388 protein-coding genes, 2 tRNA genes, 1 other RNA gene, 36 pseudogenes and 1 riboswitch (2 of these 428 cut by a window edge) are annotated in these 457,118 nt (G+C 65.4%); of the genes and pseudogenes, 247 read left to right on the forward strand and 180 right to left on the reverse strand.

The annotated features are described in order from the left end of the window. The 6 genes from CBP34_RS02170 to mgtA all read left to right on the forward strand — a co-directional run. Positions 1-635, forward strand: partial view of an MgtC/SapB family protein gene (locus CBP34_RS02170; RefSeq protein WP_335622263.1) — the 3' portion only. Its footprint begins 370 nt before the window's first position; 635 of the gene's 1,005 nt are visible here — the last part of the coding sequence; its start codon lies beyond the left edge, outside the window; its stop codon occupies positions 633-635. Next, the gene (locus CBP34_RS20315; RefSeq protein WP_335622264.1) at positions 563-910 is read left to right on the forward strand and encodes a DUF4010 domain-containing protein; all 348 of its coding nucleotides are present in this window, start codon (positions 563-565) and stop codon (positions 908-910) included. The genes CBP34_RS02170 and CBP34_RS20315 overlap by 73 nt, the downstream gene beginning before the upstream one ends. 101 nt (positions 911-1,011) lie before the next feature. After that, positions 1,012-2,421: an ATP-dependent RNA helicase DbpA gene (gene dbpA / locus CBP34_RS02175; protein WP_094099022.1), complete on the forward strand. Its 1,410-nt coding sequence runs from the start codon at positions 1,012-1,014 to the stop codon at positions 2,419-2,421. Next, a complete protein-coding gene (dtd, locus tag CBP34_RS02180) occupies positions 2,418-2,885 on the forward strand; it encodes a D-aminoacyl-tRNA deacylase (RefSeq protein ID WP_094097159.1) in 468 nt (155 codons plus the stop codon). Before dbpA ends, dtd begins: the two co-directional genes overlap by 4 nt. A gap of 97 nt (positions 2,886-2,982) precedes the next feature. Next, entirely contained in the window at positions 2,983-3,429 is a 447-nt protein-coding gene (locus CBP34_RS02185) for a universal stress protein (protein WP_094097160.1), read from the forward strand. 69 nt (positions 3,430-3,498) lie between these two features. Next, a complete protein-coding gene (gene mgtA, locus CBP34_RS02190) occupies positions 3,499-6,057 on the forward strand; it encodes a magnesium-translocating P-type ATPase (RefSeq protein WP_094097161.1) in 2,559 nt (852 codons plus the stop codon). A gap of 18 nt (positions 6,058-6,075) precedes the next feature. On the opposite strand, the gene CBP34_RS02195 is transcribed toward mgtA, so the two are convergent. From CBP34_RS02195 to cyoA, 8 genes are all read right to left on the reverse strand, one after another. Beyond that, positions 6,076-6,816 carry a sulfite exporter TauE/SafE family protein gene (locus tag CBP34_RS02195; protein ID WP_094097162.1) on the reverse strand — a complete coding sequence of 247 codons (741 nt, stop codon included), beginning with the start codon at positions 6,814-6,816 and terminating at the stop codon, positions 6,076-6,078. A 151-nt stretch (positions 6,817-6,967) separates the two neighbouring features. Next, positions 6,968-7,501, reverse strand: a complete 534-nt coding sequence (locus CBP34_RS02200) for a response regulator transcription factor (protein ID WP_094097163.1) — start codon at positions 7,499-7,501, stop codon at positions 6,968-6,970. Then, a complete protein-coding gene (locus tag CBP34_RS02205) occupies positions 7,491-8,828 on the reverse strand; it encodes an ATP-binding protein (protein ID WP_094097164.1) in 1,338 nt (445 codons plus the stop codon). The genes CBP34_RS02200 and CBP34_RS02205 overlap by 11 nt, the downstream gene beginning before the upstream one ends. Next, positions 8,818-9,636, reverse strand: coding sequence for an SURF1 family protein (locus tag CBP34_RS02210; protein WP_472231557.1), 819 nt, complete (start codon positions 9,634-9,636; stop codon positions 8,818-8,820). Before CBP34_RS02210 ends, CBP34_RS02205 begins: the two co-directional genes overlap by 11 nt. Before the next feature lie 16 nt (positions 9,637-9,652). After that, positions 9,653-10,081 carry a cytochrome o ubiquinol oxidase subunit IV gene (gene cyoD / locus CBP34_RS02215; RefSeq protein WP_094097166.1) on the reverse strand — a complete coding sequence of 143 codons (429 nt, stop codon included), beginning with the start codon at positions 10,079-10,081 and terminating at the stop codon, positions 9,653-9,655. Continuing rightward, positions 10,082-10,717, reverse strand: a complete 636-nt coding sequence (gene cyoC, locus CBP34_RS02220; protein WP_094097167.1) for a cytochrome o ubiquinol oxidase subunit III — start codon at positions 10,715-10,717, stop codon at positions 10,082-10,084. Continuing rightward, on the reverse strand, positions 10,710-12,713 hold the full coding sequence (cyoB, locus tag CBP34_RS02225) for a cytochrome o ubiquinol oxidase subunit I (protein ID WP_094097168.1): 2,004 nt from the start codon (positions 12,711-12,713) through the stop codon (positions 10,710-10,712). Before cyoB ends, cyoC begins: the two co-directional genes overlap by 8 nt. Positions 12,714-12,721: 8 nt before the next feature. After that, positions 12,722-13,774: a ubiquinol oxidase subunit II gene (cyoA, locus tag CBP34_RS02230; protein ID WP_094097169.1), complete on the reverse strand. Its 1,053-nt coding sequence runs from the start codon at positions 13,772-13,774 to the stop codon at positions 12,722-12,724. Between the two features lie 297 nt (positions 13,775-14,071). Between cyoA and CBP34_RS02235 the strand changes: the two genes are divergently transcribed. Next, a complete protein-coding gene (locus tag CBP34_RS02235; RefSeq protein WP_094097170.1) occupies positions 14,072-15,406 on the forward strand; it encodes an MFS transporter in 1,335 nt (444 codons plus the stop codon). A 49-nt stretch (positions 15,407-15,455) separates the two neighbouring features. Here CBP34_RS02235 and ybeY read toward each other — a convergent pair. Together ybeY and CBP34_RS02245 are read right to left on the reverse strand one after the other, a co-directional pair. Beyond that, a pseudogene (ybeY, locus tag CBP34_RS02240) lies at positions 15,456-15,913 on the reverse strand (rRNA maturation RNase YbeY). Between the two features lie 54 nt (positions 15,914-15,967). Further along, positions 15,968-16,927, reverse strand: coding sequence for a PhoH family protein (locus CBP34_RS02245; protein ID WP_094099023.1), 960 nt, complete (start codon positions 16,925-16,927; stop codon positions 15,968-15,970). 47 nt (positions 16,928-16,974) lie between these two features. On the opposite strand from CBP34_RS02245, the gene ruvA reads away from it, so the two are divergent. The 10 genes from ruvA (at position 16,975) to CBP34_RS02290 (ending at position 29,242) form a co-directional block, all read left to right on the forward strand. Then, positions 16,975-17,547 carry a Holliday junction branch migration protein RuvA gene (gene ruvA, locus CBP34_RS02250; RefSeq protein WP_094097171.1) on the forward strand — a complete coding sequence of 191 codons (573 nt, stop codon included), beginning with the start codon at positions 16,975-16,977 and terminating at the stop codon, positions 17,545-17,547. A 43-nt stretch (positions 17,548-17,590) separates the two neighbouring features. Next, positions 17,591-19,060: a trypsin-like serine peptidase gene (locus CBP34_RS02255; protein WP_094097172.1), complete on the forward strand. Its 1,470-nt coding sequence runs from the start codon at positions 17,591-17,593 to the stop codon at positions 19,058-19,060. A 704-nt stretch (positions 19,061-19,764) separates the two neighbouring features. Beyond that, entirely contained in the window at positions 19,765-21,243 is a 1,479-nt protein-coding gene (locus tag CBP34_RS02260; protein WP_236748489.1) for a ShlB/FhaC/HecB family hemolysin secretion/activation protein, read from the forward strand. A 74-nt stretch (positions 21,244-21,317) separates the two neighbouring features. After that, positions 21,318-23,654, forward strand: coding sequence for a two-partner secretion domain-containing protein (locus CBP34_RS02265; RefSeq protein ID WP_094097174.1), 2,337 nt, complete (start codon positions 21,318-21,320; stop codon positions 23,652-23,654). Between the two features lie 192 nt (positions 23,655-23,846). Beyond that, entirely contained in the window at positions 23,847-24,506 is a 660-nt protein-coding gene (locus CBP34_RS02270) for a hypothetical protein (RefSeq protein WP_208616364.1), read from the forward strand. Positions 24,507-24,660: 154 nt separating this feature from the next. After that, positions 24,661-25,719 carry a Holliday junction branch migration DNA helicase RuvB gene (ruvB, locus tag CBP34_RS02275; RefSeq protein WP_094097175.1) on the forward strand — a complete coding sequence of 353 codons (1,059 nt, stop codon included), beginning with the start codon at positions 24,661-24,663 and terminating at the stop codon, positions 25,717-25,719. Between the two features lie 32 nt (positions 25,720-25,751). After that, positions 25,752-27,050, forward strand: coding sequence for an efflux RND transporter periplasmic adaptor subunit (locus CBP34_RS02280; protein ID WP_094097176.1), 1,299 nt, complete (start codon positions 25,752-25,754; stop codon positions 27,048-27,050). Positions 27,051-27,056: 6 nt separating this feature from the next. Then, positions 27,057-27,212, forward strand: a complete 156-nt coding sequence (locus tag CBP34_RS19310; RefSeq protein WP_157896413.1) for a hypothetical protein — start codon at positions 27,057-27,059, stop codon at positions 27,210-27,212. A gap of 10 nt (positions 27,213-27,222) precedes the next feature. After that, complete coding sequence (locus CBP34_RS02285; RefSeq protein ID WP_094097177.1) at positions 27,223-28,461, forward strand: ABC transporter permease; 1,239 nt, start codon at positions 27,223-27,225, stop codon at positions 28,459-28,461. A gap of 7 nt (positions 28,462-28,468) precedes the next feature. Continuing rightward, positions 28,469-29,242 (forward strand): ABC transporter ATP-binding protein, encoded by a 774-nt coding sequence (locus CBP34_RS02290; protein ID WP_094099024.1) that lies wholly within the window; start codon positions 28,469-28,471, stop codon positions 29,240-29,242. Positions 29,243-29,356: 114 nt separating this feature from the next. Here CBP34_RS02290 and CBP34_RS02295 read toward each other — a convergent pair whose 3' ends face one another. From CBP34_RS02295 to CBP34_RS02325, 8 genes are read right to left on the reverse strand one after another with little or no spacing between them, the layout of a single operon-like run. Continuing rightward, on the reverse strand, positions 29,357-31,024 hold the full coding sequence (locus tag CBP34_RS02295) for a nitrite reductase (RefSeq protein ID WP_157896414.1): 1,668 nt from the start codon (positions 31,022-31,024) through the stop codon (positions 29,357-29,359). Continuing rightward, positions 31,017-32,288 (reverse strand): heme d1 biosynthesis radical SAM protein NirJ, encoded by a 1,272-nt coding sequence (gene nirJ, locus CBP34_RS02300; protein WP_094097178.1) that lies wholly within the window; start codon positions 32,286-32,288, stop codon positions 31,017-31,019. Before nirJ ends, CBP34_RS02295 begins: the two co-directional genes overlap by 8 nt. A gap of 2 nt (positions 32,289-32,290) precedes the next feature. Next, the gene (locus tag CBP34_RS02305) at positions 32,291-32,863 is read right to left on the reverse strand and encodes an AsnC family transcriptional regulator (RefSeq protein WP_094097179.1); all 573 of its coding nucleotides are present in this window, start codon (positions 32,861-32,863) and stop codon (positions 32,291-32,293) included. Continuing rightward, the gene (locus CBP34_RS02310) at positions 32,853-33,323 is read right to left on the reverse strand and encodes an Lrp/AsnC family transcriptional regulator (protein ID WP_094097180.1); all 471 of its coding nucleotides are present in this window, start codon (positions 33,321-33,323) and stop codon (positions 32,853-32,855) included. Before CBP34_RS02310 ends, CBP34_RS02305 begins: the two co-directional genes overlap by 11 nt. Next, entirely contained in the window at positions 33,307-33,840 is a 534-nt protein-coding gene (gene ahbB, locus CBP34_RS19895) for a siroheme decarboxylase subunit beta (protein WP_236748490.1), read from the reverse strand. Before ahbB ends, CBP34_RS02310 begins: the two co-directional genes overlap by 17 nt. Beyond that, complete coding sequence (locus CBP34_RS19900) at positions 33,786-34,337, reverse strand: Lrp/AsnC family transcriptional regulator (protein WP_236748491.1); 552 nt, start codon at positions 34,335-34,337, stop codon at positions 33,786-33,788. The genes ahbB and CBP34_RS19900 overlap by 55 nt, the downstream gene beginning before the upstream one ends. Continuing rightward, the gene (locus tag CBP34_RS02320) at positions 34,338-35,489 is read right to left on the reverse strand and encodes a cytochrome D1 domain-containing protein (RefSeq protein WP_167372742.1); all 1,152 of its coding nucleotides are present in this window, start codon (positions 35,487-35,489) and stop codon (positions 34,338-34,340) included. A 52-nt stretch (positions 35,490-35,541) separates the two neighbouring features. Continuing rightward, the gene (locus CBP34_RS02325; RefSeq protein ID WP_094097181.1) at positions 35,542-35,934 is read right to left on the reverse strand and encodes a c-type cytochrome; all 393 of its coding nucleotides are present in this window, start codon (positions 35,932-35,934) and stop codon (positions 35,542-35,544) included. 120 nt (positions 35,935-36,054) lie between these two features. On the opposite strand from CBP34_RS02325, the gene cobA reads away from it, so the two are divergent. Further along, positions 36,055-36,960, forward strand: a complete 906-nt coding sequence (cobA, locus tag CBP34_RS02330; protein WP_094097182.1) for a uroporphyrinogen-III C-methyltransferase — start codon at positions 36,055-36,057, stop codon at positions 36,958-36,960. A gap of 11 nt (positions 36,961-36,971) precedes the next feature. Here cobA and CBP34_RS02335 read toward each other — a convergent pair whose 3' ends face one another. The 7 genes and pseudogenes from CBP34_RS02335 to CBP34_RS02365 form a co-directional block, all read right to left on the reverse strand. Further along, entirely contained in the window at positions 36,972-38,804 is a 1,833-nt protein-coding gene (locus tag CBP34_RS02335) for a lysoplasmalogenase family protein (RefSeq protein ID WP_094097183.1), read from the reverse strand. Between the two features lie 37 nt (positions 38,805-38,841). Continuing rightward, positions 38,842-40,029 (reverse strand): DSD1 family PLP-dependent enzyme, encoded by a 1,188-nt coding sequence (locus tag CBP34_RS02340; RefSeq protein WP_094097184.1) that lies wholly within the window; start codon positions 40,027-40,029, stop codon positions 38,842-38,844. Next, on the reverse strand, positions 40,013-40,651 hold the full coding sequence (locus CBP34_RS02345) for a histidine phosphatase family protein (RefSeq protein ID WP_094097185.1): 639 nt from the start codon (positions 40,649-40,651) through the stop codon (positions 40,013-40,015). Before CBP34_RS02345 ends, CBP34_RS02340 begins: the two co-directional genes overlap by 17 nt. 19 nt (positions 40,652-40,670) lie before the next feature. Beyond that, a complete protein-coding gene (locus CBP34_RS02350; RefSeq protein ID WP_094097186.1) occupies positions 40,671-41,258 on the reverse strand; it encodes a DUF4136 domain-containing protein in 588 nt (195 codons plus the stop codon). Positions 41,259-41,301: 43 nt separating this feature from the next. Next, positions 41,302-42,245: pseudogene (gene ttcA / locus CBP34_RS02355) on the reverse strand (tRNA 2-thiocytidine(32) synthetase TtcA). Positions 42,246-42,259: 14 nt separating this feature from the next. Beyond that, positions 42,260-42,631: a dihydroneopterin aldolase gene (locus CBP34_RS02360; protein WP_024813076.1), complete on the reverse strand. Its 372-nt coding sequence runs from the start codon at positions 42,629-42,631 to the stop codon at positions 42,260-42,262. A gap of 22 nt (positions 42,632-42,653) precedes the next feature. Next, entirely contained in the window at positions 42,654-43,439 is a 786-nt protein-coding gene (locus CBP34_RS02365; RefSeq protein ID WP_094097187.1) for an SDR family oxidoreductase, read from the reverse strand. Positions 43,440-43,448: 9 nt separating this feature from the next. On the opposite strand from CBP34_RS02365, the gene CBP34_RS02370 reads away from it, so the two are divergent. The 3 genes from CBP34_RS02370 (at position 43,449) to trxC (ending at position 45,289) form a co-directional block, all read left to right on the forward strand. After that, positions 43,449-44,564, forward strand: a complete 1,116-nt coding sequence (locus tag CBP34_RS02370) for a class I SAM-dependent methyltransferase (RefSeq protein WP_094097188.1) — start codon at positions 43,449-43,451, stop codon at positions 44,562-44,564. A gap of 13 nt (positions 44,565-44,577) precedes the next feature. Further along, positions 44,578-44,772, forward strand: a complete 195-nt coding sequence (locus CBP34_RS02375) for a DUF2905 domain-containing protein (RefSeq protein ID WP_086911220.1) — start codon at positions 44,578-44,580, stop codon at positions 44,770-44,772. Between the two features lie 76 nt (positions 44,773-44,848). Further along, positions 44,849-45,289, forward strand: a complete 441-nt coding sequence (gene trxC / locus CBP34_RS02380; protein WP_094097189.1) for a thioredoxin TrxC — start codon at positions 44,849-44,851, stop codon at positions 45,287-45,289. Here the strand turns inward: trxC and CBP34_RS02385 are convergent, their stop codons facing one another. Further along, complete coding sequence (locus CBP34_RS02385) at positions 45,290-46,546, reverse strand: multifunctional CCA addition/repair protein (RefSeq protein WP_094097190.1); 1,257 nt, start codon at positions 46,544-46,546, stop codon at positions 45,290-45,292. A 45-nt stretch (positions 46,547-46,591) separates the two neighbouring features. Between CBP34_RS02385 and CBP34_RS02390 the strand changes: the two genes are divergently transcribed. Continuing rightward, the gene (locus CBP34_RS02390) at positions 46,592-47,047 is read left to right on the forward strand and encodes a hypothetical protein (RefSeq protein ID WP_094097191.1); all 456 of its coding nucleotides are present in this window, start codon (positions 46,592-46,594) and stop codon (positions 47,045-47,047) included. An 8-nt stretch (positions 47,048-47,055) separates the two neighbouring features. Here the strand turns inward: CBP34_RS02390 and CBP34_RS02395 are convergent, their stop codons facing one another. Both CBP34_RS02395 and CBP34_RS02400 read right to left on the reverse strand, forming a co-directional pair. Then, positions 47,056-47,739 carry a glutathione S-transferase family protein gene (locus tag CBP34_RS02395; protein ID WP_094097192.1) on the reverse strand — a complete coding sequence of 228 codons (684 nt, stop codon included), beginning with the start codon at positions 47,737-47,739 and terminating at the stop codon, positions 47,056-47,058. A 129-nt stretch (positions 47,740-47,868) separates the two neighbouring features. Continuing rightward, positions 47,869-48,441, reverse strand: coding sequence for a 5-formyltetrahydrofolate cyclo-ligase (locus CBP34_RS02400; protein WP_086911225.1), 573 nt, complete (start codon positions 48,439-48,441; stop codon positions 47,869-47,871). A 14-nt stretch (positions 48,442-48,455) separates the two neighbouring features. On the opposite strand from CBP34_RS02400, the gene CBP34_RS02405 reads away from it, so the two are divergent. Then, entirely contained in the window at positions 48,456-50,441 is a 1,986-nt protein-coding gene (locus CBP34_RS02405; protein ID WP_094097193.1) for a lytic transglycosylase domain-containing protein, read from the forward strand. A 127-nt stretch (positions 50,442-50,568) separates the two neighbouring features. On the opposite strand, the gene CBP34_RS02410 is transcribed toward CBP34_RS02405, so the two are convergent. Both CBP34_RS02410 and CBP34_RS02415 read right to left on the reverse strand, forming a co-directional pair. Next, the gene (locus CBP34_RS02410; protein ID WP_094097194.1) at positions 50,569-51,498 is read right to left on the reverse strand and encodes an MBL fold metallo-hydrolase; all 930 of its coding nucleotides are present in this window, start codon (positions 51,496-51,498) and stop codon (positions 50,569-50,571) included. A gap of 146 nt (positions 51,499-51,644) precedes the next feature. Then, entirely contained in the window at positions 51,645-53,330 is a 1,686-nt protein-coding gene (locus tag CBP34_RS02415) for an AMP-binding protein (protein ID WP_094097195.1), read from the reverse strand. Positions 53,331-53,680: 350 nt separating this feature from the next. Here CBP34_RS02415 and CBP34_RS02420 point away from each other — a divergent pair, with 350 nt between their 5' ends. Next, positions 53,681-54,598: an esterase/lipase family protein gene (locus CBP34_RS02420; RefSeq protein ID WP_094097196.1), complete on the forward strand. Its 918-nt coding sequence runs from the start codon at positions 53,681-53,683 to the stop codon at positions 54,596-54,598. An 891-nt stretch (positions 54,599-55,489) separates the two neighbouring features. Here the strand turns inward: CBP34_RS02420 and phhA are convergent. From phhA to CBP34_RS02440, 4 genes are all read right to left on the reverse strand, one after another. Continuing rightward, entirely contained in the window at positions 55,490-56,329 is an 840-nt protein-coding gene (gene phhA / locus CBP34_RS02425; RefSeq protein WP_094097197.1) for a phenylalanine 4-monooxygenase, read from the reverse strand. Between the two features lie 15 nt (positions 56,330-56,344). Beyond that, entirely contained in the window at positions 56,345-57,466 is a 1,122-nt protein-coding gene (gene hppD / locus CBP34_RS02430) for a 4-hydroxyphenylpyruvate dioxygenase (RefSeq protein ID WP_094097198.1), read from the reverse strand. Positions 57,467-57,648: 182 nt separating this feature from the next. After that, positions 57,649-58,641: a lipase secretion chaperone gene (locus CBP34_RS02435; protein WP_094097199.1), complete on the reverse strand. Its 993-nt coding sequence runs from the start codon at positions 58,639-58,641 to the stop codon at positions 57,649-57,651. 3 nt (positions 58,642-58,644) lie between these two features. Further along, a complete protein-coding gene (locus tag CBP34_RS02440) occupies positions 58,645-59,583 on the reverse strand; it encodes an esterase/lipase family protein (protein WP_157896415.1) in 939 nt (312 codons plus the stop codon). Positions 59,584-59,749: 166 nt separating this feature from the next. Between CBP34_RS02440 and CBP34_RS02445 the strand changes: the two genes are divergently transcribed. The 6 genes and pseudogenes from CBP34_RS02445 (at position 59,750) to fabB (ending at position 65,675) form a co-directional block, all read left to right on the forward strand. Continuing rightward, positions 59,750-60,232 (forward strand): Lrp/AsnC family transcriptional regulator, encoded by a 483-nt coding sequence (locus CBP34_RS02445; protein WP_087747695.1) that lies wholly within the window; start codon positions 59,750-59,752, stop codon positions 60,230-60,232. A 178-nt stretch (positions 60,233-60,410) separates the two neighbouring features. After that, complete coding sequence (locus CBP34_RS02450) at positions 60,411-61,139, forward strand: GNAT family N-acetyltransferase (protein ID WP_086926504.1); 729 nt, start codon at positions 60,411-60,413, stop codon at positions 61,137-61,139. 100 nt (positions 61,140-61,239) lie between these two features. After that, positions 61,240-62,115: an HlyC/CorC family transporter gene (locus CBP34_RS02455; protein WP_086926505.1), complete on the forward strand. Its 876-nt coding sequence runs from the start codon at positions 61,240-61,242 to the stop codon at positions 62,113-62,115. Beyond that, a pseudogene (gene lnt, locus CBP34_RS02460) lies at positions 62,115-63,706 on the forward strand (apolipoprotein N-acyltransferase). Before CBP34_RS02455 ends, lnt begins: the two are co-directional and overlap by 1 nt. Positions 63,707-63,921: 215 nt before the next feature. Then, positions 63,922-64,461, forward strand: a complete 540-nt coding sequence (gene fabA, locus CBP34_RS02465; protein ID WP_086926507.1) for a 3-hydroxyacyl-[acyl-carrier-protein] dehydratase FabA — start codon at positions 63,922-63,924, stop codon at positions 64,459-64,461. Further along, positions 64,458-65,675: a beta-ketoacyl-ACP synthase I gene (gene fabB, locus CBP34_RS02470; RefSeq protein ID WP_094097200.1), complete on the forward strand. Its 1,218-nt coding sequence runs from the start codon at positions 64,458-64,460 to the stop codon at positions 65,673-65,675. The genes fabA and fabB overlap by 4 nt, the downstream gene beginning before the upstream one ends. Positions 65,676-65,796: 121 nt before the next feature. Here the strand turns inward: fabB and CBP34_RS20400 are convergent, their stop codons facing one another. Then, the gene (locus CBP34_RS20400; RefSeq protein ID WP_418134703.1) at positions 65,797-66,066 is read right to left on the reverse strand and encodes a choice-of-anchor I domain-containing protein; all 270 of its coding nucleotides are present in this window, start codon (positions 66,064-66,066) and stop codon (positions 65,797-65,799) included. 101 nt (positions 66,067-66,167) lie between these two features. Next, positions 66,168-67,790 (reverse strand): annotated as a pseudogene (locus CBP34_RS02475) (choice-of-anchor I family protein); the annotation flags it as partial. A gap of 216 nt (positions 67,791-68,006) precedes the next feature. Here CBP34_RS02475 and glyQ point away from each other — a divergent pair. From glyQ to CBP34_RS19910, 7 genes and pseudogenes are all read left to right on the forward strand, one after another. Then, positions 68,007-68,927 (forward strand): glycine--tRNA ligase subunit alpha, encoded by a 921-nt coding sequence (glyQ, locus tag CBP34_RS02480; protein ID WP_086911239.1) that lies wholly within the window; start codon positions 68,007-68,009, stop codon positions 68,925-68,927. 24 nt (positions 68,928-68,951) lie between these two features. Then, complete coding sequence (gene glyS / locus CBP34_RS02485; protein WP_094097201.1) at positions 68,952-71,084, forward strand: glycine--tRNA ligase subunit beta; 2,133 nt, start codon at positions 68,952-68,954, stop codon at positions 71,082-71,084. A 255-nt stretch (positions 71,085-71,339) separates the two neighbouring features. Then, the gene (gene gmhB, locus CBP34_RS02490) at positions 71,340-71,957 is read left to right on the forward strand and encodes a D-glycero-beta-D-manno-heptose 1,7-bisphosphate 7-phosphatase (protein ID WP_094097202.1); all 618 of its coding nucleotides are present in this window, start codon (positions 71,340-71,342) and stop codon (positions 71,955-71,957) included. 68 nt (positions 71,958-72,025) lie between these two features. Next, the gene (locus CBP34_RS02495) at positions 72,026-72,772 is read left to right on the forward strand and encodes a lysophospholipid acyltransferase family protein (RefSeq protein ID WP_086911242.1); all 747 of its coding nucleotides are present in this window, start codon (positions 72,026-72,028) and stop codon (positions 72,770-72,772) included. A 10-nt stretch (positions 72,773-72,782) separates the two neighbouring features. Further along, complete coding sequence (locus CBP34_RS02500) at positions 72,783-73,766, forward strand: M48 family metallopeptidase (protein ID WP_094099027.1); 984 nt, start codon at positions 72,783-72,785, stop codon at positions 73,764-73,766. Positions 73,767-73,881: 115 nt separating this feature from the next. Then, positions 73,882-74,334: pseudogene (locus CBP34_RS19905) on the forward strand (MBL fold metallo-hydrolase); the annotation flags it as partial. 249 nt (positions 74,335-74,583) lie between these two features. Continuing rightward, the gene (locus CBP34_RS19910) at positions 74,584-74,994 is read left to right on the forward strand and encodes a rhodanese-like domain-containing protein (RefSeq protein ID WP_236748553.1); all 411 of its coding nucleotides are present in this window, start codon (positions 74,584-74,586) and stop codon (positions 74,992-74,994) included. An 85-nt stretch (positions 74,995-75,079) separates the two neighbouring features. Here the strand turns inward: CBP34_RS19910 and lysM are convergent, their stop codons facing one another. Next, on the reverse strand, positions 75,080-75,562 hold the full coding sequence (lysM, locus tag CBP34_RS02510) for a peptidoglycan-binding protein LysM (RefSeq protein WP_094097203.1): 483 nt from the start codon (positions 75,560-75,562) through the stop codon (positions 75,080-75,082). A gap of 191 nt (positions 75,563-75,753) precedes the next feature. On the opposite strand from lysM, the gene CBP34_RS02515 reads away from it, so the two are divergent. Then, positions 75,754-76,518, forward strand: coding sequence for a type III pantothenate kinase (locus tag CBP34_RS02515; protein WP_086926514.1), 765 nt, complete (start codon positions 75,754-75,756; stop codon positions 76,516-76,518). A 27-nt stretch (positions 76,519-76,545) separates the two neighbouring features. On the opposite strand, the gene CBP34_RS02520 is transcribed toward CBP34_RS02515, so the two are convergent. From CBP34_RS02520 to CBP34_RS02530, 3 genes are all read right to left on the reverse strand, one after another. Next, positions 76,546-77,322 (reverse strand): tetratricopeptide repeat protein, encoded by a 777-nt coding sequence (locus CBP34_RS02520; protein WP_094097204.1) that lies wholly within the window; start codon positions 77,320-77,322, stop codon positions 76,546-76,548. A gap of 38 nt (positions 77,323-77,360) precedes the next feature. Next, positions 77,361-78,023, reverse strand: coding sequence for a TetR/AcrR family transcriptional regulator (locus CBP34_RS02525; RefSeq protein WP_094097205.1), 663 nt, complete (start codon positions 78,021-78,023; stop codon positions 77,361-77,363). Between the two features lie 240 nt (positions 78,024-78,263). After that, positions 78,264-78,848, reverse strand: coding sequence for a phasin family protein (locus CBP34_RS02530; protein WP_094097206.1), 585 nt, complete (start codon positions 78,846-78,848; stop codon positions 78,264-78,266). Positions 78,849-79,086: 238 nt separating this feature from the next. Between CBP34_RS02530 and rfbB the strand changes: the two genes are divergently transcribed. From rfbB to CBP34_RS02565, 7 genes are all read left to right on the forward strand, one after another. Then, on the forward strand, positions 79,087-80,172 hold the full coding sequence (gene rfbB / locus CBP34_RS02535) for a dTDP-glucose 4,6-dehydratase (protein WP_094097207.1): 1,086 nt from the start codon (positions 79,087-79,089) through the stop codon (positions 80,170-80,172). Beyond that, the gene (gene rfbD, locus CBP34_RS02540; RefSeq protein ID WP_094097208.1) at positions 80,169-81,059 is read left to right on the forward strand and encodes a dTDP-4-dehydrorhamnose reductase; all 891 of its coding nucleotides are present in this window, start codon (positions 80,169-80,171) and stop codon (positions 81,057-81,059) included. Before rfbB ends, rfbD begins: the two co-directional genes overlap by 4 nt. Before the next feature lie 9 nt (positions 81,060-81,068). Then, positions 81,069-81,953, forward strand: a complete 885-nt coding sequence (gene rfbA / locus CBP34_RS02545) for a glucose-1-phosphate thymidylyltransferase RfbA (RefSeq protein WP_094097209.1) — start codon at positions 81,069-81,071, stop codon at positions 81,951-81,953. 7 nt (positions 81,954-81,960) lie between these two features. After that, positions 81,961-82,509: a dTDP-4-dehydrorhamnose 3,5-epimerase gene (gene rfbC / locus CBP34_RS02550; protein ID WP_094097210.1), complete on the forward strand. Its 549-nt coding sequence runs from the start codon at positions 81,961-81,963 to the stop codon at positions 82,507-82,509. Beyond that, positions 82,509-83,336: an ABC transporter permease gene (locus CBP34_RS02555; protein WP_094097211.1), complete on the forward strand. Its 828-nt coding sequence runs from the start codon at positions 82,509-82,511 to the stop codon at positions 83,334-83,336. Before rfbC ends, CBP34_RS02555 begins: the two co-directional genes overlap by 1 nt. Next, positions 83,326-84,738, forward strand: coding sequence for an ABC transporter ATP-binding protein (locus CBP34_RS02560; protein ID WP_094097212.1), 1,413 nt, complete (start codon positions 83,326-83,328; stop codon positions 84,736-84,738). Before CBP34_RS02555 ends, CBP34_RS02560 begins: the two co-directional genes overlap by 11 nt. A 135-nt stretch (positions 84,739-84,873) precedes the next feature. After that, entirely contained in the window at positions 84,874-87,480 is a 2,607-nt protein-coding gene (locus CBP34_RS02565) for a class I SAM-dependent methyltransferase (protein ID WP_157896416.1), read from the forward strand. 173 nt (positions 87,481-87,653) lie between these two features. Here CBP34_RS02565 and CBP34_RS02570 read toward each other — a convergent pair whose 3' ends face one another. Together CBP34_RS02570 and CBP34_RS20225 are read right to left on the reverse strand one after the other, a co-directional pair. Then, entirely contained in the window at positions 87,654-88,334 is a 681-nt protein-coding gene (locus tag CBP34_RS02570) for an acyltransferase family protein (protein ID WP_094097214.1), read from the reverse strand. Next, complete coding sequence (locus CBP34_RS20225; RefSeq protein ID WP_094097215.1) at positions 88,310-88,759, reverse strand: acyltransferase family protein; 450 nt, start codon at positions 88,757-88,759, stop codon at positions 88,310-88,312. The genes CBP34_RS02570 and CBP34_RS20225 overlap by 25 nt, the downstream gene beginning before the upstream one ends. A 369-nt stretch (positions 88,760-89,128) precedes the next feature. Between CBP34_RS20225 and CBP34_RS02580 the strand changes: the two genes are divergently transcribed. Next, positions 89,129-91,006 (forward strand): hypothetical protein, encoded by a 1,878-nt coding sequence (locus tag CBP34_RS02580; protein WP_094097216.1) that lies wholly within the window; start codon positions 89,129-89,131, stop codon positions 91,004-91,006. Positions 91,007-91,673: 667 nt separating this feature from the next. Here the strand turns inward: CBP34_RS02580 and CBP34_RS02585 are convergent. The 12 genes from CBP34_RS02585 to CBP34_RS02640 all read right to left on the reverse strand — a co-directional run bounded on the left by CBP34_RS02585 (position 91,674) and on the right by CBP34_RS02640 (position 105,174). Then, the gene (locus tag CBP34_RS02585; protein WP_157896417.1) at positions 91,674-92,963 is read right to left on the reverse strand and encodes a YbhB/YbcL family Raf kinase inhibitor-like protein; all 1,290 of its coding nucleotides are present in this window, start codon (positions 92,961-92,963) and stop codon (positions 91,674-91,676) included. 244 nt (positions 92,964-93,207) lie between these two features. Further along, positions 93,208-94,323 carry an acyltransferase family protein gene (locus CBP34_RS02590; protein ID WP_094097218.1) on the reverse strand — a complete coding sequence of 372 codons (1,116 nt, stop codon included), beginning with the start codon at positions 94,321-94,323 and terminating at the stop codon, positions 93,208-93,210. 6 nt (positions 94,324-94,329) lie between these two features. Then, complete coding sequence (locus CBP34_RS02595; protein ID WP_094097219.1) at positions 94,330-96,834, reverse strand: secretin N-terminal domain-containing protein; 2,505 nt, start codon at positions 96,832-96,834, stop codon at positions 94,330-94,332. A 660-nt stretch (positions 96,835-97,494) separates the two neighbouring features. Continuing rightward, positions 97,495-98,151, reverse strand: coding sequence for a hypothetical protein (locus tag CBP34_RS19315; RefSeq protein WP_157896418.1), 657 nt, complete (start codon positions 98,149-98,151; stop codon positions 97,495-97,497). After that, the gene (locus CBP34_RS02605) at positions 98,148-99,182 is read right to left on the reverse strand and encodes a hypothetical protein (RefSeq protein ID WP_157896419.1); all 1,035 of its coding nucleotides are present in this window, start codon (positions 99,180-99,182) and stop codon (positions 98,148-98,150) included. Before CBP34_RS02605 ends, CBP34_RS19315 begins: the two co-directional genes overlap by 4 nt. Before the next feature lie 73 nt (positions 99,183-99,255). Further along, positions 99,256-100,245 carry a type II secretion system minor pseudopilin gene (locus CBP34_RS02610; RefSeq protein ID WP_157896420.1) on the reverse strand — a complete coding sequence of 330 codons (990 nt, stop codon included), beginning with the start codon at positions 100,243-100,245 and terminating at the stop codon, positions 99,256-99,258. A gap of 44 nt (positions 100,246-100,289) precedes the next feature. After that, a complete protein-coding gene (locus tag CBP34_RS02615) occupies positions 100,290-100,913 on the reverse strand; it encodes a type II secretion system protein (protein WP_094097223.1) in 624 nt (207 codons plus the stop codon). Then, complete coding sequence (locus CBP34_RS02620; RefSeq protein WP_094097224.1) at positions 100,910-101,389, reverse strand: type IV pilus modification PilV family protein; 480 nt, start codon at positions 101,387-101,389, stop codon at positions 100,910-100,912. The genes CBP34_RS02615 and CBP34_RS02620 overlap by 4 nt, the downstream gene beginning before the upstream one ends. After that, the gene (locus tag CBP34_RS02625; protein ID WP_157896421.1) at positions 101,386-101,847 is read right to left on the reverse strand and encodes a pilus assembly FimT family protein; all 462 of its coding nucleotides are present in this window, start codon (positions 101,845-101,847) and stop codon (positions 101,386-101,388) included. The genes CBP34_RS02620 and CBP34_RS02625 overlap by 4 nt, the downstream gene beginning before the upstream one ends. Beyond that, positions 101,844-102,305 (reverse strand): type II secretion system major pseudopilin GspG, encoded by a 462-nt coding sequence (gspG, locus tag CBP34_RS02630; protein ID WP_236748493.1) that lies wholly within the window; start codon positions 102,303-102,305, stop codon positions 101,844-101,846. Before gspG (CBP34_RS02630) ends, CBP34_RS02625 begins: the two co-directional genes overlap by 4 nt. A gap of 43 nt (positions 102,306-102,348) precedes the next feature. Continuing rightward, positions 102,349-103,590 (reverse strand): type II secretion system F family protein, encoded by a 1,242-nt coding sequence (locus tag CBP34_RS02635; protein ID WP_094097226.1) that lies wholly within the window; start codon positions 103,588-103,590, stop codon positions 102,349-102,351. Between the two features lie 12 nt (positions 103,591-103,602). Further along, complete coding sequence (locus CBP34_RS02640; RefSeq protein WP_157896422.1) at positions 103,603-105,174, reverse strand: GspE/PulE family protein; 1,572 nt, start codon at positions 105,172-105,174, stop codon at positions 103,603-103,605. Between the two features lie 812 nt (positions 105,175-105,986). Here CBP34_RS02640 and CBP34_RS02650 point away from each other — a divergent pair. From CBP34_RS02650 to CBP34_RS02725, 16 genes and pseudogenes are all read left to right on the forward strand, one after another. Beyond that, the gene (locus CBP34_RS02650; RefSeq protein ID WP_208616365.1) at positions 105,987-106,802 is read left to right on the forward strand and encodes a glycosyltransferase; all 816 of its coding nucleotides are present in this window, start codon (positions 105,987-105,989) and stop codon (positions 106,800-106,802) included. Next, a pseudogene (locus CBP34_RS02655) lies at positions 106,799-107,901 on the forward strand (MraY family glycosyltransferase). Before CBP34_RS02650 ends, CBP34_RS02655 begins: the two are co-directional and overlap by 4 nt. An 84-nt stretch (positions 107,902-107,985) precedes the next feature. After that, on the forward strand, positions 107,986-108,876 hold the full coding sequence (argB, locus tag CBP34_RS02660; RefSeq protein ID WP_086911266.1) for an acetylglutamate kinase: 891 nt from the start codon (positions 107,986-107,988) through the stop codon (positions 108,874-108,876). A gap of 182 nt (positions 108,877-109,058) precedes the next feature. Then, the gene (locus CBP34_RS02665) at positions 109,059-109,751 is read left to right on the forward strand and encodes a response regulator transcription factor (RefSeq protein WP_086911267.1); all 693 of its coding nucleotides are present in this window, start codon (positions 109,059-109,061) and stop codon (positions 109,749-109,751) included. Positions 109,752-109,789: 38 nt separating this feature from the next. Next, positions 109,790-111,262, forward strand: a complete 1,473-nt coding sequence (locus CBP34_RS02670) for a sensor histidine kinase (RefSeq protein WP_094097229.1) — start codon at positions 109,790-109,792, stop codon at positions 111,260-111,262. A 169-nt stretch (positions 111,263-111,431) separates the two neighbouring features. Continuing rightward, positions 111,432-112,099, forward strand: a pseudogene (gene slmA, locus CBP34_RS02675) (nucleoid occlusion factor SlmA). A 175-nt stretch (positions 112,100-112,274) separates the two neighbouring features. Further along, the gene (locus tag CBP34_RS02680; RefSeq protein WP_094099031.1) at positions 112,275-112,979 is read left to right on the forward strand and encodes a TetR/AcrR family transcriptional regulator; all 705 of its coding nucleotides are present in this window, start codon (positions 112,275-112,277) and stop codon (positions 112,977-112,979) included. 4 nt (positions 112,980-112,983) lie between these two features. Then, complete coding sequence (locus tag CBP34_RS02685; RefSeq protein ID WP_094097230.1) at positions 112,984-114,780, forward strand: acyl-CoA dehydrogenase C-terminal domain-containing protein; 1,797 nt, start codon at positions 112,984-112,986, stop codon at positions 114,778-114,780. A gap of 44 nt (positions 114,781-114,824) precedes the next feature. After that, positions 114,825-115,259: a DUF2147 domain-containing protein gene (locus CBP34_RS02690; protein WP_086911272.1), complete on the forward strand. Its 435-nt coding sequence runs from the start codon at positions 114,825-114,827 to the stop codon at positions 115,257-115,259. A gap of 93 nt (positions 115,260-115,352) precedes the next feature. Then, positions 115,353-117,782, forward strand: coding sequence for a 3-hydroxyacyl-CoA dehydrogenase/enoyl-CoA hydratase family protein (locus CBP34_RS02695; RefSeq protein WP_094097231.1), 2,430 nt, complete (start codon positions 115,353-115,355; stop codon positions 117,780-117,782). 154 nt (positions 117,783-117,936) lie between these two features. Beyond that, the gene (locus CBP34_RS02700; RefSeq protein ID WP_094097232.1) at positions 117,937-118,449 is read left to right on the forward strand and encodes a DUF4442 domain-containing protein; all 513 of its coding nucleotides are present in this window, start codon (positions 117,937-117,939) and stop codon (positions 118,447-118,449) included. An 11-nt stretch (positions 118,450-118,460) separates the two neighbouring features. Beyond that, positions 118,461-119,660 carry an acetyl-CoA C-acyltransferase gene (locus CBP34_RS02705; RefSeq protein WP_094099032.1) on the forward strand — a complete coding sequence of 400 codons (1,200 nt, stop codon included), beginning with the start codon at positions 118,461-118,463 and terminating at the stop codon, positions 119,658-119,660. A gap of 779 nt (positions 119,661-120,439) precedes the next feature. Beyond that, positions 120,440-121,264, forward strand: a complete 825-nt coding sequence (locus tag CBP34_RS02710; RefSeq protein ID WP_094097233.1) for an acyl-CoA thioesterase — start codon at positions 120,440-120,442, stop codon at positions 121,262-121,264. Positions 121,265-121,320: 56 nt separating this feature from the next. Beyond that, complete coding sequence (locus CBP34_RS02715; protein ID WP_094097234.1) at positions 121,321-122,097, forward strand: enoyl-CoA hydratase; 777 nt, start codon at positions 121,321-121,323, stop codon at positions 122,095-122,097. A gap of 121 nt (positions 122,098-122,218) precedes the next feature. Beyond that, entirely contained in the window at positions 122,219-122,701 is a 483-nt protein-coding gene (locus CBP34_RS02720) for a thioesterase family protein (RefSeq protein WP_094097235.1), read from the forward strand. 137 nt (positions 122,702-122,838) lie between these two features. Then, positions 122,839-123,393, forward strand: coding sequence for a bactofilin family protein (locus tag CBP34_RS02725; protein WP_086926550.1), 555 nt, complete (start codon positions 122,839-122,841; stop codon positions 123,391-123,393). A gap of 80 nt (positions 123,394-123,473) precedes the next feature. On the opposite strand, the gene CBP34_RS02730 is transcribed toward CBP34_RS02725, so the two are convergent. Then, on the reverse strand, positions 123,474-123,887 hold the full coding sequence (locus tag CBP34_RS02730) for an acyl-CoA thioesterase (protein WP_094097236.1): 414 nt from the start codon (positions 123,885-123,887) through the stop codon (positions 123,474-123,476). 40 nt (positions 123,888-123,927) lie between these two features. Between CBP34_RS02730 and CBP34_RS02735 the strand changes: the two are divergent. The 4 genes and pseudogenes from CBP34_RS02735 to CBP34_RS02750 all read left to right on the forward strand — a co-directional run bounded on the left by CBP34_RS02735 (position 123,928) and on the right by CBP34_RS02750 (position 128,770). Then, positions 123,928-125,744 (forward strand): annotated as a pseudogene (locus CBP34_RS02735) (ABCB family ABC transporter ATP-binding protein/permease). 260 nt (positions 125,745-126,004) lie between these two features. Continuing rightward, positions 126,005-126,937, forward strand: a complete 933-nt coding sequence (locus CBP34_RS02740) for a 2-hydroxyacid dehydrogenase (protein ID WP_094097237.1) — start codon at positions 126,005-126,007, stop codon at positions 126,935-126,937. A gap of 73 nt (positions 126,938-127,010) precedes the next feature. Then, on the forward strand, positions 127,011-127,331 hold the full coding sequence (locus CBP34_RS02745; protein WP_094097238.1) for a nucleotide pyrophosphohydrolase: 321 nt from the start codon (positions 127,011-127,013) through the stop codon (positions 127,329-127,331). 122 nt (positions 127,332-127,453) lie between these two features. Next, on the forward strand, positions 127,454-128,770 hold the full coding sequence (locus CBP34_RS02750) for a sensor domain-containing diguanylate cyclase (RefSeq protein ID WP_094097239.1): 1,317 nt from the start codon (positions 127,454-127,456) through the stop codon (positions 128,768-128,770). A gap of 34 nt (positions 128,771-128,804) precedes the next feature. Here CBP34_RS02750 and CBP34_RS02755 read toward each other — a convergent pair whose 3' ends face one another. From CBP34_RS02755 to CBP34_RS02765, 3 genes are read right to left on the reverse strand one after another with little or no spacing between them, the layout of a single operon-like run. Then, complete coding sequence (locus CBP34_RS02755) at positions 128,805-129,797, reverse strand: DctP family TRAP transporter solute-binding subunit (RefSeq protein ID WP_094097240.1); 993 nt, start codon at positions 129,795-129,797, stop codon at positions 128,805-128,807. Between the two features lie 47 nt (positions 129,798-129,844). Further along, positions 129,845-131,143 (reverse strand): TRAP transporter large permease, encoded by a 1,299-nt coding sequence (locus CBP34_RS02760; protein WP_094097241.1) that lies wholly within the window; start codon positions 131,141-131,143, stop codon positions 129,845-129,847. Continuing rightward, complete coding sequence (locus CBP34_RS02765) at positions 131,140-131,697, reverse strand: TRAP transporter small permease (protein ID WP_086911290.1); 558 nt, start codon at positions 131,695-131,697, stop codon at positions 131,140-131,142. The genes CBP34_RS02760 and CBP34_RS02765 overlap by 4 nt, the downstream gene beginning before the upstream one ends. 183 nt (positions 131,698-131,880) lie before the next feature. Between CBP34_RS02765 and CBP34_RS02770 the strand changes: the two genes are divergently transcribed. The 10 genes from CBP34_RS02770 to htpX all read left to right on the forward strand — a co-directional run bounded on the left by CBP34_RS02770 (position 131,881) and on the right by htpX (position 140,478). After that, positions 131,881-132,828, forward strand: a complete 948-nt coding sequence (locus tag CBP34_RS02770; protein ID WP_086911291.1) for a LysR family transcriptional regulator — start codon at positions 131,881-131,883, stop codon at positions 132,826-132,828. 167 nt (positions 132,829-132,995) lie between these two features. Further along, positions 132,996-133,889: an amino acid ABC transporter substrate-binding protein gene (locus tag CBP34_RS02775; RefSeq protein ID WP_086911292.1), complete on the forward strand. Its 894-nt coding sequence runs from the start codon at positions 132,996-132,998 to the stop codon at positions 133,887-133,889. 106 nt (positions 133,890-133,995) lie between these two features. Next, positions 133,996-134,895, forward strand: a complete 900-nt coding sequence (locus CBP34_RS02780; RefSeq protein WP_086911293.1) for an amino acid ABC transporter substrate-binding protein — start codon at positions 133,996-133,998, stop codon at positions 134,893-134,895. 102 nt (positions 134,896-134,997) lie between these two features. Beyond that, complete coding sequence (locus CBP34_RS02785) at positions 134,998-135,753, forward strand: amino acid ABC transporter permease (RefSeq protein WP_094097242.1); 756 nt, start codon at positions 134,998-135,000, stop codon at positions 135,751-135,753. A gap of 1 nt (position 135,754) precedes the next feature. Further along, on the forward strand, positions 135,755-136,426 hold the full coding sequence (locus CBP34_RS02790; protein ID WP_094097243.1) for an amino acid ABC transporter permease: 672 nt from the start codon (positions 135,755-135,757) through the stop codon (positions 136,424-136,426). Positions 136,427-136,579: 153 nt separating this feature from the next. Continuing rightward, positions 136,580-137,317, forward strand: a complete 738-nt coding sequence (locus tag CBP34_RS02795) for an amino acid ABC transporter ATP-binding protein (RefSeq protein ID WP_086926561.1) — start codon at positions 136,580-136,582, stop codon at positions 137,315-137,317. A 129-nt stretch (positions 137,318-137,446) separates the two neighbouring features. Beyond that, complete coding sequence (locus CBP34_RS02800) at positions 137,447-137,638, forward strand: DUF7706 family protein (protein ID WP_086911297.1); 192 nt, start codon at positions 137,447-137,449, stop codon at positions 137,636-137,638. A gap of 73 nt (positions 137,639-137,711) precedes the next feature. Further along, positions 137,712-138,752: a dihydroorotase gene (gene pyrC / locus CBP34_RS02805; protein ID WP_094097244.1), complete on the forward strand. Its 1,041-nt coding sequence runs from the start codon at positions 137,712-137,714 to the stop codon at positions 138,750-138,752. Positions 138,753-138,778: 26 nt separating this feature from the next. Then, positions 138,779-139,519: a DUF3025 domain-containing protein gene (locus tag CBP34_RS02810; protein ID WP_236748494.1), complete on the forward strand. Its 741-nt coding sequence runs from the start codon at positions 138,779-138,781 to the stop codon at positions 139,517-139,519. Between the two features lie 77 nt (positions 139,520-139,596). Next, a complete protein-coding gene (gene htpX, locus CBP34_RS02815; RefSeq protein ID WP_086911301.1) occupies positions 139,597-140,478 on the forward strand; it encodes a protease HtpX in 882 nt (293 codons plus the stop codon). A gap of 187 nt (positions 140,479-140,665) precedes the next feature. Here the strand turns inward: htpX and CBP34_RS02820 are convergent, their stop codons facing one another. The 6 genes from CBP34_RS02820 to CBP34_RS02845 all read right to left on the reverse strand — a co-directional run bounded on the left by CBP34_RS02820 (position 140,666) and on the right by CBP34_RS02845 (position 148,948). Further along, on the reverse strand, positions 140,666-142,150 hold the full coding sequence (locus CBP34_RS02820) for a DASS family sodium-coupled anion symporter (protein WP_094099033.1): 1,485 nt from the start codon (positions 142,148-142,150) through the stop codon (positions 140,666-140,668). Between the two features lie 233 nt (positions 142,151-142,383). Then, entirely contained in the window at positions 142,384-144,120 is a 1,737-nt protein-coding gene (locus CBP34_RS02825) for an NAD(P)/FAD-dependent oxidoreductase (RefSeq protein WP_086911303.1), read from the reverse strand. A gap of 84 nt (positions 144,121-144,204) precedes the next feature. After that, complete coding sequence (locus CBP34_RS02830) at positions 144,205-144,648, reverse strand: universal stress protein (protein ID WP_094097246.1); 444 nt, start codon at positions 144,646-144,648, stop codon at positions 144,205-144,207. Between the two features lie 21 nt (positions 144,649-144,669). After that, a complete protein-coding gene (locus CBP34_RS02835) occupies positions 144,670-146,238 on the reverse strand; it encodes a DHA2 family efflux MFS transporter permease subunit (protein ID WP_418134704.1) in 1,569 nt (522 codons plus the stop codon). Between the two features lie 14 nt (positions 146,239-146,252). After that, positions 146,253-147,443: an HlyD family secretion protein gene (locus CBP34_RS02840; RefSeq protein ID WP_086911306.1), complete on the reverse strand. Its 1,191-nt coding sequence runs from the start codon at positions 147,441-147,443 to the stop codon at positions 146,253-146,255. 35 nt (positions 147,444-147,478) lie between these two features. Beyond that, positions 147,479-148,948 carry an efflux transporter outer membrane subunit gene (locus CBP34_RS02845; protein WP_204246691.1) on the reverse strand — a complete coding sequence of 490 codons (1,470 nt, stop codon included), beginning with the start codon at positions 148,946-148,948 and terminating at the stop codon, positions 147,479-147,481. Between the two features lie 99 nt (positions 148,949-149,047). On the opposite strand from CBP34_RS02845, the gene CBP34_RS02850 reads away from it, so the two are divergent. Then, a complete protein-coding gene (locus CBP34_RS02850; protein ID WP_086911307.1) occupies positions 149,048-149,659 on the forward strand; it encodes a TetR/AcrR family transcriptional regulator in 612 nt (203 codons plus the stop codon). 103 nt (positions 149,660-149,762) lie between these two features. Here the strand turns inward: CBP34_RS02850 and cysK are convergent, their stop codons facing one another. Next, entirely contained in the window at positions 149,763-150,680 is a 918-nt protein-coding gene (cysK, locus tag CBP34_RS02855; protein WP_094097247.1) for a cysteine synthase A, read from the reverse strand. 101 nt (positions 150,681-150,781) lie between these two features. On the opposite strand from cysK, the gene rnpB reads away from it, so the two are divergent. Then, an RNA gene (rnpB, locus tag CBP34_RS02860) (RNase P RNA component class A) lies at positions 150,782-151,229 on the forward strand. A gap of 73 nt (positions 151,230-151,302) precedes the next feature. Here the strand turns inward: rnpB and CBP34_RS02865 are convergent. Then, the gene (locus CBP34_RS02865; RefSeq protein ID WP_094097248.1) at positions 151,303-152,088 is read right to left on the reverse strand and encodes an rRNA pseudouridine synthase; all 786 of its coding nucleotides are present in this window, start codon (positions 152,086-152,088) and stop codon (positions 151,303-151,305) included. Positions 152,089-152,121: 33 nt separating this feature from the next. After that, positions 152,122-153,813, reverse strand: coding sequence for an MBL fold metallo-hydrolase (locus CBP34_RS02870; protein WP_094097249.1), 1,692 nt, complete (start codon positions 153,811-153,813; stop codon positions 152,122-152,124). A gap of 82 nt (positions 153,814-153,895) precedes the next feature. On the opposite strand from CBP34_RS02870, the gene CBP34_RS02875 reads away from it, so the two are divergent. Further along, positions 153,896-154,945, forward strand: coding sequence for a metallophosphoesterase (locus tag CBP34_RS02875; RefSeq protein WP_157896423.1), 1,050 nt, complete (start codon positions 153,896-153,898; stop codon positions 154,943-154,945). A gap of 6 nt (positions 154,946-154,951) precedes the next feature. On the opposite strand, the gene CBP34_RS02880 is transcribed toward CBP34_RS02875, so the two are convergent. Next, on the reverse strand, positions 154,952-155,656 hold the full coding sequence (locus tag CBP34_RS02880) for a glutathione S-transferase N-terminal domain-containing protein (protein WP_094099034.1): 705 nt from the start codon (positions 155,654-155,656) through the stop codon (positions 154,952-154,954). A gap of 115 nt (positions 155,657-155,771) precedes the next feature. Between CBP34_RS02880 and dapF the strand changes: the two genes are divergently transcribed. The 3 genes from dapF to CBP34_RS02895 are packed head-to-tail and all read left to right on the forward strand — an operon-like array spanning position 155,772 to position 158,349. Beyond that, positions 155,772-156,650 carry a diaminopimelate epimerase gene (dapF, locus tag CBP34_RS02885; RefSeq protein WP_094097251.1) on the forward strand — a complete coding sequence of 293 codons (879 nt, stop codon included), beginning with the start codon at positions 155,772-155,774 and terminating at the stop codon, positions 156,648-156,650. Beyond that, complete coding sequence (locus tag CBP34_RS02890) at positions 156,647-157,339, forward strand: DUF484 family protein (RefSeq protein WP_086911312.1); 693 nt, start codon at positions 156,647-156,649, stop codon at positions 157,337-157,339. The genes dapF and CBP34_RS02890 overlap by 4 nt, the downstream gene beginning before the upstream one ends. A 35-nt stretch (positions 157,340-157,374) precedes the next feature. Further along, entirely contained in the window at positions 157,375-158,349 is a 975-nt protein-coding gene (locus CBP34_RS02895) for a tyrosine recombinase XerC (protein WP_094097252.1), read from the forward strand. A 304-nt stretch (positions 158,350-158,653) separates the two neighbouring features. Here the strand turns inward: CBP34_RS02895 and cadR are convergent, their stop codons facing one another. Then, positions 158,654-159,145: a Cd(II)/Pb(II)-responsive transcriptional regulator gene (gene cadR / locus CBP34_RS02900; protein ID WP_094097253.1), complete on the reverse strand. Its 492-nt coding sequence runs from the start codon at positions 159,143-159,145 to the stop codon at positions 158,654-158,656. A gap of 104 nt (positions 159,146-159,249) precedes the next feature. Between cadR and CBP34_RS02905 the strand changes: the two genes are divergently transcribed. From CBP34_RS02905 to thiC, 24 genes and pseudogenes are all read left to right on the forward strand, one after another. After that, positions 159,250-161,523 (forward strand): heavy metal translocating P-type ATPase, encoded by a 2,274-nt coding sequence (locus CBP34_RS02905; RefSeq protein WP_094097254.1) that lies wholly within the window; start codon positions 159,250-159,252, stop codon positions 161,521-161,523. 159 nt (positions 161,524-161,682) lie between these two features. Further along, the gene (locus CBP34_RS02910) at positions 161,683-162,741 is read left to right on the forward strand and encodes a CobW family GTP-binding protein (RefSeq protein WP_094097255.1); all 1,059 of its coding nucleotides are present in this window, start codon (positions 161,683-161,685) and stop codon (positions 162,739-162,741) included. 180 nt (positions 162,742-162,921) lie between these two features. Further along, positions 162,922-163,706, forward strand: a pseudogene (gene dksA / locus CBP34_RS02915) (RNA polymerase-binding protein DksA). Positions 163,707-163,752: 46 nt separating this feature from the next. Further along, entirely contained in the window at positions 163,753-165,471 is a 1,719-nt protein-coding gene (locus tag CBP34_RS02920; RefSeq protein WP_094097256.1) for an STAS domain-containing protein, read from the forward strand. 66 nt (positions 165,472-165,537) lie between these two features. Further along, positions 165,538-166,101, forward strand: a complete 564-nt coding sequence (gene hslV, locus CBP34_RS02925; protein ID WP_086911320.1) for an ATP-dependent protease subunit HslV — start codon at positions 165,538-165,540, stop codon at positions 166,099-166,101. 86 nt (positions 166,102-166,187) lie between these two features. Beyond that, on the forward strand, positions 166,188-167,513 hold the full coding sequence (gene hslU, locus CBP34_RS02930; protein ID WP_094097257.1) for an ATP-dependent protease ATPase subunit HslU: 1,326 nt from the start codon (positions 166,188-166,190) through the stop codon (positions 167,511-167,513). A gap of 304 nt (positions 167,514-167,817) precedes the next feature. Then, positions 167,818-168,246 carry a division/cell wall cluster transcriptional repressor MraZ gene (mraZ, locus tag CBP34_RS02935; protein ID WP_086926582.1) on the forward strand — a complete coding sequence of 143 codons (429 nt, stop codon included), beginning with the start codon at positions 167,818-167,820 and terminating at the stop codon, positions 168,244-168,246. A gap of 8 nt (positions 168,247-168,254) precedes the next feature. Further along, entirely contained in the window at positions 168,255-169,184 is a 930-nt protein-coding gene (gene rsmH / locus CBP34_RS02940) for a 16S rRNA (cytosine(1402)-N(4))-methyltransferase RsmH (RefSeq protein WP_094099036.1), read from the forward strand. Continuing rightward, entirely contained in the window at positions 169,181-169,486 is a 306-nt protein-coding gene (gene ftsL / locus CBP34_RS02945) for a cell division protein FtsL (RefSeq protein ID WP_086911322.1), read from the forward strand. The genes rsmH and ftsL overlap by 4 nt, the downstream gene beginning before the upstream one ends. After that, positions 169,483-171,227 (forward strand): annotated as a pseudogene (locus tag CBP34_RS02950) (peptidoglycan D,D-transpeptidase FtsI family protein). Before ftsL ends, CBP34_RS02950 begins: the two are co-directional and overlap by 4 nt. Continuing rightward, positions 171,227-172,792: a UDP-N-acetylmuramoyl-L-alanyl-D-glutamate--2,6-diaminopimelate ligase gene (locus tag CBP34_RS02955; protein ID WP_094097258.1), complete on the forward strand. Its 1,566-nt coding sequence runs from the start codon at positions 171,227-171,229 to the stop codon at positions 172,790-172,792. The pseudogene CBP34_RS02950 and the gene CBP34_RS02955 overlap by 1 nt, the downstream one beginning before the upstream one ends. Then, positions 172,719-174,140 (forward strand): UDP-N-acetylmuramoyl-tripeptide--D-alanyl-D-alanine ligase, encoded by a 1,422-nt coding sequence (locus CBP34_RS02960; protein ID WP_094097259.1) that lies wholly within the window; start codon positions 172,719-172,721, stop codon positions 174,138-174,140. Before CBP34_RS02955 ends, CBP34_RS02960 begins: the two co-directional genes overlap by 74 nt. A gap of 30 nt (positions 174,141-174,170) precedes the next feature. After that, positions 174,171-175,349, forward strand: coding sequence for a phospho-N-acetylmuramoyl-pentapeptide-transferase (gene mraY / locus CBP34_RS02965; protein ID WP_086913916.1), 1,179 nt, complete (start codon positions 174,171-174,173; stop codon positions 175,347-175,349). Further along, the gene (gene murD, locus CBP34_RS02970) at positions 175,346-177,094 is read left to right on the forward strand and encodes a UDP-N-acetylmuramoyl-L-alanine--D-glutamate ligase (RefSeq protein WP_094097260.1); all 1,749 of its coding nucleotides are present in this window, start codon (positions 175,346-175,348) and stop codon (positions 177,092-177,094) included. The genes mraY and murD overlap by 4 nt, the downstream gene beginning before the upstream one ends. Continuing rightward, positions 177,091-178,356 (forward strand): putative lipid II flippase FtsW, encoded by a 1,266-nt coding sequence (gene ftsW / locus CBP34_RS02975; RefSeq protein WP_094097261.1) that lies wholly within the window; start codon positions 177,091-177,093, stop codon positions 178,354-178,356. The genes murD and ftsW overlap by 4 nt, the downstream gene beginning before the upstream one ends. Then, entirely contained in the window at positions 178,353-179,417 is a 1,065-nt protein-coding gene (gene murG, locus CBP34_RS02980) for an undecaprenyldiphospho-muramoylpentapeptide beta-N-acetylglucosaminyltransferase (protein ID WP_094097262.1), read from the forward strand. Before ftsW ends, murG begins: the two co-directional genes overlap by 4 nt. Further along, on the forward strand, positions 179,414-180,847 hold the full coding sequence (murC, locus tag CBP34_RS02985; protein ID WP_094097263.1) for a UDP-N-acetylmuramate--L-alanine ligase: 1,434 nt from the start codon (positions 179,414-179,416) through the stop codon (positions 180,845-180,847). The genes murG and murC overlap by 4 nt, the downstream gene beginning before the upstream one ends. Next, positions 180,844-181,857: a D-alanine--D-alanine ligase gene (locus CBP34_RS02990; RefSeq protein ID WP_094097264.1), complete on the forward strand. Its 1,014-nt coding sequence runs from the start codon at positions 180,844-180,846 to the stop codon at positions 181,855-181,857. Before murC ends, CBP34_RS02990 begins: the two co-directional genes overlap by 4 nt. After that, positions 181,854-182,642 carry a cell division protein FtsQ/DivIB gene (locus tag CBP34_RS02995; RefSeq protein WP_094097265.1) on the forward strand — a complete coding sequence of 263 codons (789 nt, stop codon included), beginning with the start codon at positions 181,854-181,856 and terminating at the stop codon, positions 182,640-182,642. The genes CBP34_RS02990 and CBP34_RS02995 overlap by 4 nt, the downstream gene beginning before the upstream one ends. 50 nt (positions 182,643-182,692) lie before the next feature. Further along, complete coding sequence (gene ftsA, locus CBP34_RS03000; RefSeq protein ID WP_086911332.1) at positions 182,693-183,922, forward strand: cell division protein FtsA; 1,230 nt, start codon at positions 182,693-182,695, stop codon at positions 183,920-183,922. Positions 183,923-184,073: 151 nt separating this feature from the next. Continuing rightward, positions 184,074-185,314: pseudogene (gene ftsZ / locus CBP34_RS03005) on the forward strand (cell division protein FtsZ). Between the two features lie 209 nt (positions 185,315-185,523). Next, the gene (gene lpxC, locus CBP34_RS03010; RefSeq protein WP_086911334.1) at positions 185,524-186,447 is read left to right on the forward strand and encodes a UDP-3-O-acyl-N-acetylglucosamine deacetylase; all 924 of its coding nucleotides are present in this window, start codon (positions 185,524-185,526) and stop codon (positions 186,445-186,447) included. 12 nt (positions 186,448-186,459) lie between these two features. After that, positions 186,460-186,636, forward strand: coding sequence for a hypothetical protein (locus CBP34_RS19605; protein WP_167372720.1), 177 nt, complete (start codon positions 186,460-186,462; stop codon positions 186,634-186,636). Positions 186,637-186,837: 201 nt separating this feature from the next. Further along, a riboswitch (TPP riboswitch) is annotated at positions 186,838-186,961 on the forward strand. A gap of 122 nt (positions 186,962-187,083) precedes the next feature. Next, a complete protein-coding gene (gene thiC, locus CBP34_RS03015; protein WP_094097266.1) occupies positions 187,084-189,000 on the forward strand; it encodes a phosphomethylpyrimidine synthase ThiC in 1,917 nt (638 codons plus the stop codon). A 93-nt stretch (positions 189,001-189,093) separates the two neighbouring features. Here thiC and CBP34_RS03020 read toward each other — a convergent pair whose 3' ends face one another. Further along, positions 189,094-190,731, reverse strand: a complete 1,638-nt coding sequence (locus CBP34_RS03020; protein WP_094097267.1) for a methyl-accepting chemotaxis protein — start codon at positions 190,729-190,731, stop codon at positions 189,094-189,096. Positions 190,732-191,084: 353 nt separating this feature from the next. Between CBP34_RS03020 and CBP34_RS03025 the strand changes: the two genes are divergently transcribed. Next, positions 191,085-192,752: a methyl-accepting chemotaxis protein gene (locus CBP34_RS03025; RefSeq protein ID WP_094097268.1), complete on the forward strand. Its 1,668-nt coding sequence runs from the start codon at positions 191,085-191,087 to the stop codon at positions 192,750-192,752. 212 nt (positions 192,753-192,964) lie between these two features. Here CBP34_RS03025 and CBP34_RS03030 read toward each other — a convergent pair whose 3' ends face one another. The 10 genes and pseudogenes from CBP34_RS03030 to gspG (CBP34_RS03075) all read right to left on the reverse strand — a co-directional run bounded on the left by CBP34_RS03030 (position 192,965) and on the right by gspG (CBP34_RS03075) (position 202,660). Further along, positions 192,965-194,353: a GspE/PulE family protein gene (locus tag CBP34_RS03030; protein ID WP_094097269.1), complete on the reverse strand. Its 1,389-nt coding sequence runs from the start codon at positions 194,351-194,353 to the stop codon at positions 192,965-192,967. Positions 194,354-194,364: 11 nt separating this feature from the next. Next, positions 194,365-196,616, reverse strand: a pseudogene (gene gspD, locus CBP34_RS03035) (type II secretion system secretin GspD). A gap of 4 nt (positions 196,617-196,620) precedes the next feature. Continuing rightward, on the reverse strand, positions 196,621-197,436 hold the full coding sequence (gspN, locus tag CBP34_RS03040) for a type II secretion system protein N (protein ID WP_094099037.1): 816 nt from the start codon (positions 197,434-197,436) through the stop codon (positions 196,621-196,623). Positions 197,437-197,463: 27 nt separating this feature from the next. Continuing rightward, positions 197,464-198,009 carry a type II secretion system protein GspM gene (gene gspM / locus CBP34_RS03045; protein WP_094097270.1) on the reverse strand — a complete coding sequence of 182 codons (546 nt, stop codon included), beginning with the start codon at positions 198,007-198,009 and terminating at the stop codon, positions 197,464-197,466. Continuing rightward, positions 198,006-199,267 (reverse strand): annotated as a pseudogene (gene gspL, locus CBP34_RS03050) (type II secretion system protein GspL). The gene gspM and the pseudogene gspL overlap by 4 nt, the downstream one beginning before the upstream one ends. A gap of 59 nt (positions 199,268-199,326) precedes the next feature. Next, the gene (gspK, locus tag CBP34_RS03055) at positions 199,327-200,334 is read right to left on the reverse strand and encodes a type II secretion system minor pseudopilin GspK (RefSeq protein WP_157896424.1); all 1,008 of its coding nucleotides are present in this window, start codon (positions 200,332-200,334) and stop codon (positions 199,327-199,329) included. Next, positions 200,331-200,959 (reverse strand): annotated as a pseudogene (locus CBP34_RS03060) (PulJ/GspJ family protein). The gene gspK and the pseudogene CBP34_RS03060 overlap by 4 nt, the downstream one beginning before the upstream one ends. A 143-nt stretch (positions 200,960-201,102) precedes the next feature. Continuing rightward, complete coding sequence (gene gspI, locus CBP34_RS03065; protein WP_094097271.1) at positions 201,103-201,465, reverse strand: type II secretion system minor pseudopilin GspI; 363 nt, start codon at positions 201,463-201,465, stop codon at positions 201,103-201,105. Continuing rightward, positions 201,462-201,884, reverse strand: coding sequence for a prepilin-type N-terminal cleavage/methylation domain-containing protein (locus tag CBP34_RS03070; RefSeq protein WP_086911343.1), 423 nt, complete (start codon positions 201,882-201,884; stop codon positions 201,462-201,464). The genes gspI and CBP34_RS03070 overlap by 4 nt, the downstream gene beginning before the upstream one ends. Positions 201,885-202,282: 398 nt before the next feature. Next, on the reverse strand, positions 202,283-202,660 hold the full coding sequence (gene gspG / locus CBP34_RS03075) for a type II secretion system major pseudopilin GspG (protein WP_236748556.1): 378 nt from the start codon (positions 202,658-202,660) through the stop codon (positions 202,283-202,285). 134 nt (positions 202,661-202,794) lie between these two features. Between gspG (CBP34_RS03075) and CBP34_RS03080 the strand changes: the two are divergent. Then, positions 202,795-203,246 (forward strand): annotated as a pseudogene (locus tag CBP34_RS03080) (type II secretion system protein N). A 35-nt stretch (positions 203,247-203,281) separates the two neighbouring features. Here CBP34_RS03080 and CBP34_RS03085 read toward each other — a convergent pair. From CBP34_RS03085 to ilvA, 3 genes are all read right to left on the reverse strand, one after another. Beyond that, a complete protein-coding gene (locus tag CBP34_RS03085) occupies positions 203,282-203,860 on the reverse strand; it encodes a histidine phosphatase family protein (RefSeq protein WP_094097272.1) in 579 nt (192 codons plus the stop codon). Beyond that, positions 203,857-204,663: an adenosylcobinamide-GDP ribazoletransferase gene (locus CBP34_RS03090; protein ID WP_094097273.1), complete on the reverse strand. Its 807-nt coding sequence runs from the start codon at positions 204,661-204,663 to the stop codon at positions 203,857-203,859. Before CBP34_RS03090 ends, CBP34_RS03085 begins: the two co-directional genes overlap by 4 nt. Before the next feature lie 226 nt (positions 204,664-204,889). Further along, on the reverse strand, positions 204,890-206,449 hold the full coding sequence (ilvA, locus tag CBP34_RS03095) for a threonine ammonia-lyase, biosynthetic (RefSeq protein ID WP_094097274.1): 1,560 nt from the start codon (positions 206,447-206,449) through the stop codon (positions 204,890-204,892). A gap of 369 nt (positions 206,450-206,818) precedes the next feature. Between ilvA and CBP34_RS03100 the strand changes: the two genes are divergently transcribed. Beyond that, on the forward strand, positions 206,819-207,268 hold the full coding sequence (locus CBP34_RS03100) for an OsmC family protein (protein WP_086926604.1): 450 nt from the start codon (positions 206,819-206,821) through the stop codon (positions 207,266-207,268). A 147-nt stretch (positions 207,269-207,415) separates the two neighbouring features. Here CBP34_RS03100 and coq7 read toward each other — a convergent pair whose 3' ends face one another. Continuing rightward, complete coding sequence (coq7, locus tag CBP34_RS03105; RefSeq protein WP_094097275.1) at positions 207,416-208,033, reverse strand: 2-polyprenyl-3-methyl-6-methoxy-1,4-benzoquinone monooxygenase; 618 nt, start codon at positions 208,031-208,033, stop codon at positions 207,416-207,418. 483 nt (positions 208,034-208,516) lie between these two features. On the opposite strand from coq7, the gene CBP34_RS03110 reads away from it, so the two are divergent. From CBP34_RS03110 to CBP34_RS03145, 8 genes are all read left to right on the forward strand, one after another. After that, entirely contained in the window at positions 208,517-209,614 is a 1,098-nt protein-coding gene (locus tag CBP34_RS03110) for a porin (RefSeq protein ID WP_094097276.1), read from the forward strand. Between the two features lie 347 nt (positions 209,615-209,961). Next, a complete protein-coding gene (locus tag CBP34_RS03115) occupies positions 209,962-211,176 on the forward strand; it encodes a porin (protein ID WP_157896425.1) in 1,215 nt (404 codons plus the stop codon). 284 nt (positions 211,177-211,460) lie between these two features. After that, on the forward strand, positions 211,461-212,441 hold the full coding sequence (locus CBP34_RS03120; protein WP_086926608.1) for an ABC transporter permease: 981 nt from the start codon (positions 211,461-211,463) through the stop codon (positions 212,439-212,441). Then, a complete protein-coding gene (locus tag CBP34_RS03125; protein WP_094097277.1) occupies positions 212,441-213,658 on the forward strand; it encodes a M20 aminoacylase family protein in 1,218 nt (405 codons plus the stop codon). The genes CBP34_RS03120 and CBP34_RS03125 overlap by 1 nt, the downstream gene beginning before the upstream one ends. 61 nt (positions 213,659-213,719) lie before the next feature. Continuing rightward, positions 213,720-215,297 carry an ABC transporter substrate-binding protein gene (locus CBP34_RS03130; RefSeq protein ID WP_157896426.1) on the forward strand — a complete coding sequence of 526 codons (1,578 nt, stop codon included), beginning with the start codon at positions 213,720-213,722 and terminating at the stop codon, positions 215,295-215,297. Positions 215,298-215,391: 94 nt separating this feature from the next. Further along, complete coding sequence (locus CBP34_RS03135) at positions 215,392-216,303, forward strand: ABC transporter permease (RefSeq protein ID WP_094099042.1); 912 nt, start codon at positions 215,392-215,394, stop codon at positions 216,301-216,303. Between the two features lie 112 nt (positions 216,304-216,415). Then, positions 216,416-217,387 carry an ABC transporter ATP-binding protein gene (locus tag CBP34_RS03140; RefSeq protein ID WP_094097278.1) on the forward strand — a complete coding sequence of 324 codons (972 nt, stop codon included), beginning with the start codon at positions 216,416-216,418 and terminating at the stop codon, positions 217,385-217,387. After that, the gene (locus CBP34_RS03145) at positions 217,384-218,397 is read left to right on the forward strand and encodes an ABC transporter ATP-binding protein (protein WP_094097279.1); all 1,014 of its coding nucleotides are present in this window, start codon (positions 217,384-217,386) and stop codon (positions 218,395-218,397) included. The genes CBP34_RS03140 and CBP34_RS03145 overlap by 4 nt, the downstream gene beginning before the upstream one ends. A gap of 133 nt (positions 218,398-218,530) precedes the next feature. Here the strand turns inward: CBP34_RS03145 and CBP34_RS03150 are convergent, their stop codons facing one another. Continuing rightward, on the reverse strand, positions 218,531-219,454 hold the full coding sequence (locus tag CBP34_RS03150) for a LysR family transcriptional regulator (RefSeq protein WP_094097280.1): 924 nt from the start codon (positions 219,452-219,454) through the stop codon (positions 218,531-218,533). Positions 219,455-219,577: 123 nt separating this feature from the next. Here CBP34_RS03150 and CBP34_RS03155 point away from each other — a divergent pair. From CBP34_RS03155 to CBP34_RS03200, 10 genes and pseudogenes are all read left to right on the forward strand, one after another. Next, a pseudogene (locus CBP34_RS03155) lies at positions 219,578-221,703 on the forward strand (3-hydroxyacyl-CoA dehydrogenase NAD-binding domain-containing protein). 46 nt (positions 221,704-221,749) lie between these two features. Continuing rightward, positions 221,750-222,958 carry an acyl-CoA dehydrogenase family protein gene (locus tag CBP34_RS03160; protein ID WP_094097281.1) on the forward strand — a complete coding sequence of 403 codons (1,209 nt, stop codon included), beginning with the start codon at positions 221,750-221,752 and terminating at the stop codon, positions 222,956-222,958. Positions 222,959-222,968: 10 nt separating this feature from the next. Next, positions 222,969-224,096 carry an acyl-CoA dehydrogenase family protein gene (locus CBP34_RS03165; RefSeq protein WP_094097282.1) on the forward strand — a complete coding sequence of 376 codons (1,128 nt, stop codon included), beginning with the start codon at positions 222,969-222,971 and terminating at the stop codon, positions 224,094-224,096. A gap of 142 nt (positions 224,097-224,238) precedes the next feature. Continuing rightward, the gene (locus CBP34_RS03170) at positions 224,239-225,039 is read left to right on the forward strand and encodes an oxepin-CoA hydrolase, alternative type (RefSeq protein ID WP_094097283.1); all 801 of its coding nucleotides are present in this window, start codon (positions 224,239-224,241) and stop codon (positions 225,037-225,039) included. Positions 225,040-225,061: 22 nt separating this feature from the next. Then, positions 225,062-226,324: a CaiB/BaiF CoA transferase family protein gene (locus CBP34_RS03175; protein ID WP_236748496.1), complete on the forward strand. Its 1,263-nt coding sequence runs from the start codon at positions 225,062-225,064 to the stop codon at positions 226,322-226,324. 82 nt (positions 226,325-226,406) lie between these two features. Beyond that, on the forward strand, positions 226,407-227,396 hold the full coding sequence (locus tag CBP34_RS03180) for a Bug family tripartite tricarboxylate transporter substrate binding protein (RefSeq protein ID WP_094097284.1): 990 nt from the start codon (positions 226,407-226,409) through the stop codon (positions 227,394-227,396). Positions 227,397-227,403: 7 nt separating this feature from the next. Next, positions 227,404-228,378 (forward strand): NAD(P)H-dependent flavin oxidoreductase, encoded by a 975-nt coding sequence (locus tag CBP34_RS03185; protein WP_094097285.1) that lies wholly within the window; start codon positions 227,404-227,406, stop codon positions 228,376-228,378. A 23-nt stretch (positions 228,379-228,401) separates the two neighbouring features. Next, on the forward strand, positions 228,402-229,157 hold the full coding sequence (locus CBP34_RS03190) for an electron transfer flavoprotein subunit beta/FixA family protein (protein ID WP_094097286.1): 756 nt from the start codon (positions 228,402-228,404) through the stop codon (positions 229,155-229,157). A gap of 12 nt (positions 229,158-229,169) precedes the next feature. Then, positions 229,170-230,101, forward strand: a pseudogene (locus tag CBP34_RS03195) (electron transfer flavoprotein subunit alpha/FixB family protein). A gap of 96 nt (positions 230,102-230,197) precedes the next feature. Continuing rightward, positions 230,198-231,181, forward strand: a complete 984-nt coding sequence (locus CBP34_RS03200) for a tripartite tricarboxylate transporter substrate binding protein (protein WP_094097287.1) — start codon at positions 230,198-230,200, stop codon at positions 231,179-231,181. A gap of 212 nt (positions 231,182-231,393) precedes the next feature. Here CBP34_RS03200 and CBP34_RS03205 read toward each other — a convergent pair whose 3' ends face one another. Then, complete coding sequence (locus CBP34_RS03205) at positions 231,394-232,239, reverse strand: MurR/RpiR family transcriptional regulator (RefSeq protein ID WP_094097288.1); 846 nt, start codon at positions 232,237-232,239, stop codon at positions 231,394-231,396. Positions 232,240-232,402: 163 nt separating this feature from the next. Between CBP34_RS03205 and tal the strand changes: the two genes are divergently transcribed. Together tal and CBP34_RS03215 are read left to right on the forward strand one after the other, a co-directional pair. Then, entirely contained in the window at positions 232,403-233,350 is a 948-nt protein-coding gene (tal, locus tag CBP34_RS03210) for a transaldolase (protein WP_094097289.1), read from the forward strand. A 124-nt stretch (positions 233,351-233,474) separates the two neighbouring features. Continuing rightward, positions 233,475-234,596, forward strand: coding sequence for a beta-ketoacyl-ACP synthase III (locus CBP34_RS03215; protein WP_094097290.1), 1,122 nt, complete (start codon positions 233,475-233,477; stop codon positions 234,594-234,596). A gap of 7 nt (positions 234,597-234,603) precedes the next feature. Here CBP34_RS03215 and zwf read toward each other — a convergent pair whose 3' ends face one another. Then, a complete protein-coding gene (zwf, locus tag CBP34_RS03220) occupies positions 234,604-236,058 on the reverse strand; it encodes a glucose-6-phosphate dehydrogenase (protein WP_094097291.1) in 1,455 nt (484 codons plus the stop codon). Positions 236,059-236,228: 170 nt separating this feature from the next. On the opposite strand from zwf, the gene pgi reads away from it, so the two are divergent. Then, on the forward strand, positions 236,229-237,791 hold the full coding sequence (gene pgi / locus CBP34_RS03225) for a glucose-6-phosphate isomerase (RefSeq protein WP_236748497.1): 1,563 nt from the start codon (positions 236,229-236,231) through the stop codon (positions 237,789-237,791). A 13-nt stretch (positions 237,792-237,804) separates the two neighbouring features. On the opposite strand, the gene CBP34_RS03230 is transcribed toward pgi, so the two are convergent. Beyond that, positions 237,805-238,713, reverse strand: coding sequence for an SMP-30/gluconolactonase/LRE family protein (locus tag CBP34_RS03230; protein WP_094097292.1), 909 nt, complete (start codon positions 238,711-238,713; stop codon positions 237,805-237,807). A 60-nt stretch (positions 238,714-238,773) separates the two neighbouring features. On the opposite strand from CBP34_RS03230, the gene edd reads away from it, so the two are divergent. Continuing rightward, positions 238,774-240,543: a phosphogluconate dehydratase gene (gene edd / locus CBP34_RS03235; protein ID WP_094099045.1), complete on the forward strand. Its 1,770-nt coding sequence runs from the start codon at positions 238,774-238,776 to the stop codon at positions 240,541-240,543. A gap of 148 nt (positions 240,544-240,691) precedes the next feature. Then, complete coding sequence (eda, locus tag CBP34_RS03240) at positions 240,692-241,321, forward strand: bifunctional 4-hydroxy-2-oxoglutarate aldolase/2-dehydro-3-deoxy-phosphogluconate aldolase (protein WP_094097293.1); 630 nt, start codon at positions 240,692-240,694, stop codon at positions 241,319-241,321. 44 nt (positions 241,322-241,365) lie between these two features. Here eda and CBP34_RS03245 read toward each other — a convergent pair whose 3' ends face one another. The 6 genes and pseudogenes from CBP34_RS03245 to CBP34_RS03265 form a co-directional block, all read right to left on the reverse strand. Next, positions 241,366-242,349 (reverse strand): ATP-binding protein, encoded by a 984-nt coding sequence (locus CBP34_RS03245; protein WP_236748498.1) that lies wholly within the window; start codon positions 242,347-242,349, stop codon positions 241,366-241,368. Continuing rightward, positions 242,253-242,720 (reverse strand): sensor histidine kinase N-terminal domain-containing protein, encoded by a 468-nt coding sequence (locus tag CBP34_RS19915; RefSeq protein ID WP_236748499.1) that lies wholly within the window; start codon positions 242,718-242,720, stop codon positions 242,253-242,255. Before CBP34_RS19915 ends, CBP34_RS03245 begins: the two co-directional genes overlap by 97 nt. Then, positions 242,717-243,381 (reverse strand): annotated as a pseudogene (locus CBP34_RS03250) (response regulator). Before CBP34_RS03250 ends, CBP34_RS19915 begins: the two are co-directional and overlap by 4 nt. Positions 243,382-243,397: 16 nt before the next feature. Beyond that, complete coding sequence (locus CBP34_RS03255) at positions 243,398-244,183, reverse strand: cytochrome b/b6 domain-containing protein (RefSeq protein WP_094097294.1); 786 nt, start codon at positions 244,181-244,183, stop codon at positions 243,398-243,400. 8 nt (positions 244,184-244,191) lie between these two features. Continuing rightward, positions 244,192-244,698, reverse strand: coding sequence for a diheme cytochrome c (locus CBP34_RS03260; protein WP_208616366.1), 507 nt, complete (start codon positions 244,696-244,698; stop codon positions 244,192-244,194). Further along, positions 244,695-245,168 carry a DUF1924 domain-containing protein gene (locus CBP34_RS03265; RefSeq protein ID WP_208616367.1) on the reverse strand — a complete coding sequence of 158 codons (474 nt, stop codon included), beginning with the start codon at positions 245,166-245,168 and terminating at the stop codon, positions 244,695-244,697. Before CBP34_RS03265 ends, CBP34_RS03260 begins: the two co-directional genes overlap by 4 nt. 256 nt (positions 245,169-245,424) lie before the next feature. On the opposite strand from CBP34_RS03265, the gene CBP34_RS03270 reads away from it, so the two are divergent. Then, a complete protein-coding gene (locus CBP34_RS03270) occupies positions 245,425-245,757 on the forward strand; it encodes a DUF805 domain-containing protein (protein ID WP_094097295.1) in 333 nt (110 codons plus the stop codon). Positions 245,758-245,841: 84 nt separating this feature from the next. On the opposite strand, the gene groL is transcribed toward CBP34_RS03270, so the two are convergent. The 4 genes from groL to CBP34_RS03290 all read right to left on the reverse strand — a co-directional run bounded on the left by groL (position 245,842) and on the right by CBP34_RS03290 (position 250,730). Beyond that, positions 245,842-247,494 (reverse strand): chaperonin GroEL, encoded by a 1,653-nt coding sequence (gene groL / locus CBP34_RS03275; protein ID WP_086911376.1) that lies wholly within the window; start codon positions 247,492-247,494, stop codon positions 245,842-245,844. Between the two features lie 174 nt (positions 247,495-247,668). After that, positions 247,669-247,959, reverse strand: a complete 291-nt coding sequence (locus tag CBP34_RS03280; RefSeq protein ID WP_005799501.1) for a co-chaperone GroES — start codon at positions 247,957-247,959, stop codon at positions 247,669-247,671. Positions 247,960-248,316: 357 nt separating this feature from the next. Further along, positions 248,317-249,528 carry an SPOR domain-containing protein gene (locus CBP34_RS03285; protein WP_094099048.1) on the reverse strand — a complete coding sequence of 404 codons (1,212 nt, stop codon included), beginning with the start codon at positions 249,526-249,528 and terminating at the stop codon, positions 248,317-248,319. Between the two features lie 218 nt (positions 249,529-249,746). Continuing rightward, entirely contained in the window at positions 249,747-250,730 is a 984-nt protein-coding gene (locus tag CBP34_RS03290; protein ID WP_094097296.1) for a YcjF family protein, read from the reverse strand. Between the two features lie 291 nt (positions 250,731-251,021). Here CBP34_RS03290 and CBP34_RS20235 point away from each other — a divergent pair. Next, positions 251,022-252,534: pseudogene (locus tag CBP34_RS20235) on the forward strand (class I adenylate-forming enzyme family protein). Between the two features lie 69 nt (positions 252,535-252,603). Next, positions 252,604-253,257 (forward strand): DsbA family oxidoreductase, encoded by a 654-nt coding sequence (locus CBP34_RS03300; protein WP_094097297.1) that lies wholly within the window; start codon positions 252,604-252,606, stop codon positions 253,255-253,257. A gap of 97 nt (positions 253,258-253,354) precedes the next feature. On the opposite strand, the gene CBP34_RS03305 is transcribed toward CBP34_RS03300, so the two are convergent. From CBP34_RS03305 to CBP34_RS03315, 3 genes and pseudogenes are all read right to left on the reverse strand, one after another. Next, a complete protein-coding gene (locus tag CBP34_RS03305; protein WP_086913930.1) occupies positions 253,355-253,816 on the reverse strand; it encodes a CreA family protein in 462 nt (153 codons plus the stop codon). A gap of 34 nt (positions 253,817-253,850) precedes the next feature. After that, a pseudogene (cphA, locus tag CBP34_RS03310) lies at positions 253,851-256,429 on the reverse strand (cyanophycin synthetase). A gap of 79 nt (positions 256,430-256,508) precedes the next feature. Next, a complete protein-coding gene (locus tag CBP34_RS03315; protein ID WP_094097298.1) occupies positions 256,509-258,719 on the reverse strand; it encodes a cyanophycin synthetase in 2,211 nt (736 codons plus the stop codon). Between the two features lie 192 nt (positions 258,720-258,911). On the opposite strand from CBP34_RS03315, the pseudogene CBP34_RS03320 reads away from it, so the two are divergent. The 3 genes and pseudogenes from CBP34_RS03320 to CBP34_RS03330 all read left to right on the forward strand — a co-directional run bounded on the left by CBP34_RS03320 (position 258,912) and on the right by CBP34_RS03330 (position 262,450). Then, positions 258,912-261,223 (forward strand): annotated as a pseudogene (locus tag CBP34_RS03320) (cyanophycin metabolism-associated ABC transporter). Between the two features lie 20 nt (positions 261,224-261,243). Next, positions 261,244-261,741, forward strand: coding sequence for a cyanophycin metabolism-associated DUF1854 family protein (locus CBP34_RS03325; RefSeq protein WP_094097299.1), 498 nt, complete (start codon positions 261,244-261,246; stop codon positions 261,739-261,741). Positions 261,742-262,019: 278 nt separating this feature from the next. Next, positions 262,020-262,450 (forward strand): annotated as a pseudogene (locus CBP34_RS03330) (hypothetical protein). Between the two features lie 114 nt (positions 262,451-262,564). Here CBP34_RS03330 and CBP34_RS03335 read toward each other — a convergent pair. The 4 genes and pseudogenes from CBP34_RS03335 to CBP34_RS03350 form a co-directional block, all read right to left on the reverse strand. Beyond that, a complete protein-coding gene (locus tag CBP34_RS03335; RefSeq protein ID WP_418134715.1) occupies positions 262,565-262,942 on the reverse strand; it encodes an EF-hand domain-containing protein in 378 nt (125 codons plus the stop codon). Between the two features lie 167 nt (positions 262,943-263,109). Then, positions 263,110-264,027 carry a 5'-nucleotidase gene (locus tag CBP34_RS03340; RefSeq protein ID WP_086911387.1) on the reverse strand — a complete coding sequence of 306 codons (918 nt, stop codon included), beginning with the start codon at positions 264,025-264,027 and terminating at the stop codon, positions 263,110-263,112. Between the two features lie 150 nt (positions 264,028-264,177). Further along, entirely contained in the window at positions 264,178-265,410 is a 1,233-nt protein-coding gene (gene gspF / locus CBP34_RS03345) for a type II secretion system inner membrane protein GspF (protein WP_094097301.1), read from the reverse strand. An 85-nt stretch (positions 265,411-265,495) separates the two neighbouring features. Next, positions 265,496-266,502, reverse strand: a pseudogene (locus CBP34_RS03350) (LLM class flavin-dependent oxidoreductase). A 200-nt stretch (positions 266,503-266,702) separates the two neighbouring features. Here CBP34_RS03350 and CBP34_RS03355 point away from each other — a divergent pair. Further along, entirely contained in the window at positions 266,703-267,188 is a 486-nt protein-coding gene (locus CBP34_RS03355) for a CZB domain-containing protein (protein ID WP_094097302.1), read from the forward strand. Positions 267,189-267,237: 49 nt separating this feature from the next. Here CBP34_RS03355 and CBP34_RS03360 read toward each other — a convergent pair whose 3' ends face one another. Both CBP34_RS03360 and ruvC read right to left on the reverse strand, forming a co-directional pair. Continuing rightward, positions 267,238-267,690, reverse strand: a complete 453-nt coding sequence (locus CBP34_RS03360) for a hypothetical protein (protein WP_094097303.1) — start codon at positions 267,688-267,690, stop codon at positions 267,238-267,240. 65 nt (positions 267,691-267,755) lie between these two features. Then, positions 267,756-268,304 (reverse strand): crossover junction endodeoxyribonuclease RuvC, encoded by a 549-nt coding sequence (gene ruvC / locus CBP34_RS03365; RefSeq protein ID WP_094097304.1) that lies wholly within the window; start codon positions 268,302-268,304, stop codon positions 267,756-267,758. Positions 268,305-268,584: 280 nt separating this feature from the next. Here ruvC and CBP34_RS03370 point away from each other — a divergent pair, with 280 nt between their 5' ends. Next, entirely contained in the window at positions 268,585-268,833 is a 249-nt protein-coding gene (locus tag CBP34_RS03370; protein WP_094097305.1) for a DUF3297 family protein, read from the forward strand. Positions 268,834-268,886: 53 nt separating this feature from the next. After that, positions 268,887-269,357, forward strand: a complete 471-nt coding sequence (locus CBP34_RS03375; RefSeq protein ID WP_094099049.1) for a reverse transcriptase-like protein — start codon at positions 268,887-268,889, stop codon at positions 269,355-269,357. A gap of 71 nt (positions 269,358-269,428) precedes the next feature. Here the strand turns inward: CBP34_RS03375 and mtgA are convergent, their stop codons facing one another. From mtgA to CBP34_RS03395, 4 genes are all read right to left on the reverse strand, one after another. After that, on the reverse strand, positions 269,429-270,163 hold the full coding sequence (gene mtgA / locus CBP34_RS03380; protein WP_094097306.1) for a monofunctional biosynthetic peptidoglycan transglycosylase: 735 nt from the start codon (positions 270,161-270,163) through the stop codon (positions 269,429-269,431). 13 nt (positions 270,164-270,176) lie between these two features. Continuing rightward, a complete protein-coding gene (gene aroE / locus CBP34_RS03385) occupies positions 270,177-271,013 on the reverse strand; it encodes a shikimate dehydrogenase (RefSeq protein ID WP_094097307.1) in 837 nt (278 codons plus the stop codon). An 85-nt stretch (positions 271,014-271,098) separates the two neighbouring features. Continuing rightward, positions 271,099-271,983 (reverse strand): energy transducer TonB, encoded by an 885-nt coding sequence (locus tag CBP34_RS03390; protein WP_094097308.1) that lies wholly within the window; start codon positions 271,981-271,983, stop codon positions 271,099-271,101. Continuing rightward, on the reverse strand, positions 271,980-274,052 hold the full coding sequence (locus tag CBP34_RS03395) for a ribonuclease catalytic domain-containing protein (protein ID WP_094099050.1): 2,073 nt from the start codon (positions 274,050-274,052) through the stop codon (positions 271,980-271,982). The genes CBP34_RS03390 and CBP34_RS03395 overlap by 4 nt, the downstream gene beginning before the upstream one ends. A gap of 176 nt (positions 274,053-274,228) precedes the next feature. Between CBP34_RS03395 and CBP34_RS03400 the strand changes: the two genes are divergently transcribed. The 5 genes from CBP34_RS03400 (at position 274,229) to CBP34_RS20325 (ending at position 277,711) form a co-directional block, all read left to right on the forward strand. Beyond that, positions 274,229-274,954 (forward strand): RNA polymerase sigma factor, encoded by a 726-nt coding sequence (locus tag CBP34_RS03400; RefSeq protein WP_094097309.1) that lies wholly within the window; start codon positions 274,229-274,231, stop codon positions 274,952-274,954. A gap of 41 nt (positions 274,955-274,995) precedes the next feature. Next, the gene (locus CBP34_RS03405) at positions 274,996-275,589 is read left to right on the forward strand and encodes a ferritin-like domain-containing protein (RefSeq protein ID WP_094097310.1); all 594 of its coding nucleotides are present in this window, start codon (positions 274,996-274,998) and stop codon (positions 275,587-275,589) included. Continuing rightward, positions 275,586-275,996, forward strand: a complete 411-nt coding sequence (locus CBP34_RS03410; RefSeq protein WP_094097311.1) for a c-type cytochrome — start codon at positions 275,586-275,588, stop codon at positions 275,994-275,996. Before CBP34_RS03405 ends, CBP34_RS03410 begins: the two co-directional genes overlap by 4 nt. Positions 275,997-276,095: 99 nt before the next feature. Further along, positions 276,096-276,764, forward strand: a complete 669-nt coding sequence (locus tag CBP34_RS20320; protein ID WP_335622281.1) for a pilin glycosylation ligase domain-containing protein — start codon at positions 276,096-276,098, stop codon at positions 276,762-276,764. Further along, positions 276,692-277,711, forward strand: coding sequence for a PglL family O-oligosaccharyltransferase (locus tag CBP34_RS20325; RefSeq protein ID WP_335622265.1), 1,020 nt, complete (start codon positions 276,692-276,694; stop codon positions 277,709-277,711). The genes CBP34_RS20320 and CBP34_RS20325 overlap by 73 nt, the downstream gene beginning before the upstream one ends. A gap of 21 nt (positions 277,712-277,732) precedes the next feature. On the opposite strand, the gene CBP34_RS03420 is transcribed toward CBP34_RS20325, so the two are convergent. Next, entirely contained in the window at positions 277,733-278,317 is a 585-nt protein-coding gene (locus CBP34_RS03420; RefSeq protein WP_094097312.1) for a YqiA/YcfP family alpha/beta fold hydrolase, read from the reverse strand. Between the two features lie 117 nt (positions 278,318-278,434). Between CBP34_RS03420 and CBP34_RS03425 the strand changes: the two genes are divergently transcribed. The 7 genes and pseudogenes from CBP34_RS03425 (at position 278,435) to CBP34_RS03455 (ending at position 286,555) form a co-directional block, all read left to right on the forward strand. Further along, the gene (locus CBP34_RS03425) at positions 278,435-280,873 is read left to right on the forward strand and encodes a serine/threonine protein kinase (RefSeq protein WP_094099051.1); all 2,439 of its coding nucleotides are present in this window, start codon (positions 278,435-278,437) and stop codon (positions 280,871-280,873) included. Positions 280,874-280,921: 48 nt separating this feature from the next. Then, positions 280,922-282,094, forward strand: coding sequence for a rod shape-determining protein RodA (rodA, locus tag CBP34_RS03430; protein WP_086911401.1), 1,173 nt, complete (start codon positions 280,922-280,924; stop codon positions 282,092-282,094). Between the two features lie 88 nt (positions 282,095-282,182). Then, positions 282,183-282,518, forward strand: coding sequence for a YegP family protein (locus tag CBP34_RS03435; protein ID WP_086911402.1), 336 nt, complete (start codon positions 282,183-282,185; stop codon positions 282,516-282,518). A gap of 99 nt (positions 282,519-282,617) precedes the next feature. Continuing rightward, entirely contained in the window at positions 282,618-284,102 is a 1,485-nt protein-coding gene (tldD, locus tag CBP34_RS03440; RefSeq protein WP_094097313.1) for a metalloprotease TldD, read from the forward strand. A gap of 102 nt (positions 284,103-284,204) precedes the next feature. Continuing rightward, entirely contained in the window at positions 284,205-284,741 is a 537-nt protein-coding gene (locus tag CBP34_RS03445; protein ID WP_094097314.1) for a hypothetical protein, read from the forward strand. A 280-nt stretch (positions 284,742-285,021) separates the two neighbouring features. Beyond that, positions 285,022-286,142 (forward strand): annotated as a pseudogene (locus CBP34_RS03450) (3-deoxy-7-phosphoheptulonate synthase). Positions 286,143-286,243: 101 nt separating this feature from the next. Next, the gene (locus tag CBP34_RS03455) at positions 286,244-286,555 is read left to right on the forward strand and encodes a hypothetical protein (RefSeq protein WP_086926640.1); all 312 of its coding nucleotides are present in this window, start codon (positions 286,244-286,246) and stop codon (positions 286,553-286,555) included. Positions 286,556-286,606: 51 nt separating this feature from the next. Here the strand turns inward: CBP34_RS03455 and mpl are convergent, their stop codons facing one another. After that, the gene (gene mpl / locus CBP34_RS03460; protein ID WP_094097315.1) at positions 286,607-288,034 is read right to left on the reverse strand and encodes a UDP-N-acetylmuramate:L-alanyl-gamma-D-glutamyl-meso-diaminopimelate ligase; all 1,428 of its coding nucleotides are present in this window, start codon (positions 288,032-288,034) and stop codon (positions 286,607-286,609) included. Between the two features lie 197 nt (positions 288,035-288,231). Here mpl and CBP34_RS03465 point away from each other — a divergent pair. The 7 genes and pseudogenes from CBP34_RS03465 to CBP34_RS03495 all read left to right on the forward strand — a co-directional run bounded on the left by CBP34_RS03465 (position 288,232) and on the right by CBP34_RS03495 (position 294,939). Then, positions 288,232-288,827, forward strand: a pseudogene (locus CBP34_RS03465) (hypothetical protein). Then, positions 288,824-289,405: a TlpA family protein disulfide reductase gene (locus CBP34_RS03470; protein WP_094097316.1), complete on the forward strand. Its 582-nt coding sequence runs from the start codon at positions 288,824-288,826 to the stop codon at positions 289,403-289,405. The pseudogene CBP34_RS03465 and the gene CBP34_RS03470 overlap by 4 nt, the downstream one beginning before the upstream one ends. A gap of 149 nt (positions 289,406-289,554) precedes the next feature. Further along, complete coding sequence (gene accB, locus CBP34_RS03475) at positions 289,555-290,004, forward strand: acetyl-CoA carboxylase biotin carboxyl carrier protein (RefSeq protein WP_086926643.1); 450 nt, start codon at positions 289,555-289,557, stop codon at positions 290,002-290,004. Between the two features lie 118 nt (positions 290,005-290,122). Then, positions 290,123-291,471, forward strand: a pseudogene (gene accC / locus CBP34_RS03480) (acetyl-CoA carboxylase biotin carboxylase subunit). A 77-nt stretch (positions 291,472-291,548) separates the two neighbouring features. Then, positions 291,549-292,451, forward strand: coding sequence for a 50S ribosomal protein L11 methyltransferase (gene prmA, locus CBP34_RS03485; protein WP_086911412.1), 903 nt, complete (start codon positions 291,549-291,551; stop codon positions 292,449-292,451). Positions 292,452-293,046: 595 nt separating this feature from the next. Beyond that, positions 293,047-294,021, forward strand: coding sequence for a DUF3426 domain-containing protein (locus tag CBP34_RS19325; protein ID WP_236748558.1), 975 nt, complete (start codon positions 293,047-293,049; stop codon positions 294,019-294,021). Between the two features lie 21 nt (positions 294,022-294,042). Continuing rightward, positions 294,043-294,939 (forward strand): carbohydrate kinase family protein, encoded by an 897-nt coding sequence (locus CBP34_RS03495; protein WP_094097318.1) that lies wholly within the window; start codon positions 294,043-294,045, stop codon positions 294,937-294,939. A 126-nt stretch (positions 294,940-295,065) separates the two neighbouring features. Here CBP34_RS03495 and CBP34_RS03500 read toward each other — a convergent pair whose 3' ends face one another. The 8 genes from CBP34_RS03500 to CBP34_RS03535 form a co-directional block, all read right to left on the reverse strand. Beyond that, complete coding sequence (locus tag CBP34_RS03500) at positions 295,066-295,659, reverse strand: histone (protein WP_086928611.1); 594 nt, start codon at positions 295,657-295,659, stop codon at positions 295,066-295,068. Between the two features lie 191 nt (positions 295,660-295,850). After that, positions 295,851-297,038, reverse strand: a complete 1,188-nt coding sequence (locus tag CBP34_RS03505; RefSeq protein ID WP_086911414.1) for a ribonucleotide-diphosphate reductase subunit beta — start codon at positions 297,036-297,038, stop codon at positions 295,851-295,853. 135 nt (positions 297,039-297,173) lie between these two features. Further along, a complete protein-coding gene (locus CBP34_RS03510; RefSeq protein WP_094097319.1) occupies positions 297,174-300,104 on the reverse strand; it encodes a ribonucleoside-diphosphate reductase subunit alpha in 2,931 nt (976 codons plus the stop codon). Between the two features lie 366 nt (positions 300,105-300,470). Then, positions 300,471-301,091, reverse strand: coding sequence for a 1,6-anhydro-N-acetylmuramyl-L-alanine amidase AmpD (ampD, locus tag CBP34_RS03515; RefSeq protein WP_094097320.1), 621 nt, complete (start codon positions 301,089-301,091; stop codon positions 300,471-300,473). Then, positions 301,075-302,574, reverse strand: a complete 1,500-nt coding sequence (locus tag CBP34_RS03520) for a sigma-54-dependent transcriptional regulator (RefSeq protein ID WP_094097321.1) — start codon at positions 302,572-302,574, stop codon at positions 301,075-301,077. The genes ampD and CBP34_RS03520 overlap by 17 nt, the downstream gene beginning before the upstream one ends. A gap of 16 nt (positions 302,575-302,590) precedes the next feature. After that, a complete protein-coding gene (locus tag CBP34_RS03525; protein ID WP_094097322.1) occupies positions 302,591-304,294 on the reverse strand; it encodes an ATP-binding protein in 1,704 nt (567 codons plus the stop codon). Between the two features lie 4 nt (positions 304,295-304,298). Beyond that, the gene (locus tag CBP34_RS03530; protein ID WP_094097323.1) at positions 304,299-304,526 is read right to left on the reverse strand and encodes a PP0621 family protein; all 228 of its coding nucleotides are present in this window, start codon (positions 304,524-304,526) and stop codon (positions 304,299-304,301) included. Continuing rightward, positions 304,523-305,320 (reverse strand): cytochrome C assembly family protein, encoded by a 798-nt coding sequence (locus CBP34_RS03535; protein WP_094097324.1) that lies wholly within the window; start codon positions 305,318-305,320, stop codon positions 304,523-304,525. Before CBP34_RS03535 ends, CBP34_RS03530 begins: the two co-directional genes overlap by 4 nt. Before the next feature lie 86 nt (positions 305,321-305,406). On the opposite strand from CBP34_RS03535, the gene ffh reads away from it, so the two are divergent. Further along, the gene (gene ffh, locus CBP34_RS03540; RefSeq protein ID WP_086926652.1) at positions 305,407-306,783 is read left to right on the forward strand and encodes a signal recognition particle protein; all 1,377 of its coding nucleotides are present in this window, start codon (positions 305,407-305,409) and stop codon (positions 306,781-306,783) included. Between the two features lie 115 nt (positions 306,784-306,898). Here the strand turns inward: ffh and miaB are convergent, their stop codons facing one another. From miaB to CBP34_RS03575, 7 genes and pseudogenes are all read right to left on the reverse strand, one after another. Next, complete coding sequence (miaB, locus tag CBP34_RS03545; RefSeq protein WP_086926653.1) at positions 306,899-308,251, reverse strand: tRNA (N6-isopentenyl adenosine(37)-C2)-methylthiotransferase MiaB; 1,353 nt, start codon at positions 308,249-308,251, stop codon at positions 306,899-306,901. A 91-nt stretch (positions 308,252-308,342) separates the two neighbouring features. After that, entirely contained in the window at positions 308,343-308,795 is a 453-nt protein-coding gene (locus CBP34_RS03550; protein WP_167372721.1) for a hypothetical protein, read from the reverse strand. 160 nt (positions 308,796-308,955) lie between these two features. After that, positions 308,956-309,032, reverse strand: a tRNA-Met gene (locus tag CBP34_RS03555). Positions 309,033-309,056: 24 nt separating this feature from the next. Continuing rightward, positions 309,057-309,836 (reverse strand): enoyl-CoA hydratase, encoded by a 780-nt coding sequence (locus CBP34_RS03560; protein ID WP_094097325.1) that lies wholly within the window; start codon positions 309,834-309,836, stop codon positions 309,057-309,059. Positions 309,837-309,929: 93 nt separating this feature from the next. Continuing rightward, the gene (locus tag CBP34_RS03565) at positions 309,930-311,744 is read right to left on the reverse strand and encodes a M61 family metallopeptidase (RefSeq protein WP_094099052.1); all 1,815 of its coding nucleotides are present in this window, start codon (positions 311,742-311,744) and stop codon (positions 309,930-309,932) included. Between the two features lie 111 nt (positions 311,745-311,855). Next, positions 311,856-312,581, reverse strand: coding sequence for a DsbC family protein (locus CBP34_RS03570; RefSeq protein WP_086911426.1), 726 nt, complete (start codon positions 312,579-312,581; stop codon positions 311,856-311,858). 52 nt (positions 312,582-312,633) lie between these two features. After that, positions 312,634-313,766: pseudogene (locus CBP34_RS03575) on the reverse strand (FAD-dependent monooxygenase). Between the two features lie 72 nt (positions 313,767-313,838). Between CBP34_RS03575 and CBP34_RS03580 the strand changes: the two are divergent. The 7 genes from CBP34_RS03580 (at position 313,839) to CBP34_RS03610 (ending at position 322,934) form a co-directional block, all read left to right on the forward strand. Next, positions 313,839-314,723 (forward strand): MOSC domain-containing protein, encoded by an 885-nt coding sequence (locus CBP34_RS03580; protein ID WP_094097326.1) that lies wholly within the window; start codon positions 313,839-313,841, stop codon positions 314,721-314,723. Positions 314,724-314,828: 105 nt separating this feature from the next. After that, positions 314,829-315,923 carry a redox-regulated ATPase YchF gene (gene ychF, locus CBP34_RS03585; RefSeq protein WP_094097327.1) on the forward strand — a complete coding sequence of 365 codons (1,095 nt, stop codon included), beginning with the start codon at positions 314,829-314,831 and terminating at the stop codon, positions 315,921-315,923. Between the two features lie 8 nt (positions 315,924-315,931). After that, positions 315,932-316,486 carry an antibiotic biosynthesis monooxygenase gene (locus CBP34_RS03590; RefSeq protein WP_094097328.1) on the forward strand — a complete coding sequence of 185 codons (555 nt, stop codon included), beginning with the start codon at positions 315,932-315,934 and terminating at the stop codon, positions 316,484-316,486. Between the two features lie 286 nt (positions 316,487-316,772). Next, complete coding sequence (locus CBP34_RS03595; RefSeq protein WP_094097329.1) at positions 316,773-317,528, forward strand: ABC transporter ATP-binding protein; 756 nt, start codon at positions 316,773-316,775, stop codon at positions 317,526-317,528. A 94-nt stretch (positions 317,529-317,622) separates the two neighbouring features. Then, positions 317,623-320,001: an ABC transporter permease gene (locus CBP34_RS03600; protein WP_094097330.1), complete on the forward strand. Its 2,379-nt coding sequence runs from the start codon at positions 317,623-317,625 to the stop codon at positions 319,999-320,001. 45 nt (positions 320,002-320,046) lie between these two features. Further along, complete coding sequence (locus CBP34_RS03605) at positions 320,047-321,291, forward strand: efflux RND transporter periplasmic adaptor subunit (protein WP_335622267.1); 1,245 nt, start codon at positions 320,047-320,049, stop codon at positions 321,289-321,291. A gap of 14 nt (positions 321,292-321,305) precedes the next feature. After that, positions 321,306-322,934, forward strand: coding sequence for a bifunctional aminoglycoside phosphotransferase/ATP-binding protein (locus tag CBP34_RS03610; protein ID WP_094097332.1), 1,629 nt, complete (start codon positions 321,306-321,308; stop codon positions 322,932-322,934). Here CBP34_RS03610 and CBP34_RS03615 read toward each other — a convergent pair. Further along, complete coding sequence (locus CBP34_RS03615) at positions 322,909-323,433, reverse strand: YqaA family protein (RefSeq protein ID WP_086928615.1); 525 nt, start codon at positions 323,431-323,433, stop codon at positions 322,909-322,911. The two genes, CBP34_RS03610 and CBP34_RS03615, sit on opposite strands and share 26 nt — an antisense overlap. Before the next feature lie 162 nt (positions 323,434-323,595). On the opposite strand from CBP34_RS03615, the gene CBP34_RS03620 reads away from it, so the two are divergent. The 4 genes from CBP34_RS03620 to purH all read left to right on the forward strand — a co-directional run bounded on the left by CBP34_RS03620 (position 323,596) and on the right by purH (position 327,291). Next, positions 323,596-324,150 carry a M15 family metallopeptidase gene (locus CBP34_RS03620; protein WP_094097333.1) on the forward strand — a complete coding sequence of 185 codons (555 nt, stop codon included), beginning with the start codon at positions 323,596-323,598 and terminating at the stop codon, positions 324,148-324,150. A 156-nt stretch (positions 324,151-324,306) separates the two neighbouring features. Continuing rightward, positions 324,307-325,353: a tRNA dihydrouridine synthase DusB gene (gene dusB, locus CBP34_RS03625; RefSeq protein ID WP_094097334.1), complete on the forward strand. Its 1,047-nt coding sequence runs from the start codon at positions 324,307-324,309 to the stop codon at positions 325,351-325,353. Continuing rightward, positions 325,350-325,583, forward strand: coding sequence for a Fis family transcriptional regulator (locus CBP34_RS03630; RefSeq protein WP_086911435.1), 234 nt, complete (start codon positions 325,350-325,352; stop codon positions 325,581-325,583). The genes dusB and CBP34_RS03630 overlap by 4 nt, the downstream gene beginning before the upstream one ends. 94 nt (positions 325,584-325,677) lie before the next feature. Beyond that, positions 325,678-327,291 carry a bifunctional phosphoribosylaminoimidazolecarboxamide formyltransferase/IMP cyclohydrolase gene (purH, locus tag CBP34_RS03635; protein WP_094097335.1) on the forward strand — a complete coding sequence of 538 codons (1,614 nt, stop codon included), beginning with the start codon at positions 325,678-325,680 and terminating at the stop codon, positions 327,289-327,291. Positions 327,292-327,470: 179 nt separating this feature from the next. Here purH and CBP34_RS03640 read toward each other — a convergent pair whose 3' ends face one another. Continuing rightward, a complete protein-coding gene (locus CBP34_RS03640) occupies positions 327,471-329,216 on the reverse strand; it encodes an alkaline phosphatase D family protein (RefSeq protein WP_236748501.1) in 1,746 nt (581 codons plus the stop codon). A gap of 196 nt (positions 329,217-329,412) precedes the next feature. Here CBP34_RS03640 and CBP34_RS03645 point away from each other — a divergent pair, with 196 nt between their 5' ends. Continuing rightward, complete coding sequence (locus tag CBP34_RS03645) at positions 329,413-330,441, forward strand: IS30 family transposase (RefSeq protein WP_094097336.1); 1,029 nt, start codon at positions 329,413-329,415, stop codon at positions 330,439-330,441. Positions 330,442-330,499: 58 nt separating this feature from the next. On the opposite strand, the gene hemL is transcribed toward CBP34_RS03645, so the two are convergent. Next, complete coding sequence (gene hemL, locus CBP34_RS03650; protein WP_094097337.1) at positions 330,500-331,810, reverse strand: glutamate-1-semialdehyde 2,1-aminomutase; 1,311 nt, start codon at positions 331,808-331,810, stop codon at positions 330,500-330,502. Beyond that, a complete protein-coding gene (gene thiD, locus CBP34_RS03655) occupies positions 331,794-332,744 on the reverse strand; it encodes a bifunctional hydroxymethylpyrimidine kinase/phosphomethylpyrimidine kinase (protein WP_086926666.1) in 951 nt (316 codons plus the stop codon). The genes hemL and thiD overlap by 17 nt, the downstream gene beginning before the upstream one ends. Before the next feature lie 94 nt (positions 332,745-332,838). Between thiD and CBP34_RS03660 the strand changes: the two genes are divergently transcribed. From CBP34_RS03660 to CBP34_RS03690, 7 genes are all read left to right on the forward strand, one after another. Then, positions 332,839-333,012, forward strand: a complete 174-nt coding sequence (locus CBP34_RS03660) for a rubredoxin (protein WP_086911439.1) — start codon at positions 332,839-332,841, stop codon at positions 333,010-333,012. A gap of 59 nt (positions 333,013-333,071) precedes the next feature. Next, complete coding sequence (locus tag CBP34_RS03665) at positions 333,072-333,470, forward strand: response regulator (protein ID WP_086911440.1); 399 nt, start codon at positions 333,072-333,074, stop codon at positions 333,468-333,470. Beyond that, positions 333,470-333,835 carry a response regulator gene (locus CBP34_RS03670; RefSeq protein WP_086911441.1) on the forward strand — a complete coding sequence of 122 codons (366 nt, stop codon included), beginning with the start codon at positions 333,470-333,472 and terminating at the stop codon, positions 333,833-333,835. Before CBP34_RS03665 ends, CBP34_RS03670 begins: the two co-directional genes overlap by 1 nt. A gap of 15 nt (positions 333,836-333,850) precedes the next feature. After that, positions 333,851-334,378, forward strand: coding sequence for a chemotaxis protein CheW (locus CBP34_RS03675; RefSeq protein WP_086911442.1), 528 nt, complete (start codon positions 333,851-333,853; stop codon positions 334,376-334,378). 21 nt (positions 334,379-334,399) lie between these two features. Next, positions 334,400-336,688 (forward strand): methyl-accepting chemotaxis protein, encoded by a 2,289-nt coding sequence (locus CBP34_RS03680; protein ID WP_086911443.1) that lies wholly within the window; start codon positions 334,400-334,402, stop codon positions 336,686-336,688. Positions 336,689-336,742: 54 nt separating this feature from the next. Beyond that, the gene (locus CBP34_RS03685; RefSeq protein ID WP_094097338.1) at positions 336,743-342,826 is read left to right on the forward strand and encodes a hybrid sensor histidine kinase/response regulator; all 6,084 of its coding nucleotides are present in this window, start codon (positions 336,743-336,745) and stop codon (positions 342,824-342,826) included. Positions 342,827-342,916: 90 nt separating this feature from the next. Further along, a complete protein-coding gene (locus CBP34_RS03690) occupies positions 342,917-344,071 on the forward strand; it encodes a PilT/PilU family type 4a pilus ATPase (RefSeq protein WP_094097339.1) in 1,155 nt (384 codons plus the stop codon). A 39-nt stretch (positions 344,072-344,110) separates the two neighbouring features. Here the strand turns inward: CBP34_RS03690 and CBP34_RS03695 are convergent. After that, positions 344,111-345,588, reverse strand: a pseudogene (locus CBP34_RS03695) (cryptochrome/photolyase family protein). Positions 345,589-345,609: 21 nt separating this feature from the next. Here CBP34_RS03695 and CBP34_RS03700 point away from each other — a divergent pair. The 6 genes from CBP34_RS03700 to CBP34_RS03725 all read left to right on the forward strand — a co-directional run bounded on the left by CBP34_RS03700 (position 345,610) and on the right by CBP34_RS03725 (position 350,277). Beyond that, positions 345,610-346,209 carry a YqgE/AlgH family protein gene (locus CBP34_RS03700; RefSeq protein WP_086926672.1) on the forward strand — a complete coding sequence of 200 codons (600 nt, stop codon included), beginning with the start codon at positions 345,610-345,612 and terminating at the stop codon, positions 346,207-346,209. Then, on the forward strand, positions 346,206-346,625 hold the full coding sequence (gene ruvX, locus CBP34_RS03705) for a Holliday junction resolvase RuvX (protein WP_094097340.1): 420 nt from the start codon (positions 346,206-346,208) through the stop codon (positions 346,623-346,625). The genes CBP34_RS03700 and ruvX overlap by 4 nt, the downstream gene beginning before the upstream one ends. Continuing rightward, the gene (pyrR, locus tag CBP34_RS03710) at positions 346,622-347,143 is read left to right on the forward strand and encodes a bifunctional pyr operon transcriptional regulator/uracil phosphoribosyltransferase PyrR (RefSeq protein ID WP_086911449.1); all 522 of its coding nucleotides are present in this window, start codon (positions 346,622-346,624) and stop codon (positions 347,141-347,143) included. The genes ruvX and pyrR overlap by 4 nt, the downstream gene beginning before the upstream one ends. 2 nt (positions 347,144-347,145) lie before the next feature. Beyond that, positions 347,146-348,108 carry an aspartate carbamoyltransferase catalytic subunit gene (locus CBP34_RS03715; RefSeq protein WP_086913941.1) on the forward strand — a complete coding sequence of 321 codons (963 nt, stop codon included), beginning with the start codon at positions 347,146-347,148 and terminating at the stop codon, positions 348,106-348,108. A 79-nt stretch (positions 348,109-348,187) separates the two neighbouring features. After that, complete coding sequence (locus CBP34_RS03720) at positions 348,188-349,483, forward strand: dihydroorotase (RefSeq protein ID WP_094097341.1); 1,296 nt, start codon at positions 348,188-348,190, stop codon at positions 349,481-349,483. A 56-nt stretch (positions 349,484-349,539) separates the two neighbouring features. Next, the gene (locus CBP34_RS03725; RefSeq protein WP_094097342.1) at positions 349,540-350,277 is read left to right on the forward strand and encodes a lysophospholipid acyltransferase family protein; all 738 of its coding nucleotides are present in this window, start codon (positions 349,540-349,542) and stop codon (positions 350,275-350,277) included. Between the two features lie 121 nt (positions 350,278-350,398). On the opposite strand, the pseudogene CBP34_RS03730 reads toward CBP34_RS03725, so the two are convergent. Then, a pseudogene (locus CBP34_RS03730) lies at positions 350,399-351,462 on the reverse strand (ABC transporter ATP-binding protein). Between the two features lie 105 nt (positions 351,463-351,567). On the opposite strand from CBP34_RS03730, the gene CBP34_RS03735 reads away from it, so the two are divergent. Both CBP34_RS03735 and CBP34_RS03740 read left to right on the forward strand, forming a co-directional pair. Further along, positions 351,568-353,196, forward strand: coding sequence for an ABC transporter permease (locus CBP34_RS03735; RefSeq protein ID WP_094097343.1), 1,629 nt, complete (start codon positions 351,568-351,570; stop codon positions 353,194-353,196). 199 nt (positions 353,197-353,395) lie between these two features. After that, complete coding sequence (locus CBP34_RS03740) at positions 353,396-354,808, forward strand: phospholipase D-like domain-containing protein (protein ID WP_094097344.1); 1,413 nt, start codon at positions 353,396-353,398, stop codon at positions 354,806-354,808. A gap of 78 nt (positions 354,809-354,886) precedes the next feature. Here CBP34_RS03740 and CBP34_RS03745 read toward each other — a convergent pair whose 3' ends face one another. Beyond that, positions 354,887-355,747 carry a patatin-like phospholipase family protein gene (locus CBP34_RS03745; RefSeq protein ID WP_094097345.1) on the reverse strand — a complete coding sequence of 287 codons (861 nt, stop codon included), beginning with the start codon at positions 355,745-355,747 and terminating at the stop codon, positions 354,887-354,889. A gap of 133 nt (positions 355,748-355,880) precedes the next feature. Here CBP34_RS03745 and CBP34_RS03750 point away from each other — a divergent pair, with 133 nt between their 5' ends. Further along, positions 355,881-356,579 carry a CDGSH iron-sulfur domain-containing protein gene (locus CBP34_RS03750; protein WP_094097346.1) on the forward strand — a complete coding sequence of 233 codons (699 nt, stop codon included), beginning with the start codon at positions 355,881-355,883 and terminating at the stop codon, positions 356,577-356,579. Between the two features lie 118 nt (positions 356,580-356,697). On the opposite strand, the gene CBP34_RS03755 is transcribed toward CBP34_RS03750, so the two are convergent. The 7 genes and pseudogenes from CBP34_RS03755 to CBP34_RS03785 all read right to left on the reverse strand — a co-directional run bounded on the left by CBP34_RS03755 (position 356,698) and on the right by CBP34_RS03785 (position 366,074). Then, positions 356,698-356,772 (reverse strand) — tRNA-Arg (locus CBP34_RS03755). Between the two features lie 106 nt (positions 356,773-356,878). Then, positions 356,879-361,191 (reverse strand): annotated as a pseudogene (locus tag CBP34_RS03760) (translocation/assembly module TamB domain-containing protein). Then, entirely contained in the window at positions 361,191-363,071 is a 1,881-nt protein-coding gene (locus CBP34_RS03765) for an autotransporter assembly complex protein TamA (RefSeq protein WP_094097347.1), read from the reverse strand. Before CBP34_RS03765 ends, CBP34_RS03760 begins: the two are co-directional and overlap by 1 nt. 4 nt (positions 363,072-363,075) lie before the next feature. Beyond that, on the reverse strand, positions 363,076-364,263 hold the full coding sequence (locus CBP34_RS03770; protein ID WP_086926683.1) for a vWA domain-containing protein: 1,188 nt from the start codon (positions 364,261-364,263) through the stop codon (positions 363,076-363,078). Positions 364,264-364,281: 18 nt separating this feature from the next. Continuing rightward, a complete protein-coding gene (locus CBP34_RS03775; RefSeq protein WP_094097348.1) occupies positions 364,282-364,884 on the reverse strand; it encodes a GNAT family N-acetyltransferase in 603 nt (200 codons plus the stop codon). Positions 364,885-364,886: 2 nt separating this feature from the next. Continuing rightward, complete coding sequence (locus CBP34_RS03780) at positions 364,887-365,117, reverse strand: hypothetical protein (RefSeq protein WP_094097349.1); 231 nt, start codon at positions 365,115-365,117, stop codon at positions 364,887-364,889. A 102-nt stretch (positions 365,118-365,219) separates the two neighbouring features. Next, complete coding sequence (locus tag CBP34_RS03785) at positions 365,220-366,074, reverse strand: AAA family ATPase (protein ID WP_086911461.1); 855 nt, start codon at positions 366,072-366,074, stop codon at positions 365,220-365,222. Positions 366,075-366,180: 106 nt separating this feature from the next. Between CBP34_RS03785 and CBP34_RS03790 the strand changes: the two genes are divergently transcribed. Both CBP34_RS03790 and CBP34_RS03795 read left to right on the forward strand, forming a co-directional pair. After that, on the forward strand, positions 366,181-366,843 hold the full coding sequence (locus CBP34_RS03790) for a c-type cytochrome (protein WP_086926686.1): 663 nt from the start codon (positions 366,181-366,183) through the stop codon (positions 366,841-366,843). A 528-nt stretch (positions 366,844-367,371) separates the two neighbouring features. Beyond that, complete coding sequence (locus CBP34_RS03795) at positions 367,372-368,265, forward strand: universal stress protein (protein ID WP_094097350.1); 894 nt, start codon at positions 367,372-367,374, stop codon at positions 368,263-368,265. A 106-nt stretch (positions 368,266-368,371) separates the two neighbouring features. Here the strand turns inward: CBP34_RS03795 and CBP34_RS03800 are convergent, their stop codons facing one another. Beyond that, positions 368,372-368,806 carry a DUF1841 family protein gene (locus CBP34_RS03800; RefSeq protein WP_086926688.1) on the reverse strand — a complete coding sequence of 145 codons (435 nt, stop codon included), beginning with the start codon at positions 368,804-368,806 and terminating at the stop codon, positions 368,372-368,374. Positions 368,807-368,975: 169 nt separating this feature from the next. On the opposite strand from CBP34_RS03800, the gene CBP34_RS03805 reads away from it, so the two are divergent. Next, positions 368,976-369,197 carry a hypothetical protein gene (locus CBP34_RS03805; RefSeq protein ID WP_204247606.1) on the forward strand — a complete coding sequence of 74 codons (222 nt, stop codon included), beginning with the start codon at positions 368,976-368,978 and terminating at the stop codon, positions 369,195-369,197. Positions 369,198-369,257: 60 nt separating this feature from the next. Here the strand turns inward: CBP34_RS03805 and CBP34_RS03810 are convergent, their stop codons facing one another. After that, on the reverse strand, positions 369,258-370,055 hold the full coding sequence (locus tag CBP34_RS03810; protein WP_086911465.1) for an IclR family transcriptional regulator: 798 nt from the start codon (positions 370,053-370,055) through the stop codon (positions 369,258-369,260). A 92-nt stretch (positions 370,056-370,147) separates the two neighbouring features. Between CBP34_RS03810 and CBP34_RS03815 the strand changes: the two genes are divergently transcribed. The 6 genes from CBP34_RS03815 (at position 370,148) to CBP34_RS03840 (ending at position 375,509) form a co-directional block, all read left to right on the forward strand. Continuing rightward, positions 370,148-370,849 carry a 3-oxoacid CoA-transferase subunit A gene (locus CBP34_RS03815; protein WP_086911466.1) on the forward strand — a complete coding sequence of 234 codons (702 nt, stop codon included), beginning with the start codon at positions 370,148-370,150 and terminating at the stop codon, positions 370,847-370,849. A gap of 29 nt (positions 370,850-370,878) precedes the next feature. Then, positions 370,879-371,523, forward strand: a complete 645-nt coding sequence (locus CBP34_RS03820) for a 3-oxoacid CoA-transferase subunit B (RefSeq protein ID WP_094099054.1) — start codon at positions 370,879-370,881, stop codon at positions 371,521-371,523. Between the two features lie 34 nt (positions 371,524-371,557). Beyond that, the gene (pcaF, locus tag CBP34_RS03825; protein WP_094097351.1) at positions 371,558-372,760 is read left to right on the forward strand and encodes a 3-oxoadipyl-CoA thiolase; all 1,203 of its coding nucleotides are present in this window, start codon (positions 371,558-371,560) and stop codon (positions 372,758-372,760) included. Between the two features lie 17 nt (positions 372,761-372,777). Then, positions 372,778-373,578, forward strand: a complete 801-nt coding sequence (pcaD, locus tag CBP34_RS03830) for a 3-oxoadipate enol-lactonase (RefSeq protein ID WP_094099055.1) — start codon at positions 372,778-372,780, stop codon at positions 373,576-373,578. A 45-nt stretch (positions 373,579-373,623) separates the two neighbouring features. Continuing rightward, entirely contained in the window at positions 373,624-374,352 is a 729-nt protein-coding gene (locus tag CBP34_RS03835; RefSeq protein WP_094097352.1) for an SDR family NAD(P)-dependent oxidoreductase, read from the forward strand. Positions 374,353-374,495: 143 nt separating this feature from the next. Next, on the forward strand, positions 374,496-375,509 hold the full coding sequence (locus CBP34_RS03840; protein ID WP_094097353.1) for a Bug family tripartite tricarboxylate transporter substrate binding protein: 1,014 nt from the start codon (positions 374,496-374,498) through the stop codon (positions 375,507-375,509). A gap of 101 nt (positions 375,510-375,610) precedes the next feature. Here CBP34_RS03840 and CBP34_RS03845 read toward each other — a convergent pair whose 3' ends face one another. After that, on the reverse strand, positions 375,611-376,252 hold the full coding sequence (locus CBP34_RS03845) for a trimeric intracellular cation channel family protein (protein WP_086911470.1): 642 nt from the start codon (positions 376,250-376,252) through the stop codon (positions 375,611-375,613). An 84-nt stretch (positions 376,253-376,336) separates the two neighbouring features. Further along, the gene (kefC, locus tag CBP34_RS03850; RefSeq protein ID WP_094097354.1) at positions 376,337-378,208 is read right to left on the reverse strand and encodes a glutathione-regulated potassium-efflux system protein KefC; all 1,872 of its coding nucleotides are present in this window, start codon (positions 378,206-378,208) and stop codon (positions 376,337-376,339) included. A gap of 199 nt (positions 378,209-378,407) precedes the next feature. Here kefC and CBP34_RS03855 point away from each other — a divergent pair, with 199 nt between their 5' ends. The 3 genes from CBP34_RS03855 (at position 378,408) to CBP34_RS03865 (ending at position 380,330) form a co-directional block, all read left to right on the forward strand. Beyond that, positions 378,408-379,046 carry a LysE family transporter gene (locus CBP34_RS03855; protein WP_086928620.1) on the forward strand — a complete coding sequence of 213 codons (639 nt, stop codon included), beginning with the start codon at positions 378,408-378,410 and terminating at the stop codon, positions 379,044-379,046. Between the two features lie 106 nt (positions 379,047-379,152). After that, positions 379,153-379,770, forward strand: a complete 618-nt coding sequence (locus CBP34_RS03860) for a ParA family protein (protein ID WP_094097355.1) — start codon at positions 379,153-379,155, stop codon at positions 379,768-379,770. A gap of 95 nt (positions 379,771-379,865) precedes the next feature. After that, complete coding sequence (locus tag CBP34_RS03865) at positions 379,866-380,330, forward strand: MaoC family dehydratase (RefSeq protein WP_086911474.1); 465 nt, start codon at positions 379,866-379,868, stop codon at positions 380,328-380,330. Positions 380,331-380,361: 31 nt separating this feature from the next. On the opposite strand, the gene CBP34_RS03870 is transcribed toward CBP34_RS03865, so the two are convergent. Next, positions 380,362-380,703, reverse strand: coding sequence for a DUF4148 domain-containing protein (locus CBP34_RS03870; protein WP_236748503.1), 342 nt, complete (start codon positions 380,701-380,703; stop codon positions 380,362-380,364). A 187-nt stretch (positions 380,704-380,890) separates the two neighbouring features. Between CBP34_RS03870 and CBP34_RS03875 the strand changes: the two genes are divergently transcribed. After that, positions 380,891-381,826 carry a LysR family transcriptional regulator gene (locus CBP34_RS03875; RefSeq protein ID WP_086911475.1) on the forward strand — a complete coding sequence of 312 codons (936 nt, stop codon included), beginning with the start codon at positions 380,891-380,893 and terminating at the stop codon, positions 381,824-381,826. A gap of 13 nt (positions 381,827-381,839) precedes the next feature. Here CBP34_RS03875 and CBP34_RS03880 read toward each other — a convergent pair whose 3' ends face one another. Continuing rightward, a complete protein-coding gene (locus CBP34_RS03880) occupies positions 381,840-382,343 on the reverse strand; it encodes a tRNA (cytidine(34)-2'-O)-methyltransferase (protein ID WP_094097356.1) in 504 nt (167 codons plus the stop codon). A 60-nt stretch (positions 382,344-382,403) separates the two neighbouring features. Further along, positions 382,404-383,126, reverse strand: coding sequence for a ComF family protein (locus tag CBP34_RS03885; RefSeq protein ID WP_094097357.1), 723 nt, complete (start codon positions 383,124-383,126; stop codon positions 382,404-382,406). Between the two features lie 35 nt (positions 383,127-383,161). On the opposite strand from CBP34_RS03885, the gene CBP34_RS03890 reads away from it, so the two are divergent. The 8 genes from CBP34_RS03890 (at position 383,162) to CBP34_RS03920 (ending at position 389,417) form a co-directional block, all read left to right on the forward strand. Next, entirely contained in the window at positions 383,162-384,064 is a 903-nt protein-coding gene (locus CBP34_RS03890) for a class I SAM-dependent methyltransferase (RefSeq protein ID WP_094097358.1), read from the forward strand. Positions 384,065-384,176: 112 nt separating this feature from the next. Continuing rightward, positions 384,177-384,638 (forward strand): DUF2244 domain-containing protein, encoded by a 462-nt coding sequence (locus CBP34_RS03895; RefSeq protein WP_086926699.1) that lies wholly within the window; start codon positions 384,177-384,179, stop codon positions 384,636-384,638. A 58-nt stretch (positions 384,639-384,696) separates the two neighbouring features. Next, the gene (gene coxB, locus CBP34_RS03900) at positions 384,697-385,866 is read left to right on the forward strand and encodes a cytochrome c oxidase subunit II (protein WP_086911480.1); all 1,170 of its coding nucleotides are present in this window, start codon (positions 384,697-384,699) and stop codon (positions 385,864-385,866) included. Between the two features lie 30 nt (positions 385,867-385,896). Next, the gene (gene ctaD / locus CBP34_RS03905; RefSeq protein ID WP_086911481.1) at positions 385,897-387,516 is read left to right on the forward strand and encodes a cytochrome c oxidase subunit I; all 1,620 of its coding nucleotides are present in this window, start codon (positions 385,897-385,899) and stop codon (positions 387,514-387,516) included. 11 nt (positions 387,517-387,527) lie between these two features. After that, complete coding sequence (locus tag CBP34_RS19930; RefSeq protein WP_210568180.1) at positions 387,528-387,638, forward strand: cytochrome oxidase small assembly protein; 111 nt, start codon at positions 387,528-387,530, stop codon at positions 387,636-387,638. Between the two features lie 10 nt (positions 387,639-387,648). Continuing rightward, positions 387,649-388,266, forward strand: a complete 618-nt coding sequence (locus CBP34_RS03910; protein ID WP_086911482.1) for a cytochrome c oxidase assembly protein — start codon at positions 387,649-387,651, stop codon at positions 388,264-388,266. Next, positions 388,263-388,481 (forward strand): DUF2970 domain-containing protein, encoded by a 219-nt coding sequence (locus CBP34_RS03915; RefSeq protein WP_086911483.1) that lies wholly within the window; start codon positions 388,263-388,265, stop codon positions 388,479-388,481. The genes CBP34_RS03910 and CBP34_RS03915 overlap by 4 nt, the downstream gene beginning before the upstream one ends. Positions 388,482-388,535: 54 nt before the next feature. Continuing rightward, on the forward strand, positions 388,536-389,417 hold the full coding sequence (locus CBP34_RS03920) for a cytochrome c oxidase subunit 3 (RefSeq protein ID WP_086911484.1): 882 nt from the start codon (positions 388,536-388,538) through the stop codon (positions 389,415-389,417). Positions 389,418-389,480: 63 nt separating this feature from the next. Here the strand turns inward: CBP34_RS03920 and CBP34_RS03925 are convergent, their stop codons facing one another. Then, the gene (locus CBP34_RS03925; protein WP_086926701.1) at positions 389,481-389,702 is read right to left on the reverse strand and encodes a twin transmembrane helix small protein; all 222 of its coding nucleotides are present in this window, start codon (positions 389,700-389,702) and stop codon (positions 389,481-389,483) included. 15 nt (positions 389,703-389,717) lie between these two features. Here CBP34_RS03925 and CBP34_RS03930 point away from each other — a divergent pair, with 15 nt between their 5' ends. The 5 genes and pseudogenes from CBP34_RS03930 (at position 389,718) to CBP34_RS03950 (ending at position 393,869) form a co-directional block, all read left to right on the forward strand. Beyond that, entirely contained in the window at positions 389,718-390,494 is a 777-nt protein-coding gene (locus CBP34_RS03930; protein ID WP_094097359.1) for an SURF1 family protein, read from the forward strand. Continuing rightward, entirely contained in the window at positions 390,436-391,182 is a 747-nt protein-coding gene (locus CBP34_RS03935) for a hypothetical protein (protein ID WP_094097360.1), read from the forward strand. The genes CBP34_RS03930 and CBP34_RS03935 overlap by 59 nt, the downstream gene beginning before the upstream one ends. After that, positions 391,179-392,359, forward strand: a pseudogene (locus CBP34_RS03940) (COX15/CtaA family protein). Before CBP34_RS03935 ends, CBP34_RS03940 begins: the two are co-directional and overlap by 4 nt. Further along, complete coding sequence (cyoE, locus tag CBP34_RS03945) at positions 392,356-393,252, forward strand: heme o synthase (protein WP_086911489.1); 897 nt, start codon at positions 392,356-392,358, stop codon at positions 393,250-393,252. Before CBP34_RS03940 ends, cyoE begins: the two are co-directional and overlap by 4 nt. Positions 393,253-393,257: 5 nt before the next feature. Further along, positions 393,258-393,869, forward strand: a complete 612-nt coding sequence (locus CBP34_RS03950) for an SCO family protein (RefSeq protein WP_167372722.1) — start codon at positions 393,258-393,260, stop codon at positions 393,867-393,869. A gap of 46 nt (positions 393,870-393,915) precedes the next feature. Here CBP34_RS03950 and CBP34_RS03955 read toward each other — a convergent pair whose 3' ends face one another. Next, entirely contained in the window at positions 393,916-394,920 is a 1,005-nt protein-coding gene (locus tag CBP34_RS03955) for a Bug family tripartite tricarboxylate transporter substrate binding protein (protein ID WP_094097361.1), read from the reverse strand. 131 nt (positions 394,921-395,051) lie between these two features. Beyond that, on the reverse strand, positions 395,052-395,993 hold the full coding sequence (rpoH, locus tag CBP34_RS03960; RefSeq protein ID WP_086911491.1) for an RNA polymerase sigma factor RpoH: 942 nt from the start codon (positions 395,991-395,993) through the stop codon (positions 395,052-395,054). Positions 395,994-396,222: 229 nt separating this feature from the next. Between rpoH and cutA the strand changes: the two genes are divergently transcribed. Beyond that, on the forward strand, positions 396,223-396,588 hold the full coding sequence (gene cutA, locus CBP34_RS03965) for a divalent-cation tolerance protein CutA (protein WP_094097362.1): 366 nt from the start codon (positions 396,223-396,225) through the stop codon (positions 396,586-396,588). 80 nt (positions 396,589-396,668) lie between these two features. On the opposite strand, the gene ftsY is transcribed toward cutA, so the two are convergent. After that, positions 396,669-398,012, reverse strand: a complete 1,344-nt coding sequence (ftsY, locus tag CBP34_RS03970; RefSeq protein ID WP_094097363.1) for a signal recognition particle-docking protein FtsY — start codon at positions 398,010-398,012, stop codon at positions 396,669-396,671. Positions 398,013-398,040: 28 nt separating this feature from the next. On the opposite strand from ftsY, the pseudogene CBP34_RS03975 reads away from it, so the two are divergent. The 4 genes and pseudogenes from CBP34_RS03975 to coaD all read left to right on the forward strand — a co-directional run bounded on the left by CBP34_RS03975 (position 398,041) and on the right by coaD (position 402,294). After that, positions 398,041-399,497: pseudogene (locus CBP34_RS03975) on the forward strand (M16 family metallopeptidase). 21 nt (positions 399,498-399,518) lie between these two features. After that, positions 399,519-400,880, forward strand: a complete 1,362-nt coding sequence (locus tag CBP34_RS03980; RefSeq protein WP_086926710.1) for a M16 family metallopeptidase — start codon at positions 399,519-399,521, stop codon at positions 400,878-400,880. Further along, positions 400,877-401,569, forward strand: a complete 693-nt coding sequence (rsmD, locus tag CBP34_RS03985) for a 16S rRNA (guanine(966)-N(2))-methyltransferase RsmD (RefSeq protein ID WP_086926711.1) — start codon at positions 400,877-400,879, stop codon at positions 401,567-401,569. The genes CBP34_RS03980 and rsmD overlap by 4 nt, the downstream gene beginning before the upstream one ends. 224 nt (positions 401,570-401,793) lie before the next feature. Then, positions 401,794-402,294, forward strand: coding sequence for a pantetheine-phosphate adenylyltransferase (gene coaD, locus CBP34_RS03990; protein ID WP_094097364.1), 501 nt, complete (start codon positions 401,794-401,796; stop codon positions 402,292-402,294). A gap of 107 nt (positions 402,295-402,401) precedes the next feature. On the opposite strand, the gene CBP34_RS03995 is transcribed toward coaD, so the two are convergent. The 6 genes from CBP34_RS03995 to CBP34_RS04020 all read right to left on the reverse strand — a co-directional run bounded on the left by CBP34_RS03995 (position 402,402) and on the right by CBP34_RS04020 (position 406,906). Further along, complete coding sequence (locus CBP34_RS03995) at positions 402,402-403,481, reverse strand: zinc-binding metallopeptidase family protein (RefSeq protein WP_094097365.1); 1,080 nt, start codon at positions 403,479-403,481, stop codon at positions 402,402-402,404. 175 nt (positions 403,482-403,656) lie between these two features. Then, positions 403,657-403,974 (reverse strand): BON domain-containing protein, encoded by a 318-nt coding sequence (locus tag CBP34_RS04000; RefSeq protein WP_086913949.1) that lies wholly within the window; start codon positions 403,972-403,974, stop codon positions 403,657-403,659. Between the two features lie 110 nt (positions 403,975-404,084). Then, the gene (locus CBP34_RS04005) at positions 404,085-404,639 is read right to left on the reverse strand and encodes a ferritin-like domain-containing protein (protein ID WP_094097366.1); all 555 of its coding nucleotides are present in this window, start codon (positions 404,637-404,639) and stop codon (positions 404,085-404,087) included. A gap of 37 nt (positions 404,640-404,676) precedes the next feature. After that, entirely contained in the window at positions 404,677-405,066 is a 390-nt protein-coding gene (locus tag CBP34_RS04010) for a hypothetical protein (protein ID WP_086911499.1), read from the reverse strand. 63 nt (positions 405,067-405,129) lie between these two features. Next, positions 405,130-405,294, reverse strand: coding sequence for a DUF1328 domain-containing protein (locus tag CBP34_RS04015; RefSeq protein ID WP_086913950.1), 165 nt, complete (start codon positions 405,292-405,294; stop codon positions 405,130-405,132). Between the two features lie 247 nt (positions 405,295-405,541). Continuing rightward, positions 405,542-406,906 carry a sensor histidine kinase gene (locus CBP34_RS04020; RefSeq protein ID WP_086911500.1) on the reverse strand — a complete coding sequence of 455 codons (1,365 nt, stop codon included), beginning with the start codon at positions 406,904-406,906 and terminating at the stop codon, positions 405,542-405,544. A gap of 119 nt (positions 406,907-407,025) precedes the next feature. Here CBP34_RS04020 and CBP34_RS04025 point away from each other — a divergent pair, with 119 nt between their 5' ends. Next, complete coding sequence (locus CBP34_RS04025; RefSeq protein ID WP_086911501.1) at positions 407,026-407,658, forward strand: response regulator; 633 nt, start codon at positions 407,026-407,028, stop codon at positions 407,656-407,658. A gap of 85 nt (positions 407,659-407,743) precedes the next feature. On the opposite strand, the gene CBP34_RS04030 is transcribed toward CBP34_RS04025, so the two are convergent. The 4 genes and pseudogenes from CBP34_RS04030 to gpmA form a co-directional block, all read right to left on the reverse strand. Further along, positions 407,744-408,160 (reverse strand): response regulator, encoded by a 417-nt coding sequence (locus CBP34_RS04030; RefSeq protein ID WP_094099058.1) that lies wholly within the window; start codon positions 408,158-408,160, stop codon positions 407,744-407,746. A 114-nt stretch (positions 408,161-408,274) separates the two neighbouring features. Beyond that, positions 408,275-409,026, reverse strand: a pseudogene (locus CBP34_RS04035) (HesA/MoeB/ThiF family protein). An 82-nt stretch (positions 409,027-409,108) separates the two neighbouring features. Next, positions 409,109-410,545 carry a S41 family peptidase gene (locus CBP34_RS04040; protein ID WP_094097367.1) on the reverse strand — a complete coding sequence of 479 codons (1,437 nt, stop codon included), beginning with the start codon at positions 410,543-410,545 and terminating at the stop codon, positions 409,109-409,111. Between the two features lie 119 nt (positions 410,546-410,664). Further along, on the reverse strand, positions 410,665-411,408 hold the full coding sequence (gpmA, locus tag CBP34_RS04045) for a 2,3-diphosphoglycerate-dependent phosphoglycerate mutase (protein WP_086911504.1): 744 nt from the start codon (positions 411,406-411,408) through the stop codon (positions 410,665-410,667). A gap of 72 nt (positions 411,409-411,480) precedes the next feature. On the opposite strand from gpmA, the gene CBP34_RS04050 reads away from it, so the two are divergent. The 4 genes from CBP34_RS04050 (at position 411,481) to CBP34_RS04065 (ending at position 414,271) form a co-directional block, all read left to right on the forward strand. Continuing rightward, positions 411,481-411,888 (forward strand): rhodanese-like domain-containing protein, encoded by a 408-nt coding sequence (locus tag CBP34_RS04050; RefSeq protein WP_086911505.1) that lies wholly within the window; start codon positions 411,481-411,483, stop codon positions 411,886-411,888. Between the two features lie 215 nt (positions 411,889-412,103). Further along, the gene (gene grxC, locus CBP34_RS04055; protein ID WP_086913952.1) at positions 412,104-412,364 is read left to right on the forward strand and encodes a glutaredoxin 3; all 261 of its coding nucleotides are present in this window, start codon (positions 412,104-412,106) and stop codon (positions 412,362-412,364) included. A gap of 109 nt (positions 412,365-412,473) precedes the next feature. Continuing rightward, the gene (gene secB, locus CBP34_RS04060) at positions 412,474-412,932 is read left to right on the forward strand and encodes a protein-export chaperone SecB (RefSeq protein WP_005798899.1); all 459 of its coding nucleotides are present in this window, start codon (positions 412,474-412,476) and stop codon (positions 412,930-412,932) included. A 325-nt stretch (positions 412,933-413,257) separates the two neighbouring features. Then, a complete protein-coding gene (locus CBP34_RS04065) occupies positions 413,258-414,271 on the forward strand; it encodes an NAD(P)H-dependent glycerol-3-phosphate dehydrogenase (protein ID WP_094097368.1) in 1,014 nt (337 codons plus the stop codon). Between the two features lie 40 nt (positions 414,272-414,311). Here CBP34_RS04065 and lysA read toward each other — a convergent pair whose 3' ends face one another. After that, entirely contained in the window at positions 414,312-415,565 is a 1,254-nt protein-coding gene (lysA, locus tag CBP34_RS04070; RefSeq protein WP_094097369.1) for a diaminopimelate decarboxylase, read from the reverse strand. 102 nt (positions 415,566-415,667) lie between these two features. Between lysA and CBP34_RS04075 the strand changes: the two genes are divergently transcribed. Next, positions 415,668-416,621 (forward strand): LysR family transcriptional regulator, encoded by a 954-nt coding sequence (locus CBP34_RS04075; protein WP_094097370.1) that lies wholly within the window; start codon positions 415,668-415,670, stop codon positions 416,619-416,621. A gap of 129 nt (positions 416,622-416,750) precedes the next feature. Here CBP34_RS04075 and panC read toward each other — a convergent pair whose 3' ends face one another. Continuing rightward, complete coding sequence (gene panC, locus CBP34_RS04080; RefSeq protein ID WP_094097371.1) at positions 416,751-417,605, reverse strand: pantoate--beta-alanine ligase; 855 nt, start codon at positions 417,603-417,605, stop codon at positions 416,751-416,753. Between the two features lie 26 nt (positions 417,606-417,631). Further along, complete coding sequence (panB, locus tag CBP34_RS04085; protein ID WP_086911509.1) at positions 417,632-418,534, reverse strand: 3-methyl-2-oxobutanoate hydroxymethyltransferase; 903 nt, start codon at positions 418,532-418,534, stop codon at positions 417,632-417,634. A gap of 277 nt (positions 418,535-418,811) precedes the next feature. Here panB and CBP34_RS04090 point away from each other — a divergent pair, with 277 nt between their 5' ends. From CBP34_RS04090 to nadA, 8 genes and pseudogenes are all read left to right on the forward strand, one after another. After that, a complete protein-coding gene (locus CBP34_RS04090) occupies positions 418,812-419,786 on the forward strand; it encodes a Bug family tripartite tricarboxylate transporter substrate binding protein (RefSeq protein ID WP_094099059.1) in 975 nt (324 codons plus the stop codon). Between the two features lie 4 nt (positions 419,787-419,790). Then, the gene (locus CBP34_RS04095; protein WP_094097372.1) at positions 419,791-420,294 is read left to right on the forward strand and encodes a MarR family winged helix-turn-helix transcriptional regulator; all 504 of its coding nucleotides are present in this window, start codon (positions 419,791-419,793) and stop codon (positions 420,292-420,294) included. Positions 420,295-420,338: 44 nt separating this feature from the next. Beyond that, a pseudogene (locus tag CBP34_RS04100) lies at positions 420,339-422,029 on the forward strand (FAD-dependent monooxygenase). A 12-nt stretch (positions 422,030-422,041) separates the two neighbouring features. Then, positions 422,042-422,260: a DUF2783 domain-containing protein gene (locus CBP34_RS04105; RefSeq protein ID WP_204247609.1), complete on the forward strand. Its 219-nt coding sequence runs from the start codon at positions 422,042-422,044 to the stop codon at positions 422,258-422,260. A gap of 43 nt (positions 422,261-422,303) precedes the next feature. Further along, a complete protein-coding gene (locus CBP34_RS04110) occupies positions 422,304-422,840 on the forward strand; it encodes a VOC family protein (protein ID WP_086911513.1) in 537 nt (178 codons plus the stop codon). A 16-nt stretch (positions 422,841-422,856) separates the two neighbouring features. Further along, the gene (gene fahA, locus CBP34_RS04115; RefSeq protein WP_094097374.1) at positions 422,857-424,170 is read left to right on the forward strand and encodes a fumarylacetoacetase; all 1,314 of its coding nucleotides are present in this window, start codon (positions 422,857-422,859) and stop codon (positions 424,168-424,170) included. A gap of 108 nt (positions 424,171-424,278) precedes the next feature. Next, on the forward strand, positions 424,279-425,160 hold the full coding sequence (nadC, locus tag CBP34_RS04120) for a carboxylating nicotinate-nucleotide diphosphorylase (RefSeq protein ID WP_094097375.1): 882 nt from the start codon (positions 424,279-424,281) through the stop codon (positions 425,158-425,160). Then, on the forward strand, positions 425,157-426,275 hold the full coding sequence (gene nadA, locus CBP34_RS04125) for a quinolinate synthase NadA (RefSeq protein WP_086926728.1): 1,119 nt from the start codon (positions 425,157-425,159) through the stop codon (positions 426,273-426,275). The genes nadC and nadA overlap by 4 nt, the downstream gene beginning before the upstream one ends. A gap of 19 nt (positions 426,276-426,294) precedes the next feature. Here the strand turns inward: nadA and CBP34_RS04130 are convergent, their stop codons facing one another. Together CBP34_RS04130 and queE are read right to left on the reverse strand one after the other, a co-directional pair. Then, entirely contained in the window at positions 426,295-426,672 is a 378-nt protein-coding gene (locus CBP34_RS04130) for a 6-pyruvoyl trahydropterin synthase family protein (protein ID WP_086926729.1), read from the reverse strand. Positions 426,673-426,691: 19 nt separating this feature from the next. Further along, a complete protein-coding gene (gene queE, locus CBP34_RS04135; RefSeq protein ID WP_094097376.1) occupies positions 426,692-427,330 on the reverse strand; it encodes a 7-carboxy-7-deazaguanine synthase in 639 nt (212 codons plus the stop codon). Positions 427,331-427,516: 186 nt separating this feature from the next. Between queE and CBP34_RS04140 the strand changes: the two genes are divergently transcribed. After that, positions 427,517-429,304, forward strand: coding sequence for a chorismate-binding protein (locus CBP34_RS04140; protein ID WP_236748505.1), 1,788 nt, complete (start codon positions 427,517-427,519; stop codon positions 429,302-429,304). Between the two features lie 119 nt (positions 429,305-429,423). Here CBP34_RS04140 and CBP34_RS04145 read toward each other — a convergent pair whose 3' ends face one another. From CBP34_RS04145 to CBP34_RS04170, 6 genes and pseudogenes are all read right to left on the reverse strand, one after another. Beyond that, entirely contained in the window at positions 429,424-430,074 is a 651-nt protein-coding gene (locus tag CBP34_RS04145) for a tRNA-uridine aminocarboxypropyltransferase (RefSeq protein WP_418134716.1), read from the reverse strand. Between the two features lie 77 nt (positions 430,075-430,151). Next, positions 430,152-430,511: a 5-carboxymethyl-2-hydroxymuconate Delta-isomerase gene (locus CBP34_RS04150; protein WP_087747266.1), complete on the reverse strand. Its 360-nt coding sequence runs from the start codon at positions 430,509-430,511 to the stop codon at positions 430,152-430,154. 42 nt (positions 430,512-430,553) lie between these two features. Next, entirely contained in the window at positions 430,554-430,934 is a 381-nt protein-coding gene (gene panD / locus CBP34_RS19935; protein WP_086926734.1) for an aspartate 1-decarboxylase, read from the reverse strand. Positions 430,935-430,974: 40 nt separating this feature from the next. Continuing rightward, a pseudogene (nadB, locus tag CBP34_RS04160) lies at positions 430,975-432,569 on the reverse strand (L-aspartate oxidase). A 120-nt stretch (positions 432,570-432,689) separates the two neighbouring features. Further along, entirely contained in the window at positions 432,690-433,535 is an 846-nt protein-coding gene (locus tag CBP34_RS04165) for a segregation and condensation protein A (RefSeq protein ID WP_094097379.1), read from the reverse strand. Positions 433,536-433,599: 64 nt separating this feature from the next. After that, complete coding sequence (locus CBP34_RS04170) at positions 433,600-433,806, reverse strand: DUF3460 family protein (RefSeq protein WP_086926736.1); 207 nt, start codon at positions 433,804-433,806, stop codon at positions 433,600-433,602. A gap of 42 nt (positions 433,807-433,848) precedes the next feature. Here CBP34_RS04170 and CBP34_RS04175 point away from each other — a divergent pair, with 42 nt between their 5' ends. Next, positions 433,849-434,361 carry an outer membrane protein assembly factor BamE gene (locus CBP34_RS04175; RefSeq protein ID WP_094097380.1) on the forward strand — a complete coding sequence of 171 codons (513 nt, stop codon included), beginning with the start codon at positions 433,849-433,851 and terminating at the stop codon, positions 434,359-434,361. 33 nt (positions 434,362-434,394) lie between these two features. Here CBP34_RS04175 and CBP34_RS04180 read toward each other — a convergent pair whose 3' ends face one another. Genes CBP34_RS04180 through CBP34_RS04190 form a run of 3 tightly spaced genes read right to left on the reverse strand, consistent with a single transcriptional unit; the run spans position 434,395 to position 439,416 of the window. Beyond that, positions 434,395-436,053 carry an acetolactate synthase large subunit gene (locus CBP34_RS04180; protein WP_094097381.1) on the reverse strand — a complete coding sequence of 553 codons (1,659 nt, stop codon included), beginning with the start codon at positions 436,051-436,053 and terminating at the stop codon, positions 434,395-434,397. 26 nt (positions 436,054-436,079) lie between these two features. Continuing rightward, the gene (locus tag CBP34_RS04185) at positions 436,080-437,687 is read right to left on the reverse strand and encodes an FAD-binding protein (protein ID WP_094097382.1); all 1,608 of its coding nucleotides are present in this window, start codon (positions 437,685-437,687) and stop codon (positions 436,080-436,082) included. Then, positions 437,668-439,416, reverse strand: coding sequence for a SulP family inorganic anion transporter (locus tag CBP34_RS04190; RefSeq protein ID WP_094097383.1), 1,749 nt, complete (start codon positions 439,414-439,416; stop codon positions 437,668-437,670). The genes CBP34_RS04185 and CBP34_RS04190 overlap by 20 nt, the downstream gene beginning before the upstream one ends. A 273-nt stretch (positions 439,417-439,689) precedes the next feature. Here CBP34_RS04190 and CBP34_RS04195 point away from each other — a divergent pair, with 273 nt between their 5' ends. Further along, positions 439,690-440,310, forward strand: a complete 621-nt coding sequence (locus CBP34_RS04195) for a YitT family protein (protein ID WP_236748506.1) — start codon at positions 439,690-439,692, stop codon at positions 440,308-440,310. An 85-nt stretch (positions 440,311-440,395) separates the two neighbouring features. On the opposite strand, the gene metG is transcribed toward CBP34_RS04195, so the two are convergent. The 3 genes and pseudogenes from metG to CBP34_RS04210 form a co-directional block, all read right to left on the reverse strand. After that, the gene (gene metG / locus CBP34_RS04200; RefSeq protein ID WP_094097384.1) at positions 440,396-442,480 is read right to left on the reverse strand and encodes a methionine--tRNA ligase; all 2,085 of its coding nucleotides are present in this window, start codon (positions 442,478-442,480) and stop codon (positions 440,396-440,398) included. Positions 442,481-442,546: 66 nt separating this feature from the next. Then, positions 442,547-443,796 (reverse strand): annotated as a pseudogene (locus tag CBP34_RS04205) (patatin-like phospholipase family protein). Between the two features lie 41 nt (positions 443,797-443,837). Beyond that, positions 443,838-444,416 carry a restriction endonuclease gene (locus CBP34_RS04210; RefSeq protein ID WP_236748507.1) on the reverse strand — a complete coding sequence of 193 codons (579 nt, stop codon included), beginning with the start codon at positions 444,414-444,416 and terminating at the stop codon, positions 443,838-443,840. 121 nt (positions 444,417-444,537) lie between these two features. Here CBP34_RS04210 and apbC point away from each other — a divergent pair, with 121 nt between their 5' ends. From apbC to CBP34_RS04260, 10 genes are all read left to right on the forward strand, one after another. Further along, positions 444,538-445,629 carry an iron-sulfur cluster carrier protein ApbC gene (apbC, locus tag CBP34_RS04215; RefSeq protein WP_094097385.1) on the forward strand — a complete coding sequence of 364 codons (1,092 nt, stop codon included), beginning with the start codon at positions 444,538-444,540 and terminating at the stop codon, positions 445,627-445,629. Between the two features lie 25 nt (positions 445,630-445,654). Further along, the gene (locus tag CBP34_RS04220) at positions 445,655-446,611 is read left to right on the forward strand and encodes a LysR substrate-binding domain-containing protein (protein WP_094097386.1); all 957 of its coding nucleotides are present in this window, start codon (positions 445,655-445,657) and stop codon (positions 446,609-446,611) included. A gap of 174 nt (positions 446,612-446,785) precedes the next feature. Then, positions 446,786-448,690: an NAD(P)H-dependent oxidoreductase subunit E gene (locus tag CBP34_RS04225; RefSeq protein ID WP_418134705.1), complete on the forward strand. Its 1,905-nt coding sequence runs from the start codon at positions 446,786-446,788 to the stop codon at positions 448,688-448,690. Then, complete coding sequence (gene fdhF / locus CBP34_RS04230; RefSeq protein WP_094097387.1) at positions 448,687-451,584, forward strand: formate dehydrogenase subunit alpha; 2,898 nt, start codon at positions 448,687-448,689, stop codon at positions 451,582-451,584. Before CBP34_RS04225 ends, fdhF begins: the two co-directional genes overlap by 4 nt. 37 nt (positions 451,585-451,621) lie before the next feature. Next, a complete protein-coding gene (locus CBP34_RS04235) occupies positions 451,622-452,176 on the forward strand; it encodes a DUF3305 domain-containing protein (RefSeq protein WP_094097388.1) in 555 nt (184 codons plus the stop codon). Beyond that, the gene (locus CBP34_RS04240) at positions 452,169-452,891 is read left to right on the forward strand and encodes a DUF3306 domain-containing protein (protein WP_094097389.1); all 723 of its coding nucleotides are present in this window, start codon (positions 452,169-452,171) and stop codon (positions 452,889-452,891) included. The genes CBP34_RS04235 and CBP34_RS04240 overlap by 8 nt, the downstream gene beginning before the upstream one ends. Further along, positions 452,851-454,920 carry a 4Fe-4S binding protein gene (locus CBP34_RS04245; protein ID WP_094099062.1) on the forward strand — a complete coding sequence of 690 codons (2,070 nt, stop codon included), beginning with the start codon at positions 452,851-452,853 and terminating at the stop codon, positions 454,918-454,920. Before CBP34_RS04240 ends, CBP34_RS04245 begins: the two co-directional genes overlap by 41 nt. Next, positions 454,917-455,546 carry a TorD/DmsD family molecular chaperone gene (locus CBP34_RS04250; RefSeq protein WP_086911536.1) on the forward strand — a complete coding sequence of 210 codons (630 nt, stop codon included), beginning with the start codon at positions 454,917-454,919 and terminating at the stop codon, positions 455,544-455,546. The genes CBP34_RS04245 and CBP34_RS04250 overlap by 4 nt, the downstream gene beginning before the upstream one ends. 136 nt (positions 455,547-455,682) lie before the next feature. Next, on the forward strand, positions 455,683-455,892 hold the full coding sequence (locus tag CBP34_RS04255) for a formate dehydrogenase (RefSeq protein ID WP_086911537.1): 210 nt from the start codon (positions 455,683-455,685) through the stop codon (positions 455,890-455,892). 14 nt (positions 455,893-455,906) lie between these two features. Next, on the forward strand, positions 455,907-457,118 hold the 5' end (the start) of the coding sequence (locus CBP34_RS04260; RefSeq protein WP_094097390.1) for a formate dehydrogenase subunit alpha. 1,758 nt of this gene lie beyond the right edge of the window; 1,212 of the gene's 2,970 nt are visible here — the first part of the coding sequence; its start codon is at positions 455,907-455,909; its stop codon lies off the right edge, out of view.

Raw genomic sequence — 457,118 nt, forward strand, 5'->3', positions numbered from 1 at the left:
CCGGGCTGCTGGCGCTGCGGGACACGCTGCACCAGTTTGCCAACCAGTGGCTGCAGCCCGGCGAGGTGCGCAGCGGGCTCATCTTGGCCGCGCTGGCCTTGCTGGTGTATCCATTGGCGCCGGACACACCCCTGTGGCAGGGGGTGCTGAACCCCCAGGTGATGGTGCGTCTGGTGATTGTGCTGCTGGTGATCCAGTCGCTGGCGCATGTGGCCAAGCGCCTGATGCAGGCACGCCATGCGCTGGCGCTGTCGGCGCTGGCGTCTGGGTTTGTGTCGAGCACGGCCACCATTGCCAGTCTGGGCATGGAGGTGCGCGCCGGGCGGGGCGCGCCGCGTGCCCATGCGGGGGCTGCCGTGCTTTCGTGCGTGGCCACCATGGTCCAGATCGCCGTGGTGGCCACCACCGTACAGCCGCAGTGGCTGGCGCGGCTGTGGTTGCCCGCACTGGCGGGGGGTGTGTGGCGGCCGCTTTGGGATGGTGGAGCGGGCGGGGCACGGCGCACCGGCTGGCGTCTGCACCTGATGCCGAGGCGGTGCCCGGCGTGTTGCCCGATGCCCCCATGTTCAAGTTGCGCGATGCCTTGCTCATTGCGGCCTTGCTCACGGGTATTCAGGTGGGGGTGCATCTGTTGACGGCGTGGCAAGGCGACGCGGGCATGCTCGCAGGCGCCCTGCTGGCGGCGCTGGCGGATGTGCACGCAGCCACCGCAGCGGTGCTGGTGCGGGGCGGCCCGGACAGCGCGGCGGGGCCCGCCATTGCTTCGGCCCTGATGGCTGCGCTGCTGGTGCACGCCTGCAGCAAATGTGCCGTGGCACTGGCCAGCGGGGGCTGGCGCTATGCGCTGGCCGTGGCGCCAGGTATCGTGGCGCACACGCTGGCATTTGTGGGCGTGTTTGCCCTGCAATAGCCCCCAGGGTGAGGTTGGAGCGGCACACCTTGCGGCGCTTTATGGCCCCCTCTGCGTGCGCTGGCGTGCCCGCGCACAAGGGCGCACCGGATAATCGCCCCATGACCTCCAAAGAAAACGCCGCCAGCACTGATTTCAGCGCGCTGGCCCTGAGCCCCGCCACGCTGGCCAATTTGCAGCAGCTGGGCTATACGCAGATGACGCCCATCCAGGCGGCCAGCCTGCCGCCCGCCTTGCTCGGCAAAGACCTGATCGCCCAGGCCAGCACGGGCAGCGGCAAGACCGCCGCATTTGCCCTGGCGCTGCTGGCCAACCTCAACCCGCGCCGCTTTGCCGTGCAGGCGCTGGTGCTGTGCCCCACACGCGAGCTGGCCGACCAGGTCACCTCCGAAATCCGCCGCCTGGCGCGGGCCGAAGAAAACATCAAGGTCGTGACCTTGTGCGGCGGTGTGCCGCTGCGCGCGCAAACGCTGAGCCTGGAGCATGGCGCGCACATCGTGGTCGGCACGCCTGGCCGCGTGATGGACCACCTCACGCGCCAGCATCTGAGTCTGGAAGCCCTGAACACCCTGGTGCTCGACGAAGCCGATCGCATGCTCGACATGGGCTTCTTCGATGACATCGTTGTGGTTGCCAAGCAGTGTCCCAAAGAGCGCCAGACCCTGCTGTTCTCGGCCACCTACCCCGAAGGTATCGCCAAGCTCAGCGCCCAGTTCATGAAGACGCCGGTGCAGATCACGGTGCAGGCCCAGCATGCCGAGGGCAAGATCGAACAGCGCTGGTACGAGGTGAAGAACAGCGAGCGCCTGCACGCGGTGTCGCAGCTGCTCAACCACTTCCGTCCAGAGTCGTCGATTGCGTTTTGCAACACCAAGCAGCAGTGCCGCGACCTGGTGGGCGTGCTGCAGGCCCAGGGCTTCAGCGCACTGGCGCTGTATGGCGAGCTGGAGCAGCGCGAGCGCGACCAGGTGCTGGTGCAGTTTGCCAACCGCAGTTGCTCGGTGCTCGTGGCCACCGACGTGGCGGCGCGCGGGCTGGACATTGCCAACCTGGCCGCCGTCATCAATGTGGACGTGACGCCCGACCCCGAGGTGCACATCCACCGCATCGGCCGCACGGGCCGGGGCGACGCCGAAGGCCTGGCACTCAACCTGGTCAGCATGGACGAGATGGGCTCAGTGGGCAAGATCGAAGTGCTGCAGGGCCGCGAATCGCGCTGGTTCCCCGTGGCCGAACTCACGCCCACGGGCAGCGGCCCCCTGGTGCCGCCCATGGTCACCATCCAGATCATCGGCGGCCGCAAAGAGAAGATCCGTGCGGGTGACGTGCTGGGAGCACTCACCGGGGAGATGGGCTTCACCCGCGAACAGATCGGCAAGATCAACGTGAACGATTTCTCAACCTATGTGGCGGTGGACCGCGCCATTGGCGCGCAGGCTGCACAACGTCTGAACCAGGGCCGCGTCAAGGGCAAGGCCGTCAAGGCGCGGCTGGTGACTGGCGAAGAATGATCAGCCTGTTGCAGCGCGTGCGGCAGGCGCGCGTGGAGGTGGACGGGCAGGTCGTAGGCGCTATTGGCGCGGGCCTGCTGGTACTGGTGTGCGCCGAGCGGGGCGACACCGAGGCCGAGGCCGACAAGTTGCTGGCCAAGATGCTCAAGCTGCGCATCTTCAGCGACGACGCGGGCAAGATGAACAAGAGCGTGCAGGACCTGGACGGCCAGGGCGGGGCCGGCGGCCTGCTGCTGGTCAGCCAGTTCACGTTGGCGGCCGACACCACGGGCGGCAACCGCCCCAGTTTCACGCAGTCGGCGGCCCCCGATGAGGGACGCAGGCTTTATGACTACTTGGTGGCACAGGCCCGCGCTGCCCATCCCGAGGTGGCCACGGGCCGGTTTGCGGCCGACATGCAGGTGCACCTGGTGAACGACGGACCGGTGACGATTCCACTGCGCGTGGCGCCTGCTGCCGGGTAGCCGCTCTTCCCACTCGTGCTCGCCTTCGGCGATTTCATTTCAGTCACGGTGATGGTGGTGTGCGGGGCTACGATGTGTTTTTTCGGAGGATTTGTCCATGTACGAAAAGATTCTGGTTCCTGTGGATGGCAGCGCCACCTCGCTCACAGGGTTGCAAGAAGCCATTGCGCTGGCGCGGGTGATGGGCTCGACGATCCGGTTGCTGCATGTGGTGGATGAAATCTCGTTCATGACGAGCTTCGAGTCCAGCATGGCACTGACCGCGGAAGTGTTTGACACGCTCAAGAAGACGGGCCAGGACGTGCTGCAGGACGCCCAGAACCGGGTGCGTGCGGCCGGCGTTCCGGTGGAGGCCGAGCTGTACGAAAGCTACGCCGGGCGTGTGAGCGATCTGGTCATCGCGAAAGCCAAGGAATGGGGCGCGCAGCTCATCGTGCTGGGCACCCATGGCCGGCGCGGCGTGGGCCGGATGCTGCTGGGCAGCGATGCCGAGCAGGTGCTGCGCCAGTCGCCGGTGCCGGTGCTGCTGGTGCGCGGCGCCTGATCAGCGTGTGTGTTGGCCACTGGGCGAGCACTTTCCGGTTCGCTCCCGGGCCATCAAAACCATTCCATCATGACGCCTTCTTCTGGCGCATCTGCGCAGAGTTTCTGGACCCTGTCTGCGCAGGCCCTGTGCGCCCAGTTGCAGTGCACGGCGGAGGGTCTGACCGACCTTGATGCGCAGGCCCGGCTGGCGCAATACGGGCCCAACGCCGATGCCCCGCCGCAGGCCAAAGGGCTGCTGGCGGCGGTCGGCCGGCGGCTGCGCGAGCCGTTGTCGCTGATCCTGCTGGGCGCTGGCGCGGTCTCGGTGGTTACGGGCGATGGCGTGGGCGGCGGCATCATCGTGACCATTCTGGGCCTGTCGATCGGGCTCGACACCGTGCAGGAAGGGCGGGCCAATCGTGCGGCCGAGATGCTGCGCCGGTCTGTGGCGCTGCGTGCCGAGGTGCTGCGGGGCGGCGTGTTTCGCCAGGTGCCGGTGGAAGAGGTGGTGCCTGGCGACGTGATGCGCGTGCGCGCGGGCGACATCATCGCCGCCGATGCCCTGGTGATGGATAGCGAGGCCTTCACGGCCGGTGAAGCCGCCCTGACCGGCGAGCCCTATCCCGTGGAAAAGCGCCCCGGCGTGGTAACCGCCACCTCGCCGGGCGAGGCCAGCAATGCCCTGTTTCGCGGCGCGGTGGCGCAGACGGGCGAGGCGCAGGCGCTGGTGGTGGGCACCGGCCGCAACACGCTGTTTGGCGCCGCCGCCGCCGTGCTGGGCGAGGGGCAGGAGGTGTCGGCCTTCCAGCGCGACATGCATGCCTTTGGCCTGATCACCGCCCGCCTCACGCTGGCGCTGGTGGTGGTGGTGCTGGCCACGCACATGCTGTTTGGCCGCCCGGTGCTCGAATCGTTGATGTTTGCGGTGGCACTGGCGGTGGGGCTTACGCCCGAGCTGCTGCCCATGATCACCACCGTGACGTTGTCGCGCGGCGCCTTGCGCATGGCGGGGCGCAAGGTCATCGTCAAGCGGCTGGCGGCCATTCATGACCTGGGCGCCATGACGGTGCTGTGCACCGACAAGACCGGCACGCTGACCAGTGCCGAGATTGCCCTGTCGCGCAGCCTGGATGCCGCCGGACAGGACGATCCGCAGGCGGCCCGGCTGGGCGCCATTGCGGCCAGCCTGGGCGGCGACCGGGGCGCGCTGGATGCGGCGCTGCTGGCCAGCCACCCCGAGGCGGCGCAGGGCTGGAGGATGCTGCAGCGCCATGCGTTCGATTTCACCCGCCGCGTCGGCAGCGTCTGGGCCGAGGGGGCGGACGGGCGCCTGCTGATCGTCAAGGGCGCGCCCGAGGCGGTGCTGGCCCTGTGCATGCGCCACCGCGTGGGCGGCGCGGAGCAACCCCTGGGCGACGCCGGGCGGGCGCAGGGGCTGGCGCGGGTGCATGCGCTGGCCCAGGACGGGCTGCGCGTGGTGGCCGTGGCCTCGCGCAAAAGGCCCGACAGCGCCAGCGCTGCGCGAGCGCTGACCGTGGCCGACGAGACCGACCTCGTCTGGGAGGGCCTGTGCGCCTTTGCCGACCCGGCCAAGCCCACGGCGGCGGCGGCCATTGCCCGGCTGTCGGCGGCCGGCGTGCGCCTGAAGATCCTGTCGGGCGACGACCCCATCGTGGTGCAGCGGCTGGCGCGGCAGGTGGGCTTGCGCGCCGACCAGGTGCTGACCGGCGCTGATTTGGCCGCCCTCACCGACGATGCCCTGGCCGTGCAGGTGCAGTCGGTGGACATCTATGGCCGCCTCGCACCCGACCAGAAGGCGCGCATTGTGCGGGCGCTGCGGTCGCGTGGGGCAGTGGTGGGCTTCCTGGGCGACGGCATCAACGACGCCCCCGCGCTCAAGGTGGCCGACGTCGGGCTGTCGGTGGAAGGCGCCAGTGGCGTGGCCCAGGCAGCGGCCGACATGATTTTGATGGCATCCGACCTGGAGGTGGTGGCCGATGGCGTGGAGGAGGGCCGGCGCACTTTCGTCAACATCCTCAAATATGTGCGCATGGGTGCCAGCTCCAACTTCGGCAACATGCTGTCGATGGCGGTGGCCTCGCTGTTCCTTCCGTTCTTGCCCATGCTGCCCACGCAGATCCTGCTGAACAACCTGCTGTACGACTTTTCGGAAATCGGCATACCGCTGGACACGGTGCGTCCCGAGGCCATTGCGCAACCCCAGGTGTGGGACATGCAGGGCTTGCTGCGTTTTGCCGGCACCATGGGGCCGCTGTCGTCGCTGTTCGATCTGGCCACGTTCGGTGGGCTGCTGTGGCTGTTTCAGGCCACGCCCGAGGAATTTCGCACGCTGTGGTTCATGGAGTCGATGGCCACGCAGATTCTGGTGATCTTCATCATCCGCACCCGCGCCCGGCCATGGCGCGATCTTGCGCACCCGGCCCTGGTGGCGTCGTCACTCATCGCCTTGCTGGTGGCCATGGCGCTGCCGTTCACGCCGGTGGGCGCCTGGTTCGGTTTTGTGGCGCCCCCCGCCGATATGCTGGCGGGCATGGGCGCGCTGGTGCTGGGCTATCTGGTCTGTGCGCAGTGGCTCAAGGCCTACGCGCTGGCGGATCGCTCCCGCCCGCTGGCGCCGCGGCGTTAGCCCGGCAATTGCCCGGGCCTACTGCCGCCAGAAAAACAGTCCCGCCATCACCAGCCCTGTGGCCACGATGCCCCAGCGCAGCCAGGGCGCCGGAATGCGCCGCGCCACGCGCGCGCCGCCGTAGCCGCCCAGCGTGGCGGCCACCATCATCAGCAATGCCTCGCGCCACAGCACCAGGCCGCCAGCGGCATAGATGGCCACGGCAATCGCGGTGAGCAGGGCTGACACCCAGTTTTTCAGGCCATTCATGGCGTTCAGGTTCGTCTGGCCCAAAAGGCCGAACAGGGCCAACAGCAAAATGCCCAGCCCGCCGTTGAAGTAGCCGCCATATGCCGCCACGGCCAGCACGCCCGCGGTGGCCTTGGCGGTCGACGGCTTGCCACCGGCCAGCAGCCGGCGCAGTTGCGGCCCGAACGCAAACAGCGCCGTGGCCGCCAGCAGCAGCCAGGGCACCACGCGGCGGAAGGTGGCGTCGGGCGTGACCAGCAGCAGCGCCGCACCCGCCGCACCGCCGATGAGCGACAGCACCACCAAGAGGCGCATCGACAGCCCGGGCGGCGGGGCGGTGTCTTCGCGAAAGCCCCAGGCGCCCGCCATGTAGCCGGGCAGCAGTGCCACGGTGCCGGTGGCATTGGCCACCACGGGCGGCACGCCGGTGAAGACGAGGGCGGGCAGTGTCAGAAAGCTGCCGCCACCGGCGACGGCATTGAGGGCGCCGGCAACGAAGGCGGCGGTGAGCAGCAGGGCAATTTCGAACATGTCTCTCCTGATGGCTTGGGGCGTTTTGCGGCTTGCACCGAAGGGAGGATGGTAGGGGCTGGCGCCGTTCCCGCCCTTCGCGGTTTTGTGAATCTGCTGTGCGCAAAAGTGGCGCAATCGCGGCGCGGCCCCGCAGGGGCAAGAGTCAGAGTCAGACGCGTTGCTTGCCCAGTTTGCGGCTGAGTGTGCGGCGGTGCATGCCCAGTCGGCGCGCGGCTTCGGAGATGTTGAAGTCGGTTTCTGCCAGCACCTGGTGAATGCGCTCCCATTCCAGGGTCTTGATGGAACTGGAGCGGTTGCTCAGTTCGACATCGGCATTGCCTTCCTGCAGGCCGAAGGCGGCTTCGATGTCATCGGTGTTGGACGGCTTGGCCAGGTAATGCGCCGCGCCCAGCTTGATGGCCTCCACCGCGGTGGCAATACTGGCGAAGCCGGTCAGCACCACGATGTGCATGGGAGCGTGGTGCACATGGAGCTTGCGCACGCAGGCCAGGCCCGATGCCTCGCCCTTGAGCTTGAGGTCCACCACCGCATAGTCGGGGGTGTGTTCGGTCAGCAGATCATCCATGCGCGCCACGCTGTCGGCGTGCAGCACCCGGTAGCCACGCCGCTCGAACGAGCGTGCCAGGGTGCGGGCAAAGGCTTCGTCATCCTCCACGATGAGCAGCAAGCGTTCAGTGTCCATGGGTGCCTTGTGTGCTGTCCTGCAGTGCGATGTTGGCCAGTGCCATCGTGATGGTGACTTCTGCGCCACCCTCGGGGCGGTTGCGCGCCACCAGGCTGCCGCCCAGGGTGCGTGCCACGTTCATCGACAGGAACAGGCCCAGCCCGCCGCCAGGGCGCCCCTTGGTGGACTGGTAGGGTGTGCCGATTTGCGCCAGCACCTCTGGCGAAAACCCCGGCCCCCGGTCCGTTACCACGATGCGCAACGCATCGTCATCGCGCTGCGAGAGCAGGGCCACCCAGTCGGGTGACGCGTCCCGGGCATTGTCCAGCACATTGAAAACCATTTGCTGGAGCGTGGTATCGGCGACCATGGGGCTGTCGTTCTGGATGCGGTTGTCATAGACAAACGTGTCGATCGAGCGCGTGGCGCGCCAGTCACTGACCAGGGTGTCCAGAAACTGGCAGACCGTGGTCTGGCTGGAGTCTTCGCCGCGCGTTTCGCCCGCAGTCAGCAGGATGCCGCTCACGATGGCCTTGCAGCGCTGCACCTGGGTTTGCATTTCGGCGATTTCTTCCTGCAGCACCGGGTCTGTTGCCAGGGCCGGGATGCGCCGCCAGTCGCCCAGGATGACGGCCATGGTGGCCAGCGGGGTGCCCAGCTCGTGCGCGGCCCCCGAGGCCAGCAGGCCCATGCGGACGATGTGTTCTTCCTCGGCTGCCCTCTGGCGCGCCGCAGCCAGCCGTGCATCGCGCCGGCGCAGATCGTGGCTGATGCGCGTGATGAAGATGACCACCAAAATGGCGTTGATCATGAAGCACACCAGCAGACCCAGCACATAGGGACTGGCCCAACCCTCGTGCAGGTTGGTGGCCAGGGGCAGCGGCTGGCTGTGCTGTGCCAGCAGTACCACGCACGACGATGCGACCAGCACGATGAACCACATGTAGCCTGCCCGCAACAGCATGGCGCTCACGGCAATCTGCAGCAGGTACAAAAACACGAAGGGGTTGCTGATGCCCCCGCTCAGGTACAGCTGCGCAGTCAGTGCGGCCACATCCACCAGCAGGGCGAGAAATATCTCGACATCGTGAACGCTGCGTCCGCTGCGCCAGCGCACCAGGCTGGCCAGGTTGAAGAGCGCCATGCAGCCCACGATGGTGAGCATCTCCTGCAGCGGCAGGGGCATGCCCAGGCTGTAGTGGGTGGCTTCGATGGTGAGCAGTTGGCCCACTACGGCGATCCAGCGCAGCTGGATTAGCTGGTGCAGGTTCTTGAGGCCGGCGGATGCATTCGCAAAGCGGGCCTTGCTCGAGGGCGGGATGGAAGGGCTTGCGCTACTGTTCATGGGCGGGGTCTTTGCTGCGGGACGTACGCAGCCGGACCTCGTAGCGTGCCATAACCCCCGCCGCCACCACAACCAGGAGTGCCATTCCAAACCATGTGAGCGCATAGACCAGGTGGGTGTTGGCAAAGCGCACCACCGTCATGCCCTGGCGCGGCCACGGACCCTGCGGTGACGAGGAAAGTTCTGTCGTGCTGGCGCCTTGCAGCGCAGGTATGCCTGCATCCACAAAGAATGGTGCAGCCTGCGTGAGTTGGCGGCTCCGGGCAATGGCTGCTACGTCGCGCGAATGCCAGCGTTGCGCCGCCGGGTCATTGCGGCGCAAGAATCCACCGCCAGGCTCGCTCATGCGCAGCAAGCCTTCGACCGTGACGGGTTCCGCCGCTGCAATGGCCTGGCGTCCCTGCCACTGTGCGCGCTGCTCCGGTGGAATGAATCCCCGGTTGACCAGCACCTGCGTGCCATCGGTCAGTTGCAAAGGGGTGAGCACCCAATAGCCCGACCCGAGTGCGGTGGTGGCCTGTGTCAGCACGGTTTTTTCTGCCAACCATTGCCCCTGCAGGCGCACGGCTTGGTATCCATGCGTGGCAGCATCCACCTGGGGCCACTGTGCCTGAGGAGGCAATGCGCCGGGCGCTGCCTGGATGCGCTGCGTGACGCGCTCGATGAGGTCGAGTTTCCAGGCGCGGCGCTGCACCTGCCACACACCCAGTGCGATGAATCCCATGAAAAGCGCGATGCCCACCAAAGTGAGCATCGCCAGGGTTGCGTTGGAATGCGGGCCCTTGCGGCCCGCCTGCGGTGTGGACACAGTGGGGAGGTGCCGGTCAGGGGGCGGTGTTGTGCGCAGCACCCGGCCCGTGCTGCGCCGCGGCGGTCGCCTGCGGGTGCTCGGGCATCATGTTGGTGTTCATGTGAAACATGACCCACAGCGTGCCGGCGATGGCAATGGCCACAAACACCACGGTGAAGATGGTGGACAGCAGGGTCCAGCCGCCTTCGACCTTGCCGTTCATGTGCAGGAAAAACACCATGTGCACCAGGATCTGGATCACCGCAAAGCCACCGAGTACCAGCACGGCGGTGTTGCGGTCGGCAATCACCTTGGCCATGACCAGCCAGAACGGAATGGCGGTGAGGATGATGGACAGCACAAAACCGGCCATATAGCCCGAGAAGGTGCTGTGCGGGCCATCATCATGGTGACCGTGATGGTCGTCATGCCCATGGGCATTGTGTGTGTGTTGTGCGCTCATTTACAGCACCCCCATCAGGTACACAAAAGTGAAGACACCGATCCAGACCACGTCCAGAAAGTGCCAGAACATCGACAGGCACATCAGGCGGCGAGTATTCGCAGGGATCAGGCCATGCTTGCCAATCTGGACCATCAGCACCACCAGCCAGATCAGGCCAAAGGTGACGTGCAGACCGTGGGTGCCCACCAGCGTGAAGAACGCCGACAGGAAGGCGCTGCGCTGCGGGCCTGCGCCCTGGTGGATGAGGTGCGAGAACTCATACAGCTCCAGACCCAGGAAGCAAAGGCCAAGCACCCCGGTGACTGCCAGCCAGGCGAGTGTGGTCTTGACGTTTTGCTTCTGCTTTTCCAGCATGGCAAAGCCGAAAGTGATGGATGACAGCAGCAGGAAGGCCGTGTTGAGTGCCACCAGCGGCAGGTCAAACAGCTGCGCGCCCGTGGGACCGGCCGCATAGCTGCGGCCCAGCACTCCGTAGGTGGCAAACAGGGCGGCAAAGATGAGGCAGTCGCTCATCAGGTACAGCCAGAAACCCAGGGCCGTGCCGTTTTCGGGATGGGGCTCATGTGCGAGGTGGTACTCGCGCTGGGCCAGGGCGCCTGCGGCGGCGCCAGCGGGGAGGCGGATATCAGACATGGCGGGCCAGTTGGAGTGTGCGGGCTTCTTCGGTGGAGATCACTTCGGATGCCGGGATGTAGAAGTCACGCTGGTAGTTGAACGTGTGGACGATGGCGGCCAGCAGCAGCGCGGCAAACGACACGCCTGCCAGCAGCCACATGTGCCAGATCAGTGCAAAGCCGAAGACCAGCGACAGGGCCGATATCACTGCTCCCGAGCCCGTGTTGGCAGGCATGTGGATGGGGGCAAAACCAGTGTGCGGCCGCTGGTAGCCGTGCTTCTTCATGTCCCACCATGCGTCAATTTCATGCACCACGGGAGTGAAGGCAAAGTTGTAGTCGGGCGGGGGCGAGGAGGTGGCCCATTCCAGCGTGCGCGCATCCCAGGGGTCGCCGGTCCAGTCGCGCAGCTGCTCGCGCTTGAGGTAGCTCACCACGATCTGGATCAGGAAGCAGGCGATGCCCAGAGCAATCAGGAAGGCGCCGAACGCCGCGATCTGGAACCAGATTTGCAGCGACTGGTCTTCAAAGTGGTTGGCGCGGCGTGTCACTCCCATCAGGCCCAGCACATACAGCGGGCCAAACGCCACCCAGAAGCCCACCACCCACAGCCAGAACGAGCGCAGGCCCCAGGTGCGGTCAAGCTTGTAGCCAAAAGCCTTGGGGTACCAGTAGTTGATGCCGGCAAACAGGCCAAACAGCACGCCGCCAATGATCACGTTGTGGAAGTGGGCGATCAGGAACAGGCTGTTGTGCAGCACGAAGTCGGCCGGAGGCACGGCCAGCAGCACGCCGGTCATCCCGCCGATGGCAAAGGTGATCATGAAGGCCACCGTCCACATCATGGGCAGCTCGAAGCGGATGCGGCCCTTGTACATGGTGAACAGCCAGTTGAAGATCTTCGCGCCCGTCGGGATCGAGATGATCATCGTCGTGATGCCAAAGAAGGTGTTCACGCTCGCGCCCGAGCCCATGGTGAAGAAGTGGTGCAGCCACACCAGATACGACAGGATGGTGATCACCACCGTGGCATACACCATCGAGGTGTAGCCAAACAGGCGCTTTTTGCAGAACGTGGCCACCACCTCGGAGAAGATGCCAAAGCAGGGCAAGATCAGGATATAGACCTCGGGGTGGCCCCAGATCCAGATCAGGTTCACGTAGAGCATGGGGTTGCCGCCCAGTTCGTTGGTGAAGAAGTTCGTGCCCACGTAGCGGTCCAGCGACATCAGCACCAGCGCGGCCGTCAGCACGGGGAAGGACGCAACGATCAGCGCGTTGGTGCACAGGGCCGTCCAGGTGAAGACGGGCATCTTCATCAGGCTCATGCCGGGCGCGCGCATCTTGATGATGGTCACGATCAGGTTGATGCCCGACAGCGTGGTGCCCACCCCGGCAATCTGCAGCGCCCAGATGTAGTAATCCAGCCCGGTGCTCGGGCTCTGCGCGCCCAGGTTCGAGAGCGCCAGCCAGCCCGAGGTGGAAAACTCGCCCAGGAACAGCGACACCATCACCAGCACGGCGCCGGCAGTGGTCATCCAGAAACTGAAGTTGTTCAGGAACGGGAAGGACACGTCGCGCGCGCCAATCTGCAGCGGCACCAGGTAGTTCATCAGCCCCGTGACCAGCGGCATGGCTACGAAGAAGATCATGATCACGCCGTGCGCGGTGAAGATCTGGTCGTAATGGTGCGGCGGCAGGTAGCCGAGGTTGTCGTCAAAAGCCATGGCCTGTTGCAGGCGCATCATCACGGCATCGGCAAAGCCGCGCAGCAGCATCACCAGGCCCAGGATCATGTACATGATCCCGATCTTTTTATGGTCGATGCTGCAGATCCAGTCGCGCCACAGCGGGCCCCACAGGCGGAACTTGGTGATGCCCGCCATGACGGCGATACCGCCCAGTACGACGGCGATGAAGGTCCACAGCACGATGGGCTCATGCGCCATCGGTACGGCGTCCCAGCTCAGTCGGCCCAGAGCCCAGTGGGAGGGAGAAACGGTTTCGGAGAACATAGGGAGACTCATTGGCGGAGGCTGGCACCGGATGTCGGTGCGTTGCGGTTGTCGATGGCGGCCACCACCTGGGCGGCGTTCTGCGCGGTGCACCAGTCCTGCGGCAGGTTCAGGCCTGCGGCGCGCACATAGGCATCACCGCCATGGGCGTCGATGGCCATCATGTGGTGCATGCACATCTTTCCGTCTTCCACGCAGCGGTTGAGCACCTTGTCGTACAGGCCTTCTTCCACGCTGGCAAAGCGCTGGACGGGATCGCGCTCGCTGGGCTTGGCCAGGTTCAGGTAGGCGCCCTTGTCCAGGGGCTTGCCTTCCGTCTTTGCTTTTTGCACCCACTGTGCAAAGTCATCGTTGCTCAGACCGTGGAACTTGAAGGTCATGCCCGAGAAGCCCGCGCCGCTGTAGTGCGACGACATGCCCTTGAATACGCCGGGCTTGTTGATCACCGCGTTCAGCTCTGTCTGCATGCCCGGCATGGCGTAAATCATTCCGGCGAGGTCCGGCACGTAAAACGCGTTCATGGTGGACGTGGCTGTCAGCTTGAACAGGATGGGGCGGTCCACCGGGGCAGCCAGCTCGTTCACCATGGCAATGCCTTGCTCGGGATAGAAGAAAAGCCACTTCCAGTCCATCGCCACCACCTGCACCTCCAGCGGCGTCACGTTGGCGGCCAGAGGACGCTGGGCGTCGATGCGGTCCAGCGGACGATAGGGGTCGAGCTTGTGGGTGCCGATCCAGGTCAGCGCCCCCAGGGCGATGATGATGAGCAGCGGCACGGTCCAGATCACCAGCTCCAGTGTGGTGGAGTGGTGCCACTCGGGGTCGTATTCGGCCTCGGTGTTGCCCTGGCGGTACTTCCAGGCAAAAAAGAGGGTGAGCGCGATCACCGGCACGATGATGACGAGCATCAGCAGCGTGGCGGTGATGACCATCTGACCTTGTTGGGCTGCGATATCGCCGGCCGGGTTCAGAACGACCGCCTTGCTGCAGCCGGCGAGTAAGGTCGTCATGGCGACGGCTGCAAGCCAGGCGGGCCTGCGAAGTTTCTTGTTTTTGAGCATGCTGGGGGTGGCGCGACCACGAAGTGCTTAGGGGTAAACGCGAGTGACTGAGGATTCGCAATGTAGTACTGCCAGCGAAATTGTCCATTGGACATTTTGTCCAAGATCAATGATGCCCCGCCGGTTTTGTGCTTGTCTCGGTGGTTTTCCTGCGTCTTCTGCGCACGGCAATTTGCCCATTTTGGGGTGCTGGTCATCAGGGTTTTCCTATGGGCCAAGTCCGCAAAAGCGCTGCGACAAGGGGGCTTTCCGGTGTAGAACAGAGCTGTTCGCATCCGTTGCTTGAGGAGTGTCAATATGGTCAGCCAAATTTCTGCCGCACTGCCTGTGCCCAATTTTGAGAGTTCGGTGTCGCTGGCGCGGGCCCATACCGATGAGGATGTGACGCCCGGCGAGATCGCGGTGGGGGTGATCATTGGGCGGTCGTCCGAATACTTTGATTTCTTTGTGTTCGGCATTGCGAGCGTGCTGGTTTTTCCCTCGCTGCTTTTCCCGTATCTGTCGCGGCTGGACGGCACCTTGATGGCCTTTGCCATCTTTTCACTGGCGTTTGTGGCGCGGCCGGTGGGCACGGCGATTTCCATGGCGGTGCAGCGGCGCTGGGGGCGGGGCACCAAGCTGACGCTGGCGCTGTTCCTGCTGGGGGCGTGCACTGCGGGCATGGCGTTCTTGCCCGGCTACGCGTCGGCGGGAGGCAAGGCCATTGCTGCGCTCGTCATCCTGCGCATCGGGCAGGGGCTGGCGTTGGGGGGCACCTGGGATGGTTTGCCCTCGCTGCTGGCCATGAGCGCTCCCCAGGAGCGGCGCGGCTGGTTTGCCATGATCGGGCAGCTGGGCGCCCCAGTGGGTTTCATTCTGGCGGCCAGCCTGTTTGCCTACCTGTACAGCAGCCTCAGTGTGGCTGAATTCCTCGACTGGGGATGGCGCTATCCCTTCTTTGTCGCCTTTGCCATCAATGTGGTGGCCCTGTTTGCCCGTTTGCGCCTGGTGGTGGGCCAGTCGTATGCCGAGCGGTTGCAGCAGCTTGAGCTGCAGCCGGTGAGCGCAACCCAGGTGATGCGCCATGAAGGCGGCAATGTGCTGCTGGGCGCCTTTGCCGCGCTGGCCAGCTTTGCGTTGTTCCATCTGGCCACGGTGTTTCCGTTGTCGTGGATTGCCATGTATTCGGAACAATCCATCACCGAAGTGCTCAGTGTTCAGATTGTGGGTGCTTTGCTGGCAGCTGCCGCCATGGTGCTGTCCGGGTGGCTGGCCGACCGGGTGGGGCGACGCAATCTGCTCGGTGCCATGGCGGTCTTGATCGGGCTGTTCAGCTTCACCGCGCCCTGGCTGCTGGGCGCCGGCCAGGTGGGCAACAACGTGTTCCTGCTCGTCGGGTTTGTGCTGCTGGGGCTGTCGTATGGTCAGGCATCGGGTACGGTCACGGCCAATTTCTCGGCCCGATACCGTTACACCGGGGCTGCGTTGTCGGCCGACCTGGCGTGGCTGCTCGGGGCTGGCTTTGCCCCTTTGGTGGCTTTGGGGCTTTCGGCCCGGTTTGGCGTGGGGGCCGTATCGCTGTATTTGCTGTCGGGGGTGGTGTGCACCCTGGCGGCCCTGCGTATCAACCGGCTGATCGAGCGCAAGGAGTGACTGTGCCGATGGGGATGCGCCCCAGCGGCGCGCCCCGCCTTGGTTGCGCTTATCTGGCGTAGGGGTCGGCAAACCCCAGCTCCTGCAGGATGGCGGTTTCGTAGGCCTCCATCTCGTCGGCATCGGCGGTGCTGGTTTCGTGGTCCCAGCCCTGGGCGTGCAGCGTGCCGTGCACCAGCAGGTGGGCGTAGTGTTCTTCCAGGCTCTTGTTCTGCTCGTGCGCCTCGCGCTCGACCACGGGGCGCAGAGCACCAGGTCGGCGGTCACCACGGGCTCCTGCGTGTAATCGAAGGTGAGCACGTTGGTGGCGTAGTCTTTCTTGCGGTAGTCGCGGTTCAGTTGCTGGCCTTCTTCGGCATCGACGATGCGCACGGTGATCTCTGCATCGGTGGCCAGCGCGTGGCGAATCCAGCGCGTGACCTTGTGGCGCGGCAGCACGGCGCGGTGGGCGGCGGCGCCGTCAAAACGGCCGAACTGCAGCGACAGGGAGAGTTGATTCAAGGTCATTTATGCCTTTGGCGCTTATGTATCAAGCGCTAATAGCTATTAAATAAGGAGCATTCATGCGGCCCGACCACGCAGGGCCGGCGCGCGGCGTGGCGCGTCATAGGCGTCCACAATGCGCGCCACCAGCGGATGGCGCACCACGTCGGCGCTGGTGAAGCGCGTCACGGCGATGCCCTTCACGCGCTTCAAGACGCGCTCGGCGTCGATCAGGCCGCTCATGGCGCCCTTGGGCAGATCAATCTGGCTCACGTCGCCCGTCACCACCGCCTTGGCGCCAAAGCCGATGCGGGTGAGGAACATCTTCATCTGCTCGGGCGTGGTGTTCTGCGCTTCGTCGAGGATCACAAAGGCGTTATTCAGCGTGCGCCCGCGCATGAAGGCCAGCGGGGCGATTTCGATGGCGTTGCGCTCGAACGCCTTTTGCACCTTGTCGTAGCCCATCAGCTCATAGAGGGCGTCGTACAGCGGCCGCAAATACGGGTCCACCTTCTGCGCCAGGTCGCCCGGCAGAAAGCCCAGACGCTCACCCGCCTCGACGGCGGGGCGCGTCAGCACGATGCGCTGCACGGCGCTGCGCTCGAGCGCATCCACGGCGCAGGCCACGGCCAGATAGGTCTTGCCCGTGCCGGCAGGGCCGATGCCGAAGGTGATGTCGTGCGTGGCAATGTTTTCGAGGTACAGGTTTTGCGTGGGCGTGCGCCCGCGCAGGTCGGCCCGGCGGGTGTTGAGCACGATGGCGCCCTCGGGCGCCTCCACCAGCGAGCTGTCGCCCGCCAGCATGAGCTGCAGGTAGTCCTCGGTGATGGGGCGTTCGGCCATTTCGTACAGGGCCTGCAGCAACTCCATGGCCTGCGTGGCCTTGGCCTTGGGGCCGTCCACCTTGAACTGCTCATGCCGGTGCGCAATGCTTACCTGCAGGGCCACCTCGATGGTGCGCAGGTGCACGTCGGCCGGGCCGCACAGGTGCGTGAGGCGGGTATTGTTGTGGGGAGTGAAGGTGTGGCGCAGGATCACGCGGATAATTCCCGTTGGATCGCCGCAGGGCGCGGCAAAGGACATCAATGATAGGCAAATTGACCGGCACCCTGCTGGAGAAGAACCCGCCCGAGGTGCTGCTGGACTGCCACGGCGTGGGTTACGACGTGAATGTGCCCATGAGCACCTTCTACAACCTGCCCGCCGTGGGCGAGCGCGTGAGCCTGCTCACGCAGTTCATCGTGCGCGAGGATGCGCAGTTGCTGTATGGCTTTGGCACAGCGCCCGAGCGCCAGGCGTTTCGCGAACTCATCAAAATTTCGGGCGTGGGGCCGCGCACGGCGCTGTCCATTCTCTCGGGCATGGGCGTAGGCGATCTGGCGCAGGCCATCACGCTGCAAGAGGCGGGCCGACTGGTCAAGGTGCCGGGCATCGGCAAGAAGACTGCCGAGCGCCTGCTGCTTGAGCTCAAGGGCAAGCTGGGCGCCGACATGGGCGCGCACGCGCAGGTAACCAGTGATGCCCAGGTGGATATTCTGCAGGCGCTGCTGGCACTGGGTTACAACGACAAGGAAGCGGCAGCGGCGCTCAAGGCCCTGCCGCCGGATGTGGGCGTGAGTGACGGCATCAAGCTGGCGCTCAAGGCGCTGGCGAAATAGCCTCCCCCCCAATCTAACCAAACGAATCCAGGACGAGGTTGCCATGAAGTTTCGACAATCCAAGCAGTGGGTGTGCGTCGCCGGTGCGGCGCTGTTCGTGGTCGCCTGCGGCGGTGGTGGCGGTGGCGGATCGCCCGCGCCCGACACATCGGCCGCCGACCGGATCGAGCCGTTTGACCCGAGCATGCGCAGCGCGCCAAAGGCAGCGGCATCCCCGTTGCCTACCGCAGGGCGTGCACCGCAGGCCAAACCCGTTCGGCTGGGGCCGCTGGCGGCCACAGCGCTGCAACCACTGCAGAAAAAGGCAGCGTCTAACCAGAGCAACGGTGTGCGCCAGCAAATTGGCCTGGCCCGCGCCGTGGCCGCCACGGCCACTTCGTCGGGACTGCGTAGCCAGTTGCAGTGGTCCGCCACGGAGCGCGGCACGCAGCGTGCCGCCATCAGCTTTGAGGCGCAAGGTGCCCTGGGTGTGCGCCTGGGGCTGCGGGTGCGGTCGCTGCCGGCGGGCAGCACGCTGCGCTTTTATGCGCAGGCCGGTGAGGCGGTGTTCGAGGTGTCGGGCGAAGAGGTGCTCGGCACCATTGCGCGCAATCTGCAGGCGGGCGACACCGGCGACGCGGCAATCACCTACTGGAGCCCCGATTTCGGCGGCGCCGAGACCACGCTGGAGCTGGAGTTGCCGGCCAATGCCGACCTGGCCCAGCTCGACATCGGCGTGCCCACGCTGTCGCACTTTTATGTGGAGCCAGACCGCGCGGCGCAGTCCAGTCTGACCAAGGTGGGCGAGGCTGCCACTTGCAATATCGACGTGTCGTGTCGGCCTGAGTACAGCAGTGAAAGCCGCTCTGTGGCTCGCATGATTTTTGTGGAAAACGGCAGCACCTTTGTTTGCACGGGGACGCTGCTCAACGATGCGCAATCGAGCACCACTCCGTATTTTCTGACCGCCAACCACTGCGTCTCCACGCAGACGGCGGCGTCTTCTGTGACGACCGACTGGTTCTACCGCTCTGCCGCTTGCGACACCAGCGAGGTCAACGCGGGCGCGCGGCGCCTTCATGGTGGTGCGACCTTGCTGTACGCGCAGGCTGCTACCGACACGTCCTTCATGCGCCTGAACGCCGCGCCGCCAGCTGGTATTGTGTTTGCCGGCTCGTATTTTGGCGCCGTGGCCGAGGGGGCCGGAGCACTCAGCATCCACCACCCCCAGGGCGACTTGCAGAAGCTCAGTGAGGGTGCGGTGAAACAGTTCAACAACTGCACTTTTGAAACCTGCCAGGTCAGCACCTCGCAGGACGGGCGCTTTCTGGCCGTGGGCTGGAGTGCAGGTACCACCGAGGGCGGCAGCAGCGGCACGAGTCTGTTCCTGCCAATCGGCAGCAAACGCTATGTGGCAGGGCAACTGCTGGGTGGTGGCGCCACTTGCCAGAACCCCACCGGCTACGACTACTACGGCCGTTATGACCTGGCATTCCAGGCGGCCCTCAAAAACTGGCTGAAACCGGCGCCATGAGCCAGAGCGCACCACTTCCTCAGTGGTGCTCCATGGCATAAATCTTCAGTCTGACGACTTCGCTTCCGCGCCCACTAAGCGCGTGGTCCCGGCTGTCGCGGCATCGCCCGCAGAGGCCGGTCCCACATTGGCGGCCAGCGCCACTTTCTGGTTAACAGCGTTCTGCACCCCTGACCACGCGCCCGGACAGTCTGTAGACAAACCTCGGCAAGAGGGCTGCCGCCTCGCACCTGCGGTCAGCAAACCACTGCCGTTCCGTCAAAACACCTGCAAGAAAACCCAATTCGGGCCCGGCCGCGATCACCGTGCGGGGCTTGCTGCTTTTTGCGCGCTGCAGTATTCAGGTGTTTGGACTACATCTAGTTATTAAAGTTACTGATTAAATTGAAATAACGGTAGAGAGATTAAATAAATCAAGGACGGCACCAGATTTGTTTGGCACTTGCACCCCATCACCTTGCCCTGCACAGGGCTCGGTCCGAATTCGAAATTAATCATGCCAAGGGCTGCCAGTGTTCAAAAATAAAATCCTCCCGTTTGCCCTTCTGGCACTCGGTCAAACCGTGTTTGCCCAGCAGCTTCCCAGCGCCGGCAGCCAGATTCAGCAGATTCCACCGACCCCCATTCCGCAAAAAACGGCACCCGCAGTTCGCATCGAGCCCAGCAGTGCGCCAGCGACTGAGGCCTCCGATGCCGCAAAAATCATGGTCAATCACCTTCAGGTGACTGGGGCGCGCGTTTATCCCGAAGCAGAGTTGCTGGCGCTGACCGGCTTCCAGCCCGGCAGCGAGCTGTCACTGGGCGAACTGCGCGCCATGGCACTGAAAATCACCGAGCGGTATCGCAATGCAGGCTATTTTGTGGCGCAGGCTTACCTGCCTGCCCAGGAAATCAAGGACGGCACGGTCACGATTGCCGTGATTGAGGGCCAGTACGGCAAGGTGGCCGTGCGTAACCAGAGCGGTCTGTCTGATGGGTTCATTCAAAGCCAGCTGGAGGGGATCAACAGCGGCGACACCGTCGCCATCGCGCCGCTGGAAAGCCGCCTGTTGCTGCTGTCGGACATTCCTGGCGTGAAAGTCAGCTCCACCCTGGCGCCGGGCGCATCCGTCGGTGCGTCCGATCTGATCGTTGATGTGGTTCCAGGTCAGCGCGTCACGGGCAGCATGGATGCAGACAATGCCGGTAGCCGCTATACCGGCGAGTACCGACTTGGCGCCACGGTGAACCTGAACAATTCGGCCGGTCATGGCGACGTTGCGTCGCTGCGCTTGCTGACCTCGGGCTCGGGCCTGAACTATGCCCGGGCCTCGTACCAGATGCAGTTTGGCAAGGCTACGGCCGGCGTGGCTTACAGCTGGCTGGACTACGAGCTGGGACGGGAATTCAAATATGCGCAGGCCACCGGGACGGCCAGGATCGCGAGCGTGTACGGCAGCTACCCATTGATCCGTTCGCGCAATAGCAATCTGTACGCCGGTCTTGCGTTTGACGCCAAGACGTTTGAGGACAAGAGGCCGCTGAACACCGATGCGACCGTGGAAGACAAAAAAGCCCAGGTGCTGATGGCGAGCCTGCGCGGTGACCACCGCGACGACCTGGGCGGCGGCGGTGTGATGGCCTATTCGCTCACCTGGTCCACTGGCAACATCGACATCGAGACCCCGGTCATCAGGGCGCTGGACGCGGCGAGCGCGCAGAGCAACGGCCACTTCAACAAACTGGCCTTCAGCGCCATGCGCCTGCAAAACGTGACCGACACGGTCTCGCTGTACGCCGGCATCAATGGCCAGCTGGCTTCGAAGAACCTCGATGCTTCGGAGAAGATGGAACTCGGCGGCATGTACGGCGTGCGTGCTTATCCCACCGGCGAGGCCTATGCGGATGAGGGGGTTCTACTGACGCTGGAAGCCCGTATGCGGCTTCCCACGCCTTACCAGTTTCCCGGACAGTTACAGCTGATCGGCTTTGTCGATGCCGGCAGCGTGACCATCAACAAGAACCCGTGGAGCACCGGCGACAACCGCAGAACCCTGAGCGGCGCGGGTGTCGGCCTGAACTGGTCGGAAACCAACAATTTTCTGGTGAGGGCGTTTTACGCGCGCAAGCTGGGCAACGACGCGGCCACCTCCGCGCCCGATAAGTCGGGCCGGTTCTGGATTCAGGCCGTCAAGTATTTCTGAGCCCGTCCAGCGCAGGCTTTGCCTGCACTGACGCCGGCCTGTCCCCGCATTTTGAAGAACACGCGAAAGATTCCATGAACCTCATTCACCGCTCCATCTGGAACGACCAGACCGGCACCTTTGTGGCCGTTTCTGAAACCACCCGCAGCGCCGGCAAGAAAATCTCGTCCTGCACGGCAGCGGCGGGCGCTGGAGAACGCTTTAGCCTGAAGCTACTGGCCATTTCCCTGATGATGGCCTGCGGTGCAAGTGGTGCCTATGCCCAGCCCACTGGCGGTGTGGTCTCGGCCGGCAGCGCCACCATTGGCGGCACAGCGGGCGCCATGACGATTACCCAGACCACGCCCAACGTGGCAATCAACTGGCAAAGCTTTGGCATCAGGGCCGGCGAGTCGGTTCAGTTCCTGCAGCCGGGCAGCAGCTCGGTGGCTCTGAATCGGGTGGTTGGCGCTGATCCATCGACCATTCTGGGCAGCCTGTCATCCAACGGCAAGGTGTTCCTCGTCAACCCCAACGGCATCCTGTTTGGGGCGGGTGCATCGGTCAACGTAGGCGGGCTGGTGGCATCCACCCTGGCCATCTCGGATGCCAATTTCATGGCGGCCAAATACAGGTTCTCGGGCGCCGGCACTGGCGCGGTGGTGAACCAGGGCGCTATCAGCGCCGCCGACGGTGGCTATGTTGCCCTGCTGGGCGCCAACGTCAGCAACCAGGGCGTCATTGCTGCCCGTCTGGGCATGGTCGCGCTCGCGGCCGGCAATGCCGTCACGCTGGACATGGCGGGCGACAAGTTGCTCAACATCACGGTGGATCAGGGCGTAGTCAATGCGCTGGTGGACAACGGCGGCATGATCCAGGCCGACGGTGGCCAGGTGCTGATGACCACGCAAGCGGCGGGAAGCCTGCTGGCCAATGCAGTCAACAACACCGGCGTGGTCCAGGCGCAGACGCTGGTCACGGGCGAAAACGGCACGATCAAGCTGCTCGGCGGCATGCAAAGTGGCGCGCTGAACGTGGCGGGCACTTTGGACGCTTCTGCGCCAGCAGGCGGCAACGGCGGGTTTGTCGAAACGTCTGCAGCCCGCGTGAACATAGCGAACGGGGTGAGTCTCACTACAGCTGCTCCGATGGGGACTACTGGCACCTGGCTGATCAGTCCCCAGGACTTCACTGTTGGAAGCTTGTCCACGGACAATATTTCTGGCACAACCCTTTCAGCCCAGCTGGTAACCAACAGCGTCACCATCAGCACGGCAACTTCAGGCGGCGGAGACATTCACATCAATGATGCCATCGCATGGACAGCGAGTTCTACCCCGACGACGCTGTCGTTGTTGGCTGATGGAAACGTCAACATCAACAAGCCAATCACTGCCACCAATGGAAACCTGGCGGTGTGCTGTGGGCGCGATGTGAATGTGAAATTGGGCGCCGATATCACCACGACCAACGGAAGTGTTTTGCTCGCTGCCGGGAATGACATCAACCTGGACGGCGCTTTGACGACGACCAACGGCAACGTCACCATGTGCGCCGCAAACGATATCAATATTCTGGGCAAGATCACACTGACCCACACCACCACCATCGTTCCCGCTCAAAGTCTGGGCCTGCCGTTGGGCCTGGTGCTGAGTGCAGGGTATGGTGCTGGCGCGCCGGGCGTTGGGGGCGGCACGGTGGTTTTTGAGCCGCTGGCGCCAGCAGCCACTGTGACGAACGCGCCCACGACTATCGAATACAACCCGGTCGCGTACACCACGCCGACGGATTATTCGGTCAACATCATCGGCGCAGCGCCTACCCAGCACATGCTGGTGTTTGCGCAGGGCGAAGACAAAGTGGTCGACGGAACCACCACGGCAACGGTTTCTTCACTGCAAGGAGGTCCTGTCGGTGTGACACTGGTTGCAGGCCCGGGCAGCACGGCTAACTTTGATAACGCCAGCGTGGGAACGGACAAGACCGTCACCTTGACAGGCTACAGTCTCGGCGGTGCAAGCGCCAGTGGATACGCATTGGCAGTTCCTTGTTGCGGCCCTGCTGTTTCCAAGACAACCGCTGATATCACTGCGGTGGTGGTGAGCCCGCCCGTCGTGGTGCCACCGGCGGTTGTGCCTCCGGTGATTCCGCCCGTCGTGGTGCCACCGGCGGTTGTGCCTCCGGTTATCCCGCCGGTGGAAAACTCGCCACTGCCTCCTGTTTGGGCGCCGCCCACACCGCCCGCCGCCACACCCGCTGGATACGTTTTGACGGTGGTCCCGCCAGCGCCTTTGCCGGCGTCCGTTCTGGTCGCGGAAGCGCCACCGGCACCTCCCGTTGTGGTACCTGTGGTGCCCGTGGCGGCACCCGTCGAAAACGCGCCCGAGAAATACGTGGCCCCCGTACGCAAACCCAAGCCGGAGCGCAATTAAAAGGCTGTGATGAGAAGCCCTGAGCAAACATTGGCACTCGCGATCCGAACGCTTCTTTTCAAGGGTTTTATGGCCATGGGGCTGATCTGCACCCAGGCGCATGCATCGCATGATGCTGCGCACGCTCCAGGCCCAGGGCTGGCAGAGGACGCATTGGCCGTTGGCGGTGCAGCCCTCCCAACGGCTGCGTCAGTGCAACCTGCCGTGGCGGGACAAGGCACAAGGCGGGCCAACTTCGAACAGGCCAACGCCTCTCCAGATGCCCGGCATGTGGCCCATTGGGTGGTTGATTCAGGCGACAACGGGGGCAAACCCTTCGTCATCATCGACAAGCGGGACGCCAAGGTCTTCGTGTTCGATGCCGCGGGCCAGCTGCGCGGGGATTCTCCCGCGTTGCTCGGACTGGCCATAGGCGATCACTCCGTGCCTGGCATCGGCACCAAGAAGCTGTCAGCCATTCGCCCCGAGGAACGCACCACCCCGGCAGGCCGTTTTGTAGCCAACCTGGACAAGAACCTGAAGGGCGATGAAATTCTCTGGGTGGACTACGAAACCGCCATCTCCCTGCACCGTGTCGTCACTGGCAGTGCCAAGGAGCGCCGCGCTCAGAGGCTGGCCAGCTCGTCGCCCTCAGAGCGCCGGATTTCCTATGGCTGCATCAATATTCCCGTCCCGTTTTATGTCAACGTGGTGAGTCCCGTCTTTACCGGTACTGACGGCATTGTTTATGTGCTGCCCGAAACCCGCTCGGCCCGAGAAGTCTTTGGGTCATACGATCTTGAAGAAGCGGCCGGTCAGCCGGTCGTGCGCCAGGCCCCGCCGCTGCTTGAGGGCACCCAGACCGCCAAGTGAGGATGCGCTTGACGGCATGCCCGCACGGCCGTCCTGTACAACGTAGTTCAGCGGGCGTTACGGCGCCCACAACGTTCAGCGGGCGCCATGGATGGCACCATCTTGGGGTTCCCGGAGTGGCCTATAGTGGAACGTTAGCCAGAAAACTGCCAAAGTGACCATTCAGACCGACGACTTCGCCCCCGCGCCTGCCAAGCGCGTCATCTCGGCCGCGCCTGCATCGCCGCAGGAAGAAGCCATCGAGCGCGCCCTGCGTCCCAAGCTGCTGCAGGAATACGTGGGCCAGGCCAAGGCGCGCGAGCAGCTCGAAATTTTCATCGGCGCCGCCAAGAAGCGTGGCGAGGCGCTGGACCATGTGCTGCTGTTTGGCCCGCCTGGCCTGGGCAAGACTACCTTGTCACATATCATCGCGGCCGAACTGGGCGTGAACCTGCGCCAGACCAGCGGCCCGGTGCTCGAAAAACCCAAGGACCTGGCCGCCCTGCTGACCAACCTGGAAAAGAACGACGTTCTCTTCATCGACGAGATCCACCGCCTGAGCCCGGTCGTCGAAGAAATTCTCTACCCCGCGCTGGAGGACTACCAGATCGACATCATGATCGGCGAGGGGCCGGCGGCGCGCTCCATCAAGCTGGATCTGCAGCCCTTCACCCTGGTAGGGGCCACCACGCGCGCGGGCATGCTGACCAACCCGCTGCGCGACCGCTTTGGCATCGTGGCGCGGCTGGAGTTCTATACGCCCGAAGAGCTGGCGCGGATCGTCACGCGCAGCGCCGGCCTGCTGGGCACGCCCATGGACGAGGCGGGCGGCTTCGAGCTGGCGCGGCGCTCGCGCGGCACGCCGCGCATTGCCAACCGGCTGCTGCGCCGCGTGCGCGACTATGCCGAGGTCAAGGGCGATGGCCGTATCACCAAGGCAATCGCCGACAAGGCGCTGGCCATGCTCGACGTGGACCCGCAGGGCTTTGACGTGATGGACCGCAAGCTGCTGGAGGCCCTGATCCATCGCTTCGACGGCGGGCCCGTGGGCCTCGATAACATCGCCGCCAGCATTGGCGAAGAGTCCGGCACCATCGAGGACGTGATCGAGCCCTACCTGATCCAGCAGGGCTATCTGCAGCGCACGCCGCGCGGGCGCATTGCCACGCTGGCCGCCTATCGCCACCTGGGGGTCACGCCCCCGCAAGCGGCCGGTGGACTGTTTTCTGAATGATGGAGTGGCACCCATGGCACTGAGAGTTTGCAGTGAATAAACGCTGGCTCGCGCTGGCGTTGGGCGCTACCGTGCTGGTGGTGGCCGCCGCCGTCGGGGTAATGGCGCTGCGCGGCCCGCAAGTCGATGCGCTGGTGGTGCAGTCGGCGCCGCTGGTGCGCACCCTGCAGTTTTCGGCGCGCGTGGCTACGCTGTCGCGTGTGGACGTGGGCAGCACCATCACCGGGCGGGTGGCTCAGGTGCGCGTGCGGGAGGGTGCGCAGGTGCGCCAGGGCGATGTGCTGGTTCAGCTCGAATCGGAGGAGTTGCGCGCTACCTTGGCGCAGGCCGTTGCCTCCGAGCGCCAGGCGCAGGCGCGCCTGACCGGCCTGCGCAGCAGCGGCCGCACAGCCGCGCAGGCTGCGCGCGCCCAGGCCGACGCCACGTTGCAGGCTGCCAGCGCCAGCCTGACGCGGGTGCAGCAACTGGTGGCCGAAGGTTTTTACAGCCCCGCGCAGCTCGACGAGGCCCGCCGGGTGGTGGATGTGGCGCGGGCGCAGCAGCTCAGCGCGCAAGCCCAAATGCAGGCCAATGCCGATGCCGGCACCGACGTAGTTCAGGCGCAAGCGCAGCTGGCGCTGTCCCAGGCGGCCACCGTGGCGGCCCAGGCCCGCCTGGCGCAGACCGATCTGCTCGCGCCGGCCGATGCCCGCGTGCTGGTGCGCGCGGTCGAGCCGGGGCAGATCGTGCAGCCCGGCAAGGCCCTGCTCAGCCTGGCGCTGGCCGGGCCCACCCAGCTGGTGGCCCAGGTGGACGAACGCTTTCTGGACCAGCTGCAGCCGGGCCAGATGGCATCGGTGGTGGCCGATGCTTTTGCCGGCCAGCGCTTTGCGGCGCGCGTGCTCTCCATCGCGCCCTCGGTGGATGCCCAGCGCGGCGCCATCGAGGTGAAATTTGCACTGGAACAGCAGGCGCCGGCCTATCTGCGCGAGGACATGACCCTGTCGGTCGAGGTGGAGACCGCCCGGCGCGAGCGCGCCCTGGTGCTGCCCCAGGCCGCCCTGCGCGGCACCGTGGTCGGTGATACGGGCACCGTGCTGGTGCTGCAAGACGGTCGCGCCCAGGCGCGCAGTGTGCGACTGGGCCTGCGCACGCTCGATGCGGTCGAGGTGCTGGATGGCCTGAAAGAAGGCGACACCGTGCTGCGCGGCGGCGTAGTTCAGGCCGGCGACCGCGTGCGGACCCGCACCGTGGCGTGGACTGCCGGCGCGGTGGCCCCCGGTGCTGCCACCCCGGGCAAAGGGCCGGGTGGCGACGCCGGCTCTGCGCTGACCAACGCCATGGGCCGTTGAGAAGGTGTGAACGAACCCACCATGCCCGCTCATCCCGCCAAAACACACCCGCTCGTCGTTGCAAATGCGCGCCATAGCCCGAGCTATGGCTGTGCTTTGCGCCTCGATCGGCCGCGTTTTCCCGGCCTGCTCGAGCACGCCGGATTCATCCACACCTTCTGAGCGTGCTGCCATGCTGATCTGGCCCGGTTTCGAGTTGCGTGTGGCGCTGCGCTTTCTGCGCGAGGGGCGCATGCAGACCCTGCTCATCATCGTGGGCGTGGCGGCGGGCGTGGCGGTCATTGCCTACATCTCGGCGCTGATCAGCGGCCTGCAATCGAACACGCTGGCTAAGACACTGGGCGCCCAGGCGCACATCACCCTGCGGGCGCCCGACGATCTCGTCACACCGGCGGCATTGCCTGTGCCCGGTGCTGCCGCGCTCACCGAAACCCAGCCGCGCGCGCAGCGGCTGCGCTCGGTGGCCAACTGGCAGGCGCTGGTGCCGCTGCTGGAGGGCTTGCCTGCCGTGGCCGGGGTCTCGCCCATGGTGTCGGGCAGCGGCCTGGCGCTGCGCGGCGAGGCATCGCAGGCCATTGCCCTGATGGGTGTCGATCTGGACCGCTATGACCGCGTGGTGGGGCTGCGCTCCAAGGTGGTCAGCGGCAGCGCGCGGCTGGCGCCGGGCGAGGCGATAGTGGGGCGCGAACTGGCGCAGGACCTGGGCGTGCGCGTGGGCGACCGCCTCACGGTGCAGACGGGCAGCGTGAGTGGCACGGTGAGTGATTCGGTGCGCGTCACCGCGCTGGTGGACCTGGGCGTGAAAGACCTGAACCGGCGCACCGTGATCGTGCCGCTGCGCGCCGCGCAAAGCCTGCTGGCGCTGCCGGGTGGTGCCAGCCAGCTCGACCTGACTTTGAAGGACGTGTGGGTGGCGCAGACGCTGGCGCGTGCGTTGCAAACGCAGTTTCCCTACAAGATCGAGAGCTGGCAGGAAAGCAATGCCCAGCTGGTGTCGGCGCTCAATGCGCAGTCCATCAGCACGGCCATCATCCGCGGCGTGGTGCTGGCCGTGGTGGTGCTAGGCATCGCCAGCGTGCTGGTGGTGTCGGTCGTGCAAAAGGGCCGCGAGATCGGCATCCTGCGTGCCATGGGTGCCACGCGGGGGCAGGTGCTGCGGGTGTTTCTGGTGCAGGGCGCCGTGGTGGGGGCGCTGGGCTCGGTGCTGGGCCTGCTGCTGGCGGTGGCGCTGATCTGGGTGTTCACCCACTTCGTGCGCGGCTCCGACGGTCTGCCGCTGTTTGCGATCGCCCTGCCGCCTGCCACCGCGCTGCAGGTGGCGCTGATTGCCTCGGTCTGCGGCGTGCTGGCCGCGGTGGCACCGGCGCGGCGTGCAGCGGCGCTCGATCCGGCGCAAGCCATCCGCATGTGAGGTGGTTTTGAACGCCACTGCTGCCAGCACCTCCGAACCGGCTCGCGAGCTGATCGCGCTCGATGCCGTGCGCAAAAGCTACAACCTGGGCCGCCCGAGCGAGGCCGAGGTGCTGCATGGCATCAGCCTGCAGGTGCGCCGAGGCGAGTTCATTGCGCTGATGGGCCCCTCGGGCTCCGGCAAGAGCACGCTGCTCAACATCCTGGGCCTGCTGGAGCGCATGACGTCGGGCAGCTACCGGCTCGACGGCGAAGCGGTGCAGGGCCTCGATGATGCCGCGCTGACCCTGCGCCGGCGCCGCACGCTGGGGTTCGTCTTCCAGTTCCACCACCTCCTGCCGGCGTTCTCGGCATTGGAGAACGTGACGCTGCCCGCCCTTATGGCCGAAGGCCGCGTCAGTGCCGTGCAGCGCGAGCGGGCGCGCAGCCTGCTGGACGCCGTGGGCCTTGCCGCCGCCATCGACAAGCGGCCGGGCGAGCTGTCGGGCGGCATGCAGCAGCGCGTGGCCATTGCTCGCGCGCTGGTCATGGACCCGCCGCTGGTGCTGGCCGACGAACCCACGGGCAACCTCGATACCGCTTCGTCGGCCGACGTGTTTGCGCTGCTGCGTCGCATCCATGCCGAGCGCGGCACGAGTTTTGTGGTGGTTACCCACGATCCGCGGCTGGCCGCACGCTGCGACCGGCTGGTGGAGCTGATTGACGGGCGCATTGCGCGCGACGAGCCGATCACCGCGGGCGTGGAGCCGGCGCCCGGCGCATTGCCCGCGCTGACGGCGTAAGCACCGCGGCACAGTGGTGTGCCATGCAATGCGATAATGCTATTTATTTGATAGCTATTGGCGCTTGTTGCATAAGCGCTAGAGGCCTTTTTGGCCAAAATATCGCTGACGTCCTCAGTGCGAGGTGCCTTCCGAGCGCGTGATCTTGTTCCACACGTTGTATTTGCCCACGGGCTTGCTCATGGGCAGGCGCTTGACCTCCTTGAGCGTTTGCGCGTCAAACACGATGATGGCGCCGTCCATCTCCCACAGGCTGACCAGGGCGTAGCGGCCGTCCTTGGTGAACTCGGTGTGTGCCAGCGTGCGGCCGGGTTCGCGCAGTGTGGCCACCGGTTCCAGCGTGGCTTTGTCGATGAGGGTGAGCGTGTCCTTGGCCGTGGGGCTCATCATGGAGTCGGCCCAGGCATAGCGGGTGGCTTCGTGGCTGCGCAGGAAAAAACCAGGGCCGGGCGTGGGAATGGTCTTCACGGTGCGCCAGGTGCGCATGTCGATCACGTCGATGGCGCCGCCTTTCAGGTTGGGGCTGGCCAGCACCGTGGTGCCGTTCCACGCGAAGGTGATGCCCGAGCCCAGGTGCGGCATGCCGGCAATCGGCAGCTCGGCAATCTTGCGCCGCACATCGAGGTTGACCACCTGGGCTGTCGGGGCGCCGTCGGCCGCACCGGTCTTGGGCCGGGTCGAGCCCAGCACATGGCGGTAGCTCTGGTCGAAAAAGAAGTCGTCCAGCGGCTCATCGAGCGGCGTGCGGCGCACACCCTGGTAGCCCGGCTTGGCAATCGCTTCGCCCATCTTGTAGTCGTGCACCAGGCCGTCATAAATCGGCGCTGCCTTGGGGTCGTAGGAAATCTCCCAGACCTCGGGAATGTCCTTGAGCGCCACCACAAAGCTCTTGCGTGGGGCCGCGTCGTACACCGCCGACACGCGCGAGGCTTCCTTGCCGTCGAGCGTGGTGGCGTCGTAGCGCTTGACGAGCTGAAGGTCGGCGTCGAACAGCACCACGGTGCGTGGCAGGTAGTTGGCGGCCATGACCCAGCGACCGTCGCCGCTCACGGCCACGTTGCGCATGTTCAGGCCGGCGCGCACCTCGGCCACCACCGTGAGGTTCCACAGGTCGTATTTCGTGATCCAGCCATCGCGCGAGCCAAAGAACACATAGCGCCCATCGGGCGTGAACTTGGGGCCGCCGTGCAGCGCATAGCGACTGGCAAAGCGGTGAATGACCTCGAAGCGGTCGCCATCGACCAGCGAGACATGGTGGTCGCCGCCCTCCACCACCACGAACAGGTTCATGGGGTCGGCCTGCCAGGCGGGGCGGGCCGGCAGGTCTTTGGCGCCCGCGGTTTCGACGCGCGATGCGCGCACATCGGCGTCGCTCCAGGCCGGCGCGGGGCTGACGGGCTGGTAGATCCACTCGGCCAGCGCCGCGATATCGGCGGGGGGCAGGGTGCCGGCAAACCCGGCCATCTGCGTGGCCGTGCGGCCTTGCTGGATCACGCGCAGTGCCTCGGGGCGGCGCAGGCGTTCCAGGCTCTCGGGCAGCAGCGCCGGGCCCATGCCGCCAGTGCGCTGCGCGCCGTGGCAGCTGGCGCAGTGCTCGCGGTAAAGCCCGGCGGCATCGCTGGTGCTTTTGGCTGCAGCGGGCGCGGCGATCACGGTGGCTGATGCTGGCGCCGCAGCGCTGTTCGACTGCGCCTGGGCCAGGCCGTGGCCCATCCAGAGCAGGCCTGCGCCCAAGGCCAGGTGTGCGGCGCCTGTTGCAAAGCGGCGCAGGGTGTCATGCATGTTCGCTCTCCGCATGGATGTCGATGACGCGACGTCCTTTGCCGAAAGGGGTCCGCGCCACGCGCTGCGCATCGCTGCCTGCATCCAGACCGATCTCGTCGTCGCGCAGATAGCAGCCGGGGTCTTCGGCCCAGGCGTCGCCCGTGAGCTGCTGGGCGCGTACGCGCGTGTTGCCGCCGCAGATGCTGAAGTAATGGCATTGAGCGCAGCGCCCGCCCACCGGGCGCGGCTTGGCTTTCAGGCCGGCCATCAGCGGCTCGGAAGTGTCGGACCAGATAGCCGAGAACGGGCGCTGGCGCACGTTGCCCAGGTCGTGGTGCCACCACATGGTGTCGGGGTGCACGGTGCCCAGGTTGTCGATGTTGGCCACGTTCACGCCGCTGGAGTTGCCGCCCCAGGCGATGAGCCGCTCGCGCAGCGCTGCCTCCCACTGCGGCATGCGCGCGCGCACCCATTGAAGCAGGTAGGGGCCGTCGGTGTCGTTGTTGCCGGTCACGTAGTCTTCTTCGCGGCCCTCCAGTGCCGACTGCCAGGCGCGCTCGAACAGCAGGTCGAGCGCATCGCGCGTGGCCTGGAACTGGGCGTCCTTGCCGCGGTGGATGTTGCCGCGCCCGGCGTAGTTCAGGTGCGAAAAATAGAACTTGTCCACGGCCTCCTGGCGCATCAGGTCGAGCAGCGCCGGAAAGTCGTGCGCGTTCATCGCCGTCATGGTGAAGCGCAGGCCCACCTTCACGCCGCGCTGGTGCAGGTAGCGCACGGCGGCCAGGCTCCGGTCGAACGCACCGTCGAGGCGGCGGAAATGGTCGTGTGTTTCGCGCAGACCGTCGAGGCTGATGCCCACGTAGTCAAAGCCCATGGCTTCGATGCGGTCGGCCATGGCCTCGTCGATCAGCGTGCCGTTGGTGGATAGGCCGGTATAGAACTTCATCGCCTTGGCGCGCTCGGCGATCTCGAAGATGTCGGGCCGCATCAGCGGCTCGCCGCCCGAGAGGATCAGCACCGGAACCTTGTAGGCCTTGAGGTCGTCCATCACGCCAAACACTTCCTGCGTGGACAGCTCGCCCTCGTAGTCGTGGTCGGCCGACAGCGCGTAGCAGTGCTTGCAGGTGAGGTTGCAGCGGCGGATCAGGTTCCAGATCACCACCGGGCCCGGCGCGCCTGCGCTGCCCTGGGCGGCGGGTCTGCGGGTATGCACCCCCGCGGGGTACTGGCCGGTCTTCTCGGCGTGCGCGAGCTCGCGCATGTATTGGCTGATGCGGAACATGGTTAGCTTTCTTGGCTTTGCCGAAGACGCAGGCCGGTCTTCTTCAAGATGGCGGTGGAATAAAGAATGTCGTGGCCCCGGCAGGCGCTGCCCAGCAGTTCGTGCAACTGCACGGCCTGCTGCTCCACCTCGGCGCGTGAACGGCCGTGCAGCATGGCGAACAGGTTGTAGGGCCAGTAGATGCCCCCTGTCGGTGTGCATTGCACACCGTCTCCCCCCGAGGGGGACTCGGCATCTTGGGAGCGGCCCGGCGATGCCTTCGGCAGGTGGCGCGGGCGGCGGTAGCAGTGGCTCACGCCGGGCAGCTGGCCGATGCGCTCGCCCAGCAGATCCACCAGCGCGTCGTCCACGTCCCACACGCTCATGCCGTTGGCGGTAAAGCCCAGGCGGTAATGGTTGGGCACGGCGCCGATGCGGCGGATCAGGCCGCTTTCGAGCATCTGCGCCAGCCGCTCGCGCACCTGCTGGCCGCTCACGCCCAGGCGTTCGCCCACGGCGTCGTAGGGGCGCGGCACCAGCGGCAGGCCGCCCTGGGTGGCGGTCATGAGGGCGCGGTCGAAATCGTCAAGCGCCATGGGCTTCTCCGATCGTCAGGGGGAGCTTGAGCTCGACGAAGAACTCGCGCTCCTTCGGGAAGGCCAGCACGCTCAAGCCGGTCTCGTCCTCGATGCGCGCAATGGCGGCCGCGCACTGCGCCGGCGTCTCGGTGCCGAGCACGAACCACATGTTCAGCGCATGATCGCGCCGGTAGTTGTGCGCCACCTCGGGCAGTGCGTTGACCTGGGCCGTGACCGCCGCGTAGCGCGCCTCAGGCACGGCCATGGCGGCGAGCACGAACAGCCCGCCCGCCCGCTCGATCTGGAACAGCGGGCCGAAGCGCGTGAGCATGCCGCTCTCCAGCAGGGCCGAGAGCCGCCCGATCACGTAGTCCTCGGTCCAGCCGAATTCAAAGGCTACGTCGGCAAACGGCCGCTCGGTCAGCGGCAGATCGCCGTGCAGGCGCTCCAGCAGGCGGGCGTCATCCGGCGACAGCATCGAACACCTCCGGTGCCGCGGCGCTGGCGGCAGCGGCTTCAGGCAGGGCGCGAAAGCGCCGGGGGCCGGTCTGCTTGAAGCGCCGGCATGAGAACAGCACTTCGTGCGGGTATTGCGCCATGCCTACGTCGGCGATGGCACGCGCGATCACGTCCAGCACGGCGGCGCGGTCGCGGCCATGCACCATGCAGTACAGGTTGTAGGGCCAGCCCTCGGCGCGCTCGCGCCGGTAGGCCAGCGTCACGCCGGCCACGCGCGCCAGTGCTTCGCCACAGGCATCGACCTGCGCGTCGGGAATGTTGAAAACGGTCATGGCGTTGGCGTCAAAGCCCAGCTCATGGTGGCGCACGATGGCGCCGATGCGCCGCAGCGTGCCCTGGTCCAGCCACTGCTGCAGCGTGTGCAGCACCGATTCGGGCGTGCGGCCCAACGCGTGCGCCCAGTCGTCGAACGGGCGCGGGGTCAGTGGCAGGCCGTCTTCGAGCAGGGCTGCCAGCGGCCGGTCGGACTCGGCCACGGGGCCGCGTCGGGGGTGGCGGTCATTGGCCTCTGGGCAGTGCTGCTGCGCAGGTCAAAGCCCAGGTCGATGCGGTAGGCGCGCTGCATGCGCAGCTGCAGTGCGCGCAATCCGGTGGCCTCCTGCAGCGACTGCATGGCGCTGTGCACAGCGTCATCGTTGTGCCCCGTCATCACGAACCAGAGGTTATTGGTGTGCTCGCGCTGGTAGTTGTGGTTCACGCCGGGGTGGCTGGAGATGACGGCGGCCACGCCGTCCAGCCGCTCGGGCGGCACGGCCATGGCGGCCAGCAGGGCGGCGCCGCCGGCATTGCCTGCGAACACGCCGCCGATGCGACTCAGCGCGCCTTCGCTCTGCAGCCGGGCGTAGCCTGCCAGCACCTCGTCGGCCGACAGGCCCAGCGTGTTCGCGATGTGTGCAAACGGCTCGCGCACCAGCGGAAAGCCGCGCTGCCAGGGGTTGAGCAGCGCCAGGCGCAAGTCGGCGTCGGGGGCCATCTAGAACCCCAGCCGCGCGGCGCGGGCGGTGAAGAAGATGCCGCTGGGCGAGTCGATGGCCAGCGTGGCCTGGGTGGCGAAAGTCTGGGTGTCGATCACGCTGACGCGGTGGTCGTCGCGCGCGCTGATCCAGACCGACTCGCCGCGCGGCGTGAATTCCATGTGCAGCACGGCCTTGCCAGGCTCCAGCGTGCGCACGATCTGCTGTGTGGTGGTGTCGATGACCTGCACGCGGTGGTAGTCGGGCACGGCAAAGTTCACCCACACCTGGCGGCCGTCGGGGCGGGCCATCACGAACACGGGTTGGCCGGCCACCGGGATGCGGCCCACTTCCTGCCAGGTGTCGGTGTCCACCACCAGCACCTCGTGGCGGCCGATGGCGGGCAGGTAGGCGCGGCGCCCGGCCACGGCCCAGCCGCGCAGGTGCGGCATCTTGTAGACCGGCAGCGGCTCCTGGCCCCGGCCGTAGCCGCCGAGGATGCGGCGCACGCGGGGCGGCTCTTCCCACAGGTCCACCATGGCCAGGCCGTCTTCGCCAAACAGGCCGGCGATGTAGTGGCGGCCGTTGGGCGTGACCAGCGCGTCGTAGGGCTGTTTGCCGATGTGGGGCAGCTTGGTGGTGACGGGGCGCGTCGGGTTGGACAGGTCGGTGATCCAGATGGCGTTGGCGTCAAACAGGCTGTAGGCGAAGCGCCGGCCCGGCAGATCGACCAGGCCGACCACGCGCGAGCGCTTGCCGCTCTCGTATTCGGCCGGTATGTCGGCCAGCAACGCCAGCGTGGCGGCGTCAAACACCTTGATGCCACCGGGCGTGTAGTTTTGCGCCACCACCATCGTGCCGTCGGCGCTAATGGCGCCGCCAATCGAATTGCCGGCCTGCATCACGCGGGCGTCGATGCGCTGGGTCAGCAGATCCACCTTGGTGATCGCGCCGTCGCGGCCGAAAACATAGGCGTAGCGGCCGTCACGCGAAAAAACCACCGAGGCGTGCGACAGGTCGCCCAGGCCGGTAACTTGCGCCAGCACGGCGCGTTCGCTGGTGTTGACGATGGCCAGCGTGCCGGTGGCGCGCGCCACCACCACGCCCAGGTCGCCGGTGCCGCGCAGCGGCCAGGCTGCGGGGCGCCGGGTGACCCCGCGAGGCTGGTGCAGCCGCCCAGCAGCAGCGAGGTGGCGCCCAGAAGGGTCAGGCAGTGGCGGCGTTTCATGGACGTTCTTTCACGGATTCAGGGAACCCGGCAAACAGTTGCTGGGCAATCCACAGGGCATCGGCTTCGCTGAGCATGGCCTTCCAGGGCGCCATGGGCGTGCCCGGGCGGCCGCCGTAGATGGTAGCGACCATGGACTCAAGCGGCTTGTCGGCCAGCGCTTCGCGTGTAAGGGCCGGGCCCAGGCCGCCGGTCAGGTGCAGGCCGTGGCACGAGCCGCAGTCCTGGCGCACCATGCGCACCAACTCCTGCTGGCGTTGTGCTGTGGGAGGGGCCGTTTGGGCATGGAGCCCGGCGGCGCCGACCAGCAGCGCCAGCCACATGCCGAGACGGGGCAGAACGCCCACCGGCGAAAGGCTGGGCAACGGGGGCGCGTGCGTGGCGTGCATGGCCCAATGTCGCTGGATTTGACACCACCGTCATTGATGTGCGTCAAGGACGGTGGGCGCCAGCGTTTTGACAATGGGCGCTTGTCTGCCAACCGTACCCCGTTTCCGATGGGAGCCCCGATGGATACCGCTTGCCCCTCTTCGCTGCCCCAAGGCAGCAATGCTGCCGCCCCTTCCGACAGTGCACTCCACCGGCGGGCGCCTTCTTCCGGCTGGGGTCGCGTGACCCTGGTGGGCGCCGGGCCCGGCGATGCCGAGTTGCTCACGCTCAAGGCGGCCCGTGTGCTGGCCAGCGCCGAACTGGTGCTGTATGACCACCTCGTGTCCGACGACGTGCTGCGGCATGTGGCCCCCGGCGCCGAACGGATTTACGTGGGCAAGCAAAGCCGCAACCACACGCTGCCGCAGGAAGGCATCATTGAACTCATGGTGCGGCTGGCCCAGAGCGGCCGGTCGCTGGTGCGCTTGAAGGGCGGCGACCCCTACATCTTCGGGCGCGGCGGCGAAGAGGCCGAGGCCCTGGCCGCCGCGGGCATTGCCTGCGACACCGTGCCCGGCATCAGCGCGGCCCAGGGCGCCGCAGCGGCTGCGGGCATCCCCCTCACGCACCGCGACCACGCCGCCATGCTGGTGTTTGCCACTGGTCACCTGCAGGGCGAGGAAGGCGAGCGCACCGTGGCACTCGACTGGGCGGCGCTGGCGCGGCCCCACCAGACGGTGGTGATCTACATGGGCGTAGGCACCTTGCCCACCATCTGCGCCCAGCTCATTGCGCATGGCCTGCCGGCCAGCACGCCGGCTGCCATGATCGAGCGCGCCACCCTGCCCGGGCAGCGCAGCATCGTGGGCACGCTGCAAACCCTGCCGGAGCTGAGCGTGGCCCACGGCGTGCATCCGCCCGCACTGATCATGATTGGCGACACCGTGTCGCTGCAGGCGCGCATCGGGTCGCCCGCCGGGGTGTTCACCGCGCTCCCCGCAGCCTCCGACGCGGCGCCCACCCAGGCACTGGCCTGCGCCGCCTGACACGCCGGGGCTCAGCCCGGGTGGGGTTGCGCGGTTCGGTGATTTTCGGCAGGCACGGGGGGTGCCGGTGCGGACTGCGGTGCGGCCACCCGTGAGCTTGCAGCGGCCGGTTCCTGTGATTGCCCACGCAGCCAGCCCCAGACGATCAGCACCTGCGCGGCGTAGTAGGTCGATAGCACCCAGAACGTCGCCATGGGGAGGGCCTGCACAAAGCGGTTGGTGGCCAGCAGTGAATCGCTCAGCATGAAAAAGCACGCACCCGCTGCCACCATGCGCGCCGCGCTGTTGCCCTGCACCCGCGCACGCCCCAGGGCCTGGGCCACCATGAGGGCGATCACCAGCACATAGGCCGCCACCGGGCCGCGCAGTGCCGCGGGCAGGCCGCCGGCCCACAAAAAGGCGTACATCGCGGCGCCCACGGCCAGCGTGGCCAACAGTGCGCCGCGGTGCGCAAACCACGGCATGCCCCGGCGGAACGCGGCGATGTAGGCCAGGTGCGCGCCCAGAAAGCTCACCAGGCCGGGAATGAAGAGGCCGTTCAGCATCAGAAACACATCACCGGCCAACGACAGCACCAGCGCCAGCAGCATCGCGGCCCACGATTTTGCATCAAATCGGCCTCCGGTGCTTATGGAGAAAGCGCTGATAGCTACTATTACAATAGCAATCACGAGGGCCAGTGGTTTGAAGAGCCCATGCCACTGCAGCAGCCCCACGGCGCTGGTGGCGGTGGCCAGGGCGCCCGCCTCGATCATCAGGGCCAGCAGCATGCCGATGCGCCCCTGCACCACCGCGCCCAGGGCCCATTGCACGGCCAGCAGCATCGCGAACCAGGCCACGTTGTGGGCCAGCGGGGCGCTGTCGGCGTGCCACAGAAACACCGACACGCCTGCCAGCAGCAGCGCAAACTGCACGCAGGCGAACCAGCGCGTGGCAGGCGCCATGGCGGGGTTGTAGCGCGGCATCTGAGCGATGTCGAAGGCAGGCTTGGGAAAGCGCGCGGCCACATCGGCCGGCCGCCAGCCCGGAGGCTTGAGCCACACGCGCAGCTTGTCGCCCCAGCGCCGGGTGTGCCAGCTGTCGTGCGCCAGCCCGGCATACACCTGGGCATTGGCCCACAGCGGGTCCCAGCTGTTGAGCAGGCCGCGTGTGCCATACACGCACTTCTCCTTGTCATCCTCGTCCTTGAAGCTGCCGAAGATCCGGTCCCACACGATGAGGATGCCGCCATAGTTCTTGTCCAGGTAGGCGTCGTTCACGGCATGGTGCACGCGGTGGTTGCTGGGGCTGCAGAACCAGCGGTCGAACCAGCCAAGGCGCCCCACCTGCTCGGTATGCACCCAGAACTGGTAGAGCAGGTCGATGAGGGCCACCACGCCAAAAACCAGCGGCGGCACACCCGCCAGCGCCATGGGCACATAAAAAATCCAGCCCAGCAGCGCGCCCGAACTGGTCTGGCGCAGCGCGGTGCTGAGGTTGTAGTCCTGGCTCTGGTGGTGCACCGCGTGCGCGGCCCACAGCACGGCCGACTCGTGCCCCATGCGGTGCAGCCAGTAGTAGCAAAAGTCGTAGAACACCAGCGCCAGCAGCCAGCCGGGCAGGCTGGTCCAGAACGCATCGTTGCGCCACACAGCCACCTGCTCGAAAAGCGCGGTGTAGATGCCGATGCGCAGCAGCCGCGTGAACACGGCGCTGGTCTGGCTCAGCATCCCCAGGCTGATGCTGCTGACCGCATCGGTCAGCCGGTAGGTGTTGCGCTGGCGCCGGATGCCGACGGCCAGCTCGATGGCGATCAGTACGAGAAAGACCGGGGTGGCAAGAACAATGATCTGGCTGGGGCTCATGGGAGGACACCAAAATGTCCACCGATTCTTGCCCCAATCAGGTCAGCGCGCCTCTGGCATCAACCCTGATGATGCGTTCCACCACGCCCATGGCCAGCCCGCCGCGCACGCCGATCAGGAAATCGTGCAGGTTCACCGTGGGGTCGCAGTGCCCCGGCACCAGCCACAGCATGCGGCCCAGCGCGGGCAGGCGGGCCTTGGGGCCGTCGGCATAAAGCACGCCATGCTCGTCGCCGCCGTTGGCATAGCGCAGCGCGCGCTCGGGCGGCAGCAGGGCCACGGTGGGCAGGCCCGAGTCGATGGCGTGGCTTTTGTGGCCCGCGTCACACACGGCATGGCTGTCGCTCACCGAGATGACTTGGGTCTTGACGAACAGCGCCTGCTCGAACGCGGGCTGGGCGGGCTCGCGCTCGTTGCGGGCGTAGTCGGCATCCATGAACAGGAACGAGCCCGCCTGCAGCTCGCCATACACGCCGCTGGCCGCTTCGTGCACCAGCGTGCCGGTGCCCGATCCGGTGACCAGCGGCACGGGCAGGCCCGCTTGCGCGATCAGCGCGCGGGTGTGTTCTGCCGCGCGCACTGCGGCGGCGATGGCTTCGCGTCGCTCGGCCGCGCCGGTCAGATGCTGGGCGCGGCCGTGGTAGGCCTGCAGGCCGGCAAAGCGCAGCCGCGCATGGCGGGCCACGGCCAGCGCCAGCGCCACCGCCGGCGCGCCGGGCGGCACGCCGCAACGGCCCTGGCCCACGTCGATTTCCACGAATACGTCGATGCCGTGCGTGCTGCCGGCCAAAGCCATGGCCTCTGCAAGGCGCTCGATGCCTTCCGCGCTGTCCACCGCGATGGCCAGGCGCCCGCCGCGTGCTGCCAGCTGCGCCGCCAGGCGCGCTACCCGCATCAGTTTGGTGGCGGCCACCACCTCGTTGCTGATGTAAATGTCGCTCACCCCGCCAGTGGCGAGCGCTTCGGCCTCGGCCACCTTTTGCACGCAGGCGCCGGTGGCTCCGGCGCGCTGCAGCAGCAGCGCGATTTCGGCGCTCTTGTGCATCTTGGCGTGGGGGCGCCAGCGCACCCCGTGCTTGCGGGCAAAGTCGGCCATGCGCTGGATGTTGCGCTCCATGGCGTCCAGGTCCACCACCAGCGAAGGCGTGTCGATCCGGTCCACACGCTGGCCAATGCTGGCCTGCAGCGCACCAAGGAGATCAGGCAGATCAGGCAGTGGTTTCATCGCGGGCGGCGTTGTCCAGGTGCTGGGTGTCGGCCCAGCCCACTAGGCTCAGGCCCTGCGGCGTCCACAGCAGGCGGTTGATGGCCGCGTTGGCCAGCAGCCAGGTGCGTGGCGCCTGGATCTCCTGGCCGGTGGCCAGGCGGTACAGCACATCAAGCACGCCGCCGTGCGCCACCAGCACCACCAGCTCGCCGGGGTGGCGCGCAGCCAGTCGGTGCACGGTGGCGGCGATGCGCTCGCGCAGCAAGGTCAGCGATTCGCCGCCCTCGGGCGCGTAGTGCGGGTCGCGCTTGCGCCAGCGCAGGGCGTCTTCGGGCAGCTCGGCCTCGATCTGTGCAAAGGTGCGGCCCTGAAAGTGGCCAAAGCTGCGTTCGCGCAGAGCGGGCTCGGGGGTGAGCGGCGCGCCCGTGGCGTCTGCCACGGCCTGGGCCGTGGCCCGGGCGCGCTGCAGATCGCTGGTGTAGATGGCGGCAACAGGCTCGTCGGCCAGCGCGCGCGCCAGCTGCCGGGCCTGCCACAGACCGGTGTCGTTGAGCGGAATGTCGAGATGCCCCTGGATGCGGGTGTCCACGTTCCAGGCGGTTTCGCCGTGGCGTACGGCAATGATGCGGGTGGCATTCATGGGGGAAGGGCAGAGCGCCTCAGCGCGGTATTTCCAGGACGATGCGGCGCGGCCCGGTGGGCGGGGCGGGAAAGCCGTTCAGCGCCGCGTCGAACATGGCGGCAAACACGGCCGGATTGTCGGACCACACGCCCTCGTGCACGGCGCGGGTTTCGTACACCACGGTGCCGCTGGCCGCCTCGCGCAGGATCAGGCCGACTTCACGCCGGTACAGCGTGGGGGGCGGAAAACGCATCGACAGGCCGCCATAAAAGCCGCGGCCACCGCCCCAGCCACCCCAGCCCCATCCGGGGCCATCCCAATAGTCCGGATAAGCCTGCAGGTCAATCCGGGCATGGGCCTGCACGCGGTAGAACGGCGCCGCGCTGTCCTGGCGCAGGCCCACCTTGGCCAGCGCCTGCCGGGCTTGTGCTTCCACGGCAGACTGCTGGGCGCCCAGGGCTTGCTGCGACGGCAGGCGCTCGAAATCGTAAGTGGGCCGCGCGGGCGCTCCGGCGAGCTGGGAGAACGATTGCACATCGCTGTCCACCAGGCGGGTGCTGGCGCAGCCGGTCAGCCACAGTGCCGCGCACAGCAGGGGCAAAGTGATCCATCGCATGGCAGTCATGGCAGCTCCTTCAAAAAAAGCGCCGGCAGCGGTGCCCCGGCCCTTACTGGATGCGCACTACCTGAACGCCGGGCAGCGCAGAGGGCGCAGGGAACTCCTCGGTGTCAAAGGCCTTGTCGCCGTTGTCATCGGCCACGCCGGTCGCCCGTGCACCCTTGAAATCGTACAGCGCGCCGTCGAGCAGGTGGCTGGGCACCACGTTTTGCAGCGCGTTGAACATGTTTTCCACGCGGCCGGGGTATTTTTTCTCCCACTCGCGCAGCATCTCGCCCACCTGCTTGCGCTGCAGGTTCTCCTGGCTGCCGCACAGGTTGCACGGAATGATGGGAAAGTTGCGGTGCTGCGCCCAGCGGGCCGTGTCCTTCTCGGCCACAAAGGCCAGCGGTCGGATCACCACATGGCGGCCGTCGTCGCTCACCAGCTTCGGGGGCATGCTCTTGAGCTTGCCGCCAAAGAACATGTTGAGCAGCAGTGTCTGGAGGATGTCGTCGCGGTGGTGGCCGAGCGCAATTTTTGTCGCACCCAACTCGTCGGCCACGCGGTACAAAATGCCCCGGCGCAGGCGGCTGCACAGGCTGCAGGTGGTCTTGCCCTCGGGGATCAGGCGCTTGACGATGCTGTAGGTGTCCTCGTTCTCGATGTGGAACGGCAAGCCCGTGGTTTTCAGGTAATCGGGCAGCACATGCTCGGGAAACCCGGCTGCTTCTGGTCGAGGTTGACCGCGATCAGATCGAAATGAATGGGTGCGCGGGCCTTGAGCTTGAGCAGGATGTCCAGCAGCGCATAGCTGTCCTTGCCGCCCGACATGCAGACCATGACCTTGTCGCCCTCTTCGATCATGTTGTACTGCACGATGGCCTTGCCCACTTCGCGGCACAGGCGCTTTTCGAGCTTGTGGGTCTCGCGCTCGATCTTGAAGTCGGCAGGTGCGCGCGGCGGCGCCTCCACGGCCACTGCTTCTTCGCCCGTCCAGGCGCTGCTGTCCATTGCATTCATCGCGTTCACCACTGTCCTGTTTCCATGCGAATGGCCACTTCGCAGTCGTCAAAAATTTCGAGCTTGGCAATTTTCACGCGCACACCGCGCACACCGGGCAGCTGCATGAGCCGCTGCGCCAGCTTGCCGATCAGGCTCTCCAAAAGGTTCACATGCTCGGCCGTGCACTCGTCGATGATGATCTGGCGCACCTTGCGGTAGTCGAGCACATGCTCGATGTCGTCGTCGTGCGGCGCCAGCGGCTGCGCGCCCAGGCTCAGCTCGGCATCGACCTGGATGGGCTGGGGCGCGTTTTTTTCGTGCGCAAGGATGCCCAGGTTGGCATCAAAGCGCAGCCCGGTGAGGGTCAGGGTCTGGAGACCGGAGGCTTGGTTCATGGTGTTGGGCGTGAGCATGGGCTCACATCAGGGAAAAGTCACGCTCGAACTTCATCAGGTGCTGGCCGCCATCGACGAGCAGCGTGGTGCCGGTGATGGACCGGTTCTCCAGCGCAAACCGCACCGTGGCCGCCACGTCGTCGGCGGTGGACGAGCGTCCCAGCGGGCTCAGGGCGTGCAGCTGCTGAAACTTTTCGTCGCTCAGCAAATGGCTGGTGAGCGTGAGGCCTGGCGCCACGCCCACCACCCGCACGCGCGGGGCCAGCGCCAGCGCCAGCATGGTGCCTGCGGCTTCCAGCGCGGCCTTGGAGAGCGTGTAGCTCAGAAAATCGGGGTTCTGGTTCCAGAGCTTCTGGTCCAGCAGGTTGACCACGGCGCCGTGCGCGTCGGCTTCTCCGGCAGCGGCGCGGTCCTGCAGATGCTGGTGCAGGGCCTGGGCCAGCACGATGGGGGCGCCGGTGTTGCTGCGCAGGTGCTTTTCGAGCGCGGCAAAGCCGAAGGTGGCCGCGTTGTCGTGCTCGAACAGCGAGGCGCTGTTGACCACCGCATCCACGCTGCCAAAGTGGTCGATCACCCGGGGCAGCAGGGTGCGCACCGACGCCTCGTCGTCAAAGTCCGCATCAAAATGGGCGCTAGCGCTTGTCAGTCGTGCGCAAGCAGCTACTGTATCAATAGCATCTTGCCGCGATGAGCGGTAATGCACGGCCACCTGCCAGCCGCCTGCCGCCAGCGCCAGCGCGATGCTGCGGCCCAGGCGCCGGGCGGCGCCGGTGACCAGGACGGTACGCGGGCGGGGGGTGGTGGACATTCGGGGACAATGCAGGCCGTGACGACAGAACCCACAAGTTTAACGACCGCCCTCCAAACCCACATCGCCCAGGCCATTGTTGCCGCTGGCGGCTGGATCGGGTTTGACCGCTTCATGGCGTTGGCCCTGTACACCCCCGGCCTGGGTTACTACGCCAACGATTCCACCAAATTCGGCGCCATGCCCCAGTCGGGCAGCGACTTTGTCACTGCGCCCGAGCTGACGCCGCTGTTCGGCCAGACCCTGGCCCTGCAGGTGGACGAGGCGCTGGCGCAGACCGGCACGCACGCGGTCTGGGAGTTTGGCGCCGGTTCGGGCGCCCTGGCTTTGCAACTGCTCGATGCGCTGGGCGACCGCGTGCAGCGCTACACCATCGTCGATCTCTCGGGCAGCCTGCGCGCGCGCCAGCAGACCCTGCTGGCGCGGCATGCGCACAAGCTGCAGTGGGTGGACGCGCTGCCCGCGCAGTTCGAGGGCGTGGTGGTGGGCAACGAGGTGCTCGATGCCATGCCCGTGCAACTGCTGGCGCGCCACGGCGGGCACGAGGGCGGCGTGTGGCATGAGCGCGGCGTGGTCGTGCACGAAGGCGCCTTCGCCTGGGCCGACCGGCCGACCGACCTGCGCCCGCCGGTCGAGATCGAAGGCCCGCACGACTACCTGACCGAAATCCACGCCCAGGGTCAAGGCTTCATCCGCACCCTGGCCGACCGGCTGGTGCGCGGCGCCATTTTCTTGCTGGACTACGGTTTTGGCGAGAGTGAGTACTACCACCCTCAGCGCCACATGGGCACGGTGATGTGCCACCAGGGCCACCTGGCCGACAGCGACCCGCTGGTGGCGGTGGGCCTGAAAGACATCACCGCCCACGTCAACTTCACCGCCATGGCGCTGGCTGCGCAGGAGGCCGGGCTGGAGGTGCTGGGCTACACCACGCAGGCGCACTTCTTGATTAACTGCGGTTTGCTATCAAAAATGGAGCAGCTACCGCAGGTGCAGCGTGCAACAGCGGCTAAATTGATCATGGAACACGAGATGGGCGAGCTGTTCAAGGTGCTCGCGCTGTCCAAGGGCACCGCGTGGAATGCGCTGGGCTTTGTGCGCGGCGACCGCTCGCACCGGTTGTGAGAGTGGTTTTGCCATGATCCGCTGGCTCATCGTTGTCTTCCTGGCGCTGGTGCTCATCAACGGCCTGTCGCCCTGGCTGCAGCGCATGGGGCTGGGGCGGCTGCCGGGGGATTTCCGCTTTCGGCTGTTCGGGCGCGAGTGGTTCATTCCGCTGGCCAGTACGGTGCTGCTGAGTTTTTTGCTGAGCCTGGCGGTGAAGTGGCTTTGACGCGCATCTTCGCTGCGCCTTGAATTTCGCGGCCCACGGCCCGATGTCCGAAAGAAGTCGCCCTGAAAGCCCCGCCATGACCGAAGCCCTGCACATCGTCTGCCCCCACTGCCACACCACCAACCGCGTCCAGCAGGCCCAGCTGGGCAGCGCGCCCGATTGCGGCAGTTGCCACCAGCCCCTGTTCACGGGCGCGCCGCTGGCGCTCGACGCCATCAGCTTTGGCAAGCATGTGCAGCGCAGCCATATCCCGGTGCTGGTGGATTTCTGGGCGCCGTGGTGCGGCCCCTGCCGCCAGATGGCCCCGGCGTTTGCGCAGGCCGCACGCGAGCTGGAGCCAGGTGTGCGCCTGGCCAAGCTCGATACCGAGGCCCACCCGCAGGTGGCCGCGCCCTACGGCATTCGCAGCATTCCGACCATGGTGCTGTTCCAGGGTGGGCGCGAGCTGTCGCGCATTTCGGGCGCCATGGGCGCGGCCGACATCGTGCGCTGGGTGCGTTCGGTGCAGTCTTCCTGATCAGGCACCGGGCAGCGGCGCCAGCCCCGGCCAGGCGGCCACGGCCTGCACCCGTGCGGCGTGGATCATTTCACCCACTTTTTGGCCTGTAACGCCCGCTTGCGCTGCGCGAGCAGCTATCACACTGGTAGCAACCGACTGCACAGCGGCCAGCGCCTCGCGCAGGCGCAGGCGTTGCGGGTAAGGCGCTTCGTCAAAGCCCAGGCGCCCGCGCGCGTCGCACTCGCAGGCCAGCAAAATTTCGTCAAAGCGCGCTGGCTTGCGGATGCCGTCGCAGCGCTCGATCAGGCGCACCAGGGCCGCCGCGCCCAGTTCACCGCTGCGGTGGATGTTGCCGTGCTCGCGCGCCACCACGTCGGCGGTTTCGCGGCATTCGGTGGGTACGCGCAGGCGCTCGCACAGGCCCTTGAGCAGTTTGGCGCTGCGCTGCTCGTGGCCGATGTGGCGCGGCAGCATGTTGGCGGGCGTGGTGCCCTTGCCCAGGTCGTGCGTGAGACAGGCAAAGCGCACGGCCAGCGACGCCTGCAGGCGCGCGGCCATGTCCAGCACCATCATCAGGTGCACGCCGGTGTCCACCTCGGGGTGGTATTGGGCGCGCTGGGGCACGCCCCACAGGCGGTCCACCTCGGGCAGCACCACCGCGAGGGCGCCGCACTCGCGCAGCACGTCGAACATGCGCGAGGGCTTCTCTTCCATCAGCCCGCGCGCCAGCTCCTGCCACACCCGCTCGGCCACCAGGTGGTCGGCCTCGCCATGCGCCACCATCTCGCGCATGAGCTGCATCGTCTCGGGCGCCACCGTGAAGTCGGTGAAGCGCGCGGCAAAGCGCGCCACGCGCAGGATGCGCACCGGGTCTTCGCGAAACGAGTCGGTGACATGGCGCAGCACGCGGTCGCGCAGGTCGCTTTCGCCATCATAAGGATCAAAATGGCCTGTAGCGCTTGATGGTTCTGCGCTAACAGCTATCGCATTGATAGTAAGGTCGCGCCGGGCCAGGTCTTCCTCCAGCGTCACGTCGGGCGAGCTTTCCACCACAAAGCCGCGGTAGCCGCGCCCGCTCTTGCGCTCGGTGCGCGCCAGCGCATATTCCTCGCGCGTGTCGGGGTGCAGAAAAACCGGAAAGTCGCGGCCCACCGGCAGATAGCCCAGCGCCAGCATCTGCTCGGGCGTAGCGCCCACCACCACCCAGTCGTGGTCATTCACGGGCCGCCCCAGCAGCTTGTCGCGGACCGCGCCGCCCACCATGTAGATTTGCATCGGCGTAGTTTAGGCCGGGCTCCCGGCCGTATATTCCATCCCACCATGTCCCTATCGTCCGACCTCACCATCGCCCAGCTCAACCCCGACGGCAGCGTGCCCGTGCCCACCGCACCCGACGCAGCGGCCAATGCAGCCGCCGAAGCCCTGCAGCGCGAGGCGCAGTTCGAAGCCCTCAAGGCCAAGGTGGATGATCTGCAGGAGATCCTGGCCAAGCCGCTCAGCGAAATCCTGGCCGACCGTGAAAAATTCAAGGACGCCGCTGCGGCCTGGGATGCCTTTGGCGCCATGTGGATGCTGTCGCAGCGCGCCATGAAGCGCGTGGCGCTGGACCTGGCCGCGCAGCAGGGCGTGAGCGAAGAAGATGTGGTGGCGCGCGCGTTGGCCTATGCCAACCAGGTGCTCAATGCGGAAGAGGAAGACCTGGGGGGCACCATCGCCCCGGCCCAGCTGGCGCATATCGCGCGGCACAAGCCGTTTTTGCGCAAGCAGTTCCGGTAACGGGCGGGTCAGCGCCGCAGCCTGTACGGCTCTTCAAAGTCCAGAAAGTCCTTTTCGACCAGGGCCTCGTCGATCCAGGCCTTGACGCCGGGCAGGGCGCGCACGCGGTCTACATAGGCCGAGATGTGGGCGGGCACGGGCAGGGCGTAGGTGTGCAGGCGCATGCACACGGGGGCAAAGTAGGCGTCGGCCACAGTGAATTCGCCGAACAGCAGGGGGCCGCCGTCTTCTTCGAGCAGGGCGCTCCACATGTCCACCAGGCGTTGCACGTCGGCGCGCACGCCGGCCTGGTCGCGCCAGATCAGGGCGCCGGTGTCGGGCAGGTGGGCCTCGATGTTCATGGGGCAGTGGCTGCGCAGGGCGGTAAAGCCGCTGTGCATTTCGGCGCAGATGCTGCGGGCGCGTGCGCGGGCCTTGGCGTCCGTGGGCCAGAGCTTTTTGTCGGGGTGGGACTCGGCCACATATTCGGCAATGGCCAGGGTGTCCCACACCACCAGGTCGGCATCGACCAGCACGGGCACCTTGCCCGTGGGGCTCACGGCCCCGATGGTGCGCTTGAACTCCGACTGGGCGTCAAAGCTGTCAAAGCGCACGCGCACTTCTTCAAACACGATGCCCGCCTGCTTGAGCAGCACCCAGGGGCGCATGGACCAGGACGAGTAGTTCTTGTTGCCGATGTAGAGCTTGAGCATGGTGGGCACCTGAAATGAAGAGGTCAGCCCGCCATGCTAGCGGCTGACGGGCGCGCGAGCGATGCCAAAAACCGGCCTGAATGATGCGCTGCAGGCATCACAGGCCGCCGTGCAGACCTGGCGGGGTAGTCAGACCGGCCAGACCACCCCGTTGTCGTTCAGGATGGCATCGAGCGGCAGGTCGAACTCCTCGGGCTCGAAGTCGTCCAGGTAGCCGTGGGTGAAGCCCAGGCCCACGGTGAACGGCTTGGGCTGCAGCGTGGCCAGGGTTCGGTCGTAAAAGCCGCCGCCATAGCCCAGCCGGTAGCCGCCCGCCGCATAGCCCACGCAGGGCACAAACAGCAGCGTCGGCACGATGACCTCGGTGTCCTTGGGCTTGGGGATGCCGTAGGCGTCCTCTTCCATGGGGCAGCCGGGGTGCCAGGCATGAAAGGTCAGTGTTTTATGCTGCTTGTTGACCACCGGCAGGCCGATGCGCCGGCGCAGGGGTTCGTCCAGCAGCTCACCGTCTTCCTTCCAGCGGTGCAGGGCGGGCAGGGGGTCGAACTCGCCCTTGATGGGCCAGTAGGCGCCGATCACGGTGTCGGGCCGGTTCACCAGCCAGATGCGCATGACTTGTTGTAACAGGTCGGCGCGCTGTAGGCGGTCGGGCAAGTTGAGGCGTTCTTCTATCAATGCGCGCCGCAGGGCTGCTTTGTCCATCAGATAATTCCCCCATGCAATTACTCAGAGCCATTCTGACACCCCTTGTGGCCGCCACCCTGCTGGCCGCCACCGCGCCCCTTGTCCAGGCGCAAAACCGGGGCGACGACACCCTGCTGGAAATGCAGCAGGCGTTTCGCAAGGGCGACCGCAAAAAGCTCGAGCAGTTGCTGCCCGCCGCGCGCGGCCATGCGCTGGAGCCTTGGGCGGCCTATTGGGAGCTGAAAGTGCGTCTCGCCGAGGCCATGCCGCAAGAGGTGCAGGCCTTCCTGCAGCGCTATGCCGGCAGCTACCAGGAAGACCGGCTGCGCAACGACTGGCTGCTGCTGCTGGGCCAGCGGCGCGACTGGGCGCAGTTTGTCGAGCAGCATCCCAGCTACCGCATGTCGGACGACCGCGAGGTGCGCTGCTACGCCCTGCTGATCGACCAGATCAAGGGCAAGGCGCCTGCCAGCGCCGCCGACGATGTGCGCCGCAATTGGTACGCGCTGCGCGATGCGGACGATGGCTGCACCCACGCGGCCAGCGAGTTCTTCAGCTACAAGAAGCTCTCGGCCCTGGACGTCTGGCGCAAGGCCCGACTGGGCGCCGAGGCCAACCGCCCGCGCGCGGTGCGGGCCGCGGTGGAGATCGTTGCGCCCGAGGCGCTGGGGCAGCTCAAGGAGGCGCTGGACGCGCCCACCAAATACCTGTTGGCGCGCAACACGGCCGGCAGCAGGGTGCGCCAGGAACTGGTGCTGCTCGCGTTGATCAAGCTGGCCGCCGGCGACCCTGACAACGCTGCGCACCAGCTCGACAGCAAATGGAGCGAGTACCTCTCGGCCGAGGAGCGCAACTGGGCCTGGGGTGTCATTGGCAAGTCCGCTGCGCAGAAGCTCTTGGGCAGCGCACACGGCTATTTCTCCAACGTGACGCGCAACAGCCACCTGAACGACGACCTGCTGGGCTGGAAGGTGCGCGCCGCCTTGCGCGCCGGCCAGTGGAAGACCGTGGGCAATACCGTGGACGCCATGAGCGACGAGGCCCGCCAGGAAAGCACCTGGGTGTACTGGAAAGCCCGCGCCCTGCTGGCCGCCAAGCCCAGCGAGGCCGAGCGCGCCGAAGCGCGGCAGTTGCTGGAGGGCATTGCCGGAACGCGCGGTTTCTATGAACAGCTGGCGCTGGAAGAGCTGGGCCAGCGCATCACCACGCCGCCCGCGCCCGCGCCGCTAACCGCCGAAGAAAAGGCCGCTGCCCGCGCCAACCCGGGCCTCAACCGCGGCCTTTACGCCATTTTGCTGGGCCTGCGCAGCGAAGGCGTGCGCGAGTGGAACTACACCACCAACCTGCACACTCCCGGCGGCATGGCCGACCGCGAGCTGCTGGCCGCGGCCGACTTTGCCTGCCAGCGCGAGGTGTGGGACCGCTGCATCAACACCAGCGAACGCACCAAGACCGTCACCGACACCACGCAGCGCTTTCCCACGCCGTTTCGCAACGCCGTGGTGGAGCGCGCCCAGGGCATCGGCCTGGACCCGGCCTATGTGTATGGCCTGATCCGCCAGGAAAGCCGTTTTGTGATGGATGCGCGCTCGCATGTGGGTGCCTCGGGCCTCATGCAGGTGATGCCGGCCACGGCCCGCTGGACGGCCCGAAAGATCGGGTTGACGAACTTCACGGCCGACCAGATCAACGACCACGAAACCAACATCACCATCGGCACGGCCTACCTCAAGCTGGCGCTCGACGATTTCGCCGGTTCCATGCCCATGGCCGCCGCGGCCTACAACGCCGGCCCCGGCCGTCCGCGCAGCTGGCGCAACGGCCCGGTGCTCGACGCCGCCATCTGGGCCGAAAACGTGCCCTTTGCCGAAACGCGCGACTACGTGAAAAAGGTGCTGGCCAACACCACCAACTACGCCGCCATGCTGACGGGCCAGCCACAGTCACTCAAAAGCCGCCTGGGCACGGTGGGGCCGCGCGACGCCACTGCGCCCGAGGTGAACCAGGACCTGCCCTGAAGCCCCGCACGCGGGGTGTGAACGTTTGCTATTGATTGAATAGCTGCTGGCGCTTTCTGCATAAGCGCTAGCGCCTGTTTTGGTGCCGGGGTTTTGCTGCTGCTGCGCTGCCCCGCGCCCTGCGGCGTCAGGCGTTGTGCAGCCACTCGCCCTGGCGCAGGGCGGCGCCGGACCGCACCAGGTCGGCGGCCAGGCTTTGCAGCCAATCGGCCTCGGCCTGGTCGGCAAAGTGGCGGGTGTGCAGCATGCCGAAATAGGGCGTGGCCCGTGCCCAGGCGAGCAGGTCGGCCAGCGCAATCTGCTGCCATTCGAGCAGCTTGTACTTGAGCAACACCTTGGCGGCGTAGAGCGCATGTTTGGCCGGGTTGCGGGCGAAGCCGTCCAGGCGGCGGCGGGCGCCGTCCAGGGCGCGGGCCGCGTCGGTAAACACCGGCCCGTGGCCCGGGATCACCACCTGCGGCGCGAGCTTTTCGATCACATCGAGCGTGGCGGCCACATCGGCAAAGGCGCTTTCGCCCTCCAGCTCGGGGAAGACCACGCCAAAGCCGTTTTCCCACAGCGCATCGGCCGAGATCAGGATGCCGTTGTGCGGCTCGAACAGCACCACCGAGTGCGGGTCATGCCCCGGCGCGGCGTGCACCTGCCAGGGCCTGTCGCCCAGCAGCGTGGTGGTGCCGGGCTGCAGCAAGGTGTCATGGCGAAAGGGCGGGCATTCCTGGCCGGTGGGGATGTAGCTCAGCGCATAGGCGTCCCATTGGCGCACATGCGCGGCCTGCCCCGGCGGGATGGCGGTTTCAGCGCCCGGCCAGGCCTGCTGCAGCGCGGCGTTGCCGCCGCAGTGGTCGCTGTGCAGGTGGGTGTTGAGGATGCGCTCGAGCGGCCGCCCCTCCAGCGACGACTGCACCAGCGCCAGCGTTTGCGCACTGTGCGTGCAGTAACCGGTGTCCACCAGCGCCGACCCCGAACGCTGCCCGGCAAACAGGACATTGTTCGACGACAGCCAGCCGCGTTCAAAAACGGTGATTTCGGGCGGCAGGGCTGATGAATGTTGCGTCATAAGCTATCAAAGTAGTCGTTGTTGCCCACGGTGGATGCTACCGGCGCGGCCCAGCCAGCGACCGCCGCGCAAGGGCAGCCCCGCCGCGCTGGCGGTGTCCCCCTTCCCGGCGCAGCCGAGAGAAGGGGGAAGGCGCCGCAGGCGACTCAGGGGGTTGACCTCAATTCGCGCCGCAGGATCTTGCCGACATTGCTTTTGGGCAGCTCGTCGCGGAACTCGATGTACTTGGGGCGCTTGTACCCGGTGAGGTTGGCGTGGCAGTAGTTGGCCACCTCGTCCTCGGTCAGCGCAGGGTCGTTCTTGATCACGAAGACCTTGATGGACTCGCCCTGCATGGCATCGGGAATGCCGATGGCCGCGCATTCCACCACGCCGGGGCACAGCGAAATGACCTGCTCCAGTTCGTTGGGGAACACGTTGAAGCCGCTCACCAGGATCATGTCCTTCTTGCGGTCGATGATGCGCGTGTAGCCCTGTGCGTCCATGATGCCGATGTCGCCCGTGCGCATGAAACCGTCGGCCGTGAAGGCCAGGGCGTTTTCGGCGGGCTGGTTGTAGTAGCCCGTCATCACGTTGGGGCCGCGGATGCAGATCTCGCCCGATTCACCGAGCGGCAGGTTGTTGCCCGCGTCGTCCTTAATGGCGATGTCGATGCCCGGCAGCGGCAGGCCGATGGTGCCGCTGAACGCGCTGTTGGTCACGGGGTTGTTGGTGCCGATGGCGCAGGTCTCGCTCATGCCCCAGCCTTCGATCATGGTGCTGCCCGTGACCTTTTGCCATTGCTTGGCCGTGCCTTCGCTGGCGGCCATGCCCCCGGCCTGCGATACGCACAGGTGCGAAAAATCGATCGACTTGAACTGCGGGTTTTGCAGCAGCGCGTTGAACAGCGTGTTCACGGCGGGCAGCATGTGAAAGGGGCGCTTTTTGAGCACCTCGACGAATTTCGGAATGTCGCGCGGGTTGGGAATCAGCGTGAGGCTGGAGCCCTGGCGGATGGCCAGCAGGCACAGCGTGAGCGCGAAGATGTGGTACAGCGGCAGCGCGGCAATGCTGTTGGCGCGGCTGAGGTCGCCCACCTTTGACAAGGCGGGTGTGAACCAGGCCTCGGCCTGCAGTGTGGCGGCCACGATATTGCGGTGGGTCAGCACCGCCCCTTTCGACAGGCCGGTGGTGCCGCCCGTGTATTGCAAGAAGGCGGTGGAGTCGAGCGTGGCCTGGCTGGGGGCCAGCGTGCGGCGCTCGCCCTGCGCCAGCGCCTTCTTGAACGTGACGACCTTGCGCCCGTTGGACAGGGGCAGCTCGTAGGCCGGCACCATCTTGGCGAGATGCCGCACGGCAAAGGTGATCCACGGGCCATACACATGGCCCAGCAGGTCGCCCATGGATGCCATCACCACATGCTGCACGGCGGTGTGCTCGACGATTTCGCTCAGGGTGTGGGCGAAATTCTCAAGGATCACGATGGCTGTGGCGCCCGAGTCCTTGAGCTGGTGCTCCAGCTCGCGGGCGGTGTAGAGCGGGTTCACGTTCACGCAGGTGTAGCCGGCGCGCAGCACGGCCGCCATGGTCACGCCAAACTGCGGCACGTTGGGCAGCATGATGGCCACCCGCGCACCGGATTCGAGTCCCAGGCCCTGCAGGTAGGCGCCCAGCGCCGCCGACAGGCGATCGAGTTCACCGTAGGACATCCACTGGTCCATGCAGACTGAAAACGGGCTCGAGGCATGCTTGCGAAAGGATTCTTCCAGCAGGTGCGCCACCGAGCGGTACTGCTCGGGCTGCACATCGTGGGGAACCCCCGGGGGGTAGCTTTTGAGCCAGATTTTTTCCATGCGGTGTCCTCGGGTGCTCCGGTGGGCAGGTTCTAAGAACGTGTTCACGATCTAGGAAGTGTGGGCCCAGATTGTCGGAGCGGGGGCGCGGGTTCGGCTATCGGGCTTGTCCTAGGGTGCGTGCCAGTTCCGTCTCGCAGGCGACAGGGTTGGCGTGCAGCAGTCAGCGCATCTGCAGGGTCTCTCGGTCGTTGCAGAGACCGTGAAAAAACGCCGCAAACCGCGGCGTGGGGGATGCGCAACTCAATGACATCGGCCACGCATTGGCGGACGGGGTGGGCCGTATCCATGCAGTGCTGAAGGTGCCAGGCCGCACAATGCGGGCTGCTTCATTACAACACCCCGAATCCATGAACGCACGCTGGCAGCAAGCCGTGGTGATCTTCAACCTGTTGGCCACGATCGCCTGGCTGGCATGGCAGTGGCCCCGCTCGCCGCTGATGGCGCTGGCGGGCGTGGCCGCCGCGTTGGCATTGTTCGGGCTGGTGCTGGGGCTGCAGTTCGTGACCATGCTGCGTGTGAACCGTTCTGACCCCGCGCCACGGCCGTCATGGCGGCAACTGGCATCGGCCTGGTTGGCCGAGGCACGGCTGGCGCTGGTGGTTTTCGGCTGGCGCCAACCCTTTCGCCACAGCGCCGTGCCCGATTGGCTGCCGCCCCTGGCGCCCGGCCAGCGGGCCACGCGACGGGGTGTGGTGCTGGTGCACGGCTTTCTGTGCAACCGGGGTTTCTGGTTGCCGTGGATGGCCGCGCTGCGCGAGCGCGGCCATGCGTACGTGGCGGTCACGCTGGAGCCCGCCTTTGGCTCGATGGACGACTACGCCGCCACCGTTGACGGCGCAGTGCAGCGTGTGACCGAGGCCACGGGCATGGCGCCGGTGGTGGTGGGCCACAGCATGGGCGGTCTGGTGGCCCGCGCCTGGCTGCGCTCGCTGGCGCCGGACACCGCCGCTGCGCGCATGCACCGGGTCATCACGCTGGGCACACCGCATGGCGGCACCTGGGCGGGGCGCTTCAGCCGCTCGGTCAATGGCCAGCAGATGGCGCTGGGTGGGGATTGGGTGCAGCAGTTGCAGCAGGACGAGCCTGCAGCCCGCGCGGCCCGGTTTATCTGCTGGTATTCGAATTGCGACAACATCGTTTTTCCTGCGGGGACGGCGATGTTGCTGGGCGCGGATAACCGGTTGGTGGAGGGGGTGGCGCATATGCAGATGGCGTTTGACCCTGCGGTGATGGGGGCGTGTCTGGAGGAAATTGCGCGGGGATGAGGTTTTTTTTTGGCGATTTTTGGCTTTAGCGCTTATTTATCAAGCGCTGGTAGCTATTGTTTTGATAGTTAATTCGGAACTTTTTGCTGAGCGCGGAGGCCGGGTCTCGGCCCGGCGGCCGACTCACTTTTCTTTGCTTTCGCCAAAGAAAAGTAAGCCAAAGAAAGGCAGACCCTCAGTCTGCGACGGGTTTTTGGGGTCAGAGCCCCAATTCACCGAGCCTTTGGCTCGCCCGGAGGGTGCGGTGCTGTGCACCGCAGTGAAATGGGTGTCTGGCCCCAAAAAACCCCAAACCTGCGGCGGTGCGCTTGCGGGGTGCGCCGTGGAACTCGCTTTGCGCTGCGCGCGCCGCTCGGACAACCACGGCGAGTCAGATAACGCAAGCATGCGCGCTCCGACGCGCATGCTCACCCCGCAACCGCCCCGCCGCAGGCGCAGCCAGAAAGGGTGAGCCATCAAACAGCCATACGGGCCATCGCTGCGCTCGGCCCCACTACGCGGGCGCTAGCGCCGCGTGCTGCGCAGATTGGACCGAGCGAAGCAATGGCCCGAAGGGATGTCCGGTTGCGGGTTCCCTTCAGGATGCGCCGAGGAGCACAGGTTTTTTGCGGATCAGGGCTCGCGTCTGTTTGAGTGACGCGAAGCGGCGCGAGTTGAGCGAGACCCCGCCAAAACCGAGCACCGCAGGTTGCCCGCAGCGAAGCGAAGGGACGCAGCGTGCAAGGTCGCCTTTCTTTTGCTTACTTTTCTTTGGCGAAGCAAAGAAAAGTACCTCGCCCGCCGGGGCGAGACCCGGCCTCCGCCCTCAACAAAAGCACAGCGCAAGCTACTAAAAAAATAGCTACTAGCGATTGATGAATAAGCGCTACAGGCCGATGCGGATCAAAAAACTCAAGCCGCAACCACCCCCCGCTCATCCGCCGCAAACTCCGGCAACCCCCTCAGCCGCGCATACATCGGCGCAAAGTCCGCCGCCGTCATGTCAAACAGCTGCTCAAAACTGTCAATCACAAAATACGTCTGCTGGTAGGTGTCGATCTTGTAGCGCGTGCGCATGGTGCGCTCCAGTTGCAAGGGCAGGCGCTGCGGCTGCGGGCTTTGCACGGCATAGGGCAACTCGCCCGACGAGCTCAAAATGCCCGCGCCATACGCCCGCAAGCCGCCCGCCTCGCGGATCAGACCGAACTCGATGGTGTACCAATAGAGGCGGCTGAGCATTTCGCACGCGCCCAGGCCCTGCGCCTTCAGGCCGCCCTGGCCATAGCGCTGCACATAGTCCGCAAACACCGGGTTGAACAGCAGCGGCACATGGCCGAACAGGTCGTGAAAGATGTCGGGCTCGACGATGTAGTCAAACTCGGCGGGTGTGCGGATCCAGTCCGTTACCGGAAACTTGCGATTCGCCAGCAGCGTGAAAAACGGCACCTCGGGGATCAGGCCCGGCACGGCCACGATCTCCCAGCCGGTGGTTTTGTAGAGGCGCTCATTGATCTCTTCAAAACGCGGGATGTGGTCCTTGATGCCCAGTGAGGGCAGGGCTGCGATGAACGCCTCGCTCGCCAGTCCCGGCAGCAGGGCCGACTGGCGCTCGTACAGGCGCCGATAAGTGTCATGGTCGGCGGCGGTGTAGGCCGCAAAGTTCTGCGGGCAGGTGTAGTCGGCGCCCGCGCGGGAATAGTCGCCGCGCGGCGGGCGGGTGCTGGCGCCGTAGACAACGGGTTCGATGGCCATGGTCGGCTCCTGTGCTCAGGGCTTCCTGGCTTCGAGCACGCCACGTTCGATCTGGTCACGCTCCAGCGACTCGAACAGCGCCTTGAAGTTGCCTTCGCCGAAGCCGTCGCGGTAGTCCCCCTTGCGCTGGATGAACTCGAAGAACACCGGGCCCAGCATGGGCGTGGAGAAAATCTGCAGCAGCAGGCGCGGCGTGCCGTCGGCGGTGGTGCCGTCCAGCAGGATGCCGCGGGCCTGCAGTTCACCGACCGGCTGGCCATGGCCGGGCAGGCGGGTGTCGAGCATCTGGTAGTAAATGTCGTTGGGGGCGGGTGCCATGGGCACGCCGGCCAGCCCGAGCTTGTCCACCGTGGCCAGGATGTCGTCGCAGATCAGGGCGATGTGCTGGATGCCTTCGCCGTTGAACTGCATCAAGAACTCTTCGATCTGGCCACCGCCCTGTTTCGATTCTTCATTCAGCGGGATGCGGATCTTGCCGTCGGGCGCGGTCATGGCCTTGGAGGTCAGGCCGGTGTATTCGCCCTGGATGTCGAAGTAGCGAATCTCGCGGAAGCCAAACAGCTTTTCGTAGAAGTTGGCCCAAAAACCCATGCGGCCGCGGTACACGTTGTGCGTGAGGTGGTCGATTTCGTTCAGCCCATGGCCCACGGGGCGGCGGTCCACGCCGTCGATGAACTCAAAGTCGATGTCGTAGATCGACTTGCCGTCTTCAAACCGGTCGATCAGGTACAGCGGCGCACCGCCGATGCCCTTGATGGCGGGCAGGCGCAGCTCCATCGGGCCGGTGGGAATTTCGATGGGCTGGGCGCCCAGCGCCAGCGCGCGGTGGTAGGCCTTGTGCGCATCCTTCACGCGAAACGCCAGGCCGCAGGCCGACGGGCCGTGCTCGGCGCCGAAGTAGGCCGCCTGGCTGTGGGGCTCGCGATTGATGATGAAGTTGATGCCGTTCTGGCGGTACAGCACCACGTCCTTGGAGCGGTGCTTGGCCACCAGCGTGAAGCCTAGTTTTTCAAACACCGCCTCCAGCACGCCGGGGGTGGGTGAGGTGAACTCGACGAACTCGAACCCCATCAGGCCCATGGGGTTGTCCCAGTCTTCGATTTGGGCGGCGGTTTGTTGCGGCAGGGCGGCGTTCATGGGGTGTCTCCGGCATTCGTTGTTGATGAATGTCATGGACTGTAGGCGCGCACTGCCTCATGTTTCTGGCGAAATCAAGAGGCTTTCGACTCTAATTTGCAGAAATCTTGCGAATGATCAAATTACGGTGCAGGTTGTCGGCGTTGGTCGGTCTGGCTGTCCGGCATTTCTGGCGGTGTATATCAGGAGCCCGGGGTGGTCGCGGGGGTTTGGAGCTTGCGCAACGCCAGTGCCGCTTCGACGCGTTGCTGCTCTTCGGCCGAGAAAAGCTGTTTGCGCAGTTGCTGCAGCGCGGCGCTGTCGTCGCCTTGTTGGGCATGCTGGCTGTACTGGTCGAGCCGCTGCTGCCAGTGCTGCTCATCCCGGTCGAGTTGGGCCATGGCATGGGCTGCAGCCTCGCCATATTGCGCACTGCGCGCTGCGTGGCGTGTGTAGGGGTCGGTGTTCTGGGTGTTGAAGGCGGCGGTCTGCGCCGCGGCCGCCATGTGTTCGGTGGCCGCGCTGCGCTCGGCGCGGCGCTCCTTGGATAGCTCGTTGTCGGTGGCCTGCAGGGCCTGGGCCCGTTGTTCGGGGGTGAGCTGGGTGTTGCGGGCGATCTCCAGGCGCGCCAGGGTGTAGCGGTCGAGTTCTGCCTCGCGGGCGAAGAGGGCGTCGTATTCGGCACCCTCAAAGTACTGCAGGCGCACCTTGTGGCGTGCTTCCAGGGCATCGCGCACGGCGCGGGGATCGGTGAGGTCCTGCGGCGCGCGCAACTGGCCCAGGGCCACGCGGTAGTCCACGTAGCGCTCGGCCAGTGCCAGCGCGCGCGTGGCCAGGGCTTTGGGGAAATGACTGCCAATCAGCGCGGCGAGGCGCTGTTTGAGCGCGGCCGGGTCGTTGGCGTCGCCTGCTTCCAGCAGCAGGGCTTCCAGCGTGTTGCGCAGGCCATCCACCAGCAGCGGATCCGTGTTGTCGGACCCGCTGGCGCGTCGATGGGCGAAGTCACTGGTGTCCAGGCGCCAGGCGGTGGCGTGAGCGCCCCGGGTGCCGGTGGGTGCGCCGGCCGCCCCGCCCGGCGCCTGCCGCTTGTCTCCCGCACCGGGCAATCCCTGGACGCCCAGCCACCAGACCACTGAGGCCGTGGCTACGGCCAGTAGCACGGCGACTGCGGCCCAGGCGCGGGAGCGCATCACCATGGTTTACAAGCCCTGCAGCTTGAGGCGGTTGGCATGCTGGCGGTAGAGCGTCACCGGATCGGTGGAGAACCAGTCGCGCAGCCCAACGAACTGGTTGACCTCGTCCAGGTGGTTCTGCCGGTAGTCCCCCAGGTGCTTGCCCAGGCGCGACGAGCAGGCCGACACCAGTCCGTCATTGGCTTCACCAAAGACCAGACCCAGCACGGCGAGGGGGCCGTCGGTCACGTCGAGCACGTTGGTGAGGGGCTGGGTGCCGGTCCACGAGTAATAGCGCACGCCGTTCACCAGCTCGGCACCGCTGCCGCACCCGGTGGGCAGGGCCTGTGGAAACCGACGGTTGAAGTCGGCAAGGCCGGCGGTGGTGAGCGAATCCAGCGCTGCCGTGGGTGTCTGCGGCAGGCCGGTGCCGCCTGACACCAGGTTGATCAGGCTCACCAGGGCCGTGGCAGCGCTGTTGGCCAGCGTTTCGGAAACCGACCCGGCAGGCGCCACGCCGCGCAGGATGTCGGCCACACGCGAACCCTTGTTGACTCCACCGACCGAGGTGACAGATGCCACCAGGCTCGGCGCCACGCCGGCCGTGTAGCGCGCGGTGGGCCCGCCATGCGAATGGCCCACCAGATTGACCTTGGACGCCCCGGTGATGGCCAGGATGGTCTTGACCTGCGCCAGCAATTGCTCGCCGCGCACCTCGGTGCTGTTGGCGGCGGACACCTGCGCCACAAACACCCGCGCCCCGCCTTGCTGCAGGGCGTCCGGAATGCCATAGAAATAATCGACGCCCAGCGCCGAATCAAAGCCAAACAGCCCGTGCACGAGCACGATGGGATAGCGTGTCTGGGTGTAGCCACTTTGCGCATGGGCGCTGGCCCCGAGCATGAGTGCGCAGGCCGTGGTGGCGAACGCAAGACGGCGCAGCAGGCGCCCTAGGAATCCGGTCATGTGCTTGTCTCCTGGTGTTTGAATTGTGGTTTCACGAAAAAGAACGACCGTACTTTTTCGTGAAGTTCATTGTTCTGCTGCTGCTGTGTCGTCACTATCGGGACATACCCGGTGCCACCGGGCGCAGGGGCGCTTGGCGCCGGCCTTGTTCGTAGAATCCTGCGCAATGAACGATGCCAATGCCCTCGACAAGCTGGACAAGGCCATCCTGCGCCGCCTGCAGGACAACGGGCGCGAAACCTACGACGTGATTGGCGAGCAGGTTGGTTTGTCCCCCAGCGCGGTGCTGCGGCGGGTGAAACGCCTGGAAGACAGCGGAGTGATCGCGCGCTACGTGGCCCTGGTGAAGCCCGAGGCCGTGGGGCTGGGGCTGACGGCCTACCTCAATGTGCGGCTCGAAAAACACACCGAGAGCCACAAGCGCAACCCCATGGACCTGTTCCGGGCCAGCGTGCAGACCTGGCCCGAAGTGGTGGAGTGCGCCGCGCTCACCGGCGAGATGGACTATCTGCTGCGGGTGGTGGTGGCCGACATGGCGCACTACAGCCGTTTCATCATGGACACGCTGCTGAAACACCCCAGCGTGCAGGACTGCAAGACGAGTTTTGTGCTGGACCGGGTGAAAGCCACCACCGCCGTGCCGGTGTGAGGCCTGCGAACGACTGGCAAGACACAATTTTGTAACAAATGCTATTGAAATGGTAGCTGTTGGCGCTTTGTATCAGGGGGGGCATTGTTTTTGTTGCCTTTTGGTGCGCGCATCCAATTTTGTTGCGGCGCAACAAAGTCGCTGGAAAAGATGAGGGAAAACCCTTAAAGTTGGCTTCATGATCGCAACCAAAGACTGGCTCAAAGCTTCGTGGGACGCAGGCAAGGACATGCTGACGCCCTTCGCCGGTCATTCGGCGGGCGATGCCCCCGCACCCACGCCACTGATGGTGCCCATCCGTGCATTGGGCCCCTCTTACCGTGAGCGCATCACGCAGCACCTGCTGCAGCTGGAGCCGGCTGACCGGTATCTGCGTTTTGGCTATGCCGCCACGGATGAGCAAATCCGGCGCTACACCGAGCAGCTCGACTTTGATCGCGACGAGATCTTCGGCATCTACAACCGCCGCCTGGAGCTGATTGCCATGGCCCACCTGGCGTTTGCCGAACATCCCGAACACCAGCAATGTGCCGAGTTTGGCGTGTCGGTGCTCAAAAAGGCGCGGGGACGTGGCTTCGGTGCGCGCCTGTTTGACCGGGCCATCATGCATGCCCGCAACGAGGGGGTGAACATGGTGTTCATCCATGCGCTGACGGAAAACACGGCCATGCTCAAGATCGCGCGCAAGGCTGGGGCCACGGTGCAGCGCGACGGCTCGGAATCTGAAGCCTATCTGCAGATTCCGCCGGCCAGCTTCGATACCCGCATGGCCGAGATCGTCGAGCAGCAATTTGCCGAAATGGACTACCGGCTCAAGCGCCAGGCCAAGCAGTTCTGGGACTTTCTGGCCGGCGTGCAGGAAGTGCGCCAGGGCGTGCGGCACGCCCGCCACCAGTCGGCCGAATAGCGCCAGCATTGCAGTCACGGGCCTGCGGCGCAGGCGGTGTCACGACAATCCGCTATCCTAGGGGGCTGTTTCACTACCGCACGTCCTGCACTCCAAGACAGTGTCTGACCCGCACCCCCAGCGCTTGCCCGAAAAGGAAGACAAGCGCACCTTCCTGCAAAAAGTGGCCGAGTTCATCCACCCTGGACCGGACTCCACTGAAGAGCTCATCGAGACCCTGGCCGAGGCCGAAGACAACGAGGTCATTGGCGCCGACTCCCGCGTGATGCTCGAACGCGTCATCCGCATGGCCGACATGACCGCCGGCGATGTGATGGTGGCCGCCCCGCGCATGGACCTCGTCAACATCGAAGCGCCCTTTGACGAGTTGCTGCGCCTGGTGATCAACACCGCGCACTCGCGCTTTCCGGTGTACCAGGGCGAGCGCGAGAACATCATCGGCATCCTCATGGCCAAGGACCTGCTCAAGCTGCAGCGGGCCCCCGAGCTGAACATCCGCGCTTTGCTGCGCCCGGCCGCCTTCGTGCCGGAAACCAAGGGCCTGAACGATCTGCTGCGCGAGTTTCGTGGCAATCGCAACCACCTGGCCATCGTGATCGACGAGTTTGGCCGCGTGGCCGGGCTGGTCACCATTGAGGATGTGCTCGAGCAGATCGTGGGCGAGATCGAAGACGAGTTTGACATCCCCGAAGACGAAGGCGACATCTTCGGCCTGGCGGACCACACCTACCGCGTAAGTGGCGACACCCCCATTGAGCGTGTGGCCGAGGCCTTTGGCGTGGCCGTGCAGGGCAGCGATCCCGACGAAACCTTCGACACCATCGGGGGCCTGATCGCCCACGAAATGGGCCATGTGCCCAAGCGCGGCGAGCATCTGCAACTGTGCGGGCTGCACTTTGTGGTGCTGCACACCAAGGGCGGCGCCGTGCGCTGGTTCAAGGTGTCGCGCGTCGACGAAAACAGCGCCGCCGTCTGATGGCCCGGCTGCAACGCCTGCCCGGGGCGGCATTGGCCATGCAGGCATGCCTTGCTGCCCTGGCGGGTGGGGCGCAAGCGCTGTCGCTGGCCTGGCCCGGGAATGGCGCGCCGCAATGGTGGCTCCAAATCCTGTCGCTGGCGGTGCTGGCCGGGCTGGTGCGCAGCCCGACGTCCTGGCGCCGCGCAGCCGGCTTGGGCTGGGTGTTCGCTACCGCCTGGCTGGCGGCCACCTTCTGGTGGCTTTTCATCTCCATGCACACCTATGGCGGCTTGGCGGCGCCCCTGGCGGTGGTTGCCGTGCTGGGGCTGGCGGCGTTTCTGGGAAGCTACTACGCTGCCGGTTTGGCGATTTTTTCGCGTCTTGCGCCCACCCACCGTGCGCTGACAGCTATGCTTTTCGGAGCGGTCTGGCTGCTGGCCGAGTTGGCCCGCGGCACGCTGTGGACGGGATTTCCGTGGGGTGCTGGCGGCTATGCGCATGTGCAGGGCCCCTTGAGCGTGCTGGCGCGCACCGTGGGGGTGTATGGCGTCGGGTTCGTGGCAGCGGTGCTGGCCATGCTGCTGGCGCAGGCGCGCACCAGCGATCTACTCCGCCTGCGCGCCTGGGCGCTTGTGGCGGGGGCGCGCTGGTGCTGGTGGGCGCGGGGCTGCAGCGCCAATGCGCCGTCGAGTTGTGCCACACACCGGCGGCGGCGCAGCCCGCCCCGATCAGCCTGGCACTGTTGCAGGGCAATATCCCGCAGGACGAAAAATTCCAGCCCGGCAGCGGCGTGCCGCTGGCCCTGCAGTGGTATGCCGATGCACTGCTCGCGGCCAAGGCGACGCTCGTCGTGGCGCCTGAAACGGCCATCCCGCTGCTGCCGCAGCAACTCATGCCGGGGTATCTGGAGGGGCTGGCGGCGCATTTCGGGCAAGGCACACAGGCGGCGCTGCTGGGCATTCCGCTGGGCGACCCGGAGCGCGGCTACACCAATTCGGTGCTGGGCATCCAGCCCGCCCAACCGTCGCCCTACCAGTACGACAAGCACCACCTGGTGCCGTTCGGCGAGTTCATCCCGCCGTTTTTCCGGTGGTTCACCGCCATGATGAACATTCCCTTGGGCGACTTCAACCGGGGCGCCGTTGGCCAGCCCTCCTTTTCCTGGGCGGGGCAGCGCATTGCCCCCAATATCTGCTACGAGGACTTGTTTGGCGAAGAGCTGGGCGCGCGTTTTGCCGATCCGGCCAGTGCGCCCACGGTGTTTGTCAATTTCAGCAATATTGGCTGGTTTGGCAACACCGTCGCCATCGACCAGCATTTGCAGATCAGCCGCATGCGTGCGCTGGAGTTCGAGCGCCCCATGGTGCGCGCCACCAACACCGGGGCCACCGCCATCATCGACCACCGGGGCGTGGTCACCCACGCGCTGGCGCGCCACACCCGTGGCGTGCTGACGGGCGAGGTGCACGGGCGCGGGCTCAGCGCACAACAGGGCTGGGGCATCACGCCGTATGCCTGGTGGGTGGCGCGCTGGGGTCTGGCGCCCTTGTGGCTGGTGGGTGTCTGCATGGTTGTCGGGGCGGCGTTCGCGCTGCGCCGGCAGCGCTGAACAAAACGCCACGGCATGCGGCCGCACGGCATGGCCGGCATTGATCCAGGTCATGCCGGGTGGGGCTGGCGTGGTCGGCGGGCAGGTCAATCGGCGGGGCTGCGGGTGTTCGGCCTGGATGTGCCTTGATAATGGAGCCCTGCAACCGGTAGCAGGGGGTTGCAAATAGTGAATTTTTGAAGCGGCACGGCCGCTGTTCTGGAGCACGACTGAAAATGGCAGATTCCTTTTCCTACGAACAACTGATTGCCTCGGGCGAGGGCCGGCTGTTCGGCGCTGACAGCGGGCGTCTGCCGCTGCCGCCCATGCTGATGTTTGACCGCATCACGCATATCGACAGCGATGGCGGCGCCCATGGGCTGGGGAAAATCCGGGCCGAGCTCGATGTGCGTCCTGACCTGTGGTTTTTTGCCTGCCACTTCCAGGGCGACCCGGTCATGCCTGGCTGCCTGGGGCTCGATGCGATGTGGCAGCTCATCGGTTTTTACCTGACCTGGCTGCAACTGCCCGGTCGTGGTCGCGCCCTGGGTGCGGGCGAGGTCAAGTTCACCGGCGAAGTGGGGCCTGACGTCAAGCTGGTGACCTACGAAATCGACATCAAGCGCGTCATCAAGCGCAAGCTCGTCATGGCCATTGGCGATGCCCGTCTGCTGGCCGACGGCAAGGAAATCTACGTGGCCAACGACCTGCGCGTGGGCCTGTTCAAGAGGGAAGAAGCGGCAAAAGACGGAGCGCCGCAAGGAGAGGCAGCATGAAACGCGTGGTGATCACGGGCATGGGTATCGTCTCGTGCATTGGCAACGACATGGCCACGGTAGAGGCCTCGCTGCGCGAAAGCCGCTCGGGCATCCGCGCCATGCCGCAGTTTGCCGAGCTGGGCATGCGCAGCCGCGTGGCCGGCGTTCCCCAGATCGATCTGGAAGCGCTGATCGACCGCAAGCAGTTGCGCTTCATGGGCGACGCAGCGGCCTATGCGCACATCTCGCTGGCCAACGCCATTGCCGAATCGGGCCTCACGCCCGCGCAGGTGTCGCACCCGCGCACCGGCCTCATCATGGGCTCGGGCGGCGGCTCGCCCGCCAACCAGATCGAAGCGGCCGATATTTTGCGCAGCAAGGGCATCCGTCGCGTGGGGCCTTACCAGGTCACGCGCTGCATGAGCTCCACCGTGTCGGCATGTCTTTCGACCAACTTCGGTATCAAGGGAATCAATTACTCCATCACCTCGGCCTGCAGCACCTCGGCGCACTGCATCGGCGCGGCCGCGCAGCAGATCGCGTGGGGCATGCAAGACGTGATGTTTGCCGGCGGCGGCGAAGAAGTCACCTGGGGCATGGGTCTGCTGTTCGACGCCATGGGCGCCATGTCCAGCGCCTATAACGACACGCCCGAGAAAGCCTCGCGCGCCTACGACGCGAATCGCGACGGCTTTGTGCTGTCGGGCGGTGGCGGTGCCGTGGTGCTGGAAAGCCTCGACCACGCCCTGGCACGCGGCGCCACCATCCTGGGCGAAGTCGTCGGCTTTGGCGCCACGTCCGATGGTGCCGACATGGTGGCCCCTTCGGGCGACGGCGCCATTGCCTGCATGCGCCAGGCCATCTCCACCGTGAGCGAACCCATCGACTACATCAACACCCACGGCACCTCGACGCCCGTGGGCGATGTGCCCGAACTGCGGGCCATTCGCGAGGTGTTTGGCGACGCCATTCCGCCGTTCTCGTCCACCAAGTCGCTCACCGGTCACTCGCTGGGCGCCACGGGCGTGCAAGAGGCCATCTACTGCCTGCTCATGCTGCGCCAGGGCTTCATAGCCGCTTCGGCCAACATCGAAACGCTGGAACCCGCCGCAGAAGGCATGCCCCTGGTGCGCAAGACGGTGGACGCGCCCATCCGCACCGCGCTGTCCAACAGCTTCGGCTTTGGCGGCACCAACGCCAGCCTGGTGCTGCGCCGCTGGGACGGCGCGTAAGCCTCCATCTGCACTTGCATTGTCGCCAGGCGCGGGCACCTGGCTTTCGACACATCCAACCCATCACCCCACCCTGAGACTGCACGCAGTCTTCGGGTGGGGTTGTTGTTGGGCAGATCGGTCAATACCCCAGGTTGAGCTGGAAGACCGCGGTGCTGCCGCTCACCTCATTGCCCACCACCAGCAAGGGCTTGCCGTTGGGTGACTGCTTGGCGGGGATGAAGGTCAGACCTTCAGGTCCCAGGTCCCCCACCTTGTCGAGCGCCGGGGGCGCTTTGTCATTGAAAACGGTGCTCCAGTTCTCGCGCGTGTTGATGTAGTCCACGCGCTTGGGGGTCTTGGGGTCGGTGATGTCGAACACCAGCACGCCGCCCATGCGCTCCAGGCCCACAAAGGCAAAGCTCTTGCTGCCGATCGTGCCGACGGCCAGGCCCTCGGGCTCGGGCCCTTGCCGGAGCTGCGGGCGTCCAGCGCGGCGGTGGCGTCGTGGCCGGTGTTGAAGTAGGTCTTGCAGTCGATGTCGCGCTTGGCGCCGAGCTTACAGGCGTCGCTGGCGATGAATTGCTCGATCGCTGCAGCGGAATCCCAGACCTGCACGCCCTGCGCGTTCCAGATGGAAATGGAGCGGCCGCCATAGGCGTAGAGCTTGTCGTACATCAGGCGGTTGCCGCTGGCGTCGGCCTCGCCCTTGGCGTTGTACCACTTGGGGCTGCCGTCGGGGTTGGTCTGGTAGCCCTGGGTCCAGGTGACTTTCAGGCGACCGAGCTTGTCGTCATCGCGGCAGGTCTTGGGATCGCCCGCGACGGCGCCGCACCAGGCAAAGTTGGCGGGGTTGAGCAGCGCGCCGCCGTTACCCTTGGCCAGTTGCGCTAGGTGTGCCGGCAGATCGTCCCCGGCGCGGCGCAGGAAGCCGTCCTTGTGCACCAGGTGCTTGACGCGCCATTCCTCGACGAAACCCTTGGTCACGTCGCCTGCCTGCGCCGGCACGGCCGGGCTGGTGCCGGTAGCCGCGATGGCCGCAGTGCCGAAGTAGGCCTTGGTGTTCTCGCCCCAGGCGCGCGCGTCGCCCTCGTTGGCGCTCACCAGGTAGGTCTGGCCGTCACCCGCCCTGTAGGCTGCGATGGCGTCGGGCTGGTACATGCCCAGCACGTTGGGTGCGGTGGTGATGTTGATCACCGGGCTCTTGCCATCGCTGTCAGCAAAGTCGAGCGCGTTGGCCGCCAGGCCGTGGTCCTTGTAGCCCAGCGCCACGATGTCGGTCACAGTGGCCTTGGCGATGTCCACGACTGCCAGGGCATTGTTTTCTTGCAGCGTGACCCAGGCGGTCTTGCCGTCGGGCGACACGGCGATGTATTCGGGCTCCAGGTCCTGGGCCACGGTGGCCTTGCCCTTGCCATCGGCTGTGGGGCCAAACAGGCGCACGCCCTTGGCCAGCAGTTCTGCCGCGCGGGTGTTGAACGCCTTGAAGTCGGCGGTGCGCACGGTGGGGCTGGCGGGTGTGCTCACATCCACGATGCTGATCGAGCCTTCGGGGTCGCTCTGGTAGTCGTCGCTGGGCTCGGCTTCGTTGGCTACCAGCACGGTCTTGCCATCGGGCGTGAAGATCAGCATGTCGGGCAGGGCGCCGACCGGTACCGAGCCCAGCAGCTTCAGATCGGCCGCCTGGTAGATCGCCACGCGGCCCGCATCGGTCTTGGGTTTGGCCTGGATGGCGATCGCCACCAGCCCCCCCTGCGAGGCGACGCTGTTCACCTCGCCATTGGCGAGCACACTGGTGCCGTTGATTTCGCCCACTTTCTTGGGGTTCTTGGGGTCGCTCAGGTCCAGCACGTCGAGCTTGCCAGACTGGGCGTTGACCACAAAGGCGCGCTTGGAGGCCGCGTCAAACGCCGGGATCTCCGCCGCGCTTTGCAGGAAGATGCCCGAGGAATATCCACCGATCTTCTCCAGCTGGAGCGAGATGGGCGAGAGCTCGACGTCGTCATCGCCGCCGCCGCAGGCGGCAACGGCTGCAGCAGCCACCAGGGAGAGGCAGAAAAGATGCCGACGGGATGAAGTAAAGAAAGAGGTCATGCTCGGAATTTGTGGGAGATACGCAAAAGCGCGAGCCTGCATTGAATGTCACGACTGTGACGAATTGGTGAAAGTGCGCGGCGTGAACGGGGCCGCGCGCCCATCGCATGGGTCTCTTTGCGCAGCCGCACGCGGCCGGCCGGGCGTTTCTTGACCGCATCGGCATGGTCGGCACCGTAAAATCGCTGTTTGCGCAGCGCGGACTGCTACTCTTTTTCATTGGCGCAGGTCCGGCCTGCGGAAAGCCAGAATCGATTCATGCTGACCTTCCAACAAATCATCTTGAAGCTGCAGTCCTACTGGGATGCCCAGGGCTGCGCGCTTTTGCAACCCTATGACATGGAAGTGGGCGCCGGCACATCGCACACCGCTACGTTTTTGAGAGCTATTGGCCCTGAGCCCTGGAAGGCCGCCTACGTGCAGCCCAGCCGTCGCCCCAAGGACGGCCGCTATGGCGAGAACCCCAACCGCCTGCAGCACTACTACCAGTTCCAGGTGGTGCTCAAGCCCGCGCCGGCCAACATCCTGGAGCTGTACCTCGGCTCGCTTGAAGCACTGGGGTTTGACCTCAAGAAAAACGACATCCGCTTTGTCGAAGACGACTGGGAAAACCCCACGCTCGGCGCCTGGGGCCTGGGCTGGGAAGTCTGGCTCAATGGCATGGAAGTCACGCAGTTCACCTACTTCCAGCAGGTCGGTGGCATCGACTGCAAGCCCGCCACGGGCGAAATCACCTACGGCCTGGAGCGCCTGGCCATGTACCTGCAGGGCGTGGACAACGTCTACAACCTGACCTGGACCGAAGGCGCAGATGGCTCGAAGCTGACCTACGGCGATGTGTACAAGCAAAACGAGGTGGAGCAGTCCACCTACAACTTCGAGCACAGCGACGCCGACTTTCTGTTCACCGCCTTCAATGCGCACGAAAAGCAGGCCAGGCACCTCATGGAGCAGCAGCTCGCCCTGCCGGCCTACGAGCAGGTGCTCAAGGCTGCGCACAGTTTCAACCTGCTCGATGCGCGCGGCGCGATCAGCGTGACCGAGCGCGCCGCCTACATCGGCCGCATCCGCAACCTGGCCCGCGCCGTGGCGCAAAGCTACTACGAAAGCCGCGAGCGCCTGGGCTTCCCCATGGCGCCGCGCGAATGGGTGGCACAAATGGCCAAGAAGACCGCCTGAGCGAAGACCCGGAGCCCCTGAAAAATGACAACGCAAAATCTTCTGGTCGAACTGTTTGTGGAAGAGCTGCCCCCCAAGGCGCTCCAAAAGCTGGGCGATGCCTTTGCCACGGTGCTGGCTGACCAGCTCAGGGCGCAAGGCCTGACCTCTGCCGACACTGCTGTCACCGCCTACGCCTCGCCGCGCCGGCTGGCGGCCCATGTGAGCCATGTGGCGCTCAAGGCCGAGGACAAGGCGGTGCAGCAAAAGCTCATGCCTGTGAGCGTGGGCTTGAATGCCGAGGGCCAGGCCACACCCGCCTTGCTGAAAAAACTGCAGGCGCTGGGCGCCGACCTGTCTGACCCCGTCGCCGCCGTGGCCGCACTCCAACGCGCGCCCGATGGCAAAGCCGAGGCGCTGTTCTACGACAGCCTGGTCACCGGCGCCACGCTGGACACCGGCCTGCAAAAAGCCCTGGACGAGGCCATTGCCAAGCTGCCCATCCCCAAGGTGATGAGCTACCAGCTCGAAACCGATTGCGAGCTGCCCGGCTGGAGCAGCGTTCACTTTGTGCGCCCCGCGCACGGCCTGGTCGCGCTGCACGGCACGACCGTGGTGCCCGTCAAGGCGCTGGGCTTGAGCGCCGGTTGCACCACGCAAGGCCACCGTTTTGAGGCCCTGGTGAGCCCGGTGGTGGTGCCGCACGCTGACCAGTACGCCGAAGTGCTGCAAAGTGACGGCGCCGTGATTGCCAGCTTTGCCGCGCGCCGCGCCGAAATCGCCCGCCAGCTGGCCGCCGCAGCCGCCAAGGTTGGCAACGGCGCGCGCCCGATCGACGACGACGCGCTGCTCGACGAAGTGACCGCGCTGGTCGAGCGGCCCAACGTGCTCATCTGCGAGTTTGAGTCGCAATTTCTCGACGTGCCGCAGGAATGCCTCATCCTCACGATGAAGGCCAACCAGAAATACTTCCCGCTGCTCGACGCGGCCGGCAAGCTGACCAACAAGTTCCTGGTGGTGAGCAACATTAGCCCCGAGGACACGAGCTTTGTGACCGGCGGCAACGAGCGCGTGGTGCGCCCGCGCCTGGCCGATGCCAAGTTCTTCTTCGACCAGGACCGCAAGAAAACGCTGGCTTCGCGCGTGGAAGGCCTCTCCAAGGTGGTCTACCACAACAAGCTGGGCACGCAGGGCGAGCGCGTGGAGCGCGTGCGCGCGATTGCCAAGGCCATCGCAACGCAGCTGGGCGATGCCGCCCTGGTGGCCGACGCTGACCAGGCCGCGCTGCTGGCCAAGACCGACCTCGTGACCGACATGGTCGGCGAGTTCCCCGAGCTGCAGGGCACCATGGGCCGCTACTACGCGCTCAACGACGGCCTGGGCGAAGTGATTGCCGACGCCATTGAAGACCACTACAAGCCCCGCTTTGCCGGCGACACGCTGCCCCGCAACACCGCCGGCGTGGTGGTGGCACTGGCCGACAAACTGGAAACCCTCGTGGGGATGTTTGGTATTGGCAACCTGCCCACGGGCGACCGCGATCCGTTTGCGCTGCGCCGCCATGCGCTGGGTGTGATCCGGATGCTGGTCGAAAAAGACCTGCCGCTGGATCTGCACGCGCTGCTGACCGGTGCCGTGCCCGCGTTTGGCGACAAGATCACCGACGCCTCGGCTGCGCTGGCCGACTTCATCTACGACCGCCTGGCTGGCGGCCTGCGCGAGCAGGGCTACAGCGCGCAAGAGGTCGATGCCGTGCTGGCCCTGCGCCCGCAGCGGCTGGCGCAGGTGCCCCAGTTCCTCGCGGCGGTGCGCGCCTTTGCAGCGCTGCCCGAAAGCGCGGCCCTGGCCGCCGCCAACAAGCGCGTGAGCAACATCCTCAAGAAGGCGGGCGAGGTGGATGCCCACGTCAACCCCAACCTGCTGCCCGAGCAGGCCGAGCAAGACCTGTACGCCGCCCTGCAGCGCTTTGTGCCCGAGGCCAATGCGCAGTTCGACGCGGGCGACTACACCGCATCGCTGCAAACCCTGGCCGTGCTGCGCGCGCCGGTGGATGCGTTCTTTGACGACGTGATGGTCAACGCCGAGCAACTGGACCTGCGCCTGAACCGCCAGGGCCTGCTCAAAAGCCTGCACGATGCGATGAACCGCGTGGCCGATCTCTCGCGCCTGGCGGCCTGAGATGGTGCAACCCCCTGAGCGGCTGCGCCGCTCCGTGCTGCCACCAGAGGCGGCGGCTCTTCGGGGGCGTCCAAGCCTGCGCAGGCAGGCTTGGAGCCGCGCCCCTCAGCCCCTTCTCTCAGCTAGCGCTGGGAAGGGGGACGACGCCAGCGCGGCGGGGCGGCCCTTGTGCGGCGTCCGCTGGCTTGGGTCGCGCCAGTATCATGTGCCGGCCCCCTGGCGAGCGCCGGGCGTGGCACAAAGGGGCAATCATCCATGAAACTCGTCATTCTTGACCGTGACGGCACCCTCAACCTGCTGGGAGATGACTTCATCACCTCCCCCGAGGAGTGGAGCGCCCAGCCGGGCGCGCTGGAGGCCGTGGCCCGGCTCAACCATGGGGGCTGGCGTGTGGTGGTAGCCACCAACCAGCCGGGGCTGGGGCGGGGGTTGTTTGATGTGGTTTCGCTCAACGCCATCCACGCCAAGATGCTGCGGCAGGCCGCGGCGGCTGGGGGGCGCATCGACGCCGTGTTCTATTGCCCGCACGCGCCCGATGAGGCCTGCCATTGCCGCGAGCCCGCGCCTGGCCTGCTCGAACAGATCTGCGACCGCTATGGCGTGGAGCCCTTCGATGTGCAGGTGGTTGGCAGTAGCGCCGAGCATCTGCAGGCGGGGGCGGCGCTGGGTGCGCAGGTGCATCTGGTGTGCTCGGGCCGGTCGGCCCATCTGCAGCCCGGGCAGATTCTGCCCATCGACTTTCCCGCCACCACGCGGGTGCATGCGAGCCTGGCGGCGTTTGTCGAGCAACTGCTGCCCCCGACGCCTGCACCGCTGCCTGCGCCCGCGCCGGAGGCGGCCACCCAGTCGGGCACGCCACCCCTGGCGTACTGATGCTACTTATTAAATAGCAGGTTGCGCCTGATTGATAAGCGCTAGAGCCCCAAAAACATCCAAAAGATATGGCCTTGATCCGTTCCATCCTCCACATGCTCTGGATGGGCATCACCGTGGTGCCCTACACGCTGCTGATCCTGCTGGTGCGGCTTTTTGGCGCCAGCAGCCGCACGCGCTACCGCATTGCGCGGGCCTGGCTCAAGCTCAGTGTGGATGCGGCCGGCGTCATCATGGGCATCCGCCCCCGCGTCACCGGCATGGAGCATTTGCCCACGCAGGAAAACCAGGGCGTGGTGCTGCTGGTCAAGCACCAGTCCACCTACGAGACCTTCCTCATGCCGGCGATCATGCCGCGCCCGCTGGCCTATGTGTTCAAGAAGGAACTGCTGCGCGTGCCCTTTTTTGGCTGGTCGATTGGCAGCCTGGACATGATCCACATCGACCGCAGCCAGGGCGTGCGGGCCTTCGCCAAGGTGGTGCAGCAGGGCCGGGCGCTGCTGGCGCGCGGCACCTGGGTCATCATGTTTCCCGAGGGCACGCGCATAGAGCGCGGCCAGGTGGGCCAGTACAAAAGCGGCGGCACGCGGCTGGCCATTGATTCCGGGGTGCCCGTGGTGCCGGTGGCCGTCACATCGGCCCGGGTTTGGCCGCGCAAGGCCTTTATCAAGCGCCCCGGTGTGGTGGATGTGTCGATCGGCCAGCCCATCCCCAGCGTGGGCCGCAAGCCCGACGAGCTGATGCAGGAGGTCGAGGCCTGGATCGAAGCCGAAATGCGCCGCCTGGACCCCGAGGCGTATTCCTCTAACCCGTGAGCGCGCCATGATGCAGCGGCTGGTGCAACTGGCCCTCGACCTGTTCGACCCGCCCGGGCCGGAGCGCGCCGCCGGTGCCTCGCCCACGGTGGCAGGATCGCCGGCGGAGAAAATTAAGCCAAAACTGCCTGAAGCCCTTGTTGATAAAGCGCAGGAAGCTCCTGAAACAGGAGCGAACGTGGCGCTTCCCGCAGCTCCACCGGTGCCTGCCTTGGCGTCGCTGCTGTCCCCCGCCGAATTCCGCCATCCCCGGGCCAACCGCGAGGTGCTGCTGGGCGATGCCGTGGTGGCCTATGCGCTGCACCGCGTGCGCCGGCGCAGCATCGGCTTCACGGTGGGCGCCGATGGCCTGGCCGTGCGGGCCCCCACCTGGGTCACGCTTGCGGCCGTGGATGCGGCGCTGCGCGAAAAATCGGGCTGGATCCTGCGCAAACTCGATGAAGCACGCGCGCGCCAGCAGCGCAGCGAGGGCGGCCGCATCGCCTGGGCCCATGGTGCGCAGCTGCCCTATCTGGGCGAGCCACTCACCGTGGTGCTGGACCCCACCCACGGTTTCACCGGCAAGGGCGGCGCCCTGCACCCCGCCAGTGACGGGGCCGCGGATATGAACCTGCGCATCGGCCTGCCCCACAGCGCCAACCCGGCGCAAATCCGCGATGCCGTGCAGGCCTGGCTGATGCGCGATGCGCGCCGCCACTTCACCGCCCGGCTCGACCATTTCGCGCCACTGCTCAATGTGCGCTGGACCAGCCTGCGCCTGTCCAGCGCCCAGACCCGCTGGGGCAGCGCCAAGGCCGATGGCTCCATCCGCCTGAACTGGCGCCTGCTGCACTACCGCCCGGCCATCATTGACTATGTGGTGGCGCACGAGCTGGCGCACCTGCGCGTGATGGACCACAGCCCGCGTTTCTGGGGCACGGTGGCCACCGTGGTGCCCGACTACCCGGTGCTGCGCAACGCCCTGCGCGAACAACCGGCACCCCTTTGGGAATAAGAACGTGAACGCGTTCTAAGTGCGCAGCTACGCACCGCTAGGGTTTGAAAGCCATGCCGGTGCGCGGCAAAATGGCAGCCCGTTCCGCCTGGATCTCACCGCCTGGATGCCCACCATGATTCCCCTGCAGCTGTTCGACCCTGCTTCCAGCACCTACACCTACATCCTGCACGACCCCGCCACGCGCGATTCGCTCATCATCGACCCGGTGGACGAGCAACTCGACCGCGATCTGGCGGTGCTGCGGTCGCACCAGCTCACGCTGCGCTGGGCGGTGGAGACGCACGCCCACGCCGACCACATCACCAGCGCGGGCCGCCTGGCCGAACACACGGGGGCGCGCACGGCCGTGCCCGCCGGCTGCGGTATTGGCACGGCGGCCGTGCAGTTGCAAGACGGTGAGACGCTGGCCTTTGGCGGCGAAACCCTGCGCGCCCTGCACACGCCCGGCCATACGGCGGGCAGCATGTCGTTCCTGTGGCGCGACCATGTCTTTACCGGCGACACCTTGCTCATCAACGGCTGCGGCCGCACGGATTTCCAGTCAGGCAGTGCGGCCGACCTGTACCGCAGCATCACCGGCGTGCTGTTTGCCTTGCCCGAGGGCACCACCGTCTGGCCCGGCCACGATTACCACGGGCGCAGCCACTCCACCATCGGTGCCGAAAAGGCCGGCAATGCCCGCGTGGCTGGCCGCAGCCAGGAAGAGTTTGTGGCGCTGATGGAGTCGCTGCACCTGCCGCGCCCGCGCCGCATCGAGGAGGCGGTGCCGGCCAACCTGCACTCGGGCCTGCGGCACGACGCCGATGGCGCCACCCTGCAGGCGCCGCGCGCGGCCGAGGGTTATGCGGGCGATGTGTCGGCGCAGCAGGCCTGGCAGTGGGTGCAGGACGGCCAGGCTGTGCTGATCGACGTGCGCAGCGATGCCGAGCGCGAATGGGTGGGGCAGGTTCCCGGCGCGATTGCCGTCGCCTGGAAGCAGTGGCCCGGCATGGTGATGAATGCCGACTTCGATGCCCAGTTGCGTGCCGCCGTGCCCGAAGGCGGCCGCGCCGTGCTGCTGTGTCGCAGCGGCGTGCGCTCTGTCGCCGCCGCGCGCCGCGCCACCGAGCTGGGCATCACCGCCTACAACATCCTCGAAGGCTTCGAGGGCGACCCCGACAGCCATGCCCAGCGCGGCAAGAAGGGCGGCTGGCGCCGGCAGGGGTTGCCCTGGCGGCAAGGGTGAATAGGGCGGCATGAAAAAACGGGCCCCTCCAACCGGAAGGGCCCGCTTTGTTTTTGGCGGGGCGCAAGCGCCCCAGCGCTTTTATTTACAGCGCCGGAATGCGCAGCTTTTGCCCCGGGTAGATCTTGTCGGGGTGGGTCAGCATGGGCTTGTTGGCCTCGAAGATCTGGGGGTACTTGTTGGCATCGCCGTAGTACTTCTTGGCGATGGCCGAGAGTGTATCGCCGCGCACCACGTCGTGGTACTGCGCTTCGGGCTCGGGGTTGGTCACATCCATCTGGTTGTCCACACTGGTCACGTTGGCCACGTTGCCGCAGCACAGGGTGATCTTTTCCTTGGCGGACTGCGTGGGTGCCGTGCCTTTCACGGTGACCTTGCCCTGCGCGCCGTCAAACGCCACCTGCACGTTGCTGGCGCCCAGGTTCTGCGATGCGATGTAGGTCTCGATGGCCTTGGCGGCCTTGGCGTTGAGTTCGTCCATGGCGGCAGGGCTGTTCTGCGCCGCCTCCGCGTCCTTGCCGCCAAAAAGTTTCTCGCCGGCTTCCTTGATGAAACTGAATAAACCCATGTCGATTCTCCTGTGGTTGCAGAGGGGGAAGACGCCACTGTAGTGCACCGGTGGTAGCGCCGGATGTCAGACAAATGCCTGACCTTGCGCGCAGCCCGTGGTGCCGCAGATTGCCGCGGCGCGGTGCTTCGCCGAATACGCGGGTTTTTTTCGTGAGCCGGGCGGATGGAAAACTCTGGATAATCCGCCGCATGACATTCTTGGCCATTGACGTCGGCAACACGCGTCTCAAATGGGCGTTGTACGACGCTCACCGCCCGGGCGCAGCCTTGCTGGCGCATGGCGCCGAGTTCCTGGACCATATTGACCGGCTGGCCGAAGGTTCGTGGGCGCAGCTGCCGGTTCCGACCAAGATGCTGGGCTGCGTGGTGGCGGGCGATGCCGTCAAGCGCCGCGTGCAAGACCAGATGGAGCTGTGGGATGTGCCGGCGCAATGGGTGGTTTCGTCGGCGCAGGAGGCCGGCGTGGTCAATGGCTACGACTACCCCTCGCGCCTGGGCTCGGACCGCTGGGTGGCCATGATCGGCGCCCGTCACCATGTGCTGGCAAAGGGCCCCGCGCGCCCCATTGTGGTGGTGATGGTGGGCACGGCGGTCACCGTGGAATGCATCGATACCGACGGGCGGTTTCTGGGCGGGCTGATCCTGCCGGGCCACGGCATCATGCTGCGCGCCCTGGAAGCCGGCACGGCCGGCCTGCATGTGCCCACGGGCGAAGTGCGCCTTTTCCCCACCAACACCAGCGATGCACTGACCAGCGGCGGCACCTATGCGATTGCCGGTGCAGTCGAGCGCATGGTGCAGCATGTCATTGCCCACTGCGGCGCCGAGCCTGCCTGCGTAATGACCGGCGGCGCCGGCTGGAAGATGGCGCCCAGCATGACGCGCCCGTTCGAGCTGGTGGACAACCTCATTTTTGATGGCCTGCTGGAGATTGCCGCGCGGCGTTTCGGCTGAACCGGGGCGCCCGTGCAGTGGGGAGGCTCAGTCTTCCTGCAGTTCAAGCCGCGCCATCTCCACGTCAAGGCGCTCTCGCGCATCCACCGGCTCGATGGCTGCGGCCTTTTCGTAAAGCTGCGTGGCTTCCTGCATCTTCGTGTCGCCTTCCAGCATCACCAGTGCATTGGCGTATTCGATCATGCCGATGGCCGAGCCGGGGTTGATCCGCAAGGCTTCCTGAAACAGCAGCAGGCCCTGTTCTTTCTTGGCGCCATAGGTCATCCCGCCAATCAGCGCGCCCACCTTGTCAATCACCTCGGCGTGGAACGTGCCCAGCGCAATGCGAGCATCGGCATGCCGGGGTGACAGGGCCATTGTTTTTTCCAGTGCATTCCTGACCTTGCCGCCCAGCCCCTGGGCCAGCGCCTTGGCCACGCTGATGCCCTGGCTGTATCGGCCCAGCGCATAGGCATGCCAGTACCAGGCGTTGGCGTTCTCGGGCTCGTGCTCCGCCTGGGCCTGGGCGCGCTCGGCCACCTGCATGAACAGATCCAGGCGTTTTTTTTCCTTCGGCTCCAGGTAGTTGGCATAAATCGCGGTGGCCTTGTTGGCCGCCGTGATGCCGGCGCCGCCTGCACTGAGCCCTGTCGCAGCGGCCTGCTCGAACTCACCGCTGTGAAACAGTGCCCAGGCCTGCAGCACGGCGGCATCCTGGGGGCAGGGCTCGGCATCGCCGCTGTGCAGCCGGCTCCATTGCTGCTTGACGCTGGCCGCATCAAACCGGTAGTCACCAGCATGGGGGAAAGGGGTCCATGGGGCCATGGTGCGTCTCCTGGGTTGTGGTTATGGTGCCGTGCTGGTCAAGCGATGGCCGGTGCGTAGGCGCCCACGATGTGCTGGAGATGCGCGCGCTGGCTGCCCTCCAGGTAGGGCATCAGCAGGTTCAGCACATGGTGCGCGCCCCGCTGCAGCGCTGCCTGGGCGCTCTCGGGCTCCAGCGCATGGCGCGGGTCCTGCACGTATTCGAAGCTGAGCCAGTAGGTCAGCACCACCACCATGCTGGTGGCGGTGGCCTCCTGGTCGTGGGCGTCGATGCGCAAGGCATCTGCGCGGCCCATGCCATCGAGCATGGCCCGCACCGCGCGGGTCTTGCTTTTCAGAATGGTCTGGAAATGCGTCTCCAGGCGACGGTTCTTGGACAGCAAGTCATTGAGGTCCCGGTACAGGAAGCGGTATTGCCAGATGATTTCAAACAGCGTGTGCATGAAGAACCAGGCGTCTTCCACGTTGCGCACGTTGTCGCTGGCACCCAGCAACTCGTTCAGCGCATGTTCATACCGGTCAAACAGCGCATTGATGAGCTCGTCCTTGGCCGGGTAGTGGTAGTACAGGTTGCCGGGGCTGATGCGCAACTCGGCCGAGATGAGCGTGGTGGAAACATTGGGCTCGCCAAACCGGTTGAACAGGTCCAGGGAGATTTCCAGGATGCGTTCGGCAGTGCGGCGTGGCGCTTTCTTCACCATGGATGCTTGCCCCCTTTATGTCATTGTTTTTTGCGCTCTCCTGGTTACTCTAACCCAGCTGCTTTTGTTGCAATGCAGCATCAGGGCGCAGCGCCGGTGCGGCCTGCGGGGGCATTCGTTCTTTCGAGGTGTGATGTGGCGCTATGTGGGGGCGGGAAAAATGCGACTGCACGCAGGGGCGTGTCAGTCGCTGCAATCCCGATACCGGGCGCCGCTGCGCGCGCGGGTCGCCTGGAAGGCTCAGGTGGCAGACGATGTGTCCGGCGCAGCGCTTGCCTTGGCGGTGGCGGCAGTGCGGGGCTTTGCCACGGCCTTCTTGGCGGGGGCGGCTTTTCCAGCGGACTTGGCTGCAGGTTTCGCGGCGGTCTTGCGCGGGGCGGCCTTGGTCGCCGGCTTCGCAGTGGTTTTCGTCGGGGCAGATTTGCCGACGCCCTGCGTCAGCGCATCAATGCGTGCGTGAAGGGCCTGGATATCATGGTTCGAAGGCACGCCCAGCTTGCCCAGGGCCTTGGCCACACGCTCTTCAAAGATGTTTTCGAGCTTGTCCCACTGGCCCACGGCGCGCGAGCCGAGGTCGTTGGCCATGCTCGTCACGCGGCTGGTGGCTTCGGTAATCTTCTCTTCGGCCACGGCCTGCGTCTTGCGCTGGATGGTCAGCCCTTCCTTGACCAGCGCTTCAAACACCTTGCCGCCTTCTTCCTGCGCCTTCGAGAAAGCGCCCAGCCCGGCCAGCCAGATCTGCTGCGCCGAATCCTTGACGGTGCTGGACAGCTGGGCGTCGCTTTTTTTCTTGTCGTTGCCGATTTTTTGCACTTTCTTGACCATGGAACCTCCAGTAAGGGTGAGGGGGGTGATGCCAAGGCCGCTTGCCGCTGGCATACGAAGGCACTTTACGTTGCCCGGGGCTGCAGGTGTAGGCGTTTGCTCCTAAAAGTGTAGAAGATGGTGCCCGGTGACTGGACGCGGTAAGCAGCATCCTGTGCAGCGCCTGGTTACGTGCTGTTCCGAACTGGGTGGGATAATGGTTCGCTTTGCCAGCAGGCAGTAATCTTCGGGTCACATCATGATTCTTGTCACCGGCGGTGCCGGCTTCATCGGCGCCAACTTTGTTTTGGACTGGCTCACCACCTGCGACGAGCCGGTGCTCAACCTCGACAAACTCACCTACGCCGGCAACCTGCACAATCTGGACAGCCTGCAAGGCGATGCGCGCCATGTGTTCGTGCAGGGTGACATTGGCGACGCCGCGCTGGTGTCCCGCCTGCTGGCGCAATACCAGCCGCGCGCCGTGGTCAATTTCGCCGCCGAATCGCATGTAGACCGCTCCATCCACGGCCCCGAAGACTTCATCCAGACCAACGTGCTGGGTACTTTCAGGCTGTTGGAGGCTGCAAGGCATTACTGGCAAGCGCTGCCAGCTGTCAATAAAGAAGCATTCAGGTTCCTGCATGTGAGCACCGACGAGGTCTATGGCACCCTGTCGGCCACTGACCCCGCCTTTACCGAAGACAACACTTACGCGCCCAACAGCCCGTACTCGGCCAGCAAGGCCGCCAGCGACCACCTCGTGCGCGCCTGGCACCACACCTACGGCTTGCCGGTGCTCACCACCAACTGCAGCAATAACTACGGGCCGCTGCACTTCCCGGAAAAACTCATCCCCCTCATGATCGTCAACGCCTTGGCAGGCAAAAATCTGCCCGTATATGGCGACGGCATGCAGGTGCGCGACTGGCTGTACGTGCGCGACCACTGCAGCGCCATCCGCCGCGTGCTCGAAGCCGGCCACCTGGGTGAAACCTACAACGTCGGCGGCTGGAATGAAAAGCCCAACATCGACATCGTGAACACGGTCTGCGCCCTCCTCGACGAACTGCGCCCGCGCGCTGACGGGCAAAGCTACCGCAGCCAGATCACCTACGTCAAAGACCGCCCCGGCCACGACCGCCGCTATGCCATCGACGCCCGCAAGATCGAACGCGAACTGGGCTGGAAGCCGGCAGAAACCTTTGACACCGGCATCCGCAAAACCGTGCAGTGGTACCTGGACAACGCCGACTGGGTGGCCAACGTGCAGACCGGCGCCTACCGCGAATGGGTGCAGACCCAGTACCAGGAAGCCCCTGTTTCTGCTGCCACCTGCGCATGAAAATCCTCCTTTTTGGCAAAGGTGGCCAGGTCGGCTGGGAGTTGCAGCGCAGCCTCTCGGTGCTGGGTCAGGTCACCGCACTCGACTTTGACAGCACCGAGCACTGCGGCGACTTTGCCAATCCGGCTGGCCTTGCCGACACCGTGCGCGCGCTGCGCCCCGACGCCATCGTCAATGCCGCGGCCCACACCGCCGTGGACAAGGCCGAGAGCGAACCCGACCTGGCCCGCACCCTCAACGCCACCGCGCCGGGCGTGCTGGCCGAAGAGGCCGCCCGCCTGGGCGCCTGGCTGGTGCACTACAGCACCGACTACGTGTTCGACGGCAGCGGCAGCCGAGCCTGGGTCGAAAGCGATGCGCCCGCGCCGCTCAGCGTCTACGGCGCTACCAAGCTGGAAGGCGAGCAACTCATCCAGCAAGCGGGATGTAAACACCTCATCCTGCGCACCAGCTGGGTCTATGCCGCACGCGGCGGCAACTTCGCCAAGACCATGCTGCGCCTGGCACAAGAGCGCGAGCGCCTCACCGTCATCGATGACCAGTGGGGCGCACCTACCGGTGCGGATCTGCTGGCCGATGTCACCGCGCACGCCATCCGCCACCTGCAGCAGTGCCCGCAGGACGCCGGCCTGTACCACTGCGTGGCCAGTGGCGAGACCAACTGGCATTTGTATGTAAAAGAGGTCCTGAGCCTTGCTGCTAAAGCGCAGTCAGCTATCAAAATAAAAGCTGCCGAGGTGGCGCCTGTGCCCACCAGCGCTTTCCCCACGCCGGCCATGCGCCCGCACAACTCGCGCCTGAACACCCAAAAACTGCAAGCCACCTTCGGCCTCACGCTGCCCCACTGGCAGCAGGGCGTGGCGCGCATGCTCACCGAAATTCTGTAAGGCTTCCTCATGACCGCACGCAAAGGCATCATCCTCGCCGGAGGCTCCGGCACCCGCCTGCACCCGGCCACGCTGGCCATCAGCAAGCAACTGCTGCCGGTGTACGACAAGCCCATGATCTATTACCCGCTGAGCACCCTCATGCTGGCCGGCATCCGCGACATCCTCATCATCAGCACGCCGCAAGACACACCGCGCTTCCAGCAACTGCTGGGCGATGGCAGCCAGTGGGGTCTCCACCTGGAATACGCCGTGCAGCCCAGCCCCGACGGCCTGGCGCAGGCGTTCATCATTGGCGAAGACTTCATTGGCAATCACCCCAGCGCGCTGGTGCTGGGCGACAACCTGTTCTACGGTCACGACATGCACCTGCTGCTGGCCAATGCTATGCAACGCCAGCAAGGCGCCAGCGTGTTTGCCTACCATGTGCAAGACCCAGAGCGCTATGGCGTGGCCGAGTTCGACGCCAGCGGCAAAGTGCTGAGCTTGGAAGAAAAACCCCAGGCGCCCAAGTCCAGCTACGCCGTCACGGGCCTGTATTTTTATGACAACCAGGTGGTAGAGCTTGCCAAGGCCCTGGCGCCCTCGCCAAGGGGTGAGCTGGAAATCACCGACCTCAACCGCTTATACCTCGAGCAAGGCAACCTGAGCGTCGAAATCATGGGCCGGGGCTACGCCTGGCTGGACACCGGCACCCACGACAGCTTGCTTGAAGCCGGCCAGTTCATCGCCACACTCGAGCGCCGCCAGGGCCTGAAGATTGCCTGCCCTGAAGAGATTGCCTGGCGCCAGCGCTGGATTGACTCCGTGCAACTGGAGCGATTGGCCAAGCCACTGAGCAAAAACGGCTACGGGCAATACCTGCTGCGCGTTGCCCAAGAAACAATTTACTAAGACCTGCATGCAAGCCACTCGCCTCGCCATTCCCGACGTTGTCCTGATTGAACCCAAGGTGTTTGGCGACGCCCGCGGGTTCTTTTACGAAAGCTTCAACCAGCGCGCCTTCAACCAGGCCACTGGCACCGACTACCAGTTTGTGCAGGACAACCACAGCCGCAGCAGCAAAGGTGTGCTGCGCGGCCTGCACTACCAGATCCAGCAGCCCCAGGGCAAGTTGGTGCGCGTGGCGCAGGGCGCCGTGTTCGATGTGGCAGTGGACATCCGCAAAAGCTCGCCCACCTTCGGCCAATGGGTAGGGGCGGAGTTGAGCGCCGACAACCACCGCCAGTTGTGGGTGCCGCCGGGCTTTGCGCATGGTTTCGTGGTGCTTAGCGACACGGCCGAATTTTTGTACAAAACCACTGATTACTACGCGCCGGCTCATGAGCGCTGCATCGCTTGGAATGACCCCGATCTCTCTATTGACTGGCCGGATCTTTGCATGGCCCCGGTGTTGTCCGCCAAAGACAGTGCAGGATGCCCGTTGGTCAGTGCTGACTTTTTTAATTAATGAATCCCCATGCTGAGCCACCTGCCTCGCTGCAGGGTATGTTTCGCACCTTGTGGGTGCATCGTCAATTGATTGCCCGTATGAGCCAGCGCGAGGTGATTGGCCGATACCGAGGCTCTGCCCTGGGATTGGTGTGGTCATTTTTGACCCCCTTGTTCATGCTGACCATTTACACCTTTGTTTTTTCAGTGGTGTTTAAAGCCCGCTGGGGTACTGGTGAGGAATCACGCACGCAATTCGCGGTGATTCTCTTTGCGGGCCTCATTGTTCATTCTCTTTTTGCGGAGGTGATCAATCGTGCTCCCCAGCTGGTACTTGGGAATGTCAATTATGTAAAAAAAGTGGTATTCCCACTGGAGATATTGCCGGTAATCCAGCTGGCTGCCGCGTCTTTCCACGGGCTGGTCAGCGTTGTGGTGTTGTTGGTGGCAAAGCTGCTGTTTACGGGTTCAGTGCCTGCTACTGTATTCTTTTTTCCGGTGGTTATCCTGCCCTTGTTGGTATTGATTTTGGGGCTATCTTGGGGGCTGGCATCCTTGGGTGTTTTTGCTCGCGATGTGGGTCAAACGATTGGTCTGATCACGTCCGTCATGCTTTTTATGTCTCCGGTGTTTTTCCCGATCCAGTCCTTGCCCGAGTCATTGCAGCCTTGGATGCGATTGAATCCACTTACCTTCATTATCGAACAGGTGCGTGAGGTTCTGGTGTGGGGGCATCAGCCGCAATGGTTTGGCTTGTTGCTGTATTGGCTGATTGCTCTGGTTGTGGCGTGGCTGGGTTTTGCCTGGTTTCAGAAAACACGCAAGGGATTTGCCGATGTCCTCTGATACCCAGAGCGCCGCGTCTGTAGCCATTCGGGTCAATGGGCTGCACAAATGCTTCCAGATCTATGCCACCCCTGGCCAGCGGCTGCGGCAGTTTGTCTTGCCACGCTTGCGGCGCTGGCTAGGCTTGAACGTGGTCAACTATTACCGTGAGTTCTGGGCGCTCCGCGATGTTTCTTTTGAGATTAAAAAAGGCCAAACCGTCGGTGTCATTGGGCGCAATGGATCGGGCAAATCCACCTTGTTGCAAATGATTTGTGGCACCTTGCATCCCACGCAAGGAAGCATTGAAGTGCAAGGCCGGGTTGCTGCGCTGCTGGAACTGGGCTCAGGGTTCAATCCTGAATTCACGGGCCGTGAAAATGTGTTCTTCAACGCAGGCGTGCTCGGCCAAAGTGAAGAGCGGACTCTCGAAAAATTCGCCGATATCGAAGCCTTTGCCGATATTGGCGATTTCATGGATCAGCCCGTCAAGACCTACTCCAGCGGCATGCTTGTGCGCTTGGCGTTCGCCGTGATTGCCCATGTGGATGCCGACATTCTGGTCATCGATGAAGCCTTGGCGGTGGGGGATGCTTTTTTTACCCAGAAGTGCATGAGATTTTTGCGTGCCTTCATGCAGCATGGCACCGTGCTTTTTGTCAGTCACGACACCGCTGCTGTCAAAGGTCTGTGCAATCACGCCATTTGGCTCGACAAAGGCCAGGTGCGCGAACAGGGCGATCCTAAAAGTGTTTGCGAGCATTATTTGCAGGCCTATTACGAAGCCCAGCAGGCTGACCAGGCGGCAGACGATACTCTGTTACCTGTCACTGCCTCGCAAGACGAAACCGTTGATGTCCCGAACAGCCAGGGTTTGAAAGGGGCGGAGGTACGTTTCGACCAACGCCTGCCTTACCTGAATGCCAGCAATCTTCGGAACGATCTGCGTCTTTTTGAATTCGACCCCGATGCACCGTCGTTTGGAATGGGCGGAAGTCGCGTGGTGCGTGTGGACTTGCGTAACGACCACGGACAGGCTTTGGCATGGGCCGTGGGTGGAGAGAATGTGGAGCTTACAGTGGAGGCCGTGGCCCTGCAACATCTTCGCAGCCCCATTGTTGGCTTTGTCGTCAAAGATCGACTGGGTCAAACCTTGTTTGGTGATAACACTTTTGTCGCATACGAGCACCAGCCTTGCGAATGCAAAGCCGGGCAAACCTTGCGTGCCAGATTCCAGTTTCAGATGCCCCGCATGCCTGTGGGCGATTACAGCATCACCATTGCCATAGCCGACGGCACCCAGCAAGAGCATGTGCAGCACCAGTGGATTTTTGATGCGATCACTTTCCGCTCCGAATCCACCAGCACCGCCGCAGGACTAGTGGGTATTCCCATGGCCCACATTTCCATGGATGCACGATAGCAAAATCTTTTTGCGCCGAGCCTTTTCGTCTTTTTCATGAACTTCATCACATCTGCCGCTCTGCTAGAGCCCCAGCATTTCTCTGTGCCAGCGCCTTGGGCGGGGCATATTCCTTTTGGCTCCTGGCTTGTGGCGGTGCAAAAGCCCGAAACGCTGGTGGAACTCGGGGCGTATTCGGGCATTTCTTACATGGCATTTTGCCAAGCCATTCAAGAGCAGGGACTGCACACCAAGGCTTATGCCGTGGACACCTGGCAGGGCGACGCGCATGCCGGCGCCTATGGCGAAACTATCTACCAAACGCTCCAGCGGGTACACGACCCGCGCTATGCGGCGTTTTCAACCCTGCTTCGCATGACCTTTGACGAGGCCCTGCCGCAGTTTGCCAATGGCAGCGTGGATCTGCTGCACATCGACGGCTTGCACACCTATGAAGCGGTGCGCCATGATTTTGAAACCTGGCTCCCCAAGCTGTCGCAGCGAGGTGTTGTCCTCTTTCACGACACCAATGTCTTTCGCGATGACTTCGGCGTTCACCGCTTGTGGGCAGAGTTGTCGGCGCAATACCCCTCGATTGAATTCAAGCATAGCAACGGTTTGGGTGTTTTGCTGGTGGGGCGTCGCCAGCCGGTTGAACTGCTGCAGTTATGCAGTCAGGTCGCCAACCCGGATATTTCCTTGACGCAAGGCGACGCGCGCAGGTTTTTTTCCATACTGGGAGCTCGCCTGGAGCAGCGGGCCGAAGTGCTCATGCTGCAAAACCAGTTGCGCGACGCCGGTGAGCGTGAAACCATGCTGGAGCAGTCGGGCCAGCAGCGGCACCTGTGGATAGAAAACCTGGACCAACAGATACTGGCGCTGCAACGACGCAATGCGCAAGTTGAGCAAACCATTGGCCAAGTGAATCAGCAGTTGTCTGATGTCAATCGGCAGCTTGCTGCAGAAAAGGCATTGGTCCAGGAAATTTATGCTTCCCGCAGCTGGCGCATCACCGCCGGACTGCGTACCGCCGGGCAACTGGCCCGCCGTTGGGGTGTGGGCACTCTGCTGCGCCGTGCACGCAAAGCGGCAGGCTATGCTGTGCGGGGCGAGTGGCGGGCATTGGCAGGTCGCGTGACTGCTTTGCGACGTGAAGCCGCCATGGCCCAGCAGTTGAACATCGCTCCCGGCAGCATTCGGCACGTGGGTGTCATGGCCACACACCACACCCTGTTTGTGGCGCATTTGGTGGCCCATGCCTTGCACAAGGCGGGCTTTGCGGCAGACGTGATGACCGAGCCCCCCAAGGAAGGCTTTGTTCTTGACGCTTACTTCGTCGTCTGCCCGCAAATGTTCAAGCGCCTGCCACCCGGCGAAAAGCGCATTGCGTTCCAGATGGAGCAATCGGTCAGCTCACGCTGGTTTACGCCCGGGTACCTCAACACACTCGAGAATTCACTCGCCGTACTCGACTACGCGCAAACCAATCTGCAGTTCCTGGAGGAGCGTGGCATTGCCTATCCCCACACCTTCCTGGTGCCGGTGGGGGGGGTCGCGGGTTATGGCGAATACCTGCGGCACAACAACTTGCATCCCCAAGGGTTGGATGCACCATGCGATGTGCTCTTTTACGGCGACGTCAACGCCCCGCGCCGCCAGCAGCTGCTTGCTGCCATTGGCGAGCGTTACCAGCTGCGCATTGTGGGCAACCTGTTTGGCCCCGAACTGCACCGCGCCATGGCCAGCGCACGCGTAGTTGTCAATCTGCATTACTACGAAGGTGCGCTGCTCGAAACCACACGCATCCATGAATGCCTGTCGCTGGGCGTGCCAGTGGTCTCCGAAACCAGCGCCGACCAGTCAGAGCACGTCGCGCTGGAGGATGCCGTGCGCTTTGTTCCGGTAGGCAATGTGTCCGCATTGTTGCAGGCCATTGGTGACGTGCTTGGCGCCAGCCCACAACAAAGTGCCGCCGCTCAGGCTGCCCGTGAGGCGGCCGTGGCGGCCTCACAGGCACGCTTCGAATTCATGCTCTACCGCATGCTGCTGGCGCGGCGCTGGCTTGATTACCCGCAGTTTCAGGCACTCACGAGCACGACTCCCCTGCCTGGCCCGCACCTGGCACTGAGCCTGCCCGAGACCACCACACGCCGCGCCATGTTCGTTAGCCACCGTGCGCCCGGTGTGCAGGTGTTTGACGGCCTGCGCTACAGCCCCGGCTGGACAGGTTGCGCCCTCAGCTACAAATATCTGGCCCAGCAAGCCCTGGCCGCCCAGTGGCCGCAGCTGGAAGTCATGGAAGACGATGTGCTCTTTCTGCCCGACTATGCCGAGCACAAGGCGGTGGTGGATGCTTACCTGGCCCAGCACAGCGGGCAGTGGGACGTGTTTGTGGGCTTGGTGGCCATCATGCACCCCGACACCCGCGTGCTGGGCGTGGAGCGGCAGGGCGGCCTGGTGTTTGTCACCATCGACCGCATGATGAGCATGGTGCACAACACCTACGCCCCCACAGCATTGCGCCTGCTCGCCCAGTGGGATGAAACCCACGCCGACCCCGAAACCAACACCATTGACCGCTACCTGCAGACACAGCAGCAACTGCGAGTCGTCACCACCTTGCCGTTTTTGGTGGGCCACCACGAAGAGCTGCATTCTTCGCTGTGGGGCATAGAAAACAGCCACTACGCTGAAATCATTGCCGCCGCCCAGGCTACGCTGGAGGCCAAGGTGCAGGCGTTTGAGCAAGGCGTGCAGGCCTGACAAACCATTGAAATATCGCTGCTGGGTCCATCAAGGCGACCCTGTTGGGTGGATTGGTACGCCCGGCGCAGGTGGCACAGCATCATCAGGCAGTTTGCGTTTGCCAAGGAAATGAGATTACGTACCTGCCCGCGGCTGGCCACCATATCCGCCGCTTGACAGGCCCCTACAGATCAGGCCAATGGAGCAGCGCCGTGGCGTGCACCCTCATGGGCTGCGTTCTCGTGCCTTGTCTGGCGTGCGAGCAGTCGCCCGATGACGGATTGCCCCAGTGCAATGCCCCGTTTCTCGACCAGATGCCATGAAGCAAAGCCCAGCACCAGCGTCACGCCCAGCGACACCACCTGGTTGAAGTGCGTTCCCTGCTGCGGCAACATCCATTGCAGCGTTTGCTGCACCGGAAAGCCCCACAGGTACACCCCGTAAGACAGGTCGGAGCGCGGCTTGATTTTGCGCAGAGCCGCAAGTCCTGACAGGTAAAGGATGGCTGCGAACAGCGCAGCGTAGAAAAAATAGAACGAATACGCAGAAGACCTGAAAAGCAGGTACAGCAACACCAGCCCGCTCACCGTGGCGAGCCCCACCTCAATGCGCTCCTTGTAAAGCGCCAGAAGCGCGCCAAAGGCAAAACAAGGTGCCAGCAAGTCCACCTCGGACAAGGGCGTGCGCCATGTGAACAGCAGCCGGTTGCCTGTCAGCGGGTCGACCAGCAGCAGCACAAAAATGGCCAATGCCAGCACCGGTAAGCGAAACACTCCCACCATGAATAACGCCAGCAGGGCGACATAGGCGCCCACCTCATGGGGAAGAGTCCATAGCGAGCCATTGACTACCGCCTTGTCCGGGCTTGCCACAAAAACCCCGGCAGGCTGTAGTTCGTCTTCAGCAGCAGGTTGTCAAAAACATAGCGGTAAGTTGCCCATTGCGAGAAATAGTCACCCAGCGACAGCGCCGACACCAGGGGCCCCAGCAGCAGCGCCGAGGCAACCGTCACCAAGACCAGCGCGGGCCAGATGCGAAAGAAACGGGCAATGGCGAAGTGCAGCACATTGCGTTTGTGCAGCAGACTGTTGGTGACCACCAGGCCGCTCAAAAAGAAAAAAATCTTGACAGCCAGCGAGCCCGAGTAATCGTGCCCCAGCAGGCGCGCCACCACATCAACGCGCCCCGCCTGCGGCACCACCGCATAGGCATGTCCATAGATCACCATGCACGCGGCCAGCAGCCGGAAAACATCGAGATTGTTGTTCTCCTTTTTCAGGAGTTCAGATAGCTTCATCGCACATCGATTTTTGTTGGAGGTAGCACCCAACGTTAACTGATCCGGTGTTGCCGGTGCCACGCGGGCTGCAAAACGGTTGCGCTGTGCTGCGGTGCGCGGGTGTGAGGGAGCGCTGCCGCGCCAGATCGCACCATGTTTCAGGCCGAGTTCCCCAAAAAACAGTTGCAAAAATGAAACAGCCAAGTGGGCTTTTTGTCTCTTTTCTAGGGGCAAAGGGGGGCGGCGCGCAGTAAACCATACCTATAATGATTTCACCGATTGGGGGTGGTTGCGTGCTATGCTCCCTCCGGATTTCAGGCAAGCTGGGGTGTACTCTGGCGAGGACCCGAAAGCTGAACTAGTTCTTACTTTTTAACGAGGTTTTTCATGAAACTTACCAAAGTCGCTTTTGCAATCGCCAGCGTTCTGGCTGTTGTTGCCGGCTCTGCCAACGCAGGTCAAATCAACTCTTCTTCCGCTACGCTGGCGATCGAAGTGATCAAGACCAATGCTCAGAATGTTCGCGCTCCTTCTAATACCTACGGTTTTGCTGGTGATGTCGATGCACGTACCAACGAACAGCGTCTGCAACTGCAATACACGCTGAGCAAGGGCACTTGGACTGTCGGCGCTGGCCAGCGTTTCGCCGCTGTGGATACGTTGACGGACGTTTCCGGTACCGGCTTGTTGAATGTTGCATACAACGACGCACTCGATGCACCGTTGGCAGCGTTCCCAGCGGGAACCGCTGTCAATGCGTTCGTTACTGCAGACCGCAAGACCTTGGTGTTCAACGTCACGGTGCCAGTCGCCGCTACCAACCTGCTGAAGAAGCCACTGTTCACCGTGAATGCTAACGGTAACGTTGGTGTTGACAACGTTGGTATCAATGGTCTGTTGGACGTGGCCGGTGCAGCTGCTTGCGTGGCACCCGATTCCGCACTGGACATCAATTTCAAGCACTTCACCAACCACACGGGCAACACGACTGTGCAAACGGTGGCTTCGCCTGACTCCGAACACCTGCGTTCGGGTTCAACCAACGACGCTCGTCTGCTGAATTTCACGCAAAACCTGGACTTCCAGTTTGTGGCAGCTCCTAGCACTTCGCGCACCGATGCCGCAACTCTGAACAAGGCGCTGACTGTTGGTTCGGCAAACTGGACGGGTGCAACACTGATTGGCACCGCTACCGCAATCGTGCCACCAGCCGCAGCTCTCGCCGGCGGCCGCCATTACCTTGGTGCAGTCAAGCTGCGTCAACGCGGTAACGGTCTGGATCTGGATTACACGCACACCTATGGCGACTCCGTTGCTCCATTCGTTGCAGCCAGCCCCTTCATCGCAGCTGACTTCGATGCTGCAGTTGGAGACGACACCGGCACCTTGGACGACGGCAAGATCGAATTGAAGGACGCAACCTTCAAGCTGACGCTGCCTGCCGCATGGCCTGCTGGTACCACGGTTACTGCTACTGACGGTGCAGGTGCTGCGCTGGCAGGTGTTAATGCCATTACGATTCCCGCCGGCGGCGCAACCGAGTTGGTATTTACTGCTACCACCGATGCTGGGGCTGCTGCATTGGCCAATGGTGCATATATCTTCGCCGAATTCACTGGCACTGCATTCATTCCGCAAACCGGTGGTGTGGTGACGGTGGCTACGCTGACCAAGGATACCGTTGCCGGTACTCCTGATCTGCGCGAGCAAGACAACAGCTGCTCGGGCACGCTGACCGGCATCGGTGGCGGCATCAAGATCGACGTGCGCAACTACGCTGCGTACGCTACCTTCGGTGACACCGGTCCCGCCACCACGGTGCGCATCATCAACAACAGCGAAGCCCAAGCTGCTGATGTGTATGGCCAGATCATCTATGCTGACGGCACCTACGGTGCCTGGGGCAAGCTGGCTGACCTGAAGCCACGTGAAGTGCTGAACATGTCCAACAAGGACGTCGAAGCCAAGCTGACCAACGCCGCTGCAGCTACGAACCCCTTCGGCACTGCTACTGTGGGCTATGAAGCCAAGGGTGGTACGGCTGTTGTGGGCGGCTCCAAGGCCGGCATCAGCGACCGTCTGCGCATTGTGTCTAATACCGGAACCACGCTGCGCGTGCAAAGCTACATGGTGGTAGGTAGCTCGGTGATCGACACGTCCAACGCCCAAGGCGTGGACTTCGAGAACAGTGGCGATCGCGTGCCAGTCAATGCTCTGGACGCACAGCCTGTGTCGCAAGACGCCATCAACGGCCTGGGCAAGTAATCGGTTTTCCGCTTACGTTGATCAAAAAGGGAGCTTCGGCTCCCTTTTTTTATGCCTGCAGGGCGATGGAACTGACGGCAGCGGATGGGCAGGTTATGCAAAAATTCAATGCCAAAAGGGCGTGAGACGACCTGCGCTTTCGGCAGTTTCCAGCAGGTTGCTACCCTGCCGTTGGTGCAAGCCTTGCGAGAGAGTTGCTATAAAAAATGGAGCTTGTAGCGCATGTCTCTATTGCATTTGGGATGCAATGAGTATTGAAATGCGGCAACAGCAAGCGCAAAGCGCTCACATTATTGAATGTCCAGAAGGCATATGTTTTCTATTTTGTGTGTCCCCAGGCGCGCGTGGCTTGGCGGGGTGGCACTTTGCGAGTGGTCGCCAGCGCCGACTGAACAACTGTTGCGCAAGCCAGTGGATGATTTACCGGTGCATTTGGATACGGTTCCCCATGTGCTGGCGCGCAAGAAGCTGCGCGCGCAGCATTCAACCCGCTCGGCAACTACGCACGGTTTACTAATTCCGGGTCTCCGTCATGGCACAAACGCCAAGCGGAGAGATGGAGCCCCCGCCTGAACGGGTGAGTGTGTTCGACGTCGCCTCATCATGGGGGCACTGCGAAAGCAGTGGCGGCTGCCGGGCCCCCTCCACCGCGTGGGGGGCGGGCAGGTTAAAACCTGAACCGCTGCATGGCCACAGCACGCCCGTTGGGCAGGGTCATCGTGCCCTGTGTGGCCGTTGAAAAGCTGAATGCCAATGCGCCGGGTGTGGCGGGTTGCAGTTGCGCCTCGCGATAGCCACCGTAGAGTGTCTGGCCCTGCGTGTACACCAGCAGGCTGCTGCTGAAGCTGTTGGGCTGCGCCAAGGGTGCGGCGCTGGCATACCACACAGGCTGGCCCGCTTCGTTGTACATGAAGCTGGCCGTAAATGCCTGCTGACCCTGTATTTCCACGAAGAATCCACGCCCGCCTTCAGCCGGGTTCCACCACCAGCCGTTTTCACCCTGGGCCATGGAAGGCGTGAACGTGGTGGGGGTAGAAATGGGAAAGCGTTCCAGCAGTACCGTGCGTTGCATCAGGCCCCCGGCCTGTTTGATTAACAGGCGTCCAGATGTGGCTGTGTCGAAGAACAGATCTGCAGTGCCTTCGGTGGCAGGTGCGAAGGGGGCCTGGTAATTTCCTGCCAGGGTTTGCCCGCCGGCGTATTTCAGCAGGTCTGCCGTGTAGTGGGCGTTGGGCTGCTTTTCCAGGGTGCTGGCGTACCAGGTAGAGCGGCCATTGTTCTCGTAGCTGAAGCTGGCCAGAAAGATGCGGTTGCCCTGGCGTTCAATGGCAAAGCCCGTGCCGGGCTGGCTACGGTTCCACCACCAGCCAGTCTGCGGCGATACGGCAGGGGTGGTCCAGGCCAGACGATCCGAGGGTGAGCGCCTGCCGGTTAGCGTGGTCGTGGCCAGCGCACTGGCGGCTAGCTCATTCAGCGAGGGCTCGCCGCTAAAGGTTTTGGATAGTGCATACAGGGTGAAAACATAGCGGTGGGACGGTGTAGGCGGGCAGGGCCCCCCGTAGCCTGGCGCACCAAAGTCGTTAATGGCTTGCGAAAACAGGGCCGAACGCGCGGCATCAACAGCCAATGAGCGCGTACCGGCGGGTATGTTCCAGGCTTTCCAGTGCATCCAGTTGCCGCCATCGGGGTCTTGCACCACCAGCGCAAACGATTGGGTGTCACTGGGCACACCGCCAAACTCAAGAGGCGGAGACCAGTTGCTGCCGCTGCACTGGCCGCCATAACTGAAAGTGAAGCCATCTGGAATGGTGCCTTGCTCTGCAAAAGCGGGCGATGACAAGGTGAGTGGTGCCAGTGCTGCCGCAGCGGTACGGATGGAGGTTGGCGCCTGGAGGTTGGCGCTGGCCACAGGGGCGTTACTGTCGCCAGTGCCGCCACCGCAGGCAGCGAGCGCCATGGCTGCGGCGGTGCAGATTGCAGTACAAACGCCTGGCATGGGGAATGGTGCCGTGATGGGGGGCGGCGCAAGGCGCATGGAACTCTCCTACAAATTTTGGTTACATATTATTGAATCGTAAACATGTTTTTACAAGCCGCTGGTGCGTGCTTGCCTGCACCGAGGTCGGCGCCCCTGGTCGTGTCACCGTGCACGCCTTGTGTCAGGTGGCGCCTTGCTGTCACGCGCATGGGCGCCGTGTGTACTAGGCCGAGAGAGTCGCCGTATGGCGCTGGGGGTTTGCATGGCGCGATGTCAACCAGACACGCAGTGGGCGTTCAACCCACACAAAGCTGGCCCAGGCGGCAAGTAGCGCCAGGCAGGCGGCCAGCGCCATGCCATAGGCCAGCGGCAAACCGGTTTTCAGGGCCTGTGCCTCTGCCACGCGAAACAGGGGGTAGTGCCAAAGGTAGAGCCCATACGATATCTTGCCCACGGCCACCAACGGCGGCCAGGCCAGCAGGGCGGAACACAGGCTGGTCGGTGCCGCCACCAAAGACCAGACCAACAAGGCCGCAGTGACGGCTATCGCCATGTAGCCCCACGCAAACATGAGTGGATGGCGCCAGTCAAGGCTACCCATGCAGAGCAGCAGCAGGCTCAATGAGGCAAAACCCATGCCCGCCGTGGCGGGCGATTGTGGGCGCGCTTGGGCCTGGGAAAGTGCCACGTCGAGCGACTGGGGCAGGCGCGCGTGCAGCCAGCTACCCAGTGCACAGCCGCACAGCAGGGCCATGGCCCGGGTGTCCAGCCCGTTGTATAGACGGGTGGGGCCGGCGCCCGATTGGTGCAGCCACAGCATCCAGCACATGCTGGCCAGTGCGCCGGCCAGGGCCAGCAGAAAGACATGCCAGCGGCGGGCGGCATATCCGCCCATGGTGGCCAGCAACAAGGCCCAGAGCAGGTAGAACTGCTCTTCGATACCCAGCGACCACGCGTGCCCCAGGTAGTCTGGCGGATGCCAGTCGAACGCACGGGCCCAGTGGGTCATGGCGAGGAGCACGGTGCCCACATCGCGGGCCATTGTGCTGCCGGAGCCAGGTACCCAACCACCAGCCCAGCCTATGGTGTAAAACAATAGCAACAGCAGCAATGCGGGCTGTAGCCGCACAAGCCGCCGCATGAAAAAGCGGCCCCAGCGTATGCGACTTGCAGTATGCACTTCGCGCAGGAGCTGGCTGGTGATCAAAAAGCCACTCAGCACAAAGAAGATGTCCACCCCCAAGAAGCCGCCTCGAGCCTGGGGAACCTGGGCGTGAAAGAGCATCACGGCCAGCACGGCCACGCCCCTCAACCCATCGAGCGCGGGCCAGTAACGCATGCGGTGTTAGCGCTTTCTGGTGGCGTCAAGAATCTGGCGGATCAGCTCGGGGTCTTCCACAAGGGTTCCGCCCGCCGGCACGTTGACGCCATTGATGGTGGCGGGTGCGGGCTTGCCGGTGGGCGCCGCTGGGGCTGCGGAGTCGGGGGCGCCGCTGTCGGTTGCGCCCATGTTTTGTTGCCCTGGCGTCGTGCCCGCAGGGGTTGCCTCTTGCGAACTGGCGGCACGGTCGGTCAGGTTGATCATGCGTTCTTTTGGTGCGTCCTGCTGTAGCGGTTTGGGCGCCACGGCCGCTGGTGCCGCTGTCGGCGGCTTGCCGTTGCTTGCGGGCGGCGTCGTGGGCTGGGAGGGTTGGGGTGTGACGGTGTCGGGGGACTGCAGCACGTCAGGCGATGCGGCGCGCCGTGCATCACGGCTGGCTTTGACCCGGTCACGCACGCTTTGGGCCCACGTGCCCAGCGTGGCCTGATAGGCGTCTGTGGCGGCCTCGGCTTCGCCGCTGTCGTTGATGATGTAGGGGGTGATGAGAATCACCAGTTCAGTGCGGGCGCGTGTTTGTCCCGATTTTTTGAAGAGATGGCCCAGGCCGGGGATGTCTTTCAGGCCGGGCACGCCGCTGTCGCTGTCGGTGGCGGTTTCCGAAATCAGACCACCGAGCATGACGGTGGCGCCATCGCGCATGCTGAGCTTGGTTTCAATCGAGCGTTTGCGAATGGTGGGTGAGGTGGTGACGCCAGTGGTGGTGGGTTCGGCGCTGCTGACCTCCTGGCTCACTTCCAGGTCGATGCGGTCACCCGCATGAATGACGGGCCGCACGCGCAGCAGTACGCCAGTGTTACGGTACTGGATGGTTTGCGGCACTACGTTGTTGGTGGTGCCGCCAAACACGCCACCGTTGGTGGTAACGCCCTGGCTGGTGACGGTGGGCACTTCCTGGCCCACGTTGATGCTGGCGGACTCGCCGTTGCGGGTCATGATCTTGGGGTTGGAGATGACGCGTGAGTCGCTGTTGCTGGCCAGCGCTGAAATGGCCAGCTGGCGCAGGGGGTTGCCGCCCAGCAGGGCGTTGACGGAAAGCCCGCTGCCGCTGGCCTGTGCGTTGTAGGTGGTGCCACTGAGCCGAAGGGCTTGTGCACCCGAGCCCATCTGGTCGAGCTGCCAGCTGAAGCCCAGGCTGTTGTCGTCGGCCAGTGCGACTTCAGCCACGAGCACGTCAATCAGCGCTGACTTGACCGGGCGATCCAGTTCGGACAATAGCGAAAGCCATTGGCGGTAGTCTTCCTGGCTGCCGCCCTGGAAGATGAGGGAGTTGGTCGCGTTGTTGACCACCACGCGACGCTGGCGGCTGCCCGCCGCAGCGGCTGGCGCTGGTGTGCCTCCGGTGCTCGTTGTGCCTGCACTGGAGGCGGAGCTGGTGCTGGCGCCGCCGATGAGCTCGTTCAATGCCTTGGCCAGTTCTTGTGCATCGGCGTTGCGCACCGGATAGGTGAAATAAGCGCTGCCGGCCTGAACGGCATTGAACTGGTCGAGTTCCTTGACCCAGTCAAGCACATGCGCCATCACTTCTTTGGACGTGGAAAAAATGAGCACGCTGTTGATGGGCGGCAGGGGGATGAGGGTGATGGGGTCGCCCGCGCCCGACTGGCTGGACACGTTGTAGCCCTCGGCCTTGAGCACTTCGCCCAGGCGGCGCACAAACTCATCGGCACCCCAGAAGCGTGGCACGACGCGTGTGCTGTTTTGCCCGCGCAGGCTGGGTTGGTCAAAGACCTGGATCAGTTCCAACGCGACCTGCACGTCGTCTGGCTGGCCGCTGACGAGCAGGCCGCCCGAGTTGTCAGCCTCGAGCTTGACCTTGTCGCCGAGGATATTCTTGAGGGTGGGCACAAAAACCTGCGGGCGAACAGCTTCGGTTTCGATGTAGTGAAACACGGGCCGCAGTGGCAGCGGAACCGTGGGCTGGGCGCGGCCACGCCGCACCAGCGGCAGGGTGCTGGCGACGGAGGTAGAGGGAACAATGCGCAGCACGCCGCCGAAGTCTTGCACCGCCACGCCATAGCTCTTGAGCAGTTGGCCTGCAATTTCGGTCAGCCGGGCCGCCGTCATGGGCTTGGGGGTGCGAAAGGTGATGAGGTCGGTGCGGGCACTGACTGCGGAGTCCATCGAGTAGTTGAGCTGCAAGATGCCGCCATACACCGCCTGGATAAAGGCTGGCAGCGCCATTTGTTCAATAGAAACCGTGAGGTCTCCGCCAGTCTCGCTGGCCTGGGTTTTGGGTGGAACGGGCCGCAGATTGCCGGCAATGAGCGCCGGTGGCTTGGGGCCGGTGCTGATTTGGGTTTCCCGGGGAACTGATGGCGCCTGGGCGCCGACGGTGCCGGCGGCCCGGTTCTCTGCGTGGCGGTCAAACAGGATGGGGGCCGGTGCCGAGGGCGTGCGGTTGGCGCAGCCCGTGAGTACCAGGCAGGCAACTCCTAGGGTGTACAGAGATGGGCGTGAAAAAGACTTCATGAACAGTGGTGCTCGCGTGTGGGGGCAGGTGGGCCAGTCACCGGGCCGGTGGGGAGGCAGTTTTGCCTGTGCCGGAGCTAGGGATGGAGGCCGGGGGAGGGTTGTCAGACAAGACGGGGACGCCAATGCGCTTGCGGTTAGGCGTGACGACGCCAATGGTGCCAGGGCGTACCCAGGCGAGCTTGCCTCCGCCGGGCAGTACGTCGCCAATTTTCAGGAATCGGGGGGCGGGCTCACCGTCGAATTGCACAATGATCTGGGTTCTTTCACCCCGTTGGACCACTCCGGTGATGTACCAGTTGGGTGGCGTGATGGGCGCTGCACGAACTTGCCACGCTTGGTTGGCTGTGGTTTCCCACATTCTGTCCACAGCGTGGCCAGCCACTGCTCCGCCTGGAACAATGTCAGGCGCTTTGGTTGAGGGTGAGGATGCGGGATTGGCGGGCGACAGTATCTCTTCTAGCGGCAGTTCTGCCGCTAACGGACGGGGAAACGCGATGTGGGGGCCAGCAGCTTTGGCGCTGGGTACGGAAGCTTTGGAAGCGTTGCTGTGGGAGGTTGTCACGCTGTGTGCGCTGTGCTGGCCCCACCAGGCGCCCAGCATGGTCGCGCCGACCATCAGTGTTGCGGCCAAGGCAATGTTTGCGGTGGGTTTCATGCTCACGGATTCACCTTGCTTGCACTATTCAACGCTGCAGGGGTGGTTTTTCTTTCAGTGGACTGGCGTTCTGCAGAGCTTCTGGTGGCTGTAGCACTCTGCTGGTCCAATCCAAAGGTTTTAACGACAAAGTCGGCCCGACCGCTACGGACCGTGAATTTCTCAACTTTGCGCAAAACGGGGCCGTTTTCAATTTCTTGCAGTAGGGGCATGAGTTTGTCACCAAGGCCCGTGGTGACGCGCACGCTGGTACTCACCAGACCCTGCGGTTCTGTGGCAATGGCCGGACTGCCTGGGCGCGTTGCCGTGCCAGGGGGTGGAACGCGGCTGGACGATGTTTCGCCCAGTGCAGCCACTTGGCAGGGGGCTTCCAGCCGTTTGCACAGGTCTGCCATGGTTTCCATGGCTTCGGCGCGGAAAACGCCCATTTGGGAAACTTCGGGGAGCCGGTTCAGCCACGCAAGCTGGGCTTTTCCTGCTTCGTGTGAAAGTTGCTCCCAGTCGATCGCAGAAATGGCGTTTTCTTCGCGCTGACGCAAACGCTCAAGCCGCTCGCGCTCCGGGCGAATTTTCTCCAGTTCGTCTTGCCAGTCGAGCGTGATGGACCACCCCCCGATTAACAGTGCCAGCCAGATGAGCCAACGCAGGGATGAATTCATGGCCGGTTCTTGCTGTTTGAGTTCGAAGTTGCGGTTGCCGCATCGGCACGCAGGCGCCACGCAAACTTGAAGCCGGTGCCGCCAGACACGTCAACAAACCGCGCGTCGTAAAACCAGGGATGGCTTTCCAGAACACCTAAAACAGCAGTGAGGCGTGGCGAACCACCGCTAGTGGCGACCAGGGTGGCTTGCACAGTGGGGGCGTTGATTTCAAGCTCGCGCACGACCAAGCCTTGGCGTGTGAAGATGTCGGCCAGTTCGGCAATTATGTCGTGGGTGGTAGGTGCAGAGGGCAGCGCCTGCACCGCGTTGATCCAGGTCAGTGTGCTGGTGGTGCGTTGACGGGCCTGTTGCATGGGCTCCAGCTTCGCCAGCATGCGCTCTTGCGACTGCAAGCCTAGATCGATGGCTTGTTGGTGGGCTTGCTTCTGGCTGTAGATCCAGCTGCCCCATCCAGTCAACGTTGCAGTGGCGAACACCAGCGCAGCCGGAGCCAGGCTGGACCATTGAATGCGAGTGCGGCTTTGAAGGCGCGGTGTCAGATTGCGCCCCCATGGGCGCGGTGGGGCGACTGGGAGTAGCACGCCAGCGGGTGGCAGTGCAAGCGGCCAGCCCAGAGCGTGGAAGCCAGGGGTTTGTGCGTGCAGTGCGGCCCAGTCGCCAGCCCCAGGAGGTTCATCGAACCACATGCTGTCTACCAACTGGCGGTCTTTCCACAGCTGGCCTTCAAGACCGGGGCTGCCGGGGGCGGCAAGCCACACGATGCCGTTGCTCACTGGTGTGCTGTAGAGGCTGTAGGGCAGTGTGCTGAAGTGCTGTTTGCCGCCGTGCTTTTGGGAAAAGGCGGTTTCGATGGCCGCATCCCAAACCCACATATGCAGCCAGTTGCCTTGGCGCACCACGCACGACCCATACTTCGAAAATGGGGCCAGGGCCTGAACCTGCAGTTTGGCAAAGCTGGCCAGTTTCAACCGTGGAACGCCCGTGCACTCCACGCGCTGATAGGCGCAAAGATGCCGGGGCACCACCATGCGCAGAGCCTTTAGAGAGCTTGGCAGGCGTGCGAGCAGTGAGCGCGCGAGCGGTAAGTCTGGGCCGTGGGGGTTAAAAAGACAGGAATCGTGAAACATCGCTTGGCGTGGAGGCCGGTGGCTGGTTTGGCCAGGGCAAGGGTGGGAGTTTACCAACGGATGCCGGCTCGGCACCGATCGAGGGCTGGCTGATGCTCCAAGGGCGATCGTCGTTTTCAGGGTCGAGCGTTAATGTATATGTGATGCGCCAGGGGCCGGTTGGGTGGCGGTGGGTGACGCGCAACACTTTTTGCACTTGCTTGCCCCCGGCGCCGCCGAACATGCCGCCCGCGCCAAGGAGGGCGTTGTTCTGCGCAAGGCGTTCTGCGACCTTGACCGGGTCCTCGCGCGCAGTCACTATATCCTGTATGAGTTCGTCGTTGAGTCCAGCAGCTTTCAGCACCGGAGCGGGTGCGGTGGCCAGGTTCAGGCTGCTACCCAGCATGGTGGTTTCGCCATGAATGGTGAAGCTATTTTCGCAGCCATTGTGTTCAAACGTGGTGCGGTATTGGCCCCAGCCATACACGTCCCATACCTCTGATTCAGACAGCAACGGACTGTTGCGAGGCGGTGGCTTGCCTTCGGCTGTGTAGGTGTCGCGTTCTGCTCCGTTGAGGCGTTGCAGGTTGTCGCTGTCCGTGTAGTCTGCCAGTGCATCAATCAGGTAGGCGGTCTTCTCCACGGAGACCCCACAGCCTAAAAGAAAATTGGTGAGGAGTTCGCTATTTACATTGTTGAGATCGATGAGGCCTCCATGATCTTGAATGGAGATGGTGCTGTTGGCGTCAATCCGGTAGGGCGTGTTGTCGGCCATGACAACGGCCGCGCCGTCAAAAAAGTCAGCGGTGCGTGGGCGTGCTCCTGAGAGCCAGTATTCGGCCTGGGCCCGCCCTGAAAGCGCGCTTTGTATGAACTCAGTGCGCTCGCGCAGCAGCGCAACGCGCTCGGCTGAAGTTTTTGCCGCATCGGCTACAAGGACAACGACGATGGACAATCCTGCCATGAGCCAGAGAACGGCGGCCAAGGCGAAGCCTTGGGAGCGAGAAGGGCGAGGGAAAGCAGCCATTGCTACCTGCCCACGCCAAATGCCTGGGCTATGTCATTGTTCTTGGGCGTCAGGTTGCCCTCGTAGGCCGCAGCACGGACGATGGTTCGCTGGCTGTTGGTGTCTATGAGCAAAACGGCAGATGGCATGGGGCGGAATTCTGATACGCCACTGGGAGGCCACTGTGCATGTTCTTGCCCTCGGTGATCGATGAATCGAAATTCCAGACGCCCCGGTAGGCGAGCAAGTCTCATGACGGGCTGGCTGCTTGGATCTGACGGGCCTTCCAATTGCAAGTCGGTGCTGTTGTCAGTGTTGTTGGTCGGCTTGAGTAGCACCCGCGCAGGGCGCGCCGCACCGGGTGAGCCATCCGGGAATGCGAGTGTGACCATGTCCAACTGAAGGTGTTGACCAGTGAAGGGCTTATCCAGGGTGGGGTCTATGACCATGTTTGCCACCATGTCGTAGAGTGCTCGCGACTGGTTCCAGCGGCCCAGGAAACCATTACTGTGCTCGGTGCTGACGCGCAGCATTTGCGCTATCTGGCCAAAGGCTCCGGACATGAGTGCCACGGTAAAGCTCAGGATGACCACGGTGACCAGCAGTTCAATCAGCGTGAGCCCATGCTGTTGATTACCCTGCTTCATGGGGAGGTCCCTGCACCAGGTGTTCCAAATATGCTGCTGGCGCTGCTGGGTGCGACGAGGCGGTAGCCGGCGAGCTGCAACTGGAAATGGGTCCACGGTGTGTTGTCTGTGGAGTGGATCAGCTGGACATCCAGTTCGTGCAAAGAAACTTCATAGCGTGAAGGTGTGCCCAGCGTGGTAAGGGTACGCACAACGTCTCGAATAGGGCGGCTGGTCCAGCTCAGGCGATAGCCGGGCATCTCTATTTCCCCTGCGGGTTGTTCCACGGGGTTAATGGCGCGCAGGTACTCCAAGACTTCGTTGCGCGCCAGCAGGCTGGCCTCTTCATCCTTGAGCCGTCCCATGGCTGTGATGCTTTGCCCAAACCACGTGAAGGCCACGGAAGCTCCGATACTGAGAATTACGAGCGCAGCCAATACTTCCAGCAGGCTGATGCCCGCTTGCTTCGTTTTGTAGGGGGCTGCCGCGCGGTTCATTGCGAGGAGGCGGTGTTGGAGCGAATCGCAATCTCGCAATTGTCGGTTTTTACGTCCAGTACCAAGGTTTGCACAGCCGATGCAAACTGTATGGAAGCCGCTTGGCAGAGTCCGGAAGCGCGGATGCTCAGGCTTTGTCCTTCAGCAAATGACCAGCCTGCGGGAAGGTCAAGGGCTGGCTGACCGTCGGCCAGTTTTTCGCTGGCTGTTGCTGCATTGAGTTCGACGTTTTGCCCTAGTAGCGCCGCCCTTGCATAGAGCTTTTGTAGTCTCACCGCGAGTTCGCTGGCACTCACCCGTCGTTCGGTGTTGCTGAACCAGCGCTCGAAGTTGGGCAGCACTACGGCGGTGAGCAATCCAAACAGCACCAGTACGGCCATCATCTCGATGAGGGTGAATCCTTTCGGGGCTTTTGAGCGTTTCTGCACACCATGAACCATGGGGCCGAGAGAGATCACTTGCCCAGGACGTCGGCGTTGAGGCCTTCACCACCCGGCTTGCCATCTGCACCGTAGGAGGTCACGGCGAAAGGCTTTCCTTCCGGGCCTGGGGTGATGATTCTGTAGGGGTTGTTCCAAGGGTCCACGGGGATTTGTCCATCCATATAGGGTCCTTTCCAGACGGCGCGCACGCTGGGATCTTCGGGCTCGCGTACCAGCCAATGCAGTGCGATTTCGCCATCGGGCAGGGTGCCCACGTCAAGGCGCATGATCTGAAGCGCACTTTCGATCATTTTTATTTGGATTTGTGCCGTCTGTACTTTGCTGGAGTCGACCTTGCCAAAGATCCGCGGCCCCACCAAGCCCGCGAGGAGGCCAATGATGACCATCACGACCAGCATCTCAAGCAGCGTAAAACCGCGATGGCGGTCGATTGGACTAGTTTGCTGGGATATGAGGCGATGCATTTGAATCATGGGTATTGCGAGGTCTTTCAGGGCACAAGGCTGCCACCTTCGGTTATATGACGTTGGTAAGGCTTGTAATTGCGAGCATGACGCTGATCATGATGCCACCCAGCAGCACTGAGACCAGCAAGATCGTGACTGGTTCCAGCAAAATTAGGAATTGCTTCATACTTTGTTGTGCATGAGTGCGGTGCATTTGCGCCAAGGATGCAGTGGTATGGGCGAGTTTGCCTGATTGCTCTCCTACGCGTACGAGATTGAGGCCCACAGCGTCCAGGAAATGATGGGTTTGCATGGCTACTGCCAGTGCTTGCCCGGCTTTTACGTCGCGGGCAATCAACTCTGCCTTGTTCCGCCAAGCCTGGCCCGCTAGCGAGTTCTGTGAGTGCCGCAGGGCATCCAGCAGTGGTACGTGATGTTGGAGCAATACAGAAAACATGCTGGCCCAGCGCGCTAATTCTACGTGGTCGATCCAGCTTCCTATCACCGGCAGTGTGGTCGCAGTCTCCCAAATCTGTTCGCGGACGGCTTGTTTGGACAGGGTGATCCAGATCCCCGCAATGCCTGCCGCCGCGCAAATGCCCGCCATCACTTTATTGTTAACCAGCCAGAGTCCTGCCTGCAGTACCCAGCGAGAGAAGGTTGGGATGTCGGCTTTGGGGTTGGTAAGGATGTTGGCAAATTTCGGTACCACGAATACGAAAACCACCAATGTGGCCAATAAGCCGCTGGCGATGAGCACCATGGGGTAGGTGAGGGCGTTGCGGGTCTCCCGTCGGAAACTGGCGTCTGCTTCCATTTGCTGGGAAGCAGACTGAAGGGAGGCTCCCAATTTGCCGGTTTCTTCCCCGGCCTTGACCAGCTCGTGCACATATTCAGGCAAGTTCAGTCCGCTGGTCTTGAGTGCCACGGCCAGGCTGGTGCCTGATCGCAGGCTGGTGTAGGACGTGTTGAGCGCTGCGCCAAGAGGCCGGTCCTCGTGACCGCGGGCAATATTAAGCAATGCATCGGCCAGAGGAATCCCTGCGTTCAAAAGCGTGGACAACTCCTGGATGCACAGCAGTACCTCTTCCTGGGGAATGCGGCGTGTCGCGTTGGCTGCTGGCTTCCCGGATTGCCGTGTACGGATCTGTGCATTTGTTTGGTCTCGGCCAGAGCTTGCTTCATCCAGGGCAAAGACTTTGAGTCCCTGCGATGACAGAGTGGCAAGCGCGGTGTGGGCATCAGAGGACTCAAGTGTTCCTTTGCTGCGTCGACCGTCGCTTGTGGTGGCCTGGTAGTTGAACAATGGCATGACGATGCCTGCTTACTGGCCGACGGTCATTACTTCAGAAACGGTGGTGATGCCGGTGCAGACTTTGAGAAGGCCGTCTTGAGTCATGGAGCGGACATGTCTTTTGCGCAGATCTTGAATCATTTGTGTTTCGCTGATTTGATCAAGAATCTGCTGGCGTATGGTTTCATCAACGTCAAACATCTCATACACGGCAATGCGCCCCAAGTAGCCAGTGTGCAGACAAACGTCGCACCCGACAGGCTCGCGCAGTTGCATCTCATTCAGGTCTTTTGGTGTTTGGGGGTTGCTTGCGTTCCAGTGTGCAAGCGCCTCGGCGAGCAAGGCGTGTTGAGCGGAGTCCACCTGCGCAACTGGACGGCTACAGTGGGGACAAAGTCGTCTAACAAGCCGCTGAGCCATGATTCCGCGGAGACTGGAGGCCAGCAAAAATCGTTCAACCCCCATGTCGCCCAACCGGGTCACGGCGCCCGCAGCACTGTTGGTGTGCAACGTGGAGAAAACGAGATGTCCGGTCAGGGCAGACTGCACGGCAATGGCGGCGGTTTCCTGGTCACGGATTTCACCAATCAAAATCACATCAGGGTCATGCCGCAAAATGGAGCGTAGCGCCGATGCAAAGGTGTAACCAATATCTGCATTGACTTGAAGCTGGGTGATCCCATGGAGCTTGTATTCAACGGGATCTTCCACTGTGATAATTTTCTTCAATCCATCATTTCCGAGATCCAGTGCGGTATATAGCGTGGTGGTTTTGCCGGAACCGGTTGGGCCTGTCACCAAGACAATGCCATTGGGTGCGTCAATCCAGCGACGAAATTGGGCGGAGTGATCGTCAAGCATGCCCAAGTCCCCCAGGTTGTAATTGGGGCGGTCTTGCCTAAGTAGGCGCATGACGACCGATTCTCCGTTGCTTCCGGGCAGAATCGAAACCCGGACATCGAATACTTCTCCATGAATTCGGGCTGTCATTCTGCCATCTTGGGGCAGTCTCCGTTCGGCGATATCGAGTTGAGAGAGAATCTTGATGCGACAAACGGTAGCGTCAAAACGGTCTGCGCTGAATTTTTGCAGGTCACGCATAACGCCGTCAACACGGACTCGTGCCACAAACCCGTATTCGCCAGGCTCGATATGGATGTCGGATGCCCGCCGGGTGACTGCCTGACTGAGCAGACCGTTAACTAGTTCAACGATGGGGCCTTCTTCCGCGAGTTCCCGCAGGTGCGCGAGATCGCCCAAGCTGGTAGTGATTTTTGCTTTTTGGGATGTAATGGAGGCATACAGATTGTAGATATCCATCGCACGGGCAATTCTCCAACTAAGGGGTTTGCCGGTCTGATTGGATTTGATTCTCAAGACCTCTTGAGCGGAGCGAGACAAGAGATCGCAGGTGCAGCATACAAGCTGGTCCTGCGCTGTCCACAGGGCCAATCCTTCATGCTGACACCAGGCACTCTGCAGTTGCAGTGTTTCCAAAGCCTCAATAACTTGCGGCTCCATGGAGGACAGCTCGGAAAAATTGACGACGGGCCATCCTGTGTAATCGGCCAAGGCATCGACAAGCGCTTGTTCAGGGACCATGCCGGTTCTGCTTGCGACGGCTAGCGCTGAATCTGACTTTTCTTGCGTCAGGCTTCGAAGCTGTTGGGCTCCTTTTTCGTCAAGAAGCTCACAGTGTTGTAGATGCTCGATGAAGGAGACTGTTGGTACCCTGGACATGACTACTTTGCAATGGGGGACGACATAGGAACCCCTATCTTGATTTCCCGTTGCAACCCATAGTATTTTCCGCCAGCGCGGACAACTAACAAAATGGGCTGGGTTTTTGCCAGGTCCAATAGCAATGTGGCTTCGGGCAGAGCGGATGGTTCCAGCATGACAGTTGCGAAAAGTGCGCTACCACTCTCCGGCTGAGGACTGAGGCTCAAAAGCCACATGCCGTCTGTCCGGGGCATGGCACTGACGGCTTTGAAGCGGATGGGGCCTGCGGTAGCAATGGCAGGAAAATCTAGGAGCAAGTCGTTACCACTTTCCAGTGCCTGGATGGACGTTGGGGGGCGAAGCGTTGCGAGGAATTCATTTGCTTTTTTCGCCGACGCGCTCGCAGGCAAGGCGAAGCCTGTCTTGGAAGGGGGAGGGGGAGGGGGAGGGGCAGTTTGCGCCGTCAAAAGACCTGTGCAACTTAAGGCTGCCACGAAAACTGCAGTTTGAGCGATCAGCCCAACGTGTCGGCGTACAAAAAACATACTCCCATTATCGCTTCCGATTGCGAAGCGGCTGAGTTCACAAGGCCGTGATGTCGCGCATGGTGGGCCGAGGTCAATGCTTGCCATGTGGAAGGACCAAGCTATCAATGCTTGATGGGCGAGTGGGCGGAGGAGAATGCGGGTCTGATGAAATCTTCTTTTTCGCCCCCTAACTTTGCTGGTTCTCATCCATGCCGCGTAGACGGTTTGGTGGTTTCTATTGTGAGTCATGGACACGGGGCTTCCGTGCAGGAGTTGATTTGGACTTTGGCACGGCTGAATGCGGGAGTGATTGTGCGTGTGGTGCTGACGCTGAATTTGCCCGAAGCCGAGCCGGTGCCACCCGCTGAAGGGTGGCCGTTTGTCTTCCAAATAATCCACAATGCCCATCCTGCGGGTTTTGGCGCCAACCACAACCGTGCGCTCGCGGGTGCGACAGAACCATTTGTGTGTGTGCTTAACCCAGACGTGGAACTGGCTGGGCACGATCCTTTCGTCGCATTGGTACGTTCAGCGAACTTGCCGGGAACGGGATGTGCTTACCCCGTACAGATTGATAGGCAGGGTCGTCTGCAGGATAGCGAGCGTGAGTTGCCAACGCCTTGGGTGCTATGGCGCCGCCGGGCTTTGGGGCTGCGCGAAACGAAAGTGGATTGGGTCAACGCCGCCTGCCTGGTGCTTCCACAGCCCGTATGGCAGGAGTTGGGTGGTTTTGACGAGGCCTACTTCATGTACTGTGAAGACGTAGACTTGTGCCTGCGTCTGCGTCTTTCAGGCTGGGACATAGTGCGTGTGCCGGTGCAGTTGGTGCACACTGGACAACGCGCCAGCCACCGGCGCTGGGCGCATCTCCGTTGGCATGTGCAAAGTCTTATCCGTCTGTGGCGTTCGCCGGTGTACAGGCAGGCGTGCCAATTGTTACGTGGGGAGGCGGCGGGCAAAGGTACCATCGGCCGCTCATGATCTGGTTGTCTTTGGTGGCTTTTATGGTGGCGGCGCTGGCGGCGGGACTTATCGTCCGCTGGATGAGTGGACGCGCTTGTGTGTATGGCGCCAACATGCCACAGCGCTTTCATTTCGGCGATGTTCCCCGTGTGGGAGGCGCTGCCGTGCTGCTGGGAATGTGTTGCAGCTGGGTGCTGGGGGTGGCGCAATCGCAGTGGTGGGGGACACCGGTTCCCTGAGTCTGAGGGGCTGGGTGGGGTTGTGGCTGTTGGTGCTGTTGCCTGCGGCCGTGAGTGGCATTGCCGAAGACTTGACCCAGCGTTTGACGGTGCGCTATCGACTTGCCTTCACCGGGGTCTCGGGCTTGCTGGCCGTCATCTTGCTGGACATGTCTGTGCCGCGCCTGGGCATGCCGTGGTTGGATTCCTTGTTAGCGGCAGCGCCCTGGCTGGGCCTGGGCATTGCGCTGTTGGCGGTGACGGGACTGCCCCACGCCTTCAACATCATTGACGGATACAACGGGCTGGCCGGCATGGTGGCCATCATCGTGTGCCTGGCCCTGGCCCATGTGGCGCTGCAGGTGGGCGATCGGGGGCTGGCGGCGTTGCTGGTATGCACTGCGGCCGCAACGGGCGGCTTCCTGGTGTGGAATTACCCCCGTGGCATGTTGTTCGCGGGAGATGGTGGCGCCTACATCTGGGGTGTGGTGATTGCCCTGGCCAGCATTTCTCTGGTGCAGCGCAATGTGAATGTTTCGCCCTGGTTTCCTCTGCTGCTGCTGATCTACCCGGTGTGGGAGACCTTGTTTTCCATCTACCGCAAGTCGGTTCGCGGGGTGTCGCCCGGTGTGGCCGATGCGTTGCATTTCCACCAGCTGATCTATCGGCGCATTGTGCGCAGTGTGTTTCACGACGATGAGTCGCGCCGCGTGCTGATGCGCAACAACCGCACGTCGCCCTACCTGTGGGGGTTTACGCTGCTGACGGTGGTTCCTGCCCTGCTTTTCTGGGGCAATACGCCAGTTCTGATGGCGTTTTGCGGGCTGTTTGTGGTGAGTTATGTGGCGGCATACCTGGCCATCGTGCGCTTCAAGGTGCCAGGCTGGCTGCGGCACTGAAACAGGGCCTGGGCGGGTTATTCGCACATCACGCGAATGGGGCACAATTTGCGCCTCATTGTTTTCTCCGGATGGCCTGCCCCCATGACCGACCTTCTTTCGATAGCACCCCGCGACAAGGCTGAAATCCTGGCCCAGGCGCTGCCCTATATCCGCAAGTTCCATGGCAAGACCATGGTCATCAAATATGGCGGCAACGCCATGACCGACCCCGACCTGCAGGCCGATTTTGCCGAGGACGTGGTGCTGCTCAAGCTGGTGGGCATGAACCCGGTGGTGGTGCACGGGGGCGGTCCGCAGATCGAAACGGCGCTCAATCGCCTGGGCAAGAAGGGCCATTTCATCCAGGGCATGCGCGTGACCGACGCCGAGACCATGGAAGTGGTCGAATGGGTGCTGGCCGGCGAGGTGCAGCAGGACATCGTGGGCCTGATCAACCAGGCTGGCGGCAAGGCCGTGGGCCTGACGGGGCGTGACGGCGGCATGATCCGCGCGCAAAAGCTCAAGATGGTGGACAACAAGGACCCGAGCATCGAGCACGACGTGGGCCAGGTGGGCGATATCGTCGCCATCGACCCCAGCGTGGTCAAGGCGCTGCAGGACGATGCCTTCATTCCGGTCATCAGCCCCATCGGCTTTGGCGAAAACAATGAAAGCTACAACATCAACGCCGACGTGGTGGCCAGCAAGCTGGCCACGGTGCTGCGGGCAGAAAAGCTCATGCTGCTGACCAACACCCCCGGCGTGCTGGACAAGGCGGGCAAGTTGCTCACCGACCTCACTGCGCGCGAGATTGACGCGCTGTTTGCGGATGGCACCATTTCGGGCGGCATGCTGCCCAAGATTGCCGGTGCGCTGGACGCGGCCCGCGCTGGCGTGAACGCCGTGCACATCATCGACGGCCGGGTGCCACACGCCATGCTGCTGGAAATCCTGACCGATCAGGCCTACGGCACCATGATCCGAAGCCACTGAGATGCCCCTTCTGAGTCGCTTCGCGCCATCCCCCCCAAGGGGGACGCCGCCAGCGTGGCGGGGCGGCCCTTGCGCGGCGGCCGCTGGCCTCGGCCGCGCCAGTGATACGGGCTGCGGTCAGCTGGGCAGCGCTCGTTCATCTCAGCAGCTGCGAGCCACCCCTGGCGCAGAGGGGCACTGATATGCGCTTGTTGCTGGTCGAAGACGATGTCATGGTGGCCAGCGGCATCAAGCTGGGGCTCACCGACGCCGGCTATGCGGTCGATTGGGTGGGCAGTGGTGAGCGTGCGGAAGAGGTGCTGCGCACCGAGTCGTTCGACGCGGCCATCATTGACATCGGCCTGCCCGCCATGGACGGGCTGGAGCTGACACGCCGCCTGCGCCGCCCCGGCATGGCCAACCCCGCCTTGCCGGTGCTGATCCTCACGGCCCGCGATGCACTGCACGACCGGGTGCAGGGGCTGGACCTGGGGGCCGACGATTACATGGTCAAGCCCTTCGAGTTGCCTGAGCTGCTGGCGCGCCTGCGCGCCCTGTTGCGCCGCTCGCAGGCCGCCACCTCAGCGGTGCTGAGCTTTGGCCCGCTGGAGCTGGACACGGCGGGGCGCCGCGCCAGCATCCGCGCGGATGACGCCGAGCAGGTGATCGATCTTGGCCCGCGTGAATGGACGGTGCTGGAATACCTGCTGATCCACGCCCCCAAGCCGGCCAGCAAAGACAAGCTGCTGCAGGCGCTGACCGGTTGGGACAAGGAGATCACGCCCAACGCCGTCGAGGTCTATGTGTCGCGGCTGCGCGGCAAGCTGGAGCCGCATGGCGTGGCCCTGCGCTCCATTCGCGGCTTTGGCTACCGGCTGGAATTGCAACCGCAGTAAATCTGCGCGCCACCATGCAGCGGCCCCGACTTCGCGCGATGACGTCCGATCTGCGCAATCGGCTGCTGCTGTTGCTGGTGCTGCCGCTGATGGCGCTGGCCCTGGTGGGCATCTGGCTGGATTACCGCTCGGCGGACGAGGCCGCAGAGCGGCACGACCTGCGCCTGCTGCGCCTGCTGCCGGCCCTGGCCGATTCGGTGCTGGCCCCGCCGATCCACGACCGCGAACCACCCTTGCTGCTGCTGGCACCGCCGGTGGAAGACTTTCTGCGCCAGAACGCGGGCTATGCGGCGTACAGCGTGCGCGACACATCGGGCCGCCTGTTGCTCGGCGAAGCCTGGGTGCATGCTGGCGTGCCCACCACGCAGGCGCCCGAATTCCACAGCATGGAATATGGCGGCGTCACCTACCGCGTGGCGGTGCAGCGCGGGCGCACCGGTGCGGGTGAGCTGGTGGTGGCTCTGGCCGACGGGTCGGACCCGCGCCAGCAATGGGCGCAGCAATTGTTGCTACGGGTGCTGCTGCCCAACCTGGTGCTGGTGGCGGCGGCCGGGCTGGCCATTCACTGGGCGGTGCGGCGGGCTTTCAAGCCGCTGGTGGAACTGGCCGACGCGGTGGAGCGCCGTTCGCCGCGCGACCTGAGCCCGATCGACGAAGCCGCATCGCCTGCGGAAGTGCGTCCCCTGGTGCACTCGCTCAATCGCCTGTTCGCCCTGGTGAACGCGCAGGCAGAAGGGCAGCGCCGCTTCGTGGCAGACGCGGCCCACCAGTTGCGCACGCCGCTGGCCGGTCTGCAGGCGCAGGTGGAGGCCTGGGCCATGATGGCGCGGGCCTCCGTGCCGGCCCCGCTGTCACTGAATTTGGATAAAAAACAGCCTCTAGCGCAGGAGGGGCGTGCACCAGGTGCTATTGTTTTGGGGGTTGATCAGATCGAGAAGCTGCGCAACGCCACGCGCCGCACCTCGCAGCTGGCGCACCAGTTGTTGGCCCTGTCGCGGGCCGACGCGCGCAGCGTCGATGCCCAGCCCTCGCAGCGCGTGGACCTGAAAGATCTGTGCGAAACCCTGCTCGAAACCTTTCTGGACGTGGCCACGGGCAAGGGGCTCGATCTGGGGCTTGATGTGCAGCCGGTGCATGTGAGCGGCCATGGCTGGTTGCTGCGCGAGCTGCTGTCCAATCTGGTGGACAACGCCATCAAGTACACGCCGGCTGGCGGCGTGGTCACCATTCGCTGTGGTGTACGGCGCAATGCCGTGGGTCCAACGCGGGTGTTTTTGCAGGTGGAAGACGACGGCCCCGGTGTCCCGGAGGACGAGCGCGGGCGCGTGATGCAGCGCTTTTACCGGGTTCCCGGCACGGTGGGGGAGGGCACCGGCCTGGGGCTGGCCATAGCCGACGAAATAGCCCGTGTGCACCACGCATTGCTGATCCTGGGGTCTGGCGCGCAAGGGCGCGGGCTGGTGGTGACGGTGGTGTTTGCGCCCGAGCCGCCGGCGGTGGTTGGCGCCTGAACTGCCGGGCGCGCACGCAGCCGGTGGCGCCAAAGGGCTGTGCGAGAATCATTTCCACACATGATTTACGCCCTGCCAACGAACGTCCACAGCGTCTGCTGCCCGCCAAGCGCGCTTGGGTGCCTTGGCTGTTTGCACGGGGCCGGTGCTTCCCCTTCTCCATTCCTGCATGTCTGAACTTTTGCCTACCCCCGAGCCAGTTGCCACTGCCGATGCGGTCGACAGCGCTGCTGCGCGCAAGCGGCCCAAGCCGGGCGAGCGCCGGGCGCAGATCCTGCAGGCGCTGGCACAGATGCTGGAGCAGCCGGGGCAGAGCGCATCACCACGGCGGCGCTGGCTGCGCGCCTGTCGGTGAGCGAGGCGGCCCTGTACCGCCACTTCGCCAGCAAGGCCCAGATGTTCGAGGGCCTGATTGATTTCATCGAAGAGGCTGTGTTCACGCGGGTGACGCACATCGTGGGGCGAGATCTGGCCGATGGTGATCAACCCGTGGAAGGCGGCGCCCACCAGGCGGCGCGCGTGGTGGCGCTGTTGCTGCAGTTTGGTGAGCGCAACCCGGGCCTGGTGCGCGTGATGGTGGGTGATGCGCTGGTGCTGGAGCATGAACGCCTGCAGCAGCGCATGAACCAGTTCTTTGAGCGCATTGAGTCCGCACTGCGCCAGTGCCTGCGCGCCGCAGCGGGCGCGGCGGGCTCTTCCACGCCCACGGTGGATGCCCAGGTGGCGGCCAGTGTGCTGACCTCCTTCATGCTGGGCCGGTTGCAGCGCTACGCACGTTCGGGTTTTCGTCGATTGCCAACAGAGCATCTTGACGCTAGCCTCGCGTTGATGCTTTGACAGCTCCATAACGCCTGCGGCCGCAATGCAGGTGAGCCATTCGCCTGTTTCGCCGCGCTGGTCGGTGGCGCGCGAACAACGCCCGGTGGGAGAAGCCCCCAAATTAATTTCAGGGGCATTGGGCACGCGATAAAAAATGCTGCAAAATAGCACGAACGTTCGTTTTATTTTGTACATGTCCTCACCTAGCCAATCCCGTCCCGTCACCCGTATTCCACGCCCTGGCAACGGAACGGGTCGCGCACTGCAAAAGGGCCAGCAAACCAAGGCCGTCATCGTGGAGGCTGCGCTGGGCCTGGCCACCCATATAGGCCTGGAAGGGCTGTCGATTGGCGCGCTGGCCGATGTCACGGGCATGAGCAAGTCGGGCGTGTTCGCCCACTTCGGCTCGCGCGAAGAGCTGCAGATCTCGGTCATCCGCGAATACCACACCCGTTTCGAGCAGGAAGTGTTCTACCCGGCCATGAACGCACCGCGCGGCGTTCCGCGCCTGCGGGCCCTGTTTGACAACTGGATGAAGCGCACCTCCATCGAAATCGATTCGGGCTGCATTTACATCAGCGGTGCCATCGAGTTTGGCGACCGCACGGGCCTGGTGCGCGATGCGCTGGTCAGCTCGGTCATGACCTGGCACGCCGCCATGAAGCGCGCCATCGAGCATTGCAAGGAGCTGGGCCAGCTGCGCGACGAGGTGAGCCCGGAGCAGATGCTGTTTGAAATCCACGGTCTCATTCTTGCGCTGCACTACGAAGCACGTTTTCTGCAAACCCCCGGGTCCATCAATCGGGCCATCACGGGGTTCAACAACATTCTGGCCCGCTGCAGCCAACCGGCGGCGGTCAAGGGTCGCCCCGTTTCCATTCAAACCACCAAGGAGTAACCCCATGCCTACCTACACGCCGCCCCTGCGCGACATGCAATTCGTCATGCACGAAGTCTTCAAGGTCACCGACGAATTCAAGGCCATGCCCCAGCATGCCGAGGTGGATGTGGACACGATCAACGCCGTGATTGAAGAGGCCGGCAAGTTCGCCTCTGAAGTGATTTTTCCGCTGAACATCAGCGGCGACACCGAAGGCTGCACGCTGGACAAAGCCACCCACGAGGTCAAGACCCCCACGGGCTTCAAGGACGCCTACGACAAATTCGTCGAAGGTGGCTGGGCGGCGCTCTCCTGCGACGCCGCCTACGGTGGCCAGGGCCTGCCATTTGTGCTGAACCAGTGCCTGTACGAAATGATGAACTCGGCCAACCAGGCCTGGACCATGTACCCCGGCCTGAGCCACGGTGCCTACGAAGCCCTGCACGCGCACGGCACTGACGAGCAAAAGGCCCTGTACCTGCCCAAGCTGACCAGCGGCGAGTGGACCGGCACCATGTGCCTGACCGAACCCCATTGCGGCACCGATCTGGGCATGCTGCGCACCAAGGCCGAACCCCTGGCTGATGGCACCTACAAGATCACCGGCAACAAGATCTTCATCTCTGCGGGCGAGCACGCCATGGCCGCCAACATCGTGCACCTGGTGCTGGCCCGCCTGCCCGATGCGCCCAAGGGCAGCAAGGGCATCAGCCTGTTCGTCGTGCCCAAGTTCAACGTCAAGGCCGACGGCTCTTTGGGTGGCCGCAACCCCATCTACTGCACGGGCCTGGAGCACAAGATGGGCATCCACGGCAACGCCACGGCACAGATCGCCATCGACGGCGCCATCGGCACCCTGGTGGGCCAGCCGCACAAGGGCCTGGCGGCCATGTTCGTGATGATGAACGCCGCCCGCCTGGGCGTGGGCAACCAGTCGCTGGGCCTGACCGAAGTGGCTTACCAGAACGCGCTGGCCTACGCCAAGGACCGCATCCAGATGCGTTCGCTCAGCGGCACCAAGGCCAAGGACAAGGACGCCGACCCGATCATCGTGCACCCCGATGTGCGCAAGATGCTGCTCACCGCCAAGGCCTACGCCGAAGGCGCGCGCGCCCTGCAGATCTACTGCACGCTGCTGCTGGACAAGGTGCACAGCCACCCCGATGAAAAGGTGCGCGCCGAATCCGAAGAGCTCGTGGCGCTGCTCACGCCCATCGTCAAGGCCTTCATCACCGACAACGGCCACACCGCCACCAACGCCTGCATGCAGGTCTTTGGCGGCCATGGCTTCATCAAGGAATGGGGCATGGAGCAGTATGTGCGCGACAACCGCATCAACATGATCTATGAAGGCACCAACACCGTGCAGTCGCTGGATCTGCTGGGCCGCAAGATCCTGGGCAACAACGGCGCCACGCTCAAGAAACTGGGCAAGCTGATTGGCAAGCTGGTGGAAGAAGAGGGCGTGAACGAGAAGATGGCCGAGTTCATCAACCCCGTGGCCTACCTGGGCGACCAGATGACCAAGTTCACCACAGAGATCGGTTTCAAGGGCCTGCAAAACCCCGACGAAGTGGGGGCTGCCGCCGTGGACTACCTGCGCGTGGCCGGCCACCTGGTGTTCGGCTACCTGTTTGCCCGCATGGCCCAGGTGGCGCTGCGCGAAATCGCCGCTGGCAACACGGACCCGTTCTATGGCGCCAAGCTGCAGACCGCGCGCTTTTACTTCGCCAAGCTGTTCCCCGAGACCGCCACGCTGATGCGCACGGCCCGTGCTGGCAGCAAGGTGCTGATGGACACGGACCTGGCGCTGGCCTGATCGGCAGGTCGGCGGATTTCATGCCTTTTAGTAACGGAGCCCTTATGTATAAAGCGGTGACAGCTATTTTTTTGGTAGCGTCTGCGGCGCCTGTCTGGGCGCAGATGACGCCCGAGGGACTGTGGCGCAACATCGACGACAAGACCGGCGAGGCCAAGGCAGAAATCCGCATCCGTGACAACGGCGGCGCATTGCATGGCGTGCTCGAAAAGCGCCTGGCCAAGGACGCCAAACCCGATGACCTGTGCAAGGAGTGCAGCGACGACCGCAAGGACAAGCCGCTGCTGGGCCTGGAAATCATCCGTGGCGCCAAAAAAGCCGAGGGCAAGGACGTGTGGGAGGGCGGCAAGATTCTCGACCCCGAGAACGGCCGCAACTACACGCTGCGCATGACGCCCGTTGAGGGTGGCAAAAAGCTGGAAGTGCGCGGCTCCATCGGCCCCTTCGGCCGCACCCAGACCTGGATCCGGGTGCAGTAAAGACGACAACACCGTGTGCGCCGCGCTCGGGCACGGCACGCACAACAACGAGGGCAGGGCGCCAGCCGCTGTCGCCCTTTTGGAGAAATACCGATGTCAAGATTCCAAGTGAAGAAAGTCGCCGTGCTCGGCGCGGGCGTGATGGGTGCGCAGATCGCTGCGCACCTGGTCAACGTCAAGGTGCCCGTGGTGCTGTTTGACCTGCCGGACAACGGGAAGGGCGGGGCCCCTTCCCCCTCCCCATCAGGCCCCAAGAACGGCATCGTCACGCGCGCCATCGACAACCTCAAGAAGCTCAAGCCCGCGCCACTGGGTGTGGCCGACGACGCCGCGCTGATCCAGCAGGCCAACTACGAAGAGCATCTGGAGCAATTGCGCGACTGCGATCTCATCATCGAGGCCATCGCCGAGCGCATGGACTGGAAGCTCGACCTTTACAAGAAGATCGCGCCCTTCGTTGCACCGCATGCCATCGTGGCATCCAACACCTCGGGCCTGTCGATCACGAAGCTGAGCGAGGCGCTGCCCGAAGCCATCAAGCCGCGCTTTTGCGGTATCCACTTCTTCAACCCACCGCGCTACATGACGCTGGTGGAGCTGATCAACACCCCCACCACCGCCCCCGAAGTGCTCGACCAGCTCGAAGCCTTCGTCACCAGCGGCCTGGGCAAGGGTGTGGTGCGTGCGCACGACACGCCCAACTTCATTGCCAACCGCGTCGGCATCGCCGGCATGCTGGCCACGATGAAGGAGGTCGAGAACTTCGGTCTGACCTATGACGTGGTGGATGACCTCACGGGCAAGAAGCTCGGCCGCGCTTCCAGCGGCACCTTCCGCACTGCCGACGTGGTGGGCCTCGACACCATGGCCCACGTCATCAAGACGCTGCAGGACAACCTCGACGAACAAAGCGACCCGTTCTACGGCAGCTTTGAAACGCCCGCCGTGCTCAAGAAGCTGCTGGAGCTGGGCAACCTGGGCCAGAAGGCCAAGGCTGGTTTCTACAAGAAGGTCGGCCGCGATGTGCTGCGCTTTGACCTGGAGGCCGAAGAGTACGTGCCCGGCGGCCAGAAGGCCGACGAGGTGTACGGCCGCATGCTCAAGAAGCCTGCCGCCGAGCGCCTGCGCCTGCTGCGCAATGCCGAGGGCGCGCAGGGCCAGTTTTTGTGGGCCATCCTGCGCAACAGCTTCCATTACGCCGCCGTGCACCTGGGCACCATCGCCGACAACGCCCGCGATGTGGACCAGGCCATGCGCTGGGGCTTTGGCGTGCAGCAGGGCCCGTTCGAGCTGTGGCAAGAGGCCGGCTGGCTTGACGTGGCGAAGATGATCCAGGAAGACATCGACGCCGGCAAGGCATTGAGCCGCGCGCCGCTGCCCGAGTGGGTGTTCAAGGGCCCCGTGGCCGAAGCCGGTGGCGTGCACACCGCGCAGGGTTCGTGGAGCGCCTCTGCTAACAAATTCGTAGCGCGTCGCGCTTTGCCCGTCTACGCAAAGCAGCATTTTCCTGAAAAACTGCTGGGCGAATCGTTGCCCGACTTCAAGACCGCAGGCAAGACGTTGCACGAAGACGACGCCATCCGCCTGTGGACACTCGATGACCAGGTGCTGATCGCCAGCATCAAGACCAAGATGCACGCCATCAGCCCCGACGTGTGCGAGGGCCTGAACCTGGCTGTGGAGCTGGCCGAGAAGGACTATCAGGGCGTGGTGATCTGGTCGGGCGACGAGCCTTTCAGCGTGGGCGCTGACCTGCAGGCCATGCTGCCTGCCTTCATGGTCGCCGGTGTCAGCGCCGTCGAGGGCGCGGAGCACGAGATGCAGCAGACCATGCTGCGCCTGCGCTACGCCAATGTGCCCGTGGTCTCCGCCATCCGTGGCATGGCGCTGGGCGGTGGCTGCGAGCTGGCCGTGCACTCGGCCCGCCGCGTGGTGCATATGGAAAGCTACATCGGTCTCGTGGAAGTGGGCGTGGGCCTGGTGCCCGGCGCCGGCGGCCTGACCTACATCGCGCGCCGTGCGGCCGAGAATGCCGAGACGTCCACAGGCAAAGACCTGATGCCCTTCCTGACCGAAGGCTTCACCGCCGCCGCCATGGCCAAGGTGGGCACCAGCGCGCTGGAATCGCGCAAGCTGGGCTACGTGCTGGAGTCTGACGTCATCGTGCCGCACAAGGACGAGCTGCTGTTCGTGGCCATCAACGAAGCCAAGGCCATGGCCAATGGTGGCTGGCGCGCGCCGCACAAGCGCCTGTTCCCGGTGGCCGGCCGCAGCGGCATTGCCACCATCAAGGGCTCGCTGGTCAACATGAAAGACGGCGGCTTCATCAGCCCGCACGACTTCCACATCGCCAGCCTGATCGCGGAAGTGGTGTGTGGCGGCGACGTGGACGCAGGCACGCTGGTGAGCGAGGAGTACCTGATGGCGCTGGAGCGCAAGGCGTTCTGCGCGCTCATCGAGCATCCCAAGACGCAAGAACGCATCCTGGGCATGCTGAATACCGGCAAGCCCGTGAGGAACTGATGAAGCACCCCCTGAGTCGCTTCGGGCCTTCCCCCTCTCCTTCGGGAAGGGGACGCACCCGGTGGCCTGGCAAAGCCAGTTCCTCGGGTGCACTGGTGTGGGCTGTGCCAGTTACTTACGATGCTGGCGGTACGCAGCACAGCGAGCAACAGACATGAGCAACGCACAGCTCCCCAACAAACTGCAGCGCTCGCTGATGCGCCTGGACGAGGCCCCCGCCTTCATGCGGGGCTTTGTGCAGAACATCATCCTGCGCCGCGCCGTGCCCTTCACGGGCACGGCCGGGGTGCGGTTTGTGTCGCTGACGCCCGAGCGGGTGGAAGTGCGCCTGGCCAACGAGCATCGCGTGCGCAACCACATCGGTGGCGTGCACGCCTCGGCCATGAACCTGCTGGCCGAAACGGCCACCGGCATGGTCGTGGGCATGAACGTGCGCGACGACTGCATCCCGTTGGCTAAGGAGCTCAGCATGGCGTTCAGGAAGCGCGCCACCGGTGCGCTCAAGGCCGTGGCCACGCTCACGGCAGAGCAGCGTGCGGCCATGCAGTCCAGCGACAAGGGCGAGGTTCAAGTCAAGGTCACCGTGACCGACGAAGCCGGCGTGGAGCCGGTCGAATGTGCATTTACGTGGGCCTGGGTTCCATCCAGCCGCCCCGCCAAGAATTGAAGGAGTTACCCATGGCCAAACAAGTCCAGGAAGCCTACATCGTCGCGGCCACGCGCACGCCCATCGGGCGCTCGCACCGCGGCTTCTTTCGCAACATGCGCCCCGATGATCTGCTGGCGACCACGCTCAAGGCCGCGTTGGCTGCAGCGCCCGGGCTCGATCCCGCCGCCATCGAAGACATCATCTGCGGCTGCGCGATTCCCGAAGCCCAGCAGGGCCTGAACGTGGCGCGCATTGGCGCCGTGCTGGCGGGGTTGCCCACCAGCGTGGGCGGTATCACCGTCAACCGCTTTTGCGCATCGGGCCTGTCGGCCGTGCAGATGGCGGCCGACCGCATCCGCGTGGGCGAGGCCGAGGTGATGATCGCTGCCGGTGTGGAAAGCATGAGCATGGTGCCCATGATGGGCAACTCGCCCAGCCTGTCGCCCACCATTTTTGAGCGCGAAGGCGACGTGGGCATTGCCTACGGCATGGGCCTCACGGCCGAAAAGGTTGCCCAGCAGTGGAAGGTGAGCCGCGAAGCGCAGGACGAGTTTGCGCTGCAGTCGCACCTCAAAGCCCTGGCCGCACAAAAGGCCGGCTACTTTGCCGACGAAATCACACCCATCGAAGTGACCGACCGCACGGCCAACCTCGAAACCGGCGAGTCCATCGCCACCACCCGCACCGTGAGCCTGGATGAAGGTGCACGCGCCGACACGTCGCTGGAAGGTTTGGCCAAGCTGCGCACGGTGTTTGCGGCACGCGGCTCCGTCACGGCGGGCAATAGCTCGCAGACCAGCGATGGCGCAGGGGCCCTGATCCTGGCCAGCGAATCGGCCGTGAAGCGCTTTGGCCTCACGCCGCTGGCGCGGTTCGTAAGCTACGCCGCTAAGGGCGTGCCACCGCACATCATGGGCATTGGCCCCATCGAGGCAATTCCTGCGGCGCTGCGCTATGCCGGCCTCAAGCACCAGGACATCGACTGGTTCGAGCTGAACGAAGCGTTTGCCGCGCAGTCGCTGGCGGTGATGAACACGCTGGGGCTGGACCCTGCCAAGGTGAACCCGATGGGCGGCGCGATTGCACTGGGGCATCCGCTGGGGGCTACCGGTGCCATCCGCTCGGCGACGGTGGTACATGCGCTCAAGCGGAACAAGCTGAAGTACGGGATGGTGACGATGTGTGTGGGGATGGGGCAGGGGGCTGCGGGGATTTTCGAGGCGGTTTGATTTTTTGGGTTTTGGTTTTTTGGGTTTTTGGAGGGCGGAGGCCGGGTCTCGGCCCGGCGGCCGACTCACTTTTCTTTGCTTCGCCAAAGAAAAGTAAGCAAAAGAAAGGCGACCCACAGTCTGCGGCCCCTGCGGGGCAACCTGCGGCGGTGCGCTTGCGGGGTACCGTGGAACTCGCTACGCGCTAGCGCGCTGCGCTCGGACAACCACGGCGAGTCAGATGACGAAGCGGGTGTGTCCTGCGGCACACCCGCTCACCCTGCAACCGCCCCGCCGCAGGCGCAGTCAGATGGGGTTGAACAGCCCAACAGCCCAACAGCCCAACAGCCCACGGGCCTTCGCTGCGCTCGGCCCAAGTTGCGCAGCGCGAGGCGCTTGCGCCCGCGCTTTGGGGGCCGAGCGCAGCGAAGGTCCGTGAGGATGTCCGGTTTCGGGTTCCCTTCAGGATGCGCCGAGGAGCGCAGCGGCCAGCGGATCAGGGCTCGCGATTGTCTGAGCGAAGCGAGTTCGAGCGAGACCCCGCTGGGCGCGAGCACCGCAGGTTGCCCGCAGCGAAGCGAAGGGACGCAGCGTGTAGGGTCGCTTTTTCTTTGGTGACTTTCTTTTGTCGAAGCAAAAGAACGTTACTGTGCCGCCGGGCGCACACCCCGGCCTCCGCCCTCAACCAAGGCAAGTCGCCCCTTGCAGAAGATCACACCCCACTCCCACTATCAAATCAACCACCAAACCAGTCCCCCGCACGACGCTTCCCTCGCCCATTTCACGGCACACTTCTCCCCATGACCGCCTCACACCCCTTCGACCAAGCCACACAGCTACACGCCGAAACCCCCGGCCAGTACCAGGGCCACACCCACCCTGGTTACTGGAACATGGTCGGCCCCTTTGGCGGTATCACGGCGGCCACTCTGCTGCAGGCCATCTTGCAGCACCCCGACCGGCTTGGCGATCCGCTATCGCTCACCGTCAATTACGCAGGGGCACTGGTGGCCGGTCCGTTCACGGTGCAGGCCACACCGGTGCGCACCAATCGGTCTACCCAACACTGGACACTGTCGATCATGCAGGCCGACGCCGAGGGCGCCCAGGTGGTCACCACCACCGCCACCGCAGTGACGGCAGTGCGCCGCGAGACCTGGAGCGCGGGCGATGTGCCCATGCCCGGCGTGCCACAGCCGGCGGATCTGCCCGCCATTCCCCCGGGCTTTGGTTCGGAGTGGCTTAGCCGCTATGAGATGCGGCCCGTGACCGGCACACTGCCGCGCGCCTGGGACGGCAGCGGCGACCACAGTCTGACTCAGCTGTGGATGCGCGATGCACCCCCGCGCCCGCTCGATTTTTGTGCGCTGGCGGCGCTGGCCGATGTCTTCTTTCCCCGCGTCTGGTTGCGCCGCGCGCACCGCGTGCCGGCGGGCACCGTGTCCATCACGGTGTACTTTCATGCCAGCGCCGCCCAGTTGCAGGAAACGGGCATGGGCTACCTGCTGGGCCAGGCGCGCGGGCAGGAATTTCGCAACGGCTTTTTTGACCAGACCGTGCAGCTGTGGAACGAGGCGGGCACCATGCTCGCCACCAGCCACCAGATCGTTTACTACAAAGAATAAGGAACGCGGCCCCGTGCCGCCCCCATCTCCCCATTCAGAACCTCCAAAAGACCACCATGACCGAAGCCACCCAAGACATCCTCGTGCACACCGAAGCGGGCGTGACCACCATCACCTTCAACCGCGTGGACAAGAAGAACTCCATCACCACCACCATGTACGCTGCCATGGCCGATGCGCTGGTCGCTGCGCAAGCCGACGCCAGCGTGCGCGTGGTGGTGTTCCAGGGCGACGTGGCCGTTTTCAGCGCGGGCAATGACATTGGCGACTTCCTGCAGCAGCCACCTGCCACGCAGGATTCACCCGTGTTCCGCTTCCTGCGCGCCATCGCCGCCTTCCCCAAGCCGGTGATTGCAGCGGTGTGCGGCCCGGCGGTGGGCATTGGCACCACCATGCTGTTTCACTGCGATCTGGTCTACGCGGGGGACAACGCGGCGTTTTCCATGCCGTTTGTCAACCTGGGCCTGTGCCCCGAGGCCGCATCGAGCCTGCTGGTGCCGCAGATGATGGGTTACCACCGCGCTGCCGAAGCCCTGCTGCTGGGCGAGCCCTTCATGGCCGAGGCGGCGCTCGAAGTGGGCCTGGTCAACCGTGTGGTGCCGCCCACCGAATGCAATGGCGTGGCGCAGGCACAGGCCCGCAAGCTGGCCGCCAAGCCGCTGTCTGCGCTGATCGAAACCAAGCGCCTGATGAAACAGGGCCAGACCCCGCAGGTCCTGGCCGTGATGGCCGAAGAGGGCGCCAGCTTTGGCCGCATGCTGCGCGAGCCCGCCGCCCGCGAAGCCTTTGGCGCGTTCATGGAAAAACGCAAGCCAGACTTCAGCAAGTGCTGAAGTCTGGTATCGCCGCCGCCGACCGGGATGCGAAGCGGACCGGATGTTTTCGCTAAATGCGCAGACCCGACTTCAGCAACTGTTGAAACCCGCGCTGCGTTTGCCACCACCCAGGCCCCCGATGACAAAGACCATAGCAACACCCCTCGAGTTCGAGCCCGAGTTCATTGCCGGCGTGAAAACCATCTTCGAGGAGAAAATAGTCTTCAACCATGTGCTGGGCCTCAAGGTGGTGAGTCTGGCCCCCGAGCGCGTGGTGGCCCGCATCGACATGAAGCCCGAACTGGTCGGCCACTATGCCTACAACCGCATCCACGGCGGCGTGATCAGTGCGGGGCTGGACGCCATGGGCGGCCTGGCCGTGATGGCCGCCATTGGCGCGCGCCATATGGACGAGACGCCCGAGCAGCGCCTGCACCGCTTCGCCCGACTCGGCACCATCGACCTGCGCGTGGACTATCTGCGGCCCGGCATTGGCAGCCATTTCGAGCTGCGTGCCGAGGTGCTGCGCCTGGGCTCGCGTGTGGCCACCACGCGCATGGAGTTTTTCGGGCCTGATGGCGTGCTCATGTCCGCGGCCGCTGCGGCCTACATCGTGTCCTGAACGCGCTGCAACCGGTGTGACCATGCAAGTGGTGCAAGTGCATGCAACCAGAGAACGATTTCGTTACCGATCTTGCGCAAGACGTTAAGGTGCAATGACCTGGCGCTTCTACGATCCCTTCTTTTCAAGGAGATCCGATGGCCGTGCAGAACCCCTTTTTTGGCAAGCGTGAAACCGAAACCTTCCAGCCCCGCCACAACCCGGTCACTCCCAGCAGCAGCGTGAACAGCGTGGCACCCAGCAGCGCCAGCACGAGTGCCGCGACCGTGACCGCCGCAGCCGCCGCCAAGGCGCCGGCCGAGAGCACCGGCAGCAAGCTCACCGTGGGCCCCAACATCAAGCTCAAGGGGGTGGAGATCACCGATTGCGACACCCTGGTGGTGGAAGGCACGGTGGAAGCCACGATGGATTCGCGGGTCATCCAGATTGCCGAGCAGGGCGCGTTCCGCGGTTCGGCCGACATCGATATCGCTGAAATCCGCGGCGAATTCAACGGCACGCTCACGGTGCGCGACAAGCTCGTCGTCTTTGGCACCGGCAAGGTCAGCGGCAAGATCCGCTACGGCAAGCTGGTGGTGGAAGAGGGCGGCCAGCTGTCGGGTGAAATCGAGGTGGGCGTGGGCTCCAGCGCCCGTGCTGCGGTCGCTGCGCGGCCTGTGGATACGCCGGCACCAGCCGTGGCTTTGGCCTGACCGGGGCGTCTTGGCCTGGGGGCATCATGCCCCGCAGGCAGCGGCGTGCCTGCTGCGCGGCGGGCCAGGTCGCCGCACGCTCAGGACTGCACGGGAACCGGGCGCGGCCGGCCTTCGGCATCAATGGCCACATAGGTCAATTGCGCCTCGGTCACCTTCAGGTATTGGCCCTGCTGGGACATGCGCTCGGCATACACCTCCACATCCACCGTGATGGAGGTGCGGCCGATGCGCGTGACATGCGAGAAGAACGACAGGATGTCACCCACGCGCACCGGCTGCTTGAACACGAACTCTTTCACCGCCACCGTCGCCATGCGGCCCCGCACATAGCGCGCCGGCAGCACCGCGCCGGCCAGGTCCACCTGCGCCATCACCCAGCCGCCGAAGATGTCGCCGTTGGCATTGCTGTCGGCAGGCATGGGGATGACCTTCAGTACCAGTTCGTGGCTGCAGGGCAACGCTGGCGGGGCAAGGGTGGGCAGGTCAGTCATAGGCACAATCTCGGTAAAACAACCATCGGAATTGTCCTCCATGCGCCACCACGGCGAGCCTTCTCCCCCCCCTCCTGCTGAAAACCCTGCGCAAAAGCGCTCCGACTGGGCAACGCTCTCACGCTTGCTGCCATACCTGTGGCAGTACAAGTGGCGCGTTGTCCTGGCCATCGTGTTCATGGTGGGCGCCAAAGTCGCCAACGTGGGCGTGCCGGTGCTGCTCAAGAACCTGGTCGATGCCATGGCGTTCAAGCCCGGCGACCCGGCCGCCGTGCTGGTGGTGCCGGCCGGTCTGCTGCTGGCCTACGGGCTGTTGCGCCTGTCCACCTCGCTGTTCACCGAGCTGCGCGAACTGGTGTTTGCCAAAGCCACGCAGGGCGCCGCGCGCTCGATTGCCTTGCAGACCTTCGAGCACCTGCATGCCCTCTCCCTGCGCTTTCATCTGGAGCGCCAGACCGGCGGCATGACGCGCGATATCGAGCGTGGCGTGCGTGGCATCGAATCGCTGATCTCGTTCACGCTGTTCAACATCGGCGCCACGCTGATCGAAGTGTTCATGGTGCTGACCATTCTGGCGCTGCGCTTTGATGCCTGGTTTGCCTGGATAACGCTGGCCGCGCTGGCCTGCTACATCACCTTCACGGTGCTGCTGACCGAGTGGCGCACGCAGTTTCGCCGCCAGGCCAACGAGTTCGACTCGGCCGCGCACAGCAAGGCCGTCGACTCGCTGCTCAACTACGAAACCGTCAAATACTTTAACAACGAAAGCTTCGAGGCCCGGCGCTACGACGAAAGCCTGCAGCGCCTGCGTGCCGCCCGCCTGAAGGCGCAAAGCTCGCTCTCGCTGCTCAACACCGGCCAGCAGCTCATCATCGCCACGGGCCTGGTCGCCATGCTCTGGCGCGCCACGCAGGGCGTAGTTGATGGCCGCATGACGCTGGGTGACCTGGTCATGGTCAACGCCTTCATGATCCAGCTTTATATTCCGCTGAACTTTCTCGGCGTGATCTACCGCGAGATCAAGCAGAGCCTGACCGACCTGGACAAGATGTTCACGCTGATGGACAAGGAGCGCGAGGTGGCCGACGCCCCGGTGCGCAGCCGCTGGTGGGGCTGGCGCAGCCCACGGTGCGGTTCGAGAATGTGCAATTTGCCTACGACCCGGCGCGGCCCATCCTCAAGGGCATCAGCTTCGAGATTCCGGCGGGCAAAACGGTGGCGGTGGTCGGCCCCTCGGGGTCGGGCAAGTCCACGCTGGCGCGACTGCTGTTTCGCTTTTATGACATCCAGCAAGGCCGCATCACCATGGCCGGGCAGGAAATCCGCGACGTGACGCAGGCCAGCCTGCGCCAGGCGATCGGCATCGTGCCGCAAGACACCGTGCTGTTCAACGACACGGTGGCCTACAACATCGCCTACGGTCGCCCCGGCGCCAGCCAGGCCGAAATCGAGGAAGCCGCCCGCGCCGCGCGCATCCATGATTTCATCGCCTCCACGCCCAAGGGCTACGCCACCATGGTGGGCGAGCGGGGCCTCAAGCTGTCGGGGGGCGAGAAGCAGCGCGTGGCCATTGCGCGCACGCTGCTGAAGAACCCGCCAGTGCTGATTTTTGACGAGGCCACCTCGGCGCTGGATTCGGCCAACGAGCGTGCCATCCAGGCCGAACTGCAAAGTGCCGCCCGCAACCGCACCACGCTGCTCATCGCCCACCGCCTGTCCACCGTGGTCGATGCACACCAGATCCTGGTGATGGATGCCGGCGAGATCGTCGAGCGCGGCACGCACAGCGAGCTGCTGGCCCTGGGCGGACGCTATGCCAGCATGTGGGCGCTGCAACAGAATGAGAGCCCCCTTTGATTCCACTTCGGGGCCTCGGTGCGGCCGCCAGAGGCGGCGGCTCTTCGGTACCGTCCAGGCCTGCGCAGGCAGGCCTGGAGCTGCGGCCCTCAGCCCCTGAGGGGGACGACGACGCCTTCGCTGCGGGACGGCACTTGCTGGGCGTCTCTCGCCTGGGCCGCACCGGTTTCATGCGCTGCGCGCGGGCGGATCGGTGGAAGTCAAATGGCTTCCTCGTTCCACAGTTCGGTGTTTTCCATGATCCTTCATTTGCTTGACCCATGAAACCTGTCCTGCTTGCCATCACCTTTCTGTCGGAAGAGCACCGTGCCCAGCTCGCGGGGTCTTGTGAGCTGATTTACGCGCCCGATGCGGCGCAATGCACAGCGGCCATTGCCGCGCACGGTGCCACGGTGCAGGCCGTGCTCACGATTGGCTCCATCGGATTGCGCGCCGATCAGATGCAGGCGCTGCCCCGGCTGTCGCTGGTGAGCGCGCTGGGCGCGGGGTTTGAGAACATCGACGTAGCCTACGCCAAGGCCCATGGCATTGCCGTGGCCAACGGCGCGGGCACCAATGACGACTGCGTGGCCGACCATGCCTGGGGCCTGCTGCTCGCCGTGGTGCGCGGCATTCCGCAGCTGGATGCCAAGACCCGCCAGGGCATGTGGCGCACCGCGTTGCCGCTGCCGCCGGGCGTGTCGCACAAGCGCATGGGCATCGTCGGCCTGGGCACCATTGGCAGCAAGATCGCGCAGCGCGCGCTGGGGTTTGATGTCGAGGTGGGCTACCACAATCGCAGCGCCCGCCCTGATGTGCCACACCGCTACTTTGCCGATGTGCAGGCGCTGGCCGCATGGGCCGACTTTCTGGTGGTGGCCACGCCCGGCGGGCCACAAACACGCCGCCTGGTGGATGCCCCCGTGCTCGAAGCACTGGGCCCGAACGGCTATCTGGTGAACATCGCGCGCGGTAGCGTGGTCGATACCGCTGCCCTTGCGCAGGCGCTGCGCGCACGCCGCATTGCAGGCGCGGGGCTGGATGTGTACGAGAGCGAGCCGGTGCCGCCGGCCGGGCTGATCGACCTGGACAATGTGGTGCTCACGCCCCATGTGGCGGGCTGGTCACCCGAGGCGGTGCAGGCGTCGGTGAACCGGTTTGTGGAAAACGCCCGGCGCCACTTTGCGGGCGAGCCCATGGTGTCGCCGATATAAGCTAAATTAGCCGTTGACGCTTTCTGGTAAAGCGCAAGCAGCTATGAAAAGAAGAGTAATGGGAGGAGGGTGCATGGACGTCAAGGCATTGCAGGCCCGCCTGCGCAACTTCGCTGCCGCGCGCGACTGGCAGCCCTACCATTCGCCCAAGAACCTGGCGATGGCGCTGATGGTGGAGGCGGCCGAGCTGCAGGAGCTGTTCCAGTGGCTTACGCCCGAGCAGTCGCACGCCCTCACGCAGAACGCGGCAGACAAAGAGCGCGTAGCCGACGAGATCGCCGATGTGCTGCTGTATCTGCTGCAGCTGGCCGACCACACTGGCGTGGACGTGGAGGCCGCCGTGGAGCACAAGCTGCGCAAGAACGCGCACAAGCACCCGGCCAGGCCAGCCTGACGGCCCGGGCACCTTTGCGGCACAGCAGCCGCGGGTCAAAATACACTGGTTACCATTGGTGAACCTATCGGTCACCGCCGCGTCCCCTTCGCCCCCCGTCGAAGCAACAGGAAGCCATTCTCATGCCCATGCCCACGCCCGACGAATCGCCTCAATTGTCGGCAATTGATTACCGCCAGTTGCTCGACGAGGTGGGGGCCTTTGTCTACACCACCGATGCGCATGGGCAATACACCTATGCCAACCAGCTGGTGCTGGAGCTGCTGGGCAATCCGCCGCTGCAGGCCATCCTCGGCAAGTCGTTCACCGATTTTGTAGACATCGGCGAAGCCGGCGCCACGCTGCGCGAGACCGACCTGCGTGTGCTGCGCGATGGCGAAACCATTGCCCGCGAAGAAACCAACTACATCCACGCCACCGGCGAATCGCTCACCTACTGGTCCATCAAGAAACCGCTGCGCGGCGCCGATGGCGCCATCGTCGGCATGCTGGGCATCTCCCACGACATCACCGCCAAAAAACGCCTGGAAGACAAGGTGCGCCAGCAAAAAGAGCTGCTGGACGCCGTGCTCGACAACATCCCGGGACTGGTCTACATGAAGGGCGCGAACCGCCGCTTTCTGTATGCCAACCAGCACCTGGCAAAAATGTTCGGGCGGCCGGTTGACCAGATCGTCGGCCGCCTCGATAGCGAGCTGATGCCGCCCGATGTGGCCGATGCCTTCTGGCAAAAAGACCTGCACATGCTGGCCACCGGCGAGCATTACGCAGGCCGCGAGTCGATGTTTGATGCCACCGGCCAGTTGCGCCAGTTCTGGAGCGTGGTGGTGCCCTGGTCGGGCTTTGACGGCATGCCGGCCCTGATTGGCCTGATTACCGATATCACCGAGCTGCAGAGGCTCAAGGACGAACTGCAGCGCCAGGCCCACACCGACAGCCTGACCGGCGTGGCCAACCGGCGCAGTTTTTTTGAGCGCGCCGAGCACGAATTTGCGCACAGCCGCCGCCACGGCGCGCCGCTGAGCCTGATTGCTGTGGACGTCGACCACTTCAAGCAGATCAACGACGAACACGGCCATCCGGTGGGCGACCTGGTGCTGCAGGGGTTTGTGCAGTGTTGCCTGGACCAGTTGCGCGCGCAGGCGCTGTGCGCCCGTACCGGCGGCGAGGAGTTCTGCATCCTGCTGCCCGGCGTGCCTGCCGATGCCGCCCAGGCCATCGCCGAACGCATCCGCACGGCAGTTGCCGCCGCCTGCCTCAGCCCGGAGCACCCGGCGCTGCGGGTCACCGCCAGCTTTGGCGTGACCGGCCTGGGTCCGGCCGATCCGCACTTTGGCGCCGTTTACTCGCGCGCCGACCGCGCGCTCTACACCGCGAAGCAGCAGGGGCGCAACTGCAGTTGCCTGCACCATGCAAGCGAAATAGCTACCAGCCCTTGATATTCAAGCGCTTGCAGCTCTTGTTTTTATAGCGTTACCTCTTGCGCGCCGCGATCGACTTTTCTGCCAGGTTCACCAGATCGGCGCCAATCTGGCCTTTCCATTTCTCCACCACGGGGCGCGTGGCCTTCACGAAGGCTTCGCGCTCGGCTGCGGTCAGCTGGGTCACGGTCACGCCGTGGCTGGCGATTTCTTTGAGCAGCGGTTTGTCGGCCTCGATGGCGGCCTGCTTGACGATCTCGCGGTCGGCGGGGGTCCAGCTGTTCCAGATGTCCTTGTTGACCACAAAGATCAGCGGATCATTCATGTAGCCCCAGAGCGTCAGGTGTTTTTGCGCCACGGTGTACAGCTTGGCGGCCATATAGACCGACAGCGGGTTCTCTTGCCCATCGACGGCACTGCTGGCCATGGCGGGCTGGGCGTCGGCCCAGCTCATCTGCGTGGGGTTGGCGCCCAGGGCGGTGAAGGTGTCCAGGAACAGGGGCGAGCCCACCACGCGGATCTTCATGCCCTTGAGGTCTTCGGGCGTCCTGATGGCCTTCTTGGAGTTGGAGATTTCGCGGTAGCCGTTTTCGCCCCAGGCTAGCGGCACCACGCCGGCCTTGTCCAGCGTCTGGAACAGGCTCTTGCCCACTTCGCCCTGCGTGAGCGCGTCGGCGGCGGCGTAGTCGGGCATCAAAAAGGGCAGCGAAAACAGATTGAGCTGCTTGACCTGGGGCGACCAGTTGATGGTCGAGCCCACGGCCATGTCGATCACGCCCTGGCGCAGCGCGGAGAACTCGCGCGTCTGGTCGCCCTGGATCAGCGAGACGCCGGGGTAGAGCTTGATGTTGATGCGGCCCTGGGTGCGCTCGCGCACCTTGTTGGCCCACAGCTCGCCGCCCTTGCCCCAGGGGAAGGCCGTGCCCAGCACCAGCGACATGCGGTATTCGCTTTTGTATGCGGTTTGTGCGATGGCAGTGGGGGCGGTGAATGCCAGGGCGGCGGCAGCGGCCACGGCCGATGTGAGGAACGTACGCAGTTTCATTTTTCAGTCTCCTTCAGGTCAGTATGGAAAACGGTTGCACAGCGAAATCAGTAGCCCAGGCGGGCGGGCAGCCACAGGGCCAGTGGCGGGAATGCAATCACCAGCACCATGACGAGGAACATGGCGAACAGCATCCAGCCGACCCAGCGCACGGTGGATTCCATGCGCACACCGGCGATGCGGCACGACACCATCAGGTTCACGGCCAGCGGCGGGGTGAACTGGCCCAGCGCCACCTTGAGCGTGAGGATGACGCCGAACCACACCGGGTCCCATTGGTAATGGTTCATGATGGGCAGCAGCAGGGGCACGAAGATCAAGAAGATCGAGATGCCGTCCAGGAACATGCCCACGGTAATGAGCAGCACGATGAGCAGCGCCAGCACGCCGTATTCGCCCAGGCCCGAGTTCACGATGGCGTTGGCCACGGGGTCGATCACACCGAGGGTTGAGAGTGAGTAGGCAAAGATGCCCGCCAGCGACACCACGATGAGGATCACCGCCGACAGCTCGCCCGATTCGCGCAGGATGGGGAACAGGTCGCGCACCGAGATGGTGCGGTGGATGACCATGCCCACAAACAGGCCGTAGAACACCGCCACCACGGCGGCTTCGGTGGGCGTGAACCAGCCGGCGCGCATGCCCCCCAGGATCAGCACCGGCGCGGCCAAACCCCACAGGGCTTCGCGCAGGCTCTTCCAGAACGGCGGGCGGGGCATCGTGGCTTCGAGGGCGCCCATCTTGTGCCTGCGCGCCATCCACACGGCGGGCACGATCAGCGCGATGCCGGCCAGGATGCCGGGGATCATGCCTGCGGCAAACAGCGCGGGCACCGAGGCGCCGGGCACCAGCACCGAGTAGATGATGAATGCGACCGAGGGCGGAATCAGGATGTCGGTGGCGGCCGCTGCCCCCACCACGCTGGCCGAGAACGAGGGTGGATAACCCGCGCGCGACATGGCCGCAATCATCACGCCGCCCACGGCGGCCGCATTGGCCGGGCCCGAGCCCGAGATGCCGCCCAGGAACATGGCCACGGCGATGGCCACCAGCGGCAGCATGCCGGGGCCGCGCCCCACGATGGCCACGGCGAAGTTGACGAGGCGCAGCGCCACGCCCGAGCGGTCAAAGATGGAGCCCACCAGCACGAACATCGGAATCGCCAGCAGCGGGTATTTGCCCAGCCCTGCGTAAAAGTTCTGCGGCACGGCCAGCAGGCCAAACCACTGGCTGTCGGCATTGGCCAACGCGATGGCGGCGGCGCCGGCCAGTCCCAGGGCGGCGCCAATCGGCACGCCGACGAACATCATGGCCAGGAAGGCCACGAACAATAGCGTGGCGATCATGCCTGGAAGTCTCCATGGTGGTCTGCGGGCGGCGCCTGGCGGCCGCGGCGGATGAACAGGCCGATGGCGCGCGCGGCGATCAGCGCCGAGATCACGGGCAGCCAGATCGAATACCACCACTGGGGCACGCCGATGCCCGGCGAGGTTTCGCCAAAGCGGTAGTCGTCCCACACCACGCGCACGCTGAGCACGGCGATCAGGCCAAACAGCAGGGCCACCATGAGCGCGCCAAATCGCGCCAGCAGCTTGCGGCGGGCCATGGAGCCGCCTTCGGCAAAGTATTCAATGCGAATGTGCTGGTCGCGCGCCACGGCGGCCGAACCGGCCACCAGCGCCAGCACGATCATCAGGAAGACCGAGATCTCTTCGGTCCAGGCAAAGGACGAATTGGTGAAGTAGCGCACCAGCACATTGGCGAAGGTGATGAGGGCCAGCGCCGCCATCACGATCACCGTGAGCCAGTCTTCAATGCGCAGCGAGCGGGGGGAGTTGTCTTCAGGCGCCAGGGGCACGGACGCAGAAGCCGTCGGCCCGGGAGGGGAGGAAGGTGGCATGGGGGCAGGGTCTCAGGGAAACAAACATGGCGAATGCTGTCACTCTGCCCGGCAGTGTTGTGCACCAGGGGCCTGGACGGGGACGGCGCTGTGGGCGCAGCTGCATATTATGGAGCGTGTTGCTGCGTGCACCGGTCTTCGCGCAGCCCGGCGGCGACGCCGGCACGCGCGGATAATGCGGCGATGGAAACCAAGTGGCTTGAGGATTTTGTCAGCCTGGCAGAGACGCGCAGCTTCAGCCGCTCCGCCCAGCTGCGGCACGTGACGCAACCGGCCTTTTCGCGCCGCATTCAGGCGCTGGAGGCGTGGGCCGGAGCCGATCTGGTTGATCGCAGTTCCTACCCCACGCGCCTGACACCGGCGGGCAAGACGCTGTATGACCAGGCGCTGGAGATGCTGCAGGCCATGCAGAACACGCGCGCCATGCTGCGCGCGCACACCAGCGCCAGCCGCGACATGATCGAGTTTGCGGTGCCGCACACACTGGCGTTCACGTTTTTCCCGGCATGGGTGTCGAGCCTGCACGAGAAATTCGGTCCCTTCAAAAGCCGCCTCATTGCACTCAACGTGCACGATGCGGTGATGCGTCTGGTGGAGGGGGGCTGCGACCTGATGATCGCCTACCACCACGCGTCGCAGCCCTTTCAGCTGGACACCGACCGCTACGAGATGGTCAACCTGGGGCAGGAGGTTTTGTCGCCCTACAGCAAGCCCGATGCCGACGGGCAACCGCTGTTTCGCCTGCCCGGCCGCGCGGGCCAGCCGTTGCCCTATCTGGGTTACGCGCCCGGGGCCTATCTGGGACGCATGACCGAACTGATTCTCAAAGAGTCGGGCGCCGCGATTCACCTGGAGCGGGTGTATGAAACCGACATGGCCGAAGGCCTCAAGGCCATGGCATTGGAGGGCCATGGTGTGGCGTTCCTCCCGCACAGTGCCGTCAAGAAGGATGTGCGCGCGCGCAAGCTCGTGAGCGCGGAACCAGCAGACCAGTCAGGCATGCAGATCGTGATGGATGTGCGCGCCTACCGCGAAAAGCCCAGCGCAAAAGAAACCCCAAAAGGCACGGCCCAAGCGTTGTGGACATATTTGCAGGGATTGGGGTCGAACCAAGGGTTGATGCGGATATAGACTATTCGCATAGTTTTTCGCGCATTCGGCATTGGAAATTCACCGTGCTGAAACCTACAGTTGGCGCCCAGGCTGGGTCGGAGCAGGCTGAAGATGCGGCAGCATGTTTCCGCGGTGGCACAAAGATTGCATATGCGTTTGGCAAGTATTCACAAGGGCATTACGACATGAAGGTTCGGCATTGGGGTTGGGCGTGGGGCTTGGCGGCGTTGTGCGGTGCGTCGCTCGCGTCGGCGCAAACCGTGCTGGAGAAGGTTGCTGCGGGGGGCTCCCTGGTGATCGCCCACCGCGAATCCTCGGTGCCGTTCTCCTATATGGACAGCAAGTCGGGAAAACCGGTGGGCTACGCCATCGATCTGTGCCTGCGCCTGGCGGACGTGGTGCGCAAGAAGACCGGCATGAAAGACATGGCGGTCGAGATGGTGCAGGTGACGGCGGCCAACCGCCTGGCGGTGGTCGAGCAGCGCCAGGCTGACCTGGAGTGCGGCTCCACCACCAACAACGCCGAGCGGCGGCAGAAGGTGGCGTTCACTGTTCCCCACTTCATCACGGGAGCGCGCCTGCTGGTCAAGGCCTCCAGCAGCATTGACCGTCTGGAAGACCTTGCAGGCAAGAAACTGGTTTCCACCAAGGGCACCACGCCATTGAAGGCCGCTGAACAGGCCAACCGATCGCATCTGATGGGCATCACCATCGTGGAGGCGGCCGACCATGCGCGGGGTGTAGAAATGGTGGAGAAAGGGGAGGCCGATGCCTTCCTGATGGACGACGTGCTGCTGTATGGCCTGGCCGCCGGCCGCCCCAATCCGGCGGCGCTCAAGGTCGTGGGCCGCTTTGTCACCACCGAGCCACTTGCCATCGTGCTGCCCAAAAATGACACCGAATTCAAAAAGCTGGTCGATGACGAGATGCGCCGCCTGGTCACCAGCCGCGAGATTTACCCGATCTATGACAAGTGGTTCAACAAGCCCATACCCCCCAACAACACCGTGCTGAACCTGCCGGTCAGCTACCTGTTGCGCGACTTCTGGAAATACCCGTCCGATCAGGTGCCGTTCTGACCGGGACGGCAGGTAAACCCCCTGTTCTGGACGTTGCCGCCCGCTCACAATGCGGGCTGGCGCAAGTCTCTAGAATCCTTTTTTTGCATGACATCAGGAGATTGATATGAAGAAGCACATTTTCGCGATGGCCGTGGTCGCACTGGCTGCCGGTAGCGCTTTCGCGCAGGCGAACGACACCCTGGCCAAGATCAAGTCGTCGGGCAGCATCACGCTGGGTGTGCGCGAATCGTCGGGCCTGTCATACACACTGGGCAACGGCAAATATGTGGGCTTTCATACCGAGATGGCCGAGCGCATCATCTCCGACCTGCGCAAGCAGCTGGGTCTGACCGCGCTGGAAACCAAGTACCAGCCAGTTACCTCGCAAAACCGCATTCCGCTGGTGACCAATGGCACGGTGGACTTGGAGTGCGGCTCCACCACCAACAACGCCACGCGCCAGAAGGATGTGGCCTTTGCGGTAACCACCTACGTGGAAGAAGTGCGCATCGCCGTCAAGGCCAATTCGGGCATCCAGGCGATCAAGGACCTGAACGGCAAGAGCGTAGCCACCACCACTGGAACCACATCCGTGCAGACCCTGCGCAAGAATGAGCGCGCCGGTGGCATTGACTTCAAGGAGGTCTATGGCAAGGACCACGCCGACAGTTTTCTGCTGCTGGAAACCGGCCGTGCCGATGCCTTTGTGATGGACGGCTCCATCCTGGCCGCCAACATCTCCAAGTCCAAGAACCCGGCCGATTTCAAGATCGTGGGTGAAGTGCTGTCGGTCGAGCCGATTGCCTGCATGCTGCGCAAGGACGACCCGGCCTTCAAGAAGGCCGTGGACGACAGCATCAAGCGCCAGATCGCCGACGGTTCGCTGGCCAAGCTGTACGACAAGTGGTTCCTGCAGCCCGTGCCGCCGACCAACACCAAGATCGGCCTACCCCTGTCCGACGCCACCAAGGCGGCCTGGGCCAACCCCAACGACAAGCCCATGGAAGACTACGCCAAGAAGTAAACGGCGCTGGACAATGCCCCTTCGAGCCAGGCGTTCGGGGGGGCTTTTTTGTTGGACGCGCCGTGCGCTGTCCGGCTTCCCATAGAAAACGGAGGTACTCCTATGAGTTGGGATTGGCAGGTGTTCTGCCAGGACACCATGGACAAAGAGGTGGTGCAGGGCTGCTTTGGCAAGGGTGGCGACATCACCTATCTGGACTGGATGCTCTCGGCCTGGGGCTGGACCGTGTCGGTTTCGCTGTCGGCGCTGGTGCTGGCGCTGGTGCTGGGCTCGGTCATTGGCACGCTGCGCACGCTGCAGGGCCGCCCCATGGTGGTGCGGCTGGGCAATGCCTGGGTGGAGCTGTTTCGCAACATTCCGCTGCTGGTGCAGATTTTCCTGTGGTACCACGTCGTGCCCACCATGTTCCCGGCCATGCAGGCCGTGCCGGGCTTTGTGCTGGTGGTGCTGGCGCTGGGTTTCTTTACGTCGGCGCGGATCGCCGAACAGGTGCGCTCGGGGATCCAGGCACTGCCGCGCGGTCAGCGCTACGCAGGCCTGGCCATGGGCTTCACCACGTTTCAGACCTACCGCTATGTGCTGCTGCCCATGGCATTTCGCATCATCATTCCGCCGCTGACCAGCGAGACGATGAACATCTTCAAGAATTCGTCCGTGGCGTTTGCCGTGTCGGTGGCCGAGCTGACCATGTTTGCCATGCAGGCGCAGGAAGAAACCTCCCGCGGCATCGAGGTCTACCTCGCCGTCACGGCGTGCTACATCGTCTCGGCATTTGCCATCAACCGCATCATGGCCTTCATCGAGAAGCGCGCGCGCGTTCCGGGCCTGATCGTGGCCGGCGGATCGGGAGGGCACTGACATGAACCTCAGTCTTGATTTTTCCTTCTACAACTGGGACCTGATCTCCAACTTCGTGCTCAAGGGGCTGTACTTCAGCCTCATGCTCACGGTGGTGGCCACCATTGGCGGCGTGATATTCGGCACGGTATTGGCGCTCATGCGCCTGTCGGGCAAGAAGTGGCTGGTTGTGCCCGCCACCATCTACGTCAACGGCATGCGCAGCATTCCGCTGGTCATGGTGATTCTGTGGTTCTTCCTGTTGGTGCCCGCCATCATCGGCCGGCCCATCGGTGCCGAGGTGTCCGCGGTGATCACCTTCATTGCCTTTGAAGCCGCCTATTTCAGTGAAATCATGCGTGCCGGCATCCAGTCGGTGCCGCGGGGGCAGGTGTATGCCGGCCAGGCGCTGGGCATGACCTACGGCCAGAACATGAAACTGGTGGTGCTGCCGCAGGCGTTTCGCAACATGCTGCCGGTGCTGCTGACGCAGACCATCATCCTGTTCCAGGACACCTCGCTGGTCTATGCCATTGGCGCCTACGACATGCTCAAGGGCTTTGAAGTGGCCGGCAAGAACTTTGGCCGGCCCATCGAGGCCTATCTGGCGGCAGCCGTGCTGTATTTCGTGATGTGCTACGCCTTGTCCTGGATGGTCAAGCGCCTGCACCAGAAGATCGCAATTATTCGATGACACCCCCTGAGTCGCTTCGCGCCTTCCCCCTCAAGGGGGACGACGCCGGTGGCCTGGCAAAGCCAGTTCCACGGCGTCCGCTGGCTTCGGCCGTGCCGATTTGACGGCCAGGGCCGTGAACAAGTGACACAAGAGCAGAGATTGGAGAAAGAAATGATCGAACTCAAAAACGTATCCAAATGGTATGGCCCCGTGCAGGTGCTGACCGATTGCTCCACCACCATCCAGAAAGGCGAGGTGGTGGTGGTGTGCGGTCCCTCGGGATCCGGCAAGTCCACGCTCATCAAGACCATCAATGCGCTGGAGCCCTTCCAGAAGGGCGAGATCTATGTGGATGGCGTTGCCGTGCACGACCCCAAGACCGATCTGCCCAAACTGCGCAGCCGCGTGGGCATGGTGTTCCAGCACTTCGAACTGTTCCCCCATCTGTCGGTGACGGACAACCTCACCATCGCGCAGATCAAGGTGCTGGGCCGCAGCGCGGACGACGCCAAGAAGCGCGGTCTCAAGATGCTGGAGCGCGTGGGCCTGATGGCGCACAAGGACAAGTTCCCGGGCCAGCTCTCGGGCGGCCAGCAGCAGCGCGTGGCCATTGCGCGCGCGTTGTCGATGGACCCCATCGTGATGCTGTTCGACGAGCCCACTTCGGCGCTCGACCCTGAAATGGTCGGCGAAGTGCTGGATGTGATGGTGGGCCTGGCCAACGAAGGCATGACCATGATGTGCGTGACCCACGAGATGGGTTTTGCCCGCAAGGTCAGCAACCGCGTGATCTTCATGGACGTGGGCGGCAAGATCCTGGAAGACTGTTCCAAGGACTCCTTCTTCGGTAACCCCGAGGCCCGCCAGCCACGCACCAAGGACTTCCTCAACAAGATCCTGCAGCACTGAGCGCATTACGCGGCCACTCAGCGGCAACAGAGCGGCACCTTTGGGTGCCGTCGGTGTTTTCAGCCAGTAAGATGCGCAGGGCCGGACTTCCCCGGCGCGGCCTGAATGCCCTGAACGAGATACTGAAAAATGAAACAACCCGTGGTCATCACCGCCGAGCTGACGCCCGAAAATGCCCAGGCCCTGGCCCGCTTCGTCAAAAACATCAGCCACGAGGCCATCCGGGCATGTTCCCGCGACGATGCGGAAACCTTCCTCGTGCGCGACGCCCTCGATTCGCTGCGCGAAGCACTGGATCTGGCCGGCTTCGACCCCGTGTAAATCCGCTTTTTCCGCCACCCGGGCAGGGCTGGCGGACACCCCCTGGCCGTGGAGTGATGGGACAATGGCGTCCATGACTGCCGCCCCAGACACCCTCACCATCACCCGCCCCGACGACTGGCACCTGCACGTTCGCGACGGCGAGCCCTTGCACACCGTCGTGCCGCACACCGCCGCCCAGTTCGGCCGCGCGATCATCATGCCCAACCTGCGCCCGCCTGTGACCACGGCCGAGCAGGCGCTGGCGTACAAGCAGCGCATCCTGGCCGCCGTGCCCGCCGGTGTGCAGTTCGAGCCGTTGATGACGCTGTACCTTACCGACAACCTGCCGCCCGAAGAAATCGCCGCTGCCCGGGCGGCCGGCGTGGTCGCCGCCAAGCTTTACCCGGCTGGTGCCACCACCAACAGCGATGCGGGCGTGACCGATCTGCGCAAGACCTACCCCACGCTGGAAGCCATGCAGAAGGCCGGCATGCTGCTGCTGGTGCATGGCGAGGTCACCAGCAGCGACATCGACCTGTTCGACCGCGAGGCTGTGTTCATTGAGCAGCAGCTCATGCCGTTGCGCCGCGACTTCCCCGAGCTCAAAATCGTCTTTGAGCACATCACCACCCAGGACGCGGCCGACTATGTGCGCGAGGCAGACCGGTTCACCGCCGCCACCATCACGGCGCACCACCTGCTGTACAACCGCAACGCCATCTTTACCGGTGGCATTCGCCCGCACTACTACTGCCTGCCCGTGCTCAAGCGCGAAACGCATCGCGTGGCCCTGGTGCAGGCCGCCACCAGCGGCAACGCCAAGTTCTTCCTGGGCACCGACAGCGCACCCCACCCCGCGCACCTCAAGGAGCATGCCACCGGCTGCGCAGGCTGCTACACGGCCCACGCCGCCATAGAGATGTATGCCGAGGCGTTTGACAACGCAGGTGCGCTCGACAAGCTTGAAGGCTTTGCCAGCTTTCACGGCCCCGACTTCTACAACCTGTCGCGCAACACCGGCACCATCACCCTGCGCCGCGAAAGCTGGACGCCACCGGACAGCTTTGCCTTCGGCGAGGCCGAGCTCAAGCCCTTGCGCGCGGGTGAAGCGCTGCCGTGGCGGCTGGTTTAGCAGCCGTTGATTGGGGAGCCGTCTGGTTGGCACCCTGGCGCGCCAATGGTGAACCAGTAGTGCAGCAGATTCTGGATGGCGAAGCGGTGCACAGCGCGCTCCAGGCAGCGCCGAGTGCGGTTGGAGCGCGCATTCGTTTTGTCCCCCAAACCGACCTGCCCGATGGCACCGCCTACGAACAGTTCATCTTCGACACCGGCCGCGTCCCCACGCGCGACAACCTGCACGACTTTTTCAATGGCCTCGTCTGGCTTCAGTTTCCGCTGACCAAGCGGCGGCTGAACCAGTTGCAGGCGCAGGCCATCGCGGCCGATGGCGTGCGGGCCGTGCGCGGGCCCTTGCGCGATGCGCTCACGGTGCTGGACGAAAACGGCGCCGTGCTCGACGCGCCAGCGCCGCTGTGGCAGGCGCTGGCGGCGCGGGACTGGCGGCGGCTGTTCGTGGATCTGCGGCCGCTGTGGCGTGAGGCCCGGCTGGTGCTGTTCGGCCATGCGCTGCTGGAAAAGCTGGTATTTCCGCGAAAACCCATTACAGCGCATGTGTATCAAGCGCAGGCAGCTATTGATTTGGTAGCATCGCTCGATGCCTGGCTGGCGCAGGAGCTGCAACCCGAGCGCCTGGTGGCCAAGCCGTTTGTGCCATTGCCGGTGCTGGGGATACCCGGCTGGTGGCCCGGAAACGAGAACTTTTCCTTCTATGATGACTCCCTCGTCTTTCGCAGCGCGCCCCGCAAAAGCAATCACACCATGGGTTCTGCAGCGCTGTGACGCCGGCTTGAAGGAGCGCGCAGCCACCCCCATGTGAGCCGCTCCATGACAATCCCCCGCATCCTTGTGGAGAACCCATGAAACGTATTTTTCTGTTCCTTTTGACCAACGTGGCCGTGGTGGCTGTGCTGGGCATTGTTGCCAGTCTGCTGGGCGTCAACCGCTATCTCACGGCCAATGGCCTGAACCTGGGCGCATTGCTGGGTTTTGCCTTTGTCATGGGGTTTGGCGGCGCCATCATCTCACTGCTGATCAGCAAGCCCATGGCCAAGTGGAGCGCGGGCGTGCAGATCATCGAGCAGCCGCGCAGCGCCGATGAGGCCTGGATTGTCGAGACCGTGCGCAAGTTTGCCGACAAGGCCGGCATCGGCATGCCCGAGGTCGGCATCTTCGAGGGCGATCCCAACGCCTTTGCCACGGGTGCGTTCAAGAATTCGGCGCTCGTGGCGGTGTCCACGGGCCTGCTGCAAGGCATGACGCGCGAGGAAGTGGAGGCCGTGATCGGCCACGAGGTGGCCCACATTGCCAACGGCGACATGGTCACCATGACGCTGATCCAGGGCGTGATGAACACCTTTGTGGTGTTCCTGTCGCGCGTGATCGGCTACGCGGTGGACAGTTTCCTGAACAAGAACAACGAAAACCGCTCGGGCCCCGGCATCGGCTACATGGTCACCACCGTGGTGCTCGACATCGTGCTGGGCTTTGTGGCGGCCATCATCGTGGCCTGGTTTTCGCGCCAGCGCGAATTCCGTGCCGACGCTGGCGCCACCCAGCTCATGGGCCGTCGCCAGCCCATGATCAACGCCCTGGCCCGCCTGGGGGGCATGCACCCCGCAGAGCTGCCAAAAAGCATGGCGGCCATGGGCATTGCCGGTGGCATTGGCAAGCTGTTCAGCACCCACCCGCCCATTGAAGAGCGCATTGCCGCTTTGCAGAACGCACAGCAGCAGGGCTGAATGCCGGGCCTTGCAGGCCCCCCAACAAAAACAAACCGCCGCAGGCTGCAAATCCTGCGGCGGTTTCTTTTTGGCTGGGCGTTCGAGGCCTGCAAGGCTGTCACATGCAGCCTGTAGGCCATTGACGGGGGCACACACTCCCCCCTTTTGCCAATGCCCCCGCAGCACTTGCGCCGCAGGGCATTGCTTACTTCACCATGAGTCCCATCCAGGGCCAGTAGGTCAGCGCAAATATCACCAGCAGCAACGTGCCCACCACCGTGATCATGAAACCGGTGCGCACAAAATCGTGCGCCTCGAAGGTGTCGGTGCCGTAGGCAATCATGTTCTGCGGCGCGTTCACCGGCAGGATGAAGCCGAAGCTGACCACGAACTGCAGGATCATCGTCATGCCCACCACGTTGATGCCCGGCGTCTCTACGGTGGTCAGCACGCTGATGATGATCGGAATCATGGTGGACGCCAGCGCCGTGGCACTGGCAAAGCCCAGGTGGATGACGATCAGAAAGCCCGACAGCAGCATCAGGATGACGAATGCGGAGGCCATCTGCAGGCCGAGGTTGGTGACGATGAGCTGTGCCAGCCAGCCGGCGGCCTTGGTCTGCAGCAACGCCGAGCCCACGCTGATGCCAACGGCAAACAGCACCACCGTGCCCCACGGAAAGCCCTTTTGCGATTGCTTCCAGTCCATCACGCCGAGGCGGGGAAACAGCATCAGCGCCACGGCCGCGATGGTGGTGGAGGTGGTGTCAAAGTTGTGCAGTACTTTTTCGGTGGACCAGAAACCCAGCAGCACCAGCACGATGGCCAGCAATTTCCACTGGTTCAAAGTCATGGGGCCCAGCTCCTGCAGCTGCTTGCGGATGGTTTCCTGACCCCCGGCAATCTCTTTCATTTCGGGCTTCATCATGCGGGTCATGATGAAGAACAGCGCCACCGTCATCAGCGCGGCAAAAGGCGCCGCGGCCACGAACCATTCACCCCAGGTGATCTGCGCGCCCAGCTGCTTTTCAATGAAGCCGACCGCCACCATGTTCTGCGCGGCGGCGGTCTTGATGCCCACGTTCCAGATGCTGGCCGTCTGCGCCGTGGTGATCACCAGCAGCGCTGCGAAGCGGCTTTTGCGGTCCACATTGAAGGCCAGCACAAAGCCCATCATGATGGGCATCAGGCAGGCCACGCGGGCGGTGGTGCTGGGCACGATGAACGACAGCAAGAAGCCCACGATCATGGCGCCAATCACGATGTGGTGCGTCTTGGCCCCCACCTTGGAGAGCACCGTGAGCGCGATGCGCCGGTCCAGCCCGGTGGCCGTCATGGCCGAGGCAATGAAGCACGCCGCCGCCACCAGGGCCACGGCACTGTTGGCGAAACCGGAGAGCGCCAGGCTGAGCGACGCCCCGGTGCCCATGGCCGTTGTGATGCCCGGCTTGGCGGCGCTGGGGGCGTAGGCCAGCAAAAAAACCATCAGCGCGGCAATGACCACGGCACTGACCGAATAGTCGAGTGCCTCGGTCATCCAGATGATCACGGCAAAGGCCAGAATGGCCAGCATGTAATGCCCGGCCAGCGGCAGGTCGGCGGGCGTGGGCAGCAGCAGTACCGCCACCATGGCCGCCAGCGCCGCCCACAGTCCAAAGCGTTTGATCAGCCCCGCAGGCGCGGGGGCGATGCGGGAAGTGGTGCAGCGAGCGGTGCGGTCATGGGAGTTTTCCTGTTGCAATGTCTAGGCAGCCTTGCCAACTACAGTGTGCCGCCCCGGTGCGATTGCGGGTTGACGGATGTCAAGAACATGCGGTGGCCCTGACTGCCTCGGCCTGGAGTTTCCTGTCTCTTCGTGACACTTTCGCTGTCACTGCGCCGTGCGACCCGGCGTTGGCCGTACCCCTTGCCAATCTGCCGTCGTCAGGCCGCAGCGCCCAGCAGGCTGCGTGCCACCGCTTCGCCCACCTTGATACCGTCCACGCCCGCCGAAAGAATGCCCCCGGCAAAGCCCGCCCCTTCGCCGGCCGGATACAGGCCGGGGGTGTTGGGGCTTTGCAGGTTGTCGCCGCGGTCGATACGCAGCGGTGCGGACGTGCGCGTCTCCACGCCAGTGAGCACGGCGTCGGGCATGTCGTAGCCCTTGATCTTGCGGCCGAACACCGGCAGGGCCTCGCGCATGGCTGCGATGGCATAGCCAGGCAATGCACCATGCAGATCACCCAGCGTCACGCCGGGTTGGTAGGAGGGCTGCACGCTGCCCAGTTCCTTGGAGGGCCGGCCTGCGATGAAATCGCCCACCAGCTGGCCGGGCGCGCTGTAATTGCTGCCGCCAAGCACATAGGCGCCCGATTCCAGCTGGCGTTGCAGCACGATGCCCGCCAGCGGGTGGTGCTGGCCGGCAGCCAGCGCCTCGACGCCGTGCGTGGCGCCCAGCGCGGCTTCGTAGGCCGCAGGGTCCCGCGGATAGTCGCGCGGATCGATGCCCACCACCATGCCGGCATTGGCATTGCGCTCGTTGCGCGAGTACTGGCTCATGCCGTTGGTGACCACGCGGCCCGGCTCGCTGGTGGCGGCCACCACGGTGCCGCCGGGGCACATGCAAAAGCTGTAAACAGCGCGGCCATTGGCGGCGTGGTGCACTAGCTTGTAGTCGGCGGCGCCCAGCAGCGGATGGCCCGCGTGGCGGCCCCAGCGTGCGCGATCGATCACGCCCTGCGGGTGCTCGATGCGAAAGCCGACCGAAAACGGCTTGGCCTCCATCTGCACGCCACGCTCGTACAGCATGGCAAAGGTGTCGCGCGAGCTGTGGCCCAGGGCCATCACCACATGGTCGGCACGCAGCTCGGTGGTGGCGCCCGTGGCCTGGTTCTGCACCTTCACGCCACGCACATGGCGGCCTTGCGGGCCGCTTTCCACGATCAGGTCGGTAACCCGCTGCCCAAAGCGGATCTCCCCACCCAGCGCAATGATCTGCTCGCGCAGGCTTTCCACCACCTTCACCAGCTTGAACGTGCCGATGTGCGGATGCGCCACGTACAAAATTTCTTCGGGCGCACCGGCCTTGACGAACTCGGCCATCACCTTGCGGCCCAGGTGGCGCGGGTCCTTGATCTGGCTGTAGAGCTTGCCGTCGCTGAACGTGCCGGCGCCGCCTTCGCCAAACTGCACATTGCTTTCGGGGTTGAGCTCGCGCTTGCGCCACAGGCCCCAGGTGTCCTGGGTGCGTTCGCGCACGTTCTTGCCGCGCTCCAGCACGATGGGCTTGAAACCCATCTGTGCCAGCACCAGCGCCGCGAAGATGCCGCAGGGGCCAAAGCCCACCACCACCGGACGCAGGGACAGTCCGGCCGGTGCCTGGCCCACGGGGTGCCAGGCCATGTCGGGGGTGGGCTGGATATGTGGATTGCCGGCGAATCTGTCGAGCAGGGCGGCTTCCTGCGTGGGATCGACGAGCGCGATGTCCACGATGTAAACCGCCAGCAGATCGGCCTTGCGTGCGTCAAAGCTGCGCTTGAAGACCTGCAGCGTGGCAATGCTGGCTGCATCGGCCAGGCCCAGCGCCTGCGCGGCGAGTGCGCGCAGGGCGGCTTCGGGCTGGGTGTCGGGGTCGGACGGCAGCGCGGACAGCGGCAGCCGGATTTCAGAAAGGCGGATCATGGTCTTGCGGCCCGTGGTTATCGGGCGAAATGCAAAGCAGGGATGCGGATTTTACCGGCCGCACCCTGCCCATCGCGTGCCGCCTTACCGGTACACCAGTACCGGAATCGTCGAATGCGCCAGCACCTTCTGCGTCTCGCTGCCCAGCAGTAGCGCGCTGACGCCCGACCGGCCGTGCGACGCCATGAAAATCAGGTCGCAGCCGTTGGCGTCTGCCGCTGCAATGATCAGCTCATAGGGCTTGCCGCCCACCCGCACCACGCGCTGGCAGCTGGCGCCGGCTTCCTGCACCACTTTTTCAGCCGCATCCAGGATTTCCGTGGCGGCTTCATCCAGGCGGGTCTGGAGGTCCTGGCTGAGGTGTGTGTTGCTCACGGCGCCCAGCCCGGCATAGACGGACGGCGCCTCGGGCTGGGCGTAGAACAGCGTAATGCGGGCACCAGTTTCCTGGGCATAGGCTGCGGCCCGCGCAACGCTGTTCATGGACAGCGCGGAGCCATCGGTGGGAACCAGAATGTGTTTGAACATGAATGTGCCTTTCCGGGGGATTCAGTGCCCACCGGCGCCGGGCTCGATGGTGCGCGTGGGTTTGGGGGCGATCCAGATGATGGCGGCGGCGATGAAGAACATCACGGCAATGCCGGTCATGACCTGGTTGGTCGACAGCATGCCGCTTTGCGACACGATCAGGTAGTCCACCACCTGCGTGGCCACCTCGGGTGGCGCACCTGATTGCGTGAGCATCTGCGTGACGCTGCCGTCGCGGTCGGCCAGGCCCACCAGCTCGGCGTGGTTGCGCGTGGTCTGGTTGGCCCACACGGTGGTCACCACCGAGGTGGCAAAGGCACCGGACAACGTGCGCAAGAAGTTCATCAGGCCGGCGGCCGAGTCCATCTCACGCTCTTCCACGCTGCCCAGGGCGATGCCCGAGGTGGGGATGAAGAAGAACGGCAGCGCAAAGCCCATCACCGCCAGCGGAATGGCAATATCCCAGAACGCCATGTCGCTGTTGGCCACCGTGCGCCACAGCGTCACCAGCGCCATCCAGAGCACGCCAAAGAACACCAGCGCACGCGGGTCGCGCTTGCTGTTGGCCACGATGGGTGCGACGAACAGCGCGGTGACGCCCGTCCAGGCGGTGGCGAGGCCCGCGTCGGTGGCGGTGTAGCCCATGAAGCTTTGCAGCCACAGCGGCGTGAGCACACTGACGCCAAAGAAGGCGGCATAGGCCACGCTCACGGTGATCACCGAGGCATTGAAGCCCCGGTGGCGAAACACGCGCAAATCGACCACCGGGTGCTTTTCGTGCAGCTCCCAGATCAGGAAGGCGGCAAAACCGACCACGGCGATGATGGTCAGGGCCACGATCTGGCTGGAGGCAAACCAGTCGAGGTTCTTGCCCTCGTCCAGCACCAGTTGCAGCGCCACCACCCACACCAGCAGCAGCACCAGGCCGACCTTGTCGAACGGGTTGCGCACGGGCGCATCCTGGTAATGCTTGAGCATCTTCCAGGCGCCCAGGCCAAAGCCGATGGCGATCGGGGCGTTGATGAGGAACACCCAGTTCCAGGTGAAATCGTCCACCAGCCAGCCCCCCAGGATGGGGCCGACCACGGGTGCAATCAGCGTCGTCATCGACCAGATGCCGATGGCCGTGCCCGCCTTGTCCTTCGGGAAGATGCGCAGCATCAGCGTTTGCGACAGCGGCATCAGCGGGCCACCGCTCAGGCCCTGGAACACGCGCATCACCACCAGCATGCCAATCGAGGTGGACAGGCCGCACAGGATGGAAAAGATGCCGAACAGCACCATCGACACCACGAAAACGCGCACTGCACCAAAGCGCGCGGCAAACCAGCCGGTCAGCGGCACCGTGATGGCCTCGCCCACGGCAAACGAGGTGATGACCCAGGTGCCCTGGCTGGCGGCGGCACCCAGGGCGCCGGCAATGTTGGGCACCGCCACGTTGGCGATGGTCATGTTCAGCACGGCAATGAAGTTGGCCGCGGCCAACATCAAGGCCGCCACAAAAAGCATGGGGCCGCTCAGCGGCGCCGGTGCAGCAGCAGGGGCCTGGTGTGCGGCGGGCGCGCCGGGCGCCGTGGTCGCTTGACTCATGGTGGCGGTCCTGCTCAGCGGGTTGCCGTGCCGGGGCCTTCAGCGGCGGCTGCTGCGGCTGCGGTGGCCTGCTTGTCGCCGGTGCGGGTGTCGATTTCGGCGCTCATCGACAGGCCTACCTTGAGCGGGTTGGCCTGCAGCTCGGCCGCATCGAGTTTCACGCGCACGGGCAGGCGCTGCACCACCTTGATCCAGTTGCCGGTGGCGTTTTGTGCCGGAATGGCCGCAAACGCCGAACCCGAACCGCCCGAGAAGCCTTCCACCACGCCCTGGTAGGTGACGTTCTTGCCATAGATGTCGGCGTGCAGTTTCACGCTCTGGCCGACGCGCACTTTTTCGAGCTGCACTTCCTTGAAGTTGGCATCGACATAAATCTCATGGACGGGCACCACGGCCATCAACGGCATGCCGGGCTGCACGCGCTGGCCGAGTTGCACCCTGCGCTGGGCCACCACGCCGTCGAGCGGCGCGCGGATCACGGTGCGCGCCAGGTCCACCTTGGCCTGGTCGAGGCGGGCGCGGGCGGCGGCCACTTCAGGGTTGGTGTCCACAGTGCTGTGGCTGATCAGGGCCGCATTGGCCTCCTTGGCCGCGACGGCCGAGCGCTGGTTGGCGGTGACCTGCGCGGCGGCGGCCTTGGCGGCGGCCAGCTGGGCGGTGGCAGCGTCAAAGCCATTCTTGGCGCGCGTGAGTTCGTCGCCCGACACCGAGCCCGAGGCCACCAGTGCCTGGCGGCGTTGCAGGTCGACCTTGGCGCGCTCGAAGTCGGCCTGCGCGGCGGCCAGCTGGGCGCTGGCGCGCTGGGCGTCGGCCTCGCGGGCGCTGATCTGGGCGCTCAGGTTGTTGTCGTTGGCCATGTAGCTCTTCACGCGGCGGGTGGCGCGGTCAAGTTCTGCCGTGGCCTGCGCGACGGCCAGCTGGGCGTCAGTGGGGTCGATGACCAGCAGCACGTCGCCCTGCTTCACCGCGTCGGTGTCGCTCACGTTCACCTCCAGCACGGTGCCGCCGACGGACGGTGTGATTTGCGCCACTTCAGCGGCGGCATAGGCGTTGTCAGTGGAGACGAAATGCGAGGCGTGCAGTTTCCAGTAGGCGGTGGAGCCCGCGGCGGCCAGCACCACCACGCCGCCCAGCAGGGCCAGGCGGGCGTTGCGGCGCTTTTTCATGAGGGCATCGGCGGCAGAGCTTGTGTTGTTTTCAGACATGGGAATTCCTTGATCGATATGTATGGGGGCGTGGATTACTGCTGGGCGACGGCGTGGGCAACCTGGTACCCGCCGCCCAGGGCGCGTTGCAGGCCGATGTCGAGCGTGAACGATGCCGAGCGCAGGTTGGTCTGGGCGCTCAGGGCGCCCAGCAGGCTGTCTTCGGCCGTCAGCACTTCGAGGTACGTCGCCAGGCCACCCTCATAGCGGTTGCTGGCCACGCGGTGCGCCTCGGTGGCGGCATCCACGGCTTCCTGCGCCTTGCCCAGGCGCTGGCCCAGGGCTTTCTGGCTGATGGCGTTGTCGGCCACGTCTTGCAGCGCGCGCGCCACGGTGGCGTTGTACTGGGCCACGGCCTCGGCATAGCTGGCGTGCGCGCCGCGCAACTCGCCCTGCAGGCGGCCGCCGCTGAAGATCGGAAGCGAGATCGCCGGGCCAAAGCTGGCGATGCCCGAGCCGCCCTTGGTTAGCATGTCCAGCCCCAGCGACTGCACGCCAATCAGCGCCGACAGGTTCACGTTGGGGTAGAACTCGGCCTTCTTTTGCTCGATGCGGCTGCCCAAGGCTTGTGCACGCAGGCGCGCGGCCACCACATCCGGGCGGCGGCCGAGCAGGTCGGCCGAGATTTCGGCGGGCAGGCCAAAGGCGCGGTCCAGCTTCAGGGTGGGTGCCGCGATCGACAGGCCGCGGTCCGGGCCCGCGCCCAGCAGCGCGGCCAGGCGGTTGCGTTGCAGCGCGATCTGCTCGTCCAGCGCCAGCAACTCGCCCTCGGCCACGGTGCGGCGGGCGTCGGCGTTGCGCAGGCCGCCGCGCGTTTCCAGGCCGTTGTCAAAACGCTGGGTGAACAGGCTGGCGGTTTTCTGGCGAATCTCCAGCGCGCGGGCGGCGGTGTCGCGGTTGGCGTGCAGGCGGCTCAGTTCGGCATAGTTCGCCGCCACACCCGCGGCGAGCCACAACCGTGCTTGCGCCAGCTCGGCGCGGCTGGCTTCAACCTCGGACGTGGCAGCGGCCAGCGCGGCGCGGTTTTTGCCCCAGAAATCCAGTTCCCAGCGTACATCCAGCGTGGCGCGGCCGTAGTCGTTCAGGCCCTCGGTGGCAGGCGAGCGCGGGATCAGGTGGTTGTAGCTGAGCTTGTCGCCGGTGATGGACGCATTGGCGCTGACCTGCGGCTTTGTGGCCGAGCCCGTGATCTGCATGACGGCATCGGCCCGTTGCAGGCGCGCGGCGGCGGCGGCCAGGTCGGGCGCATCAGCCAGCGCTTCGGCAATCAGGGCGTTGAGCTGGGCGTCGCCATAGGCCGTCCACCACTGTTCGGCGGGCCAATGGGCGCTGGGCGCGGTCAAAGAGGCTGTGGACTGGAAAGCCTCGGCCGACTTGGGTTGGGGCGTTGCGCCCAGGTCCGGAAACTGGGCACAACCCGCCAGAAACAGGGCGGCGCCCAAGCCCGTCAGGGGCATGCGCAGCCGGTGCAAGGCTGTCGAGGGCGGCGTGCTGCTATGGTGCATGGAGACTCCATTAAATGAACTGATCGGTTTAGTTTAGCTTTGTTTTTCGGCGGATTCAAGCTAAACTGAGCTTGTTGGTTCAAAAATAAAGAGGTTGACATGCGGGCAAAAACCGAGACAAGGCGCCAGGCCATCCTGGACGCCGCCGCCGTCGTTTTCCAGGAAACGGGGTTCGAGCGCACCACCATGGCCGCCATCTGCGAGCGGCTGGGTTACTCCAAGGCCACGCTGTACAACTACTTCGCGTCGAAAGAAGAACTGTTCTCGGCCGTCGTGTTCGAGGCCACCGAGGCCGAGTTCCAGGCCACGCTGGAAGCGCTGGACGCGACCGTGGAGGACATGACCGAGGCGCTGCAAAAGTTTGGCCGGGGGCTGCTGACGCTGCAGTATTCGCCCCAGGTGCAGGCGGTGCGCCGCCTCATCGTTGCAGAGGCCGGGCGCTCGGAGTTGGGGAAAAAATGCTACGAACTGGGCCCCGTGCGCAACGAGGCCGCTGCTGCCGCCTTCTTGCAGCACGCCATGGATACCGGCCAGTTGCGCCAGGCCGATGCCCGCATCGCCGCCCTGCACCTGCGCGGCCTGCTGGAGGCCGAATGGCTGGACCGCTTTTTGTTCCAGACCCTGGAGCCGATCTCTGCCGAAGAAATCAATGCCACGGTGGCGCGCGCGGTGGCCGCATTCATGGCGGCGTATGGGCCGGTGCAGGCGTGATGCCTAGCATGGGATGAAAAAAAGGAGCTGAAAAGCTCCTTTTTTAATAGCTGTTAGCGCTTACTCGATAAGCGCTAGAGGCTTATATGGCTTGAATTCCACATCACGCGGGCAAAAAGCCTTCCACCGACAGGTAGCGCTCGCCCGTGTCGTAGTTGAAGCCGAGCACCTTGGCCCCGGCAGGCAGCTCGGGCAGTTTTTGCGCGATGGCGGCCAGCGTGGCACCGCTGGAGATGCCCACCAGCATGCCTTCTTCGCGGGCGCTGCGGCGGGCGTATTCGCGCGCCGGCTCAGCTTCGACCTGGATCACGCCGTCGAGCAGGCTGGTGTCCAGGTTCTTCGGTATGAAGCCCGCGCCAATGCCCTGGATGGGGTGGGGCGAGGGCTGGCCGCCGCTGATGACGGGCGACTGCGTGGGCTCCACGGCAAATACCTTGAGGTTGGGAAACTTTGCTTTCAGTACCCGTGCCACGCCCGTGAGGTGCCCGCCGGTGCCCACACCGGTGATCAGCGCATCGAGCCCGCCTTCGAAGTCGGCCAGGATTTCCTGCGCCGTGGTGCGCACGTGCACGTCGATGTTGGCCGGGTTCTCGAACTGCTGCGGAATCCAGGCGCCGGGCGTCTGGGCCTTGAGCTCTTCGGCGCGGGCGATGGCACCCTTCATGCCCTTCTCGCGCGGCGTCAGGTCGAAGCTGGCGCCGTAGGCCAGCATCAGGCGGCGGCGCTCGATGCTCATGCTGTCGGGCATCACCAGAACCAGCTTGTAGCCCTTGACGGCCGCCACCATCGCCAGGCCCACGCCGGTGTTGCCGCTTGTGGGCTCGATGATGGTGCCGCCGGGCTGGAGCGCACCCGACTTTTCGGCGTCTTCCACCATCGCCAGCGCGATGCGGTCCTTGATCGAGCCGCCGGGGTTGCTGCGCTCGGACTTGATCCACACGTTGGCGCCCGGGCCAAACAGGCGGTTGATGCGCACATGCGGTGTGTTGCCGATGGTTTGCAGGACGTTGTCGGTTTTCATGGTGAGTCTCCTGGGAAAAGAGGGGTTGCCCGCGCATTCTGGACCAGTTGATCGCTCATTTCGGCCATATGGATATGCCGATCGGGGGATAATCGCCCCGTGAAGCGCGCCAGACCGCCGCTGGTGCAATCTGGGAAACCAGGCACTGGAGGAACGTCCGGACTGCACAGGACAGCGTAGCAGCTAACGGCTGCCCACCGTGAGGTGAGGATCAGAGCAACAGAGACGAGTCAGGTCGTTTTCAGCCACCAAGGGTGTTCTATGGGGTGCCAGCGCAAGCTGGCATCGGCTGGCGCAAGCCAGACGCTCAGGCGCAAGCCTGAAGCCCCATAGCCGCCCAAGGCGCGGAACGCGACTTGGGTGAAACGGGCAATCTCTACGCGCAGCAATACCAAGTAGGCCAGCGTTGATGTGGTTCCGCAGAGCTGGCGGGTAGGTAGCATCGAGCCGTGGTGGCGACACCCGGCCCAGAGTAATGGCGGTCACGCCGCGGGCCTTCGCAAGAGGGTCAGCGGTGCACAGAATCCGGCTTATCGGCGCGCTTCACACTTTTCATGAAAACAGGCGCTAGCGCTTATCTATCCAGCGCTGAAAGCTATCGTATAGATAGCGAAATGCCCTGCTAAAACCGCTCCCACGGCTGCAGATAGCGCCACTGCCCTTCGGGCACCTTGGCCAGCGGCACGCGGCCGATGCGGATGCGCTTGAGGGCCACCACCGTCAGGCCCACGGCATCGCACATGGCCGGAATCTGCCCGGGGCGGATGCCCTTCAGGGCAAAGCGCAGTTTGGTTTCGCTCTGCCAGCTCACCTTGATGGGGGGCAGCGGGCGGCCGTTGAAGCTGAGGCCATTGCACAGGCGTTGCAGGCCGTGGGGCGCGATGTCGCCCTTGACCTCGACGATGCACTCCTGCTCCAGCGATTCGATGTCTTCGGCCAGCTTGCGCGCGATGCGTTTGTCCTGCGTGTAGACCACCAGGCCACTGGCCTCGGTGGGCAGCGGGGTGAAGCATTCGAGCTGCTTGAAATGGCGCTGCAGCACGCGGATGCCCGAGGCGTCTTCGGCCAGGTGCGACGCCGCATTGAGCAGCGTGGTGGCCGGGGTTGCGCCCTGTCTGCGGCTGGCGTGGGCCGCTTGCCCGGCTGGTACGCCCAGGCCGGCTTCAAACCCCACCGGCTTGTGCAGCAGCAGCGTGACCGGTGTCAGCGCGAGCAGGCTGGCGTCTTGCGCCACCGCCACGGCCTGGTCGGGGCGCACGCGGGCGCCGGGGGCTTCCACCACCTGGCCGTCCACGCTCACAAAGCCGCCTTCGATGAATTGCTCGGCCGTGCTGCGCGAGCAGTTCAGTTGCTCGGCCACGCGCTTGGCCAGGCGGATGTGGCTGGGGTCAGGGTTCTTGTCGGTCATGGAATGAATGCGGTTTGGTGCTGTTCTTGTGGTTCAGTTGTTGCCGGGTTGTTGTGCCCGGATGCGTTCGACATGCGCCAGCAGCGAGCGCTGGGCCACGGGCCACATGCGCGGCGGCACGTCGTCATACGCGTGCTGCACCCAGTCGTCCATGTTGCCATCGGGCAGCGCCTGCATGGCGGCCAGCACCTTGGCTTCGCGTGCCAGGCGGTGGGCCTTGAGCTTGGCGATGGCGCTGCGCGCCCCATTCACCGGGCCTCCCAGCACATAGCCGTGGGCGGGCAGGATGAACTCCACGCCGTGTTCGGCGCACGCTGCGTCGAGCCGGTCCAGCGAATCGAGGTAGTCGGCCATGTTGCCGTCGGGCGGGTCGATCACGGTGGTGCTGCCGTTGAGGATGTGATCGCCGCTGAACAGCAGGCCGTCTTCCTGCAGCAGCAGGCACAGGTGGTTGGCCGCGTGGCCGGGGGTGTGGATCACCTGCAGGGTATGGGTGATTTTGCCCTCTGGCGCTTGTCCTGAAAGCGTCAGCAGCTCATTATCTTGTAGCGCCCGGTCGGGCGTGAACGCGCTGGCCACGCGCGCGGTGGGGGCCGATGGCAGTCCCAGGATGGGCGGCTGGGCCTTGCCCGCCTGCACGCACAGCGCCTGCAGCGGCTTGCTGCCTGGCGAGTGGTCGGGGTGCGAGTGGGTGCACACGATCATGCGGATGTCGCCCCCGGCGGCGCGCCAGAGCTTGTCGAGGTGCTCGGCATCGGCCGGGCCGGGGTCGATGGCGATGAAGCCGGTGGCCGGGTCGCCCACCAGGTAGCTGTTGGTGCCGGGGCCTGTCATCACGCCAGGGTTGGGCGCGGTGAGGCGCTGGACATTGCGCAGCAGCGGCACGGGACGCTCGGCCTGCCAGTCGAGCGGGTGCACGATCTGACCGTCGGGGCAGACCAGGGCCAGCTCGCCAAACGGCGATTCGTCTTCCATGTAGCGCGCTTCTTTGCCGCCCAGCAGGCCGGCGCGCGGGCAGCTCACCCACAGCGGCTGTTCGTGCGCCACGGCGTCCAGCACGGCCTGGGTGCTCACAAACTTTGCCAGCCGCTGCAGCGTGCGGATGGTCGGATAGATCATGAAGAACTGGCCCGCCTCATGCCGCGCCAGCGCATCCGCCGGGCGCACCCACACGGGCTCGAACTGCTCGGCCTCGTCGGCAACGGGCGTCTGCCCCTCGGGCATGCGGGCCACGAGAAACGGCACCTCAAAGCGCCGGGGCAGGTCGCGGTCGCCCGTCCAGTGGGCCAGCAAGTACACGCTGTCGGCCGCCAGGCGCAGGCCACGGGCCTGGCACTGCGCGGCAAAGGGCTGGTGGCGGTCGATGGCGGCGATGTCGTGCGCATCGGCCATCCCACCTTTGCGGGGGCCATCGGCATGGCGCGCCAGCAGAATGCCCAGCTCTTCAAAGCTCTCGCGGATGGCGGCAATGGCCTGCGTGAGGTGCAGGTCGTCTTGCGCCGGGCGGCGGTCGGCGGCGGCGTGCGTCTCGGGCGACGCATCGAGCGCGTCGATGCCGCCGCCGGGGAAGACATAGGCGCCCGGTGCGAAGCTGGCCCGCGGCGAGCGGCGCGTCATCAGCACCTCCACCCCTTGTGCGCCGTCGCGCAGCAGCAGCACGGTGGCGGCGGGCAGGGTGGGAACGGGAGGGTGCGGTGGGTGCAGAAGCTGGCTGGGGCGTGTCATGGGCTGCATTATGGGCAGGACGGCTTGCGCGGTGGGGCGCGGGCACAATGCGTGGCCCTCCGTTATGACTGCACCACCCACGATGCATCGCCCCTCCTTTTCCGCCCATTCCTGCGCCCGCATCGCCCGGGTGCGGAACGCGTTGCTGGGCCTGGGCTGGGTCTGGCTGGCGCTGGCGGCGGTGCTGGCCTGGCTCGACCGGGAAGGGCGCTGGATTGAATCGGGGCGCGAGGCGGTCGTGCTGTTCAAGCTGTGGATCTTCTGGGCCGTGTGGGCCGTGTTGCCCTGGTGCGGCGCAGCGCTGCTGGGTCTGCGCGAGGGGGCAGGGCGCAGCGTGCTGCGGCTGGCATGGCTGGGGGCGCTGGTCTTGGTGGCCTACAGCGGCCTGGTGGAGCCGCGCCTGCTGACGGTGCACGAGCACCGGCTGCGGCTGCAGACGCCGCTGCAGCTGCCGCCGCTGCGGCTGGCGCTGGTGGCCGATGTGCATGCCGGCCTGTTCGTGCGGGGCTGGCAGGTCGAGCGGCTGGTTGATCGGCTCAATGCGCTGGACGTGGATGCCGTGATGGTGGCGGGTGACTGGACGTACGAACCGCCGCGCGACCTGCATGCGCTGCTGCAGCCGTTTTCGCGGCTGCGCCACCCGGTGTGGGGCGTCCTGGGCAACCACGACACCGGCGCGCCCGGGCCACCGCTGGCAAAGGCGCTGCGTCAGGCACTGCAGGACCACGGCGTGCAGGTGCTGGATGGGCGGCGCCTGCTGGCCGAGGGCTGGGAGGTGGTGGGTCTGAGCGACCGGTGGGGCGGCGATCCGCTCAGCGAAATGGCCCGCCTGCTGCCGCCCGGCGCGCCCGCCACGCCCCGGCTGGTGCTGGCGCACCAGCCCGACACGGCGGCACTGCTGCCGGCAGGCAGCGCCAGCCTGGTGGTCAGCGGCCACACGCACGGTGGCCAGATTATGCTGCCCTGGGTCACGCGCCAACGGGTGTTGCCGGGCATGAGCGCGCAGGGCTGGTTCGAGGGCCTGTACGCCACGCGGGCTGGACCGTTGTTCGTGACGGCGGGCATCGGCACCATCGGCCTGCCGGCGCGACTGGCGGTGGTGCCGCGCATCGATGTGCTGCTGCTCGAATGAGTCTTCTCAGTCCCGCGCCGGAATGACCAGCCCGCGCTGCACGGCCGGCCGCGCCACAAACGCATCCAGCACGCGCTGCACCTCCGTGAACTGGCCAAATTCCACCAGCGCACCCGCGCCATAAAAGCCGACCAGGTTGCGCACCCACGGAAAGATGGCGATGTCGGCGATGGTGTACTGCTCGCCCATCACCCAGGCGCGGCCGGCCAGGCGCTGGTTGAGCACGCCCAGCAGGCGTTTCGATTCGGCCACATAGCGGCCCAGCGGGCGCTTGTCCTCAAAGTCCTTGCCGGCGAACTTGTGGAAAAAGCCGAGCTGGCCAAACATGGGGCCCACGCCACCCATCTGCCACATCAGCCACTGGATGGTTTCGTAGCGCGCGGCGGCATCCTGGGGCAGCAGCTGGCCGGCCTTGTCGGCGAGGTACAGCAGGATGGCGCCGGACTCGAACAGCGCCAGCGGCTGGCCGCCCGGCCCGTTGGGGTCGAGGATGGCGGGAATCTTGTTATTGGGGTTGAGCGACAGGAACTCGGGCGAGGTCTGGTCGTTGGTGTCGAAGCTCACCAGGTGCGGCTCGTACGGCAGGCCCAGTTCTTCGAGCGCAATCGACACCTTCACGCCATTGGGCGTGGGCAGCGAATACAGCTGGATGCGGTCGGGGTGCCGGGCGGGCCATTTATGGGTGATGGCAAAGGCGGAAAGATCGGGCATGAAGAAGTCCTGGCAGGTGGCAGCCACAGTGGCGCCACAAGAGCGCAAGACTAATCGGGCAGCGAAACCGGCGCTGCCCGAGGTGATTGGCAGCCCACCGACGATAATCCGGCCCATGAAGATTCGCTTCACCAAAATGCAGGGCGCGGGCAACGATTTCGTGGTGCTCGACGAAACCCAGGGCCGCCTGGGCCTCACGCCGGCGCACTACCGCCTGCTGGCCGACCGCCACTTCGGCGTGGGTGCCGACCAGATCCTCACCGTGCGGCCCTCGCCGGGCGACGGCATTGATTTCGAATACGTGATCCACAACGCCGACGGCGGCGAGGTGGAGCAGTGCGGCAACGGCGCGCGCTGCTTTGCACGCTATGTGCATGACAAGGGCCTGAGCGCCAAAGACACCATTCGCGTGCAGACGCTGGCCGGCGTGATTGCGCCGCGCCTGACCCCCGACGGCCGCGTGACGGTGAACATGGGGCGGCCGGTGTTCGATGCGGCGCGGGTGCCTTTTGATGCGACCGGCCTCACGCCGGTGGCGCAGGGTTTGGGGCAAAAATGGCCGCTAGCGCTTTCTGGATCTGCGCAAAATGCTCCTGTTTTGGTAGCGGTTGTGTCCATGGGCAATCCGCACGCGGTGCAGCTGGTGGGGGACGTGGACACCGCGCCGGTGGCGCAGACCGGCCCATTGATCGAGTCGCACCCGCGATTTCCCCGGCGGGTCAACGCCGGGTATCTGCAAATCGTGGACCGCGGCCATGTGCGCCTGCGCGTGTTCGAGCGCGGCGCGGGCGAAACCCTGGCCTGCGGCTCCGGCGCCTGCGCCGCGGTGGCAGCGGGCATTCGCCTGGGGCTGCTCGATGCGCAGGTGGACGTGCAGACGCGCGGCGGCCTGCTCACCATTGCCTGGGCCGGTGCCGACACCGACCCTGTTTTTATGACCGGTCCGGCCACCCCCGTTTTTGAAGGCCAGATCGAACTTCCGGACACGCCATGACCACCAGCTCCCCTATTTCGCCCATCACCGAAGACGACATCGCCCAGTTCCTGATCCAGACGCCGGAGTTTTTCGAACGCCACGCCGAGGTGCTGGCCAGCGTGCAGATCACCAGCCCGCACGGCGCGCGCGCCGTGAGCCTGCAGGAGCGCCAGGCCGAAATGCTGCGCGAGAAGATCAAGGGGCTGGAGCAGCGCATCATGGAGATGGTGCGCCACAGCCATGAGAATGCCGCCATCGCCGCCAAGGTGGACCACTGGACCAGCGCCCTGCTGCAAGTGCGCGACCCCATGGACCTGCCCCAGGCCGTGGTGGACGGCGTGCGCACCCTGTTTGATGTGCCCCAGGCTGCCGTGCGGGTGTGGGGTGTGGCGGGGGCGTATATCGATGCCGATTTCACCCAGGGCGCCAGCGAAGACGCCCAGGCTTTTGCCACCTCGCTGACCATGCCGTTCTGTGGCCCCAACCTCGGTTTCGAGCCGACGGCATGGCTGGCGCAGGATGACGGTGCGGTTCAGTCCCTGGCCCTGCTGCCGCTGCGCGAAGGTGCCATCAACAGCGCCACGCCGGCATTTGGCCTGCTGGTGCTGGGTTCGCACGACCCGCAGCGCTTTGACGCCACCATGGGCACCGACTTTCTGTCGCGCATGGCCGAGCTGGCGAGCGCCGCGCTGATGCGGCTACGCTGAGACGCCATCCTCAGGCACTGGCCGGGTCCCTGCGCATGGTTGATGTCCCCACGCCGCAAAGCACCGTGGTGGCTGCGCCCGACCCCCATGTGCAGCGCTACCTGGCGCATGCGCGCTTTGAAAAGCGTCTGGCCGCGCGCACGCTCACGCTCTACACCCTCGATCTGGATCGGCTTGCGCAGCTGGCAGCGGGCGTCGATGTGCCCTTGCTGCAATTGCAGACCGCGCACATCCGCCGTTTTGTGGCCCAGATGCACAGCAGCGGGCGCAGCGGCCGGGGGATTGCGCTCATCCTGTCGGGCTGGCGCGGCTTTTTCACCTGGGCCGGCCGGCAGGGGCTGATTGCGCACAACCCCGTGCAGGACGTGCGCGCGCCCAAGGCGCCCAAGCCATTGCCCAAGGCGCTGGGGGTGGACGACGCCGTGCGGCTGGCCGAGTTTGACCACGCTGGCGCCGACCCCTGGCTGGAGGCGCGCGATGCGGCCATCGTCGAGCTGCTGTACGGCTGCGGCCTGCGCGTTGGAGAGCTGGTGGGGCTGGATGCCCTGCCCAATGCCGACACGCAGCGCCAGGGCCGCGGCTGGATCGACCTGCAGGCGGGCGAGGCCCATGTGTTCGGCAAGGGCAGCAAGCGCCGCAGCGTGCCCGTGGGCGCTGCCGCCATGGCTGCGTTGCAGGCCTGGCTGGGGCTGCGCGCCACGCCATTTGCCGCGGGTGCGCTGGACGCGGCCCTGTTCGTAGGCCAGCGCGGTGCACGCCTCACGGCCCAGTCGATCTGGCTGCGCCTGCGCCAGCGCAGCCAGCAGGCGGGGCTGACCACGCCGGTACACCCGCACATGCTGCGCCACTCGTTTGCCAGCCACCTGCTGCAAAGCAGCGGCGACCTGCGCGCGGTGCAGGAACTGCTGGGCCACGCCAACATCACCACCACGCAGGTTTACACGCGGCTCGATTTCCAGCATCTGGCCAAGGTGTATGACGCGGCGCACCCGCGGGCACGGCGCAAGTAGCGTCAGATACCGCCTGGCATGGCGGCATTGCCGGAGCCCAACCCTCTGGCAAGGGCTCCCTGAAGACCCACCGTTCCGCCCCGTCTTGCACATGGGCGCTTCGTTATTTATAGCTAATGGCGCTTTCTACATAAGGGCGGGATGCCGTTTTGTATGCAAATCGATGGTGTCCAGCGCGTGCATTGTTTGACGGCCGGCCAGGCTGGATCGATTGCGCTGTGCGGACCGGCAAGGACATCGCGGCTGGTGATGCACAAGGGTTGAAAGAGTCCACAGCCAGCCGGGTGGGCCGGATCGTTTGCACTCAACGGCCGGGTTTTTGCGCCGCTGGCGCGGCCTTGCGCGTTGTCGTGCGGGCATGCGTGCCGTGCACATGGCCCGCGTGCGCGTGGCCCGGCCGGCTGGCCAGGTCGGTCAGCTCGTTGAGGATGCCGCAGTGGGCGGCATCCTGCGCTTCGTGGCACTGTTCGCGCAGGTTCTTGAGCTGCTTTTCGAGCTGGCGCAGTTCGCGGATGCGCGCGGCCACATGGCCGATGTGCGCGTCCAGCAGGGCGTTGACATCGCTGCAGTTGCGGGTGGGCGCGTCCTTGAAGCGCAGCAGCGTGCTGATCTCGTCCAGCGTCATGTCCAGGCTCCGGCAATGCCGTATGAAGGACAGGCGTGCGGCCTGGGCCTCGTTGTAGATGCGGTAGTTGCCACCCGTGCGGGCGGCCTCGGGCAGCAAGCCCTCGCGTTCGTAATACCGGATGGTTTCGACCGGGGTGTGGGTCAGGGTGGCCAGCTCGCCGATTTTCATGGGGTGCGCCGTTGGGGTGGTGGTATCGCGATGGTACGCCGCGGGCGTGCTTGACTCTGTAGTGGCATCAGGGTTTCCAATGGATGCCAGCAAGGAAAACAACCATGAGCCCATCCCCCCACACCCCGCCCGCCGCAGCCGAGCCCTGCAGCCATTGTTCCTCCGATGCGCTCATGGACAACGCCCCTGCGCAGCGACCTGTGGCCGGTGCGCCCGGCGCCGCCCGCGGGACGGTTTTTCGCATCGCCACGATGGACTGTGCGGCCGAGGAAAGCGAGATCCGCCATGCCGTAGCGGGTGTTTCGGGCCTGCTCGGCCTGCAGTTTCAGCTCGGTGCCCGCACGGTGGCCATTGACGCGGCGCCTGCGGTGATGCCGCAGGTCCTGGCCGCCATCCGCGGGGCGGGGTTTGATCCGCAACCCCTGGCCCCCGAGGAAGCTCAGGCGCACGCGCACGGTCATTTGCCGGGCGCCGAAGGGCTCGCGCGCCTGGGCTTGGCGCTCGGTCTGGCCGTGGCCGCCGAGTTGCTGGCGTTTCTGGCACCAGACCAGCGGGTGTTTCAGGTGGCCGGCATGGCGCTGGCTGCCGTCGCCATCGGGTTGGCCGGTTTTTCCACCTACCGCAAGGGCCTTGCCGCGTTGGGCCGCGGGCGGCTCAATATCAATGCACTGATGACCGTGGCCGTGACCGGCGCCTTTGTGATCGGCCAGTGGCCCGAAGCGGCCATGGTGATGGCGCTGTATGCCATTGCCGAACTCATCGAGGCCCGCTCGGTGGACCGGGCGCGCAATGCCATCAAGGGACTGCTCGACCTGGCCCCCGATACGGCCGAGCTGCGCCAGCCTGACGGCACCTGGCAACCGGTTGCCGCAGCCGCGGTGGAGCCGGGCGCCGTGGTGCGCATTCGGCCCGGTGCGCGCGTACCGCTCGACGGCGTGGTCATCGCGGGCGCGAGTGCCGTGAACCAGGCCTCGGTCACGGGCGAGAGCATGCCTGTTGACAAGGCCGCGGGCGACACCCTGTTTGCCGGCACCATCAATGACACCGGCACCCTGGAAATGCGGGTGACCGCCACGGCCAGCAACACCACGCTGGCCCGCATCATCCACGCGGTGGAGCAGGCGCAGGCCAGCCGCGCGCCCACCCAGCAGCTGGTGGACCAGTTCGCCGCCATCTACACGCCGGTGGTGTTTGCGCTGGCCGTGGCGGTGGCGGTGCTCACGCCCTGGCTGATGGATGTGGCGTGGCTTGAGGCGCTGTACAAGGCCCTGGTCCTGCTCGTGATTGCCTGCCCCTGCGCCCTGGTCATTGCTACGCCCGTCACGGTGGTGAGCGGCCTGGCTGCAGCCGCGCGGCGCGGCATTCTCATCAAGGGTGGGGTTTATCTGGAAACCGCGCACCAGCTCAAGGCCATTGCGCTCGATAAGACCGGCACCATCACCGAAGGCCGGCCCCGGCTGGTGGCGACCGAGGTGCTGCCGCAGGAGGGTTCCACATCGGTGCCAGAGGCGCAGGTGCTGCGCTGGGCCGTCGATCTGGCGGGGCATTCCGACCACCCGGTGTCGCGCGCCATCGCGCAGGGCCTGGCGACGGCGCAGGCGGCGCCCGCCGGTGGTGCGCTGGAGGCCTTCACGGCCTTGCCGGGGCGCGGCGTGCAGGCCCGCATCGCCGGGCAGGCGCTGGTGCTGGGCAACCACCGCCTGATCGAGGAGCGTGGACTTTGCAATGCCGATATCGAGGTGCGGCTGGCCGCCCACGAGGCGCAGGGTCGCACGGTGACGCTGTTGGCCACCGATACCGCCGTGCTGGCCGTTTTTGCCGTGGCCGACACCATCAAGGACAGTTCGCGCGAGGCGCTGGCCACGCTGCATGCGATGGGCGTGGCCTCGGTGATGCTGACGGGCGACAACCAGGTGACGGCCCGCACCATCGCCGCCCAGGCGGGCCTTGATGAGGTGCAGGGCAACCTGCTTCCCCAAGACAAGCTGGCGGCCATCGAGGCCCTGCAGGCGCGCCATGGCCTGACGGCGATGGTGGGCGACGGCATCAACGATGCCCCCGCGCTGGCCCGCGCCGACATCGGCATCGCCATGGGGGCGGCGGGCACCGACACGGCCATGGAGGCCGCCGATGTGGTCATCATGAACGACGACCTGCGGCGTATTCCCCAGCTCATCCGGCTGTCGCGCCGCACGCGTGCCGTGCTCTGGCAGAACATTGCCCTGGCGCTGGGCATCAAGCTGGTTTTTCTGGGGCTGGCGCTGTTCAACGGCGCCTCGATGTGGATGGCCGTGTTTGCCGACATGGGGGCCAGCCTGATCGTGGTGTTCAACGGCCTGCGCATGCTGCGCGCGGTGGACGAGGCGCCCGCGAAATAGGGGGGATTTCGCTTGTTCCGCCAGGACGTGACCCGGTTTGGCAGCGTCCGGCACGGGCTTTGGTCCCCCGCTAAACTCACCCCCTTTGCGGTCTGGCTCCCCAGCGGCGCACCATTGGGCGGTGGGTTGCACGGCCCGTTGCTTCTCCCAAGGCTTTCCATGTCCCTCATTCCTGTCACCATCCTCACCGGCTTTCTGGGTTCCGGAAAGACCACGCTGCTCAAGCGCCTGCTGGGCGAAGCCCATGGCCAGAAAATCGCCGTCATCGAGAACGAATTCGGCGAAGAGAACATCGACAACGACATCCTCGTGACCGAATCCAAGGAGCAGATCGTGCAGATGAGCAATGGATGCATCTGCTGCACCATCCGCGAGGATCTGCGCGAGACGCTGCAGTTGCTGGCCGCCAAGAAGCGCAAGGGCCTGCTGGATTTTGAGCGCATCGTGATCGAGACCACTGGCGTGGCCGACCCCGGCCCCGTGGCGCAGACCTTCTTCATGGACGAAGAGATCGCCGAGACCTACCTGATCGATTCCATCATCACGCTGGTCGATGCCAAGCATGCGCCCCAGCAACTCAATGACCGCCAGGAAGCCCGTCGCCAGGTGGGCTTTGCCGACCAGATCTTCCTGTCCAAGACCGATCTCGTGAGCGCCGAGGAAACCGATGCGCTGATCCATCGCCTCAAGCACATGAACCCGCGCGCGCCCATCAAGGCCGTGCACTTTGGCGAGGTGCCGCTCAAGGAAGTGTTGGATCTGCGGGGCTTCAACCTCAATGCCAAACTGGACATCGACCCGGATTTCCTCAAGGAGGAAGAAGCGGCGCACGACCACCACGATCACGCGCATGGCGAGCACTGCGACCACCCATCGCACCAGCACGGCCACGACGGCCATGGACACCATCACCATCACGACGATGATGTCAAGAGCTTTGTCTACCGGTCGGACCGCCCGTTCGATCCGGCCAAGCTGGAGGATTTCCTGGGTGCCATCGTCAACATCTATGGCCCGCGCATGCTGCGCTACAAGGGGGTGCTGAACATGAAGGGCACCGATCGCAAGGTGATCTTCCAGGGCGTGCACCAGCTCATGGGCAGCGACCTGGGGCCGCAGTGGGCCGAGGGTGAGGCGCGCACCAGCAAGATGGTCTTTATCGGCATTGACTTGCCCAAGGACATCTTTTTGCAGGGGCTGGAGCAGAGCCTGGTGTGATGCGGTCTGGCTGCGGAGTGACCCCGGTACACCCACGGGTTTGTGTTGTATCTGCAACGTTTCCGTTTGCATCCCCGCAGGTCGATACAATCGCGCCCCGGTAAAACCCCGGAAGGCTTGCCACCCGCCCTTGGCTGCCTGCGCAGCCCGGGCCAGCCCGTTACGCGAGGAGTCCCGTCAGTGAAAGCCGAAACCAGCAAACCCAAGGCCGCCGCAAAAGCGGTCCCAACCGCGGCAAAAAGTGCCGCCGCCCCAGCGGCAACCAAGACTGCTGCAAAGGCTGCTGCCAAGGTCGCCCCAAAGCCGCCAGTCCTGCAGTGACAGAGGAGCCCGCACAGGTTTTGCGGGCCGGCAGCCAAGTACCCGTGCGCAGCACCCGGCCTTCATCCCGGCTGGCCCAATTGACCGTACCATCCATGGCTCAGGCAGTGGCTTCGACCGCTGCCAAAGCCAGTTATCTACACACCATGCCCACGACCGCGCAAGTGCACCCCACCTACACGGCAGCCAAAAAAGACCCCAAGCTGGCGAACAACTGGAAAACCAAGACGGCCGAAGAGCTGACCGACGCCGAAGTGATGGCGATGCCCGACAGCGAGTACATGAACGACAAGCAGATGGCGTTTTTCCGCCTCAAGCTCGTTCAGCTCAAGCAGGAAATCCACAACAGTGCCGGTGAAACCACCGAGCATCTGCGCGAAGACACCGTGGTGGTGCCCGATCCCGCCGACCGCGCCACCATTGAAGAAGAGCACGCGCTCGAGTTGCGCACCCGCGACCGCGAACGCAAGCTGCTCAAGAAGATCGAGCAGTCCATTGCCCGCATCGACTCGGGTGACTATGGTTATTGCGACGAAACCGGCGAGCCCATCGGGGTGGGCCGGCTGATTGCACGCCCCACCGCTACGCTGTCGCTGGAAGCACAGCAACGCCGTGAACTCAAACAGAAAATGTTTGGAGACTGAAGGCCGAGCGGCCTCACAACTCCATGCGCACCCGATCTGACTGCCTATGAGCAAGGAAGAAACCACACCCGGCGGCCTGTTGTCCAAGGTGGTGCGGTTTGTGCGCAACCCCACGGTCAACTGGACGGAGCTCGACTCGATCCAGGCCGACCGCGAGAGCCAATACAGCAAGCAGATGCTCAAGGAGATGATCGAACGCAAGCGGCGCAACGACTTCGTGCGCCGCCGCGAGTTCGATCAGTTGCGCAAGCTGCGCCAGCGCGAGGTGCTGCAGGGCCATCGCGCGGACGACCCTGCGGGCCGCCCGTCGTTCTTTCAGAGCAGCATGGCGTCACCCGACGAGCGCGCCGTCACGCTCAAGAAGATCGACGAGATCGAAGCGCAGATGTCCCAGCAGTGGTGGAAGGGCAAGCAGACGGCAGATGCTCCCACCCAGCCTGCCGACATGCAGCCCCATGACCAAGAGGGCGCCGCCGCGCGAGCCTATGCGCCCACCCGGCCGGGCACTTTGCAGGCGCCGCTGGAGGCCAGGCCCTCGGTGGCGCCCTTGTTTGCGGATGACAGCATGCCCATTGCGGGATTTGGCGGCAAGGATGCCACCTTGCGCGCTGACGCACCCGCGGCGTCTTACAAGCCTGTGGCTCCCGCCGCCGAACGTGAACCCGCAGTCGAACCGGAGGAATTCGTGCACGAACCCGATCTAGAAGAAGCCGCCATACGGTTTGCCAATGGCGACCATGCCGGCGCCGAGTCTGGCCTGCGGGATGTACTTGCCCAGCACGAGCAGGACGACCCTGAGCAGCAGCTGGAAATCTGGATGACGCTGTTTGACCTGTATCGTGCCACCGGCCAGCAGGACCGTTTCGATACCCTGGCGATCGATTTTGCTGCGCGCTTCAGCCGGTCGGCGCCCTTGTGGTTTTCGATGCCCGAGCAACTGGGGCTGGCCTCTGCGGCTGCGACAGAAGCCGCGCCAGTGGCAGCACGGCGTGATTTCAGCTGGGCGGCGCCTTCGACCGTGGCCGTGTCGTCCGTGGCCGCGTTGCAGGCCGCGCTGGCCCGAGCCACCTCGCCCTGGACCCTGGCCTGGGGCCGCCTGGCCGCCATTGACGAGGCGGCCGTGCCGCTGCTGGCCGACCAGTTCACCCAGTGGGCCGATCGCAGCGGACAGTTCGTGTTTTCCGGCGTGTCCGCCCTCAATGCCCTGCTGGAGAGCAAGACCCAGTCGGGCGACCGGTCCACCAGCCCCGAGTGGTGGCGGCTGCGCATGGCGGCCTTGCGGCTCATGGTCAGCCCGGATGAGTTCGAGCTGGTCGCGCTGGACTACTGCGTGACCTATGAAGTCTCGCCGCCCTCGTGGAGTGCGCCGCGCTGTGGCTATTCGGACAGTGAAAACGCGGCCGCGCCCACTGCGCAAGCCGCCGCACGCGATCTGCTGGCCCCCGAGGCGGCAGATGCCACCGTGCCTGCAGCGCTCGAATCGGTTCCCCCTGCGGCGACGCTCAGTGGCCATATTGACGGCGATGCCGCGCCACTGCTGGAGCCTTTCCAGGCGCTGGCGCGACCCGGTGAACCCTTGATCATCGGCTGCGACCGTCTGATCCGCATCGATTTCGGCGCCGCCGGCTCGGTGCTCAACTGGGCTGCCGAGCAGCAGTCCCGTGGCCATGTGGTGCAGTTTCACAATCTGCACCGCCTGGTGGCGATCTTCTTCAATGTGATCGGTGTCAACGAGCACGCCTGGGTGATTCCGCGCAAGAACTGAAGCGGCGGTGGATGATCTGGGGCTGGCGGCTTGCAAACGGCAGCCCCGCCCTCACCTGAACCGGCTATGGACCAATCTAGCCAAACCCCTGTTTTCCACGGCACCACCATCCTGAGTGTGCGCCGCCAGACGCCCCAGGGCCTGCAGGTCGCCATTGGCGGCGACGGCCAGGTCACCCTGGGCAATATCGTCGTCAAGGGCACGGCGCGCAAGGTGCGCAAGCTCTACCACGGCAAGGTGCTGGCGGGTTTCGCCGGTGCCACGGCCGACGCCTTCACGCTGTTCGAGCGTTTCGAGGCCAAGCTGGAAAAGCACCAGGGGCACCTCACCCGCGCCGCCATCGAACTCACCAAGGACTGGCGCACCGACCGCGTGCTGCGCCGCCTGGAGGCCATGCTGGCCGTGGCCGACGCCAGCGCCTCGCTGATCATCACCGGCAACGGCGATGTGCTGGAGCCCGAACAGGGCATCGTGTCCATCGGGTCGGGTGGCGCCTACGCGCATTCGGCCGCCAAGGCGCTGCTCAACCACACCGATCTGTCGGCCCAGGACATCGTCAAGCGCTCGCTGGAAATCGCCGGCGAGCTGTGCATCTACACCAACATGAACCACACCATCGAGACGCTTTGAGCGCGGGTGTTGGGTTGCTATATTATTCATAGCTGTTTGCGCTTGATTGATAAGCGTTGCGGCCATTTTTGACTGTGGATTCATCTATGTCGTCCATGACCCCCCAGGAAATCGTTTCCGAACTCGACAACCACATCGTTGGCCAGGCCAGCGCCAAGCGCGCCGTGGCCATTGCGCTGCGCAACCGCTGGCGCCGTCAGCAGGTCGAGGGCAGCCTGCGCCAGGAAATCACGCCCAAGAACATCCTCATGATCGGGCCCACGGGCGTGGGCAAGACCGAGATCGCCCGGCGCTTGGCGCGCCTGGCCGATGCGCCCTTCATCAAGGTGGAGGCCACCAAGTTCACCGAAGTGGGCTACGTCGGCAAGGATGTGGATGCCATCATCCGCGACCTGGCCGAAATGGCCGTCAAGCAGACGCGCGAGTCGGAAATGAAGAAGGTGCGCACCCGCGCCGAAGATGCGGCCGAAGAGCGCATTCTGGACGTGCTGATCCCGCCGGCCCGCGCCGCGGCAGGCGCCGAGCCGGCCAGCGACAGCACGGCACGCCAGGTGTTTCGCAAGAAGCTGCGCGAAGGCGGCCTGGACGACAAGGACATCGAGATCGACCTGGCCGAGAGCCGCCCCCAGTTGGAACTGATGGGCCCGGCGGGCATGGAGGAAATGACCGAGCAGTTGCGCGGCATGTTCAGCCAGATGGGACAGGACAAGCGCCGCGCGCGCAAGCTCAAGATTGCCGAGGCCCTGAAGCTGCTCATCGAGGAGGAGGCCGCCAAGCTGGTGAACGAGGAAGAGATCCGGGCCCGCGCCATTGCCAATGCCGAGCAGAACGGCATCGTGTTCATCGACGAGATCGACAAGGTGGCGGCGCGCCAGGAGACCAGTGGCGCCGACGTGTCGCGCCAGGGCGTGCAGCGCGACCTGCTGCCACTGGTGGAGGGCACCACGGTGTCCACCAAATACGGCATGGTCAAAACGGACCACATTCTGTTCATCGCCTCCGGCGCGTTCCACCTGTCCAAGCCCAGCGACCTGATTCCCGAACTGCAGGGGCGCTTTCCGATCCGGGTGGAACTTGAATCCCTTTCGGTGCAGGACTTTGAAGCCATCCTCACGCAGACCCACGCCTCGCTGGTCAAGCAATACCAGGCGCTGCTGGCCACCGAGGGCGTGACGCTTGAATTTCTGCCCGAAGGCATTACGCGCCTGGCGCATATCGCCTTCGATGTGAACGAGCGCACCGAAAATATCGGTGCGCGCCGCCTGGCCACCGTGATGGAGCGGCTACTCGACGACGTGAGCTTCGACGCGGCCCGCCTGTCCGGCCAGACGGTGACCGTGGACGCGGCCTATGTCGACACACGCCTGCAAACCCTGAGCCAGGATGAAGACCTGTCGCGCTACATCCTTTGAGAACAATGCTCACGATCTCGCCCCGGCCGCGGGCAGATCGTGAATGCGTTCCAGCCCGGTTTGCCTTCAGGTAACACTTCCATAGGCAGTTCTAAGTGCTTATTGGGTAAAGGATTTTGTCGTTTTCGTTCCTGCGAAATCGCTGCTAAGTCCTTGATTTCATTGCAAAAGTTTGTTGCACACCCCCTTGTTTGGCGCGCTTTTCCTGCTACAGTGCAAAAAAGTGCAATTAAGTGGTGAAAAGTGCCCTTGAACTCCGATATCCGGGTTTGAGGGGCCATCGCCCGAATAGGGGAATCGGTCCGTGTTTCAAGGTGCCTCGTCGCTGAGTCTCGATGCGAAAGGTCGGCTGTCTGTGCCGACCCGGCATCGTGACGTCCTGAGCGCGACGGCTGCCGGCCAACTCACGATCACCAAGCACCCCCACGGCTGCCTGATGGTGTTTCCCCGCCCGGAGTGGGAAAAGTTTCGCGAACGCATCAGCCAGCTACCCATGTCCGCCCAGTGGTGGAAGCGCATCTTCCTGGGCAACGCCATGGACGTGGAGATGGACGCCACCGGCCGCGTGCTGGTGTCGCCCGAGTTGCGCGAGGCGGCCGGCATTGCCAAGGACGCCATCCTGCTGGGCATGGGCAACCATTTCGAACTGTGGGACAAGGCCACGTACGACGCGCAGGAAGCGCAGGCCATGCAGGGCGAAATGCCCGATGTGTTCAAGGATTTCTCTTTCTAAGGCCCGTGGTGACCCCTGATCTGCAACACACCACCGTCCTGCTTGATGAAGCGGTCGACGCGCTGCTGGGCGGTGCGGGCCGCGAGCCCGCCGGCACCTGGGTGGATGCCACCTTTGGCCGGGGAGGGCATTCGCGCCGCATCCTGCTGCGGCTGGGGCCGCAAGGGCGCCTTGTGGCCTTTGACAAGGACCCCGAAGCCATCGCCGAAGCAACGCGCATCACCGATGCGCGTTTTTCCATTCGGCACGAAGGTTTTCGCCATCTGGCGGATTTGCCGCCGGGCAGTGCGGCCGGGGTGCTGATGGACCTGGGCGTGAGCTCGCCCCAGATCGACAGCCCCGGGCGCGGCTTCAGTTTCCGTTTCGACGGCCCGCTGGACATGCGCATGGACACCACGCGTGGCGAGAGCGTGGCCCAGTGGCTGGCCACTGCCGAGGTTCAACAGATTGCGGAGGTGATACGTGACTACGGTGAAGAACGGTTTGCTGGCCCCATTGCAAAGGCGATTGTTGCTCGGCGCGAGGAACGGGGCCCCCTTGCGACCACCGCCGAGCTGGCCGATCTCGTGGCTGGTGCGGTCAAAACCCGCGAGTCGGGCCAGAACCCTGCAACGCGCACATTTCAGGCTTTACGGATTTTCATCAACGCTGAACTTGAAGAGCTGCAACAAGCACTAGAAGCCAGCCTGCATGTGCTGCAGCCCGGTGGCCGGCTGGTGGTCATCAGTTTTCATTCACTCGAAGACCGCATCGTCAAGCAGTTCATTGCGCAGCATTCCAAGGACGTGTACGACCGCCGCGCGCCCTTTGCCCCGCCCAAGGTCATGAAGCTGGTCGCGCTGGACCGCGTCAAGCCCAGCGCGGCCGAAGTGGCGGCCAATCCCCGTTCGCGCAGCGCCATCATGCGCGTGGCCGAGCGGACGGAGGCACCGGCATGACCCGGCTCAGCCTCGTCCTGCTGGTGGCGGTCATGGCCAGTGCCCTGTATCTGGTGCATACGCAGTATGAGTCGCGCCGCCTGTTCACCCAGCTGGACCGGGCCGTTGCCGAGTCGCGCCGGCTGGAAACCGAGCACCAGCGGCTCCAGGTGGAAAAGCGCGCCCAAGCCACGCCGTTGCGGGTGGAAAAACTGGCGCGGGCGCAGTTGCACATGCGCACGGCCACTCCGGCCATCACCCAGTATGTGGCCGACCCTGCCGGTGCCAATGGCTCCACGATCGTTTCGGGGGTGCAGCCATGAGCCGCAGCGTGCTCTACACCTCCAGCCCGCTGCTGGCCAGCAAGACGCCCGTATGGCGCAGCAAGTTCATCGTGGCCATGATTGCGCTGGGCTTCGTGGGCTGGGCGCGCGCGCGGCTTATGTGCAGGTGTTCGGCAACGCATTTTTTCAGCGCCAGGGCGAAGTGCGCTTCGCGCGCACGCTCGAATTGCCGGCCAACCGGGGCAAGATCCTCGACCGCAACGGGCTCATCCTGGCATCCAGCGTGCCGGCGGCCAGCATCTGGGCCATTCCCGAAGACGTCGAGCAGGACAAGCCCGAGGTGCGCGCCAAGCTCAAGCAACTGGCCCGTCTGCTTGACATGCCCCTGGCCGAGCTGAACGCCAAGCTGGCCGACGAAGACAAGACGTTTGTCTGGATCAAGCGCCAGCTCGACTGGGACATTGGCCAGCAGATCACGGCCCTCGACATCAAGGGCATTTACCAGCGCAAGGAATACAAGCGCCAATACCCCGAGGGCGAAGCGGCTGCGCATGTGGTCGGCTTCACCAATGTGGAAGACAAGGGCCAGGAGGGCATGGAGCTGGCCTTCAACAGCGAGCTGGCCGGGCGCGCCGGCTCGCGCCGCGTGATCAAGGACCGCCTTGGCCGAGTGGTCGAAGGCGTGGGCGAGACCGTGCCGCCGGTGGATGGCCGCGACATGCAGCTGTCCATCGACAGCAAGGTGCAGTTTTTCGCCTACCAGAAGCTGCGCGACCAGGTCGCTGCCCACAAGGCCAAGGCGGGCAGCGTGGTGGTGCTCGATGCGCACACGGGCGAGCTGCTGGCCCTGGCCAACTACCCCAGCTACGTGCCCGACAAGCGCCAGAACCTCACCGGCGAGCAGCTGCGCAACCGCGCGCTCACCGATGTGTTCGAGCCGGGCTCGACCATCAAGCCCATCACGGTGGGCATTGCGCTCGAAAGCGGCCGCGTCAAGCCCGAGACCGTGATCGACACCTCCCCTGGGCGTCTCACGATCACGGGCTCCACCATCAGCGACACGCACAGCTATGGCGCGTTGACGGTGGAGGGAGTGATCCAGAAATCGAGCAACGTGGGCACCACCAAGATCGCCATGCAGCTGCCCGCGCGCGAGATGTGGGAAACCTTCTCGGCCGTTGGCTTTGGCCAGAAACCGCAGATTGCATTTCCGGGGGCGGTGAGCGGGCGTTTGCGGCCCTATAAAACCTGGCGCCCCATCGAGCAGGCCACCATGTCCTATGGCTATGGCCTCTCGGCCAGCCTGGTCCAGATGGCGCGCTCATACACCGTGTTTGCCAACAGCGGGCGCGTCATTCCCGCCACCATGCTCAAGACCAACGAGCCCCCGGTGGGCGTGCCCGTGTTCTCCGAGCGCACGGCCGACCAGGTGCGCAAGATGCTGCAGATGGCCGCTGGCCCCGGCGGCACGGGGCAAAAGGCGCAGACGGTGGGCTATTCAGTGGGCGGCAAGTCGGGCACGGCGCGCAAGCAGGTCGGCAAAAACTACGCCGCCGGCAAATACCGCGCCTGGTTCACCGGCCTGGCGCCCATCGACAAACCGCGCATCATCGTGGCCGTGATGATCGACGAGCCCAGCAACGGCCAGGTGTATGGCGGCCTCGTGGCAGCGCCGGTGTTCAGCGAAGTGGTGCAGCAGACCCTGCGCATGATGGGCGTGCAGCCGGACATGGCCGTCAAGCCGCAGATCGTCACCAATGGCGTGGAGGAGTCGCTGTGATGCATACGCTGACCTCGTCCCAAGATGCCGTGCAGTGGTTGCGCGAGCGCGTCACCGGCACCTTGCAGACCGACAGCCGCCTGGTGGCACCCGGCGACGGATTCATTGCCTGGCCCGGCGCCGCGACCGACGGGCGCTCCCATGTGGCCGATGCCCTGGTGCGCGGTGCGGCGGCATGCCTTGTGGAGCAGGCGGGTGTGGAGGCGTTCGGTTTCACGGGCGATCACATCGCCGCAGTGCATGGTCTCAAGGCCGCCACCGGGCCCATTGCCGCGCAGTGGTTCGACCGCCCCACCAGGCAACTCGCCGTGCTGGCCGTGACGGGCACCAATGGCAAGACCAGCACGGCGTGGTGGCTGGCGGGTGCCTGGAATTCGCTATCAAATAAAGAGCTTTATGCGCAGACTGGCTGTGCGCTGGTGGGTACTTTGGGCATGGGGGTGCCGCCCGCCCTCGAATCCACGGGCATGACCACGCCCGACCCGGTGCGCCTGCAGCGCGCGTTTCGCGAATATGCCGACCAGGGGCTGGGTGCTTGCGCCATCGAGGCGTCCTCCATCGGATTGGCGGAGGCACGCCTCGCGGGCACGCAGATTCGCGTGGCCATCTTCACCAATTTCACCCAGGACCACCTCGACTACCACGGCAGCATGGCCGACTACTGGCTGGCCAAGCGCGCCCTGTTCGCCTGGCCTGGTCTGCAGGCGGCCGTCATCAACGTGGACGACCCGGCCGGTGCGCAGCTGCACGCCGAACTGACGGGTGGTGCGCTTGATCTGTGGAGCATCTCCGCTCAGGGGCCGGCGCGGTTGGTGGCGCAGGACATCGCCCTGGGCGACCAGGGACTGCGCTTCACCGTGGTGGAGGGCTCGCAACGGCAGCAGCTGCAGACCCGCGTGATCGGCCACTACAACGTGCTGAACCTGCTGGGCGTGCTGGCCACGCTGCGCAGCCAGGGCGTGCCGCTGGCTGATGCCGCGCGGGCCTGTACCGGCCTGCAACCCGTGCCCGGCCGCATGCAGCGGCTGGTGGCGCCGGGGCAACCGCTGGTGGCGGTGGACTATGCCCACACCCCCGACGCTCTGGACAAGGCCTTGCAGGCGCTGCGCCCGCTGGCCGTGGAGCGCGGCGGCCAGCTGTGGTGTGTGTTCGGCTGTGGCGGAGACCGCGATGCCGGCAAGCGCCCGCTGATGGGCGCCGTGGCGCAGCAGCATGCCGACTGGGTGGTGGTGACCAGCGACAACCCGCGCAGCGAAGAGCCTGTGGCCATCCTGCACCAGATCCTGCAAGGCACGATTGCCGGCGAGACGGTTCGGGCCGAACCTGATCGTGCAGCCGCCATTGCGCTGGCTATCGGCGAGGCCGATGCGGCCGATGTGGTGCTGATCGCCGGCAAGGGCCACGAGGACTATCAGGAAACAGCCGGCGTGCGCCGGCCGTTTGACGACATGGCGCAGGCGCAGGCAGCGCTGGCCGCCCGGGAGCCAGCACATGGGCATGATGAACCTGCAGCAGGCGCTGGAATGGATTCAACGCAGCATTCCCGAGGCCCGCCTGGTGGGTGACGGAGCAACACCCCTGGCACGCGTGCATACGGACACCCGCACGCTGCAGCCGGGCGACCTGTTCGTGGCGCTCAAGGGCGAGCGCTTTGATGCCAACGCCTTCCTGGCGGACGCCCGCACTGGCGGCGCCGTGGCGGCCATCGCCCACGGCGGGCTCGAAGCCGCCGGGCTGCCCGGCATCGAGGTGCCCGACAGCCTGGCCGCGCTGGGTGCGCTGGCTGCCGGGTGGCGTGCCCAGTTCAGCCTGCCGCTGATTGGCATCACGGGCAGCAATGGCAAGACAACGGTGACGCAGATGGTGGCGTCCATCCTGCGCGCCTGGAAGGGCGAAGCCGCGTTGGCCACGCAGGGCAACTTCAACAATGACATCGGTGTGCCCCTGACACTGCTGCGCCTGCGCGCAGAGCACGCCGCCGCGGTGATCGAGATGGGCATGAACCATCCCGGCGAAATCGCCACCCTGGCTGCTATCGCGCGGCCCACGGTGGCCCTCGTCAACAACGCGCAGCGCGAGCATCTTGAATTCATGCACACGGTGCAGGCCGTGGCAGAGGAAAACGGCTCGGTGTTGGCGGCATTGCCTGTCGAGGGCGTGGCCGTGTTTCCTGCCGGCGATGCCTACACCGCCCTGTGGGCTAGCCTGGCGGCACCGCGCCGGTGCATCACTTTTGGCGAGGCTGGCGACGTGCAGTGTCGGCGCGCCAGCTGGCAGCAGGGCGCCTGGGCGGTGGAGATGGCCACGCCGGCCGGTGCGCTGTCGTGCACGCTGCAGATTGCGGGCCAGCACAACGTGACCAATGCGCTGGCGGCTGCCGCCTGTGCCTTGGCGGCGGGGGCTCCGCTGGATGCCATTGCGCGTGGCCTCAGTGCATTCAGCCCCGTCAAGGGGCGCTCACGCGCCCTCAGCGTGCGGCAGTCGGGCCGCGACATCACCGTGGTGGATGACACCTACAACGCCAACCCCGATTCCATGCGCGCCGCCATCGACGTGCTGGCTGCATTGCCCGCGCCGCAGCTGCTGGTGATGGGTGACATGGGCGAGGTGGGCGACCAGGGGCCGCAGTTCCATGCAGAAGCCGGCGCCCACGCGCGTGCGGCGGGCATTGCGCAACTGTATGCGCTGGGTGCGCAATCGGCGAACGCCGCCCGGGCCTTCGGCACGGCGCGGCATTTTGACAACATGGCATCGCTGCAGTCGGCGGTGCTGCAGGCGCTGCCCCAGGTGGGCAGCGTGCTGGTGAAGGGATCGCGGTTCATGAAGATGGAACAGGTGGTGGAGGCCATGGTTGCCGCCGCAGAACAAAAAGAAAACGTCCACCCGGAGGCGCGCCATGATGCAAGCCACTGATGCCCGCCGCACCCCGCACGGAGGTGCCGCATGCTGCTGATGCTGTCGCAATGGCTGCAGGGCCTGTCGCCCGAGTTCGGGTTTTTCCGCGTGTTCCAGTACCTCACCTTCCGCGCCGTGATGGCCGCCATGACGGCGCTGCTCATCGGCCTGGTGGCGGGCCCCAAGGTGATCCGCGTGCTCACCTCGCTCAAGATCGGTCAGCCGATCCGCGGCTATGCGATGCAGTCGCACCTGTCCAAGAGCGGCACGCCCACCATGGGCGGCGTGCTCATCCTGCTGTCGATTGCCATCTCGACCCTGCTGTGGTTTGACCTGTCCAACCGTTTTGTTTGGATCGTGCTGCTGGTCACGCTGGGTTTTGGCGCCATTGGCTGGGTGGACGACTGGCGCAAGGTGGTCAACAAGGACCCTGAGGGCATGCGCTCGCGCGAAAAGTATTTCTGGCAGTCGGTGATCGGCCTGGTCGCGGCGCTTTACCTGGTGTTCAGCATTTCCGAGAGCTCCAATGCCAAGGTGCTGGAGCTTTTCATCAGCTGGGTGCGGTCGGGCTTCTCGCTCGACCTGCCGCCCAAGGCCGGCCTTCAGTTGCCGTTCTTCAAGGAAGTGAGCTACCCGCTCGGTGTCCTGGGCTTTGTCATCCTCACCTATCTCGTGATCGTGGGGTCGAGCAACGCCGTGAACCTGACCGACGGCCTGGACGGCCTGGCCATCATGCCGGTGGTGATGGTGGGCTCGGCGCTGGGTGTCTTTGCCTATGTGACCGGCAGTTCGGTCTATTCCAAATACCTGTTCTTCCCGCACATCCCCGGCTCGGGCGAGCTGCTGATCTTTTGCGCCGCCATGGCCGGTGCGGGCCTGGCCTTTCTGTGGTTCAACGCGCATCCGGCCCAGGTGTTCATGGGCGACGTGGGTGCGTTGGCGCTGGGCGCGGCCCTGGGCACCATCGCCATCATCGTGCGCCAGGAAATCGTGCTGGCCATCATGGGCGGCATCTTCGTGGTCGAGGCCCTGTCCGTGATGTTGCAGGTGACCTGGTTCAAGTACACCAAAAAGCGCTATGGCGAAGGCCGGCGCCTGCTGAAGATGGCGCCGCTGCACCACCATTTTGAAAAGAGCGGCTGGAAGGAAACGCAGGTGGTCGTGCGCTTCTGGATCATCACCATGCTGCTGTGCCTGGTGGGGCTTTCAACCCTGAAACTGCGATGAGCACCGACGACCCCCTCCTGCCCGGCCAACCCCCGGCCGCGCCTTCCGAGGCAGGGGCCGGTGCGCCCGCCATCTCTGCCGCCCAGGCGGCGGCTGATTTTGTGGCACAGATCTTTGCCGAGGTGGCTGCGCCCGAGCCCGGCCCTGCGCAGTTGCCTCAGCAGCCTGCAGACGCTGCAGAGCCGGCGCAAGAATCCGCCGAGCCCGTGGGCCGCCCGGGTGAGGGCATGAAGCCGCTGCAGGACCAGAACATCCTCATCCTCGGCCTGGGCGCGTCGGGCCTGGCCATGGCGCGATGGTGCGTACGCTGTGGGGCCCATGTCACCGTCGCCGACACGCGGCAGGCCCCGCCCCAGCTGGCCGCATTGCAGCAGGAATTGCCTCAAGTGCGTTTCGTGGCCGGGGAATTCGGCGCCCATCTGGTAGAGGGGCAGGGCCTGCACGCGGTGTACCGCTCGCCGGGGTTGAGTCCTGCTTCGGTTGCTCCTGTATTCGTAGCTGCCAGCGCAATGGGAGTAAGCACTGGGGGCGAATTGAGTCTTTATTCCATGGCCCTGGATGCGCTGCGCACAGCGCATGGCTATGCGCCGGCGGTGCTGGCCATTACCGGCACCAACGGCAAGACCACGGTCACCTCGCTCACGGGCCAGCTGGTGGAGCGCGCGGGCAAGACCGTGGCCGTGGCGGGCAATATCGGCCCGACGCTGCTCGACACGCTCAGCGAGCACATCGACGCGGGCACGCTGCCCCAGGTGTGGGTGCTTGAGCTGTCGAGCTTTCAGCTCGACGGCGTGACGGGTTTCGAGCCCACCGCCGCCACGGTGCTCAACATCACGCAGGACCACCTGGACTGGCATGGCGACATGCAGGCCTATGCCGGCGCCAAAGCACGCATCTTTGGCCAGAGCGCGGTGATGGTGCTCAACCGCGACGAACCGGCCGTGATGGCGATGCTGCCGCCGCCGGTGAAGGTCAAGCTGCAAAAGCCGCAGCAGCGCACGCACCGTACTTTTGGCGGCGACATGCCGCGGCGTCCGGGCGACTTCGGCATCGAAATGGTCAGCGGCATGGCCTGGCTGGTGCGCGCCCTGGAGTCGGATGAAACCAGGAAGCGCGGCCGCAATGACGACGCAGAGCTGCACATCCAGCGCCTGATGCCGGCCGATGCACTGCGCATTCGCGGGCGCCATAACGCCATCAACGCACTGGCGGCACTGGCGCTGGCCTGCGAGGCCGGCTGCGCGCTGTCCCTCATGCTGTACGGCTTGCGCGAGTACCGTGGCGAGCCGCACCGCGTGGAGCCGATCGGCATGGTGTCGGGCGTGGAGTATTTTGACGACAGCAAGGGCACCAATGTGGGCGCCACGGTGGCGGCGCTGACCGGCCTCGGGGCGGATCGCCGCATCGTGGTCATCCTCGGGGGCGAGGGCAAGGGGCAGGACTTCTCGCCGTTGGCAGCGCCGGTGGCGCGCCATGCGCGGGCGGTGGTGCTGATGGGTCGGGACGCGCCGTTGATCCGTGCGGCCCTGCAAGGCACCGGGGTTGCTCTGGTCGACGCGCAGACGCTGCCGCAGGCCGTGCAGCTGGCCGCGCAGCACGCCCACCAGGGCGATGCGGTGCTGATGTCACCCGCCTGCGCCAGCTTTGACATGTTTCGCGACTACGAACACCGTGCCCAGGTGTTTTGTGACGCCGTGCGCACGCTGGCCCATGACGCCGGGCAGGAACTGGAGGGCATGCAATGACCACCGCCACCGGTGCATGGCCGCGCGTCACCGCCTGGCTCAAAGGGCTCTCGGGCAAGGCTGCCGATGTGCTGCCGGTGCGCGTGGGCGGCACCGACTACCGCCCAACCCGCAGCACGCCCGCTGCCGTGCTGGGTTTTGACCAGGCCCTGCTGTGGGTGGTGGTGGCGCTGCTGGCCTGGGGGCTGGTGATGGTGTATTCGGCCTCGATCGCCATGCCGGACAACCCCCGTTTCGGCAAGATCGCCGCCACCCATTTCCTGATGCGCCATGTGTTTGCCCTGGTCATCGGTTTTGTGGTGGCGCTGCTGGCGTTCCAGGTGTCCATGGCCACGTGGGAGCGCGTGGCGCCCTGGCTGTTCGTGGTGTCCATCGTGCTGCTGGTGGCGGTGCTGATTCCGCATGTGGGCACGGTGGTCAACGGCGCGCGGCGCTGGCTGTCGCTGGGCATCATGAACTTCCAGCCCTCGGAACTGGCGAAGTTTGCCGTGCTGATCTATGCGTCCGACTACATGGTGCGCAAGATGGATGTGAAAGAGCGCTTCTTTCGCGCCGTGCTGCCAATGGGCGCGGCCGTAGCCATCGTGGGCGTGCTGTTGCTGGCCGAGCCGGACATGGGCGCCTTCATGGTGGTGGCCGTGATCGCCATGGGCATCCTGTTTCTGGGCGGCGTCAATGCCCGCATGTTCTTCCTGATCGCGGGAGTGCTGGTGGCGGCCTTCGGCGTGATGATCGCCACCTCGCCCTGGCGGCGTGAACGCGTGTTCGCCTACCTCGACCCCTTCAGCGAAGAGCACGCGCTGGGCAAGGGCTACCAGCTCTCGCACTCGCTCATTGCCATCGGGCGTGGCGAGATCTTTGGCGTGGGCCTGGGCGGCAGTGTCGAAAAACTCCACTGGCTGCCCGAGGCGCATACCGACTTCCTGCTGGCCGTCATTGGCGAAGAGTTTGGCCTGGTAGGCGTGCTCACGCTCATCGTGCTGTTCGTCTGGATGACGCGCCGCATCATGCACATCGGCCGCCAAGCTATCGCCCTGGACCGCGTGTTCGCCGGGCTGGTGGCGCAGGGCGTGGCCATCTGGATCGGCTTTCAGGCCTTCATCAACATGGGCGTGAACCTGGGCGCGCTGCCCACCAAGGGGCTGACGCTGCCGCTGATGAGCTTTGGGGGGTCTGCGATCCTGATGAACCTTGTCGCTTTGGCAGTGGTTCTGAGGGTTGACTATGAGAATAAATTGCTCATGCGCGGAGGCCGGGTATGACGCAGAAAACAGCGCTCATCATGGCGGGCGGCACGGGCGGCCATATCTTCCCGGGTCTCGCGGTTGCCGAAGAATTGCGCGCGCGCGGCTGGCGCGTGCACTGGCTGGGCGCACCGGGCAGCATGGAATCGCGCATCGTCCCGCAGTACGGCTTTCCGCTCGAACTGATTGATTTTTCCGGTGTGCGCGGCAAGGGCTTGGTGACGCTGGCGTTGCTGCCGCTGCGGTTGTTGCGCGCCTTCTGGCAGGCGCTGCAGGTGGTGCGCCGCGTCAAGCCCGATGTGGTGGTGGGCCTGGGCGGCTACATCACCTTCCCGGGCGGCATGATGGGCGTGCTGTGTGGCAAGCCCCTGGTGCTGCACGAGCAGAACTCGGTGGCCGGCATGGCCAACAAGGTGCTGGCCGGTGTGGCCGACCGGGTGTTCACCGCGTTTCCGGGCGTGCTCAAGAAAGCCCAGTGGGTGGGCAACCCGCTGCGCGCGGCGTTCACGCGCCAGCCTGGTCCCGCCGAACGTTTTGCTGGTCGCAGCGGCCCGCTGCGCCTGCTGGTGGTGGGTGGCAGCCTGGGCGCGCGCGCCCTCAACGACATCGTGCCGCAGGCCATTGCGCTGATGCCTGCTGGACAACGCCCCACCGTGGTCCACCAAAGTGGAGCCACGCAGATCGAGGCGCTGCGCGCCAACTATGCCGCGGCCGGGGTCGAGGCGGAACTGACGCCTTTCATCGACGATACCGCCAGCGCCTTTGCGGCGGCCGACATCATCGTCTGCCGCGCCGGTGCCAGCACCGTGACCGAAATCGCCGCCGTGGGGGCCGCGCCCCTCTTTGTACCCTTCCCGTCGGCCGTGGACGACCACCAGACCACCAACGCGCAGTTCCTCGTGAACGCCGGTGGCGGCTGGCTGGTGCAGCAACGTGACCTGACGCCCGAGGGGTTGTCTGAAATGCTATTGAAATTGGAGCGATCCACGCTGATGGATGTAGCGCTCAAGGCCAAAAACATGCAAAAAATCAACGCCACCCGTGAAGTGGTGACTGCCTGCGAGGAGCTTGCCGCATGAAGCACGCCATTCGCCACATCCATTTCGTCGGCATAGGCGGCGCCGGCATGAGCGGCATCGCCGAGGTGTTGTTCAACCTGGGCTACCGCATCTCGGGATCCGACCTGGCTGACAGCGCCACGCTGCGCCGCCTGCAGGGCCTGGGCATCCAGACCTGCCTGGGCCATGCGGCCGCGCACATCGAGGGCGCGGATGCCGTGGTCACTTCCACCGCCGTCACGGCCGACAACCCCGAGGTGCTGGCTGCCCGCGAAAAGAAGATTCCGGTGGTGCCGCGCGCCCTCATGCTGGCCGAGCTGATGCGCCTCAAGCAGGGCATCGCCATCGCCGGCACGCATGGCAAAACCACCACCACCAGCCTCGTGACCAGCGTGCTGGCCGAGGCGGGGCTCGACCCCACCTTCGTGATCGGCGGGCGACTCAATAGCGCGGGCGCCAATGCCAAGCTGGGCAGTGGCGACTACATCGTGGTCGAGGCCGACGAGTCCGACGCGTCGTTTCTGAACCTGCTGCCCGTGATGGCGGTGGTGACGAACATCGATGCCGACCACATGGAAACCTATGGGCACGACTTCGGTCGGCTCAAGAAGGCATTTGTCGATTTCCTGCACCGCATGCCGTTTTATGGCACCGCCATCCTCTGCGTGGACAGTCCGGCGGTGCGCGACATCCTGCAGAGCGTGACCTGCCCGGTCACGAGCTACGGGTTTTCGCAAGACGCCCAGGTGCGCGCCATCAACGTGCAGGCAGCGGCGGGACAGATGCGCTTCACGGTGCAGCGGCGCAACGGCGTCACGCTGCCCGACCTGGAGGTGGTGCTCAACCTGGCGGGCGAGCACAACGTGCTCAACGCCCTGTCGGCCATTGCCGTGGCCGTGGAGCTGAACATTCCGGACGACGCCGTGCAGCGCGCGCTGGCTGGTTTCAAGGGCGTGGGCCGGCGCTTTCAGCGCTATGGCGAGCTGCCCGCCAAGGACGGTGGCCAGTTCACGCTGATCGACGACTACGGCCACCACCCCGTCGAGATGGCCGCCACGCTGGCGGCAGCGCGCGGTGCCTTCCCCGGGCGCCGGCTGGTGCTGGCGTTCCAGCCGCACCGCTACAGCCGCACGCGCGACTGCTTTGAAGATTTCGTGAAGGTCATCGGCAGTGCCGACGCAGTGCTGCTCACCGAGGTCTATGCCGCCGGTGAAGCGCCCGTGGTGGCGGCCGACGGCCGGGCGCTGGCGCGTGCGCTGCGCGTGGCCGGCCGGGTGGAGCCGCATTTCGTGGACAGCGTGGCCGACATGCCCCAGGTCATTGCCGACAACGCCCGGGATGGCGACGTGGTGATGTGCATGGGCGCGGGCTCGATTGGTGCCATGCCCGCAAAGGTGGTTGAGTTGCTACAAAATAATGAGCTGTTGCCGCAGGCAGGGAGGGCGCAATGAACACATTTGGTTCCAAAATCGATGCGCACGCGCTGGGCAAGGTGGCGGTGCTGATGGGCGGCGCGTCGGCCGAGCGCGATGTGTCGCTGATGTCCGGCCGCGGCGTGCTGCAGGCGTTGCGCTCGCGCGGCGTGGATGCCCACGCGTTCGATCCCGCACACAACGATCTGGGCGAACTCAAGCGCGGCGGCTATGACCGCTGCTTCATCGCCCTGCACGGGCGCCATGGTGAGGACGGCACGGTGCAGGGTGCGCTGGAGCTGCTGGGCATTCCGTACACCGGCCCCGGCGTGATGGCGTCCAGCATGTCGATGGACAAGATCATGACCAAGCGCATCTGGCGTGCCGAGGGCTTGCCCACGCCCGACTGGCGCCTCGTGGCCAGCGGCGAAGAAACCGCCCTGGCCTTGCAGGCGCTGGGCGCACCCATGATCATCAAGCCCGCGCGCGAGGGCTCGACCCTCGGGTTGAGCAAGGTCACGTCGCCCGAGCAGTGCGAGCAGGCCTACCTGCTGGCATCGAAATACGACCCCGAGGTGCTGTGCGAGCAGTTCATCGAGGGCGACGAAACCACCTGCCCGGTGCTGGGTGAAGGCGCCGGCGCCTGCGCGCTGCCGGTGATCCGCATCGTGGCGCCGCAGGGCAACTACGACTACCAGAACAAGTATTTCACCGACGACACCAAATACCACTGCCCGAGCGGCCTGCCCGAGGCGGAGGAGCGCGAGATCCAGCGTCTGGTGGTGCAGGCCTTCCGTTCGCTGGGCTGCCGCGGCTGGGCGCGGGCCGACATCATGATCCGCGCCAGCGATCGCAAGCCCTTTTTGCTGGAGATCAACACCTCGCCGGGCATGACCGGGCATTCGCTGGTGCCCATGTCGGCACGGGCCGTTGGCATCAGCTACGAAGACCTGTGCGTCGGCGTGCTCGCCACGGCCACACTCGACACGCCGCCAGGCGCCACGCTGAGCCCGGCGCAAGGCCAGCCCCAGGAGGCCGTCACGCCATGAACCAGTCGCTGCCCGCACCGCTGGACGTCAAGCTCATGAACCTGACTGCATCGGTCTTGTTCCTGTGCTGCGTGCTGCTGTTGCTGGCAGCGGGGGCGCGCTGGGTGCTGCGCTATCCCGGTTTTTCGGTAGCCCGCATCGTGGTCCAGGGTGAACTGGTGCACAACAACGCCGTGACCTTGCGCGCCAATGTGGCGCCGCAACTGGTGGGCAACTTCTTCACCCTCGACCTGCGCGCCGCGCGCACGGCCTTCGAGCAGGCGCCCTGGGTGCGCAAGGCCCTGGTGCGGCGCGAGTTTCCGGGTGGCCTGCGCGTGGTGCTGCAGGAACACGATGCGGTCGCCTACTGGGGGCCCGACACGGGCGCGGCGCTGGTTAACAGCCAGGGCGAGGTGTTTGAAGCCAATGTGGGCGATGTGGAGCAAGAGGGCTTGCCCCGGCTGGTGGGCCCCCAGGGTAGCTCGGCCCAGGTGCTGCAGATGCATGGCCTGCTGCAGCTGGTGTTCGAGCCGCTGGGCATGGCGGTGGACGAACTGGAGCTCACGGGCCGAGGTGGCTGGCGCGCCACGCTCGACAGCGGTGCCGTGCTGGAGTTGGGGGGCGGCACGCCGCAGGAGGTGGTGGAGCGCACGCAGCGCTTTGCCCGCACGCTGACGCAGGTGGCGGCGCAATACCAGCGCCGCGCCGACGCGCTGGAGTCGGCCGACCTGCGCCATGCCGGGGGCTACGCACTGCGCCTGCGCGGGGTGACCACCGTGACCGCGCAAGCGGCTGCAAAAAAATAGCCGCGGGGAGCGGACGCGACTGGACAGAACAATGAAGGGCAGACACTGATATGGCAAGAGAATACAAAGACGTGGTGGTGGGGCTGGACATCGGCACGGCCAAGGTCATGGCCGTGGTGGCCGAGGTGCTGCCCAATGGCGAACTCAAGCTCGCCGGCCTGGGCGTGGCCCCGAGCAACGGCTTGAAGCGCGGCGTGGTGGTGAACATCGACGCCACCGTGCAGAGCATTCAGCAGGCGCTGAAAGAAGCTGAGCTGATGGCCGACTGCAAGATCCAGCGCGTCTACACCGGCATCACCGGCAGCCATATCCGGGGGCTCAATTCGAGCGGCATGGTGGCGGTGAAGGACAAGGAAGTGACTGCGGCCGATGTGGCGCGGGTGGTCGAAACCGCCAAGGCCATCAACATCTCGAGCGACCAGCGCCTCTTGCTGGTGGAGCCGCAGGAATTCGTGATCGACGGGCAGGACGTGAAAGAGCCCATCGGCATGAGCGGCATCCGCCTGGAAGCCAAGATCCACATCGTGACCGGCGCCCAGAGCGCCGCCGAGAACATCATCAAGTGCGTGCGCCGCTGCGGCCTGGAGGTCGAGCAGCTCATGCTCAATCCGCTGGCATCGAGCCAGGCTGTGCTGACCGATGACGAGCGCGAACTGGGCGTGGTGCTGGTGGACATCGGTGCGGGCACGACCGACGTGGCCATCTTCACCGGTGGCGCCATCCGCCATACCGCGGTGATTCCGATTGCGGGCGACCTCATCACCAGCGACATTGCCATGGCGCTGCGCACGCCCACCAAGGACGCTGAAGACATCAAGGTCGAAAGCGGCTATGCCAAGCAACTGCTGGCCGATCCCGAGGCCCAGGTGGAAGTGCCCGGCCTGGGCGACCGCAGCCCGCGCATGCTGAGCAAGCAGGCGCTGGCTGGCGTGATCGAGCCCCGGGTGGAAGAAATCTTCTCGCTCGTGCAGCAGGTGGTGCGCGAGTCGGGCTATGAAGAGGTGCTGTCCTCGGGCATCGTGCTCACGGGCGGCAGCTCGGTGATGCCCGGAATGATCGAGCTGGGCGAGGACATCTTTTTGAAGCCCGTGCGCCGTGGCATCCCCAAGTATTCCAGCGCCCTGTCGGACATGGTGGCCCAGCCCCGTGCCGCCACCGTGATGGGCTTGCTCGAAGAAGCGCGACTGGCCCGCCTGCGCGGCTACAAGGTGGCGCAAAAGAGCGGGTCCATGAAGACCGCGTTCGGGCGCTTCAAGGATTTCATCGTGGGGAATTTCTGACCATGAAATACCCACTCTGGCTGGCGCGTGGTAGCCCCCATCAGACTTCGCGAGAGCGATGGCGATGTACCGGACCGCCATATGTTCCTCGAAGCCGGCCCCCTTTCCCCCATTGGCAATTGCATACGAATTTAGAAACAGGAGCTCCAACATGACCATCGAAATGATCGAAGCCGAAGAATTCAACCAGGGCACCCAGATCAAGGTGATCGGTGTGGGCGGCGGCGGCAGCAACGCCGTCGAACACATGATTGCCCGCAGCGTGCAGGGCGTCGAATTTGTCAGTGCGAATACCGACGCGCAGGCGCTTACCCGCAGTTCGGCCCACCGCACCATCCAGCTCGGCCAGAGCGGCCTGGGCGCGGGTAGCAAGCCCGACAAGGGCCGCGAAGCCGCCGAAGCCGCGGTGGACGACATCCGCGCCGCCATCTCGGGCGCGCACATGCTGTTCATCACCGCCGGCATGGGCGGCGGCACCGGCACCGGCGCCGCACCCGTGATTGCGCGCGTGGCCAAGGAAATGGGCATCCTCACTGTCGGCGTAGTCACCAAGCCCTTCGACTGGGAGGGCGGGCGCCGCATGAGCAATGCCGACAACGGTCTGGCCGAGCTCGAAGCCAATGTCGATTCGTTGATCGTGGTGCTCAACGAAAAGCTGCTCGAAGTGCTGGGTGATGACATCACCCAGGACGAGGCGTTTGCCCATGCCAACGACGTGCTGAAAAACGCCGTGGGCGGCATTGCCGAAATCATCAACGAATACGGCCATGTGAACGTCGACTTCGAAGACGTGCGCACCGTGATGGGCGAGCCCGGCAAGGCCATGATGGGCACGGCCACGGCCAGCGGCCCGACCGCGCCCGCATCGCCGCCGAGCAGGCCGTGGCCTGCCCGCTGCTTGAGGGCATTGACCTGTCGGGCGCCAAGGGTGTGCTGGTGCTGGTCACCGCCGCCAAGGGCAGCCTCAAGCTCTCCGAATCGCGCCTGGCCATGAGCACCATCAATGCCTATGCCTCGCCCGATGCGCATGTCATCTACGGCGCTGCCTACGACGACAGCCTGGGCGACGAGATCCGCGTGACCGTGGTGGCCACGGGCCTGTCGCGCCCCAACGCACGCCGCCAGCCCATTTCGGTCGTGCAGGGCGGTCTGCGCACCGGCACGGACAACATGGCCTACCAGATGCCCATGGCCACCACCGCTGGCCTGGGCGGTGCCGTGGGTGTGGCCGGCGGCATGGTGGGTGGCTCGCAGGCCGACTACGGCGGCATGTCGGTGCCCAGCGTCTGGCGCACCAACCGCACGCAGGCAGCAGCCCGCGTGGATGCACTGTCTTCCGGCGGCATGGACGATCTGGAGATTCCGGCTTTCCTGCGCAAACAGGCCGATTGATAGAGGACAACCCCCTGTGGCGCTTCGCGCCTTCCCCCTTCTCTCGTCTCGCTGCGCGATGCGGGAAGGGGGACGACGCCAGCGCTGCGGGCGGCCCTTGCGCGGCGTCTCTGGTTGGGGCGCGCGCTGATTTCAGGCGTTCCGTTTTCTATCAGGGTCATAGGAAGGCCCTCGTGCTTCCTGCGGGGCTGGCCCACTAAAATCCTCAGATGCTCAAGCAACGCACCATCAAGACACTGACCCGCGCCGTAGGCGTGGGGCTGCATAGCGGCCAGCGTGTCGAGCTGACCCTGCGGCCGGCACAGCCCGACACGGGCATCGTGTTTCGCCGGGTGGATTTGCCCCAGCCCGTGGACATCCCCATTTCTGCGGCCGCTGTGACCGATACCCGCCTGGCATCGACCATCGGTACAGGCAATGCCAAGGTGCACACCGTCGAGCACCTCATGTCGGCCTGCGCCGGCTTGGGGCTGGACAACCTGTATGTGGACATCACCGCCGAAGAGGTTCCCATCCTGGATGGCTCGTCGGCTTCGTTTGTCTTTCTGCTGCAGAGCGCGGGCGTCGAGTTGCAGAACGCGCCCAGGCGCTTCATCCGCGTGACCCGGCCGGTCGAGGTGCGCGAGGGCGAGGGCGCCAATGCCAAATGGGCGCGTCTGACGCCCTACCATGGCTACAAGCTCAGTTTCGAGATTGATTTCGACCACCCGGCGGTCGATTCCACAGGCCAGCGGGTCGAGTTCGACCTGGGGGCCGGCAACTACAGCCGCGACATCGCGCGTGCGCGCACCTTCGGCTTCACGCGCGACGTGGAAATGATGCGCTCCCACGGTTTGGCGCTGGGCGGCGGGCTCGACAATGCCATCGTGATGGACGACTACAAGGTGCTCAACAGCGACGGGTTGCGCTATGACGACGAGTTCGTCAAGCACAAGATCCTGGACGCCATGGGCGACCTGTACCTGATCGGCAAGCCCCTGCTGGCTGCCTACAGCGCCTTCCGTTCGGGCCATGCCATGAACAACCTGCTGCTGCGTGAACTGCTGGCGCAGCCCGATGCATGGGAAGAAGTGACGTTCGAGGACGATCGCCAGGCACCCAGCGGTTTTCTGCAACCTGTGCGCGCCTGGTAGGACGGCGGGTCCATGCTGCTGTTTCGCTGGCTGGCCATGGCACTGCTGCTGACCGCGGCAGTCTCCTTTGCGTTCTATGCCGGAACGGGCCAAGCGCGCTACAAGCGCTTTGGCCTGGTGGTGCTGAAATGGACCATCATCGCGGCAGTTTTCTTCTTTGCCGTGCTATTCATCGGACGCCTGGCCTGAGAGGCTGAGAGTCTTTCATCCATGCCCGCTTTGCACGCCAAAACACACCGGCTCGTCGTTGCAAATACTCGCCATAGGCCGAGCTATGGCTGCGTTTTGCGCCTAGATCCGATGCGTTTTGACGCACCTTTCGGTCACGGCCGAAAAACTCTCAGCCTCTGAGCCTGTTGATGGCCGTATAGGCATCGCTGTCCTATACTCGCGGCTGCTCCGGGGTGTGCGTAAGCGCTGAGATGCGAGGTGGCTGAAGAAATTCGGCAGGCCTTGCGAACCCGACGAACTTGATCCGGTTCATACCGGCGGAAGAAGAGCCGACCTCCTTGTCCCCGTGCCCGCAGTCCCTGTGGGCACGCCATGCCTCAGTTGCAGCCACGTGCTGCGCCCGAGGGGCGCACAGGTCCATTCCGGAGCAGCACCTATCGCCACCGGAACCAGGAGACCTGCCCCATGAACGCCCCCGATCCCCACGCCAAGCTGGCCAGCACCGAGAAGTTCGCCGACCTGCTCGCACGCACGCGCGAGCCCTTCCCCGCATCGCGCAAGGCCTACCTTCCCGGCCACCTGCACGCCGACCTGCGCGTGCCCGTGCGCGACATTGCGCTCACCAACGGCGAGCTGGTCAGCGTGTACGACACCTCCGGCCCCTACACCGACCCCAAGGCCGTGATCGATGTGCGCCAGGGCCTGGCCAGCGTGCGCGGTGGCTGGATCACAGGCCGCGGCGACGTGGAACACTACGAGGGCCGTGCGCCCGTGGCGCTGGACGATGGACAAAAGAGCGAAGATGCCACGCGCCTGGCCCAGCTGCGTGCCGAGGCTGCCGCCCTGCAGCGCAAGCCCCTGCGCGCCAAGAGCGGTGCCAACCACACCGGTAACGTGACGCAGATGCACTACGCCAGGAAAGGCATCATCACTCCCGAGATGGAATACGTGGCCATCCGCGAAAACGGCAAGCGCGAGTGGATGGAGCAGTACATGGCCGACGCAGGCCGTGAGCAGCGCCTGATGGGCAACCCGATGGGCGCGAGCATCCCGCGCATCATCACGCCGGAGTTTGTGCGCGACGAGGTGGCCCGGGGCCGCGCCATCATCCCCGCCAACATCAACCACCCCGAGGTGGAGCCGATGGCGATTGGCCGCAACTTCCTGGTCAAGATCAATGCCAACATCGGCAACTCGGCCGTCACGTCCAGCATCGAAGAAGAAGTGGAAAAGCTCGTTTGGGCCATCCGCTGGGGCGCCGACAACGTGATGGACCTGAGTACGGGCAAGAACATCCACACCACCCGCGACTGGATCGTGCGAAACTCGCCCGTGCCGATTGGCACCGTGCCTATCTACCAGGCGCTGGAAAAGGTGGGCGGCGTGGCCGAAGACCTCACCTGGGAAATCTTCCGCGACACGCTGATCGAGCAGGCTGAGCAGGGCGTGGACTACTTCACCATCCACGCGGGCGTGCGCCTGGCCTACATCCACCTCACGGCCCAGCGCCGCACCGGCATCGTTTCGCGTGGCGGCTCCATCATGGCCAAGTGGTGCATGGCGCACCACCGCGAGAGCTTCCTGTACGAGCACTTCGAGGACATCTGCGACATCATGAAGGCGTACGACGTGTCGTTCAGCCTGGGCGATGGCCTGCGGCCTGGCTGTGCCTCGGACGCCAATGACGAGGCCCAGTTTGCCGAGCTGCACACACTGGGCGAGCTGACCCAGGTGGCGTGGAAGCACGACGTGCAGACCATGATCGAAGGCCCCGGCCATGTGCCCATGCACATGATCCAGGCCAACATGACCGAGCAGCTCAAGACCTGCCACGAAGCCCCGTTCTATACCCTGGGCCCGCTGACCATCGACATCGCCCCCGGCTACGACCACATCGCCAGCGCCATCGGCGCCGCCATGATCGGCTGGATGGGCACGGCCATGCTGTGCTACGTGACGCCCAAGGAACACCTGGGCCTGCCCGACCGCGATGACGTCAAGCAGGGCATCATTGCCTACAAGATCGCCGCGCACGCCGCCGACGTGGCCAAGGGCCATCCGGGTGCCCGGTCGCGCGACGATGCGCTCAGCCAAGCGCGCTTTGATTTTCGCTGGCAGGACCAGTTCAACCTGGGCCTCGATCCCGATACGGCCAAGGAATACCACGACGAGACCCTGCCCAAGGATGCCTCGAAGGTGGCGCATTTCTGCTCGATGTGCGGGCCCAAGTTCTGCTCCATGAAGATCACGCAGGAAGTGCGTGACTTCGCAAAGCAAAAGGGGGTGGCCGAGGCCGAGGCGCTGGCGGCGGGCATGGAGACCAAGGCCGAAGAGTTCCAGCGCGGCGGTGGCAGCCTGTACGTGCCGATCAAGCCCGTCTGAGCGTCGCTATTAAAAAAGAGCGTCTTGCGCTTTCCGCATAAGCGCTCGAGGCTCTTTTTATTGAATGCCGTCGGCTGCGGCTGGCCCTAACTCCTAACGGGCTGTCAGCAGTGCCTGTTGTTGGTGTGCCGGGCCAATCTGGGGCGACGCCGATTCCGCGCCCTGGCCGGGCAGCACAAACCGGCTGATCAGGGTGGACAGTTCATGGGCCTGGCTGCGCAGGCCGGCCGAGGCGGCCATGGACTGCTCCACCAGCGCCGAGTTGGCCTGGGTCATCTGGTCCAGCCGCGCCACTGCGGTGTTGATCTGGCCAATATCGCGGTTCTGGTCCTGCGTGGCGGAGGTGATCTCGCCCATCATGCGTTCGGCGTCCTGGATCGAGCCGACGATGCGCTGCATGGTGCTGCCGGCAACGCCAGCCAGGCTGGTGCCCTCTTTCACCTGATCGACCGATTCGTTGATCAGCGCCTTGATTTCCCGCGCTGCGGCGGCTGAGCGCGTGGCCAGGCTGCGCACCTCGGCCGCCACCACCGCAAAGCCGCGGCCCTGTTCGCCCGCATGGGCCGCTTCGACGGCGGCATTGAGCGCCAGGATGTTGGTCTGGAAGGCGATGGAGTCGATCACGCCGATGATGGCCACGATCTTGCCGGCTGATGCGTGGATGCCTTCCATGGTGCGCTCCACCTGGGCCACCACGTTGCCACCCTCGTGCGCCACCGTGGTGGCAGTGGCCACCATTTGCTGCGCATCGTGTGCAGCCTGCGCGGACTGCATCACCCGGCTGGTGATGTGCTCCAGCGCGGCCGCGGTTTGCTGCAGGCTGGCGGAGGTTTCCTCGGTGCGGCTTGAGAGGTCGGTGTTGCCGCCGGCGATTTCGGATGCGGCGGCGCTCACGTTCTGCGCCGATCCACGCACCTGCTCGACCAGCGTGCGCAGCGCCTGCTGCATCACCGCCAGCGAGTTGAGCATGCGACCCGCTTCGTCTTTTTCGTGGCCTGCAATGTCGTGGCGCAGGTCCAATGCCGCCACGCGGTCGGCCGTGGCGCCGGCCAGTGCAATCGGGCGCGTGATGCTGCGCACCAGCCAGAGCGCCAGCACGGTGCCCACCAGCAGCGCCATGGCGCTGAAGGCCAGCAACGCGGTGCGGGCCACTGCGCCCAGGCGTTCTACCTCGCGTGCACCGGCATCGATGGCGTTGCGCTGCGACTGGGTCAGCGTGCCCAGTGCGGACAGCAATGCACCAGAAGAGGGCAGGAACCGCTCGGCGTACACCTTGCGAATGCGTTCGGTCACGCCCGAGTCGCGGGCCGCCACCAGCTCGGTGCGGGCTTTCAGGAAGTCTTTCCCGGCGGCATCGATGCTGTCGAGCAGTGTGCGGTCTTCGGCCACCTGCAGGCGCTTGCCCAGCTCGGCAATGCGCGCGTCATAGAGCTGCTGGGTGGCGGCAATGTCCGCGCCCAGGATGTCGCCCACCTCGGGTTCCGAGCTCAGGGCGATGGCCTTGTAGCGTTCGGAGTTGATGGCCTGGTAACGGTAGGCGTCGGCGACCAGGCGCTCGGTGGCCACGCCCTGGCTCACCATGGTTTCGGTGGATTGCTGGATCTGGCGCAGCGACCAGATGCCGATGAGTGAGCCGAGCAGGGTCAGCGTCAGCACCACGGCGAATGTGGTCAGCAGGCGCTTGCCCAGGGTGCCCTGGGATGGCTTGGGGGAGGGAAGGGTGGTGGACATGGTGGCTCGTAAACGGGGTCGGGGCTTTTCAGGTGTTTGCAGAGGGGCTGGCCAGCCCTGCCGGCACGCTGCCGTGGCTTTGGGTGCGTGTGTCGCACGACGCACTCCGGGCGAGGCGCCCAAGGGTTTGCCCGGATTATTTGCTACAAATGTGACAAATTGCTTTCAAGTCCGCACCGCTGGCAAACCGACGGTTCTGTGGGGATGCAGGAGCGGCAATGCCGGTGAATACCCTGTGCCGCAGGGGATGGGGCGGCATTTATATTCTTCCAACGCCCGCTCAGAAGGTGGGCAATGGCATGGCATCAAATTTGCTTCGCCATGTTACTTGTCAAAATATGTAAGGAAGAGCCATGAATGCTCTGGGTCGATTTTCCATTCGCACGCGCCTGTATTTCGCCACGACCTTCTCACTCGTGCTGCTGGTGATCATCGGCGGCATGGGGTTCATCGCACTCGACCGCACCCGCGGCACGCTGGAAACCCTGTTCTCCCAGCGGGTCCAGACGCTCACCGACATGTCCGATCTGCGCACGTCGCTGGGGGACCTGCGCCGCGCCGAAAAAGACATCATCATCAATTTCAATAACACCGTGGAAGTGGCGGCGCTGCGTGAAAGCTGGGGCAAGACGCTGGCGGCGCTGCGCAAGAGCCTGACCGATGTGCGCCAAGTGCAGGCGGGCGATCCGTCCTTTGTGGCGGCCGTCGACAAGTCGCTCGAGGAAATCAAGCAATACGAGGCCGGCATTGTTCCCATCTTCGACCAGATCGAGCGCGCCCAGATCGACGGTGCCGGCGGCGGCGCCTATGCCGACCGGCTCAAATCGCATATGGAGACCACCGACCAGCTGTTCTCTCGCCTGGCCACCGCGGCCCGTGAGCAGATGCAGGAGGCGCGCCAGGGCGTGGACAGCCTTGCCGCCACCATGTCCGGCCTGATCGGCGTGGCGCTGGTGCTGGCCCTGGCGGTGCTGATTCCGCTCACCTACCTGAGCGTGCGCTCCATCACCCGTTCGTTGGCCCAGGCCCGCGATCTGGCCGAGCGCATTGCCGGTGGCGACCTGTCGCGCGATGAACAGGCGCTGAACCATGATGAAGTGGGCCAGCTGGTGGGCGCCATGGGCCGCATGCAGCAATCGCTGCGCGGCCTGGTGCACCAGGTGCAGGATGCGGCGGGCAATATCTCCACCGCCAGCCACGAGATCGCCACGGGCAACCACGACCTGAGCCAGCGCACCGAGCAGACCGCTGCCAACCTCGAAGAAGCGGCCTCATCCATGGAAATGCTCACCAACACGGTGCAGCAAAGCGCGCAGTCCTCGCGCCAGGCCAGCGACTTTGCGGCGTCGGCCGCCGAAGTGGCGGCGCGCGGCGGTGCCGTGGTGTCGCAGGTGGTGAGCACCATGGACCAGATCACCACGAGCTCGCGCAAGATTGCCGACATCACGGGCGTGATCGATTCCATTGCGTTCCAGACCAACATCCTGGCGCTCAACGCTGCCGTGGAGGCCGCCCGCGCCGGCGAGCAGGGCCGCGGCTTTGCCGTGGTGGCCAGCGAGGTGCGCAGCCTGGCCCAGCGCAGCGCGGGGGCGGCCAAGGAGATCAAGGAGCTGATCGGTTCGTCGGTCGAGCGCGTGGAAGACGGCTCGCGCCTCGTGAGCCATGCAGGCCAGACCATGACCGAGATCGTGGGCAGCGTGCGCCGCGTGTCGGGCATCATCAACGAAATCACCGCCTCGGCTGCCGAACAAAGCGACAACATCGGCCACATCAGCCAGTCGGTCACCCAGCTGGACCAGATGACGCAGCAGAACGCGGCCCTGGTGGAGCAGTCCACGGCGGCATCGGAATCGTTGCGCGAGCAGGCCCTGCAACTGACGCGCGCCGTCAGCCAGTTCAAGCTGCACGACGGTGGTGCGGCGGCGGGCGCACAGCTTGGCGCCCTGCCTGCCGCTGCCCCGGCCCGCGCTCGTCTGACACCCGCGGCGCGGCCGGTGCAGGTGGCGTTGCAGGCTCAATAGTGTTTTAGGTCGCTAGCGCTTATGTAGGAAGCGCTAGCAGCTATTGGTAATGTAGCGTTGCAGCGGCTGGCTTCTGTTAGTGATACGCGGCGCAACCTGGTTCAACGCCACCAGCGACCGGCGCGTCCCAGGCCCGCGCCACCATGAAACCGGCTTTGCCGGGCCACGGACGGCGTCCCCCTTGGGGAAAGCGGCGAAGCCGCACCGGGAGGTCAGTCCCTGGTGACCCGCACCACTTCTTCGCGGCTGGTGATGCCGGCGGCAATCAGGCGCTCGCCGTCGTCGCGCATCAGTGCCATGCCGTTGGCCAATGCGGCCGCGCGGATGTCGGCCTCGGAGGCCTGGTTGTGGATCTGGGCGCGGATGGTGTCGGTGGTCACCAGCAGTTCGAACACACCGGTGCGGCCGGCGTAGCCGGTCTGGCCGCAGGCGTCGCAGCCCTTGCCGGCACAGTGCGTGCAGATCTTGCGCACCAGGCGCTGGGCCAGCACGCCCAGCAGCGATGAGCTCAGCAGAAACGGCTCCACGCCCATGTCGGTCAGGCGCGTGACGGCGCTGGCGGCGTCGTTGGTGTGCAGCGTGGCCAGCACCAGGTGACCCGTGAGCGAGGCCTGGATGGCGATCTGCGCGGTCTCGAAATCGCGGATTTCGCCGATCATGATGATGTCCGGGTCCTGGCGCAGGATGGCGCGCAGGGCCTTGGCAAACGTGAGGTCGATCTTGCTGTTGACCTGCGTCTGGCCCACGCCGGGCAACTCGTATTCGATGGGGTCTTCCACCGTCATGATGTTGTTGCGCGTGGCATCCAGGCGCGACAGCGCCGCATACAGCGTGGTGGTCTTGCCCGAGCCCGTGGGCCCGGTCACCAGCACGATGCCGTGGGGCTGAGCGATCAGGTCGGTGAAGCGGCGCAGGGTGTCGCCCTGCATGCCCACGGCCTCCAGGCTGATCTTGCTTTCGCTCTTGTCCAAGAGGCGCAGCACGGCGCGCTCGCCGTGCGCGCTGGGCAGGGTGGACACGCGCACGTCAATCGCGCGGGTGCCCAGGCGCAGGCTGATGCGGCCGTCCTGCGGCAGGCGCTTTTCGGAGATATCGAGGTCGGCCATGATCTTCAGGCGCGAGATCAGCGCGGCGTGCAGCGCGCGATTGGGCTGCACTACCTCACGCAGGCTGCCGTCCACCCGAAAACGCACACTGCTGTGGCGCTCGTAGGGCTCGATGTGGATGTCGCTGGCGCCGTCGCGCGCGGCCTGCGTGAGCAGGGCGTTGAGCATGCGGATGATGGGCGCGTCGTCGGCCGTTTCCAGCAGGTCTTCCACCGCCGGCAGCTCCTGCATCATGCGCGAGAGGTCGGCGTCGGATTCGACCTCGCTCACCACGGTGGCGGCGCTCGATTCGCCCTGCGCATAGGCCGCGCTGATGCGCTGGGCCAAGCCGTGGGCGTCGAGCGGCAGCAGCTGCTGCACGGGGTGCTTGCGCAGCACTTCCGACAGCGCGCTGGCGTTGGGCTGGGGGCCGTGCCACAGCACCAGCTGCTGGCCGTCATCCTCCAGCAGCAACTGGGCGGTGCGCGCAAAGGCGTAGGGCAGGGGATGGCGCATCGCGGTCCGCCTCAGGGCGCGCTGACGGGCGCGGGCGCGTACACAGGCGCGGTCACATCTGCCGGCGGTGTGGCGTCGGGACGCAGCGAAGGCAGCACCGGGGCGCCGGACACCGAGCGCAGCATGGTGCTGGGCGCCGGTTGCGCGGCCTGCTGCAACGCGCGGATGGCGTCGTAGCGGTCGATCATCAGTGCGTCGCTGGCGGCGGCGTCGCGCACCACCACGGGGCGCAAAAACACCATCAGGTTGGTCTTCTTGCGCGATCGGTTCTCGCTGCGAAACAGGTTGCCCAGCACGGGGATGTCGCCCATCAGCGGCACCTTGTCCTCGGCCTGCTGGTAGCTGTCTTCCAGCAGGCCGCCGAGCACGATGATGCTGCCGTCCTCGACCAGCACGTTCGACTCGATCGAGCGCTTGCTGGTGGTGGGCCCGTTCACGTCCTTGAGGGTGTTGCCGTCGATCTTCGAGACCTCCTGGTAGATGGCCATCTTGACGGTGCCGTTCTCGTTGATCTGCGGGCGCACGCGCAGCATCAGGCCCACGTCCTTGCGCTCCACGGTGGTGAACGGATTCACCGAATTGTTGCCGGTGGTGTTGGCATACGAGCCCGTGACGAATGGCACGTTGTTGCCGATGACGATGCGGGCCTCTTCGTTGTCCAGCGTCATCAGGTTGGGGGTGGAGAGCACGTTGGCGTCGCCGCTGTTTTGCAGGAAGTTGGCCAGTGCACCCAGGTAATACTGGCCATTGACGCGCGGCGCCAGCGCAATGTTCAGGCCACCGCCCAGCGCCGTGATCGCGCTGGCATTGCCGGTGGCAATGCCGGCTGCCAGCCCCAGGATGTTGCCGCCCGACACCGCCGAGTTGGTGCCGATGGCGCCCACCACGCCGTCGCCCTTGCTGCCCAGCACGCTTTGCCACTGGATGCCGAACTCGGCCAGCTTGCTGGCCGTGACCTCGACGATCAGGCTTTCCACCAGCACCTGTGCGCGCCGGCCGTCGAGCTTGTCGATCACGGCACGCAGCTGCCGGTATTGGGGCTCGGGCGCGGTGATGATGAGCGAGTTGGTGGTGGGGTCGGCCTGGATCTGCCCGCCGGTTGAGGGCTGGTTGCTGCTGGCGCTGTTGCTCAAGCCCCCGCCTGCGCCCATTCCCAGGCCGCCACTGCTGCCGCCCAGACCGGCGCTGTTGCTGGCGCTGGTGTTGCTGGCCGTGCTGGAAGCAGCCACGGAGGTGGAAAGACCACTCGATCCAGAAGTGCCCGACGACGAGGCGTTGCCGCTGCCGCCCCCGGTAGCCGACATGGCCGCGCGCAGCGTGGTTGCCAGCTTGGTGGCATCGGCATTCTTGAGGTAGACCACATGGATGTTGCCGCTGGCCGCGCTGCTGCCGGGCACGGGCGGCTGGTCGAGCTTGTCCACCAGCGCGCGCACCTGGGCCACGCGGGCCGGGTTGGCGGCGCGCAGGATCAGGGCGTTGCTGCGCGGCTCCGCCAGCAGCGTGGTCTTGAACGAGGTGTCGGTCTGGCCCTGGGCCGCCGCCGGGCCGGCCGCGTTGCCCCCGTCAATGAGCCGCGCCACCAGCGGCGCCAGGTCGGCGGCCACCGCATTCTTGAGCGGGATCACCTCGACATCGCTGGCATTGGAGACATCCATGGCCGCCACGATGCGCGCCAGGCGCTGCAGGTTGTCGGCATAGTCGGTGATCACCAGCGAGTTGTTGCCGGGGTTCACGTTGATGGTGTTGTTGGGGCTGATCAGGGGGCGCAGCACCGGCACCAGGTTGGCCGCGTTTTCGTAGTTGAGCTTGAAGATCTGCGTGACGATTTGTCCGCCGCCGGGCCGGGCGCGCCGCCGCGCGTCACGCTCACGCTGCCGCCCTGCAGCTTGGCATCGGCCTCGGGCACCACCTTGTAAAGGCCGGCGGACTCGACCACCGTGAAGCCCTGCAACCGCAGCGCGGCCAAAAACTGCTGGAAGGCGGCGGCCGGCGTCACGGCGCGCTCGGTGATCAGGGTGAGCTGGCCTTTGACGCGCGGGTCCACCACCACGTTGCGGCCGGTGATGGTGGCCATGGTGCGGGCCACGGCTTCGATCTCGGCGTTGGCGAAATTGAGCGTGACGGGCTCACCAGGGCGCACGCTGCTGGTTCCGGTGCCGATGGCTGTTTGTGCATGAATTTGCCCGTTAGCGCTTGCCATTAAAGCGCAAGCAGCTATCGTATTGAGAGCAAAACGCAGCTGGGGCGAAAGATTGGAAGTCATAGGATCAACCCACGGTGATGATGGAGCGCGCGCCGCTGCGCCGTCCGATGATGTTCAGAAGATTGGCCAGGGCCGCCTCGCGCTCGGGCTTGGCGCTGGCTTCGCCCGCAAAGCGCAGGCGCTGGCCCACCCATTGGCCGCTGCCGCTCAGCTGCAGGTCGCCGTCGAGCGTGCTCAGGCTGAGCGTGGGCACGTCACCACCCTGCAAGACGAGCCGGTAGCTGCCCATGGGGCGCAGCGTGGACAGGCGCGACGACATGGCCCGTGCATCAAGCTGTGCCGTGCCGGTCAGCGCCAGGCGGCCCGCCGTCCACACGGCTTCCAGGCCCTGGGTCTGCACGGCCAGCTGGCCCTGGGGTTGCAGGGTGTTCCACGGCGTTCCCAGGCCCGTCAAAAGGCCGGCGGGGAACTGGCTCTGGCCATCGGCCAGCGCCAGCCGCGCGCCGCCCCAGCGGGCATCCACGCGGGCCTGCAGCGGCGCCGGCATGCAGCAGGCGGCATGCACCTGCGCTTGCAGGCCCCGCATGGTAGGGCGCAAGCGCCATTCCAGGCGCCCGGGCAGGGCGGCCCGGTCCTGGCTGGCGCCGCCACCGGTCAGCACCAGCTGGGCCGATCCGGTCCAGACGGTGCCGCGCGCCTGGGCCAGCAGCAGCTGCCCGCTGCTGGCGTGGTCCACGGCCTGGGCCAGCCACTGCGCTGGCGCAAAGGTGATCACCGCAGGCAAAACGCCCACCAGCACCCCGGCCGCCGCCCAGCCCCAGGGCGCACGCGGTGCCGTCGAGGCGGTGCGCCGGGGGCGGGAACGCGAGGGGGATGGCATGGTGCGGAACACGGCGGCGGCAACCCGTCAGCGGGCGGGCAGGGCCAGCACCAGGCTGCCATCCCAGCGCGGTGCGGTCGCAGCGGGCGCATTGCCAAGGTGGGAGGCTGGCGCAGGGGCGGCAGCCGCCGGGCTGCGCGTAAGCCGGGCTTCAACCGGCACCGCCAGCGCATTGCTGCGCGCCTGGGCCAGCCATTGCGCCAGCGCGTCGGCCGGGGCGCCCTTGAGCGTGACGGTGGCGCGGTCGCCCACCAGGCTGAGCTGGGCGGTGGCGCCCAGGCGCTGGGTCAGCGAGCCGCGCAGGCTGGCCACGGAATCGCCCGGTGCGCTGCGCGGCGCGGCCTGCAGTTGCAGGGCTTCGGCCTGCAGGTTTTGCATGCGCTGCAGCTGGGCATCCAGCGCCGCGTGGCGGGCGGGGGCCGTGCGCAGTGTGTTCAGGGCTGGCGCCAGGGCCAACCACCACAGCAGCGCCAGGGCCAGCACGGTGCCCGCGGCCAGGATCAGGTTTTGCTCGCGCGGGGCCAGGGCCTTCCAGCGCGCTTGCAACGGGGTGTTCTTGATAGGGGAGTTCATGGAGCCACCTCCGCGCGCAGCAACAGGCTGCCATCGTCCAGGCGGGCGCTGTAGCCCGCAGCCTGCAGCCGGGTGACCACGGCGGTCTGCTCCTCGGCGGTCAGTGTGACGCCGCGCAGCCGCAATTCGCCGGTGCTGTATTCCAGCGCGTTGGGCAACTGGCCTGCCGGCAGGGCGGCGCCGGCAGCAGCCAGCAGGGGCTCCAGGTCGCGTGGCGATACGCTGCCGGCGGCCTGGCGCAGCGCGGCCAGTTCGCGTTCCATCTGCACGGGGGCGTCCACCACCACCTGCACTTTGGGAAAGGTCTGCGTGAGCGCATTGCGCACACCGGCCTGCTTGGCGGCGAGCGCGGCGCGTTCCTGCCAGGCCCAGGCGTTCAGGCCGACGAGGTGGGCAGCTGCCAGAAGGCCCGCGCCCCAGCGCGCCGCGCGCCACTGCGGCGCATATAGAAAGGCACTGGCGGCGCTGCCGGCCTTGCGCAGGGCGCGGGTGCGCCCGGTGCTGGCCAGGTCGAACTGTGCCAGGTCCCAGTCGCCGCGCGCTGCATCGAGCGCGCGCTGGCTGGCGGTGTGCAGCACCACGGGGCGGCCCAGCGTGCGCTCGGCCAGCGCCGCCACGGCGGGTTCGGCGCGCACCGGCGGCGCAGCGTCGTCGGTGTCTGCGGAGTTGGTGGCCGGGCCGATCAGGCCCAGGGCCATGGACGACAGGGGCAGCACGGCCACCGCCTGCTCGCCCCCGTGGCCGCACAGCACCAGGTGGGCCTCTTCGGGCGTGCCCAGCGCAAACAGCTCGGGCTGACCGCTGGCGGTGGGGCCCGGTGCAAATTCAGGCACCACGCGCGATACGCGCCGGCCTGCGGCCTCCAGCACCTGCAGTGCTTCACGCAGCCAGGCGCGGTCGCACACAGCCACCCACACGGGTTCGCCCGCACGGGCCGCCGGTTGCAGGGCAAAGTGCAGTTGTGCCGGGTCGTCGAGCAGCTGGTCTTCCAGCAAGCCTTCCAGCACCGAGCGCAGGCGCGGGTTTGCTGGCCTGTGCCCAGCGGCACGCCCTGGGGCAACTGCACGCGCTGCCACGAAAGCGCCTGCGCCGGCACCACGGCCACCACCTCGCCGCCCGGCCGGGCAGGCTCGGGCAGCAGAGCCGTGGGGGCGCTGGCGTGGCGAAGTGCGGTGTGGCCGTCGGCGGTCAGCGTGTAGCTGTAGTCGGCGGTGGGCCCGGACGGGGCCAGGGACAGGAAAAGGATCAGGGTGCTCATGGGCGGGGTTTGCGGGCCATTTTAGGGGGCAGACTTGACAGTGCTGCGGCAAGGGACGCTCAGCGCGTTGCCTGGGGCGCAGTGGTCGCGGGTTCTCTGTCAAAGGCTCCGCGTTCGCGCCACAGCGTGGTCACGGTGGCGCCCTGGCGCATCACCAGCGAGCGCTCGTCCACCATGGTGGCGCCCAGGCGCAATCGCCCGCGCACCTCGAAGTAGCGCGAGGCGATGGCGTGGTCGTCGGCGTTCAGGTCGATGCTGGCGCCCAGCTGGTCGGAAACATCGGTCAGCGCCCGGAAATGGCGCGACTGCCGGGCCTGCACAAGCTTTTGCGCGCCCGCCATGTCGAGGCCGTCGATGGCGGCCGACAGCACATCCACATCGGCGGTGTTCAGGTTCACCGGGGTGCGCGCCGGCAGCAGCGTGACATGGGGGGCCAGCACGGCCACGGTGGCGGGCGGCAGGCCCAGCCAGCCCAGCTGGGCCAAAGTGGGTGGCAGCAGCGGCGCGCTGCTGTCGGCACCCTGGCTGGCCTTGGCCTGGCGCAGCGCCTGCACCAGCTGGTCCAGCTGCTGCGGGGGCAGGCCCAGGCGAGCGAACAGGCGCGAAAACTGGCGCAGGGCGCCGGCCTGCACCTTGTCGCCCTCGATCAGGTTGGTCAGGTTCAGCCGGGCCTGCAGGTCGGTGATCTGGCCGGACAGAAAGGCATCGGTGGTGTCGGTGCTGGCATCGTCCACCTGGGCCACGTTGCGGTCGGCGGCCAGAAAGGTGGACAGGCGCGCCTCCTGCAGCGGCACGGCCCAGGGCTCGGCCAGGTGGTCGGCGCCACCGGTGATGCCGTCTTCGCGCAGGATCAGGCGCGACCAGTCGAGCGCGCCCACCAGAATCCAGGCCGACTGCAACCGGGCGCGCTCAGCCGTCTCGACCTCGACCGCGCGCCACTGCTGCCACAGGGCGGCGGCGGCAAACGTGGCCACCAGCGTCACCGTCAGCATGGCCGCCAGCAAAGCCGCGCCGCGCTGGCGGGCCAGGCCTTGGGTGTGGTGGAAAGAGGTGGCGCCGTGCCTCATGACTTGCCCCCGCCGAGCAAGGGGTTGACCCAGTCGCGCGTGATTTGCCCGGCCAGGGCCTGGCCGGGGCTGATGGTGATCTGCAGGCGCACGCCATCGGGCACCGCGGCGGCGGCATCGCCGGGCGCGGCGTCGCTGCTGGACTGCGGGTTCGACCAGGCGCCCCCGCGGTAATAAAAGAGCTGCCAGTTGTCCAGCGGCAGCAACAGCACTTCGCGGCGCCGCTCGGCTTCGCCGGGGTTGCTGGCCCACAAGGCCGCCTGCTGCCAGGCCTGTTGCCAGTCGGCGCGGGTCCGCACCGGGGCGATTGCCAGCGCAGCCAATGGCTGGCGCCCTGCACGTCGCGCCGGGTCCAGGCCACCACCAGGGCGCCCTCGTCGGGTACGGCGCTGCTGCGCCGCGTGATGCGCAGCACCTGGCCATCCCACTGCAGCGGCGTGGTGTGGGGCAAGGCCAGGAGTGCATCCAGATCGGCACTCCACTGCCCCAGCGCCGCCTGCACCACCAGCAGCTCGTCGGCCCGCTGGCGGGTGGCTTCCTGCGCCCGTGCCATGCCGTCCAGCCCGCGCCAGCCCAGAATGGCCATCAGCGCCATGATGGCTATGCCCACCAGCAGCTCGATCAGGGTGAAGCCGTACTGCGTGCGCGGGTGGCGTGCGCCGCAGTGCGGGGTGTGGGGGCCATCAGCCCGCCGCCCGGCCGCCCGAAGGCGGGCGAGCCCCCTTGGGGGGCAGCGACGACACGCAGTGCGGTAGCGTGGGGGTCATATCAGTACCGCCCTACGATGGTGGACAGGCGCAACACAGAGTTCTCACCGTCGAACACTTGCGCATCGACGCGCCGGAAACTCGGGTTCGGCGTGGGCCGCACGATCACGGCCACGTCGAAGCGGCGCCCCGCCTGCTCGCAGGGCTGGGTGCTGTCGCCCACGCCCGGCATCTGGCGCGACAGGCGCACCTTGACCAGTTCGTTCTCGGCGCACAGCTGGGCCAGCACGATGTCCGATTGCCGCTGCGCATTGCGCGTCAGCGCGGTGGTGGCCTGCAGGCCCGCCATGAGGGCGATGGCCACAATGCCCAGCGCCACCAGCACCTCGACCAGCGTGAAGCCGCGCTCAAGGCAGCGCTTCACGGCAGCGGCTCCACCGTGAAGGGCCTGACTCCATCGGTCACCACGCGCAGCGCGCGCTCGGGGTGGGCCTGGTTCACCAGCAGCACCTGCTGCGGGCCGATCAGCGGCTCGGGCCCCAGTTGCAGGATGGCGGGGCCGCGCACGGCGGTGCCGGCATCCAGCCATCGGGTGGGCAGCGTGTTGGTGGGCAGGCCGTCAAAGCGGAAGCCCTGCGCATCCGCGCGCCAGCGCACCGGCACACCCGTGCCGCGCGACTGGGCACGGCCCGATTCCAGCAGGGCCGCCAGCCGCGCCGCTTCGCGTTCGAGCTGCGTCTGCCCACTGTCACGCAGCGCCAGGCTCACGCCCGCCGTGGCCAGCGCCATGATGCTGATGACGATAAGCAGTTCTAGCAGGGTGAAACCGCGAAAACGGTTCATGGGCCGATGCAGTGCGCGGTTGGAACGGTCACGGAGTTTCCACAAGGCGTGCGGCCGCAGCGCCGGGCCGCCCCAAGCAAGGCCCGGCCCCCCTGGGGGGCAGGGAGCGACACGCAGTGCGCGACCGTGGGGGTCATGTCAGCCCGCCACCCGGCCGCCCGAAGGCGGGCTGGGCCCCCCTGGGGGCAGGGAGCGACATGCAGTGCGCGACCGTGGGGGTCATGTCAGCCCGCCGCCCGGCCGCCCGAAGGCGGGCTGGGCCCCCTGGGGGGCAGAGAGCGACACGCAGTGCGCGACCGTGGGGGTCATGTCAGCCCGCCGCCCGGCCGCCCGAAGGCGGGCTGGGCCCCCTGGGGGGCAGGGAGCGACACGCAGTGCGCGACCGTGGGGGCCATGTTTTACTGCCAGCTGCCGATATCCGCATCCTTGCCTTCGCCGCCCGACTGGCCGTCGGCGCCGAACGACATCACGTCGATCTCGCCCTTGATGCCGGGGTTCAGATACTGATACGGACGGCCCCAGGGGTCGTTGGGCAGCTTTTCAAGGTAGGGCTTCCAGTTGCCCGGAATGGGGGCGGTGGTGGGTTTGGCCACCAGCGCCTGCAGGCCCTGCTCGGCCGTGGGGTAGCGCTGGTTGTCCAGGCGATACAGCTTGAGGGCCTGCATCACATTGGTGACGTCGGTGCGCGCCGCGGTGGCGCGCGCATCGTCGGCGCGGTCGAGCACGTTGGGCACGATCAGCGCGGCCAGCACGCCGATGATGACCAGCACCACCATCAACTCGATCAGGGTGAAGCCCCGCGCCACATGCGTGGCCAGGTTGTGGCGGGCGCGGCGCAGGGGGGAAAGGGCGGAATGGTTCACGGCAGACAGTCTCGGGAGGGGTGGATCGCGTGAATCATAATCTCCTGATGGTGACCAATACACACAGCAAATGGGGCGTGCGCCTGGGGACTCTGGCTCTCTGGGCTCTGGCGGGCGCCAGCGTGGTTTATTGGGGGCTGCGCCTGTCGGCGCGGCCGGTGGGGCTCACGGTGCCGGCCGTGGCCCTGCGCCGGTGGCACCGGATGCCCAGGCCATGGCGCGCCTGCTGGGTGTGCCAGCGGCCGATGCAGCCGCTGCCCGGGCGCCGGTGGCGTCGCTGGCCAGCCGGTTTGCCCTGATCGGTGTGCTGGCGGGCCGCAGCAGCGGCGGCGGCGCGGCGCTGATCGCGGTAGACGGCAAGCCGGCCAAGCCGTTTCGGGTGGGCACCGCGGTGGACGAGGGGCTGGTGCTGCAATCGCTCGACCCGCGCCAGGCCCGGCTGGGCGCCAGCGTGGATGGCCCCGCCACGCTGACGCTGGACATGCCCGCGAAGAACTGACACCGGGGCGCGCCGGTGCACGGCTTGCACCTGCATCAAGTCAGGTGGTGAATTTCCCATGCACCCCAGGCCGGGGCAGGCACGGGCCACTCGTCGGCCCTGGGCATTCGCCCCTCGCCATGCGCCAGCAGCCAGGCCACGCAGCGCGCAACGCCCGCGTGGGTGAACCACACCACATTGGTGCCGCCCTGCACCTGCTGGCGTGCGTCATGCAGGGCGGCGGCTACGCGGGCCAGCAGCTCGGCCAGGTTGTCGCTACCGCCGGGGCGGTGCAGCGCAAAGTCGGCGGTCCAGGCGTCGATGGCGCGTTGGCCGATGCTGTCCCAGGCGCGGCCTTCCCAGGCACCGAAATCCATCTCGCGCAGGCGATCGTCGGAGTTGATGATCAAATCTGGACGCAGTGATTGTGTGGCAAGCGCAAGCAGCTCACATCTTTGTAGCGTCGAATGGCGGGCGATCACGCGTTTGGGCAAGGTCTGCGCCAAACGCAGGGCGGCCGCTTGCGTGGCGACTGCATCGGCGGGCACATCCAGCGCGCCGTAGCAGGTGCCGGCGGCCACCACGGGCTGGGCGTGGCGCACCAGCCACAGGCGGGCGGGGGGGGTGGAACTCATGCCCAGCGCAGGGCCAGCGCCGCGCCCAGGTAAAAGCCGATTTCGCTGACTTGCTGCGTGGCGCCCAGGCAGTCACCGGTAAAGCCCTGCAGGCGCCGCGCAAACCAGCGGCCCATCCAGGCGGCGGCCAGGCCGCTGCAGCCGGCGGATGCTATTAAAAACAGAGCTGACTGCGCTTGCCATACAAGCGCTATAGGCACAAAACACCACAAAACAGCAGCAACCAGCGCCGCGCCGCTGATCTGGTCTGCCAGCGGCTTGCTTTTGGATTTGGCAATGTCGCCCACATGGGGCAGGCTGCGCACGATGAGCAGCGGCCACAGCCGCGACAGCACATGCCCGCCCACCAGCGCAGCCAAAGCGGCCTGCAGGCTGTGGGCCCCCAGCAGCGCCAGCAGGCTGACCTTGGCCAGCAGCGCCAGCACCAGCGCCATGGCCCCGAACGCGCCGATGCGCGAGTCTTTCATGATGTCGAGCGCCCGCTCGCGCTCGTAGCTGCCGCCCAGGCCGTCGGCCACATCGGCCAGGCCGTCCTCATGGAAGCCGCCGGTCATCAGCACCGTGGCGATGGTGCAGAACACCGCCGTGACCACCGGGGCCAGCGGGTTGGGCGCCAGCGCCCAATGCAGTGCACCATAAACGCCCGCCGCCAGCGCCGCCGCCAGCCAGCCTATGCCCGGGAAGTGCGCCGCACTGGCGCGCAGCATGGCCGGGCTGTAGCCCACCCAGCAGGCCAGCCGCCCCGTGACGGGAATGCGGGTGAAAAACTGCACGGCAAGCAGGTAGTGGCGCAGGGCTTGCATGGGCGGTGGCTGGATAGTTATCAACTTTGATAGCTGCCAGCGCTTTTTGGATAAGCGCTGGAGGCATTTTTTCCCTGATTAGCGACTTGTCTCAGTGTTTCGCCCCCATCCGTTCGGGCTGAGCCTGTCGAAGCCAGGGCGCTCCTTGGAAACAGCCCTTCGACAAGCTCAGGGCGAACGGGGTCTGAGCTATGTCGCGAATCAGGTTGTTTTGAGCACTTTCCTGTTATTTGGAGCGCAAAAACAACCGGTAGGCCGGGTTCAGCGTTTCCTCCACGCAGGGGTAGCCCAGCGTGGCAAGGAAGGCGTCGAACGCCGCGGCGTCCTCGGGCGGCACCTGCAGGCCCACGAGGATGCGCCCATAGTCGGCGCCCTGGTTGCGGTAGTGGAACAGGCTGATGTTCCAGGTGGGCTGCATCAGGCTCAGGAACTTGAGCAGGGCGCCGGGCCGCTCGGGGAACACAAAGCGCAGCAGGCGCTCGTCTTGCGCCAGTGCCGAATGGCCGCCCACCAGGTGGCGCAGGTGTTCCTTGGCCAGTTCGTCGTGCGTCAGGTCGAGCGACTCGAAGCCGTGGCGCTCGAAGTTCCTGGTGATTTTTTCCGATTCGCCCTTGCCGTGCGTGGTCAGGCCCACGAACACATGGGCGCGCGTGGCGTCGCTGATGCGGTAGTTGAACTCGGTCACATTGCGCGGGCCGCCGGGCAGGCCGCCCACCACCTCGCAAAAGCGCCGGAAGCTGCCGCGTTCTTCGGGAATGGTCACCGCCAGCAACGCCTCGCGCTCCTCGCCCACTTCGGCGCGCTCGGCCACGAAGCGCAGGCGGTCGAAGTTCATGTTGGCGCCGCACAAAATGGCCGCGTAGGTCTCACCCTTGGTCTTGTTTTTGGCAACGTACTGCTTGATGGCTGCCACGGCAAGGGCCCCAGCGGGCTCGACGATGCTGCGCGTGTCCACAAAGATGTCCTTGATGGCAGCGCACACGGCATCGGTGTCCACTGTGATGTAGTCATCCACCAGGCCCTGCGCCACGCGAAAGGTTTCTTCGCCCACCAGCTTGACGGCGGTGCCGTCGGAAAACAGGCCCACGTCGGCCAGCGTGACGCGCTCGTGCGCGTTGATCGACTGGATCATGGCGTCCGAGTCGTTCATCTGCACGCCAATCACCTTGATCTCGGGCCGCACGGCCTTGATGTAGTTGGCCACGCCCGCCACCAGGCCACCGCCGCCAATCGCCACGAACACGGCATCCAGCTGGTTGCTGCCCAGTTTTTGCAGCTGGCTCAGGATTTCCATGGCAATCGTGCCTTGGCCGGCGATCACGTCGGGGTCGTCAAAGGGGTGCACAAAGGTCAGCCCCTGCTCCTGCTGCAGCCGCACGGAGTGATCGTAGGCATCGGTATAGCTGTCGCCCGCCAGCACCACCTCGCCGCCCAGCGCCTGCACGGCGTCGATCTTGAGCTGGGGCGTGGTGGTGGGCATCACCACCACCGCGCGCGTGCCCAGCTTGCGTGCGCTCATGGCCACGCCCTGCGCGTGGTTGCCGGCCGAGGCGCAGATCACCCCTTTTTGCAACTGCTCGGGCGAGAGGTGGGCCATCTTGTTGTAGGCGCCGCGCAGCTTGAAGCTGAAGACGGGCTGCTGGTCCTCGCGCTTCAAAAGCACCTTGTTGTGCAGGCGGCGGCTGAGGTTTTTGGCGGGCTCCAGGGCCGACTCAACGGCCACGTCATAGACGCGGGCGGTCAGGATCTTTTTCAGGTAATCGAAGGGGGTGAGATGCTGGGTCATGTGAGGCAGAAGGTGCGCCGCCGCAGCGAGGGTGGCGGGGCAATCATCATAGGCGCAACGCCTGACGGTCCAGCGCCGGAGTCGTCACTGAGGCATGGCGGGCCGCACCGGCAAGGCAGCACAGGCAAAAAAAAGCCCCAGGCGGTAAAGCCCAGGGCTGAATCCATCCTTTGAGGAGATGGAGGAGACAATCAGTGCATTGCGGCTGCTGGTGACCTTTTTGGCAACCAACCCTTTCTTCTCAAAAGGGCAACGCATGGCGCTATCTTAGCGCGCACGGTGCTGCAATGCAGCAAAATCCACGACAAATTTGTGAGATGGCCAGCCCATTTCGTGAAAAAAACCACGCACCAACAAGGAGTGACAAACATGGAATGCACAGTCAGCTGGACCGGCGGCGCCGGCACGCGCTCGGGAATGGGCTTTGTGGCCGAAACCGGCAGCGGCCATATCCTGGCCATGGATGGCGCGCCCGATGCCGCCAACCCCGCCAACGGCGGGCTCAATCTGGCGCCCCGGCCCATGGAAACCCTGCTGGCCGGCACCGGCGGCTGCACCGCTTATGACGTGGTGCTGATCCTCAAGCGCGGGCGCCATGATGTGCGCGGGTGCAGCGTCAAGCTCACATCGCAACGGGCCGAGGTGGACCCCAAGGTGTTCACCGCCATCCATATGCAGTTCACTGTGACGGGCAAGGGGCTGGCGCCTGCGGCGGTGGAGCGCGCCATTGCCATGAGCCACGAAAAATACTGCTCGGCCAGCATCATGCTGGGCAAGACGGCACACATCACCACCGGCTTCGAGATCGTCGAGGCCTGAGAACGGGAGCAGGTTCTGAGGCAGTGACGGCCCGGCCACGGGTTGTGCCGGGCGGCTGCGTCGGCTTGCACCGCCATGGTGCATTCGCCGCGCCGCTATGCGCAGGGTTGGCGCGTGCCGCCCCCGGTTTAGACCGTGAACACGTTCTTAAACGTAATGTGCCGTGGTTGTCATGACCTTGGCGGCCATCTTCATCATCAGGCGGGCGGGCGCGGGCAGGGCCACGGCGCCAGCATCGCGCGCGCTGGCTGCGTGGCGCTCTTCATCGTCCTTCATGCGGCTGACCACGGCGCGCGAGGCCAGGTCCTCCTGCGGAAGCCGTGCCAGGTGGCCCTGCAGGTGCTCGGACACCTGGTTTTCGGTCTCCACCACAAACCCCAGGCTCACGCGGTCACTCACCTTGGCGGCCACCACGCCCAGCGCAAACGCGCCCGCAAACCACAGCGGGTTGAGCAGGCTGGGCCGGGCGCCCAGGGCGTCAAGCCGTTGCTGCGTCCAGGCCAGGTGGTCGGTTTCTTCGCGGGCGGCTTCCAGCAGGTGGCTGCGCAGCTGGGCATCTCGCGTCACTGCGGCCTGCGCCGTGTAGAGGGCTTGCGCGCAAACCTCGCCCACATGGTTCACCCGCATCAGCGCGCCGGCCAGGCGCTTTTGGGCCGGGTCGAGGGTTGCCTCGGCAAAGGGCGCTGCGGGAGATGCCTCCACCGCATGGGGTTTGGCAAACAGGGTGCGCAGCGCGGTGTCTGCGGCGCTAAGTAGTGAGTCCATGGCTGATTTTCTCTGGAAGTGTTGGCTCGGTCGGGCACGGAAGATGCTTGTATCAATCTGCCGCGTTGCGTTGCATTGTGGCAAATGGGAGGACTATTGCGATCTCCCCGTGTGTGCATTGTGCGAAAGTGGTAGGGAAACAAAACTGATTACAGACAAGAAAGGTTGTTTCACGGTAATTTGCGACGAATTCAGTTGGGTTGGCATGAGATGCCCTGCGTAGCGCGGCATTTTTGTGTGCACAGGTGGCTTCAAGCCGGTGTCATCGTCCGAAGGCCGGCAAGGGTATGGGGGTGCAATGTTGCAACGCCGCAACGAAATTGACCCTGCGTGCCGATTTTCTTTGCGCAAGCGTGCCCCGTCTGGTGCAATAGATGCAACTTCCCCACCAGGAGGTTGGCCCGGGGAACCGGTAGGACTGCGCAGTAGCTGCGCTCAAGACCTCCGAACCGGTGCCCATGTTTAACCTTGGAGTAATTCGCAATGAAAAAATCCCTGATTGCCCTGGCTGTGCTGGCTGCTTCCGGCGCCGCAATGGCCCAATCTTCTGTCACCCTGTACGGCGTCGCTGACGCTGGCGTGACCTACCTGAACGGTAACGACAACTGGAGCGGTGTGACCTCCGGCAACAACCTGACCAGCCGTCTCGGCTTCCGTGGCACGGAAGACCTGGGTGGCGGTCTGAAGGCTAACTTCGTGCTCGAAGGCGGCTTCAACCTGGACAATGGTGATGGCGCTTCCAGCTACGCTGGTGCCAAGGCTGGCGAAGGCTTCCAATTCAAGCGCCGCTCCACCGTGGGCCTGGCAGGCAGCTTCGGTGAAGTGCGCCTGGGCCGCGAACTGACCGCTGCTTACAACGCTACCGCACGTTACGACGTGTTCGGCAGCGTCGGTATTGGCCAGTCGCGTCTGTGGGCCGATGGCGGCGTGGTTGATACCGTTGCTCCCGCTCTCAATGCAAATGGCAACGCTGTTACGACCAATCAGCGTATCAGCAATGCTCTGACCTATGTGTCGCCTGACTTCAGCGGCTTCAAGGTCGGCGTGAACTACGGTTTCGGTGAAACCACGAATGGCAACAGCGACAGCAGCTACATGGGCGCTGGTCTGATGTATGACAACGGTCCTCTGAGCCTGGGTCTGGGTCTGGAACGTCTGAACAACGGTGCAAACTCGGTTGCTGTCAGCGATATCGACGCATGGAGCCTGGGTGGTTCGTACGACTTCGGCGTGGCCAAGCTGCTGGCTGGCTACCGCGAGTCGAAGGTTGATCGCGCTACTGGCGAGAACAAGCGCCTTGGCTACTACGTGGCTGCAACCGCTCCCGTGGGCGCTGGCACGGTGCGTGTTTCCTACAACCGCTACGAAAACGAACTCGCCAATGTCAAGGGCAAGGCTGACCAGTTCGCTATCGGCTATGTGTACGGTCTGTCCAAGCGTACTTCGGTGTACGGCACCTACGCTTACATCAAGAACAAGGACGGCGCCAATCTGTACACGCTGGGTTCCAGCACCCAAGGTGGCCTGAAGAACAATGGATCGCAGCAAGGTGTGCAAGTGGGCGTCAGCCACGCTTTCTAATGAATGGCTGGCGTAAGCCAGTTTTCATAGAAATATGACAAAAGCCACCCGTCGCAAGACGGGTGGCTTTTTTTTGCCCAACATTTTTGTTAGATGCCTGGTTACAGCGAACCGGCTTGACTGCCCACCTTGCGTTCGGCGAAATTGGGCGTCCTCACCATCGGGCGATGGACGGTGGTGTCAGTTGCGTCTATTGCAAAGCGTTGGCTGCACTCGGTTTTTGATAAGTGAACGGTCGTTCTATTAGGGAAAGCCTGTGTAAGCAATACGCAACAAACGCTTACGCACGGGCGTGCCTTTACTACACTGGATTCGCATCCCATCAACCACGGAAAGTGACGCGACCCATGAAAAAAACCGATATCAAGAAGCTGTTCGCCTTCGGCACCGTTGCCCTGGCTTCGAGCTTTGCTTGCGCGCAGACCGCCACCGCACCGACAAGCAGCGTGCAGCTGTGGGGTATTGTGGATGTGGCCTATCGCCACACCAATAACGAAGGTGCAGGCAAAGATAATCTGTCGAAGATGATTGGTGGCGGCATGTCGCAAAGCCGCTGGGGTATCAACGTGGACGAAGATCTGGGCGGTGGTTCCAAGGCCCTGGTTGTTCTGGAAAATCGTTTCAATGCGGATGACGGCAGTGTTTCCACGCCTTACTTCCAGTTGTCCTACGTGGGACTGCAGGGCCCTTACGGTCGCTTGACCGCAGGTCGTCAATGGAACGTCCTGTTCGACGTTGTGACCAGTACCTACGCCTCTTTCCCCTATTCGCCGTACATGGAAGCCTACAAGCCTGAGCTGGGCATGGCCATGGGGGCGCGTACCAGCAATATGCTGAAGTACACCTTCGCAACACCGGACCGCAGTTTCGTGGGTTCGCTGCAATACTCGTTTGACGAGAACAACGACACCAAGGCACTGGAGGCAGGGCTGCCTGCTTCTGCGGCACAGGTTCCTGCCTATGTGGCGTCCACGCTGGGTGGCGGCGCCTGGCAGACAGCTGGCGGCTACCTGCGCTACGCCGCCAACGGCTTTGCATTGGGTGGGGGTTTCATGCGCACGACGCTGCCTGGTGGCACCGATGTCGATGCCTGGACCCTGGGCGGTTCGTATCGCACCGGCCCCTGGTACTTGAACACCGGCTATGCCCTGAACAAGGCGAAATACGAGACGGTCACTAGCACCATCCAGGGTTTCCGTAACACCGTTGACAGGGCGATCCTGGGCCAGTTCTGGGCTGGCCAGACCAATGGCGGCTTCCAGCCGGGTGATGCCGACAAGCGCCAACTGTTCAAGGTGGGCGTGGGCTATCAGCTGACGCCTCAACTGAACCTGGGTGCGCACTACTTCCGCGGTAAGCAATCGGGCTCGGCCTCGGGCGCATCCAACGGTAAGGCCAACTTCTACGTCGCCGTGGCGGACTACGCCTTCAGCAAGCGCACCGACGCCTACTTCGGCGTAGATCGCACCAGTCTCAGCGGGGGCAGCGCGCTTGTGCTTGACACAGCGAGCCGTGCCCGCAGCCGTACCGGTATCACCGCGGGTATTCGTCACCGCTTCTAAGTCACTGGTGGGAGAAGGAAGAGCACTGCTCCGGCGCGCCGGAGCGGTGCTGGTTTCCAAGGGGGAAGCCGGATCGCTAGCGATAGTGATCCGGTTTTTTTCTTTTCTGCATGGGCATGAGCGGGCTTGTTGCTTCAGGTGCCCGCTGAGCAGCAGCGGTTGGTCTGGTTCCTGCATGCAAGCAGTGGATTGCACGGGCCTTTTTGGGCCTGGTGCACGCGAAAAACATCGTTTGTTGCGAGAAACTTCCCTGTTAGCATGGTCCATCATTCTTTGCTTTACCGATGCTCGCCTTTATTTTGCATCGCCTGATCCAGGCCGTCATCGTGATGATCGCCGTGGCCTTCATCTCGTTCATGCTGTTCCAGTTCGTCGGCGACCCGGTGGTGTTCCTGCTGGGGCAGGACGCCACGCCGGACCAGATCCGCGACATGCGTGCCGCGCTGGGGCTGGACAAGCCGTTCATCGTGCAGTTCTGGCACTTCCTGGTGAACGCCGCGCAGGGCGAGTTCGGCCTGAGCCTGCGCCAGGGCGCCAAGGTGTCGCGGTTGATCGCCGAGCGCTTCCCGGCCACGCTGGAACTGGCCTTGGTGGCCGCGGCGCTGGCGCTGCTGGTGGGTGTGCCCATGGGGGTGTATGCGGCGCTCAAGCGTGGCACGTTCATCAGCCAGGCTTTCATGACCTTGTCGCTGCTGGGCGTGTCGTTGCCGACCTTTCTGATCGGCATTCTTCTCATCCTGGTGTTTGCCGTGGTGCTGGGCTGGTTCCCCAGCTTTGGCCGCGGCGAGGTGGTGCAGATCGGGTGGTGGACTTCGGGGCTGCTCACGGCCAAGGGCTGGCACCACATCACGCTGCCGGCCGTCACGCTGGCGATCTTTCAGCTCACGCTCATCATGCGCCTGGTGCGCGCCGAGATGCTGGAGGTGCTGCGCACCGACTACATCAAGTTTGCCCGTGCACGCGGCCTGTCCAACCGGGCCATTCACTTTGGCCATGCGCTCAAGAACACGCTCGTGCCGGTGATGACGATCACCGGGCTGCAACTGGGCGGGCTGATCGCCTTTGCCATCATCACCGAGACGGTGTTCCAGTGGCCGGGCATGGGGCTGCTGTTCATCCAGGCGGTGACGTTTGCCGACATTCCGGTCATGGCCGCCTACCTGTGCCTGATTGCGCTGATTTTTGTGGTGATCAACCTGGTGGTGGATCTGCTGTATTTTGTGGTCGACCCGCGCCTGCGCGTGGGCAATGCCGGAGGGCACTGATGCTCAATCCACGCTGGAAAGCCGGCGGGCGCGCCTTTGCCCACATTGCGCAATTCCACCCCGAACTGACCGCGCTGCGGCGCGATCTGCATGCCCACCCCGAGCTGGGTTTTGAAGAGCGGTACACCGGCCGGCGCGTAAAAGAGGCTTTGCAGTTGTGCGGTGTGGACGAAATCCACGAAGGTATCGGGCGCACGGGCCTGGTGGCAGTGGTGCGCGGGCGCAGCCAATCAAGCGGCAGCATGGTGGGCCTGCGCGCCGACATGGACGCGCTGCCCATCACCGAGCACAACGACTTTTCCTGGAAGTCGTGCAAGCCGGGGCTCATGCATGGTTGCGGGCACGACGGCCACACCGCCATGCTGGTGGGCGCCGCCCGTTACCTGGCCGAAACCCGCAACTTTGATGGCACCGCCGTGCTGATCTTCCAGCCCGGCGAAGAGGGTTTTGCCGGCGCCCGCGTCATGATGGAAGACGGCTTGTTCGACCGGTTTCCGGTGCAATCCGTGTTTGCCATGCACAACTGGCCGGCCATGAAGCCGGGCACCGTGGGCATCAACACGGGGCCCATGATGGCCGCGGCCGACCGCATCACCATCGAGATCACCGGGCGCGGCGGCCATGGCGCCCACGCCTACCAGACGGTGGACGTAGTGCTGGTGGCGGCGCACATCATCACCGCGGCGCAGAGCATTGTTGCGCGCAACGTGCGGCCCATTGAAAGCGCCGTGGTCAGCCTGTGCGCCATCCAGGCGGGTGACCTGGGCGCTTTCAGCGTGTTGCCGGGCACGGCCACGCTAGTGGGCACGGTGCGCACCTTCGATCCGGCGGTGCAGGAGATGGTGGAGCAGCGCCTCAAAGAGCTTTGCAGCGCCATTGCCCTGGGGTTTGGCGCCACGGCCACGCTGCATTACGAGCGCATGTACCCCGCCACCATCAACACCGAAAGCGAGGCCCTGTTCGCGGCCGACGTGGCCGAGTCACTGGTGGGCGCCGACCATGTGGTGCGCGACCTCGAGCCCAGCATGGGGGCGGAAGATTTTTCGTTCATGCTGCAGACCAAGCCCGGCGCCTACCTGCGGCTGGGGCAGGGCACGGGCGCCAGTGGCAGCGCGCTGCACAACAGCCGCTACGACTTCAATGACGATGTTCTGCCACTCGGGTCGGCGCTGCACGCCAGCCTGATCGAGCAGGCCATGCCCCTGCAGACGCCCTGACTCGCCCGCGACCCGTTTGAAAGCCTGAACGCTTGTCCCAGTCCATTCCCAGGAGATTTGCATGAAATTTCAGCAGAAAACAGCAGTGGCCCTTGTACTGTATGCGCTAGCAGCTACCAATTTGGTAGCAAATGCCCAGACGATCCGGATCGCCAACCAGGGTGATGCGCTCTCGATGGACCCGCACTCGCTCAACGAGTCGCTGCAGCTGAGCACCACGGGCAATGTGTACGAGCCGCTGGTGGGGCGCAACAAGGACCTGAGCCTGGCGCCTGCGCTGGCCACGGCCTGGAAGCAGACCGCGCCCACGGTGTGGCAGTTCGAGTTGCGCCGGGGCGTGCAATTCCATGACGGCACCCCGTTCACGGCAGACGATGTGCTGTTCAGCTTTGCGCGCACCCAGGCCGATGGCTCGGACATGAAGAGCTACACCAACGACTTCAAGGAAGTGCGCAAGATCAACGATTTTCTGGTCGAGATCGAGACCAAGACGCCGTTCCCCATTCTTCCGGACGTGATCTCGCAAGTGGCCATGATGAGCAAGAAATGGTGCGAGACCAACCAGGCCCTGACGCCGGTGGACCGCCGCAAGGGCATCGAGAATGCCGCGTCGTTCCGGGCCAACGGCACGGGGCCATTCCGCCTGCGCGAGCGCCAGCCCAACGTGCGCACGGTGTTCACACGCAATGGCACTTACTGGGGCAAGATCGAGGGCAATGTGGCCGAAGTCATCTTCACGCCCATTGGCAACGACGCCACCCGTGTGGCGGCGCTGCTGTCGGGCGAGGTGGACGTGATGGAGCCCGTGCCGGTGCAGGACATCGAGCGCGTGAACAACGGTGCCAACACCCGCGCCATCACCGGCCCCGAGCTGCGCACCATCTTTCTGGGCATGGACCAAAAGCGCGACGAGCTGCTGTATTCGAGCGTGAAGGGCAAGAACCCGTTCAAGGACAAGCGCGTGCGCCAGGCCTTCTACCAGGCCATCGATATCGACGGCATTAAAAAGACCGTGATGCGTGGTGCATCCAACCCCTCCGCGCTGCTGGTGGGCCCTGGCATCAATGGGTTTCAGCCCGAAGCCAAGCGCCTGCCCTACGACGTGGAAGCCGCCAAGAAGCTCATGGCCGAAGCGGGCTATGCCAGCGGCTTCGAGGTGTCGATGAACTGCCCCAACGACCGCTATGTGAACGATGGCCGCATCTGCCAGGCTGTGGCGGCCAACCTGGCGCGCATCAACGTCAAGATCAACCTGCAGGCCGAAACCAAGGGCACCTATTTCCCCAAGATCTTGCGCCGCGACACCAGCTTTTACATGCTGGGCTGGACGCCTTCGACCTACGACGCACACAACGCGCTCAATGCCCTGATGGCCTGTGTGGACGACAAGGGCGCGGGCCAGTTCAACCTCGGTGCCTATTGCAACCCCAAGGTGAACGAGCTGACCAAAAAGATCCAGGCCGAGACCGACAAGGCCCGGCGCAACGCCATGATCAAGGAGGCGTTTGACCTGCATGCCGCCGATGTGGGGCACCTGCCGCTGCACCAGCAGGCCCTGGCTTGGGGCGTGAGCAAGAACGTCAAGCTCGTGCAACTGGCCGACAACTACATGCCCTTCAAGTGGATGAGCAAGAACTGACCTGCTGCCCACCACGACTTTCACTGTCCCCGTGGGCAGCCAGGCATGGCTGCCCGGTGCGGCGGGCCTGGCTCCCTGTTTTTTGGTTCCTGTGATGAAAAAAACCCTTGCGCGCTGGCTTGACAGCGATGTTGGCTACAGCTTTCGCACCTCGCCCATGGCCATGGTGGCGGCGGCGATTGCCGTGGTGTGCGTGTTCTGCTCGCTGTTTGCGGGCTGGGTGGCGCCGCACAATCCGTTCGATTTGTCCACGCTGGAACTCAGCGATGCACGCCTGCCCCCGGCATGGAGCGCCGAGGGCTCGCGCAAATACCTGCTGGGCACCGATGACCAGGGGCGCGACATTCTCTCGGCCCTGATCTACGGCGCCCGCATCTCGCTGGTGGTGGGCCTGGCGTCGGTGCTGCTGTCGGTGGTGGTGGGCGTGGCGCTGGGTCTGCTGGCCGGTTTTCGGGGCGGCTGGATTGATGCGGTGCTGATGCGCCTGTGCGATGTGATGCTGTCTTTCCCCGCCATTCTGGTGGCCCTGCTGATCGCGGGGGTGGGCCGCGCGCTGTTTCCCAATGCGCACGAATCGCTGGCCTTTGGCGTGCTGATCTTTTCCATATCGCTCACGGGCTGGGTGCAATATGCGCGCACGGTGCGCGGCTCCACCCTGGTCGAGCGCAACAAGGAATATGTACAGGCCGCGCGCGTGACCGGCGTGGCCCCGCTGCGCATCATGCGCAAGCATGTGCTGCCCAATGTGCTGGGCCCGGTGATGGTGCTGGCCACCATCCAGGTGGCGACGGCCATCATCACCGAGGCCACGCTGTCGTTTCTGGGGGTGGGAGCGCCGCCCACGTCCCCATCGCTGGGCACGCTGATCCGTGTGGGCAACGATTATTTGTTCTCGGGCGAGTGGTGGATCACGGTGTTCCCGGGGCTCATGCTGGTGCTGATTGCGCTGTCGGTGAACCTGCTGGGCGACTGGCTGCGCGATGCGCTGAACCCGAGATTGAGATGACCCCCTGAGTCGCTTCGCGCCATCCCCCCAGGGGGACGCCGCCAGTGGCCCGGCAAAGCCGGTTCCACGGCGTCCTCTGGCCTGGGCCGTGCCCTTGCAATGAATCGCTGATATGTCCCTGCTTGAAGTCAAAAACCTCGTCGTCGAATTCCCGGGCCGCCGCGGCACGCTGCGCGCCCTGGATGACATTTCGTTCTCCATCGCCCCCGGCGAGATCCTGGGCGTGGTGGGCGAATCGGGTGCCGGCAAGTCGCTCACGGGCGCTGCCATCATCGGCCTGCTGGAGTCGCCCGGCCGCGTGGCCTCGGGTGAGATCCGGCTGGAAGGCCAGCGCATCGACAACCTCAGCGATGCGCAGATGCGCCATATCCGGGGCCGGCGCATCGGCGCGATCTTCCAGGACCCGCTGACCTCGCTGAACCCGCTGTACACCGTGGGCCGTCAGCTCACCGAAACCATCCAGGCGCACCTGCCGGTAACGGCGGCCGAAGCGCGGCGGCGCGCCATTGCGCTGCTGCAGGACACCGGCATTCCGGCGGCCGAGCAGCGCATCGACCACTACCCGCACCAGTTCTCGGGCGGCATGCGCCAGCGTGTGGTGATTGCCCTGGCCCTGGCGGCCGAGCCGCAACTCATCGTGGCCGATGAGCCCACCACGGCGCTGGATGTGTCGATCCAGGCGCAGATCATCACGTTGCTCAAAGCCATCTGCAAATCGCGCGGTGCGGCCGTGATGCTGATCACCCACGACATGGGCGTGATCGCCGAAACCTGCGATCAGGTAGCGGTGCTCTACGCCGGGCGCGTGGTGGAAATCGGCCCGGTGCACGAGGTCATCAACCACCCAGCGCACCCCTATACCGTCGGCCTCATGGCCTCCATCCCCGACATGGCGCAAGACCGCGAGCGCCTGAACCAGATTGACGGAGCCATGCCCCGCCTGAACGCCATTCCTGCGGGCTGCGCCTTCAACCCGCGCTGCCCGCGCCGCTTTGACCGTTGCACGGTCGAGCGCCCAGACTTGCTGCCCGCCGGGGCCACCCGCGCGGCCTGCTGGCTGCACGCACCGGAGGTGGCGGCATGAGCGCGACAACACCTTCCAGCACCCCGCTGGTGCGGGCGCATGACCTGGCCAAGACTTTCGATGTCTCGGCCCCCTGGCTCAACCGCGTGCTCGAACGCAAGCCGCGCACGCTGCTGCACGCCGTGGATGGCGTGAGTTTCGACATCGAAAAAGGCAAGACGCTCGCCCTGGTGGGTGAATCGGGCTGCGGCAAGAGCACCGTGGCGCGCCTGCTGGTGGGCCTGTACGAGCCCACGCGCGGCGGCCTCACCTTTGATGGGCAGGACGCGCATGCCGCCTTCAAGGGGGGCAACGCCAAGGCCATGCGCCGGCGCATCCAGATGATTTTTCAGGACCCTTATGCCAGCCTCAACCCGCGCTGGCTGGTGGAAGACATCATCGGCGAGCCATTGCGCGAGCATGGCCTGATCACCGACAAGGCCGAGCTCAAGGCCCGCGTGGGCGAGCTGCTGCAATCGGTGGGCCTGTCGCCGCTCGACATGGTGAAGTACCCGCACCAGTTCTCGGGCGGGCAGCGCCAGCGCATCTCGATTGCGCGCGCTTTGGCCACCGAGCCCGAGTTTCTGGTGTGCGATGAGCCTACCAGCGCGCTCGATGTGTCGGTGCAGGCGCAGGTGCTCAATATCATGAAGGACCTGCAGCGCGAGCGGCACCTGACCTACCTGTTCATCAGCCACAACCTGGCCGTGGTGCGCCATGTGAGCGACCAGGTCGGCGTGATGTACCTGGGCCGCCTGGTGGAGCTGGCCGACAAGCACACGCTGTTCGACACGCCGCGCCACCCCTACACACGCATGCTGCTCGATGCCATCCCCAAGATGCACGACACCGGCAAGGCGCGCACCCCCGTGCAGGGCGAGGTGCCCAATCCGCTCAGCCCGCCGCCGGGCTGCGCCTTCAACCCGCGCTGCCCGCATGTGAACGAGCGCTGCCGCGTCGAGCGGCCGCAGCTGCTGAGTCTGGGGGGCATCCGCATTGCCTGCCACGCGGTGGAGGAAGGGCGGATCTGAGTGGTTAAATGCTCCTGAAAAAGGAGCTGCTTGCGCCTATTGGGCAAGCGCTTGCAGCCTATTTGATCGCAGATTTAACTGCAAGGTGCGAAGTGCGAAGTGGGACGGGCGTGATCAAGCGCGGCAGGCCGGGTCACGGCGCCAGCAGGCCCGGCGCTGACGGGTCGGTGGCGGGCAGGGCGCGGCCCAGCAAATACTCGATGCAGGTGCGTACCGCCCGCGTCTGGTGGCGGTCGGGCATGTAGAGCATGAACATCTGCGTGCCAAAGATGCTCAGGCGCCATTCGTCCAGGGTGGTCAGCACCTCGCCGCTGGCCACGGCGTCCTCCACCACATAGTCGGGCACCAGCCCCACGCCCAGCCCGGCCAGGATGCCCTGGCGCAGGAACGGGAAGTGCTCGGAAATCAGCGTTGGTTCCAGCGTCACTTCCTGGCGTTCGTCGCCCCGATAGGCGCGCAGGCGCAACTGGCGCCCGACGACACCCGCCGTGATCAGCGGCGCGGTGCGCAGTGCCTCCGGTTCCGTGGGCAGGCCGTGCGCCTGGGCATAGCCGCGCGAGGCGCAGGCGACATAGTGCACCGCCCCCATATCGCGGGCCACCAGCGTGGGTGGGGGTTCGGGCATGACGCGGATGGCGATGTCCACCTCGTCGCGAATCAGGTCGTCCACCCGGTTCTCGAAGCGCACATCGAGCACGATGCCCGGGTACAGGCGCTTGAAGTCGATCAGCCAGTCGGACATCACCATCTGCCCGTAGCCGCTGGGCACGCTCAGGCCCACGCGGCCTTGCAGGCCCTGGCCCAGCGTGGCGATGGTTTCGCGCGCCGCCAGCATTTCGTTCTGGATGGCGCGGCCATGCTGGTACAGGCGCAGGCCCACCTCGGTGGGCTCGACCCGGCGCGTGGTGCGGCGCACCAGTTGCACGCCCACTGACTTTTCGAGCTGGTTGAGGTGGTAGCTCACGTTGGCACGCGACATCTTCAGATTGCGCGCGGCCTGGCTCAGGTTGCCGGCGTCCAGGATGTCCACGAGGACGGTCAGGGAAGTGAGTTCCATAAATGGGGTGTGAACGGCTGCGTCAAGGATTATTTGACAGTCTGTCAATCGTTAATGTAATTGTCAAGATTGTTTGGCGCATCAACAATACCGGTTCTGTCCAATCTTCCAGGAGACTCCCGCATGGGCGCACCCACCCCCGATTCCGTTGTCACCACCGCCCGCGTGGGCGCCATCCTGGTCGTGACTGTCAACAACCCGCCCGTCAATGCATTGGGCGTGGCCGTGCGCCAGGGCCTGGCCGCTGCCATGGCCGCCGCACAGGCCGACGACGCGGTTGCCGGTGTGCTGCTGGTGGGTGCCGGCAAGGCCTTTATTGCGGGTGCCGACATCCGCGAGTTTGGCAAGCCCGCCATGCCGCCGTCGCTGCCCGAGGTGTGCCGCGCCATTGAAGACTGCACCAAGCCCGTGGTCGCGGTGCTGCATGGCGCCGCGCTGGGCGGTGGCCTGGAGGTGGCGCTGTCGGCCCATTACCGCCTGGCGCTGCCCGCCGCCAAACTGGGCCTTCCCGAAGTCTCCCTGGGCCTGCTGCCCGGCTCCGGCGGCACGCAGCGTGCGCCGCGCCTGATGGGTGCGCGCGCCGCCACCGAGCTGATGCTCAGCGGCAAGCATCTGTCGGCCAAGGCCGCGCTGGCTGCCGGCCTGGTGGACAAGTTGGTCGAGGGCGATGACGCCCTGGCCGCCGGCTTGGCCTATGCCAACGAACTGCTGGACCAGAAGGCCCCCGTGCGCCGCACGCGCGACATCGCCATTACCGAGCCCGCCGCAGCGCTGGCCGACCTGGAACTGCTCAAGACCGAGACCGCCAAGAAAACCCGCGGCCTGTTCTCGCCGCTCAAGATCATCGAGTGCGTGCAGGCGGCCGTTCAGCTGCCTTTTGACGAAGGCATGGCCCGCGAACGCGCGCTGTTTCTCGAGTGCCTGGACAGCCCGCAGCGTGCCGGCCTGATCCACGCCTTTTTTGCCGAGCGCGAAGTGGTCAAGGTGCCCGAGGCCAAGGCCGCCGCACCGCGCCCCTTTGCCACCATCGCCATCATCGGCGGCGGCACCATGGGCGCCGGCATCACCGTGTCGGCTCTGGACGCAGGCTATCCCGTGACCATGATCGAGCGCGACGCCGAGTCCATCGCCCGGGGCCGCGCCAATGTGGAAAAGGTCTACAGCGGCCTGGTCGCCAAGGGCCGCATGACCGAAGAGGCCAAGGCCGCAGTCATGGCCCGCTACACCGGCAGCACCTCGTATGACGATCTGGCCAACGTGGATCTGGTGATCGAGGCGGTGTTTGAAGACCTCGAAGTGAAGAAGGCCGTGTTCAAGGAGCTCGACCGCGTGTGCAAACCCGGCGCGGTGCTGGCCACCAACACCTCGTACCTGGACATCGACGCCATCGCCGCCGCCACCCGCCGCCCGCAGGATGTGATTGGCCTGCACTTCTTCAGCCCGGCCAACATCATGAAGCTGCTGGAGATCGTGGTGCCCGCCAAGGTCAGCGCCGACGTGGTGGCCACGGCCTTCGAGCTGGCCAAGAAGCTCAAAAAAGTGCCGGTGCGCGCCGGTGTGTGTGACGGCTTCATCGGCAACCGCATCCTGGCCGTGTACAAGCAGGCCGCCGACTACATCATGGAAGACGGCGCCAGCCCCTACGAAATCGACGCGGCCGTGCGCGGCTTTGGCTTTGCCATGGGCCCGTTCCAGGTGACGGACCTGGCCGGCGGCGACATTGGCTGGGCCACACGCAAGCGCCGCGCTGCAGCGCGCAAACCGGGCGACCCAAGGCCCGCTACGTCGAAGTGGCCGACCGCATCTGCGAGCGCGGCTGGTTTGGCCAGAAGACCGGCCGCGGCTTTTACCTCTACCCCGAAGGCGCCCGTGTGGGCCAGCCCGACCCCGAGGTGCTGGCCATCGTCGATGCCGAGCGCGCCAGGAAGGGCGTCACGCCGCGCCAGTTCACCGCCGATGAAATCATGCGCCGCTACATGGCGGCCATGGCCAACGAAGGCGCCAACGTGGTGCACGAAGGCATTGCGCTGCGCCCGCTGGACGTGGACGTGACCTTCATCTCCGGCTACGGTTTTCCGCGCTACCGTGGCGGCCCCATGAAGTGGGCCGATATGTACGGCCTGCCCCAGCTGCTGGCCGACATTGAAGCCTTTGCCAAGGAAGACCCGCTGTTCTGGAAGCCCTCGCCGCTGCTGATCCGGCTGGTGCAGGAAGGCAAAAACTTCGACAGCCTGAACCACAGCGCGTGATGGCGGTGCCGTTGTTCAACCCATTGACCGAAAGAACCGAGACACCATGGACCTGAATTTCACCCCCGAAGAACAAGCCTTCCGCGCCGAGGTGCAGGCTTTCCTGCAAGAAAAACTGCCGGCCCGCATCGCCAACAAGGTCAAGGCCGGCCAGCGCCTGACCAAGGAAGACCAGGAGGAATGGCACGCCATCCTCAACGCGCGCGGCTGGCTGGCCAACCACTGGCCCGCGCAATATGGCGGCCCGGGCTGGGGCGCCGTGCAGAAGTTCATTTTTGACAACGAGTGCGCCGTGGCCGGTGGCCCGCGCATCGTGCCGTTCGGCGTCAACATGCTGGGCCCGGTGCTCATCAAGTATGGCAACGAGGCGCAAAAGCAGCACTGGCTGCCGCGCATCCTGAGCGGTGCCGACTGGTGGTGCCAGGGCTACTCCGAGCCGGGCTCGGGCTCGGACCTGGCCTCGGTCAAGACCACGGCCGTGCGCGGTGTGGATGCCCAAGGCGCGCACTACATCGTCAACGGCCAGAAGACCTGGACCACCCAGGGCCAGCACGCCAACATGATTTTTTGCCTGGTGCGCACCGACCGCGAAGCGCGCCCGCAGTCGGGCATCAGCTTTTTGCTGGTGGACATGAACACGCCTGGCGTGGAAGTGCGCCCCATCCGCACGCTCGACGGCGATCGTGAAGTCAACGAAGTGTTCTTTACCGACGTGCGCGTGCCCGCCGAGAACCTGGTGGGCGAGGAAAACAAGGGCTGGACCTACGCCAAGTTTTTGCTGACCTATGAGCGCACCGGCATTGCTGGCGTGGGCTTCTCGGTGGCCGCGCTGGAAAAGCTGAAAGTGGTGGCCAGCAAGGTGCAGCGCAATGGCCGCCCGCTCGACCAGGACCCGCAGTTTGCCGCCCGCATGGCCCAGGTCGAGATCGACCTGGAAAACATGAAGACCACCAACCTGCGCGTGATTGCCGCCGTGGCCGGTGGCGGCGTGCCTGGCGCTGAAAGCTCCATGCTCAAGATCCGTGGCACCGAGATCCGCCAGGAAATCCTGTCGCTGATCCGCCGCGCCGTGGGGCCCTATGCGCTGCCCTTCATCGAAGCGGCCCAGTACGAGGGTTACGCCGATGCGCCCGTGGGGCCCAAAGAGGCCGCCACGGCGGCGGCCAACTATTTCAACTACCGCAAGCTGTCGATTTTTGGCGGCTCCAATGAAATCCAGAAAAACATCATCTCCAAGATGATCCTGGGCCTGTGAGGTTGCAGCCATGAATTTTGAACACACCGAAGACCGCCGCATGCTGGCGGACACCCTGAACCGTTTTGTTGCTGAACAGTACGGCTTTGAAACCCGCAACGCCATTGCCTATGGCGACGTCGGCATGCAGCCCGCTTTGTGGAGCCAGTTTGCCGAGCTGGGCGCCATCGGCGCGCTGTTCCCTGAAGCCGACGGCGGCTTTGGCGGCGCAGGCTTTGACGTGGCCGTGGTGTTTGAAGCCCTGGGCCGGGGCCTGGTGGTCGAGCCCTTCCTGGGCGCGCTGGTGGTCGGGCGCGCCCTGGCCGCTGCGGGCACGCCCGCACAAAAAGAGCAGATTGTCAGCCTGATCGACGGCAGCACCGTGGCGGCGCTGGCGCATGACGAGCCCGGCAGCCACTACGAAATGGCCCGCGTCAGCACCCGCGCGGTGCGCAGCGAAGGCGGCTGGGCACTCACCGGCGCCAAGGCCGTGGTGGTGCAGGGCGACAACGCCCAGCTCTTGCTGGTGTCGGCGCGCACCGCAGGCGCGGTGGACAGTGAGGACGGCATTTCGCTGTTCCTCGTACCTGCCGACGCTGCGGGCGTGGCACGCCGTGGCATGGGTCGCATCGACGGCGGCCGCGTGGCCGAAATCACGCTCGACAATGTTCACGTCGGTGCCGATGCGCTCCTGGGCACCGAGGGCCAGGGCTTTGCCACGCTGGAGCTGGCCGTGGGCTGGGGCGTGCTGGCGCTGTGCGCCGAGGCGCTGGGCGCCATGGAAGTGGCCAAGAAAGACACGCTCGAATACCTGCAGACGCGCAAGCAGTTTGGCGTGCCCATTGGCAGCTTTCAGGCCCTGCAGCACCGCATGGCCGACCTGCTGCTGGAGGTGGAGCAATCGCGCTCGGCCGTCATCAACGCGGCGGCTGCCATGGACAGCGCCGACCGCGTGGAGCGCGAGCGCGCGCTGTCGGCTGCCAAGTTCACCATTGGCCGCATTGGCGCGCTGGTGTCGGAAGAAAGCATCCAGATGCACGGCGGCATTGGCATGACCTGGGAGCTGCCCTTGTCGCACTACGCCAAGCGCCTGGTCATGATCGACCACGAACTGGGCGACGAAGACCACCACCTGGCGCGCTACATGGCGCTGGGCTGAAATGAGCAACCCCCTGAGCCGCTTCGCGCCTTCCCCCTGGAAGGGGGACGACAGCCTCGCTGCGGGGCGGCCCTTGCTTGCTGTCCCTGGCGAAGCAGGCCGGCTACAGGCGGGAAGTGCTGCCTAGAACGGGAGAACGAAGATGAGCGAAGTCCTGTTGACCCACCGCGAGGGCGCGGTGCTGGTGCTGTCCAACAACAACCCGGCGGCGCGCAACGCGCTGTCGCCCGCGTTTTACGCCGCGCTGACCCAGGCCCTGACCCAAGCCGAGGCCGACCCCGCTGTGGGCGCCATCGTGCTGACGGGCGAGGGTGGGCATTTCTGCTCGGGCGGCGACCTGCGCCAGCTGGCCACGCGCCGCGAGCTGCCGATGGAGGAGCGCCGCGCCAAGCTCGAAGGCCTGCACGACCTGGTTCGCGCCGTGCGCGATTGCCGCAAGCCGGTGATTGCCGCCGTCGAAGGCGCGGCTGCAGGCGCGGGCTTGTCGCTGGCGCTGGCATGCGACATGCTGGTGGCGGCAAAGAACGCGGTGTTCTCGGTGGCCTATGTGAAGGTGGGCCTCACGCCCGATGGTGGCGCCACGGCTTTCCTGGCCGAGTTTGTCTCGCGCCAGGTGCTGACCGAGCTGTGCCTGACCGGCGAGCGCGTTTCGGGCGAACGCCTGCACGCGCTGGGGCCGGTCAACTGCCTGGCCGAGCCCGGCGAGGCGCTGGCGCAGGCGTTGGCCCTGGCTACCCAGGTGGCGGCAGGCCCCGAGCTGGCCATGGCACGCATCAAGACCTTGTGCCGCAACGCCTATGCGAACACACTGGAAGAACAGCTGGAGCAGGAAGCCCAGTTCATGGTGCGCTCGCAGGAAACTGCAGAATCACGCGAGGGTATTGGTGCCTTTCTGGAAAAGCGCCCGCCCGACTTCGCTACGCTACGCCAGAGCCAGGCATAGGCGCTGGCATGGAAACAACCCTGTGACAACTACCCATACCCCTTCCCAAAACACACCATCCGCCAACGACGGCGGCATCGACTTTCCACTCGAAGGCGTGCGTGTGCTCGACCTCTCGCGCGTGTTTGCCGGGCCGCTGTGCGGCCAGGTGCTGGCCGACTTCGGCGCCGAGGTCATCAAGGTGGAGCACCCTGGCCGCGGTGACGACACGCGCGACTGGGGCATGCGCATCGGCAAGACCGAGACCACCTACTACAACAGCATGAACCGCAACAAGCGGTCTGTCACCGTGGATCTGCAGACCCCCGAAGGGCTGAAGATCATCCACGAGCTGCTGCCGCAGTGCGACGTGGTCGTCCACAACTTCAAGACGGGCGGCGCCGAGAAGCTGGGCCTGGGCTACGAGCAGCTCAAGGCCATCCAGCCCGGTCTGATCTATTGCGCCGTGGCCGGCTACGACAGCTCGGGCCCCGAGGCCAAGCGCCCCGGCTATGACCTGGTGATCCAGGGCGAGTCGGGACTGATGGCCCTGAACGGCGAGGCAAACACGCCGCCGCTCAAGTTTGGCGTTGCGGTGGTGGACCTGATGACCGGCATGTACGCGGCCCAGGCCGTGCTGGCCGCGCTTTTTCAGCGCACGCGCACCGGCAAGGGGCGCCTGATCGAGATGGCGCTGTACGACTGTGGCGTGATGATCACCGGCTATTACGGGCTCGACGCCATGCTGCTGGGCCACGACCCGCAGCGCTATGGCAATGCCCATCCCTCCATCGTCCCCTACGGCATGTTCGAGGCCGCCGACGGTCCGCTCATCGTGGCCGTGGGCAACAACAACCAGTTCGACAAGTTCTGCCGCCAGGTGGTGATGCGCCCCGACATCGTTGAAGACCCGCGCTACGCCACCAACGTGGAGCGCGCCAAGAACCGCCTGACCCTGCTGCCGGTGATGAAAGAGCTTTTCACCAGCTTTCCGCGCGACGTGCTGCTGCAGCGCATGACGGCTGCCGGCATCCCCTGCGGCAAGGTGGCCGGCCTGCACGAGGCCCTGACCAGCGAGCGCACCCGCCGTGGCGGCCTGCTGCAGGAAATGCCTCACCCGGTGGCCGGCACCACGCATGTGTTTGCGCCGCCCTACCGCCTCGATGGCCAGCGCCTGCCCATTCGCAACGCGCCGCCCACGCTGGGCGAGGGAACCAAGGAGGTGCTGCAACAATTGCTGCAACTGTCCGAGCAGGAGCTGCAGGCGCTGCGCGACAAGGGTGTGTTGACGCTGCCGCAGGCTTGAAAATTGTCAAAAATAATAGCTGTTAACGCTTGATGAATAAGCGCTAGAGCCTGTTTTTATATGTATACCAAAGGAGACTGCCATGAAATTTTTACCCATCTCCCGCCGCACCGTCCTGGCCCTGACTGCCGCGCCGCTGCTGGTCGGTAGCGCCATGGCCCAGCAGGCGGCCTGGCCTGACAAGATGATCAAGCTTGTGGTGCCTTTTCCTGCGGGCGGCCCCACCGATACGGCGTCGCGCATCGTCGGGCAGAAGCTGGGCGAGCGCCTCAGGCAGACCGTGCTGGTCGAGAACAAGGCGGGCGCCTCGGGGTCGATTGCCGCCGCCCAGGTCAGCAAAAGCCCGGCCGACGGCTACACGCTGATGATGCTGGCCACGCCCACGCTGCTGGCGCCGCACCTGTACAAGAAGGCCGGCTACGACACGGTGAAAGACTTCACCCCCGTGGCCACGGTGTATGACCTGCCCATCGTGGTGGTGGTCAACCCCAAGCTGCTGCCCGATGTGACCGACCTCAAGAGCCTCATCGCCAACGCCAAGGCGCAAAAGACGCCGCTCAACTACACCAGTTCGGGCGCGGGCAGCTTTGGCCACCTGAGCATGGAACTGCTCAAGCAGATGGCCGGTTTTGACATGCAGCATGTGCCTTACAAGGGCGGCGTGCCGGCCATCACCGACACCATCGGTGGCCAGGTGCCCATCATGTATGCCGACCTGGTTGCCGCGCTGCCGCACATCCAGGCGGGCAAGCTGCGCGCCATTGCCGTGGGCTCGCCCCAGCGCGTGACCATGCTGCCCGAGGTCAAGACCATTGCCGAGCAGGGCATCAAGGGCTACGACGCCGTATCGTGGGGCGGCCTGCTGGCGCCCCCGGGCACGCCCAAGGCCGTGGTCGAGCGCATCGCGGGCGAGGTCAAGCAGATCCTGGCCGAAAAGGAAATCCAGGACAAGCTGCTCAACGCGGGTGCCATCGCCCATTTCCAGGACCCGGCGCAGATGGGCCAGCGCGTGCAGCAGGACTACACCCGCTGGGGCCAGCTGATCCGCGACAAGGGCATTGCCTCCGAGTAACGCCACCATGAAGACACGCATCACCGAGCTGTTTGGCATCGAACACCCGATCATCCAGGGCGGCATGCACCATGTCGGCCTGGCCGAGCTGGCGGCGGCGGTTTCCAACGCGGGTGGCCTGGGCATCATCACGGGCCTCACGCAGCGCACGCCCGAGCTGCTGGCCCGCGAGATTGCGCGCTGCCGCGCCATGACCGACAAGCCCTTTGGCGTGAACCTCACCTTCTTGCCATCGGTCAATCCGCCCGATTACCCCGGCTACGTGAAGGCCATCATCGACGGTGGCGTGAAAGTGGTCGAGACGGCGGGCAACAATCCGCAAAAATGGCTGCCCGCCCTCAAGGACGCCGGCATCAAGGTCATCCACAAATGCACCTCGGTGCGCCATGCGCTCAAGGCGCAGGCCATTGGCTGCGATGCCATCAGCGTCGACGGCTTTGAATGTGGCGGCCACCCCGGCGAGGACGATGTGCCCAATTTCATCCTGCTGCCACGCGCGGCGGACGAGCTGAAGATTCCCTTCGTCGCCTCGGGCGGCATGGCCGATGGCCGCTCGCTGGTGGCCGCGCTGGCGCTGGGTGCCGAGGGCATCAACATGGGCACGCGCTTCATCGCCACGCAAGAGGCGCCCGTGCATGACAACGTCAAGCGCGCCATTGTGGCGGCCAGCGAACTCGACACCCGCCTGGTCATGCGCCCCTTGCGCAACACCGAGCGCGTGCTGACCAACGCGGCCACCGAGCGCCTGCTGCAAAAAGAGCGCGAACTGGGCGCGGCCATCACCTTTGCGGACATCGCTCCCGAGGTGGCGGGCGTCTATCCGCGCATCATGCAGCAGGGCGAGATGGAGGCCGGCGTCTGGTCTTGCGGCATGGTGGCTGGCTTGATCCATGACGTGCCCACCGTGCAGCAATTGATCGACTCCATCATGGCCCAGGCCAACGCGCTGATCTCCGAGCGCCTGGCGGGCATGCTCCGTTAACCCCCAGCAGAAAGCAAATCACCATGAAAATTCTCGTCCCCGTCAAACGCGTGGTGGACTACAACGTCAAAGTCCGTGTGAAGTCGGACGGCACGGGCGTGGACACCGCCAACGTCAAGATGAGCATGAACCCCTTTGACGAAATCGCCGTCGAAGAAGCCGTGCGCCTGAAAGAAAAAGGCCTGGTGACCGAAGTCATCGCGGTGAGCTGCGGCGTGGCCCAGTGCCAGGAAACCCTGCGCACCGCCATGGCCATCGGTGCCGACCGCGCCATCCTGGTGGAAACCCCTGCCGATCTCGACCTTCAGCCCCTGGCCGTCGCCAAGCTCTTGAAGGCCCTGGTCGACAAGGAACAACCCGGCCTCATCATCCTGGGCAAACAAGCCATCGACGACGACGCCAACCAGACCGGCCAGATGCTCGCAGCCCTGGCCGACCTGCCCCAAGCCACCTTTGCCAGCAAAGTCGAACTCACGGCCGACAGCGTCAGCGTCACCCGCGAAGTCGATGGCGGCCTGGAAACCCTGGCATTGACGCTGCCGGCCGTCATCACCACCGACCTGCGCCTGAACGAGCCCCGCTACGTCACCTTGCCCAACATCATGAAGGCCAAGAAAAAGCAGCTCGACACCGTCAAGCCCGAAGACCTCGGAGTGGACGTCACCCCGCGCCTGAAGACCCTGAAGGTCACCGAGCCCGCCAAGCGCGGTGCCGGCATCAAGGTGGCCGACGTGGCCGCCCTGGTCGAAAAGCTGAAAAACGAAGCCAAAGTCATCTAAGGAGTACAAGAAATGACCACCCTCGTTATTGCTGAACACGACAACGCCACCATCAAAGGCGCCACCCTCAACACCGTCACTGCAGCCCTGGCTTGCGCAGGCGACGTCCATGTGCTGATCGCCGGCCACAACGCCAGCGCCGCCGCCCAGGCCGCCTCCAAAATAGCCGGCGTCGCCAAAGTCATCCACGCCGAAGCCCCCGGCCTGGAACATGGCCTCGCTGAAAACGTCGCCGCCCAGGTCCTCGCCATCGCCAGCAACTACAGCCACATCCTCTTCCCCGCCACCGCCAGCGGCAAGAACGTGGCCCCCGCGTGGCGGCCAAGCTTGACGTCGCCCAGATCAGCGACATCACCAAGGTGATCGCGGCCGACACCTTCGAGCGCCCCATCTACGCCGGCAACGCCATCGCCACCGTGCAAAGCGCAGACAGCGTCAAGATCATCACCGTGCGCACCACCGGCTTTGACGCCGCAGCGGCCACCGGAGGCAGCGCAGCAGTGGAAACCACCGCCGCCACGGCAGACAACGGCAAAAGCCGCTTCATGGGCAGCGAAATCGCCAAGAGCGACCGCCCCGAACTCACCGCCGCCAAGATCATCGTCTCCGGTGGCCGGGCCCTCGGGAGCAAGGAAAAGTTCGACGAAGTCATGACCCCGCTGGCCGACAAGCTCGGCGCCGCCCTGGGCGCCAGCCGCGCCGCGGTCGACGCAGGCTACGCCCCCAACGACTGGCAAGTGGGCCAGACCGGCAAGATCGTGGCACCCCAGCTGTACATCGCAGCGGGCATCTCGGGCGCCATCCAGCACCTGGCCGGCATGAAGGACTCCAAGGTGATCGTGGCGATCAACAAGGACCCGGAGGCGCCGATCTTCAGCGTGGCCGACTATGGGCTGGAGGCGGATCTGTTCACGGCCGTGCCGGAACTGGTCAAGGCGCTGTGAACGCCACTCGATTGCTATAAATAAAAGAGCTGCTGGCGCTTATCGGATAAGCGCCAGGGCCCTTATTCAATCAAAAACAGGACGGAGACCACCCCCATGAGCCAAGACCTTTCCCGCCGCACCCTGGTGCAGGCCGCCACCGCCGTCCTGGCCAGTGCGGCCCTGCCATCGCTGGCGCAGTCCAACTGGCCGAGCAAGCCGATCAGGATCGTCGTGCCCTACACGGCTGGCGGCTTCACCGACCAGATGGCGCGCCTGCTGCAGGTGGGCCTGCAAAAGCAGCTGGGACAGCCCGTGGTGATCGACAACAAGCCCGGTGCCAACAGCATCATTGGCGTTGATGCGGTGGCCAAGTCGGCGCCGGACGGGCACACCTTCGGGGTCGTGATCCCGGCCTTCACGGCCAACACCACGCTGTATCCCAAGCTGCCCTACAACCCGCGCAAGGATTTGGTGGGCGTGTCATTGATGGGCATTTCACCGCTGGTGGCGGCCGTTTCGCTGAATGCGCCGTTCAAGAACACCAAGGAGCTGATCGCCTACGCCAAGGCCAACCCCGGCAAGGTGAGTTTCGCCTCGTCGGGCAGCGGCTCGGCCGCGCACCTGACCAGCGAGCTGTTCAAGACGCTGACCAAGACCTTCATGGTGCACATTCCCTACCGTGGCGCCACACCCGCGCTCACCGATCTGCTCGGGGGCCAGGTGCCGCTGTTCCTCGACCCGCCGCCCAACCTGATCCAGCCCGCCAAGGCCGGCCGCATCCGCCTGATTGGCGTGGCCAGCGAAAAGCGCCTGCCCATCCTGCCCGATGTGCCGACCTTCGTGGAGCAGGGCATTCCAGGCATGCTGGGCAGCACCTGGGCCAGCATGATTGCGCCTGCGGGCACGCCGCGTGACATCATCCAGCGCATGTCCGAGGCGGTGAACCAGATCATTCGCAGCGAAGAAACCCGCGCCAAGCTCGAAGCCATGGGCACGTTTGCCGAAGGCACCACGCCCGAGGCCTGCGACGCGTTCCTCGCGGCAGAGACGACCAAGTGGGGCAAGGTAATTCGCGATGCGGGCGTGACGCTGGATTAAGGTCCGGACAGCGGCTGGGCATCCCTAAACCCCTGACCTGGGCGCGCCCCACACCAGTGCCACCGTGGAACCGGCTTTGCCGGGCTACCGGTGGCGTCCCCCTGAGGGGCAGAGGGCCGCGGCTCCAAGCCTGCCTGCGCAGGCTTGGACGGCCCCGAAGAGCTGCCGCCTCTGGCGGCTCTGCACCTAGACGCGAAGCGGCTCAGGGGGCTTCACGTATACCGCTTGGCGCGCAGGTTGTCTTTCATCTGCTGCAGCACCGGTTGCAGCGATGGCCCGATGCGCAGCGCCACGCAGGTGGCCAGCACGTCAATCACCAGCAGGTGCAGCAGGCGCGACACCATGGGGCTGTAGCGGTCGTAGCCCTCGGGGTGGTCGGCGGCCAGGTGGATGGCGCAGGCGGCTGCCAGGGGCGAACCGCTGGCGGTGATGGCAATGGTGGTCGCGCCGTTCTTGCGCGCGATGTCGGCTGCGTCCATCAGGTCGCGCGTGCGGCCCGAGTTGGAGATGATCACCGCGCAATCGCCCGGGCCGAGCAGGGTGGCGCTCATGACCTGGATGTGGCCGTCGCTGGTGGCGATCGAGGTCACACCCAGGCGAAAGAATTTGTGCTGCGCATCCTGCGCCACGAAGCCGGAGTTGCCCGCGCCGTAAAACTCGATGCGCTTGCCGGCTTTCCAGGTGCTGGTGATGGCCTCGGCCGCGCGTTCGATGGCAACCGTGCTGGCCGCGTTGCGGTATTGCAAGAAGGCGGCCACCGCGTTGTCCACCACCTTCACCAGCACATCGCCGGTTTTGTCGTCTGCGTCCACGCTGCGATGGATGAAAGGCACGCCTTCACTCACGCTGCCGGCCAGCTTCAGCTTGAAATCGGCCAGGCCGTCATAGCCCATGCTGCGGCAAAAGCGCACCACGGTGGGCTTGCTGACCTGGGCGCGCTCGGCCAGTTCGCGCACGGGCAGGCGGGCAAACGCGCGGGCGTCGGCCAGCACCAGCCGGCCCACGCGTTGCTCGGCGGGGGCCAGGGAGGGCAGGGAGGCGGTGATGCGGTCCAGCATGTCAATTCCACTGAAAAACACAGACGATGTAACGCCAATGTAACTCGGTTTCACGCCCGAGGCGGCCTCCGTAACGAGCCGTCTACACTTGCGGGTTGACGTCGCCCTCGCGAAAAATGCGTACGGGCCTGCTTGCCCACTGTTCACCCATGAGACTTTTGCCATGAATCAGCTTGACGCCCTCAAACAGTTCACCACCGTGGTTGCCGACACTGGCGACTTCAAGCAGCTGGCGCAATTCAAGCCCCAGGATGCCACCACCAACCCGTCGCTGATCCTCAAGGCGGTGCAAAAGCCCGAATACGCGCCGCTGCTGCAGTCCACGGTCGCGCAATGGAAAGAGCGCCCCATGGACGAGGTGATCGACCGCCTGCTGGTGGGCTTTGGCTGCGAGATTCTGGCCACCATTCCGGGGCGTGTGTCCACCGAAGTGGATGCGCGCCTGAGTTTTGACACCAGCGCCACAGTGACGCGGGCGGAGCGGATCATCGAGCTGTACCAGGCGCAGGGCATTCACATCGACCGGGTGCTCATCAAGGTGGCCGCCACCTGGGAGGGCATCAAGGCTGCAGAAAAGCTGGAGCAGCGCGGCATCCACACCAATCTCACGCTTCTGTTCTCGTTCTGCCAGGCAGTGGCCTGCGGGCAGGCCAAAGTGCAGCTGATCTCGCCGTTTGTGGGCCGCATCTACGACTGGTACAAGAAGCAGGCCGGCGCCAGCTGGGACGAGGCCGCGCGCAGCGGCGCCAATGATCCCGGCGTGCAGTCGGTCACCCAGATCTACAACCACTACAAGCATTTCGGCATTGCCACCGAGGTGATGGGCGCGAGCTTTCGCAACATCGGCCAGATCACGGCGCTGGCGGGCTGCGATCTGCTCACCATCGCCCCGGAGCTGCTGGCCCAGCTGGCCGCCTCCGAGGCCCTGTTGCAGCCCGCGCTGAATGCCGAGGCGGCCCGCGCCACGGCGCTGCCCGCTGTCCAGTACGACGAGGCCGGTTTCCGTTATGCGTTGAATGAGGATGCCATGGCCACCGAAAAGCTGGCCGAGGGGATCCGGAGCTTTGCGGCAGACGCCGTGAAGCTGGAAAAGCTGATCCAGGCCGTCTGAACCTCTGTCTGTGCGGCGGCGCAGTTGAACCCGGCGCACAAGGTGGGACGCCCGCCCGGGGCGCCTGCGGCGCCTCGCTACACTTGCGCACCCTGCCTGTAGTTCGGGCAACAGGAATCGATCCATGCACTCAGTTGTCATCAGCGGAACCGGCATTTACCAGCCACCGCACACCATCACCAATGCCGAGCTGGTTGAAGCCTTCAACCGCTATGTGGACCAGGAAAACGCGCGCCACGCCGATGCGATCACCGCCGGCGTGCGTGAGCCGTTGACCTATTCCAGCGTGGAATTCATCGAAAAGGCCTCCGGCATCCAGCAGCGCTATGTGCTGGAGAAAACCGGCGTGCTGGACCCTGCGCGCATGTACCCGCGCTTTACCGAGCGGCCCGACGATCAGTTGTCGCTGATGGCCGAGATTGCCGTGGATGCTGCGCGCAAAGCGCTGGATGCCGCGGGCAAGACGGGCGACCAGATTGATGTCGTGCTGTGCTCGGCGGCCAACATGCAGCGCGCCTACCCGGCCATGGCCATCGAGATCCAGCAGGCGCTGGGGGCGGGTGGCTATGGGTTCGACATGAATGTGGCCTGCTCGTCGGCCACCTTTGCGATCGAGCAGGCCGTCAACGCCGTGCGCACGGGCAGCGCCAAGTGCGTGCTGGTGGTCAACCCCGAGATCACCTCGGGCCACCAGGCGTGGAACGACCGCGATTGCCATTTCATTTTTGGCGATGTCTGCACGGCGCTCATCATCGAACGTGCTGACACGGCCACCTCGGCCGACCAGTGGGAGGTGGTGGGCACCAAGCTGGCCACCCAGTTTTCCAGCGCCATCCGCAACAACTTTGGTTTTCTCAACCGCTGCGAGGACAGCGACCCAAACGCGCGCGACAAGACCTTCCGCCAGGAAGGCCGCAAGGTGTTCAAGGAAGTGGTGCCGCTGGCCGCCGCCCACATCGAGGCCCATCTGGCCACGCTGGAGCAGGCGCCTACGGCTGTGCGCCGCTATTGGCTGCACCAGGCCAACCAGGGCATGAACCAACTGGTCATCAAGAAGCTGGTGGGCGCGGATGCCAGCGCCGATGTGGCCCCCCTGATCCTGGACGAGTTCGCCAACACCGCATCGGCGGGCTCCATCATTGCCTTCCACAAGCACCGGGCCGATCTGGCGGCCGGCGACCTGGGCGTCATCTGTTCGTTTGGCGCGGGTTATTCCATCGGCAGCGTGGTGGTTCGCAAGCGCTGATCCTGTTTCAGACTTCCTCGCTCCAGCAAAAGCCATCGCGCGCAATCATGGCGCTGGCGGCGCTGGGGCCCCAGCTACCGGCTGCATAAGGCCGCGGGCCGTGCGGGTCGGTGCGCCAGTGCGCAAGAATGGGCTCCACCCAGCGCCAGGCCTCTTCCTGCTCGTCACTGCGCACGAACAGGTTCAGCCGGCCCGCGATCACGTCCAGCAGCAGGCGCTCGTAGGCGCCCACGCGTTCGGCGCCAAAGCGCTGGTCAAAGTCGAGGTTGAGGTGCACTGGCGCCAGCGCGGGTTCGGTCTGGTGCTGCGCGGCGCCCTGGGCCAGCAAATGCAGCTCCAGCCCGTCCTTGGGCTGCAGGTTGATGACCAGGCGGTTGGCGGCGCCCGCCGGGGTCTTGAAGATCGGGTGGGGCACGGGCCGGAAATTGACCACGATGTGGGCGTTGCGGCTGGCCAGGCGTTTGCCGGTGCGGATGAAAAAGGGCACGCCCGCCCAGCGCCAGTTGGATATCTCGGTGCGCAGGGCCACAAACGTTTCGGTGGTGCTGGCAGGGGCCACGCCGTTTTCCTGCAAATACCCCGCAACGGCGTGGCCCTGGCTGGTGCCGGCCGCATATTGCCCCCGGATCACATGCTGGCCGATGGTGTCGGGGCTCCAGGGCTTGAGCGATTGCAGCACCTTGAGTTTTTCGTCGCGAATGGCATTGGCGCTGGCGTTGATCGGCGGCTCCATGCCGATGGCGCACAGCAGTTGCAGGGCATGGTTTTGCACCATGTCGCGCAGGGCGCCGGTCTGGTCATAGAAGGCGCCACGGGTTTCCACGCCCAGTTCTTCGGCGATGGTGATCTGGATGTTGGCGATGGTTTCGCGCCGCCACAGGGGCTCGAACAGCGCATTGCCAAAGCGCATGGCGAACAGGTTTTGCACCGATGGCTTGCCCAGGTAGTGGTCGATGCGAAACACCTGGTCTTCCTGCAGCACATGGCGCAGGGCTGCGTTGATGGCGCGGTTCGAGGGCAGGTCATGCCCCAGCGGCTTTTCAAGCACCACGCGGGTGGCGGGGCCGTTCAGGCCCACGGCGGCGATCTGCTCGCAGACGGTCGTGAAAAGGCTGGGCGCCGTGGCGACATACATCACCAGCGAATCGGCATTGCGGGCCTTGACCATGTCGGCCAGCCGCGCATAGTCTTGCGGTTGCGACAGGTCCATGCGCAGGTGGTGCAGCAATGCAGCAAAGCGCGAAAACTCCTGGGGTGTCGGGCGCTTGGCCAGTTCCACGTTGTCAAAGCGCGACTGGATCCGGCTGCGGTATTGTTCGTCGGTCAGATCATCCCGCGCCACGCTGATAATGCGGCCACCTTCGGGCAACGTGCCGTGGCGAAAGGCCTGGAACAGGGCGGGCAAAAGCTTGCGCCAGGCAAGGTCACCCGTGCCGCCGAACAGGACGAGGTCAAAACTCATGGGGTCTCCGTGGATGGGGATCGATGCTGCGCTGGGTCGGTAATTGTAATCTCGTTACATTAGCTCATGAATAACGCATTGTTGCTGGTGCATTTTTCTCCTGGTCAAACCGCTAATTGCTGAGTTATTGGTAATTTAGTTACTATTCTGCTTCTTCACGCGCCATCGACATGTCCATGTTTCTTCGTTGCGATCAGACGCCCCAGTGGCCTGGCCTGAAGGCCCGTTTCTCCCATGAAGGCAAGCGTTTTGATCTGCGGCAGGCATTTGCCGATGATGCGCAGCGCTTTGCGCATTTCAGCCAGGCGGCTCCTCACCTTTTTGCCGATCTCTCCAAAAACCTGTGGGACCGGCCCACCGAGGCGTTGCTGCTGGACATGGCGCGCTCGTGCGGCCTGGAGCAGCGCCGCGACGCCATGCTGCACGGCGAGCCCATCAACACCACCGAAGGCCGCGCCGTTTTGCACACCTTGCTGCGCCGGCCGGCGGGGCAGGTGTTGCCGGGCGACCTGCCAGGCATTGCGCCAGCCCTTGCCGAGGTGCACACCACGCTGGACGCCATGCTGGCTTTTGCCGACCGCATGCGCGCCGACGATGGCATCACCGATGTGGTGAACATCGGCATTGGCGGGTCTGACCTGGGGCCGCACATGGCCGTACTGGCACTGGATGCCTGCCGTGCGCCAGGCAAGCGCTTTCACTTCGTCTCGAATGCCGATGGGCATGAGCTGGCGGGCGTGCTGCGGCTGCTGCGGCCGCAAAGCACCTTGTTTCTGGTGGCGTCCAAGACGTTCACCACCGCGGAAACCATGACCAATGCGCGCTCGTGTCTGGCGTGGTTTGCCGAGCAGGGGGGGGCGGATGTGGCACGCCATTTCGTGGCGCTCACGGCCCAGCCGGACGCCGCAAAGGCCCTGGGTATCACCAGGTCGTTTGGTTTCTGGGACTGGGTGGGCGGGCGCTACTCGCTGTGGTCGTCCATTGGCCTGGCGCTGGCCATCTCGATTGGCGCAGCCGGTTTTCGCGGACTGCTGGCGGGCGGGCATGCCATGGACGAGTACTTTCGCACGGCGCCGCTGGCGGCGAACCTGCCCGTGCGTCTGGGCCTGCTCGATGTCTGGTACCGCAATTTCCATGGTTTCACGAGCCGCTGTGTGGCGCCGTACCACGCCGGCTTGCGACGCTGGTCGGCCTATCTGCAGCAGCTGGAAATGGAAAGCAATGGCAAGCGCGTGGACGCGAGCGGCGAGGCCCTGGCCTATGCCACGTCGCCCGTGCTGTGGGGCGAGCCGGGAACCAACGGGCAGCATGCTTTTTTCCAGATGCTGCACCAGGGCTCGGATGTGTTGCCGCTCGAAATCGTGGCTGTGCGCAAACCTGCCCATTCACTTGCCGGCCACCATGACCAGGTACTCGCCAACGCCCTGGCGCAGGCGCAGGCTCTGATGGTGGGCAAGGCCTCCGATGACGGGCATCGGCATTTCCCGGGCAACCGGCCCAGCACCTTTTTGCTGCTGGAGTCCCTCACGCCCGAGTCGCTGGGGGCGCTCATTGCCTTGCAGGAGCATCGGGTGTTTGTCAGCGGCGCCCTGTGGGGCATCAACAGTTTCGACCAGTGGGGCGTGGAGCTGGGCAAGGTGCTGGCGCGCGACCTGCAGCAGCGGCTGGCCAGCGGCGATGCGTTGGGGCTGGATGCCTCCACGGCAGGCTTGCTGCATCGCCTGCGCGGTTGAAGCCCATCGACTTTCAGCCGGGCTGAAAAAAGTTCACGGGCAGACCCGGAATGTCAACCCTCATGCGCAGCAGGCTGCCCGCAGGAATGGCGGCCTCGCATTCGGTGGCCGGCCGCCCGGCACGCGCCGAGGTGATGTAGAGCGTGCGCAGGTCATCGCCACCAAAACACACCATGGTGGGGCATTGCACTGGCGTGGCGATGCGTCGCAGCACATCACCCGCAGGCGACAGCTGAAGAATGCTGGCCCCTTCATACATGGCCACCCAGTAATTGCCGTCCACATCCACGCTGGCGCCGTCAGGGCGGCCTCCGTAGGCTTCGCCCGCAGCCTTGGGTGCGAAGCGCACCCAGGGCTGTCGGTCGCTGATGCGGCCCGTGGTGGCGTCGAACGCAAAGCGGTCAATGCGGTGTTCGGGGGTGTTGGACCAATACATCCAGTGGTTGTCGGGACTGAAAGCGAGGCCATTGGCGGTGAAGTTGTCGCCCGCCATGCGGGCGACGGTGCAGTGGCCCGCGGTGCAGTGCAGGCGCCACAGCGCAGCAGCGGGTTGCGTGCGCGGGCTGATCATGGAGCCGGCCCAGAGCCGGCCGGCGGTGTCGCATTTGCCATCGTTCAGGCGCAGCAGCCGGGTGTCGTGCGCGTCGGCCGGCAGGGTCGCCAGGCACGCCAATGCGCCGGTCATGCAGTCCAGGTGGTAAAACCCGTCGCGTAATCCGATTACTATTTTTCCATCGGCCGATGGAGCGCAGCACCCGGGCTCTGACGGCATTTTCCAGTGCCAGCGGTGGCCGGTGTCGGGCTCCCATGCGTTCACTGCAAAGCCTGCGATGTCGCACCAATAAAGTCGCTTCTCCTGCGGGTGCCAGAATGGTGATTCGCCCAGTTCCGAGGGCGGCAAAGGAAGGGCTTGCAAGGGCATTGCTTGATTGGAATGTGTTATCAAATTACATTCTAGGGCGATACCCGGATGGAGCATCCCATGCATTCAGTAGTAGCGCGCGTGACGGCTCGCATCATTGAGCGCAGCGCAGACACCCGCGCTGCCTACCTGGCCGTTGTGGACGCCATGATCGCCCGCCGGCCCGCACAAGACCGCATGGGCTGTGCCAACCTGGCCCACGCCTACGCCGCACTGCCGGGCGCCGACAAGCTCCGGGTCACCGTTGAAAAAGCGCCCAATGTCGGCGTGGTGACGGCCTACAACGACATGCTGTCGGCCCACCAGCCCTATCAGACTTACCCCGCCATCCTGCGCGACGAAGCCGCCAAACACCACGCCACGGTGCAGGTGGCGGGTGGCGTGCCAGCCATGTGCGACGGCATCACGCAGGGCACGCCTGGCATGGAGCTCTCGCTGTTCTCGCGCGATGCCATTGCCATGGCCACGGCGGTCGCGCTGTCGCACGATGTGTTCGATGGCGTGCTGCTGCTCGGTGTGTGCGACAAGATCGTGCCTGGCCTGCTGATCGGCGCGCTGCACTTTGGGCATTTGCCCTGCGTGTTTGTACCCGCCGGCCCCATGGGAACGGGCCTGTCGAACCATGAAAAATCCAGGGTGCGCGAGCAATTTGCCCAGGGCCTGGTGGGGCGCGACGAACTGCTGAGGGCCGAGTCGGCGGCCTACCACAGCCCCGGCACCTGCACTTTCTACGGTACGGCCAACAGCAACCAGATGCTGCTCGAAGCCATGGGCCTGCATGTGCCCGGCGCCGCCTTTGCACACCCGGGCACGCCAGAGCGCGAAGCCTTCACCCGCCAGGCGCTGCGCACCGTGCTTGACATTGGCAAGCGCGGCACACGCTTCACTCCCATCGGCCGCCTGGTGGACGAGCGCTGCATCGTCAACGCCATGGTGGCTTTGCTGGCCACGGGCGGCTCGACCAACCACCTGATCCACTGGGTGGCGATTGCGCGCAGCGCGGGCATCCTGATCGACTGGACCGACTTTGACGAACTCTCGTCTGCCGTGCCGCTGCTGGCCCGCGTCTATCCCAATGGCGACGCGGATGTGAACCAGTTCCAGGCCGCAGGCGGGCCGCCGTGGATCCTGCGCGAGCTGCTGGGCGGCGGCTTCATGCACCCCGATGTGGGCAGCGTGAACGCCGGTGGCGTTGCTGCAGGCGGGCAGGGCGCACCGGCGGTGTCGGGCGACGAGTCGGTGCTGCGCCCCGTGGCCCGTCCGTTCTCGCCCACCGGTGGTCTGCGCCTGTTGCAAGGGCGCCTGGGCCGCGCGGTGATCAAGGTGTCTGCCGTGCCCGAAGACCGCCATGTGGTGCAGGCCCCGGCCCGCGTGTTCGATTCACAAGAGGCACTGCTGGCCGCCTTTGCCGCAGGCGAGGTGCAGCAGGACATGGTGGCCGTGGTGCGCTTTCAGGGCCCGCAGGCCAACGGCATGCCCGAGCTGCACAAGCTCACGCCGCCGCTGGCCGTGCTGCAGAACCAGGGGTTCCAGGTGGCACTGGTGACCGACGGGCGCATGAGCGGCGCCTCGGGCAAGGTGCCCGCCGCCATCCACGTCACACCCGAGGCGCAGGTCGGTGGCCCGCTGGCCAAGGTGCGCGACGGTGACATCGTGCGCGTGGACGCCGTGGCCGGCACGCTCGATGTGCTGGTCGATGACGCCGAGTGGGCTGCCCGCACGCCTACGCCCTACAACGCGCCCGCCGCCACCGGCTTTGGCCGTGAGCTTTTTGCCAATTTCCGCCGCCATGCCGGCGGTGCCGAACAAGGAGCCTGCACATGGCTTTAAAGGCTGCCCCCCTGAGCCGCTTCGCGTCATCCCCCCAGGGGGACGCCACCGGTGGCCTGGCAAAGCCAGTTCCACGGTGGCCCTCGCTTTGCGTCGTGACAGTTTCAGCCGCCGCGCGCGGCACCCAATACCCAGGAGCGCCACACCGATGAACCCGCTTGATATTGCCAGCCATGGCCCCGTCATTCCGGTGATCGTGATGGACCGCGTGGCCGACGCGCTGCCCCTGGCCGAGGCGCTGCTGGCCGGTGGCGTGAAGGTGCTGGAGGTCACGCTGCGCACCCCTGCAGGCCTGCCTGCCATTGAGGCCATTGCCCGCCATCTGCCCGAGGCCGTGGTGGGCGTGGGCACGGTGCTCAACGCGGACGATGCCCGCCGCGCCAGCGAGGCCGGTGCCCGTTTTGCCGTAAGCCCGGGCTATACATCCGAAGTAGGCCGTGCCTGCCAGGAGCTGCACCTGCCGCTGCTGCCGGGCGTGGCCACGGCGAGCGAGATCATGGCGGCGCTGGCCGACGGGTTCGCGTTCCTCAAGCTGTTTCCGGCGGAGGCAGTGGGGGGCATTCCGTTGCTCAAAGCCTGGGCCAGCCCGTTTGGCCAGGTGAGCTTCTGCCCCACGGGCGGCATCACGCACGCCACGGCGCCCCACTACCTGGCGCTGCCCAACGTGCGCTGCGTGGGTGGCTCGTGGTTGACGCCGCCGGATGCGGTGCGCATGGGCGACTGGGCCCGCATCACGCAGCTGGCGCGTGCTGCGCAGGGCCTGCGTGCAGCCTCCTGATTTCTTGGGCAGCGCTGCAGTGCACCCTGGCTTCAGTGACGGCGCTACCAGCGTACCGTGACGCGTAAGCCGCCCAGCCCCGGACTGCGGTCGGTGTTGACCTGCAAATGGTGCAGACGCGCAATGCGCTGAATGATGGACCAGCCCAGGCCGCTGCCGCTCTGGCCCGTGCCTAGCACCCGAAAAAACCGCTCCCCCAAGCGTGCCTGTTCCTCAGGTGTCAGGCCAGGGCCACTGTCTTCCACGCTCAGCTGCGCATGGTCATCGACGTGTCCGGTAATCTGCAGTTGCACCTCGGCACCCTCCGGGCTGTAGCGCAAGGCGTTGTCCAGTAGGTTGCGCAGCAGCACACGCGCCAGGGGCTCAGGCAGCGGGATGTGCACGCCGGGCGCCAGGGGCTCGCGCAGCACGATGCGCTGCTGGCGACGCTCTGCCGTTGCCTGCAGATCGGCAGCCACCTGGCCAGCCACCTCGGCCAGCGGCGTGCTGCTGCCGCTGTCGTGGGTGGGTTCGGCATCAAGCCGGGCCAGTTGCAGCAGTTGTTCTACCAGCCTGGTGGCGCGGTCGCAGCCTTGTACTGTGGCTTGCAGCGCCGTGGCGCGCTCTTGCGTGTCGGTGGCGCCCTGCGCCACCTGGGCCTGCATGCGGATGCCGGCAATGGGGGTGCGCAGCTCATGTGCCGCATCGGCGGTGAACTGCTGCTCGGTGGCCAGCAGCCGGGCCATGCGCTCGAACAGGTCATTCAGGGCCGTGACCAGCGGAAGCACCTCCGGCGGCACACCTTCAGGGGATAGCGGCGCCAGCGACTGCGGCTGGCGCGCGGCCACGGCGTGCCCCAATCGACCCAGGGGCTGCACCGACCCGCGCACCGCCCACCAGATGCCCAGCGCCAGCAGCGGCAGCGCCCACGCCATGGGCTTGAGGATGCTGATCAGGCTGGCCAGCACGATCTCGCGGCGCACCGACTGCAGCTCGCCCACCACAATGCGCACATCGCGCTCACGCCCTGCGTGACGAAAACGCGCCACGACTTGTCGTCCACCTGGCTGTCAGCAAAACCCCGCTTGCGCCGCTGCGACAGCGGCTCCTGTGGCGCGCTGGCCGAGCGGGCCAGCAACTGGTCTTCGTGCCATAGCTGGAACACCACGCGCGGCTGGTGCTTATCCAGCTCGGGGGCTTCGTTCAGGCGGCTTTCGTCCAGCTCATCGAGCGGTTGCAGGCGCAGCAGGGCGGCGGTCTGCGCCAGGTGGGCATCGAGCAGGTCGCTGACTTCTTCGTCGGTTTCGTGCCAGGCCAGCGCTGCGGCAATGCCCCAAGCCACCAGCACCAGCGTCAGCACCGTGGTCAGCAGTCGGGTCTGCAGCGACCGTGGCGTGCGGTGGGCGTTGGCGCTGTTCATGCCGACTCCCGTGCGATGCGGTAGCCCACGCCGCGCACGGTCTCGATCAGGGCCGCCCCAGCTTGCGCCGCAGGTGGTAGATGTGCACTTCAACGGCGTTGCTGTTGATCTCGCTGCCCCACTGGTACAGGCGCTGCTCCAGCTGCTCGCGGCTGAGCACGCGCCCGGCGTTGAGCAGCAAGGCGTGCAGCAGGTCGTATTCGCGGTTGGACAGCTCCACTGGCTGGCCGTCCGCCAGCACTTGGTGGGCGGCAGGGTCCAGCACCACGTTGCCAGCGGCTAGCCGGGTTTCACTCTGGCCGTGGGCGCGCCGCACCAGTGCGCGCAGGCGGGCGGCCAGCTCGTGCAGATCAATGGGTTTGATCAGATAGTCGTCCGCGCCCGCGTCCAGCCCGGCAATGCGGGCGGGCACGGCGTCGCGGGCCGTGAGCACGAGCACGGGCGTGGTGTTGCGCCGCGCGCGCACCTCGCGCAGCACTTCCATCCCGTCCTGCCGTGGCAGGCCCAGGTCCAGCACGGCGGCCTGGTAGGCGCCGGTGGCCAGCTCGCGCTCTGCGGCCACGCCGTCGCGCACCCAGTCCACCTGGAAGCCGTTTTGCGCCAGGCCGGCGCGGATGCCCGAGCCCAGCAATTCGTCGTCTTCGGCCAGCAGGATGCGCATGAAGGGGCTCTTTCAATCAGTCGTCATGATCACGGTGATTCTCGCTCCCGAGCGTGGCATTGGCGGCGGGCAGCTGGGGCGCCTGGTTCCACTGCCAGGCCCAGAAGGCGAGCACGCAAGCCAGCACAGCCGCGGCGAGCCAGCCATGGTTGCTTTTTGCCAGGTCGGGCCCGGGGCCTTGCACGCGGCCCGTCAGCATGGGCAGGGCCTGGTTCTTGCGGCGCAGCACGCTCAAGAGGGCGATCAGGCCAATGTGCGCCAGCACCACAAACAGCAGGGTGTTGCCAAAGAATTCATGCACTTCCTCCAGCCATTCGCCACCCCATTCGTCCCACACGGCATAGCCGCTGAGGGTGAGCGGCACCACCAGCGCCAGGATCAGCGCCACGGCCAGTGCCATCAGGAGGTTTTGCCCCGGCCTCCAGGTGGCCTGAAGTGCGCTGGGCGAGCGCACGGCAGCAAGGGACTTCAGCCACGCCGGAGCGCCCTGCAGCTTGCGCCACAGCACCGAAAGGCGGGCCTGGCGCGGCCCGAACAGGCCCCACAGCAGGCGTGCAACCACCAGCCCGGCCAGCGTGTAGCCCAGCGTGACATGCACCAGCCGCCAGCGCTCGCCGTCGGCCGTGATGTAGGCCACCGTGAAGCTCAGCGCCATCAGCCAGTGCAGCATGCGCGTGGTGGCGTCGACCACGCGGCGGGTAGCTGGCCGGGGCACTTGCGATTGCGTCTGCGTTTGCGCCGAGGAGGGCGCGGCAGCGGCAGCGGAAGAAGTCGAGGCGGTAGGAAGGGTGTCAGAAGTCATGGTGGTTCTCACTTCGGAATGCGGACGCGGTCGTCGTCAAAGTCGCCCTGGTCGGCGCGGGTGTGGCAGGCGATGCAGTTGGCCCGGCTGCCCACGGCGGCGCGCTTCCAGACGGCGGGTTCCACCTCGCGGTGCTTGCGTTCGAACCAGGCGGATTGGGTGATGCGGTCTTGCGGCGGCGCCTCGCGCACGCGCTTGTAGGTGCCCGCATGGGCTTCGAGCCAGGTGCTGATCTGGCGCACCATCGCCGGGTCGAGCGAGGCGTCGGTGCCGTAATGCTGGTCCAGCCCTTTCATCATGCGGCTCCACGAACTGGCGGGCAGCATGCCGGGCGGGTAGGCCATGTGGCAGGCGGCGCACTCCTGCTTGTAGGCCGGCAGCATGGCGCTGGCGGGCATCTCGCGGCTGTCGGCCCAGGCGGCGGGCAGTGCGCAGGCCAGCGCCAGCAAGGCGGCCGACCGGCGAACGTTGCGCACAAACGGGGTGCGGGCCATGGTGGTTGCGATGGGGTTCATGGTTTGTCCTTGGGAGCCTGGGGCGGGTTTTTGGCATCGAACTGCAGCAGCCAGGCCAGCACGTCGGCCTTTTCGACGGCCGTGCATTCGCGGCTCAACACGTCGTTGCAATTGCGGCGAAACCATTTGTCCACCTTGGCGGTATCGGTAAAGCGCTCGGGGTTGAACGCGGGCGCCAGCGCGGTGATGGTCTTGCCTGTGCTGGCGTGGCGTGTGGAGGTGGTGGGTGGATTGCCATGGCACGAGGCGCACGACCATTCGCCGCCATGGCGGCTGGTGAAAAACACGCGGCCGCGCTCGGCGCTGACGGGCTTGCCGGAGGCGTCGCTCCAGCGCTGCATCTGCGAGGCGGCAGTGGTGTCGCCAGCGTGGGCCGGCGCCAGGGCAAAGACCAGCGCCAGCAGCGCGGTCACGCGGACGAGAGAGGTGGTGTGTGGGGTGTGCATGCCGCCATGGTGCAAGGCGGGCATGAAGAATGGCTTAAGACGCGCGGTGGCGGGGTACGCATGCGTCCAGCGAAGAATCTTGTTGAAAACGGCCGCAACCGCTTATCCATCAAGCGCTAATAGCTATTAAAAAAGAAGCATTCTGGCGCGGGGGGCATGGATTGCGGCAGGGCGCGGGCGACTGGCCTCCTCGCGCGCGCCTGTCGCATGGCTCCCCTATCATGTGCTGGGGCATTCGCTCCAGTTCGCCAACATTCAACCGAGAGAGAGGGACGTCATCATGGATTTTGTTCAGGCAATCAAGTCGTGCCTGGGGCAGTACGCCACGTTTTCGGGCCGTGCATCACGCGCCGAGTACTGGTGGTTTTTTCTGTTCCAGGTGCTGGTGATGCTGGTCGCCAGCATGTTCGGTGACGTGGTTTACGGCCTGGCCTCGCTGGCGCTGCTGCTGCCGGCGCTGGCCGTGGGCACGCGCCGCCTGCACGACATTGGCCGCACGGGCTGGTGGCAACTGCTGTTGTTGACCGGAATCGGTTTCTTTGTACTGCTGTACTGGTGGGTGCAGCCCAGCGAAGGCGCGGGCAATATTTACGGCGAGCCCCCCGCCGCATGACATGAAAAAAGCCCGCAGGTCTTTCGGCCTGCGGGCTTTTTGTGGGGCTGCGCAGCCAGCGAGGCTGCGCAGGGGGCCGGGCAATTACATGCCCATGCCGCCCATGCCACCCATGCCGCCCATGTCAGGCATGCCGCCGCCAGCACCGGCTTCTTCCTTCGGTGCGTCAGCAACCATGCACTCGGTCGTCAGCAGCAGCGATGCCACCGATGCTGCGTTTTGCAGCGCCGTGCGGGTGACCTTCGTGGGGTCCAGAATGCCCAACTCCAGCATGTCGCCGTAGCTGTCGTTGGCAGCGTTGAAGCCGAAGTTGCCCTTGCCGGCCAACACAGCGTTCACCACCACCGAGGCTTCGCCACCGGCGTTGTTCACGATCTCACGCAGAGGCGCTTCGATGGCCTTGAGCACCAGGGCAATGCCATGGTCCTGGTCGGCGTTGTCACCCTTGATGGAGGTGCCAACCGCTTGCTTGGCACGCAGCAGGGCCACGCCGCCGCCAGCCACAACGCCTTCTTCCACCGCTGCGCGCGTTGCGTGCAGTGCGTCTTCCACGCGGGCCTTCTTTTCCTTCATTTCGACTTCGGTGGCAGCGCCCACCTTGATCACGGCCACACCGCCAGCCAGCTTGGCCACGCGCTCTTGCAGCTTTTCGCGGTCGTAGTCGGACGTGGCTTCTTCGATCTGCACGCGCACTTGCTTGACGCGGGCTTCGATGTCAGCAGCTGCGCCAGCGCCGTCGATGATGATGGTGTTTTCCTTGCCCACTTCGATGCGCTTGGCCTGGCCCAGATCGGCCAGGGTCACCTTCTCGAGCGTCAGGCCCACTTCTTCAGCGATGACCTTGCCGCCCGTCAGGATGGCGATGTCTTCCAGCATGGCCTTGCGGCGGTCGCCAAAGCCAGGCGCCTTCACAGCCACGACCTTCAGGATGCCGCGGATGGTGTTGACCACCAGCGTTGCCAGGGCTTCGCCTTCGACTTCTTCGGCAATGATCAGCAGCGGACGGCCCGCCTTGGCAACTTGCTCCAGCGTGGGCAGCAGGTCGCGGATGTTGCTGATCTTCTTGTCGAACAGCAGCACGAAGGGGTTGTCCAGAATCGCGGATTGCTTTTCTGGGTTGTTGATGAAGTAGGGCGACAGGTAGCCGCGGTCAAACTGCATGCCTTCCACGACGTCCAGTTCGGAGTCGAGGGACTTGCCGTCTTCCACGGTGATCACGCCTTCCTTGCCAACCTTGTCCATGGCGTCGGCGATCAGCTTGCCGATGGTTTCGTCGGAATTGGCAGAGATCGAGCCGACCTGTGCGATTTCCTTGGAAGTGGTCGTGGGCTTGGAAGCCTTCTTCAGCTCGGCAACCAGGGCCGTCACGGCCTTGTCGATGCCGCGCTTCAGGTCCATCGGGTTGATACCGGCGGCCACGTACTTGAAGCCTTCGCGCACGATGGCTTGTGCCAGCACGGTGGCGGTGGTGGTGCCGTCACCAGCGTTGTCGCTGGTCTTGGAGGCCACTTCCTTCACGAGCTGGGCGCCCATGTTCTGCAGCTTGTCCTTGAGTTCGATTTCCTTGGCCACGGACACACCGTCCTTGGTCACGGTGGGGGCGCCGAACGAGCGCTCCAGCACCACATTGCGACCTTTGGGGCCCAGGGTGACCTTGACCGCGTTGGCCAGGATGTTCACGCCTTCAACCATGCGTGCGCGGGCTTCGCCGCCGAAAACTACGTCTTTTGCTGCCATTTTGGAGCTCCTGAATATCTAAAAAATCGTTAAACAGATGACTGTGTCGGGAAAAGAATTGCGTAGCGAGCGGTTCACAGGCTAGGCGGACGGAGCGCAGGAACCGCAACGTACTTCCTGTACGTGAGGATTCCGAGCACCGCCCAACGACGCATGCGGGCCGCGCAGTAGCAATTACTTCTCGACAACGGCGAAGAGGTCGTCTTCCTTCATCACCAGCAACTCGTCGCCCTTGACCTTGACGGTCTGGCCCGAGTACTTGCCGAACAGAACGCGGTCGCCGACCTTCACGTTCAGGGCAATCAACTCGCCCTTGTCGTTCTTCTTGCCGGGGCCGACGGCCAGCACTTCACCTTGATCGGGCTTTTCAGCGGCGTTGTCGGGGATCACGATGCCGGAGGCGGTCGTGGTTTCGCTTTCGATACGCTTGACGATCACGCGATCGTGCAGAGGGCGAAGGTTCATTGCATTGCTCCTGTTGACTGACAATAAAAAGCCGGATGACGAAGCGCCCGAACTTTCGGACGCCACCAAACTTCCTCCGTACCAGTGCTTGTTAGCACTCGTTCGGGGTGAGTGCTAATGATACGGGCATTTGTGTCTATTTCAAGACGTCCCCGACCGTTTTGGGGGATTTCGGGTGGAGTTTGCTGCAGGCAGGCCCCATGGACGTGCCGCACAAAGCAGGCTGGATGGCTCCTGCCGGTCGGTAGGTTTGGGTAGGTGTTTTTTGCTATATAAAAAATAGCTGCTTGCGCAATCTCAGAAAGCGCTGGAGCCTGTTTTTATGGATGGATTCAGCGCCCTGGCGATTCAACCGGCTCAGGGCGCCAGTCTGATGACCACCGCTTCCAGCGCCATGGACCGGATGGTGGCGGCAGCGGCCTCGGCATCGGCGCGGTCGCTGTAGGGGCCCACCCGCACCCGCAGCCGGCGTTTTTTGCCCGGGAACACTTCTTGACGGAAGGCGGGCAGTCCTTCATTGAGCAACCGCGCCTGGGCCTTGCGGGCATTGGCTTCGTCGGCAAAAAGTCCCACGTTGATGTAGTAGCCGGGTGCGGTGCCCACCGGTGGCAGGGCGTTGTTGTCTGCGGCCGAGGCTGTGGTGGCCGGCGACGAAGTCGTCGTGTCGGGCGCCAGTGCCTTGGCTGGGGACGGCGAGGGGCGCTTTTCGGGCACAGCGGGACGCGAGGCGCGCTCTGTTGGCGCTGCGGAAGGGGGAGTGACGGCTGCCGATTCGGGTGGAGTCTGTGCCCGTTCGGGCTCTGCCGGCGGTGCCGGGACGGCTGCCGCCTCCTGCGCCGAGTGTTGGGTTTGCGCGGCGGCGTCTGTGGTTGCCGGTGAATCGGTTGCTGTGGGCGCAGATGCCGTTGGCAGGGTTGGCGTGGTGGCCGGCTCGGCTGGGGCGGCAGGCGCCGGACGCATCGGGGCCGCGGGCATGGCCGGGTCTGCGCCTTGCTGTGCCGCCGTGGAGGGAATCGCCAGGTAGGCCCCCGCAGCGGCCAGCGCCAAGGCCAGGTTGCCCGCAGCCAGCCAGGCCAGCCGTTTCCAGGAGCTGGCTTGCCGTGCCAGCAGCGCGCAGGTTTCTTTCAGGGTGTGCGTGGCGGTCAGCGCCCGTGTGATTTTCTTGTGGGTGTCGGCGTGCAGCAGGGCGTTGCCGTAAAGGCCAGGCACGGCGCAGCCGAGCAGAAAAAACGCTCCCACCACGCCCCATTCCACCGCCTGGGGCCATTGCAGCAGTGGTCGCCCCACGCCGAACACCAGCAGCGCCAGACCCTCGGCGGCCGCCACATACACCAGTGCCGCGCCCCACAGCTGGCGAAACACCATCCAGTTCAGGGTGCACAGGCTGGCCGCCCAGTTCCAGCTGGTGGTGGTGCGGCCCGCCTCATCGAAGTGCGCAAAAACGGGCAGGTAACGGGACAGATGGACGGGGCCCAGTGCTGCGCTGTACAGGGCCGTCATGGCGCTGTCGGACCGGGGCTTGGACGGCAGAAGGGCGGTGATGGCTGCAGGATCCGTGGTGGCGTGCATGGCGGATTCTGGCATGTGCCGCTGCGCCCGCCATGGGGTGTCGCGGCACTGTTGCAACGGCGCAGCGGCCGTGCCCGCCACTGCGCGGCGCGCGACGATGCCAATGCAGAGGGAGAGGCGCCGTAGTCGAGGTGAAAATAGCTGCCAGCGCATGTCTTACAAGCGCTGGCAGCTATTAATAACGAAGCATCATGGGGCGAATTGGTGACCCTTGGCGTCTACGCTCCGCGCACCATCGCCAGGATCTGGCCTGCGTCCAGCGTGGCGGCCTTTTGCTGGATTTGCGGCAGGTATTGCGTTTGCAGTTGCTTGGCGGGGCCGAGCAGGTTCTGGAAGGTGTCGCGCAGCATGGCCGTGCTCATTGTCCGGCCGCCCGCATAGTAGCGCCGCGCTACCTGACCGAGCGCGTAGGTGGTGGCAAACGAAAACGCCATGCCGGTGGCGGCACCGCCCATGCGGCCCATGGTTTTGCCCGCTGCCTTGCCCAGCAGGCCACCGAGCAGCTTGCGGCCAAACTGCTCCAGGTATTGCGAGGTGAGGCCCACCCCGGCGGCGGCGATGAACTCCTTGATGTGCCCCTGGTCCAGCTCCACGCCGTGGGCCTTGCCGATGCCATAAACCATCTTCACCTGCAGCGGGATGATGGCCATCGACGCCCAGGACTGCGGCAGCAGTTCCAGCGCGCCGTTGAGCAGCGCGTAGTTGAGGATGGATTTGTCCAGTTCCGCGTCTGACGGGCTTGTGGCGGGCGCAGGGCCCGATGTCGATGCCGCTACTCCTGCTGCTACTGCAGGGGGCAGGGCGGTCGGGAGGGCGTGTTCGGCCACATCCACCAGCGCATCGGCTTCCTGCTCGAACACTGCGGTTTGCTGGTTATCGAGCTGCAGCACCGTCTTGAGCGTCGCCAGAAAATCGCGCTCGGCAGCCGTCTGGCGGCCGTCCACATCGCACACGCATACCGCCATTTCGTAGGCCAGTTGGCGGTGCATGGGTTCGCTCAAGGCGCCGGCAGCTACCTGCACGCTGGTGCGCTGCAGCAGCACGTCCTGGTAGATGCGCGGCAGGTCGGCCATGCCCGCGTCGCCGGCCAGTGACTGGGCGATGCGGCGAATCTCGTCGCGTTCGGTGTCGTCCTTGTTGCCGTCGGCAAACGCGGCCAGAAGGGCAATGGTGAGGATGGATTTTTGCTGGTCCAGTGTCATGCGCTGCAGCTCGCAAAGGAGCGGTAAAAGGGACGGAATGGGCGGGAAGAACGCACGCGGCACAACATCGTTGAGGCGCTGGGCGTGTGCCAGATATATGCAGTCTAGGCAAACACGTTTCAACGCCACAGACTGTGGGGAATTGGCGGCGCCGGGTGACCGGGTGCTTCTGACGCCGCGCCGGTGGGGATTGCGCATGTCTCTTGGGCCCTGCAGCGTCTGCGCACAGCCGCTCGAATCGCCTAAAGTGCCGCATGGCCCACCGCATTCTTCCGTGATGGAACGCACCCGATGAACATTGCCCATCTGCTCAGCCGCAGCGCCCAGCGCTACCCCGATCAACCCGCCGTTTTACACGGCGACCAGGTGGTGTTGAACTACGCCGCCCTCGGCGTACGCACTGCGGCCCTGGCGGCCTGGCTGCGTACACAGGGCGGTGTAGCGCCCGGCGAGCGCGTGGCCATCTACGCCGCCAACTGCCTGGAATATCTGGAGGCGCTGCACGCGGTGCTGTGGGCGGGCGCGGTGTCGGTGCCGGTCAACTACAAGCTGCATGCCAAAGAGCTGGCGCATGTGCTGGCCGATTCCGGTGCGCGTGTGGTGCTGGCCTCGCAGTTGCTGGCCCGGCCGCGCGCGAGGCCGGGCCTCGGAGGCGGGCCTGCTGGTGTTCGGCACCGATGCGTACCGGGTTGCCGTGCAGCATCCACCCATGGAGGTCCACGACCGCGCCCCGCAGGATGTCGCCTCGCTGTTCTACACCTCGGGCACCACGGGCCGCCCCAAGGGCGTGATGCAGACCCACCGCAACCTGCTGGCCATGACGGCCTGCTATTTCACCGACGTGGACGACATCGCCCCGGGCGATGCCATGGTGTATGCCGCGCCCATGTCGCACGGTGCGGGGCTTTACAACTATGCCCAGGTGCTGCGCGGCGCACGCCATGTCGTGCCCCTGTCGGGCGGCTTCGAGCCCGCCGAGCTGGTGCAGCTGGCCGCCTCGGTGGGCCAGCTCACGCTGTTTGCCGCGCCCACCATGGTGCACCGGCTGGTGGAGCATGTGCGGGCCACGGGCGCCGATGTGTCGGGCTTCAAGACCATCGTCTACGGCGGCGGCCCCATGTATGCCGACGACCTGCGCCAGGCGCTGGCCACCATGGGCAACCGCTTCGTGCAGATCTACGGCCAGGGCGAAAGCCCGATGACCATCACCGCCCTCGCACGCGCGCAGCTGGCCGACCGCAAGCACCCGCGCTGGGCCGAGCGCATGGCCTCGGTGGGCGTGGCGCAGTCGCTGGTGGAGGTGCGTGTGGTCGATGCGGCCGGCCAGCCTGTGCCTGCGGGTGAAACAGGCGAGGTGGTGGTGCGCGGCGAGACCGTGATGCCCGGCTACTGGAACAACGCCGACGCCACGGCCCAGACGCTGCGCGATGGCTGGCTCTACACCGGCGACATGGGCAGCCTGGACGGCGACGGCTTTCTCACGCTCAAGGATCGCTCCAAGGATGTGATCATCTCGGGCGGCTCCAACATCTACCCGCGCGAGGTCGAAGAAGTGCTGCTGCTGCACCCGCAGGTGCGCGAGGTGGCAGTGATCGGCCAGCGCGATGCCGACTGGGGCGAGGTCGTGGTCGCCTTCCTCGTGGCGGGCGAGGGCGGGCCGGTGGCAGATGCGGTGCTTGATGCGCTGTGCCGCGACCATATCGCGCGCTTCAAGCGGCCCAAGGCGTATCGCTGGGTGCCGGCCCTGCCCAAGAACAGCTACGGGAAGGTGCTCAAGACAGAGTTGCGGGCGATGCCTGGGTGAAAAAGCCTGGCCTGCAAAGGCCAATGCTTCGGCCTAGCATCGGGGGCTGAATTTTTCTGCGAGCCCGCCATGACCACTGCCAAAACCCTCAAGATCGATTTCGTCTCCGACGTCTCCTGCCCCTGGTGCATCATCGGCCTCAAGGCGCTGGAGCAGGCGGCCGACCGGCTCAAGGACGAAGTCGCGCTCGACCTGCACTTTCAGCCCTTCGAGCTGAACCCGCAGATGGCACCGGAAGGCCAGGACATTGGCGAGCACCTGCACGAAAAATACGGCGCCTCGCCCGAGCAGAGCCAGAAGAACCGCGAAGCCATTGCCGCGCGCGGCGCGGAGTTGGGCTTTACCTTTCGCATGGACAAGCGCAGCCGCATCTACAACACCTTTGATGCGCATCGGCTGCTGCACTGGGCCGAAGAGAAGGGTCTGCAGCCCTCGCTCAAGAAGGCGCTGTTCAAGGCGTATTTCACCGACGGCCAAAGCCCTGGCGACCATGAGGTGCTGGTGCGCTTGGCGGGCGAGGTGGGGCTGGACGCCAACGAGGCGCGCGAGCTGCTGGCTTCAGACCGCTATGCCAGCGCGGTGCGCGAGCGCGAGCAGTTCTATCAGCAGCAGGGCATTCATTCGGTGCCGGCGATCATCATCAACGACCGCCACCTGATCTCGGGCGGGCAGCCGGTGGAGGTGTTTGAGCAGGCACTGCGCCAGATTGCGGCACAGTCCTGACTGGGTGAATTTGCTATTAAATTAATAGCTATTTGCGCTGATGGATAAGCGCTAGAGGCTAATTTCATCGAAAAATCGGGGGTTTTTTGCCCCCGATTCATTTGCGCAGCGGAATCGGCGTGGCGCGGTCCACCGGCACGGCGGTCACGCTGTTCTGGGGCGAACCGTCGATCAGCTTTTCCGAATACGTGAGGTACACCAGCGTGTTGCGCGCGGGGTCCACCATGCGCACGATGCGCAGGCGCTTGAACAGGATGGACATGCGTTCACTGAACACTTCTTCCTGTTTTTTGAGCGGCTGGGGGATGCTGATGGCACCTACCTGGCGGCAGGCAATCGATGCTTCGGCGCGGTCTTCGGCCAGGCCGAGCGTGCCCTTGACGCCACCGATGCGGGCGCGCGAGACATAGCAGGTGACGCCCTGCACGCCGGGGTCGTCGTAGGCTTCCACGATGATGTCGTGGTCGCGGCCGATCCACTGAAAGGCCGTGTCCACGGTACCGATTTTTTCGCCCGATGCGGCCAGCGCAGCACCCGCCAGCAACGTGGTGGCCAGCATGCCCCGGCCACAGTCGCCCAGCGGCGCGCGGTGGTCATGCGACCACCCCGGCTTCGGCGCAGCGCCGGGCCAGGTGCGCCAGGGCTTCTTCCACCTGGTCCACCAGAATCAGGCACAGGTCGCCCGGCTGCAGGCGATCGAGGGCGGCATCGATGGCAACAAACTCGCCGCGGATTTCCTCGACATGCTGGGTGCGCGCAGCGCCGGCCAGGCCTTCGCGCAGCAGGGCCATCACTTCGCCGTCGCCACGGCCGCGCTGGGCGGCGTCCTGGTACAGGATGACGTCGTCAAAGGCGGCGCCGAGGATGACGGTCTGCTCGCGGATGTCCTCGTCGCGGCGGTCGCCGGCGCCGCTGATCACCACGCTGCGGCGGTTGCCGGGCAGGGCCTCCACGGCCTGCACCAGGGCGCGCATGGCGTCAGGGTTGTGGCCGTAGTCGGCGATCACCGTGGCGCCCTTGAAATCCATGAGGTTGAAGCGGCCCGGAGCGTTGTCGCTGTCGTTCACAAAGCCCGAGAGGCCGCGGCGAATGGTCTGCCAGGGCAGGCCCGCGCCCCAGGCAGCAGCCACCGAGGCCATGACGTTCTCGACCTGAAAACCGATCTTGCCGTTGCGCGTGATGGGCACGTCGCGCAGATGGATGGTTTCGCGCCACGAGCCCTCGGCGGCCACGATGGAGTCGCCGTCCACATACACGGTGCGGTGGCCCTGGGCGCGGTGCGTGGCCATCACAGGGTGGTGGCGGTCGCTGGCAAAGTAAATGATCTTGCCGGGGCAGGCCGAGGCCATGGCCGCCACGATCGGGTCGGTGGCGTTGAGCACGGCATAGCCGGTGGTGGCCACGTTTTGCACGATCACGCGCTTCAATACCGCCAGGTCTTCCACCGTGGTGATGTAGTTCAGTCCCAGGTGGTCGCCGGCGCCGATGTTGGTGACCACGGCCACCTGGCAGCGGTCAAAACCCAGGCCTTCGCGCAGGATGCCGCCGCGCGCGGTTTCGAACACGGCCGCGTCCACCTCGGGGTGCAGCAGCACGTTGCGGGCGCTCTTGGGCCACTGCAATCGCCGCTGTCGATTTGGCGGCCGTTCACATACACGCCGTCGGTGTTGGTCATGCCCACGCGCATGCCTTGCGCGGTGAACAGGTGGGCGATCAGGCGCGCCGTGGTGGTCTTGCCGTTGGTACCGGTAACCGCCACCACGGGAATGCGGCCGTTGTCGCCATGGGCAAACAGGCGGTCCACCATGGCCTGCCCCACGTTGCGGGGCTTGCCGTAGCTCGGGGCCAGGTGCATGCGCAGGCCGGGGGCGGCGTTCACTTCCACAAAGCCGCCGCCTTGTTCTTCGAGCGGGCGAAGCACGGTCTCGGCCACCATGTCCACGCCGCAGATGTGCAGGCCCACCATCTGGGCGGCCGCCACGGCGCGGGCTGCCACTTCGGGGTGCACGTCGTCGGTCACGTCGGTGGCGGTGCCGCCGGTGGACAGGTTGGCGTTGTTGCGCAGGATGACGCGCTGGCCCTTGGAGGGCACCGAATCGGGCGTCAAATCCTGCATGGCCAGGCGGGCCACGGCAATGTCATCGAGGCGGATTTTGGTGAGCGAAGTGGCATGGCCCTCGCCCCGGCGCGGGTCGAGGTTGACCTGATCCACCAGCTCGCGCACGGTGTGCTGGCCGTCGCCCAGCACCTGGGGGGGCTCGCGCCGGGCGGCGGCTACCAGCTGGTCGCCCACCACCAGCAGGCGGAAATCGTGGCCGGGCAAAAAGCGCTCGACCATCACGGTGCCGTAGTCGGCCGCGTTGCGGTAAGCCTCTTCGAGCTGGGCACGGTCGGTGATGTTGACCGTCACGCCCTTGCCCTGGTTGCCGTCCTGGGGTTTCACCACCACGGGCAAACCCACCTTGAGGGCCACTTCCCAGGCCTCTTCGACGGTGTCGACCGGCTGGCCCAGCGGCACCGGCACGCCGGCGGCGTGCAGCAGGCGCTTGGTGAGGTCTTTGTCCTGGCCAATGGATTCGGCCACGGCGCTGGTCGAGTCGATCTCGGCGGCCTGGATGCGGCGCTGTTTGGAGCCCCAGCCAAACTGCACCAGGCTGCCGCGGGTGAGGCGGCGAAACGGGATGTCGCGCGCCACGGCGGCGTCCACGATGGCGCCCGTGCTTGGGCCCAGGCGCTCGTCTTCGTCGAGTTCGCGCAGATTGGCAATGGCGGCTTCGGCATCGAATTCGCCCTGACCCAGCGCGGCGTTGATGAGGCGCTGGGCGTCCTCGAAAGCCCGGCGGCCCACGGCTTCTTCGCTGTATTCCACGACCACCTGGTACACGCCGGGATCGGTCGTGGTGGTGGTGCGGGCAAAGGTCACCGGGCAGCCGGCCTGGGCCTGCAGCGCCAGCGCCGCCGTTTGCAGCACATGGGCGAGCGATACATCGCCGCTGCCTCCTTCGGGGTGCAGCACGCCGATGGCCGGAAACAGGGCGCGCAGCCGGTCTTCGAAACCGGCCATGCGGGCGATGGCCCGTTCGGATTCGGCGCAGGCCACCACGGCCTCGATGGCCATGTGGCGGCTCCAGAGGTTGGGGCCGCGCAGGGCCCGGGTGCGGGATACATCCATGGGATTGTCTTTCTGTGGTCCATCAGGGCTGGCAGGCCCCGGTCAGTTCGAAGGCGATGGAATCAACAACGGCTCGGCATCAGGCGGGCAGGGTGCTCACGGGCGGCAGTTCCGGCTCGAACGTCTTGATGCCGGCGCCGATGAGGTCGGGGGCGATGTCCAGCGCCCAGGCAGCGCCGATGGCGGCCAGCAGGGCATCGGTGTCGGGCACGATGGCGTTGCGCCCGAACGTGAGCTCGGACAGCGTGCCCAGCACATGTTCTGCATTGCCGGTGGCCAGCACTACGCGGCTATTGCGCACAATCACGGCGCGACCCTGGTCGCGGGCACGGTGCTCCACGATGGCAGGCAGGCTGGCGTCCTGGGCGTACAGCACTACGTCGCCATCGCATAGCGGGGCCAGGTCGGCCACCTGCGGATCGGTGGCGTTGAGCACGGCGGCGCCACCGTCCAGCACCACGTCCACCTGCGTGCGCAGCACCTTGGTCATCTGCTCGCGGCTCTGGATGTCGAATTCGGCCAGCGTTTCTGCGCCATCCATGTCGGTGACCACGCCCACCTGGCAGCGGTCGTAGGCCAGCCCGTCGCGCAGGATGGTGCGCGCATCGTTCTCGATCACGGCGGCCTGCACCATCTGGTTCATGAGCAGGCGGTGGGCGGCCTCCCAGTGGGCGCTGTCAGCGGCCTCCACGCAGCGGCGGTCGAGAAAAAGGCCATCGCGGCAGGCCAGGCCGGTGTGGCGCCCGCTCAGGTGTAGCAGCCAGGCCACCAGGCGCGCAATGGTGGCGGTGCCGCGCATGCCGGCCACGCCCACCACCGGGATGCGGCCGACGGTGTCATCGTCTTGGTGCTCTTCCGACGGGAACAGGTGCTCGATGATGGCCTGGCCGACGGGCCGGGGCGCACCCTCCGCAGGCTTGAGGTGCATCAACAGTCCGGGGCCGGCGTTCACTTCCACAATGGCGCCGCCCTGCGCGTGCAGCGGGCGGGAGATGTCTTGCGCCACCATGTCGATGCCGGCAATGTCCAGCCCCACCACCTTGGCGGCCAGCGCGGCGATGTAAGCCACTTCGGGGTGCACGTCGTCCGTGCAGTCCACGGTCATGTTGCCGTTGCGCTGCACCACCACCTGGCGACCAGTGGCGGGCACGGAGTCGGCGTCAAGATCCTGGCGCTTGAGTTCAAGCTGAACCTTGGTGTCGGTTGCCAGGTCGATGATTTCGAGGGGGTATTCTTCTTCGTAGCCCCGGCGCGGGTCGGAGTTGATCTGGCTGTCGATCAGCTCCTTGACGGTGGACCGTCCGTTGCCGGTAATGCTGACCACCTCGCCGCGCGCGGCCGCCACCAGCTTGCCGCCCACCACCAGCAGGCGGTGTTCGTCGCCGGGAATAAAACGCTCGACCATCACGTCGCTGCCCTCGGGGTATGCCACATGGTAGGCCGCCTCGATGTCTTCCTTCTTGCGCAGGTCCAGCGTGACGCCGCGGCCATGGTTGCCGTCCGACGGCTTGACCACCACGGGCAGGCCGATGTCCTCGGCGGCTTCCCAGGCCTCTTGCGGGCTGTGAACCACCTGGCCGTCAGGAATCGGCACGCCGCAGGCCTTGAGCAGGCTCTTGGTGAGGTCCTTGTCGCTGGCAATGCCTTCGGCGATGGCGCTGGTGAATTCACTTTCGGCCGTCCAGATGCGGCGCTGGCGCGCCCCGTAGCCCAGCTGCACCAGGTTGCCGTCGTTCAGGCGAATGTGGGGAATGCCGCGGTCCGTGCCCGCCGTCACGATGCAGGCGGTACTGGGGCCCAGGTAGCGGTCATCGACCTCGGTGCGCAGCCGCGACACGGCGGCCTGCACGTCAAACGGTTCGTCGTTGATGGCGGCCATCAGCAGGCGGTGCCCCTGCGCCAGCGCGACGCGGGCGACCTGTTCGTCCCGCGCCCGGAAAACCATGCGGTAAACGCCGCGCACCGATGTGCTGCGGGTCTGGCCGAAACCCGTGGGCATGCCCGAGAGGTTGAGCAGCTCGATGACGACGTGTTCCAGCACATGGCCGCACCAGGTGCCTTCTTGCAGACGCTGCAGGAAACCGCCACGCTCGCCCACGCCGCAGTGGTGCTCTTCCAGGGCAGGCAGCCAGGACGTGAGGCGGTCATTGAGCCCGGGAATGGTGTGGGAGGGATGGTCTTCCAGAACGCCCAGATCCAGCCAGACCTCGAGTGCCGGCCGGTAGGTCCAGATATTGGGGCCGCGCAGGTAGTTGATGCGGAGCAGTTGGATATCGTCGATTTTTGCCATGTTGCGGAGCGGTTCAGGGGCACCGGGCGGGCCGGACAGGGAGTGCAATTGTGCGCCCGGTTGGGCGCCTGTTTTGCCAAGCAATGGGTGGAGGGGGGGTGCAGTTTGCACTGGCGTCCCGGGTTTCGGTCAAAATTCCGGCTTCTGCACCGCATGCGGCTTTGTATCGCCGGCGGTAGAGAACCCAAACATATGCAACATCACCATTCTGTGGACGCCTCCGGTGTCTTTTCTGGCCCCCATGGGGCCGATTTGCGGGCCATGCTCGCTCCCCAAGAGAACGTGCTGGCCGCGTTACAGGTTGACCTGAGCGCGCAATTGCGCTTTGCCGACGGCTGGGTGGTGGTGACCCCGGAGCGCATTCTGGCGTGCGACCCCGGTGCGGCCGCCTGGCGCGCCTGGCCGCTATCGGGCGGTCTGGCGCTGCGCATGCAGGACCACGGCGGGGTGGGCACGCTGGAGCTGCAGGGCCCCGATGCGCGGCTGGCCTTCTGGCGCTTTACCTTGGCGCACCACCCCCAGGCCCTGCGCCTGGTGCAGCGCTTCGAGCAGGCGGTGGCCCGCAGTCTCGTGGCCGGTGCGGCGCAGGATGATGCCGAGGAGCCCACCTGCCCCCTGTGCCATACCCCGCTGCCCCTGACACCGAGGAATGCCCGGCCTGCGCGCGTGCCCAGCCACCGCAAACGTCCACCTGGGTGCTGTTACGCCTGTGGCGCTTTGCGCGGCCCTACCGCACGCAGCTGGCAATGGGCTTTGGGCTGACGCTCGCGTCCACGGCGGCCACGCTGGTGCCGCCCTACCTCACCATCCCGCTGATGGATGACATCCTGATCCCGTTCCAGAATGGCCAGAAGATCGAGCCCGGGCTGGTGCTGCTGTACCTGAGCGGGCTGCTGCTGTCGGCCTTGGCCGCATGGGGGCTCTCCTGGGCGCGCACCTACATCCTGGCGCTGGTGTCCGAGCGCATTGGCGCCGACCTGCGCACGACCACCTACGAGCACCTGCTGCGCCTGTCGCTCGACTACTTTGGCGGCAAGCGCACGGGCGACCTGATGGCGCGCATCGGCTCCGAGACCGACCGCATCAACGTCTTCCTGTCGCTGCATGCCCTCGATTTCGTTACCGACGTGCTGATGATCTGCATGACGGCGGCCATTTTGTTCTCCATCAACCCGTGGCTGGCGCTGGTCACGCTGGTACCGCTGCCTTTCATTGGCTGGATGATCCACACCGTGCGCGACCGCCTGCGCACGGGTTTCGAGAAGATTGACCGCGTGTGGTCCGAGGTGACCAACGTGCTGGCCGACACCATTCCCGGCATCCGCGTGGTCAAGGCCTTCGCCCAGGAAAAGCGCGAAGCCCAGCGCTTTCGCGATGCCAATCAGCACAATCTGGAAGTGAACGACAAGCTGAACAAGACCTGGTCGGTGTTCACGCCCACCGTGTCGCTGCTGACCGAAATCGGCTTGCTGGTGGTGTGGGCGTTTGGCATCTGGCTGGTATCGCGCAACCAGATCACCGTGGGTGTGCTGACGGCCTTCATTGCCTATATCGGGCGCTTTTATGGCCGGCTCGATTCGATGAGCCGCATCGTTTCGGTCACGCAAAAGGCGGCGGCCGGTGCCAAGCGCATCTTTGACATCCTGGACCATGTCAGCAACGTGCCCGACCCGGTTCAGCCCGTGAAGCTGGGCCGGGTCGAGGGCGCTATCCAGATGCGCAACGTGGGCTTTCGCTACGGCAGCCGCGCGGTCATCAAGCACCTGGACCTCGATATCCGCCCCGGCGAGATGATTGGCCTGGTGGGCCACAGCGGCTCTGGCAAGAGCACGCTGGTCAACCTGATCAGCCGGTTTTATGACGTGAGCGACGGCTCCATCCAGGTCGATGGTGTGGACATCCGGCGTTTTGCCGTGGCCGACTACCGTCGCCACATCGGCCTGGTGCTGCAGGAGCCCTTCCTGTTCTTCGGCACGATTGCCGAGAACATTGCCTACGGTAAGCCCGAAGCCACGCGCGAAGAGATCATTGCGGCCGCCCGTGCCGCCCACGCGCACGAGTTCATCCTGCGTCTGCAGCACGGTTACGACTCTCTGGTGGGTGAGCGCGGCCAGGGACTGTCGGGTGGGGAGCGCCAGCGCATCAGCATTGCGCGCGCGCTGCTGATCGACCCGCGCATCCTGATCCTGGACGAAGCCACGTCGGCCGTGGATACCGAGACAGAAAAGGAGATCCAGAAGGCGCTCGACAACCTGGTGCAGGGGCGCACCACCATTGCCATTGCCCACCGCCTGTCCACCCTGCGCAAGGCCGATCGCCTGGTGGTGATGGACCGTGGCGAGGTGGTCGAGGTGGGGCCGCACGACGAGCTCATGGAAAAAGAGGGTGCCTACTGGCGTCTTTATGAGGCCCAGGCCCGCCGCGCCGAAGAAGACGCCCAGGCTGCCGGCGTCATCATCGACAGCGGTCTGCTGCACCCGGCGCACCCCGCTGGCAATCCGTGACACACACCGAAGGAAACGCCATGAACACCACTGCCTTCACGCTTGTGTCTTCGCCTGTATTCACCCTGGTTCGCAATGCCCACGGCCGCCTGGTTCTAACCCTGCCGGACGGCATCGCCCACGAGGGCGTGACGCCCGTGCGCGCGTTCCCCATCGCGGCGCCGTCCGAGGGCCTGTCCCTCATCGGTGCGGATGGCCATGAACTGCTCTGGATTGACCGGCTGGAGCAGCTGCCCGAGGCGGCGCGCCGCCTCATTGACGAAGAGTTGGCGGTGAGGGAGTTTGTGCCCACTATCAGCCAGATCACGTCCGTATCGAGTTTTTCCACGCCCAGCACCTGGACTGTCGTGACCGACAAGGGACCCGCCCAGTTCGTGCTGAAGGCCGAGGAAGACATCCGCCGCCTGGGCGGGCGCACGCGCCTGCTGATTGCCTCGGGGGATGGCATGCAGTTTCGGGTGCCGGATACCACGGTGCTGGACAAGCAGTCCAGGCGGTTGCTGGAGCGTTTTCTGTAAAAGGCGGCAACGCGGGTCGCTGCGACCTGCGGGTCGTCAGGGGCTTCATTGACCAACGGGCCTCTGGTCTCGCCGGTTTTTTCATCACCCGAATGGCGCTGATGGGCATGCTCCTTGCGCGGAGGAGCCGCATCGCTGCATGCGTCTTTTTTAAGGGTAAACCCGTAATTCGGCAGAAAAGGCAAAAAAAGACTTAATTTCCCCTTCTTTTTGCCGTTATGGATGTACGAAGAGGCTGTAAAGCCGTTCCACTTTTCCATTCATGAAGGGCCATTGCCATGCAACTGCCACCTGTCGACCGTTCGCCAAACTGGCGTCCTCAGGGCGCTGATTTGTATTCCACTGGCGCTTCTGGCGCCCCTGCGGTGCGTCCCATCAACGCGCCCAACCCCGTAGAGTCCATGGACCGCCTGGGAGAAGGCGCCATCGTGCGCGAGCCCGACAAGCCGTCCGCCCCGATTCGCCCAATCGCGACTGGACGGAGGTCAAGAAAAAGGAAACGGTCGAGGAGCCGCCCGAGCCGCCCAAGGAACCCATCTCCAAGCAGCTGCTCGAGTTCATCCAGTCCATGTGGCGGGCCAGCGGCAGTGCAGTTGAGCTGGCGCAGGACATCAACAAGATGACCTTGCAGGAGCGCCTGGCCCAGCAGGTCAAGGATGAGCCGCTGACCTACTCAGACCCCAAGATCAAGCGCACCTCCGGCCTGTAAGGCCGCAGGCAGGCATTTTTTCCTTTTTAATCGCTATTTAATTAATAGCATTTCGCGCTTATTACATAAGCGCTTGGCGGTTTTTTGGCGTGAAATGCGCCGCCACCCATCCCGTCAAGGCTTGGCAGCCGGATTGCCCGACACCACCTCTGCCTGGGCGGCCCGCTTGCGCTCGCGTTCGGCGCGGTACTTGGCGGCAAAAACCTGTACCTCGGCGTAAGACACAAAGTTGTCGTGGTCAGTGTCGGCCTCGTCAAAGGCGGCGGCCAGGCGCGGAAACAGCACGACTTCGCTGCGGCTGAGCTTGCCGTCGCCATTGAAGTCGAGCATCTTGAACTCCTGCATGGCCTTGATTTCACCCTTCGAGAGCGGGGCCGCGGCCGGGGTGCTGGCAGCTGCCTTGGCGGGGGCGGTGGCCACTCCGGGCGGGTTGGCGAGCGCCACGCTGCAGCCCAGGACGGCCAGCAGTGCCATAGAAATTTTCATGCGCATAGCTCCTTGGATCGAACGGGTCATGGTGGCACACCTGCGGCCGCCAGGCGGGTTTGCAACGCCGCGCACGCAGGTTTCACCGGGTGTTGCATTCTTTTGCCGGGCGATTACGGCCCGCGCATGGCCCGTTCACGCTGCCTGCACGTCCCTCGTGGGCTTTACCCGCATCATGGGGCAGGCGGGGTGCCCTGGTTGGCGATGCCGCTGCGCACATGGCCCGCGGGGACATGGCGGGCTGCCGAGGTGACGTGGCCGGTCTGGTCGTCAAAGAAGAAGTCGGGCTCGAACTCGCGCAGGAACTCGCCCTTGGGCATGCCGCCCAGAAACATGGCTTCATCGACCGCGATCTGCCAGCTCATCAGCGTCTGGATGGCCCGCTCGTGGGCAGGCGCGCCGCGTGCCGTGACCAGGGCGGTACGGATGCGCATGGACGGTGCGCCGCTTTGCTGCAGGCGATGCAAGGCCGACAAAAAGGGTTTGAAGGGCCCTGGAGGCAGGGGCAGCAGGGCTTTTTCGACCTCGTGGGCCTGGAAGGCGTCAAGCCCGGATGACTGAAACACCCGTTCGGCCTCGTCTGAAAACAGCACGGCGTCGCCGTCAAAGGCGATGCGCACTTCGTGCGGGTGGGCGGCGCTGGCCTGGGCCGACTGCGTGGCCACCTGGGCCGCCGGGAAACCCATGGCCAGCGCCTCGTTCACATCGGCCGCGTTGGCCGAGAGAAACAGGTGCGCGCCCAAGGGCCGCAGGTAGCGAAACGGCGCCGCCCCCTGGGTGAAAACGCCGCGTTGCACCGATGCCAGGCCATGCGCCTTGGCCGAGCGAAACACGCGCATGCCGCTCACCGGGTCGTTGCGCGACAGCACCACCACCTCCACCCGCTGCTGCGCGGGGTCGTTGAAGGCCAGCAGTTTCTTGACCAATGAAAACGCCACGCCTGGCCGCGCCGGAACGTCCAGCCGGTCGAGCTGCAGCTGCATGTAGCTTTGTGGATGGTCCGGGTCGAAGAGGCGGTTTTCCTCTTCGAAGTCGAACAGTGCACGCGACGAGATCGCCACCACCAGTTTGTCGTCCAATGTCACGGCCATAGAAAATCCCTGTCAACTATCGATTGCCTGCGCGAAACCCGCAGCCTGTGACACGGGCGCGCCCCAAGCCAGGGCCGCCGTGCAAGGGCCGCCCGCCGCACGGGCGGCGTCCCCCTGGGGGGAAGGCGCGCAGCGACACAGGGGGGCATCTCATTTCACGAACTGGTTGAGCTGGATGATCGGTAGCAGCACCGCCAGCACGATCAGCATCACGACCAGGCCCATGGCCACGATCAGCAGCGGCTCCAGAATGGTGGCCAGCTGCATGGCGCGGCGCTGCACTTCGGTGGACAGCTGCGTGGCGGCGCGCTGCAGCATCACCGGTAGCTGGCCGGTCTGCTCGCCCAGGCGCGCAAACATAGCCAGCAGGCCGGGAAAACGCTTTTTCTGCGCCAGCGCCGAGGCCAGCGGGGCGCCTTCGCGCACCAGCACCAGCGCGTCGAGCGCGTCGGCGCGCAACGCGCGGTTGTTCAGGGTTTCGGCGGCGGCCTGCAGGGCCTTGAGGATGGGCACGCCTGCACTGGCCAGCATGGCCAGCGTGCTCGCAAAGCGCGCCGCGTTGTAGCCGCGCGCGAGCTTGCCCACCAGGGGCAGGTTCAGCCAGGCGGCATCGAACTTTTGGCGAAAATGCTCGAAAGTCAATGCCCAACGTGCGCCTGCAGCTATCAAAACAGTAGCAATCAGCATCAACCAGCCATAGCTGCGTACCACGGCGCTCAGGCCCAGCATGGCCACCGTGAGGAAGGGCAGGGCGCGCTTGGTGCCGGCAAACACACTGGCCACTTGCGGCACCACATAGCTCACCAGAAACAGCACGATCACGATGGCGATCAGGGTGACGATGGCTGGGTACAGCGCCGCGCCCATCAGCTTGGCCTTCAGGGCCTGGCGTTCCTCAAGATCGTCGGCCAGGCGCTCCAGCACCAGGCCGAGGTTGCCGCTGTGCTCACCCGCACCGATCACGGCGCAGTAGATGTCTGAAAATTCGCGCGGGTGCTGGGCCAGCGCGCGGGCAAAGGTGGCGCCGGCATTGACCTCGGCGCGCAAGGCCGCCACCAGGTGGCGCTGGCGCTTGTCGTCGGCTTCGTCCGACAGCGCGGTGAGCGCGCGCTCCAGTGGCAGGCCCGATGACACCAGCCCCGCCAGCTGGCGCGTCCACACCGACAGGGCCGAGGCGCCAAACACGGGGCGGGTGAAAAGCCTCTGCCCGAGTCCCGACTGTGTGCCGTCGAGCGACTGGCCGGTCTGCACGGGCTCAACGCTCAAGGGCACCAGCGCCTGGGCCCGCAGCAGGCTGCGGGCCGACTTGGCTGTGTCGGCTTCCATCAGGCCCTTGCGGGTCTGGCCCTGGGCGTCCAGGGCTTCAAAAGAAAAAGCGGGCATGTGGGGGTGAACCAGAGGAGCTGTCAGGCGCAATCAGCCAGCCCGTGATGGTAGCCGCTGCCCGCGACGCGGTGCAGCCCGGGTTTCAGGCCATCTCGGCGACGGCCGCCGCCGCAATGTCGAGCGAGCGCAGGCGCAGTGCCGGGTCGAACACGTCGCTGACCAGCATGAGTTCGTCGGCGCCCGTGGTCTTGTGCAGTTGGGTCAGGCCGGCGCGCACCGTCTCGGGCCCGCCGATCACGGCGGCGGCCAGAAAGTCGCCAATGGCCGCGCGCTCTTGCGGTTGCAGCTGCGCGGCAAAGTGCTCGACGGGCGGCAGCAGGCGGCGGCGGTCGCCCGTCAGGATGCCCAGCACGCGCTGGTAGGTGCTGCTGGCCAGGAAATCGGCCTCGGCGTCGGTGGGCGCCGCGATCAGCGGTACGCCGATGGCCACGTAGGGCCTGGGCCACTGGGCCGATGGCCGGTAGAGGTTGCGGTACAGATCAAGCGCCTGGTGCAGCAGGCGCGGCGCAAAGTGCGAGGCAAAGGCATAGGGCAGACCGCGCTCGGCTGCCAGTTGCGCCGAAAACAGGCTGGAGCCCAGCAGCCAGATGGGCACGTTGGTGCCCGCACCGGGCATGGCAATGAGGCGCTGGTTGGGCTCGGCAGGCGCCAGCAGCCGCTGCAACTCGGCCACGTCCTGGGGGAAGTCGTCGGCGGTCTCCACACGGCTGCGGCGCAGCGCGCGCATGGTGGCGGGGTCGGTGCCGGGTGCGCGGCCCAGGCCGAGATCAATGCGCCCGGGGTACAGCTCGGCCAGCGTGCCAAAGGCCTCGGCTACTACCAGCGGCGCATGGTTGGGCAGCATCACGCCGCCCGAACCCACGCGGATGCGCTGCGTGCCCCGGCAATGTGCCCCACCAGCACGGCGGTGGCCGAGCTGGCAATGCCGGCCATGTTGTGGTGCTCTGCCAGCCAATAGCGCGTAAAGCCGAGCGATTCGGCGTGTTGCGCGGTGCGCAGGGCAATCTGCAGCGCCTGGGCGACGGTGCCGCCCTCGCGCACGGCAACCAGATCGAGTATGGAAAGGGCGGGGCGTTGGATGGCAGTCATGGCCCGATTGTCGGCGCAGGGCGCAAAGGCTGCTGCCGGGGCGGCGGGATCTGGTCCTGTGTGCAAGGTCAGTCCGTGGCGCGGGCGACGGGACTGCCAATTTTTGGTAGCCAAAACACCGCTTCGCCAACAAAATGTTTCAAAACCACCGGAGCTGCCTGGCGCGCTATAGGTGGCAGATACCGTGTAATGGGGGAAAAATGGGTTTTTTCAGTCGTCTCTTCAAGATCCGGGAACAGGATCCTTCCAGCCTCGAAACCACCTGGGCGGTGGAAGACAACGGCAGCGAACTGGTGCTGGATGCGGAGTACGCCTCCATGCTGATGACCGAGATCGACATCGACGCGGCCATTGCCAGCCATGAAGGCTGGCGCCTGCAGCTGCAGGACATGGTGCATGGCCGCTCCAGCGAGGTCATGCGGCCCGAGCGCATCTGCCAGGACGACCGCTGCGACCTGGGCCGCTGGCTCAATGGAGCGGGCCGTGACCGGTTGGGGCATTTCCCGGCCTTTGACATGCTGGTGGCGCGGCACCGGTATTTTCACGAGCAGGCCGCAGCCGTGGTCAGCTGTCTGCAGGCGGGAGAGCAGGCCAATGCCCTGCAACTGCTCAATGGCCGCTGCCGCCATGCCTCCAACCAGGTGCTGCTGCTGCTCAAGGAGCTCAAGCGCGGGCTGGGGCGCTGATTCGTGCCACCAGATGCTACTGAATCAATAGCGTTTGACGCTTTCCCTGTCAGGGGTTTGGCCGATTCTTAAGCGGTGCAAAGAGCTCTTCCAGCTGCCAGCCCGTCTCCAGCGCCATGTCTCGCAGGCTGTGCCCCGCCAGGGTGTAGTGGATTTCGGTGCCGGCGGGCGCGCCCAGGGCGGGCAGCAGCGCACGCAGGGCACTGCGGGTGGCTTGCACGTCGTGGGCATTGATGTCGATGCGGATATAGGCCGCAGGCCGTTGCCCATCGGGCCGCCGCTCGCCCAGCGAGTCTCCCCAGCCCACCACCAGCCCCAGGCCCTGCGCGCGCAGCATCTGGTCGATGGTGTCCTCGCGGCGGTGCAAAGGGTCCGCTTCGTCGTGCCGGCGGTTGACCGGAATTTTCACGAAGATGAAGCCGGCGATCGCCTCGGTGGGTGTGGAATGGCCGTGGGATGGTGCGGGCGCCGCGGTGGGCGCAGGGGCAGGTGGGTGGGCCATGGGGCCGATTCTAGGGGCGTGCACGCAGCATGGTTACTCGGCCCCGTGCCGCAGCGCCGGGCTCTTCAATAACTGCGGCCGCCCTTGTACATCGCGTGCTGGCGCCGCTGCAGTGTGGCCGCCTCGCCCAGCCGGGCCATGGCCGCACCCGCGTGCGCGTGCGTGATGGCCATGCCCAGCGCATCGGCGGCGTCGGTGCCGGGCAGGCCGGGCAGTTGCAGCAGGCGGCGCACCATTTCCTGCACCTGGGCCTTGGCGGCACGGCCATGGCCGACCACGGCCTTTTTCATCTGCAGCGCGGTGTATTCGGCCACCGGCAGGTTGCTGGCCACCAAGGCCGTAATGGCGGCGCCACGGGCCTGGCCCAGCAGCAAGGTGGACTGGGGATTGACGTTGACGAAAACGATCTCGACGGTGGCCACGTCGGGCTCGTAGCGCGCCGCCACCTCGCTGATGCCATCAAACAGCACTTTGAGCCGGCCGGGCAGGTCGCCCAGGGCCAGCGCGGTGGTGCGGATGGTGCCGCTGGCCACGTAGCTCAGCCGGTGGCCGTCCACATCGATCAGGCCGAAACCCGTGGTCTGCAGGCCGGGGTCAATTCCCAGAATTCTCATTTGCTATTTAATTAATAGCCGATAGCGCTTATGGGATAAGCGCTGCAGCCCATTTTGTCTATGAACCAGGGTGCCGGCGCACAGGACTGGCGAAAAACGGCCCCGGCGCAAAGGCATGTATCCCGCCGTGCAAGCGTGAGGGCGATGATACGGGGCCGCCGCCGCCGCCGCAGCCGCGTGGCGCCGGCCGGCGCGCCGAAAAGGGCGGGCAGCCAGTCCAGGCCCGGCCAAATCCGGGGAAAATCGCTGGTTTCCTGCATTCATCCCTTCAAAGATTGTCATGACTGAAGCCACCTCCGCGCCCCCGCTGCCCGACCACCTGTCCATTGACCCGCGCAGCCCGCACCATGTTGCCGCCGTGTTCGAGCACGACATCGGCATCCGCCTGAACGACAAGGACCGTTTCGATGTCGAGGAATACTGCATCAGCGAAGGCTGGGTCAAGGTGCCCGCGGGCAAGACGCTCGATCGCAAGGGCAAGCCACTGCTGATCAAGCTCAAGGGCAAGGTCGAAGCGTTCTACCGTTGACGACCGTCCCCGCCACGGCGCCCGCCAGCGACGTGGATGGTGCAGCCTGCGCGATGAATCCGGAGGGCGAACCCGCCACGGGCAGCCTCTGGACCATCTACTGCGACGGCAGCGCCATGCCCAACCCTGGCCGCATGGGAATGGGCGTGGTGCTTTGCGCGCCCGACGGCACCCGCCACACGCTGGCGCAGGCAACCCACACCACGGGCTGCAACAACGAGGCCGAGCTGCGGGCCCTGCTGCTGGCCCTGGGTGAGCTGCAGGCGCGCGGGGCCAGCGCCCTGCGTGTGTACAGCGACAGCAGCATTCTGGTGGAGCAGCTGGGCGGCACGGCGGCTCCGCCCATCGTGCGGCTCAACGACCTGTTTGATGAGGCGCGCACCCTGCTGCAGTCGTTTGCGGTGGTAAGCCTGCAGTGGATTCCGCGCCACCGCAATGCGCAGGCCGACGCCCTGGCCCGCGCCGCGCTGGGGTGTGCACCCAAGCCGCCCGCCAAGGCCTTTGGCAAGCGGCGCAAGAAATAGGTGCTGGAGGGCAAGCGCCAGCCCATGGCATCCCGGCCAAGGCGCATGGCGTTGCTGCGAATCGGGTGGTGTCAGGGCAGTTCGGCGCTGCCCATGCGGGCCACGATGGTGCGCGTGCGTCCCGCCAGATAGGCCGAGCCCGGCGTCTTCTCGAAACGCTTGGGCGCGGGCAGCATGACGGCCAGGCGTGCGGCCTCCTGCGGTGACAGGCGTACGGCCGGCTTCCTGAAGTAATGCTGGGCCGCGGCCTCGGCGCCAAAGACCCCGTTGCCCCATTCCACGCTGTTGAGGTAGATCTCCAGGATGCGCTGCTTGCTCAGCAGCTGCTCCAGCAGCAATGCCAGCACGAACTCCTGGCCCTTGCGCAGCAGCGTGCGCTCGCCCGAAAGCAGCAGGTTCTTGGCCAGCTGCTGGGTGATGGTGGAGCCTCCGCGGATCTTGGGCGCGCGCACGGGTTTGTCGGGCGCGCGGGCCTGGGCCCTGGCGATTTGCGCTTCGGCCTGGGCGTTGCGTTCCCAGGCCTTTTCGATGGCGTTCCAGTCCACGCCGTCGTGGTTGACGAAACTGTCGTCTTCCGCGGCAATCACGGCGCGCTTGAGGTGGTCGGAAATCTGGGCGTAGGGCATCCACTGCTGGCGCCACTGCACCTGCCCCTTGCTGGCCAGCTGGGCCCAGATTTCAGAGCGCTGGAAGGTGGTGGATTCGGGTGCGACCACGGCCATCATCGCGATGCGCGCCACAAAGAACAGTTGCAGGGCCACCAGGGCCACCACCACCAGGCCCAGCCAGCGCAGCACGGCTTTCATGGTTGTGCCCCTCTCACACCGTGGCCTGCAACTCGGCCAGTACCTGGGCCGATGGCGGGCGCACCCCGCGCCACAGGGCAAACGCCTCGGCGGCCTGCTCCACCAGCATGCCCAGGCCATCGCGGGGCACGGCACCGTGCTGGCGAGCCCAGTTGAGGAAGCCTTGCGCTGCCGGGCCATACATCATGTCGTAGGCCAGGCTGCCGGGGCGCAGCACATGGGCCGGCACGGGAGCGGCGTCTCCCGCCAGGCTGCTGGCGGTGGCATTGATGATGAGATCGAAATCGGCCTCTAGCGCTTGTGGGGCAATCGCTAATAGCTCTGTTTTTTGTAGCAATGCCAGATCGACGTGGGCCTGCACCAGTGCCTCGGCCCGGGCCAGCGTGCGGTTGGCCACGGTGATGTGGCGCACGCCCGCCTGCAACAGGGGGCCCAGCACGCCCGCAGCGGCGCCACCGGCGCCCACCAGCAGCACGTCGCGTCCGGCCAGCGGCAGCCCCGCATTGCGCGTGATGTCGGCCACCAGGCCCAGGCCATCGGTGTTGTCGGCGTGGATGCCGCCGGGGGCAAATACCAGGGTGTTGGCGGAGCCCGCCAGCCGCACGCGTTCGCTGCGGTGTGTGGCCAGGGCGGCGGCTTCGATCTTGAAGGGCACGGTGACGTTGCAACCACGCCCGCCGCGCGCGATGAACTCGCGCACGCCCTGGGCAAAGCCGTCGATGGGCAGCAGGCAGCGCTCGTACACCAGGTGCTCGCCGGTCAGCTCGGCAAAACGCGCGTGGATGGCGGGCGAGCGGCTGTGCGCCACCGGGTTGCCCATCACGCAATACAGGTCAGCGGAAGAACTCATGGAACGCGGTGTGAAGAATAGGGGGCGGGCGGGGGCGGTGCCATCCGTTCTGCCAGCGGCCACTGCGGCCGCTGGAGGAGGCCGCTCAGGGGTTGCGGCTCTCGGGGGTGGCTTCGAGGTTGGTCTGCAGCGTCTGGTCGCGCGTGAACTTGAAGCGCGCCACCATGGCGATCTGATCGGCCTGGCGGCGCATCTCGGCATTGAAGGGGCCGAAGGGGCCCGCTGCCCGCGCAATGGCCTCGGCCTGCCGGTCCAGCGTGCGGTTGTCCGACCCTTGCACCACCTCGGTGGCCAGGACGCGGCCATCGTGGTTGACGGTGATGATCATGGTCAGCTCGCCATACAGTTTTTTGCCACCTTGCTCGGGGAAGTTTTCGGTGCCCTTGTCCTCGACCTTGCTGCGCAGCGCCGAGTAATAGACCGCATAGGCTTCTTCGCGCGTGGCGGGGCTGATGTAGCGCTTTTTCGGGCGGGCGTTTTCTTCGTTGATGCGCTTTTCGATCTCGGCCAGAAGTTTCACGAGCTGGCGGCGCTTTTCTTCCTCGGCGGACTGGCTGCCGCTTTGGCTGGGCTTGCGCGGATCGGGTACGGGCAGCGTGGCGATCTGCTTGCGCAGCCGGGCCAGCAGCTGGTTTTGCTGCTCTTGCAGGGTGTCGAGCCGGCGCTGCGACTCCTCGAAATCGTCTCCCACCGCGGTCAGCGCCGAATAGGGCATGGGGCTGGTGGCGCGCCCCTTGTCGGCCTCGCCGCCCCCGGCCATGTTGGCTTGGGCGATGGCCTGGGCCTTGTCGGGCCGTTCGTTGGACTTGGCATTGACCAGGATGACTTCAAGCGGCGTGTCCTGGAACACGCGGTGAAAGCCTTCGGGGTCGATGAAGCGCACCGATAACAACGCTGCGTGCAGCGCCACCGATATGCCCAGCGTGAGCTGCAGTGTGCTGAAACGGGTGAGGAAGGAGAGTGATTTCACGGGGCTGGATTATCGGGGCTGGCGCCCTCGGCCTCGTTCACATCGACGGCAATGGCGATGGGCCCGGCCACGGCTTCGTCGTCCTCGCCGTCCTCGACCGGACCGTCGTCGCTGGTGTCGTCGGGATCGTCCAGGCGCTCGATCACGGTGCCGTGGATGTCCAGCGTGATCTCATCCACCTCGCCGAGCTTGACCTTCAGGCGCGCGCCGCGCGGCAGGTTTTGCGCACCCAGCACGGGGAACACCAGCGGAAGCTCGTCCGCCCGCACCAGAAAGCTGCCGCCCGGGCCTTCCTTGAACACGGTGGCGTTGAGCTCGGTGATGCCGTTCTGCTCCACGTATTTCAGCGTCCAGAAGCGCTCCATGCCGGCCTGGTAGCCGTTGTAGGCGCTGTAGGCCGCGTCAAAGCTGCTGATGATGGAGAACAGCTCGGCGTCCTTGGGCTTGAAGGGGGCCGCCAGGGCCGCGGTCTTGCCGTTGCGCACGCAGGCAATGATCTGCCACTGGTTCACCAGATCGACATAGCGGCGCAGCGGCGAGGTGGCCCACGAATAGCTTTTGACGCCAATGCCGGCGTGCGGCAGCGCCTTGGTGCCCATGCGCACCTTTACGCCCGGCGCCATGCTGGCCTGGCTGCGGTAGATGCCGGGCACGCCGAGCTCGGCCATCCAGCTGCCCCAGGTGCTGTTGGCCACGATGGCGGCCTCTGCCACGATCAGGTCGAGTGGCGCGCCGCGCTGGCGCGTGGTGATCTGCACGGTTTCCGAACCGTTGGGTTCGGCCTTGTCGTTGCCCACGAGGCGAAAGTTGTAGTCGGGCCGGTTGAAGTTCTCGGGCTTGCCGCGCACCACTTCGCGCTGGGCCTTGAGGCTCTTGGCCAGGCGGTGCAAAAAGGATAGCTGATCGCGCACATCCAGCAAGCGCTGCGGGGTGTTTTCGACCTCAATGGACGGGTCGGTCAGCCACGCCTCGGTGACGATGTGGTCGAGCTGGTCGTGGCGCAGGTTGGCCACCACGGGCACGCGCTCGAGCTTCGTCTCGGTGCCGGTGATCTCCAGCGTGGCTTCGTTCACCGTGACGTACAGCGACACCGCCGGATTGGCACGGCCTTCGTCCAGCGTGTAGATCTGCACCACCTCGTCGGGCAGCATGGTGATCTTGTAGCCCGGCATGTAGACGGTGGACAGGCGGCTGCGGCCGAGCTGGTCGAGCGGCGTGCCCGGCACGATGGCCAGGCCCGGCGCGGCAATGTGGATGCCCAGCACCACCGTGCCCGTGCCCAGGCCCTGCACCGACAGGGCGTCGTCGATCTCGGTGGTCTGCGAGTCGTCGATGGAATAGGCCTGCACCGGCGCCAGCGGCAGGTCGGCCGGCGGCTGCGGCGCAGTGAGCGGCGGGAAGCCTGTGCCCTTGGGGAAGTTGTCGAACAAAAAGCGCTTCCAGTGGAACTGGTAGGCCGAGTCGATGGCGCCGGCCTTTTGCAGCAGGTCGAGCGGCGCCAGGTGCGTGGCGCGGCTGGCCTCGACCACGGCCTTGTACTCGGGCGCGTTCTTGTCGGGACGGAACAGGATCTTGTAGAGCTGCTCGCGGATGGGCTGCGGGCATTCGCCACGCCCCAGGGCCTCGGCCCAGTCGCTGATCTGCTGCACGATCAGTTTCTTTTTCTCGATGGCGGCCAGTGCCTGCTGCAGGATTTCGGCGGGCGCCTTCTTGAAGCGGCCCTTGCCGGCGCGGCGAAAGTAGTGCGGCGCCTCGTGCAGGGCGAACAGCGCGCCGGCCTGCTGGGCCAGCGTGGCGTTGTCCGAAAAATAGTCGCGCGCGAGGTCGGCAAAGCCGAAATCGTCCTCGGGCGCAAATTCCCAGGCCAGCGGCAGCTCGATGGTCTGGGCGAGCGCCTGCGCCTGGGCCATCAGCTCCGACGGCGCGGGCTTTTCAAATTTCAACAGGAGGTTCGCCGCCTTCACCTTGACCCGCTTGCCCGAATCGAGCTCGACTTGGGCCGAGCTTTCAGCTTCGGACAGGATACGACCGGCCATGAATTTGCCGGCTTCTTCAAACAATGCGTGCATGGGCGGCATTCTCCCATGGGCGCGGCAGGCCGATTTTCAGCGCGCCGGGGCCCGCTCGGGTGCAGCGGGCCGCGCCGCGCTCCAGCACGCGCACGCCCCTGTCGACGGCCAGTGCTTGTCACCTTTTTGCCGCAATCGGCGTCCAATGACCATAGGCAACCACAGCGAGGTCCACCATGAACATTTCTACACCGCCGCCCTTGGCAGGGGCAGCCACCACTGCGCCGGGTTCCGACGCTGAGTTGATCGGCCATGCCTTGCAGGGCGACCAGGCGGCTTTTGAAGCCATCATGCGCCGGCACAACCGGCTGCTGTTCCGGGCCGCGCGCGGCGTGGTGGCGGACGATGCCGAGGCGCAGGACGTGGTGCAGGAGACCTATCTGCGCGCCTTTACCCAGCTGCAGGATTTTCAGGGCGGTGCATCGCTGGGCACCTGGCTGGCGCGCATCGCCATCAATCTGGCGCTGGATGTGCTGCGCAAACGCGGCCGATCCGTGCCCATGGATGGCACCCAGGACCTGGATCACGAGCCTTCAACGGAGCACATGATGTCTTTCAGCGCACCTCCCGGTGCCTCACCCGAGGCGGCCCTGGAACGCGGCGAGCTGCGCCAGTTGCTGCAGTCGGCCGTGGAGGGGCTGCCGCCCATCTACCGCAGCGTCTTCATCCTCCGCGCCGTGCAGGAAATGAGCGTCGAAGAAACCGCGTTCTGCCTGCAGGTGAGCGATGCCGTGGTCAAGACCCGCTATCTGCGTGCCCGCGCGCTGCTGCGCGACGCGCTGGGCGCCCGGATCGAGGCGCATGCCGAGAGCGCTTTTCCGTTTGCCGGCGAGCGTTGCGAACAGGTGGTGCGCTACGTGGTGGCCGAGTTGCAGCAGCGCCAGCGCATTGCGCGGCGCTGAGGGTTTGTTCGTTTTTTTTCTTCACTTCCCAGGAGAACGTCATGAAGAACTTTTCCATTCAAGTGCCTTCACAGGTTCTGTTCCTCGCGCGCCGCCGCGCCATGTCCATGTCGGGTGCGGCCGTCCTGTCGGCCGGTGCCGTGGCCCTGCTGGGCGGGCGCGACGCGCTGGCGGCCGGTGCCAAGGTCAGCGCAAAGGATCTGGAGGCCGATGTGCGCATTCTCAACACGGCGCTGGGCGCCGAACTGGAGGCCGTGGCGGCCTACCAGGTGGGCGCCGAAAGTGGCCTGTTGAGCAAGGGCGTGTTGCCGGTGGCCGTGCAGTTCCAGGGGCACCATAAGGAACATGCGGCAGCCATCGCGGCCACGGTGCAAAAGCTCGGCGGCAAACCGGCGGTTGCCAAGGGCAAGTACGAGTTTCCGGTAGACAAGCTCAAGGCCGAGACCGACGTACTGCGCTTTGCTGCCGGGCTGGAGCGGGGCGCGATCTCCGCTTACCTAGGGGCCGTTCCCCTGTTTGCCGACCGTGCGCTGGCCCAGGTGGCCGCCAGCATCCTGGGCGACGAAGCCATGCACTGGGCGGTGCTGCGCCAGGTGCTGGGCGAACAGCCGGTGCCGTCGGCCTTCATGTCATGAACCCGCGCCTTGCTCCGGCGGTGGCCTGGCTGGCGGGCGGGCTGCTTGTGGCGGGCGCGAGCGCCGCCCCGGAACCGGCAGTCTTGCAGCGCGGTGAGCAGGTCTACGCGCGCTGCGCTGCCTGCCACGCCATCGAGGGCCACCGCACCGGGCCCCAGCATTGCGGCCTCTGGGGCCGCCGCGCGGGCACGGCGCAGGGCTACACGAACTATTCCAAGGCCTTGCAGCGCAGCGGCATCGTCTGGGATGAGCACTCGCTCGACCTCTTTCTCAAAGACCCGATGAAGGCGGTGCCAGGCACCGCCATGGGCTATGCCGGTGTCAAGGACGATGCGGAGCGCGCCGACCTCATCGCCTGGTTGAAAGAGGCCTCGCAGCCGGGCAAGACCTGTCAGACCAAGCGGTAGTGCGTTGCCGGGTGTCGGTGCGGCACGGTGCGGTGCGGTGCGGTGCGGTGCGCGCCCCCTATGATCCAAGGCTTTCCATGATGGTCGGGTTTGTTTGAAATGCGTCTGGATGCCATTGCTGCACCGCTGACCCTGCTGGCAGTGGCTTTGCCGTTTCTTTTTTCGTATCCCCAGCCCCCCCTGTCCAATTTCTGGCCCCTGGTGGCGGCCTGGACTTGTGGTGCGGGACTGGCACTAGTAGCGGTCTGCCGTGGCTGGGTGCTGCGCCGCGCGCCGGCTGGTGCCCTGGAGCCCGGTGGGCGGGCGTTCCTGGCATCGCAGCTGGCGGTGGGCTTGCTTCTGGCGGCGTTGTTGGCGGGAGTGGTCGGGCTGCTGCAGTACTTTTTGGGTGACCCCGGCCTGGCACCCTGGGTGCAGCCCTCCACGCCGGGGCAGGCCATCGGCAACCTGCGCCAGCGCAACCAGCAGGCATCGCTGATGAGCCTGGGTGTGTGGGCGCTCATGTGGTTGGTGGCGCAGATGCAGGTGCGCCCGTTGGCGGCGGACACTGGGGCGCCGGCAACGCCTCTGCAGCAAGCGCTGCAGGGCGGCGGGCGCGAATGGCCGGCGTGGCTGGTGGGAATGCTGTTGGCGTGGGCGCTTGCGCTGCTGGCGGTGGCCAGCGCAGCCACGGCATCGCGCACCGGGGCGATGCAATGGCTGCTGATCGTGGCACTGCTGGTGCTGTGGCGCGGCACCAGCGGGCGCCTGGTGGTGGCCTGGCGGTGATCGGGCTGGCGCTCTATGCCGTGGCGGGATGGCTGCTTCCGCGTCTCTTGCTGGACTGGACGGGGTTTGCGACCGAGGGGGTTTTCACCCGTCTCGGGGGCGACCCGCAGGCCTGTAGCAGCCGGCGGGTGCTGTGGTCCAACGTGCTGTATCTGATTGGCCAGAAACCCTGGACGGGCTGGGGCTGGGGCGAGCTGGACTACGCGCACTACATGACGCTGTTCCCCGGCGATCGCTTTTGCACCCTGCTGGACAACGCCCACAACCTGCCCTTGCACCTGGCGGTGGAGCTGGGCCTGCCGGTGGCTGCCGTGGCATGCGGCGCCGTGCTGGCCTGGGTGGTGCGCGCGCGGCCTTGGCGCGAGACCGATCCGGTGCGCCAACTGGCCTGGGGGGCGCTGGCCATCATCGGTTTGCACAGCATGGTCGAGTTTCCGCTTTGGTACGGCCCATTCCAGCTGGTCACGGTGCTGGCGCTGGCCTTGCTGTGGCGCGGGGCGCTGCCGGGCTGGGTGCGTTCTGCGCGTTTTCTGACCGGTGCCGCCGTGGTGGTGGTGGCGGTGGGCGTGGCGGGCGCTGGCATTGCGTGGGATTACTACCGTGTCAGCCAGCTCTACCGCCCCTGGGCATCCCGGCCGCAGGCCTATCAGGAGGGCACCCTGGCCAAGGTGTCCAACACCCTGCTGTTCACCAACCAGGTGGATTTTGCGCTGCTCACCACCACGGTGCTTACGCGCGAGAATGCGCCGCAAATCCACACGCTGGCCACGGAACTGCTGCATTTTTCACCCGAGCCCCGGGTGATCGAGAAGCTCATTGAGAGCGCGCTGTTGTTGGGAATGGACGACGAGGTGGCCTTTCAGTTGCGGCGCTACCGCGCGGCTTACCCCGAGGACCATGCGCGCTGGACGCGTGCCCAGCGCCCGGCCCCGCCAGCGCCGCAGTGACCCCTGGTTCGCGCTTGCGGGCTAGGCCAGTTGCAGAAACTCCGCCACGGCCGGCAGGTGGGCGCCAAAGTCGCTCAGTGCATGGTCGCCCCCTTCGAGCAGCGTGAGCTGGGCGGCGGGGTAGCGTGCCACCATTTCCCGCCAGTCCAACACCTCGTCGCCTTTGGCGATGATGGCCATTTCGCGACCCGCGGGCAGCGGGCACTGCGCAGCCAGCGCCTGCAACTGCCCAATGTATTCGGGCAGGAAGAAAAAACGTTCGGCCGGGTCATGCCATGCCGTTTGCTCGCCGATATGGCGCGCAAGGTCTCTTGCGGGGTCCACCGCGGGGTTCAGCAGAACACTCGCGCAGCCCGTATGCCGCGCGACCCAGCTGGCGTAAAAGCCTCCCAGCGAAGAGCCCACCACGGCCATGGTGGCCCGCGGCCAGGCGGCTATGCCTTGCGCCACCTGGTCCATGGCGGCCTGGGGCGAGGGTGGCAACTGGGGGCACCACCAGTGCACGGCAGGGTGGTGTTGCGCCACATAGGCCGCCATCAGCCGGGCCTTGGCCGACTGGGGGGAGGAGCGAAAGCCGTGCAGGTACAGCAGGTGCGTGGTGGTCATGGGGCCTTGGGCGTGGGGAAAGCAGGGCAACTACTGCCGTGGATGAGCGTGGCGCCGGCATAAGATCGGCGCCTCAGGGTGCCGTGCCGTGCGGCGCTCGGCTTTGCCTTGTACACCATGCCCGATTTTGCCCCGCTTTCCATCGCCAAACGCCTGGTTTCGGGGGCTGTGGACAAGCCGCCTTCCGTGCTGGGCCGCTTTGAATTGCTGCGGGTGCTGGGGCGCGGCGCCCAGACCACGGTGTGGCTCGCCTTCGATCCCCGCCTGCAGCGCCAGGTGGCCATCAAGCTGATGCGCCCGGTGCAGGACCAGGATGCTTCGGCGCTGGACCACTGGTTGCGTGAGGCGCGCCATGGGGGTGCGCTGGCCCACCCCTTCATCGTGCCGGTGTTTGAAGCCGATGTGCAGGGGCGCCAGCCCTACGTTGTGTTCGAGTATGTGCCGGGCCGGACCCTGGCGGAGCACCTGGCGCAGCAGGGCCGGTGCGCGCCCCACGACGCCGTGGCGCTGGTGGTGGACTTGCTCGACGGCCTGCAGGCCGCGCATGCGGCCGGCATGGTGCACGGGGACCTCAAGCCGTCCAATGTCATGGTGGACAACCAGCGCCATGCGCGGTTGATGGACTTTGGCATGGCAGCGCCGCTGCAGGCCGAGCCCGGCGTGCAAGGGGACAGCGGCACGCCGGTCTACCTGGCGCCCGAGGCCGCCGGGGGCGCCGCGCCATCGCCCGCCTCAGACCTGTATGCGGCCGCAGTGGTGCTGGTGGAGCTGCTCACGGGTCGTCCACTGATGCACCTGCCAGACGGCTGGCACGCGCTGTACCGCAGCGCTGGCGAGGTTCCGACGCTGCCCGAAGACCTGGGGCAAGGGGTGGATCACACGCTGCGCGCCATATTGCAGCGCGCGCTGGCGCGCAGCCCGGCGGCGCGCTACGCCACCGCTGGGGAGTTTGGCGATGCCTTGCGCGCCTGGGCGGCTCCCGTCAGCGCCCCTACGGCGGCCAGCAATGCCACCCTGGACTTTTTGTTGCGGCGCATGCGCCACAAGAGCGATTTCCCAGCCCTCTCGGACTCGGTGGCCCGCATCCAGCGGGTGGCCAATTCGGAGGACGATAGCATCAGCGACCTGACGCATGAAATCCTCAAGGATGTGGCGCTGACCAACAAGCTGCTGCGTCTGGTCAACAGCGTGCACTATGCGCACGCAAGCCGGGGCACCGTCAGCACCGTGTCGCGCGCGGTCAGCCTGGTGGGTTTCAATGCCGTGCGCAACATTGCGCTCAGCCTGGTGCTGCTGGACCACATGGAAGACAAGGCGCATGCCAGCCAGATGCGTGAGGAGTTCTTGCGCGCCATGATGGCCGGCTCCGTCGCCGCCGAGTTGTGCAGTCCGGGGCAATTGGCCGAAGAGGCCTTTATTGGCGCCATGTTCCAGAACCTGGGGCGGATGCTGTGCGAGTTCTACTTTCCCGAGGAGGCGCAGCAGGTGCGCAGTTTGGTGGCGGCGGGGCGACTGGAAGGCGGGGAGGAATCGGCCGCCGTGCAGGTGCTGGGTCTGGGTTTTGAAGACCTCGGTGCCGGCGTGGCGCGGGTGTGGGGCTTGCCCGAGAGCCTTCAGCGCTGCATGCGCAAGCCCATGGGAACGCCCCCGATGCGCCCGCCCGAGCAGGGTGTGGAGCGTTTGCGCTGGGTGGCCATGGCGGCCAACGAGGTAGCCAGCACGCTGCTGCACAGCGGCGATGCACACACGGAACACCGCTTGCAGCAGACGGCCGCACGCTACGCACGCACCCTGGCACTGACCCACACCGCCATCACCGAGGCCACCTTGCGTGCGCGCCACAAGCTGGTGGCCCTGGCCCAGGCGCTGGATCTGAAGGTGGAGCCGGGCTCTGCGGCGGCCCGTTTGCTGACGGTGCCGGCGCCCCTGGGAGATGCCGTCGCGCCGCCAGACGCACTGGCCCTGCTGGAGCTGCGCGCTGCCGAGACGCCGCCACTGCCTGCAGTGCTGGAGTCGCAGGCGACTGGCACGGTCTCGGCGGCCCAGGTCAATGAAGTCCTGGCGGCCGGCATTCAGGACATCACCAACGCCATGGTGGAGAACTTCCAGCTCAACGACGTGCTGCGCATGATCCTGGAAACCATGTTCCGTGCACTGGGGTTCCGGCGCATGGTGTTTTGCCTGCGCGAGGCGCGCACCGACCAGCTGACCGGGCGATTTGGTCTCGGCGAAGACAGCGAGAGCGCCGTGCGTGCCTTGAGGGTGCCGCTGAAAACGCCCGGCGACCTGTTTGCTGCAGTCTGTGTGCGCGGGGCCGACACGCTGATCAACGACGCCACCCAGTCGCGCATGCAGGCACGCCTGCCGCAGTGGTATGTGCAGGGCATCAATGCGCCGGCTTTCCTGTTGCTGCCCCTGCAGATCAAGGGCCAACCGTTTGCCCTGATCTATGCCGACCAGTCATCGCCGGGAGGGATTGCGGTGGATGACAAGGTCCTGGGCTTGCTGCGCACCCTGCGCAACCAGGCCGTGATGGCGTTCCGGCAGGCAAGCTGATGCGACCCGTGTTCGCCAGCCCTGCTGGCCGGGCCCGATAATTGCGCCATGGCCGCCGTTTTTGACAAACCTTCACTTTCCCAGCGTTTTTTGCCCCTGTTCCAGGGATTTGACTGGCCGCTCGTCCTGGTAGTGGCGGTGCTGGCCAGCGCCGGCCTGCTGGCCATGTATTCGTCCGGCTACGACCATGGTTCGCGCTTCATGGACCATGGGCGCAACATGCTGATTGCCGCTGCCATCCTGTTCATGGTGGCCCAGGTGCCGCCTCAGAAAATCATGGCCCTGGCTGTGCCCCTGTACGCCCTGGGGGTGGCGCTGCTGGTGGCGGTGGCCCTGTTCGGCATCACCAAGAAGGGGGCCCAGCGCTGGATCAACCTCGGTGTGGTCATCCAGCCCAGCGAGCTTCTCAAGATTGCCATGCCTTTGATGCTGGCCTGGTGGTTCCAGAAGCGCGAGGGGCAACTGCGGCCGCTGGATTTTGTCGCCGCGGGGGTGCTGCTGGTCATTCCCGTGGGCCTGATCATGAAGCAGCCCGATCTGGGCACCTCGCTGCTGGTGCTGGCGGCGGGGCTTTCGGTGATCTTTTTTGCCGGCCTTTCGTGGAAGCTGTTGCTACCGCCGGTGTTGCTGGGCGCCGTGGGCATTGTGCTGCTGGTCTCGCTGGAGCCTCAACTGTGCGCCGACGGCGTGCGTTGGTCGATCCTGCATGACTACCAGCAGCAGCGCATCTGCACCTTGCTCGATCCCTCGCGCGACCCGCTGGGCAAGGGCTTTCACATCATCCAGGGCATGATTGCCATCGGCTCGGGCGGCGTCTTTGGCAAAGGGTTCATGGCCGGCACGCAGACCCACCTCGAGTTCATTCCCGAGCGCACCACCGACTTCATCTTTGCAGCCTTTTCCGAAGAGTTTGGCCTGGCCGGCAACCTGTTTCTGATCGTGTGCTTTCTGCTGCTGGTGTGGCGTGGGTTGGCCATTGCGGTGGGCGCGACGACCTTGTTCGGGCGGCTCATGGCGGGGGCAGTGTCGATGATCTTCTTCACCTATGCCTTCGTGAACATGGGTATGGTCAGCGGAATCTTGCCGGTGGTGGGCGTGCCGCTGCCGTTCATCAGCTATGGAGGCACGGCCATGGTCACGCTGGGGCTGGCGCTGGGCATCCTGATGTCGGTGGCCCGGGCTCAGCGCATCGACCCCAAGGACGCGCGGCCGGCGCTGTGAGCGGGCTGCCCCGCATTGCGTAGCGGTGGGCTTGGGAGTACAACCCGGTTGCCAACCGTGTTTTGGCAATTACCCGGAGGTGCTTCTCATGGCGTCAAGGTTTGAGCTGAAGAAATCCAAGAACGACAAGTTCGTCTTCAATCTGCTGGCTGACAACGGGCAGGTCATTTTGACCAGCGAGCTCTACGATTCCAAGGCCAGTGCCCTCAACGGCATTGAGTCAGTCAAGAAGAATGCCCCGGACGATGGCCGCTATGCGCGGCTGAGTGCCAAGGATGGCTCGCCCTATTTCACGCTCAAGGCGGGCAACGGCCAGGTCATCGGCCTGAGCCACATGTTTTCCGGCGAAAAGGCCCGAGACGATGGCATTGCATCGGTCAAGGCCAACGGCCCAGGGGCGGTAACCGACGACCAGACGGCGTAGTCGTGCAGCAAGGGGGGCGGGCGGCGGCGCGCCCCCTGGCCGCTTGGGTATGCGCCCCTGCGCCTCGCAGGGCATGGCGGTGCGGCCTAAAATGGCCGCATGTCCTCACGCTCCCCCTCTGCCGCGCCCCAGCGCGCGTCCACGCAGCAACGCATTGATGTTGCCAGCCAGTTGCTCCTGACGCCTTTTGGTCTCGACGAAAGCCATCTGGCGCGTGCGCTGGCTGAAATTCGCACCCATCAGGTGGACGATGCCGACCTGTATTTTCAATTCACCCGCAGCGAAGGCTGGAGCCTGGAGGAGGGCATCGTCAAGACGGGGTCGTTTTCCATTGACCAGGGCGTGGGGGTGCGCGCCGTCAGCGGCGAGAAGACAGCCTTTGCCTATTCCGACGACATCTCCGAAGCCTCGCTGCTCGATGCGGCCCGCACTGTACGGTCTATTTCGGCTGTAGCGCAGGTGGGTCGTGCCCGAGTAGCTACTAAAAAAATAGCGAACGGTCGCAGCCTCTATCCCGGCGTCGATCCCATCGCCACGCTGGACAGCACGGCCAAGGTGGATTTGCTGATGCAGGTGGAGCAGCGTGCCCGCGCCAAGGACCCGCGCGTGGCCCAGGTCATGGCCGGTCTGGCCAGCGAATACGACGTGGTGCTGGTGGCCCGTGCGGACGGCACGCTGGCGGCCGATGTGCGGCCACTGGTGCGGCTGTCGGTGACGGTGATCGCCGAACAAAACGGTCGCCGTGAAGTGGGATCGGCCGGAGGCGGCGGACGCTTCGGGCTTGCATATTTCGATGCCGCGCAGATTGCCCAGTATGTGGATGAGGCGGTGAATGCGGCCTTGGTCAACCTGGAATCGCGCCCCGCGCCTGCGGGCGAGATGACGGTGGTTCTGGGCCCAGGGTGGCCCGGCATCTTGCTGCACGAGGCCATCGGCCACGGGCTGGAGGGCGATTTCAACCGCAAGGGCTCCAGCGCCTTCAGTGGCCGCATCGGCCAGCGCGTGGCGGCCAAGGGGGTCACGGTGCTGGATGACGGCACCATCTCGGATCGGCGCGGTTCACTCAACGTGGACGACGAGGGCAACACCAGCCAGCGCAATGTGCTGATCGAAGACGGCATTTTGAAGGGCTACATCCAGGATTCGCTCAACGCCCGCCTCATGGGCGTGGCGCCTACCGGCAATGGCCGGCGCGAAAGCTACGCGCACATTCCCATGCCGCGCATGACCAACACCTACATGCTGGGCGGCGACAAGGACCCGCAAGAGATCGTGGCCAGCATCAAGAAGGGCCTGTATGCCACCAACTTTGGCGGCGGGCAGGTGGACATCACCTCCGGCAAGTTCGTGTTCTCTGCCAGCGAGGCCTACTGGGTGGAAAACGGCAAGATTCTCTACCCGGTCAAGGGTGCGACCATCGTGGGCAGCGGCCCCGACTGCCTCAAGCGTGTCAGCATGATCGGCAACGACATGCGCCTGGACAGCGGTGTGGGCACCTGCGGCAAGGAAGGCCAGAGCGTGCCGGTGGGCGTGGGCCAGCCCACGCTGCGGATTGACGGGCTGACGGTCGGCGGAACGGCCTGAGACCCCGCCGGGCGGCGCCCCGGGCAGGTGCTTTGGCGCACCCAGGCGCCCATCGACCCGCGCGGGGGCGACAGCCCGCGGTGGCGGGCGCACAATCACACCATGCCTGCGTCGCTCTCCAGTTTGCAGCAAACCCTTCAGTCGTTTGGCGACATCAGCCGTTTCCTGCGCGAAGGCGTCGCGGACGAGGATTCGCGCCAGCTGCGGGACAGCCTGGGTGCGCTGTCGATGCATATTGACGAGGCGACGCGGCTGCGCCGGTCTGGCGCGGATGCCAGTGCTATCACTGCGCGTGTGGTGGAGCTGGCCCAGTGCGCACGCGAGCACCAGCTTTTTCTCACGGGTTTGGGTTCCGCCTGGCACACCCTGTACGAGTTTGGCGCCTACCAGCGCGCGCTGCGGGAGTTGCGCGACGCCATTGCCGCATGGCAGCAGGCGCTGGAGCGCCATAGCGCGCGCGAGGGCACCTGCTTTCGGCAATTCGAACTGCTGGCCTGGCGCACGCTGGGCGAGGCCTTGCTGTTGATCGACATGTACGAGCACGACAGCGGACCGCCAAGCGATTTGTCTGAGGCCTTGCCGCCGCGCTTGTCGGCCTGGCAGCGTGTGCAGGCCTGGTTGCGGCACTTGCGCGGATAAAAGCCTGCGCTCGCCAGCCGGGTGCGATTGCCATCCGCCTAGGCAGTTGCCATCACGCCACAATGTCCCAAGCTTGCTGCGGTGCCGCAAACACTGTGCTACATTGATTCCCATGCAAGTTCGCAGCGCGTTTTATTTTTGGTTTTGGATCTCAGTCCCCGGCGGATGAGAGGACAACGCGCAAGCCCGCAAACCTCACCATACCAACCGCCGACGCTGAAGAGCCCGGCGGTTTTTGTTTTTCTGACCTTCTGACATTTCAATCCACGAGGAAGCCACCATGACGGCCCAAGCCACCCCCGCCACCGATTCCTGGTACCGCAGCGTCGAGAAAACCAGCCAGACCGACGACGAACGTATCAAGGACATTACCGTGTTGCCACCTCCCGAGCACCTGATCCGCTTTTTCCCCATCAGCGGCACGCCGGTGGAAGCGCTGATCACCCAGACGCGCAAGAACATCCACCGCATCATGGCCGGCAAGGACGACCGCCTGCTGGTGGTGATTGGCCCCTGCTCCATCCATGATCCGGCCGCGGCACTGGAATATGCCCGTCGCCTGGCCTCCGTGCGCGCACAGTACGCCGACACGCTGGAGATCGTGATGCGCGTGTATTTCGAGAAACCCCGCACCACGGTGGGCTGGAAGGGTCTGATCAACGACCCCTATCTCGATGAGAGCTACCGCATCGACGAAGGCCTGCGCATTGCACGCCAGTTGCTCATCGAGATCAACCGCCTGGGCATCCCCGCCGGCAGCGAATTTCTGGACGTGATCTCGCCCCAGTACATCGGCGACCTGATCAGCTGGGGCGCCATCGGTGCCCGCACCACCGAGAGCCAGGTGCACCGCGAGCTGGCCTCGGGCCTGTCCGCGCCCATCGGCTTCAAGAACGGCACGGACGGCAACATCCGCATCGCCACCGATGCCATCCAGTCGGCCAGCCGGGCCACCATTTCCTGTCGGTGCACAAGAACGGGCAGGTCGCCATTGTCAACACCAAGGGCAACAAGGACTGCCACGTCATCCTGCGTGGCGGCAAGGCGCCCAATTACGATGCCGCCAGCGTGGCTGCGGCCTGCAAGGATCTCGAAGCCGCCAAGCTGCCCGCCACGCTGATGGTCGATTGCAGCCATGCCAACAGCAGCAAGCAGCACGAAAAGCAGCTGGATGTGGCGCGCGACATTGCGGCCCAGATTGCCGGCGGCTCGCGCAGTGTTTTCGGCCTGATGATTGAAAGCCACCTGAACGCCGGCGCCCAGAAGTTCTCGCCGGGCAAGGATCTGCCCGGTGCGCTGGAATACGGCAAAAGCATCACCGATGCCTGCCTGGGCTGGGACGATTCGCTGCAGGCGCTGGCCGAACTGTCGGCCGCCGTGGTGGCCCGCCGCGCGCGCTGAGCCGGCGCCGCTGCGGCGGTGTAAGCTCTAGCCTTTGGTGGGGCCCGCCGGTGTGTGGCCCCGGCCCTTGCATCCCTTTTGCGCCAGAAAGGCAACCCATCATGCACAGCGAAGTGTCCGTCCAGCTGACTGGAAACCAGGAGTTCCGTTTTGATCTGGAGGGCCAGGAGCCCATGGCGCATGAAGCCGGGCGCCGCTGGCTGGACGATCAGTTCATCGCCCTTGATTGCGAACCCCTGCGCGCCAGTGGCAAGGTGCTGCTGGCCGACAAGGTGCTGACCGTGGCGCGCGCCGCAGGCACCTCGTTGTTCAACGATCCCTTGTGGTCGCGCGACTTCGCTCGCGCGGCCAGTGCCGCGCTGGCCAGACCCGTGGTGCGGGTGGACGTGCCGGGCATGGCGGTTTCTTTCTGAATATTCAGCAAAAATAGTCGCTAGCGCTTATGCAGTAAGCGCAAGTTGCTATTATTTTGATAGTGCGCGCAGCAGGCGCTCGTGCACACCGCCAAAGCCGCCATTGCTCATGCAGACGATGTGGTCGCCTGGCTTTGCCGCCTGCTGCACCTGGTTGACCAGGGTGTCGATGTCCGGTGCGGTCTGCGCACGCTGGCCGGGACCCACGCCCAGTGGCGCCAGGGCCGCAGCCGCATCCCAGTCCAGCCCGGCCGTGTGGCAAAAGGCCAGATCAGCGGTCTCCAGCGCCCAGGGCAGCTGGCTTTTCATGGCGCCCAGCTTCATGGTGTTGCTGCGCGGCTCGAACACCGCCAGGATGCGCGCGTCCGGCCCCAGGCTGCGCCGCAGGCCATCGAGCGTGGTGCGCAGTGCCGTGGGGTGGTGCGCAAAATCGTCGTACACGGCGATGCCGCCCACCGTGCCGCGCAGCTCCATGCGGCGTTTGACATTCTGGAAATCGGCCAGCGCCTGTGCGGCCTGCTGCACCGGCACCCCCACATGGTGGGCCGCCGCGATGGCCGCCAGCGCATTGAGCTGGTTGTGCACGCCCGTCAGGCCCCATTGCACGCGCCCCGCGACTTCGCCTCGGTTCAGCACGTCGAAAGCCTGCGGGTCGCCCATGGCAGAAAAATCGCTCACCGCGGCGCCGAAGCTGCTCACCGTGCTCCAGCAGCCGGTGTGCAGCACGCGGGCCAGACTTTCTTCGAGCCCGTTGACCACGATGCGGCCCGAAGGCGGGACGGTGCGCACGAGGTGGTGAAACTGGCGCTCGATGTCGGCCAGATCGTCAAATATGTCGGCGTGATCGAATTCCAGGTTGTTCAGTACGGCCGTGCGCGGACGGTAGTGGACAAACTTGCTGCGCTTGTCGAAGAAGGCGGTGTCGTACTCGTCGGCCTCGATCACAAACAGCGGGCGGGTGTCCGTTTCCAGTGACCCCTCGCCCGCGCCGGGGCGCTGCGGCGCGCCCAAGCGGGCGGATACACCGAAATTCAGCGGCACGCCGCCAATCAGGAAACCCGGCTGCAGCCCGGTGCTCTCCAGAATCCAGGCCAGCATCGATGTGGTGGTGGTCTTGCCGTGGGTGCCTGCCACCGCCAGCACATGCCGGCCCTGCAGCACCTGTTCAGCCAGCCACTGCGGTCCGCTGGTGTAAGGCAGGCCAGCATCCAGGATGGCTTCCATGAGGGGAAATTTCGGACTGCCGTCGGCCAGCCGGGCCCGGCTGACCACGTTGCCCACGACGAACACGTCAGGGCGCAGAGCCAGCTGGTCGGCGCCAAATCCTTCGATCAGCTCGATGCCCAGGGCCCGCAACTGGTCGCTCATGGGCGGGTAAACGCCAGCATCGCATCCGGTGACTTTGTGTCCTGCTTCGCGCGCCAGCGCGGCCAGTCCACCCATGAAGGTGCCGCAGATTCCCAGTATGTGTATGTGCATGGGCGCAGATTCTAAGGTTCAAGCAGAAAAGGCCCTGCAGCGCATGAACGGTAAGCGCGAGAAGCTATTAAAAACATAGTGTCATGAGTGGCCTGTGGAAGCCAATGGCCGTGTCGCCACCGGGCCATGGGGCGCGCAGTGGCTGTCTGTCATGGGTTGGCGCCACAATAGGGCCTCCAACGCCATCCGATGCCGCCATGCCCACACCTTTGAGCGCCGAAATCGCCAGCACCACCGCCCGGCTGGTCGTGGAAGAGGGACTGGAATGGGGCCCTGCCAAGCGCCGCGCGCTGCGTGAACTCGGCCTGCCGGCGCGCACCCCGCTGCCCGACAACGACGCGGTGGAAGACGCCGTGCGCGAGTACATCGCGCTCTTTTGCGCTGACACCCAGCCGCGCGAATTGCGTGCCCTGCGCCAGCTGGCGCTGGTCTGGATGGAGCGCATGGCGGCCTTTCGGCCCCACCTGGGAGGGGCGGTGTGGCGTGGCACGGCCACCCGACTGTCGGATATTTATTTGCAGTTGTTCTGTGATGACTCCAAATCGGCCGAAATCGCGTTGATAGACCATAACGTCGATTACGAGCCGCGCACCGTTGCGGGCTTTCACGGCGATTCTGTGGAGGCCCTGAGTGTGGGCAGCATGTGCCCTGAACTGGGCGAAATGATCGGCGTGCACTTGCTGATCTACGATCTTGATGACTTGCGCGGGCCTTGCGCCCCGATGCCAAGGGGCGATCGCCGCGCGGTGACATCACCGCGGTGCGACGTCTTCTCCAGGAAAATGTTCCATGACCGCGCCCCTGACGGAATCTTCTGCTTCTTCGTTGCCCCCTCACGCCGCAAGGCCGGTGAGCCGGCGCCGGGCCCTGTACGCCGGTGTGGCCGCAGCCGCCGCCGTTGGCGGTGCCGGGCTGGCATGGTGGCGACTGCAACCTCATGCCATGCAGGAGGGCGCAGCGCAGGCGCTTTGGGCGCAGGCGTTTGATACGCCCGATGGGGCGCACCTGGCCATGGGGTCGTTTGCCGGCAAGCCGTTGTTGCTCAACTTCTGGGCAACCTGGTGCCCGCCCTGCGTGGACGAGTTGCCCATGCTTAATAACTTTTACCGCGAGAACAAGGCCAGTGGCTGGCAAGTGGTGGGGTTGGCGATTGATCAGCCGTCTTCGGTGCGGAAATTCCTGGCTCGGCTGCCGCTCGATTTTCCCGTGGGCCTGGCAGGACTGGGGGGCTCGGAGTTGGGGCGTTCGCTCGGTAATTTGACGGGTGGACTGCCGTTTACGGTGGTGTTCAGCGGGGACGGGCGCGTGGCGCATCGTAAAATGGGTCAGGTGACCCCGGAAGATTTGAAAACGTGGAGCGCCCTGCGCTGATCGGGGTCGGGCTGCAACATGGCAATTTGACGTCGCATGGCGTGGTAATGCCCTGATGCGGGCAGTGAAAAATGCGCTCCGAAGACTGAAGTAGGCTGAAATTGGAGTAAATTCGCGCCTTATTCAGTTTTATAGCCGTTGGAGCTCCCATGGATTTGCGAAAACTCAAAACCCTGATCGACCTGGTATCCGAGTCGAATGTGTCCGAACTCGAGATCACAGAAGCCGAAGGCAAGGTCCGTATCGTCAAGAGTGGCGGTGCCGTGGTGCAGCAATATGTTCCTGCCCCCATGCCCGCTCCGGCGGCTGCCGCTGCGCCCGCAGCCGTTGCGGAGTTGCCGGCCCCGGTGGCCGCAGCGCCGACCGGTCATGTGGTGAAGTCTCCCATGGTGGGCACGTTCTACCGTTCATCGAGCCCGGGCGCCAAGGCGTTCGTCGAGGTGGGCAGCCAGGTCAAGGAAGGCGAGACGATCTGCATCATCGAAGCCATGAAGATCCTCAACGAGATCGAGGCCGACAAGTCTGGCACCGTGACGAAGATTCTGGGTGAAAACGGCCAGGCCGTGGAATACGGACAGCCGCTGTTCGTGATCGAGTAACCCCTGCCCATGTTTATGAAGACCCTTGTTGCCAATTGTGGCGTTCTTGCCAGCGGCAAGGCAAAGCAAATTGCCCTGGCGCGCGCCAGCGTGCGGGCGATGAGCCGCGAGACAGCCTATGTTTAAAAAGATCCTTGTTGCCAATCGCGGCGAAATCGCCCTCCGCATCCAGCGCGCCTGCCAGGAGTTGGGCGTCAAAGCCGTGATGGTGTATTCCGAGGCCGATCGTGACGCCAAGTATGTGAAGCTGGCCGAAGAGGCCGTCTGCATTGGGCCGGCGCCGTCGCCACTGTCTTACCTCAACATGCCCGCCATCATCTCGGCGGCCGAGGTGACGGATGCCGAAGCCATCCACCCGGGCTATGGGTTCCTGTCCGAAAATGCTGATTTCGCCGAGCGGGTGGAAAAAAGCGGTTTCCAGTTCATTGGCCCCACACCCGAAAACATCCGCATGATGGGCGACAAGGTGTCGGCCAAGCAGGCCATGATCCGTGCCGGCGTGCCCTGCGTGCCCGGATCTGACGGCGAGCTGCCGGACGATCCGGTGCAGATTCGCCGCATTGCCAAAGCCGTGGGTTACCCGGTGATCATCAAGGCCGCCGGTGGCGGCGGGGCCGCGGGATGCGCGTGGTGCACACCGAGGCTGCCCTGGTCAACGCCGTGCAGATGACCAAGGCCGAGGCGGGCGCTGCGTTTGGCAATCCGGCGGTGTACATGGAGAAGTTCCTCCAGAACCCGCGCCATATCGAGATACAGATTCTCGCCGACAAGCACCGCAACGCCGTGTATCTGGGCGAGCGCGACTGCTCGATGCAGCGGCGCCACCAGAAGGTGATTGAAGAGGCGCCGGCGCCCGGCATTCCCCGCAAGCTGATCGAGCGGATCGGTGAGCGTTGTGTGGCGGCCTGCAAGAAGATCGGTTACCGCGGTGCGGGCACGTTCGAGTTCCTTTACGAAAACGGTGAGTTCTACTTCATCGAGATGAACACGCGCGTGCAGGTGGAGCACCCGGTGACCGAATGGATCACGGGTGTAGACATCGTGCGCACGCAGATCATGGTGGCCGCCGGTGAAAAACTGCCCTTCACCCAGCGGCAGGTGGAAATTCGTGGCCATGCCATCGAGTGCCGGGTGAATGCGGAAGACCCCTACAAGTTCACTCCTTCGCCGGGGCGTATCACCATGTGGCATGCACCGGGCGGCCCGGGGGTGCGCGTGGACTCGCATGCCTACACGAACTATTTTGTTCCGCCAAACTACGACTCGATGATCGGCAAGATCATCGTGCATGGCGACACGCGTGAGCAGGCCCTGGCCCGCATGCGCACGGCGCTGTCGGAGACGGTGATTGAGGGGATCAACACCAATGTGCCGCTGCACCGCGAGTTGATGGTGGATGCCAAGTTTGTGGCGGGCGGCACCAACATTCACTATCTTGAAGAATGGCTGTCGCAGCACAAGCGGTGAAGCCACCCTGCGCATCGTTTCATGCTGGCTCCTGGGAACGGGTGCCAGCATTTCATTTTTTCTGAGAGGCGTGTCCCATGTTTGAGCTGAGTCTGATGTGTCCGGAAGACCGCATTGAGGCGGTGAGCGATGCGCTGGACGCGCTGGATGCGCTGAGCGTATCGGTGGAGGACGCCGATGCGCAGACCGACGCCGAGCAGGCATTGTTCGGCGAGCCGGGTATGCCGCCTCCCAAGGACGGCTGGCAGCGCAGCCGGGTAGTGGCCTTGTTCGCGACGGAAGCCGCAGCGCGCGACGCCCAGCAGCTCTTGACTGTGCAGGATTTTTTCGCGGGCTGTCAGGTGCTGGGCCTGGCGACCGTGCCGGAACAAGATTGGGTGCGGCTGACGCAGTCACAGTTTGCGCCGGTCGACATCACCCCCGACTTCTGGATTGTTCCCACCTGGCACGAGCTGCCCGCGCAGGCACTGCGCAGCATCCGGCTGGATCCGGGGCTGGCCTTTGGCACGGGCACCCATCCCACCACGCGCATGTGCCTGCGATGGATTGCACGCCACGGTGCTGCCAGCGCCGAGGCTGGGAATCCGCTGGGGCGTGTGCTGGACTACGGCTGTGGCTCGGGCATCCTGGCCATCGGTGCGGCCAAGTTCGGTGCTACCGACATTGATGCCGTGGACATTGACCCGGCGGCCGTCGAATCCACGGTGCAGAACGCACAGGCCAATGGCGTACAGGTGCAGGCCGGCCTTCCGGACAAGGCCCTGGGGACTTACCACACCGTGCTGGCCAACATTCTGGCCACTCCGTTGAAGGTGCTGGCCCCCTTGCTGTGCGCGCATGTGGCTTCAGGCGGCCACCTTGTTCTCGCAGGTATCCTGGAGCGCCAGGCGCAGGAGTTGCAGGAGGCCTACGCGCCGTGGATCCGCCTGGAGGTTGCCGATGCCGAGGATGGCTGGATTCTCATGACGGGCTCCCGCTGAATTTCCTGCACAGCAGCCGATTGTCTAAGGGGGCGCCGATTACCATGGATCGCAGATGAGCCAGATCACACGCTGCCCGTCCTGCGCGACTATGTTCAAGGTGGTTGCCGACCAGTTGCGCATTTCCGATGGCTGGGTGCGCTGCGGGCAATGCAAGGAGGTCTTTGACGCGTCAGCCCATCTGCTGCCGTTGGGGCCGCAGGCCTTGCTGCCGGACTTGTCCATGACCGCAGCGCGTCCGCCGCCAACACCTGTGGCGGGTGCCGCCGATGCGGGGCGTGCCTGGGGTGCTTCCACTGCTGCTGACAACCCTGCAGCTTCTTCTGTGCCGTCCATGCCCCCCACTGACTCGTCCGATGCATCGTGGGAGCCCCCTGCGCCAGACGCTGTGCTGGATGTACCGGGTCCGGTGGTTCCAGCATTTCTTGTCGCGGAAACGGCGGTTGTATCTTTCCCAGAGACAGAGACAGAGACAGAGACAGAGACAGAGACAGAGACAGAGACAGAGACAGAGGCAGAGACAGAGACAGAGACGACGCCGCAGCCATCCAGGCCATTTCCCTGGCGGCCTGGTGTGTCTGCAGGCGATACCGACATGGCATCGATATCCGATGCGCTGGCACCGTTCACGCTTATCGGTGAAGGTGAATCGTCAACGGACGAAACTCCTGCGGTCGAGATGCATGAGAGCCCTGCAGGCTACGAACTGCCAACTGCCGAGTTGAGGGACGCGGAGTGGCCTGAAGAGTTGCGGGGCGGAGATCCACCTACCGCAGTCGGTGTGCTGCTTCCACCTACGGGGGTGCTATCCAAGCAATCTGTCGAGGAGCCTGAAACTGGCGATTTCGCCGATCCGCTTGAAAGTGCGCAGGCCCAGGAGGACGGGTCAGAGTGGGGGCCTGGCGAGTCATTCGACGAGCCCTCATCGCCTGAAACTTTGTCCAGTAGGTCGTCGTCTGGCATGGGGCCGGGGGATGCGTTGGAGGGGAACCCTCGTGACGGCATGCCGCATGATCAGGAAGGCGACGACTTGCCCGATGAGGTTTTGGGCGCAGATGACGTGAGTTTCGTGCGCGCGGCGAAGCGCAAGGCCTTCTGGCGGCGCCCATTTGTGCGGGTGGTGCTGGGGGCGGTCGTGTTCGTGCTTTTGTGTACCTTGGCATTGCAGGTGATGTTGCACGAGCGTGATCGCATTGCTGCCATGGATACCCGTATTCGCCCCTGGCTTCAGATGTTGTGCGAACCCTTCCAATGCGCGTTGGCTCCGCTGCGGCGCATATCAGATGTCATGATTGACAGCTCTTCATTCCATAAGGCGCGCGGAGACAGCTACCAGCTGACCTTTGCCATCAAAAACCGTGCAACCGTGCCCCTTGCTACGCCTGCCATGGAATTGACCTTGACCGATGCACAGGACCAGCCTGTGGTCCGGAGGGTGTTTTTGCCGCAGGAGATGGCGGCTCCCACGGAACTGCCGGCCCTGGGAGACTGGTCCAGTTCGGTTGCAGTCATCGTGACCACGGGCGGGGCGCGCGTGGCGGGCTACCGGCTGGTGGCGTTTTATCCCTGATCCTTTTATTTACCTTGTGCCATGGCTGTACTGATTTGCGGTTCTCTTGCGTTTGACACCATCATGACTTTTGAAGGGCGGTTTGCCGAGCAGATCCTGCCCGATCAGTTGCATATCCTCAATGTGTCTTTCCTGGTGCCCTCTTTGCGGCGCGATTTTGGAGGATGCGCGGGCAACATTGCCTACAGCCTGCGCCTGCTGGGGGGCGAGCCGCTGCCCATGGCCATGCTGGGTAGCGACGGTACCGATTATCTTTTGCGACTGAAGGAGTTGGGGATCAGCACGGCGCACGTAGGTCAGGTCCATGACGCCTACACGGCGCAGGCCATGATCATGACGGACCGTGACAACAACCAGATCACGGCATTTCATCCCGGGGCCATGATGCAGGCCCATGCGAACCGGATTGAGCCTCAGACCGATGCGCGTCTTGGCATTGTGGCGCCTGATGGTCGGGACGCAATGCTGGAGCATGCGGCGCAGTTTGTGGCGGCAGACATTCCTTTTGTCTTCGATCCAGGCCAGGGTCTGCCCATGTTCAGCGGAACTGAACTGTCCCGGTTTGTTGAGCAGGCCACCTGGGTCACCGTGAACGACTATGAAGGCAAGATGCTGTGCGATCGCACCGGCTGGTCATGCGCGGAAATCTCGCGAAAGGTGAAGGGACTGATTGTCACGCTCGGGGCACAGGGTTGTGAGGTGTGGGTTGACGGAGAAAAGACGCTGGTCCCTGCCGCAAAGCCGGCCCAGGTGGTGGACCCGACGGGATGTGGCGACGCATGGCGGGGTGCGCTGCTTTTTGGGTTGGAGCGCGGCTGGTCGCTCGTGCGCTGCGCCGAGTTGGGCAATCGGGTGGGGGCTCTCAAAATTGCACAACGTGGACCGCAAAACTACATATTGGACTTCACCCCAGCCTGACGCAGCGTGCATGCCGGAATTCGCTGTCTGCGCTGCCGATAGCGGTCAGGACGTCTGGCCAGCATTGTTCTTGGCATAAAAAAACCCGGTGCGTTAGCACCGGGTTGGGCACTGAGTGTGCCGAGCTTACGGCTTGGTGCCGGTAGGGAAGGGCCAGGCGGCCTGGGGATTCAGCGTGGTTTGCGCAGACGGCGCTGCCGCAGGGGCCTTCACGGCTTTCTTGGCTGGAGCGGCTTTCTTTGCCGGGGCTGCCTTTGGGGCAGGTGCAGCAGCCTTCTTGGCAGGAGCAGCTTTCTTCGCTGGTGCAGCCTTCTTGGCGGCCACTACCTTCTTGGCAGGAGCGGCTTTCTTCGCTGGTGCAGCCTTCTTGGCAGCCACTACCTTCTTGGCGGGAGCAGCTTTCTTCGCTGGTGCAGCCTTCTTGGCAGCCACTACCTTCTTGGCAGGAGCAGCTTTTTTCGCTGGTGCAGCCTTCTTGGCAGCCACTACCTTCTTGGCAGGAGCAGCTTTTTTCGCTGGTGCAGCCTTCTTGGCAGCCACTACCTTCTTGGCAGGAGCAGCTTTCTTCGCTGGTGCAGCCTTCTTGGCAGCCACTACCTTCTTGGCAGGAGCAGCTTTCTTCGCTGGTGCAGCCTTCTTGGCGGCCACTACCTTCTTGGCAGGAGCAGCTTTCTTCGCTGGTGCAGCCTTCTTGGCGGCCGGTTTTTTCGCAGTTGCCATCATGTTCTCCTTGGGTCAATTTGCAAAGAGCACTTCCTGTCTGCAGTGGACAGAAAGCGATCCATGGGGATGGAGAAGAACTCCATCCCCATGAACACGGAAACGCCGCACAGGACAGCGCTTTGCGGCGCTGCTCAGTTGGGGCGTGGTGTAAATATCCATGGTGGTGTGATGTCTGCAAAAAAGGGGCGCTAGTCCCAGGACAGCGCACCACCGGACTGGTATTCAATAACCCGGGTCTCGAAGAAGTTGCGTTCCTTCTTCAGGTCGATCATCTCGCTCATCCACGGGAACGGGTTTTCTTCGTTGGGGAACAGTGTTTCAAGCCCGATTTGCGTGGCACGTCGGTTTGCGATGTAGCGCAGGTAGCCTTTGAACATGGAGGCGTTCATGCCCAGCACGCCGCGGGGCATGGTGTCCTCAGCGTAGCGGTATTCCAGCTCGACCGCCTTGAGGAACAGCGCCTTGATCTCGGCCTTGAACTCTGCCGTCCACAGGTGGGGGTTCTCCAGCTTGAGCTGGTTGATCAGGTCGATGCCGAAATTGCAATGCATCGACTCGTCGCGCAGGATGTACTGGTACTGTTCGGCTGCACCGGTCATCTTGTTCTGGCGGCCCAGCGCCAGGATCTGCGTGAAGCCGACATAGAAAAACAGGCCTTCCATCAGGCAGGCAAAGACGATCAGCGACTTGAGCAGCGTCTGGTCGGTTTCGGGTGTGCCGGTGTGGAAGTTGGGGTCCATGATCGCCTCGATGAAAGGGATCAGGAACTGGTCCTTGTCGCGAATCGACTGGACTTCGTTGTAGGCGTTGAAGATCTCGCTCTCATCGAGACCGAGCGATTCGACGATGTACTGGTAGGCGTGCGTGTGGATTGCTTCTTCAAACGCCTGGCGCAGCAGGAACTGACGGCACTCAGGCGCCGTGATGTGGCGGTAGGTGCCCAGCACGATGTTGTTGGCGGCCAGCGAATCGGCGGTGACGAAGAAGCCCAGGTTGCGCTTGATGATGCGGCGCTCGTCTTCGGTCAGACCGTTAGGGTCCTTCCACAACGCGATGTCCCGCGTCATGTTCACTTCCTGGGGCATCCAGTGGTTGGCGCAGGTGGCCAGGTATTTTTCCCACGCCCATTTGTACTTGAACGGCACCAGCTGATTGACATCGGTCTGGCCGTTGATGATGCGCTTGTCGGCAGCGTTGACGCGGCGATGGGCGGCAATGGTGGTGGCGGTGCTGGCAGCGGGGAGCGTGGCGCTCACCGGTTGCAGTGATGGGGTCTGGAAAGACAGAGGCGGTTGTCCCGCCAGGCGGTTGCTGTTCAGACCGCCGTCCAGTTGATTTTGCGATGAGGGCTTGACTTCTTCGTCCCAGGTCAACATAGATTTTCCAGTGTTCGGATTATGAAAGCAGTGCTGCGAAAAGAAAAGCACTGAAGCGTTGCGCAGCAAGGATTTGTTGCTTCACAGCACATGGACAACGCCTCGGATGGGTCCGAGGCGTTGCTGGTGAAGTCCTTACTGACAGGCTTCGCAAGTGGGATCGTCGATCGCACAGAACTTGATGTCTGTGGCGGGCAGTGCGGCCGCCTGCGCAGCAGCAGCGGCAGCCGCTGCTTCGAGCGCGCTGGGTTGGGTCGGTGCAGCGGCCGACGCGCTGGCTGCGCCACCGTCATTGCCTGACGAAACCGCGTTGAGCTGGCGTGTGTTCACGGTGCTCATCTCGACGTGCGTGGCGCTTTGCGTGCGCAGGTAGTAGGTGGTCTTCAGGCCGCGTACCCAGGCCAGCTTGTAGGTGTCGTCGAGCTTCTTGCCCGATGCGCCGGCCATGTAGATGTTCAGGCTCTGCGCCTGGTCGATCCACTTCTGGCGACGCGATGCGGCTTCCACCAGCCACTGGGGCTCCACTTCAAACGCCGTGGAGTACAGCGCCTTGATGTCCTGGGGCACGCGGTCGATGGAGTGCAGCGATCCCTTGAAGTGCTTGAGGTCCATGATCATCACGTCATCCCACAAGCCCAGGCGCTTCAAGTCGCGCACCAAGCCGCCGTTGATGACCGTGAACTCACCGGACAGGTTGGACTTGACCGACAGGTTACCGAACGAAGGCTCGATCGACGCATCGACACCGATGATGTTGGAGATGGTGGCGGTGGGTGCGATGGCGACGCAGTTGGAGTTGCGCATGCCGTCCTGTGCAATCTTCTTGCGCAGGGCATCCCAGTCCAGCGTGGACGAGCGGTCCACTTCCACATAGCCGCCGCGGGCCTCGGACAGCATGTCCAGCGTGTCGAAAGGCAGAATGCCGCGATCCCACAGCGAGCCCTTGTAGCTGGAGTACTTGCCGCGCTCCCGGGCCAGCTCGGTGGAAGCCCAGTAGGCGTAGTAGCAGATGGCTTCCATCGACTGATCGGCGAATTCCACGGCTTCCTGCGAAGCGTAAGGGATGCGCAATTCGTACAGACTGTCCTGGAAGGCCATGACACCCAGGCCGACCGGGCGGTGGCGCAGGTTGGAGTCGCGGGCCTTCTTGACGGCGTAGTAGTTGATGTCGATCACGTTGTCGAGCATGCGCATGGCGACCGTGATGGTCTTCTTGAGCTTGTCGTGGTCGATCTGGCCATCTTTCAGATGCTGCAGCAGGTTCACCGAGCCGAGATTGCACACGGCGGTTTCGGTGTCGCTGGTGTTGAGCGTGATCTCGGTGCACAGGTTGCTGGAGTGCACCACGCCGGCATGCTGCTGGGGCGAACGCACGTTGCAGGCATCCTTGAACGTGATCCAGGGGTGGCCGGTCTCGAACAGCATGGTCAGCATCTTGCGCCACATGTCGGTGGCCTGCACCGTCTTGGCCGGCTTGATCTCGCCGCGCGCAGCCTTTTCTTCATAGGCGACATAGGCCTTTTCGAAGTCGGCGCCAAAGAGATCGTGCAGGTCGGGCACGTTCGAGGGCGAGAACAGGGTCCATGTACCCTTTTCCATCACGCGGCGCATGAACAGGTCGGGAATCCAGTTGGCCGTGTTCATGTCGTGCGTGCGGCGGCGGTCATCGCCGGTGTTCTTGCGCAGTTCCAGGAACTCTTCGATGTCGAGGTGCCAGGTTTCCAGGTAGGTGCAGACGGCGCCCTTGCGCTTGCCGCCCTGGTTCACGGCCACGGCCGTGTCGTTGACCACCTTGAGGAAGGGCACTACGCCTTGCGACTCGCCATTGGTGCCCTTGATGTGGCTGCCCAGTGCGCGCACGCGGGTCCAGTCGTTGCCCAGGCCGCCGGCAAACTTAGAAAGCAGGGCGTTTTCCTTGATGGACTCATAGATGCCATCGAGGTCGTCGGGCACCGTGGTCAGGTAACACGAGGACAGCTGCGAGCGCAGCGTGCCGCTGTTGAACAGCGTGGGCGTGCTGGACATGAAGTCGAAGCTCGAGAGGATTTCATAGAACTCGATGGCGCGGGCTTCGCGGTCTATTTCATTGAGCGACAGGCCCATGGCCACGCGCATGAAGAAAGCCTGGGGCAGTTCAATGCGGGTTTTCTTGACGTGCAGGAAATAGCGGTCATACAGGGTCTGCAGGCCCAGGTAATCGAATTTTAGGTCGCGGTCGGCCTTGAGCGCGGCGCCCAGGCGCTGCAGGTCGTATTGCAGCAAGCGTTCATCGAGCAGGTCGTTTTCCACGCCCTTTTTGATGAACTGCGGGAAATAGTCCACATAGCTTTGCGCCATTTCGGCCTGGGTGACTTCGCGGCCCAGGACTTCCCGCACGATGGTGTGCAGCAGCAGCCGCGCCGTGGCATAGGTGTAGTCCGGATCCTTCTCGATCAGGGTGCGTGCGGCGAGGATGGAGGCCTTGTAGACCTCTTCCATCGGGACACCGTCATACAGATTGCGCATGGTTTCCGCCACGATGGGCTGGGCGCTAATGTCTGCTCCCAGGCCGACACAGGCGGATGCGATGAGGGACTGGAGGCGCGTCAGGTCCAGCACCACCCGCTCGCCGCCGTCAATGACATGCAACTGGGGGGCGGCAGGCATCTGCTCTTCGGTTTGTCGCGCGCGCTCCTGAGTGCGGCGCTCCCGATAAAGCACATAGGCCCGCGCAATTTCATGGTGGCCGCCGCGCATCAGGCCCAGTTCCACCTGGTCTTGCACGTCTTCAATATGAAAGGTCCCGCCGCCAGGTCGTGAGCGCATCAGCGCACGGATCACGTTTTGCGTCAGCGCATCCACCACCTCGCGCACGCTGGCCGATGCAGCGCCTTGGGTGCCGTGCACGGCCAGGAAGGCCTTCATCATGGCAACGGCGATCTTTTGCGGCTCGAACGGGACGACAGCGCCGTTGCGCCGGATGATCTGGTAGTGCGTCAGCACGTTGGCTGCAGCGGCGCTGTGTGCTGGCAACCCCTGTGGGGTGGCGGCGAGGGTGGCGGGCGGGGTGTTCAAAGCAGCTTGCATGGGTGTCCTCTTCTGTGGGCTGTCCGGGATGGGCTGGCGGGCTGGAAATGCAGTCGCGGAATTCGCAGGGTGCAACGTTTCAATCGACAGCACGCTATATGTGGTGTGTCGAGAGTGTTCAAGACACTACCGGTAGTGTACAGCCGGGAAAACCCTTTCTGCTTCAAACAAGTTCTTGAAGGGGCGCGAAGCAGGGTATCGATAGGTCCAGAAAGCCCCGTGCAGCGGGCTTGTCATGACTGAAATCAAGCAAAATCGGGCGATGCAGGCGGTTTTTCTGGAGCAGGCCGCATGGACATTGCGGCAGACTTTTTTTCACCCGCTGGATGGGCGGGCAAGTGCTGATGTTTGCGTGCTACAGCGGCATCATCGGGTGGCGTCCGCAGCGCCTCGGGTTTCGATGGGAAACCGCGAGAGAGGCCAGGCGAGCAGGCGTTGCAGCCGTGTCCAGTCGAATCCCGGGCCGGGGTCTTGCTTGCGTCCCGGCGCGATATGTTCATGCCCCGCCACATGGGCCACGGGGTAGCGCTGTGCAATGTGGCTGCACAGACGGGCCAACACCGCGTACTGCACCGGCTCAAAGGTCTGTCCTTCGAGTCCTTCCAGCTCGATGCCAATCGAGTCGTCGTTGCATTGGGCGCGCCCACGGTAACTGGATTGGCCGGCATGCCAGGCGCGCTGGTCGCAGTCCACAAATTGCCAGAGGGTGCCGTCCCGCTCTATGAACAAGTGCGAGGACACCTGCAGCCCCCGGATACTTTGGAAGTAGGGGTGCGCGTCCCAGTCGAGGGTGTTGGCAAACAGCTGCTGCACCGCTCCGCTGCCATACTGCCCCGGCGGAAGGCTGATGGAGTGGACGACGATCAGGTCGATGCTGGCTCCGTTGGGCCGTGGGCCAAAATTGGGCGATGGTTGCCTGAGGGCGTCCCGATGCCAGCCCGCGTCCCACAAAGTCCGAGCGGCCGGCTCGTCAGGCAAGGTCGTCATGCACGTCGTTGTCGTTCGGCGCAGCAATATTCAAGCGGGCAATGCGGTAGCGGATCTGGCGCAGGCTGATGCCCAGCCGTGCTGCAGTGGCTGTCCGGTTGAAGTTGGCTTCGCGCAGTGCGCGGACCAGTATTTCCCGCTCCTGCTGGTCGAGCCAGGCCTGAAGGTCATTGGGCAGCGTGGCGCATGGGGGCGGCCCACTGGTCCCTTGCGTGCCAGATGGTAATTTGGCGTCGGACGCTGGCGGGGCGGCGGGTGCTGGCCGGGTGCCAAAGGCCTCGGCGGTGGATGCGGCGCACTCCACATGCAGTTCGTCCCCGTCACTGAGCGCCACGGCGCGGTGCAGCAGGTTTTCCAGCTCGCGCACGTTGCCGGTGAGGGGGTGACTGGCGATGGTGCTCAGCGCACGCTCCGTCAACGCCGGTGGCTTCACGCCCGATTCGCGCCCAATGCGGGTCAGCAAGGCTTCGCACAGGGCGGGCAGGTCCTCACGCCGCTCGCGCAGCGGAGGAATGACGATCTCGATCACGTTGAGGCGGTAATACAAGTCCTGGCGGAATCGCCCCGACAGCACGTCGGCCGCAAGGTCGCGGTGGGTGGCACTCACGATCCGCACATCCACCGTCTCCTCCTGGGTCGATCCTAAGGGTCGCACGCTGCGCTCCTGGATGGAGCGCAGCAGTTTCGATTGCATCGCCAGGGGCAGATCACCGATTTCGTCGAGAAACAGGGTGCCGCCGCGTGCTGCCTGGAAATAGCCGTCGCGATCCTGGTTGGCTCCGGTGTAAGAGCCTTTGCGGGCGCCAAAGAACTCGGCCTCCAGCAGGTTTTCGGGAATGGCACCGCAGTTGACGGCAATGAGCGGCCCGTCAGAACGCTGGCTGCTGGCGTGCAGTGCCTGGGCTACCAGTTCCTTGCCCGTTCCGGATTCGCCATGGATGAGCACCGGAGCCATGCTGCGGGCCACCTTGGCGATGCGCTGCTTGACATTGCGAATGGCCTGCGAATCGCCCACGAGACGGTCCAGCGCCCCCCCGGTGCCAACCGGCTCGGTGGAGGCACTGCCCGGGCGGCCGGGGCTGCGGCTGGAGCGCGGTGCAGGCACACCGTCGGTGCCCTGAATGGCAGACGCCACCACCGAACGAAACTGTTTCAGGTCCACCGGCTTGGTCAAGTAGTCGAATGCCCCTGCGCGCAGGGCTTCGACGGCGTTCTCGGCCGAGCCGTAAGCCGTCATGACCACGCAGCGCTCCCGGCGCTGCTGGTCTCGCAGATCCTGCAACAACTCCATGCCAAAGCCGTCGGGCAGGCGCATGTCGGTGATGACGGCGTCATACCGATGGTCTTGTAGCTGCTGGCGCGCCTCCTGAACGCTGGAGGCGGTTTCCACGCGGTAGCCTTCACGCAGCAGCGTCAGTTCGTACAGGGTGCGCAGATCGGGCTCATCGTCGACGACGAGGATGGAGGCGGCTGGGGCGTTCATGGGTGCAGGGGGTGGTTCAGACCACGATGGTGTCAAAAAGGGTCGCGTTGACGGCCGGGCGTGTGTTGCGGCGGAAACCCACAGTGAATGCATTGCCTCCGATCTCGCCGCGCGCTGTTGTGCGTGCCAGGCGCTGGTAGCCAATGGACGCGCCGTGGCGCTGGCACAGCTCACGGCAGATATACAGGCCCAGCCCGCTGGATCGGCTTTCAGACGAAAAGAAGGGCTCGAACAGGTGGCGCTCCACCGATTTGTCCATGGGCGCGCCATCGCTCCAAACCTGCAGGCTGATCGGCCCCGAGGGGCTGACGCGCGTGGTGATGACCAGCGAATCGTCTTCCTGGCCCTTGTACCGCAAGGCGTTGTCGAGCAGGTTGAAAAGGACACGCCGCAGATGCTCGGTATCGAACTCGATCTGGGCGTCGGGGGCCATCAGTGAAATGGTGGCGCGGCGCTGCGCCGGATTCTGGCGTTGCCAGTCGGTCCAGATCTGGGCCACGGATTCGTCCAGCATCAGCGTGGAGGCGGGCGCATGGCTGATCTGGTGTTGCACCCGCGCAATGTCCAGCACTTCCTCGGCGATGCGTGCCAGGCGCTCCGCGTTCTGGCGCACCATCTGGGCGAGCCGTTTCTGGCCCGCGTCATGCAGGTCCTCCTCGAGCAAGGCATTGGCCTGGACAATGGCCGCCAGCGGGTTGCGTATTTCGTGGGCCACGGCAGCTGACATGCGGCCCATGGAGGCCAGTTTTTCCGTGCGCAGGCGGGCCTCCAGCTCGCGCAGGTCGTGCAGGAACATCACGCACAAGCGCTCACCGGGGTCTTGCAGGGATTCGTGGCGCGCGGCGGTCAACCAGGTGCGCACATGCAGCCCGGTCGGGCTCTGCCCGGGGTGAAGCAGGTCGGCGTCGGCCGTGACGGGCTGGTCATGGCGGAACGTGCGCTGCGCCAGCGTCACCAGCGGCTGCCAGGCGGGGCTGTCGCCCAGGGCAAAGGGTGGCTTCAGTGCGCTGGGGCCGCCCAACAGCAGCAATGCGGCAGGGTTGGCAATCCGCACCATGTCCTGGCGGTCCAGCACCAGCACGCCGTCGGTGAGGTGCTCGATCACCAGCGCGCTCACCTGGGACTGCACTCTAGCGGCCAGCTGGCTTTGCTGGGCCAGCTGCTGTTCGCGCGCCAGCCGCACAGACAACTGGTGTACCAAGTAAGTGATGATGAAAAAGCCGGTGCCGGTCAGGGCGCTCTGGAGATAGCGCGCGGCGTCATCGCCCCCACTGTGCTGGCCCTGCCACCAGGCCCAGGCCAGCAGCAGCAAGGTGACGCCCGCCGTCGTGCCCAGGGCCAGGGTCAGCGTGCCCAGCACTGCCGCCATCAGGATGGGCAGGCCGAACAGGGGCGTGTAATTCATCGTGCCGGCTTGCAGCAATTGCAAGGCGCACACCGCCGCCAGGTCCACGCCGATGAACGGTAGCCATTGCGGGCCAGCTGTGGGTGGGGGAGGGGCCCGGCCTGCCAGGGCGCGCTCGGCCACGGTGGCGGCAAGATAGGCCAGGCACACGGCCAGCACCGCCGGCTCGGCGGCCAGGTTTATGAATTGGCCCAGGCCCTGCAAAAACAGCAGCGCCAGCGCCACCATGACGCGGCCGGTCAGGAACCCCCGCCACAGGCGCACAAAGGGGGCATCGACGGCAGACGGAGAAAAGCCTGAGGACAGGAAAGGCATTGCGTCAGGCGCTGTGTTGGCGCCTGTGCTCGGCGCAGCAGTAGGCGCGCTGCCCCAGCATCAGGGCCTCGACGCGCGGCACATGCACCCCGCAGTAATCGCAGGCCACCATGTCCTGTGGCAGGGCGGGCGAGCGGGGCGCTGTCTTTGCGGCACCGGATACGGGGGGGCGGCGGCTTCGCCAGATGCCTACGGCCACCGCCAGAACAACCAGCAGAACGAGGTATTTCATGTGCTGCGACCCAATACGACTTCCATCACGAAGCGCGAGCCCACATAGGCCAACAGCAATAGCCCCGCACCGGCGTAGAGCATGCGCACGGCATTGCGCCCCCGCCAGCCAAAGCGCGAGCGGCCCAGCAGCAGGGCGGCAAAGGTGATCCAGGACAGCAGCGAGAAGATCGCCTTGTGGTCCCAGCGCCCTGCATGCCCGTAAAGCATTTCTCCAAACAGCCAGCCGGCCAGCAGGGTGGCCGTCAACAGGACAAAACCGGCGGTCACGAAACGGAAGGTGAGCCGTTCCAGCGTGAGCAGCGGGATTCCGTTCTGCGGGTCTGCAGCCTGGCGGATATGGCGCTCAGCGCGTGTCATGAGCCAGGCATGCACGACCGCTGCGGCGAAAAGACCGTAGCAGGCAATGCCCAGGGCCAGGTGCAGCGGCAGCCAGGCCGAAGCGGCCACATGCAGGGGCTGGCCAGGAAACAGCAGGCTCAGCACGATCGCCGCCGCGCCCAGCATCGCAAGGATCCAGCGGGCCTGCAACTGGGGGAACAGCTGCCGCTCCACGGCATACATGGTGAGCACCAGCCATGCGGTCATCGACAGCGCAGGCGCAAAGCCGAAGCGGGGTGTGTCGCCCCACAGACCCCACACCAGCACGGCGGCGTGCAGCACCCACGCCAGCAGCAGCGCATTGCGCGCTGCGGTGGCGCTCAGGCGCGAGGACGCCGCCGCCGACACGGCATACGCGGCAGCGGCTGCCAGGGCCAATAGCCAACTGGCAGGGGAAGCACTGGGTAAAATCATGGCTGACAGTTTAGCCTTTCGCCCACCGCCAGCGCCCTGGCGGGTCCGCGCGCCGATGGCGCTAGTGGGCACTACCGGAATACCCTATGGCCTCCGCCCTTACCGACAAACTCACGCGCCTCGTCAAGGAGATGCGCGGCCAGGCCCGCATCACCGAGTCCAACGTCACGGACATGCTGCGCGAGGTGCGCATGGCCCTGCTCGAAGCCGACGTGGCGCTGCCCGTGGTGCGCGACTTCATTGCCCGTGTCAAGGAAAAAGCCCTGGGCCAGGAGGTGCTGGGCTCGCTCAAGCCCGGGCAGACGCTGGTCAGCATCGTCAATCGCGAACTGGCTGCCACCATGGGCGAGGGCATATCCGACATCAATCTGGCGGCGCAGCCACCGGCCGTCGTCCTCATGGCGGGCCTGCAGGGTGCGGGCAAGACCACCACCACGGCCAAGCTGGCCAAGCACCTGATCGAAAAGCGCAAGAAGAAGGTGCTGACCGTGTCGGGCGACGTGTACCGCCCCGCCGCCATCGAGCAGCTCAAGACCGTGACCAGGCAGGCCGGCGCGGAGTGGTTCCCCAGCACGCCCGACCAGAAGCCGCTCGACATCGCCCTGGCCGCCCTCGATTACGCCAAAAAGCACTACTTTGATGTGCTGCTGGTAGATACGGCGGGCCGCCTGGCCATTGACGAAGCCTTGATGAAGGAAATCAAGGACCTGCATGCCGCGCTGAACCCGGTCGAAACCCTGTTCGTGGTCGATGCCATGCAGGGCCAGGACGCGATCAACACGGCCAAGGCCTTCAAGGAGGCGTTGCCATTGACCGGCATCGTGCTGACCAAGCTCGACGGCGATTCGCGTGGCGGTGCCGCGCTGTCGGTGCGCCAGATCACGGGTGCGCCCATCAAGTTTGCCGGGGTGTCCGAAAAGCTCGACGGCCTGGAGGTGTTCGATGCCGAGCGCCACGCGGGGCGCATCCTGGGCATGGGTGACATCGTGGCACTGGTCGAGCAGGTGAGTGCGGGCGTGGACATGGAGGCGGCCCAGAAGCTGGCCGCCAAGGTCAAGAGCGGCGATGGCTTCGATCTGAACGACTTTCTCTCGCAGATCCAGCAGATGAAGCAGATGGGCGGCCTGTCCAGCCTCATGGACAAACTGCCGTCACACCTCACGGCCAAGGCTGGTGCGGTGGACATGGACAAGGCCGAAAAAGACATCAAGCGCAAGGAGGGCATCATCCAGAGCATGACCCCGCTGGAGCGCCGAAAACCCGATCTCATCAAGGCCACCCGCAAGAAGCGCATTGCCAATGGCGCCGGTGTGCATGTGCAAGAGGTCAACCGCCTGCTCAAGGAGTTCGAGCAGATGCAGGGCATGATGAAGAAGATGAAGGGCGGCGGCCTGATGAAGATGATGAAGAAGATGGGCGGCATGAAGGGCATGGGTGGGGGCATGCCCAAGATGCCGTTCTGATTTTTAGTGTTTTTGGCCTCAAGCGCCTGTGCAATAAGCGCTAATAGCTATAAAAAGAGAAGCATAAAAAAACCGGCGCAAGGCCGGTTTTTTTGTGGGTTGCGTGTGCAGGTATTCAGGCGTTTTCGCGCACCAGTACCTCGCCGCGCAGCGTGTAGGCCTTGGCTTCGGTGATGGCCACATCCACCATGTGACCCACCAGGCGCGGCTGGCCGACAAAGTTGACCACGCGGTTGCATTCGGTGCGGCCCATCAGCTCGGTGGCGTCGCGCTTGGAGGCGCCCTCCACCAGGATGCGCTGCACCGTTCCCACGCGGCTTTCGCTGATGGACTTGATGTTTGCGTTGATGACAGATTGCAGGTGCTGCAGGCGGCGCAGCTTCACCTCATGCGGCGTGTCGTCCTGCAGTCCCGCAGCGGGTGTGCCAGGGCGGGGGCTGAAGATGAAGCTGAAGCTGTTGTCAAAGTGGATGTCGTCGATCAGCTTCATCATCTTGTGGAAGTCGTCCTCGGTCTCGCCCGGAAAGCCCACGATGAAATCGCTGCTCATGGCCAGGTCGGGGCGGATGGCGCGCAGCTTCTTCACCGTGCTCTTGTATTCCATGGCCGTGTAGCCGCGCTTCATGGCCATCAGGATGCGGTCGCTGCCATGCTGCACGGGCAGGTGCAGGTGGCTGGCGAGCTTGGGGATGTTGGCGTAGGCCTCGATCAGCCGGGGCGTGAACTCGTTGGGGTGGCTGGTGGTGTAGCGGATGCGCTCGATGCCCGGTATGTCCGACACGTATTCAAGCAGCAGCGCAAAGTCGGCAATCTCGGCCAGTCCTTCACCGGCTACACCGTGGCCCATCTTGCCCAGATACGCGTTCACGTTCTGGCCCAAGAGCGTGATTTCTTTCACGCCCTGGTCGGCGAGGCCCGCCACTTCCACCAGCACGTCGTCGAACGGGCGGCTTACTTCTTCGCCGCGCGTGTAGGGCACCACGCAGTAGCTGCAGTATTTGCTGCAGCCTTCCATGATCGACACAAAGGCCGATGCGCCCTCGACCCGTGCGGGCGGCAGGTGGTCGAATTTTTCGATCTCGGGGAAGCTGATGTCCACCTGGGGCTTGTTCAGGCGCGCGCGCTGGTTCAGCATCTCGGGCAGGCGGTGCAGGGTTTGCGGGCCGAACACCACGTCCACATAAGGTGCGCGCTTGATGATCTCGGCGCCTTCCTGGCTGGCCACGCAACCGCCCACGCCGATGAGCACGCCCTTTTCCTTGAGGTGCTTGATGCGCCCGAGGTCGCTGAAGACCTTTTCCTGGGCCTTTTCGCGCACCGAGCAGGTGTTGAACAGGATCAGATCGGCTTCATCCACGTTCTGCGTGGATTCATAACCCTGGGCGGCGCCCAGCACGTCGGCCATCTTGTCCGAGTCGTACTCGTTCATCTGGCAGCCGAAGGTTTTGATAAAGACTTTTTTGGACATGGCGATTTCTCAAACGGGAATGCACGCCATGGCGCACAGGGGCGCCGTGGCGCGAACTGCGCACCACCGGGCATGCCGGCGGTGGCAAAGCTTATTTCTGGGTCGAATCCGACTCGGCGCGGAAGTTGCGCACAACAGAGTCGCTGCCCTTGCGCGGCTGGCTCGCCTCTGCCTTGGTAAGGATCCAGGCAGAAATCAACATGCCCGTGCTGGGTTCGATGACGTAGTTGACCTTGAAGCTTTGCCCCAGGACCGTATGAGCCATGACCAGCGTGTTCTGGGGGCTGAGCAGCCGCATGCCAGGGGCCATGCGGATGGCGTTTCCGTTCAGGGTGGCGTCGGATGTGCCGTTGATGGTGAGATTGCCCCGCAGCGCGGCTTCGGGAAAGTTGCGCACCATCCCCATGCCCGCAGGCACCTGGGCCATGGCGGCGGGGCTGGTGATCAGCACCACTGCCGCCGTGCCCAGCGCCCCCGCAAGGGCGCGCCAGAAGCGGCGGAGAGAAACGGTTGCGTAAAGCGGCTTGGAGCGGCAGCGGTTCATGGTTTGTATCCAGAGGCTGTGGAAGGAAAGGAGGCAGATTTTAGCCGGCTGCCTGGGTGCGGGGCGCACCGGGCCGAACCACAGGTGCGAAAGAGGCACGGCGAAACAGCTTGCGCCATAGAGAAAGCCCGCAACGTGTGACGTTTGCGGGCTTCTGAATTGGTGGTGATAGGTGGATTTGAACCACCGACATCAGCATTATGAATGCTGCGCTCTAACCAACTGAGCTATATCACCGAAGAGCAATATTATAGGGCAAATTTACTGGTGGGTGAAGTTTGCCGCGCGCTTGTTCACAAACGCATCCATACCTTCCTTCTGGTCCTGGGTGGCGAACAGCGAATGGAACAGGCGGCGCTCGAACATCACGCCATCGGACAGGGAGCTTTCAAAGGCCCGGTTCACCGACTCCTTTGCAGCCATGACGGTGATCTGCGAGAAGTTCGCAATGATCAGGGCAGCGCCCAGGGCTTCTTCCATCAGTTTGTCCAGGGCGACCACACGGCTCACGAGCCCGGATCGTTCGGCCTCCACGGCGTCCATCATGCGCGCGGTCAGGGCCATGTCCATGGCTTTGGATTTGCCCACAGCGCGCGGCAGGCGCTGCGTGCCGCCCGCGCCCGGAATGACGCCGAGCTTGATTTCAGGCTGGCCGAACTTGGCGTTGTCGGCGGCGATGATGAAGTCGCACATCATGGCCAGTTCGCAGCCGCCGCCCAGCGCGAAGCCGCTCACAGCGGCAATCACGGGTTTGCGGATAGAGCGAATCGTTTCCCAGTTGCGGGTGATGTAGTCGCCCTTGTAGGCGTCGGCAAAGCTGTACTTGGCCATGGCGCCAATGTCGGCGCCGGCGGCAAACGCCTTTTCACTGCCCGTGATGATGATGCAGCCGATTTTTTCATCGGCATCGAATGTTTTGAGCATCTCGCCCAGCTCGTTCATGAGCTGGTCGTTCAGGGCATTGAGTTGCTTGGGGCGATTGAGCGTGATGACGCCAACCTTGTCCGCTTCGATGCGAACTTCAATGGTTTCGTAGGCCATGAAATCTCCTGGGTTGAGGGGTTGTTCAAACAACTTGGGGGACTATACCGAAGCGCGAGGTTGGGCGGCTGCGCGCAATCGTGGCGCTGCCGCTCAGGACAGCCAGCGCCCTATTGCGGCGCTGTCGGCTGCGGTGAGGCTGATGGTGTCTGGCGTTGCAGCAGGTGCCTTGCGGCCGCGCTGCCCCGCCGGCTTGGACGTGGCGGGGGCAATGGCCGGCAGGGCCAGTGGCAGCTGTAGCAGGCGGCCATCGCGCGCCACCACGGCGGTGAACTGGGTGGCCGGGCCGGCATAGAACGCTACATCCTCCAGTCGGGCAATCCGCCAGCCTTGGCCTTTCACATCCAGGCCCAGCCATTCGTCACCCGCAGCCATGCCCGCCTTGTCAGCGGCCCCCCCGCGCAGCACGGTCTTGATCTGTACGCTGTGGTTTTCGGTGACGCGCAGGCCCAGGCGCTGGGCCAGTTGGGGCTGCTCGGGTTTGAGTGCCACACCGTGGGCGGTCAGTAGCTCGGCGACGGGGAGCTCGGCCGTGCTGTGCACCCACTGGTCCAGTTCCTTGTCAAAAGACCGCCCGGCCAGCGTGGCCAGTTCAGCGCGCAGATCGGCCTCGCTCATGGGGCCGCCCGCGCAGCGCTTCCACAGGGCTCGCATCACGTCGTCGAGCGTGGTCTTGCCTTCACGGCGCAGTGTCAGATCCAGGCACAGGGCAACCAGCGAGCCCTTGGTGTAGTAACTCACCGTGGCGTTGGGGGTGTTCTCGTCCTGGCGGTAATACTTCACCCAGGCGTCGAAACTGGCCTGCGCCACTGTTTGTACATGGCGGCCCGGTGTCTGCAGCACCTGGTTTGTGGCCTTGGCCAGCAGCTTGAGGTAGGTGGCATCGTCAATGAGGCCCGCGCGGCGCAGCAGCAGGTCGTCGTAATAGCTGGTGAACCCCTCGAAGAACCACAGCAGCTGGGTGTAGTTTTCCTGGCTGTAGTCGTAGCGTGAAAACTCCGCCGGCCGCAGGCGCTTGACGTTCCAGGTGTGGAAGTATTCGTGGCTGATAAGTCCGAGCAGGGTGGTGTAGCCATCGCTGGCGCCTGCCTCGCCCGTGCGGGGCAGGTCACGGCGGCCGCAAATCAGGGCCGTGGAGTTGCGGTGTTCAAGGCCGCCGTAGCCGTCCTGAACGGCATTGAGCATGAACAGGTAGTTCTTGATGGGCGGCTTGCCCTTGCCATGCCAGAAACGGATGGCGGTCTCGCAGATCTTTTGGGTGTCGGCCAGCAGGCGCTTGCCGTCGAACGAAGGCGCGGCACCGGCCACCACGAAGCGGTGAGGCACGCCACAGGCAGTGAATTGGCCACTCCAGAAGGTGCCCATTTCAACCGGGCAATCCACCAGTTCGTCATAGTGGCTTGCTACATAAACCCCAAAGCCCTTCTTGTCGATGGACTTCGGTGTCAGGCCCGTGGCGACGGACCAGTGGGCCGTGGCCGCCGTGCTGGCGATGTCGAGCGCATGAATGGCATCTTCCTGCCCGTGCACCCGCAGGCACAGGCTGGTGCCGTTGAAAAAGCCGCGCGAGGCATCCAGCCACGCAGTGCGTACCGAGGTGTCGTAGGCACACACTTCGTAGGTCAGGACCAGGGGGCGGTCGGTGCGGCACGTGGCTTGCCAGCGGTGCTTGTCGAGCTGGGTCAGGGGAATGGGGCGCTGGCCTTGTCGCGCATCCAGGCGTTGAAGGTTCTTGGAAAATTCGCGCACGAGATAGCTGCCCGGTATCCAGACAGGAAGCGACAGCTCCTGTTGCGCCTGCGGATGCGCCACGGTGAGCGTGACGGTGAACAGGCGTGCATGCAGGTCGGCAGCTTCCACGCGGTATTGAACAGGGGCCTGCGTGGTGGGGGTGCGGGTGGTGGGCATGGGGGCGGCTTCGCGGAAAGCGGGGCCTGGCGCCTGTGTGCGCGTCACCCGCTGGGGTCTCGGGGCTCGAAGGGGCTCGAAGAAGGCGCGAGGGCCAGCCCTCGCGTGAACTCAGTTGCTGCTCGGGGTGCTGCCGGCCTCGGCCAGGCGCTTTTCCACATCCTGGGCGCTGATGGCGCCGGGAACGCGTGAACCGTTCGCAAAAATCAGCGTGGGGGTCCCGGTGATCTTGTACTTTTTGCCGAAGGCGAGATTGCGCTGCAAGGCACTGGTGTCGCAGCTGGCCGTGTTGGGCGTCTTGTCGCGCAGCATGAGGTCGTGCCAGGTGGTCGCCCTGTCTTTCGCGCACCAGATGTTGCGGGACTTTTCTGCCGAGTCGGGGCTCAGGATGGGGTAGAGAAACAGGTAGATCGTGATGTTGTCCACGTTCTGCATGTCTCGCTCGAAACGCTTGCAATAGCCGCAATTCGGGTCCTCAAACACCGCCACCTTGCGTTTGCCATCGCCACGCACGATGGTGAAGGCATCCTTCAGAGGCAGCGCCGCAAAATCCACCGCCGTGAGCTTGTTGATGCGGTCCTCGGTCAGGTTGCGGCGCGCCTTGGTGTCGATCAGCTCGCCCTGGATGACGTAATTTCCCTTGGCGTCGGTGTAGAAAAGGTCGGTGCCGATGCGCACTTCGTACAGGCCGGGCATGGCGGTGGTGCGGACTTCGTCGATTTTTTCCATTTGCGGAATGCGTTCCGCCAGCGTTTTGCGGATGGCTGCTTCCTGGGCGGAGGCGGTGAAGCTCAGGGCTAAAGTGGCCGCGGCCAGCAGGGTGGGAATCAATTGCATCGTTTTCTCGTTCAGTGTTGTCGCGCTGCGGCTGCGTTTGCAGCCGCGGGTATCAGTGGGTTCCCATGGCCTGGCGGGCCATCCATTCCTTCAGGGGGCCGCTGTGCTCAAAGCCCTTCATGCCCCAGTTGCGCAGTGCCTGCCAAGGTCCTTCGGCACGCGCAAAAAGCTGCTGCAGGCCGTCGGTGGCCAGCCCCATGGGCAGCATGGCCGCTTTGCGCTCGCGCTCGTAACTGCGCAGCAAGCGCAGGTCGGCCACGCTGCGCCAGTAGTCGCGCCCGTGCAGCACGCGGGCCAAGGCCTGCGCATCGGCCAAGCCCATGTTCAGCCCTTGCCCGGCCAGCGGATGCACGTTGTGCGCCGCATCTCCTGCCAGCACCCAACTGCGTGCCTGGCTGCCCTGGGCCGGCAAAGCGCCGCACCAGCGGTTGGCCTGCGCCTGTTGCAGGGGCCATGCGGCGCGCTCACCCTGCAATTGCAGCGCTCCCAGTGCGCCGTGGCTGGCGGCCTCAAGGCGCTGGGCAAACTCCTGCGGCGCCAGCGCCAGCAACTGCGGCACCTGTTCCTTGAGGACAGACCACACCACCGCCACAGAGTTCCCCTGCGCGCCGTCCAGTGGCAAAAAGGCCAGGATGCCGTCGGGCAGAAACCATTGGCGGGCGATCTGGCCGTGCGGGTGTTCGCACGTCAGCCGGGTGGCGATGGCGTGCTGTTCGTAGGCGGCGACCTCGAATGCCACACCAAACTCTCTGCGGGTGCGGCTGGCGCGGCCCTCGCACACCACGGTGAGGGCTGCCGGCACCGGCTCGGATACCACTTCCACCTGAGGCTGGTAGCGCACGGCTTCCGCCAGGCGGGCTTCGAGTGCGGGCACGTCCACAATCCAGGCCAGGGCGTCAACACCTTGCGTGGCGGCATCAAAGTGCACGGCGCCTCCCTGGTCGCCAAAAACCTGCATCTGGGTAATTGCAGTGGCATGGGCCGGATCGGGCCAGCTGCGCAACGAATCGAGCAACTGGCGCGATGCCGCATTCAGCGCATAGGCCCGCACATCGCCCGCGGGCGCAACCGAAGGAGGGGGCCAGCCACCAGGGCCACGCGCAGCCTCTCGCGGGCGAGCAGCAAGGCCAGGGTGCGGCCCACCACGCCGGCGCCACGGATACAGATGTCAAAGGTTTTCGCCATGGCGGCATTGTAGGAGGGGGGCGCCGGTCGGCAGGCGGGGCAAAATGGCCCATCCGGCCCTGGTGCCGCTCAATGGAGCTTCCCGGCGTGACTTCTTTTCCTGATTCCGATCTGTCGGGCACGATCTCGCGCCTTTTTGTGTACCCGGTCAAATCCTGCGCGGGCATCGCGGTGCAGGAGGCATTGCTCACCGAAACCGGTTTGGACCTGGACCGTGCCTGGATGGTGGTCGACGCAGAGGGGGTGTTTTTGACCCAACGCACATTGCCCCGCATGGCGCTGATCCGCCCTGAGCTCAAAACCTCGGAACTGGTGCTGCGCGCGCCGGGCATGCTGGCGCTGCATGTGGGCATTGATGCCGTGGAAGGCCCCGCTACCGTCACGGTATGGAAGGACACCGTGCCCGCCTGGGACATGGGCCCCCTGGCTGCGCAATGGTTCAGCGACTTTCTGGAGCAGCCCTGCCGCCTGGTGCGGTTTGATCCGGATTGCCGCCGCCTGTCGGGCATGGACTGGACCCGGGGGGTGGAGGCGCCCAATCAGTTTGCGGATGCGTTTCCGTTGCTCGTGACCAGCGAAGCATCGCTGACCGAGCTGAATGCGCGACTGGCCGCCGCCGGGCAGGAGGGCGTGGGCATGGAGCGTTTTCGGCCCAACGTGGTGCTGGCGGGATGCGGGGCACACGATGAAGACCGTGTGGACATGGTGCGTGTGGACGCTGGGGAGCACGAGGTGCACCTGCAACCCGTCAAGCCCTGTTCGCGCTGCCCCATCCCCAACATCGATCCGGCCACCGCACAAAGCAGACCGACCGTGTCCGACACCCTGCAGACCTATCGGCAGGACGCGCGCCTCGGTGGCGCCATCACTTTCGGCATGAATGCCATCGTGCGGCAGGGGGTGGGGCAGGTGCTGCGCGTGGGGCAGCGCGTTGCTGCGGATGTGCGCTTCGAATGAGCTGCGCGGGGCGCGCGAGGGGTGCGCGAAGGACTCGCGCAGAGGGGCTTTGCCCCAGCCCCGTAAAATCAGTGGTTTGTCTCCAGAACACCAGAAAGCCCTGCCATGAGCCTCCAATGCGGCATCGTGGGCCTGCCCAACGTCGGCAAGTCCACCCTCTTCAACGCGCTGACCAAGGCCGGCATTGCCGCCGAGAACTACCCCTTCTGCACCATCGAGCCCAATGTCGGCGTGGTGGAGGTGCCCGATCCGCGCCTGCAGCAGCTGGCCGAGATTATCCAGCCCGAGCGCATCGTGCCGGCCATCGTCGAGTTTGTGGACATTGCCGGTCTGGTGGCGGGCGCCAGCCAGGGCGAAGGCCTGGGCAACCAGTTCCTGGCCCACATCCGCGAAACCGACGCCATCGTGAACGTGGTGCGTTGCTTTGAAGACGACAACGTCATCCACGTCGCGGGCAAGGTGGACCCGATTTCCGATATTGAAGTCATCCAGACCGAGCTGTGCCTGGCGGACATGGGTACCGTGGAGAAGGCGCTCAACCGCTACACCAAGGCCGCCAAGTCGGGCAACGACAAGGACGCCGCCAAGCTGGTGGCGCTGCTCACGCGCATCCAGGCTGCCCTCAACGAAGGCAAGCCCGCGCGCTCGGTGGAAATCACCAAGGAAGAGCAGCCCCTGCTCAAGTCGCTGTGCCTGATCACGGCCAAGCCCGCGATGTTCGTGGGCAACGTGAGTGAAGACGGCTTCGAGAACAACCCCTTTCTTGACCGCCTGAAGGAGTACGCTGCCAGCCAGAACGCCCCCGTGGTGGCCATCTGCGCCAAGATGGAAGCCGAAATGGCCGAGATGAGCGACGAAGACCGCGATATGTTCCTGGCCGAAATGGGCCAGAGCGAGCCCGGCCTGGCCCGGCTGATCCGCGGTGCCTTCAAGCTGCTGGGGCTGCAGACCTATTTCACCGCCGGCGTGAAGGAAGTGCGTGCCTGGACCATCCACATTGGCGACACGGCGCCCCAGGCGGCCGGGGTGATCCACGGTGACTTCGAGCGCGGCTTCATCCGGGCACAGACCATTGCGTTTGACGATTTCATCGCCTACAAGGGCGAGCAAGGCGCCAAGGATGCCGGCAAGATGCGCGCAGAGGGCAAGGAATACGTGGTGAAAGACGGCGACGTGCTGAACTTCCTGTTCAACGTCTGAGCTTCGCCATGCACGCTGTCACCGTCTTGATCAGCCGCCAGGTCAAGCCAGGCTGTGAGGCCGAGTTTGAACGCGTGATGGATCAGATCATTGCCACTGCGGCAACGTTCAAGGGCTATCTGGGCGCGCACCTGGTTCGGCCTGGCGATGAACAGGGTGTGAACGACAGCCTGCACCATGTCGTGATGGCATTTGACAGCGACGCCGGCCTCGAGGCGTGGCAAAACTCGCCGGCCCGGGCCCTAGGGTTGGCGGCAGCCGCCCCCTTCATCGAGGGCCAGGCCCTGATCCGGCATGTTTCGGGCCTGGCGCACTGGTTCCAGCCGCGCGGTGAACCCAGGCAAGCGCCGCCACCGCGATGGAAGGTGGCCGTTGTGACGTGGCTGGGCATCTTTCCTACGGTTTTCGTGCTGTTTTTGCTGCTGGGCGATCTTCTGGCCCCTTGGCCGTTATGGCTGCGCATCCTGGTCATCACGCTGCTGGTGGTCGGCTTGATGACCTGGGTGGTGGCCCCGCAACTGACGCGGTGGTGCAAGCCGTGGCTCTACCCTGACTCCAAGTAGCCAGCAGCATCCACAACAAAACGCGGCAGGGCTTGAAATAGGGGTCAAATAGGCCTCTTGCGCTTATGAAATAAGCGCTTGCAGCTATTGTTTCAGGAGTGACTGCGCGGCCATGGTGGCACCTTGGGCCGTCGGCCGGATGCGCGCTGGGCCCATTGCGTAAGGCTTGCTGGTGCCGCGGCTACCGCTTTGTGCCCCTGCCTTGACCCAGGGTGGTTGACACGTACCAAGCACCGCCCACACTGTGCGGCATTGTCCTGATGTCCGGCGCGCAGCGCTGCCACCCATGCCCGATGCCCTTGTTGTCTCGCCCTTGGCGCCACCTGCGCGGTCTGATGCCGCCGTGGTGTTCCATGCGCGCAATTTGTGCAAGACCTACCAGACGGGCGAGGTGCAGGTGCGTGCGCTGCACGGTGTCAACCTGGACATCGTGCGCGGCGAGTTCGTGGTGCTGCTGGGCGCCTCGGGCAGTGGCAAATCCACGCTGCTCAACATCCTGGGCGGGCTGGATGTGCCGACCAGCGGCGAGGTGCGTTTTGCCGACCACGCCCTGAGCGGCGCCAGCGAGAGCGAGCTCACAGCCTACCGGCGCGAGCATGTGGGTTTTGTCTTCCAGTTCTACAACCTGATTCCCAGCCTGACGGTGCGCGAGAACGTGGCCCTGGTCACCGACATCGCGCCGCATCCCATGCCCATCGACGAGGCGATTGGCCTGGTGGGCCTGACGCCGCGCCAGCACCACTTTCCGGCGCAGCTGTCGGGCGGCGAGCAGCAGCGCGTGGCAATTGCCCGCGCCATCGTCAAGCGCCCCGATGTGCTGTTGTGCGACGAGCCCACGGGCGCGCTCGACTACCAGACCGGCAAGATGGTGCTGGAGGTGATCGCCCGCATCAATGCCGAGCTGGGCACAACGGCCGTGGTCATCACGCACAACGCCGCCATCGCTTCCATGGCTGACCGCGTGGTCTACCTGGTGGACGGCACCATTGCGCGCATCGAGCGCAACGCGCACCGGCTCTCACCATCGGAGCTGTCGTGGTGAGGAAAACAACGCCCCCACGCTTCCCCGCTGCGCGTGGTCCGCTGCCCCCCAAGGGGGCCGCTTTTTGCCTTGGGGCGGCCCGGCGGCAAAAAATATGAAAGCCCTCGATCGCAAACTGCTGCGCGACCTGCGCCGCATGTGGAGCCAGGCCCTCACCATCGCGCTGGTGGTGGCCAGCGGCCTGGGCGGGTTCATCACCACCTTGTCGGCGGTGGATTCGCTGGCGCTGGCGCGCGACCAGTTTTATGCCCAGGGGCACTTTGCCGATGCGTTTGCCGCCGTCAAGCGCGCGCCGCTGGCGCTGGCCGAGGTTCTGCGCAGCGTGCCCGGTGTGGCCGATGTGCAGGTGACGGTGGAACAGGTGGTGCGCGTGGAGATCTCCGGGGTGGTCGATCCCATCATTGGTCAGCTGATTGGCGTGGACCTGCGCCAGCCGCCGCGCATGAACCAGGTCACAGTGCGCAGCGGTCGGGCGCTGGCCCCGCCGGGCGCCGGGCAGGGCCGCAGCGACAGTGCCATTGATGCGCTGGTGTCCGAAGGCTTTGCCCGCGTGCGCGGTCTGCACCCGGGCGACGAGCTGATTGCGCTGGTCAACGGCAAGCGCCGCACCCTGCGCATCGTGGGCACGGCGCTGTCGCCCGAGTACATCTTTGCGGGCCTGGCGGGCATGCCCGACCTGCGCGGTTTCGGTGTGTTCTGGGTGGATCGGGAGGCGCTGGCAGCGGCCTACGACATGCAGGGCGCATTCAACCGCGTAGCCGTGAAGCTGGCGCCGCAGGCGTCAGAGCCCGCCATGCTCGATGGCCTGTCGCGCCTGCTGGCGCCCTACGGCGGCCGCGACGCCCGTGGCCGCGAGGACCAGGCATCGCACGCCATGCTCGACAACGAGATCAAGGAGCAGCGCGTGATGGGCACCTTGCTGCCCGCCATCTTTCTGGCCGTGGCGGCCTTCTTGCTGCATGTGGTGCTCTCGCGCCTGGTGGCCACGCAACGCGAGCAGATCGCTGCGCTCAAGGCGCTGGGCTATGCCAATGCGGCCATTGCCGGGCATTACCTCAAGCTGGTGGCCGTGATCGTGGTGGTGGGGCTGGCACTGGGCGTGGCGCTGGGCCACTGGTTGGGCACCATGCTGACCGGGTTGTACGCCGAGTTCTTTTTCTTCCCGGTGTTCGAACACCGCATTGCGCCCTGGCTGGTTCTGGTGGGCGCGGGGGTGACGGGCACCACGGCCCTGCTGGGCACGCTCAGCGCCATCGGAGCCACCGTGCGGCTGGCCCCGGCCGAGGCCATGCGCCCGCCGGCACCGGGCCAGTACCGCCGCACCGTGCTGGAGCGCCTGGGGGTGCGCCGCATTCCGGCCGGACTGCGCATGATCCTGCGCAACATGGAACGCAAGCCGCTGCGCACCACGCTCACCATCGGTGGCACGGCGGCGGCGGTGGCCATCGTGGTCATGGGCAATTTCTTTCGCGACGCCATCGACCACATCGTGGACACCACCTTTCACCTGGCGATGCGCAGCGATGTCAATGTGTGGATGACCGAGCCGGTGGACGCTCTGGCGCGCCTGCAGCTGGCGCGTCTGCCCGGCGTGACAAGCGTGGAGCCCACGCGCAGTGTGGCGGTGCGCATGGCCTATGGCCACCGCAGCGAACGGGTGGGGCTGCAAGGCGTGGCGCCGGGGGCGCAACTGTTGCGCGTCATCGACGTGGAGGGCCGCCAGAGCGCCGTGCCCGATGCCGGCCTGCTGCTCACAGACCGCCTGGCCGACAAGCTCGGGGTGCGCGTGGGCGACATGGTGCGCGTGGAGGTGCTGGAGGGCCGCCAGCGCACGCTGTATGTACCGGTGCAGGCCACCGTGCGCGAGATGATGGGGCTGAACGCCTATGTGCAGCGCGATGTGCTCAACCGCTGGCTGCAGGAGGGCGATGTGGCCTCGCAGTTCGATGTGGCGCTGGAGCCGGGCTCGGAGGCGCGTTTTCTCGAAGCCACCAAGGCCCTGCCGCGCGTGGCGGGCGCCTTCAGCAAGGCCACGCTGTTGCGCAACATGCAGGACGTGAGCGCGCGCAACGTGCGCATCATGAGCACCATCCTCACGCTGTTCGCGGCCGTGATCGCGGTGGGGGTGGTTTACAACAACGCCCGCATTGCGCTGGCCGAGCGCACCTGGGAGCTGGCCAGCCTGCGCGTGCTGGGTTTCACGCGCGGCGAGGTGTCGGCGTTGCTGCTGGGCGAGCTGGCGATTGGCATCGCGCTGGCGCTGCCGCTGGGCATGGCCATGGGCTGGGGGCTGGTGCACCTGCTGGTGGAACTGCTCAAGAACGACCAGTTTCTGTTTCCGGTCGTCATCAGTGCACGCACCTATGCCTGGGCGGGCCTGTGCGTGGTGGTGGCGGGCGTAGCCAGCGCCCTGGTGGTGCGCAGGCAGATCGATCGGCTGGACATGGTGGCTGCACTCAAGACGCGCGAATAAGCAGCGGCCAACAATGCAGACAATGCAAGCAACGGGGATATGGCAATGCAAAAGAAGACGGTGATGCTGGGCGTGGGCGCGCTGGTGGTGCTGGGCGCACTGCTGGCGTGGGCGTTTGCGCCCCGGCCGCTGCAGGTCGAGGCCGCTGCCGTGGTGCGGGGCCGCTTCGAGGCCGGCATCGACGAAGACGCGAAAACCCGCCTGCGCGACCGCTACAGCGTCTCGGCCCCGCTGGCCGGGCGTCTGGCACGCATCGCACTGCGCGAGGGCGACGCGGTGCTGGCGGGCGACGTGGTGGCGCGCATCACCCCCGCCATGCCCGCCTTGCTGGACGAGCGCAGCCTGCGCGAGCAGCAGGCCCGCGTCACCGCCGCCCAGGCCAATCTGCAGCGCGCCGCTGTGCGCATTGAGCGCAGCAGGGTGGCACAGGATCAGGCCCGCAACGACCTGCGCCGCAGCGAACAGCTGGCGCAGCAGGGCTTTGTGGCCCCCACGCGGCTCGATACCGAGCGCCTGGCGCTGCAGGCAGCCGAAAAGGACACCGACGCCGCGCTGCAAGACCAGCAGGTGGCCCGCGCCGATCTGGCCCAGGCCCGCGCGGCGCTGGACGTGGTGCAGCGCCCCGGCAGCGCACCAGCTGACAAGGCTTTCGAGGTGCTGGCCCCCGTGGCTGGCCGCGTGCTGCGCGTGGCGCAGGTCAGCGAGGGCGTGGTTGCGCTGGGCACCGTGCTGGTCGAGGTGGGTGACACCGCGCAGCTCGAAGTGGTGGCCCCGCTGCTGTCCACCGACGCCTTGCAGGTGCGCCCGGGCAGCCCCGTGCGCATCGAGCGCTGGGGCGGGCCGGGCGTGTTGCAGGGGCGCGTGCGCAGCGTGGAGCCGGCGGCGTTCACCAAGGTGTCGGCGTTGGGGGTGGAAGAGCAGCGCGTGAATGTGTTGATTGACCTGACCAGCCCGCCGGCGCAGTGGGCGGCGCTGGGTGACGGCTATCGGGTGGTGGCGCGCGTGCTTACCCGCGAGGCGCCGGACGCCACCCTGGTACCCGTGAGCGCGCTGTTCCCGCTGCCCGGCAGCGACGCTGCCGCATCGGCCCCCATGGCGGAGGCCGCCGCGCCGCGCATGGCGGTGTTTGTGGTCGATGGGGGCCGGGCACGGCGCACGCCGGTGGTGCTGGAGGCGCGTGGCAGCACGCACGCCTGGGTGAAAGAGGGGCTGCAAGCGGGCGCGCAGGTGGTGGTGTACCCGCCCGCAGCGCTGGTTGATGGCGCCCGCGTCACGGTGCGCACCCCCTGACGGAGCCTTGGCCCATGCATCCTGAATCTCTTGCCGAAGCCTATTGCGCCGCCGAGCAGCGCCTGCGCCAGTTGCAGCGCAGCCCCGAGGCTTTTGGCCACCCCACCGGCACCGTGGAGTGGATCGAAACCCATATCTCCTGGCTGTTGCTGGCGGGTGATTTTGTCTACAAATTCAAGAAACCCCTGAAACTGGATTTTCTGGATTTCAGCACCCCCGCGCTGCGGCGCGCCGCCTGCGAGGAAGAGCTGCGCATCAACCGCCGCACTGCGCCGGCGCTGTACCTGGGTCTGGTGGCGCTGAGCAGCCAGCCGGGCCGCATGCGGTTGCAGAGCGCCGACGTGGCACCGGCGGACGCGGAGCCCGCCGTGCGCATGCGCCGCTTTGCGCAGGAGGCGCTGCTCAGCCACCTGCTGGAGCAGCAGAGCCTGCTGCCCAGCCATATCGACGCCCTGGCGCAGCATGTGGCGCAGTTCCATGCCGGGGCCGCGGTGGCCACGCCCGAGCAAGGCTGGGGCACGGCCCCGGCGGTGCTGGCGCCGGTGCAGGATTGCCTGGCGGCGCTGCAGCCGCTGGTGGCGCAGGCCCTGCCCGAGATGGGCCCCGCGCTGCGCCAGGTGGCGCAGTGGTGTGCCGCGCAGGGCGCTGCGCTGGGGCCGGTGTTTCAGCAGCGCCTGCAGTCCGGGCGGGTGCGCGAATGCCATGGCGACCTGCACCTGGCCAATCTGGTGCTGATCGACGGGCAGCCACAGCTGTTCGATGCGATCGAGTTCAACCCGGCGCTGCGCTGGATCGACTGCGTGGCCGACATCGCCTTTCTGGCCATGGACCTGGAGGCGCGCGGCCGCGCAGACCTGGCCTGGCGCTTTCTCAATGCCTGGCTGGAGCACACGGGCGACTACGCCGGCCTGCAGGTGCTGCAGTACTACCGCGTGTACCGCGCCCTGGTGCGCGCCCGCGTGGCGGGCATGCGTCTCGCGCAGGTGGCGGGCCCGGAGCACGCGGCCAGCCTGCGGGAGCTGCAGCGCTATCTGGCCCTGGCACTGCGCTTCATCCAGCCCCGCACGGTCGAACTGTGGCTCGCCCACGGGTTTTCGGGTGCGGGCAAGAGCACGCAGTCGCAGACGCTGGTTGCCGAGCGCGGCGTGGTGCGCGTGCGCGCCGATGTGGAGCGCAAGCGGCTGTTCGGGCTGGCGCCGCAGGCGTCGAGCGCGGCTGTGCCGGGCGGCATCTATACGGCCGAGGCCTCGCAGCGCACCCACGAGGCCCTGGCGCAGGCAGCCCGCTGGGCGCTGGGTGCGGGCCACACTGTGCTGGTGGATGCCACGTTCCTGAACCCCGCCATGCGCCAGCGCTTCATGGCACTGGCGGCGCAAGCGCAGGTGCGGTGCCGCATTTTGTCGTTCGAGGCGCCCTTGGCGGTGCTGCGCGAGCGGGTGCGCAGCCGCCAACGGGCAGGTGGCGATGCGTCAGAGGCCTCGGTGCAGGTGCTGGAAGCGCAATGGGCGGCTGCCCAGCCGCTCTCGCCTGCCGAAGAGGCGCTGACGGTGCATGTGGACACCACCCGGCCGGTGGACTGGAGTGTGTTGCTGCCGCCAGGCGATGCGGGGGCACCGGTTACATCGCCAGTTGGCCCGGCATGAAATACAGCAGCACGCTGGTCATGAGCAGGTAGCGAAAGAACTTGCCCACCGCCATGTAGGCCAGGCAAGGCCAGAACGGCAGCTTGAGCCACCCCGCCACGGCGCACAGCGGGTCGCCCACCACGGGCAGCCAGCTCAGCAAACAGGTCTTGGCCCCCCATTTGCGCAGCCAGATGCGAGCGCGGCGCTCGGTGCGGCTGAGCTCGCGCGCCGGTTTGGCATCGGCGTCGGGGGGGTGGCCGGCACGCCGGTGGCGCCGGGCCGCATCCCAGGCGCGGTGCGCGCCCAGCCCCATCCACCAGCTCACGCCGCCGCCCAGGGTGTTGCCCAGCGTGGCCACGGCAATAGCAGGCCAGTACAGGTCGGGGTTGAGCTTGATGAGACCGAACACCGCCGGCTCCGAGCCCATGGGCAGCAGCGTGGCCGAGATGAATGACACGACAAAGACCGTGCCCAGGCCGAATTGCGGCAAGGCCAGCCATTCAAGCAACTGGTGCATCCAGATTTCCATATGGCTGCAAGTGTAGGTCGGCAGCGCAGGTGCTGCCGGCCCTGAGGATGCCGTCCTACACGGCGCTGCGCCGTTCGGCCACGGCCCGGGTGCGCCAGGGTTTGTATCGTCAGGTTACTCCAACCCTTGGCAGAAATCGGAAGGCTTGCGATGCACAACACCCCCCAAAAACCGTCATTTCCCTACAGTGGGTATTGGCTCTCCCTCGCCGCCGGCATCGGGCTGGCAGCCTGTGTGCACAGCCCCCAGGCCGCGGTGCCCGCACCAACGCTGCCCCCGGCGCCCATGGCCTGGGATGCCGCGGTGGATGGCTGCGCCGGTGGCGAGCGTCTGCGCGCTGCGGTGGCGAGCGTGCGCAGCGAGTTGCGGGCCCAGGGGCTGGCGCTGAAGACGTCGTGCCAGGTCTCCCAGGGTGTCCTGGCCGTTCAGGTGCAAGTGGTGGACGGTTTGCGTGCCAGCAAGGTGCTGCGCGGCCCCCTGGCCGATGGCGAGGCGGTGGACATGGGCACGCCCGCCGGGGTGGCAAGTGCCAATGCCGCCAGCCACAACACGGATCTTTCGCCCGATGTGCAACACAACCGCCAGTGGTTGCGTGCGCTCATGGCCCGCCACCAGTTCGACAACCTGCCAGATGCCTGGTGGCGTTTTGCCCAGAAGGCGGCACCGCAACCGGCGCTGGCCGAAGTGGACCTGGCTGCGCGCTGAGCCCGCTGGCGTCAGAAGACATGCGTGGATGGAGGGCTATCCAGGCATTGATTTCCGCTATCTGGCGTGACCGTGCATTCCATTTGCTGAAAAATTAAGCAGTTACAATGCTGCCTCCTTTTTCAGCATTCGCTGCACGCCCATTCCTTTCCCCCCATGCAGATCGGCCACATCCCTTTGGCGAACCGCCTGTTCGTCGCCCCCATGGCGGGCGTCACGGACCGGCCGTTTCGCCAGCTGTGCAAGGCGCTGGGCGCGGGCTATGCGGTGAGCGAGATGGTCACCTCGCGCAAGGACCTGTGGAACAGTCTCAAGACCTCGCGCCGCGCCAACCACGAGGGCGAGCCCGGGCCGATTGCCGTGCAGATTGCCGGCACCGAAGCGCAGATGATGGCCGAAGCAGCGCTCTACAACGTGGACCGGGGCGCGCAGATCATCGACATCAACATGGGCTGCCCGGCCAAGAAGGTGTGCAACAAATGGGCGGGTTCGGCGCTGATGCAGGACGAGGCGCTGGCCGTGGAGATTGCCGCCGCCGTGGTGCAGGCCTGCGCGCCGCGCAACGTGCCCGTCACGCTCAAGATGCGCACCGGCTGGTGCCAGCAGCACAAGAACGCCGTCGCGTTGGCGCGGCAGTTTGAAAATGTGGGCATCCAGATGCTCACGGTGCACGGCCGCACGCGCGAGCAGGGCTACAAGGGCCAGGCCGAATACGACACCATCGCCGCCGTGAAGGCCGCGGTGAATGTGCCCGTGGTGGCCAATGGCGACATCACCTCGCCCGAGAAGGCGCGCGACGTGCTGGCCGCCACCGGGGCCGACGCCATCATGATTGGCCGCGCCGCCCAGGGCCGGCCCTGGATCTTTCGCGAGATTGACCACTTTCTGGCCACGGGCGAACACCTGGCGCCGCCGCTGGTGGCCGAGCTGCGGCGCTTGCTGCTGGATCACCTGCACGACCACTACAGCCTGTACGGCGAACTGACCGGGGTGCGCAGCGCGCGCAAGCACATTGCCTGGTACCTGCGGGCCTTGCCGGGGGGCGAGGCCTTGCGGCAACACATCAATACGATAGAAGACTGCACCACGCAATGGCAGGCGGTGGCCGATTATCTGGATGCCTTGGCGCAACAGATGGACCGGCTGCCCGCCCGCAGTGACGTGGATGCGGAACCAGAAGAACAAGAGGGAATGGCAGCATGAGCAAGAAAAACATCGAAGAATCCGTGCGCGAGAGCCTGCAAGGCTACTTTCGCGACCTGGGCGGCGAAACGCCCGACAGCATGTACAGCATGGTGGTCCGCCTGGTCGAAAAGCCGCTGCTGGAAGTGGTGATGCAGCAAGCCGACAACAACCAGTCGCGCGCCGCCGAATGGCTGGGCCTGAACCGCAACACGCTGCGCAAGAAGCTGGTCGAGCACAAGCTGCTCTGACCCGACTGTGTCATTTGCTATTTTATTTGTAGCTTTCTGCGCTTGATGGATAAGCGCTAGAGCCTGTTTTTATTCAAACTCTCCTACCCACGCCATGAACGCACTCCTCTCCGTCTCCGACAAGACCGGCATCGTCGAATTTGCCCAGGCCCTGCACGCGCTGGGCATCAAGCTGCTGTCCACCGGCGGCACCGCCAAGCTGCTGGCCGACAAGGGCTTGCCCGTGACCGAAGTGGCCGAAGTCACCCAGTTCCCCGAGATGCTCGACGGCCGCGTCAAGACTTTGCACCCCAAGGTGCACGGCGGCCTGCTGGCCCGCCGCGAGTTGCCCGAGCACATGGCGGCTTTGAAGGAACACGGCATCGACACCATCGACCTGCTGGTGGTCAACCTCTACCCGTTTGAAGCCACCGTGGCCAAGGCGGGCTGCACGCTGGCCGATGCCATCGAGAACATCGACATCGGCGGCCCCGCCATGGTGCGCAGCGCCGCCAAGAACTGGAAGGACGTTGGCGTGATTACCTCGGCCGACCAGTACGACGCCGTGCTGGCCGAGTTGAAGGCGGGCGGAAAGCTCAGCGACAAGCTGCGTTTTGCCCTGTCGGTGGCGGCGTTCAACCGCATCGCCCAGTACGACGGTGCCATCAGCGACTATCTGTCGTCCGTCACGTTTGAAGAAGAAAAACTGTCTGAAACGTACGTGCCCACCCGCACCCAGTTCCCCGGCCAGAGCAACGGCATCTTCACCAAGGTGCAGGACTTGCGCTACGGCGAAAACAGCCACCAGCAGGCCGCGCTGTACCGCGACCTGCACCCCGCGCCCGGCTCGCTGGTCACCGGCGTGCAACTGCAGGGCAAGGAGCTCAGCTACAACAACATTGCCGACGCGGATGCGGCGTGGGAATGCGTCAAAAGCTTCGAGGCCGCTGCCTGCGTGATCGTCAAGCACGCCAACCCCTGCGGCGTGGCCGTGGGCCTGGACGCCCTGAGCGCCTACAGCAAGGCCTTCCAGACCGACCCGACCAGCGCCTTCGGCGGCATCATCGCGTTCAACCGCGTGGTCGATGGTGCGGCGGCCGCCCAGGTCAGCAAGCAGTTTGTGGAAGTGCTGATGGCGCCGGACTTCACGGCCGAGGCGCTGGAGATCTTCAAGGCCAAGGCCAATGTGCGCCTGATGAAAATCGCCCTACCCGCCACGTCTGCAGCCCATGGCGGCCAAACCGACTGGGAACGCGGCCGCAACGCCATGGACGCCAAGCGCATCGGCTCGGGCCTGCTGCTGCAGACGGCCGACAACCACGAGCTGGCGCTGACCGACCTGAAGGTGGTCACCGCCAAGCAGCCCTCGCTGGAAGAAATGCAGGACCTGCTGTTTGCGTGGAAGGTGGCCAAGTACGTCAAGAGCAACGCCATCGTCTTTTGCAAGGGCGGCATGACCATGGGTGTGGGCGCCGGCCAGATGAGCCGCCTCGATTCGGCGCGCATCGCCAGCATCAAGGCGCAACACGCCGGCCTGACCCTGCAGGGCACGGCTGTGGCGAGCGATGCGTTCTTCCCCTTCCGCGACGGCCTCGATGTGGTGGTGGATGCAGGTGCGACCTGCGTGATCCAGCCCGGTGGTTCCATGCGCGACCAGGAAGTGATTGACGCGGCCAACGAGCGCGGCGTGGCCATGGTGTTCAGCGGCGTGCGCCATTTCAGGCACTAAGTAGCCCCCCTGAGTCGCTTCGCGCCATCCCCCTGAGGGGGACGCACCCAGCGCGGCGGGGCGGCCCTTGCGCGGGTGCGCTGGCATGAGCCTCGCCTGTGCCAACGGCTTGGGCAGTTCTACCAGTCATTGAAATGCAAAAGGCGGCTTGGGCCGCCTTTTTCTTTGCGTGCTGCCGATCAGGCCGCCACAATGCGCCCGCGCCCGCTGGCGCCTGCCAGCACCTTGAGTGACTTGTCGGTGCTGGCGGTGTAGTTGCGGCTGGTGATGGTGCTGACATACACCCAGTCGGCGCGGCATTCGGTGGCGGTGGCGGTGACCACCATGTAGCCACGGCGCGAGGTGTCGCAGTATTTGAGCGGGGTGATCAGCTGCTGGAGCGCGCCCGCCAGCTGCGCCGGGTTTTCCTTGGGCAGGTATTCCTCGAAGCCCGGCGACGACACCGATGAGGTGGCGAACTCCACGCCCACCGCATTGCCGTTCATGTCCGCCAGCTCATTGGCCCAGGCGTTGTGCGTGTCGCCGGACAGCACCACCAGGTTCTTGCCCAGGCTGCGGGCCGTGCCCAGCACGGTTTCGCGGGCGGCCTGGTAGCCGTCCCAGGCGTCGAGGTTGTAGGGAATCGACGGCTGGGCCAGGATGGCTTTCTCAGCTGCGGTCAGCGTGGCGGGGGCCGTTTGGGCTTTGGCCGCGATGGCGGCGTATTGCGACACCGTCACGCCAGCGCCCGGCTGGATGGTCTCGATCAGGATGGGCGCCGGAATATTCATGCGCCCCATCAGCACCTGCTGGCCCAGCACCTGCCAGGTGGCGGTGGATGCGGCCATCTGTTGCTGCAGCCACTGGGTCTGCGTGCTGCCCAGGATCTGGCGAGTGGGGGCGCCCACGGCGGCGGTGAATCCGGTGGCGTCAAAACCGCTGGGGGTGAAGAAACGTGTGTAGTCGGCCTGCTCGTCGCGCCCGATCACGCGGGTGTCCAGCATGTGCAACGCCACCAGGTTGCCGAAGTTGAAGCTGCGGTAGATCAGCTCGGGCTGTGCGTTGCGCGTGGGCATCCACTCGTGGTAGGCCTGCATGGCTGCCGCCTTGCGTGCGGCAAAGCTGCCTTCGGTGGCGGCCTGGTGGTTTTCGGCGCCGTTGGCCCAGGTGTCGTTGGTGATTTCGTGGTCGTCCCACACGGCGATCATGGGGGCGGCGGCGTGCAGGGCCTGCAGGTCGGGGTCGGTCTTGTACTGGGCGTGGCGTGCGCGGTAGTCGGCCAGCGTGAGGATTTCGGTGGCGGGCTGCGACAGCCGGCCCAACTGCTCGGCATTGGCCGAGGCATAGCCGCCGCGGCCATATTCATACAGGTAGTCGCCCAGGTGCACGGTGGCGTCGAGGTCGTTGCGGCGCGCGGCTTCGGCGTACACGTTGAAGTAGCCCGCCGGGTAGTTGGCGCACGAGAACACGGCCAGCTTGACCTGTGCCACGCTGCCCGTGGCCAGCGTGCGGGTGCGCGCCGCGGCAGACCGGGCGGCATAGGCGGTAAAGCGGTAGTGGTAGGCCGTGGCGGGCTTGAGGCCGGTGGCATCCACCTTGACGGTGAAGTCCTTGGCGGCCGTGGCGGTGGTCTGGCCTTTGGCGACCACGGTGGTGAATGCCGCGTCGCTCGCCAGCTCCCACTGCACCGGAATGTCGGCGGTGTGGCCCGCAGGCGGCGTGACGCGGGTCCAGAGCATCACGCGGTCGGCGAGCGGGTCGCCGCTGGCCACGCCGTGGGCAAAGCGCACCTCGGGGACGTCGTCGCTGCCGCCGCAGGCGGCCAGCGGCAAGGTGCCGAGCGCGGTAGCGCCCAGGGCCAGCTGGCGTACGAAGACGCGGCGGCCTTCATCGGCAGGGGCTGCGTCGCGGATGGGGTGGGGGGTGTGGCGGACGGGAGTTTTCATGGTTGTGGCGTTCCGTACAAAACCGCCAAGACTGACAGGCGGTTATGACGGGCGCGTGAACGCATGCACAACGCAAAAACCCCGTGGCAACGGTGTGCGTTGCCACGGGGTTGATAGACAGAAAGTTAGAGTGTTTTTGAATTGCAGCGCTTGGCGGCCTCAATTCCGAAGTGCAACACCGAGAATTGAGGTCAAGATGACAAAGAAGAATTACCAGCAGTTGAGCGAGAGCGAACGCCATGCGATCGCCTTGGGGCTGCAGCAAAAGCAAAGCCTCAGTGCCATAGCGCGGGCCTTGGGGCGCTGCAAGAGCACCATCAGCCGGGAATGCCAACGCAATGCGGGCGCCAAGGCCTACACCTCCAAGTTCGCCCAGCAACGCAGCGACAGGCGCAGATGCTTTGCCCGTCCCCAGCCCAAACTGCACCGCGATGGACCTTTGTTCAAGATCGTTCGCGACTATCTGCTCCGGCACTGGTCTCCCCAGCAAATCGCTGGGCAGTTGAAGAAACTGCACCCTGACAACAAGCGCAAACAAGTGTCCCACGAGAGCATCTACACCTGCATCTACGCCCAGCCCCGCGGAGAGCTCAAGAAGGAGCTGGTGGCCTGCTTGCGCATGGCCCGCGCCAAGCGCTGGCCGCGCTCCAAAGGCGAGGATCGGCGTGGGCAAATCACCGACCTGCTGAGCATCCATGTGCGCCCACCCGAGATTGAGGATCGTCAGTTGCCCGGGCACTGGGAGGGCGACCTCATCAAGGGCAAAGGCAATGCCAGTGCCATTGGCACGCTGCTCGAGCGCACGACCCGCCTGGTGGTGCTGGTCAAGCTGCCGCACCCCAACCCGGCGACAGCGGCACATGTACTGCAGGCCTTCAGCGACAAGCTCAATGGCATTGCCAGCCCGATGCGCCAGAGCCTGACCTATGACCGTGGCAGTGAGATGGCAGAGCATGCCAAGCTCACCGAGAACACGGGCATGAAGGTGTACTTCTGTGACCCCTACAGCCCCTGGCAGCGGGGCTCCAACGAAAACACCAATGGATTGCTGCGGCAGTACTTCCCCAAGGGGACTGATCTGAGCGGCTATAGCCAGCAGTATCTGGATGCCGTAGCCGATGAGCTCAATGGGCGCCCCAGGATGACTCTGGGGTGGAGCAAGCCCATTGAGGTTTATGCCGAACATTTGGCCCGGCTGACCCTACAGCCTGATTCAGTGCATTAATGAATATTTGTTGCACTTGGACTTGAATCCGCCCTTATTCGATAAGCGCAAGCAGCTCTCAATTTGTGAGCGTTTTGAACACGTCGCGCGCAATGGCCACGGTGTCGGCAATGTCCTGCTCCGTGTGGGCGGCACTCACAAAGCCAGCTTCGTAGAGTGCGGGCGCGATGTACACGCCCCGGTCCAGCAGGCCGTGGAACAGCTGGTTGAAGCGCGCGCTGTCGGTCTTGAGGACCTGCGCGTAGTTCTGCGGCAGCTGGGGCAGCAGGAAAAAGCCGAACATGCCGCCCTCGCAGTCGGCACTGAAGGGCAGGCCTTCGGCGGCTGCGGCTGCCGCCAGGCCATCGACCAGCGAACGGGTGCGGGCAGACAGGGCATCAAAAAAGCCGGGCTTCCTGATTTCGCGCAGCGTGGCCAGACCGCAGGCCGTGGCCACCGGGTTGCCCGACAGCGTGCCCGCCTGGTACACGGCGCCAATCGGCGCGAGGTTTTCCATGATGGCGCGCGAAGCACCAAAGGCCGCCAGCGGCATGCCGCCGCCAATCACCTTGCCCAGCACCGTGATGTCGGGCTTGAAGCCCGGGATGCTTTTCGCGTAGACGTTTTGCGCGCTGCCCAGGGCCACGCGAAAGCCGGTCATCACTTCGTCCAGCACCAGCAGCGCACCATATTCGGTGCACAGCTCGCGGCAGCGGCGCATGAATGGCACGCTGGCGCGCACGAAGTTCATGTTGCCGGCGATGGGCTCGATCATCAGGCAGGCGAGTTCCTTGCCATGCAGCGCGAAGGCTTCTTCGAGCTGGGGGATGTTGTTGTATTCGAGCACGATGGTGTGCTGCACCACTTCGGGCGGCACGCCGGCGCTGGTGGCGTTGCCAAAGGTGGCCAGGCCCGAGCCGGCCTTGACCAGCAGTGCATCGGCGTGGCCGTGGTAGCAGCCCTCGAACTTGATGAGCTTGCTGCGGCCCGTGGCGCCACGGGCCAGACGGATTGCGCTCATGCCGGCTTCGGTGCCCGAGCTGACCAGCCGGATCATCTCCATGGAGGGCACCAGGCCCAGGATTTCTTCGGCCAGCTCGATCTCACGCTCGGTGGGGGCGCCAAAGCTGAAGCCCTCCAGGGCGGCCTTTTGCACGGCGTCGAGCACGGCCGGGTGACCGTGGCCCAGGATCATCGGGCCCCAGGAGCCGATGTAGTCAATGAAGCGCTGGTCGTTGGCGTCCCAGAAATACGCACCCTGGGCGCGTTTCACGAAGCGCGGCGTGCCGCCGACGGCCTTGAAGGCCCGCACGGGCGAGTTCACGCCGCCGGGGATGAGCGCCTTGGCGCGTTCGAACAGGGGGATGTTGAGGTCAGTGCTTGGTGTCATGGGGGGGCATCACAAAGCCTTCGATGGCCTGTGTCTCGTCAAGGGGTTCGTCGTCTTCATCGCCATCGTCTTCATCGGGCTGGGCCCAGAACATGCGATCAGGAATGATGTGGCCCATCCCGGGGCGAAACCCGGCGTCCAGGCAGCGGTCCAGGTAGCTCAGCGCCTCGCTGGTGGCTTCGCCCAGGTCGTTGCCGCTGGCCACCAGGGCCGTGAGGGCGGCCGAAAGGGTGTCGCCCGCGCCGGAAAACGTGGCGTCGAACAGTTCGAACTTGCCACTGCCCAGCACGGTCTGGGGTGAGGCCAGCACGTTCTCGACAAACTGTTCCGGCAAGGGAATGCCCGTGACCAGGGTGTAAGGCACGCCCATTTCTGCGGCGGCCCGGGCGATGTCGCGGGCGGTGGGGCTGCGGTCGCTGCGCCACTCGGGTAGCAGCCAGCGCCACAGCGTACTGTGGTTTCCAACCAACACCGAGGTTTGCGGCAACAGCAGCTCTCGGAATGCATCCAGATACTGGTCAATCAGGTCATCCTGCCACCATGAGAGGTTGGGCATGTAGGCGATAACGGGCACTTCGTCGTAATCGGTGGTGATCTCGGCAATGGCGCTGATGTTTTCGGGGCTGCCTACAAATCCCACCTTGATGGCTTGCACGGGCAGGTCTTCCAATATGGTGCGCGCCTGCTCGGTGACGGCCTCGTCATCAAAGCTGAAGTGATCGAAAATCTCGGCCGTGTCGCGGGCGTAAGCGCCGGTAACAACGGCAATCGGGTGCCCGCCGACCGACGCGATGGTGCTGATGTCGGCAGTGAGGCCGCCCGCGCCACTCGGATCGCTGGCGTTGAACACCAGCACACAGGCAGGACTGGCTTCGTCCGCTGCCTCATCGGCAAGGTCCGCTATATCAGAGGATGGGGGGATTTGTGTTGTCATGGGCCGGACTCGGCGGTAAGGGTGGCACGAAAGCTGCAGCCCGGTGTGATGACTAGATACAATCGTTGCATTCTATGTGAAGGCCAATTAAGCTGTGAGCGACTCTAAAACTTGGATGTGTCTGATTTGCGGTTGGATATATGACGAGGCGCAAGGTTCGCCCGAGCATGGCATTCCACCCAATACTCCATGGGACCAGGTTCCCATGAACTGGACTTGCCCTGAATGTGGGGCACGCAAAGAAGATTTCGAGTTGGTTCAGATTTGAGACGCTTCAGCGCCATGTGCTGCTGCGTTGTTTGTTTTCTCCATCGGGAGCAGTGACAATTGACTACAACAGGCGCAACTTTCAAAGTGCTCGTGGTGGATGACAGCAATACCATTCGCCGAAGCGCCGAGATTTTTCTCAAGCAGGGAGGGCACGAGGTCCTGCTGGCAGATGATGGTTTTGATGCCTTGGCCAAGGTGAATGACTACCAACCGCAACTTATTTTCTGCGACATCCTGATGCCCAAGCTTGACGGGTATCAAACCTGCGCCATCATCAAGCGCAATGCCCGTTTTGCCGATACTCCGGTGGTGATGCTGTCATCCAAGGATGGCGTGTTTGACAAAGCGCGCGGCCGCATGGTCGGCTGTCAGGAATATCTCACCAAACCTTTTACCAAAGACCAGTTGTTGCAGGCGGTGCAGCAATTTGGCAATTCCCAACAAGGAGCCATGTAATGCCTATACAGAAAGTGCTGGTCGTTGACGACTCGAAGACCGAGTTGATGTTTCTGACCGACTTGCTGCAGAAAAAGGGCATGCAAGTGCGTACCGCTGAAAATGCCGAAGAAGCTTTTCGGCGGCTGGCCGAAGAGAAGCCTGATCTGATATTGATGGATGTGGTAATGCCGGGGCAAAACGGATTCCAGTTGACCCGCGCCATTACGCGCGATCCCCTGTATGCCGATGTGCCCATCATCATGTGCACCAGCAAGAACCAGGAAACAGACCGTGTCTGGGGAATGCGTCAAGGCGCACGCGGCTACATCACCAAACCGGTGGATCCGGCCGAGTTGCAGGCCAAGATTGACGCGCTGAGCTAAGGCGGTTGCGCGCACATGGCCAATCGCGAAGCACTGCGAGAGCTCCAGACCCGTCTTGCCAGCCGTCTTCAGGCTGCAAAGGGCGAGGGCGTGTCTGTTTCCTCCTGGCTGGCGGTCGAAGCTGCCGGGAAGGCTTATCTGTTGCCGCTGGGCCAATCGGGTGAAATTTTTCCCTGGGTGGCGGTTCAGCGGGTTCCTTACACCCAGAAATGGTTTCTTGGCGTAGCCAATCTGCGTGGCGGCCTTGTGGGGGTGGTGGATCTGGCGGGTCTGCTGGGATCGACCGCCACGCGCAACGAGCAATCCCTGGCCGATGCCAGTCTGCTTGCTTTCAATGCAGCGCTGGAAGTCAATGCCGCCCTGTTGGTGGATCGGCTGGCGGGGTTGCGGGGCACCGATGCCTTCGTCTCGTCGGAGCCTCCGGCCGACGATGCGCCTGCCTTCTTTGGCACTACCTATGTGGATTCGAGTGGGGCTCGCTGGCAAGAGATCAATCTCCAGATCCTGTCCCAAAATCATGCTTTCCTGAGCATCAGTGCTTGAGTATTTCTGTAAGGCTGCACCATGTCCGTTGTGAATCAATTTGGAAAACTGTTCAATCGCAAGCCCGAGGAGCCGGGCACGGGGCTGGGTGCCGACGTTGTCGACAATAGTCAGAATGTCCTGGCGACGGGGGGTATCGAGGCCGTCGCACTGCGCGAGTCTTATCAGACCGATGTCATGAACAGTGTTCAGGGCGATCCGGGTGGCGAATCGTCCGATACTTCGTCGGCGGACGCTGGTCAGGATCTCATTTATTTGCCTTTGCTGGGCAGCAACACGGCGGCCGGGCACCAGCGGACTTTGCTCGCATTGCTGGCCCTTGGTGTGGTGGTGCTGGCACTGATCGCTGGCTGGGTGCTCCAGCAGGCGGATCGCTCCGCACAACAACTGGCCGCTACCGGTCAGTCGCTGATGCAGTCGCAGCGGCTTGCCAAGTCTGTTTCGCAGGCGCTGGTGGGCAGTCCGCAGGCCTTCCCCGACGTGGTGGAAAGCTCCGGGGTGCTGGCCCGCAATGTGCGCGCGCTTAACACGGGTGATAGCGAGCTGGGCGTGCAGGGCCTTGGCGAACAGTTCCAGTCCGACCTGCAAGGTGTGACCCCTCTGATGGAGCGCGCGGAGCGCAACGCCGGCATGGTGATGGGGCAGCAGAAAATCCTGCTGCAGGTGGGTGATGCGCTGCGCACCATCAACCGCCAGTCGTCGGACCTGCTGGAAATCGCAGAAACCGTGTCTTCCCTCAAGCTGCAGCAAAACGCGCCAGCGGCAGAGATTTCGGCTGCAGGTCAACTGGTGATGTTGACCCAGCGTATCGGCAAATCAGCCAACGAATTTCAGACCATGGAAGGCGTGAGTCCCGAAGCTGTGTTCCTGCTGGGCAAGGACTTGAATTCTTTCAAGGAAATTGCCCAAGGGCTGCTGGACGGCAGCCCCGAGCTGCGGCTGGCCGCAACCAAGGATGCGCAGACGCGTGAACAGCTCGAAGCACTGATCAAGCTCTACGAACAGACACGCACACAGGCCAGCGCCATTCTGGGCAACTTGCAGGGCCTGGTTTCCGCCCGTGAAGCCCAGTCCGCGATCATTGCCGACAGCGAGCCGCTGCGTCGCCAGCTCGAAGGCTTGCAGGACAAGCTCTCTTCGCAGACGGGCCTGGGTGCGGGGCAGTTTGCTGCCCTGGCGTTGGCTGGCTTGTTCGTGCTGCTCTGCGGTATCGGCATTTCTCGTGTGCAACTGCTGGACAGCCGGGGTCGTCAGGCGGCTGCTGAAGGGCAACAAAAGGACGCCAAACGCCAAGAGCAGGAGGCCAAGCGCGTGAACGACGCCAACCAGGCTGCCATTTTGCGTTTGATGAACGAACTGCAATCGGTCGCTGAGGGTGACCTGACGCAGGAAGCCACGGTGACGGAAGACATTACCGGCGCCATTGCCGACTCGGTGAACTATACGGTGGAAGAGTTGCGCCAACTGGTGGGTAGCGTTCAGAACACTGCAACCCGGGTGGCGCAGACGACCGCCCAGGTGGACAGCACATCCACCGAACTGCTGGCGGCATCCACCGAACAGTTGCGCGAAATTCGTGAAACCGGCCGGTCCGTTCTGGACATGGCAACCCGAATCAACGAAGTGTCCACGCAGGCGCAGGAGTCTGCCACGGTGGCCCGCCAGTCACTGCAGGCGGCCGACTCGGGCTTGCAGGCCGTGCAGAACGCCATCGGTGGTATGAACTCGATTCGTGACCAGATCCAGGACACGTCCAAGCGGATCAAGCGTCTTGGCGAATCGTCGCAGGAGATCGGTGAAATTACCGAGCTGATTTCTGACATCACGGAACAGACGAACGTGCTGGCCCTGAACGCAGCCATTCAGGCTGCCTCTGCGGGTGATGCGGGCCGAGGGTTCTCGGTCGTGGCCGAAGAAGTGCAGCGGCTGGCTGAGCGCTCAGCTGATGCAACGCGGCAGATCTCGGCCCTTGTGAAAGCGATTCAGACCGACACCCAGGATGCCGTGGCTGCTATGGAGCGTTCCACGCAGGGTGTGGTGGAAGGGGCGCGTCTGTCGGACAGCGCTGGTACCGCGCTGACCGAAATTGACCGTGTGTCACGCCGCTTGGCTGAGCTGATTGAGCAAATTTCGTCGTCGACGTCCCGCGAAGCTGTGCTTGCCAATGAAGTGGCCGACAACATCCAGCACATTTTTGCGGTGACCGAGCAGACAGGTGAAGGCACGCGCACAACGGCGCAACAGGTGCGCGAACTTTCGCACATGGCTGAAGAACTGCGCCAATCGGTAGCACGTTTCAAGATCGCCTGACGCCGCCCGCAAGCAGTCATCAACCAGCGGCTCATTGCAGCCGGGGACGAATTCATGTCATCTATTGATGTCAACAATGCACCGGCCGCGGATGGAATCCAGGGCGATCAGGACTTGGGTCCTCTGGCATGGGTGCTTGACGAACTGCGCAAATCGCTGGATAGCGCTGTCAAGGCAATGCGCCGTTTTGTGCGTGACGCCGAACTGGCGCGTGAGTCTGATCTGGCTTCGCTGGATGCGGGCGCATTGCGTATTGCCCGTCAGCAGCTGCATCAGGCAAGCGGAGCATTGGAAATGGTGGGCATGGGCTCACCGGCGCTGGTCTTGCGTGCCATGGAGTCTGCTGTGCAGAAGTTCGTGCAGCGCCCCGAGCAATGCACGGATGAGGCTGCAGCGGTTATCGAGCGTGCCAGTTTTGCGCTTGTCGAATATCTCGAAAACGTGCTGGGCGGCAAGGCCGTTTCGGCGGTAGCCCTGTTTCCTCAGTATCGTGACGCCCAGACCCTGGCAGGAGCCGAGCGCGCGCACCCTGCAGATCTGTGGCCGGCGGAGCGCCGTTTCCGTGAGCCGGAAGACTCCGTGGTGAGGGCTCCGCTGCCATACGGTACCGAAGCGCGGGCACGTCTGGATTCCGCCGTTCTGAAAATTGTCAAATCGGGCGATCGGTCGGCTGCGGCCAGCATGTGTGAAACCTCTCTGGGTTTTGTTGCAGCACAGTCCGACCGTCAGTCGCGGGCATTCTGGAAGATCTGTGCCGGTTTCTTCGAAGCCCTTGGCAAGGGCCTGCTGGCGCCCGATGTCTATGTGAAGCGGGTCGCGTCACGCGTGCTGATGCAGTACGCCACCCTGGCCAAAGGCGAAAACATCATTGCGGATCGCCTGGTTCAGGACATGCTTTTTTTCTGCTCGCAGGCGAAGCTCGCAGACGGTGACGCGGGTAATGCACCGGCTCTTGAGGCGGTGAGGAAGTCCTTTGGCCTCGAGCGATTCAAGCCGGTAGATTATGAAACCGCGCGTTTTGGCCGTTTTGATCCCGCCTTGCTGGCACAGGCACGCAAGCGCATTGCATCGGCCACGGAAACATGGTCGGCCCTGGCGGGTGGCGATCGCAACAAGCTCAAGCCGGCGGCCGATCAGTTCAGCCTGGTTTGTGATTCGCTGCGCAAGATGCATCCGGGGAGCGAGAGTCTCGCTGCGGGTCTGACGCGAGCCCTTGAGGCCACTACCCGGTCGGGAGAACCACCGTCAGCAGCGCTGGCGATGGAGGTAGCAACTTCAGTGCTTTACCTGCAGGCGGCTTTTGAAGAGCTGGACGCTGCCGACGGACAGATGGAAGCACGTGCAGCACGCCTGGCGCAGCGGCTGGACGCTGTGGTCGCGGGCGCAGAATCAGAGCCGCTTGAACTGTGGATGGAAGAGCTGTACCGGCGGGTCAGCGACAACCAGACCATGGGCAGTGTGGTCGACGAGTTGCGTTCCACACTGGGTGAAGCGGAGAAAGCGCTGGACCAGTTCTTCCGGAATCCCGAGGATGCGGCGGTGTTGGCGGCGGTGCCGGGCCACTTGGCACAGATGCGTGGCGTCTTGTCCGTGCTGGGCCTGGACCAGGCATCCTTGGCTGTGGTGCGCATGCGCGATACCGTGGATCGGTTGCTCATCAATGAAATCCCTGAAGAAGAGCGGCAGCCAGCCTTTGAAAAGTTGGGGAGTAGTCTGGGGGCACTCGGGTTCCTGATTGACATGTTGAGCTACCAGCGCACGATGGCGCGCAAGCTCTTTGTTTACGACGAAGAACAGGGTGAGTTGCGCATTCTGGTAGGCAAAACACGTGCGCGTGCCACGGACGACCTGACAGAAGCGCCGGTCAAAATGGACGAGCGTGTCGCTCCACCCCTGCCTGATGTGGTGCCCCGTTTCCCCGCGCAGGAGCAAGCGCCGGCGACTGAGGCGTTGGTGCAGGGGCTGGATGCCGTTCCCAGTCCCAGCCCTGCTGCAGTCTCGGAAGTTTTGTCGCCCGATTTCTCCTTTGATCTCCAGATGCCGGAGGATCTGTCCTCTGCCGCACCTGGCCAGTCCGCCACTGTTTCAGCTGCTCCCGCTCCCGCTCACGCATCCCAGCCGGAGATGGAAGATGAGTTGCTGGACGTGTTCCTCGAAGAGGCGCGCGAGGTGGTGGGCACCGGTCTGGCCGCCATTGGCGTGTTGGCTGACGAACCTGCCAATCTGAGCGAGCAGACCACCCTGCGCCGTGCGTTTCATACGCTCAAGGGCAGCTCGCGCATGGTGGGTCTCAATGATTTTGGCGAGGCAGCCTGGTCAATGGAGCAGGTGCTCAATGCGTGGCTGGCAGAGCAAAAGCCCATGCAGCCCCATTTGCTGGAGTTGTCGTCGGACTGCCTGCAGGCGTTTGGCCGCTGGGCCGATGACATCGCTGCAGGATCAGCCTCGGCCTGGGGGCCAGAACCATTTCGCAGATCGGCCGATGCCATGCGTCTGGACGGTACGTTCCTTCCGCTCGTGGTGCGGGAGGCCGCGACGGAACCTGCCGCGGCGGAAGCTGCGGTGCATAACGTCCAGTCAGAGGCTGCGGTCCATGCAGCAGATGCGGCCGATGCCGTCTTGCAGTCCGCGCTGTTGCCGCAAGACGAGTCTTTGGTAGCAGCAGACGCCGCAAGCGCTATTGATCTGCTCGAACCGTTGGGTGCGGACTTCGCTGAAACCGAAATGGAGCCAGAGTTTGCCGCGACGGTTCCGGCCGTGGATGCGGCTGCGACGACGGTGACCGAAGACATTGACTTCTCCGTGTTCTCCGAGGCCCTGAACGAAACTCAGGGCACGGCGGAGGTGGCGAGTGCGCACCTGCCACTGGACCTGGAGTTGCCCGATGTCGAGCCCCTGTCTGCCTTGGCCATTGACGCTGCAGCCGCCGATGGACATGTCAACGGTGCCGCGATCCTCGACGGTTCGGGCGATTCCCCTGTGTTGGCCGATACTGAAGTCGAGTCCCTCGATGCGGCTGTGCACGCGCCTGACCTCGCCAATGCGGGTGTGCAGATAGATTTTTCAGAGGGCGTGTTGGAGCCTGTTGTTGCCGACGCCGGTGCCGTTGAGGAAGAGGCGCCGGCCGATGACGCGGTCAAGGTGATTGAAACCTTGCGCATCGGTATTCCGCTCTACAACGTGTACCTCAACGAGGCCGACGAGTGGTCGCGGCGACTCGTTACCTGCCTGCAGGAGTGGTCGCTGGAATTGCATGAGCCCTTGCCTGACCTCGCAGTGGCTTTGGCTCATTCGCTGGCGGGTAGTTCGGCGACCGTGGGTTTCACGGCGCTGTCAGAGCTGGCCAGGGTGGTTGAACATGCGTTGCAGCATGTTCAGTTGCAGTCTGGTGGCACGGTAGAGCAGGCCGGAGCGTTTATCGCGGCGGCGGATGATATCCGTCGTCTTTTGCACCAGTTTGCAGCAGGGTTCCTCAAAGAACCTAACGCGGAAGTGTTGCAGCAACTGCGCCAGATCCTTGAAGCCGAGGTGGCCAACACCCTGTCGCCTCCGGAAGATGAATTCGATGACATCACAGTACCTTCGGATGTCACTCCCGTCACCGATGTCCGTGCTCAGTCCGTGCCGCCAGAGGCGCCGGTTGCAAAAGCGGTGGAACAGGTTGCTGCAGGGTATGTGGCCCCGGCGCTGTCCGTTGTAGGAAGCGACCATGACCAGCATGTCGACGATGCGATAGCACATGCCGTTTCCTCGGGTTCGGATGTAGACGATGACATTGACGCTATCGACGTCATCGATCCTGACCTGTTCCCGATCTTTGAAGAGGAAGCCGCAGAATTGCTGCCCCAGCTGGGTGGCGCGTTGCGTCAGTGGGCATCCCGTCCGGACAACCTCGGTGCACGCAACGAAGTGCTGCGTGCCTTGCACACGCTCAAGGGCAGTTCCCGCCTGGCTGGTGCCATGCGGTTGGGAGAAATGTCCCACCGGTTGGAGTCTGCCATCGAGCAGCTTGATATGGACACCGTCACGGCAGACCAGATCGAGCCGCTGCTTGCGAGTTTTGACGGCCTGCAGGCAAACTTCGCATTCCTCCGGGCTGTGGGTGGACAAGCGCCTTTGGACCCCGTGGTTTCACCCTCCGCAGTGGAGCGCGATCTGACCGACGTTGCGATGGACTCGGGGACAGCCAAGGCGCAGGTGGTGGCTTCCGGCTCGCCATCGGTTCGGCTGCCAGGGCCTTCGCAACTGGCGCCGGTGCGCGTGGCTGCGAACCAGTCGGTGCGTGTGCGTGCGCAACTGCTCGACCGTCTGGTGAACCAGGCAGGTGAGGTGATGATCAGCCGGTCCCGTCTGGATGTGCGTCTGGGCCAGTTCCGCAGCTCGCTGGCCGATCTGTCGGGCAATCTGGATCGCCTGCGCCAGCAGCTGCGAGACATCGAAGTTCAGTCCGAGTCGCAAATGCAGTCGCGCCTGGCTCTTTCGAAAGACTCCGCCGCGGGTTTCGACCCGTTGGAGTTCGACCGTTTCACGCGGGTTCAGGAATTGACCCGCATGATGGCCGAGTCTGTGAACGACGTGGCCACGGTGCAGCGTAACCTGCAGCGCGCCATGGAAGGTGCGGAAGATGATCTGATTGCCCAGGGCCGCCAGGCGCGTGAGTTGCAGCGCGATTTGCTGCGTACCCGCATGGTGGAGTTTGAGGGAATTGCCGAGCGCTTGTACGCTGTGGTGCGCCAGGCATCCAAGGAAACCGGCAAGCAGATCAAACTGGACATCACTGGCGGCTCCATTGAAATGGACCGTGGCGTACTGGACCGCATGACGCCCGCCTTCGAACATCTGCTGCGCAATTGCGTCGCGCATGGCATTGAGGCCCCCGAGGCCCGTGTCGCTGCACGCAAGCCCGCTGCCGGCACCATCACCGTGGATCTGCGCCATGAAGGCAATGACGTGTCGGTTGAGTTCCGGGACGACGGCGCAGGCCTTGATCTGCAGCGTATCCGGGAAAAGGCACTGGCCCAAGGCATCGTGCAAGCCGACATGGACATCAGCGATGCCGAAGCTGCCAACCTGATCTTCATGCCGGGCTTCTCCACTGCATCCGAGGTGACAGGCCTTGCCGGTCGCGGCATCGGTATGGATGTGGTGCGTTCGGAAATCAATGCACTGGGCGGGCGGATCGAAACCTCTACCGAGCCGGGCAAGGGCGCCGCCTTCCGCATGGTGCTGCCTTTGACGACGGCCGTGACACAGGTGGTGATGCTGCGTGCAGGCGATCTGGCGATCGGCGTGCCAGCCAATGTGGTCGAAATTGTGCGCCGCACTTCCGCTGCCGATCTGGAAGAAGCGTATCGCACCGGCTTTTTTGACGACGGCTTCGAGCAATTGCCTTTCTTCTGGGTGGGCGCATTGCTGCAAGCCTCTGCGCGCAGCAATGAAGCCGCTGGCAAGACGCGGCCCGTGGTGATTTTCCGCAGTGCTTCGCAGCGCATCGCCATGCATGTGGATGAAGTGCTGGGCAACCAGGAAGTCGTGGTGAAGAACCTCGGAGCCCAGTTGTCGCGCCTGCCGGGCCTGGCGGGCATGTCGGTGCTGGCCTCTGGTGCAGTGGTCCTGATTTACAACCCGGTGGCGCTGTCCACGGTGTATGGCGATCAGGTCCGTGCAGCCAGCGCTGATTTGCCCGCCATATTGGACGCCGAAGGTCCAGGTATCGGAAAACCTGCCGCGTCGATGCTTGCAGGGCCTACACAGGTGCCTCTGGTGCTGGTTGTGGATGATTCCATTACCGTGCGCCGTGTCACCCAGCGGTTGCTGCAGCGCGAAGGCTACCGCGTGGCGCTCGCCGCCGACGGCCTGCAGGCACTGGAGCGCTTGCAGGAAGAGCGGCCAACGGTGGTGCTGTCCGACATTGAAATGCCGCGCATGGACGGCTTTGACTTGGCGCGCAATATCCGCGCCGACGGTGCACTGCGGGGGCTGCCGATCATCATGATCACTTCCCGCATTGCAGAAAAGCACCGCGAGCATGCGATGGAATTGGGCGTGAATCACTATCTTGGCAAACCCTACTCGGATGAAGAACTGCTCAGTCTCATCCAGCATTACGCCCGGCTGGAGGCGACCGCGGAGGCATGATCTGGGTTGACTGGCCTGGAAGGGCCGGTCATTCCGGGTAGCTTCCATGCTGGTACCGCCTTGAGGATTCCCGAATGATCAAGAGAGCCCATGGATTCGGTAGCACCTGCGGCTGACAATCGTCTGCTGTCCTGCCTGGCGCTGATGGTGCGTGAAAGCGCTTCCGACCTGTTCCTGCTGGCCGGTGCGCCGCCCACACTCAAGCGGCAGGGGGCATTTTTGCCCATCACCAAGGGCCCGGTGACTGCCGACGAGATTCGGACGATGGTGTACTCGATCATGCGCAAGGCGCAGATCGACGAGTTCGAAGCCTCGATGGAATGCGATTTCTCGTTCCAGACGCAGGACCTGTCCCGCTTTCGGGTCAACGTGCACCTGCAGCGCGGTAACGTGGGCGTGGTTGTGCGCCATGTCACGGCGAGGATACCGAGCCTCGATGAGCTGGGCTTGCCACCGGTGCTCAAGCAACTCGCCTTCCTGAAAGGTGGGCTGGTGCTTGCCGTGGGCTCGGCGGGGTCGGGCAAGACCACCACGTTGGCTGCCATGCTCGACTATCGCAATGAGCACACGGCAGGTCATATCCTCACGGTGGAAGACCCCATCGAGTACCTGCACGCGCACAAGAAATCGCTGGTGACACAACGCGAGGTGGGGCTCGATACCGCGTCCTACGACGAGGCCTTGCGCCGTGCCATGCGCGAGGCGCCGAACGTGATCATGATTGGCGAGATCCGCGACCGGGCCACCATGCAGCATGCCTTGCACTACGCCGAGTCCGGCCATCTGTGCGTGTCCACCCTGCATGCCAACAACGCCAACCAAGCCGTGCAGCGCATCCTGAATTTCTTTCCCGAGCAAGCCCACCGCCAACTGCTGATGGACCTGTCGCTGAACCTGCAGGCGGTGGTGGCCCAGCGGCTCGTCAAGAGTGTGCAGGGTTCGGTGGTGCCGGCAATGGAAGTGATGCTGCTCACTCCCTACGTGTCGGAGCTGATTCAGAAAGGCCAGGTCGACGAGATCAAGACGGCCATTGCGCGCAGTGGTGAGCAGGGCATGTGCACGTTCGACCAGTCGCTGTTTGAACTGTACGAGCGCGGCATCATTTCGCCGGCCGAAGCCGTGGCCAATGCCGACAACCGCACCGATGTCTCGCTGCGCCTGCGCTTGGCCTCGGGGGCACCCCTGGGAGTGGACGGGATGCGGATGAGTGACCAGAGCGACCAGGACGCGCCAGCCCACCCGTAAAGACCGCCCATGCCATGCAGGCACGGGCCGACGGAGCGCTCACCCCGCCTTGACTACCGCGTAGCGCTGCAGCGTGCGCAGTCGGGCGCTTTCATGGTCCACCACGGGTTCGGGGTAGGTCTGGCCCAGCACCACCCCGGCCTCCTGCAGTTCCAGCGGGCGGGCGCGCCAGGGGGCATGCAGCGCGGCACTTGGCAACTTGGCCAGTTGCGGGAGGTAGCGCCGGATGAAGCGGCCTTCCTTGTCGAATTTTTCGCTTTGGCTGACCGGGTTGAAGATGCGGAAATAGGGCTGCGCATCACATCCGCTGGAGCTGGCCCATTGCCAGCCGCCATTGTTGGACGCCAGGTCAAAATCATTGAGCCGGGTTGCAAAATATCGCTCGCCCCAGCGCCAGTCGAGCCCCAGATCCTTGACCAGAAAACTTGCAACCACCATGCGCAGGCGGTTGTGCATGTAGCCCGTCTGGTTGAGCTGGGCCATGGCTGCGTCCACCAGCGGATAACCGGTGCGGCCCTCGCACCAGGCGCTGAACAGCGCCTGGGCCGCAGCACCTGTCTCCCACTGGATCGCGTCATAGGGCGGCTTGAAACTGCGATCCACCACATGGGGGTGGTGAAACAGGATCTGGGCATAGAAATCGCGCCAGATCAGTTCGTTCAGCCAGGTGGCGGCCCGGGGTTACCCGCCTGCGCCAGCGCATGGGCCGATCGCGCCAGCAGGCGCGGCGAAATGGTTCCAAAGCGCAGGTGCACGCTCAGGTAGCTGGGACCTTTGACCGAGGGGAAATCGCGCGTGTCGTGGTAGCGCTCGATGCGGTGCAGGAAGTCGTCAAACAAGCGCATCGCGCCGCTGCTGCCTGTCGGGAGCCGGGGCGGGCCGGGTGGCGTCGCTTCGAAACCCAGCGCCGACAGCGAAGGAATGTCCAAACACTCCCCGGCCGGGCGTGGCGCGAGCCGGTGGGCATGGCGCTCGATCGCGTAGCTTTGCATTTGGAACGCGTCGATGTTGCGCAACCACGCATTCTTGTAAGGCGTGAACACGCTGTAGGGCGTGCCCGTCTGCGTCAGGACCTCATTGCGCTCCAGCAGGATGTGGTCCTTGAAGGTGTGAAAGGCGATGCCTGCACCGGCCAGCCGGGTGCGCACCAGGCTGTCGCGTTGCAGGGCCTGGGGCTCATCGTCGTGATTGGCATACACGGCCTGCGCCTGCAGCGCCTGGGCGAGTGCCGGCACGGCATCGCTGGCAATGGCGTGGCGCGCGATGAGCCCGGCGTGGGGGTGCTGGCCCAGTGCACGCAGCGCGGCATCCAGCTCGACCAGCGACTCGCGGATGAACTCTACGCGCCGGTCGGCCTGGGGCAGAAGGTCCAGAATTTCGCGGTCAAAAACAAAGACGCAATGCACCTGCCGACATTGGGTGAGCGCCCGGTACAGGGCTGCATGATCGTTGGCACGCAGGTCGCGTCGGAACCAGACAAGTCCGGTGGAGTAGGAAGGCTCGGGGGAGGGCGCCATGTTCACCGTTAAAATTGGCCTATGTCCTTCGATTCTGCGCCCATCAACCTGACGCATCATTTCCTGATCGCCATGCCCGGTCTGGAAGATGAGTCTTTCGCGCGCAGCGTCGTTTACCTGTGCGAGCACAGCGAACGCGGTGCGCTGGGCCTCATCATCAACAAACCCTCTGACATCACGCTCAAGGGGCTGTTTGACAAGGTGGACTTGTCGTTGCGGCGCGAGGACCTGCGTGCCGAGCCGGTCTTCCAGGGTGGCCCGGTGCAGACCGAACGCGGTTTTGTGCTGCACGAGCCCATGCTGATGAACCGCGCCGAGACCGATGAGTCCGCCTACGCTTCCACCATGACCATCCCCGGCGGTCTGGAAATGACCACCTCCAAGGACGTGCTCGAAGCCCTTTCTACCGGCGCCGGCCCGCGCAGGGTGCTGATCACGCTGGGGTATTCGTCCTGGGGCGAGGGCCAGCTGGAGTCGGAGCTGGCCGAAAACGCCTGGCTCACCGTGGCGGCCGATCTGTCGGTGATCTTCGACACACCCGTGCCGCAGCGCTACGACAAGGCGCTGGCCCTCCTGGGGCTGCAGGCCTGGATGCTCTCGCCCGATGTGGGGCACGCATGACCGGCTTGCCCGTTCAGCCCGCCGTTCCTGCGCATTTTCAGACCTTTCTTGCATTTGATTTCGGCCTCAAGCGCACGGGCGTGGCCACAGGCAATCGCATGCTGCGCAGCGCCACGCCGCAAGCCACCATCCAGGCCGAAGGTGATGCCCGCTTTGTGCAGGTGGCGCAGCGCATCAAGGAATGGCAGCCCGACGCCTTGGTGATCGGCGTGCCCTACCACCCCGACGGTGCGAGCCACGAGAACACCGAGCGCGCGCTCAAGTTCGGCCGCCGTTTGCGCGGGCGCTTTGGCCTCATGGTGTTCGAGGTGGATGAGCGCTACAGCACCACCGAAGCCATTGCGGGTGGTGCCAAGGATGCGGACGCTGCGTCAGCCTGCATCATCCTGGAACAGTTTTTGAGGAATCTTCCATGACCACCCCTTCCTTCGGTCCCGCCGGCAGCCTCGTGCTCGATGCCGAGGCCCTCTACCGTGAGCTGCTGCGTGGCGTGCGCAGCATGCACACCGGCACCACGCGCCTGGCGGGCATTGCCTCGGGCGGCGCCTGGCTGGCCGATCGCCTGCAAAAGGACCTGGGTCTTGAAGGGCCTGCCGGTGTGCTCTCGTCGGTGATGCACCGCGACGACTTTGCCCAGCGCGGCCTCTCGGCCAGCGCGCAGACCTCGCTGCCGTTTGATGTCAACGGCGCCGATGTGCTGGTGCTCGACGACGTGCTCTACACCGGCCGCACCATCCGCGCCGTGCTCAACGAGCTGTTCGACTACGGCCGCCCCGCCAGCGTGCGCCTGGCGGTGCTGGTGGACCGTGGCGGGCGCGAGCTGCCGGTGCAGGCCGATTTTGCCGCCGCCCGCGTGGCCCTGCCGCCATCGCAGTCCCTCGCGCTGGCGCGCGATGCGCAGGGCCGCTTCCAATTCCAAGTCAAAGAGGTGTGACCGTGCTGCACCAGCGCAACCCCCAACTCAACAACCACGGTGAACTGATCCACCTGCTGTCCATCGAGGGCCTGCCGCGCGACATCGTCACGCACATCCTCGACACCGCCGCCAACTTCGTCTCGGTGAACGACCGCGAGGTCAAGAAGGTGCCGCTGCTGCGCGGCAAAAGCGTGTTCAACCTGTTCTTCGAGAACAGCACGCGCACCCGCACCACGTTCGAGATCGCGGCCAAGCGCCTGTCGGCCGATGTGCTGAACCTCGACATTGCGCGCAGCTCGGCCAGCAAGGGCGAGTCGCTGCTTGACACCATCGCCAACCTCTCGGCCATGGCGGCCGACCTGTTCGTGGTGCGGCACAGCGAGTCGGGCGCGCCGTACCTGATCGCCCAGCATGTGGCGCCCCATGTGCATGTGATCAATGCCGGCGATGGCCGCCATGCCCACCCCACGCAAGGGCTGCTGGACATGTACACCATCCGGCACTACAAAAAAGACTTTTCCAACCTCACCGTGGCCATCGTCGGCGATGTGCTGCACTCGCGTGTGGCGCGCTCCGATATCCACGGCCTGACCACCCTGGGCTGCCCCGAAGTGCGCGTGGTGGGCCCGCGCACGCTGGTGCCGTCCGACATGGCGCAGATGGGCGTGCGCGTGTGCCACACGCTCGAAGAGGGCATCAAGGATGCCGATGTGGTCATCACGCTGCGCCTGCAGAACGAGCGCATGAGCGGCGCGCTGCTGCCGTCGAGTCAGGAGTATTTCAAGAGCTTCGGACTCACGCCCGAAAAGCTGCAACTGGCCAAGCCCGACGCCATCGTCATGCACCCCGGCCCCATCAACCGGGGCGTGGAGATTGACTCTGCCGTGGTCGATGGCAAGCAGAGCGTGATCCTGCCGCAGGTGACCTTTGGCATCGCCGTGCGCATGGCGGTCATGTCCATCGTCGCTGGTAACGAGGCATGACGCCCGGAATGAATACTCCTGTTTTCATAGCTGCTAGCGCTTATCAAACAAGCGCTAGCAGCCAATTTGGCTTGAAATCATGAAGATACTGATTCAGAACGGCCGCGTGATCGACCCCGCCTCGGGCTTCGATCAGACCTGTGACATCGCGCTGGCGGCCGGCCGCATCGTCGGCGTGAACCGCGTGCCCCCCGAGTTCGCGCCCAACCGTGTAATCAATGCCGCAGGCTGCATCGTGCTGCCCGGCCTGGTGGACCTGGCCGCGCGTCTGCGCGAGCCCGGACACGAGCATGAAGGCATGCTCGAATCCGAAATGGCCGCTGCCGTGGCCGGGGGCGTGACCAGCCTCGTGTGCCCGCCCGACACCGACCCCGTGCTTGACGAGCCGGGCCTGGTGGAAATGCTCAAGTTCCGCGCCGAGAAGCTGCACCAGTCGCGCCTGTTTCCGCTGGGCGCACTCACGCGCGGCCTTGCCGGCGAGGTGCTGACCGAGATGGCCGAGCTCACCGAGTCGGGCTGCGTGGGCTTTGGCCAGGCGGAGGTGCCACTGGCCAGCACCCAGGTGCTGCAGCGCGCGCTGCAATATGCCGCCACCTTTGGCTACACCGTGTGGCTGCGCCCGCAGGAGATGCATTTGGGCAAGGGCGTGGCGGCCAGCGGCCCGCTGGCCACGCGCCTGGGCCTGTCGGGCGTGCCCGTGGCGGCCGAAACCATTGCGCTGCACACCATTTTTGAGCTGCTCAAGACCACCGGCGCCCGCGTGCACCTGTGCCGCCTGAGCAGCGCTGCGGGCGTGGAACTGCTGCGCCGCGCCAAGGCCGAAGGCCTCAAGGTCACGGCCGATGTGAGCATCAACTCGCTGCACCTCACCGACGTGGATATCGGCTTTTTTGACAGCCGCGCCCGCCTCTCGCCTCCGCTGCGCCAGCAGCGCGACCGCGACGCGCTCCACGCCGCGCTGGCCGACGGCACCATCGATGCGCTGGTGTCCGACCACAACCCGGTCGATGAAGACGCCAAGACCCTGCCGTTTGCCGAAGCCGAGCCCGGCGCCACCGGGCTGGAGCTGCTGCTGAGCCTGGCACTCAAGTGGTCGCAGGACAGCGGCGTGCCCCTGCAGCGCGCGCTGGCTGTGGTCACGTCCGAGCCCGCCCGGGTGTTGGGCAACGCGCTGGGCACACTGCAGGCCAGCGTGGGCCAGATCGTCGAGGGCGGCGTGGGTGACCTGTGCATCCTTGACCCGCAGGCCGCCTGGACGGTGCAAGATGACGCGCTGCGCAGCCAGGGCAAACACACGCCGTTTTCGGGCTACGAGCTGCCGGGCCAGGTGCGCGCCACGCTGGTCGGCGGCCAAATGGCTTTCGAGCGCGGCTGACCCGTGCACCACTGTTGTGTGCGGCCCGCCCCGCGGTCGTGGTGCGGGGATGCAGCATGAATGATCTGCGGGCCTGCTGGCGCCTGGTGCGCGTGCTGGGTCACATTCTCAAGGGCCTGGTGATCGTGGCGGTGCGCTTTCCTGCGCTGTCGCCCGATCAGCAATATGCCCGCGTTCAGGCGTGGTCGATGGAGCTGCTGGCCCGTGCGGGCGTTTCGCTGCGCATCATCGGCACCCCGCCCGTGACGGGGCCAGTAATGCTGGTGGCCAACCACCTTTCGTGGCTGGATATTCCGGTCATGCATGCAGCGCGGCATTGCCGTTTTGTCTCCAAATCGGATGTGCAGGCCTGGCCGCTGATCGGCACGCTGGCCACCGCCGCAGGCACCCTCTATATTGAGCGCAACTCGCGCCGCGACGCGCTGCGCATGGTGCGTTCCATGCACGAGGCGCTGCAGCGCGGCGAGGTGCTGGCGGTGTTTCCTGAAGGCACCACGGGCGATGGGCGGGCCATGCTGCCATTTCATGCCAACCTGCTGCAGGCGGCGGTGACGGCAGACGCCTTTGTGCAACCGGTGGGTCTGCACTTTGCCGACAAGGTCACTGGCGAGACCAGTTTTGCGCCCAGCTACATTGGCGACGAAACCCTGGTGGGCTCCATCTGGCGCACCTTGCGCGCGCCCGCCATCGAGGCCGTGGTGCATTACGGGGTGCCCGAGCAGGCGCAGGGCCGGGACCGCCGCGCCTGGACGCAGCACCTGCACGACACGGTGGACCGCCTGCGCCGGGGCTGAGCCTGATGCACCCTCCACACGCTCGTTGCGTGGTGGTGTTGGGATGAATTTACTATTATTTCAATAGCTTACTGCGCTTGCTTTGTAAGCGCTAGCGGCTGTTTTGGCTTGTATAGCCGCGTCAGGCGCGCGCAAACGTGACCACATGATCGACCTGCGCCCGGATGCCAATCCACTCGCCCACCGCATGGTTGTGGTGGCTGGGCACATGGGCCATCAGGGTGTGGCCGCTGGCCAGGCGCAGCGTGTATAAAAACTCCGAGCCGCGAAACGACTTGCGCAGAATCTGCGCCTGCACCGGTGCGTGGTCGTCGTGCACCACGTCATCGGCGCGCAGCAGCACATCGCATTCGCCGCCGGGATAGCTTGCGGGCAGGGGGCACTCGCTCAGATCGGTGAGGTCGCCCAGGGGGGTCTGCGCCACCACGTTGTTGCCGCGCTGCACCAGCGTGGCGGGGGTAAAGACACCGTGGCCGATGAAGTCGGCCACAAACCGGGTGGCGGGGCGGTGGTAGAGGGTGTAGGCATCGTCCCACTGGTGCAGATGGCCTTCGTGCATCACGCCAATCACATCACCGATCGCAAAGGCCTCGAACTGGTCGTGCGTGACAAACAGCGCCGTGGCCCCGGCGGCCTTCAGGATGTCGCGCACCTCGTGTGCCAGGCGCTCGCGCAGGTCGACGTCAAGGTTGGAGAACGGCTCGTCCAGCAGCATGAGCTGCGGGCGCGGGGCCAGTGCCCGCGCCAGTGCCACGCGCTGCTGCTGCCCGCCGAAAGCTCGTGCGGAAAGCGCGCCCCGCTGCCTTCCAGGCCCACCAGTTGCAGGGCCTCGGCCACGCGCGCGGCCTGCTCGGCCCGCGGCAGCTGGTGGATCCCAAACGCCACATTGCGCTCCACGCTCAGGTGCGGGAACAGGGCGTAATCCTGAAACACCATGCCAATGCGCCGCGCCTCAGGCGGCACGTTCAGGTGCGCGCTGCCCACCAACTGGCGCTTCAGGCGGATCTCGCCGGCCGACACGGGCTCAAGCCCGGCGACGGCGCGCAGCAGCGTGGTCTTGCCGCAGCCCGAGGGGCCGATCAGCACGCCGATATCGCCGGCATGCAGCCCCAGCGTGACGCCCTGGACGGCCGCCTGGGAACGGCCTGCGTAACGCACTTCCAGTTGGGAAACCTCAAGAAACATGGCTGGATTCTAGTGGTGCGGGGCGAATGCTTAAAATTCGCATTTGCATTCCTGGTCGCCCTATGGGTCGGTAGTGCGATTTCTTCATCTGCCGAGCCCCTCGCCTTGCCACGCACCCGCTTATCCTTATCTGCCTTGCCCTTGATCCTGCTGGTGGGCTTGCTGGCCTTGCCCGTGCTGGCGCTGCTGGCGTCGTGGCTGCCCTGGGGTGTGGTGCAAGCCGACACCGGCGCCATCCTGCGCGAGATGGCCAGCACTGTGCTGCCTGGTTACGCCTGGACGACGCTGTGGCTGGGCCTGTGGGTGGCGGTGGGCGCCGCCGTGGTGGGCACTGCCGCTGCAGCAGCAGTCACGCTGTTCGAGTTTCCGGGCCGGCGCACCTTCGAGTGGCTGCTGCTGCTGCCGCTGGCCATGCCGGCCTATGTCACGGCCTATGCCTATACCGACTTCCTGCAATTCAGCGGCCCGTTGCAGGTGGCGCTGCGCGAAACCTTTGGACTGGAAGGGCGCCTGCTGCCCGAGGTGCGCAGCCTCTGGGGCGCGATCTGGGTATTCACCTTTTCGCTGTATCCCTATGTTTACCTGCTCGCTCGCACGGCGCTGGGCGAGCGCGCCGCGCACCTGATGGAGGCCGCGCGCCTGCTGGGCGCGCCGCTCTCTCGGCGCATCACGACCATCGCGCTGCCCCTGGCGCGCCCGGCCGTGGCCGCGGGAGTGGCGCTGGCGCTGATGGAAACGCTGGCCGACTTTGGCGTGACCAGCTATTTCGGCATCCAGACCTTCACCACCGGCATCATCAAGGCCTGGCTGTCCATGGACAACCGCATTGCCGCCGCGCAGCTGTCCACCATGCTGTTGGCCTTGGTGCTGGTGCTGCTGTGGCTTGAGCACCGGGCCGAGCGGCGCATGCGCTTCACCGCCAAGGGCACCGGCCACGCGGGCGCCACCGAGGCCCAGCCCGTGCCACTGCGCGGCCTGGCGCGCGCGGTGGTGTGGGGCGTGTGCACGCTGCCTGTGTTCATGGGCTTTGTGGCGCCGGTCGCGTTCATGCTGCGGCCACTGGCATCCGACTGGTCAGTGCTGCCTTGGGATCGTTTTCTGGAATGGGCCTGGAACAGCGTGTGGCTTGGGGGCATCACCGCCGGCCTGGCCGTGGCCGTGGCGCTGGCGCTGGCCTTTGCCGTGCGCCGCAAGCCTGATCTGCTGACGCGCGGTGTGGTGCGGCTGGCCAGCGTGGGCTATGCCGTGCCGGGCGCCGTGATCGTAGTGGGCCTGCTGCTGCCGGTGGGCTGGCTGCAGGCGCGCGTTCCGCAGTGGGGCGTGGCGGCGCTCGTCACCACCACGGCGGTGGGCATTGTGTGGGCGTATCTGGTGCGCTTTTGCGCGGTGGCGCTGCAGTCGGTGCAAAGCGGTTATGCGCGGATTCCGGCCAGCCTCGACGACACAGCGCGCATGCTGGGCGCGGGCAGCGCGCGCCTGATGGCGCGCGTGCACTGGCCGCTGCTCAGGCGCTCCACCGCCGCCGCTGCGCTGCTGGTGTTTGTCGACGTCATGAAAGAGCTGCCCGCCACCATGGTGCTGCGCCCCTTCAACAGCGACACCCTGGCCGTGGTGGCCTACCAGCTGGCGCGCGATGAACGCCTGGGCGAAGCCGCCTTGCCCTCGCTGGCGCTGGTGGTGGTGGGGCTGGTGCCGGTGATCCTGCTCAGCCGCACACTGCGCGGCCGCGCCTGAAAAGCGCCGCGGTTCTGGGGCATGGCGCCTGCCATGCGCTGTCGCTATGCTTGTGCACCATGCGGCTGCTAGCACAAGATAACGACCCGCCCCGAAACACCATGAACAGGTTGGTTCGCACCATCGGTTGCGCCAAACCGGTCGCAAATTGCCGTATGAAACTGCCGTGCGCATGCATTGCCGCGCCGCAAGGTGCCGCATGACCGGCTTTGTGCTGCTGTCCGGCCTGGGGCACGCCATGGTGGTGGCCGCTGGCCTGCTGGTGTATGTGATGTTCACCCGCATCGACCATCAGCGGCGCCATCCGTCGGCGGCGCTGGCGTGGGTGCTGGGCATCGTGGCCTTTCCCTATGTCGCGCTGCCCTTGTTTTTGCTGGTGGGCTCGCGCAAGTTTGCCCGGCCATTGCGCCGGTCGCACCGGCCCGGCGAAGCCCCGGCTTCTCGCAACGCCGCGGTGGGCGAGGGCCCCCCGTGGGCCACGCGCTTGCTGGCGGGCATGGACCTGCCGCCCGCCGTGCGCAATGTCCGTGTCCACTTCCACGAAGACGGCCCCGAGGCCCTGCTGGCCCTGCTGGCACTCATCGATTCTGCCCAGCACAGCCTGGATGTATGCACCTTTGTGTTTGGCCACGACGCGGTGGGAGAGCGCGTGGCCCAGGCCCTGGCGCAGTGCGCCCAGCGCGGCGTGGCCACGCGGCTGCTGCTCGATGCCGTGGGCAGCTGGCGCACCCCGGCTGCCGTGTTGCGCCACTTGAGGCGCCAGGGCGTGCAGGTGCGCCGCTTCATGCCGATGCTGCACAACCCCATGCGCGGGCGCACCAACCTGCGCAACCACCGCAAGGTGGCCGTGGCCGACGGCGCGCGCCTGTGGAGCGGCGGCCGCAACCTGGCCAGCGAATACTTCATGGACCGCCCCGGCATGCCCGCGTGGCTGGACCTGAGTTTTGACGTCGAAGGCCCGCTGGCCGCGCTGGCCCAGGCGCAGTTCCGGGCCGACTGGCGCGCCGCCACGGGCCGCGTGCGCTTTACCCGCCACCTGCCGCCACCGCGCCATGCGCTGGTTGGCTCGCCCGGCGGTGCGCTCGCCCAGTGGGTGCCCAGCGGGCCCGACCAGCCCGACGACACGGTCTATGCACTGCTGCTCACGGCGGCCTTTCACGCGCAGCGCCGCATCGTGGCCATCACACCGTATTTCGTGCCCGACGAGGCCCTGCTCGACGCCTGGTGCATTGCCTGCCGGCGCGGGGTGCAGGTCCACCTCATCGTGCCTGCCCGTTCCAACCACCGCCTGGCCGACTGGGCCCGCGAACGCGCCCTGCGCCAGCTGGCCGCCGCAGGTGCCCAGGTATGGCTGGCGCCCGGCATGGTGCATGCCAAGGCGGTGGTCATCGACGACAGCATGGCGCTGACCGGCTCGCTGAACCTGGATGCGCGCAGCCTGTTCCTCAACTACGAAAGCATGACGGCCTTCTATGAGCGCGAGCAGGTGCAATGGCTGTCCGGCTGGTGCGCCCGCCAGATCGCCGCCGCCCAGCCCCACCATGCGCGCCAGCCGTCGTGGCTGCGCGACATTGCCGAGGGCGTGGTCCGGGCGGTGGGATTTCAGCTGTAGAAACTCCTGAAAACAGAGCAGCTCGCGCTTGATGGACGAGCAATTGGTGGCGAAATGCCGTGTATTTCCTACGCTCGCTCAATGCCCGTGCGCCAGCAGCGCTGGCGCCAGTTGCGAGCGCTGCAGCCCGCCGCTATCCAGCCAGCGCCGGGTCTGCTCGGTAGCGCGCTCGATCAACGTAGCGGCCTGGGAAAAGTCATAGGGTGAGGCCGACAGCGGGCACAGCGGCGGCACGACGACGATCTGCGCCTGCGTGCGGTAATGCTTGAACTCGTCGGCCAGCTGGTGCGCGATGAGCAAGGTGACAGCATGCAAGGCATTGGCGATGGCGCTGTGCGGCGGCGTTTGGAGCGCGCAGGCAAAGCCTGTGGGCAGCACGATCACGCGCCGCGCGCCCAGACGGACGGCCACGCTGATCGGCGTATTGCTGGCAATCGCGCCGTCAATCAGGAACTGCCCGTCGATGCGCACCGGAGGGAACACGGCGGGGATCGCGCAGCTGGCCAGCACGGCCGCCACGGCCGGGCCGCGCGAAAGTGCCACCGTCCCGCCGCCGAGCTGGTCGGTGGCAACCACATGCACCGGCAGGCGCGCCTGCTCCAGCATCCGATAGGGCAGGCATTGTTCGAGCAGGCCGCTCAGCCCGGACGGATCAACGGCAAACCCGCCGCCGTTGGTGCGCGCCAGCAGATTGCGCCATGCGATCGGAAACACCATGCTGCGGCGCAGCCCGCACCAGATAGCCGCCAGCTGCTGCAGCCCATCCGCATCAGGCGCGCCGGCAAAGTAGGCGCCATTGATTGCGCCCACCGACGAGCCCACCACCAGATCGGGCCGCAGCCCATGCGCGACGAGCGCGTGCAGCATGCCCACCTGGATCGCGCCGAAGCTGCCACCGCCGGCAAGCACCCAGGCGGTCGTGGGGGATAAATCAGCCATGGAAACCTCCAGGACGGCGACGGCCCGGCCCGCAACAGGGGCGCGGCTTGTCCCGGCGCCACGAATGGCTACAGTAGCAGCACGGCGCTGGTCCGTCATCCTGTGCCGGAGCACATGCCAAAGGAGGCCACCGATGGATTCCGAACACACCCCGGGTGCGCAGGTGCGCATCAGCAGAAATGGGCCCTACCTCGTTGCGGGCCAGCTGCCGTTGCGCAAGCAGACCATAGGCACCAATAGCGAAGGCGAGTCGGTCGAATGGGTCGCGGGGGCGTCCTACCCCGACCAGGCGCAGTACGCGCTGTGCCGCTGCGGCCACAGCAGGCACAAGCCGTTTTGCGACGGAACGCATGCCCAAGTGGGTTTCGACGGCACCGAAACGGCCAGTCGCCGCCCCTATCTGGAACAGGCCCAGCGCATACCCGGCCCGGCCATGTCGCTGACCGATGTCGAGGCCCTGTGTGCATCGGCCCGTTTTTGCGATCCCCATGGCAAGGTATGGCAGCAGGTGCGCGAATCGCAAGCGCCCGCAGCGCGCGCGCATTTCGTGCGCCAGTGCGGTGATTGCCCCTCGGGGCGGCTCGTGGCCTGGGACAACGCGACCGGCCAGCCGGTGGAGCCGCAGTACGCGCCTTCGGTCGTGTTGATCCAAGACCCGGCCATGGCCTGTTCGGGGCCGATAGGGCTGCGTGGCGGGGTGCAACTGGTCGGTGCCGACGGCTTTGCATACGAGGTGCGCAACCGCATGGCGCTGTGCAGCTGCGGTGCGTCGAAGAACAAACCGTTTTGCGACGGCAGCCATATCAGCACAGGCTTCAGCGACGAGCGCTGACGATGCGGCCCGCAGGCAGGGGCGCGGTCGCGGCAGGCCCGGGCATACAAAAAAATGCCCGCGAGGCCAAAAAGCGTGCGGGTTTCAAGGTGTTGTGATGCGGGGTGATGCGATCACTTGGTCCCCTCGACAGGAATCGAACCTGTATCTAGCGCTTAGGAGGCACTCGTTCTATCCATTGAACTACGAGGAGCAAGCAGGCGCGGATTGTACGCGCTCCGGTGCTTCTGTATTGATAGCTGTTAGCGCTCTCCGCAAGGGCGCCAAGGCCGTATTTGGCTTGTAAAACGGCGCCCGGATCAGTCGTAGCGCACGGTGTAGATGATGTCCACGGCGCTCTTCTCGCCCGTCTGGCCGCGCAGCGTGAGGCGACGCGACAGGTCGTAGAAGATGTAGAGCGTGCCCAGCGTGCCCGACAGGCTGCGTTCGTAGGTCACATACATGTCCTTGGACAGGCGTTTGCCGAAGGTGAGCGCGGCGCTGGTGGCGTCTTCGCCGGCGCCGGGGCCCTTGAAACCGATTTCGTCGAGTCCCAGGCGGCTGGCCACCTGGGCGGTGGGGCTGGCGCCGCCGCGGCCCAGCAGGGTCAGGGCGGCCTGCTGCAACACGGCGGCTTCGGCGCCGCCGTTGGCCGCATCGCGGCCCAGCACCACCCAGGAGAGCTTTTCGGCGTCGGGCAGTTCGGGGTCGGAATACAGCCGCACGCGGGGCGCCAGGGCCGAGCCGGTGACCTGCACGCCTGCGCGCACGCTGATGTTGGGGCGCAGCGCCAGAATGTCGAGCGCGGGGTTGTTGTAGGGGCCGTTGAAGCGGATCAGGCCCGTCTCCACGTCCAGCACCTGGCCCCAGGCGCGGTAGCGGCCTGCGTCGGTGCGCACTTCGCCCGTCACGCGCGGCGGTGCGCCGGGCACGGTGCTGCTGCGGATGTCCAGCTCGCCCATGAGGCGGGTGGTGATTCCCTGGCCCTGCAGCGCAAAGTCGCGTCCTAGGTTGAGGGTGATGGCCACGGCGGGCGGCAGTGCAGTTTCAGCCTGCGCCGCTTTCTGGTTGGCGCGGGCGGCCACCTGGGCCTTGGCCTGGTCGGCGCGGTCTTTGGCGGCTGAGCGCACCACCACGTCCGAGCCCAGGCTGGGCGCCGATTCGTCGGGCAGGATGATGGTGGCCCGGTCGGTGGTGAGCTTGCCGCGCAGGCTGAACTGTCCTTGCTGCAATTGCGCCTGCACCCGGCCCGACACGCTGACCTGCCGGTCGGCGCGCACCAGCACCTGCAGCGCGCGGGCCTCGGCGGCGATGTCCATGGTGATGCCCGACAGGCCCGCCCCGGGCTCGCCCCAGCCCAGGCGGCCCGAGCCGGTGAGGGTGCCGCCGTATTGTGGCGCGGGCGTGCGGTTGCCGCTGAAGCCCGCAATGCGTGCGTTGCTGCCGCGCCCGCCTTGGAGGCGGAACTCGGTGATGTCTAGCTGGTTGCCCCGCAGCGTGGCGCGCAGCTGGCCGTTTTGCAGGTCCACCCCATCGACGATGGAGCGCACGGCCAGGCCATCGGCACCCAGCGTGCCGGCCCAGCGGGGGGCGCTGCGGGTGCCTGACAGGGTGGCGTTGGCGTCGAGCGTGCCGCGCACGCGCCAGCCGGGCGGGGCCAGGGCCGACCATACGCCCACGTCGGGAAGGCGCGCGCGCACGCTGGCGGCCAGCGGTGCATCGGGCGCCCAGGCGATACCCGCCAGCGTGTTGCCTGGGGTGATGCGGGTGCTGGCGCTGGCATCGATTTCGCCGGCCCGATCGCTGGCCCAGAGCAGGCGTGCGCGCAGGGCTTCGCCTTCTGCCTCCAGCGTCAGCTCGGCCTGGCGCACGCCGGCGCGGGTGCCGGGCTCGGGGGCGGTGATGGCCGTGGGGCTGCCCGTGCCGGTGCCCTGGCCAGAGCTTTGCAGCACCGTGACAGGGGCGGCTTCGCCGGTGAGGATGCGCAGGTCGCCGCCGGTGCGCCGCAGGCTGGCCTGGGCGCGCAGGGTGGCGCCGGCGTCCACGTTCCACTGGCCTTCCAGCAGCATGTCGCCGGCGAGGCCCAGGCGGGCCAGCAGCGGCTGCACGGGTTGGCCGGCCACCGCGGGCGCGCCCTCCAGCCCCGGCGCATCCAGCCAGGCAAAGGGCAGGCCCTGCAGGCGGCCCTGGCTTTGCAGGCGTGATGCCGTGCCGGGCCCGGACTGGTAGCGCACAGGTTGCCATTGCAGCGCCACGGTGCCTGGCAGCGGGCCGGTAACGCGGGCCTGACCGGCCGCAGCCTTCACCACCACCATGCCCGATGTGCCGGGCGGGGCGGTGGGCGGGCCCGCTTGCGCCGTCAGGGCCAGGGGCTCGGCGAGCTCCAGGGTCCAGGGGCCGGCGGGGCGGGCGGTGTCTTGCGCCTGCACACGCAAGGCGTTCACCTGCGCCTTCCACAGCGCGGCCGATGCCAGCCCGCCCGAAACACGGGTGTGCAGCGTGGCCCGCAGCTGGCCCGAGCGCAGTTGGCCGTCCAGTGCCAGGCTGGCCTGCCGCAGCGAACCCGACAGTTCTGCCCGCAGCGATTGCAACTGCACAGCGGTCGCCGTCGCTGCGTTGCCCGGTGGAAGAGTCAGGTCGAGTTGCGGCGCGGTCAGCGTGGCCAGCAGCGTGAACGGGGCTTTTTCCGCAGGCGGCGCCGTGCCTGCGCGGGCGGCCTGCAGTTGTTCAGCCAGGCTTTGCCAGCCGCCTGTCCATCGGCTGGTCAGTTGCGCCTGGCCCTTGAGCGTGGCGCCTTGCAGGGCCGTGGCCAGGCCCGGCAGGCTGGTCAGCCAGCGCTGGGTGCGGTCGGCGTCGGTCCACTGCACCTGCAGCTCTCCGGCGCCGGAGCGGGGCGCCAGCGCCCCTTGGCCTGGGCGCTGGCGCCGGGCACGATGAGCTGCAGTTGGCCTTGCACCGCGATGTCGCCCAGCGTTACCCGCAGCGCGGTGGCCTCCAGCCGCGCCTGCATGGCATCGACCAGCAGGCGGTCTAGCTGCACGGTGCCGCCACCATCGCGCGCCTGCCATTGCCCTTGGGCGTGCAGGGCATGGATGCGCAGCGCAGGGGCGGGCTGCGTGCGGGCCTGGTCCGCGCCGACGGGTGGGGTTTTGGCCTGGGCGCCGGGCGACCGCGAGGCAGTGCCGGCCTGAATGTCGGCCGTGAACGCCACGCTGCCGCCACCCTCGGTCTGCGCCACCACGCTGCCAGACAGGGGCGCCGCCGCCAGTGCCGAGTGCAGGGCATCCGGAGGCAGATTGCGCAATTGGGCCTGTCCGTCGATGGCGCCCGTGGCGGGCGTGTAGTGGCCTTGCACCGTGGCCGTGCCCTGGCCCACGCTGGCCGTGGCGGCGGGAATGCTCCAGCGCGTGCCATCCCAGGTGGCGCTGGCGGCCAGGGCGGTGAGTGGCAGGCGCGATTGGTCCCACGGGCCGGCCAGCGCATTCTGGATTTGCGCCTGCACGGCCCAGCCCGAAGCGGCCGGCGCCACCGTAGGGCCCGCTTGCAGCGTGCCGTGCAGCAGCGTGGCGGGGGCCTCGGGCCACAGCGTGGCCAGGTTGACGGCGCGCAGCGTGGCGCGGGCCTGCTGTATTGGCTGGGGTGCCCAGGGGGCCAGCGTGGCCTGCAAGTCGGCCTGCATGGTTTCGGGCGCGGAAACCGGGGTGGATGGGGCGCGCTGCCCGGCAGGCGCGGGCTTGGTGCCCGGTGCAGCGCGTGGTCTGGACGCCGGGGGCGTGGCGGCTTCGGCAGCCTGTGGGTCCGGTGCGTCCGGCGCAAGAGGGCGCAGGCGGGCATCCAGCTGCAATTGCGCCACCGCCGTGGACAGCGTGCCCTTGAGCGTGGCGTGTGCCTGCACCCGCACGCTGGCACTGCTGCCAGGCACGGCCTGGTGCACGCTGCCGTCCACCGTGGCTTCGAGCGCCATGGGGGCCTGGGCGTCCAGGGTGGCGCGGGCGGTGTACCGGCCCTGGGCCAGTGCCACATTGCCAATCGCCAGATGGTGCTGGCGCCCGTCAAAGCGGTAATCGCCCACCAGCCCGAGTGCTTCAACGGCTGGTGTGCCGGCCCATTGCAGGCGGTCGATGCGAAAGGGCAGGCCGATCTGCAGCGGCAGCACCAGTGTGTCGAGCGGGGTCAAAGGTTCGGTGCTGGGCGGGCCCAGCGGGGTGATCGTGACGGTGGCGGCATGCACCTCGCCCAGCTCCAGGCGCCGCTGCAGCAAGGGCGCAAGCTGCCAGCCCACGCGGGCATCGCTGATTTCGACGCGCAGGGTGGGGCTGCTCCAGCGCAGCCAGCCAATGCGGCCACCGCTGCGCAGCGATCCGCTCACCTCGCGGCTGTCCAGCGTCTGGCCTGCGGGCAGGTATTGGGCGGCGCGTGCCAGCAGCGCGGCCAGAGAGTTGTCGCGGCCCGACCACCACCAGGCCAGCGCGCCGGCCGCCAGCACCAGCGCGCACAGGCCCACCAGCAGCCAGCCGGTGAAGCGCAGCGCGCGGCGTCTCCGCAGGCCGCGCACGGGGGCAGCGGACGGCGTGGCGCCACCCGCCGAGAAATCTGCCGAGGGTGCGCGATGGGCGGGTGGCTGGCGGCGCATCAGAAGCTGAACCCCAGGCGCAAATGCAGTCGCAATTGTTTCGCCTGCACGCCATAGGCCAGGTCGGCCTGCAGCGGGCCCACCGGGCTGCGCCAGCGCACGCCGGCACCCACGCCGACGCGAGGGTCCAGGTCGCCTACACGGTCAGCTACAGCGCCGGCATCGACAAACACGGCGCTCTCCCAGTCGGTCATGGCGCCGTTGTAAACGATGGGGCGCTGCCACTCCACACTGGCCAGGCCCAGGTAGCGTCCGCCGTAAAGCTGGTTGTTCTCGGTGCGCGCGCCGATGGCGCGGTAGCCATAGCCGCGCACGGTGGTGTCGCCGCCGGTCAGAAACAGCTGTGTCACCGGGATCTGCGCCGCCTGGCGCGCCAGCACGGCGCCGGCTTCGGCCCGCAGGGCGATGCGGGCGTTGCGTGCGCCACCGGTTTCGGCCTGCACGCGGCCGGCCGGCATGAACGCTTGCCAGCGCAGCAGCGTGCGCACAAAGGGGTCGCGATCGGGGGTGAGCGTGGTGCCCGCTCCCAGCTCCAGCGCCAGCCCGTACCCGCGCGTGGGCGCCACGGTGCTGTTGAAATAGCGGCCCGTCCAGCCGTAGTTCATGCTCAGCGCCGTGGCCGAGGACGGAGCGTTCAGGCCCTGGCTGTTGGCGTAGTCGTATTGCAGAAAATAGTTGCGGTCGATGCGCGTGCCGCTTTTGCTGCGGCCGGAGCGCAGGCGCGCGCTGTTGACCTCGTAGTCGCCGGTGGTTTCGCGCTGCGCCTGGGCCGATGCAAACCAGCGCCAGCCGTTTTCGTCGGGCAGGTCGGTCCATTCGGTGCTTGCCAGTTTGGTCTCGCGGTCCAGCAGCAGCTTGCTGACCGCGCGCCAGCCAATGCCGGGCAGCTGGTTATGGATGTGGTCCATGGAAAGGCGCGGGCCGCTGTCGGTGGACAGGCCGGCGCCAAACACCAGCTTTTGCAGCCGCGCCTCGCGCACCTGTGCCACCACGGGGGCGGTTTGCGTGTCGGCGCCTTCGGTGTCGAGCGTGAGGAAAACGGCGTCGTAATAACCGCTGCTGGCCAGGCGCAACTGCGCATCCAGCAATTGTGCTTCGTCATAAAAGGCTCCGGTGGGCAAGCGGGCCAGGCGCCGCGCGCCTTCGGGGTCGTAGCGCTCGCTGCCTTGCACCTGCAGGGGGCCGAAGCGGTAGGCGGGGCCGGTGTCGTAGTGCACGCTCAGCGCAGCCTCGTGGGTGTCCGCATCGACCTCGGCCCGGCTTTGCGCAATGCGGGCCGTGGGGTAGCGCCGCACCTGCAGCTGGCGCAGGCCGTCGGTCTTGGCGCTGTCCCAGGCCGACTGGGTGAAGGGCTGCCCTGGCTGCAGCGACCAGTTGCGTTGCACCCGTTCCTGCCGGCGTGCGCGGTTGTCGGTGTCGTCGCCGGTGCGCTCCTCCACGGTGATGCGGGTGGTGGCAATGCGGGTTTGCGGGCCGGGCTCTGCCACCACCACCACGGCACGCAAGGCGGTGCTGCTGCCCGGGGTGTCGGTCATCAGCACCGTGATGGTGGGGGCAAAGTAGCCCAGGGTGCCCAGCAATTCGCGCGCGTTTGCGTCGGCGGCGGCCAGCAGGCGCTGCAACTCGCCGTCCTGCAGATCGGGCAAGGCCTTGTAACGCTGCAGTTCCAGGTGGCGCTCCAGTGTCTCGCGCACCCCATCGGGCGCACGCACTTCGAGCGTGAACGCGGGCAATGTGGAACTGTTAGTGACCGGGGTGGAGGCGGTGTCTGCAGCGGCGCTGTGTTCGCCCCGGGGCAACAGGCTGCAGCCTTGCAGGCACACCATGCAGAAAAACAGCAACGCCGGCCATCGGGCCGGCGTTGGGGGGGCGATGGGCATGGGCTTATTTTGACAGCAGCCGCATGGTTTCTTCGAGCCCCTTGAGTGACAAAGGGTACATGCGGTTGCCGATGAGCTGCTGGATGATGCTGATGCTCTGGCGGTACTGCCACACGCCCTGCGGCTCGGGGTTGATCCACGCAAACTTCGGGAACGCGTGCGTGAGGCGCTGGATCCACTCGGCGCCCGGCTCTTCGTTGTTGTACTCCACGCTGCCGCCAGGCTGCAAAATCTCGTAGGGGCTCATGGTCGCATCGCCCACGAAGATCAGTTTGTAGTCCTTGTTGTACTTGCGGATGATGTCCCAGGTGGGAAACTTTTCGGCAAAGCGGCGGCGGTTGTTCTTCCACATGAAGTCGTACACGCAGTTGTGGAAGTAGTAGAACTCCAGGTGCTTGAACTCGGTCTTCACGGCACTGAAAAGCTCTTCCACGCGCTGGATGTGCTCGTCCATCGTGCCGCCCACGTCCATCAGCAGCAGCACCTTCACGTTGTTGTGCCGCTCGGGCACCATCTTGATGTCGAGGAAGCCCGCGTTGGCGGCCGTGCTGCGGATGGTGTCGGGCAGGTCAAGCTCCAGCTCATGGCCCTCGCGCGCAAACTTGCGCAGCCGGCGCAGCGCCACCTTGATGTTGCGCGTGCCCAGCTCCTGCTGGTCGTCGTAGTCCTTGTAGGCGCGCTGTTCCCACACCTTCACGGCACTCTTGTTCTTGCCGGCGCCGCCAATGCGAATGCCCTGCGGGTTGTAGCCGCCGTGGCCAAACGGGCTGGTGCCGCCGGTGCCGATCCATTTGCTGCCGCCCTCGTGGCGTTCCTTTTGTTCTTCGAGGCGCTTTTTCAGCGTCTCCATCAGTTCGTCCCAGCCCATCTTTTCGATGGCGGCTTTTTGCTCGGGCGTGAGCTCGTTCTCAAGGATCTTGCGCAGCCAGTCGGCGGGGATTTCCTTGGTGAAGTCGGCCACCATTTCCACGCCCTTGAAATAGGCGGCAAAGGCGCGGTCGAACTTGTCGTAGTGCTTCTCGTCCTTGACCAGCACGGTGCGGCCCAGGTGGTAGAAGTCGTCCAGGCTCCAGCCGTCCACCGACTTGGGGCCCACCACGCCGGCCTGCAGGGCTTCGAGCAGCGTGAGGTATTCCTTGACCGACACCGGCAGCTTGGCGGCGCGCAGGGTGTAGAAAAAATCGATCAGCATGATTTTGGCCTCCAGCGCTTATGGGTTTTGCGCATGCTGCTCTAAAAGATATAGCAACTGTGCTTTGGCCTCAGGCCATTCGCCCGAGCGCATGCTGTACATCACCGTGTCGCGGATGGTGCCGTCACGGCGCAGTGCGTGGCCGCGCAGCACGCCGTCCTTCCTGGCGCCCAGCCGCTCGATGGCGCGTTGCGATGCAAAGTTGAAATTGTCGGTACGCCAGCCCACCACATGGCAGCCCAGCGTATCGAAGGCGTGGCCCATCATCAGCAGCTTGGCAGTGGTGTTGACATGGCTGCGCTGCACGCTTTTCGCATACCAGGTGTAGCCAATCTCCACGCGCTTCACCGCCGGAACGATGTCGTGGTAGCTCGTGGAGCCCAGCACCTGGCCCGTGGCATCGTTCACCACGGCAAAGGCAAAGCGGTGGCCTTGCTCGCGCATGGCCAGCGCGCTCTCGATGTAGGCGCGCGTGGCCTCGGGCTCGGGCACCGAGGTGATGCGCAGCTTCCACAGCTCGCCATCGGCAGCCGCCGCGCGCAGCCCGGCTTCATGGGCCAGCGCCAGCGGCTCCAGGCGCACGCCGCGCTCGCGCAGGGTGACGGGTGCTACCAGGCTCATGGTCACTGTTCCGATTTGGCCCGACGGCTGGCGCGCCAGCGCCGTGCCGCGTGCAGGCCCAGACCGCCGCCCAGGCCCACCAGCACGATGCCTACCAGGCTGGCGGTACCGTAGCCGGTGGCAAAGATGTCGAAACCCAGCAGCTGGCCCAGCCAGAAGCCGGCCAGCGCGCCGCCCACAAAGCCCACGGCGTCGGAAACGCCTTCCATCAGCAGTCGTTGGTTGTCACTCATGCGAAATATCCATTGCGGTGGCCCGGGCTGTGGGCCTGTTCTGTCGGAGTGCGGCAGCCATCGGGGCGATGCCTGCTGGGTCGCTGCAGGGCGCCGCAGCGCTCATCGGTTTCTCTGGTTCATGAAGACCAGCTTCTCGAACAGGCTCACGTCCTGCTCGTTCTTGAGCAGCGCGCCCACCAGCGGCGGCACGGCCACCTTGTTGTCGGCGCTTTGCAGGGCCGACAGCGGAATGTCCTCGGCCACCAGCAGCTTGAGCCAGTCGAGCAGTTCACTGGTGGAGGGTTTCTTTTTCAGTCCGGGCAGGTTGCGCACGTCGTAGAACGTCTTCATCGCCACGCCCAGCAGTTCGCTCTTGAGCGTGGGGAAGTGCACATCCACGATCTGGCGCATGGTGTCGGCTTCGGGGAACTTGATGAAGTGAAAGAAGCAGCGGCGCAAAAACGCGTCCGGCAGCTCTTTTTCGTTGTTCGAGGTGATGAACACCAGGGGGCGGTGCTTGGCCTTGATGAGCTCGCGCGTTTCGTAGCAGTAGAACTCCATGCGGTCGATCTCGCGCAGCAGGTCGTTCGGAAACTCGATGTCGGCCTTGTCGATCTCGTCGATCAGCAGCGCCACGGGGCGGTCGGCCGTGAAGGCCTGCCACAGCACGCCCTGCACGATGTAGTTGCGGATGTCCTTCACGCGCTCGGCGCTGCCCTCATCATTGAGCTGGCTGTCGCGCAGTCGGCTCACGGCGTCATATTCATACAGGCCTTGCTGCGCCTTGGTGGTGGACTTGATGTGCCATTGCAACAGCGGCATGTCCAGCGCCTGGGCCACCTCTTCGGCCAGCATGGTCTTGCCGGTGCCGGGCTCTCCCTTGACGAGCAGCGGGCGTTGCAGCGTGATGGCCGCGTTCACGGCAAGCATCAGGTCTTGGGTGGCGACGTAAGTCTGGGAGCCTTGAAATTTCATGAGCAAAAACACCGGATCGTTGATGGATGGGCTTGACAAAGCGCTGGCTATAATCGCCGACTGATCAGAGCCCTGAGCTGAACCTTCACACGATTGTGCGCGCAAAATGAACAAGACGTTGACCACGATATTTGCCTTGGCTGTCGCTTCCGTGACGGCGTTGTCCCATGCGCAGGAAGCCAAGGGTGATGTCGAAGCTGGCAAGCAGAAAATTGCGATGTGCATTGGCTGCCACGGCATTCCGGGTTATCAGTCCAGCTTTCCTGAAGTGCATAAAGTGCCCATGATTTCGGGCCAGAGTGGCAAGTACATTGCTGCAGCGCTCACTGCGTACAAGAAGGGCGAGCGCAAGCACCCCACCATGCGCGGCATTGCCGACTCGTTGACCGAGCAGGACATTGCCGATGTGTCGGCCTACTATGAGCAGCACGGCAAGACCGGCGTCGAAGTGGCTGCCAAGCCGGGCCGCGAACCCAGCGTGCAAGTGGCCGAGCTGTTGAAGAAAGGCGCCTGCGTGTCCTGCCACGGCGACAACTTCGCCAAGCCCATCGACCCTTCCTATCCCAAGATCGCCGGCCAGCATGCCGACTACCTATTTGTGGCGCTCAAGTCCTACAAAGTGGAAAAGAACACCAATGTGGGCCGCGGCAACGCCATCATGGGTGGCATCGCCAAGCAGTTCACCAATGCGGAGTTGAAGGCGCTGGCAAGCTATGTCGGTTCGCTCGACGGCGACCTGCACACGGTGCCGCAATCGCGCTTCCGTTGAGCTGACTATGTGACTTTGGGTTGGGGCCTTGCCCCGCCGACCCGCGCCATGCGCAAAGAGCCCGCAGCCAGCGGGCTCTTTTGTTTCTGCCGGCAGACATGGCGTTGGCAGCCCCAGGTGCCGGCATATCTGGCACGCTGCGCAGGGGTTTGGTTGCCCTTTTGGGGGTGCGTTCGTAAAATGCCCCTATGCGCTTTCTGGTTTTTTCCTCCTGTGTCCGTGCCGCCGAGTCGTCCAAGACGGCTGCTCTGCGCGCGCGCATCGTGCAAAGGACGGGTGTTCTGAAACCAGCTTCGCCGGCCGCAGATTCCTAGGCCCGGCGGTTTCTTCTTCCCCCAAGAGCGTCATCGAACCACCGCCGGGCAGTGTTGCCGGACCAACGCACGCGACAGCATGTCGCGTTGCCGCTATTGAGCTTCCGGCCTCCCTTCGCTCACGTTCCGTGGTTTTCCGTTACGTGGGCGCATTGATGGCGCCATCCAGCGCGGCGCCCTGCGCCGGCCGTTCGTACGCTTACCGGGAAGTTTCATGCACCTTCAAACCATTGTTGCCCTCACCGATTTTTCTGCCGCCGCCGAGCAGGCAATGGACCGTGCCGCCATGGTTGCGGCCAGCCACCATGCGCGTTTGCGCATCCTCTACGGCACCGACATGCCCGATCCCAAGTTCACCGATCCGCACGCGCGGCTGGAACAGCGGGCGCGCCAGCTGGCCCGGCGCCACGACATTGCCGTCGTTGCAGGAGGGCAGGGCACTGGTGACGTGGTGGCTGATGCGCTGGCCGCAGCGGCGAGAGCTGACTTGCTGGTGATGGACCGGCGCGCCAGTTTCAGCTGGATGCACCTGCTGCGGGGCTCGCCATGGGCGCGGGTCCTGCGCGGCAGTCGTTGTCCGGTGCTGATCGTGCAGAACACGCCCAAGGTGGCCTATCAGCATCTGCTGGTTGCCGTGGATTTTTCCGAGGCCGCACCGGCGTTGGTGCGGTATGCCGGGGGGCTGCAAGCCGAGGCGCGGCTAGCGCTTTACCACGCCATTGACCGCCGCGACGAGGCCAAGCTGCGCAGCGCCGAGGCGTCGATGCAAGCCATTCAGACCTATCGCGCCGAAGTGCGGGAGCACGCACGCCGCAAGATGCTGCCGCTGGCCACCGCCTTTGACACCCGGCGCAACCGGGTCGCCACGGTGCTGGGCGCCGGAGATCCGGCCCGGCAGCTTGCCGTGCAGCACGAAGCCTCTGGCGCCGATCTCATTGCAGTCGGGTACCAGCGCCGCCCGGCTCCCGTCGATTGGCTGATGGGCAGCGTCGCAGGCCGGCTGGTGGGTGGCGTGCGCTGTGATGTGCTGGTATTCCCCCGCGACTACGCGCTGCGGGAAGGGCATGCGGGGGCGCGGAACTGTGCGGTTTCCGGCCTGTCGGCATGACGCCGGCGCCGGCGCCGGCCCCATGAACCTGCGGACCAGCGCCACGGCGTCCATGAGCTGCAGCGCAAATCCTGCCGTGGCTGTCAACGCCGTGTGGGGGGCTGCTTCAGTCCCGCGTGGCGCGGCGCTGCACGCAGGCGATATAGGCGTCACCATCGGGCGGACGCCCGGCGCGCTGGCTTTCCCACAGCATCTGGCCCAGGCAATCCATGGTGGCGTGGTGCGCGTCGTGCAGGGAATCGAGGCGCGCCGTGAGCAGCTCCACCGCCTGGCGGATGCCACGCGGCTGGTCGATGCTGCACTGCTCGCTGATCGACAGGTGCATCGACAGGTGCAAGAACGGATTGGTTTGCTCTGGCGTTTCGTCGTAGTTGCGCGCTACGGCGGCATCGGCATCGGCCAGCTCGGCGTGGTATTCGGGGTGCTCTGCGATCCACAGGCTGGCCAGGGTTTCGATGGCCTCCATGGGTTGGCCGCTTTGGGTCTTGGCGTGCACCGCGCAGAGGAAGCGGCGCACGTCGGCTTGGGACGGGTTGAACATGGAGCGAGAGCGTAGCACGCAGCTGCTGCGCTGGCAGCGGGCCGCCGTTGCGGTGGTGTTGTCCTACACGCACCATCTGCGCCCGGCCCTACAGTGGCCGGGCACAGGCGGGGAAACCGGGGTCGCTGCTGCGCCGTTGTCCAACAGCCCCGGATTTGGGAGATTTGCCATGAATGCACTGCGTGTGACCGGAGTGATCCTTATCGTGCTGGGGCTGGCCGGATTTTTTACCGGCGGTTTCAGCTTTACCAAGGAAACCACGCAGGCCAAGATTGGCCCGCTGGAACTCACCGTGAAGGACAAGGAGACGGTGAATGTGCCCCAGTGGCTGAGCCTGGGCGCCATTGCGCTGGGTGCCGTGGTGCTGGTGCTGGGCTTTCGCAAGAGCTGAGCCGCGCCGTGTTTGTCGCTGGCAGGCGCCGGTTCAAAGCACTTGTCTTTGACGCACGCGTCAGTTGCGCTGGGTGCCCAACATGCGTGAAATGGTCTGCGCGGCCTGCAGCAGCGCGGGCAGCATGGTGGCCTGCATGACCTCGGCGCTGGTGCGGTTGGCCTGGCCGCTGATGTTCATGGCGGCCACGGTCTGGCCGGCGCGGTTGGTGAGTGGTGCGGCCAGGGAGATCAGCCCTTCTTCGAGCTCCTGGTTGACCAGGCTCCAGCCCTGCGCGCGTACCTGGCGGATGCGCTCCAGCAGCGTGGGCACGTCGGTAATGGTCAGCTCGGTGTGCCGCACGCGCGGGCAGGCTTGCAGGCGCTGCGTCAATTCGTCATCGGGCAGGGCGGCCAACAGCATGCGTCCCGACGAGGTGCACGAGGCCGGTAGCCGCGAGCCCACCCCCAGGTTGGTGCGCATGATTTTGTGCGTGGGCACGCGCAGTACATAGACGATGTCGGTGCCATCGAGCACCGAGGCCGAGCACGATTCGCGCACCTGCTCCACCAGTTCCTCCATCACCGGCTCGGCCAGATCCCAGATGGGCATGGACGACAGGTAGGCAAAGCCGAGGTCGAGGATGCGCGGCGTAAGGCGAAACAGCTTGCCATCACTTTCCACATACCCCAGTGTCTGCAGCGTGAGCAGGATGCGCCGGGCGCCAGCGCGGGTCAGCCCCGTCTTCGCGGCCACCTCGCTCAGCGTCTGCTGTGGCGCGGAGGCGCTGAACGAGCGGATCACTTCCAGCCCGCGCGCGAACGACTGCACATAGCTGTCGCCTGGTCTGGGGCTGGCGGGAGGGGTATTGGTGTTCATGGAGTGCCCGGTTTATAATTCTTTATACGAACATTTGTTCATTATACGAACAAATGAGGGCGCTTTTATTGATACTTCCCGGAAGACTTTCCATGATCAACAAGATAGCGGACTCGGTGGCGCAGGCACTTTCGGGTGTGAAAGATGGCGCCACCGTGCTGATTGGCGGCTTCGGCACGGCGGGCATTCCTGACGAGCTGATCGAAGGGCTGATTGCCCACGGCGCGCGCGACCTGACCATCGTCAACAACAACGCCGGCAACGCCGAGCAGGGCGTGGCGGCGTTGCTCAAGGCCGGGCAGGTGCGCAAGGTCATCTGCAGCTTTCCGCGCCAGGCCGACAGCTATGTGTTTGACGAGCTGTACCGCAGCGGCAAGCTCGAACTGGAGCTGGTGCCCCAGGGCAACCTGGCCGAGCGCATCCGTGCAGCCGGTGCCGGTATTGGCGCCTTTTTCTGCCCCACGGCCTATGGCACCGAGCTGGCCAAGGGCAAGGAAACGCGCGAAATCAATGGCAAACACTACGTGCTGGAATACCCGATTTATGGCGACGTGGCCCTGATCAAGGCTGAAAAAGGCGACCGCTGGGGCAACCTCACCTACCGCATGTCGGCGCGCAACTTTGGCCCGGTGATGGCCACCGCCGCCAAGACTACGGTTGCCACCGTGCACGAGGTGGTGGAACTGGGCGCACTCGACCCCGAAGCCATCGTTACGCCGGGTGTCTATGTGAGCCACGTGGTGAAGATCGCCCGGGTTGCCACGCAGGCCGGTGGTTTCAAGAAGTCTGCATGAAATTGGCCTCTGGCGCAAAAGGAGCAAGCGTGAGCAGCTATCAAAAACGTAGTAAAGAAGAGTTGGCCAAGCGCGTGGCGCAAGACATCCACGACGGTGCCTATGTCAACCTGGGGATCGGCCAGCCCACCCTGGTGGCCAACCACATTCCCGCAGGCCGCGAGGTCATCCTGCAAAGCGAGAACGGCATCCTGGGCATGGGCCCGGCGCCGGCCGCGGGCAGCGAAGACTACGACCTCATCAACGCCGGCAAGCAGCCGGTCACCTTGCTGGCCGGCGGTGCGTATTTCCACCACGCCGACAGCTTTGCCATGATGCGCGGCGGCCACCTCGACATCTGTGTGCTGGGTGCCTTCCAGGTGTCGGCCACAGGCGACCTGGCCAACTGGAGCACGGGCGAACCCGGCGCCATTCCGGCTGTGGGTGGTGCCATGGACCTGGCCATCGGTGCCAAGCAGACCTGGGTCATGATGGACTTGCTCACCAAGCAGGGTGCCAGCAAGGTGGTGGCGCAGTGCACCTATCCGCTCACCGGCATTGGCTGCGTCAAGCGCATCTACTCCGACCTCGCCACGCTGGCCTGCACGCCGCAGGGCCTGCAGCTCATCGACAAGGTCGAAGGGCTGGAACACGCCGAACTCGAACGCCTTGTCGGCCTGCCCATCCAGGCCTGATTTTTTCCCATCCCACAAGACCCCCGGAGACACCATGACCCAAGCCTTCATCTGTGACGCCATCCGCACTCCCTTCGGCCGCTACGGCGGTGCCTTGTCCAGCGTGCGCACCGACGACCTCGGCGCCATCCCGCTCAAGGCGTTGATGGCGCGCAACCCGGGCGTGGACTGGGCCGCCGTGACCGATGTGCTGTATGGCTGCGCCAACCAGGCCGGTGAAGACAACCGCAACGTGGCCCACATGTCCAGCTTGCTGGCGGGCCTGCCAATCGAAGTGCCGGGCGCCACCATCAACCGCCTGTGCGGTTCGGGCCTGGATGCCGTGGGAACGGCCGCGCGCGCCATCAAGGCCGGCGAAGCGGGCCTGATGATTGCCGGCGGCGTGGAAAGCATGAGCCGCGCCCCGTTTGTCATGCCCAAGGCAGAAAGCGCCTTCTCGCGCAACAACGCGGTGTATGACACCACCATTGGCTGGCGCTTTGTCAACAAGCTGATGAAGGCGCAGTACGGCGTCGATTCGATGCCCGAAACGGCCGAAAACGTGGCTACCGACTTTGGCATCGAGCGCGAAGCGCAAGACCTGATGGCCATGAACAGCCAGCTGCGTGCCGTGGCAGCCATCGAAGCGGGCCACCTGTCCCGTGAAATCGTGGCGGTGACGATTCCCCAGAAAAAGGGCGATGCCATCGTTGTGGACACCGACGAACACCCGCGCAAGACCAGCCTGGAAGCGCTGGCCAAGCTCAAGGGCGTGGTGCGCCCCGACGGTACCGTGACCGCCGGCAACGCTTCGGGCGTGAACGACGGCGCCTGCGCGCTGCTGCTGGCCAACGAAGCCAGCGCCGCCCAATACGGCCTGACGCCGCGCGCCCGCGTGGTGGGCATGGCCACCGCTGGTGTGGCGCCGCGCATCATGGGCTTTGGCCCCACGCCCGCCACGCTGAAGGTGCTGGCACAAACGGGCCTCACCATCGACCACATGGACGTGATCGAGCTCAACGAAGCCTTTGCCGCGCAGGGCCTGGCCGTGCTGCGCGCCCTGGGCCTGAAAGACGACGACGCCCGCGTGAACGCCTGGGGCGGCGCCATTGCGCTCGGTCACCCGCTGGGTGCCAGCGGTGCCCGCCTGGCCACCACGGCCGTGAACCGCCTGCACGCTACCGGCGGCAAATACGCGCTGTGCACCATGTGCATCGGCGTGGGCCAGGGCATTGCCGTGATCCTCGAACGCGTCTGACCGTGACAACGCAAGCCATGCAAACACAAACGATCGAAACCCCCGGCGGGCGTTTTCGCGTGCGCCTGGACGGGCCCGCCCAGGCGCCTGTGCTGGTGTTTTCGAACTCGCTGGGCACCACACTGGAGATGTGGGACGCGCAGGCGCAGCACTTCGCACAGACCCACCGCGTGCTGCGTTACGACACCCGCGGCCATGGCGGCAGTGTGGTGTCGCAAGGCCCCTACAGCCTGGAGCAGCTCGGCGGTGATGTGCTGGCGCTGCTGGACGCGCTGGGCATTGCCAAGGCCAGCTTTTGCGGCATCTCCATGGGTGGCATCACCGGCCTGTGGCTGGGCGTGCACGCGGGCGAGCGCCTGAGCCATCTGGTGGTGTGCAACAGCGCCGCCAAGATTGGTACGGCCGAAGGCTGGCAAACGCGGTCTGCGCTGGTGCGTGAAAAAGGCACCGCAGCCATGGCCGAGCTGGCCGCTTCGTCGCCCGGCCGGTGGTTCACCGAGTCCTTCATTGCAGCCCAGCCCGCACGGGTGGCCACGGCGCAAGGCTGGATTGCCGGCATCGCGCCCGAAGGCTATGCCGCCTGCTGCGATGCCCTGGCCCAGGCCGATCTGCGGGAGGCGATTGCCACCATCCGCGTGCCAACGTTGCTGATTGCCGGTGCCAGCGACCCGGTCACCACCGTGGCCGATGCGCAGGCCATGCAGCGGGCCATTGCCGGTGCGCGCCTGGCCGAAGTACCGGCCTCGCACCTGTCCAACCTCGAGGCACCGGCCGCGTTTGACAACGCACTGGCCGCCTTTCTGGCCACGGGTGCCTGAGCCGTTGGCGCACCACGTCATGCACGCAACGCACCCGCAAAAGCCATGACCCGCCCGCACCCCACCCCAGAGCGCGTGCTGATCACGGGCGGCGCCGCCGGCATCGGCGCTGCCATTGCCGAGCGCTGCCGCGCCGAGGGCTACCTGCCGGTCATCATCGACCGCGTGGTGGACTCCGTGCACGGCGGCATCCGCGCCGACCTGTCGGATGCGGCAGACACCGCGCGGGCGCTGCACGAGGCGCTGGCCGGTGGCCCCATCACCCGGCTGGTCAATAACGTGGGCGTGGTGGTGCCGGCCGATGCCGAGCACCAGACGCTGGCCGAGTTCGACCTGGCGGTGTCGCTGAACCTGCGCTGTGCCTTCCAGTGCATGCAGGCGCTGCTGCCGGGCATGAAGACCGGGGGTTTCGGGCGCATTGTCAACATGTCCTCGCGCGCGGCGCTGGGCAAGGAGCTGCGCACCGCCTACGCCGCCACCAAGGCCGGCCTGATCGGCATGACACGCGTGTGGGCGCTGGAGCTGGGCGCGCACGGCATCACGGCCAACGCCATCGGGCCCGGCCCCATCCGCACCGAATTGTTCGACCGCGCCAACCCGCCCGACGCACCGCGCACCCGCGCCATCATCGAGGCCGTGCCCGTCCGGCGCATCGGCACGCCCGACGACGTGGCCCATGCCGCCAGCTACCTGCTGGATGCACGCAGCGGCTTCGTCACGGGCCAGGTCTTGTATGTCTGCGGCGGCATGACCGTGGGTGTGGCGGGGGTGTGAGCACCTGGGAAGCTTTCGCACATGTCTGCCCACACTCTTCCAACCCGGCCCCGCCTGCAAGGCCCCGAACCCGTCTGCTGCGCCAAGGGCAACCAATGCCCGCGCCGCGGACTCTAATCCCGATTTACACAGAGGAAACAACCATGACCACTTCTACCCACTACCGCACGTTTCTGACCGGCCGCCGCAAGGCCCTGGCCGTCCTGGCCAGCCTGGCTGCGGGCACGGCCGTCCTGCCGGGCGCCGCCTTCGCGCAGGCCTACCCCACCAAGCCCGTCACCATCGTCGTGCCGTTCTCGGCCGGCGGCACCACCGACATCCTGGCACGCCTGATGGGCCAATACCTTTCCACCGAACTGGGCCAGCCCGTGGTGGTGGAAAACAAGGCCGGTGCGGGCGGCAACATTGGCGGGCAATATGCCGCCAAGGCTGCGGCCGACGGCTACACCCTGTTCATGGGCACCGTGGGCACGCAGTCCATCAACGCCAGTCTGTACAAGAAAATGCCCTTTGATCCCATCAAGGACTTCGCACCGCTGACGCGCGTGGCCAATGTACCCAACCTGCTGGTGGCCAACCCCCAGCAGCCGTTCAAGACGGTGCCCGAGATGATTGCCTATGCCAAGGCCAATCCCGGCAAGATCAACTTTGGCTCGCCCGGCAACGGCGCCTCGCCGCACCTCTCGGGCGAACTGTTCAATTCGATGGCCAAGGTCGAACTCACGCACATCCCCTACAAGGGCAGCGCACCGGCCGTGACCGACCTGCTGGGCAACCAGATCGCCATCATGTTCGACAACATGCCCTCGGTGATTCCGCATGTGCGTTCGGGCAAGCTGCGTGCCATTGCCATCACCACCGCCAAGCGCTCGCCCGAGCTGCCCGATGTGCCGACCATCGCCGAAGCCGGTGTGCCCGGTTATGAGGCCATGTCGTGGTTCGGCCTGCTTGCCCCCGCGGCCACGCCCAAGCCGGTGCTGGACAAGCTCAGCGGTGCGCTGGCCAAGGTGCTGGCCAATCCCGAAGTGAAGAAAAAGATTGCTGACCAGGGCGGCGAGCCCGTCAATGAGACACCCGCCCAGTTTGCTGCCTTCATCAAGTCGGAATCGGCGAAGTGGGGCAAGGTGGTCAAGTCGTCGGGCGCAAGTCTCGACTGATCCGCAGCCCGGCTGTATTTAAATTGATAGCTGCTGGCGCACATGCCTAGTGCGCCAGCAGCTATTTTTGTTTCAAGGCGCACCGCACACGCAGTGCGCTTTTACACCCGCCAGGCTGGCAACTGCCAGTTGCGCCACAGCGCCAGCACGCGCAGCCCGCCGGTCACCAGCACGCAGGCCAGCAGCGGGGCCCAATCGGGCGCCTGGAACTGGCGCAGGGCCACGTCCACCCAGCCGCCGGCAAAGGCGCACAGCGCATAGGGACGGTGGTCGCTGAAAGCCTGGGGCACCTCGTTGCACAGCACGTCGCGCAGCACCCCGCCAAATACCCCGGTGATCACGCCCATCATGACGGCGATGAGCGGGGGCAGCCCCAGGGCCATGGCCGCATCCACCCCGATCGCCGCAAACAGGCCCAGGCCGATGGTGTCTGGCAGCAGCATGGCGCGTTCGGTGGGTTGGAAGTGGCGCTGGCGCATGAACAGCATGGTGCCCACGCACAGCGCCAGGATGCCCCACACATAGCCGGTGTGGCGCACCCAGAAGAAGGGCCGCTGGTCCAGCAGCAGGTCGCGCAAGGTGCCACCGCCAAAGGCGCCCACAAAGGCCACCACGCACACGCCCACGGCATCCATGCGCTGGCGTGCGGCGGCGATCATGCCCGACAGCGCAAAAGCGACGGTGGCTGCGATTTCCAGCACAAAGCGCAGGGTGTGTATCCACGGGGTTTCGGGCAGGTCCATGGGGCGGATTGTGGGACGGCGGTTGCGATCGGAAAACGCTATTGAATAGTGAGCTGCATGCGCTGATTGTGAAAGCGCCAGAGCCTATTTTTGTTCCGGATTGTCCGGCAAACCTTGAGTTGCGGGGGCATCGGTGGGCGCGGACGCACCGGCCTGGCGCTCCTGTCGTTCCTTGGCCATCTGCTCGGCCAGCTGGTTGCGCCCTTCGCGCGCCACGGCAATCATCCTGGCGCGGTCTTTGTGGTGGGGGTACATGCGGTCGGCCAGCGCAATGTTGTGTGTGCGAAAGCGCTGCGTGATGTCCTGCGCCTCGGTGGGGGGCAGGCCCATGAGTTCAAGCACGCTGCGGGCGCTCAGCAGGCTCGACTCGAACAATTCACGCTGCACATTCGTCACGCCCAGGTCGCGCAACGCGTTCCAGTGCGTCAGGTCGCGTGCGCGGGCCACCACGGCCAGCTGGGGGAAATGCTTGCGCGCCAGCGCCACGATCTTGAGCGACTGCTCGGGGTCGTCCACCGCCACCACCAGTACGCGGGCCTGGCCGGCGCCGGCCATGCGCAGCAGGTCGAGCCGGGTGGCGTCGCCATAGAAGACGCGGTAGCCAAAGGTGCGCGCCACTTCCAGAATCTCGACACTGTGGTCAAGCACCGTGGCGGGCACGCCCTGCGCCAGCATCACGCGGGCCACGATCTGGCCATAGCGGCCAAAGCCGGCGATGAGCACGGGCGCCTCCTGGGGCTCGCAAATCTCGGCCGCGGCGGGCGGCTGCTGGAGGGTGGCGAAGCGGCGCAGCAGCAGCCGGTCGAGCAGCACCAGCAGCAGCGGGCTCAGCAGCATGGACAGCGCCACTGCGCCAATCAGCAGCGAGGCGGTTTCAAATGCCAGCACGCGGGCGCCCGCGGCCGCCTGGAACACCACAAACGCAAACTCACCACCCTGGGCCAGCAGCAGCGTGAACACCGGCCGCTCCTGGTAAGGAATCTGGGCCGCCCGCGCCAGCCCATAGATCACCACCGCTTTAACGGCAAGAAAACCCAGCACGAGGGCGGCCATCTGCCAGGGCGAGCGCATCAGCACGCCAAAGTCGATGCTCATGCCCACGGCGATGAAGAACAGCCCCAGCAGCAGGCCCTTGAAGGGCTCGATGTCGGCTTCGAGCTCGCGGCGGTATTCGCTGTCGGCCAGCAGCACGCCGGCCAGAAAGGCGCCCAGCGCCATCGACAGCCCCACCAGCACCATCAGGTATGCAATGGCCACCACCAGCAGCAGGGCGGCGGCGGTGAAGATTTCGGGGGTTTTGCTTTTGGCGATCCAGCGCAGCAGCGGGCGCAGCAGCAACCGGCCCCCCAGCACAATGGCGCCGATCACGCCGACGATCTTGAGCGCTTCTACCGCAAGCTCGCCGGCGCCCAGTTCGGCGCCCTGGCCGATGGCAGCGGCGCCCAGCAGTGGCAGCAGGGCCAGGATGGGAATGGCTGCCACGTCCTGGAACAGCAAGATGGAAAACGCCGCCTGCCCGCTGCTGGTGCGCAGCAGATTGCGCTCGGACAGCGATTGCAGCGCGATGGCCGTGGACGAAAGCGCCAGCCCCAGCGCGCCCACCAGGCTGATGCGCCAGGGCAGCCCCGCCAGCCAGCCCAGCGCAAACAAAGCGGCGGCACAGCCCAGCACCTGCGCCGAACCCAGACCAAAAATGGGCCGACGCAGGCTCCACAGGCGGCTGGGTTGCAGTTCCAGCCCCACGAGGAACAGCATCAGCACCACGCCGAACTCGGCAAAGTGCAGGATGTCCTGCACATTGCTGACCAGCGCCAGGCCCCAGGGTCCGATGGCAATGCCCGCCGCCAGATAGCCAATGATGGCGCCCAGCCCCAGGGCCTTGGCAATGGGCACGGCCAGCACCGCCGCGCCCAGGTACAGAAAGCCGTAGGTGAGCCAGGTGGGTGCGTGTTCCATGGGATGTGAGCGTAGGCGGGGGAGGCGGCCTGCCAGCGGCGGGCGTGGCGCCGATTCTGGCACTGCTTTCGGTTGCTATATCGTTGATAGCTTGTGGCGCTTTATCCATAAGCGCGGGCACGCATTATTGTTCGTATTCAATGGGTTGGCCGTCCGGTTGCTAAGATGATTGCCCTTCTTGTGTGGGGCTTTTTTTCTCATGGACTTGCAGACCTGGCTGGCTTTTTTTGCGGCGTCTTGCCTGATCGCGGTGTCGCCGGGTTCGGGGGCGGTGCTGTCGATGAGCCACGGACTTTCATACGGCGTGCGCAAGACCGGGGCCACCATCGCCGGGCTGCAGCTGGGGCTGCTGCTGATCTTGCTGATTGCCGGCGCGGGCGTGGGCTCGCTGTTGCTGGCCTCCGAAGTGGCTTTCAGCGTGGTGAAGGTGCTGGGCGCCTGCTATCTCATCTATGTGGGCTGGAGCCAATGGCGCGCGGGCGCCACCTCGCCCATTCAGGGGGACGACGCGGCACCGGCCGGCCCCTGGCAAAAGCGCTTTCTCACGGGTTTTCTGACCAACGCCACCAACCCCAAGGGCATCATCTTCATGGTGGCCGTGCTGCCCCAGTTCATGACCGAGGGCCGTCCGCTGTGGATGCAGCTGGTGGTGATGGCCGCCACCACGGTGGCGGTGGACGTGACGGTGATGCACGGCTACGCTGCCGGGGCCAGCGCATTGCGCCGCCTGATGCGCAGCGCCAGCGCCGTGCGCACGCAAAACCGCGTGTTTGGCGGCCTGCTGATGGCGGTGGGTGCGGGGCTGTTCTTTGTCAAGCGCGGCGGGCAGCATGCCTGAGGTGGCAGTTGCTTTGATTTTGATAGCTGCTTGCGCCTGATGCATAAGCTCTAGCGGCATTTTTCATTCAAATTTCGTTCGACGGTTGATTCCGGGAGGTTGTGTCATGCCAGTGGTCGTTGTTGCCAATCCCAAGGGCGGCGTGGGAAAGTCCACGCTGTCCACCAACGTGGCCGGGTATTACGCCCGCCAGGGGCACCCGGTGATCCTGGGTGACACCGATCGCCAGCAGTCCGCGCGCCTGTGGCTGGGCCTGCGCCCGCCCGCCGCCCGCCCCATTGGCGTCTGGGAAGCCAGTGCCGACGAGATTGCCAAGCCGCCCAAGGGCAGCACGCATGCGGTGCTCGACACCCCGGCGGGCCTGCATGGCCGGCGCCTGAACGATGTGCTCAAGCTGGCCGACCGCATCATCGTGCCGCTGCAGCCCAGCGTGTTCGACATCTTTGCCACGCGCGCCTTTCTGGACCAGCTGGCCGCACACCGGCACGCCGCGGGCGTGCAGGTGGGCATTGTGGGCATGCGGGTGGACGCGCGCACCAAGGCCGCCGAGCACCTGCACCACTTCGTGGACAGCCTGGGTTTCCCGGTGCTGGGCTATCTGCGCGACACGCAGAACTATGTGCACCTGGCAGCCCACGGTCTCACGCTGTTCGACGTGGCGCCCGCGCGCGTGGCGCGCGATCTGGAGCAGTGGCAGGGGATCTGTTCCTGGCTGGATGCCTGATTGACAACCGGTGGGCAACCGGTGGGCAGCAGGGGACGGCGCTGCTGTCACCCGCCTGACAGGCCTTGTGCGGGCAGCGGCGCACCATTGCCCGCATGAAAACCTTTCACTCCTACTCTGAAGTCAGCGCCTGCGTGGGCCAGGAAGTCGCCGTGACCGACTGGATCACTGTCACGCAGGAACAGGTCAACCTGTTTGCCCAGGCCACGGGGGACCAGCAGTGGATCCATGTGGACCCCGAGCGCGCCAAGGCCGGGCCATTTGGCGGGCCCATTGCCCATGGCTTTCTCACGCTGTCGCTGATTCCGCGCTTTTTCGAGAGCGGAATGCGCATCGAAGGCGCCCGGATGGGGGTGAACTACGGACTGAACCGGGTGCGCTTCACGGCACCCGTGCCCGTGGGCAGCCGCCTGCGCGCGCGGCTGCTGCTGCAAGCCACCGAACCCCTGGCGCCCGAGGGGCTGCAGATGACCTGGCTGGTGACGGTGGAACGCGAGGGCAGCGACAAGCCGGTGTGCGTGGCCGAATCGCTGGCGCGCAGTTACGGCGCTGCGCCCTGAAGCGCGTTCAGCCCGTTGCGGTTTCAGCGTCTCACTGGTCGCCGCGGTCCAGTGCGCTGGATGGTGCCGCGGGCATTCCACCGGGCAGCCACGCGCCGGAGGAGGTGACGCCCAGCGGCGCCGGGGCGTTGTACCACTCGCCATCACGGGGCACCGTGCCCGCCTTGCGGGATGCCACCAGATCTGCGATCACGGCTTCGCGGGTCAGCGCGCCGGGGGTCTCGGTCATGGTGAGGGGGAGGCTGGAGCCGTCGCCATCACGGGGCAGTGGAGAGTCCGCCTGGGCGGCAATGGCGCTCAAGGCCAGGGCGGCGACGGCCAGGGTGCGGTAGGTGGTCATGATGATTCCTTCAAACAGTCGGAGCAGTGCCATTTCCTCAGGATCTGTCCGGGTGTCTTGGCACCGGTCTTGTCCTGTGTCGGTGAGTGCTTGCAAGGGTTTCGCTCATCGATGGAACGGACTTTATCGAGGGTAATCCCGTGGAAAAAGAGCCGCGCTGGCAATGAATAATTCGTGAAACTGGAACAATCGAGCCATTGGAAAACATTTATTTACCAAAATGGACAGATTGTTGACCATGCGTGTTTTCCAGGCCGTCGTCGAGGAGGGCGGCTTTGCCGCGGCGGCACGGTCGATGGAGTTATCGCCGCCCGTGGTCACCAGGCTGGTGGCCGACCTGGAACAGCACCTGGGCACGCGCCTGTTGCAGCGCACCACCCGCAAGCTGGCACTGACCGACGCCGGAGAGTCCTATCTGCTGCGGGTGCGCGCCATCCTGCACGAAATCGAAGACGCCGAGGCGGCCGCGGCAGCCAGCACCCGCGATTTGCGCGGCACCATTCGTGTGCTGGCTGCTCCGCTGCTGGCCACGCATTTTCTTGCGCCGATGCTGGCGTCGTGGCATGCGCTTTATCCCAAGCTCATGCTCGATATCCTGGTAGACCCGTTCCCTGCGATGCGGGTGGACGAATTTGATGTCACTTTCATGGTGGCGGGGGACGACTATGACGGCAACATCGTGGCCCGGCCCATGGCCCACTGGGAGGCTGTAGTCATTGCTGCACCGGGGTATCTGCAGCGCAAAGGCGTGCCTGCCGAGCCCGGCGATCTGCAGAACCACGAATACCTGCGTTATTCAGGCCAGCTGGTTCGGTCCCAGAGCGGCGCCGCGCGACGGTTGCGGCTGCAGCCCCTGCACGGCGCTGGTGCGGCGCAGGAGGTGAAGGTGCCCGTGGTATTGCAGTCCGTTAGCGCGGGCGTGCTGCTGCGCGCTGCGGTGGATGGCATGGGTGTGGCGGTGATGTCGCGATTGCTGGCGGCTCCCTATCTGGCCAGCGGTGCACTGGTGCATGTGTTGCCCGACTGGATTTTTTCCCGCTACACGGTGTATGCCGCACTGCCGTCGCGTCGCATGATGCCGGCGCGCACCAAGGTGTTTCTCGATTTTGTGAGCGAGCGCTCACCGCGTCTGGCCTACGGGCACCCAGTGGACTGAGAGTCGCAGGGCGTCAGAGCAACTGCTCCGCCGGGGTCGCGGCGGCCACGCCGGGCATGCCAAAACTGTTCTGGCGCCAAGCCTCAAAGACGGTGACGGCCACCGCGTTGGACAGGTTCAGGCTGCGTTGCCCGGCCACCATGGGCAGGCGTACGCGCTGCGCGGGCGGGAAGGTTTCGCGCAACTCGGGGGGAAGACCCCGCGTCTCCGCCCCGAAAATCAGCCAGTCGCCGGGGAGAAAGCAGGTGTCGTAGACGCTGTGGCTGCCGTGCGTGGTCAGGGCAAACATGCGCGTCGGATCGGGCTGAGCGGTGCGTAGAAAGGCCGTCCATCCCGGATGCCGTTGCACCTGCGTGTATTCGTGATAGTCCAGCCCGGCGCGGCGCATCAGCCGGTCTTCCATGGAGAAACCCAGCGGCTCGATCAGGTGCAGCGTGCAGCCCGTGTTGGCCGCCAGGCGAATCACGTTGCCGGTGTTGGGCGGTATCTCGGGTTCGACCAGAACGATTTGGAACATGGCGCGTATTGTCGTGCGGGCATCCGGACCTGTGCAGCGCCGTCGTAAACAAAGGTTTCTTCAGTTCAATTCGGTGCGAGCCACCACTATGGCCGTGATATGCGCGGCACCGGCCTCGCGCAGTGCCTGGGCTGCGGCATTCAGCGTGGCGCCGGTGGTCATGACATCGTCCACCACAACGATGCGTTGCCCCCGCACGGAGGCGGCGCGGTGCGGCTCGATGGCAAACGCGCTCTGCAGGTTGCGCAGGCGCTGGCTGCGGGGCAGGCCACTTTGCGCCTCGGTGGCGCGCAGCCGCAGCAGCAGGGTGGCGTCCATCTTGGGGCCGGCGATGTGGCGGGCCAGCAGGGCGGCCTGGTTGAAACCGCGCTGCTGGAGCCGTTCACGCGAAAGCGGCACCGGAAGCACGCGGTCGGCGGCGTCCAGCGCCGGTTCCACCCAGGGCGTGCTGCGCAGCAGCGTGGCCAGCGCCTTGGCCCAGCCGGGATCGCTGCGGAACTTGAATTCGGCGATGGCTCCGGCCCATGGGTAACCGTAGTCCACCGCCGCAAAGCAGGCGTCCAGGCCAGGCGGCTCGCGCAGGCAGGCGCCGCATTCCGAGACGCCTTCAGGCACCACCAAGGCGCAGCGCGTGCAGCGCGCGCGGGGTTGCGCAAAACGGGCGGCGCAGCCGTCGCAGACGCGCCGGGCCGGCCAGGCGTGGCACACGGCACACTGGCTCGGCAGGCGGTCGACCAGCGCACCGATGCGCCGTGATGTCCCTGCCAGCATCTTGTAAAGCATTCCATCAATATACTTGCCCGCCCTTCTTTGCAGCTATGTCCACCGAGCATCCTCCCACCATCGATCCCGTTGCTGCCGCCCGCTGGCACGCCGCAGCACCTGCCCAATCGCCCTGGCTGCATGAAGAGGTGGCCCGGCGCATGGACGACCGCCTGCAGTGGATTCGCCACGTTCCCGCAGCCTGGTGCCACTGGGACGCGGTGCGCGGCGGGCTGCAAGGCCACGCCCTGGTCAGTGCCCGTTATCCCCAGGCGCTTTGTCAGGTGACGGAAACATCTCCGCACTGTTTGCCGGTGGCGATGCAGGCGCTGACCCGGCCATGGTGGAGCCCGGCGCGGTGGAGTGCAGGGCGCCCGCGGTTCGGCTTGCCGGAGGACGGGAGCGTGCAGATGCTCTGGGCCAACATGGCACTGCACATGGCGAGCGACCCCCAGGCCCTCATCGCCCAATGGCATCGCGCGCTGGCGGTGGATGGTTATCTGATGTTCTCGTGCCTTGGGCCCGACACCGTGAAAGAACTGCACGCGGTGTATGCAGCGCTCGGCTGGCCACCCGCAGGGCAGTCCTTTACCGACATGCACGACTGGGGCGACATGCTGGTGCACGCAGGTTTTGCCGAGCCCGTGATGGACATGGAGCGCATCCGGCTGACCTTTGCCACGCCGCAGCGCCTGCTGCAGGAACTGGCGGAGCTGGGGTGCAATCTGCATCCCCAGCGCTTCCCGGCGTTGCGCGGACGCCACTGGCGCAGCCGCCTTCACGAAGTTTTACAGGACAAGCTGGGTGATCCGGAACACGATGGACAACTGGCGCTAACGTTCGAAATCATCTATGGCCACGCTTACAAGCCCAAGCCCAGAGTGCGGGTGAGCGCCAGCAGCGCGGTTTCCCTGCAAGACATGCGCGCAATGTTGCGAGAAGGCGGCGACAGGAGCTGAGTCGTAACGTCTTGTCAATGACGTGGGACAAGGAGCGCTACAATTCCCGACGATTGAGAGTTGGGTACCTTCGCACTGCATCAGTGCAGTGGTCGTTTGCAAGGCTTTTGCGTTGACTAGTCTGATTTTTCGCTTTGCCACGGTGTCGGGCCAGCGTATTGACTGGCAGCTGGCCCGTAATGGCTCGGTTGCATACGCGCGGATGGGGTTGTGCGCCTTGTCTTTGGCAATGGCCCTTCTTTTCTGGATGACTGGCGGCCGGTGGGACATGCCTTTTGCCTGGCTGGTCATCGTCGCCGTGGGATTGGGATTCGCCAGGTACGGGCGCCATGCGGCGGATGGCGAGAGGATTTCGCTACAAGGGTCGCGCCTGGTGGTGGAGAGGGAGACGGCAGGCAGGCTGGAGCGCGCTGAATTTGACCGGAGCCGGGTTCGTGTTGAGCCCAAAACCGGACACCGGTCGCTGATCACGCTGTCTGCGCAGGGTCGCTCGGTGGAGGTGGGGCGCTTCGTGCGCCCCGAGCTTCGCCCGGCCCTGGCATCGGAGATTCGCAGGGCCTTGCGCGCTGCCTGACCCCGCGCAGGTGCGCCAAGTGATTGGTTAAATTGAGGCTTAGAAGTAAGTGAGAACTATGAAGAGCATTTCCAACAAGCTGGCTTCTCTGCTGCTGACTGCCGGTGCATGGGTGGGCACCGCGGCCCATGCCGTTCAAGACCTGCCCGGCGGCCCTGCGGTCAATCAGCTGAACCTGCATCCCCCGGTGACGAAGATTGCCGAAGAGCAGCATTTCCTGCACTGGATGATGCTGATCATCTGCACGGTGATCTTCATTGCGGTGTTTGCCGTGATGTTCTATTCGATCTGGAAGCACCGCAAATCCCGGGGTGCCAAGTCGGCCAATTTCCATGAGTCCGTAACGGTGGAAGTGGTCTGGACCATTATTCCTTTCATCATCGTGATCCTCATGGCCCTGCCGGCCACGAAAGTCCTGGTGGCCCAGAAAGACACCACCAACGCCGACCTGACCATCAAGGCCACCGGATACCAGTGGAAATGGGGCTACGACTACATCACCGGCGAAGGTGAGGGCCTGGCCTTCATCTCCACGCTCGACAGCAGCCACCGGGCCATGTCCGACAGTGGCAATGTCAGCGCGGCGCCTGCCAACTACCTGCTCCAGGTGGACAACCCGATGGTCGTTCCCGTCAACAAGAAGGTGCGCATCATCACCACCGCCAACGACGTGATCCACGCCTTCATGGTGCCGGCCTTCGGCATCAAGCAGGATGCGATTCCCGGCTTCGTGCGTGACACCTGGTTCCGTGCTGAGAAGGTGGGCGACTACTATGGTCAGTGTGCCGAGCTGTGCGGCAAGGAGCACGCCTACATGCCCATCCATGTGAAGGTGCTGTCGGCTGAGGATTACAGCCAGTGGGTGGGCGATCAAAAGAAGAAGGCCGCGGCCAAGCTCGACGATCCCGCCAAGGTGTGGGCGCTTGACGACATGCTCAAGCGCGGCGAAAAAGTCTATGCCGCCAACTGCGCAGCCTGTCACCAGGCCAACGGCAAGGGCGCGGGTGCTATCAAGCCGCTGGACGGTTCCGCCATCGTGCTCGATGCCGACCATGCCAAGCAGATCCAGGTGCTGCTCAAGGGCGTGAACAACGGTGCCATGCCCGCGTGGACGCAACTGAGCGACACCGACATCGCTGCCGTGGTCACCTATACCAAGAACAACTGGTCGAACAAGACGGGGCAGCTGGTGCAGCCCGCGGAAATTGTGGCCCAGCGTGGCAAGTAATTACCGCCCCAAAGCATTGAGGAATTCAAAATGAGCGCAGTTCTCGACAGTCACGGGCACGCACACGACAGCCACGACCACCATGCACCAACGGGGTGGCGCCGTTGGGTGTATGCCACCAACCACAAGGACATCGGTACGCTGTATCTGCTGTTCGCGTTCACCATGCTGATGATCGGCGGCGTTCTGGCGCTGCTGATCCGTGCCGAGCTGTTCCAGCCCGGCCTGCAACTGGTGAACCCCGAGCTGTTCAACCAGCTCACCACCATGCACGGACTGATCATGGTGTTCGGCGCCATCATGCCGGCCTTCGTGGGTTTTGCGAACTGGATGATTCCGCTGCAGATCGGCGCGTCCGACATGGCTTTTGCGCGCATGAACAACTTCAGCTTCTGGCTGATGATCCCTGCCGCGCTGATGCTGGTGAGCTCGTTCTTCATGCCTGGTGGCGCACCCGCTGCCGGCTGGACGCTGTATGCGCCGTTGACGCTGCAGATGGGCCCCTCGATGGATGCCGGCATTTTTGCCATGCACATTCTGGGTGCGAGCTCCATCATGGGATCGATCAATATCATCGTGACCATCCTCAACATGCGCGCCCCCGGCATGACGCTGATGAAGATGCCGATGTTCGCCTGGACCTGGCTCATCACGGCCTATCTGCTGATCGCCGTGATGCCTGTGCTGGCTGGCGCCATCACCATGACGCTGACGGACCGGCACTTCGGCACCAGTTTCTTCAACCCCGCCGGTGGCGGTGACCCGGTGATGTACCAGCACATCTTCTGGTTCTTCGGTCACCCCGAGGTGTACATCATGATCTTGCCGGCCTTCGGCATCATCAGCCAGATCGTGCCCGCCTTTGCGCGCAAGAAGCTGTTTGGCTACGCCTCCATGGTGTATGCGACCTCGTCGATTGCCATCCTGTCGTTCATCGTGTGGGCCCACCACATGTTCACGACGGGCATGCCGGTGACCGGCCAGCTGTTCTTCATGTACGCCACCATGCTGATTTCCGTGCCCACGGCCGTGAAGATCTTCAACTGGGTGGCCACCATGTGGCGCGGTTCCATGACGTTTGAAACCCCCATGCTTTTTGCCGTGGGCTTCATCTTTGTGTTCACCATGGGGGGGTTCACCGGCCTGATCCTGGCCATGGCCCCGATCGATATCCAGTTGCAGGATACCTATTACGTGGTGGCTCACTTCCACTACGTGCTGGTGGCCGGTTCGCTGTTCTCCATGTTTGCCGGCGTCTATTACTGGCTGCCCAAGTGGACCGGCGTGATGTATTCGGAAACGCGTGGACAGATCCATTTCTGGACGTCGCTGATCTTCTTCAACATCACCTTCTTCCCGATGCACTTCCTGGGTCTGGCCGGCATGCCCCGTCGCTACGCCGACTACCCCATGCAGTTTGCTGACTTCAATGCGATTGCGTCGGTTGGCGCCTTGGGTTTTGGCTTGGCACAGGTGTACTTCTTCCTGGCCGTGGTGGTTCCGGCCATGCGCGGCAAGGGCGTAAAGGCTCCCGCCAAGCCCTGGGATGGTGCCGAAGGCCTGGAGTGGGAAGTTCCCTCGCCAGCCCCGTTCCATACCTTTGAAAATCCACCCAAGCTGGATGCCACGGCAACCCGCGTGATTGGTTGAATGCCATGCCCATGACCCCCGAACAAAAGAAGAGCAACCTGCGGATGGCGCTGATCTTGGCGTCCGTGGCTGCCGTTTTCTTCGTCGGGTTCATGGTCAAAGTCGTTCTGCTGTCCCGCTGAGCACCGCGCCATGAGCATTCACCGCGAAAACGCCAAGATGGTGGGCAAGCTGGCCGTGATAGCGGCGGGCATGTTTGCCTTCGGCTACGCGCTGATTCCGATCTACAAGCACATCTGCGAACTGACCGGCATCAACATCCTGTCGCTTTCCGAGCGCCAGGTGCCGGGCAACGGGGTTGCCGGCAAGGATGTGAAGGTGCCTGCCAACACGCAGGTGGACACGAGCCGAACCATCACGGTTGAGTTCGACGCCAATGCGCGGGGCCCCTGGGATTTCAAGCCGGCGCAGCGCTCGGTCAAGGTGCATCCCGGTGAACTGACTACGGTGATGTACGAATTCCAGAACGTGCAAAACCGCCGCATGGCCGCGCAGGCGATCCCCAGCTACGCACCGCGGCAGGCGGCTGCGCACTTCAACAAGCTGGAGTGCTTCTGCTTCAACCAGTACATCCTGGAGCCCGGCGAGAAGAAGCAATGGCCTGTAGCCTTCGTGATTGACCCGCGGCTGTCCAAGGACGTGACCACCATCACGCTGTCTTACACCTTTTTCGAGGTGGGCGGAAAAACGCCCCCGGCGCCTGAGTCAACGGCTGCCGTATCTCTTGCGCCGGTGAAGGAGGGGTCATGAGTTCCGTCAATCCATCCGATTCTGTTGCGCCGCGCAAGGGGTCCCTGCTGCGCACGGTGCGTGCGGTCGCCTGGTCACTGATTGGCCTGCGCAAAGGCAGCGAATACCAGCAAGACCTGGAGAAGATCAATCCCCTGCACATCATCGTGGTGGGGTTGCTGGCCATTTTTTTGCTGGTGCTGTCGCTGATTGCGGTGGTGAACTGGGTGGTCTGATCAATCCCCTGCATGCCAACCCAATAACAAAGATTTTGAGATTCAGGAGCTGAAATGAGTGCATCAACCCACGGCGCAACCCCTTACTACTATGTGCCCGCCGAGTCGCGCCACCCTGTGATGGCGGCCGCAGGCCTGTTTTTTGTGATTCTGGGCGCTGCCCAGTGGATCAATGGCCACGACTGGGGCAAGTATTCCCTGGCCCTGGGCATGGTGTGGTGGCTGTTTGTGCTGTACCAGTGGTTCCGTGATGCGGCGCGTGAAAGCGAAGGGGGACTCTACGGTCACAAGATCGACCTGTCCTACCGCTGGAGCATGAGCTGGTTCATCTTTTCCGAGGTGATGCTCTTCGGCGCCTTCTTCACGGCCCTGTGGTGGGCGCGCGCACACTCGGTGCCGGCCTTGGGCAGTCTTGACAATGCCATGCTGTGGCCCGATTTCAAGGCGGTGTGGCCCAGCGTTGCCGCAGGTGCCACGGCGTCCCCTGCCGGCATCGTGGAGCCCTTCCAGACCGTGGGCCCCTTCTGGCTGCCGACGATCAACACGGCGCTGCTGCTGAGTTCGGGCGTGACGCTGACGATCGCCCACCATGCGCTGCGTGAAAACCACCGCGGCAAGACGATTGCCTTCATGTGGGCCACCGTGCTGCTGGGCTTTGTCTTCCTGTGCGTGCAGGGCTACGAGTATTTCCACCTGTATACCGACCTGAACCTCAAGCTCAGCTCGGGCGTGTTTGGTTCCACGTTCTTCATGCTGACGGGTTTCCACGGCTTTCACGTGTTCCTGGGCATGGTGATGCTGCTGGTCATTACCTTGCGCCTGCAAAAGGGCCACTTCACCGCCGACAAGCATTTCGGCTTTGAGGGTGCCGCCTGGTACTGGCACTTTGTGGATGTGGTGTGGCTCGGCCTGTACATCCTGGTGTACTGGATGTAAGACGGCCCTGCAGAAGAAAAAAAGCGCCGCAAGGCGCTTTTTTTGTTGCAATGCAGCGGTGTCTTATCGCGTGGCGGGCAAGCCCGTGGGCTGGATATATCCCAGTTGCCATGCGACCAGGATGCAGATGAACAGAACGATCGAGATCCCCACCCGAAATGCCAGCGCCTTGGCCATGTTGCTGCCCTTGGCCTTGTCGTTGCGTCCGTTACGCATCATGAAAAAGAGGGCGGAGGCCAGGCTGGCGAGAATGGCAAGAAACGCCACAGCGACAAGATATTTCATGGAGCACATTATCCCGTGACATCTGCCCAACCTGCCTGGGGCCTGCGCTTCTGGCTGATCACACTGGCTGCCGTGGCCAGCATCCTTGTCACCGCCTCACTGGGGCGTTGGCAGCTGTCGCGTGCCGCGCAAAAGCAGGCCCTGCAGTCGCTGCTGGACCAGCGGGCAGCGTTGCCGCCACTCGACAACCGCCAGCTGCGCGGGCAGGCGCTGGCTGACGCCACCAGTGCGCAGGACCTGACGCATCGCGCGGTGCGGCTGCAAGGGCGCTGGCTGACGCAGTACACGGTGTACCTGGACAACCGGCAGATGCAGGGCCGGCCGGGTTTTTTTGTGCTCACGCCGTTGCGGCTGGAGGATGGCGACGACGCGGTGGTGCTGGTCCAGCGCGGCTGGGTTCCCCGCAACTTCCAGGACCGCAAATTGCTGCCCCCGGTGGAGACGGACCCCGGTGTGGTGCAGATTGCCGGCCGCATCGCACCGCCGCCGTCGCGCCTGTATGAGTTTGACAGTGCCGATGGTTCGCTGGGGTCTTCCCGCATCCGGCAAAATCTCGACCTTGCAGCTTTTGGTACCGACACGGGGCTGGCATTGATGAACCTGTCGGTGCTGCAGACCGGGCCCGCCAGCGAGGGCCTGCAACGGGACTGGCCCGTGATCGGCGCCGGCGTCGACAAACACTACGGTTACGCATTTCAATGGTTCGGGCTCAGCAGCCTGATTGCACTTCTCTATGTCTGGTTCCAACTCGTCCGACGCTTCCTTCGCCCGCGCCCCCGGTCACTCGACTGAGGCGCCGGGGGACCATCCCCTGGGCCTTACGGTGCACAACCTGCCCGAGGCCGGCAGCGCCGTGGCCCATGCCCAGAACGCCCGCCATGGGCGCTGGAAGATGCTGGCAGTACTGCTGGTCTGCGCAGCCCCGGTGATCGCCTCGTATTTCACCTATTACGTGGTGCGACCCGACGGTCGCCGCAATTACGGTGAACTGATCCAGCCGCAACGCCCTGTGCCCGATCTGGCCACCGCCGCACTCGATGGTGCGACGGGCCAGCTGCCGGCACTCAAAGGCCAGTGGCTGCTGGTGAGCGTGGCAGGCGGGGCGTGCGAAGCCCTGTGCCAGCAGCACCTGTATCTTCAGCGGCAACTGCGCGAAAGCACAGGCAAGGAGAAAGACCGTGTGGACTGGGTCTGGCTGGTGACCGATGCAGCCCCTGTGCCGGCGGACATGGCTCAGGCCCTGCAGAAGGCCACGGTGCTGCGGGTCGATGGCGCAGCGCTTGCGCAGTGGATCGAGCCCGCTGCGGGCCATACGCTGGCTGAGCACCTCTATCTGGTGGACCCCATGGGCAACTGGATGATGCGTTTTCCTGCCGGCATGGATGCCGCCGGGGCCGCCAAGGCCAAGCGCGACCTGGAGCGGCTGCTGCGCGCTTCGTCATCGTGGGATGAGGCCGGACGGCCAGGGCAGCCCGGATGATGGATACCCAACCGCTCTACGACCTGGCGCCGTTGGTGCAGTTGATGCTGTTGGGCATCATGATCGCGCTCGGGCCCCTGGCCTGGGTAGCCTGGCGCGCCCGCGGCGGCGTCCCGGGGCGCCGCCTGCAGGCGCTGACGGTGCTGACCCTGTTCCTGACCTTTGATCTGGTGCTGTTCGGTGCCTTCACCCGGCTGACAGATTCCGGCCTCGGCTGCCCCGACTGGCCAGGTTGCTATGGCAGCGCCAGCCCGGTCGGCGCGCGGGCCGAAATCGCGGCAGCGCAGGATGCCATGCCCACCGGCCCTGTGACGCATGGCAAGGCCTGGGTCGAAATGATCCACCGCTACCTTGCCACGGGCGTCGGCGTGCTCATCATCGTGCTCACCGTGGCCACCTGGGTGCAGTGGCGGCAAGCCCAACGCGGCACCGGCGCTGCCCCGGCCGTGAGCCCGTGGTGGCCCACCTTCACCCTGGTCTGGGTCTGCCTGCAGGGCGCGTTTGGTGCCCTCACGGTGACCATGAAACTGTTCCCCGCCATCGTCACGCTGCATCTGATCGGCGGCCTGGTGCTGCTCGTGCTGCTGTGCGTGCAGGCCGTGCGCCACACCCAGGCGGTGCGGGGCGTGCCGCCCGCCGAGCTGGCCGTGCCACTGCGCCGGGGCGTTGCCATCGCTGGTGCGCTGGTGGCACTGCAGATCGTGCTGGGCGGCTGGGTCAGCACCAATTACGCCGTGCTGGCGTGCACGACCTTTCCCACCTGCCAGGGCAGCTGGTGGCCCGTGATGGACTTTGCCCAGGGGTTTGAATTGTGGCGGCCGCTCGGGCTGCTGCAGGACGGCAGCCACATCAGTTTTGCCGGCCTGACCGCCATCCACTACGCGCACCGCCTGATGGCTTACGCCGTGCTGCTGGCGCTGGCCTGGCTGGCGTGGCGCCTGCACCGGGCCGATGCCCTGCGTGTGCAGGCGCGATGGCTTGCGGGCCTGGCGCTGCTGCAACTGGCCACCGGCCTGAGCAACGTGGTGCTGGGCTGGCCCCTGCTGGCAGCGGTGCTGCACACGGGGGCGCTGCCGCTCTGGTGGTGGTGCTGACCTGGACGGCATCGTCCAGCCGCCCCGCCCTGGCACCCCATGGGTCTTTTGCACCATCCCGCGCACCGAGAGTTTCCGCATGAGTGTTGCCTCCACCCTTCCAGCGCCATCGCGCTTTTCGCAGTTCTACGCGCTGACCAAGCCGCGCGTGGTGCAGCTCATCGTTTTCTGCGCGCTGATCGGCATGGTGCTGGCCGTGCCGGGCCTGCCCACGCTGGCGCAACTGGGGCAGATGGCGCTGGCCAGTGCCGGCGTGTGGCTGGTGGCGGGCGCTGCCGCAGCCTTCAACTGCATCGTCGAGCAGGGCATTGATGCCAAGATGAAGCGCACGTCCTGGCGGCCCACGGCCAAGGGCGAGCTGTCCAACACGCAGACGCTGCTGTTCTCGGCCCTGTTGTGTGCGGCCGGCTCCGCCTTGCTTTATGTCTGGGTCAACCCGCTGACCATGTGGCTCACGTTCGCCACCTTCGTGGGCTACGCCGTCGTCTACACCGTCATCCTCAAGCCGCTGACGCCGCAGAACATCGTGATCGGCGGTGCCTCGGGCGCCATGCCCCCCGTGCTGGGCTGGGCCGCCATGACCGGTGAAGTGGGCCCCGAGGCGCTGATCCTGTTCCTGATCATCTTCCTGTGGACGCCACCGCATTTCTGGGCGCTGGCGCTGTACCGGGTGGAGGACTACCGCAAGTCGGGCCTGCCCATGCTGCCGGTCACGCATGGCAACGAGTTCACGCGCCTGCAGGTTTTTCTGTACACGCTGATCCTCTTTGCGGGCTGCCTGATGCCGTTCATCTATGGCATGAGTTCGTGGATCTATCTGGCAGCGGCCGTGCTGCTGAGCGCCGGGTTCTGCGGCTATGGTTTTGCGCTGTGGCGCAATTACTCCGACGCCCTGGCACGCAAGACTTTCCGTTTTTCCCTCATTCACCTGAGCGTGCTGTTTGCTGCGCTGCTGGTGGACCACTATGCGCTGTGAAACCCATGCAGAAAAGAAACGCTCTTAAATTAATAGCTGTTAGCGCTTTATCCATAGGCGCTAGCGCCATATTGGGTGCTTGCTCTGGTAAAAAGACCGAATTTCGCGGGGTGGACATCACCGGGGCCGACTATGCCCGCGATATTCCGCTGACCGACCACAACGGCCAAAAGCGTAGCCTGCAGGACTTTCGTGGCAAGGTGGTGGTGGTGTTCTTTGGCTACACCCAATGCCCCGACGTGTGCCCCACCTCCATGCAGGAACTGGCCGAGGTCAAGCAGATGCTGGGCAAGGACGGCGACCGCCTGCAGGGCATCTTCGTCACCGTCGACCCCGAGCGCGACACGCCCGAGGTGCTCAAGGCCTACATGGCCAACTTTGACCCCAGCTTTTTGGCGCTGTCGGGCACCCCCGAGCAGATCGCCGCCGTGGCCAAGGATTTCAAGATCTACTTCAAGAAGGTCGATGGCAAGACCCCCACCAGCTACACCATGGACCATTCGGCGGGCAGCTACGTGTATGACATGGCAGGCCGTTTGCGTGTGTACAACCGCTATGGCAGCGGCGCGCAGGCCCTGGGCGCCGATGTGCGGGCACTGCTGCAGGAAGCGGGCTGAGGCGCGCAGCGCGGGGCTGCGGCCCTAACTTTCCTGCATTGGCCCCTTATTCGGCTTTGATCTTTTGTGAATTGATCACCGCGCCCAGCACGCGCGTATCGGTCTGGATGCGCTTGGCCAGTCCCTCGGCGGTCGTGCCCGTCACCTGCCAGCCTTGTTGAAACAGCTTGTCGCGCACCTCGGGGTTGCGGGCGATTTCGCTGAACAGCGCCGACAGGCGCGCCACTACGGGCTTGGGCAGCGACCGGGGCGCGGCCACCGCGTTCCAGATTTCGAGGTTGAAGTCTTTCACGCCCGCCTCGGCCAGGCTGGGGACTTCGGGCACCAGGGTGCTGCGTCCGCTGGAGGTGACGCCCAGCACGCGCAGCTTGCCCGCGCGGGCCTGCGCTGCCGCCATGGCCGGAGGCAACAGGGCCAGCTGGATCTGGCCGCCGATGATGGCGTTGATGACCTGCGGATTGCCCGGATACGGCACATGCACCGGGTGGATGCCGGCCTTGGCTTTGAGCAGTTCCATGCCGATGTGCGCCACCGTGCCCACACCCGGCGTGCCATAGCTCCAGCGGTCGCCGCTGGCGCGTGCGGCGGCTAAGAACTCGTTTGCGGTTGCCCCCGGCGCGTTGGCAGGGGCCGCCAGGGCCAGCGGGGCCGTGGCGATCAGGCTGATGGGGCTCAGGTCCTTGAGCGGGTCGTAATTGATCTTGGGGTTGATGAGTTTGGCAATCGTCAGGTTGCCATTGATCATGATGCCCAGGGTGTGGTCGTCGGTGGCGTTGGCCACGGCGTCGGCGGCAATGTTGCCACCCGCACCCACCTTGTTTTCCACAATCACCGGTTGCCCCAGGGCTTTGGCCAGTGGCTCGGCCAGGGTGCGCGCCACCAGGTCGGGTGACGACCCACCCGGAAAACCCACCACGAGCTTCACCGGCTTGCTCGGCCAGCCCGGTGTTGCTTGGGGCAAGGGGGCTGCGTTGGATTGGGCAAGGGCAGGGCCGGACGCGGCGGCGAGGGCCAGCACCAGTGCAGCGCGACGCAGGGGGGATGGGGTCATCAGAAACTTCTCCGGTCTGGGCGGGTGCTCGAAGCATTGCGGGCACCCAAAAAAAAAGCGCGCAACCGCAGTTGCGCGCTGAATTATCCCTGCCGCCCGCGCTTGTGTATGCACTCGCGAGCGGGCACCGCTCAGGCGTAGTCGGCCAAGGCGGTTTTCATTTTCTTCATGGCGGCCACCTCGATCTGGCGAATGCGCTCGGCGCTCACGCCATAGACAGCGGCCAGGTCGTGCAGCGTCATGCCGCCGCTGCCATCGTCGTTCACCTTGAGCCAGCGCTCTTCCACGATGCGGCGGCTGCGCTCGTCCAGGCTGGCCAGCGCCGTGGCAATGCCATCGGTCGCCAGTTCATCGCGCTGGCGCGACTCGATCATTGCGGTGGGCTCGTGCGAGGCATCGGCCAGGTAGGCAATGGGGCCAAAGGCCTGCTCGCCATCGTCCGATGGGGCGGGGTCGAGCAGCACATCACCGCCCGCCATGCGGGTTTCCATCTCGATGACTTCTTCGCGCTTGACGTTCAGTTGCGCCGCGACCGAGTCGATTTCGTGGTCAGAGAGGGTGTCTCGGTGCGTGCCGGCATCGGCTGCCGCCGCATCGGCCTTGAAACCCTGCTTCATGGACCGCAGATTGAAGAACAGCTTGCGCTGCGCCTTGGTGGTGGCCACCTTCACCATGCGCCAGTTCTTCAGGATGTATTCGTGGATCTCGGCCTTGATCCAGTGCATGGCGTAGCTCACCAGGCGCACGCCCTGGTCGGGGTCGAAACGCTTGACGGCCTTCATCAGGCCTACGTTGCCTTCCTGGATCAGGTCACCATGGGGCAGGCCGTAGCCAAGGTACTGGCGCGCGATCGATACCACGAGGCGCAGGTGCGACATCACCAGCCGGCCGGCGGCATCCACATCGTTGTTGTCGCGCAGCTGGCGGGCATAGGTCTGCTCTTCCTCATGGGTGAGCAGGGGCAAGCGGTTGACGGCCGAGATATAGGCGTCCAGGTTGCCCAAGGGGGGCACCAGCGCCCAAGGGTTGGCGGGTGCCAAAGTCGTCGTTGCGGTTCCAGATGGAAGTTTCATTCCGGGAATCCTTTCCTCTAAGCCTTCATGTTAGCACTCCGTTGGAGGGAGTGCTAAGCCCGGAGTTCCCGTCCGGTTGTTCCGAAGTGCGTTGTTTCAAAAATATGATTCAAAATGTCACTTTATGCAATGCCATCAAGCGCTATAAGCTATTTATAAGTGAGCGAATAACGCCCTGTTTACACTGCCTTGAGTCCCTTTGGCAGGCAGGAGTTCCAAGGAGTCGCCTATGGCAGAACAGATCGATGCCCAGGCACTGAACATGGTCACCACCACCGTGGCCAGCGCGGCGGATGCGCGCCGGCTGGCGCAGGCCATTGTGCAGGCGCGGCTGGCGGCCTGCGTGCAGGTGGAAGTCATCACCTCGCATTACCACTGGCAGGGCGCCTTGCAGGAGGAGCAGGAATGGCGGCTGGTGTGCAAGACCCTGCCGCGCGCCACCGGGGCCTTGCTGGCGCTGCTGGAGTCGCTGCACCCTTACACCGTGCCACAACTGGTGGTGCAGACCCTGCAGGCCACGCCGGCCTATGTGCGCTGGGTGCACGGCGAGGTGACCACCGGGGACGGGGTTGCGCACGCGGCAGGCGGCGGGTGAAGCGCGGAAAACCGCAAGGGCTCCTTGACCCCGGTGCCGCCCGCTCGTTTCGGGGCGGGTGGCATGCACGGGCGTGGGCCTCAGGTCAGCAGGGCCTGCGCAAATTCGCGGGCGTTGAAGGTTTCCAGGTCTTCGAGCTTTTCGCCCACGCCGATGAAATACACCGGAATGGGCCGTTCCTGCGCAATGGCCGCCAGCACCCCGCCCTTGGCCGTGCCGTCGAGCTTGGTCACGATCAGGCCGGTGAGCTGCAGCGCGTCATCAAACGAGCGCACCTGGGCCAGCGCGTTCTGGCCGGTGTTGCCGTCAATCACCAGCAGCACCTCGTGCGGGGCAGTGGCATCGGCCTTGGTGACCACGCGGCGGATCTTCTTCAGCTCTTCCATCAGGTGCAACTGCGTCGGCAGGCGGCCCGCCGTGTCCACCAGCACCACATCCTTGCCGCGCGCCTTGCCGGCGGTGACGGCGTCAAAGCTCACGGCGGCGGGGTCGCCGCCTTCCTGGCTGACGATTTCGACCGTATTGCGATCGGCCCAGACGCCGAGCTGTTCGCGCGCCGCAGCACGAAAGGTGTCCGCCGCGGCCAGCAGCACGCTGGCCCCTTCGTTGGCCAGGTGCCGGGTGAGTTTGCCGATCGAGGTGGTCTTGCCCGCGCCATTGACGCCCGCCACCATGATCACGGTGGGTGTGTGCTCGCCGATGACCAGGGCCTTCTCCAGTGGCCGCAGCAGGTCGGCCAGTGCATCGGCCAGCAGCCCTTTGACGGCGGCGGGATCGGTGGTCTTGGTTTCCTTGACGCGGCGCTTGAGGTCGGTCAGCAGCCACTGCGTGGCCTTGACGCCGGTGTCGGCTAGCAGCAGGGCCTCTTCCAGCTCTTCATACAGCGCATCGTCGATCTGGGTTCCGGTGAACACGGTGGCGATGCTCGAGCCCGTCTTGCGCAGGCCCGCCTTGAGGCGGTTGAGCCAGCCGGTGCGTTCAGCAGGCGTGGGCGGTTCTGCTGCCGGTGACGGTGACGGTGACGGGGCCGCCGGCAAGGGCGGTGCGGTTACGGCGATGGGCTTGGCCGCGACCACCACCACCGGCGGCGCGGGCGTCGGCTCAGGCGCAGACACCGGCACGGTGGCCGGTGGCGGCGCACCTAACGGGCTGGCTTGCGGCGCGGGCACGGGCGGCTTGGCAGCGAAGGGGTTGCGCAGCCAGCCCAAGCCTCCGCTGGCCGCCGGTGGGGCCATGGGGGCCGCTGGGGGCGCGGTGGTAGAGGCGGGCTCGGGCCATGGCGCCGGCGCGGCAGCAGCCTGCTGCGCGGGCGCTATGGCCGCCGGTGGCGCGGACGGAACATCCGGCACAGCAGGGGTTGCAGGCGCAGCCGCAGCGGGCTGCGCGGGCGTGGGGGCGGGTTTTTTCTTGAAAAAACTGAACATTGGCAGGTACTTAGAATCACTCCATTCTATGAAACGTGCTTTCACCCTCCTGGGCCTGCTGGCCTGCCTGAGTGCCGGGGCGCAAACCCCTGCTTCCACCACCCTGTCCACAACCGCTTCAGCCAGCCCGTCGACGGCCCTGCCTGCACAGGCGGCCACCGCATCGGGGCGCAGCAATTCACGCTGTCCAACGGCATGCAGCTCATCGTGCAGCCCGACCGGCGCGCGCCCACGGCCATGCACATGGTGTGGCTGCGCGTGGGTTCCATGGACGAGGTCGATGGCACCTCGGGCGTGGCCCATGTGCTCGAACACATGATGTTCAAGGGCAGCAAGACCGTGCCGCCGGGCGAGTTTTCGCGCCGCGTGGCGGCCTTGGGTGGCCAGGAGAACGCCTTCACCAGCCGCGACTACACCGGCTACTACCAGCAGATTCCGGCCAACCGGCTCGAAGACGTGATGCGCCTGGAGGCCGACCGGTTTGCGCACAACCAGTGGCCCGACGCCGAGTTCAAGAAAGAAATCGAGGTCGTCAAGGAAGAGCGCCGCATGCGCACCGAAGACCAGCCCCGTGCCGTGCTGGCCGAGCAGCTTTTTGCCGCCACCTACCTGGCCTCGCCCTACCGCCGCCCGGTGGTGGGCTGGATGAGCGACCTCGATGCCATGACGCCCGATGATGTGCGCAATTTCCACCGCCAGTGGTATGTGCCCGGCAACGCGGCGGTGGTGGTGGCCGGCGATGTGGATGTGGCCCAGGTCCGCAAGCTGGCCGAAAAATACTATGGCCGCCTGCCGGCCCGCGCCGTGCCTGCGCGCAAACCGCGCGCCGAACCCGCCCAGCAGGGCCTGCGCCGCATTGCCGTCAAGGCACCGGCCGAGCAGGCCTATGTGGCCCTGGCGTTTCGCGTGCCCAGCATGGACCGGGTCGAGAAACTCACCGACGGCGATCGCGATGCCCTGGCGTTGATGGTGCTGTCGGCCGTGCTCAGTGGCTACGACGGTGCACGCCTGGAGCGCGCCCTGAGCCAGGGCCCGCAGCGCGTGGCCGACAGTGCCGGCAGCTCGGCCATGGTGACGGGGCGTGGCCCCAGCCTGTTCCTGCTCAGCGGCGTGCCCGCCGAAGGCAAGACGGCGCAGCAGGTCGAGGAAGCCCTGCGCGCCGAAGTGGCCCGCGTGGCCCGCGAGGGCGTGAGCGAGGCCGAGTTGTCGCGCGTCAAGACCCAGTGGATTGCCTCCACCGTGTACCAGCGCGACTCGGTGCACGGTCAGGCCCAGGACCTGGGCAGCAACTGGGTGCAGGGCCTGCCGCTGGATGCGGAAGAGCGCCTGCTGGCCCTGCTGCGCACCGTGACGCCCGAGCAGGTGCAGCAGGTGGCGGCCCGGTATTTTGGCGACGACCAGCTCACGGTGGCCACGCTGCTGCCGCAGCCGCTCGATGCCAAGCCCGCACGCCCCGCGCCGGCCGCCGGCGCCACGCGCCACTGAATCCGCACCGTGAGGCATTGCATGATTACTATGAAAAAAATAGCTGCTAGCGCTTTATTGATAAGCGCTGGTGCCCTGTTTGGTGCCAGTCCTGCCTGGGCCTTGCTGCCCATCCAGCACTGGACCGAAGCCAATGGCGCCCAGGTCTGGCTGGTGGAAAGCCCCGTCATCCCCATGGTGGATGTGCAGATCGACTTTGACGCCGGCAGCCGCCGCGACCCGGCCGAACAGGCCGGCCTGGCCAGTGCCGTGGCCTCGATGGCCTCCAAGGGCGTGCTGGCCATGGCGGGCGAGGGTGCTGCGCCGCCGCTCGACGAAAACGCGCTGGGCGAGGCCTGGGCCGACCTGGGCGCCAGCTTTGACGCCAGCGCCGGCAGCGATGCGCTGCATTTTTCGCTGCGCTCCCTGACCGACCCCGCGCTGCTGCAACGCGCCGCTATGCTGGCCGCCCGCCAGATGGGCGAGCCCAGCTGGCCGGCCGATATCTGGCAGCGCGAACGTGCCCGATGGAGCGCCAGTATCAAGGAATCGCGCACGCGTCCCGCCACCGTGGCGGGCGAAGCCTTTGCCAGCGCGGTGTATGGCAGCCACCCTTACGGCTACCGGGCCACCGAGGACACGCTGGCGCGCATCGACGTGGCCGACATGCAGGCCTTTCATGCGCGCAGCATTGCCGCCTGCCGCGCCCGCGTGAGCATCGTGGGTGCCGTCAACCGCGCCCAGGCGCAGACGCTGGTGGCCACGCTGCTGTCGCGCCTGCCGCCGCGCACGGTGGCCGAATGCGCGCCGCTGCCGGCCGTGCCCGAAGTGGCGGCGCTCGCCGCACCGGCCGAGCAGCGCATCCCCTTTGCCTCGGCCCAGGCCCATGTGCTGATCGGCCAGCCAGGCTTTGCGCGCCGCGACCCCGACTTTCTGGCGCTGCTGGTGGGCAACCACATTCTGGGCGGCGGCGGCTTCACCTCGCGCCTGACCAGTGAGGTGCGCGAAAAGCGCGGCCTGAGCTACAGCGTGTACAGCGGCTTTGCGCCCGGCCTGCATGCGGGTGCCTTCACCATCGGCCTGCAGACCCGGCCTGACCAGGCCGCGCAGGCCGTGCAGGTCTCGCGCGACGTGCTGGCCCGCTTTGTGCGCGAAGGCCCCACCGAGGCCGAGCTGCGCGCCGCCAAGGACAACCTGATCGGCGGCTTTGCGCTGCGCATCGACAGCAACCGCAAGTTGCTGGGCAACGTGGCCAACATCGCCTGGAACGGGCTGCCGCTCGACTACCTGGACCACTGGACAAAGCGGGTCGAGGCGCTCACCGTGACCGACATCCGCGCCGCCATGGCGCGCAAGCTGCAGCCCGAGCGCATGGTTACCGTGGTCGTGGGAGGCCAGCCATGAGCCGTTCCAACCTGCGCCTGGAATCCCTGCCCGGCGGCCGCCTGGCCCGTCCCGCCAGGAACATCCCAGCGGCAGAGCCCGACGCCAAAGAAACCAAGAACAGCGTCAAGAAAGACGCAGCCCCCAAGGGTGCGGGCGAAATCCGCATCATCGGCGGCCAGTGGAAGCGCACGCGCCTGCCCGTGGCCCAGCGCCCGGGCCTGCGCCCCACGCCCGACCGTGTGCGCGAAACCCTGTTCAATTGGCTGGGCCAGGACCTTACCGGCTGGCATTGCCTCGATGCGTTTGCCGGCACCGGCGCACTGGGGCTGGAGGCCGCCTCGCGCGGCGCCACCGCCGTGCAGCTGGTCGAAAACGAGGCCGCCCTGGTGGCCCAGTTGCACAAGCTGCAGCAACGCCTGGCGGCCACTGCGGTGCGCGTGCAGCGCGGCGACGGCATTGCCGCGCTCAAGCATGCCGCCCCTGGCAGCCTGCACCTGGTGCTGCTGGACCCGCCATTTGACAGCACCCTGTTCGAGCCCGCCCTGCAGGCCGCAGCCCAGGCGGTGGCCGAGGACGGCTGTGTATATCTGGAGGCCCCGCTGGCCTGGACCGACGAGGCGCTGGCCCCGTTAGGGCTGGCCGTGCATCGCCACCTGAAGGCTGGCGCGGTGCATGCGCATTTGCTAAAGCGGCGACCGAAAGAGTGACTTTGCAGTGCCAGTTTGCTATCGTATAAATAGCTGATTGCGCTTATTGGATAAGCGCTAGAGCCTCATTTGGCACAAAGTCAAGGGGTGCGGGCACTGCGGCGCTTTGGCGTGCTGCAGTGCACTGCATAATGCGCCCACGCGGCCCGGCAGGCCTGCCGTGGCGATGACCATGTCCACCAGCCGGGGCCAACGTTCCTCTGCCCACCAGAAAGCCCCAGCCCATGGCCCACAATGTGCTCGCCGTTTACCCCGGAACTTTCGACCCCATCACCCTGGGGCATGAAGATCTGGTGCGCCGCGCGGCGCAACTGTTCGACCGGGTGATCGTGGCCGTGGCCATTGCCCACCACAAAAAAACAATGTTCAGCCTGGATGAGCGCATGGACATGGCGCGCGAGGCGCTGCGCGACTGCCCGCAGGTGAGCGTCGAGCCTTTCGATGGCCTGGTGACCGCGTTCACCGCCGCGCGCGGCGGCACGGCCATGCTGCGAGGCCTGCGCTCGGGCACCGATTTCGACTACGAATTTCAGCTGGCGGGCATGAACCGCGCGCTGGTGCCGCACATCGAGACGGTGTTCCTCACACCCGGCAGCCAGCACCAGTTCATCAGCAGCACGCTGGTGCGCGAAATTGCCACGCTGGGCGGCGATGTGGCGCAGTTTGTTTCGCCCGTGGTGCACGAGCACCTGATGCGCAGGCTCCAGCGTACAGCCGCCGTCTGATTCCATTTGTAGTTCACCCGCGTAGGTGGTGGTTCGCCAGATCGTGCTGCAGCACTGCCTGCGGGTGCGTGCCTGGACACGCGTGATTTGGAAACGGAATGAGCGTCTCAGCCTGCGGGGGCCTGCACCAGGTCGTGCACAAACCGCAGCTTGCCCATGGCGCCCGACGACAGCGCAAACGGATAGGCGTCGTTTTGCCCCAGGCTGCGGTTCAGGCTGTTGAGCATCAGGGTCAGGGGCACCCACTGGCGCACCATGTCGTCAAACGACGGGCGTGGGTTGGCGAAGGGGTCGGTGACCTGGTAGCGCTGGGCAGCGTTCGGGTCGGGCACGGTCACGCTGGTCTGGTAGCTGGCTGCCGTTTCGAGCAGGTCCACCATGTGCAGGTAATGGGCCCAGGTTTCGGCCCAGTCTTCCCACGGGTGCGAGGCCGCATAGCTGCTGACATGGTGCTGGCGCCAGTCGCCCAGGTCGTTGCCTTTGCCGTAGTGGGCGCTTAAAGCGCTGGCGTAATCCTGGCGCTCATCGCCAAACAGGCTGCGAAACGCCTCCAGGCAATGGCCGTCGCGCACCAGCTGGTCCCAGTAAAAGTGCCCCGATTCATGGCGCAGGTGGCCGATCAGCGTGCGGTAGGGTTCGCCCAGCGCCACGCGGCGCTGCGCGCGCTCGCCATCGTCAGCTTCGGCCACGTTGAGTGTGATGGTGCCGCCGTGGTGGCCCGTAAGGATGGTCGGCCCGCCGGGCCAGTCGGCCAAAAACTCGAACACCGGCCCGGCCCGGCCCGGTGCGGGCTCCAGCCCCAGGCGTGCCAGGGTGTAGAAAAGCTGGCGCTTGGCCGATTCGATCTGCTTCCAGCGGCCCAGATTGGCGGGCTCGGAGAGGTCGGGCAGCACGCGCGTCTGGCGGCACGATGCACACAGCGGCGAGAAATCGTTGGCCGGCACGGCGAAATTGCAGGCATCGTAAGCGGTGTGGTTATGGCACATGCGATAGAGCCTGCCGCTGTAGTCGGCACCGCCGCGTTGACCCATCCGGCGCCACAGGTCGGGTCCGTCCTGCGGCGCCGGGGCCAGCGCCGCCATGGCCAGCAGTTCGGGCACAAAGGCGAGCGTGCTGCCGCAGTGCAGGCACTGCACGCTGTCAAAAAAAACGAGGTGACCGCAATGGTCGCAATTGAATACCCGCATGGTGTTGCAGCTTAACCCCTGCGGTGGGGCGCACCGCGGGCAAAAGTGAGAAAGCGTGGCGGCCAGTGAAAAAGGGCACAAGCGCCTGACCCGCTGGTCCGGCGCTTGTGCCCTTTTTCAGCCACGTTGCTGCCGCACGGCGTGCACCGTGCCTGACAGCGTCGGGCGTGAACGCTCAGGGGCGCACAACAATGCTGTTGCGCACTTCCTTGACGTTCTTGGTGTTGCGCGCAATGACTCCAGCCTGGTCCTTCTCAGCCTGCGACTTTGCAAAACCCGACAGCTGCACCGTGCCATTGAGCGTTTCAACGCTGATGGAGGTGGCCGAAACGGTTTTGTCTTCGGCCATCTTGGCCTTGACGGCGGCGGTGATGCCGGCGTCATCGATGTAGGAGCCAACCGACTCCTGGTTGCGCGCTACAGCGCAGCCCGTGGCGGTAACAACGGTAATGGCTGCAGCTGCGGCAAAGGCAAGGGCACGTGCGTATTTCATGGTGTATTCCTTCATAGAGTTGGGACGCGGGTGCTAGGGAAAATCACAGTCTGCCGGTTTATTGCACCCTCCGTAACCGGCTGGCTGTTGTGATGCTGAAAGCGGGCGCGCTAGGCTTCCAGCAAATCCTTGAGTTCGTCGGCATGCTCTTCTTCGTCGGCCAGTATGCCTTCGAGCATGCGTTTGGTGGTGGGGTCTTTGTCACCAATTAATGCAATCATCTGGCGGTAGGCTTCCACCGCAATCCGCTCCGCCACCAGGTTGGCTTTCACCATGGCCTTGAGATCCGACGAGGTGTCGTAGTCGGCGTGGCTGCGGGCAAGCAAGGTGTCCGGTGCAAAGTCAGGTTCGCCCCCCAGCTGCACGATGCGCCGGGCAATCAGGTCGGCGTGCGCCGCCTCCTTGTTCGCATGCACCATGAACTCTGCTGCAATGGCCGGCGACGCCATGCCATGGGCGGTGAAATGGTGGCGCTTGTAGCGCAACACGCACACCAGTTCGGTTGCCAGGGCATCGTTGAGCAGGCGCACGATGTCATCGCGGTGCTTGCTGAAGGCCGGCGTGACAGCCCCTTCGTCCAGATGGCTGGTGGCTGCGGCCTTCAGGGCCTTTTCGTCGAGCGTCATGGCGGAGCCATGGGAGGGCAGATGGCTGATCTTTTGCATGGGGCACCTTCAAATTGGCGGAACGCTCCGACGTTTATCAGCGGTTGCGGCGGCTTGACAGCAACAGCAAGGCGGCGGTGACAGCAGCGCCGGCGGCAGCGGCAATGGCAACGGATTTGCCCGGTTGCTGTACGACGTAACGGGTGGTGGCGTCAGCGGCTTGCTGTACTTGGCGACGTGCGCGGGCACCGGTGTCGGCGCAAAAATCGATGCTGCGCGTGGCAAGGTCCTGCGCGCGGGTGGCCAGATCGTCGATCACGGGGCTGGCTTCGCGGCGCAGTTCGCGCACGCTGGTTGCGGCTTTGTCCAGGGATTCGTTGGCCACGTTGCGTGTGGTCTGCACGGCGTCCTGGGCACTTTGCAGCACGTTGTCTGCGATATTGCGGGCGCCGTTGGCAACTTTGTCGGTGGTGGACTCGATATTCATGGGTTTTCTCCGGATATGGGGGTTGGAGCGCAGTGGCTGCAAAAGGGCGGCCATGCGGTTGGATCAGCGCTTGTTCATCAGGCCCAGCACAAAGGTCACGATGGCCATGATCACGAACACAAAGAACAGGATCTTGGCAATGCCTACGGCGCCTGCCGCAATGCCGCCAAAGCCGAACACGGCGGCGATGAGTGCGATAACCAGAAAGACAACGGCGTAGTGCAGCATTTCCATCTCCTTACGGGGTCGGCGTGACCGACAGTTGGGTGGCGCCAGAAAGCCGAGCGCCTGAGATGTACTGTATGCAGCGCGGCCTGCCACGGATGCCGGTGGCTGACGCGGCCCCGTGTCAGCGCGGGGATGGCCGGCGTGTAGGACGCCGCTGATGCACCCCTGCAGACCGATGCACCCTCACCCGAGCGCGCAGGCCACCCAACGCGCAATGCGCATGGGCGAAGGGCGGGGCGCAGTGGGATCAGCGTGGCTGGGGCAGGACGGCCGATACCAGGGTGCCGTTGCCGGGACGGGAGGTGATGGTCAGACGCCCGCCCGCGGCCTCCACCCGGTGGCGCATGCCAGCCAGTCCGTGCGACGCGGGGCCCACGGCAGCGGGGTCGAAGCCCGCGCCATCGTCGCGCACCTGCACTGCCACATGGGTGGGATAGCTGTGTACGGTGACCAGCACCTTCTTCGCCTTGGCGTACTTGCTGATGTTGGTGAGGGCCTCCTGCACCAGCCGGTAAACCGTCAGCTGGGTGGCCTCATTCAGGTGCACGGCCTCCAGGTTGGTCTCGACCTCGATACCGGCGCCCTCGGCATGTTCGCGGGTCAGGATTTCGAGGGCTGCCGTCAGCCCGAGGTTGGACAAAGAGGACGGGCGCAGGTCTTCGATGATGCGGCGCTTGAGGGCAATGCCGCTGTTCAGTGTTTCGTTCAGGTGCCTGAGGCGCTCGGCAATGTCGGGCGCCTGGTGGTCGATCTTGGACTTGAGCCGGGCCACGTCGAGCTTGGCGGCGGTCAGCAAGGCCCCCAGTTCGTCGTGCAGCTCGCGCGCAAGGTAGCCACGCTCGTCTTCGCGCACTTGCTGCAGATGGCTGGCCAGCTCGGACAGTGACGCGGTGCGCTCGCGCACCAGGCCTTCGAGTCGCTCGCGTTCGCGTTCAAGCACTTCCTGTTCGCGCTGATTCACCTGCTGCAGGGTTCGCGCCTGGCGCAGGTACATGTAGAACGCCAGCAGCCCAACGGCTGTCACGGTCGCAATGCCGATGCGCGACAGCATCAGCGACTGCACAATCTGGCGGCGGCTCTCCTGCACCTTCTGGGCGCTGCGATCAATCAGCGCGTGGGCCTGGTTGCGAATCGACTGCATATGCTCCTTGCCCACGTCGGTATGGAGGATGAATTTCCATGCATCCTCGTTGCCCTGCCGGCGCAGGCGCAGACTCAGCTCCATCTCGGCCAGCTTGCGGGAGACCTCGCGTGACAGGTTGGCAAACTGCTGCAGGTCATCGGGTGACTTCAGGAACCTGGTGCGCAATTCGTCCAGGTTGGCGTGCACGGTGGTAACGGCCTTGTCGTAGGGTTCCAGATAGGTTTCGTTGCCCGTCAGAAGGTAACCGCGCTGGCCGGTTTCGGCGTCCAGCATGCTTTGCAGCAGGCGGTTGAGTGCATTGCGGGTCAGCTGCCCCTCATTCATTGCTTCCACGGCTTCCTGTGAGCGCATGTGCCCGGCTTCGTTGATGCCAATGAGCACCAGCGCGGCCAGCAGGGCGAAAGGCAGGCTGACGGCCATCGTGCGGCTTTTCCTGAGCCAGTGCCTGGATTGATCTTTGAGGGTCATGCGAGATATTCGGATAATGGCGGTGAACTGCTACGCTGCCAGCTGCGGTGCGCAGGGCTGCGCAAATATTTGGAACAACAACGACCCGGGGGTGGCATGGCCGCCCCCGAAAGAGGCTCATGATCAAGATCGGCATTGTGGATGACCATGCGATTGTCCGTACCGGGCTGCGGCAGTTTCTGTCGGAGCATGTGGACTTGCGCGTGGAGGGCGAGGCGGGCAATGGCCGCGAAGCCATCGATCTTGTGCGCAACCATGAAATCGATGTGTTGCTGATGGACCTGTCCATGCCCGGCCAGAGCGGGCTGGATGCGCTGGCCATGCTGCGAGCCAAGGCACCCGACATGGGCATTCTCATCCTGAGCGGCTATCCCGAAGAGCATTACGCCATCAACCTGATCCGTCAGGGCGCCAGCGGCTACCTCAACAAGGAATGCGAGCCCTCCGAGATCGTCGAAGCCATTCGCACCATCGCATTGGGACGGCGTTATCTCACGCCTGCCGTGGCCGAGTTGCTGGCGCAGCAACTGAACCGCAAGGACGACGCACCGCCGCACGAGCAATTGTCGGAACGGGAATTCCAGGTGTTCCTGAAACTGGCCAAGGGCGAAACGGCCGGCGATATTGCCAAGGCCTTGTCGCTGAGCGTCAAGACCGTGAGTACCTACCGCACGCGGCTCATGGAAAAAATGGGTCTCTCGTCCAACAGTGACCTGACCTACTACGCATTGAAGAACCGGCTGATCGACTGACGGGCGGGTCTTTTGCCCCGCTTGCGGTGCACCGGCTCCGCCCTGTCAAAGCTGCCCCGGCACGGCCTGCGCAGGGGAAGCGGCTTCACGGCACGTCCGACCGTGGCTGTGGGGGCGCAGCGTTTTGCGCCTTGCTGCTGTGCTCGATGCAATAGTCCACCAAGGCATCGATTTCATTGGACTTGTCGAATACCGCATCAACACCGAGCTGCGCGCAGCGCATGCGCACATCGGGGGTGGCGTAATTGCTCAGCACCACCATTTTCTGGCCCGGCTGGCGTGCGCGGCAAGCTGCCAGCACACCGAGACCGCTGCCCTGGCGAAGAAACAGATCCACTATGGCCAGATCCCACTGCGCGCTGTGGGCCGTCAGCCACTCCTTGCCTTCGTCTTCGGTGGCGCTGGCACCGACTGCCTCCACACATGCAAGTTCTTCCAGCGTGCCAATCAGATTTTCCCGAATCGTGGCGTTGTCTTCAACAATGTAGGTACGGAGTTTCACAGCCTGATCCATGGGGTGCGACCGGTGCAGATGTGCTGTGGCCGAGCCTTTAATTTAACGGGGTCGTTGGTGCAATTCTGCCAGCCGTCACACGCTGGGGCTGTAGGACGCCGCTTACTTCGATGATGCGCACACCGGGCAATCGGGGTGCCGGTTCAGGTGCATGGTGTTCCATTCCATGGCGCGGCCGTCCAGCATGAGCAGGCGGCCTGCGAGCGACGGCCCCGCGCCAGACAACAGCTTCAGCGCCTCGGCCGCCTGCATGGCGCCCACCACACCCACGAGCGGTGCAAACACCCCCATGGTCGAGCACTGCACCTCTTCGAATGCCGCGTCGGGGGGAACACGCACGCATAGCAGGGCGAAGCTGCATCGCGCGGCTCCACCACGGTGATCTGCCCGTCAAACCGGATCACCGCCCCGACCACGAGCGGCTTGCCATGCCGCACGCAAGCCGCGTTCACCGCGTGGCGCGTGGCGTAGTTGTCGCTGCAGTCCAGCACCACGGTGGCCTGGGGCACCAGTGTGTCGAGCAAGGCGGCATCGGCGCGTGCCTGCAAGGCGGTGACCTGGACGTCCGGATTGATCGCCGTGATGGCCTGCGCCGCCGACTGCACCTTGGGTTGCCCCACGCGGGCAGTGGTGTGTGCAATCTGGCGCTGCAGGTTGGTCAGGTCCACCACGTCGTTGTCGACCAGCGTGATGTGCCCGACACCGGCCGATCCCAGAAACAGCGCCGCCGGCGAGCCCAGTCCCCCTGCGCCGATGACCAAGGCGTGGCTTGCCAGAATGCGCTCTTGCCCCTCGATGCCCACTTCGTCGAGCAGGATGTGGCGGGAGTAGCGCAAGAGCTGGTCGTCGGTCATGGTGGATTCGATTTTTGGCGCGTGGCGCGTGAAAAAGGCCGGGCTCCGTGGGGAGCCCGGCCTTGGTGGAACGAGAACGGTCTCAGTTCTCTTTCTTTTCTTCCTTGCGCTCGGTCAGCGTCTTGCTGACGAGGACGGGGCGGCCCTTGAACTGGTTGAGGGCCTGCGTCAGCTGGAAGTCCTTGTCCGAGCCGAACTCGGGGATCTTGCGTTCCGCCACGGGCTTCTTGGCTTCTTCTTCCAGCCGCTTGCGGGCTTCTTCGCGGGCTTTTTCGCGGCCTTCGTCCTTGGGTTCATCGCCCTGTCCGCTGCCCAGGTGCTTGTCCAGGTCGGCCTCGCGCATGCGCAGCGCCGCGAACACATTGCCTTCTTCCGACTCGTCGATCATCACGTCGGGCACGATGCCCTTGGCCTGGATCGACTTGCCGCTTGGGGTGTAGTAGCGGGCCGTGGTGAGCTTGAGGCCGGTGTCCGGGCCCAGGGGGCGCACGGTCTGCACCGAGCCCTTGCCAAAAGTCTGGCTGCCCATGATGGTTGCGCGCTTGTGGTCCTGCAGCGCACCGGCCACGATCTCGCTGGCCGAAGCGGAGCCTTCGTTGACCAGCACGATCAGGGGCACCGTCTTGAGTGCCGCAGGCAACCGCTTGAGCGGGTCGCCGCTGCCGCGGCGCTGGTAGAACTCGGGCGCGGCCTTGTAGGTGGCCTTGCTTTCGGCCAGCTGGCCGTTGGTGCTGACCACGGTGACGTTTTCCGGCAGGAACGCTGCCGAGATGGCAACGGCCGCATCGAGCAAACCACCGGGATCGTTGCGCAGGTCCAGCACCAGGCCCTTGAGATGGGGGTCCTGCTTGTAGATCTCTTCGATCTTGCGCACGAAGTCATCGACGGTGCGCTCCTGGAACTGCGACAGCCGCACCCAGCCGTAACCCGGCTCGATGAGCTTGCCCTTGACCGACTGGGTCTTGATTTCTTCGCGCGTGATGGTGACGGGGAAGGTCCGGCTTTCTTCCTTGCGGAAGATGGTGAGCGTGACCTTGGTGTTGGGCTCGCCGCGCATCTTCTTGACGGCGTCATTGAGCGACAGGCCCTTGACGGCGGTTTCGTCAATTTTGGTGATCAGGTCGTTGGTCTTGAGCCCGGCGCGGAAGGCGGGAGAGCCCTCGATGGGCGAGACAATCTTGATCAGGCCGTCTTCCTGGGTGATCTCGATGCCCACGCCCACAAAGCGGCCCGAAGTGCCTTCGCGGAATTCCTTGAAAGACTTCTTGTCGAAATACTGTGAGTGGGGGTCCAGGCTGGCCACCATGCCCGAGATGGCGTCGGTGATGAGCTTCTTGTCATCTACCGGCTCGACATAGTCGGTCTTGACCAGGCCAAAAACAGCGGAAAGCTGCTGGATCTCCTCCAGCGGAAGCGGCGTCATGGCGCCGCGCGCCACCGTCTGCAGGGACACCGTCGTTAGCGCTCCCGCCACCACGCCAATCGATACCCACCCTGCAATTTTCAGTTTGTGGCCCATAGAACACCTTTACCGCTTCAATTCAATATACATCTTGGAAGGCCTGCGCCCGCTGCGGTTCCGCGCGGGCGCTCACTTTCGCAGGATTATTCGGGTTTTGGCCCGGCTTTACACCGACTTTACGCTTTGCCCTGCGACGCAACAGCGGCTGCCGCCCTGGCTGCGGCCTCGGCATCGCCCAGATAGTAGTGGCGGATGGGCTTGAGGTCGTCGTCGAGCTCGTATACCAGTGGAATGCCGTTGGGAATGTTCAGCTCCACGATGTCGTGGTCGGAGATGTTGTCCAGGTACTTGACCAGCGCCCGGATGGAGTTGCCGTGCGCGGCAACCACCACCCGCTGGCCCGAGCGGATGGCGGGGGCCATGGTGTCGTTCCAGAACGGCAGCACGCGCGCCACGGTGTCCTTGAGGCATTCGGTCAGCGGAATGTCTAGCGGGTTCATGCCGGCATAGCGCGGGTCGCTGCGCTCGCAGCGGGGGTCGGTGGCTTCCAGGGCCGGAGGCGGCGTGTCATAGCTGCGGCGCCACACCAGCACCTGCTTGTCGCCATATTGCTTGGCCGTCTCGCCCTTGTTCAGGCCTTGCAGCGCGCCATAGTGGCGCTCGTTCAGGCGCCAGCTTTTTTGCACGGGCAGCCAGGTGCGGTCCATTTCATCGAGGCAGTACCACAGGGTGTGGATGGCGCGCTTGAGCACGCTGGTGTAGGCAATGTCGAACTCGTAGCCCTCGGCCTTGAGCAGTTTGCCGGCGGACATGGCCTGCGACACGCCGGTGGGCGTGAGGTCCACATCGGTCCAGCCGGTGAAGCGGTTTTCAAGGTTCCAGGTGGATTCGCCGTGGCGAATCAGAACGAGTTTGTGCATGGTGTCCCTAGGGAAAGCGGGTCAAAACCATACATTCTAAAATTACGGGGTTTGCCAACCCAAGGAACCCTCGTGAAATTCGTTATCGACAACTGGTATTTGATCCTCGTGGCACTCGCCTCGGGCGGCATGTTGCTGTGGCCGCTGCTCAAGAGCGCCGGTGGTGGTTCGCTCACGCCGACGCGTGCCGTGCAGCTCATCAACCGGGAGAAGGCCGTGGTCATCGACGTATGCGAGACCGAAGAATTCGCGGCCGGCCATGTGGGCGGCGCCAAGAACGTGCCGCTGGGCCAGCTCGAAGAGCGCCTGCCCTCCCTGGTGAAGAACAAGGCCCTGCCGCTGGTGCTGGTCTGCGCCAGTGGCGCCCGCGCCAACCGCGCCGTGGCCATGGCCAAGAAGCTGGGTTATGACAATGCCCAGGCCATGGCCGGCGGCCTCAAGGCCTGGCGCGAGGCCAGCCTGCCGGTGGAAAAAGCCTGAGAAGGTGTGAACGAACCCGCCATGCCCGCTCGTCCCGCAAAAACGCACCCCATCGGCGTTGCAAATGCTCGCCATAGCACAAGCTATGGCTGTGCTTTGTGCCTTGATGAAGCACGTTTGTGCGGCCCGCTCGGTCACGGCGGGTCCATTCACACCTTCTAGCCCCCATTCCGCTTTCTTAGAACTTTGTCCCGTTGCTGTCAGGAAAGATCACCATGCAACCCGTGAAGATGTACACCACTGCCGTCTGCCCCTATTGCGTGCGGGCCAAGCAGATCCTCAAGTCCAAGGGTGTGGAGCAGATCGAAGAGATCCGCATCGACACCGACCCCGCCGCCCGCAACCACATGATGGAGATCACCGGCCGCCGCACGGTGCCGCAGATCTTCATTGGTGACACCCATGTAGGCGGCCACGACGACCTGGTGGCGCTGGACGGCCGGGGCGGGCTCATGCCCCTGCTGGGCGCGGCCTGATGCGTCACCCGGGCGCTGCATAATGCAGCCCCATGTGCCCGCTGCGGGAGCTGCTCCCCGGCGGGTTTTGTTTTGCTGAAACCCCAATTCGCAGAGAGACTTTTCCATCATGGCCGATCAAGAAAACCCCGTGTTCCAGATTCAGCGCGTGTACCTCAAGGACATGTCGCTGGAGCAGCCCAATTCGCCCGGCATCCTGCTCGAACAAGAGCAGCCGAGCGTGGACATCCAGCTTGGCGTGGAAGCCACGCCCGTGGCCGAAGGCATCTATGAAGTGGCCGTGACCGCCACGGTGCAGACCAAGATCAAGGACAAGACCGTGTTCCTGGTCGAAGCCAAGCAGGCGGGCATTTTCGAGATCCGCAACATCCCCGAAGACCAGATGGGCCCCATCATGGGCATCGCCTGCCCGCAAATCGTGTACCCCTACCTGCGCGGCAACGTGGCCGACATCGTGAACCGCGCTGGCTTCCCGCCCGTGCACCTGGCCGAAATCAACTTCCAGGCCATGTACGAGCAGCAGCAGGCCCAGGCAGCCGGCGAGCCCTCGCCCATCATCACGCAGTGATGCAGGTCAGAGGTCTTTAGAGCCTGCTCAACGTCTTTTTGGAGTCGCACAAGTACCTTGCCGGGATGGGGTGCAAGGCGCGGAGCGCAGTGGATAGCCCGGCTATCCACAAGCGCCGCAACGCCGCAGACCGCCCGGCAAGGCACTTGCCCGAAGGGTTGGAGTGAAATCGGGCGATTGCACCCCCCGGCTGCTTGCATGGGCACGAGCCCATGCGGCCCATCCGAGGCTTGCACTCATCTCGATTACTCTCCAATGCGATCTCCAAAAAGACGTTGAGCAGGCTCTTAGGCCTCTGGCGCTTTATCCATAAGCGCAAGCAGCTATGAAAATAGTAGTACTTGGTGCCGGTGCCTGGGGCACGGCGCTGGCCATGGGAGCCGCCCAGCAACCGGGCGGACACACCGTCACGTTGTGGGCCCGCGATGGCCAGCAGGTGGCCGACATGCAGGCGCGGCGGCAGAACGCGCGCTATCTGCCCAGCATTGATTTCCCCCCGGCGCTGTTGGTGTCCGGCGCAGATCCGCTGGCGTTGGCGCGCTCTGCCGATTTGGTCATCGTGGCCACGCCCATGGCGGCGCTGCGCAGCATGCTGCTGGCCTTGCGCGGCTGCCCGGCCCCGGTGGCCTGGCTGTGCAAGGGCTTTGAAGCGGTGGCATCGGCGGATTCCGGCTCTTATGGCCTGCTGGCGCACGAAGTGTGTGCGCAGGTAGCTCCTGATTTAATAGCTGGCGTGCTCAGCGGTCCCAGCTTTGCGCAAGAGGTGGCGCGCGGCCAGCCCACGGCGCTGGTGGCGGCCAGCCGGCATGCCTTGGTGCGCGATGCGCTGGTTGCCGCCTTCCATAGCCCCAGCCTGCGCGTTTATGCCAACGACGACATCGTGGGCGTGGAAGTGGGCGGCGCGGTGAAGAACGTGCTGGCCATTGCCACCGGCCTGTGCGATGGGCTGAGCCTGGGGCTCAATGCCCGGGCGGCCCTCATCACGCGCGGTCTGGCCGAAATGACGCGCCTCGGGGTGGCGCTCGGCGCACGGCCTGACACCTTCATGGGGTTGTCGGGCATGGGCGATCTGGTGCTGACGGCCACCGGCGACCTGTCGCGCAATCGCCGCGTCGGCTTGCTGCTGGCGCAGGGCCAGACCCTGCAGCAGGCGGTGGACTCCCTGGGCCATGTGGCCGAAGGCGTGTACTGCGCCCGCACCGTAGCCCAGCGTGCGGCGGGGCTGGGTGTGGACATGCCGATCACCCAGGCGGTGGTGGCGCTGCTCGATGGCCGGCTGGCCCTGGCCGATGCCGTGGGGCTGCTGATGGGGCGGGATCCGGCCTCGGAACTGCGCTAGGGCAGGGTATACCGCGGGCCGCGGGCGCGGCCTTGCGGGTTCACAGGCCCAGTTCCAGCGCCAGCAGTTCTTCTACCGTCTGGCGGCGGCGGATCAGGCGGGCCTGGCCGCCATCGACCAGCACCTCGGCAATCAGGGGCCGGGTGTTGTAGTTGGAGGACATCGAGGCGCCATAGGCGCCCGCGTCGTGGATGACCAGCAGGTCGCCCACCTGCGCATCCGGCAGGTTGCGCGGCAGCACCACGCCGCCGTCGCCCTGCGTGAACACGTCGCCCGATTCGCACAGCGGCCCCGCCACCACGCTGGGCCGGTGGGCCGCCGTGCTGCCGTCGCGGCGCAGCACGCTCATGGTGTGGTAGCTGCCGTACATGGACGGGCGCATCAGCTCGTTGAAGCCGGTGTCGAGCAGCATGAAATGGTTGTTGCCCGCATCCTTGGTGGCGCGCACCTCGCCCAGCAGCACGCCCGATTCGGCTACCAGGTAGCGGCCGGGCTCGATCTCCAGGCCCAGCGGGTGTTGCACGATGGCCTCGGCCTGCTGGCGCGCGGCGTCCCACAGACCGTGGTAGTGCTGCGTGTCGATGACGGGCTCGCCATCGCGGTAGGGGATGGACAGGCCGCCGCCGGCCGAGATGGCGTGCAGGTCATGGCCCGCAGCGTGCGTGGTGCGCACCAGCTCCACCATGGCGCCGCACACCTGCTCCAGGTGGCGGTAGTCCACGCCCGAGCCGATGTGCATGTGCAGCCCCACGAGCTTCAGGCCATGCTGGCGGATGGCGGCCAGTGCGGCGGGCAGATCGGTGTGCCAGATGCCGTGCTTGCTGTGCTCGCCGCCCGTGTTGGTCTTGTTGCTGTGGCCGTGCCCAAAGCCGGGGTTGATGCGCAACCACACGGCATGGCCGGGCGATGCCGCGCCCAGCTGGTGCAGCATGTCGATGGAGCCGGCGTTCACCGGTACCTCATGCTCCACCACGCAGGCCAGCGTGGCCGCATCGAAGAGGTCGGCCGTGAAGACGATCTCGGAAGGCGCATCCCCTTTCTGGCCCGCCTGGTAACCGGCGGCCAGCGCGCGCAGGATCTCGCCACGCGAGACCGCGTCCACCTTCACGCCCTGCGCACGCATCAGCGCCAGGATGTGGATGTTCGAGCAGGCCTTCTGCGCAAAGCGGATGGTTTCAAAGTTGGACAGCTGTGCAATGCGCTGGCGGATGGTGGCGGCGTCATACACCCACAGCGGGGTGCCGAACTGGTCGGCCAGGGACCACAGTTGCGCGGGCGAGAAGGGGTTGGACATGGGGCGATCCGGTGCTGAAAAACACCATGATGCCGTGGATTGGTCATTCGATCCAATGCTTTGATGTTTGCTTAGCATTCATTCTGGATATGCTCTTGTGCCATGACATCGCACCTTGATTCCACGGCCAGTTCCCGCATCACCCACCGCCACATCGAGGTGTTCCGCGCCGTGATGACGGCGGGCAGCGTCACCGGCGCGGCCGACCTGCTCCACAGCTCGCAGCCCACCGCCAGCCGCGAACTGGCCCGGCTGGAGTCCTTGCTGGGCTATGCGCTGTTCGAGCGCCTGCAGGGCCGGCTGCGGCCCAATGCCCGGGCGCTGGCACTGTGGGACGAGGTGCAGCGCTCGTGGCAGGGGCTGGAGCGCGTGGTGGACCGCGCTGTGGCGCTGGGCCGATCGGACGCGGCGCAGCTGGCGGTGCTGTGCCTGCCGGCCTTGGCGCACGCGCTGGTGCCCGGCGCAGCGGCGCGGTTGCTGCAGGCCTGCCCCCACGCCCGCCTGTCGGTCACCCCGCAGGAGTCGCCCCTGCTCGAAGAATGGATGAGCGCCCAGCGCTTTGATCTGGGCCTGGGCGAGCAGACGGCCACACCGCCCGGCACGCAGGCCGAGGTGCTGCTCACGCTTGACGAGGTGGCGGTGCTGCCCGCAGGACACGCCTTGGCGATGCGGCCGGTGCTGGAGCTCGATGATTTCGCCGGGCTGCCGTTTGTGAGCCTGTCGGCCGACGATCCCTACCGGCGCCAGATCGATGCACTGTTTGCCCAGGCCGGCGTGCAGCGCCAGTTGCGCCTGGAAACCCACAGCGCCGTGGCCGTATGCGCCATGGTGCAGCAGGGGCTGGGCGTGGCCATCGTCAACCCCTTGACCGCGCTGGCCGGCGTGAATGGGGCGGGTGGCGGGCTGGTGCTGCGGCGGCTGGCGTTTTCGGTGCCCTTCAGCGTGAGCATGGTGCGGCCCCTTTTTCGGGCGCCGTTGCCCGAGGTGGCGCCCATGGTGGCGGCGCTCAGGCAAGAGGCCGCAGCGCTGCTGGCGCGCTGGCGCGAGATGGTTTGATTCTTGACTGAAATCGGGCTGTAGCGCCTGTGTAGAAAGCGCTAATAGCTATTTAATTGATAGCATTTTGGGCTGGCGCTGTATGGATCAGCGCCAGAATTCGATAGGCTCCAACGCCGTGGGCCGGGCTCAGAACTCCCGGTTGTCAATCAGCCGCGTGGCCCCCAGGCGCGCGGCACCCAGCGCCACCAGGGTTCCGGGCGCGTCGTCGGGCGTGGCCGGCTGCAGATCCAGGCGCCGGCGCACAGTGAGGTAGTCGGGCAGCCAGCCGCGCGCGCGCAGCTGGTCCATCGCCTGCTGCTCCAGGTCGGTTGTCTGCAGGGTTCCTGCGGCGTGGGCTGCGGCCCAGTGGTCAGACAGTTGCTCGAGCGCCTGCGCCAGCGCCACAGCCTCCTGGCGCTCTTGCGGGCTCAGGTAGCCGTTGCGCGAACTCAGGGCCAGGCCGTCGGGGGCGCGGCTGGTGTCGCCCGCCACCACGTCGATGGGCAGCGCGAACTGCCGCACCATCTGGCGGATCACCATGAGCTGCTGGTAGTCCTTGCGGCCAAACACCGCCGTGCCGCCGCCGTTGGCGCCAAACACGCAGCTGAACAGCTTCATCACCACCGTGGCCACCCCGATGAAGAAACCGGGGCGGAACTGGCCTTCGAGCAGATCGGCCAGTCGCGGGTCGGGGTGCACCTTGAAGGTCTGCGGCTCTGGGTAGAGGTCGGTCTCGCGCGGGGCAAACAGCACATCGCAGCCCGCGGCCTGCAGCTTGGCGCAGTCGGCATCCCAGGTGCGCGGGTAGCTGTCGAAGTCTTCGTGGGGCAGAAACTGCAGCCGGTTTACAAAGATGCTGACCACGGTGGTGTCGCCCAGCGGCCGGGCTTGGTGCACCAGCGACAGGTGCCCCTCGTGCAGGTTGCCCATGGTGGGCACAAAGGCGGGGCGGCGCCCAGCCAGGGCGGCGCGCAGTTCGGGAATGGAGTGGGCGATGAGCATTTTGGGATGTCGGGGTGAAAGAGGCCTTACCAGGCGTGCAATGTGTTGTCGGGGAACCGGCCCTGCTTGACGGCCTGCACATAGGCCTCCATGGCGCCGCGCACGCTGCCAGCGTCCTGCATGAAGTTGTGCACAAACTTGGCCATCTTGCCCAGGTTCACGCCCAGCATGTCGTGCAACACCAGCACCTGGCCGGCCGTGCCGTTGCCCGCGCCAATGCCGATGGTGTGGCAGTGCGGCAGCTCGGCGGTGATTTCGGCGGCCAGCGCCGCGGGCACCATCTCCAGCACCAGCATGGCGGCGCCGGCGTTTTGCAGCTCCAGGGCCTCCTTGCGCAGCGTGCGGGCGGCGTCCTCTGTTTTGCCCTGCACGCGGTAGCCGCCCAGGGCATGCACGGTTTGCGGCGTCAGGCCCAGGTGGGCGCACACGGGCACGCCGCGCTGCACCAGAAACTCCACCGTCGGCGCCGTCCAGCCGCCGCCTTCGAGCTTGACCATGTGCGCGCCCGCCTGCATCAGCGTGCAGGCGCTGCGCAGGGCCTGTTCGCGGTTTTCGGCATAGGTGCCATAGGGCAGGTCGGCCACCAGCCAGGCCGTGCCCTGCACCCGGTGCAGGCCGCGCGCCACGCTGGCCGTGTGGTAGGCCATGGTGTCCAGCGACACACCCACGGTGCTGGGCAGGCCCTGGCAGACCATGCCCAGCGAATCACCCACCAGGATGCATTCCACACCGGCCGCATCGGCCACGGCGGCAAAGGTAGCGTCGTAGGCCGTGAGCATGGTGATTTTTTCGCCGGCCTCGCGCATCTGCGCCAGGCGCGGCAGGCTGACGGGCCTGCGCTGGGGCAGGGGCGAGGCGGGCGGCAGCGTGCCATACGGGGTGGCCGGGGTGGCTTGGGGGGTGGCCTGGAGCTGGGCAGGATCAGTCATGAAGGTCCCATGGGCAAAAAGTGCCGCGAGTCTATGCCATGTCCATGCCGTCGGGGCGTGCGGCGCCCCTGGATCGAGGCCGCAACAAGCGCTGTTCCACGGGCCGCAGCGCGGTGTAACAAGTTGCGGACGCAACCATTAGGGTAAGTATCTAGTTGCGTACGCAACCAGATTCTGTACATTTACTGAGCCAGATCAATGCCGCATGTGTCTGCCCGGTGGTGGTTTTGGTTTCGTTGTTCCAGCTCAATCCACCCTGCCCGATTTCGAGGTTTTCATGCGCGCTTTCCTGCCCACCACCCGCCGCCTTTTTGCCCTGGCTGTACTCACCGCCTGCACGGCTGTGGCCGCCCAGACCTATCCGTCCAAGACCATCGAGTGGGTGGTTCCGTACCCCGCTGGCGGCGGCACCGACGTGGTGGCCCGCACGCTGGCCGAGTCGATGGGCAAGCTGCTGGGCCAGCCCATCATCATCAACAACAAGCCCGGCGCGGCCACCAACATCGGGGCGGAGTACGTGGCCCGGGCCAAGGCAGACGGCTATGTGCTGATGTCCGCCGACACCGCCACGCTGGCGGCCAACCCGTCGCTCTACACCAAGCTCAACTACAGCGCCGAGAAGGATCTGGCGCCGGTGGGCCTTACGGTGCGTTTTCCCATGATCCTGGTGGTCAACCCCAAGGTGCCCGCCAAGACGCTGCCCGAGTTTCTGGCCTGGGCCAAGTCCCAGAGTGCTCCCAACTACGCCTCGCCTGGCCCGGGCAGCCCGCACCATCTGGCGGCCGAGTTGTTCCGCGAGAAAACCGGCAACCAGTTCACCCATGTGCCGTATCGCGGCGCGGCGCCTGCGGTGCAGGATGTGGTGGCCGGCCAGGTGCCGTTCATGTTTGTGGACACGGCCAGCGGCTTCCAGTTTGTGGCCAGCGGCAAGCTGCGCGCCATCGGCATTGCCAGCCCCAAGCGGGTCAAGAACTTCGAGGACATCCCCACGCTTCAGGAGCAGGGTCTCAAGGGCTTTGAGGCCTATGCCTGGCAGGGCCTGGTGGTGCCCGCCGGCACGCCCAAGGACGTGATCGCCAAACTCAATGCCGCCTTGCTCGCAGCCATGGACTCCACGGCAGTGAAGGCGCGCATGCAGACGCTGGGCCTGGAGTCCATTCCCAGTTCGCCCGAGCAGATGGCCCGCTATTGGGCCGATGAGCGCACCAAGTGGGGCCAGGTCATCAAGGCTGGCGGCATCAAGCTGGACTGATCCCATGGCCCGGCCACCGCGCTCTGCCTCCCAGGCCAAACCCGCCACCGACCCGGTGCAGACGGGTGAGCCGTTCGAGGTGCCGCTCAACCGCTCGTTCACCTACCGGTTTCACCACCTGAGTAAGCTGTCCGACCCGGTAAGCCACCAGGCTTACCTGGAGGAGGCGGGGCTGTCGCTCAGCGATGGCCGCTGTCTCACCACCATCGGCACTTTCGAGCCGCTGTCGGTTAAGGATCTGGCGCGCCTGTCCAACCTGAACAAGAGCCAGGCCAGCCGCGCTGCCCAGGCGTTGGTGGACCAGGGGTTGGTGGTCAAGCAGGGCAGCGAGGCCGACGGGCGCGGCGTGGTGCTGATGCTCTCGCCAGAAGGTCGAGCGCGCTGGCAGGCTGCCAATCAGCTCGTCGTTCGTCGCAACCGCGAGATCTTTGGCTGCCTGAACGCGCGCGAGCTGGCGCAACTGAGCAAACTGCTCGACCGCCTGGTAGTGCACAACGAGCGCAACTGAGCCGGCGACCCATTTGTTATTTTTCGACTGATTGACGACCCACCATGCACCAGCCCACCACGCAAGCGCGCCCTCTATCTACTACCCCTACCAGGTCCACGCCCCGTGGCTGGCCTCGCAGCATGCGGCCCAGGGCCGGCACCCGGTGGCCATCGTCGGCTCCGGCCCCTCGGGCATGGTCACGGCGCTGGAACTGGCCCGCCACGGCGTGGCCAGCGTGGTGCTCGAATCCGAGCTGCAGGTCTCCCAGGGCAGCCGTGCCATCGTGTTCACGCGCCGTTCGCTGGAGATCCTGCAGCAGGTCGGCGTGGCCCAGCGCATGATGGACAACGGCCTGCCCTGGCGCTTTGGCAACTCGTACTACCGTGGCCAGCGCGTGTTCCGCATGGAAGCGCCGCACGACGCGGACGACCGGTTTTTCCCCATGCTCAACATCCAGCAGCAGTACATGGAGGAATACCTCTTTGATGCCTGTCAGGCCGAGCCACTGGTCGATTTTCGCTGGGGCAACAAGGTCACGCAGGTGACGCAGGACGCCACCGGCGCGACGCTTGAGGTGGACACCCCCGAAGGGCCCTACACATTGCACGCCGACTGGGTGGTGGCGGCCGACGGTGGCCGCTCTGCCATCCGCACCGCGTTCGACCTGCAGATGGAGGGCGCATCGTACGAGGGCCGCTTCGTGATTGCCGACATCCGCATCGACCTGCCGCTGCCCACCGAGCGCCTGGCCTTCTTTGACCCCGACTGGAACCCCGGCAACACCGTGCTGATGCACCGAGAACCGCATGGCATCTGGCGCGTGGACTATCAGCTCCCCGAGAACGAGACCCCCGAAGACGCGCTGCAGCCCGCCGCGCTGGCCGCCCGCATCAACGCGCTGCTGGCGCAGATCGGCCACGGCGACAAGCCCTGGGAGATAGACTGGAGCTCGGTGTATTCGGCCCGCACGTTGACGCTGCCCGACTACCGCCATGGCCGCGTGCTGTTCACCGGCGATGCGGCCCACCTGCTGCCGATTTTTGGCGTGCGCGGTGCCAACACCGCTTTCCAGGACGCGCAGTCGCTGGGCTGGCACCTGGCCTTTGCCGTCAGGGGCATCGCCAGCGACGTGCTGGTGGACAACTACAGCCGCGAGCGCGTGGGCGCCGCCCGCGAGATCATCGAAGAGGCGGGCAAGAGCACGCGCTTCATGACGCCGCCCACGCGGGGCTTTCGTCTGCTGCGCGATGCCGTGCTGTCACTGTCGCTGTCGCAGGAGTTCGTGCGCCCGCTCTACCACTGGCGCACCTCGCGGCCGCACGAATACACGCAGTCCATGCTCAACAGTCCCGGCGACGACAACGCCCTGTTCAAGGCCGGCCCGGCCCACGGCGCGCCGCCGCAAAACATCCGCCTGTCGGCCAATGACTACCTGCTCGACCACCTCGGGGGAGGCTTTGACCTGCTTTATTTCACTGAAGGCGCAGCCATGCCTGAGGCGCTTCAATCCGTGGTGAACGCCGCCCGCGCCAAGGGCGTGCCGCTGCGCGTCACCGCCGTGGGCGCCGCTGCCCCGGTGGCCGGTGCCGACCAGACTCTGGCCGATGGGGACGGCCACTTCCGCGCGCGCTACGGCGTGCCCGCCAGCGGCGCGGCCTATCTGCTGCGCCCCGACCAGCATGTGTGCGCCCGCTGGCTCACGCTCGATGCCACCCGCCTGCAGGCGGCCCTGAACCACGCATTGCCCCAGTAAGGAGACCGCACCGTGTCCACCATATCTTCGTCCACGCCCGCAACGTCTTCGAACGCGCTCGGCATCGCCGGCCTCGAGCAGGTCTATGACCAGCTCGCCACCGCCATCGACCAGGCCGGTCCCGGCAAGGCCGAGCTGTTCCTCGTCAAGCTCGCGCTGCTCAACGCCCAGGCGCTGGGCGATGCCGAGGTGTTTGGCCGCCATTTGCAGGCGGCCCTGCAAGACCTGTAATTTCCTTCAAAATTTGCCTTCCCCACGCCCCAAGGAGACCACCATGCTGGTTCAGAAAATTCACCACGTTGCCTACCGCTGCAAGGATGCCAAGCAGACCGTGGACTGGTACGTCAAGCACCTGGACATGAAGTTTGTGCTGGCCATTGCCGAAAACGAAGTGCCCTCCACCAAGGCCCCCGATCCCTACATGCATGTGTTCCTCGATGCCGGCAACGGCAATGTGCTGGCATTTTTCGAGCTGCCCGGCCAGCCGCCCATGGACCGCGACCACAACACCCCGGACTGGGTGCAGCACCTGGCGCTCAGCGTCGATTCGCTCGATACGCTGATCGCCACCAAGGCCCGCTTGGAGGCCGCCGGCATCGAAGTCGTCGGCCCCACCGACCACACCATCTTCAAGAGCATCTACTTCTTCGACCCCAACGGCCACCGCCTGGAGCTGGCCTGCGACATCGGCACGCCCGAGATGTACGCCAAGCTCGATGCGGTGAAGTGGGAGATGCTGCAGGAGTGGAGCGAAACCCGCCGCGCCCCCAAGCACGCCGCCTGGATGCACGACGGCAGCATGGCGCAATGACGCAGGGACGAACCGCATGACGCTCCTGAACGAAACCCACGACCCGCTGCTGCGCTGCTGGCTGCCTTCGGCCCATGCGCAAGGCGCCGACTTTCCGATCCAGAACCTGCCGTTCGCGGTGTTCCGCCGCAAGGGCCGCACCGAGCCCTGGCGCGGCGGCGTGGCCATTGGCGACCAGATCATCGACCTGGCCGCGCTGGCCCGTGCGGGCGTGTTCTCGGGCCAGGCGGCGGTGGCCGTGCAGGCCGGTGCCGGTGACAAGCTCAACGCCTTGATGGCCCTGGGCCACGGCGTCTGGAACGCGCTGCGCCTGGCGCTGTCGCGCGCCCTGCGCGAAGGCGCGCCCGAGCAAGCCGCGCTGCAAGCCTGCCTGGTGCCCCAGGCCGAGGCCGAATACGACGTGCCCGCCCGCATTGGCGACTACACCGACTTCTACACCTCGTTGCACCACGCCACCAACATCGGCCGGCTGTTCCGCCCCGACAACCCGCTGATGCCCAACTACAAATGGGTGCCCATCGGCTACCACGGGAGGGCGTCCAGCATCGGGGTGTCGGGCCAGGCCTTTCCACGACCCAAGGGCCAGACCCTGCCGCCGGGCGCGCACACACCCTCGGTCGTGCCCAGCAAGCGACTGGACATCGAACTGGAACTGGGCATCTTCGTGGGCGAGGGCAACGCCCAGGGCGACGCCGTGCCCATCACGGAGGCCGAGCAGCATGTGTTTGGCATCTGCCTGCTCAACGACTGGTCGGCCCGCGACATCCAGGCCTGGGAATACCAGCCCCTGGGGCCCTTCCTGTCCAAGAACTTCGCCACCACCATTTCGCCGTGGATCGTGACGCTGGAGGCGCTCGCACCTTACCGTGTGGCCTTCACCCGCCCCGAGGGCGACCCCGAGCCGCTGCCCTACCTCGACAGCCCCGCCAACCGTGCGGGCGGCGCGTTCGACATCCAGCTGCAGGTGGGCCTGCGCACCCCGCGCATGGCAGCGGCCGGGCAGGGCGATGCCAGCATCTGCCGCACCAGCTACCGCCACGCCTACTGGACCGTGGCGCAGATGCTGACCCATCACACCGTCAACGGCTGCAACCTGCAACCTGGCGACCTGCTGGGCAGCGGCACCCTGTCGGGCCCCACGCTGGACCAGGCGGGCGCGCTGATCGAGCTGACCACCGGCGGGAAGAACCCGCTGCAGCTGCCTGGCGGCGAGCAGCGCGTGTTCCTGGAAGACGGCGATTCGGTGGTGCTGCGCGGCTGGTGCGAGAAGCCCGGCGCGGCGCGCATCGGCTTTGGCGAGTGCTGGGGCACCGTGCTGCCTGCGCGCTGACGTCACGGCCCGGGGACGGCGCAGGGGCGCCCTCTGTGCCCGCACCGGGCCGGGCGCCAAGCCCTTGCATGGACGCTGTCCGGGCCAATGCCGCTATGCTTGCCGCCCATGACATATTTGACAGATCACTCCACAGACGAGACTGTGGTCGCCCTTGCCCGCGCTGACGTGGCCCGCGCCCTTGAAGAAGACGTGGGCAGCGGCGACCTCACCGCTGGCCTGATCGACCCCCAGCGCCGCACCCGTGCGCGCATCCTGGCCCGCGAAGCCGCCGTGATCTGCGGCGCGCCCTGGGCCGAGGCCGCGTTGCGTGCGCTCGACCCTTCCGTGCAGCTGACCTGGCGCGTGGCCGAGGGCCAGCGCTGCGCTCCCGACCAGGTGGTTCTGGAGATAGAGGGCAATGCGCGCGCGCTGCTTAGCGCCGAGCGCACCGCGCTCAACTTTCTGCAACTGCTGAGTGCCGTGGCCACCAAGACCGCCACCTACGTGGACGCCGTGCGCGGCACCCGGGCGCACATCGTGGACACCCGCAAAACCCTGCCCGGCCTGCGCCTGGCGCAAAAATACGCCGTGCGCGTGGGTGGGGGCACCAACCACCGCATCGGCCTGCACGATGCCGTGCTCATCAAGGAAAACCACATCGCCGCGGCGGGTGGTGTGACGGCGGTGCTGCGCGCTGCAGAGAAGGCGGCAGCGCAGGCGAAGTTCATCGAGATCGAGGTGGAAACGCTGGAACAGCTCGCCGAGGCGCTGGATGCCGGGGCGAAAATGGTGCTGCTGGACAACATGCCGCTGCCCATGCTGCGCGAGGCCGTGCGCATCAATGCGGCGCATCCGGGTGGTGGTGCGATTCTGGAAATCTCGGGCGGCGTCACGCTGGCAGGTCTGCGCGAACTGGCCGAAACCGGCGTGGACCGCATCTCCATCGGCACCCTCACCAAGGACGTGAAGGCCACCGATTTCTCGATGCGTTTGCAGGAGCTGTCATGAACACCACCATCACCCTCAAGGAAGTCGATTACGAGCAGCCCGAAGGCGGCGGGGTGTGCGCTACCCGCCATGCCTGGGCGCGTGTGCCCCCCGAGCTGTCGCAGGATGAGCGCGCAGCACTCAAGGACAAGATCCGCCGCCTGCTCAAGGAAAAGAACGCGGTCATGGTGTCGCACTACTACGTGCACCCCGACCTGCAGGACCTTGCCGAGGAAACCGGCGGTATCGTCAGCGACTCGCTGGAGATGGCGCGCTTTGGCCGCGACCACGCCGCGCAAACGCTGGTGGTGAGCGGCGTGCGCTTCATGGGCGAGACGGCCAAGATCCTCTCGCCCGAGAAAACCGTGCTCATGCCCGACCTCGACGCCACCTGCTCACTCGACCTGGGCTGCCCCATCGAAGAATTCAGCGCGTTTTGCGACGCGCACCCCGACCGCACCGTGGTGGTGTACGCCAACACCAGCGCCGCCGTGAAGGCGCGGGCCGACTGGCTGGTCACATCGAGCTGCGCGCTCGACATCGTGCGCGCCCTCAAAGATCAGGGCCAGAAGATCCTGTGGGCGCCCGACCGGCACCTGGGCGACTACATCCGCCGCGAAACCGGCGCCGACATGGTGATGTGGAACGGCGCCTGCATCGTGCATGACGAGTTCAAGGCGCTGGAGCTGGAGCTGCTCAAAAAAGAGCACCCGCAGGCCAAGGTGCTGGTGCACCCCGAAAGCCCGGCCGACGTGATTGCCCTGGCCGACGCCGTCGGCTCCACCTCCGGCATTCTGAACGCCGCGCGCACCATGGACGCCCGCGAGTTCATCGTGGCCACCGACAACGGCATGATGCACAAGCTGCGCACGCTGAACCCCGGCAAGGTCTTTTACGAGGCCCCCACCGCCGGCAACAGCGCCACCTGCAAAAGCTGCGCCCATTGCCCCTGGATGGCCATGAACGGCCTGGCCGATGTGGCCCGCGTGCTGGAGACCGGCGCCAATGCCATCCAGGTGGACCCCGCCATCATCCCGCGCGCGCGCCAGCCCATCGACCGCATGCTGGCGTTCACGGCCGCGCTGAAAAGCGGCCATCCCACCAGCGGCCTGGTGCCCAACATCGGCGCCGCCTGAGCGGGGCGGGCGGGGCAGGTCAGGCCTGGGGTGGTGTCAGGTCGAGGGTGCAGCCGTCCCCCAGCGCTTCGCGCCACACCCGCACCCGGCTTGGCGGCGGTTGCATGCCCGACAGTTGCTGGGCGATGAAGGCGCACAGGTTCTCCAGCGTGGGCGTGCCCAGCCCCGGCACTTCGTCGAGCAGGTGGTGGTCGAGCTGCTCGCGCACCACGGCGAGGCGCTGGCGCAGGAAACCCAGGTCGATCACCATGCCATTGGCGGGGTTGCGCGGGCCCTGCACCCACACCTCGGCGTGGTAGGTGTGGCCGTGCACGCGGCGGCTGCCTTCGGCCTCGATCTCGCGTTGCAAGGTATGGGCGGCATCAAAGAAAAAACGCTGGCTGACGGTGAATTGCATGGGGTGCGAACAATGGGACCTATCGGATGCCGGTGAGCTTGTGGGTCTGCAGGCTCAGGCGCCAGGCGGGTCGTTGCAGGCACAGATCGATGCACAGCGCGATGTGGCGGGCCTGGTCGGGCCCGTCCATGGGCTGCAGAAAGCGGTGCAGGAACTGGCCGGTGGTTTCCAGCACATCCAGGTCCAGCCCCGGCTGCGGCCACACCACTTTCAACTCCTGCCCCTGGCGCTGCACCCAGTCGGCGCCGGCCTTGGGGCTCACGCACAGCCAGTCGATGCCTTGCGGGGCCGCCACGGTGCCATTGGTCTCGACGGCGATGCGAAAGCCCTGTGCATGCAGGGCCTCGATCAGCGCGACATCCACTTGCAGCAGCGGCTCGCCGCCCGTCAGCACCACCAGCCGGTGGTGTGCGTCGTCCGCAGGCCACAGGGCGGCAATCTGGCGCGCGAGGGTCGGCGCGTCGGCAAACTTGCCACCCAGGGTGCCGTCGGTGCCCACAAAATCGGTATCGCAAAAGCGGCAGATGGCGGTGGCGCGGTCCTGTTCGCGGCCGCTCCAGAGGTTGCAGCCCGCAAAACGGCAGAACACGGCCGGGCTGCCCGCCTGGCCGCCTTCGCCTTGCAGGGTGTAGAAAATTTCCTTGACGGAGTAAGTCATTGAGTCGGGTGCTGAGCGGCGAGCGGGGTGGGGGATTATCTTCGCTTGTACCAGAGACCGCTTTTTTGGCCGGCATGCAATGCCTTGCAGGCGGGGCATTGGGCTACGATGCCGCGCGTGCTGTGGCTGCCATCAATCCTTTTTTCAAAGCTGTTTGCGCTGATTCTGCATGCCCTGGAGGCCCATTTGGTTCCAACCGCACTGATCGATTTTGCCGACCCGAACGACCCCGGTGCGCCGCGTCTGCGCCATGCCTTTGGCACGCCGCGCGCCTTGCTGGTGGCGCGCGAGCCGGCGCAGGTGCGCGCGGTGCTGGACGCCGTGCAGGCCGCCGCCGAGGGCGGCGCCTGGTGCATCGGCGCGCTGCGCTACGAAGCCGCGCCGGCCTTTGATGCCGCCTTGCAGACCCACCCCGCCGATGGCCCGCTGGCCTGGTTTGCCATCCATGACGAAGCGCTGCCCTGGCCCGGTGCCGAGCCGCCGCCCCAGGATGCGCCCACGCTGAACTGGCACCACTTGCCGGGGCGCGCGCAGTTTGATGCGGCCCTGGCCGCCATCCACCAGGCCATCGCCCGGGGCGAGTATTACCAGGTCAACTACACGGAACAGACCGTTGCCACCGTGCAGGGCGGCGGGCCGCAATCGGTCCGCGCCCTGTTTGCGGCCCTGCAGCGCGCGCAGCCGGGCGGTTACGCGGCCTTCCTCGACATGGGCGACGAGCAGGTGCTCAGCGTCTCGCCCGAATTGTTTTTCGACTGGCACAGCGGGCCGGGCGGTGGTGAAGCCGGCCACATTCTCACCCGCCCCATGAAAGGAACGGCGCCGCGCGGTGCCTCGCCAGCGCAGGATGCCGCCCACGCCGCCGCACTGCGCGCCTCGCCCAAGGAGCGCGCCGAGAACGTGATGATCGTCGACCTGCTGCGCAACGATCTCTCGCGCATTGCCGAGCCGTTCAGCGTGCGGGTGCCCCGGCTGTTCCACACCGAGGCGCTGCCCGCCGTGTGGCAGATGACGTCGGACGTGCAGGCGCGCACGCGGCCCGGCACCTCGTTGTCCGAGGTGTTTGCTGCCCTGTTCCCCTGCGGCTCGGTCACGGGTGCGCCCAAGGTGCGCGCCATGCAGGCCATTCACGCGCTGGAGCCGGGCCCGCGCGGCATCTACTGCGGTGCCATCGGCGTGGTGCGGCCCGACGACCGGGGCGGTGTCCGCGCCACCTTCAACGTGCCGATCCGCACGGTGGAGCTGCGGGACGGCCAGGCACGCTGCGGCATTGGCAGCGGCATCACCTCGGGCGCCACGGCCGACGCCGAGTGGAGCGAATGGCGCCACAAGCGCGCTTTTGTAGAACGCGCCAGCGCACCGTTTGATCTGCTCGAAACCTTGGCGCTGGTGGACGGCCAGTTCCGCCACCGGGCCGAACACCTGGCGCGCCTGGAGGGCGCGGCTGTGCATTTCAACGTGCCGTTTGACGCCGCTGCCGTGCAGACCAGCCTGCAGGCGCTGGCGGACAGCCACCCCACGGGGGCCTGGCGCGTGCGCCTGCTGCTGGACGGGCGCGGCCAGCCCCGCGCCGAAGCCTTTGCCCTGCAACCCACCCCCGAGCCTGTGCGCCTGCAACTGGCGCGTCGGCCGCTGTCAGAGGCCCATGGCGAATTCGTGCGCTACAAGACCACGCGCCGCGCGCATTACGCCGCGCTGGCGCCCACCACGCCCGGGGTGTTCGACACCGTGCTGTGGAACGAAGCGGGCGAGATCACCGAAACCACGTTCGGCAGCATTGCCATGCTGCTGGACGGCCGCTGGGTGACGCCGCCGCTGGCCTGCGGCCTGCTGCCCGGCGTGGGCCGCGCCGTGGCCCTGCGCGAGGGGCGCCTGACCGAGGCCGTGGTGCGCGTGCAAGACCTGCCGCGCGTGCAGGCCTGGGCGTTTGTCAACAGCCTGCGCGGCTGGCTGGCCGCCGAATTGGTGCCATAAACTTCAGGTTGTTTTGGTATAGGGCGCCTATCTGGCAAGCGCTTGTAGCTATGTTTTCGATAGTTTTTTCGGCGACCCAGCGGTTTGCCATTGCGATGGCTTTGCCGCCCATGCCGCCGCTACCGGCCCTGCCAGGCCGCTTGCTGTGCCACAAACCCGTCGAAGGCGCTGAGCAGGGGCTCGAACGGTTCGGCGCTGCCTTCAAGCTGCGCCAGCGCGGCGCAGGTGGCCTCCAGCGTCGAAAGCTGGTGCGGCTGGCGTGCCGCGCGGATGCGGTAGCGCGAGGCCGGCAGTTCGCGCAGCGGCAGGCGCGGCAGCTGCTGCAGCAACGGGTTCAGGTGCAGCATCTTGCGGCTTTTGCGCCAGGTGCCGTCCAGCACCACCAGGCGCAGCCGCTCTGGTGTTTGCAGCCAGGCCGGGTCCAGCGGTGGTGGGGTGGCAATGCCCAGGGCAGCGCCTTGCGGGGCCTCGGGGTAAAGCAGCAAGGCGTGGCGCGGGGGATCTGTTGCGTCTGTTGCTTCAAAGGGCGCGGTCAGCCATTGCTGCAACGTGCTCGCGTCTAACCGTTCGCCCGTCACCATGCGGCTGTGCGGCAGGCACAGGTGCAGCAGCCGGGCCGTGCCCTTGGCCTCGTGCACTTCCAGCGGGTGCTGCAGGATCAGCACTTCGGTGCGGTGCGCCACGGGCGTGGCCCAGCGGCAGATGCAGGCGCTGGGCGGGCGCAGGCAGGCGGGGCAGCGCGGGCGGCTGGCGCTGGGCGGTGTCACTATAAAAAAAGGAGCTGCAAGCGCTTGCTGTATAAGCGCTGCAGCCCTGTTTGGTTTAAAAAAGCGGCGATGCGGGAGGCTTACAGCCGCTCTTTGACGTAGGAGCCGCGGTCCATGTCGACGATTTCCACGCTGAGCTGCACCATCACGCCCGCTGGCTTGGGCGACAGGCGGCGCAGCACCTCGGCAATGCGCTCGGACAGGTCTTTCTTGGCCTCGGGCGTGCGGCCCGACAGCAGGCGCAGCTGCGCGTGCACAAAGGCGCGGTTGGCGGGGGCGGTGCCCACTTCAAAGCTGTCCACCAGCACGAAGCGGCTTTTGAGGTCGGCCTCGTCCAGCACTTCGGGGCTGCTGGTGACGGCCTGGTTCAGCTCGGTCAGGGCTTGCGCCTCGGGGAAACCGGCAAGGTTTTGCGAGTATTCGACGATCAGGTGGGGCATGGCGTGCTCTCGGGTGGTGTGAATGGATGGGTGAAGCGGGCGTTACAGCGCCTGGGTAGGCACGTGGTGGCGCAGTTCGGTCTGGCGGTTGTGGCCATCGACAAACACGAGTTGGGGCTCGTGCGTGGCGACCTGGTCTTCGGGCACCTGGGCAAACGCCGCAATGATGAGCAGGTCGCCCACGGCGGCGCGGCGGGCCGCCGAGCCGTTGACCGAGATCATGCCGCTACCGCGCTGGCCCTTGATGGCGTAGGTGATGAAGCGCTCGCCGTTGTTGATGTTCCAGATGTGGACCTGTTCGTTTTCGCAGATGTTGGCGGCGTCGAGCAGGTCTTCGTCGATGGCGCAGGAGCCTTCGTAGTGCAGCTCGCAGTGGGTGGCGGCAACGCGGTGGATTTTGGACTTGAGCAGGGTGCGGTACATGGTGGTGCGGGTGGGGTAAGGGCGGTGTCGGGGGCTGGGTTCAGTGGCGCGCCACCGGTGGCACCAGGATGGTGGGCGCTGCGGGGCGGCAAGCGCCGGGTAGTCGCGGCTGTAGTGCAGGCCGCGGCTTTCGCGGCGCAGTTGCGCGCTTTTTACGATGAGGTCGGCCACCTGCACCAGGTTGCGCAGCTCCAGCAGGTCGCGCGTGATGTGAAAGTGGGCGTAGAACTCCTGGATCTCGGCCTGCAGCAGGGCGATGCGGTGGGCGGCGCGTTCCAGGCGCTTGTTGGTGCGCACGATGCCCACGTAGTCCCACATGAAGCGGCGCAGCTCGTCCCAGTTGTGCGAGATGACCACCGACTCGTCGGCGTCCTGCACGCGGCTGTCGTCCCAGCGCGGCAGCGGCGGGATGGGCGTGCGCGGCGCTGCCGCGATGGCGTGGGCCGCCGCGCGGGCGAACACGATGCATTCGAGCAGCGAGTTGCTGGCCAGCCGGTTGGCCCCGTGCAGGCCGGTGTAGGCGGCCTCGCCCACGGCAAACAGGCCGGGCACATCGGTGCGGCCGGCCAGGTCGGTCAGCACGCCGCCGCAGGTGAAATGGGCCGTGGGCACCACGGGAATGGGTTCCTTGGTGATGTCGATGCCCAGCGACGCGCAGTGCGCGAGGATGTTGGGGAAATGCTCTTGCAGAAATGCGGGGCTCTGGTGCGAGATGTCGAGCAGCACGCAATCGAGACCGTGCTTCTTCATCTCGTAGTCGATGGCGCGGGCCACCACGTCGCGCGGGGCCAGCTCGCCGCGGGCATCGTGTTCGGGCATGAAGCGTGTGCCACCCGCCGATGGTGGAAGCAGCAGCCGCCCGCCCTCGCCGCGCACCGCCTCGCTGATCAGGAACGACTTGGCATGCGGGTGGTACAGCCCTGTGGGGTGGAACTGGATGAACTCCATGTTGCCCACGCGGCAGCCCGCGCGCCAGGCCGCGGCAATGCCGTCGCCGGTGGCGGTGTCGGGGTTGGTGGTGTACAGGTACACCTTGCCCGCGCCGCCCGTGGCCAGGATGGTTTGTGGCGCGTGGAAGGTGACGACCTCGTCGGTGCCCGCGTCCAGCGCATACAGGCCCAGGCACTGCTGCGGGCCCGCCAGGCCGAGCTTGTGGCTGGTGATGACGTCCACCAGCGTGTGCTGCTCGAACAGCGTGATGCCGGGCGTGCCGCGCACCACATCGATCAGCGTGCGTTGCACGGCGGCGCCGGTGGCGTCGGTCACATGGGCAATGCGGCGCGCGCTGTGGCCGCCTTCGCGCGTGAGGTGCAGCTGGTCGCCTTCCAGCGAAAACGGCACGCCCAGCTGGCGCAGCCAGGCGATGGCCTCGGGGGCGTTTTCCACCACGAAGCGCGTGGCGGCCAGGTCGCACAGGCCGGCGCCGGCCACCAGGGTGTCCTCAATGTGCGCGGCAAAGCTGTCGTCGTCGGCCAGCACGGCGGCAATGCCGCCCTGGGCCCAGGCGCTGGCGCCGTCCTGCAGCTGGCGTTTGGTGATGACGGCCACGCGGTGCGTGGGCGCCAGGTGCAGGGCGGCCGAGAGGCCTGCGAGGCCGCTGCCTACGATGAGAACGTCAAAGTCGTGGGATTGCATGGAGGCTTTCTGTGGTCTGAGCAACGGGCGCTGCACTGCGCCAGTGCCGCCGTGGAACTGGCTTGGCCAGGCCACGGGTGGCGTCCCCCTTGGGGGAAGACGCGAAGCGGCTCAGGGGGGTCATGCGGGTGTATAGGCCAGCCGGACGTAGATGGGGGCGAAGGCCTCGGCCTGGGTGATCTCGATCAGGGTCTCTTTGGCCAGCTCCAGCAGCGCGATGAAGGTCACCACCAGCACGGTGCTGCCGTGGCTGGGGTCGAACAGCTCTTCAAACTCGACAAAGCGGCGCCCCTTGAGGGTTCGGAGCACCATGCTCATGTATTCGCGCACGCTCAGCTCCTCGCGGGTGATCTTGTGGTGCTGCACGAGGCGGGCGCGCTTCAAAATGTCATACCAGGCTTCCTGCAGATCGACCACATGCACATCCGGAAAGCGTGGCTGCAGGCTCTGCTCGATGGTCACCTGCGCCTTCACAAAGTCGCGCCCATACTGCGGCAGTTGCGCCAGGCGCATGGCGGCCATCTTCATCTGCTCGTATTCGAGCAGGCGGCGCACCAGCTCGGCGCGCGGGTCTTCGGCTTCTTCGCTGCCTTCCTGCTTTTTGGGCGGCAGCAGCATGCGCGACTTGATCTCGATCAGCATGGCTGCCATCAGCAGGTATTCCGCGGCCAGCTCCAGGTTGCGGCTGCGGATCTCGTCCACGTACACCAGATACTGGCGCGTGAGGCCGGCCATGGGGATGTCGAGGATGTTGAAGTTCTGCTTGCGGATCAGGTACAGCAGCAGATCGAGCGGGCCTTCAAAGGCCTCCAGAAAGACTTCGAGCGCGTCGGGCGGGATGTACAGGTCTTGCGGCAGCGCAAACAGGGGCTCGCCATACAGGCGGGCCAGCGCCACCTGGTCCACCACGTCGGGCATGGTGCCCGGGGTGATGGCAGTGGCCTCGGCAGGGCTTGCGCTGCGCATGGATTGCTATGCTATCAATAGCTGCTTGCGCTTGCTGGTAAAGCGCAAGAGGCCATTCTCATGCTCAATCCGCGTTGGTCTGGTAGACGTAGGGCTTTTGCGGCACCTGGGCATCGCGGTATTCGCCCCAGATCTTGCGGTCGACCTGCTTGTCCCACAGCAGGGCGCGGCCCGCACGCTGCTGCGCATCAAGCTCGGGCCTTTGTGCCTTGAGCTGCTCGATGAACTGGGTGGCTTCGGACTGGTAGTCGGGGCGGCGGAAAATGGACATGGACTGATAACCTCTCTTTCTTGATTTTACCGGGAGCCTTCCATGACCTTTCATTTCAGTGCCCTGGCCTTTGCCGCGGCGGCCCTCGGCCTGGTGGCCCTTGCCGGGTGCGACGCGCAGCGCATCAGTGAACTGCAGCCCGGTGTTTCCACCGAGGCCGACGTGCGCGACCGCTTTGGCGCCCCCGAAACCATCTGGGACGAGGCCGATGGCGCGCGCACCCTGGAATACAACCGCCAGCCCGCCGGCCAGATCAATTACATGATCACCGTGGGTGCCGATGGCCGGCTGGTGGCCGTGCGCCAGGTGCTCACGGCCGAGAACTTTGCCCGCATCACGCCCGGCATGGACATCGCGCTGGTGCGCCGCAGCCTGGGCAAGCCGGCCAAGGTCATACCCTACCGGCTGAGCGGGGAAACGCACCACGACTGGCGCTTTATCGAGCCGCCCAACGTTCCCAAGGTGTTCACCGTGGTGACCAAGGATGGCAGCACGGTGCTGCGCACGCAGATCGGCCCCGACATGGACGCACCCGAGAACAAGGGCGGGCGCTGATTTCCGCACCCGGGCGCGGCGCCTCGTAGGCGCTTACGGGGCAATCTTGCGCTTCAGCGCCCGCGCCACCGCCGGTGGCAGGCTCGGCAGCGAGCGCAGCAGCCAGGGCAGCAGCTTGCGCTTGAGCCCGCTGAGCGACTGCGGCACCATCGCCTCGATCAGGTGCGGCCCGGGCGTGGCCAGGGCGTGCTCCAGCGCCCGCACAAACTCCTCCGCCGTAGTGGTGCGCACGCCGTGCACGCCCATGCCCTGCGCGAGCTGGGCGAAGTGGATCACCGGGCCCGTCAGGTGCAGTTGCGACCGGGCCTTGGCGCCCACTTTTTCGGCGCCCACACGCTCCAGCTCCACGTTGAGCACCGAATACGAGGCGTTGTTGAAGATGACCGAGACGACATTGAGCTTCTCGCGCGCCATGGTCCACAGCGCCTGGATGGTGTACATCGCCGTGCCGTCGCCGATCAGCGCGAGCACCGGGCGTGTCGGGCAGGCGATGGCCGCGCCGATGGCGTTGGGCAGGCCCTGGCCGATGGCGCCGCCCGTGAGGGTGATGAGGTCGTGGCGCGGCGCGCCGGCGGTGAAGGGCGCGAGCATCAGCCCCGAGGTGATGGCTTCGTCGATGACGATGGCGTTCTCGGGCAGCAGGTGGCCCACGGCCTTGCACACCTTCTCGGCGGTGAGCTTGCCGCGTGGTCGCCCAGGGCGGGCGGGGGCCTGCAGCGCGGGCTGGGTCTGGGCGGCACCCAGGGCCTGGGCGAGTTTTTCCAGGCTGGCGGCAGCGTCCTGCGCGGGCGTGGAGAGCGGGTGCACGGTGCAGCCGTCGGGCACCAGGTCGCTCTTTTTGCCCGGGTAGGCAAAGAACGACACCGGCGCCTTGGCGTCCACCAGAATCAGGTGCTCAATGCCCGCCAGCTGCACCCCGGCCAGTTCGGCCAGGTAGGCGATGCGCTCAACAAAGGGCAGGCTCGCGCCGCGCTCCAGCCGGGTGGGAAACACCTCGGCGAACACCTTCACGCCGCTGTGCGCCGCGATGCGCGCAGCGGCCCGCAGGCCGGGCTCGCGCAGCGCCTGCCCGCCCAGCAGCAGCGCGGCCTTGCCGCCCGCACGCACTGCCTGAGCGATGGCTTGCACCGTGGCATCGTCCGCCGCCCCGGGGCGCGGCGGCGGCGGTGGCGCGCAGGGCACGCCGCCCTCGCCCCACGATACATCGGCCGGCAGGATCAGCGTGGCCACCTGGCCGGGCAGGCCGCGCGCGGCGGCGATGGCGTCCACGGCATCCTTGCAGAGCCGGGCCGTGCTCTGCGAGGTGCGCACGAAGCCGGGCGACACATTGCGCGCCACGGTCTCAATGTCGGACTGCAGCTGCGCGTCGTACTGCGTGTGGGTGGTGGCATGGTCGCCCACGATGTTGACCACCGGCACCTTGCCCTTGCGCGCGTTGTGCAGGTTGGCCAGGCCGTTGCCCAGGCCGCAGCCCAGGTGCAGCAGCGTGGCGGCGGGCTGGCCGGCCATGCGCGCGTAGCCGTCGGCCGCGCCCGTGGCCACGCCCTCGAACAGGCACAGCACGGCACGCATCGCGGGCGCGCTGTCGAGCGCGGCGACGAAGTGCATTTCTGACGTGCCGGGGTTGGTGAAGCAGGTGGTGATGCCGGCATCGACCAGTGTTTGCATCAGGGCGTGGGCGCCGTTGGGCATGGGGTCTCCTGGGGTTTCGCTATTTTTCAGCCAGCGTTGATGGAGCGCGCGGTGGCCCGCGCGGTCAGGATGCAGCCGGGCAGGAAGGTGCCCTCCAGCGAGCGTTTGCCGCTGGCGCCACCGCCGCCAAAACCTGCCGCCTCGCCCACGCAGTACAGGCCGTCAATGGGCTGGTCGACGCCGTCGAGCACCCGGCTCGCCAGATCGGTCTGCAGGCCGCCCAGGCTTTTGCGCGTGATGAGCTGCATCTGGATGGCGATGTACGGCCCGGCACCGGGCTTTTGCAGTGGCGCGGGCACGCAGGTGCGCAGCTTGTCGGGCCCCCACTGGCGCGCGTGCAGGATGCGGCGGATCTGGTCGTCGTTGTGCAGCTTGTCCTGGTTCGCAAAGTTGGCGTCGAAGGTGTCTGCCGTGGCCTGCAGCACCTCGGGCTGCACATCCTGCGAGCCGGTCAGCGCGTTCATCTTGGCGGCCAGGCCAGCGAGCGTGTCGTCCACCAGGAAATGTTTGCTCTCGGCGGCCATCTGCTTGACCAGCCGATGGTTGCCCAGCAGCGTTTCCTTGAGGAACGCGGGGAACTGCATGTCGCGGATGCGCTGGTTGTGCTCGGCACCCGAGATGGCGAACTCCTTGGCTGCGATGCGCCAGTTCAGCAGGTGCCAGGTCCAGGGCTTGTCCTGCGCCGCGACGCGCTGGCACAGCCAGTGGGTGTCAAAACCCGTCACCAGCGGCTCGGGGCCGATGCGCCGGCCCTGGTGGTCGAGCCACAGTGCCGATTTGCACGGAATGGTGGACAGGCCATGCCCCTCGAAATGCGGGAACGGGTGCGGAAAGCCGGCGGCGTAGTTCCACATTTCGCCCGCGTGCGTGATGCGCGCGCCGAGCGCTTCGGCCACCCAGTGGTGCATGCGGCCGTCGGCGAACGGGTGGGCGCCGTTGAGCATCGTTGCGGGCATGGGGCGGTCCTGGGGCCAGTTGGCGCGGGTCTGCGCGTGACTGCCGTTGATGCCGCCCATGGCCAGCACCACCACGGGGGCCTGCAGCCGCACTTCGGCGCCGGTCTCTTCGTTGGCCGCCAGCACGCCCGCCGTGCGGCCCTGCTGCAGGTCCAGCGCACTGGCGCGGTGGCGGTGCAGCACGGTGAGGCGCCCGCCCGTGCCGGCCTGGTGCATCGCGGCGATCATGCGGCGCGTGAGTTCGCGCGCCGTGCCCCAGACGATGTGGTAGCGCGGCACGCTGTTGCCCTCGCCAAAGCGCCCGCGCTCCACCCAGTTCACGGCGGGCATGAACGTCACGCCTTCGCCGATCAGCCAGTCGTACACGTCGGCGCGCGAATGCTCCACGTAGTGGCGTGCCCACTGCAGGGGCAGCGTGTCATGGGCATCGAGTTCGCCAAAGCGCACCCAGTCGCGCAGCGCGGCTTCGGGCGTGTCGGGGATCTTCATGCGCGCCTGCAGCGGCGTGCCTACCAGCGCCATGCCGCCAAACGCCCACAGGGCCAGGCCGCCCAGGCGCTCTGGCGAGTCGCGGTCCACCAGCGCGACGCTGCGGCCCGCGCGCAGGCATTCGAGCGCGGTCACGATGCCGGCCAGCCCGCCGCCGACGATCACCACGTCATGGCGCTGTGCTCCCATGGTTTGTCTCCTCTCGGTTCTTGTTGTGGTTCCCGGCGCTGGCCGCCTGCGCCGCGTTCTGCTCGGCCAGCCGGGCGCTGAAGCCCGAGCGTTCCATCAGCGAGCGTGGCTGCTCCTGCGCATCCACCACCCACAGCACGCCGCCGCGCTGGCCCACGGCCTTGAGAATCTGCTCCAGGCCTTCGAGGCCCGTGGTATCGAGCGCGAACAGGTCGCGTGCGTCCAGCACCACTTCGGGGCCCTCGGGCCCGGCCTCCACGGCCTGCACGATGGGGTCGATCTTGGCGGCCGCGCCAAAAAACAGCGCACCGTGCAGGTGCCAGGCCATGCGGGGGCGGGGGCCGGGCTCCAGTGCCAGCCCCTGTGCGTCCGCGGTGGCAGGGGTGGATGTAAGCGCGCGCTCGGCGCGGAACAGCGCGCTCATGCGCCGCACAAACAGCACGCACGACAGCACCAGCCCCACCTCCACCGCCACGGTGAGGTCGAACACCACGGTCAGCAAAAACGTGCCCAGCATCAGCAGCCGGTAGTGGTTGCTGAAATGCTTGAGGCGCGCAAACTCGTGCCATTCGCCCATGTTCCAGGCCACATGCAGCAGGATGCCCGCCAGCACCGCCAGCGGAATGTGCAGCGCCAGCGGCGCGGCCACCAGCACGATCACCGCCAGCGTGGCCGCATGCACCATGCCGGCAATGGGGCTGGTGGCGCCTGCGCGCAGGTTGGTGACGGTGCGGGCAATGGTGCCGGTGGCCGGCATGCCGCCGAAGAACGGCACCACGAAATTGGCCACGCCCTGCGCCATCAGCTCCTGGTTGGGGTCGTGCTTCTTGTAGTGCGGGTCGGTGGCCACCTGGTCGGCCACGCGCGCGCACAGCAGCGACTCGATGGCGCCCAAAAGCGCAATGGTGACCGTGGGCGTGACCAGCAGGCGCACCGTGTCCCACGAAAAATCGGGCAGCGCAAACGCCGGCAGTTGCTGCGGAATGCCGCCAAACTTGCTGCCGATGGTCTCCACCGGCATCTCCAGCCAGCGCGCCAGCGCCGTGAGCGTGACCAGCGCTACCACGGGCGCCGGAATGCGCGCAAAGCGGCGCACGGTGTGGCCCTCGGCCACGCGCAGCACCGGCGAGCCCTGCACAAACAGCCGTGGCCACAAGAACAGTCCGCCCAGGCAGGCGGCGCCCAGCGCCAGCGCATGGGGGTTGAAGCTGCCGATGTGCAGGGCCAGCGTGTGCACCTGCGAGAAGAAATTGCCCGGCATCTTGTCGATGGCCAGCCCCAGCCAGTCCTTGAGCTGCGACAGCCCGATCAGCACCGCGATGCCGTTGGTGAAGCCGATGACGATGCTCACGGGCACGAAGCGCACCAGGTTGCCCAGCTTGAACATTCCGAGCAGGAACAGCAGCACCCCCGCGCAGGCCGTGGAGATCAGCAGGTTGGCCACGCCATAGCGCTCGACGATGCCGTACACGATGACGATGAAGGCCCCCGCCGGCCCGCCAATTTGCACGTTGGTGCCGCCCAGCAGCGCGATCAGAAAGCCGCCGATGATGGCCGTCCACAGCCCCGCCTCGGGCTTGAGCCCGCTGGCGATGGCAAAGGCCATGGCCAGCGGCAGCGCCACGATGCCCACCGTGACACCCGCGCCCACATCGGCCAGCCAGCGGCTGCGGCTGTAGCCGCGCAGCGCATCCAGCAGGCGGGGGCGGAAGGCAAACGAAAAACGCATGGATGGATGGAGTGGATGCGGGTGAAGAACGAAAAAGGCCCGGGCCGGTGCGCCAGTGTAGTGAGCCAGTGACGAAGTGCAACCGTGGCGGCCGCGACCCGATCGCCTGCCGTCCATTTCGACGCTATTTTTCTAATAGCTGATGGCGCTTGATTGGCAAGCGCTACAGGCCGATATGATTGAAAATCGTGCGGCGGGCCCCGTGGGCGCAGCGGTCAGCCGCCCCGCCGCCTGGCGCGTTGCTTGCTTGCCTCCACCCCCATGAATCCACCCATGCCTGTCGCCTCCACCCCGCCACCCTCCTTGCGCCACGGCCGGTTTGAAGATGTGCAGGCGCTGTTTGCCGGCACCTTGTTTGTGGCCATGGCGCTCATGCTGTTCAACCAGGCGGGCCTGCTGGTGGGGGGCACGGCGGGCGTGGCGTTCTTGCTGCACTACGTCACGGGCATCTCGTTCGGCAAGCTGTTTTTTGTAGTGAACCTGCCGTTTTACTGGTTCGCCTGGACGCGCATGGGGCGCGAGTTCACGATCAAGACCTTTGTCTGCGTGGCGCTGCTGTCGCTGCTGACCGAGCTGTTCCCGCATGTGATGCATGTGGACTACCTGAACCCGTTGTTCGCCTCGTTGCTGGGCGGCTTGCTGCTGGGCACGGGTTGCCTGTTTCTGGCGCGGCACCGCTCCAGCCTGGGCGGAGCCACGGTGGTGTCGCTGTACCTGCAAAGCCGCTATGGCATGCGGGCCGGCAAGGTGCAGATGATCATTGACGGCACGGTGGTGCTGCTGGCGCTGTTCATCGTGCCGGTGGAGCGCGTGGCGTATTCGGTGCTGGCCGTGCTGGTGATGAGCGGATTTCTGTGGATCAGCCACCGGCCAGGGCGCTACACGGCAGAGTGAGCGGGCGGGCTGTCGAGAGGTTTGCAACCACCAAAAAGAAAGGCCCCGAAGGGCCTTTGCATGGTCGCTGCGTGCGTGACAACGTTCAGCGCACGCGCATGCCCGGCGTGGCACCCGGCCAGGGGTTGAGCACGTAGATGCCGGGGTTGGCCTTTTCGTCGCCATGGCTGGCGGCCAGCACCATGCCTTCGCTTACGCCAAACTTCATCTTGCGCGGCGCCAGGTTGGCCACCATCACGGTGTGCTTGCCGATCAGGTCGGCGGGCTGGTAGGCGCTGGCGATGCCGCTGAACACGTTGCGGGTTTTGCCCTCGCCCACATCCAGCGTCAGACGCAGCAGCTTGGTCGAGCCTTCCACGGCCTCGCAGTTCACGATCAGCGCAATGCGCAGGTCGATCTTGGTGAAGTCGTCGATGGTGATGGTGGGGGCCAGTTCCTCGCCGCCGGGTGCCGCGTTTTCTGCAGCTGCTTGCGCTGATTCTGCCTGGGCTGGGGGCTCAAACAATGCTTCAAGCTGTTTGGCATCCACGCGCTGCATCAGGTGCTTGTATTCACCGATCACATGGCCCTTGCCGAGCATGGTGGTGGCGTCGGCAAACGTGAAGGGCTGCACCTTCAGGAAAGCCTCGACCTGCGCGGCCAGCGCCGGCAGCACCGGCTTGAGCAAGATGGTGAGCAGGCGGAACGCCTCGATGCAGGTGGTGCACACGTCCTGCAGGCGGCCTTCCATGCCGTCCTGCTTGGCCAGTTCCCAGGGCTTGTTCTGGTCCACGTAGGCGTTCACGCGGTCGGTCAGCAGCATGGTCTCGCGCAGGGCCTTGCCGTATTCGCGCTCGGCCAGCAGTTCGATGATGGAGGGCGCCACGGTGCGCAGGTGGTCCAGCAGCGCGTCGCCATCGGCCGACACTTCGCCCAGTGCGCCACCAAAGCGCTTGGCGATGAAGCCCGCCGCGCGCGAGGCGATGTTGATGTATTTGCCAATCAGGTCGCTGTTGACGCGGGCCATGAAGTCATCGGCGTTGAAGTCGATGTCCTCGTTGCGGCTGCTGAGCTTGGTGGCCAGGTAGTAGCGCAGCCACTCGGCGTTCATGGAGAGGCCCAGGTACTTGAGCGGGTCCAGGCCCGTGCCGCGGCTCTTGCTCATCTTCTCGCCGTTGTTTACCGTGAGGAAGCCGTGCACGAACACCGAATCGGGCACCTTGCGGCCGCTGAACTTCAGCGTGGCGGGCCAGAACAGCGTGTGGAAGGTGACGATGTCCTTGCCGATGAAGTGGTACTGCTCCAGCTGCGGGTCGGCCATGTAGGCTTCGTAGTCCTCGCCGCGCTTGTCGAGCAGGTTCTTCAGCGAAGCGAGGTAGCCGATGGGCGCATCGAGCCACACATAGAAGTATTTGCCCGGTGCGTCGGGCATCTCGATGCCGAAATAGGGCGCGTCGCGCGAGATGTCCCAGTCGCCCAGGCCCTCGCTGGTGCTGCCGTCGGGGTTGGTGCGCACGGTGAACCATTCGCGCACCTTGTTGGCCACCTCGGGCTGCAGGCGGCCGTTTTGCGTCCAGTCTTCCAGAAACGCCACGCAGCGCGGGTCCGACAGCTTGAAGAAGAAATGCTCTGAGCTTTTGAGCAGTGGCTTGGCACCCGACAGCGCGGAGTAGGGGTTGATGAGGTCGGTGGGCGCATACACGGCGCCGCAGACCTCGCAGTTGTCGCCGTACTGGTCCTTGGCGTGGCACTTGGGGCATTCGCCCTTGATGAAACGGTCGGGCAGGAACATGTTCTTCTCGGGGTCGAAGAACTGCTCGATGGTGCGCGTCTCGATCAGGCCATTGGCTTTGAGGTCACGGTAGATGTCTTGTGCCAGCTGGTGGTTTTCGGGCGCGTCGGTGCTGTGCCAGTTGTCGAATTCGATGTGAAAGCCATCGAGATACTGCTTGCGCCCGGCGGCGATGTCGGCCACGAACTGCTGGGGCGTCTTGCCGGCCTTTTCGGCGGCAATCATGATGGGCGCGCCGTGCGTGTCGTCGGCGCCGACAAAGTTCACCGCGTTGCCCAGCAGCCGCTGCGTGCGCACCCAGATGTCGGCCTGGATGTATTCCATGATGTGGCCGATGTGGAAGTTGCCGTTGGCATACGGCAGGGCGGTGGTGACAAAAAGTTTGCGTGCAGACGACATGAAAGCGACTTTCTCGGGCGGAACCCGCGATTTTAGGCGCTTCGGGGGCGTTTTGCCGACCCCGCGTCAGCGGTGCAGGCCGGTTCGCAGTTCGGTGCCGGTGTCTTTCCAGCCAAAGAATTGGCATACCTCGGCCCGCCGGGCCAGGGTGTCCTTGCGGCCCAGGGCCATCAGCTCCTGGGTGTAGCCCCGCTCGAACAGCAGGTAGCTGGCCAGCGCCGCGCCGCGCACATCGGCCATGTTCGTGGTCACGCCCAGGGCGCCCAGCATGGCGCGCACGGGGCCGGGCAGGTCGCCCACATGGCGGGCGGCGATGGCATCGAGCCGCTGCGAGGGGGCGATGACCAGCAACTCGACGGGGCGCAGCGGGCTGTGCAAGCGCTTTTCTTCAGGAATCAGCGACAGTGTGTGGTTGATGCGCTTGACCCGCTCCACATCGACCGACAGGGCATCCAGAAAGATGTTGGCCAGCGCATGCCCGGCAATCTGTGCCAGCGAGGGGTAATTGGCCGTGGGCGCGGCGGCACTGTCTCCCTGGGGCTCGTGCATGCGGCCCGCCCCGATGACCAGCACGCGCTCGGCCCCCAGGTGGATGGCCGCCGCGATGGGGGCCGACTGGCGCATGGAGCCGTCACCAAAATATTCGGTGTGGCCGTCGATGGCCAGGCCCTTGGCGGGAAAGACGAAGGGAATGGCCGAAGACGCCAGCAGGTGCTCGTGCGTGATGTGGTCGCGCACCGCCTTGCGCTGCGAGCGCACCCAGGGTTGCACGGCCTGGGCCGACTCGAAGAAGGTGACATGCTCGCCCGAGCTGTAGCTCGACGCCGTCACTGCCAGCGCGGTGAGGTGCCCCTTGTGCATGAGCCGGGGCAGGCGCATGAGCGGCACCATCTTGGCCAGCAGCTTTTCAAGCGGTGCGTTGTCCAGCAGCGACCGCGGCCGCAGGCGCCGCCAGCGCGCCAGCGCCCAGCCCAGTGACACCAGCGTGAGCCAGCGCGCACCGCTGCGCATCACGCTGAACGGATCGGCGCCATACACCTGGCCTGCATGGAACTGGCGCCACACGCGGGCAATGCGGCGCACGGTGCGGTCGAAATCATCGGCGCCACAGGCCAGCGCGGCAGCGTTGATGGCCCCGGCCGAGGTGCCCGTGATGATGGGAAACGGATTGGGCTGGCGGCTTGCGCCGCAGGCGTGGCGCAGGTCGGCAATCGCCTCCAGCACCCCCATCTGGTAGGCGGCCCGTGCGCCCCCCCGGTGAGTAGCAGGCCAGTGCGGGGCGATGGGGCCTGGGGTGCTTGGGCGGCGGCTGGCATGGCGCGAAGCGGCGGGCTATCTTGCTGTAGCGTGGCGTTTCTCAGGGCTTGGTCAGCAGCAAAGCGGCCAACGTGTCATCCTGAACGATGGTGATGCCGTGGTCGCGCGCATACAGCCGGGCGTTGTCGCTGAGGCTGCCCTGGGCCAGCACATACAAACCCGTGGCGGCCCCGCGTTGCTCCATGGCGGCGCGCAGCTCGCGCAGCGGCTCCACGCCGTGGGTGGCGGCTTTCCACCGGCGGGCGCTGGCCAGCGTGGTGCTGCCGCTCTTTGCCAGGCAGAAATCGGCGGCGCCGTTGCCGGGAACGCGTTCGACGGTGTAGCCCGCGCGCGTCCAGGCGGCCGCGAGCGTATTGGCAAAGTCACGCCAGGGCATGGTGGCGACAGCGCCGAGCATCTCGGTTACTTTGGCGGGATGGGGTGCGCGCAGTTGCTTCCAGGCGGCCACGCAGCCCACCACAAAGATGGGAAAACCGGCCAGCGCACCCACCACGAAATACTCCTTGGGCAGCAGCGCACCTGCGGCCAGGACGATGAGGCCCACCACCACAAAACTGACCCACCAAGGCGAGCGCAGCAGCATGGCAAACAGGGATTTCTCGGCCATCTTGAATTTCACGGAGGTCCTTTTTGTTTCGAATTGAGGGGGGTGCCGGCTGCGGCAAAGCGTGCGTATTGTCCTTTACGCGCCGGGGGAACAGCGCTTGGATAGACTACCCGTCTCTTCTGGAGTTTATTGAATGGCAGTCACCGAACAGGGCCTCTTGGCCGCACTTTCCAGCGTGCTGGATCCCCATACCGGCAAGGATTTCGTCAGCACCCGCGCTCTGCGCAATGTGCAGATCACTGGTGGCGATGTGGCCTTTGACGTGGAGCTGGGCTACCCCGCCAAGAGTGTGGTGCCCGAGCTGCGCCGCAGCCTGGTGGCTGCCGCCAAGGGCGTTGCGGGCGTGGAGAACGTGTCGGCCAACATCACCACCAAGGTGATTGCGCATGCCGTGCAGCGCGGCGTGCAGCTGTTGCCGCAGGTCAAGAACATCATTGCCGTGGCCTCCGGCAAGGGCGGCGTGGGCAAGAGCACCACCGCTGCCAATCTGGCCCTGGCCCTGGCGGTCGAGGGCGCCAGCGTGGGCGTGCTGGACGCCGACATCTACGGCCCCAGCCAGCCCATGATGCTGGGCATCAACCGCCGTCCCGAAAGCGACGACGGCAAGACCATGGAGCCGCTGGAGAACTACGGCGTGCAGGTCATGTCCATCGGCTTCCTGGTGGACCAGGACGAAGCCATGATCTGGCGCGGCCCCATGGCCACGCAGGCGCTGGAGCAGCTCTTGCGCCAGACCAACTGGAAGGACCTGGACTACCTCATCATCGACATGCCCCCCGGCACGGGCGACATCCAGCTCACGCTGAGCCAGCGCGTGCCCATGACCGGCGCCGTGATCGTCACCACGCCGCAGGACATCGCCCTGCTGGACGCCAAGAAGGGCATCAAGATGTTTGAAAAGGTGGGCGTGCCCATCCTGGGCATCGTCGAGAACATGGCCGTGCATGTGTGCAGCAACTGCGGCCAGGTGGAGCACATCTTTGGCGCCGACGGCGGCAAGAAGATGGCGGCCGAATACGGCATGGACTACCTGGGTGCGCTGCCGCTCGACATGAGCATCCGCTTGCAGGCCGACAGCGGCAAGCCCACCGTGGTGGCCGACCCCGACGGGGACGTGGCCAAGATCTACAAGAAAGTGGCGCGCGACGTGGCGGTGAAGATCGCGCAGCAGGCCAAGGACTTTTCAAACAAGTTCCCGACGATTTCGATCAGCAAGAACACCTGATCCTTCTGAGCTGCCGCACTGCGCCATGAACCTGCTCGCGTCCCTGCGCTACCTGGTGGCGCTGCACGAGCATCGGCACTTCGGCCGGGCGGCGCAGGCCTGCCACATCACGCAGCCGGCCCTATCCAACGCGCTGCGTGCGCTGGAAAAAGAATTTGGCGTGGTGGTGGTGCGCCGTGGCCGCAGTTTTGAGGGCTTCACGCCCGAGGGCGAGCGTGTGCTGGCCTCGGCCCAGCGGATGCTGCACGAGCACCAGGTGCTGCAGCAGGATCTGAGCAGCGACGCCGCCCACCCGCGCGGCACGCTGCGGCTGGGGGCCGTACCCACGGCCATGCCTATCCTGGCGCGGTTTGCGGCGCAGCTGCAGGCACGGCACCCGGGCATCGTGCCTGTGGCGCTTTCGATGAGTGCGCAGGCGCTGGAGGCGGGGTTGGAGAATATTTCGCTGGACCTTGCGCTGGGCTACACCGAGCGCATGCCCGCACGCGGCGGGCAGCTGCGGGCCTGGCCGCAGTATGTGGAGCACTACTTTCTGCTGCGCCGGGCGCTCTGGCCACCCCAGGGCGCAGGGCGCGGACTGCAGATCGGCCCGCCCATGGCCTGGGCCGATGCAGCGGCCTTGCCGCTGTGCCTGCTCACCCCGGAGATGCACAACCGCAGCCTGGTCGATGGCGCCTTCCGCACGGCAGGCGCCACGGTCATGCCCGCCATGGAAACCGATTCGGTGCTGACCCTGGCGCTGAGCGTGGTGGCAGGCCAGGTGTGCAGCGTCTTGCCCGGTGCGCTGGTCGATGCGGTGCGCGGCCATGACGGGCTGGAGGCCTTGCCCCTGACCAACCCGGTGCTGACCACACCTATCGGATTCATGTCGCACCGGCAGGTGCAGCCTACCCGGGCGCTGGATGCGGCGCTGGCGCTGGCGCAGGCCCCCGACTGGCTGCAGCACGCCGCGGCGCACAGTGGGTCGCTGGCGGCGGGTTGACGTTTGCACGCTGCGGCATGGAGGCTGCAGGTGATTTGCGGCGCGCAGTCTTTTACGCCGTTTCATTTGTTTTTGTGATCGCCCCATGTGCATCAGCAATTTGACGCACGCGGCAGCCGTGCCCGACACTGCCACGGCGCGCCGGGCCTATGCAGGCGCCTTCATACAACAACCATGTACCCCATGCCCCTTGCTGAAGCCCCCACCGTCGCCACCGTGTCGGTCAACGACATGCGCGAACGCATCCGCCGCAAAAGCCGCCTCAAGGGCCGCCAGCCTGAAGACGCCGCGATGGCCGACGTGGCGCGGCTGCTGGGCCCGCGCCCGGCCGAAGGCTTCCGGCGCGACCTGCTCATTGAGTACCTGCACCGCCTGAACGACCACTTCGGCGTGCTGCACGACCGGCACCTGGTGGCGCTGGCAAAGCAGCTGAACCTGCCCATGGCCGAGGTGTATGAGGTCGCCAGCTTTTATCACCACTTCGAGATCGTGCGCGGCGAGGAGGCGCAGGCGCCGCGCCTGGTGCTGCGCGTGTGCGACAGCCTGAGCTGCAGCCTGGCGGGTGCGCGCGAGCTGCTGGCCGCGCTGCCGGAGCGCCTGCGCGCGGCTGGTCAGGGCGATGTGCAAGTGCAGGCCGTGCCCTGCGTGGGCCGCTGCGAGCAGGCGCCCGTGGCCGTGGTGCATCAGTGCCCGGTGCCGCACGCCACCGTGGACACGGTGCTGGAAACAATCCGGTTGAAGCCCAATCGGGCCCTGGCGCTTCACCTACCAGCGCTGGCAGCTATCAATTTTGATATTGCGGCGCTGGCCGAACACAGCGTGCCTGCGCAGGCAGACCCGATCAGCCCCGCCCACACGGACCTGGCCACCTACCGCGCCCATGGCGGCTACCAGACGGCCGCCGCGCTGGTCAGCGGCGAAATGGATGCCGAGGCCGTGCTCGCAACCATGGAAGACTCGGGCTTGCGCGGCCTGGGCGGTGCAGGCTTCCCGGCGGGGCGCAAGTGGCGCATCGTGCGCGATCAACCCGCGCCGCGCCTGATGGCGGTGAACATCGACGAGGGCGAGCCCGGCACGTTCAAGGACCGCACGTATCTGGAGCGTGACCCGCACCGCTTTCTGGAAGGCGTGCTCGTCGCCGCCCAGGTGGTGGGCACCGAGGCGGTCTATATCTATCTGCGCGACGAGTACCACGGCTGCCGCGCGCTGCTTCAAAAGGCGCTGGATGATCTGCGCGCTCAGCCACCATGCCCCTTGCCACACATCGAGCTGCGACGTGGTGCGGGCGCCTACATCTGCGGCGAAGAGTCCGCCATGATCGAGAGCATTGAAGGCAAGCGTGGCGAACCCCGCATGCGCCCGCCCTACATTGCCCAAGTGGGCCTGTTCGGCCGGCCCACGCTGGAGCACAACTTCGAAACCCTGTACTGGGTGCGCGACATCGTCGAGCGCGGGCCAGCCTGGTTTGCCAGCTTCGGCCGACACGGGCGCAAGGGGCTGCGCAGTTTCAGCGTGAGCGGCCGCGTGAAGCACCCGGGCGTCAAGCTCGCGCCTGCGGGCATCACCGTGCAGGAGCTCATCGACGAATACTGCGGCGGCATGCTGGACGGCCACCAGCTCTACGCCTACCTGCCCGGCGGGGCCTCGGGCGGCATCCTGCCCGCGAGCCTGAACCACATTCCGCTCGATTTCGACACGCTGCAGCCCTATGGCTGCTTCATCGGCTCGGCCGCCGTCATCGTGCTCAGCCAGCACGACAGTGCGCGTGAAGCCGCCCTGAACGTGATGCGCTTTTTTGAACACGAAAGCTGCGGCCAGTGCACGCCCTGCCGCGTGGGCACGGCCAAGGCCGCCGCGCTGATGGAGGCGCGCCAGTGGGACGCCGACCTGCTCGACGACCTGGCCCAGGTGATGGCCGACGCGTCCATCTGCGGCCTGGGCCAGGCAGCGGCCAACCCCATCCATTGCATCCACAAATACTTTCCGCACGAGGTGGGCGAAGCGCCGTGGCCGGGCGACCTGCCCAAGCCGCGCAACAGTCCGCTCACCGAGCAATTGCCTGGAGCGTTGAAGCCATGAGCGCCGTATGGACCTCTGCCGTTGTGCAGCCCGGCGTGGCCTTCGAGCTGGACGGCCAGCCCGTCACCGCCCACCCTGGCGAAACCATCCTGAAAGCCGCGCAGCGCCACGGCGTGGACATCCCGCACCTCTGCTATTCCGACAGCCTGCGCCCCGATGGCAACTGCCGCGCCTGCGTGGTCGAGATTGCGGGCGAGCGCACGCTTGCCCCCAGCTGCTGCCGTGCGCCCACCGAAGGCATGAAGGTGCAGGCGGCCAGCCCGCGCGCGCGCAAGAGCCAGCAGATGGTGGTGGAGATGCTGCTGTCCGACATGCCGGATGTGGGCTACCGGTGGAACGATGGAGATAGAGAAACTCCTGAATTGATAGCTGGTAGCGCTTATCCCTTAAGCGATGGAGCCCAATTTGATTCAAAAACTGCTGAAACGATAGGCCAGCACGGCGAGCTGAGCGCCTGGGCTGATCGTCTGGGCGTGGCGGTGCGCCCAGCCCTCAAAGCCCTGCGCCGCCAGCAGCCCGCTGCCGACCTGAGCCACCCGGCCATGGCCGTGAATCTGGACGCCTGCATCCAGTGCAACCGCTGCGTTCGCGCCTGCCGCGAAGAACAGGTCAACGACGTGATCGGCTACGCGCTGCGCGGCGCGGACTCCAAGATCGTCTTCGACCTGGACGACCCCATGGCCGATAGCACCTGTGTGGCCTGCGGCGAATGTGTGCAGGCCTGCCCCACCGGCGCGCTCAGCCCCAAGACGCACATCGGCTCGCAAAAGGTGGACCGCAAGGTGGATTCGGTCTGCCCGTTTTGCGGCGTAGGTTGCCTCATCACCTACAACGTGCGCGATGAAAAAATCATCAGCGTGGAGGGCCGCGACGGCCCGGCCAACCACGGCCGCCTGTGCGTGAAGGGGCGCTTTGGTTTTGACTACGCCCACCACCCCGACCGCGTCACGGTGCCGCTGATCCGCAAGCCCGGCGTGCCCAAGGAGGTGCGGCCCTACGGCGCCGACTGGCGCGACACGTTCCGCGAAGCGACGTGGGACGAGGCGCTGGATTTGGCCGCAGGCCAGCTCAAGAGCCTGCGCGACACGCACGGCCCCAAGGCGCTGGCGGGCTTCGGCTCGGCCAAGGGCAGCAACGAAGAGGCCTACCTGTTCCAGAAGCTGGTTCGCACCGGCTTTGGCAGCAACAACGTGGACCACTGCACGCGGCTGTGCCATGCGTCCAGCGTGGCCGCGCTGCTCGAAGGTGTGGGCTCGGGCGCGGTGAGCAACCCGGTCAATGATGTGGAGCATGCCGAATTGATCTTCGTGATCGGCTCCAATCCCACGGCCAACCACCCCGTGGCAGCCACCTGGATGAAGAACGCAGCGCAGCGTGGCGCAAAAATCGTGCTGGCCGACCCGCGCGTCACCGACATTGGCCGCCACGCCTGGCGCACGCTGCAGTTCAAGGCCGACACCGACGTGGCCATGCTCAATGCGCTGATCCACACGGTGATCGACGAGGGCCTGGTGGATGAGGCCTTCATTCGCGACCGCGCCAACAACTTCGAGGCACTCAAGGCCAACGTGATGGGCTGCAGCCCCGAGGCCATGGCGCCGGTGTGCGGCATCCCGGCCGAGACGCTGCGCGAAGTGGCGCGTGCGTTTGCCACGGCCAGGGCGTCCATGATTTTGTGGGGCATGGGCGTGAGCCAGCACATCCACGGCACCGACAACGCGCGCTGCCTGATCGCGCTGTGCGCCGTCACCGGCCAGATCGGCAAACCCGGCTCGGGCCTGCACCCGCTGCGCGGCCAGAACAACGTGCAGGGCGCGAGCGACGCGGGGCTGATCCCCATGATGTTCCCCAACTACCAGCGCGTGGACAACGCGGGGGCACATGCGTGGTTTGAAAGCTTCTGGGGCACCAAGCTGGACGAGACACCCGGCTACACGGTGGTCGAGATCATGCACAAGGCCCTGGCGCCCGACACGGACCCGCACAAGGTGCGCGGCATGTACATCATGGGTGAAAACCCCGCCATGAGCGACCCCGACCTGAACCACGCGCGCCACGCGCTGGCCAGCCTGCAGCACCTGGTGGTGCAGGACATCTTTTTGACTGAAACCGCCTGGCTGGCCGACGTGGTGCTGCCCGCCAGCGCCTGGCCCGAGAAGACCGGCACGGCCAGCAACACCGACCGCATGGTGCAGATGGGCCGCCGCGCGCTGAACCCGCCTGGCAATGCGCGGCCTGATTTGTGGATCATCCAGCAGATGGCGACGCGGATGGGCTTGCAATGGAGCTACGAAGGCGAAGAATCTGGCGTGGCCGCCGTGTATGAAGAGATGCGTCAGGCTATGCACGGCAGTATTCAGGGCATCAGCTGGGAGCGGCTGGAGCGCGACTCCAGCGTGACCTACCCTTGCCTCACGGCGGACGACTCGGGCCAGCCCATCGTCTTCACCGAAACATTTCCCACCCCCACAGGCCGTCTGCACCTGGTGCCCGCCAGCATGATCCCCGCCGCAGAGACGCCTGACGCCAACTTCCCGCTGGTGCTCATCACCGGGCGCCAGCTGGAGCACTGGCATACCGGCAGCATGACGCGGCGCAGCGCCGTGCTGGACGCCATCGAGCCCATGGCTACGGCGTCGATGCATGGTGACGAGCTGGCGCGGCTGGGCGTGCAGCCCGGTGCGCTGGTGGGCATCCGCTCGCGGCGCGGCATGGTGCAGGTGCGCTTGCGGCGCGACGACGGCATGCCCCGCGGTACAGTGTTCATGCCCTTTGCTTATGTCGAGGCGGCGGCCAATCTGCTGACCAATGCGGCACTGGACCCGTTTGGCAAGATTCCGGAGTTCAAGTACTGCGCCGTGGCCATCACCGTGCTGCCGCCGCAAGGACAATGAGGGTGTTGGGGGCATTGCGCCGGGGTAAAGTCAGGCCATGTCCAACCGTCCCACTTCTGAAGTCGCCGTTCTGATGCGCCGCGAACGCATCGACAACCGCTGGCAGCCCTGGCGCTGGTCGCTGGCCGATGTGGTGCCCAACGAGCCCGCCTTTGGCGTCGAACCACGGCTGCTGCGGCAGGATGAGCGCGAAGAACAATGGTTGTTCCCCGGCTTTGCCGTGGAGCTGTTTCGTGACGATGCCGAGGGTTACCACCTCAACTTGGCATCGCCCGCGCCCTGCTGGTTCGTGATGTGGCGCATGGATGAAGACACGGGCACCGGCCTACCCCTGGCGCGCCCTGTGGAGGTGAGCCTGAGCTACCACGATGCGGGCCGCTGGCTCGATGCGCAGGAGTCCGTGGAGCAGGTGCCCGCCCCGACCGAGGTGCTCGAAGGCTTGCGCGCCTTTGTGGACGCAAATTACCAGCCCGAACCCAAGCGCCGAAAGCGCCCCGACAGCTTCCGGTCGCTGCAGGATCGGTTTGGCAACCCCGCGTCGGTATCCACCGAAAAGCTGCGCGGGGGTGGAGGAGGAGGGGGTCATGGCTGACGGATTTCTGGGGCGCTGGTCACAGCGCAAGCGGGACGCCCGCGAGGGCAAGCCGCTGCAAGAGCCCGCGCCCACCCCCACCCCTGTGCCGCCGGAACAGGCGGCAGCACCGCGCGGCGGCCAACAGCCAGTGAATGCGCAGGCTGCACCGGCCCCCGTGTCGGCAACACAACCACCCGTAGCGGCTGAGCCGCCGCCACCGCCCACGCTGGCAGACGTCCAGGCGCTGACTACCGATTCCGATTTCACGCCCTTCGTGGCCCGTGGTGTGGCCCCCGAGGTGCGCAATGCGGCCATGAAGAAGCTGTTTGCCGACCCCCACTACAACGTGATGGATGGGCTCGACATCTATATCGGGGACTATTCCCAGCCCGACCCGTTGCCCGCTGCCATGCTGCGCCAGATGGCCAGCGCCCAGTTTCTGGGTTTTTTTGACGACGAGAAGAAGCCGCAAGAGGCTGCGCCCGGCGCAGAGGCGCCGCCAATGGCCCCTGGCGCTGGTCAGGCTGGGGATGATGCGCAGGCAAGCGCCAGCGAAGGCGTGGCACAGTCGGGGGTATGCACGGAATTTCCTAGCACGCCGGTAACGGCCACGCGTTCGCACCCCGGCGAAGCGGCCGTGCCTGCCAGCCAATACCCACATGACCACGCTGATCTGCGACTGCAACCAGACGATGCCCCTCAACGCGAAAGCGCTGGGGGAAGCACTTCGTGAAGACCTGACCCTTCATTCCACCCTGTGCCGGCGTGATGCCGGTGCATTCCAGCGTGCGATCCAGAGCGGTGAACCCGTCGTGGTGGCGTGCACGCAGGAGCAGCGGCTGTTTGCCGACCTGGGGCAGCAGACCGAAGGCGCGCTTTCGCCCATCCGTTTCGTGAACATTCGCGAAACGGGCGGCTGGAGCCGCGATGCTGGCAAGGCCAGCCCCAAGATCGCGGCGCTGCTGGCCGCTGCCCATCTGCCCGAACCGGCACCGGTGCCGACGGTCACCTTCAAGAGCGCCGGGCGGCTGCTCATCATTGGCGCCCTTGATGCGGCGGAGCAGGCGGCCGCCCTGGTGTCCGATGTGCTGGATGTCACGCTGTTCACGCAGGGCCCCGGCAATGCCGGCGGGGCGCAGGCCCGGCGCTTTCCGGTGCTGGGCGGGCGCATCACGGGCCTCACGGGGTGGCTGGGCGCGTTCGAGTTGCAGTGGGCGGCCGACAACCCCATCGACCTCGATCTGTGTACGCGCTGCAATGCCTGCGTGGCGGCTTGTCCCGAGAATGCCATCGGGCTCGATTACCAGATTGACATGGCGGCCTGCCAGTCGCACCGCGCCTGCGTGAAGGTGTGCCAGGTGGCGGGCGCCATTGATTTCACCCGCGAGGCCGTGGCCCATCAGGAGCGTTTCGACCTGGTGCTGGACCTGCGCCCGGCAGACGCCACCCCCACCTTTTTGCAGCACGCGCTGCCGCAGGGCTACTTTCGCGGGGACGGCCGGGACATGGGCATGCTGCTGCGCCTGCGCGAGCTGGTAGGCGAGTTCGAGAAACCCAAGTTCTTTGCCTACAAGCAAAAGCTCTGCGCCCACAGCCGCAACGAAACCGTGGGCTGCAATGCCTGCGTGGACATCTGCTCGGCCGAAGCCATTGCCAGCGACAAGAGCCGCCAGCAAATCAAGGTGAACCCCAACCTGTGTGTGGGCTGCGGCGCCTGCACCACCGTGTGCCCTACGGGCGCGCTGACCTACGCCTACCCCGGCGCCACCGACCAGGGCCTGAAATTCAAGACCCTGTTGTCCACCTACGCGGCGGCAGGCGGCAAGGATGCCGTGCTGCTGTTGCACAGCCAGGAAGGTGGCCAGGCCCTGGTGGAAGAACTGGGCCGCGCGGCCCAGCTCAAGCTGGCGCACGGGGTCCCGGCGCATGTGCTGCCGGTGGCCTTGTGGCACACGGCCAGCACGGGGGTGGACTTGTGGCTCAGTGCCGTGGCTTTTGGCGCCGCGCAGATCGTGGTGTTGGTCACCAGCGAAGAGTCGCCGCAATACCTGGAGGGCCTGGAGGCGCAAATGGCGGTGGCGCAGGCCATCCTCCATGGCCTGGGCTATGCGGGCACCCATCTGAAGCTGCTGCGCGCGCGCAACCCGATGGATCTGGATGCCGGCCTGCAGGCCCTCTCGCAGACGCGCCAGACCGTGCCGGGGACGGCGGCGCGCTTTGCCGTGGCGCAGGAGAAGCGCAGCACGCTGGAGATGGCACTCGACCACCTGATTGCCCAAGCCCCGCTGCCCGCGGCGCAGCGGCCCGAAGCCATTGCGCTGCCTGCGACCGGCGCGCCGCTGGGCACCATCACGGTCGACAAGGACCGCTGCACCCTGTGCCTGAGCTGCGTGAGCGCCTGTCCGGCCAGTGCGCTGCAGGACAACCCGCAGCTGCCGCAGCTGCGGTTCATCGAGCAAAACTGCGTGCAGTGCGGCCTGTGCGCCACCACCTGCCCCGAAGACGCCATTGCGTTGCAGCCGCGCCTGTTGCTTACGCCCGAGCGAACCCAGTTGCGCGTGCTCAACGAAGCCAAACCCTGGGCCTGCGTGCGCTGCAGCAAGCCCTTTGGCACCGTCAAAGCCATCGAGGCCATGCTGGGCAAGTTGTCGGGCCACCCCATGTTCCAGGGCGAGGCGCTGGAGCGACTCAAGATGTGCAGCGATTGCCGCGTCATCGACCTGTATTCCTCCCAAAGCGAAACGAAAGTGACCGACCTGTGAGCGATTCCCTTTCCCTGAACGCGGCCGGCAGTTCGGCGCTGGACGAAGAAACCGCGCGCGCCGAGTTGTATGGGCTGCTGGCGCAGCTTTACTACGCCAGGCCCACGCCGGAAACCCTGGCTGCACTGCGCGTCGCGGTCACCGAAGCCCCCATGGAGGGCGGATTTTTGCAGGAGCCCTGGCAGCAGCTGGTGGGAGCCGCACGGGCCCAGGACGACGCGGCCATTGCCGCAGAGTTTGACCGCCTGTTTGGCGGTGTGGGCAAGCCTGAAGTGTATTTGTATGGTTCTCACTATCTGAGCGGATTTCTGAACGAAAAGCCGCTGGTGCGCTTGCGCACCGACCTCGCAGCGCTGGGCCTGGCGCGCACCGAGGCGATGCCGGAAACCGAAGACCATGTGGCCTACCTGTGCGAAGTGATGCGCTACCTGGTCGCGGGCGATGACATGGCTGTCTGCAACCTGACGGCGCAACGCAACTTTTTTGCGACACATCTGCAGCCCTGGATTTTGCAGTTGTGCGATGCCTTGCAGGGACAGCCGACCGCGCACTTTTATGCCGCGCTGGCCCATTTCACGCGGGCTTTCGTGGCAGTGGAGGCCCAGGGCTTCGACATGCTCGAATGACGGTGCAATCCTCTCGACGGTCTGTTTGTCCTGCGGTTCTTTCGGGCCAGGATGTGTCAGTCAATTGCAGGGATTTACACACTGTCTTAGACTGTATGCAAATACGTTCATAACTGCTAGCTACCTGGAGACATGTATGCCGGATCGCCAGCCCAATTCTTCCCGCCGTAAATTCTTTGCCGGTGCCGCCACGGCAGGCGCCGCCGCTGCTGCCGTGGCCACGCTGCCCCGCGTGGCCCCGGCCGATGCCGTGGTAGCCGAGCCCGCCCGTGTGGCCCCTGAAAAAGGCGGTGGCTACTACGTGTCGGCCCACATCAAGCAGTACTACAAAACCACCCAACTCTGACAGCGGGGCACGCCATGTTGCTTACCAAGAAGTCTTCGCACGCCCCTCAGGGCAATCCGTCATCCGTTTCGCCGTTCGTGCACAGCCTGCGTCGTGGTTTGTCACAGGCCCTGCCCACCATGGACCGGCGCTCTTTCCTGCGCCGTTCGGGCCTGGGTGTGGGTGTGGGTATTGCCGCCACGCAGCTCACGCTGGTCAAGAAGTCCAATGCCGCAGAAGGCGCCAAGGCGGGCATGGGCGACAGCAAGATCGAGGTGCGCCGCACGGTTTGCTCGCACTGCTCGGTGGGCTGCGCTGTGGATGCCGTGGTGGAAAACGGCATCTGGGTGCGCCAGGAGCCTGTATTCGACTCGCCGATCAACCTGGGCGCACACTGCGCCAAGGGTGCGGCCCTGCGCGAGCATGGCCACGGCGAATACCGTCTGCGTTACCCGATGAAGCTGGTCAACGGCAAGTACGAGCGCATCAGCTGGGACACGGCCCTGAACGAGATCACGGCCAAGATGCAGGAGCTGCGCAAGGCCAGCGGCCCTGATAGCGTGTACTTTATTGGCTCCTCCAAGCACAACAACGAACAGGCGTACCTGCTGCGTAAGTTCGTGAGCTTCTGGGGCACCAACAACTGCGACCACCAGGCACGTATCTGCCATTCCACTACCGTGGCGGGCGTGGCCAACACATGGGGCTACGGCGCCATGACCAATTCGTACAACGACATGCAAAACAGCAAGGTCGCTCTGTACATCGGCTCCAATGCGGCCGAAGCCCACCCGGTGTCCATGCTGCACATGTTGCACGCCAAGGAAACCGGCTGCAAGATGATCGTGGTGGACCCGCGCTTCACGCGCACGGCGGCCAAGGCCGACGAATACGTGCGCATCCGCTCCGGCACCGACATCCCCTTCCTGTTCGGCCTGCTGTACCACATCTTCAAGAACGGCTGGGAAGACAAGAAGTACATCAACGACCGTGTCTATGGCATGGACAAGGTGCGTGACGAAGTGCTGGCCAAGTGGACGCCTGACAAGGTGGAAGAGGCCTGCGGCGTCAAGGAAGACCAGATGTTCAAGGTCGCCAAGATGCTGCACGACAACAACCCCGGCACCATCGTCTGGTGCATGGGCCAGACACAGCACAGCATCGGCAATGCCATGGTGCGCGCCTCGTGCATCCTGCAGCTGGCTTTGGGCAATGTTGGCAAGAGCGGCGGCGGCACGAACATTTTC

This window comes from Acidovorax carolinensis, from assembly GCF_002157145.1.
Classification (GTDB): domain Bacteria; phylum Pseudomonadota; class Gammaproteobacteria; order Burkholderiales; family Burkholderiaceae_C; genus Acidovorax; species Acidovorax carolinensis.

Bases quoted from the DNA above. Each gene is read 5' to 3' on its own strand.
- CBP34_RS20315 (WP_335622264.1), top strand. From the start codon at position 563: ATGTTCAAGTTGCGCGATGCCTTGCTCATTGCGGCCTTGCTCACGGGT.
- dbpA (WP_094099022.1), top strand. From the start codon at position 1,012: ATGACCTCCAAAGAAAACGCCGCCAGCACTGATTTCAGCGCGCTGGCC.
- dtd (WP_094097159.1), top strand. From the start codon at position 2,418: ATGATCAGCCTGTTGCAGCGCGTGCGGCAGGCGCGCGTGGAGGTGGAC.
- CBP34_RS02185 (WP_094097160.1), top strand. From the start codon at position 2,983: ATGTACGAAAAGATTCTGGTTCCTGTGGATGGCAGCGCCACCTCGCTC.
- mgtA (WP_094097161.1), top strand. From the start codon at position 3,499: ATGACGCCTTCTTCTGGCGCATCTGCGCAGAGTTTCTGGACCCTGTCT.
- CBP34_RS02195 (WP_094097162.1), bottom strand. From the start codon at position 6,816: ATGTTCGAAATTGCCCTGCTGCTCACCGCCGCCTTCGTTGCCGGCGCC.
- CBP34_RS02200 (WP_094097163.1), bottom strand. From the start codon at position 7,501: ATGGACACTGAACGCTTGCTGCTCATCGTGGAGGATGACGAAGCCTTT.
- CBP34_RS02205 (WP_094097164.1), bottom strand. From the start codon at position 8,828: ATGAACAGTAGCGCAAGCCCTTCCATCCCGCCCTCGAGCAAGGCCCGC.
- cyoD (WP_094097166.1), bottom strand. From the start codon at position 10,081: ATGAGCGCACAACACACACACAATGCCCATGGGCATGACGACCATCAC.
- cyoC (WP_094097167.1), bottom strand. From the start codon at position 10,717: ATGTCTGATATCCGCCTCCCCGCTGGCGCCGCCGCAGGCGCCCTGGCC.
- cyoB (WP_094097168.1), bottom strand. From the start codon at position 12,713: ATGTTCTCCGAAACCGTTTCTCCCTCCCACTGGGCTCTGGGCCGACTG.
- cyoA (WP_094097169.1), bottom strand. From the start codon at position 13,774: ATGCTCAAAAACAAGAAACTTCGCAGGCCCGCCTGGCTTGCAGCCGTC.
- CBP34_RS02235 (WP_094097170.1), top strand. From the start codon at position 14,072: ATGGTCAGCCAAATTTCTGCCGCACTGCCTGTGCCCAATTTTGAGAGT.
- ruvA (WP_094097171.1), top strand. From the start codon at position 16,975: ATGATAGGCAAATTGACCGGCACCCTGCTGGAGAAGAACCCGCCCGAG.
- CBP34_RS02255 (WP_094097172.1), top strand. From the start codon at position 17,591: ATGAAGTTTCGACAATCCAAGCAGTGGGTGTGCGTCGCCGGTGCGGCG.
- CBP34_RS02260 (WP_236748489.1), top strand. From the start codon at position 19,765: ATGGTCAATCACCTTCAGGTGACTGGGGCGCGCGTTTATCCCGAAGCA.
- CBP34_RS02265 (WP_094097174.1), top strand. From the start codon at position 21,318: ATGAACCTCATTCACCGCTCCATCTGGAACGACCAGACCGGCACCTTT.
- CBP34_RS02285 (WP_094097177.1), top strand. From the start codon at position 27,223: ATGCTGATCTGGCCCGGTTTCGAGTTGCGTGTGGCGCTGCGCTTTCTG.
- CBP34_RS02295 (WP_157896414.1), bottom strand. From the start codon at position 31,024: ATGCATGACACCCTGCGCCGCTTTGCAACAGGCGCCGCACACCTGGCC.
- nirJ (WP_094097178.1), bottom strand. From the start codon at position 32,288: ATGTTCCGCATCAGCCAATACATGCGCGAGCTCGCGCACGCCGAGAAG.
- CBP34_RS02305 (WP_094097179.1), bottom strand. From the start codon at position 32,863: ATGGCGCTTGACGATTTCGACCGCGCCCTCATGACCGCCACCCAGGGC.
- CBP34_RS02310 (WP_094097180.1), bottom strand. From the start codon at position 33,323: ATGCTGTCGCCGGATGACGCCCGCCTGCTGGAGCGCCTGCACGGCGAT.
- CBP34_RS19900 (WP_236748491.1), bottom strand. From the start codon at position 34,337: ATGGCCCCCGACGCCGACTTGCGCCTGGCGCTGCTCAACCCCTGGCAG.
- CBP34_RS02325 (WP_094097181.1), bottom strand. From the start codon at position 35,934: ATGCACGCCACGCACGCGCCCCCGTTGCCCAGCCTTTCGCCGGTGGGC.
- cobA (WP_094097182.1), top strand. From the start codon at position 36,055: ATGGATACCGCTTGCCCCTCTTCGCTGCCCCAAGGCAGCAATGCTGCC.
- CBP34_RS02335 (WP_094097183.1), bottom strand. From the start codon at position 38,804: ATGAGCCCCAGCCAGATCATTGTTCTTGCCACCCCGGTCTTTCTCGTA.
- CBP34_RS02340 (WP_094097184.1), bottom strand. From the start codon at position 40,029: ATGAAACCACTGCCTGATCTGCCTGATCTCCTTGGTGCGCTGCAGGCC.
- CBP34_RS02345 (WP_094097185.1), bottom strand. From the start codon at position 40,651: ATGAATGCCACCCGCATCATTGCCGTACGCCACGGCGAAACCGCCTGG.
- CBP34_RS02350 (WP_094097186.1), bottom strand. From the start codon at position 41,258: ATGACTGCCATGCGATGGATCACTTTGCCCCTGCTGTGCGCGGCACTG.
- CBP34_RS02360 (WP_024813076.1), bottom strand. From the start codon at position 42,631: ATGAACCAAGCCTCCGGTCTCCAGACCCTGACCCTCACCGGGCTGCGC.
- CBP34_RS02365 (WP_094097187.1), bottom strand. From the start codon at position 43,439: ATGTCCACCACCCCCCGCCCGCGTACCGTCCTGGTCACCGGCGCCGCC.
- CBP34_RS02370 (WP_094097188.1), top strand. From the start codon at position 43,449: ATGCAGGCCGTGACGACAGAACCCACAAGTTTAACGACCGCCCTCCAA.
- CBP34_RS02375 (WP_086911220.1), top strand. From the start codon at position 44,578: ATGATCCGCTGGCTCATCGTTGTCTTCCTGGCGCTGGTGCTCATCAAC.
- trxC (WP_094097189.1), top strand. From the start codon at position 44,849: ATGACCGAAGCCCTGCACATCGTCTGCCCCCACTGCCACACCACCAAC.
- CBP34_RS02385 (WP_094097190.1), bottom strand. From the start codon at position 46,546: ATGCAAATCTACATGGTGGGCGGCGCGGTCCGCGACAAGCTGCTGGGG.
- CBP34_RS02390 (WP_094097191.1), top strand. From the start codon at position 46,592: ATGTCCCTATCGTCCGACCTCACCATCGCCCAGCTCAACCCCGACGGC.
- CBP34_RS02395 (WP_094097192.1), bottom strand. From the start codon at position 47,739: ATGCTCAAGCTCTACATCGGCAACAAGAACTACTCGTCCTGGTCCATG.
- CBP34_RS02400 (WP_086911225.1), bottom strand. From the start codon at position 48,441: ATGGACAAAGCAGCCCTGCGGCGCGCATTGATAGAAGAACGCCTCAAC.
- CBP34_RS02405 (WP_094097193.1), top strand. From the start codon at position 48,456: ATGCAATTACTCAGAGCCATTCTGACACCCCTTGTGGCCGCCACCCTG.
- CBP34_RS02410 (WP_094097194.1), bottom strand. From the start codon at position 51,498: ATGACGCAACATTCATCAGCCCTGCCGCCCGAAATCACCGTTTTTGAA.
- CBP34_RS02415 (WP_094097195.1), bottom strand. From the start codon at position 53,330: ATGGAAAAAATCTGGCTCAAAAGCTACCCCCCGGGGGTTCCCCACGAT.
- CBP34_RS02420 (WP_094097196.1), top strand. From the start codon at position 53,681: ATGAACGCACGCTGGCAGCAAGCCGTGGTGATCTTCAACCTGTTGGCC.
- phhA (WP_094097197.1), bottom strand. From the start codon at position 56,329: ATGGCCATCGAACCCGTTGTCTACGGCGCCAGCACCCGCCCGCCGCGC.
- hppD (WP_094097198.1), bottom strand. From the start codon at position 57,466: ATGAACGCCGCCCTGCCGCAACAAACCGCCGCCCAAATCGAAGACTGG.
- CBP34_RS02435 (WP_094097199.1), bottom strand. From the start codon at position 58,641: ATGGTGATGCGCTCCCGCGCCTGGGCCGCAGTCGCCGTGCTACTGGCC.
- CBP34_RS02440 (WP_157896415.1), bottom strand. From the start codon at position 59,583: ATGACCGGATTCCTAGGGCGCCTGCTGCGCCGTCTTGCGTTCGCCACC.
- CBP34_RS02445 (WP_087747695.1), top strand. From the start codon at position 59,750: ATGAACGATGCCAATGCCCTCGACAAGCTGGACAAGGCCATCCTGCGC.
- CBP34_RS02450 (WP_086926504.1), top strand. From the start codon at position 60,411: ATGATCGCAACCAAAGACTGGCTCAAAGCTTCGTGGGACGCAGGCAAG.
- fabA (WP_086926507.1), top strand. From the start codon at position 63,922: ATGGCAGATTCCTTTTCCTACGAACAACTGATTGCCTCGGGCGAGGGC.
- fabB (WP_094097200.1), top strand. From the start codon at position 64,458: ATGAAACGCGTGGTGATCACGGGCATGGGTATCGTCTCGTGCATTGGC.
- glyQ (WP_086911239.1), top strand. From the start codon at position 68,007: ATGCTGACCTTCCAACAAATCATCTTGAAGCTGCAGTCCTACTGGGAT.
- glyS (WP_094097201.1), top strand. From the start codon at position 68,952: ATGACAACGCAAAATCTTCTGGTCGAACTGTTTGTGGAAGAGCTGCCC.
- gmhB (WP_094097202.1), top strand. From the start codon at position 71,340: ATGAAACTCGTCATTCTTGACCGTGACGGCACCCTCAACCTGCTGGGA.
- CBP34_RS02495 (WP_086911242.1), top strand. From the start codon at position 72,026: ATGGCCTTGATCCGTTCCATCCTCCACATGCTCTGGATGGGCATCACC.
- CBP34_RS02500 (WP_094099027.1), top strand. From the start codon at position 72,783: ATGCAGCGGCTGGTGCAACTGGCCCTCGACCTGTTCGACCCGCCCGGG.
- lysM (WP_094097203.1), bottom strand. From the start codon at position 75,562: ATGGGTTTATTCAGTTTCATCAAGGAAGCCGGCGAGAAACTTTTTGGC.
- CBP34_RS02515 (WP_086926514.1), top strand. From the start codon at position 75,754: ATGACATTCTTGGCCATTGACGTCGGCAACACGCGTCTCAAATGGGCG.
- CBP34_RS02520 (WP_094097204.1), bottom strand. From the start codon at position 77,322: ATGGCCCCATGGACCCCTTTCCCCCATGCTGGTGACTACCGGTTTGAT.
- CBP34_RS02525 (WP_094097205.1), bottom strand. From the start codon at position 78,023: ATGGTGAAGAAAGCGCCACGCCGCACTGCCGAACGCATCCTGGAAATC.
- CBP34_RS02530 (WP_094097206.1), bottom strand. From the start codon at position 78,848: ATGGTCAAGAAAGTGCAAAAAATCGGCAACGACAAGAAAAAAAGCGAC.
- rfbB (WP_094097207.1), top strand. From the start codon at position 79,087: ATGATTCTTGTCACCGGCGGTGCCGGCTTCATCGGCGCCAACTTTGTT.
- rfbD (WP_094097208.1), top strand. From the start codon at position 80,169: ATGAAAATCCTCCTTTTTGGCAAAGGTGGCCAGGTCGGCTGGGAGTTG.
- rfbA (WP_094097209.1), top strand. From the start codon at position 81,069: ATGACCGCACGCAAAGGCATCATCCTCGCCGGAGGCTCCGGCACCCGC.
- rfbC (WP_094097210.1), top strand. From the start codon at position 81,961: ATGCAAGCCACTCGCCTCGCCATTCCCGACGTTGTCCTGATTGAACCC.
- CBP34_RS02555 (WP_094097211.1), top strand. From the start codon at position 82,509: ATGAATCCCCATGCTGAGCCACCTGCCTCGCTGCAGGGTATGTTTCGC.
- CBP34_RS02560 (WP_094097212.1), top strand. From the start codon at position 83,326: ATGTCCTCTGATACCCAGAGCGCCGCGTCTGTAGCCATTCGGGTCAAT.
- CBP34_RS20225 (WP_094097215.1), bottom strand. From the start codon at position 88,759: ATGAAGCTATCTGAACTCCTGAAAAAGGAGAACAACAATCTCGATGTT.
- CBP34_RS02580 (WP_094097216.1), top strand. From the start codon at position 89,129: ATGAAACTTACCAAAGTCGCTTTTGCAATCGCCAGCGTTCTGGCTGTT.
- CBP34_RS02585 (WP_157896417.1), bottom strand. From the start codon at position 92,963: ATGGCGCTCGCTGCCTGCGGTGGCGGCACTGGCGACAGTAACGCCCCT.
- CBP34_RS02590 (WP_094097218.1), bottom strand. From the start codon at position 94,323: ATGCGTTACTGGCCCGCGCTCGATGGGTTGAGGGGCGTGGCCGTGCTG.
- CBP34_RS02595 (WP_094097219.1), bottom strand. From the start codon at position 96,834: ATGAAGTCTTTTTCACGCCCATCTCTGTACACCCTAGGAGTTGCCTGC.
- CBP34_RS19315 (WP_157896418.1), bottom strand. From the start codon at position 98,151: ATGAATTCATCCCTGCGTTGGCTCATCTGGCTGGCACTGTTAATCGGG.
- CBP34_RS02605 (WP_157896419.1), bottom strand. From the start codon at position 99,182: ATGGTGGTGCCCCGGCATCTTTGCGCCTATCAGCGCGTGGAGTGCACG.
- CBP34_RS02615 (WP_094097223.1), bottom strand. From the start codon at position 100,913: ATGAAGCAGGGTAATCAACAGCATGGGCTCACGCTGATTGAACTGCTG.
- CBP34_RS02620 (WP_094097224.1), bottom strand. From the start codon at position 101,389: ATGAACCGCGCGGCAGCCCCCTACAAAACGAAGCAAGCGGGCATCAGC.
- gspG (WP_236748493.1), bottom strand. From the start codon at position 102,305: ATGATTCAAATGCATCGCCTCATATCCCAGCAAACTAGTCCAATCGAC.
- CBP34_RS02635 (WP_094097226.1), bottom strand. From the start codon at position 103,590: ATGCCATTGTTCAACTACCAGGCCACCACAAGCGACGGTCGACGCAGC.
- CBP34_RS02640 (WP_157896422.1), bottom strand. From the start codon at position 105,174: ATGGTCCCTGAACAAGCGCTTGTCGATGCCTTGGCCGATTACACAGGA.
- CBP34_RS02650 (WP_208616365.1), top strand. From the start codon at position 105,987: ATGAAATCTTCTTTTTCGCCCCCTAACTTTGCTGGTTCTCATCCATGC.
- argB (WP_086911266.1), top strand. From the start codon at position 107,986: ATGACCGACCTTCTTTCGATAGCACCCCGCGACAAGGCTGAAATCCTG.
- CBP34_RS02665 (WP_086911267.1), top strand. From the start codon at position 109,059: ATGCGCTTGTTGCTGGTCGAAGACGATGTCATGGTGGCCAGCGGCATC.
- CBP34_RS02670 (WP_094097229.1), top strand. From the start codon at position 109,790: ATGACGTCCGATCTGCGCAATCGGCTGCTGCTGTTGCTGGTGCTGCCG.
- CBP34_RS02680 (WP_094099031.1), top strand. From the start codon at position 112,275: ATGTCCTCACCTAGCCAATCCCGTCCCGTCACCCGTATTCCACGCCCT.
- CBP34_RS02685 (WP_094097230.1), top strand. From the start codon at position 112,984: ATGCCTACCTACACGCCGCCCCTGCGCGACATGCAATTCGTCATGCAC.
- CBP34_RS02690 (WP_086911272.1), top strand. From the start codon at position 114,825: ATGTATAAAGCGGTGACAGCTATTTTTTTGGTAGCGTCTGCGGCGCCT.
- CBP34_RS02695 (WP_094097231.1), top strand. From the start codon at position 115,353: ATGTCAAGATTCCAAGTGAAGAAAGTCGCCGTGCTCGGCGCGGGCGTG.
- CBP34_RS02700 (WP_094097232.1), top strand. From the start codon at position 117,937: ATGAGCAACGCACAGCTCCCCAACAAACTGCAGCGCTCGCTGATGCGC.
- CBP34_RS02705 (WP_094099032.1), top strand. From the start codon at position 118,461: ATGGCCAAACAAGTCCAGGAAGCCTACATCGTCGCGGCCACGCGCACG.
- CBP34_RS02710 (WP_094097233.1), top strand. From the start codon at position 120,440: ATGACCGCCTCACACCCCTTCGACCAAGCCACACAGCTACACGCCGAA.
- CBP34_RS02715 (WP_094097234.1), top strand. From the start codon at position 121,321: ATGACCGAAGCCACCCAAGACATCCTCGTGCACACCGAAGCGGGCGTG.
- CBP34_RS02720 (WP_094097235.1), top strand. From the start codon at position 122,219: ATGACAAAGACCATAGCAACACCCCTCGAGTTCGAGCCCGAGTTCATT.
- CBP34_RS02725 (WP_086926550.1), top strand. From the start codon at position 122,839: ATGGCCGTGCAGAACCCCTTTTTTGGCAAGCGTGAAACCGAAACCTTC.
- CBP34_RS02730 (WP_094097236.1), bottom strand. From the start codon at position 123,887: ATGACTGACCTGCCCACCCTTGCCCCGCCAGCGTTGCCCTGCAGCCAC.
- CBP34_RS02740 (WP_094097237.1), top strand. From the start codon at position 126,005: ATGAAACCTGTCCTGCTTGCCATCACCTTTCTGTCGGAAGAGCACCGT.
- CBP34_RS02745 (WP_094097238.1), top strand. From the start codon at position 127,011: ATGGACGTCAAGGCATTGCAGGCCCGCCTGCGCAACTTCGCTGCCGCG.
- CBP34_RS02750 (WP_094097239.1), top strand. From the start codon at position 127,454: ATGCCCATGCCCACGCCCGACGAATCGCCTCAATTGTCGGCAATTGAT.
- CBP34_RS02755 (WP_094097240.1), bottom strand. From the start codon at position 129,797: ATGAAACTGCGTACGTTCCTCACATCGGCCGTGGCCGCTGCCGCCGCC.
- CBP34_RS02760 (WP_094097241.1), bottom strand. From the start codon at position 131,143: ATGATCGCCACGCTATTGTTCGTGGCCTTCCTGGCCATGATGTTCGTC.
- CBP34_RS02765 (WP_086911290.1), bottom strand. From the start codon at position 131,697: ATGCCACCTTCCTCCCCTCCCGGGCCGACGGCTTCTGCGTCCGTGCCC.
- CBP34_RS02770 (WP_086911291.1), top strand. From the start codon at position 131,881: ATGGAAACCAAGTGGCTTGAGGATTTTGTCAGCCTGGCAGAGACGCGC.
- CBP34_RS02775 (WP_086911292.1), top strand. From the start codon at position 132,996: ATGAAGGTTCGGCATTGGGGTTGGGCGTGGGGCTTGGCGGCGTTGTGC.
- CBP34_RS02780 (WP_086911293.1), top strand. From the start codon at position 133,996: ATGAAGAAGCACATTTTCGCGATGGCCGTGGTCGCACTGGCTGCCGGT.
- CBP34_RS02785 (WP_094097242.1), top strand. From the start codon at position 134,998: ATGAGTTGGGATTGGCAGGTGTTCTGCCAGGACACCATGGACAAAGAG.
- CBP34_RS02790 (WP_094097243.1), top strand. From the start codon at position 135,755: ATGAACCTCAGTCTTGATTTTTCCTTCTACAACTGGGACCTGATCTCC.
- CBP34_RS02795 (WP_086926561.1), top strand. From the start codon at position 136,580: ATGATCGAACTCAAAAACGTATCCAAATGGTATGGCCCCGTGCAGGTG.
- CBP34_RS02800 (WP_086911297.1), top strand. From the start codon at position 137,447: ATGAAACAACCCGTGGTCATCACCGCCGAGCTGACGCCCGAAAATGCC.
- pyrC (WP_094097244.1), top strand. From the start codon at position 137,712: ATGACTGCCGCCCCAGACACCCTCACCATCACCCGCCCCGACGACTGG.
- htpX (WP_086911301.1), top strand. From the start codon at position 139,597: ATGAAACGTATTTTTCTGTTCCTTTTGACCAACGTGGCCGTGGTGGCT.
- CBP34_RS02825 (WP_086911303.1), bottom strand. From the start codon at position 144,120: ATGATCCGCCTTTCTGAAATCCGGCTGCCGCTGTCCGCGCTGCCGTCC.
- CBP34_RS02830 (WP_094097246.1), bottom strand. From the start codon at position 144,648: ATGTTCAAACACATTCTGGTTCCCACCGATGGCTCCGCGCTGTCCATG.
- CBP34_RS02835 (WP_418134704.1), bottom strand. From the start codon at position 146,238: ATGAGTCAAGCGACCACGGCGCCCGGCGCGCCCGCCGCACACCAGGCC.
- CBP34_RS02840 (WP_086911306.1), bottom strand. From the start codon at position 147,443: ATGTCTGAAAACAACACAAGCTCTGCCGCCGATGCCCTCATGAAAAAG.
- CBP34_RS02845 (WP_204246691.1), bottom strand. From the start codon at position 148,948: ATGCACCATAGCAGCACGCCGCCCTCGACAGCCTTGCACCGGCTGCGC.
- CBP34_RS02850 (WP_086911307.1), top strand. From the start codon at position 149,048: ATGCGGGCAAAAACCGAGACAAGGCGCCAGGCCATCCTGGACGCCGCC.
- cysK (WP_094097247.1), bottom strand. From the start codon at position 150,680: ATGAAAACCGACAACGTCCTGCAAACCATCGGCAACACACCGCATGTG.
- CBP34_RS02865 (WP_094097248.1), bottom strand. From the start codon at position 152,088: ATGACCGACAAGAACCCTGACCCCAGCCACATCCGCCTGGCCAAGCGC.
- CBP34_RS02870 (WP_094097249.1), bottom strand. From the start codon at position 153,813: ATGACACGCCCCAGCCAGCTTCTGCACCCACCGCACCCTCCCGTTCCC.
- CBP34_RS02875 (WP_157896423.1), top strand. From the start codon at position 153,896: ATGCATCGCCCCTCCTTTTCCGCCCATTCCTGCGCCCGCATCGCCCGG.
- CBP34_RS02880 (WP_094099034.1), bottom strand. From the start codon at position 155,656: ATGCCCGATCTTTCCGCCTTTGCCATCACCCATAAATGGCCCGCCCGG.
- dapF (WP_094097251.1), top strand. From the start codon at position 155,772: ATGAAGATTCGCTTCACCAAAATGCAGGGCGCGGGCAACGATTTCGTG.
- CBP34_RS02890 (WP_086911312.1), top strand. From the start codon at position 156,647: ATGACCACCAGCTCCCCTATTTCGCCCATCACCGAAGACGACATCGCC.
- CBP34_RS02895 (WP_094097252.1), top strand. From the start codon at position 157,375: ATGGTTGATGTCCCCACGCCGCAAAGCACCGTGGTGGCTGCGCCCGAC.
- cadR (WP_094097253.1), bottom strand. From the start codon at position 159,145: ATGAAAATCGGCGAGCTGGCCACCCTGACCCACACCCCGGTCGAAACC.
- CBP34_RS02905 (WP_094097254.1), top strand. From the start codon at position 159,250: ATGAGCCCATCCCCCCACACCCCGCCCGCCGCAGCCGAGCCCTGCAGC.
- CBP34_RS02910 (WP_094097255.1), top strand. From the start codon at position 161,683: ATGTCCCTCATTCCTGTCACCATCCTCACCGGCTTTCTGGGTTCCGGA.
- CBP34_RS02920 (WP_094097256.1), top strand. From the start codon at position 163,753: ATGAGCAAGGAAGAAACCACACCCGGCGGCCTGTTGTCCAAGGTGGTG.
- hslV (WP_086911320.1), top strand. From the start codon at position 165,538: ATGGACCAATCTAGCCAAACCCCTGTTTTCCACGGCACCACCATCCTG.
- hslU (WP_094097257.1), top strand. From the start codon at position 166,188: ATGTCGTCCATGACCCCCCAGGAAATCGTTTCCGAACTCGACAACCAC.
- ftsL (WP_086911322.1), top strand. From the start codon at position 169,181: ATGACCCGGCTCAGCCTCGTCCTGCTGGTGGCGGTCATGGCCAGTGCC.
- CBP34_RS02955 (WP_094097258.1), top strand. From the start codon at position 171,227: ATGCATACGCTGACCTCGTCCCAAGATGCCGTGCAGTGGTTGCGCGAG.
- CBP34_RS02960 (WP_094097259.1), top strand. From the start codon at position 172,719: ATGGGCATGATGAACCTGCAGCAGGCGCTGGAATGGATTCAACGCAGC.
- mraY (WP_086913916.1), top strand. From the start codon at position 174,171: ATGCTGCTGATGCTGTCGCAATGGCTGCAGGGCCTGTCGCCCGAGTTC.
- murD (WP_094097260.1), top strand. From the start codon at position 175,346: ATGAGCACCGACGACCCCCTCCTGCCCGGCCAACCCCCGGCCGCGCCT.
- ftsW (WP_094097261.1), top strand. From the start codon at position 177,091: ATGACCACCGCCACCGGTGCATGGCCGCGCGTCACCGCCTGGCTCAAA.
- murG (WP_094097262.1), top strand. From the start codon at position 178,353: ATGACGCAGAAAACAGCGCTCATCATGGCGGGCGGCACGGGCGGCCAT.
- murC (WP_094097263.1), top strand. From the start codon at position 179,414: ATGAAGCACGCCATTCGCCACATCCATTTCGTCGGCATAGGCGGCGCC.
- CBP34_RS02990 (WP_094097264.1), top strand. From the start codon at position 180,844: ATGAACACATTTGGTTCCAAAATCGATGCGCACGCGCTGGGCAAGGTG.
- CBP34_RS02995 (WP_094097265.1), top strand. From the start codon at position 181,854: ATGAACCAGTCGCTGCCCGCACCGCTGGACGTCAAGCTCATGAACCTG.
- ftsA (WP_086911332.1), top strand. From the start codon at position 182,693: ATGGCAAGAGAATACAAAGACGTGGTGGTGGGGCTGGACATCGGCACG.
- lpxC (WP_086911334.1), top strand. From the start codon at position 185,524: ATGCTCAAGCAACGCACCATCAAGACACTGACCCGCGCCGTAGGCGTG.
- CBP34_RS19605 (WP_167372720.1), top strand. From the start codon at position 186,460: ATGCTGCTGTTTCGCTGGCTGGCCATGGCACTGCTGCTGACCGCGGCA.
- thiC (WP_094097266.1), top strand. From the start codon at position 187,084: ATGAACGCCCCCGATCCCCACGCCAAGCTGGCCAGCACCGAGAAGTTC.
- CBP34_RS03020 (WP_094097267.1), bottom strand. From the start codon at position 190,731: ATGTCCACCACCCTTCCCTCCCCCAAGCCATCCCAGGGCACCCTGGGC.
- CBP34_RS03025 (WP_094097268.1), top strand. From the start codon at position 191,085: ATGAATGCTCTGGGTCGATTTTCCATTCGCACGCGCCTGTATTTCGCC.
- CBP34_RS03030 (WP_094097269.1), bottom strand. From the start codon at position 194,353: ATGCGCCATCCCCTGCCCTACGCCTTTGCGCGCACCGCCCAGTTGCTG.
- gspN (WP_094099037.1), bottom strand. From the start codon at position 197,436: ATGCCATCCCCCTCGCGTTCCCGCCCCCGGCGCACCGCCTCGACGGCA.
- gspM (WP_094097270.1), bottom strand. From the start codon at position 198,009: ATGAACTCCCCTATCAAGAACACCCCGTTGCAAGCGCGCTGGAAGGCC.
- gspK (WP_157896424.1), bottom strand. From the start codon at position 200,334: ATGAGGCACGGCGCCACCTCTTTCCACCACACCCAAGGCCTGGCCCGC.
- CBP34_RS03070 (WP_086911343.1), bottom strand. From the start codon at position 201,884: ATGAACCGTTTTCGCGGTTTCACCCTGCTAGAACTGCTTATCGTCATC.
- gspG (WP_236748556.1), bottom strand. From the start codon at position 202,660: ATGGTGGTGCTGGTCATCATCGGCGTGCTGGCCGCGCTGATCGTGCCC.
- CBP34_RS03085 (WP_094097272.1), bottom strand. From the start codon at position 203,860: ATGAGTTCCACCCCCCCCGCCCGCCTGTGGCTGGTGCGCCACGCCCAG.
- CBP34_RS03090 (WP_094097273.1), bottom strand. From the start codon at position 204,663: ATGCAAGCCCTGCGCCACTACCTGCTTGCCGTGCAGTTTTTCACCCGC.
- ilvA (WP_094097274.1), bottom strand. From the start codon at position 206,449: ATGACCCAGCATCTCACCCCCTTCGATTACCTGAAAAAGATCCTGACC.
- CBP34_RS03100 (WP_086926604.1), top strand. From the start codon at position 206,819: ATGGAATGCACAGTCAGCTGGACCGGCGGCGCCGGCACGCGCTCGGGA.
- coq7 (WP_094097275.1), bottom strand. From the start codon at position 208,033: ATGGACTCACTACTTAGCGCCGCAGACACCGCGCTGCGCACCCTGTTT.
- CBP34_RS03110 (WP_094097276.1), top strand. From the start codon at position 208,517: ATGAAAAAATCCCTGATTGCCCTGGCTGTGCTGGCTGCTTCCGGCGCC.
- CBP34_RS03115 (WP_157896425.1), top strand. From the start codon at position 209,962: ATGAAAAAAACCGATATCAAGAAGCTGTTCGCCTTCGGCACCGTTGCC.
- CBP34_RS03120 (WP_086926608.1), top strand. From the start codon at position 211,461: ATGCTCGCCTTTATTTTGCATCGCCTGATCCAGGCCGTCATCGTGATG.
- CBP34_RS03125 (WP_094097277.1), top strand. From the start codon at position 212,441: ATGCTCAATCCACGCTGGAAAGCCGGCGGGCGCGCCTTTGCCCACATT.
- CBP34_RS03130 (WP_157896426.1), top strand. From the start codon at position 213,720: ATGAAATTTCAGCAGAAAACAGCAGTGGCCCTTGTACTGTATGCGCTA.
- CBP34_RS03135 (WP_094099042.1), top strand. From the start codon at position 215,392: ATGAAAAAAACCCTTGCGCGCTGGCTTGACAGCGATGTTGGCTACAGC.
- CBP34_RS03140 (WP_094097278.1), top strand. From the start codon at position 216,416: ATGTCCCTGCTTGAAGTCAAAAACCTCGTCGTCGAATTCCCGGGCCGC.
- CBP34_RS03145 (WP_094097279.1), top strand. From the start codon at position 217,384: ATGAGCGCGACAACACCTTCCAGCACCCCGCTGGTGCGGGCGCATGAC.
- CBP34_RS03150 (WP_094097280.1), bottom strand. From the start codon at position 219,454: ATGGAACTCACTTCCCTGACCGTCCTCGTGGACATCCTGGACGCCGGC.
- CBP34_RS03160 (WP_094097281.1), top strand. From the start codon at position 221,750: ATGGACCTGAATTTCACCCCCGAAGAACAAGCCTTCCGCGCCGAGGTG.
- CBP34_RS03165 (WP_094097282.1), top strand. From the start codon at position 222,969: ATGAATTTTGAACACACCGAAGACCGCCGCATGCTGGCGGACACCCTG.
- CBP34_RS03170 (WP_094097283.1), top strand. From the start codon at position 224,239: ATGAGCGAAGTCCTGTTGACCCACCGCGAGGGCGCGGTGCTGGTGCTG.
- CBP34_RS03180 (WP_094097284.1), top strand. From the start codon at position 226,407: ATGAAATTTTTACCCATCTCCCGCCGCACCGTCCTGGCCCTGACTGCC.
- CBP34_RS03185 (WP_094097285.1), top strand. From the start codon at position 227,404: ATGAAGACACGCATCACCGAGCTGTTTGGCATCGAACACCCGATCATC.
- CBP34_RS03190 (WP_094097286.1), top strand. From the start codon at position 228,402: ATGAAAATTCTCGTCCCCGTCAAACGCGTGGTGGACTACAACGTCAAA.
- CBP34_RS03200 (WP_094097287.1), top strand. From the start codon at position 230,198: ATGAGCCAAGACCTTTCCCGCCGCACCCTGGTGCAGGCCGCCACCGCC.
- CBP34_RS03205 (WP_094097288.1), bottom strand. From the start codon at position 232,239: ATGCTGGACCGCATCACCGCCTCCCTGCCCTCCCTGGCCCCCGCCGAG.
- tal (WP_094097289.1), top strand. From the start codon at position 232,403: ATGAATCAGCTTGACGCCCTCAAACAGTTCACCACCGTGGTTGCCGAC.
- CBP34_RS03215 (WP_094097290.1), top strand. From the start codon at position 233,475: ATGCACTCAGTTGTCATCAGCGGAACCGGCATTTACCAGCCACCGCAC.
- zwf (WP_094097291.1), bottom strand. From the start codon at position 236,058: ATGAGTTTTGACCTCGTCCTGTTCGGCGGCACGGGTGACCTTGCCTGG.
- pgi (WP_236748497.1), top strand. From the start codon at position 236,229: ATGTCCATGTTTCTTCGTTGCGATCAGACGCCCCAGTGGCCTGGCCTG.
- CBP34_RS03230 (WP_094097292.1), bottom strand. From the start codon at position 238,713: ATGCCCTTGCAAGCCCTTCCTTTGCCGCCCTCGGAACTGGGCGAATCA.
- edd (WP_094099045.1), top strand. From the start codon at position 238,774: ATGCATTCAGTAGTAGCGCGCGTGACGGCTCGCATCATTGAGCGCAGC.
- eda (WP_094097293.1), top strand. From the start codon at position 240,692: ATGAACCCGCTTGATATTGCCAGCCATGGCCCCGTCATTCCGGTGATC.
- CBP34_RS19915 (WP_236748499.1), bottom strand. From the start codon at position 242,720: ATGAACAGCGCCAACGCCCACCGCACGCCACGGTCGCTGCAGACCCGA.
- CBP34_RS03255 (WP_094097294.1), bottom strand. From the start codon at position 244,183: ATGACTTCTGACACCCTTCCTACCGCCTCGACTTCTTCCGCTGCCGCT.
- CBP34_RS03260 (WP_208616366.1), bottom strand. From the start codon at position 244,698: ATGAACCCCATCGCAACCACCATGGCCCGCACCCCGTTTGTGCGCAAC.
- CBP34_RS03265 (WP_208616367.1), bottom strand. From the start codon at position 245,168: ATGCCCGCCTTGCACCATGGCGGCATGCACACCCCACACACCACCTCT.
- CBP34_RS03270 (WP_094097295.1), top strand. From the start codon at position 245,425: ATGGATTTTGTTCAGGCAATCAAGTCGTGCCTGGGGCAGTACGCCACG.
- groL (WP_086911376.1), bottom strand. From the start codon at position 247,494: ATGGCAGCAAAAGACGTAGTTTTCGGCGGCGAAGCCCGCGCACGCATG.
- CBP34_RS03280 (WP_005799501.1), bottom strand. From the start codon at position 247,959: ATGAACCTTCGCCCTCTGCACGATCGCGTGATCGTCAAGCGTATCGAA.
- CBP34_RS03285 (WP_094099048.1), bottom strand. From the start codon at position 249,528: ATGCACGCCACCACGGATCCTGCAGCCATCACCGCCCTTCTGCCGTCC.
- CBP34_RS03290 (WP_094097296.1), bottom strand. From the start codon at position 250,730: ATGACACTGGACCAGCAAAAATCCATCCTCACCATTGCCCTTCTGGCC.
- CBP34_RS03300 (WP_094097297.1), top strand. From the start codon at position 252,604: ATGACCACTGCCAAAACCCTCAAGATCGATTTCGTCTCCGACGTCTCC.
- CBP34_RS03305 (WP_086913930.1), bottom strand. From the start codon at position 253,816: ATGCTGGCCACCACGTTGCTGGCGGGTGCTGCGCTGGCCGCATCGGGC.
- CBP34_RS03315 (WP_094097298.1), bottom strand. From the start codon at position 258,719: ATGGCAAAAATCGACGATATCCAACTGCTCCGCATCAACTACCTGCGC.
- CBP34_RS03325 (WP_094097299.1), top strand. From the start codon at position 261,244: ATGAACACCACTGCCTTCACGCTTGTGTCTTCGCCTGTATTCACCCTG.
- CBP34_RS03335 (WP_418134715.1), bottom strand. From the start codon at position 262,942: ATGCGCATGAAAATTTCTATGGCACTGCTGGCCGTCCTGGGCTGCAGC.
- CBP34_RS03340 (WP_086911387.1), bottom strand. From the start codon at position 264,027: ATGGCCGTGACATTGGACGACAAACTGGTGGTGGCGATCTCGTCGCGT.
- gspF (WP_094097301.1), bottom strand. From the start codon at position 265,410: ATGCCCGCTTTTTCTTTTGAAGCCCTGGACGCCCAGGGCCAGACCCGC.
- CBP34_RS03355 (WP_094097302.1), top strand. From the start codon at position 266,703: ATGGGTTTTTTCAGTCGTCTCTTCAAGATCCGGGAACAGGATCCTTCC.
- CBP34_RS03360 (WP_094097303.1), bottom strand. From the start codon at position 267,690: ATGGCCCACCCACCTGCCCCTGCGCCCACCGCGGCGCCCGCACCATCC.
- ruvC (WP_094097304.1), bottom strand. From the start codon at position 268,304: ATGAGAATTCTGGGAATTGACCCCGGCCTGCAGACCACGGGTTTCGGC.
- CBP34_RS03370 (WP_094097305.1), top strand. From the start codon at position 268,585: ATGACTGAAGCCACCTCCGCGCCCCCGCTGCCCGACCACCTGTCCATT.
- CBP34_RS03375 (WP_094099049.1), top strand. From the start codon at position 268,887: ATGAATCCGGAGGGCGAACCCGCCACGGGCAGCCTCTGGACCATCTAC.
- mtgA (WP_094097306.1), bottom strand. From the start codon at position 270,163: ATGAAAGCCGTGCTGCGCTGGCTGGGCCTGGTGGTGGTGGCCCTGGTG.
- aroE (WP_094097307.1), bottom strand. From the start codon at position 271,013: ATGAGTTCTTCCGCTGACCTGTATTGCGTGATGGGCAACCCGGTGGCG.
- CBP34_RS03395 (WP_094099050.1), bottom strand. From the start codon at position 274,052: ATGCACGCATTGTTTGAAGAAGCCGGCAAATTCATGGCCGGTCGTATC.
- CBP34_RS03400 (WP_094097309.1), top strand. From the start codon at position 274,229: ATGAACATTTCTACACCGCCGCCCTTGGCAGGGGCAGCCACCACTGCG.
- CBP34_RS03405 (WP_094097310.1), top strand. From the start codon at position 274,996: ATGAAGAACTTTTCCATTCAAGTGCCTTCACAGGTTCTGTTCCTCGCG.
- CBP34_RS03410 (WP_094097311.1), top strand. From the start codon at position 275,586: ATGAACCCGCGCCTTGCTCCGGCGGTGGCCTGGCTGGCGGGCGGGCTG.
- CBP34_RS20320 (WP_335622281.1), top strand. From the start codon at position 276,096: ATGCGTCTGGATGCCATTGCTGCACCGCTGACCCTGCTGGCAGTGGCT.
- CBP34_RS20325 (WP_335622265.1), top strand. From the start codon at position 276,692: ATGGCTGCTGATCGTGGCACTGCTGGTGCTGTGGCGCGGCACCAGCGG.
- CBP34_RS03420 (WP_094097312.1), bottom strand. From the start codon at position 278,317: ATGACCACCACGCACCTGCTGTACCTGCACGGCTTTCGCTCCTCCCCC.
- CBP34_RS03425 (WP_094099051.1), top strand. From the start codon at position 278,435: ATGCCCGATTTTGCCCCGCTTTCCATCGCCAAACGCCTGGTTTCGGGG.
- rodA (WP_086911401.1), top strand. From the start codon at position 280,922: ATGGCCGCCGTTTTTGACAAACCTTCACTTTCCCAGCGTTTTTTGCCC.
- CBP34_RS03435 (WP_086911402.1), top strand. From the start codon at position 282,183: ATGGCGTCAAGGTTTGAGCTGAAGAAATCCAAGAACGACAAGTTCGTC.
- tldD (WP_094097313.1), top strand. From the start codon at position 282,618: ATGTCCTCACGCTCCCCCTCTGCCGCGCCCCAGCGCGCGTCCACGCAG.
- CBP34_RS03445 (WP_094097314.1), top strand. From the start codon at position 284,205: ATGCCTGCGTCGCTCTCCAGTTTGCAGCAAACCCTTCAGTCGTTTGGC.
- CBP34_RS03455 (WP_086926640.1), top strand. From the start codon at position 286,244: ATGCACAGCGAAGTGTCCGTCCAGCTGACTGGAAACCAGGAGTTCCGT.
- mpl (WP_094097315.1), bottom strand. From the start codon at position 288,034: ATGCACATACACATACTGGGAATCTGCGGCACCTTCATGGGTGGACTG.
- CBP34_RS03470 (WP_094097316.1), top strand. From the start codon at position 288,824: ATGACCGCGCCCCTGACGGAATCTTCTGCTTCTTCGTTGCCCCCTCAC.
- accB (WP_086926643.1), top strand. From the start codon at position 289,555: ATGGATTTGCGAAAACTCAAAACCCTGATCGACCTGGTATCCGAGTCG.
- prmA (WP_086911412.1), top strand. From the start codon at position 291,549: ATGTTTGAGCTGAGTCTGATGTGTCCGGAAGACCGCATTGAGGCGGTG.
- CBP34_RS19325 (WP_236748558.1), top strand. From the start codon at position 293,047: ATGGCATCGATATCCGATGCGCTGGCACCGTTCACGCTTATCGGTGAA.
- CBP34_RS03495 (WP_094097318.1), top strand. From the start codon at position 294,043: ATGGCTGTACTGATTTGCGGTTCTCTTGCGTTTGACACCATCATGACT.
- CBP34_RS03500 (WP_086928611.1), bottom strand. From the start codon at position 295,659: ATGGCAACTGCGAAAAAACCGGCCGCCAAGAAGGCTGCACCAGCGAAG.
- CBP34_RS03505 (WP_086911414.1), bottom strand. From the start codon at position 297,038: ATGTTGACCTGGGACGAAGAAGTCAAGCCCTCATCGCAAAATCAACTG.
- CBP34_RS03510 (WP_094097319.1), bottom strand. From the start codon at position 300,104: ATGCAAGCTGCTTTGAACACCCCGCCCGCCACCCTCGCCGCCACCCCA.
- ampD (WP_094097320.1), bottom strand. From the start codon at position 301,091: ATGACGACCTTGCCTGACGAGCCGGCCGCTCGGACTTTGTGGGACGCG.
- CBP34_RS03520 (WP_094097321.1), bottom strand. From the start codon at position 302,574: ATGAACGCCCCAGCCGCCTCCATCCTCGTCGTCGACGATGAGCCCGAT.
- CBP34_RS03525 (WP_094097322.1), bottom strand. From the start codon at position 304,294: ATGCCTTTCCTGTCCTCAGGCTTTTCTCCGTCTGCCGTCGATGCCCCC.
- CBP34_RS03530 (WP_094097323.1), bottom strand. From the start codon at position 304,526: ATGAAATACCTCGTTCTGCTGGTTGTTCTGGCGGTGGCCGTAGGCATC.
- CBP34_RS03535 (WP_094097324.1), bottom strand. From the start codon at position 305,320: ATGATTTTACCCAGTGCTTCCCCTGCCAGTTGGCTATTGGCCCTGGCA.
- ffh (WP_086926652.1), top strand. From the start codon at position 305,407: ATGGCCTCCGCCCTTACCGACAAACTCACGCGCCTCGTCAAGGAGATG.
- miaB (WP_086926653.1), bottom strand. From the start codon at position 308,251: ATGTCCAAAAAAGTCTTTATCAAAACCTTCGGCTGCCAGATGAACGAG.
- CBP34_RS03550 (WP_167372721.1), bottom strand. From the start codon at position 308,795: ATGAACCGCTGCCGCTCCAAGCCGCTTTACGCAACCGTTTCTCTCCGC.
- CBP34_RS03560 (WP_094097325.1), bottom strand. From the start codon at position 309,836: ATGGCCTACGAAACCATTGAAGTTCGCATCGAAGCGGACAAGGTTGGC.
- CBP34_RS03565 (WP_094099052.1), bottom strand. From the start codon at position 311,744: ATGCCCACCACCCGCACCCCCACCACGCAGGCCCCTGTTCAATACCGC.
- CBP34_RS03570 (WP_086911426.1), bottom strand. From the start codon at position 312,581: ATGCAATTGATTCCCACCCTGCTGGCCGCGGCCACTTTAGCCCTGAGC.
- CBP34_RS03580 (WP_094097326.1), top strand. From the start codon at position 313,839: ATGGAGCTTCCCGGCGTGACTTCTTTTCCTGATTCCGATCTGTCGGGC.
- ychF (WP_094097327.1), top strand. From the start codon at position 314,829: ATGAGCCTCCAATGCGGCATCGTGGGCCTGCCCAACGTCGGCAAGTCC.
- CBP34_RS03590 (WP_094097328.1), top strand. From the start codon at position 315,932: ATGCACGCTGTCACCGTCTTGATCAGCCGCCAGGTCAAGCCAGGCTGT.
- CBP34_RS03595 (WP_094097329.1), top strand. From the start codon at position 316,773: ATGCCCGATGCCCTTGTTGTCTCGCCCTTGGCGCCACCTGCGCGGTCT.
- CBP34_RS03600 (WP_094097330.1), top strand. From the start codon at position 317,623: ATGAAAGCCCTCGATCGCAAACTGCTGCGCGACCTGCGCCGCATGTGG.
- CBP34_RS03605 (WP_335622267.1), top strand. From the start codon at position 320,047: ATGCAAAAGAAGACGGTGATGCTGGGCGTGGGCGCGCTGGTGGTGCTG.
- CBP34_RS03610 (WP_094097332.1), top strand. From the start codon at position 321,306: ATGCATCCTGAATCTCTTGCCGAAGCCTATTGCGCCGCCGAGCAGCGC.
- CBP34_RS03615 (WP_086928615.1), bottom strand. From the start codon at position 323,433: ATGCACCAGTTGCTTGAATGGCTGGCCTTGCCGCAATTCGGCCTGGGC.
- CBP34_RS03620 (WP_094097333.1), top strand. From the start codon at position 323,596: ATGCACAACACCCCCCAAAAACCGTCATTTCCCTACAGTGGGTATTGG.
- dusB (WP_094097334.1), top strand. From the start codon at position 324,307: ATGCAGATCGGCCACATCCCTTTGGCGAACCGCCTGTTCGTCGCCCCC.
- CBP34_RS03630 (WP_086911435.1), top strand. From the start codon at position 325,350: ATGAGCAAGAAAAACATCGAAGAATCCGTGCGCGAGAGCCTGCAAGGC.
- purH (WP_094097335.1), top strand. From the start codon at position 325,678: ATGAACGCACTCCTCTCCGTCTCCGACAAGACCGGCATCGTCGAATTT.
- CBP34_RS03640 (WP_236748501.1), bottom strand. From the start codon at position 329,216: ATGAAAACTCCCGTCCGCCACACCCCCCACCCCATCCGCGACGCAGCC.
- CBP34_RS03645 (WP_094097336.1), top strand. From the start codon at position 329,413: ATGACAAAGAAGAATTACCAGCAGTTGAGCGAGAGCGAACGCCATGCG.
- hemL (WP_094097337.1), bottom strand. From the start codon at position 331,810: ATGACACCAAGCACTGACCTCAACATCCCCCTGTTCGAACGCGCCAAG.
- thiD (WP_086926666.1), bottom strand. From the start codon at position 332,744: ATGACAACACAAATCCCCCCATCCTCTGATATAGCGGACCTTGCCGAT.
- CBP34_RS03670 (WP_086911441.1), top strand. From the start codon at position 333,470: ATGCCTATACAGAAAGTGCTGGTCGTTGACGACTCGAAGACCGAGTTG.
- CBP34_RS03675 (WP_086911442.1), top strand. From the start codon at position 333,851: ATGGCCAATCGCGAAGCACTGCGAGAGCTCCAGACCCGTCTTGCCAGC.
- CBP34_RS03680 (WP_086911443.1), top strand. From the start codon at position 334,400: ATGTCCGTTGTGAATCAATTTGGAAAACTGTTCAATCGCAAGCCCGAG.
- CBP34_RS03685 (WP_094097338.1), top strand. From the start codon at position 336,743: ATGTCATCTATTGATGTCAACAATGCACCGGCCGCGGATGGAATCCAG.
- CBP34_RS03690 (WP_094097339.1), top strand. From the start codon at position 342,917: ATGGATTCGGTAGCACCTGCGGCTGACAATCGTCTGCTGTCCTGCCTG.
- CBP34_RS03700 (WP_086926672.1), top strand. From the start codon at position 345,610: ATGTCCTTCGATTCTGCGCCCATCAACCTGACGCATCATTTCCTGATC.
- ruvX (WP_094097340.1), top strand. From the start codon at position 346,206: ATGACCGGCTTGCCCGTTCAGCCCGCCGTTCCTGCGCATTTTCAGACC.
- pyrR (WP_086911449.1), top strand. From the start codon at position 346,622: ATGACCACCCCTTCCTTCGGTCCCGCCGGCAGCCTCGTGCTCGATGCC.
- CBP34_RS03720 (WP_094097341.1), top strand. From the start codon at position 348,188: ATGAAGATACTGATTCAGAACGGCCGCGTGATCGACCCCGCCTCGGGC.
- CBP34_RS03725 (WP_094097342.1), top strand. From the start codon at position 349,540: ATGAATGATCTGCGGGCCTGCTGGCGCCTGGTGCGCGTGCTGGGTCAC.
- CBP34_RS03740 (WP_094097344.1), top strand. From the start codon at position 353,396: ATGACCGGCTTTGTGCTGCTGTCCGGCCTGGGGCACGCCATGGTGGTG.
- CBP34_RS03745 (WP_094097345.1), bottom strand. From the start codon at position 355,747: ATGGCTGATTTATCCCCCACGACCGCCTGGGTGCTTGCCGGCGGTGGC.
- CBP34_RS03750 (WP_094097346.1), top strand. From the start codon at position 355,881: ATGGATTCCGAACACACCCCGGGTGCGCAGGTGCGCATCAGCAGAAAT.
- CBP34_RS03765 (WP_094097347.1), bottom strand. From the start codon at position 363,071: ATGCCCATCGCCCCCCCAACGCCGGCCCGATGGCCGGCGTTGCTGTTT.
- CBP34_RS03770 (WP_086926683.1), bottom strand. From the start codon at position 364,263: ATGCTGATCGATTTTTTCTACACCCTGCGCGCCGCCAAGCTGCCGGTG.
- CBP34_RS03775 (WP_094097348.1), bottom strand. From the start codon at position 364,884: ATGAGCCTGGTAGCACCCGTCACCCTGCGCGAGCGCGGCGTGCGCCTG.
- CBP34_RS03780 (WP_094097349.1), bottom strand. From the start codon at position 365,117: ATGAGTGACAACCAACGACTGCTGATGGAAGGCGTTTCCGACGCCGTG.
- CBP34_RS03785 (WP_086911461.1), bottom strand. From the start codon at position 366,074: ATGAAATTTCAAGGCTCCCAGACTTACGTCGCCACCCAAGACCTGATG.
- CBP34_RS03790 (WP_086926686.1), top strand. From the start codon at position 366,181: ATGAACAAGACGTTGACCACGATATTTGCCTTGGCTGTCGCTTCCGTG.
- CBP34_RS03795 (WP_094097350.1), top strand. From the start codon at position 367,372: ATGCACCTTCAAACCATTGTTGCCCTCACCGATTTTTCTGCCGCCGCC.
- CBP34_RS03800 (WP_086926688.1), bottom strand. From the start codon at position 368,806: ATGTTCAACCCGTCCCAAGCCGACGTGCGCCGCTTCCTCTGCGCGGTG.
- CBP34_RS03805 (WP_204247606.1), top strand. From the start codon at position 368,976: ATGAATGCACTGCGTGTGACCGGAGTGATCCTTATCGTGCTGGGGCTG.
- CBP34_RS03810 (WP_086911465.1), bottom strand. From the start codon at position 370,055: ATGAACACCAATACCCCTCCCGCCAGCCCCAGACCAGGCGACAGCTAT.
- CBP34_RS03815 (WP_086911466.1), top strand. From the start codon at position 370,148: ATGATCAACAAGATAGCGGACTCGGTGGCGCAGGCACTTTCGGGTGTG.
- pcaF (WP_094097351.1), top strand. From the start codon at position 371,558: ATGACCCAAGCCTTCATCTGTGACGCCATCCGCACTCCCTTCGGCCGC.
- pcaD (WP_094099055.1), top strand. From the start codon at position 372,778: ATGCAAACACAAACGATCGAAACCCCCGGCGGGCGTTTTCGCGTGCGC.
- CBP34_RS03835 (WP_094097352.1), top strand. From the start codon at position 373,624: ATGACCCGCCCGCACCCCACCCCAGAGCGCGTGCTGATCACGGGCGGC.
- CBP34_RS03840 (WP_094097353.1), top strand. From the start codon at position 374,496: ATGACCACTTCTACCCACTACCGCACGTTTCTGACCGGCCGCCGCAAG.
- CBP34_RS03845 (WP_086911470.1), bottom strand. From the start codon at position 376,252: ATGGACCTGCCCGAAACCCCGTGGATACACACCCTGCGCTTTGTGCTG.
- kefC (WP_094097354.1), bottom strand. From the start codon at position 378,208: ATGGAACACGCACCCACCTGGCTCACCTACGGCTTTCTGTACCTGGGC.
- CBP34_RS03855 (WP_086928620.1), top strand. From the start codon at position 378,408: ATGGACTTGCAGACCTGGCTGGCTTTTTTTGCGGCGTCTTGCCTGATC.
- CBP34_RS03860 (WP_094097355.1), top strand. From the start codon at position 379,153: ATGCCAGTGGTCGTTGTTGCCAATCCCAAGGGCGGCGTGGGAAAGTCC.
- CBP34_RS03865 (WP_086911474.1), top strand. From the start codon at position 379,866: ATGAAAACCTTTCACTCCTACTCTGAAGTCAGCGCCTGCGTGGGCCAG.
- CBP34_RS03870 (WP_236748503.1), bottom strand. From the start codon at position 380,703: ATGGCACTGCTCCGACTGTTTGAAGGAATCATCATGACCACCTACCGC.
- CBP34_RS03875 (WP_086911475.1), top strand. From the start codon at position 380,891: ATGGACAGATTGTTGACCATGCGTGTTTTCCAGGCCGTCGTCGAGGAG.
- CBP34_RS03880 (WP_094097356.1), bottom strand. From the start codon at position 382,343: ATGTTCCAAATCGTTCTGGTCGAACCCGAGATACCGCCCAACACCGGC.
- CBP34_RS03885 (WP_094097357.1), bottom strand. From the start codon at position 383,126: ATGCTTTACAAGATGCTGGCAGGGACATCACGGCGCATCGGTGCGCTG.
- CBP34_RS03890 (WP_094097358.1), top strand. From the start codon at position 383,162: ATGTCCACCGAGCATCCTCCCACCATCGATCCCGTTGCTGCCGCCCGC.
- coxB (WP_086911480.1), top strand. From the start codon at position 384,697: ATGAAGAGCATTTCCAACAAGCTGGCTTCTCTGCTGCTGACTGCCGGT.
- ctaD (WP_086911481.1), top strand. From the start codon at position 385,897: ATGAGCGCAGTTCTCGACAGTCACGGGCACGCACACGACAGCCACGAC.
- CBP34_RS19930 (WP_210568180.1), top strand. From the start codon at position 387,528: ATGACCCCCGAACAAAAGAAGAGCAACCTGCGGATGGCGCTGATCTTG.
- CBP34_RS03910 (WP_086911482.1), top strand. From the start codon at position 387,649: ATGAGCATTCACCGCGAAAACGCCAAGATGGTGGGCAAGCTGGCCGTG.
- CBP34_RS03915 (WP_086911483.1), top strand. From the start codon at position 388,263: ATGAGTTCCGTCAATCCATCCGATTCTGTTGCGCCGCGCAAGGGGTCC.
- CBP34_RS03920 (WP_086911484.1), top strand. From the start codon at position 388,536: ATGAGTGCATCAACCCACGGCGCAACCCCTTACTACTATGTGCCCGCC.
- CBP34_RS03925 (WP_086926701.1), bottom strand. From the start codon at position 389,702: ATGAAATATCTTGTCGCTGTGGCGTTTCTTGCCATTCTCGCCAGCCTG.
- CBP34_RS03935 (WP_094097360.1), top strand. From the start codon at position 390,436: ATGTCTGGTTCCAACTCGTCCGACGCTTCCTTCGCCCGCGCCCCCGGT.
- cyoE (WP_086911489.1), top strand. From the start codon at position 392,356: ATGAGTGTTGCCTCCACCCTTCCAGCGCCATCGCGCTTTTCGCAGTTC.
- CBP34_RS03950 (WP_167372722.1), top strand. From the start codon at position 393,258: ATGCAGAAAAGAAACGCTCTTAAATTAATAGCTGTTAGCGCTTTATCC.
- CBP34_RS03955 (WP_094097361.1), bottom strand. From the start codon at position 394,920: ATGACCCCATCCCCCCTGCGTCGCGCTGCACTGGTGCTGGCCCTCGCC.
- rpoH (WP_086911491.1), bottom strand. From the start codon at position 395,993: ATGAAACTTCCATCTGGAACCGCAACGACGACTTTGGCACCCGCCAAC.
- cutA (WP_094097362.1), top strand. From the start codon at position 396,223: ATGGCAGAACAGATCGATGCCCAGGCACTGAACATGGTCACCACCACC.
- ftsY (WP_094097363.1), bottom strand. From the start codon at position 398,012: ATGTTCAGTTTTTTCAAGAAAAAACCCGCCCCCACGCCCGCGCAGCCC.
- CBP34_RS03980 (WP_086926710.1), top strand. From the start codon at position 399,519: ATGATTACTATGAAAAAAATAGCTGCTAGCGCTTTATTGATAAGCGCT.
- rsmD (WP_086926711.1), top strand. From the start codon at position 400,877: ATGAGCCGTTCCAACCTGCGCCTGGAATCCCTGCCCGGCGGCCGCCTG.
- coaD (WP_094097364.1), top strand. From the start codon at position 401,794: ATGGCCCACAATGTGCTCGCCGTTTACCCCGGAACTTTCGACCCCATC.
- CBP34_RS03995 (WP_094097365.1), bottom strand. From the start codon at position 403,481: ATGCGGGTATTCAATTGCGACCATTGCGGTCACCTCGTTTTTTTTGAC.
- CBP34_RS04000 (WP_086913949.1), bottom strand. From the start codon at position 403,974: ATGAAATACGCACGTGCCCTTGCCTTTGCCGCAGCTGCAGCCATTACC.
- CBP34_RS04005 (WP_094097366.1), bottom strand. From the start codon at position 404,639: ATGCAAAAGATCAGCCATCTGCCCTCCCATGGCTCCGCCATGACGCTC.
- CBP34_RS04010 (WP_086911499.1), bottom strand. From the start codon at position 405,066: ATGAATATCGAGTCCACCACCGACAAAGTTGCCAACGGCGCCCGCAAT.
- CBP34_RS04015 (WP_086913950.1), bottom strand. From the start codon at position 405,294: ATGCTGCACTACGCCGTTGTCTTTCTGGTTATCGCACTCATCGCCGCC.
- CBP34_RS04020 (WP_086911500.1), bottom strand. From the start codon at position 406,906: ATGACCCTCAAAGATCAATCCAGGCACTGGCTCAGGAAAAGCCGCACG.
- CBP34_RS04025 (WP_086911501.1), top strand. From the start codon at position 407,026: ATGATCAAGATCGGCATTGTGGATGACCATGCGATTGTCCGTACCGGG.
- CBP34_RS04040 (WP_094097367.1), bottom strand. From the start codon at position 410,545: ATGGGCCACAAACTGAAAATTGCAGGGTGGGTATCGATTGGCGTGGTG.
- gpmA (WP_086911504.1), bottom strand. From the start codon at position 411,408: ATGCACAAACTCGTTCTGATTCGCCACGGCGAATCCACCTGGAACCTT.
- grxC (WP_086913952.1), top strand. From the start codon at position 412,104: ATGCAACCCGTGAAGATGTACACCACTGCCGTCTGCCCCTATTGCGTG.
- secB (WP_005798899.1), top strand. From the start codon at position 412,474: ATGGCCGATCAAGAAAACCCCGTGTTCCAGATTCAGCGCGTGTACCTC.
- CBP34_RS04065 (WP_094097368.1), top strand. From the start codon at position 413,258: ATGAAAATAGTAGTACTTGGTGCCGGTGCCTGGGGCACGGCGCTGGCC.
- lysA (WP_094097369.1), bottom strand. From the start codon at position 415,565: ATGTCCAACCCCTTCTCGCCCGCGCAACTGTGGTCCCTGGCCGACCAG.
- CBP34_RS04075 (WP_094097370.1), top strand. From the start codon at position 415,668: ATGACATCGCACCTTGATTCCACGGCCAGTTCCCGCATCACCCACCGC.
- panC (WP_094097371.1), bottom strand. From the start codon at position 417,605: ATGCTCATCGCCCACTCCATTCCCGAACTGCGCGCCGCCCTGGCTGGG.
- panB (WP_086911509.1), bottom strand. From the start codon at position 418,534: ATGACTGATCCTGCCCAGCTCCAGGCCACCCCCCAAGCCACCCCGGCC.
- CBP34_RS04090 (WP_094099059.1), top strand. From the start codon at position 418,812: ATGCGCGCTTTCCTGCCCACCACCCGCCGCCTTTTTGCCCTGGCTGTA.
- CBP34_RS04095 (WP_094097372.1), top strand. From the start codon at position 419,791: ATGGCCCGGCCACCGCGCTCTGCCTCCCAGGCCAAACCCGCCACCGAC.
- CBP34_RS04110 (WP_086911513.1), top strand. From the start codon at position 422,304: ATGCTGGTTCAGAAAATTCACCACGTTGCCTACCGCTGCAAGGATGCC.
- fahA (WP_094097374.1), top strand. From the start codon at position 422,857: ATGACGCTCCTGAACGAAACCCACGACCCGCTGCTGCGCTGCTGGCTG.
- nadC (WP_094097375.1), top strand. From the start codon at position 424,279: ATGACATATTTGACAGATCACTCCACAGACGAGACTGTGGTCGCCCTT.
- nadA (WP_086926728.1), top strand. From the start codon at position 425,157: ATGAACACCACCATCACCCTCAAGGAAGTCGATTACGAGCAGCCCGAA.
- CBP34_RS04130 (WP_086926729.1), bottom strand. From the start codon at position 426,672: ATGCAATTCACCGTCAGCCAGCGTTTTTTCTTTGATGCCGCCCATACC.
- queE (WP_094097376.1), bottom strand. From the start codon at position 427,330: ATGACTTACTCCGTCAAGGAAATTTTCTACACCCTGCAAGGCGAAGGC.
- CBP34_RS04150 (WP_087747266.1), bottom strand. From the start codon at position 430,511: ATGCCCCACCTGATCGTCGAATACTCGCAAAACCTTGCCGGTTTCCCC.
- panD (WP_086926734.1), bottom strand. From the start codon at position 430,934: ATGTACCGCACCCTGCTCAAGTCCAAAATCCACCGCGTTGCCGCCACC.
- CBP34_RS04165 (WP_094097379.1), bottom strand. From the start codon at position 433,535: ATGCGCAGCGCAAGCCCTGCCGAGGCCACTGCCATCACCCCGGGCACC.
- CBP34_RS04170 (WP_086926736.1), bottom strand. From the start codon at position 433,806: ATGTCCATTTTCCGCCGCCCCGACTACCAGTCCGAAGCCACCCAGTTC.
- CBP34_RS04175 (WP_094097380.1), top strand. From the start codon at position 433,849: ATGACCTTTCATTTCAGTGCCCTGGCCTTTGCCGCGGCGGCCCTCGGC.
- CBP34_RS04180 (WP_094097381.1), bottom strand. From the start codon at position 436,053: ATGCCCAACGGCGCCCACGCCCTGATGCAAACACTGGTCGATGCCGGC.
- CBP34_RS04185 (WP_094097382.1), bottom strand. From the start codon at position 437,687: ATGGGAGCACAGCGCCATGACGTGGTGATCGTCGGCGGCGGGCTGGCC.
- CBP34_RS04190 (WP_094097383.1), bottom strand. From the start codon at position 439,416: ATGCGTTTTTCGTTTGCCTTCCGCCCCCGCCTGCTGGATGCGCTGCGC.
- CBP34_RS04195 (WP_236748506.1), top strand. From the start codon at position 439,690: ATGCCTGTCGCCTCCACCCCGCCACCCTCCTTGCGCCACGGCCGGTTT.
- metG (WP_094097384.1), bottom strand. From the start codon at position 442,480: ATGTCGTCTGCACGCAAACTTTTTGTCACCACCGCCCTGCCGTATGCC.
- apbC (WP_094097385.1), top strand. From the start codon at position 444,538: ATGGCAGTCACCGAACAGGGCCTCTTGGCCGCACTTTCCAGCGTGCTG.
- CBP34_RS04220 (WP_094097386.1), top strand. From the start codon at position 445,655: ATGAACCTGCTCGCGTCCCTGCGCTACCTGGTGGCGCTGCACGAGCAT.
- CBP34_RS04225 (WP_418134705.1), top strand. From the start codon at position 446,786: ATGTACCCCATGCCCCTTGCTGAAGCCCCCACCGTCGCCACCGTGTCG.
- fdhF (WP_094097387.1), top strand. From the start codon at position 448,687: ATGAGCGCCGTATGGACCTCTGCCGTTGTGCAGCCCGGCGTGGCCTTC.
- CBP34_RS04235 (WP_094097388.1), top strand. From the start codon at position 451,622: ATGTCCAACCGTCCCACTTCTGAAGTCGCCGTTCTGATGCGCCGCGAA.
- CBP34_RS04240 (WP_094097389.1), top strand. From the start codon at position 452,169: ATGGCTGACGGATTTCTGGGGCGCTGGTCACAGCGCAAGCGGGACGCC.
- CBP34_RS04245 (WP_094099062.1), top strand. From the start codon at position 452,851: ATGCCCCTCAACGCGAAAGCGCTGGGGGAAGCACTTCGTGAAGACCTG.
- CBP34_RS04255 (WP_086911537.1), top strand. From the start codon at position 455,683: ATGCCGGATCGCCAGCCCAATTCTTCCCGCCGTAAATTCTTTGCCGGT.